This window comes from Methylobacterium oryzae, assembly GCF_036441375.1.
GTDB classification, from domain to species: domain Bacteria; phylum Pseudomonadota; class Alphaproteobacteria; order Rhizobiales; family Beijerinckiaceae; genus Methylobacterium; species Methylobacterium oryzae_A.
The window spans coordinates 1-447,424 of sequence record NZ_MLCA01000010.1 but is presented as its reverse complement, the minus strand read 5'-3'; the positions used below and the strand labels follow the sequence as shown (position 1 = coordinate 447,424).

Genomic DNA, 447,424 nt, shown 5'->3' with positions numbered 1-447,424 from the left:
GACCTCGTAGAGGCGCCGGGCGCCGTGGATCGGGTCCGGCGTCGCCCCCGGCGTGTCGCCGAAGACCCAGCCCTCCGCGCCCATATGCGGGTCGAGCACCGTGACCGAGATCGCGTCCTCCAGCCCCTTCAGGGCGCGGCCGATCAGCGTGCGGTGCGCCCAGGGACAGGCCAGGGACACGTAGAGATGGTAGCGCCCCGGCTCGCCCCGGAAACCGCCCGCGCCCGAGGGGCCGGGCGACCCGTCGGCGGTGACCCAGTTGCGGAACGCCGAGGTCTTGCGCTCAAAGCGCCCCCCCGTCGCGGCGGTGTCGTACCACTGGTCGCGCCAGATACCGTCCACGAGGAGGCCCATCGTCGTCTCCGCTTGCCTGAGCGATCCCACCAGATGGACCGCGCGCCGCACATGTGAAGACGCGCGTGAAGACGCGCGCCGGATATGCCCCGAGGCTCCCGCCCCGGCGGTCCGGAAACGGGTTCCCGTTCGCCCGCGAACGCCACGCAAGGCAGGCCTGCGCCTGCCTGTCTGTTGCGGTGCAGCAAACTCCGCCATTCCTCGCGTCACCCACCCGTCGCCGTGCGCGTGCCGCAGCTGCCCGACCCGGTGGGAGATCGATGGAGGTGGAGTGATGTCGTTCGCGCTGGTGCCCGTGGCCGAGGCGGCCCTGTTCACGTTCGGGTGCCTGGTGATCCACGCCCTGCGGCGTCATGCCGACGTGGTCACGGCGACGCTCGCGTGCCTCGCGACGCTCCTGGTCCTGATGATCGGCATCGCCTGCGCGCCGGAATCCTTCGCCAAGTATCAGGCGGCCAGCGTCACCGACTTCGCCCGCCTGGATCCGGCGATCTACTGAGGCGCTGCCTCGCGACCGACGGCGCCGTGGCCGCCGGTCCGGAGCTTCGCGAGCCGGCCGCCGGTCCCGCGCTGACCGGCGACCGCCACGTCGAAATCGTCCTTCGGGAGTTTGGCGAGGAATCGCTCGGCCAGCTCGAACAGAAGGATGTCGGCGCGCACCCGCTCGATGTAGGTCCAGTCGAGGCTCGACGACCAGACGAAGTGAACCTCGCTGAAGCTCTCGGCCAGCAGCCCGGTCAGCAGGAACGGGTCGAAATGGGCGCAGGAATCGCCGAACAGGACGAGCCGGCGCGGATCGGCCGCCGGTGACGCGTTCCGGTAGACGACATGCGCGCCGACATGCACCTCCCGGTCGCGCCCTTCCGCCTCGTAGGCGGCGAGCAGCGGCCCGGTCTCCACCCGGATCGCGTCGCGCTGCAGCATGAACCGCTCCAGGCGCTCGCGCGGCCGCCCGGGCAGCTTCTCGCCGAGATCCATGAGCTGGTCCGAGACGATGCCGGGGCGCGCGCCGATATCGGCCGGCGGGATCGCCCCGAGCGCCCGCATGATCTCGCGATAGGCCAGCAGGCAGCCCTGCGCGGTCCAGTGGGTGTCGGTGCGCAGGTAGAGCGGCACCGGCCCGTTCCGGGCGGCGCGGAGCGGGGCGAGGAGATCGAGATAGGCCGGGTGCCGGGCGAGGCGCCGGGCCAGGCGCCGGGTCGAGGCCTTGCCGGGCGCGTAGCGCAGGCCGTCGGTCTTGTCGTCGTAGACCGACAGCTTCTCCGGCACGATCACGTGGAGGCAGCGGATGCCGAGATCCTCGGCCCTCCGCGCGCGGGCCTTGATCAGCCGCGTCCAGCCGCGCAGCAGCAGCCAGTGCCGCAGACCGCCGCGATACCGGTCCAGGACCCGGTTGGTTCCTCCGATGAGGAATAACCAGCCGTCGCGGCCGACATGTACGCTCTCCCTGCCTGCAGACATGACGGTGCTTTAGCCGCACCGCGACCGGGCGACTAGGCCGGACCCGGCGCCGGTGGCCGCGCGTTCGTCGGGCATGCCGCCTTCGCCCGCCCAGGCCGTGCCCGCCCAGGCCGTCCAGACCCGCCATCGCCCCGAGCTCGCCGGGCCGGACCCTGTCCGCCCCGAGGCCGCNCGGCGCGCCTGTGGCGCCCGCGCCGGGTGCTGGTGATGCCGGCAGCCCTGGAGCACGCACACGGGCGGGCCATGCTGGCCCGCGCCGAGGCGCTGGGCCTGCCGGTGGAGCGCCTCGCGTCGAATCGCCTGCCGAGCGCGCGCGAGGCGGATCCCCGCCGGGCCTACGCGGCCGCCAAGGCGACCCTCGCCCTCACGGTCGCGCCGCCGACCAAGCTGCGGTTACAGCCGATCCCGCCCTCGGCCGACTGGCGCTTCGACCTCGCCGAGGGCTGCCCGGCCCATTGCCAGTACTGCTACCTCGCGGGCTCGCTCCAGGGGCCGCCGGTGACCCGCGCCTACGCCAATCTCGAAGCGATCCTGGGCAACCTCGCGGATTATGCCGGGCGCGGTGCCGTGACCTCGGCCTCCGCCGAGCGGGCGCGGGAGGGGACCACCTTCGAGGCGTCCTGCTACACCGATCCCCTCGGCATCGAGCACCTCACCGGCTCGCTGTCGGCGGCGATCCGGCATTTCGGCGCCTGGGACGCGCCGGTGCAGCTGCGCTTCACCACGAAGTTCGCCGCGGTCGAGCCGCTCCTCGACCTGCCGCACAACCGGCGCACGCGCATCCGCTTCTCGGTCAATCCGCGGGCGGCCGCGCATTACGAGGGCGGCACCGATCCCCTCGACGCGCGGCTCGCCGCCCTGGCGGCGGCGGCGCGGGCCGGCTACCCGGTCGGCCTGACCGTCGCGCCGATCCTGCCGGTCCCCGGCTGGGAGGCCGCCTATGCCGGGCTGATCCGCGCCGCCGCCGACGCGCTGGCCGGCGTGCCCGATCTCGACCTCACCGCCGAACTCATCACCCACCGGTTCACGCCGGGCTCGAAGGCGGTGCTGCGCGGCTGGTATCCCGGCTCGGACCTGCCCCTCGACGAGGCGGAGCGCGTCGAGAAGCGCACCAAGTTCGGCACCGTGAAGCACGTCTTCCCGAAGCCCCTCATGCAGGCGATGCGCGCCCACCTCACCGCCTGCCTCGCCCGCGACCTGCCGGCGGCGCGGGTCCTGTACTGGACCTGAGCCCCCGCGGGCGCCATCTGGCCCCGATGATCGACGCGGACCCCCTGATCCTGACGCTCGCCTTCGACGAACCGACCTTCGCGCGGTTCGACGGCGAGCGGCGCCGCCACTTCCCCGAGGCCCTGAACCGCATCCCGGCGCACGCGACGCTGTTCCACCATCTGCCGGGCGACCGGGAGCGGGGCGTGATCGAGGCGATCACCGCCCTCGCCCGCACGGTGCCGCCGCCGGAGGTCGCCGTGACCGGCCTGCGCTTCACCGGCCGCGGCGTCGCCTACGCGCTCGAATCCGACGCGCTGGCGCGCTTCCGGTCCCGTCTCGCGCAGGAATTCACGTCCCACCTCACCGCCCAGGACCGGCAGGGCTGGCGTCCGCACGTCACGGTGCAGAACAAGGTGTCCCCCGACAAGGCCCGGGCCCTCCACGCCGACCTGTCGGCGGGGTTCGCGCCGTTCCGATTCACCGCGCCGGCGACGCTGCTCTGGCGCTACCGCGGCGGCCCCTGGGACGCGGTCGCTCGCCTGCCCTTCGGAGAGAATGCCTGATGACGTCCGCCCCCGCCCCGGACCGCGCCGCATGAGGGCGCCGAGCCAGCAGCGGACCCGTCGGCTGATCGAGCCCGCCCTCGCGGTGTGGCTGCGCCTGCGCCTGAACGAGGTCGGTCCCCTCGTCGCCCTGCTCTGCCTGAGCATCCTCGGCTACGGGTTCTTCTACCTCGCCCACGAGGTCGGCGAGGGCTCCACCGCGGCCCTCGACCGGCGAATCCTGCTCGCCCTGCGCAACCCCGCCGATCTCGCCGACCCGATCGGGCCGCCCTGGCTCGAGGAGTCGATGCGCGACATCACCGGGCTCGGCAGCGTCTTCACGGTGCTGTTCCTGACCTGCGCGGTGGCGGCCTATCTCGGCGTGTCCGGGCGCCGGCGCATCGGCCTCTACGTCCTCGTCGCGGTGGGCAGCGGCGAGCTGGTCTCGACGGTGCTGAAGGTCTTCTACCATCGGCCGCGGCCGGACCTCGTGCCCCACGGCATGGAGGTGTTCACGGCGAGCTTCCCGAGCGGCCACGCCACCATGTCGGCGATCGCCTACCTGACCCTGGCGACCCTGATCGCCCGGGTCGAGCGCAACCGCCGCGCCAAGGCGCTGGTCCTGGCGCTCGGGGTGAGCGTGACGCTGCTGGTCGGCATCAGCCGCATCTATCTCGGCGTGCACTGGCCGAGCGACGTCCTGGCCGGCTGGTGCATCGGCGCCGCCTGGGCCTCCCTGTGCTGGTTCGTGGCCCTGCAGCTGCAGCGCCGCGGTGAGGTCGAGGCGCCCGACCCGCCGCCGCCCGCCTGAGCCCGGCGTTAGGGTAAACGAACGGTTAAGGTGGACGGGCGGGGTCCGACCGGGCTGGATGCCGGTTGTCCCCGCAACCGAAACCGTCAGGGTCGAGCCATCGTGGTCGAGCGCCGCCGCACTGCCCGACGCCGCGTCTGCCTGGGTGGGCGGCTGCGCGTCGCGGCCTTCCTGCCGGAGATCGAGTGCACGGTCCGCGACGTGTCCCTCGACGGGGCGCGGGTCCGGCTGCCGGCGGAGGCCGCGCTCCCTGATCGCGTCGAGCTGTCCGTCCCCTGCCGCGGCGAGACCCGGCGCGCCTTCGTGGCCTGGCGCGCGGGCGAGTCGGTCGGGCTCGGCTTCGCCGAGACCCGCGCGGCGGCGGAGCCCGAGGCGGTCGCGCGCCGGCTCGCCGCCAGCGAGGCGGAGGTGGCGCGTCTGCGCGCCGCGCTCCTCGACGGAAACAGCCCGGAGCCGGGTCGCGTTCACTGAGGGCGCGGTTCCGCCACCCGGCGGCTCCGGCGCAAACGGCGGCGCCCCGGGCGCCGCCCTCCCGATCCGGCGAAACGGCGAGGCACATGGCGGACGAAACCCGGCTCTCACGACGCAATCTCCTCGCGGCCGGAGGTGCTCTGGCCGGCGCCGCGATGGGCGGCAGCGCGCAGGCTGCCCCGCCGGCGCCCTCGGTCCCGGCCGATACCGGCGCCGTGCAGGGCGGACGGGTGATGTTCCCGAACTGGCGCGGTCCCGGCGACAGGCCGCCCGCCCCGAGCCCGGCGCCGCAGCCGCCGGGCCAGCGCGTCGGCTACTGCGTCGTCGGTCTCGGGCGCCTGAGCCTCGACGAGATCCTGCCTGCCTTCGGCGAGGCCAAGCGCGCCCGCCTGGCGGCGGTGATGTCGGGCTCGCCCGACAAGGCGAAGCTCGTGGCCCGGCAGTACGGGCTGCCGGACGACGCCGTCTACGGCTACGACGAGTGGGATCGGCTGAAGGCCAACCCCAACGTCCAGGCGGTCTACATCGTCACGCCGAACGGCGTGCACCGGGACAACGTCGTGGCGGCCGCCGCAGCCGGCAAGCAGGTGCTCTGCGAGAAGCCGATGGCGGTCGCCTCGGACGAGTGCCGGGAGATGATTGCCGCCTGCGCGAAGGCCGGCGTCAAGCTGATGATCGCCTACCGGTGCCAGTACGAGCCCCACAACCGGGCCGTGATCAAGCTCGCCCGCTCGGGCGAGTTCGGCCGGCCGCGGCTGATCCAGGCCTTCAACGGCCAGACCACCGGGCTGCCGGAGCAGTGGCGCCTGCGGAAGGCGCTGGCGGGTGGCGGCTCGCTGCCGGATATCGGGCTCTACTGCCTGAACACCGCCCGCGCGGTTCTCGGCGAGGAGCCGAACCTGATCCAGGCCCAGATCCACTCCCCGCCCGACGATCCCAAGTACCGCGAGGTCGAGGAGACGGTGAGCTTCACCCTCCACTTCCCGTCCGGCGTGATCGCCCAGTGCCTGTCGAGCTACGGGGTCTACGAGGCGCGGAGCCTGACCCTGCACACCGGGACCGCCTCGGTCGATCTCCAGAACGCCTTCGCGTACCAGGGCCAGCGCCTCTATGTCGGCCACCGCGACGGCAAGAACGCTGCCCGGGACGAGAAGGTCCTGAGCCCGAAGAACCAGTTCGCCCTGGAGCTGGACCACTTCGCCCGGTGCGTCCAGGAGAACCTGAGGCCCCGCACGCCCGGCGAGGAGGGGCTGCAGGACCAGGTCCTGATGGAGGCGATCTACGAGGCCGCCCGGACCGGCGCGGCGGTCAAGGTCGGGCCGCCCCCCGGCGCCGGCTCCGGCCTCGACGTCACCCGCGGGCCGGAACCCGAGGAGCCGGGCTGAGGCACCTCAGAACGGCAGCAGGATGTCGACGATCTGCTGGCCGTAGCGCGGCTGCTGCACGTCGGTGATCTGGCCGCGGCCGCCGTAGGCGATCCGGGCCTGGGCGATCTTGGCCGAGTCGATGGTGTTGTCGGACTCGATGTCCTCCGGCCGCACGACGCCGGCGACGATCATCTCGCGCACTTCGAAATTGACCCGGATCTCCTGCTTCCCCTCGACCACGAGGTTGCCGTTGGGCAGGACCTGGGTGACCACCGCGGCCACGTTCGTCGTGACCGATTCGGTGCGCTGCACGGAGCCGGCGCCGTCATTGGCCGTGGCCGAGGTGGCGGAGAGCAGCGCGGTGCTGCCGACCCCGAAGGACTTGCCGACCGCGTTGTTCTCCAATCCGAGGGCGTTGGGCAGTCCGAAGCTCTCGGTATTGGCCCGGGAGCGCTTGGTCTCGTTGCTGATGTTCGCCTGATCGGTGACCTTGACCTTCACGGTCAGGATGTCGCCGAGCTTGGCGGCACGTTGGTCCTTGAAGAAGGCGCGGGAGCCCGTGCGCCACAGCGAGTTCGGGGCGTAGGAGACCGGCTGCACGTCCGGCATCGGCATCCGCACCGGCTTGTAGCCCGGCTCGCTGGTCGGATCCTCGATCGCCGACAGTGCCGGGGTCGCGCCGACCTGCGAGAGGCGGTCGGCGGTGTTGCAGGCCCCGAGCGCGCCGGCGATCAGGGCGGCGGCGAGCGGGTTCAGGACGGTGCGACGGGCCATCGGGCAATCACTCTTCGACGCGTGCAGGGCGGGCGGTCAGCGCAGGGAGGCGGTCGCCTGGACGGGGGCGCCGGCGGCGGCCTGCTGCGCCGCGGGGCTGGGGCTGACCGAGACCCGGCCGGGGCCGATCACGGTGGCCTGCAGGATCTTCTTGGAGGCGACGTTGACGACGTTGACGACGGCGCCCATGCGGCCCGAATCGTTCGACAGGCCGCGCATCGACAGGCTGATGCTCGGCGTCTCGTACACGATGGTCACGTTCTCGCCGCGGGCGACCAGTTCGGGCGGGGCGGTGTCGGTGACCCGCAGCACGGTGCCGGCGGTCAGCGTGTTCTGGGCGACCTCGCCGAGGATGGCGGTGGTGCTCCCCTGCGCGTCGGGGGCGACGGCCTCGCGCGGACGCCGCTCCAGGGTGACGTCCCCCTCCTTCACCGGCTCGCCGCGGTTGAGGTTCCGGGCGAGCACCGCGACCTCGCGCAGCTCGACGACCACCCCCGAGACCCGCTGGGAGGCCTGGCGTTCGCCGAGGCTGACGAGCCCCGCGACGCGGCGCGTGCGCGCGTCGTAGGTCAGATCGAGGGCCACGGCCTGCCCCTCGAGGTCCAGGGGCGCCAGCAGGGTCGGGCCGTCCCCGTCGAAGCGGACCGCGACGTTGCGGGGGTCGAGCCCGTAGCCGCTCTCGAGGCCGCGCTTGAGCGCCGCCTCGAGCTCCGGCGGCCCGAGGCGGCGGGCGGCGCGCTGCACGGCGATCTGCAGCCGTCCGCCGGTCTCCAGGCCGTTGAGCCCCAGGGCGGCGGCCGCGTCGACGATGCGGCGGGTCTGGATGGTCCCGGTGGCGCCGAGGGCGGGCGCGCGGAAGAGCGGGCGCGCGGCCAGGCGCTCGGGCGCGCCCTCGACGAGATCGGCCAGCGTGAGGATGTCGCCGCGGGCGGTGACGTCGCCGCGCAGCCGCAGGCTCTCCGCCCGCGCCATGGCGGGGATCGCCAGGGCGCCGAGGACCGCGAAGGTCAGGAAGGCCAGGACCGCGCGCAGGATGACGGCGGTGCCGAGGGGCATCACCCGCGGCGGGACGCGCCGGACGATCGGGCTGATGTCGCTCCCGTCCGCGCCAACGAGGCGGGGCAGGTCGAGGGTCCCGAAATCGGGATCGAGTGGGTCGGGATGGATGCCGGCATACATGTTCAGGGACCTGAAGCGGGTGCGGGTCGCGCGCTTAGCTGCGGAACATCTGTGTGGTGGTGGACAGCATCTGGTCGGCGGCGGTGACGACCTTCGAGTTCATCTCGTAGGCGCGCTGCGCGGCGATCAGGGACGAGATCTCCGTCACGGCGTTGACGTTCGCCTCTTCCAGGTAGCTCTGCTGGAGGTTGCCGAAGCCGTCCGCCCCCGGCAGGCCGCTGATCGCCTGTCCGGAAGCCGCGGTCTCGACGAACAGGTTGTCGCCGATCGACTCGAGGCCGACCTTGTTGACGAAGCGCGAGAGCTGGAACTGGCCGAGCGCCTGCGGCGCCGTCTGCCCCGGGATGTTCGCCTGCACGGCGCCCGTGGCGCTGATCGTCACCGACGTCGCGTTCTGCGGCACGGTGATCGCCGGATCGAGCAGGTAGCCGTCGCGGGTGACGAGCTGGCCCTGGGCCGAGAGGTCGAAGGAGCCGTCGCGGGAATAGGCGGTGCGGCCGTCCGGCAGCGTCACACGGAAGAACCCGTCGCCGCGGATCGCGACGTCGTAATCCTTCTCGGTCGAGGAGAGCGTGCCCTGCGACATCACGCGGGCGGTCGAGGTGGTCTTCACGCCCGAGCCGAGGCTGAGGCCGGCCGGGAGCTGGGTGTTCTGCTGCGAGGTCGAGGCACCGGCCCGGCGCAGGTTCTGATAGAGCAGATCCTGGAAATGCACCTGCTGGCGCTTGTAGCCGGTGGTGCGCAGGTTCGCGATGTTGTTCGAGATGACCTGGACGTTGAGTTCCTGGGCCGCCATGCCGGTGGCGGCGGAGTAGAGGGCGCGCATCGGTCAGGCCTCCTCAGGCGACGTCGGCGAGGCGGCGGATCGCCGTGCCCCGCAGGTCGTCGAGGCGCGAGATCATGCTCGTCACCATGGCGTAGGACCGGTTCACGTCCATGAGCCGGGTCATCTCGATCACCGGGCGGACGTTGGAGCGCTCGAGCGCTTCGGGTTCCAGGCGGCCGTCGATCCCGGCCGGACGGGCCGGCTCCGGCGAGGCGTAGAGGTTGGCGCCCTCGTTGGTCAGCCGCTGCGGGTTGGCGAAGGTCACGAGCTTGATCCGCCCGCGGATGCCGAGATTGGTCGAGACGGTGCCGTCGGGGCCGATGGCGAGCCCGGTCTCCTGCGGGTTGATGCTGATCGGGCCGCCCTCGCCCACGACCTTGTAGCCGTCGCTGGTGACGAGCGTGCCCTGCGCGTCGAGCTCGAAGGCGCCGTTGCGGGTGTAGCGCTCGCCCTGGGCCGACTGCACGGCGATGAAGGCCGCGCCCTTGACCGCCACGTTGAGCGGGTTGCCGGTCTGCTCGATCGGTCCCTGCCCGAGGTCGAGGGTGGTGCCCTGGTCGATGACGTAGGAGAGGCGCCGGTCGGGCCGCGCGAACGAATCCGCGCTCGCCACCGGCATCAGGTACTCCTCGAAGCGGGTGTTGCGGGCCTTGAACCCCGTGGTCGAGACGTTCGCCATGTTGTTGGCGATCACGTCCAGCTCGCGCTGGAGCGCCATCTGGCTCGACACGCCGACGAAGAGGGCATTCTGCATCGTGGACTCTGAGACTCGCGGGCCGCGGAGGCGGCAACGATCCATTCAGCATCCGCTGTGCCAAAGCCCGTCGCGCCGAATTCAATCGATCTGACAAGGGCTTGATCGGAAGCGCCCGGGCGCCGCGCCGGCGCCGGGTCTGCGCCGCGGCAAACCTGACCCGGCAGGAATTGCCTCCTTAACGGCGCGTTAACCGTGATGCTCCGATATCCAGGTGTACCTGGCGCGCAGTCTCCCGCGAGAGAGCTTTATTCCATGGCCAAGACGCCGAAGAAGGCCGCCGAGGAGGGCGAGGCCGGAGCCGGAGGGGCCCCGAAGGGCAAGAAGAAGCTCATGATCATCGTGGCCGTCGCGGTCCTGGTCCTGGTCGCGGGCGGCGGCGCCGGCGCCTACATGATGATGGGGCACGGCGGCGGCAAGGAAGCCGCGGAGGGCGGCGGCCACGGCGGGGGGCACGGCGGCGGCGACGCCAAGGGCGCCGGCCCGGACGGCAAGAAGCCCGTGGTCTTCGTCGACGTGCGCGAGATGCTCCTCAACCTCTCTCCGGATCTGCCCCAGGACAAGGCCCGGTTCGCGAAGGTCCGCATCACCCTGGAGTTGAAGGACGCCAAGGTCGAGGAGGAGGTGAAGCCTCTGATGCCGCGGGTGGAGGACGCGCTGCAGGTCTACATGCGCGAGCTGCGCGCCAGCGACATCACCAACTCGGTGGGTCTGTTCCGGCTGCGCGAGGAGCTGCTGCGCCGGGTCAACATCGCCCTGTATCCGGCCAAGGTCGACGCGGTGCTGTTCAAGGACGTGATCGTCCAGTGAGCGCGCCCGCGATCCTGTCCCCCCCTTCGAGCGCCGCGTCGCGCCGGGCCCCGATCGAGCACGCCTGATGGAACCCGAGGACGAACTTCCCGAGGACGACTGGTCGGCGGCCCTCCTGGAGCAGGGCGCCGAGGGCGGCGACACGTCGCTGGCCGAGGAGTGGGGCGCGGCGCTCGCCGAGCAGGGCACCACGCGCAACGCGGGCGACGTCGCCGCCGAATGGGCGACGATGATCGAGGACGGGGAGAGCGACAACCTCCCCGAACTCGCCGGCAACGACCGGGTGCTCAACCAGGACGAGATCGACGGCGTCCTCGGCTTCTCCATGCGCGAGCTCTCGGCCTCCGGGGCCGGGGGCGTGCAGGCCATCGTCGATTCGGGCGTCGTCCAGTACGAACGCCTGCCGATGCTGGAGATCGTCTTCGACCGGATGATCCGGTTGCTGTCGACCTCCCTGCGCAACCTGTTCCAGGACAACGTCGAGGTGACCCTCGACAACATCACCTCGGTGCGCTTCGGCGACTATCTCAACGCGATCCCGCTGCCGACGCTGCTCGGCGTGTTCCGGGCCGAGCAGTGGGAGAATTCGGGCCTCGTCACGGTCGATTCGAACCTCGCCTACGCGACCTTCGACCTGCTGCTCGGCGGCAAGCGCGGCGGCCTGTCGAGCCGCCTCGACGGGCGGCCGTTCACCGCCATCGAGATGACGCTGGTGCGCCGTCTCGTCGAGATCGTGCTGGGCGACCTGGAGCTGTCGTTCCAGCCGCTCTCGCCCGTGAGCTTCGGCATCGACCGGATCGAGACCAACCCGCGCTTCGCCACCATCACGCGGCCGGGCAACGCCGCGATCCTCATCAGCCTGCGCCTCGACGTCGACGGGCGCGGCGGCATGCTGCAGATCCTGTTTCCCTACGCGACGATCGAGCCGATCCGGGAGCTCCTGACCCAGAGCTTCATGGGCGAGAAGCTCGGCCGCGACCACGTCTGGGAGGGCCATCTAGCCACCGAGATCTGGCAGGCCGACGTGACCATGGACGCGGTGCTGCACGAGATGATGCTGCCGCTCAAGCAGGTCATGAGCCTCAAGGTCGGCGAGACGCTGATGTTCGACGCCAAGCCGTCGGACCTCATCACCGTGCGCTGCGGCGACTGGGCGCTGACGCAGGGGCGGATCGGCCGGGTCGACGGCCACATCGCCGTCCAGGTCACCCGGCCGCTGCGCCGGTCGCGCACGACGATCCAGGCCTACGAGGCCTCGATGAACAACCGCTCGGACAGCTAGTGCCGATGAAGGTCCGGTCATGAGTCTCTTCGTCACCCTCGCGGCCGACATCCTGGTCGCCGTCCTCCTGGCGGCGACCATCGTCACGTCCCTCCGGCTGTCGCGCCGCATCGGCCAGATGAAGGGCGACGAGGCCGCCCTCCGCCAGACCATCGGCGACCTGATGGTCGCGACGGGAACGGCCGAGCGGGCCATCGCGGGCCTGCGGGCGGCGATCGACGAGGGTGACCGCACCCTGAACGCCAGCCTGGAGACCGCCACGGTCCGGGCGGCCGAGCTGCGGCTGCAGGTCGAGGCCGGCGAGGGCGTGATCGCCCGCGTCGGCGCCATCGTGGCGCAGATGCGCGCCGTCCCGGTCCGTCCGGAGCCCGCGCCGGAGCCGAGGCCCACGCCGCAGGCGGCTCCCGAGCCGGCNGGAGATCCCGGCCGAGCGCCGGCCGGAGCACGCCGGTCCGAACGGGGAGCGTCTCGGGGTGGCGGCCGCCGCGGCCCTCGCCATGAGCGAGCGCGCCCTCGCCCGCGTCCGGGCGCGCGCCGCGTGACCGGGGTCAAGGCGCCGAAGATCCCGCCGCCGAAGCCGGATCCCGAGGAGAGGATGCGCCGCGCCGCGGCGCCGCTGCGGAACGCGCGCCGGAAGCCCGTCCGGCAGTTCCGGCTGCGCCTCATCGACGCCGTGGCGCTCGCGGCGGGCGGGCTGCTCGTCCTCAAGCTGCTCAGCTTGCTCCAGGCCGGTCTGCCGGAGACCGGCGCGCTGCCGGAATACGGGCGCGCGGTCGTCCGGGCGCGCACGGGCTTCGAGCCCTTCGACCCGGTGACGACCGGGTCGGTGGGCGCCAAGGAGGCGCCGGCCGCCGCGGCCGAGAAGCCGCCGGAGCCGGCCCCGGCGCAGCCCAGACCGCCCGCGCCCGGGAGCTCGGCCTCGCCCACGGAGCGCCTGCTCCTGGAAAAGCTCGGCGCCCGGCGCGACGCCCTGCGCCAGAAGAGCGACGAGCTGGAGCTGCGCGAGAAGATGCTGGGCGAGGCCGAGCGCAAGCTCGAGACCGGCCTCGGCGACCTCAAGAAGGCCGAGGACAAGGTCGACGCCGTCGCTAAGGCGAAGGAGGAGGCCGAGAAGCAGGGCCTGAAGAACATCGTCACGATGTACGAGGCGATGAAGCCCAAGGACGCCGCCCGGGTGTTCGACCGGCTCGGGCTCGACGTGCTGGTCCCGATCGTGCTGGCCATGAATCCCCGCAAGATGTCCGAGGTCCTGGCGGTGATGCAGCCCGAGACCGCCGAGCGCCTGACCGTGGCCCTGGCCAACCGCGCCCGCGGCGCCGCGGGGCCGCAGGCCCAGGCGGGAACCGGCCTCCCGGCGAACGAGCTGCCGGCGATCGATCCCGGGGCGCCGATGCGGTAGGTCCCCGGCGCCGCGGGGCGCCGGGCCGGTCTGCCGAGGCCGCCGACGGGTCCGTCCGGCCGGCTCCGCCCGCTCGCCCCTCCCCGATCGGCCCCGTGCGGCGTCCGCGCGGGCTAGGGTCCGGGGCCGGGCGCGCTATAAGGGGCTCATGTCAGAGGCCGATCCCCAGCCCCTCCTCGCCGTCGAGGACCTGTCCGTGGCGTTCCGCGCGCGGGAGGGCGAGACCGTCGCGGTCGACGGCGTCTCCTTCACCATCCGCCGGGGCGAGACCGTCGCGCTCGTGGGCGAATCGGGGTCCGGCAAGTCGGTGACGGCGCTGGCGATCCTGCGCCTCCTCGACACCGCGGCCCGTCAGGACGGGCGGATCCTGTTCGCGGGCCGCGACCTCGCGCGGCTGCCCGAGCGGGCGATGCGGGACGTGCGCGGCGCCGACATCACCATGGTGTTCCAGGAGCCGATGACCTCGCTGAACCCGCTCCACACGATCGAGCGGCAGATCGGCGAGGTGCTCGGCCTGCACCGCGGCCTCGCCGGGAAGGCGGCCCGCCGGCGGATCCTGGAGCTCTTGGAGCTCGTGGGCCTGCGCGACGCCGAGCGGCGCATGGGCGCCTACCCGCACGAGCTCTCCGGCGGCCAGCGCCAGCGCGTGATGATCGCCATGGCGCTCGCCTGCGAGCCGGACCTCCTGGTCGCCGACGAGCCGACCACGGCGCTGGACGTGACCGTGCAGGCGCAGATCCTGGCACTGCTCGCCGACCTGCAGAAGCGCCTCGGCATGGCGATGCTGTTCATCACCCACGATCTCGGCATCGTCGAGCGGATCGCCGACCGCGTCTGCGTGATGCTGAAGGGCAAGATCGTGGAGTCCGGCGCCACCAAGGCCGTCTTCGCCGACCCGCAGCACGCCTACACGCGCCGCCTGATCGCCTCCGAGCCGAAGGGCCGGGCCAACCCCGTCCCGGCCGACGCCGAACCGCTCCTGGAGGCCGGCCCCCTGAAGGTCTGGTTCCCGCTGAAATCCGGGCTTCTGCGGCGCGTCACCGGCCACGTCCGGGCGGTGGACGGCGTCTCCCTCCGGCTCCGGACCGGCGAGACCATCGGGGTCGTTGGCGAGTCCGGCTCGGGCAAGACGACGCTGGGCCTCGCCCTCTTGCGGCTCACGGGCTCGGAGGGGCCGATCGTCTTCCTCGGCCGGGCGATCGACGGCTACGGCACGGCGCAGATGCGCCCGCTGCGGAAGGACATGCAGGTGGTCTTCCAGGATCCCTACGGGTCGCTGTCGCCGCGCATGTCGGTGGCCGACATCGTTGCCGAGGGATTGGTTGTCCAGGGCGCGGCGCGCTCCCGGGCGGAGCGCCGGGCCGTGGTCGCCAAGGCGCTGACCGATGTCGGGCTCGATCCGGCCGCCATGGACCGCTACCCGCACGAATTCTCCGGCGGCCAGCGCCAGCGCATCGCCATCGCGCGGGCGATGGTGCTCAATCCCCGCTTCGTCGTCCTCGACGAGCCGACCTCGGCCCTCGACCGCTCGGTCCAGGCGCAGATCGTGACCCTGCTGCGCGACCTCCAGCGCGAGCGGGGCCTCGCCTACCTGTTCATCAGCCACGACCTGAAGGTGGTGCGGGCGCTCGCCAACTACGTGATCGTCATGCAGAACGGCCGCGTCGTCGAGGAGGGCGCCGCGGAGACGATCTTCGCCGATCCCCAGACCCCCTACACCCGCGCCCTGTTCAAGGCCGCCTTCGCCCTCGAGAGCGACGCGCCCGCCGAGCTGGAGTCCGCCTGACCGTGGCGCGCGCCCTCATCATCGTCCTCGATTCCGTGGGCGTCGGCGGGGCCCCGGACGCGGACCGCTACGGCGATGCAGGGTCCGACACGCTGGGGCACATCGCCGAGCGGTGCGCGGACGGCCGCGGCGACCGGCCGGGGCTGCGCGCGGGTCCCCTGAGCGTGCCCCACCTCGCCGAACTCGGGCTCGGCCTGGCGGCCGCCGGGGCCTCGGGCCGCATCCCGCCGAACCTCGCCCCGGCCGGGCCGCCGCGCGGCGCCTACGGCCACGCGGTGGAGACGGCCGCCGGCAAGGACACGCCCTCCGGCCACTGGGAGATCGCCGGCCTGCCCCTGACCGAGCCCTGGGGGCACTTTCCCGACACCCGCCCGGCCTTCCCGCCGGAGCTGACCCGCGCGCTCGTCGCCGAGGGCGGTCTCCCGGGCATCCTGGGCGACTGCCACGCGCCGGGCGTCGCGATCATCGACGCGCTGGGCGCCGAGCACCTCCGGACCGGCCGGCCGATCTGCTACACCTCGGCCGACAGCGTGTTCCAGATCGCCGCCCACGAGGAGGCGTTCGGGCTGGAGCGGCTCTACGACCTGTGCCGCGTGGCGCGCCGCCTGTGCGACCCCTACCGCGTCTGTCGGGTGATCGCCCGGCCGTTCGTGGGCGCGCCGGAGACCGGCTTCCGCCGGACCGGCAACCGCAAGGATTTCGCCGTCGCCCCGCCCGGGCGCACGCTGCTGGACCGCGCCGCGGCGGCCGGCCGCGCGGTGGTGAGCGTCGGCAAGATCGGCGACATCTTCGCCCACCGCGCCACCGGCCGCGAGATCAGGCCGGGCCCGAACGCGGCCTGCGTGACCGCGGGGCTCGACGCGCTGGCGACGCTCCCGGAGGGCGGCCTGATCTTCGTCAACCTCGTCGATTTCGACACCGAGCACGGCCACCGCCGCGACGTGCCGGGCTACGCCGCGGAGCTGGAGGCGTTCGACGCCCGGATCCCCGAGATCCTGGCGGCGCTGGCGCCGGGCGACCTCGCGGTCGTCACGGCCGACCACGGCAACGATCCGACCTGGACCGGGACCGACCACACCCGCGAGCAGGTCCCGGTCCTGGCCTTCGGCCCAGGCGTGGCCGCCCGGCCGATCGGGCGGCGGGAGACCTTCGCGGATATCGGCGCCACCGTGGCGGCCCATCTCGGCCTCGACCGGGACGGGGCCGGAACACCGTTCCTGTAGGGAGGACACGACGTGCGGGACGACGACGACCGGCCGCGCAAGGCCGTTGCCCACGAGATCGGGCAGCCCCTCGACACGCTCTCGCTCGGGGATCTCGACGAGCGCGTCGCGCTCCTGCGCGCCGAGATCGCCCGGCTCGAGGCGGCGCGGGCCGCCAAGCAGGCGGCGCAGGGCGCGGCCGACGCGTTCTTCAAGCGGGGCTGAGGCTTGGACCGGAGCGAAACCCTCGCCGCCCTGCGGCGCGGCGATCTCGGCGGCGCGCGCGAGCTGCGGCTGCCCGACGGGCTCGCGGCGGTGCCCGACGAGGTCTTCGCCCTCGCCGACACGCTGGAGGTGCTGGATCTCGGCCGGGGCAGCCTCGCCGACCTGCCGGACGATCTCGCCCGCCTCCACCGCCTGCGCGTGCTGTTCTGCTCCGGCAACCCGTTCCCGCGCCTGCCACCGGTGCTCGGCGCCTGCCCGGCGCTGAGCCAGCTGGGCTTCCGCGGCTGCGGCATCCGCGAGGTCCCGGCGGAATCGCTGCCGCGCGACCTGCGCTGGCTGACGCTGACCGACAACGCGATCGCGGCGCTGCCCGCCGCCCTCGGCGAGCGGCCGCGCCTGCAGAAGCTGATGATGGCGGGCAACCGGCTCACGGCGCTGCCCGACAGCCTGTCGGGGGCGGGCGACCTCGAGCTGATCCGGCTCGCCTGCAATCGCCTCGCGGCGATCCCGCCGTGGCTCGCGCGCCTGCCCCGCCTCGCCTGGATCGCCTATGCCGGCAACCCCGCCGAGCCGGCGACGGCGCCGGTGGCGGCCCCTGCGGTGCCGTGGACGGACCTGACCCTCGGCGACCTGCTCGGCGAGGGCGCCTCCGGGCGGGTCCACCGGGCCCGCTGGCGGGGGCCGTCCGGCGGGCAGGACGTGGCGCTGAAGCTGTTCAAGGGCGCGATGACCAGCGACGGCCTGCCCGAGCGGGAGATGGAGGCCTGCCTCGCCGCCGGGACGCACCCGGCCCTCACCGGCGCGCTCGGCCGGCTCGCCGGCCATCCCGACGGCGCGACGGGACTGCTGCTCCGGCTCCTGCCGGCGCACTGGCGCGCGCTCGCCGGGCCGCCGAGCCTCGCGAGCTGCAGCCGCGACGCTCGACCGCTGCGCCGCGCCGCCGGACTCGCTGCGCGCCCTGGCGCAGGCCTGCACGGGGCCGGATCCCGACGGGCGGCCGGGGCTCGGGGCGGTGATCGCCGAGATCGGCCGGCTCCTGGCCTGATCGCGGCGCCGCGCGATGTCGGCCGGGGCCGGGACCTTTCCGCAGTCTTCAGTCCGGCTCAGTCGGGGATATCGCCCTGCTTGCGCGCGACCACGGCGAACAGGTCGCCGAGGGCCGCGAGGCTCGCGGCCTGCAGCTGGGCCGCCGGCACCACGCCGCCGTCCGGTCCGGGCAGGTCGCGCGTCGCCGTGGCGGACGCCACGACGGTGGGGCGGAACCCGAGGTTGAAGGCGCTCCGGGCGGTGGAGTTGACGCACATATGCGTCATGAAGCCCGCCAGGACGACGTCCTTCACGCCGGCTTGCTCGAGCCGCGCCTGGAGGTCGGTGCCCACGAAGGAGCTCGGATAGGCCTTGGTGATCACCGGCTCGTCGCCCTGCGGCGCGACTTCCGGGCTGATCTGGCCGATGGGCGCGGTCACGTCGTAGGGCGTGCCCGGCCCGGCATCGTGGCGGACGTGGATCACCGGGATCCCCGCGTCGCGGGCCCGTCGCAGGAGCGCCGCCGCCTCCCGGAGCGCGGGCTCGACGCCGTCGAGCCGCATCACGCCCTCCCGGTAAGTCTGCTGCAGGTCGATCATCACGAGCGCCGAGCCCTTGAGCGGGGCCGGCGCGGGGCTCAGGCCGGACAGGCCGCGCAGGGTTGCCAGATCGGACATCGGCGCATCTCCCATGGGGCCGCCTCGCAGGCGGCTCTCTGAAGCCGGAACGCTACGACGGCGCGGCCCGGTCGCGCCAGTGCGCAAAGGTGCAACGCTCGGGCGTCCGGGCCGGATGTTCCCCCAGGAAGGTTGGCCGCGCGGATTGATCCGCCCCGGCGCGTCGCTACATGCGCGGCGTGAACGCCCCGCCCCTGCGCCTCGGCGCGCTGCTCCTCGCCCTCGCCTGCGCGCCTCCGGCCGCGGCCGCCCCGTCCGAGGGAGCGACCGAGACCGTCGAGCAGGCGCTGTGCCGCCTCATCGACGACTCCGCCAAGGCCCGCGGCCTGCCGGTGCCGTTCCTGACGCGGCTGATCTGGCGCGAGAGCAGCTTTCGCGTGGGCGTCGTCAGCCCGGCCGGCGCGCAGGGCGTCGCGCAGTTCATGCCCGGGACGGCCCGCGAGCGCGGCCTCCTCGACCCGTTCGACCCCGAGCAGGCGATCCCGCACGCGGCCCACCTGCTCGCCGACCTGAAGACCCAGTTCGGCAATCTGGGGCTCGCCGCCGCGGCCTATAACGGCGGCGCCGCGCGGGTCAGCAAGTGGCTCGCCGGCGACGGCGGCCTGCCGGCCGAGACCCGGGCCTACGTGGCCGCCATCACGGGCCAGCCGGTGGACGACTGGCGGACCGGTCCCGCCAAGGGGATCGAGTTCCCGGAGGGCGGCGCGCCCGCAAAGCCCGAGGCCAAGGACGCGAAGGACCAGAAGGACGCCAAGCCGGAAGCGCCGCAGACCTGCCTGCAGGTGACCGCCAGCCTGCGCATCCCGTCGCGCGGCGACCGCTTCGCCCTCGGCCTCAACGAGGGACCGGCCGCCCCCTGGGGCATCCAGCTCGCGGGCAACTTCTCCAAGGCGCTGGCGCTCCAGAGCTTCAACCGCGCCCGGAGCGCCTACGCGGGGGTGATCGGCGAAGTGCGGCCGATGATCATCGGCACGCGCCTGCGCAACCGCGGGACCCGCGCCTTCTACCGGATCCGCATCCCGGCGCAGAGCCGGCAGGCGGCCGACGACCTGTGCGGCCGCATCCGCAAGGTCGGCGGCGCCTGCATCGTGCTCCGGACCTGATTTTTCGCGATCCGCCGCGGGACCGTCATCAATCCGCCCCGAGGGCGGTGCGGTATGGCCCGGTCGGGACAACCGGATGGGATATGACACGACTCCTCACCGCGCTCGCTAGCCTCCTCTGCCTCGGGCTCGCCGCGTTCGGCTTCACCGCTGCCTCGCCGCTCGCCCTGTTCGACGCGATTGGCCCGCGCGATCCGGGGGGGCGGCTCGCCGCGAAGGACCAGCCCTTCGGCGAGGGGCCGCGGCGGCGGCTGGACGTCTACGTTCCCACGGCGGCAGCCGAGAACGCGCCGGTCCTGGTGTTCTTCTACGGCGGCTCCTGGCAGAGCGGCGCCAAGGACGACTACGCCTTCGTCGGGCACGCCCTCGCCGCGCAGGGCTTCGTCACGGTCCTGCCGGATTACCGGCTCTACCCGGAGGCACCGTTCCCGGGCTTCCTGGAGGACGGCGCCGAGGCCATCGCCTGGGTCCGCGACAACATCGCGGCCTATGGCGGCGACCCGCGCCGCATCGTGCTCGCCGGCCACTCGGCGGGCGCCTACAATGCCGTGATGCTCGGCCTCGACCCGCGCTACGTGATCGCGGCCGGGGTCGACCCCAAGGCGATCAAGGCCGTCGCGGGCCTGTCCGGACCCTACGACTTCCTGCCGCTCGATCAGGACACCACCATCAAGGTGTTCGGCAAGGCCCCCGATCCGGAGGCAACGCAGCCGATCGCCTTCGCGGGCCCGCTCTCGCCCCCCGCCTTCCTGGCGACCGGCGACGCCGACACGGTTGTGAAGCCGCGGCACACGGTCAGCCTCGCCGCCAAGCTGCGCGCCGAGCACGTTCCCGTCCAGGAGCGGATCTATCCCGGCCTTGACCACAAGGACACGCTGCTCGCGCTGTCCGTCACCTTCCGCTCGAAGGCGCCGGAGCTCGCCGAGATGGCGTCGTTCCTGATGCGGCAATCCGCCGGCCGCTCGCAGTACACGATGCGGCGCTGATCGCTTCCGGCTCGCGTCAAGGTTATCGCGCGATCGTCGGGCGCGACCGTCCGATTTTCCATCGCCCCGCACCCGCGCGCCGCTAGAATGGTACCGGCCGCGCGGCGCGGCCACGCGGTGGGACGGCATGGCTTCTGCGGACGCGGTGATCGGGATCCCGGCCGACGGGCGGCAGCGCGGCGTCGCGGGCCGCGACGTGCCGGACGTGCTGCGCGTGATCCTGAACGGGGCCGTCTTCGTCCTGCTCTGGAACCACGTCTGGTTGAAGGACCTGTCCGACCGGTCGATGCTGGCGGCCTCCGAGGACGGCAGCCTGCTGACGCAGATCCTATTCCTCACCGCCGGCGCCGCCATGGCGGCAGCGATCCACCGGATCGGCGTGCGCCACCTCCGCCCCCTGATGACGCGCCCGCTCGTGCTGTGCGCCGTCTGGCTCGGGGCGACGGCGCTGCTCTCCGTCGAGCCGAGCCTGTCGCTGCGGCGGCTCGCGCTCTTCGCCATCGCCGCGATGCTCTCGGCGGGCGTGCTGATCGTGGCCCGTTCGCCCCGACAGCTGGCCTTGACCATGGCCGGCTCCGCGCTGGTGATCGTACTCGCCTCCTACCTCGCGGTGGCCTTCGTGCCGAACCTCGCGATCCACTCGGCCTTCGACGTCAACTCCGACCCAAGCCATCCGGGCCTCTGGCGCGGGATCTTCCCGCAGAAGAACGAGGCCGGCGCTGCCATGGTGATCCTGGTGATCGTGGGCCTCTACGTCGCCACCGTGGCGAGCCGCGTCCTCGGCTGGGCGATCGTGCTCCTGGCGGCCGGATTCCTGGTGGCGAGCGGCTCCAAGACGGCGATCCTGCTCCTGCCGGTGATCCTCGCCGTCACCGGCCTGTGCCAGGTCCTGACCGGCGGGTTCCTGCGCCGCCTGCTGCTCCTCGGTCCCGTGATCGGGTTCTCGCTGATCTCGATCGGCTCGGTGCTGGCGCCGCCGATCCAGGACGCGGTGGGGTCGCTGCTCACCGACGCGACCTTCACGGGCCGCAGCGAGATCTGGCAGTTCGCCATCGACAACATCATGATCCGGCCCTGGCGCGGCTGGGGCATCGGCGCCTTCTGGATGACCGAGCGGACCATGTATGCCGGCTCCGAGGAGCTGACCTGGGTCAACACCGTCGACCACGCCCACAACGCCTATCTCGACACCGCGCTGATCGGCGGCCTGCCGTTCCTCGCCCTGACCGTGGTGGCCTTCGTGCTCGCCCCGGTGCGCGACCTGCAGCGCGTGGCCGGCGGGACGCGTCTCGACGCGGAGACCATGCTGTTCCTGAGGCTGTGGTTTCTCGGGCTCGTCTCGGCCTCCTTCGAGACGGTGCTCTACAACGGCAACAACGCCACCTGCTGCATGTTCATGATGGCGGTGTTCGGCCTGCGCCTGCGCACCCGCTACGCCGTCGCGGCGCGCTGAGGCGGTCCGGTCGCCCGAGAGTCTTGTACCGTCCGCGGCGGCCGCGCGTCGTGCGCGCCTTCCGCGGCGCGCGTCTCTCCGCGAACGGCCCGGCACCCCGTCCGTCGGATTGTGTCCGGCAGCGGGCGGAAACAACTTCTCCGCGAATTCGTTGGTCGGCATTCACGCGGAGAAGGCGCGGAGAATCTGCATGCCGGGCAGGGCTCGTTTCGCTTGGACCAACGTGACGTTCGCGCTCGGCGTGAGCGCCCTGTGCGCGCTGTCCCTCCTCGTCACGCGCTAGGCCCGGGGCCGCGACAGCGATCGTGCCGCGGATGAAGGCGCGCGGCGGCCGCTCCGTCGGGGTGTCCCGTCACGCCGCGCGCCGCACGGCGGAGCGCCCGGCGGGCCGCGCGATCCATCCACGCCTTCCGCGAGGCGCCGAAGATGAAGCCGGCGGGGCCGATCCGCTCGGGCATCGCGACGGCGCGGGTCGCCGGCGGCGCCTGCGATCCGCCCGCCGGATCGCCGTTTCGCCCCCGCTCTCCTCATGCCGACCCGCCATCGTCGTCGGCGATGGCCAATCGTCGGCCGGAAGCGGGGCGCGTCCGGACGAGCTCGGCCGCGGTCAATCGGGCAGCGCGAAGACCAGCAGCGCGTCGCCGGTTCCGAACCCGGAGGCCCGCGTGAACGACGCGCCCCCCGCCGCCACCGCGAGGTACTGCTTGCCGTCGAGGGCGTAGGTCATCGCCGGCCCGCTGATGCCGGCCCCGCACTGGAAGCGCCAGAGGATCCGGCCGTCCCGCGCGTCGTGGGCGTCGAGATGGCCGTCCTCCTCGCCCGAGAAGACGAGGCCGCCGGCGGTCGCCAGCGTGCCCCCGGAGAGGCGGCTCCCGCCGCGGACCGACCACGCGATCCTGCCGCCATCCGCGAGGTCGACGGCGGTGAGCGTGCTGAAGGACGGCTCGCCCTTGGCCTCGCCGGTCTCCGTGTAGCGGATCTCCGGACGCCCGCCGGCGGCCGGCACGGTCTTCACCGTGTAGGTCGTCGCCCCGTGGCGCACCTGCACGTAGGCGCGCGTCCCGTCATAGGCGGTGGGCGGCCACGAGACGGCGCCGAGGGGTCCGGGCGCCACCACCGTGCCCTGCGGGGTCGGCGGCGCGAACAGGTTCTTCTGGTCGATGAGCGGGGCCGAGCGCTCGATCAGTCGGCCCGTCGCGCGGTCGTGGACGTAGATCCAGCCGGTCTTGCTCGCCGAGGCCACCGCCTTGGCGCCGCCGGGCATGTCGAGCAGGAAGGGCGGCGCGGCGACGTCGTAGCCCCACTCGTCGTGCGGGACCTGCTGGTAGTACCAGCGCAGCGTGCCGGTTTTCACGTCCAGCGCCACGAGGCACATCGTGTAGAGGTTGTCCCCCGGGCGCGACAGGCCGAAATTCTGCGGCGCCGGGTTGCCGGTGCCGAGGAAGATCAGGCCGAGAGCGGGGTCGTAGGCGGGCGTCATCCAGAGGGAGCCGCCGCCGACCCGCCACGCGTCGCGGTTGGCGGGTGCGGCCGCCTTCTCGGCGGCGATGTCGCGGTGGAGCGGCGTGCCGTCGGCGGTCTGCGCCACGAAGCCGCCCTCCCAACCTTCCGACGGCGTGACGTACCAGCGCCAGCGCTCCGCGCCCGTCTTCGCGTCGTAGGCCGCGAGCCAGCCGCGCCGGCCGTAGCCGCCCTCGATCCCGACCACCGCGCCGCCGTCGAGACCGCCCGCCTCGTCCGCGATATGGAGGCCGTAGCCGGCGCCGGTGACGCCGACGATCACCAGCCCGTCGGCGACCAGCGGCGGCATCTTGAAGCCGAGGCGGCTCGACCCCTGGACGGGCTTGCCGCCGAGCGTCGCGGCGAGGCCCGAGGCGGTCTCGGTCTCGCCCTCCTCCGGGCGCACCGCCTCCTTCTCCCAGACGACCCTGCCGGTCTTGGCGTCCAGCGCGATCAGCTGCCCGTCCATCGTCGCCTCGAAGACGAGGCCCCCCGACACCGCGAGGCCGCGGTTCGAGGGCGGACCGAAGATCTTCTCGGTGCGCGGCTTGTGGGTGTAGGTCCAGAGGGGCGTGCCGGTCCGCGCGTCGAGGGCGGCGACGTTGTTCTGCGTCGTCGAGACGTAGAGGGTGCCGTCCACCATCACCGGCTGGGCCTGGAAGTAGCCGGTGATCCCGGTCTGGAAGATCCAGGCGGGGCGCAGCCGCCCGACGCTGTCGCGGTTGATCTGGGCCAAGTCGGAGAAGTTGCGGTTGCTCGGGTCGTGCCCGAAGGCCGGCCAGGGCGTCTCGGCGGCGGAGGCCGCACCGAGGGCGGCGGGTCCTGCAAGGCAGGCCAGCAAGGCGGCCCCAATCCATCGCGGCAAAGCTGTGCTCCCATGTGCGGCGACCGTCGCGCCCGATCAGGCCTGTTCTCGAGGGGCGGGCCTAAGCTTGCCGCCGGGCCGCCCCGTCGAGCTGCGCCGGCGTCGCCTGGGCACCCATCGCCCGGGCCATGTCGGCGGCGCTCTGGCCGGAGGCGTCGCGGCGGTCCGGGTCGGCGCCGTGCTGGAGGAGCAGGTCCACCATCTCGGTGCGGTCGAACATCGCGGCGGTCATGAGCGCCGTGCGGGTGCCGTCGCCGGTCCCGTCCACCGCGGCCCCGTGCCGGAGCAGGAGCTGCGCGACGGCGAGATCGTTCTTGAAGGCCGCGCCGGCGAGCGGCGTCTGGCCGCGGTCGTTGGCGAGTTCCGGGTCGCCGCCGGCCTCCAGGATCACCCGGGCGGCGTCCGCCTGGCCGTTATAGGCGGCCAGCATCAGCAGGCTGTCGCCCTTGTCGTTGCGCAGGTTCGCCGGCAGCCCCTGGCCGAACAGCGCGGCGAGGTCCTCCGCGTGGCCCATCCGGGCGTACTGGAAGACCCGGGCCGCGAAGGCCAGGGTCTCGTCGTCGAGGGTCGGAAGCGTGTTCGTCTCTGAGGCCATCGCGTGCTCGTCTCTCATCGCGGCTGATCTGGGCCGGTGCGGCATCCGCGTCCAGCGGCGGCGGGAACAGTTTCGCCGCGCGGCCCGTTCCTGGCGCCAATCCGGGCTCGAAGGCCCGGCGCTTCCGGAGCGCGACGATGCCCCGACCGTTTGAGCCGTTTGCCGACGCGCTGCGCACCGCCCGTGACATCGTCCGCGAGCAGGCGGGCGCGATCGTCGAGGCGGCGGTCCGCGCGGATCCCCATGCCTACGACGAGGCCTGCAACGTCCTCGTGGTCCGGATCGCGCAGGCCATCGTCGACGCCGGCGAGGCCGGGCCGGGACACGGCCTCGGCCGGGGCAGCGAGGCCGCCTGAGGCATCGGCGGCCGGATCAGCCCCGCCGCCGCCCGCCGCCGCCCTTGTATTTGGGCTTCTGCCCGCCGAGGCCCTGCGTCGAGCGCGGCTTCGGCCGCTCCTGCCAGAGCGGTGCGGCGCCGCCCACCGGCAGCTCCCGGTCCGTCCCCGGGCCCATATGGTCGAGGTCGGGCTTGGCGATGCGGCTGCCCCCTGCCCCGCGCGGCGGCTTCCGGCCGAACTTGCCGGCCTCGCGCTCCACGTCGCCCTGCCGGGCCATCGGGTCGTCCGAGACCAGGAGCTCGGTCGCCTGGAGCCGCTTGAGCTCGTCGCGCAGCCGCGCCGCCTCCTCGAAGTCGAGGTCTGCGGCCGCTGCCCGCATCCGCTTCTCCAAGTCGGCCATCACGGCCTTGAGGTTGTGGCCGACCGTGATCGCGTCCTTGGCCAGACCGGTATCGACCTGGACGTGGTCGCGCTCGAACACGCTGCTGAGGATGTCGGCGATGCCGCGCTTCACGCTCTGCGGCGTGATCCCGTGCTCTTCATTGTAGGCGAGCTGCTTGGCGCGGCGGCGCTCGGTCTCGGCCATCGCCCGCTCCATCGAGCCGGTGACGTTGTCCGCGTAGAGGATGCAGCGCGCGTCGGCGTTGCGGGCCGCGCGGCCGATCGTCTGGATCAGCGAGGTCTCCGAGCGGAGGAAGCCCTCCTTGTCGGCGTCGAGGATCGCCACCAGGGCGCATTCCGGGATGTCGAGGCCCTCGCGCAGCAGGTTGATGCCGATCAGCACGTCGAAGGCGCCGAGCCGGAGGTCGCGGATGATCTCGATCCGCTCCAGCGTGTCGATGTCGGAGTGCATGTAGCGCACCCGCACGCTGTTCTCGTGCAGGTACTCGGTGAGGTCCTCGGCCATGCGCTTGGTCAGCGTGGTCACGAGCGTCCGGTAGCCGGCCTGCGCGACGTCCCGGACCTCGCCCAGCAGATCGTCGACCTGGCTGCGGGCCGGGCGCACCTCGATCACCGGGTCGACGAGGCCGGTCGGGCGGATGACCTGCTCGGCGAAGACGCCGCCGGTCTGCTCCATCTCCCACTTGCCGGGCGTCGCCGAGACGTGGACCGTCATCGGCCGCATCGCGTCCCACTCCTCGAAGCGCAGCGGGCGGTTGTCGAGGCAGGACGGCAGCCGGAAGCCGTATTCGGCGAGCGTCGCCTTGCGGCGGAAGTCGCCCCGGTACATGCCGCCGATCTGCGGCACGGTGACGTGGCTCTCGTCGGTGAAGACCAGGGCGTTGTCGGGCAGGTACTCGAACAGGGTCGGCGGCGGCTCGCCCGGCTTCCGGCCGGTGAGGTAGCGGGAGTAGTTCTCGATGCCGTTGCAGGCGCCGGTCGCCTCGATCATCTCGATATCGAAGGTGCAGCGCTGGTCGATGCGCTGCGCCTCGATCAGCCGGCCCATCTTGGTCAGCTCCTCGATCCGGCCCTTCAGCTCGTGCTTGATGCCCTTGATCGCCTGCTGCAGCGTCGGGCGCGGCGTCACGTAATGCGAGTTCGCGTAGACCTTCACGAACTTCAATTCGGAGATGGTCTTGCCGGTGAGCGGGTCGAACTCGACGATGCTCTCGACCTCGTCGCCGAACAGGCCGATCCGCCAGCCGCGGTCTTCCAAGTGGGCCGGCCACAGCTCGATCGAATCGCCGCGCACCCGGAAGGTGCCGCGGGCGAAATCCGACTGGATCCGCTTGTACTGCAGGGCCACGAGGTCGGCGATCAGCTGGCGCTGCTCGATGCGCTCGCCGAGCGAGACCGTGAACGACATCGCCGTGTAGGTCTCGACCGAGCCGATGCCGTAGATGCACGAGACCGAGGCGACGATGATGACGTCGTCCCGCTCCAGCAGGGCGCGGGTGGCGGCGTGGCGCATCCGGTCGATCTGCTCGTTGATCGAGGATTCCTTCTCGATGAACGTGTCGGAGCGCGGGACGTAAGCCTCGGGCTGGTAATAGTCGTAGTAAGAGACGAAGTACTCGACCGCGTTGTCGGGGAAGAACGCCTTGAACTCCCCGTAGAGCTGCGCGGCCAGCGTCTTGTTGGGCGCCAGGATCAGGGCCGGGCGCTGCGTCTCCTCGATGATCTTGGCCATCGTGAAGGTCTTGCCCGAGCCGGTCACGCCGAGCAGCACCTGGTCGCGCTCCAGCGCCTGCACGCCGCCGACCAGCTCGGCGATGGCCCTGGGCTGGTCGCCGGCCGGCGTGAAGTCGGATTTGAGCGTGAACCGGACGCCGCCCTCGGATTTCTGCGGCCGTTCCGGGCGGTGGGGCGTCCAGGTCTTGCCGTCCTTGAACAGCGGGTTGCCCTCGGTGAGCAGCCGCTCCAGCGCCGAGACCGTCGCCGAGGCGCCGCCGTCGGTGCCGGGATCGGGCAGGTCGGCGCCCTCCGGCACCGGTCCGTCCTCGGGCGGCGTCAGGCCGAGCGCCTGCGCGAGGCGCGGGTCGACATCCGCGGCGTCGCCGAGCGCGTAGCCGGCCTGCGGCGCCTCCGCGAAGCCGTCGCGGGCGATCTCGGCCCGCCGGGTCGCGGCCTTGGTGGCGCCCGCCTTCTCGCCGCCCGCCTTCCGGCCCGGCCGTGCGGGCGGCTCGGGCGGCGGAGCGACGGCGGCCGGACGGTTCCGGTTGAGCGCCGGGTTCAGGAGCTCCGCCAGATAGGTGTCCAGGGGCTTCAGCTCGGGCTTCGACGCCTTCGCGGACGTGGCCGTGACGGAGGCGGCGCGCGGTTTCTTCGGTGCGGGCATGAGAACAATATGGGCCCGGACCGTCGTCGGAGAAACCCTGCGCGGGTGCGGTTTGACGGCTTTCGTGGGCGGCCGGCCGTGCCGCGGCCGGGCGGATCGCCTTGCGGATCGCCGGGGGGATGGCCGGCGGATCGGCGAACCGCCTTTCCACTAAAGACGGTGTGGCGAATACAACCGATCGGTAGAATTCACCCGGGGGCGACCTCGACCGCGCTCCCGGATGCTGAGAAGATCCGCATCCATACGCAGGAAATCGGCTTGCGGTGAGCCGACCTGGGCGATACTTTGCGATGCAAAGTGGGGTGCGAAGCATGCTGCAGCCGGGGGCTTGAGGCACATGCAGGACCTGGACAAGGCGCTGGCCGACATCGTGGCGATCCGGTCGCAGATCGCCCGCGACACGGCGTTCCGCGGCCTGGGGGCGGCGACGGTGGCCGGCACCGGCGGCCTCGCGCTGGCCTGCGCGGCCGGGCAGGCCCTGTGGCTCGGCGATCCCGCGGCCCGGCCGGGCCTGTTCTTCGGCCTCTGGATCGCGGCGGCCCTGGCGGCCTTCGCGATGATCGGCGTCGAGGCGGTCCGGCGCAGCCGGCGCCTGCATTCCGGCCTCGCCGACGCGATGGTGTGGAACGCCATCGAGGTGTTTCTGCCGGCCGCGGGCGCGGGGGCCTGCCTCGCCCTGGTCATCGCCCGCTTCGCCCCCGGGGAGGTCTGGATGCTGCCGGGTCTCTGGCAGGTGCTGGTCGGCCTCGGCCTGTTCGCCTCCGCGCGGATCCTGCCCCGGGCGGTCCAGGGCGTCGGCGCGTGGTACCTGCTCGCCGGGCTCGCCGTGCTGGCGGTCTCGGCCGAGACGCGGGCCCTGTCCCCCTGGACGATGGGCCTGCCCTTCCTGATCGGCCAAGCGTGGCTGGCCGGGATCATCCATCACGGAGCCCGGGCCTTCGATGACGGCCGCTGACCGTTCCGAGGGGCGATTCTCCTACGAGGGGCTCGACAGGATCATCCACGAGCGGGCGCGCCTGAGCGTGCTGACCTCCCTGGTGGCGCATCCGAAAGGGCTGCCCTTCCCGGATCTCAAGCGCCTGTGCGGGCTCACCGACGGCAACCTGAGCCGCCACCTCGCCGTGCTGAGCGAGGCGGATCTGGTGAGCCTCGAGAAGCGCTTCGCCCAGAACCGGTCGCAGACGATCTGCCGCCTCACCCCGGTCGGGCGGCAGCGTTTCATCGGCTATCTCGGCGTGCTGGAACAGGTGGTGCGCGACGCCGCGGAGGCGGCCGAGCGCGGCCCCGAAGCCGGCGTCCGCGGCCTCGATCCGGCCACGAAAACGGCGTGAGACTGCCCGTCCCGCCGGGAATGTTAACCCCATCTCGATAGACTTCTCCGCCACGCCCATGCCGGGAGACTTTACGATGCAAAGCGAAGCGGTGCCGGGAGCCCTGCACGCCGCGATCATCATGGACGGCAACGGGCGCTGGGCCACGCAGCGCGGCCTGCCGCGGCTGGCCGGCCACCACCGGGGCGTCGAGGCGATCCGGCGCACCGCCGAGGCCTGCCCGGATCACGGCATCGGCACGCTCACGCTCTACGCCTTCTCGGCGGATAATTGGCAGCGGCCCATCGAGGAGGTCGGCGGCCTGATGCGGCTCCTGCGCTCGTACCTGCGCAACGAGACCCAGCGCCTCGCCCGCACCGGCACCCGGCTCAGCGTCGTCGGCCGGCGCGACCGTCTGCCGGACGGGATCCCCCAGGCGATCGCGGCCGCGGAGGCCGCCACGGCGGCGGGGACCCGGCTGCATCTGCGGATCTGCGTGGACTACTCGGCCCGCGACGCGATCATCGCGGCGGCGCAGCGCCTCGCTGGCGAGGAGCCGACGCGCGAGAGCTTCGGCAATCTGGTCGCCGGCCCGATGCACGGCTCCCCGGTCGATGTCGACCTGCTGATCCGCACCGGCGGCGAGCGGCGCCTCTCCGACTTCATGCTGTGGGAGGCGGCCTATGCCGAGCTGCACTTCACCGAGCGGATGTGGCCCGATTTCGGGCCCGAGGACCTCGCCGAGGCCGTGGCCGAGTTCGGCCGCCGCGAGCGCCGGTTCGGCGGCCTGAAGGCGCCGGCGGTCCCGGCCGCGGCCTGAGGCCGCTTGACGCGCGCGCGCCGGCGCGCAGAGGGTCGGCGGCATGACCGAGACCCTCGCCCATCGCCGCGTCCTCCTCGTCATCGGCGGCGGCATCGCGGCCTACAAGGCGCTGGACCTGATCCGCCGGCTGCGCGAGCGAGGCGCCAGCGTCTGCCCCGTTCTGACCGCGGGGGCGCAGGAATTCGTGACGCCGCTCGCGGCGGCCGCGCTCGCGGGTGAGCGGGCGCATACCGACCTGTTCGACCGCGCCTCCGAGGCCGAGATCGGGCACATCAAGCTCGCCCGTCAGGCGGATGCCGTGGTGGTGGCGCCCGCCACCGCCAACCTGATGGCCCGCATGGCCGGCGGCCACGCGGCCGACCTCGCCACCACGATCCTGCTGGCCACCACCCTGCCGATCCTGATCGCGCCGGCCATGAACGTCCAGATGTGGGCCCATCCGGCCACCCGCCGGAACCGCGCGAGCCTGGAGGGCGACGGCGTCCGGATCGTCGGCCCGAATTCCGGACGGATGGCCGAGCCCGAATCCGGTCCCGGCCGCATGGCCGAGCCCAACGAGATCGCCGACGCGCTCGAGCGGATGCTCGGCGTCCCGGCCGGGGACAGGCCCCTGGCCGGTCGGCGGGTGCTCGTGACCTCGGGCCCCACCCACGAGCCGATCGATCCGGTCCGCTACATCGCCAACCGCTCCTCCGGCCGCCAGGGCCACGCCATCGCCGAGGCCGCCGCCGCGGCCGGTGCCGCCGTGACCCTGGTCTCCGGGCCGGTGGCGCTCCCCGACCCGCCGGGCGTCGCCGTCGTCCGTGTCGAGACCGCCCGCCAGATGCTCGCCGCCGTCGAGGCCGCGCTGCCGGCCGACATCGCGATCTTCGCCGCCGCGGTCGCCGACTGGCGCCCGGAACAGGAGGCCGGCAGCAAGAAGATCAAGAAGGACGGCACCGGGCCGGCACCGATGCCGCTGGTCGAGAATCCCGACATCCTCGCCACCGTCGCGCGCCTGCCCTCCGGGCGCCCGCCCCTCGTGGTCGGGTTCGCCGCCGAGACCGACACGGTCGTCGAGCACGCCCGGGCGAAGATCGCCCGGAAGGGCTGCGACCTGATCGTGGCCAACGACGTGTCGGCCGAGGGCGGCGTCATGGGCGGCGTCGACAACACGGTGCACCTGATCCGGCGGGACGGCGCGGTGGAGACCTGGCCGCGCCTCGGCAAGGAGGAGGTCGCCCGGCGGCTCGTGGCCCATTTCGCGGGGCTTCTGGCCGGCTGACACGGCCCCGCGGGCTCGCCCCCGATTCCGGCGCGGGTGCTCCCGGACGGGGCGTCCTGTTCCGGGGATGGACGTCCTTGCGCACAGGGAAGATAGAAGTTTCTTTCGCGCCGTATCCGCGGTGTGTCAAGAATAGGCCGAGCGTATCGGCGCGGTTGTTCGGGCGCTGTCGGGTCTCGACGCGAGACGATAGTTCGAGAGACGGCAGTTCAATGTCCGCCGGCGCCTGTGCTCGTCCGCGGAGTCCGGTTTGTGTGGAGAAAAACTTGCTATGATCTGGTGCGCCCGGCCGATCGGGCGGCCGGAGCCGGAGCACGATGCGCGTACGGGACCTGTCCATCCGGACGACCATGAGTCTCGTCCTCGTCGTCATGGCCACGATCATGCTGGGCTACGCGACGGGCGCCGTGCGGGGGGCGCGGCAGAGGGCGTCCGAGGCCGAGCGGGTCATCACCCTGGTGCGGGCGAGCCGCGCCCTTCTCCAAACGCTGAACGTGACCCGGTTCGAGCGGGGCGCGACGCTGCAATTCCTCGCCGCCGCGGAGCCCGTCGAGGCCGGGACCCGCGCGTCGCTCTACGCGGACCGTCGGCGGGCGATCGCGGGGCTCGCCGCGGCGCAGCCGCTGCTCGACGGGCTGGATCTCTCCGCCGTGGCCGCGACCCTCGGACGGTTGCAGGAGGCGAGCGGACGCGTCGAGCGCCTCCGGCCGCGGGTCGACGCGGCCCTGAACCTGTCGGGCGCGCGGCGCGACGGCGCGGTCTCGTCCGAGGCGAAGGCCGCCTTCCAGGAGATGCTGGATGCCCTGATCGCCACGAGCGACGCCGTGGACGCCGCGATCCCGCTGTCCGACGGGATCCTCCGGCGCGACCTCGCCCTGAAGCGGGCGGCGTGGTCGACGCGCATGGCCAACGGCGCCGTCGCGCTGCGCGTGCAGACGTCCCTGGCGGCCGGGGTGTCCTGGTCGCTCGACGAGACCATCGCGGCCGCCGAGGAGCGGGGACGGCTCGACGCGGCCTGGAAGGCGGCGACCGAGGCCGCCTCGGACGCGTCCGAGACGGTCCGGGCCGCGTTCCGCCGGGCGCAGGCCAACAATTTCGACGGCGCGCCCCTCGCCCGGCGGCGCGCCGTGGCGCACGCGCTGAGTCGCGGCGCGCCGCCGGGACTGACGCTCGCTGAGGCGCGCAGCCTCGACACCCCCGAGCAGGTCACGCTCGTCGACCTCGCCTTCGTCTGTCTCGACGAGATGAGCGCCCGGGCCGAGGCCCTCTCCGGCGCGGCGCGGAGCACCCTCCTGCGCGACGGGGTGGCCCTGTGCGCGACCCTGCTGCTCGTCGCGCTCGGGATGCTCGCGCTGTTCCGCGGCGTGCTGCGGCCGATCCGGAGGATCACCGCGGCCATGGAGGCCCTCGCGGCCGGGGATGCCGCCGTCCTCGTCCCGGGCCTGAGGCGGCGCAACGAGATCGGCGCCATGGCCCGCGCCGTGCAGGTGTTCAAGGACAACTTGGTCCGGTCCCGGCGCCTCGAGGCGGAGGCGGACGAGGCCCGGCAGGCCGCCGAGGCGCAGCGCCGGAGCAGCGTGCGCGAGACGGCCGAGCGCTTCGAGGGGGCGGTCGGCGGCGTCATCGCGCAGGTCTCGGCCGCGGCCGCGGCGCTGCAGGCGACCGCCCGGAGCATGACCGAGACCGCGGCCGAGACCGCCGGGCAGTCCACCACCGTCGCGGCCGCGGCCGAGCAGGCGGCCAGCAACGTCGGCACCGTGGCGGCCGCCGCCGAGGAGCTCGGCGCCTCGGTCGAGGAGATCGGCCGGCAGGTCGACGGCTCGGCCAGCCTCGCGCGGGCGGCCGTCGCGGAGGCCGACCAGACCGGCGCGCTGGTCCAGGAGCTGAGCGAGGCGGTGACGCGGATCGGCGACGTCGTCGGGCTGATCTCGACCATCGCGGGCCAGACCAACCTGCTGGCGCTCAACGTCACGATCGAGGCCGCGCGTGCCGGTGCGGCCGGTCGCGGCTTCGCGGTCGTGGCCACCGAGGTGAAGGCGCTGGCCGAGCAGACCGCCCGGGCCACGCAGGAGATCGCGGGCCAGATCGGGCGGGTCCAGGCCTCGACCGGCCAGGCCGTGGCGGCGATCGGGACCATCACGGCCCGGATTCGCGACATCGACGGCGTGGCGACGTCGATCGCGGTGGCGGTGGAGCAGCAGGGCGCGGCCACCCGCGAGATCGTCCGCAACGTCGGGCAGGCGGCGCAGGGCGCGGCCGCGGTCACCGGCCACATCGCCGGCGTGGCCGCGGCCTCNGCGGCCGGCGAGGTGCTGGGCGCGGCCGCCGCCCTGTCGGCCCAGGCCGCGCGCCTGACCGCCGAGGTCGGCCGCTTCCTCGACGGCGTCCGGGCCGCCTGAGCGCCTGGAGCCGCGGTCGGCGGCCTCCCTGGCCTGGACGGGTTCGAGGCGATAGAAGGCCTCCCGACGGCCGGCGCGCACGGCGCCGGCTCCAGGGAGAAACCATGCCTCGCCTGTCCCCCCTCTTCGGAGCCGCGTTGATCGCCATGACCACAGCCGCCACTGCCGAGACCGTGACCACCCCGTCGGGCCTCAAGTATCAGGACGAGGTCGTCGGCACCGGGCCTGAGCCGAAGGCCGGCCAGCAGGTCACCGTCCAGTACACCGGCTGGCTCGACGAGGGCGGCAAGAAGGGCAAGAAGTTCGACTCGTCCCGCGACCGCAACCAGCCCTTCAGCTTCCCCCTCGGCGCCGGCCAGGTGATCAAGGGCTGGGACGAGGGCGTCGCCACCATGAAGACCGGCGGGAAGCGCACCCTGATCATCCCGCCGCAGCTCGGCTACGGCGCCCGCGGCGCCGGCGGCGTGATCCCGCCGAACGCCACGCTGATCTTCGACGTCGAGCTCCTCGGCGCGAAGTAATCGGCACGGCTGCGCGACGGCGAGAGTTTCCAGAACCATGCTGTTCGCGCAGCTGTCCGACGAGCTGTTCAAGCCGCTCGCCTCGCCGAGCCGCGGCTTCAACGCCGCCCTGCTCCTGCACCTGCACCGGCGCGTCCTCGGGGCCGAGCCGGTGCGCAAGGCCGAGCTCCTGGCCGAGATCGGCGACTTCGCCGCCGGCTGGAGCGACCCCGAGGTCAGCGGCGACGAGCCGATCTCGGCCGACCCGACCGAGCGCCGCACGGCGCTCTACCGGCGCCTCCTCGACACCGGCTGGCTGATCGAGCGCCGCGAGCGCTACGTCCCGGTCGCGGAGTTCGACCCCGAGGCCCGCCTCCTGCTGGAGGAGCTGTCGCGGCTCGAGCGGGGCGAGACCCGCTCCTACGGCGGGGCCGTGCTGGAGGTGCTGGGCGGCCTGGAGAGCGCCCTGTCGGACCCGGCGAACCGCTCCGAGGCGCTGTCCAACGCGGCGCGGGGCGCGGCCGCCTTCCTGTCGCACGTGCGCGGCCTCGCGGCCGGCATGCGCAAGGTCGAGGAGCGCATCCTGCGCGAGCCCGACCGCGCCAAGACCTTCCGGCTGTTCTTCGAGGATTTCGTCGAGCGCCACCTGATCAGCGACTACCGGACGCTGCACACCCGCTTCAACCCGTTCCGCTTCCGCGCCAGCGTGGTGCGCGAGGCCGGCCGGGCGCTGCGCGACGCCCTCACGGTGCGGGCGCTGGCCGAGGGCCTGATCCGGGAAGGGCGGAGCGCCGACCTCGACGCGGCGCAGAAGGCCGTCCGGGCCGATCTCGCCCAGATCCTGGCGGTGTTCGAGGGGCTCGACAACCACCTCGACGCCGTCGACGCCGTGGTGGCGCGCCTGGAGCGCCGGATCGCCTCGGCCCTCCACGTGATGGACCGCCCGGACCCGAGCGGGGTCGAGCGCGTCGCCGCGATGCTGCGCGCCGTCGGCGGGTCGGAGATCGCCCCCGACGTGCCGGGCGACGTCTCGCTGCTGCGGCCGCCGATCGGCCACGCCCATCTCCAAGCGCCGCGGGCCCGCAAGGCCGCGATCGACATGGAGCCCCTGCCCGACATCGAGGACGACCCCGTGGTCGACGCCTTCGCGGCCGCCAAGGCGGAGTTCCGGCGCCGCACCACCGTGACGCCCGAGAGCATGAGCGCCTTCGTGGAGGGCCGCCTCGGCAAGGCCGTGCGGCTGCGCGGGTCGCAGATCGCGATCGCAAGCGTCGACGACTTCATCGTGTTCCAGCGCCTGCGCGAGATCGACGTGCTGTTCGACGCCAAGCTCGGCGCGCGCTACGCCCTGACCCGGCTGCCCGAGCGGGTGGTCAACGGCTGGCTGGACTGCCCGGACTTCCTGCTGGAGCGCCGTCCCCGTGCCTGAGGGCTTCCCCCGTGCTTGAGGGCTTCCGCGCCATCATCGACGGCGACGAGCCGCCGCCGCCCGGCGCCAGGGCGCCGGACGCCGAGGAGCTGTGCCGCGCCCTCCAGGTGCTCCTGAAGGGGCAGGTGATCTACGCGGAGACCCAGGGGATCGGCCGCTCCTACGAGCTCGCCCGGCACTACGCGCCGTTCTTCACCGACTACTTCGCCTGCCTCGGCTACGCGCTGACGGTCTCGCACCGCGACCAGATGGTCTCGCTGAGCCCGGCCGCCGACGCCCCGCGCCACGACATCGTCTCCGAGCGCCTGCGCAAGGACGAGACGCTGGTGCTGCTCGCGCTCCGGCTCCTCTACGAGGAGGGCCTGCGCGACCACCGGGCCGGCACGGACGGGATCGTCGACTGCACCACCGACGAGATCGTCGAGAAGATCCGCACCGTGGCGCGCAACGAGCCCCCCGAGGAGGGGCGGCTCGCCGACATCCTGCGCCTCTACGCCAAGCGCGGGGCCTTGCGCCTCGGCGAGCGCGACCGGGTCGAGCGGGTCACGCCGCTCGCGCTCCTGCCGGGGCTGACGGTGCTGGCCTCCGACGCCTGGATGGAGCGTCTCCGGGCCTGGTCGGAGGCCGGCGAGGCCTGAGGCCGACGCCGAACGCTCCGAAGCCGTTCGACCTGGGCCGCCGCTCCGCGCCCGCGGTGACGGGGCCGCCGGGCCCGGCACCCGGAGGCCGCCCGCCGGTCTTCGGTCAGGCCGCCCGGACGGTCTCCAGGAAATGCTCGACCTCGCTGCCGAGATGGGCCGCCTGCCGGGCCATCTCCGAGGCGGAGGCCAGGACCTGGGCGGCGGCCGCGCCGGTCTCCTCGGCGGCCCCGGCGACGCCGCTGACATTGGCGGTGACGGACCCGGTCCCGGTCGCCGCCTCGGCGACGTTGCGGACGATCTCCTGGGTGGCCGCGCCCTGCTCCTCCACCGCCGCGGCGATCGACGTCGCCATGCCGCTGATCTCCCGGATGCGGCCGGCGATGCCGTCGATGGCCTGGACGGCCTGACCGGTCGCGCCCTGGATCTGCGCGATCTGGGCCGAAATCTCGGCGGTGGCCCTGGCGGTCTGGTCGGCCAGCGCCTTCACCTCGGTGGCGACGACCGCGAAGCCGCGGCCGGCCGCACCGGCACGCGCGGCCTCGATCGTGGCGTTGAGCGCCAGCAGGTTGGTCTGGCTGGCGATCGCCGAGATCAGGTCCACCACCTCCCCGACCCGCCGCGCACCGGTGCTCAGGGCCTGGACGAGGTCGGCCGTGGCGGCCGCCTCGCGGACGGCGGCCTGTGCCAGATCCGCGGAGGAGCCGACCTGACGGCCGATCTCGTTGACCGAGGCGCCCAGCTCCTCGGCCGCCGCCGCGACCGTGGTCACGTTGGTGGAGGCCTCCTCGGCGGCGGCCGCCGCGCTGGTGGACTGGCCGGCCGTCTGCGTCGCCGTCGCGGTGAGGCTCTGGGCCGTGGCCTGGAGCTGCGTCGCCGCCGACGTCACCGTGCCGACGATGCCGCCGATGGCGGATTCGAACCGGTCGGCGAGGTCGCGCCTCGCCTGCCGGCGCTGCGCCTCGGCGCCGGCCCGGGCCTGCGCGGTCTCGGCCTCCAGGGCGCGGGCGTGCAGCAGATTCTCCCGGAAGACCGCGACGGTCGCCGACATGGCGCCGATCTCGTCCCGCCGCGCCGCGTAGGGGATCTCGGCCTGCGTGTCGCCGTCGGCGAGGCGCCGCATGGACAGCGTCATCCCGGCGAGCGGCCGCGACACGCCCGTGAAGGCGTACAGCATGGCGCCCAGCGCGACCACGAGGCTGACGAGCAGGCTCACGACGGTGGCCCGGACCGCGTCGGCCTGGCTGTCGCGGGCCGTGCGCCCGGCCGCCTCGCCGCTCCTGATGTTCAGGTCGGCGAGCGCGCGGGTCGCGGTCGAGGCCGCGAGGTAGTTGGCGTTCATCGGCCCGCGGAAATAGGCGAGCGCGGCATCGTGCTGATCGGCCGGGAAGGCGCGCAGACGCGTCCAGTCGGCCTGCTGCACCGCCAGCTTGGCGAGCAGGTCGTCGTAGATCGCCTGCTCCTCCTTCGACGCCACCAGGCCGCGGTAGGCCTCGGCCTTCGCCTGGCGGTTCCGCATCATCTCGTCGGCGTTCTTGAGGCTGGTCTCGCGCTCGGCCTCCGTATCCGCCGTCACGTAGCGGAACTGCCACAGTCTCGAGCGCATCACGAGGGCGTTGATCGCCTGTGCCTCGTTGATCGACGGCACGGCGTTGTCGATCAACTCCGCGAGCCGCTGGTCGACCGCCTGCATCTTGTAGAGGGTCACGCCGCCCTGAACCGCGGACGCCAGGAGCAGGAGGGCGAAGAGGCCGCTGAGTTTCGCTCTGAGACTGAGGCGCATCGGTATTTCCGGTCGTGCGGTCGGGACCGGAACGGCATGAACAGCTTGTGCTAACAGTGTCATAACCTGTGGTGGAACCGGGCTTCAGGGCTGCGTGTGTGTCGGCTTGCATACGCGGCCGAGTCCGGCCAACTGGGCCGATCACGCCCCATCACCGGCCAAGCTCACCGACATCGTGTACGTCCTCACCGACATCGCCATCTCGAACTGGTACCTGATCCGCCGCGAGCAGATCCGCCTGCGCGGCGCCGCGGCGCTGGTCGGGCCGACCGGGGCCGGGAAGTCGACGATCTTCGACGCGGTCGGCACGGTGCTGGCCGGCAACAATGCCAGCCGCCTCGCCCTCAACGCCTCGGCCTCCGGCCGCAGCGCCCGCACCGTGCGCGATTACTGCCTCGGCTGGATCAGCGACCCGGCGGAGGGCGGCCGCCCGACGCGGGAATCCTGCGAGACCGTCCTGGTCCTCGTCTTCGAGAACCCCGATTCCGGCCGCGTGGTCTCGGTCGGCCTCGCCCTCGCGGCCCGGGCCGTCGAGCCGAAGGAGACGGTGCTGTCGCGCTTCATCGCGGTCGGCCACCGGTTCGAGGTCTCCGACTACGCCCGCACCGCCCCCGGCGGCACCTACACGGCGCCCTGGAGCGAGATCGCCGCCGACCTGCGCGCCCGCGCGGCGAGCTTCACCGAGTACCGAACCTCGGGCGAGCGCTTCACGGCCGACGTGCTGGCCACCCTGCGCGAGGGCGCGCCGGCGCCGGAGCCGCGCCACTTCCTGCGCAGCTTCGCCAACGCGGTGGCGTTCAAGCCGATCTTCGACACCAGCGCCTTCGTGCGCGCCTTCGTGCTCGACCCGGAGCCCCTCGACGTCGAGCGCGTGCGCCACTCCATCGCCAACTGGCGGCGCCTCCTGGAGACCATCGCCGAGCTGGAGAGCCGGCTCGGGCGCCTGCGGCGCCTGCGCGACCGCTACGAGGCCTGGGGCGAGGCGGTCCTCGCCGCCGCGACCCACGAGCTGCGCGCGGCCAGCGCCGAGCTCCGCCGCCGCAGCCTCGACCTCGTCGCCGTCCGGAGCCGGCTCCGCGAGGGCGCCGACACCCTGCGCATCGCCCGCGAGCGCGTCGCGGCGAGCCGCGGCTACGTCCGCGAGATCGACGGCGAGATCGCCGAGAAGAAGGCGCTGGCCGCCGCGAGCGCCGCCGAGGGCCGGCTCGCCGCCTCGACGCTGGGCCTGTCCATGCTGGAGCGGGACCGGAAGGAGCTGGTCGGCCGGATCGGCGACCTCGTCGCCCTCGTCGGGCAGATGGCCAAGCTCCAGCCGGTCGCGCCGATCCTGCGCCAGAGCTGCCCGCCGGCGGCCCGCCTCGCCGAGGCCTGCGCCCGGGCCGGCCTGCGCCGGGAATCCTCCCCCGAGGAGATCCTGCGCCCCGAGGGGCCGCTGGCCGAGCTGGCCGACGGCCTTGCCCGCCTGCCCGATTTCGACGAGGCCCTGGAGCGGGCCGCCGAGGACGCGGCGCTGAAGGCCCGCGCCCAGGAGAGCGAGGCCGAGCGCACGGCCCCCCGCACCGGCGGCGGCCCGGCGGCGCGGCTGTCCTCCGACACGGTGGCGTTCCGCGGCGAGCTGGAGCGGCGCGGCATCGACGCGATGCCGATCTGCGAGCTGGCCGAGATCGTCGATCCGACCTGGGGCCCGGCCCTCGAAGGTCTGCTCGGGCGCGCCCGCGAGGCTCTCGTGGTCGCCCCCGACCGGCTGAACGAGGCGCTCGGCGTGCTGCAGTCGGGCCGCGACCGCTTCAGCCGCTGCATCCTGGTCAAGACCACCGACACCGCCAAGCAGCGTTCGCGCCGCTACGACGACGGGCCGCTGACCGTGATCGAGACCAGCGATCCCCACGCCGAGGCCTTCCTCGGCGTGCGGCTCGGCGGCTACGACCTCGCCCGGGACGATGCCGAACTGGCGCGCCTGTCCCGAGCCGTGGCGCCGAGCGGCCGGACCACGGCCGGCATGGCCTATACGGTGACCCGCAGCGTCGACCTGCTGATGACCCGCGGCCATCGCGGGCCCACCGCCGACAGCCGCCGCGCCCACGAGATCGCCGTCGCAGAGGCGCGGCGCCTGCGCGGCGAGGCCGCGGTCCTGCGCGAGGCCGCCCGGACGCCTCGACGCCAAGGCGGCCGGGTCGCGGGTGAGCGCCGAGCGCGGCCTCGCCCGGGATTCCGCCGAGGCCGCCCGCTCGCACGGGCGGATCGCGGAGCGCGAGCTGGCGGAGGCCTGCGCCGCCTGGCGGGTGGAGAACCCGCTGGCCTCGGGGGACGCCCCGGCGATCGACGGCTTCGCCTGGGTGCGGCGGGAATACGAGGCGGTGGAGGGGCACGAGCTGCGCCGCTACCGGGCGCAGGCCGAGCGGGCCGAGTCCGAGATGCGCCGCCTGATGACCGAGGACCTGCTGACGCGCCTCGCCGACCGGTTCGAGCGGGTCCATGCCCGGCTCGCGGCCCTGAACGAGCGCCTCTCGGCCCGCAGCTTCACCGGCCAGACCTACGCGTTCGAGGCGGCGGTGGACCGCCGCTACGCCGCCGTCCACGCGCTGGCCACCGAGACCGCCCGCTCGCCCGAGGCCGCGCAGGCGCTGCTCGCCGGCGAGGCCGAGGGGCCGATGGCGGCCGCGCTCGAGGAGATCACCGCCCTGATCGCCGGCGCGGAGGACGCGGCGCGGCTCGCCGATTACCGCAACTACTTCGTGTACGAGATCGGCATGCGCGACGGGGCGGGCAACCGCACCACGATGTCGGCCCGGGCGCTGCGCGGCTCCGGCGGCGAGGCGCAGGCGCCGTTCTACGTGGCGATCGCCGCGTCGCTCGCCAGCGCCTACTATCCGGGGGACCGGCCGGGCGACGAGAATCCGGGGCTCGGCCTGTGCCTGCTCGACGAGGCGTTCTCGAAGCTCGACGTGCGCAACAGCCAGGCGCTGGTCGATCTCTACCGCGCCTGGGGGCTGCAGCTGCTGATCGCCGCCCCCGAGGACAAGCGCACGACGCTGACCGAGGTGATGGACACGATCGTGACGGTCTACAAGAGCCCGGATCTCACCTCGGTCCGGATCGAGGCCGAGCACCCCCTCGAGGCGGCCCGGCGGGCGCTGCACGCGATCAACCCCGACCAGGTCGGGATCGAGGGCTTCCGCCAGTCCGACGCGGCGGAGTGAGCCCGCGGGGTACCGGGGCGGGGCTTCGCGCCGCCGTCCCCGGTATCCCCGTTCTCCGGGTGGTCGGCCGTCAGTTCGGGCGACCGTCAGTTCGGGCGATCGTCAGTTCAGGTAGGTGCGGATCCAGTTCGGCGAGAGGATCTCGCCCTCTTCGGTGATGATCCAGGGCTGCTTGGCCGGGTCGGCCAGGGCGCCGGCGGCGGCCGCGATCGCCTCCCGCAGGGTCTGGTAGCGCTCGGGCTGCGCGAGCGGGGTGCTCGCCGGGGCCGTGCGCCAGATCGTCAGATCCGCGGGCCGTTCCAGAGCTTCGGTTTCCATGGGTACTCGTCCTTCCGAACCGTTTTGGACCGTTCAGACCGCCGCCGCCGGGCTCTGCCGAGGGGCTGCGGCGACCGAGTGTCTGAGCGTCAATGCAAGCATCTCTGCGGCAGCTTTGCGATCAATTCGGGCGGTTCTCGAAACCAGCACCCGGTGCCGAGGCACGAGTTCAGGCGGGGTTCGGTGTTCCATGTCCGTATTGAGCGCGACTGAGCTGCCCTGGACTTGTGAGAATTGTGGCTCCTGAATGATGACCATTCCGTTAGCCAGTCTGCGCCGGTCGCCGACGTGCGCCAGAACACGTCAGGGGCCTGTCGGCGTCGGTGCCCCTCTGTGTTGACGCCCCGATCCTGAACGCGCACTTAAGGCTCCGCCCGTCGCGGGCTGCCCGCGCGCGTCCCGCGCGCCTGTCTCGGAGACACCCGTGCCGGATCGTACCGTGCGCATCGTCCTCGCCGCGGTCCTGGTCCTGCTGGCGCTCTACGTCGCCCAGCCCTACCTGCAGCCGCTGCTCTACTCCGCCGACACCCCCCGCGCGGTGACGGCCCGCGGCGATCTGGCGCCGGCCGAGGCCTCGACGGTGGCGCTGTTCGAGCGCGCGAGTCCGTCCGTCGTTCACGTTTTCGCGCAGAGCGCCGCGCAGAACCGCGACCTGCTCGACCTCGACGACCAGGGCGGCGAGCAGGGCGGGACGCAGACCGGCACCGGCTTCGTCTGGGACGGCGCCGGCCACATCGTGACCAACACCCACGTCGTGCAGAACGCCGCGCAGAGCGGCGGCACGGTCTCGGTCCGGATGAGCGACGGCGAGGTCGTGCCCGCGACCCTCGTCGGGATGGCGCCGTCCTACGACCTCGCGGTGCTGCAGCTCGGGCGCGTGCGCCGGATGCCGCCGCCGCTCGCGATCGGCACCTCGGCGGATCTCAAGGTCGGGCAGTCGGCCTTCGCGATCGGCAACCCGTTCGGCCTCGACCACACGCTGACCACCGGCGTCATCAGCGCCGTGCGGCGGCGGATGCCGACCAGCGAGGGCCGCGAACTGTCCGGCGTGATCCAGACGGACGCGGCGATCAATCCCGGCAATTCCGGCGGGCCGCTCCTCGATTCCGCCGGCCGGCTGATCGGCGTGAACACCGCCATCGTGTCGCCGTCCGGCGCCAGCGCCGGGATCGGCTTCGCGATCCCGGTCGACGTGGTGAACCGGATCGTGCCGGAGCTGATCAAGGCCGGACGGGTGCGCAATCCCGGCATCGGCATCATCGCCGCCCAGGAGGCGGCGACCGCCCGGCTCGGCATCGACGGCGTGGTGATCGTGCGGGTGCTGCCCGGCTCCCCGGCCGCGCAGGCCGGGCTGCGCGGCGTCGACCCGCAGACCGGCGACATCGGCGACGTGATCGTCGAGGCCAACGACCGCCCCGTCCACCGCCTCGCGGACCTGACGGCGGCCATCGAGGAGGCCGGCCTCGGCGCCGGCGTCACCCTCAAGGTCGCGCGCGACGGCCGCATCCGGCAGGTGCGCGTCACCACCGCCGAGGTCGCGGAGAACCGGCGATGACGCGCCTGCGCCTCGCCCTCCCCCTCCTGCTCCTCGCCGGCAGCGCGCAGGCCGGCGAGCCGGCGACGCGCGCGCGCCTCTGCCCGGAGAACCTCCCCGAGGGCGTGCGCCTTCCGCCTCAGCCCGGTTGCGACGCCGATGCCCGCCCGCAGAGGCCGCGCCGGCCGGGCCACTTCGATCTCGGCGACGGGACGAGCATCCAGATCGGCGGGAGCGCGTCGGCCACCTACGGCGTGCGGCGCTGAGCGATGGCGCTGTTCGCCGGCCTGCTCGCCTGCCTCACCCTGTGGTGGCTGTCGAAGAATTCGGGTGGCCTCGGCCGCCGGCTCCGGCGCGGGTTCCGGGCGGGCCTGGGCGCCGCTGTCGGGCGGGCGCGTCTGCCGACCTTCGGCGCCTTCGCGCTGCTCGCGGCCGGGTTCCTGCTCCTGCGCGGGAACCTCGTCCTCGCGGCGCTCCTCGGGCTCAGCGGCGTCTGGATGATCGAGGGACAGGTCGCCATGACCGCGCGGCTCCGCCGCCTCATCCGGCCCGGATCCGGCGAGCGCCCGCGCGACCCGCAGGATCGCCGCTTCCGCACGATCCTGATCGACGCCCTCCTGCGCCCGGACGGCAGCCTGCGCACCGGCCGGGTCATCGCGGGGCCGGGCGCCGGCGCGTGGCTCGACGCCATGCCCACCGGGGCCGTGGTCGAGCTGCTCCGGCTCTGCCGCCTCCGCGACGCCGCGGGCGCCGCCCTGCTAGAGCCGTATCTCGACCGCCGGGCGCCCGGATGGCGTGTAGACGCTGAGGGCGATCGCGACCCGCGGCCGCGCCGTCCGCCGCACCCAGGGACGATGACGCAGGAGGAGGCGTACGAGATCCTGGGGCTTCAGCGCGGGGCGACCGCTGAGCAGATCCGGTCGGCCCACCGGTCTCTCATGAAGCGCGCCCACCCCGACCAGGGGGGCAGCGCCGAGGGAGCGGCGCGCGTCAACGCGGCCCGGGACAGGCTTCTGAACCGACATCGCTGAACTCCACGCGCGTTGTCAGAGAGTTACCGATCGTCGGCCGCGGGCGAACTCGGTCGCGGCCGTTCCGTATCCGGCGCGCGGGCGCGCCGGTGGGTCACGAAACTCGGCGCGCGGGCGCGCCGGCGGGTCTCAGCTCCGGGTGGCGAAGCAGCTGAAGCCGCTGCGCTTCAGGGCCGTGCAGGCCTCCTGGGCGGAATCCTGCTCTGCGAAGCCCGAGAAGCGGGCGCGGAACAGCGTGGTGCCGCCGTGCTCGACCTTGACCGTGTAGGGCGCGGCCTTCGACAGGCTGCCGCCGACCTTGGCGCGGGCCTCCGAGAGCATCGACCGGGCCTTGGTCTCGTCGTCCATGGCGCCGAGCTGGATCACCCAGGCGGTCGGGACGACGCGGGCGCCGGAGACCGCCTTCGGCGGCTCGTCGCGCTCGAGGGAGGCCACCCGGGCCGTGGACTTGGACGCACCCGGGAAGGGCGGCTGGGCGTTGCCGCCGGCATAGGCCTGGGCCGCCTTCGGGATCCCCTGCGGACCCGGCTTCCAGGTGCCGCCCGGGGTCGTGGTCTTGGACGGGGACAGGTCGAGGGGCTCGCCGGTGGTGCCGGTGGTCTCGACATCCTCGTCGTCCGCGGAGGCGACCTGCGTGCGGGTCCGCGAGACCGCGTCGGCGACGACCGCCGGGCGGGCGCGCTCGGCGACCTCGGTGACGGGCGCCGAGATCCGGGCGCCGGCATAGGCGCGCGGCAGGCTGGAGCGGACGAGATCGGCCATGATCCGGTCGCGGCCGGCGCCGGACTTGCCGCCCAGCACGATCGCCACGATCTGGCGGCCCTCGGATTTCGCCGCGGTCATCAGGTTGAAGCCGGAATCGCGGGTGTAGCCGGTCTTGATCCCGTCCACGCCCTGGACGTTGCCCAGCAGGTGGTTGTGGTTGCCGATCACCCGGCCGCGGAACGCGAAGGACCGGGTCTGGAAGTAGCGGTAATAGTGCGGGAAGCGGTCCTGGATCGCCCGGGCCAGCACGGTGAGGTCGCGCGCGGTGGTGAGCTGCTCCGGATCGGGCAGGCCCGAGGCGTTGGCGTAGTGCGTCCGGCTCATGCCGAGGGCGTGGGCCTTCGCGGTCATCATCTGGGCGAAGCGCTCCTCGGAGCCGGCGATGTTCTCGCCGATCGCGCAGGCCACGTCGTTCGCCGACTTCGTCACGATCGCCTTGATGGCGTCCTCGACTGAGATCGTCTGGCCGGGGCGCAGGCCGAGCTTCGACGGCGCCTGGGCGGCGGCGTGGGCCGAGATGGTGAGGTCGGAATCGAGCGCGAACTTGCCCCGCTCCATCTGCTCGAACAGCAGGTAGAGCGTCATCACCTTGGTGATCGAGGCCGGGTGCCGCAGGGCGTCCTCGTTCACCGCGTGCAGGGTCTTGCCGCTCTTCACGTCCACGACCATCGCGGCGTAGGGCGGGTTGTAGCCGCCGGTGGCGCGGGCGTGGTGATGGTGCCTTCCGCGCTTGGCCTCGGCCGGCGAGGCCAGGGCCGTCAGGACCGCGGCGGCCAGGATCGCGGCCGGGAGCGCTGGAATCGTCCGGGAGCGGCCTACTACGCTACGCATCACGCCTGATTGCCTCGCGAGACCGGTCTGGCCGGTCGTATCCCCTGCGGAGCCTCCCGCCGATCGCGTGGCCCCGCTGCATCAGTGGAGACTTAGGCAGGTGCAGTTACAGGCCCGTTAATGCGATCGCGGCGCGTGCCGGATCGTGTCGTTCCTGCCATCGCTTACCGGCCGTCCTCGACCTGCCGTTGCCGGCCGGCCATCCGTTGCCGGCCGCGGCCGACAGGTCTTACCGGCCCGAGCTTGACGCTGGCTGTCGCGCCGCACACTCTCGCGTCGATCCGAAACGCTCGGTCGCGGATGGCCGGCCGGTTCGGCGGCGGTCCGGAGATCGGCGATGCAGAGACCCCCTGCCCTCCCCCTGGGCCCGGCCGTCTTCGGGGTCGGCACGCCGCTGCGGCGGTTCGGGATCGCGAGCCGGGCGGCCCAGACCCTCGGCATCGAGTATCTCGACTCGTTCAAGAAGGCCCTGGACGATCTTGGGGCGACCTGGGCGGCGCTGGCGACGGCCCGCGGCCCGGCCGAGATCCTGACGGTGCAGACCGCGTATCTGCACCGGGCCGGGGCGCGCGCCGCGGCCCGCTCCGCCGCCGCGGGCGACGCGATGCTGGGCCTGACGACGCTGGGCCTGACCGGCGCGCTTCCGCGGCCGCAGGCGGCGTCGGGTCCGGCGCCGGCGGCCGCGACCTGTCCCGGCCCGGCGCGTTAGCGGGTCGGCGGCCATGCGGCGAGGACGCGCTGTGCAGGGCGGACAAGTGCGCACAGGCGTCTGGCGAAGTCGGCTCACCGTCTGTAGATTAACGGCCGTGGAGCTGAGCGCTGCTCCCGGCAGGCCAGGATCAGGATCGGCCGTCAGGGCCGGCGGCGCCCGCTCCGAGCGAGGGATCGGTTCGACGCACATGACACAGGTCCCCATGCAGGGCACCGCGAGTTCGACGAGGGAGCACCGGCCGGCGCGTATCGCGGTCACGGCATCCGGTTCGCGCGCGCCCGGGGGCGACGACCGGTCCAACACCGCGATCATCACGCGCACGAAGCCGCGGACCAAGCGGCCGAGTCTGTACCGGGTACTCCTTCTGAACGACGACTATACGCCGATGGAGTTCGTGGTCCTGGTGGTCGAGCGGTTCTTCAACAAGAGCCACGAGGACGCCTACCACATCATGATGCACGTGCATCAGAACGGGGTCGGCGAGTGCGGGGTCTTCACCTACGAGGTGGCGGAGACCAAGGTGACGCAGGTCATGGACTTCGCACGCAAACACCAACATCCTCTCCAGTGCGTTATGGAAAAGAAATAGGCGCCGCTCGCGGTAGGCACGAAGGACAGAGGCCAGCTTTGCCAAGCTTCTCACGCAGCCTAGAACAAGCCCTCCACCGCGCCCTGGCGCTCGCCGGGGAGCGCCGGCACGAATACGCGACGCTGGAACATCTCCTGCTCGCCCTGGTGGATGACCAAGACGCGGCCGCGGTCATGCGCGCCTGCAACGTCGAGATCGAGACGCTCAAGCGCAGCCTGGTCGACTACGTCGATACCGAGCTCTCCAACCTCACCGGCGACGGCCGGCAGGACGCCAAGCCCACGGCCGGGTTCCAGCGCGTGATCCAGCGCGCGGTGATCCACGTCCAGTCCTCGGGCCGCGAGGAGGTGACGGGCGCCAACGTGCTGGTGGCGATCTTCGCCGAGCGCGAGAGCCACGCCGCCTACTTCCTGCAGGAGCAGGACATGACCCGCTACGACGCGGTCAACTACATCAGCCACGGCATCGCCAAGCGGCCCGGCGCCTCCGAGGCGAAGCCCGTGCGCGGCGCCGAGGACGAGGGCGCGTCCGAGCGTCCGAGCGACGAGGGCGATCCCCGCGGCGGCGCGAAGAAGAAGGGCGACGCGCTGGACGCCTACTGCGTCAACCTCAACAAGAAGGCGCGCGACGGCAAGATCGACCCGCTGATCGGCCGCGAGAGCGAGGTCCAGCGGACCATCCAGGTCCTGTGCCGCCGGCAGAAGAACAACCCGCTGCTGGTCGGCGATCCCGGCGTCGGCAAGACCGCGATCGCGGAGGGTCTGGCGCGCAAGATCATCCAGCACGAGGTGCCGGAGGTGCTCGCCGACGCGACCGTCTTCTCCCTCGACATGGGCACGCTGCTCGCCGGCACCCGCTACCGGGGCGACTTCGAGGAGCGCCTCAAGCAGGTGATGAAGGAGATCGAGGCGCACCCGAACGCGATCATGTTCATCGACGAGATCCACACGGTGATCGGCGCCGGTGCGACCTCGGGCGGGGCCATGGACGCGTCGAACCTGCTCAAGCCGGCGCTCGCCTCCGGCACGCTGCGCTGCATCGGCTCGACCACCTACAAGGAGTACCGCCAGTACTTCGAGAAGGACCGCGCCCTGGTGCGGCGGTTCCAGAAGATCGACGTCAACGAGCCGTCGATCCCCGACACGATCGAGATCGTGAAGGGCCTGCGGCCGTACTTCGAGGAGTTCCACAAGCTCAAATACACGACCGAGGCCGTGAAGGCCGCGGTGGAGCTGTCGGCCCGCTACATCAACGACCGCAAGCTGCCCGACAAGGCGATCGACGTGATCGACGAGACCGGCGCCTCGCAGATGCTGGTGCCGGAGGCGCGCCGCAAGCGCACCATCGGCATCAAGGAGATCGAGGCGACCATCGCCACGATGGCCCGGATCCCGCCGAAGACCGTCTCCAAGGACGACGCGGTGGTGCTCCAGCACCTGACCGCGAACCTGAAGCGCGTGGTCTACGGCCAGCCGAACGCCATCGAGGCCTTAACCTCGGCGATCAAGCTGGCCCGGGCCGGCCTGCGCGACCCGGACAAGCCGATCGGCTCGTACCTGTTCGCGGGCCCGACCGGCGTCGGCAAGACCGAGGCCGCCAAGCAGCTCGCCGCGTCGCTGGGTGTCGAGATGCTGCGCTTCGACATGTCGGAATACATGGAGCGCCACACGGTGAGCCGCCTGATCGGCGCGCCCCCCGGCTACGTGGGCTTCGACCAGGGCGGCCTGCTCACCGACGGGATCGACCAGCACCCGCACTGCGTGCTCCTCCTCGACGAGATCGAGAAGGCGCATCCGGACCTGTTCAACATCCTGCTGCAGGTGATGGACCACGGGAAGCTGACCGACCACAACGGCAAGCAGGTCGATTTCCGCAACGTCATCATCATCATGACGTCGAATGCGGGCGCCTCGGACCTGGCGAAGGCGGCCTACGGCTTCACCCAGTCGAAGCGCTCCGGCGACGACGTCGAGGCGATCAACCGGCTGTTCGCGCCGGAATTCCGTAACCGGCTCGACGCGATCATCTCGTTCGGCCACCTGCCGAAGGACGTGGTGGCGAAGGTGGTGGACAAGTTCGTCCTCCAGCTCGAGGCGCAGCTCGCCGACCGCAACGTCACGATCGAGCTCTCGGACGAGGCCCGGGACTGGCTGGTGGAGCACGGCTACGACGACGCGATGGGCGCGCGCCCGATGGCCCGGCTGATCCAGTCGACCATCAAGACGCCGCTCGCCGACGAGGTGCTGTTCGGCAAGCTGAAGGACGGCGGCGCGGTCCGCGTGGTCGTCCGCAAGCCGGAGGACGGCGAGGCCAAGGCCGGCGCCAAGGACAGCCTGGGCTTCGACTTCCCGGCGGGTCCCGTGACGCCCAAGCCCGAGAAGGACGTGACCAACGCCGCCAAGCGCCACAAGCGCGCCAAGCCCCGCACCGCGGCCCGGAAGAAGACGCCGAAGGACAACAAGGGCGGCGGCGGCAGCTCGGGCGGCGGCGTCCGGACCGTGCCGAAGGTGCCACTCGTGCGCGCCTAATGGTGTGCATGCCGGCCGGCGGCCTTCCGGACTCGGGGGCCGCCGGTCTATGACCGCCGCGACGCGCATGCGCCGCGGCGAGGAGGCGCCCGATGACTGACAATCTGCACGAGGGACCCCTGTCCCCCGTCGCGCAGCCGGCGCCCCCCAAGAAGCTCACCCGGCGGGAGGAGCGGCGCCGGCGTCGCCAGCGGCGCCGCCGCGGCGAGGAGGTGCTGGCCTGGGTGCTCGTGCCGTTCATCTGCTTCGGCATCTACTGGGGTATCGCCGCCGGCTTCGACTTCTTCGGCACCTCGCCGGGCCAGGTCTGGGACCAGCTGATGCAGGTCAAGGCCATGATGGAGAAGCGCTCGGGCAGCCAGGGCGCGCGCGGCTAGCGCGCCGCCGCGCGACCCGCGCGCGGAGGCCGAGGCCTCCCGACAGATCCGCGCGGGCGCGCCCATGACACTGACTCGACGATCGCTTCTCGCCGACCAACAACCCGGCGGGTGTGACGGTCAACGCCAACATCGCCAACTTCGCGCAGGGCAACTCGCCGGCCCCGGTGTTCATCGGCTACACCGGTGCGACGCCGACNGGGCGCCGCGAGGGGGAGCCGGCGCCGGATCGCCGCCACCGCCAGGGGCTCGGCGCGGCCGCGCAGGGCGTGGGCGCCGAGATCCTCCGCCACGAGGTCGTCCGGCAGCGGCCCCATCCGGGCGAGGAGGTCGGCCGAGACGAGGACGTCGACGCCCAGGGTCTTCGACAGGGCCTCCAGCCGGGCCGTCGTGTTCACCACGTCGCCGAAATACGCGATCTTGTGCCGCTCCAGCCCGATCTCGGCGGTCACGACCGGGCCGCAATGCAGCGCGGCGCGGAATTGCGGCACCTGCCCGAAGCGGTCCCGCCAGCTCTCCGCCTCGGCGGCGAGGCGCTCCTGGAACGCGAAGACGCAGCGCAGGCAGGCGGCGTCGCGCAGGCCGCGCTCCATCGTCCAGGTCACCAGCGCCAGGTCGCCGACATAGTCGTCGATCGAACCGCGGGCGCGCGCCACCGGCAGCGCCAGGGCGTTGAAGACCTGCCCGAGATAGGCCTGCGCCGCCCGGTCGCCGTAGCGGTCGGCGAAGCGCGTCGACCCGGTCACGTCGAGGAAGAGGAAGATCCGCTCCTCGCTGATCGGCCGGTGGTAGCGCCCGATCAGCAGGTTGGCGAAGACGCCGGGGCCGATCAGGTCGCGGACCCGGAACACGAACACGACCAGGGCCGAGATGCCGAGCGCGTAGAGCAGGCCGGATTGCGACATCAGCATCGCGTTCCGCTCGCTGTACATGAAGCGGAACAGCTGGTTCAGCACCGTGCTGGCGACGGCGTTCCCGACCACGATCAGCGCGATGTAGAGCGCCACCGTCGCGAGCAGGAACAGCGGCGTCGCGAGGCCGCGGATGCGGTCGCGCAGGTGCGGCGCCAGCATCCGGCGCTCGTAGAGCAGGATCGGCGTGCCGATGATCGCGCCGCGGATCGCTGTGCCGGTCAGCGGGGCGATCCCGAAGATCGCCCCGTAGAGCAGCCCGGCCAGGGCGCCGAGGCCCGGCGCCACCAGCAGGAACCAGCGCGGGCTGAAACGCATGGGTCGCGTCCCCTGCCCGGTCGTCCCTCAGTCAAGCCGGAGCGCGTGGACCGAGAACAGCGCCTCCGGGTCCGTCCAGACCGTCAGCCACGTCCAGCCCGCCCGCTCGGTGAGAGCCCGGAACGTGGCCGGCGTGTACTTGTAGCTGCTCTCGGTGTGGATCGTCTCACCCGCCGCGAAGCGGAAGGTGTCGGCGCCGACCCGCACGGCCTGCGCGTCGCAGGATACGAGATGCATCTCGATCCGCGAGGCGTCGGTGTTGAACACCGCCCGGTGGCTGAAGGCGTCGGGCTCGAAGCGGCCGGCGAGTTCCCGGTTGATCCGGGTCAGGAGGTTGAGGTTGAAGGCCGCCGTGACGCCCTGCGCGTCGTCGTAGGCGGTCTCCAGCACCGCGGTATCCTTCACGAGGTCGACCCCGACGATCATGTGAGCGCCCGGCCCCAGGATCCGCCCGAAGCGGCGCAGCAGCGCCTCGGCCTCGTGCGGATCGAAGTTGCCGATGGTCGAGCCCGGGAAGAACCCGGCGCGCGGCAGGCCGTTCAGGCTCTCCGGCAGGTCGAAGTCGCGGGTGAAGTCGGCCACCACCGGTTCGACCCGCAGGTCCGGGAAGTCGCCCTGCAGCGCCTCTGCCTGCCCGCGCAGGAATTCGCCGGAGACGTCCACCGGCACGTAGGCCGCGAGCGTGTCGAGGTGATGCAGGAGCCGGCGGAGCTTGACGGTCGAGCCGCTGCCGAACTCCACCAGCGCCGCGTGCTCCGGCAGCAGCGCGGCGATCTCGGAGCCGCAGGCGTCGAGGATGCCGATCTCCGTGCGCGTCGGGTAATATTCCGGAAGCTGCGTGATTGCCTCGAACAGCGCGGACCCGGCCTCGTCGTAGAAGTATTTCGGCGACAGGACCTTCTGGGGCTTCGAGAGCCCCGCGCGGACATCGTCGAGGAAGCTCAGCGGCGGCGCCTCCAGCGTGACCGGCGTCGCGTCGGTGAAGGTGGGCTTGATGGTCAAGGGCGGCTCCGGGGCGCGTCAGGCGGCATCGGCGAGGCGCAGGCCCGTGAACTGCCAGCGCTGGTGCGGATAGAAGAAGTTGCGGTACGGCAGCCTGGCATGGCCCTCGGGGGTCGCCACCGACGAGCCGCGCAGCACGAACTGGTTGGCCATGAACTTGCCGTTGTACTCGCCGAGCGCCCCCGGGAGCGGGCGGTAGCCCGGATAGGGGACGTAGGCGCTGCGGGTCCATTGCCAGACGAGGCCGAAGGCGTCCGGCAGGCCGCCGTCGCGGGCCGCGACCTCCCACTCGAACTCGGTCGGCAGGAAGCGGCCGGCCCAGCGGGCGTAGGCGTCCGCCTCGTAGTAGCTGATGTGGGTGACGGGGGCGTCGAGATCCACCGGGCGCTCGCCGCCCAGCGTTATGGTCGCCCACCCCTCCCCGTCGCGGCGCCAGTAGCCGGGGGCCTCCCAGCCCTCCGCCGGCCCGGCATACCAGCCGTCCGAGAGCCACAATTCCGGCTTGGCGTAGCCGCCGTCTTCCATGAAGGCGAGCCATTGGCGGTTGGTCACGAGCGCCCGGTCGATCCGGCCGGCCGGGATCAGCGTCTCGTGCCTCGGGGATTCGTTGTCGAACGAGAACCCCTCCCCCGCATGCCCGATCCAGGCGATCGCGCGGTCGAGGGTGACCTGCCCGGCCTGCGCGGCCGGCTTCGGGAATCGCCAGTCCGGGTCGTAGGCCGGGTTCAGCGGGTTCTGCGCGAAGGCGTGCAGGATGTCGGTGAGCAGGAGCTCCTGATGCTGCTGCTCGTGGTAGAGGCCGATCTCCAGGATCGGCAGCACCGCCTCCAGCGCGCGCTCGGAGGCTTGGCCCAGCAGCGCCTCGACGGCCCGGTCGATATGGGCCCGGTAGGCCGCGACCTCCGCCATGGTCGGGCGGGTGATCATGCCGCGCTGGATGCGCGGCTGACGGGGACCCGCCGCCACGTAGTACGAGTTGAACAGGTAGTGCAGCCGCGCGTCGAAGATCGCGTAGCCCGGCAGGTGCTCCCGGAGCAGGAACTGCTCGAAGAACCACGTGACATGCGCCCGGTGCCACTTGGTCGGGCTGGCATCGGCCATGGACTGGACCTGCTGGTCCTCCGGGGAGAGCGGCGCGGCGCGGCGCTCGGTCTCGCTCCGGACCTGCCGGTAGGCGGCGATCCAGGCGGCCCGGTCGATCGGCCGGGCGGTGACGTGCGGCGGCGGGAAGGCCGGCGCCGCAGAGTCGCGCGTCTCGTCCGGGCGCAGTGCGGCTGTCGCTGCCATGACGATGGTCCCCTTTTTCGGGCCTGACCGAGAACCGTCTTCTCGACCTCGGCCGGCGCGCAGAAGATATGTTCCGGCCGTGTTCCGACAACCTCTGCAACAGCGCTGTCTGCGAGAGCGCCCTCGCTCGGGGTCGCGGGCCGGGCGCCCCCCGGAGCGTCGTCGGCTTCTTCGCCGCGGCGGCGCGGCGGTTAACGGAACGGGTTGGGGATCACGAGTCTTTCTGTCGCCGCAGTGAGATTGCCTTAACCCTCGCTGCCGAGATTTTGGGACGCTCTTCGAGGAGTCCGGGGTTCTCATGCGGATCGATCTGATGGCCGGGGCCAGCCTGTCCGCCTCCGCTCTGCGCTGCGCCGCCGAGCCGACCATCCTGGTGTTCGATTCCGGCCTCGGCGGCCTGACCGTCCTCGACGCCGTGCGGCGCGCCCGGCCGGATGCCCGCTACGTCTATGTCGGCGACGACGCCGCCTTCCCGTACGGCCGCCTCTCGGAGGCGACCCTCGTCGCCCGCGTCCTCACCGTGATCGAGCGGCTGGTCGCGACCCACCGGCCCGACCTCGTGGTGATCGCCTGCAACACCGCCTCGACCCTGGTGCTGCCGGCGCTGCGCCAGCGCTTCACCACGCCCTTCGTGGGGGTCGTGCCGCCGATCAAGCCGGCCGCGGAGGCGACGCGCACGCGGCTCGTGACCCTGCTGGCGACGCCCGGCACCGTGGCGCGCTCCTACACCCGCGACCTGATCGCGACCTATGCCGGCGCCTGCGCGGTGACGCTGGTCGGCTCGCAGAACCTCGCCGGGTTCGCGGAGGCCGAACTCGCGGGCGCGCCGGTGGACGACGCCACCCTCGCCGCCGAGATCGCCCCCTGCTTCGTCGCCGCGGCGGACGGGCGGCGCACCGACGTGGTCTGCCTCGCCTGCACCCATTACCCCCTGCTGCTGCCGCGCCTCCAGGCGGTCGCGCCCTGGCCGGTGACCTGGATCGATCCGGCGCCCGCCATCGCCCGGCGCGTCGTGCAGCTGATCGGCCCCCTGCCCCGCGAGGCCGACCGGCACGGCGCGGCGCTCGGCGCCTTCACGGCCGGCACCTGCCTGACCGACGCCCTGCGCACCGCCCTCGCGGCGCGGGGGATCGGCGACGTCGCCGTCGAGGCGGTCCCGCTGCCGATGCAGTGACGCGGGGTGGCGCTGGTCGTCCCGTCAAGACCGGTCAGGATGATTGCCAATCCAGTCTGACGGGTCTCTCATCGTGCCGTTTCGACAAGAGTGGTTGCGTTCGGGACAGGCCGACGGGTTGGCGACCGGACCTGCTCGGTCGGTGTGCACGGGGTCGACCCCGCAGACCCGGCTGTCGCACCCGAGGGGCCCGTCGCCCCGCTGCGCCGGAGACGCGACGGCCAGATCCCGAGCAGCGCCCGCGCGGACGGGGCCGCCTTCCCGGAGACTCTGAACGCCCGAGGGGACGAGAAGGCGACGGCGACCGCCGAGGCCCCGCGCGCTCAGGGCGGCGTTTGCCCTCGATCAGTCCGGTCTCGGCGCGGCGCGCGGACGGCTCAGGCGCCGCGTCGAGGGCGCACCGGGGCCGCGCCTCACCGCAACGCGTGGCCGTCGGTGTTCTGGACCGCCGCGACCGGGGGCACGGACGCGTCGGCCTCGGCGGGAACGACCAGATGGACGAACAGCATCCCGGCGGCGACGATCAGCGCCAGGGCGAGGATGCGCCACAGCTCCAGGATCGGCTCCTGCGCCGACGCGTTCTGGGTCGCTCTGTTCGTCTCGCTCGGCATCGCTTCCGCTTTCCTGCCTCTGCCCCCTCCGGATCGGACACCCGGAGGATGAACGCTTCGTAAAACCGCCCCGACCGGCGCCCCGCCTCCGGCCCGTGACCGCGGCCGGTAGAGCGACGCCCGGCGTCGAATTGGCCGCCGCCGCGAGGCACCGGCAGCGGGGGCCGTCGACCGGGACGCCGATCTGGACGACGTGGCAGCGGAATGGGGCCGCAGCGGGACGGGCCCGGCCTCGCGGCGTGCGGTGCCGCACCGGGGAGCCGGATCCGCCGAGGCGCCGGCAGGGGGCGCCTTCGCCGCCTCCCGGCGCGCCCCGGGCACCCGAGAAGACGGCGCGGATCGACCGGCGAAGGACAGCGACGCGGCGGCGACTGCGCCGAGGCGGGTCCGGGCCGGGATGTCCCGAGCGCGCGCGGGACCACCGCCCGCGCGGGCATCCGCGCCGGGCGGCGTGCCGGCAGGCCCTAGTGAAAGGGCCGGCCGCCGTTCATGCTCTCGATCCGGTGCCGTCCCGGACCGTGGACGCTGCCCGACGGGTCGGTGATCCGCACGGCCTCGTAGCCGGCCGCGATCCCCGATCGCGCCAGCACCACCGCGCTCGCGGCCCGCTCTCGGGTCTGCCGGAGATCGCCGCGCCGGGCCGAGGCCGTGACGACGTACTGCGACGGTTGAGGCGTGCCATCTGTCATCGCGCCGTCTCGGGTCGAGGGCGACCGGGCGCGATGTCGAACGCTAGAGATCGGCCTGCCTCCGAAGCTTGTGCAATCTCGGCTCGGCCGGCGTAGCTCCGGTCCGCTCGCGCTGCTGGGCGCCTGCCCACCTGTGCGGGGCCGGGGCGGCAGACCTACGCGGCGACCGGCAGGGCCGCGACCTCGCAGCTATCCGCGCGCAGGCGCCAGTCGACGACCTGGGCGCCCGCGCAGAGAAGCGCCTTGGCCTGCCAGACGGCCGACACCTCGGACAGCGCCTGGACCAGGATCGCGTGCTGCCGCACCCGGTGCTCGTGCCCGGTATCGTCCGCGACGGTCGTGTAGAAGGTGACGCGATAGAGGCGCATGGTTCGAGCTCCGGTTCGGCCCGAGGATCGTCGGAGACCGGAGCGGCGCGCGCATTGATCCTGCGCAAGGACAGGGCGGCGGCGTCCGCCGCAGGCGCATCGGCGCGACGCAATCCGTTGTCGACAGTCGAATACAGCGTGATACTGGGCGTTGATTGCATTCGCGGGAATGGTCTAGCTTCATCCGCACTCGCCCGCGGCCCAGAACGGTCCGCGGCGGGGCTCCGGTCCGGGAGTGCCTGATGTTCGAGAGCGTGTTCTGGGGCGCGGTGCTCGTCGCGCTGATCGGGTCGGCCGCTTTGGTGGCGATCGGCGCCAGCGTCCAGCCGCGGTCGGGGCGCACGAGGGAGGTGGATCCCCGCCTCTCCGATTCGCACCGGACCTTCGGGCGCAAGCGGCGCTGGACGCGCCCGCCGCGGACGATGCGGCGCCCCGGCCCGCTCCCCCTCCGGTGACGGCCGCTGCACCAAAGACGTACATCTCCCGCTGCCGGCACGCGTGTTAGCCTCCGGGAGACTGCGGAAATGCAGTGTTCACGCCGTGCTGGAGGAATCGGTACTGATGAGCGTGCGTCAGATTTGTGATCAGGTTCGGATCGCCGAGCAGGCCTTCACCGCCGCCCTCGGCAACATGAAGGCCGCCGGCCTGCGCGAGGCGCTGAGCCGCGAGCTCCAGGAGATGGAGAGCGCCGAGATCGACGCCGGGCAGGACGCGGCCTCGGCGCGCTCGGCCTCGTGGAAGCGGGTCAAGATGCTGCACGGGCTTGGCTACCCGGTGGATTTCGGCTGGCTCCACGCTGCCGCCAGTCCGGCCCGCTGAGCGGGGCCGCCCGCCGGCCGGCAGGGCCGCCGGACGATTGTTTGCCAGCTGCCGGATCGGGTCGGCGTCCTCGCCCGTTGTGCCTGCCGGGTGTTCTCGCGCCCGGCCGACACGCCGACCTCTCGATCCGGACACGACATGCTGGCTTGGTTTCGCGCCCTGATGCCGCGGGAGGACCGGTTCTTCGATCTCTTCGAGCGTCACGGAAGAACGCTCGAGGACGGCGCGGCCGCCCTCCGGGCGCTTCTCGACGGCACGCAACCCATTCCGGAGGCCTACGCGGCGATCGCGGCCCACGAGGACGCGGCGGACGCGATCACCCGGGAGGCGCTGCTGGCGGTGCGCCGGACCTTCATCACGCCGTTCGACCGCGGCGACATCCAGGCCCTGGTCGGTTCCCTCGACGACGCCATCGACCAGATGCTCAAGACCGCCAAGGCGGTGCAGCTCTTCGAGGTGGCCACCTTCGAGCCGGCGATGCGCGAGATGGCGGCGGTCATCCAGGAGGCCGCCCAGGTCACCGCCGAGGCCCTGCCGAAGCTGCGGGCCCTCGGCGAGAACGCCGCCGCGCTGAACAGCCTGACCGAGCGCGTCATCGAGCTGGAGGGGCGGGCCGACGACCTGCACAATGACGGGCTGAAGGCCCTGTTCAAGGCCTCGGGACGGGATCCCATGGCCTTCCTGGTCGGGTCCGAACTCTACGGCCATCTGGAGAAGGTCATGGACCGGTTCGAGGACGTGGCGAACCAGATCAGCAGCATCGTCGTCGAACACGTCTGAGCCGCAGGTCGCCGCGTGACGCTCCTCGTCGTCCTCATCGTCCTCGCCCTGGTCTTCGACTTCCTGAACGGGCTGCACGACGCCGCGAACTCCATCGCCACCATCGTGTCGACGCGGGTGCTGGCGCCCCGCTACGCCGTGTTCTGGGCGGCGTTCTTCAACTTCGTGGCCTTCCTGGTCTTCGGTCTGCACGTCGCCGGGACGGTGGGCTCGGGCATCATCGACGTCGCCACGGTGGACGACCGGGTCATCATGGGGGCGCTCGGCGGCGCCATCACGTGGAACCTGGTCACGTGGTACGCCGGCATCCCGTCCTCCAGCTCCCACGCCCTGATCGGCGGCCTGCTCGGCGCCGGCATCGCCAAGGCGGGGGTCGGCGTGATCGTCTGGCCCGGCGTCATCGCCACCAGCGCCGCCATCGTCCTCTCGCCGGCCCTCGGCTTCGCCCTCGGGCTGCTGCTGATGCTGGCCGTCTCGTGGATCTTCGTCCGCTCGACCCCGCACGCCGTGGACCGGCTGTTCCGGGGCCTGCAATTCGTCTCGGCCTCGCTCTACTCCCTGGGCCACGGCGGCAACGACGCCCAGAAGACCATGGGCATCATCGCGGCCCTGCTCTACGCCCACGGCGAGAGCGGGGCCTTCCACGTGCCGCTCTGGGTGGTGCTGTCCTGCCAGACCGCCATGGCGCTCGGCACCCTGCTGGGCGGCTGGCGCATCGTTCACACGATGGGTTCCAAGATCACGCGGCTGTCGCCCATGCAGGGCTTCTGCGCCGAGACCGGCGGCGCCGCGACGCTGTTCGCCGCGACGGCCTTCGGCATCCCGGTCTCGACCACCCACACGATCACGGGCGCCATCGTCGGCGTCGGCGCGGCGCGGCGGGTCTCGGCGGTCCGCTGGAACGTCGCGCAGGGCATCGTGATCGCCTGGGTGATCACGATGCCGGCCGCGGCCCTGGTCGCCGCCCTGACCTACGCGGCGTCGGGCCTCGTCCTGCCGTAGGGGACGGGCGCGGCCGGATCCGGAACGGGATCACCAGCGATGGTGCCAGCCGCCGCGATGCCAGCCGCCATGCCATCCACCGTGCCAGCCGCCGCGCCACCCTCCGTGCCAGCCGGCATGGCGGAACCCGCCCCAGCGGTAGCCGCCGTGCCACGCGAACCGGCGGTGCCAGTGGTAGCGGTAGCCGGAGTGCCACCGATATCCGACGCGCGGATAGACCGGGACGTAGACGAACGGCCGGTAGCCGAGATTCGGCCGGCACCAGCCGTAGACGTTGCGGTGGAAGCCGGGCCCGCAGCCGTCGCGCGCCTCGGCGCTCGAACCGGCCATCAGAACCCCCGCGGCGAGTGCCACGGGCATGACGAGAGTGCGGATCATGACTCAACTCCGAGGAAGTCTTCGAGGACGCCCGGTCATGGGGCGGGACACGGAACGGGGGATGCGGCCAGGGGGCGGGGCGGCTCAGTTCGGCCAGCAGCGGCGGCCGTAGGGGCCGATGTGGAAGCCCGCCGGGCACGAGCGGCCGCGAACGTAGCCGCCCCACTGGCCGCCGGTGCGGCAGCCGCCGTAGGGGCCGCGATGCCCGTAGGGACCGCAGCCGCCGTAGACCTGAATGATCCGGGCGCCGTCGGTCCCGTCGGAGACCGCGTCCTGGACCAGCGGCAGCGCCGAGGCGGGGACCGCGAGGCCGACGAGGAGTGCGGCCGGGGCGAGAACCTTCAACATCGATGATCTCCTTCTTCTCGATCGGGCAGTCCGGCCCGGGGCCGGCGGCCCCGCCGGGGCGGAGGATCCGCCGCGGCGTGTGAGCGAAGGTTCGTCGGCGCGCGCTTCCCGGATGTGACCGGGGTGCGCCGTCCTGTAACGATGTGTAACGGCCGGTTGCGGCCCCGTTGCCGCCCGCGTTCAGGACAGGCTGGGAAGGGTCACGACGAGCCGGGCGCCGCCGCCCGAACCGGCCTCCGCCACCACGGTGCCGCCATGGGCCTCGGCGATCTGCCGGCTGATGGCGAGGCCCAGGCCGGTCCCGCCGGTCTGCCGGCTGCGCGAGCGCTCGACCCGGTAGTACGGGCTGAACACCGCCGTCCGCTCGGCCTCGGGAATGCCCGGCCCGTCATCCTCGACGACGATCCGGCAGACCGTCCCGGTCCGGCTCACCGCCACCGCCACCGAGGAACGTCCGAACTTGACGGCGTTCCCGATCAGGTTGGCCACCACGCGGCGCAGGGCGACCGCGTCGCCGGCCACCGTGGCGTCCCGCACCTCCTCGCCGGTCAGGCTGATGGTCGCGCCCTGGGCCGCGTGCTCGGCCACCTCGACGGCGACGAGGTCGGCGAGATCCACCGGCGCCCGGGCCGCCTCGACGGCGGTGCCGCGGGCAAATCCCAGGGATGCGTCGATCAGCTCGGTCATGGCGTCGAGATCCGCCACCAGCTTCTCCCGGAGCGCTGGCTGCGCCACCGCCTCCGCGCGCAGGCGCAGCCGCGTCAGGTAGGTCTTCAGGTCGTGCGAGATGGCGCCGATCAGCAGCGAGCGCTCGGCCATGAGGCCGGCGATCCGCTCCTGCATCCCCTGCACCGCCTGGGCAAGGCGCCGGATCTCGGGGGCGCCGCGCGGCGCGCTCACCCGCTCCGGGGCACGGCCGTCGAACCGGGAGACCGCGTCGGTGAGGCGCCGCAGCGGCGCGAGTTCGTGGCGCGTGCCGACCAGGACGAGACCGGCCGCCGCGGCGCCGAGCACCGCCACCCAGAGGCTCAGCGGCTGGCCGAACAGCCACGGCATCAGCGAGCGGCGGTGCTGGGCCGCCGTGATCACCGCGTACCGGCCGTCGGGCAGCCGGTAGGTCGCGAGCGCGAGGCGCCCGACCGGTCCGGCGCGCTCCGCCTGCTCGACGTTGTCCGGATCGACGCCGCGGCGCAGCAGGGCGGTGTCGGTGTAGGCCTGGACCCGGTCGGCCGGCTCGGCCGTCATGCGGCGCAGCCGGGTCTCCAGGCGCGGCTCGCGGATCAGGTCGGCCGTCTCGGGCGGCGTGTCGACGATCTCCGCCCGCAGCACCTCGCCGCTCACCGCCTTCAGGATGGCCGGCCGCTGTGCGGGATCCGCGTCGCGCAGCAGAGCCACGATGCCGGCGGCCTGGTCGACGCGCGGGAAGCGCGAGCCGGTGGGCCACCGCTCCTCCCGGCGCTGCCAGTGATCCAGGGCCACGGTGGCGAGGACGAGCAGGGAGAGGGCGCCGAGCAGGAGCAGCATGATGCGCCCGAGGAGCCCGACGCGGCCCATCACGGCGTTCCGGAGCGGACCGGGGCGGCCAGGATGTAGCCGGCATTGCGCACGGTCTTGAGCAGGGATGCGGCCTGGCTGCCCGAGGCGTCGAGCTTGTGCCGGAGGCGGCTGACCTGGACGTCGATGGTGCGGTCGAAGGCGTCGGCGGTGCGGCCCCGGGTCCAGTCGAGGAGCTGGTCGCGCGAGAGCACCCGCTGCGGCCGGGTGACGAAGCAGTGGAGCAGGTCGTACTCGGCGCTGGTCAGCGGGATCTCGGCGGCGGGATCGCCGGTGATCACCGTCCGGGCCGCGAGATCGACGACGAGGTCGGCGACGCTCAGCCGCTCGGGCGCGGCCTCTGCGGCATGCCCCCCAGCGCCGTGGGCGCGACGCAGCACCGCGCGGATCCGGGCCAGCAGGACCCGCGGGTTGAACGGCTTCGAGACGTAGTCGTCGGCGCCCATCTCCAGGCCGAGGACCCGGTCGATGTCCTCGTCCTTGGCGGTCAGCATCACGACGGGCGGCCCGCCCGCCCCGCGCAGGCGGCGGCAGATGGAGAGGCCGTCCTCGCCCGGCAGCATCCAGTCGAGGACGACGAGGTCCGGAGCGGGTCCGGAAGCGAGCAGCCGGTCGAGGGCGGTGCCCCCGTCGAGGGCGACGGCGCGGAACCCCTCGCCCTCCAGGTAGCCGGCGAGCAGGGCGCGGATGTCGGGATCGTCCTCGACGATGGCGATGGTGGTGCCCTCGTGCATGGGGCGAGCATAGGGGCGGCCGGTGGCACGGCAACGCGAAACTGCACAGTGTCACAAAACGTTACACGTCCCGATCCGGACACCGAGCCCGCGCCCACCGTCACGCGCTCGCTTTCTCGTCTCGCCCCCGAAGACACACGAGAAGACACCCATGACGAAGACCTACAATATCGCGGCCATCCCCGCGGACGGCATCGGCGTCGAGGTCATCGCCGCCGGCATCGAGGTGCTCGACGCGCTGGCCGAGAAGACCGGCTCCTTCGCTTTCCAGTTCGACCATTTCGATTGGGGATCGGACTACTACAAGAGGCACGGCGCGATGATGCCGGCCGACGGCCGTGACCAGATCCGGAACCACGACGCGATCTTCTTCGGCGCCGTGGGGGCGCCGGACGTGCCCGACCACATCACGCTCTGGGGCCTGCGGCTCGCGATCTGCCAGCCCTTCGACCAGTACGCCAATGTCCGCCCGACCCGGATCCTGCCGGGCATCACCAGCCCGCTGCGCAACGTCTCGGGTCCGGAACTCGATTGGGTGATCGTGCGCGAGAACTCGGAGGGCGAGTACGCCGGCGTCGGCGGCCGGGTCCACCAGGGCCACCCCAACGAGGTCGCCACCGACGTCTCGATGATGACCCGCTCGGGTGTCGACCGGATCATCCGCTACGCCTTCGAGCTCGCCCGCTCCCGCCCGCGCAAGCTGCTCACGGTCGTGACCAAGTCGAACGCGCAGCGGCACGCCATGGTGATGTGGGACGAGATCGCCGCCGAGGTCGCCCGGGACTTCCCCGACGTCACCTGGGACAAGATGCTGGTCGACGCCATGACGATGCGTATGGTGACGAAGCCCGAGTCCCTCGACACGATCGTGGCGACGAACCTGCACGCCGACATCCTGTCGGACCTCGCGGCGGCGCTCGCCGGGTCGCTCGGAATCGCGCCGACCGCCAATATCAACCCGGAGCGGACCTTCCCGTCGATGTTCGAGCCGATCCACGGCTCGGCCTTCGACATCACCGGCAAGGGCATCGCCAACCCGGTCGCGACCTTCTGGACCGCCTGCCAGATGCTGGAGCACCTGGGCGAGAAGCCGGCGGCCGACCGGCTGATGCGCGCGGTCGAGCGGGTGACCGCGGATCCCAGCCTGCACACGCCCGATCTCGGGGGGCACGCGACGACGCGTCAGGTCACCGACGCGGTCATCGCGGCGATCCGGGGCGACAACGCCTGAGGCGCCCCGGCTCGGCGTAGTCGGGCTCCCGCCCGGCCCAAACGCCGGGGCGGCCTCAGGGCACCTCGCTCACGAGATCCGGGCTCCGCGTGCCGCAGGCCCGGCAGAAGCGCTCGAAGGTGCTCTTGCGCTGCGCGCAGGACGGGCAGTGCGCGAAGATGCCGAGGCCGCAATGGGGGCAGAAGTTCGTGGTCGCGTCGTCGAGGGCGATCGGCCGCTCGCAGCCGGGGCACGCCTTCTTGGCGAGGCGCGCCAGCGCCTGATCGGTGGCGATCTCGGTCCGCCGCTCGGCGTCCGGCCGCGTCTCCACCACGGCCTGCCGCGCGCGGTAGGCGTGCAGTGCGTTGATCGCCGCGCGGCCCGCGATCAGCGTGACGATCACGCCGACGCCGTACTGCACGTAGCCGCCGTAGCTCGGCATGTACGGCACGAGCTCGACGAAGAAGGCGAAGGCCGCCGCCAGGGCGAAGCCCCAGACGAACGGCCAGTTGCGGGTGTGCCGGCGCTTGAGCAGGAGCCAGCCGGCGAGGGCCAGCAGCGGCAGCGTCAGGGCCAGCCGGTAGGCGAAGACGCGCAGTTCCTGGCCGCGCTCGGCCGCGTCGAGCCGCTTCTGCGCCGCCGCCCGCAGCTCGGTGTCCACGCGCAGCTGGGCCGCCTCGCGCTCCGAGAGGTCGAAGCCCGTCCGCGCCAGGGCCGCGAGCCGCTCCTCGATGCTGCGCTCGGCGGCCTTCAGCGCGTCGAGCTGCTGCGTGCGCGCGATGAGCCCCGGATCCTGATCGACCCGCTGCGTGGCGTCCCGGGTCTTCAGCCAGTTGGCGAAGGTCTCGCGCGCGCCCTCGGACGCGGACCGCGCCGCCTCGAGGGCGAGCTGATCCTGCTCGACCTGCCGGCGCGTGTCGTCCTGCTCACGGCGGATCTGCTTGAGGGCCTCGGCCGACGCCGTGCCCTGATCGGTGTCGAGGAACTGCTCGAGGGTGTAGCGGTGCTCCACCTGAGGCAGGTCGCCGACGACCAGCGATCCGAGACCGATGAGGAACCACGCGAAGACCAGCGCGACGAGCCAGAGCGCCAGCTTGAACCAGCGTTCGGAGAGCCTTGAACCGGAGCGCACGTGAATCGACCTCGCCGAGAACCGAAGCGGGTCCTTATACTGCGCCGAGCGCATTGGGGTATGCCGACCGATCCGGCGGCGGAATCACCGGTATCTTACGCGCCGGACGGACCGGCGTCGAAGGCCGGGCGAGGCGCTCGGGGTTTCGGCACCCCGGAAACAACAAAGCCCGCCAATGCCTTGGCGGGCTGCTGTCAGGCATTTGGTGCCCAGGAAAGGACTCGAACCTTCACCTCTCGCGAGACTGGTACCTGAAACCAGCGCGTCTACCAATTCCGCCACCTGGGCTCGCCGTCGGCCATCGGCCGGCGACGGCTCCGTTTAGGCAACCGAGCCGCCGCCGTCAATCGGGATTTCAGCCCTGCGGCCACTCTCGGATGTCGACGAAGCGTCCGGCCACCGCCGCGGCCGCCGCCATGGCCGGGGATACGAGGTGCGTGCGCCCGCGCGGACCCTGACGACCCTCGAAGTTGCGGTTCGAGGTCGAGGCGCAGCGCTCGCCCGGACGCAGCTTGTCCGGGTTCATGCCGAGGCACATCGAGCAGCCCGGCTCGCGCCAGTCGAAGCCGGCCGCCTTCAGGATCCTGTCGAGACCCTCGGCCTCGGCCTGCGCCTTCACGAGGCCGGAGCCCGGCACGATCATCGCCGAGACGCCCTCATGCACCTTGCGGTCGCCGACGACTCGCGCGACCTCGCGCAGGTCCTCGATGCGGCCGTTGGTGCAGGAGCCGATGAAGATCCTGTCCAGGGTGATGTCGGTGATCCGGGTCCCCGGCGTCAGGCCCATATAGGCGAGCGCCTTCTCCTTCGACTGCCGCTTGTTCTCGTCGGCGATCTCGGACGGGTCCGGCACGCGGCCCTGGATCGAGATCACGTCCTCGGGGCTCGTCCCCCAGCTCACCAGCGGCGGCAGGTTGGCGGCGTCGAGGCGCACCTCGCGGTCGAAGAAGGCGCCCTCGTCGGTGACGAGGCTCTCCCAGTAGCGGCGCGCCGCGTCGAAGGCCGCGCCCTTCGGCGCCTTCGGGCGGTCCTTCACGTACGCGAAGGTCGTCGCGTCGGGGGCGACCATGCCGGCGCGGGCCCCGCCCTCGATCGACATGTTGCAGATCGTCATCCGGCCCTCCATCGAGAGGGCGCGGATCGCCTCGCCGGCATACTCGATGACGTGGCCGGTGCCGCCGGCGGTGCCGATCTCGCCGATGATCGCCAGGATGATGTCCTTCGCGGTCACGCCGGGCGGCAGCGTGCCATCGACGGAGACGCGCATGTTCCTGGCCTTGCGCTGCACCAGCGTCTGGGTGGCCAGCACGTGCTCGACCTCCGAGGTGCCGATGCCGTGGGCCAGCGCGCCGAAGGCGCCGTGCGTCGAGGTGTGCGAATCGCCGCACACGATCGTCTGGCCGGGCAGCGTGAAGCCCTGCTCGGGGCCGATGATGTGGACGATGCCCTGGCGCCGGTCGAGGGCGTCGTAGAACTCGATGCCGAAGTCGCGCACGTTCTCGGCGAGCGCCTCGAGCTGCGTGCGGCTCTCGGGATCCTCGATGCCCTGCGAGCGGTCCGAGGTCTGGACGTTGTGATCCACGACGGCCAAGGTCTTTTCCGGGTGGCGCACCTTGCGGCCGGCCACGCGGAGACCCTCGAACGCCTGCGGGCTCGTCACTTCGTGGACGAGGTGCCGGTCGATGTAGAGGAGGCTGGAACCGTCCGGCTGGACATCGACGACGTGGTCGTCCCAGATCTTGTCGTAGAGGGTGCGCGGGCTGGTCATCGGTCTTCGTCTTCGGCGAATGGGGTCGGTGCAGAACTCTCGCGATGATGCGTGGTCCTTAGTAGGCATCGCGCGCGGTTTTCGAAAGAGGCGAGCCCTGTGCCGGTCGATGGGCCGCCCGGCTGATCCGCGCGGTTGTCACCGCCGGTGGCCCCGGCGCGCTGGCGCGCCACCCCGCACAGGCTCTATGCCGGGACGAGGGAGGCGGCCGACACCGACGTGCGGCCGAACGTGGGAGTGAACGATGGCTGAGGCCCCGGTCGAGATCCTGTTGCTCCGGAAGATGCACCCGCTGGTGGAGAAGGCCTTCGAGGGGCGGTACGGAGTCCACCGGCTGTCGGAGGCCGCGGATCCGGAGGCGCTGCTCGCCGAGATCGGCCCGCGGATCCGCGCGCTCTGCGCGGGTGGCGCGGTGGACGGGGCGCTGATGGACCGGCTGCCGAACCTCGAGCTGATCGCGAATTTCGGCGTGGGCTACGACGCCGTCGACGCCGTCGGGGCGCAGCGGCGCGGCATCGTCGTCACCAACACGCCGGATGTCCTCACCGACGAGGTCGCCGACCTCGCCCTCGGCCTCACCCTCGCCACCCTGCGGCGGATCCCCCAGGCCGACCGCTACCTGCGGGAGGGCCACTGGCCCAAGGCGCCCTTCCCGCTGACGGCCTCCCTCCGTGGGCGGAGGGTCGGCATTCTCGGTCTCGGCCGGATCGGGCGGGCGATCGCGCTCCGCCTGGAGAGCTTCGGCGTCGCGATCGACTATCACGGCCGCAGCCGGCAGGCGGACGTCCCCTACACGTATCACGATACGCTGATCGGCCTCGCCCACGCGGTCCATATCCTCATCGTGGTGGCGCCCGGCGGCCCCGACACGCGCAATCTCGTGGACGCGGCCGTGCTGGAGGCGCTCGGCCCCGAGGGCATCCTGATCAACGTTGCCCGGGGCACGCTCGTCGACGAGGCGGCGCTGACCGCGGCGCTGAAGGCGGGCACGATCTTGGGCGCCGGCCTCGACGTGTTCGAGAACGAGCCGCACGTGCCCGCGGACCTCGCCGCCCTCGACAACACGGTGCTGCTGCCGCATGTCGGATCGGCCTCCGAGCACACCCGCGCGGCGATGGCCCAGCTCGTCGTCGACAACGTCGTCTCGTGGTTCGAGGGACGGGGCCCGCTGACGCCCGTCGCCGAGACACCCTGGAGACCGACCGCGTGAGACAGGCTCAGGCCGCCCTGCTGGCCGTAACGGCGCTCATCGCGACCGGCGCTCCCGTTCGGCCGGCCGCCGCCCAGGACGTGCCCGCTGCCACCGACGAGGTGCCCTCTCCGGCTCCTCCTCCGGCCGCGGAGACGCTCGCGGCGCCCCCGATTCCGGCCGCGCCGCCCAGCCTGCCCGAGCGGCTCGGGCAGGCGCCGGGAACCTGGGACCTGTCGCGGGACGGGACCAACCGCCGCTGCGTCATGACGCTGGTGCTCGACAGCGGCGATGCGGGGCAGCGGCTGCGTTTCCCGGCCGGATGCCGCCGGGCCCTGCCGATCCTCAACGGGGTCGCCGGCTGGCTCTTCGTCGACGGGACCGTTCGCCTCGTCGATCGCAACGTCCGCCCGGTTCTCGACTTCGCCAAGCGGCCGGACCAGCGCAGCCTCGTTGCCCAGGCCGAGGGCGGCGAGCGCTACAGTCTCGTTCCCCTCGACATCGTCGCGATGCGCCCGGCCGATGCCGCGACTTCACCCGGAGCCGAACCGGCGGTCACGACGAGCCCCGGCCCCTCCCCGCTCCAGACCGCGGCCCCGGTTCCGGCCGAGCTGCAGCCGGCGACGACCGCCTCGGCTGGCCCGGCGCCGGGGCTCTACGCCCTCGACCGGTTCCAGCAGCGCGACACCTGCCGCATCACCCTCGACGGCACCGGCGGCGGCGTGCACATCGTCCCGGGCTGCCACGACAGCGGCCTGGAGGTGTTCGATCCGGTGCGCTGGCGCTACGCGAACGGGCGGATGACGCTGACCGCCAAGCGCGGCCACAGCATCGACCTCGTGTCCAGCGGCGACGGCCGCTGGCGGCGCGATCCGGAGATCGGCACCGCCTTCATCCTGCGCCGCGTCGATTGAGCGCACCGCAGGGCGGCGGTCCGTCTCGTCCCGCGCGCCGGATGCCGCGTCAGCGGATCGATCCGCGGCCGTCCTGAACCGGGAGCATCCGCTCCAGGAGCCCGTCCCGCCGGATGATCAGGTGCCACGCCGTCCCGGCAATGTGCAGGAGAACCAGGGCGTAGACGAGCCACTGACCGAAGACGTGGATCGACTCGAAGACCTTCTGGGTCGCGTCGTCCTTCGGGAGCCCCGGGATCGTGAACAGCCAGAAATACGGCGTGTCGCGCCCGGACAGCGCGCTCAGCAGGTAGCCGCTGATCGGCATGATCAGGAAGATCGCGTACAGCAGATAGTGGTTGATGCGGCCGATCAGGGTGAGGAGCCGCGGCGCCTGCGGGTCCGGCGGTGCCGGTCGGATCATCCGCCACACGATCCGCAGGACCACGATCGCCAGGATCGTGAGGCCGACCGACTTGTGCAGCACGAACACGCTGCCCTTGGCCGGCGTGGGCGGCAGGCTGATCGCGACCCAGGCGAGCGGAAGCACCGCCAGGACCAGGGCGGCGTTCAGCCAGTGCAGCGCCTGCGACACCGGATGGTAGCGCGGCAGGCCGGATGCCGTGACGTAGGTGGCGGGCAGCGCGGTCGGCGCCGCCTTGCCGGCCGTGATCGGAGAGCCTGACATGATCCCTCGCGCGTGAGCGTGGTCCGTTCCCGATCTAGGGTCGGCCTCGGCGTGGGGGAGTCTCCCGTCAGACGAGCGTGCCGGTCGCGGCCGTCCGCGGCACGTCGAGCAGGGCTGCGAGCTCGGTTGCCGCGGCGCGGAGCCGGGCCGCCACGGTCTCGTCGACGACGCGGCCGTCCACCAGATCGTCGGAGCCGGCATAGACCGAGGTCGGCGCGACGTGGGCCGCGAAGAAGCCGAACAGAGGCCGGAGTCCGTGCTCGACCACGAGGGCGTGGCGCAGCCCGCCGCCCGTGGCGGTCAGCGCCACCGGCATGCCGATCATCCGGGCGGGGTCGACGAAGTCGAAGACGTGCTTGAACAGCCCGGCATAGCCGCCCTGATACACCGGCGTCCCGACGATCAGGGCATCCGCCCCCTCGATCGCCTCGATCAGGCGGGCGGCCGGCGCCGACAGCGCGTCCCGCTGCGTCGCGCCGAGACCCGGCCCGGCATCCATCAGGTCGTAGACGGCGAGATCGATCCCGCGCAGGCGCCCGAGTTCGGCGCCGAGGGACTCGACCAGGATGCGGGTGCGCGAGGGCCGCTTGGCGCTGCCCGAGAAGGCGACGACGCGGGCACGGCTCGGCTTCACACTCGACTCGACACTCACCAGAAAACCTTCCGCCGCAGCACGCCCCGATCCGGGCCCTCGAACACTCTGGCGCATGCGCGGCACGCGACACGCGTCGATTCGACGGTAGCGCATTCCCGCGCCGGATAAAGCCTCGGCGGGGCCGCACGGCCGGCGGTCCGGCAGGACCGCCTCGACGCCGCCGTCATCCGCGCAGCCGCCAGACATGGCTGCGCTTGATCTCGGCATCCTCCAGCGCGCGCGAGACCGGCACCGCGTAGGTCGCGAGGCAGTCGAGGCGGTCGCGCGGCAGGTAGGTGCGGCCCGGATCGCCGATCAGGACCGTCACGCCGCGCGCCTGCAGGCCGACGAGCCAAGCGGTCACGGCTCCGGCCAGGTCGCGCTCGTAGAACACGTCCGCGGCCAGGACGAGGTCGACCCGGGGCACGGTGCCGAGGAGATCGTCGGAGACCGGGGCGACGCGGTCGCCGACCCCGTTGGCCGCGGCGTTCAGGCGGATCGCCGCCATGGCGAAGGGGTCGAGGTCGCTGGCGAGGACGTGGTGCGCGCCGGCGCGGGCGGCCGCGATCGCCACCAAGCCGGACCCCGAGGCGAAATCCAGAACGCGTGCGCCCTCCGCGACGCCCGGATTGTCGAGGACGTAGCGGGCGAGCGCCTGGCCGCCCGCCCAGGCGAAGGCCCAGAACGGCGGCGGCAGCCCGATCTCCTGCAATTCCTCCTCGGTCCGCTGCCAGAGCTCCGTCGCCTCGTCGGCGACGTGGAGGCGGATCTCGGGCGCGTGAGGGACCGGCCGCAGGCGGGTGTTGGCGCGGATGAAGCCGGCGGGATCGTCCGGTGCGCGCACGATCAGGCCTCCAGCAGGTCGCGCCACACGGCGCGCACGCGGTCGGTCACCGCATCCTCGGTGAAGCCTCCGGTCTCGATCCGGGCCCGCGCGGCGGCGCCGAGGGCGGCGACGAGACCGGCATCGCCGCACAGGCGCGCGAGGGCGGTCGCCAGGGCCGGCGCGTCCTCCGGGGGAACCAGCAGCCCCTCGACGCCGTCGCGCACGAGGCTGCGGCAGCCCGGGACGTCGGACGCGACCAGCGCCCGGCCGCAGGCGGCCGCCTCGAGCAGCGTCCGCGGCAGACCCTCGCCGCCGCGGGAGGGCAGGCAGGCGACGTGGTGCCCGGCCCAGACCCCCGCCACGTCGGTCGTCGCCCCGTGCCAGGCGACGCCGTCGCGACTCCAGCCGCGCAGGGTCGTCTCGTCGATCGCCCGTCGGTTCGACGGGTCCGGCGCGCCGTACAGGGACAGCTCGACCGGCGCCCCCTGGGCCCGGGCGAGGCGGACGGCCTCGACGGCGACGTCGATCCCTTTCGACCAGAGCATGCGGGCGACCACCGCCACGCGGAGCGGCGGCATCGGCGGTAGCGGCCGCGGGACGAACACCGCGGGATCCACCCCGGCCCCGCCCACCACGGTCACCGCCCGGTCGAGCGGGTCGAGTCCCAGGGCCAGGGCGTCGTCCGGGTTCTCGAACAGGAAGCGCGTCCGGGACGAGGCCAGCGGGCCCCGGATCAGTACCCGCAGGGCGAGGCGCGCCGCGCGCCCGAGCCGGTCGCTCCGGGCGCCGACGAGGCCGAGGCCGGTCAGCGCGAAGACGCGGGACGGGATGCCCGCCATGGCGGCGGCCGTGCCGCCGACCAGGATGCCGCGAAGGGCGATGCAGTGGACGATGTCGGCCTTGAGGGCCTTGAGGATCGCCGCGAGCTGCCCGGCCGCGTAGCCCGCGGCCATGGGGTTCAGGCTCGCCCGCTCGGCCTCCAGGGGAACGACCTGCACGCCGGTCGCCTCGATGGCGGCCCGGTGCGCCCGGACCCGCGTGACCACCGCGACCGAGAGACCCATGCCGATGGCGGCGCGGGCCATCGGCAGGAAATGCGAGGCGAAGAACCAGTCCTCGGTCACCACGAAGACCAGGCGGCGCATCGGAACGGGCAGATTCCCGGGGGCGTCATCGGACTGCATCCGGTCCCTCTAGCACGGCGCCGCGGGTCGTCCTGCGGCGGATGTGCAGACCCGGAACGGCTCTCCCGCACCGGCGGTTGTCCAAGGCCTTCCCGCCGGGCGAAGCAGCCGGGCGGCGTCGATGGGAGGGGCTGTTCATGGCGGACGTCGAGACGGCGGAGAGTGGCGGAGATCTCCGCGCGGCGGCCGAGGAGGCCGGGCTCGTCTACGTCGATGACGGCCGGCCCGGATTGACCCGCCGCCGCAGCGGCACCGGCTTCCGCTACCTCGACGCGAAGGGTGCGCCGGTGCGCGACAAGGCGTTGCTCGCCCGCATCCGCAGCCTCGCGATCCCGCCGGCCTACACGGATGTCTGGATCTGTCCCCGCCGCAACGGGCACATCCAGGCGACGGGCCGCGACGCCAAGGGACGCAAGCAGTACCGCTACCATCCCGATTTCCGGCAGGCGCGCGAGGCCGACAAGTTCTCGCGGATCATGGCTTTCGCGGACGCGCTGCCCGGGATCCGCCGACGCGTCGACGCCGACATGAAGCGGCCGGGCCTCCCCCGCGACAAGGTGCTGGCCACCGTGGTCTACCTGTTGGAGACCACGCTGATCCGCGTCGGCAACGACGATTACGCGCGGACCAACAAGAGCTACGGCCTGACGACCCTGCGCGATCCCCATGTCCGGGTCGAGGGATCGGCCCTGTCGTTCCGGTTCAAGGGCAAGAGCGGCAAGACCTGGGACGTGTCGCTGAAGGACCGGCGCGTCGCCCGGATCGTCAAGGCCTGCCAGGATCTGCCGGGTCAGGAGCTGTTCCAGTATATCGACCCGGACGGCACGCAGCGCGACGTTACCTCCTCCGACGTGAACGCGTACCTGCGCGAGATCACCGGCGAGGATTTCACCGCCAAGGATTTCAGGACCTGGGCCGGCACCGTGCTGGCGGCGCTGGCGCTGCGGGAGTTCGAGAGCTTCGACAGCGAGGCGGGGGCCAAGCGCAACATCCGCGCGGCCATCGAGAACGTCGCGGGTCGTCTCGGCAACACGCCGACGATCTGCCGCAAGTGCTACATCCACCCGCAGATCCTCGACTGCTACCTGGAGGGCGGCCTGCTCCTGCAGGTGAAGGACGCGGTCGAATCGGAGCTGAGCGAGGACCTCGCGCGTCTCCGGCCCGAGGAGGCGGCGGTGCTCGGGCTGCTTCAGGCGCGCCTCGCCACCGTCGAGGACGACGTCAAGGCCGGGGGGCGGGTCAAGCCGGCGGGCACGCGCGGCCGCGGGGCGAAGACGCCGCGGAGCAAGATGCCCGCGCCGGCAGCGTCCGGTCCCAGGGCGCCCGAGCGGTCCGAGAGCGGGACGGCGGCCAAGCGCGCGTCCGGCGCGGCCCGGAAGGCGGCCGCGGCCGCTTAGGGGGCGGTCCCGGGTTAGGACCGCCCGGACCCCCTGTCAGTGCCGGGACTGGTTGTCGTTGCCCGGTGAGCGACTGTCGGTGCCGCGCCGGGCCTGATCGCCGGTGTCGACCACGGGGGCGAGGCCGAGCTGACGGGCCAGCGAGACCAGATCCTTCAGCCGGCCGGTCTGGGTCTTGCGCCGCAGGTTGAGCCGGTGGGTCTCCACCGTGCGCACGCTGAGGGCCAGACGCCGCGCGACCTCCTTGTTGCTGAACCCGGAACTGAGGAAGCGCAGGACCTCCGCCTCGCGGGGCGTGAGCCCGAGGCTCTCGCCCGCGTCCGGCGCCATCGTCACCGGCTGCTCCGGCGGGACCAGGCAGTCCGAGCCCTCCGCCAGGGCGAGCAGCGCCGCGCCGAGTTCGCGCGGCGACTTGGACCGCGCCACGAAGGCGTCGGCGCCCGCGGCCAGCAGGGCGCGGAGATCGTCCGCCGTGAGGGCGCCGAAGGCGACCAGCGTGCGGAGCTTCGGCTGCCGCTCCTTCAGGGCGACGATGCGGGCGATCCCGTCGGCGAGCCGGATCTCGTCGAGGAAGACCAGGGCGACGCTGCTGCCGGCGTCGGCACGGTCCAGGTCGGCCTCGCCGATGGTGTGGAATTCGGGCATGTGCTCGAGGGTGGCGCGAACCGTCGCGCTCAGGTCCTCCGGCTCATCCAGGATCAGGACGCCAACGGCCGTACTCATGACCTCGCACCTCGCTCTCCCGGCTTGATACAGGCGGCCGGGATCGAAGGCGAAGTTCCAAGATCCGTTCCAGCAACGACTCGCGAATATTAAGCTTTATATTGGCAGAATCGCTGCCGAGAAACGGATACTCGGCGAATCAATGCGCCGATCTGGGACGCCGGCGGGACATCGCTCGACGCACTGTGCCAATCTGGGGCAGCGGTCCGTGTCAGCCCGTGACGGCGCGCGCGGCCTCGCCCTGGTCCGGGACGACCCGGTTCCGGCCGCCGCCCTTGGCCGCGTAGAGCGCGACATCCGCCCGCTTGACCAGGGCCTCGACGCTGTCGCCGTCCCGCCAGGTGCTGACGCCGAAGCTGCAGCTCAGCCCGATCGGGCCCTTCGCCCCGCGGATCGGCAGGGCCTGGACGTCGCCCCGCAGGCGCTCGGCATGCGCCACCGCCTCCGCGAGGCCGCAGCCCGGCAGGATGATGGCGAATTCCTCGCCGCCGAGGCGTCCGGCGATCCCCGCCCGCGAGATCACCTCGGCCACGGCCCTGATCGCCACGTCGCCGACATCGTGCCCGTGCTCGTCGTTGATGCGCTTGAAATGATCGATGTCGAGGAGGATCGCCGAGACGGCGCCCGGGCCACGGCTCTGCCCCGCAGCGCTGCGCGCGCGGTTGAAGAAGGCGCGCCGGTTATAGGAGCCGGTCAGAGGATCCGTCTCGGCGAGGCGGATCAGCTCCTCCTGCATGGTGGTCAGGCGCTCGGCCGCGCGCAGGCGCGCGTTCAGCTCCTCGGCACTCGGCGGCTTCTCGATGAAATCGTCGGCGCCGCTGTCGAGGGCCTCGGCCAGGTTGCGGACGTTGCGGGCCGACGACATGGTGATGACGTGCAGCGGCCCGCGGGATTCCGCGAGCAGCCGGGCCGACCAGCAGAGTTCGAGCCCGCAGAGCGGCCGCACCTCCAGGCTGGTGATCAGCACGCGGACCGTGGGCGTCGCCGCCAGGAATTCCAGTGCTCGTTCCGAATCCGTGAACGGGTGCACCGCGTGGCCCCGAGGCTCGATCAGGGACGCGATGATCTGCAGCACGACGCGGCTCGAGTCGACGATGACGATCTGCATGGCCTGACCCGCAACTGACATCCGCCGTGTAAGCTGGAAGGCTTAATTCACTCCAACGGAGCAGATCCCGGCATGAGCGTGGCCATCACCACTCCGGACCGGCGCTACATCGTTGTCCGGGAACGGCTGTGGCGCCGCGCGAATCCCGAGCTGTCGGAATCCTGCCGGGCGGCGCTGGTGAAGCGCCTGATGGCGGCGCGGCGGGGCGTGAAAGAGGCCAAGCAGGCCGAGCGGTCGGGCGAGAAGGGCGCCGCGGAATCGCTCGCGGCCGCCAGGGCCGAGGTCGACGCGGCGAAGACCGCGCTCGGCGAGCGCGGGCCGGTCTGGTGGACGGACGGCGCCCCCGACCTCAACCGGCACCTCGTTCGCAACACGCCCTACGCGGCGTGGTTCGCGGCGCTCAGCGCCGGGGAACCTGAACCGCGATGATCCGGGCCCCCGCGCCCGGGTCGGCGCTGACCGGGCGCGCGCCGCGGCGCCCGTGGGGGGCGGCGCTGATCACCGTCAGGGTCGGCTGACCCGCAGGAGCGGCCGGGATGCCCGTCACCGTCGGAACACCGTAGGTGCCGTAGCTCCACGGGCTGGGCACGATCTGGGTCGGTCGCGGCACGCGGGTCAGCGGAGCGCCGATATAGGTCCCGTGCACGAACGCGTTGGCAAAACCCGGATCGCCGCCATAGCCGGGTGCGTAGGCGACCGGCGCGTAGGGATCGGCGCTCCGGAAGGTCTGCGCCGAAGCGGGCGCGGCCGCCGCGAGGGCGATCAGAGTCAGGATCATCCGGTTCGCCATGGGGCCGGCTCCGATGCGGGTCGGCGCGCGCGATCCGCGCCGGATGCGAGGCCAACAGACAGGACCACCCACCGTTCCGCGGCTCCAGTCGCGCAGAGTGCGTAACGGCGCCGTCACGCCCGGCCGATCGGCCTGCCGGCGCGGTCGGGTCACCGGCAGGTGGTGATACGCCGGACCACCCAGCCCTCGCCCTCGATCCACAGGCGGCGGCGGGCCCGGCTGCAGGTGACGTCGTCGTCGCGCTCCACCGACACGGGATGAACCTGCGGATTGGCCTCGGCGACCTTGGTCTCGGCCGGGGCATTGGCGGCCTGGGCCGCGAGCGGCAGGGCGAGCCAGGCGGCGCCGGCTGCGGCGGCAGCGATCATCGGGAGTTTCATGGGCGAAATGCGCTCTGCGGCCGTGCTTGGGGATCGGTCGAGGAATGCGCGGGCCGGCGGTTCGGTTGCATCGCGGTTGCATCGACGGCGGCGGGCCGTGCGCGCGCTCACATCCCCGGCCACGGCGCTTAGACTTCCCGGCTTTCGCGGGTAAGGAAGAACAAAACCGGACGCGCCGGTGCCCAGCCGTCCTGCGAGACCGTCCATCGCGGGCCGCGCGGCACGGTCCACGAAGCAGGGTTCATGAGCAAGCCGAAGCCTCCGACCAACACGCTCCTGACGCCGGAGAAGCGGGCCGAGGACGTGGATCAGACGATCCGCCCGCTGAGCCTGTCCGAGTTCATCGGTCAGCGGGCGGCGCGGGCGAACATGCAGGTGTTCATCGAGGCGGCGCGCAAGACCGGCCAGGCGCTCGACCACGTGCTGTTCGTCGGGCCGCCGGGTTTGGGCAAGACCACGCTGGCCCAGATCGTGGCGCGCGAGCTCGGCGTGAACTTCCGCTCGACCTCCGGACCGGTCATCGCCAAGGCCGGCGATCTGGCCGCGCAGCTCACCAACCTGGAGGAGCGCGACGTCCTGTTCATCGACGAGATCCACCGGCTCAACCCGGCGGTCGAGGAGATCCTCTACCCGGCCATGGAGGATTACCAGCTCGACCTGATCATCGGCGAGGGCCCGGCGGCGCGCTCGGTCAAGATCGAGCTGCCGAAGTTCACCCTGGTGGGCGCCACGACGCGCGCGGGCCTCTTGACGACGCCGCTGCGCGACCGGTTCGGGATCCCGATCCGGCTGGAGTTCTACGAGATCGACGAGCTGGAGCAGATCGTGGCCCGCGGCGCGCGGGTCCTGGGNTTCCGCTCGACCTCCGGACCGGTCATCGCCAAGGCCGGCGATCTGGCCGCGCAGCTCACCAACCTGGAGGAGCGCGACGTCCTGTTCATCGACGAGATCCACCGGCTCAACCCGGCGGTCGAGGAGATCCTCTACCCGGCCATGGAGGATTACCAGCTCGACCTGATCATCGGCGAGGGCCCGGCGGCGCGCTCGGTCAAGATCGAGCTGCCGAAGTTCACCCTGGTGGGCGCCACGACGCGCGCGGGCCTCTTGACGACGCCGCTGCGCGACCGGTTCGGGATCCCGATCCGGCTGGAGTTCTACGAGATCGACGAGCTGGAGCAGATCGTGGCGCGCGGGGCGCGGGTCCTGGGCTTAGGCATGTCGGCGGAGGGCGCCAACGAGATCGCCCGGCGGGCGCGGGGCACGCCGCGGATCGCGGGGCGGCTTCTGCGGCGGGTGCGGGACTTCGCGGTGGTGGCGGAGGCCGAGACGGTGACGCGGGCGATCGCCGACCGGGCGCTGCAGCTGCTCGACGTGGACGGGGCCGGGCTCGACGTGATGGACCGCAAGTACCTGAGCCTGATCGCGCGCTCGTTCGGGGGCGGGCCCGTGGGGATCGAGACGATCGGGGCGGCCTTGTCGGAGCCGCGGGACGCGATCGAGGACATCATCGAGCCCTACCTGATCCAGCGCGGCTTCGTGCAGCGCACCCCCCGCGGACGCGTCCTCACCCGACACGCTTACCGGCATATGGGCTTCGCCGAGCCGGCGCGGGATCCCAACGGCCAATTCGGTTTCTTCAGCGAGGGCGAGGCGTAAAGCGGGCGGCTCCGGCATCCATGCGCTGGTGTGGGGACAGGTTTTCGCTTCCCACATGAAGTGAGGGCCCGGTTTTCCGTAATGCGTCCGATCCGGTTGTGCGACGCGACACTGGCAAGCTCCTCAGTAAGTTGATCTTTTGCGCGCTCACGCGGCAATATTGCCAAGCTTATCCTGGAGTAGCAGCGGCGATCCGCTCGCGAAAACGTGGGCGCTCGGACGGAACAGGCCCAGATCGCGTCAGTTGTGGAGGCGACCGCACCCAGTTCGCTGAGTGCCGGCAAGGCTGCCGCGGCCGAGGCCCTGTCTCTGCGATCGCGGCGGATCTTCGCGATCTCAAGAACAACGTCAGGGATAAACTTCTGTCATGAAGAAGCTTACGCTCGCCGTGCTCGGCCTGTCCGTCGCCGCCATCTCTGCGCCCGCCTTCGCGCAGGACGCCCTTCCGATCCGCGTGCAGCCCTTCGCCAACCAGGACGGCGTCGGCGCCGCCGCGACCGAGACGCCCGCTTTCCGGGCCGAGGCGCTGCGTTCGGACGCCGCCAGCATCGAGGCGAGCCGCATCGCCCTTCAGCGGTCGCGGAACCCGCACGTCCGCAACTATGCCAACCGGGTCCTCGTCGAGCGCAGGGCGACCACGGACGCGCTCCTGCCGCCGAACACTTCGCTGTCGCGCAACGGCTCGGTGGTCTCCGACAACCAGGGTATCCGCACCGACCTGAGCAACCCGGTCGGGCTCGTGCTGGCGCCGGTGACGGTGGCCGCCAATATCGGCACCGGCATCGTCGGCGGCGCCCTCGGCGCGGTGGGCCTCGTCGACAACAGCCCGGCCGAGCCGGGCCGTCGCGTGGCCCTCGGAGAGCGCGGTCAGGCGCGGCTGGCGCAGCTCCAGGCGGCTCCGAACGGCCGGGCCTTCGACCGGACCTACATCGATCAACAGGCCCGGTCGGACGCCCGCACCCTGGCGCTCTACGATGCCTACGCCAGGCAGGGCGACAATGCCCAGGGCCGCAAGTTCGCCACCGAGGCCCTGCCCTACATCGCCGACGAGCACGCGCACTCGGCGACCATCGCGGCCCGCATCGGCGGCTGAACGACGCGCACGGCGTGAAATGCACGAGGGCCGCCCCGGGGCGGCCCTCGTCGTGTTGCGCCGTCGCGCCGCCCGTCGCTAAAGGGGCGCATGAGCGCGATCGAGCCCGACACCGACGGATCCGCCGGGGAGAGCACCCCGCCGCACAGGCTGGGCGTGCGCGTATACTACGAGGACACCGATTTTTCGGGCTTCGTCTACCACGCCAGCTATCTCCGCTTCCTCGAGCGCGGCCGCACCGAACTGCTCCGGGACCTCGCCGGCGACCAGTCGGATCTGCACCGCGACGCCTGCGGCCTCGTCTTCGTGGTGCGGCGCATGAGCCTCGATTTCATCCGCCCCGCCCGGATGGACGATCTGCTGACGATCGTCACCCGCACGCGCGCGCTGCGCGGTGCGTCGATGCAGCTCGCACAGGAGGTTCGGCGCGGCGACGACGTGTTGGTCTCGGCGGAGGTCACGGTCGCCTGCGTGCGCGACGGCCGCGCCGTCCGCCTGCCGGACGCGCTCCGGCGGCGGCTCGCGCCGGGCGATCCCGGCTAGACAGACACCTCAGCCGGCCCGCGACGGGTCGGCCTCGCTGAGCACCCGGGCGAAAGCGTTCACGATGGTCAGCGCGTCGTACTCGACCGAGACCAGCTGGTAGCCCATCCCGACCATCTCGCGCGCCCGGCCCGGCGACGGCGCGAAGGCGCAGGGGATTTTTCCCGCCGCCCGCGTCTTGCGGGCGATCTCGCCGAGGGCCGCCGTGACCGCCGATCCCAGCGGATCGATGGCCGCCCCCCTCGACAGCGCGATCGACAGGTCTGCCGGGCCGACCAGGATGCCGTCGATGCCCGGGACGGCGAGGATCGCCTCCAGGTCGGCGATCCCCGCCTCGGTCTCGCACATGGCGATCGTGAGCGCCCGGTCATTGGCGCCCGCGAGATAGTCCGCACCGTTCCGGAGACCGGAGAGCCACATGGCCCGGTCCGGTCCCCAGCTTCGCTGACCGACCGGCGGGAACTTCGCCGCGGCGGCCAGGGCCTCGGCATCCGCGACGGTGTTGATCATCGGCGCCACGACCCCGGCGGCGCCCGCGTCGAGCATCCGCGAGACCATGGCGAAGTCGCCCACCGGCACGCGCACCAGGCTCGATTTGCCGGCCAGGGCCACCTCGGTGATCGCCGCACAAGACGATTTGTAGTCGTAGGTGCCGTGCTGCTGATCCAGCAGGACGGCGTCGAACCCCGCGCGCGCCAGGAAGCCGGCCACCATCGGGTCGGCGATCATGGACCAGCCCAGGAACCGGGCCGGGCCGGTGGGCAGCAGATCGGGCAGGCTGGGAACGGGGAGGGTCATGCGCGTCCTGCGTCTCTCAGGGCTCTCGACTCGGCGCCGCGGGCCACGACCATACGGGAGGCACTTTCGGCAGGTCCAGCCCGGACGGCCCGACGGTCCACGCCGCACGCCTCAGGATCGCCCGGATCGAAACCGATCCTTAACCCTGCCGCGCCCTTAACGGAGGCGATGCCACGGCGGGGCGCGGGGCCGCCAACGGCCCTTACTTTCGACAGATTCGCGGGCGACAGCGTTGATATCGCTCACGGATCCGGCGGACGCGGGCCTCGCCCGGCGCATCGCGATCCGGAGCAGGAGACCTCGACGGATGAACCCAGCCGACGCGATGCAGGCCGCGCCTGTCGCCGACATGACGCTGCTCGGCCTGTTCCTGCAGGCCCACTTCGTCGTGAAGATCGTGATGATCGGGCTGCTCAGCGCCTCGATCTGGTGCTGGTCGATCATCGTCGACAAGACGCTGCTGTTCCGCCGGACCAAGGCCGAGATGGACGCGTTCGAGGACGCGTTCTGGTCCGGCCGCTCCCTGGAGGAGCTCTTCCGCTCGTTCAACGACCGGCCGGCGACGGGCCTCGCCGCCGTCTTCGTCGCCGCCATGCGCGAGTGGAAGCGCTCGTTCGAGGGCTCCGGCCGGCAGATTCAGTCACTGTCGCAGCGCATCGAGAAGCAGCTCGACGTCACCATCCACCGCGAGGTCGAGCGGCTGGAGTCGCGCCTGCTGTTCCTCGCCTCGATCGGCTCGGCCGGCCCGTATATCGGCCTGTTCGGCACGGTCTGGGGCATCATGACCGCCTTCACGTCGATCGCGGCCTCGAAGAACACCTCGCTCGCCGTCGTCGCCCCCGGCATCGCCGAGGCTCTGTTCGCCACCGCGATCGGTCTGTTCGCCGCGATCCCGGCGGTTCTCGCCTACAACAAGCTCCAGGCCGAGGTTTCCAAGGCGCAGTCGCGGCTGGAGAGCTTCGCCGACGAGTTCTCCGCCATCCTCTCCCGCCAGATCGACGAGCGCCTGCCGCTCGCCGCCTGAACCGGCTGATCCAGAGGAGACCGATCCATGGGCATGGCAGCGGGCGCATCGCAGGGCGGCAAGCGCCGCCGGCGCCGGGGCCGCCGCGGCGGACCCATCAACGAGATCAACATGACGCCGTTCATCGACGTCGTGCTCGTGCTCCTGATCATCTTCATGGTCGCGGCGCCGATGATGACCGTGGGCGTGCCCCTCGACCTGCCGCAATCCAAGGCCTCGCCGCTCAATTCCGACGTGAAGCCGATCACCTTGTCGATCCGCCAGACCGGCCAGGTCTTTCTCGGCGAGGATGAGCTCACCGACGACTCGATCGTGCCGAAGCTCATGGAGACCGCCAAGACCGGAACCGAGGAGCGCGTCTTCGTGCGCGGCGACAAGCGGGTCGATTACGGCCGCGTGGCGCAGGTGATGGCGATCGTGACCGGCGGCGGCTTCAAGAAGGTCGCCCTCGTCACCGAGCCTGAGCATCAGTAGGGCCGTCCCGTGGAGTTCCGCTTCGACCGCAAGGAACCGGGTGTCTGGATCTCCGCCGGCACCCACGTCGCGCTCCTCGCGCTGGCGCTGGTCAGCGTCGCGGCCCCGGCCCTGCCGGAGGCCCAGGAGGGCGTGCCCGTCGAGGTGATCACCGAGAACCAGTTCTCCGAGATCACCAAGGGCGAGCGTCAGGCCGACAAGCCGATGCCGAACGCCACGTCGCGGGCCGACCGCAAGGCGGAGAAGTTCGAGGACCGCGAGCCGGAGAACTCCAAGACCGACGCGCCCACCGCGCCGACGCGCACGGCCGAGATGAAGCTCGCCAACGCGGAGGAGATGCCGCTCCGCGCCGAGCCGGACCCGCAGGAGACGGCGCAGGCCGCCAAGGCGGCCCAGGAGAAGCGCGACGCCGAGAAGGCGGCAGAGAAGGCGGCGGAGAAGGCCGCCGAGAAGGCCGCCAAGGCCGCGGCCGAGAAAGCTGCGGCCGCCAAGGCTGAAGCCAAGGCCAAGTCCGAGGCCGCCGCCGCCAAGGCGGAGGCCGAGAAGCGCGAGCAGCTCGAGAAGCTGATCGAGAAGCAGGAGGCCGAGGCCGAGGCCGCCGCCCAGAAGGCGGCCGCCGCGAAGAAGGCCGAGGCTGCCAAGGAAGCGGCCAAGAAGGCCGCCGACGCCAAGGCCAAGGCCGAGGCGGAAGCCGAGCGGCAGAAGGAGATCGCCGAGGCGAAGGCCGAGGCCGAGCGCGAGAAGGCGGAGGCTGCCGCGAAGGCGAAGGCGGAGGCTGCCAAGGCCGAAGCCGCCGCCAAGGCGGAGGCCGCCGCGAAGGCCAAAGCCAAGGCCATGGCGGACGCGAAGGCCAAGGCCGACGCCGAGGCCAAGGCGCGCAAGCAGGCCGAGCTCGCCGACAAGTTCAACGCCGGCGACATCCGCTCGATGCTCGCCTCGAAGGCGCCGTCGCAGTCGACCGGCGCCACCGGCCACGCGGTGCAGAAGGTGGCGGCCCTCGGCGCCGCGACCGGCAACGCGCAGCGCCTGTCGCCGTCGCTGCGCGACGCCCTGGTCGGCCTGCTCCAGCAGCAGATCGAGCGCTGCTACTCGGCGCCGCCCGGCGCGGCCCAGGGCGTCGTCCTGCCGGTGCTCGACATCCGCCTGAACCCGAACGGCTCGCTCAGCACCGAGCCGCGGATCATGCGCGGCGGGGCGAGCGCGGTCGACCAATCGATCGCGCAGGCCGCGCTCCGGGCGGTCCGCCGCTGCGCGCCGTACAACATCCCGGCCACCTACGCGCCGTACTACAACGACTGGAAGGCCATCAACGCGGAGTTCGAGTTCACGGCGACTTGAGGGCTTCCAGCCCTTCTTCCGCCCTGATCCGGCCGCCTCGTCAGATCGTCACTCGGATCCGACCCACCATGCTGCACCTCCCCTCCGTCGGGCGCCTCCCGACGTCCTTCGCCGCGCGCCTGATCGCGGTCTTCACCCTGCTGACGGCCGTCCTGGCCGGGCCCGCCCAGGCGCAGCTGCAGCTGCGCATCGGCGGCGGCAACTTTCAGCCGATGCCCATCGCCATCGCGGATTTCGGCGGCGACCCGAGCCTCGCCGGCCTCGTCTCCGGCGTGGTCACCAACGACCTGCGCCGCTCCGGCTACTTCACGCCGCTCGATCACGCCCGCTTCCCCGAGCAGCCGAACTTCGACGCCGCCCCGAATTTCGAGAAGTGGCGCGCGACCGGCGTCCAGGGCCTCGTCACCGGCCGCGTCGTGCGCGAGGGCGGCCGGGTGAAGGTCGAGTTCCGGCTCTGGGACGTGACCAACGGCCAGCAGATGACCGGCCAGCAATACGGTACCGATGCCGCCAACGTCCGGCGCACCGGCCACCTGATCTCCGACGGGGTCTACACCAAGATCACCGGCCTCGGGCCCTGGTTCGACAGCCGCATCGCCTTCGTGGACGAGACCGGCCCCAAGGAGAACCGCCGCAAGCGCCTGATGGTCATGGACCAGGACGGCGCCAACGTCCGGGCGATCACCACCGGCGAGATGTCGATCGTGGCGCCGCGCTACTCGCCGGCCACGCAGGACATCGCCTTCATGGCCCAGGCCACCGGCCACCAGCCGCGGGTGCAGATGATCAACCTGGAGACCGGCTCCCGCCAGGCGCTCGGCAACGTCGACTCGATGAGCGCGAGCCCGCGCTTCTCGCCGGACGGCCGCAAGATCGTGATGAGCGTCCAGCAGGGCGGCAACGCCGACATCGTGACGATGGACCTCGCCTCGAAGGCCCAGCGCTCGATCACCAACGGCATGGCGATCGACACCTCGCCGACCTACTCGCCCGACGGATCGCAGATCGCCTTCGAATCCGACCGCGGCGGCTCCCAGCAGGTCTACGTGATGGGCGCGGACGGCTCGAACCCGCACCGGATCACCTTCGGCCCCGGCTCGGCCTCGCAGCCGGCCTTCTCGCCCCGCGGTGACCTGATCGCCTACACCCGCCAGCGCAACGGCGGCTTCGCCATCTGCGTCTCGAAGCCCGACGGCTCGGGCGAGCGCGTGCTCACCGAGGGCTTCCACAACGAGGGCCCGACCTTCGCGCCGAACGGCCAGTACGTGCTGTTCTTCCGCGATCCGGGCGGCCAGGGCGGCGGCAAGCTGTTCATGGTCGACATCACCGGCAAGGTGGAGCAGCCGGTCCCGACGCCCGCCTACGCGTCCGACCCGACCTGGTCGCCGCTGCTGTCGGGCCGCTGAGCCCGTCGCGGAGCCCGGCTCACGAGGCGGGCTCCGGGGCCGTTCCCGATCGTGGTGCAACGGTTCAAAAAGGACGACGGCTCCGGTCGAGACAGCCGCGCCATGCCCGCTCGTCCATGCCCCCTCTCCCGTGCGGGAGAGCGGACCCGCGCTCCGTCCGGCGCCGGCTCGCGGAGCTACGATCGCCACCGCGGTCGTCCGGGACGCGTCACGTCCGGAGCCGCGCGACGGCGCGCTAGCCCCGCACCATCAGCCGGTCGCGGGCCTTCAAGGCCGGGAACAGCCGGCCCCAGAGCAGCGCGACCCCGACCGTCGCGACGCCGCCGGCCACCACCGCCGGGACCGCGCCGATCGCGGCGGCGAGCAGCCCCGATTCGAACTCGCCGAGCTCGTTCGAGGCGCCGATGAACACCGTATTCACCGCTGAGACGCGGCCGCGCATCGCGTCCGGCGTCTCGCCCTGCACGAAGGTCTGGCGCACGTAGACCGAGATCATGTCGGCAGCGCCCGTGACGAACAGGCAGGCCATCGAGAGCGGCAGCGACGTCGAGAGCCCGAAGGCGACCGTGGCGGCCCCGAACACCGCGGCGGCGCGGAGCATGCGCACGCCCGCGTGGCGCCGGAGGGGGTAGTTCGCCAGCAGCACCGCCATGGCGACCGCCCCGAAGGCCGGCATGCTCCGGAGCGCGCCGAGGCCGAGGGGACCGACGTGCAGCACCTCCCCGGCGTAGATCGGCAGGAGCGCCGTGGCGCCTCCGAGCAGCACGGTGAACAGGTCGAGGCTGATCGCCCCGAGCACCACCGGCTGCGAGCGGATGTAGTCGATGCCGGCCGAGAGTGCCGCCCAGGTGATCGGTGGCCGCTCGCTCGTCGCCGCCGGCCGGAAGCGGATCAGCAGCGTCAGGAAACTGGCCAGGGCGAAGCTGCCCCCTGCCACGCCGAACACCACGGCGGGGCCGAGGGCGTAGAGGAAGCCGCCGAGCGCCGGACCCATCACGGAGGCGCTCTGCCAGAGGGAGGCGTTCCACGCGATCGCCGAGCTGAATTGCGGTCCGGGCACCAGGGTCGGCAGCAGCGCCTGCAGGGCCGGATTGGCGAAGGCCCGGGCCGTGCCGACGACGATGACGAGCGCGTAGATCGGCCAGACCGAGTGCACGCCCGTGAGGGCGCAGGTGAGGAGACCGAGGCTCGCCGCGCTCTGGAGGGCGAAGGCGGCGGCGCCGACGAGGCGCCGGTCGTAGGCGTCCGCGACGTGGCCGGTGATCAGCGCGCACAGCACCGCCGGCAGGAAGCCCGCGAGGCCCACGAGGCCCAGCGCCAGGGCGGAATGGGTCAGGTCGTAGACGTACCAGCCGATCGCCACCGCCTGCATCTGGTAGGCGAGGCCGGTGAGGAACCGGGCCGAGCCGAACAGGCGGAAATCGCCGATGCCGAAGACGGCCCAGCCGGAACGATCATGCGCGGACATGCACCCTGCTGCGCGGGACCGGCCGAAGAATCAAGCGCTACGGCGACGTTCGCCGGTCGGGTGTCGCGGGTTCCGGCCGGCTCGACTGCAGCGTCAGCGTGGGCTTGCGCGGGGGAGGTGGCGGCGGAGGCGGCGACAGGACGGGCGGCTTGGGTTCGAGCGGCGGCGCGTGCCGGGCCTCGCCCGCGAGGTCGGTCGGAAACGTGCAGGTGACGCGGGTGCCGCTGCCCGGCGCCGTCTCCAGCAGGACCCGGCCCCCGTGCAGCTCGACGAAGGAGCGCACGATCGACAGGCCGAGGCCGACGCCCCGGTGGCGGGTGCCGAGGGTGTGGCTCTCGAAGCGGTTGAACACCGAATCGGCGATCTCGGGCGGCATGCCGCGGCCGTGGTCCCGCACGCTCAGGAGCAGCTCCTGCGCGGTCCGGCGGGCGTGGACCTCCACGCGCTGGCCGGCATCCGAGAAGCCGACGGCGTTCGAGAGCAGGTTGAACAGGATCTGGCGCACCCGCTTCCCGTCGGCGTGGACGCTGCCGATATCCTCGGGCACGTCGAGGGCGAGGGTGATGTGCGATTCCGCGAGCCGGTCCTCGATGCCGCGGACGGCGGCCTCGACGGTGGCCTGGACGTCGACCTCCTCGCGCTGGAGTTCCAGCGAGCCGGCATCGATCGAGGCGAGGTCGAGGATGTCGTTGATGATGACGAGCAGCGCCGCCGAGGAGCGCATGATGTGGTCGGCGTACTCGCGCTGCCGCTCGTTGAGCGCGCCGACGGTCTCGTCGCCGAGGAGCTGGGTGAAGCCGATGATGTTGGTGAGCGGCGAGCGCAGCTCGTAGGAGACGTGGTGCACGAAGGTGTCGCGCAGCTGCGCGGCCTTCTCCAGGGCGTCGTTCTTCTCGGTGAGCGCCCGCTCGACGTTCACGCTCGCCGTGACGTCGATCAGGGTGAGGAGCGTCGCGCCCTCCGGGAGCGGCTGCGCGGCGCAGTCGAGGACCGTGCCGTCCACCACCTCCAGGCGGCACGTCCGGGCGGTGCGCGATTCCAGGCCGACCACCGCGTCCCGGATGTCGAGCCACGGCTCCTCGGCTGGGGCCAGCGCGCGGCAGGCGGCGATGATCGCGTCCACGTGCGGGCGCTCCTCGACCATCTCCGGGTCGAGCCGCCACACGGTGAAGAAGGCGCGGTTGGCGAGGGACAGGCGCCCGTCCGCGCCGAACACGGCCACCGGCTCGGCCAGCGTGTCCAGGGTCTCGGCCTGCAGGCGCCGCAGAGCGTTGTAGCGCGACTCGGCGTTCAGGCGGTCGGAGACGTCGTCGAAGAGGTAAGTGAGGCCGCCCTGCGGGTTCGGATCCGCGACGACGCGCAGCGTCCGGCCGTCGGGCAGGTACCACCAGGTCTGGTTCGCCTCCGCGGCCCGATAGGCGGACAGGACGCCCTGCTTCCAGCCGCGGAAATCCGCGTGCTCCTCGAGCTTCCGCTCCGATCGCAGGTGGTCCAGGATCTCGCCGTCGGACGGGCGGCTGTCGAGGAAGGCCTGGTCGAGGTCCCAGAGCTGCCGGTAGGCGGCGTTGTGGAAGATCAGCCGCTGCGAGACGTCGAACATCGCGACGGCGGTCGGCAGCTGGTCCAGGGTCCGGACATTGGCGTTCATCTGCCGCTGCAGGTCGGCGCGCACGCTCTCGAGTTCCGACACGTCGATGGCGATGCCGACGCGGCCGGTCTCCAGCCCGGTCTCGAACACGTCGAGCATCCGCCGGTTGCCGGCCACGATGGCCGAGAGGCGCGGGACGCTCCGGGTCAGGCCGGCGAACCGGGCCGCCTCCTCGCGGGCGATCGTCTCCCGGGCCGGCCGGTCGAACAGCTCCAGGCCGGCACCGAGGGCGGCCTCGCGGCTCTCCGCCTCGACCGCCGCCACGTAGGCGGCGTTGACCCAGCTCAGCCCGCCGTCGCGGTTGCGCCGCCAGACCGGCTGGGGGATCGCGTCGAGGAGCCCCGAGAGCGCCGCCAGCCCGCGGCGGGTCTCATCCAGGGTCGCGCGCAGGTCGGCGATCTCGCAGCGCTCCTGGCTGGTCTCGCGCAGGCGCAGGAGGGCGCGCCCCGCCACGGCCTGCCCGTGGGCCTCGATGTTGCGGCCGGTCTGGCTCCGCAGGCTCAGCGCGAAGCTGGTGCCGCGCGCCCGCAGGGTCTCCACGGCGGCCTCGACCGCGGTGGCATCGGCGGCGACGAGCCACGTCCCGAACGCCAGGACCCGGCGGGCATAGCCGGAGGTCGGCCGCTCGCCGTGGATCGCGAGGCTGATGTCGCCCTCGACCACCGGCTCGCTCCGCTGATCCCAGGTCACGATGATCTGCCGCTCGGCGTTCAGGAGCATCTCGGCCCGGTCATGGGCGCCGCGCAGGACGTCGAGGGTCGCGGCGAGCTCGCGCTCGCGGCGGGTCCACCGGCCGCGCTCGTAGAGGTGGAGGAGCGACAGGATCACCGCGAAGGCCACGAGCCCGCCGAAGATCGCCAGGGCGGCCACGCTGTGGATCTCCCGCGCGGGATGCGCGGCGGCGGCCTCCGGCAGCTCGGCGAAGGCCGCGCTCGCCGTCGTCAGGGCGAGTGCGCCCACGCCGATCCGAACGTGTGTCGCACGACCGACACGCATGGTTTGCCCCGCCCCGGTACCCGATGGCGGTTCGACCGGCGCGCGTCGCCGCGCGGCGCAGAACGCACCGTTCCCGCGGCGATTCTCCCGAACTGCCGCAGCCCCATCGATCTAAGATTCGCCCGCACTCTACAGTGCGGCGGAATCGCCCCGGAAGGGGAACGAAGCGTGGCTTTGGGCGAAGTCGGCATCATCAGCCGTTAACGACACACAGAAGACACAGTTCGAATTAGCCGACGGCGCTTGACAAACGAGAAAGGCCCGGCGCAGCGCGCCGGGCCTTCGGGTCCGTCGACCGAACCGCTCCGCCGGATCGCGGCTGCGCGGTGCCGGCTCCCTGACAGGAGGCCGACCGCGTCGCCCGCGACCCGGGCTCAGTAGCGGTAGTGCTCGGGCTTGAACGGGCCGTTCTCGGAGACGCCGATATAGGCGGCCTGGTCGGGGCGGAGCTTCGAGAGCTTCACGCCGATCTTCTCCAGGTGCAGGGCCGCGACCTTCTCGTCGAGGCTCTTCGGCAGGGTGTAGACCTGCTTCTGGTACTTGCCCGGGTTGGACCAGAGCTCGATCTGGGCCAGCGTCTGGTTCGTGAACGAGGCCGACATCACGAAGGACGGGTGACCGGTGGCGTTGCCGAGGTTCACCAAGCGTCCCTCCGACAGGAGGATGATGCGGTGGCCGTCCGCGAAGGTGATCTCGTCCACCTGCGGCTTGATGTTCGACCACTTGAGGTTCTTCAGGCCGGCGACCTGAATCTCGTTGTCGAAGTGGCCGATGTTGCAGACGATCGCCCGGTCCTTCATCGCCCGCATGTGGTCGATGGTGATGATGTCCTTGTTGCCCGTGGCGGTGACGAAGATGTCGGCGCGCGGGGCCGCATCCTCCATGGTCACGACCTCGTAGCCCTCCATGGCGGCCTGGAGCGCGCAGATCGGGTCGATCTCCGACACGAGCACGCGGCAGCCGGCGTTTCGCAGGGACGCGGCCGAACCCTTGCCCACGTCGCCGAAGCCCGCGACCATCGCGACCTTGCCGGCCATCATCACGTCGGTGCCGCGGCGGATGCCGTCGACCAGCGACTCCTTGCAGCCGTACAGGTTGTCGAACTTCGACTTGGTGACCGAGTCGTTCACGTTGATGGCCGGGAAGAGCAGCTTGCCCTCCTTGGCCAGCACGTAGAGGCGGTGGACGCCCGTGGTCGTCTCCTCGGAGACGCCCTTGATGCTGTCGGCGAGGCCCGCGAACCAGCCCTTCGGCTTCTCGGCGAGCTTGCGCTTGAGCAGCGCGAAGAAGACCTCCTCCTCCTCGCTGGCCGGCTTGTCGAGGAAGGCGGTGTCGCCGTTCTCGGCGCGCAGGCCCAGATGGACGAACATGGTCGCGTCGCCGCCGTCGTCGAGGATCATGTTCGGCATGCCGCCGTCGTGCCAGTCGAACAGGCGCGAGGTGTAGTCCCAGTACTCCTCCAGGGTCTCGCCCTTCACGGCGAAGACCGGGATGCCGGCGGCCGCGATGGCGGCGGCGGCGTGGTCCTGGGTCGAGTAGATGTTGCACGAGACCCAGCGGATGTCGGCGCCCAGCGCCTTGAGGGTCTCGATCAGGACGGCGGTCTGGATCGTCATGTGGAGCGACCCGGCGATCTTCGCGCCCTTCAGGGGCTGCGCCGCGCCGTACTCCTCACGGACCGCCATCAGGCCCGGCATCTCCGTCTCGGCGATCGAGATCTCCTTCCGGCCGTAATCGGCCAGCCCGATATCCTTGACGATGTAATCCTTGGCCATGAGTCGATGGCTCCGTGTTCGCGTTTCGGGTCGGGGCAACCCCTACCACCGCGCGTCCTACGAAGCAATCAAGACATAAAGATGTCTTTATGCGTTCTCGTTGGCGGGGCGGCCGCGCGAGCGCCCGCCCCGCTTCCGGCAAGGGCCGGTCCGCCGCTCAGCGGCTCGGCCGCGCCAGCCACCCGAGGCCGAATGCGACGGCCGCCACGAGGGCGAGGGTCGTGCCGCGGTTCTCGTCCGCGCGCGCCGCGAGCGTCCGTCCGTGGCGCACCGCGCGCTCGCGGTAATGCTGGCCGCGCTCGAGCGCCTCGTCCGCCAGGGCGTGCCCGCGCGCGCCGGCGTCGCGGAACCGGGTGCGGCCTTCCTCGAGGAGGTTCTCGCCGCCGTGGCGCAGGTCGCGGACCCTGTCCCGGGCCTCGCCGTAGGCGTACTGGGCGGCGCCGGCGGCCTGATCGTAGGCGCCGTCGAACTGGTCGCCGGCCCGGCCGCGGACCGCGCCCGTCGCCGTCTTGATCCGGCCGCGCAGATGGCGGACGCCGCCCTCGAGATGATCCCTGTTCATGCTGTCTCTCCAATCCGGCGGGCGCCCCAGGGGCGCCGCCTGCGTCGGGGCGGAACGGTGGCGGGAGCCGACGGTTCCAGGCGGTCCGGCGACGCGGCCTCAAGTTTTCGTGCTTCGTCCCGACCGGCACCGGAAGCAGGTCCGGAGCGGCGGGAGGTCCACGAGCGCTGTCGCGTTGATCGCGGGCGGAGGGGGAATGCACAGCGCCGGGCTCCGACCCGCTCATCTCTCGGCGCGATTCGGCCTGTTCTCGAGCGCCTCGCGGCGGAGACTTGCCGGGGCGCGGAGATGTCTCGGGCGCAGGCCTAGATCTCGATCTCGGTGCCGACCTCGACGACCTGCCGGGTCGGCACGCCGAAGAAGGCGCCGGTGCGCTCGGCATTGCGCTGCATGAAGGCGAACAGGTTCTCCCGCCAGGGCGCCATACCCCGCTCGTTCCGTCGCGGGATGATCGTCTCGTGCCCGACGAAGATCGTCATGTCGTCCAGGACGTGCGGCGGCAGGTGGCGCGATTCGACCGCGCAGGCCAACCCTTCCGGGATCGAGGCCTCCTCCATGAAGCCGTAGCGCAGGATCACCCGGTAGAAATCCGGCGCCAGGATCGTCACGTGGGCGCGCTGATCCCGCGGTACGGTCGGCGTCTCCTCGTAGAGCGCCGTGATGATCAGGATGCGCTCCATCAGGGCGTGGTTGCGCTCCACGAATCGCGAGAGATGCAGCGGGATGCCGTGCTCGGCCGCCGAGAGGAACGCGGCCGTGCCCGGGAGGCGCAGCAGGTCGCGATGCTGGAGGCCGGCGAGGAAGACGTCCTCCGGCAGGCGCAGGGCGGCCCGGGCCTCCTCGACCAGTTCGTTCCCCTTCTTCCAGGTCAGCATCATCGCGGCGACCGCGCCGGCGAGCACCAGGGGAAACCAGCCGCCCTCCAGGATCTTTACGCTGTTGGCGGCGAAGAACACGAGGTCGATGACGAGGAAGAAGCCATTGACCGCGACGATCAGGACCGGGTTGTAGCCCCACCGGAGCGCGATCAGCGCGGCGAGCAGCGTGGTGATGCCCATCAGCATCGACACCGCGATGCCGTAGGCGCCGGCCAGGGCGTCGGAGGAGCCGAACACCACCACGGCCGTCAGCGTCGCGGCGGCGAGAAGCCAGTTCACCGCCGGCACGTAGATCTGGCCGCGCTCCTCGTGCGCCGTCTGGACGATGCGCATGGCCGGCAGGAAGCCGAGCTGAACCGATTGCTGGGTCAGCGAGAACACGCCCGAGATGATCGCCTGCGAGGCGATGATGGTCGCCATCGTGGCCAGCGCGATGAGCGGCAGATGGCCCCAGTCGGGGCAGAGGCGGAAGAACGGGTTCTCCAGGGCGTCGGGCGCGGCGATCAGCAGGGCCCCCTGGCCGAAATAGTTGAGTACCAGCGCCGGCAGCACGAGGGCGAACCACGCGGCGCGGATCGGCAGGGCGCCGAAATGGCCGAGATCGGCGTACATCGCCTCGCCGCCGGTCACCGCCAGGAAGGCCGCGCCCAGCATCGCGAAGCTGACGTGCCAGCCGGCATGAAGCATGAAGTCCACGGCCCGGAACGGGTTGGCCGCCGCCAGGATCGCGGGCGTGGCGACGATGCCGGCGATCCCGAGCAGCCCCAGGACGACGAACCAGACGAGCATGACGGGTCCGAACACCCGGCCGATGGCGGCCACACCCTTGTGCTGGACGAGGAACAGCCCGACCAGGATCACCAGCGTGATCGGCACCACGTACGAGCCCAGACCCGGCGCGTCGACCTTCAGGCCCTCGATCGCCGACAGGACCGAGATCGCCGGCGTGATCGCGCCGTCGCCGTAGAGCAGCGCCGCCCCCACCAGCCCGACCACCAGCAGCAGCGCCTTCCACGTGCCCGGCCGGGCCTGACGGGCGCCGAGCAGCGCCAGCATGGCGACGATGCCGCCCTCGCCGCGATTGTCCGCGCGCAGGATCAGCACCGCGTATTTCAGCGACACGATCAGGATCAGCGACCACAGGATCAGCGAGACCGCGCCGGTGGCCGCCGCCGGCACCGCGGCGCCGCCGGCCGTCGCCGCCTTCACGGCCTCCTTGAACGCGTAGAGCGGGCTCGTGCCGATGTCGCCGTACACGACGCCCAGCGCGCCCAGGACGAGGGCCGGTCGGAGCCGGTCGCGCGCCGCTCCGGCATCGACCGGCCCGGGCTGGGATCGGGGACTCGCCGCCGGCGCAAGGGTCTGACTCACCGCAGGGCTCCCCAGGGCACTGCCCGGCCCGAACGATTCGGGCGCCGGGTGCGACGCCGCAGCGCTTAAGCTAGGGGCACCGGCCGCGCCGTCCAGCAACGGCGCGCCGGCGCTCAGATCAGCCCGGCCAGTTCCTCCGGGCAGGCATCGCCGCGGCGCAGGCAGAAGACGGGCGCGCCGGCGTGCCGGGCGATCGCGGCGGCGACGGTCGCGACGGGCGCCGGTGCGCCCGGGCTCTCGCTGACCGCCACGGCGCGCAGCTTCACGCCGTGGAAGCGCAGGGTCTCGCAGGCGGTGAGCGCGTGGCTGATCGCCCCGAGATAGCTCCCGGATACCAGCAGCGCCGGGAGGCCGAGGGCCCGGAGCCAGTCGAGCCCGGTGGCGGTCTCGGTGACCGGGCTCATGAGGCCGCCGACACCCTCGATGAGCAGCGTGCCCTCGGCGCGGGCGATCTCATCCCGGCACCAGCCGACGAGGTCGGCGAGGTCCAGCGACCGCCCCTCCAGCACGGCGGCCTGATCGGGCGAGAGCGGCGCCGCGAAACGCCAGGGGGAGCAGGCCTCCACGGCCTCCTCGTCCAGGGCCAGGCCCTGGGCGTCCAGCAGCCGGGCTGTGTCGCTCTCGATGAAGCCGGGATCGCTCAGCGGCGGGACACCGCTGGCGAGCGGCTTGACCGTCCGGACCGCCCGGCCCTGCGCCCGCAGGCGGCGGGTCAGGGCGGCGGTGACGTAGGTCTTGCCGATCTCTGTGCCGGCCCCGGCGATGAACAGCGCCCGCGCGGGCATCCCGGCCTCAGGCCTGCAGGCTGCCGTGGCAGTGCTTGTACTTCTTGCCCGATCCGCAGGGGCACGGCTCGTTGCGCCCGACGCGGCCCCAGGTGGTCGCGTCGTTCGGGTCGCGCTCCAGCACGGCGCCGTCCGCCGCGAGACCCTGCGCGGCGAAGCCGTAGGCCGGCCCCCCGCCGCCGTCGCTGCCCGAGCCGAGGCCGGCGTAGTCCATCTCGTTCTCGCCGGTGACCGGGTCGAGATGCTGGGCGAACATCGGCGGCAGCGCCGGACCGCCGGGCGGGTACTCCTCCTGCGGCTCCTGCATCATGATCTCGACCCGCGAGAGCTGCGCGGTCACCTGCTCGCGCAGGGCGGTCACGAGCCCGTTGAACAGGTCGAACGCCTCGGACTTGTACTCGTTCAGCGGGTCCCGCTGGGCGAAGCCGCGCCAGCCGATCACCTGCCGGAGGTGGTCCAGCGTCACGAGGTGCTCGCGCCAGAGGTGGTCGAGCGTCTGCAGGAGGACCTGCTTCTCGATATAGGCCGTCACTTCGGCGCCGTTCTTCTCGGTCCGCTCGGCGTAGGCGGTCTCGGCCGCCTTGAGCAGGCGCTCGCGCATCTCCTCGTCGGCGATGCCCTCCTCCTTGGCCCAGTCCTCGACCGGCACGTCGAGATTCAGGATCTCCTTCACCTGATCGCGCAGGCCGGTGACGTCCCACTGCTCGGCGTAGGCGTTCTCGGGAATGTGGCGCGCGACGAGATCGTCGATCACGCCCTCGCGCATCTCGTCCACGGTCTCCCGGACGCTGTCCTGGCCCATGAAGTCGCGGCGCTGCTCGAACACGACCTTGCGCTGGTCGTTCATGACGTTGTCGTACTTGAGCACGTTCTTGCGCATGTCGAAGTTGCGCGCCTCGACCTTCTGCTGCGCCTTCTCGATCGCCTTGTTGATCCAGGGGTGGATGATCGCCTCGCCCTGCTCCAGGCCGAGCTTCTGCAGCATCCCGTCCATGCGGTCGGAGCCGAAGATCCGCATCAGGTCGTCCTGAAGCGACAGGTAGAACTTCGAGCGGCCGGGATCGCCCTGGCGGCCGGAGCGACCGCGGAGCTGGTTGTCGATGCGCCGCGATTCGTGGCGCTCGGTGCCGATGATGTAGAGGCCGCCGGGCAGCGCCTTCTTGCGGCCCGCCTCCGGGTCGGCCGGCTCGCCGGAGGCCAGCACCTTGGCGCGGTTCTCGGCGATCTCCTGCTTGATCGCCGCGATCGCCGCGTCGCGCTCCGGCCCGTCCGCGAGGTGGCCGAGCTCCTTCTCGATTCGCATCTCGAGGTTGCCGCCGAGTTTGATGTCGGTGCCGCGGCCGGCCATGTTGGTGGCGATGGTGATCGCGCCCGGCACGCCCGCCTCGGCCACGATGTAGGCCTCCTGCTCGTGGAAGCGCGCGTTCAGCACGGCGAAGCGCTTGGTGACCCGGCCCTCGCGGGCGGCGGCGTAGACGTCGGTCAGCGCGTTCGGGTCGGAGTAGTCGAGCAGGCTGTAGCCGGCCTTCTTGAGCATCTCGGCGAGGTGCTCCGACTTCTCGATCGAGCCGGTACCGACCAGGATCGGCTGGTGGCGCGCGTGCGCCTTGTCGATCTCGGCGATGATGCCCTCGTACTTCTCGCCGACGGTGCGGTAGACCTCGTCGTCCTCGTCGACGCGCTCGACCTCCTTGTTGGTCGGGATGTCGACCACGTCGAGCTTGTAGATCTCGGCGAACTCGTCGGCCTCGGTGGAGGCGGTGCCGGTCATGCCGGCGAGCTTCTTGTACAGGCGGAAGTAGTTCTGGAAGGTGATCGAGGCGAGCGTCTGGTTCTCGGGCTGGATCGTGACCCGCTCCTTGGCCTCGAGCGCCTGGTGGAGCCCCTCCGAGTAGCGCCGGCCCTGCATCATGCGGCCGGTGAACTCGTCGATGATCACCACCTCGTCGTTCTTGACGATGTAGTCCTTGTCGCGGGTGAACAGCGTGTGGGCCCGCAGGGCCTGATTCACGTGGTGAACCAGCGTGACGTTGTGGGCGTCGTAGAGGTCACCCTCCTTCAGGAGGCCCGCCTCGCGCATCGCCTCCTCGATGAACTCGTTGCCCTCCTCCGTCAGCGACACGGTGCGCTGCTTCTCGTCGAGGTCGTAGAACTCCTTGCGCAGGCGCGGCATCAGCGCGTCGACCGACACGTAGAGTTCCGACCGGTCATCCACCGGGCCGGAGATGATCAGCGGCGTGCGCGCCTCGTCGATCAGGATCGAATCGACCTCGTCGACGATCGCGAAGTTGTGCCCCCGCTGCGCCAGCTGGGACATCTCGTACTTCATGTTGTCGCGCAGGTAGTCGAACCCGTACTCGTTGTTGGTGCCGTAGGTGATGTCGCAGGCGTAGGCGTCCTTGCGCTGCGCGTCGTCGAGCCCGTGGACGATGGTGCCGACGGACAGGCCCAGGAACCGGTAGACCTGGCCCATCCACTCGGCGTCGCGGGAGGCGAGGTAGTCGTTCACGGTGACGACGTGGACGCCCTTGCCCTCCAGGGCGTTGAGGTAGACCGGCAGCGTCGCCACCAGGGTCTTGCCCTCGCCGGTCTTCATCTCGGCGATCCCGCCCTCGTGGAGCACCATGCCGCCGATGAGCTGCACGTCGAAGTGGCGCTGTCCGAAGACGCGCTTGGCCGCCTCGCGCACCGTGGCGAAGGCCGGCACGAGGATGTCGTCGAGGCTCTTGCCGGCGGCGAGCTCGGCCTTCAGCATGTCGGTGCGGGCGCGCAGGGCCTCGTCCGAGAGGGCCTGGATCTCCGGTTCCAGCGCGTTGATCTGCGCGACGCGGGGGCGGTAGCCCTTGACGCGGCGGTCGTTGGAGGAGCCGAAAATCTTCTTGGCGATGGAGCCGAGCATCATAGACCTGCGGACGCGCGAGCCCGCCCACGGGTGAGCGTGGCGGGCCGGCCTGGGCGGAGTTGGCCGGGCTTATAGAGGTAAACATCGCCCGGCGCACCTGGAAGGGGCAGCCCTCAACGCGCGCCGGTACGGTCACGGTTCCGGCATCGGTGAAATGGCCGCGCTTGCCTTCTCGCCCGACGCGGGCCACCTGTGCCGCGGCGCGCCGCCCGGCCCATCCGGCGCGACGCCGAGACGTGAGCCGAGGACTTCGCCCGTATGCCGAACACCGCCCTTCTCCGGCGCGTCAGCGCGCTCGCCGTCATGATCGCGATGCCGGGTCTGGCGCTGGCCCAGGCACCCCAGAAGGCCCCGACGCCGGCCGCCAACACCCCGGCCGCCAACACCCCGGCCGCCGCCGCGAGCCCGGCCGCCGCGCCGAGCACGGATTCGGTCGTGGCGAGCGTGAACGGCAAGCCGATCACGCAGGGCGACCTCGCCATCGCGGCCGACGACCCGGCCCTGTCGCTGCCCGGCGTCGACGAGGCCCAGAAGAAGAACCTGCTGGTCGACTACATGGTCGACCTCCGCGTCGGCGCGCAGGCGGCCGAGGCCGCCAAGATCGGCGACACGCCGGAGTTCAAGCGCAAGCTCGCCTATTTCCGCGACAAGCTCCTGCTCGACGATTACCTGGAGCAGGAGGCCAAGCGCGCGGTGACGCCCGAGGCGGAGCACGCGATCTACGACCAGACCGTCAAGCTGATGAAGCCCGAGGAGGAGGTGCACGCCCGCCACATCCTCGTCGACAACGAGGCCGAGGCCAAGAAGATCGCCGCGCGCATCAAGGGCGGTGAGGATTTCGCCAAGGTCGCCGCCGAGGCGTCGAAGGATCCGGGCTCGAAGGCCGAGGGCGGCGATCTCGGCTGGTTCACCAAGGAGCGGATGGTCCCGGACTTCGCCAACGCCGCCTTCGCGATGAAGGCTGGCCAGATCTCCGACCCGATCAAGACCCAGTTCGGCTGGCACGTGATCAAGGTCGAGGAGAAGCGGACCAAGCCGCAACCGACCTTCGACGAGCTGAAGGAGCAGATCGACCAGCACCTGATCCGCAAGTCGCAGCAGGACATGATCCTGAAGCTCCGCTCGGAGGCCAAGATCGAGCGCACCGACGCGCCGCCGGCCGCTCAGGCCGCGCCCGAGCCGAAGAAGTAGCGGTCAGAGCCCGACCGGCGCGGCCCCCGGGGCCGCGCCCCGTCAGTACGGCCGGTCGGGAACGAGGTAGCTGGATCGCTCCGGAGCCGAGTGCGGCGTGACGCCGAGGGCGGCGAGCTCGGCGCTGCGGCGCCCCTCGGCAACCCTGTCGAGCACCGCGATCAGCAGCCACGGACACGCGATGCCGATGAAGAACGCCATGGGAGCCTCCCGTGCCGAACCGATGTGCCCGTCCGGCTGAGGGAAAGAATAGGCGGGCCGGGCCGCGCCGCAAGCGGCGTCCCGGCTCGGATCTCAGATCCAGCCCTGAAGCTCGCGGCGCACCACGTGCTCGATCACCCGCATGCCCAAGTCGCTGTCGTTCAGGCACGGGATGTAGGCGAAGCGCTCGCCGCCATTCTCCTCGAAGTAGTGGCGGTTCTCGCCGTCGAGCTCTTCGAGGGTCTCCAGGCAATCCGCCGTGAAGCCCGGGGCGACGATCGCCATTCGCTTCACGCCCGACTTCGCCAGCTCCATCACGGTCTCGTCGGTGTAGGGCTTCAGCCATTCCTCGTTGCCGAAGCGCGACTGGAAGGTGACCCGCATCTTGTCCGGCGACAGGCCGAGCGCCTCGCGGATCAGCCGCCCGGTCTTGTGGCACTGGCAATGGTAGGGGTCGCCCTTGAGCAGGTAGCTCCGCGGCACCCCGTGGAACGAGGTGAGGATCACCTCCGGCTCGAAGTCGAGCTTGGCCAGACCCTCGCGGATCGAATCGGCCATGGCGGCGATGTAGACCGGGTCGTCGTGATAGGGCGGCGAGACGCGCACCGTCGGCTGCCAGCGCATGTCCATCAGCGCGCGGAAGGCCTGGTCGCAGGCCGTGGCCGAGGTGGCGGCGGCGTATTGCGGGTAGAGCGGCACAAGAAGGATGCGGTCGCAGCCCTGGTCGAGCAGGGCCTGGATCCGGCCGGCGACCTCCGGCTTGCCGTAGCGCATCGCCCAGTCGACCACCACGGACTCGCCCATGGCCGCCTGAAGGCGCTCGCACTGGCCCCGGGTGATGGTCTTGAGCGGCCCCTCGTTCAGCGCGTTGTTCCAGACGCTGGCGTAGTCGCGGCCCTTCGGTCCGGGACGCTTCGTCAGGATGATCAGGTTGAGGAGCGGCCACCAGATCAGGCGCGGCACCTCGATCACCCGCCGGTCCGACAGGAACTCCTTGAGATACCGGCGCATCGGCCAGTAGGACGTGCCCTCGGGCGTCCCGAGATTCATCAGCAGCACGCCGACGCGGCCCCAGGCCACCTTCGGGTGGTCGGACGGCAGGGGGGCCGCCGCGGGCTGGAGCGGAGCGAGGGGCCGGCCATTCGCCAGCGCGGCGGGTTCGACGCGTTCGTTCATGGCAGCGTTCCGGCGCCGCGCGCCGCGATCCTTCCTCTGGTTTCCGATATCCGGCGGCCGGCGATCATGCCTGAACCGGGCCGGAGGCTTAAAACCCCGTCGGGTGCGCTTCCATGTAGGGTGCGAAGCCGCCCTGCGAAGACCGGACACGACATGCCGCACCGCAGCGTGCGGCACGCGCCACCCGTGTCCCTAAACACGGGCGGCCCCGGGCCGCAACCGCCGCGCCGATGACGGGGCACCCGCGCCCCCTATCTGGGCGCGAAGCCCGACCGCGAGAGACCATGACCGACACGCCCGTCTCCGACGCCCTCGCCGCCTTCCGCGCCTCCGGCTCGTCCTGGCTGAGCCTTCCGTTCTTCGCCGGCGGGCAGGCCGACGCCGTGGCCGACCGGGTCGACGCGCGAATCGCCGCCGGCGCCCGCGTGCTGCCGTCACCGGACCGCGTCTTCCGCGCGCTGACCGAGACGCCGCTGCAGGACGTGCGGGCCGTGATCCTCGGGCAGGATCCCTACCCGACCCCGGGCGACGCCAACGGGCTCGCCTTCTCGTTCGTGGGGGCCGGACGCCTGCCCGCCTCGCTGAAGGTGATCCTGGCGGAGGCGGGATCCGACCGCGCCAAGGGCGGCGACCTGACGCCCTGGGCGCGGCAGGGCGTGCTCCTGCTCAACAGCGCGCTCACGGTCGAGGCCGGCAAGGCCGGGGCGCACCTGCGATACGGCTGGGCCGCGCTGACCGACGAGGCGGTCGCCGCCGTCTCGGCGCGTCCGGAGCCCGCGGTGTTCCTGCTTTGGGGCGCCCAGGCGCGGGCCAGGGCCGCGCTGATCGACTCCCGCCGCCACGGCGTGTTCGAGAGCGGACATCCCTCGCCGCTCAACCGGGCCCGGGACTTTCCCGGCTCCGATCCGTTCGGCCGGGCCAACGGTTGGCTCGCGGCCCACGGGCGCCCGCCGATCGACTGGCGTCTCGGCTGAGGCGGGCCGCGGCCCCGATCGTGACTCACTGCGGCTTGGCGGGCTCGGCCGGCTTCGCCGCCGGGGCGGGCTCCTGGCCCGCCGGCAGGAGCACGTTCTTGGCCACCGTGCCCTCGGGCCCGTATTCCCCGGCGACCGCGATGCAGGCCCGGTCGCGGTTCTGCGCCATCTGGTTCGACATCAGCGTGAACATGGTCTGCACCCGGTTGCCGAACGGCCCGCGCGGCTGGACGTCGGCGATCTGCACGTTCTGCTTCGCCAGCAGCGCCTCGAACTGGTCGCTGCCGATCCGGTAGCCGCAGACATTCGAGGCCGCGAAGATGTAGGCGGCGAATTCCAGCGCCCGCGGTGCCGGGGCGTTCCGGATCTGCGCCTGCGCCGGCAGGGCCGCGAGCGTGACGGCGGCGAGGAGTGAGATCCGGGTCGTTGTGGGGCGCATGCGCGGCGGTTCCTCGATCGGGGGCGGCCTCTCGCGGGCCGCCTCTGGCGGGCGGGACATAGGCCGGACCCGCGCGCGCGCCAATGCGACCGAAACGGCGGCCCCGGGTGCCGGCAATTCGCGCGTCGCTGTTCACGGCCCGTTGGCCATAGGCCCAGTCACCAAGCCGCGCGGCGTCGAAAACGCGGTCGTTTTTCGGCGGAACGCCGGCGCGTGAGAGAGTGTTAACCTGCTCGCGTCACGCCAGGACCTGCAGTGTGTCCAGATTCAGGCGGTCCGCATCGCATGTTCGGCGTCCATTCCCCGGCGGCCCCCATCCCTGTCCCGGCTCGTGACTCCGACCGGCGCGCCCGGCCGGGTGCCACCGGTGCCGTCAACGCGGAACGGCGTGCCGGTCCGGTCCTGCCGGCCGCCGCGATCTGTCCGCACCGATTCTCGCGCTGGGCCTGGGGCGAGGGCCTGCGGGCCGGCCAGACCGTGGCGCTCATGGTGCAGGATCTCGGGCAGGCGGAGGCCATGCGCCTCGGCCTCACCCGCCTCGGCCTGCGCGTGGCCTGCCTCGACTGCGCCGGTCGCGACCAGGCGCTGGCCGACAGTCTCTCTCAGGCGGGGGCCGCTCTGGTCGTCGTCGATACGGCCCTCGCCCACGCCTATGCCGGCGTGATGGGCCGGCTCGCCGCCTATCCCGCGCTGTGGTGGAACGGCCCGGGCGCCGACTACGCGAGCCTCGACCTCGCCTTGGCCGAGCAGGCCTGACAGCCCGCCCGTCTGACAGGCCGCCTATCGCGCATCGCCCGCCGCGGCGCCGTCGCGAACCGGAAACCGGCGTGCTACCGTCCGACCACGCGACCGGCCCCGTGCAAGGGAGGCCGGTGCCGGGAGACTCCGCCATGACCGCAGCCGTAGCCACGGCCACCGCCGCTGCCCCGGAGGCGCCCGTGCTGTTGCGCAGCGACGCCGACGGGGTCGCGACCCTGACGCTCAATCGGCCGCAGGCCCGCAACGCCCTGTCGATGGCTCTGATGGGCGCTCTCCAGGCGCAGCTCGACGCGATCCGCGAGGATCCGTCCGTGCGGGTCGTGATCCTGCAGGGGGCGGGTGCCGCCTTCTGCGCCGGGCACGACCTCAAGGAGATGCGCGCCGATCCGTCCCCGGCCGCGACGGAGGCGGTCTTCCGCACCTGCGCCCGTCTGATGCTGAGCCTCGCGCGCCTGCCGCAGCCGGTGATCGCCCGGGTGCACGGGATCGCCACGGCCGCCGGCTGCCAGCTCGTCGCCACCTGCGATCTCGCGGTCTGCACCGAGACGGCGCGCTTCGCCACGCCGGGCGTTCAGATCGGCCTGTTCTGCTCGACCCCGATGGTCGCCCTGTCGCGGGCCGTGTCGCGCAAGGCCGCCATGGAGATGCTGCTGGTCGGCGAGCCGATCGACGCCGCGGAGGCGCTGCGGATCGGCCTCGTCAACCGGGTCGTTCCGGAGGCGGATCTCGACGCCGCGGTGGGCGCTCTCGCGGCCCGGATCGCCGGGAAGGCCCGGCGCGTCCTGGCGATCGGCAAGGAGGCGTTCGGCCGGCAGATCGAGATGGGCCTGGAGGACGCCTACGGCTACACGGCCGAAATCATGACCCGGAACATGATGATGGCCGACGCGCGGGAGGGGATCGACGCGTTCCTGGGCAAGCGGCCGCCCCGCTGGGAGCCCTGAGCCCGCGCCTGGCGCGATACGACGCAGGCGGTTCGGCGCCACACGCGTAGGTGATGGCGCCGCCCTGCCCTAGGATGAAGGACTTGTCCGATCCTGCCGGGCTCGGCGCCGCAACGCGGAACGGCTGATGAGCACCATCGACCTGCTCGGTCTGACGCTGGCCTTCTACGGCACGATGCCGCCGCCGCGGCCGCCGCGGCCGAATCGCAACGGCGCGACCTGGGCCGCCGCCGTGATCTTCGGGGGCGTCTGCGTCGCGACGATCGGGCCCATGATCACCATCTGGAGCTTCCACAGGCCCTATGCAGAGGCCAAGGCGCGCTGCATCGCGTCCGGCGGCCGGGTCCTGTACGGGGCGCTCGACGGCAGCGGACCCTATCGTTGCGAGCGGCCCACTGCCGCCGCAGCCATTGCACATCCGGCCGAGCCGGCGGATTAATCCGCCCGCCGCATGGGCTTCGGGAAAGTCCGGCGCCTCCCGACGCGAACCCGGATAGCCTCACCTTGGAAAACGCGATCACCCGCTGGGTCCAGTCGACCGCCCTGATGCGGTCGGATGTCGAGGCCTTGATCGGTATCGCGCTGGCGATCGGCGTCACCCTGCACGCCCTGCTGCGCAAGCGCCGGGTCAGTGTGGCGGTGGGTTGGATCGGCCTCGCGTGGCTGTCGCCGATCTTCGGCACGGCCCTCTACCTGATCTTCGGCATCAACCGCGTCTCGCGCCGCGCGCGGCGGCTGCGGACCAAGCCCTCCGACGCGACCCAGCTGCCCGACACCGACGACGCCGTGGTGCCGGAGGCGCTCTGGCCCCTCGACCGCGCGATCCGGCAGATCACCGGCCTGCCGGCCTTCGAGGGCAACACCGTGCAGATGTTCCGCAACGGCGATGCGGCCTATCCGGTGATGCTCGCGGCGATCCGGGAGGCCCGGGCGAGCATCGGGCTGTCGAGCTACATCTTCCGGGACGACGCCACCGGCGGCGAGTTCTGCGACGCCCTGGTCGAAGCGCAGGCCCGGGGCGTGAAGGTCCGCGTCATCATCGACGGCATCGGCGGCGGCTATTTCCGGGCGCCCGTCTACCGCCGCCTGACGGCCGCCGGGGTTCCGGCGGCCCTGTTCATGCACTCCGCCCTGCCCTGGCGGATGCCCTTCCTCAACCTGCGCTCGCACAAGAAGCTGCTGATCATCGACGGCCGCACCGCTTTCACGGGCGGCCTCAACATCTCGCACCCGAACCGTGTCTCCCTGAAGCCCGAGCACCCGATCCGCGACACCCATTTCCGTTTGACCGGCCCCGTGGTCGAGCAGCTCGCCGCCGCCTTCGCGGCCGACTGGGCCTTCGTCGACGGCGAGATCCTCGACGGCCCTCCGTGGTTCGTCGACCTCGAGCCGTGCGGACCGAGCGTCGCCCGGGCGGTCACCTCCGGCCCGGACGCGGATGTCGAGAAGATCGAGCAGGTCATTTTGCAGGCGCTCGCCTGCGCCCGCCGGACGGTCCGGTTCGTGACCCCCTACTTCCTGCCCGACGAGCTGGTGACCGGCGCGCTGGCGCAGGCCGCGACCCGGGGCATCAGGGTCGACGTGATCATCCCGCGGGTGAGCGACCATCCGTACATCGACTGGGCGACCCGGGCACATCTCGAGCCGCTGCTGCGGGCCGGGGTGCGCGTCTGGCTCGACGAGCCGCCCTTCGACCATTCCAAGGCGATGGTGGTCGACGACATCTGGTGCTTCGTCGGCAGCGCCAACTGGGACATGCGCAGCTTCCGGCTCAATTTCGAGCTGAACGTCGAGATCATCGACGCGGACCTCGCCGCCGATCTCGACCGGTTCATGCGCGGCAAGATGGAGGCGCGGCTCAGCCGGGAGGATCTCGCCGCGCGCGGCCTGCCGATCCGTCTGCGCGACGCAGGCGTGCGACTGCTGCTGCCATACCTTTGAACCGGCCGGGGGCGTGCGCCTCCGGCGCCGGGCCGAGATGGACGACGATCGGCCGGTGATCGGAGCGCCCCCGCGGCAGCACCGCGTGCGCGTGGCAGACGAGGCCGCGGGCGAGGCACCGGTCGAGCCGCAGGGGCAGGACCTCGACCATCGCGTGGGTCGGTTGCCGCGGTCCGACGTCGCGAAACCCCGGGATCAGCGCGGGCCCGACGATGTTGTAGTCGCCGAGCACGGCGGCCCGCGGCGGCAACTCGCTGACGATGCGGCGCAGCTGGCGCCGGTTCAGCATCTGTCCGTGCGACAGGTGGACGTTGGCCACCCCGAACTCGCCGAGGTCGAGGATCTGGCAGACCCTGTGCACGAGGGCGCCGGAGGGGAGTGCGATCACCCGCGGCGGGGCCGTCCAGGGCTTCGGGCTCCACATGGCGAGCCCGTGGATCCGGCCCGGCAGGGGAGCCCAGGCATAGTGCCCGCCGATCCGGTCCAGCAGGAAGCCGATGGCGCGGGTCGCCTCCTGCATCAGCAGCAGATCGGGCTTCTCCTGGGCGACGAGGGCCGCGACGTCGTCCACCGCCGCGCCCGTGCGCCGCAGGAGGTTCCAGCTCACGATCTTGAAGGGCTGGTGCGGCCGGTCGGCGGGGCGGATCGGCGTGACGGGCGACGGTGCGGGGTTGGAGCGGGCCGGGCGTGCAGCAGGATTCATCGGGCCGGTCTCGTACCTCAACGCGCGGCGCTCCCGCCACCGCCACGCTCTAACGCGCCCGGAGCCGGGACGTTCGACCGCTGCCACGCCGGGATCGGGTTTGCCGGGATCGGAAAGGGTCCGCGATAGCGGTGCCGATCCCGGGCGCGCCCGGGGTCGATGACTTCGCCCCACAGCCCATCGCCGCACGGTGCTTGAGGCGAACCCGGTCGGCGGCCTAAGAGCCGGCACGGCGAGGCGCCGGTCGCTCCGCGGAGCGCCGCGCACCGAGACCCCACCGATCCCGTCCGGAGGCCATGACGGCGTTCAGCTTCATCCACGCGGCCGACCTGCATCTCGGCAGCCCGCTGTCGGGCCTCGCCGCGCGCGACGCGGAGCTGGCCCGGCGCCTCGCCTCGGCCGGCCGGCAGGCCTTCGAGGATCTGGTGAGCCAGGCGATCGAGCGGTCGGTCGCCTTCGTGGTGGTGGCCGGCGACGTCTACGACGGCGACTGGGCCGACACCACGATCGGCCTGTTCTTCGCCCGGCAGGTGGCGCGCCTCGACCGCGCCGGCATCCCGACGATCCTCGTGCGCGGCAACCACGACGCCGAGAGCGTCATCACGCGCTCGATCACGCTGCCGGCTTCCGTGCACGTCTTCCCGACCGCCCGCGCCGGCACCCTGCGCCTCGACGACCTCCGCGTCGCGATCCACGGCCGCAGCTTCCAGGGCCGGGCCGTGGAGGAGAACCTGTCGCTCACCTACCCGGCCGCCGTGCCGGGCTGGTTCAACCTCGGGGTCCTGCACACCTCCTGCACCGGCCACGCCGCCCACGAGACCTACGCCCCCTGCTCGGTCGCCGACCTCGCGGCCCGGGGCTACGAGTACTGGGCGCTCGGCCACATCCACGAATACGCGGAGCTGTCCCGGGATCCCTGGATCGTGTTCCCCGGCAATCTCCAGGGCCGCAGCGTGCGCGAGTGCGGCGAGAAGGGCGCCGTCGTGGTCGATGTCGCCGACGGGCGGGTGACCGGCGTCAGCCGCCTGCCCCTCGACCGGGCGCGGTTCGAGCGGGTCACGGTCGACCTCGCGGCGGTGGCCGACGCGCGCGGCGCCGTGGAGGCCGTCGAGGCGGCGCTGAGGCCCCTGGCCGCGATCGCGGCGCGCCGGCTGCTCCTGGTCCGCGTCCACCTCGCCGGGACCACCCGGGCGCACGACGCCCTCGCGGCCGATCGCGAGTCCCTGACGGCCGAGATCCAGGCGGCCGCGCACCGGCTGCACGAGGATATCTGGCTGGAGCGCCTGAAGATCGAGACCCGCCGCCCGCGCGCCGCGGCGGAGCCGTCCGGGGCCGCCATCGACCCCGCGGCGCTGCTCGCCGACCTCGACCGCGACCCCGAGTTCCGCGCCCGGGCGAAGGCGGCGCTGGCCGAGATCGGCGGCCGGATGCCGGGGACCGCCGCCGCCGAGGCCGACCTCGACGCGGAGTTCGACGCGCTCTGCGCCGAGGCCGAGGCGCTCGTCCTCGGGCGCCTCGGCGGCCGGCATTGCTGAGGCGAGCGCCCGAGGAAGCCCGATGCGCCTGATCCGCCTCGCCCTGGAGCGCTACGGCGCCTTCACCGACCGCACCGTCGCGTTCCGGCCGGACGCGCGCCTGCACGTGGTGCTGGGCGCCAACGAGGCCGGCAAGAGCACCGCGCTGGCCGCGGTCACCGACCTGCTGTTCGGCTTCGGGAAGAGCACGCCCTACGCCTTCCTGCACGACATGCCGCAGCTGCGCCTCGGCGCGGAGATCGCCGCCGCCGACGGTCGCCGGCTCTCCTTCCGCCGCCGGAAGGGCAACAGCCGCACCCTCATCGACGCCGCCGACGCGCCGCTCGCCGACGACGCGCTCGCCCCGTTCCTCGGAGGCCTGTCGCGCACCGTGTTCTGCCGGGCCTTCGGCCTCGACGCGGCGAGCCTCCGGGCGGGCGGGCGCGAGATGGTCGACGTGGAGGGGGAGGTCGGCGCGAGCCTGTTCGCGGCGGGCTCGGGCCTGCGCGGTCTCACGGACTTGCAGACGACGCTCGACGCGGAGGCCGACGCCATCTTCGCCCCGCGCCAGGCGAAGCACCGGACCTTCTACCAGGCGCTGGAGCGCCACGAGACGGCCCGGCGGGCGATCCGCGAGCGGGGCCTGCGCGCCGGCGACTGGCGCGCCCTGAACGACGAGATCGCCGCGGCGGCCGCGCAGCTCGACGCGCTCAGGAGCGATCAGAAGGCCGGCGCGGTCGCGCGCGCGCGGCTGGAGCGGCTCAAGCGCGTCCGGCCGATCATCGCCGAGATCGACGCGCTGGAGCAGCGCATCGCCGCCGAGTCCGACCTCGTCGACGCGGATCCCGCCCGGGTCGCCCGTCTCGGGGCCGCCCTCGACGCGTGCCGCGTCGCGGATGCCGAGGCGGAGCGGGCCGCGGCCGCGCTCGACCGGGCCCGGGGCGAGGCCGAATCCGTCCCGGTCGAGCCGGGGCTGACCCACCGGGCGGACGAGATCCTGGCGGCGTTCAGCGGCACCCGGGAGTTCGAGAAGGGCGGCACCGACCTGCCCCGCATCGAGGGCGACGCCCACAAGGTCGGGCTGGAGCTGGAGCGGCTGCGCGCCCGGATCGGCGTGCCCGACCTCGCCGCGCTCGAGGCCCGGCAGCCCCCGGACGCGGCGCGCGCCCGGATCGAGCGCCTGATCCGCGACGGCCGGACCTCGGCGGCCGCCGAGGACCAGCTCGCCCGCGACCTCGCCGCCGCCCGCGCCGAGCGGGACCGCCTCGCCCGCGAAATGGAGGCGGCGGACGCGGCCCGGGACCCGACCCCGCTCCGCGAGGCGCTGAAACCCCTGGCCCGGCTGCACGAGTGGATCGCCGCCCGCGACACCCTCGAGGGCGCGATCCGCCGGGAGGCGGCGCTGCTGCGCAACCCGGCCGAGCGGCTGTCGCCGCCGGTCGCCGACCTCGCCGCCCTTGTCCGGACGCCCCTACCCGCCCCCGACACGGTGGCGCGCTACCGTCACTGGAGCGGCTCGCCGCCGAGGAGGCGGAGGCCGCGCAGGCCGACCGCGTCCTCGCTGGTCTCGCGGCGGAGATCGCGGCGGGCGAGGCGGCGTGGCGCGAGGCCTGGCGGCCCGCCGGCCTCGTGCCCGGACCGCCGGCCGAGATGGCGGCCTGGCTCGCCGAGGTGGAGAGCCTGATCGAGGCCGAGCAGCGCCTCGCCGCGCAGCGGATCGAGGCCGACCGCCTCCTGGCGCGGATCGAGACCGTGCGGGGGCCCTTGGCCGACCTGCGCACCCGCGCCGGGCTCGACGCCGCGCCGGACCTCGAGATCGCCGCCGCGCTGGACGGTCTCGAAGCGCGCATCGCCGCCCTGGCGAGCCGCTGGGAGGCCAATCTGCAGGCCGGTGGCCTGCTGCGCGCGGCCGGACTGTCCGTCGAGCGGCTGGAGGCGAGCCTCGCCGAGACCGCTGCCCGCCGCGCCGCGTGGCAGGCCGACTGGGCGGCGGCGCTCCTGCCCCTCGGCCTCGACGGTGCGGCCGGCCCCGAGGAGGCCGAGGGCGCGCTGGAAGCGTGGCGGAGCGTGCCGGACCGGCTGGCGGAGCGAGCCGCACTGCAGCGCCGCTCGGCCGGGATCCGCCGGGATATGGAGGCGTTCCGCGACACGGCGGCCACGCTGGTCGAGGCCCTGGCCCCCGATCTCGCCGAGACGTCGCCCGCCGGCGCGATCCGGTCGCTCCACGGGCGCCTCGTCGCCGCGCAGGCCCGCGAGGCGCGGCGCGCCGAGCTCGACCGTCGCCGCGACGAGGCCGAGGCGGCCCATCGCGCCGCCGCCGAAGGGCGCGACGCGGCGCGGGCGACGCTCGTCCGGCAGGTCGCCGAGGTGATGCCGGACCTCGCCGCGGCACCGACGCCGGAGATCGATCGTCTGTTCGGCCGCCTCAGCGCGCGGGAGGCGCTGCGCGCCGAGCGTCTGCGGCTCCGCGGCAACCTCGCGGGTGCGGCCGACGGACTTCCCGAGGGCGAGCTGCGCGCCGGGCTGGAGACGTTGTCCCCCGAGGCGATCGAGGCGGAGCTGGCGCGTCTGGTCCTCGAGGCCGAGGAGCAGGCCGAGCGCGGTCAGGTCATCTTCGCCGACCGCGACCGGGCCGAGCGGCGGCGCGCGGAGCTCGAGGGTGGCACCGGCGCCGAGCTCGCCCTCGCGGAGCGCAAGGCCGCGGAGGCGGATCTTCAGGCGGCGGCGCGGTCCTGGGCCGTGCTGCGGCTCGCCGGGCTGATGCTGGGGCAGGCGGTGGCCCGCCACCGCGCGGGCCAGCAGGACCCGCTCGTCGCCCGGGCGGGCGCGCTGTTCTGCGCGCTGACCGGAGGCGCGTTCTCCGGACTGGCGCAGATCTACGACGAGGCCGACACACCGAAGCTCGCCGGGCGGCGCGCCGGAGGCGGCACGGTCACGATCGAGGGCATGAGCGAGGGCACCCGCGACCAGCTCTATCTCGCCCTGCGGCTGGCCTATCTGGAGGATTACGCCGGCCGCGCCGAGCCGGCCCCGTTCATCGGCGACGACCTGTTCTCGACCTTCGACGAGACCCGGACCGGCTACGGACTGGACGCCCTGGCCGCGATCGGCACGCGGGTCCAGCCGATCCTGTTCACGCACCACCGCCACGTCGCGGATATCGCCCGCGACCGGCTCGGCGAGTCCGTCGACGTGGTGACGCTCTAGGCGTCACCGGCGGAGGGGGCTGTTCCGTCCCCTCCCCGCCCGCCGCCTCTCAGGCGCTCTCGGCCCCGAGATAGCGGGCCTCCAGATGCGCCCGGAACGCCGCCGTGCCGAGCTTCGCTCCGGTCGCGCGGGTGAGCAGGTCGTCGGTCTCGAGCAGGCTGCCGACCGCGTGGACGTTCGTGCGGAGCCAGTCCCGCAAGGGCCCGAAATCGCCCTGCGCGAGGCAGCCCGGCAGCGCCGGCTCGGCGGTCCGGGCGGCCCGGAACAGCTGCGCGGCCGCCAGGGCGCCGAGGGTGTAGGTCGGGAAATAGCCGAACGCCCCGCTCGGCCAGTGGATGTCCTGGAGGCAGCCGACCCGGTCGTCCGGCACGGTCAGGTCGAGGAGGTCGCGCAGGCCGTCGTTGAACGCCCCCGGCAGGTCGCGCACCGCGAGGTCGCCCGCGATCATCGCGGTCTCCAGCCGGTAGCGCAGGAGAATGTGGGCCGGGTAGGTCGCCTCGTCGGCATCGACCCGGATGAAGCCCGGCGCGACCCGGGTGTTGAGCGCGTGCAGGTTCTCCGGCGACCATTCGGGCCCGGACCGCCCGAACGCCGCCTGCAGGAGCGGCGCCAGGAAGGTGAAGAACTCCCGGCTCCGGCAGGCCTGCATCTCGACGATGAGCGACTGGCTCTCGTGCAGGCTCATCCCGCGCGCGGCGCCGACCGGCTGGTTCCGCCACGCCGCCGGCCGGCCCTGCTCGTAGAGGGCGTGCCCGGTCTCGTGGAGAACGCCCATCAGCGCCCGGCCGAAATCGGCCGCGTCGTAGCGGGTGGTGATCCGCACGTCGTCGGTGGCGCCGCCGCAGAACGGGTGCAGGCTGATGTCGAGCCGGCCGCGGGTGAAGTCGAAGCCGACCGCTTCCATCAGCTTCAGGCCGAGCTCCCGCTGCACCGCCACGTCGAACGGCCCGGCGAGCGGGAGCGGCGCCGGCCGGGACGCCTGGATCTCCCGGGCGCGGGCGATCAGGGCCGGCAGCCAGCCGGTCAGGTCCGCGAAGAGCGGGTCGATGGTCGCCCGGCGCATGCCGGGATCGTAGCCGTCGAGCAGCGCGTCGTAGGGGTCGAGGCCGAGGGCCGCGCCCTTCGCCTGGCCGATCTCCCGCTGGAGCCGCAGCACCTCGGCGAGGTGGGGTTCGAGGCGGGCGAAATCGGCGTCGCGCCGCGCCTCGCGCCAGACCATCTCCGAGCGGGACACCGCGCGGGAGCTGGCCTCGACGAGGTCGCGGGGCACCGCGGTGGCGTGGGCCTGGGCGCGGCGCATCTCGCGCAGGTTGGCGGCGGCCCAGGGCTCGAGGTCCCCGCCCCGCTCGGCCGCCGCCAGCTCCTCGGCGGCCTCGGGGGCGGTGAGCATCCCGTGGGCGAGCCCGCGCAGGATCGCGAGCTGGTCGCCGCGGGCCTCGGCGGCGCCGTCCGGCATCAGGGTCTGCGCGTCCCAGCCGAGGATCCCGGCCGCGCCCTCCAGGGCGGCGAGCCGGGCGAAGCGCTGCTCGAGGGTCTGATAGGCGGTCATGCGGTCTCCGGTCCGGTACGTCTCGCGGCGCGATGCGGCGGCTCTCACCCCGCCTGAAGCATCTCCAGTTCCAGCCAGCGGTCCTCCGCCTGCGACAGCTCGGTCTCGACCTGGGCCAGCATGGTCGAGGCCTTGTCGAACCGGGCCGGGTCGCGGGCGTAGAGCTCGGGGTCGGCCAGGATCGTGCGGAGCTGGGCGATCGCCGCCTCCAGCTTCTCGATGCGGGCCGGCAGGGTCTTCAGCTCGTGCTGGTCCTTGAAGCCGAGTTTCGGCTTGCCCGCCGGCTGGCCCGCGGGGGCGGCGCGCTCGCGCGGCTCCTTGGCCTTCGGCGCGACGGCCCGCGCCTCGACGCCCTGGCCGCGCTGGACCAGCATGTCGCTGTAGCCCCCGGCATACTCGACCCAGCGGCCGGCGCCCTCCGAGACCAGCACGCTGCCGGCCACGCGGTCGAGGAAGTCGCGGTCGTGGCTCACCAGGATCAGCGTGCCCTGGTAGTCGCCCAGCATCTCCTGAAGCAGGTCGAGGGTCTCGAGGTCGAGGTCGTTGGTGGGCTCGTCGAGGACGAGGAGGTTGGCCGGCTGGGCCAGGGCGCGGGCGATCAGCAGCCGGTTGCGCTCGCCGCCGGAGAGAACCGAGACCGGCGTGCGCGCCTGCTCGGGCGTGAACAGGAAGTCCTTGAGGTAGCCGATCACGTGGCGGCTCTGGCCGTTCACCGTGACGCTGTCGCCGCGGCCGCCGGTCAGCACGTCGGTGACGGTCATGCCGGGCTCCAGCACGGCGCGGGCCTGATCGAGCACCACCGGCAGCAGGTTGGTGCCGAGCACCACCTGCCCGGCATCCGGCGCGAGCCGGCCCATCAGCAGGTTGATCAGGGTACTCTTGCCCGCGCCGTTCGCCCCGACGATGCCGAGTCGGTCGCCGCGCATCACCCGCAGGGACAGGCCGTCGACGATCTTCCGCTCGCCGTAGCTCTTCGCGATGTCGCGGGCCTCGACGACGAGGCTCCCGGAGGATTCGGCGTCGGAGGCCTGCATGCTGACGCTGCCCACCGGGCGACGCACCTCGCGACGGTTCTGGCGCAGCTCGTGCAGGTTGCCGAGCCGGCGGACGTTGCGCTTGCGCCGGGCGGTGACCCCGTAGCGCAGCCAGTGCTCCTCGGCGGCGATCTTGCGGTCGAGCTTGTGCTGGTCCCGCTCCTCCTCCTCGAAGAAGGCGTCGCGCCACGCCTCGAAGCTGGAGAAGCCCTGGTCGATCCGGCGGGTCTCGCCCCGGTCGAGCCAGATCGTGGCCCGCGACAGGGCCGAGAGGAACCGCCGGTCGTGGCTGATGAGCACGAGGGCCGCCCGGGTGCCCTTCAGCTCCGTCTCGAGCCACTCGATCGCCGGCAGGTCGAGATGGTTGGTGGGCTCGTCGAGGAGCAGCACGTCGGGTTCCGGCGCGAGCGCCTGCGCCAGCGCGGTGCGCCGCCCCTCGCCGCCGGAGAGCTTGCTCGGATCCTCCGCGCCGGTCAGGCCGAGGCTCTCCAGGAGGTAGCGGGCCCGGTGGGTCGATTCGCCCGGCGGCAGTCCCGCCTCGACGAAATCCAGGGTGGTGGCGTAGCCCGTGAAATCGGGCTCCTGCGCGAGGTAGCGGATCGTCGTGCCGGGCTGGAGGAAGCGCCGTCCCCGGTCGGGCTCCGCGAGGCCCGCGGCGATCTTCATGAGCGTCGACTTCCCCGACCCGTTCCGGCCGACGAGGCAGGTGCGCTCGCCCGGGGCGATGGCGAGGCTCGCGCTCGTGATCAGCGGCGTGCCGCCGAAAGTGAGCGCGACGTCCTGGAGGGTGAGGAGCGGGGGAGCGGCCATGGGCCGGCTTATGGCAGCGTGGGGCGGCCTGTTCAAACGGCGCCGCCCCCGTGCGTCGCCTCCCGGTCAGGCGATCGGGTTGGCCGGTCCCGTCGGCGGGCTGATCTCCGGCGCGCCCGGATCGTTGACGGGGATCTCGGGCGGCTGGATGCCCGGCGCTTCCGCCGGCGTGTTCCCGGGGATCTCCGGTCCGGGCGGCTGCGTCGGCGCCTGCGGCGGGTCGTAGGGGCGGTCCGGCACCGGCGCCGGCTGCGGCGGCACCTCGGGAACCTGTCCCGGGTCGGCGAGGGTGTAATCGGGCACCGTTATCCTCCGCGAGACCAACGGTGCTCAGCGGCACCGGTCCGGCGGAAACAGAGTGCGGTCGATCCGGTTCCGGAGCGCTACTTCTTCGTCAGCAGGAGATTGCCCTCCTTGCTCGCCACCTTCTGGATCTTCTCGGCGAACAGGGCGAGCAGGAACGGCAGCTTCACCTCGAGGCGGACGCTCTCCGCGCCGACGTCGATCGTGCCGGCGATCTTCTGCGCCACCGCGGACACGCCGAAATCGAGGCGGTCCCCCGTCCAGGCGAGCTGGTCCACGGTGATGCCGCTCTTGGCCAGGAAGGCCCGCGCCTGATCCGTGCCGTGCTCGAGGCGACGCTTGGCCTCGTCGCGGCCGAGGTCGTGCGGGATGTCGACGATGAGGGGCTTGGGCATGGGGCTGATCCGGGCTGAACCCGGCAGCAGATGGTGCGTCGGGGCGCGGCAGACAACGGCCCGGGAGCCGCCCCGCCCGCTGCGGGACGGAGGCGGCCCGGCGCCTGAGCTGCTCGCGCAGGTTCAGTGCACGACCTGCAGCGACACGTAGGTGGTGCCGCCCATGCCGAGGGCGCGGGCGGAGCCGCGCGACAGATCGATGATGCGGCCGTGCACGAAGGGGCCGCGGTCGTTGATGCGAACGATGACCGAGCGGCCGGTCCGCTTGTTCTCGACGCGGACCCGGGTTCCGAACGGCAGGCTGCGATGGGCGGCGGTCAGTCCGTTGGGGTTGAAACGCTCGCCGTTCGCGGTGCGATGGCCGCTCCCGTACCAGGAGGCCGCTCCGCTCTGCGCGGCGGCCGGGAGGCTTGTTCCGACGACGGTGGACAGCATTCCAAGCGAGACAACGAGCTTTCCGAAACCAAACGACATTCTCGACGCATTCCCTTTGTTGTTGTCGGGGCGGCGCCAGTCGTGTCCGAAATCGGCCGGAATATGGCAGGCATTTTCGGGCTGTCGGGGCCACATTTTAGCCGATTTCGTGCTGGTCATGCCGATTACATGAGGGCTTATTTCAGTTTGTTTCCGCTTTTGTTGCAGGTGATGCATTGGCGTGTCGTTCCGCGTATTCGCTAAGAACTGTCGATGTCGGCCCGTGCCGGGGCGAAATAGGCGGGCATTCCTAAGCCCTGCGCCGGGTGTGACCCTGCGTCCCGCTGAGGTGGAAGCGGGACGCTCCGAGACGGTCACGCGGTCGATGATTGTCGTGATCGGCTGTCTCCGAAGGACAGACGGCCTCGGCCGCGCGGAGGCCGCGGCGATAGAGTGTTCTCGCCACGTCCAGCAGGCGCGGCCTCGCGGGGTAACGATTGCTTAATCTGTCTGAGCATTGTCCGGGTGCCCGGCCGGCAGAATCTGCAGCCCCAGAACGGGACGCGCCGGCGGCGAAATCGACAACGTGACCTTTACCGTACCGGGGGCATGGTCTGCCGGTCAGTCGCGTAACCGGTGTTTGCCATGGCTTCCCCGCGTACCGTGGCTGCCGACGCCGTCGCCCGGAAACAGGTCTCGCGTGCCGGGCGGCCCGCGTCGGCGCCACGGATGGGTCTCGTACCCACCCAGCGTTCCCTGCCCCTCGACCAGGTTCTCGTCGGGGACTGCATCGCGGCCATGAACGCCCTGCCGGCGTCGAGCGTCGACTGCGTGTTCGCCGATCCGCCCTACAATCTCCAGCTCGGCGAAGCCGGCCTCCTGCGCCCGGACCAGAGCCGCGTCGACGCAGTCGACGACGACTGGGACAAGTTCGCGACCTTCGAGGCCTACGACGCCTTCACCCGGGACTGGCTCGCCGCCTGCCGCCGCGTGATGAAGCCGAACGCGACCCTCTGGGTGATCGGTTCGTACCACAACATCTTCCGAGTCGGGAGCGCGTTGCAGGATCTCGGTTACTGGATCCTCAACGACATCGTCTGGCGCAAGGCCAACCCGATGCCGAACTTCCGCGGCAAGCGCTTCACCAACGCGCACGAGACCCTGATCTGGGCCTCGCGCTCGGCGGAGTCGAAGGGCTACACCTTCCATTACGAGGCGCTGAAGGGGGGCAACGAGGACCTCCAGATGCGCTCGGACTGGTTCATTCCCCTCTGCACCGGCGAGGAGCGGCTGAAGGATGCGGAGGGCCGCAAGGTCCACCCGACCCAGAAGCCCGAGGCCCTGCTCGCCCGGACGCTGCTCGCGGCGACCAATCCCGGCGACGTGGTGCTCGACCCGTTCTTCGGCACCGGCACGACCGGCGCCGTCGCCAAGCGCCTCGGCCGCCGCTTCATCGGCATCGAGCGCGAGACGACCTACGCCGAGGCCGCGCGCGCGCGGATCGCCGCGGTCGAGACCCTGTCGAAGGCCACCCTGATGGTGGCGCCGACCAAGCGCGCCGAGCCGCGGGTGCCGTTCCTGTCGGTGATCGAGGCGGGCCACATCCGGCCCGGCGAGACCGTGACCGACGAGCGCCGCCGGTTCCGCGCCACGGTGCGCCCGGACGGCCAGCTCGACAACGGCCTCGTCATCGGCTCGATCCACAAGATCGGCGCGCTGGTGCAGGGCCTCCCGGCCTGCAACGGCTGGACGTTCTGGCACGTGGAGCGCGGCGGCAAGCCGGTGGTGATCGACAGCTACCGGGCCGGTCTCCGGCAGGCGATGGCGAACGGCTGACTCGCCGCCGTCTTCGCCAGCGCGGCGAAGCGAGCCGGTCGCGCGACGTCTCGAGGCCTCGCGCCGCCCTGGGTCGCTTCGCTGCGCTCGCGATGACGGTCGGCTACCGCTTCCGGGCCGGCCCCGGCCGCCGCGGCGATGACCGGGCCGGCGCCGGTGCGGGCGAGGGCTCGACCTCCCCGTCGAACAGCTCGTCCGCCTCGGGCGGGGGCGCCGGCGGCGCCTTCGGCTGAGGCTTCGGCACCGCGCGCACGCGCGGCCGCGGCTCGGGATCCGGCATCGAGACCGGCGCCTCCATCGCCGCCAGCAGCGGCATCGGCGGCGGTTCCTTCCTGGGGCGCCCGCGCGGCTTCTTCTCGGGCTCCGGCTTCGGGTCGAAGGCGTGGGCCAGGACCTTGCGCATCAGGCCGGGCAGCGGCTCGTCGTCGAGGGCGCTGCGCGGCGTGAAGCGCGTGCCGGCCGGAGCCGGCGTCGCCAGCGCGACGCGGGCCACGAACACCGTCAGCTCCAACGGGAAATGCGTGAAGCCGTGGCGGACGAGCCCCGGGAGCCGCTTCCACCGCGCGTCGAGCGGCGCGTCCAGCAGGGCGGCGGCGACGTCGTAATCCGGCTCCCAGGCGCTGCCCGGCGGCTCGGCCATGTTGCCGAGCAGCCCCTCGGTCGGGCGCGTCCGCAGCAGAACCGCCTCGTCGCCGCTGCGGATCGCCACGAAGGCCGCGCCGCGGCGGAGCGCGCCCTTGGCGACCCTGATCTTGCGCGGGAAGGTCTCCTGCGTGCCGAGCGACCGGGCGCGGCAGGGCCGCATCCACGGGCAGAGCGCGCAGGCGGGGCGCTTGGGCGTGCAGATGGTCGCGCCGAGATCCATGAGCGCCTGGGCGAAGTCGCCCGGCCGGTCCTGCGGCACGAGCGCCTGCGTGAGGCGCCGGATCTCCGTCCGGCTGCCCGGGAGCGGGGCCTCCACCGCGTAGGCCCGGCTCAGGACACGCTCGACGTTGCCGTCGACGGCGGCCTCCGGCCGGTCGAACGCGATCGCGGCGATCGCGCCGGCCGTGTAGGCGCCGATCCCCGGGAGCTTGCGCAGGCCCTCGGCGGTGTCGGGGAAGCGGCCGCCGGCCGCCGCGACCGCCTTCGCGCAGGCGTGGAGGTTGCGGGCGCGGGAGTAGTAGCCGAGGCCGGCCCAGGCCGACATCACCGCCTCCTCGGGGGCGTCGGCCAGGGCGAAGATGTCGGGGAAGCGCGTCAGGAAGCGCTCGAAATACGGCCGCACCGCCGCGATGGTGGTCTGCTGCAGCATCACCTCCGACAGCCAGACCCGGTAGGGATCCGGCACCGCGCCGGCGAGCGCGCGCCAGGGCAGCACCCGCCGATGCCGGTCGTACCAGGCGAGCAGGTCGTCGGCGCGCGGTCCGGGACCGGCTTCAGGATCCGTGGCTGTGCGAGGCGGCATGGGCAGGTCGTCAGGGGTCGCGCTGCATAGCCGGAGCCCCGCGGCGATCATAGGGCGGCGAAAGCGCCGGCGCGTGCTCCCTTCGTCAACCATCCTGCGCTAACCTTCGCGGATCCACAGGGCCGGAACCACCATGGCGCGCGTCAAACCGCTGGCCGAGCTGATCGAGAGTTGCATCGGGCCGGCCTTCGCGGCGCAGGGCTTCGCCTCGACCGACATCCTGGCCGCCTGGCCGGAGATCGTCGGCGAGCGGCTGGCCCGCTACTGCCGGCCGTCCAAGCTCGAATGGCCGAAGCGCCGCCGGAAGGAGGGCGGCGCGCCCGAATCCGGCACGCTGGTGGTTCGGGTCGAGGGCGTGTTCGCGCTCGAATTGCAGCATCTCGCGCCGGTGGTGATCCAGCGGATCAACGCCCATTACGGCTGGGCCTGCGTGTCCCGGATCGTGCTGCAGCAGGACCGGGTCGGGCGCGGCGGACGGTTGCCGTCGCCCGCCCGCATCGACCCGGCCGCCGCCGGCGAGGTCCAGCGCGCCGTGGCGGGAATCGCCGATGACGGCCTGCGCGCGGCCCTCGACCGCCTCGGCACCGCCGCCGTGGCGACGCGCCCGGAGCGGTGAACGGTCGATTCGGTCACCTTGCCAGGACGGTCGCGCCCGAGTACCGGCATCCGGACGCCACGACTGATCAATCCGGCGGAGCCTGACCGATGACGACGCGACGCGACGCTCTCAAGTTCTCCGGCCTCGCCCTCGGCGCCGGCCTCGCCCTGCCCTATCTCGGACGACCCGCCCAGGCGCAGAATTCCGAGATGGCGGCCCTGCTGCAGCCGGGTCCCCTCGGCGATGTCTGGCTCGGCCCGGCGGACGCCAAGTGCACGATCATCGAGTACGCCTCGATGACCTGCTCGCACTGCGCGGCCTTCCACCGGACCACGTGGCCGACCCTCAAGGAGCGCTACATCGACACCGGCAAGGTGCGGTTCACCCTTCGCGAATTCCCCCTCGACCCGCTGGCCACCGCGGCCTTCATGCTCGCGCGCTGCCAGGGCGATTCCAAGTATTATCCGATCACCGACCTGCTGTTCGACCAGCAGCCGGCCTGGGCCTTCACGCCGAAGCCGGTGGACGCGCTGGAGCAGATGCTCCGGCAGGCGGGCTACAACAAGCAGACCTTCGAGGCCTGCCTGAAGGACCAGAAGATCTACAGCGCGGTCAACGCCGTGAAGCAGCGCGGCCTCGACGTCTTCAAGGTGGATTCCACCCCGACCTTCTTCATCAACGGCGAGCGCTACACCGGCGAGATGACCGTCGAGGGGATGGAGAAGGTGATCAAGCCGATCATCGGCGCCTGAACGGCCGGCCGGGGCCTCGCGCGCGGCGCGGCTCCGGCGCATCGCTCCGGATTGGAATACCAGATCAAAATCAGACACTTACGGTGAATGGGGCTCGCCTTGACACTCAAGATAGGCGAAACTATGGTGCGCCCCGCTTGCTGGGGGTGTCCAGCCGGTTCCACAATCTCCCGCCCGATGAGTTTTGAGCCGTGAACGGCGACGATCCGAGGGACGGGAAAGGGGCCGAGCAGACGCCGACGGACAGCGACCTCTCCGCGAGGCTCAGACGTCTCGAGACGCAGATCGAACGGAAGCGGCCGCAGGCTGCTCCCGATCCTTCCACGCGCCCTCGGAACGGCGGGCCATCCTCGCTGGGCCAGGCCATGACGCTCTCCACGGAGTTCGTCGCGGGCGTGATCGCGGGGGGCATACTCGGCTGGATCGTCGATCATGTCTTCGGGACGAAGCCCTGGGGCCTGATCGTCCTCCTGATGCTGGGGTTCGTCGCGGGGGTCTACAACGTGATGCGGGTGTCGGGTTTCGCCGGCGCGCGTCCGGGACGGCGCGATCGGCAGGAGCCATAAGGCGCGCCGGTCAGTGGGGAATGTGGGGCGGCCGACACCCGTCGGCGCGCCGGACAAGAAGGGCGGAAGCGGGAATGGCGGTCACGATCGACCCGATCCATCAGTTCGAGCTGAAGCCGCTCGTTTCGCTGGGCCATATCGGCCACCAGCAGCTCGCGTTCACGCAGTCGGCCCTCTACATGTTCGCCGCCGTCGGCGTGATCGCGCTCATCACCATCGTGGCGACCGCGTCCCGCTCGGTCGTTCCGGGCCGCATGCAGTCGCTGGCCGAGATCTTCTACGAATTCATCGCCGATACCGTGCACCAGGCGACGGGCGACGGCGGCAAGCGGTTCATGCCGCTCGTGTTCTCGCTGTTCATGTTCGTGCTCATCCTGAACCTGTTCGGGATGATCCCCTACGCCTTCGCGGTGACCAGCCACCTGATCGTCACTTTCGGCCTCGCGGCGCTGGTGATCTCCACCGTGGTGATCTTCGGCGTGATGAAGCACGGCACCCACTTCTTCGGCCTGTTCGTGCCGTCGGGCGTGCCGAAGCCGCTTCTCGCAATCCTGGTGCCGATCGAGGTGATCTCCTTCATCTCGCGCCCGATCAGCCTGTCGGTCCGTCTGTTCGCCAACATGCTGGCCGGCCACATCGCGATGAAGATCTTCGCGTTCTTCGTGGTTCAGCTTCTTCTCGCGGGCGCCTGGAGCGTGCTATCGCCGCTCCCGCTGTTCCTGACGATCGCGCTGACCGCTCTCGAGTTCCTCGTTGCGGCGCTTCAGGCCTACGTCTTCGCGACGCTGACGGCGATCTACCTCAACGACGCCCTTCACCCCGGCCACTGATCGGCCGGCTCCACCCGCCGCAAACGTCACTGCACGTTTCGATCTGAAGAGACCTCAGGAGTTACCATGGATCCCGTCGCTGCGAAGTACATCGGCGCCGGCCTCGCCTGCCTCGGCATGGCGGGTGCGGGCATCGGCCTCGGCAACCTGTTCGGTCAGTTCCTCGCCGGCGCCCTTCGCAACCCGTCCGCGGCCGACGGCCAGCGCGCCACCCTGCTCCTGGGCTTCGCCCTCACCGAGGCGCTCGGCATCTTCTCGCTGCTGATCGCGCTGCTGCTGCTCTTCGCCGTCTGATCGGCGCCGGAGCCCGCGGTCCCCGCGGTCTCCCCCCGGGCTCCCGCCCGATGAACGGGTGGACGCTCCCGCGACGGGGCGTCCGCCTTCGTCCGTCACCGCGCCGGCGGTGGCCTCAGCGAACGGTGTCAGTGTAGCGGTCTCATGGCGCAGCCCAATCCCCTCACCACGCCGCCCCCGGGCGCCGACACGCAGGTCGTGCCGGGCCATGTCGAACATACGGAAGCGCATTCGGGCGCCTTCCCGCCCTTCGAGACCTCGGGCTTCCTGGCGCAGCTGATCTGGCTCGCCCTGGCCTTCGGCCTCCTCTACTACCTGATGGACAAGATCGCGCTGCCGCGGATCCAGTCGATCCTGCACGCCCGTGCCGAGCGCCTGCGCGCCGACCTGGACCAGGCGCAGGCGATGAAGGCCGAGGCGGATGCCGCCGGCGTGGCCTTCGAGACCGCCCTCCGGGACGCCCAGGGCAAGGCGCGCGACATCGCGCAGACCACCCGCAACGACCTGGCCGCCGAGGCCGAGGTGAAGCGCAAGGCGCTCGAGGAGCAGCTGAACGCCAAGCTCTCCGCGTCCGAGGCGACCATCCGCACGCGGACCGAGGCCGCCATGGGCAACGTCCGCTCGATCGCGGGCGAGGCCGCGTCGGCCATCGTCGAGCGCCTGACCGGGCAGGCCCCGGACCGGGCGAGCCTCGACCGCGCCCTCGACGCCACCGCACACTAGACGGGATCCCACGATGCTGCTCGAAGCCGAATTCTGGGTCGCCGTCGCGTTCTTCATCTTCATGGGCATCGCCTGGAAGGTCGGCGCCTTCTCGGCCATGACCAAGGGCCTGGATGGCCGCGCCAACCGCGTCCGCCACGAGCTCGACGAGGCCAAGCGCCTGCGCGAGGAGGCCGCCGCCGTGCTCGCCGACTACAAGCGCCGCCGCGCCGAGGCCGAGAAGGAGGCCGAGTCGATCGTCGCCAGCGCCCGCGAGGAGGCCGAGCGCGCCGCCGAGGAGGGCCACCGCAAGCTCGACGACTTCCTGGCCCGCCGCACCAAGGCCGCCGAGACCAAGATCGCCCAGGCCGAGGCCCAGGCGGAGGCCCAGGTCCGCGCCGCCGCCGCCGAGGCGGCCGTGAAGGTCTCGGAGACGATCCTGCGCGAGCGGATGCAGGGCGACGCCGCCCAGAACCTGATCCGCGCGAGCCTCGGCGAGGTGCGGACCCGCATGCGCTCCTGATCCGGACGCAGCACCGCGATCGTCGAGAAAGCCGCCTCCGGGCGGCTTTTTTCATGCGCGACGCGACCCAGGCCAGCGCGAGAACTGGCGGTGCGGCGCCCGGATCCGCCCGCCGCGCTCGCGGGACGGGCCGCGCCCGCGCCGGCCGCGGCGAACATCGGCGCCCTGACCGGCGTTCCCCGGACCGTGGGACAGCGGAGACGTCATGGCGGATCGAGCGCGGATCGTGATCGTCGGGGGCGGCGTCGCCGGCATCGAGGTGGCCACCAGCCTCGGGCGCGGCGGCCGCGCCGACGTGACCCTGGCCGATCGCAGCCTCTCGCATGTCTGGAAGCCGATGCTGCACACCTTCGCGGCCGGAACGGCAAGGGCCGACCGGCAGAAGGTCGATTTCTTCGCCCAGGCGCGCCGCAACGGCTTCCGCTTCCAGCCCGGCGCCCTGGTCGGCATCGACCGGGAGGCCAGGCGCGCCCGGCTCGCCGTCGAGGCCGCGGAGGGGCGGCCCGCGGTCGAGATCGCCTACGACCTTCTCGTCCTCGCCGTCGGCAGCCGGGCCAACGATTTCGGCACCCCGGGCGTGGCCGAGCATTGCCTGACCATCGACGACCTGACCGAGGCCGAGCATTTCCACGCGCAGCTCCGGTGCCACCTGCTGGCCCGGCTCGATGGCGGTGGTCTTCTGGAGATCGCCATCGTGGGCGGCGGTGCCACCGGGGTCGAGCTCGCCGCCGAATTGAAGCACGCCATCAACCTCCTCGCGGCCTACGGCTCGCCCGACCTGCCGGGGCGCCTGCGCCTGACGCTGATCGAGAGCGGTCCGCGTCTGTTGCCGGCGTTTCCCGAGAAGGTGTCCCGGGCCGCCGGCCGCACCCTGTCGGACCTCGCCGTGGAGGTCCGGACCGGCGCGCTGGTGACGGCGGCGGACGCGGACGGCTTCATCCTCAAGGATGGCAGTCGCATCCCGGCCGGGCTGAAGGTCTGGGCCGCCGGCGTGAAGGCGCCGGACGTGCTCGCCGGCCTGGACGGGCTGGAACGCTCGCGGACCGGGCAGCTCGTCGTCCGCCCGGACCTGCGCACGACCCGGGATTCGTCCATCATCGCCCTCGGCGACTGTGCCAGCCTCACCGATCCGCGAACCGGGAAGCCCGTTCCGGCAACCGCCCAGGCCGCCCGCCAGCAGGCCCAGCATCTCGCGCGCCATCTCGGCCGCGCCCTGGCCCGCGGGGACATGCCGGCCGCGGATCTGCCGCCGTTCCACTACGTCGAGAAGGGCGCGATCGTGTCGCTGGCGGATTTCAACGGCTGGGGGACCCTCGGCCGCTACACGTTCGGCGGCGGGCGCCTGAACGGACTCTCGGCGCGGCTGACGCACGACCTTCTGTACCGGCAGCACCAGATCGGACTCTACGGGCCGCTGCGCGGAACGATGACCTGGGTGCTCGACGATCTCGACCACCTGATCAGCCCGCCGGTGCGGCTCGACTGACGCGGCCGGCGCGGGACCGTCTGGCCTCGGGTCGCGCGGTGCCGCCGCCGATCCGCGTCCGCGGCCTCAATCCGGCCGTTCGCCCTCCACCGCCTTGGTCTCCTCGACCTCGGGGGCGACCTGTCCGTAGTTCAGCACCGCCACCAGCGTCACGCCGCCGAAGGTGTTGCCCAGGAGGGTCGGCAGGAAGAACTTCAACGCGTAATCGTGCAGCGACGCGGCGCCCGTGACCACGAGGTAGAAGGCCTCGACGGATCCGGCGACGATGTGGGCGAGGCTGCAGAGCGCCACCAGCCACGTCATCAGGAGGATCACGAACGGCGCCGCGCCGGCGGTCGCCGGCAGGAACCAGACCATCAGGGCGATCATCCATCCGGCGAAGACGGCCTTGATGAACGTCACCCAGAAGTCGTGCGCGACGGCGTCGTGGCTGATCTCCGCGAAGGCCTTGAGGACCGGCGCCTCGAAGGCGCCCGAATAGGCCAGCAACGCCGCGATCGCGAGCGTTCCCAGGATGTTGCCCGACAGCACGATCGTCCAGAGCCTGGCGACGCGGAGCGCCGTCTTCACCGAGCGGTCGTGCAGCAGCGGCAGGACCGGCGTGATCGTGTTCTCGGTGAAGAGCTGCTGGCGCCCGAGGACGACGACCAGGAACCCGACCGCGTAGCCCATCGAGCTGACGATCTTGGCCCAGTCGGTCTCGGGCAGGTGGCTCCGCAGGACGCCCGGCACGATCAGCGACAGGGCGATGCTGAGACCGGCCGCGAAGGCCGAGAGGAACAGCGCGAGGCCGTGGCGCCGCAGCTCCTCGTCGCCCTCGAGCCGGATGACCTCGTGCAGGACGTAGGCATCGGGCCGCCCGATCTCGGAGACCTCCTTCAGCAGCTCGTCCCGGCGCGCCTCGGGATCGGCCCGCTTGTCCTTGTCCCGCACCATCCGACAGCTCCGCTACGCAACCCGATCGATCGGATGGGACAAGTCAGGCCGAGAGCCGCGCCAGCAGCGCCTCGACGGCGCTGCGCGCCTCGGCGAGCGCGTCGGGATCCCGGCTGCGCACGACGATCCGGTTTCGGAACCCCTCGGGGGTGATCGCCGGATAGGAGCCGATCGAGACGGAGTGGCGCGTCTTCGCGATCTCGCCGAGGCCGCCCGCGTAGGTGCCCTCCGGCAGGCCGGCCGCCTCGATCGTCTCGGACAGCATCGCGGCGCCGCCCTTCAGCGTCGGGGCGACCGAGTCCAGCATGGCCTGCATGATGCTGGGTACGCCGGCCATCACGTGGACGTTGCCGATGCGGAAGCCCGGCGCCTTCGAGACGGGGTTGGCGATCAGGTCGGCCCCGAACGGGATCCGCGCCATGCGCAGGCGGGCCTCGTTGAGATCCTCGGGCTTGTGCCGCTCCAGCAGCATCGCGCGGGCCCGCTCGTCGACGTCGATGCCGACCCCGAAGGCTTCGGCCACGCAATCGGCCGTGATGTCGTCGTGGGTGGGGCCGATCCCGCCGGTGGTGAACAGGTAGGTGTAGCGGGTGCGCAGGGCGTTGACCGCCTCGACGATCATGGCGGCCTCGTCGGGCACGATCCGGACCTCGCGCAGGTCGATGCCGGCGGCGGTGAGGAAGTCGGCGATCGTGCCGATGTTCTTGTCCTTGGTGCGACCCGAGAGGATCTCGTCGCCGATGACGAGGATCGCGGCGGTGACGGATTCGGAAGGCTGGTTCATGGAACTCTGGCGTCGGGCGGGTCCTGCAGGCAGATAGCGCAACCGCAGCCCGCGACTACGTGAACCCCGAGGAACCCATGCAGTTCGCCGCGCCGCTCGTGCCGGGTCGGCTCGTGCAGCGCTACAAGCGCTTCCTCGCCGATATCGACACCGATGACGGCCGTGTCACCGTCCACTGCCCCAATCCCGGTGCCATGCTCGGGCTGAAAACGCCGGGCGCCCGCGTGCTGCTGTCGCGCTCGACCAATCCCGCGCGCAAGCTGCCGCTCACCTGGGAGCTGGTCGAGGCCGACCTCCCCGGCGGGGCGCAGTGGGTCGGGATCAACACGATGCGACCGAACGCGCTCGTGGCCGAGGCCTTCCGGACCGGGGCGATCGCGGCGCTCGCCGGCCACGGCACGCTGAGGCCCGAGGTGCGCTACGCCGCGGCCAGCCGGGTCGATTTCCTCGCGAGCGGCGCCCCGGCCGGACCCTGCCACGTCGAGGTCAAGAACTGTCACCTGATGCGGCGGGCCGGCCTGGCCGAGTTTCCGGACTGCACGGCCGCCCGCAGTGCCCGGCACATGCGCGATCTGGCGCAGGTCGTGGCCGATGGCGGCCGGGCGCTGGTGATCATCGTCGTGCAGATGCGGGCCGAGGCCTTCGATATCGCCCGGGACATCGATCCCGCCTTCGACCGTGCGTTCCGGGAGGCGCGCGCCGCGGGCGTGGCGGTCCGTGCCTACCGCTGCGCCGTCGCGCCGGAGGGCGTCGCCATCGCCGAGGAGATTCCGGTGATCACGCCGCCCTGACGGCGCCGCGCTCGAACATCAGGTTCAGCCGCGAGCGCGCGATCTCGCGATAGCCGTGCTTCGCCAGGTGCTGCAGCAGGTCGAGCTGCCACTGGCCCGTGCCGTTCTCGATCAGCAGGATCCGCGGCAGGAGCGCGTCCGGCGCCTCGCGCAGGAACGGCTCCAGGATCAGGTCCTCGGCGCCCTCGACGTCGAGCTTGATGGCGTCGACCCGGCTCAGATCCTCGCTGCGCAGGAGGTCGAGGAGGGTCACCGCCGGCACGGTGATCCGCGCGCCCTCGTTGGTGCCGACGATGCGCAGGCTCGATTCGCCGCGGTTGCGCGGATCGATGAACAGGGTCAGCTCGCCGGCCTTGTCGGCCACCGCGCAGGCGACCGCCTTCACGGTGTGGAACGGGTTCTGGGCGATGTTGTAGGTCAGGCGGTCGAACACGTCGGGCTGCGGCTCGACCGCGACGATCCGCGCGCCCGGGCCCGCGGACGCGGCCACGCAGAGCGCGTAGGCGCCCACATTGGCGCCGATGTCGAGGAAGACGCAGTCCTGCGGCAGGCGCTCCCGGAGCAGCGCCCGCTCCTCCGGATCGAAGAACTGCGGGGTGAAGAGCACCTTCTTCTCGCAGTTGTTGTTGTACGGGTGCAGCCGCATCCGCGCGCCGTAACGGGTCACGTCGAGGGGCTTGCCCCCGAGCCGCGCGATCGCGATCCGGCGCAGGAACAGCGCGAGGCGCCGCCCGTACCAGGACTCGGCCGGGATCCGGTTCGTGCGGCGGGTGATCGCCGCCACGAGACCGGACGGTTCATAGGTGCCGTAGGGCTGCGTGTCCGTCATGACCGGGGCGGTTTGCCAGCCGGCGCCGCGACCCGCAAGCGGGCCGAGCCGCGTTGCTCCTTCGCGCCCGGGTGGTCTAAGCCGTGGCCGAGCTTGATGAACACAGGTTGCGCGGCATGGAGTCCTTCAATTCCGACGGCGTCCGGATCGCCTATATCGACGTGCCGCCGGCGGACGGTCCGGGCAAGCCGATCCTGCTGATCCACGGCTTCGCGTCGAACCACGCGGTCAACTGGGTCAACACGCAGTGGGTGAAGGCCCTGACCCAGGCCGGCTACCGCGCGATCGCGCTGGACAACCGCGGCCACGGCGAGAGCGAGAAGCTCTACGATCCGGCCGCCTACAGCTCCGAGGCGATGGCCGGCGACGCGATCCGGCTCCTCGACCATCTCGGCATCGCGCGCGCCCATGTCATGGGCTACTCCATGGGCGGGCGGATCACCGCCCACATCGCGCTGGATCACGGGGATCGGGTGCGCTCGGCCCTGATCGGCGGCCTCGGGATGCACCTGATCGAGGGCAAGGGCCTGCCCTCCGGCATTGCCGAGGCCCTGGAGGCGCCCGCCGGGACGCCCGCGCCCAACCCGACGGCGGCGGCCTTCCGGATGTTCGCCGAGCAGACCCGGAGCGACCTGCGGGCGCTGGCCGCCTGCATGCGCGGCTCGCGCCAGACGCTCAGCCGGGGCGAGCTCGCGCAGATCGAGGTGCCGGTCCTGGTCTCGGTCGGGACCCTCGACACGGTCGCGGGCTCGGGCCCGGGCCTCGCCGCCCTGATCCCGGACGCCCGCGCCCTCGAGATCGAGGGCAAGGACCACTCCACGGCGGTCGGCGCCAAGCCGCACCGGGACGGCGTGCTGGCCTTCCTGGCCGCGCAGCCCTGAGGCCTCAGCTCTTCAGCCGGTAGCCCGTGCGGAAGATGTAGGTCACGAGGCCGAGGCAGATCACCAGGAACAGCGCGGTCATGCCGAGGCTGATCGCGATGTTCACGTCCGCCTTGCCGAAGAACGCCCAGCGGAAGCCGCTGATCAGGTACACGACCGGGTTCAGCAGGCTCACCGCGTGCCAGAACGGCGGCAGCATGCCGATCGCGTAGAAGCTGCCGCCCAGGAAGGTGAGCGGGGTCACCACCAGGAGCGGCACCAGCTGCAGCTTCTCGAACCCGTCCGCCCACAGGCCGATCACGAAGCCGAACAGGCTGAAGGTCACGGCGGTGAGCAGCAGGAAGCCGATCATCCAGAGCGGGTGGTCGATGCGCAGCGGCACGAACAGCGCCGAGGTCGCCAGGATGATCAGGCCGATCAGGATCGACTTGGAGGCCGCCGCCCCGACGAAGCCCAGCACCACCTCCAGCGGCGAGATCGGCGCCGACAGGATCTCGTAGATCGTCCCGGCGAAGCGCGGGAAGTAGATGCCGAACGAGGCGTTCGAGATGCTCTGCGTCAGCAGCGACAGCATGATCAGGCCGGGGACGATGAACAGCCCGTAGGGCACGCCGTCGACCGCCGAGACCCGGGAGCCGATCGCCGCGCCGAAGACCACGAAATACAGGGTGGTCGAGATGACCGGGGCCAGGATGCTCTGCCCGGCGGTGCGCCAGAAGCGGCCCATCTCGAACAGGTAGATGGCCCGGATGGCCGGCCAGTTCATGCGGAACGCCGCGCTCATGCCTGTGCCCCCTCCTCGCGCACGAGGCCCACGAAGATGTCCTCCAGCGAACTCTGTTCGGTGTGGAGGTCCTTGAAGCGGATGCCCGCGGCCGACAGGCCGGTCAGAAGCCCGGTGATGCCGGTGCGCTCGGCACGGGTGTCGTAGGTGTAGACCAGCTCGCTCCCCTCCCCGGCGAGCGCCAGGCCGTAATCGGCGAGTTCCGGCGGCACCGCGGCGATCGGCTGCTGGAGATGCAGGGTCAGCTGCTTGCGCCCGAGCTTGCGCATCAGCGCGGCCTTCTCCTCCACCAGGATGATCTCGCCCCGGCGGATCACGCCGATGCGGTCGGCCATCTCCTCGGCCTCCTCGATGTAGTGGGTGGTGAGGATGACGGTGACGCCCTGCTGGCGCAGATCGCGCACGAGACGCCACATGTCCTGGCGCAGTTCCACGTCGACGCCCGCCGTGGGTTCGTCCAGGAACAGCACCCGGGGCTCGTGCGACAGCGCCTTGGCGATGAGCACCCGGCGCTTCATGCCGCCCGACAGCGTCATGAGCCGGCTGTCGCGCTTGTCCCAGAGGGACAGCGCCCGGAGGATCCGCTCGATATGCCCGGGATCCGGTCGCAGCCCGAACAAGCCGCGGGAGAAGCTCACGGTGTTCAGCACCGTCTCGAACGCGTCGGTGGTGAGTTCCTGCGGGACGAGCCCGATCGTGCGGCGCGCGGCACGGTAATCCGCCACGATATCGTGGCCGTCGACATGAACGGTCCCCGAACTCGCGGTGACGATGCCGCAGACGATGTTGATGAGCGTCGACTTGCCCGCCCCGTTCGGACCGAGCAGCGCGAAGATCTCCCCGCGCTCGATGGCGAGGTCGATGTCGCGCAGGGCGGTGAAGCCGGACGTGTAGGTCTTCGACAGCTTCGAGATGGAGATGATCGGCATCAGGGCCTGGAGCGAGCGGGGGCATGCACGGGGCCGGCAGCCACGATCCCGGCGCCGGAACCGCGGTGGGCCGACCGTGCGAAACGCCTTCGGTGGCGGGCGCCCCTATAGCACGCTGCCTTCCCGGCGCTGACCGATCCTGTGTGTGCCACCGCACCGCGAGGACGGTCGCCGCTCACGTGCGGCTGTAGCGCTCCGCCAGCGCCAGGCACTCCTTGCGGAGATCCGGATCGTCGATGCGCGAGAAGGCCGTCAGCAGAGCGGCGCATTCCGCGGCGCTCGGACCGCGGGCCACCGAAGACCCCGTCCGTCTCCGGAAGGTGGTGACCGGGATGTTCAGCGCGTCGGCGATCTGGCGCAGCAGCATTTCCCGCTCGTGTGCAGATTTCGCCGTACCGTCGAGATCGAATCCACCCGCGTCCGTCATGATCTCTTCGAAACCAATCCTTCGGTCGAGCCCGGATCCACGAGATGAGCAGCAGACGCCATTCGCGCGGTGCGCGGCACGACCATTCACACTTTCTCCGCCGGTGCAACCTACCGTTATGGTTTCGCCCCGGCACGGCCGCTTCACGCGCAGCCCTATGAAAGCGGGCCGGCGGGGAGATATTGTGACGCTCATCTGCAATCGACAGAGTCGGCGCAGCCTCCGTGCTGAATTACCGTGGAGAAATACAATTGCCGGTGGCGAGGTTCCGGCGCTATGTCGCTCGCCGAAGCGTGATCCAGGCGGCCAGCCCGACAAGGGCCGTGGCGCCGAGGATCCGGCGCCAGGGATTCACGCCGCGCACGAGCTCGTCGACCGCCCACCATGTCAGTGCGACGTCGGCCCCGAAGGATAGCGAGGAGGTCGGCAGCCAGGAGGCCAGCTTTGCCCTGTCCTGCGCCAGCCAGGCCGCGAGGCTGAGGCCTGCGAACAGCCAGAGCGGCAGGTTCGGCCACTGCGCGACGGTGATCGCGCCGGTGGTCCGGTCGCGAAACATCCAATCGACTGCCCGCCCGAAGGCCGTGTGCGGCGGTGGCGACATGGCTCGAACCTTCGTGAGTTCCGACCGGCCCGCGCCGTGGCGCGTCGCCGGACCAGAATGAGCCGATTGCGGCGGAAGGCGCCTTAACACATCGGTAACGTTAGTAAACAGAAACCGTCGGTAAATCCCTAACGGAACCTGAAAGGACTCGCGAAAGTTTCGTTAATCGGGTGATTATCGGTCATCGGAGCGGCGGCCAATCAGCCGAACATCGAGGATCGATTATGAACGCGCGTCTCGAAGACCTGAAGTTCATGCTGACGCTCAGCGCCGTGGTCCTGTTCGGCAGCGGCCTCGACATCATCCTGCGCTGATCGCGCCGCTCAGCCCGGCCCGCGGCGCCGCGCCGCCGGTCATGAAGGCGCGTCCGAGCGCCGCGCGGGCCGCCGACGGACCGGCCGCCGAACCGTCGCCCCGGCCGGCTGTGTACGGAACAACGATCGCGCGCGAGGCGGCGTCCGCAGGACGGCGCATACCGGCGGTGTCGATGGTCGGGCTCTGCCCGGAACGAAGGAAGCTTCGCAAGTCCGCGGCCCGCGCCTGCCGCTCCGTCCGCATCTTGAGCACGGCGATCACGAGGCCGACCAGCCCGGCCGCCTCCAAGAACGCCGCGACCACGTAGCCCGCAGCCATCCGCTTCCACCAACCATATCGAGGGAGTGGCCGCGCTCGCGGCGGCCGCCCTCCGATCTGTCGGGTCATGGTTAGCGCGACCTTAACGGCTACGTAGATGGCCGCAGATCGCGCCGGGATCGACGCGCGACCCCGGCATCAAACACGCGGCGCAAGCTCCTCCCGTTGAACAACAATCGGGCGCCGCGCCACGCATGCGCCGCGCCCGGGAGCGTGTTCAGGAAGCCGTGAGGCTCGGCCGAGGCCCTACCACATGTCGAGGGCGACGCGGGCCTCGTCCGACATGCGGCTCTGGTCCCACGGCGGATCGAACACCATGGTCACCGCGCAGGACTGGACGCCCGGAACGGCGCTCACCGCGTTCTCGACCCAGCCGGGCATCTCGCCCGCCACCGGGCAGCCGGGCGCGGTGAGCGTCATGTCGATCGCGACGTTGCGGTCGTCGCCGATGTCGACCTTGTAGATCAGGCCGAGCTCGTAGATGTCGGCCGGGATCTCGGGATCGTAGACCGTCTTCAGCGCCGCGACGATGTCGTCGGTCAGGCGGTCGAGCTCCGCCTGCGGGATCGTCGAGTCGCCGGCGACGTCGGGGGCGTTCTTGCCGCCCGTGATGGTGGCGTCGGTGCTCATCGCTTCACTCTCCCCGGACCCGCGCGGGCGGATCCAGCCTCATCCCAGAATCAGGTGAACAGCATCTCTGCTCTGCCGAGCGCCTCGGCAAGGGCATCGATCTCGGCGGTGGTGTTGTAAAGCCCGAACGAGGCCCGGCAGGTCGAGGTGACGCCGAACCGCTTGAGCAGCGGCATCGCGCAGTGGGTCCCGGCCCGCACCGCCACGCCCTGCCGGTCGATCACCGTGGCGATGTCGTGGGCGTGCGCGCCCTTCATCTCGAAGGCGATCACGCCGCCCTTGCCCGGCGCGGTGCCGATCAGGCGCAGGGCGTTCATCGCGCCGAGCCGCTCCTGCGCGTAGGCGGTGAGCTTCGCCTCGTGGGCGGCGATCGCGTCGCGCCCGAGGGTCATCATGTACTCGAGCGCGGCGCCGAGACCGACCGCCTCGACGATGGCGGGGGTGCCGGCCTCGAACCGGTGGGGCGGATCGTTGTAGGTGATCGCGTCCTCGCTCACCGTCCGGATCATCTCGCCGCCGCCCTGGTAGGGCGGCAGGCGCTCCAGCCATTCCTTCTTGCCGTAGAGCACGCCGATCCCGGTTGGACCGTAGACCTTGTGGCCGGTGAAGACGAAGAAGTCGCAGTCGAGCGCCCGCACGTCGACCGGCTGGTGCACCGCGCTCTGGGCCCCGTCGAGCAGGACGGGCACGCCGTGGGCGTGGGCGATACGTACGATCTCGGCGGCCGGCGTCACCGTGCCGAGCACGTTCGACATGTGGGTGATCGCCACCATCTTGGTCCGCGGCGAGAACAGCTTCTCGTACTCCTCGACCAGGAAATTGCCCGCGTCGTCCACCGGGGCCCACTTGATCACGGCGCCCCGGCGCTCGCGCAGGAAGTGCCAGGGCACGATGTTGGAGTGGTGCTCCATGATCGAGAGGATGATCTCGTCCCCCTCCCCGATCAGGCCGGCCCAGCCCATCGACGAGGCCACGAGGTTGTAGGCCTCGGTGGCGTTGCGGGTGAAGATGATCTCGTCCGTCGAGGCGGCGTTGAGGAACTGGCGCGTGGTCTCCCGCGCGCCCTCGAAGCCCTCCGTGGCGGCGTTCGCCATGTAGTGCAGGCCGCGGTGGACGTTGGCGTAGCCGGTCTCCATGCAGGAGACCATCGCGTCGATCACCTGCCTGGGCTTCTGCGCCGAGGCGGCGTTGTCGAGGTAGACCAGCTTCTTGCCGTAGACCTGCTGCGCCAGGATCGGGAAATCCTTCCGGATCGCCTCGACGTCGTAGGCGGGGGTGAGGACGGGTGCGTTCATGGTCGCGACCTTCCGAAGACTTCGCCGATCCCGGGAACAGCCCTCATCCTGAGGTGCCGGAGCGAAGCGGAGGCCTCGAAGGAGGCCTCCAGCTAGCGTTGCGATCCCCGGATCCCGCCCGCAGGGCCCGCTGCCGCGGTGACCTCGGGACGGGATCAGGTCTCGAGAAGGACCGGTCCGCGGAGCGGAACCGGCCGGGACGATCAGCCGCGCGCCTGGAGCCAGGCCTCGATCTCGCCGATCAGCGCCGCGCGGGCGCCCTCGTGCGTGACCGCCTCCACGGCCTCGCCCACGAAGGCCTGCACGAGCAGGCTCTCGGCGGTCGCGCGCGGAAGGCCGCGGGCCATCAGGTAGAACAGCAGATCCTCGTCCGGGGCGCCGCAGGTGGCCCCGTGGCCGCAGGCCACGTCGTCGGCGAAGATCTCCAGCTCCGGCTTGTTCATCATCTGCCCCTCATCGGTGAGGAGGAGGCAGTCGGACTTCATCTTGCCGTCGGTCTGCTGCGCGGCCTGACGGACGATGATCTTGCCCTGGAACACGCCGGTGGCGTCGCCGTCGATGATCCACTTGAACTGCTCGCGGCCGACGCCGCCGACCGCGGCGTGATCGGCGAGCAGCGTCGAGTCGGCGAGCTGACCCTTGCGCAACATGGCGGCGCCGTTGACCACGACGTTGGTGTCCTCGCCGGCGACGTGGACGAAGATCTGGTGACGCGACAGCACCGCCCCGGTCACGAGGTTGACGGTCTCGACCTGACCCTCGGCCTCGACCTTCAGCGACAGCGTCGAGAGCGCGATGGTGGCGTCGCCCTCCGTGTTCAGGCGCGTGTGGCGGAAGGCGGCCTTCGGGCCGACCACCACGTCGAGGGCGTCGTTCGGCTGGCAGGTGAGCCCGTCCGGCCCCTCGTGGCTCTCCAGCAGGCCGAACTCCGCGCCCTCACCGATCTGAATCAGCACGCGGGTGGCCGTCGAGAACGGCGCGGCGCCGGCGCCGACGAAGCGCAGGTGCAGGGGCCGCGCCGGCTTCGCGCCGGGCGCCACCGTGATCAGCGCGCCGTCCGCCAGGAAAGCGGTGTTGAGCTGGTAGACCGGGTTCTCCCGAGCCTGCGCCACCGGGGCGAGCTGCTTCAGGTCGACATGCGCCTCGGTCAGCGCCTCCGCCATCGGGACGACCGTGACGCCCTCGGGGATTCGGTCGAGGTCCGACAGCTCGCGAACGAGATGGCCGTTCACGAAGGTGAGGCGCGCGGCCTCGATCCCCGAGAAGCCCTTCGCCCCGGCGACGGCCGCCCGGGCGACGTCGAGGCTCGGCGCCTCGGCCGGGGGCGCGGCCTCGGTGATGGCGGCGCGCAGGTCCGTGTACTTGAACGCCTCGACCCGCCGGCTCGGCAGGCCGGTCGCCTCGAAGAAGCGGAACGCCTCCTCGCGGGCGATCGCCTTCTCGCTGGCGAAGCTCTGGCGGGCCGACTCGAACAGCTTCGACAGGCCGGCCTCGGCGGGGGAGCGGAGGTTGGTGACGTCGGCCATGATTCAGGCGGCCTCGCTGGTGCGGTACTCGGCGTAGCCGGAGGCCTCGAGCTCGAGCGCGAGCTCCTTGCCGCCGGTCTTCACGATCTGGCCCTTCGACATGACGTGCACGGTGTCGGGCACGATGTGGTTGAGCAGCCGCTGGTAGTGGGTGATCACCAGGAACGAGCGGCCCTGGTCACGGAGCGCGTTCACGCCCTCCGAGACGATGCGCAGGGCGTCGATGTCGAGGCCGGAATCGGTCTCGTCGAGCACGCAGAACTTCGGCTGCAGCAGCGCCATCTGGAGGATCTCCATGCGCTTCTTCTCGCCGCCGGAGAAGCCGACGTTGAGGGCGCGCTTGAGCATCTCCTTGTTGATCTCGAGCTTGTCGGCCGCGCCGTTCACAGCGCGGATGAAGTCCGGGGTCGACAGCTCGGCCTCGCCGCGCGCCTTGCGCTGCGCGTTCAGGCAGGCCTTGAGGAAGGTCATGGTGCCGACGCCGGGGATCTCCAGCGGGTACTGGAAGGCCAGGAAGATGCCGGCCGCGGCGCGCTCGTCGGCGGCCATCTCCAGCACGTTCTGCCCGTCGAGCAGGATCTCGCCGTCGAGAACCTCGTAATCCTCCTTGCCGGCGATGACGTAGGAGAGGGTCGACTTGCCCGAGCCGTTCGGGCCCATGATCGCCGCGACCTCGCCGTCGTTCACGGTCAGGTTGAGGCCGTTCAGGATGCGGTTGTCCTCGATCTGCACGACGAGGTTCTTGATTTCCAGCATGTCAGTCCAAGTCCTTCAAAACCATTCGTCCCGCATCGCCCGCAGGAACGCGGCGCTCCCGGCCGGGTAGCCGGAGAGGTCGCCGATCACCGCGTCGATGCCGCACCGGGGACAGAGGGCGGTGCCCTCATCGGCGATCCAGCCCGCGATCTCGTCCGGCGCGAAAACCTCGAGGCAGAAGAAGCACCCGCACAGGACGCTGCTCCTGACCTCGTCGGCGTGCCGCGCGCTGTGCCGATGGGCCGCGCGCAGCACGCCGTCGTCGTATCTGCCCAGGCGGTCAGCCCACCGAGCCTTCCAGACTGATCGAGATCAGCTTCTGGGCCTCGACGGCGAACTCCATGGGCAGCTGCTGCAGCACGTCCCGGACGAAGCCGTTGACGATGAGCGCGGTCGCCTCCTCCTCGGAGAGGCCGCGCTGCTGGCAGTAGAACTTCTGCTCCTCGGAGATCTTCGAGGTGGTCGCCTCGTGCTCGAACACCGCCGAGGCGTTCTTCGACTCGATGTAGGGCACGGTGTGCGCGCCGCACTGGTCGCCGATCAGCAGGGAGTCGCAGTTCGTGAAGTTGCGCGCGCCCTTGGCCTTCCGGTGCGCCGAGACGAGGCCCCGGTAGGTGTTCTGCGAGCGACCCGCCGAGATGCCCTTCGAGATGATCCGGCTCGTCGTGTTCTTGCCGAGATGGATCATCTTGGTGCCGGAATCGACCTGCTGCATGCCGTTCGACACCGCGATTGAGTAGAACTCGCCGCGGGAATCGTCGCCGCGCAGGATGCAGGACGGGTACTTCCAGGTGATCGCCGAGCCGGTCTCGACCTGCGTCCACGAGATCTTCGAGCGGGCGCCGCGGCAGTCGCCGCGCTTCGTCACGAAGTTGTAGATGCCGCCCTTACCGTCGTTGTCGCCCGGGTACCAGTTCTGGACCGTCGAGTACTTGATCTCGGCATCGTCCAGGGCGACAAGCTCGACCACGGCCGCGTGGAGCTGGTTGTCGTCGCGCTTCGGGGCGGTGCAGCCCTCGAGATACGAGACGTAGGAGCCCTTGTCGGCGATGATCAGCGTGCGCTCGAACTGGCCGGTGTCGCGCTCGTTGATGCGGAAATAGGTCGACAGCTCCATCGGGCAGCGGACGCCCGGCGGGATGTAGACGAACGAGCCGTCCGAGAAGACGGCCGAGTTCAGCGTCGCGAAGAAGTTGTCGGTCACCGGCACGACCGAGCCGAGGTACTTCTGCACCAGCTCGGGGTGCTCGCGCACGGCCTCGGAGATCGGCATGAAGATCACGCCGGCCTTCTCGAGCTCCTTCTTGAAGGTGGTGGCGACCGAGACCGAGTCGAACACGGCGTCGACCGCGACGCGGCGCTCCGGCGCGATGCCTTCCAGCACCTCGACCTCGCGCAGCGGGATGCCGAGCTTCTCGTAGGTCTTCAGGATCTCGGGATCGATCTCATCGAGCGATTCCGGGCCCTGCCGCTTCGGGGCGGCGTAGTAGTAGATGTCGTTGTAGTCGACCTTGTCGTAGGAGACGCGGGCCCACTCCGGCTCCTTCATGGTCAGCCAGCGCCGGTAGGCGTCGAGGCGCCACTCCAGCAGCCACGCGGGCTCGTTCTTCTTGGCCGAGATGAAGCGGACGACGTCCTCGGAGATGCCCTTCTCGGACTTCTCCATCTCGATCGTGGTCTCGAACCCATACTTGTACTGGTCGAGGTCGATCGAGCGGACCCGATCAATGGTTTCCTGCACAGCAGGCATCAGCGTCTCCTAGGCATCTCCGGCGTCAAGGGCCGGGAAGCGTCTGTCGGAAAGCGGGGGTGCGGCGCTCAGGCCGCCTGGCCTCGCCGTCTATATAGGGTCTGCAAGACCCGTTCGAAGGCGTCGAGGAAGCATGCCACCTCCTCGTCCACCGTGTTCCAGCCGAGGCTGACGCGCAGCGCCCCCCCGGCGAGGTCGGGACCGACGCCCATCGCGGCGAGCGTCGCCGAGCGCGCGACCTTGCCCGAGGAGCAGGCCGAGCCGGACGACACCGCAACGCCGGCGAGGTCGAGGGCGATCAGGGTCGAGGGCGCGTCGAGCCCCGGGACCGAGAAACTCAGGGTGTTGGGCAGGCGCGGCGCGCCGGCGGCGAACACCACCGCGTCGGGCGCCATGGCGCGCACGCCGGCCTCGACCCGGTCGCGGAGCGCCGAGAGGCGCGCGGCCTCGGGGTCGAGCGCCTCGCGGGCGATCCGGGCGGCCTCGCCCATGCCGACGATCGCCGGCAGGCACTCGGTGCCGCAGCGCTGCCGCCGCTCCTGGCCGCCGCCGCGCAGGAACGCGTTCGCCAGAATGACATCCTCTGCCAGGACCAGCGCGCCGACACCCTTCGGCGCCGCGAATTTGTGGCCCGACAGGGTCAGGGCATCGAGCCCGAGGCGTGCCATGTCGAGGGGGATCTTGCCGGCCGCCTGCACCGCGTCGCTGTGAACCAGGGTCCGGCCGTGGGCCCGGGCCAGCCCGACGATCTCGGCCAGCGGCTGCACCGCGCCGGTCTCGTTGTTGGCGGCATGGACCGAGAGCAGCAGGCGCTCGCCCGTCAGCGCGACGAGACGTGCCTCTAGGGCAGCGAGGTCGACCACGCCGTCGGCCGTGACCGGCAGCGCCTCCGCGGCGGCCTCCGGGAACCCGTGGCCGGCCGCGACGCAGGGATGCTCCGTGGCCGAATGGAGAAGGCGCGTCGGTGCCGGCTCGCTGCGGCGACGCAGCGCGCCGGACAGGGCCGCGTTCGCCGCCTCGGTGCCGCCGCTGGTGAAGACGACTTGCTCGGGCCGGGCATTCACGAGGGCCGCGACCTGAGCGCGGGCCGCTTCCAGCGCGGCCCGGGCAGCCCGGCCTTCCGCGTGGATCGAGGACGGGTTCCCGGTGAGCGTGAGCGCGCGCGCGACCGACTCCGCGACGGCCGGCCGAACCGGGGCGGTGGCGTTGTAGTCGAGATAGGCCCGTGCCCGGCTCATCCGCGTTCCGTTAAGCCCTCTGCTGCGGCGCGTCACAATTCCTTGCCCGCGCCCCGGCTCGCCGTGCTAAGGCGCGCCGAGAAAATGAGATCCCGCCGACCCGGCACGGTCGGCGTGGCAGCCAACGCGGTGCTTCGGACGGGTTGTTTAGAACAGTTCTAATCGCCTAGAACTGTTCTAAGACTGCTTTTATGGTGCGCGCGCGACGAGTCAAGGCTGCTGCGCCGCCGGGCCGATAGCCCGGCGGGCGATCTCCGGAGCGAGAGACGAGCGATGCCCGAAGTGATCTTCACCGGCCCGGCCGGCCGCCTGGAAGGCCGTTACCAAGCCCCCAAGAAGCGCGGCGCACCGATCGCCATCATCCTGCACCCGCACCCCCAGTTCGGGGGTACGATGAACAACCAAATTGTGTACAACCTGTTTTACACCTTCGCCAATCGCGGCTTCGCGGCCCTGCGTTTCAACTTCCGCGGGGTCGGGCGCAGTCAGGGATCGTTCGACCACGGCTCGGGTGAGCTGTCGGACGCCGCGGCCGCCCTCGACTGGGTGCAGTCCGTCAACCCGGAGGCGAAGTCCTGCTGGATCGCGGGCGTCTCGTTCGGCTCCTGGATCGGCATGCAGCTCCTGATGCGCCGCCCGGAGATCGAGGGCTTCATCTCCATCGCCGCCATGGCGAACCGTTACGACTTCACCTTCCTGGCCCCCTGCCCTTCCTCCGGCCTGTTCGTGCACGGCTCGGAAGACCGGGTGGCGCCCGCCCGCGAGGTCATGCCGGTGATTGAGAAGGTGAAGACCCAGAAGGGCGTCATCATCGAGCACCAGATGGTCGAGGGCGCGAACCATTTCTTCGACGGGAAGGTCGAGGAACTGACCCAGACGGTCGACACCTACCTCGACAAGCGCCTCGGCAAGCGCGAGGAGGCGGCCTGAGCGATCCGGCCGCGCCTTGACGGGGAGAGCCCCGGAGGAATAGGGCGCGGACTTCGGAATTAGGACTCACCTTCGCAGGTCTGATGTCAGATAGCCCGTCCGACCAACCCGTGGTTCTCCTGGTGGAAGATGACGGCCTCCTGCTGATGGAGGCCTCGGACACCCTCGCGGATGCGGGCTTCACCGTCGTCGAGGCGACGCACGCCGACAAGGCGCTGAAGGTCCTGGAGAACCGCGACGACGTCGGCGTCCTGATGACCGATGTCGACATGCCGCAGGGGTCGATGGACGGATTCGCCCTGGCGCGCCTCGTGGCGCATCGCTGGCCGTCGATCCCCGTGCTGGTCGTGTCGGGCATGGGCACGCCCGGCCCCAACGACATGCCGGAGGGGGCCCGGTTCATCCCGAAGCCCTACGAGCCGACCACGCTGGTCCGGACCCTGCAGGCCTTCATCCACCGCGCGGCTTGACGCCCGGATCCGCTCGGGCTGACACCCGGTCCGGGCCCCGAACACCCGACCGAGAGCCATGACGGACCAGAACCGACCGCACCGCTTCGCGACCCGGGCCATCCATGCCGGCGCGGCGCCGGACCCCGCCACGGGCGCGCGGGTCCAGCCGATCTACTTCACCAACGGTTTCGTCTTCGACTCGACCGAGCAGGCCGCCGATATCTTCGCCGGACGCCGGACCGGCTTCTCCTACTCGCGCGGTTCCAACCCGACGGTCGCCGCGCTGGAGCGCCGCATCGCCGACCTGGAGGGCGCGAAGGCCGGGGTGGCGGTGTCCTCCGGGCAGTCGGCCATGCAGCTGGTTCTCATGACGCTGCTGAAGAGCGGCGACGCCTATGTCGCGTCCCCGCGCCTGTTCGGCGGGTCGCTCGGCCTGATGCGCCGCCTCGACGGGCGCTACGACCTGAAACCGCGCTTCGCGCGCGGCATGGCCCCGGAGGATTTCGAGGCGGCGATCACGCCGGACTGCCGGGCCATCTTCTGCGAATCGATCGTGAACCCCTGCGCGTCGGTGGTGGACCTCGACGGGATCGCCGCGGTGGCCCGCCGCCACAACCTGCCGCTCGTCGTCGACAACACCCTCGCCTCGCCGGCCCTGATCCGGCCGATCGAGCACGGCGCCGACATCGTCTGGCACTCCACCTCGAAGTTCCTGAGCGGCTCCGGCCAGACCATCGGCGGCGTGATCTGCGACGCCGGCCGCTTCGACTGGGCGAAGGCGGGCGGCTACAACCTGATCACCGAGCCCTGGCCGGACTACGACGGGCTGGTGCTCACCGAGGCCTTCCCGGAGACGCCGTTCGCCGCCGCCTGCCGGTTCTTCGGTCTGCGCGACCTCGGCCCCGGCCTGTCGCCGATGAACGCGTTCCTGACGCTCATGGGGATCGAGACCCTGCCGCTGCGCATGGAGCGGCACTGCGCCAACGCGCGGGCGGTGGCGGCCTTCCTGAAGGATCACCCGGCGGTCGCGTGGGTGAGCTACCCGATGCTGCCGGGCCAGCCCGGCGAGGCGCTCGCCCGTCGCTACACGCCGGACGGCCCGGGCTCGATCTTCACCTTCGCGCTGAAGGGCGGCGAGCCGGCGGCACTGGCGTTCATCGCCGGGCTGGAGCTGATCTCGCACCTGGTGAATATCGGCGAGATCAAGTCGCTGGCGATCCACCCGTCCTCGACCACGCACCGGCAGCTGCCGGAGCACGAGAAGGCCGCCGCGCAGGTGGGGCCCGAGACCGTCCGGCTCTCGATCGGGCTGGAGACCGAGGCCGACCTGATCGCCGATCTCAAGCAGGCCCTCGATCGGCTGGGCTGAGCGGGGCGACAGGCCCCCTCTCCCGTGCGGGAGAGGGTCGGGGGGAAGCGATGAGAGGGTTCAGGATCGCGTGCGCCACCGACGCGCCGACATCGCGCGCCATCCGGAAAGACCTGATCCCCCACCCTGTCCCTCTCCCGCCCGGGAGAGGGGCCCCGCGCTCAACCCTGAGCCGAGGTCACCGGACCCGCAGCTTGTTTCGACAACCCCGCAGGCGTTCGGGAAACGCTGGAGCCGACAGCGTTATCCTGCGACCGGCGAAGCGTGACGCCGGAACGCGCCCGGAATCGCCTCAGCGCCGCCGCTCCAGGATCGACACGTAGTTGGCCACCGCCGCGCCACCCATGTTGAAGATCCCGGCGAGTTCCGCCCCGGGCACCTGCATCTCGCCCGCCTCGCCCATGAGCTGGAGGCAGGCCATGACGTGCATCGACACGCCGGTGGCGCCGACCGGATGGCCCTTGGCCTTCAGGCCGCCGGACGGGTTGATCGGCAGCCGGCCGCCCTTCTCGGCCAGCCCCTCGCGCACCACGCGGTAGCCCTCGCCCGGCGCGGCGAGGCCCATCGCCTCGTACTCGATGAGCTCGGCGATGGTGAAACAGTCGTGGGTCTCCACGAAGGAAAGGTCCTCGTTGGCGATCCCGGCCTGGGCCCGCGCCTTCTCCCAGGCCATCCGCGCGCCCTTGAACTCCGCCGGGTCGCGGCGGGACAGGGGCAGGATGTCGTTGACGTGGGCCCGGGCCCGGAAGCCGATCGCCCGCTCCAGGCCCTCGGCCGTCTCGGCATCCGCCACCACCAGGGCCGCGGCGCCGTCCGAGATCAGCGAGCAGTCGGTGCGGCGCAGGGGCGCCGCCACGTAGGGGTTCTTCTCCGAGACCCGGTTGCAGAAGTCGAAGCCGAGATCCTTGCGCAGCTGCGCGTAGGGGTTGCCGACACCGTTGCGGTGGTTCTTGGCGGCGATGCGGGCCAGCTCCTCGCTGCGGTCGCCGTAGCGCTGGAAATAGCCCGCCGCGATCCGCCCGAACACGCCCGCGAAGCCGCCCTCGATGTCGGCCTCCTCCTTCCGGTATGAGGCGCCCAGCAGGATGTCGCCGGTCTCGGCGACGGTCTTGGCCGTCATCTTCTCGGCTCCGATCACCAGGGCGACGCGGCCGCGGCCGCTGTCGACGAAGTCGAGGGCCGCGTAGAGCGCCGCCGAGCCGGTGGCGCAGGCGTTCTCGAGGTGGGTCGCGGGGGCGTGGGCGAGGCCCGGCCGGTTCACCGCAACCAGCGAGCCCTCGAAGCCCTGCTTCGAGAAGCCGGTGTTTATCGAGCCCACGTAGATGCCGTCGACCTGCGAGTCCTCGACGCCGGCATGGGCCAGCGCGTCGCCCGAGACGCGGGCGATGAGCCCCTCGACATCGGGCTCCTCCAGCTTGCCGAAGGGGGTGTGGGCCCAGCCCACGATGCAGGCGCGCGTCATCCGGTGACCTCCCGAGTCCGACCGAGACGATGGGCCCGCCGCGGCCGGCGATCAAGACAGGACGCCGCTTCTTCGACGCGCCGAACCCGTCCGGCGCGGCCCGCCAGGACCGCGTTCAGCGCAGGTGGAAGGCGATCCACGCGACGCCGACGAGCACCAGCGCGGTCAGCAGCCCGCGGGCGAGCGCGGGGCGGCGTCTCACGGGACGAACAGCTCCGGATGGCGTGCGCGGAGCGCCAGGATCAGGGTGAGCGTCTTCAGGTCGGTGATCTCGGCGCGGTCGGCGCGGGCGGCGAGCTCGGCCAGCGGCATCTCGATCACCCGGATGTTCTCGTGCTCATCCTCGGCCCCGCCGCCAGCCTCGACGCGGTCCGCCCGGCCGTAGGGCGCGAGGTAGAGGTGGATCTTCTCGGTGGTCAGGCTGGCGCAGGAATAGGTGGCGCCGACGAACTCGAGCGCCCCCAGGCGCAGGCCCACCTCCTCCATCGCCTCCCGGCGGGCATTCTCCTCCGGGCTGCCGGCGTCGATCATCCCCGCCGGGGCTTCCAGCTGGACCTGCTCGCCGGCCGCGAACAGCGGCGGCACGCGCAGCTCGCGCACGAGCGTCGCGACCCTGCGCTCCGGGTCGTAGGGCAGGATCCCGACCGAGTTGCCGTGGTCCTCGATCTCGCGCTCGACGACGGCGCCGTCGGCGAGGCGCACCCGCGCGATTCCGAAGCGGCTCCAGCCCTCGTGGACGAAGCGGATCGTGAGGATCTCAGCTTTCATGGGCACTCCCACCCCTCATCGCCCTACACGGAACCGTGTCTCCGGGTTCCGGGAACGCCGACGCCCGCGGCCACGTTTGATCGGACATGCGCATGGTCACGCTTCCGCGGGGCGCGCCGGTCAGGATCGATGCGGGCAGGACCGATCAGCGGGATCAGGCAGCGTTCGAGGCGTGACGGCGCGGCGATCTGGGTCGTCCTCACCGTCACCTACATGGTCTTCGCCGGCTCGGTGAGCCTGAACGAGGGGCTGGCCGCCGTCGGGTGCGCCAGTCTCGGGACGCTCTGGTGGTGGAGCGTCGGGCGGCGCGGCGGGCTGCGCTTCCGCTTCGATCGGGAATCGCTGCGTCCGCTCGCTCCGGCCATCCTCGCCATGCCGCGCCAGACCGCCCGCGTCGGGCTGCACCTCCTGCGCGCCGTTCTCGGGCGCGCCGGCGGCGGCGCGACCCGCGAGCGGAGCGCCGCCGGCGGCGGCGCGACCCGCGAGCGGAGCGCCGCCGACCTCGCCTGGGCCACGCCGGACGGTGAGGCGGCGCCGGCCACGCGGGCCGTCGGGCTCCTGACCGCCTCCCTCGCCCCCGACAGCTACGTGCTCACCCTCGACCGCGTCCACGGAACGGTGGTGACGCACGGCCTGGAGGAGGCGCGATGAGCGTCTGGACCGCCGCCATCCTAGCGCTGCTGCCGCCGCTCGCCCTGGCCGCGGTCCTGGCGTGGCGGGGCCCGCCCGGCCAGCGTTTCGTAGCCTACCAGCTCGTCGGCAGCGTCACGGTCCTGATCCTGACGCTCATGGCGTTCGCCACCGACCAGGCGTCGATCACCGACCTCGCCCTCACCCTGGTCCTGCTCAACCTGCCCGGCACGATGCTGCTCGCGGTCTTCCTAGAGCGCTGGATATGAGCGTCGTGATCGGCTCGGTCCTGGCTGTCGCCGTGGCAGCCGCGTGGCTCGCGGCGCTCGCCCTCTGGCGTCTGCCCCGGGCGCTCGACCGCATGCACGCCGTCGCCTTCCTGAACGTCGCGGCCTCGATCTCCGTCACGGTGGCGGCCTTCCTGGCCGACGGCATCTCCGGGCGCTCCCTCAAGATCCTGGTGATGATGGTGGTGTTCCTCGGCTGGGCGGCGGTGCTGTCGCACGTGTCCGGCCGTGCCGTGCTGATGCGCGAGGGCCGCTCGGCATGACGGTGATCCTGCCGCTGCTCTTCCTCTTGACCGCTATCTCCGGCACCGCCGTGGTCCTCGTGCGCGATCCCGCGCGGCAGGTCTTCGCCATCGCGGTCAACGGGCTCGTCCTGGCGATCCTGTTCGACGCGCTCCAGGCCCCCGACGTGGCGCTCTCGGAGCTGGCAGTGGGCTCGGCGGCGGTGCCGCTCCTCTTCCTCGTGGCCCTGATGGCGGTGCGGACGCAGCCGCCCGAGGAGAAATCGTGAGCCCGCGCCTCCGCGTCGCGCTGCTGGTCCTCGCGGGCCTCGTCCTGCTTCCCGGCGCGGCGGAGGTGATCGCCGGGCTGCCGCCCTTCGGATCGACGATCGCCCAGTACGGCGCGCGCATCAACGCGATCACCCCGGAGGCCCGGCACGTCGCCAACATGGTCAGCGCGATCAACTTCGACCTGCGCGGCCTCGACACCCTCGGCGAGGAGTTCATGCTGCTCGCCGCCATCACCGGGACGGTGGTGCTGCTGCGCGGGCGGCGCGGCGAGGGCACGACCGGGCGCGCCATGCGCCGGCCCGGACGGGCCGTGATCCCGCGCTCGGAGGCGGTGGTGCTGGCCTGCCGGATCGCCGGCCCGCTCACCGCCCTGTTCGGCCTCTACGTCGTGCTGCACGCGACCGTCACGCCGGGCGGCGGCTTCCAGGGCGGCGTCATCCTCGCCTCCGGGACCCTGCTGATCTACCTCGGCGAGGGCTATGCCGGCTGGCGCGACGCCATCCGCAGCCACTGGCTCGACGCCCTGGAGGGCGGCGGCGCCTTGCTCTTCGCCCTGTGCGGGCTGGCGCCGATGCTGACCGGTGCCGCCTTCATGCAGAACATCCTGCCGCTCGGCACCTTCCGCGACCTGTTCTCGGGCGGCCTGATGCTCGTCGAGAATCTCGGCGTCGCCCTGGCGGTGACGGGCGGCTTCACGCAGCTCTTCCTGGAATTCATGGAGGAGACCCGCGAGGCCGACGCGCCCGAGGAGCCGGGGGAGGAATCCGCGTGAGTGCGGTCACCAGTTTTCTGCCCTACGCGGTCGCCGCGTGGCTGTTCGGGATCGGCCTCTACGGCATCGCCACGAGCCGCAACTTCATCCACCTCGTGGGGTGCCTCGGCGTCTGCCAGTCGGCGACCTACGTGCTCCTGCTCGGCCTCGGCTATCGCTGGGGCAGCATCGCGCCGATCTTCTACGACCACCCGCCGGGAACACCCGCCGTGGACCCGGTCATGCAGGCGCTGGTGCTCACCGACATCGTGGTCGGCGCGACGCTCACCGCCCTCCTCCTCGTCCTGACCATCCAGGCCTACAAGCGCGGCGGCAGCCTGGACCCGGAGAAGCTCCGGCCGATGCGCGCGGGCGGCAAGTCCGGGCGCGATGCGGGATCCAGCCGCGTGCGCGACTCGGAGCGGAACGCCGCGTGACCGCCTTCCCGGCCGCCCTCCTGCCCCTGCCCGTCGCCGTCCCGCTCGTGGTCTGCGCCGCGATGCTGGCGACCGCGCACGTCCTGCCCGGCCGCCTGCCCGACATCCTGGCGACGCTGGCGGCGCTCACCGTCGCGGTGCTCTGCGGCGTCATCGCCACACACGCCGCCGACGGGCCGCTGGTCTACTGGTTCGGCGGCTGGGAGCCGCGCGACGGCGTCCATCTCGGGATCGGCTTCTCGGTGGACGAGGCCAGCGGCTGGGTCGCGGCCTTCATCGGGCTGCTCTACGCCCTGACCTTCGTGTTCGCCTGGGGCTTCTTCGACCGCACCCACGGCCACTTCCACATCCTGATGCTGCTGTTCCTGGCCGCGATGGTCGGGTTCTGCTTCACCCGCGACATGTTCAACCTGTTCGTGTGGTTCGAGGTGATGAGCGTCGCCGCCTTCGCGCTGACCGCCTACCACTTGGCGGAATCGTCGCTCGCGGGGGCGATCAACTTCACGGTGATCAACAGCCTCGCGGGCTTCCTGATGCTCGGCGGCATCGGCCTGATCTACGCCCAGACCGGCACGCTCGACTTCGACGGCATCGCGGCCGCGGTGGCGCGGGGCGGCCGGGATCCGGTGGTGGCCGGGGCGTTCTGTCTCGTGGCGGCCGCCCTGATGATCAAGGGCGCGATCGTGCCGTTCCAGTTCTGGCTCGCCGACGCCCACGCGGTGGCGCCGAGCCCGGTCTCGGTAATCTTCTCCGGATCGATGGTGTCCCTCGGGCTCTTCGGCCTCGCGAAGGTGAGCGCCGTCGTGTTCGGCGGCTCCGATCAGGTCCAGCACGCCCTGCCGGGGCTCCTCATCGGCCTGGGCAGCTTCACCGCCCTCCTGGGCGGCTGGATGGCCCTGCTGCAGCGGCACCTGAAGCGGCTGCTCGCCTTCTCGACGATCTCCCATGCCGGGATCATGCTCACCGGTCTCGGCGCCCTCTCGGTCGACGGGACGGGCGGGATGCTGGTCTACGTGGTGGGCCACGGGCTGGTGAAGGGCGCCCTGTTCATGGTCGCCGGCATCCTGCTCGCCACCCAGGCCAGTGTCGACGAGATCGCCCTGCGCGGCCTCGGCCGGGAGATCCGGCCGGCCGGGGTCGCCATGGCTCTCGCCGGGCTGCTGCTCTGTGGCCTGCCCCTCGGCGTGCTCGACCAGGGCACGCGCCTCGTCCAGGGGGCGATGGCGCAGCAGGGGCACGGGCTCGCGCTGGCGGCCGGCGTCATCGGCGCGGCACTGACCGGCGCGGCGGTGCTGCGGGCGGCGGGCCGCATCTTCCTCGGGCTCGGGCCCGATCCCGGCGACGAGGCCGGAGCCCCCAGCGAGGACGAGCGCGAGAAGGCCAACCGGCCGCTGTGGCTGATGCTGGCGCCGTGCTGCGTCCTGCTCGCCCTCGATGTCGGACTGCCCGCGAGCGTCATCGAGCATGCCCTTCCCCGGGCGGTGTCGGCCTTCATGCACCGGCCGACCGTGGCTGCGCTGGCAGAGGGCCCCGGCTGGCTGCCCTGGGCCTCGGTCGCCGCCGCGCTGGCGGGGGCGGGCTACGGCCTGTTCCGCCGGCATCTTCCGGCGCAGGTGGTGCGGCCGCTCAGCGCCTCGCAGTCGGCGCCGACCCGGGCTCTGGAGGTCCTCCACAGCGGCCTGATCGGCGATTGCGCGACGTGGCTCGCCGTCGGCGTGGCGGTGATCGCGGCAGTGCTCGCCATGGCATGAGCGTGTGACGCGGCCCGCGAGCCGGATACAGGGGCTGCGGGCTCGAACCGGCGCGGGCCGTCGGGACGGCTCGGGCGCTGCAGGGCTTGCAGGAACAGGCTTCCGGCTTGGAAAGGAGTGGTGCCGCAAGAGGGATTCGAACCCCCGACCCCCTCATTACGAATGAGGTGCTCTACCAGCTGAGCTATTGCGGCCCTGGCCCTCACGGGACCGTCAGCGACGCGCGGTGTCCGGCGCCGGACGTGGCAGGCTCATAGCGGCCCGGCCCGCGTTAGGCAAGGCCACAGCAGGCTCTTGCGGGCCTCATGCGGCCCGGTCCGCGGCCAGTTCTTCCCGCAGGAAAGCCGCGACCTCCGCCCGGTCCACCCCCGGGGCGATGAAGCTCTGGCCGATCCCGCGGGCGAGGATGAAGGTCAGCGCGCCGTCGCGGACCTTCTTGTCCTGGGTCATCGCGTCGAGGAGCGCCTCGACATCGCCGCATCCGCCCGGGACGGCCTGCAGACGCGTCGGCAGGCCGGCGAGCGCGAGGTGGTTGGCGACGCGCCCGGCATCCTGGCCGGCGCAGAGCCCCAGCCGGGCCGAGAACCGGAAGGCCAGGGCCATCCCGATGGCCACGCCCTCGCCGTGAACCAGCCGGGCGGACTCGTAGCCGGTCAGACGCTCCAGGGCGTGGCCGAAGGTGTGGCCGAGATTGAGCAGCGCCCGCTCCCCGTCCTCCCGCTCGTCGCGGGTCACCACCGCGGCCTTGGCCCGGCAGCAGGACGCGACCGCCTGCTCGCGCTCCGGGCCACCCGCGAAGATCCCGCGCCAATTGGCCTCGCACCAGTCGAAGAATCCCGGATCGGCGATCAGCCCGTATTTGGCGACTTCGGCGTAGCCGGCGCGCATCTCGCGCTCGGACAGGGTGTCGAGGGCGGCCGTGTCGGCGAGGACGAGGCGCGGCTGGTGGAAGGCGCCGATCAGGTTCTTGCCCAGCGGCGCGTTGATCCCCGTCTTGCCGCCGACCGAGGAATCGACCTGCGCGAGCAGGCTCGTCGGCACCTGCACGAAGCGCACGCCGCGCCGCAGGGTGGCGGCCGCGAAGCCCGCGAGGTCGCCGACCACGCCCCCGCCCAGCGCCACGACGAGGTCGCCGCGCTCCACCTTCAGGGCCAGCAGCCCGTCGCAGACCTCCGCGTAGCCCGCGTAGGACTTGGAGGCTTCGCCCGGCGCCACCGTCACCACGCCGGCCTGGAGACCGGCGCGCTCCAGGCTCGTTCGCAGCCGCGCCGCGTAGAGCGCGCCCACCGTCGCGTCCGTCACGATCGCCGCCCGGCGGCCCCCGAGCGCGGCGACGGCGGCGCCGGCCGTGTCGATCAGCCCGCGCCCGATCTGGATGTCGTAGGCGCGGCCCGCGTCGAGGGGCACGTGGACGGTCAGGAGGTCCGGACGGGGCACGGTCATGGGTCGGTTCGCTCGGGTCTCACTGGGCGGCCACGGGGATGGATCCTTCGCCGCTGAGATGGGCGTCCAGCGCCTCCAGCACGTCCTGGACGACCCGATCGTGCGACACCTCCCGCGAGATGACCATCACGTCCGCGGCGGCGTAGACCGGATGGCGCACGGCCATCAGGTCCCGCATCGTCGCCTCGGGATCCTCGGTCTGCAGCAGCGGACGGTTGCCCCGCTTGCGCACGCGCCGCATCAGCACGTCCAGGTCGGCCTTCAGCCAGACCGAGACCGCGGACTCCGCGATGCGGGCGCGGGTCGCCTCGCGCAGGTAGGCGCCGCCGCCGGTCGCCAGGACCAGCGGGCCGGCCCGCAGCAGCCGCGAGATCACCCGCTCCTCGCCGTCGCGGAAACTCGGCTCGCCGTAGATGGCGAAGATGTCGGGGATCGTCAGGCCGGCCGCGGCTTCGATCTCGATATCGGCATCCTTGAAGATGAGGCCGAGGCGGCTCGCCAGACGCCGGCCGACGGTGCTCTTGCCGGCTCCCATGAGGCCGACGAGCACGATCGAGCGCAGGCCGAGCGCGCGGCGCAGACGCGCCTCGATCGGTTCCCCCGCCTCCTCCCCGCTCATGGCCTCCTGCATCGACTCGTGCATCGCATCCGTGTGGCGTCCCCGCCTCGTCACCGGCGCCCGTCGTCTGTCGCCGGGCAGCCCTACATCCTGCGGCAGGCTCTTAGCGCGATTCAAGCGGCCTGCGAAACGCATCGCTGTGTCGTTGTGGGCCTTGTCAGCGCCTTGTTCACGTGGTCGAACCCGGGCACCGGCGGCGGCTCGCAGAAGGCCTCCGCCCGCCCCTTCCCGCCGCCAGCGCCCGTCTGCCCGAGGTTCGACCGACGTGCCGACCCTGTTCCGTTTCTTTGCCACCATCGCGATCCTGGCGGGTCTGGTCTACGCCGCCATGTTCGCGCTCGCGAATTTCGTGCAGCCGACGCCGCGGGAGATGAGCGTGACCATCCCCGCCTCGAAGCTGCAGCCGGGCAACCGTTGAGCAAGCCGGAGGACGGCGGCGACGCCGCCCGGGCCCTCCGCCCCGAGGTCGCCGAGTATCTCGACATGCTGGCCGCCGAGCGCGGTGCCGGCCTCAACACACTGAGCGCCTACCGGCGGGACCTGGACGACTACCTCGACTACCTCGCGCGGTCGGGAACGGCACTCGGTGACGTGGATGCCGGCACGCTCCGGGCCTTCCTGATCGACCTCGAGACCCGGGGCCTCAAGGCGTCCTCGGCGGCGCGGCGCCTGTCCTGCGTGCGCGGTTTCCACAAGTTCCTCTACGCCGAGGGCGGCGCCGAGAGCGATCCGAGCGTCGCGGTATCCGGTCCGCGCCGGGGGCGTGCCCTGCCCAAGGTGCTGTCCATCGCCGAGGTCGACCGCCTGCTCGCCACGGCGCAGGCGGCCGCCGGCGCCGACCAGCCCCCGGGACCGGCCCGGCGGGCGCGCCGGATGGTGTGCCTGCTCGAGCTGCTCTACGCCACGGGCCTGCGCGTCTCGGAACTGGTCGCCCTGCCCCGCACGGCGGGCGCGAGTCAGGAGCGCTACCTCATCGTCAAGGGCAAGGGTGGCCGCGAGCGCCTGGTGCCCCTCACCGACGCGGCCCGTGCCGCCATGGCGGCGCATCTTCCGGCCGTGCCGGAGGAATCCGCGTGGCTGTTTCCAGCCGACAGCGACAGCGGCTATCTCACCCGCCAGGCCTTCGCCCGCGATCTCAAGGTGCTGGCGGCGGCAGCGGGCCTCGACCCGGAGCGCGTGAGCCCCCACGTGCTCCGCCACGCCTTCGCCAGTCACCTTCTGCAGAACGGCGCCGACCTGCGCATCGTCCAAGAGCTTCTCGGCCATGCCGACATCTCGACAACGCAAATCTACACGCACGTGCTCGACGAGCGCCTGAAGGCAATGGTCCGCGATCTGCATCCGCTGATGGATCGCTGAGCGATCCCGCGCGGAACGCGTGGCAACTCCTGGTGGATCGCCCCAATTGTATAGGTTTAGCGAACTGCCTAAGAGTAGCCCCTCGCCATACCGGTACGCGAGCCCGCCTTTACCAGAGAGAGTTTTCCTATGTCAGGCCCCACGGTCTCGCAGATCGGCACCAAGCCGGATCGGGCGGGGCACACGCGTGCCGACCAGCTTTCGCAGCAGGAACGGCAGCGCCTCGACAACCAGCTATGCTTCGCAGTGTACGCCGCCGCGCACGCTTTCGGCCGCGCCTACCGCAACCTCCTGGGCCGCCACGAACTGACCTACCCGCAATACCTCGTCCTGCTGGTTCTGTGGGAGCAGGACGGATTGTCGGTGAAGGAGATTGGGAACCGCCTGTTCCTGGATTCCGGGACGCTGACGCCGCTCCTGAAGCGCCTCGAAGCCTCCGGCCGGGTGCGCCGTGCCCGCGACCGGGTCGACGAGCGTCAGGTCAGCATCTTCCTCACCGCGGACGGCGAGTCCCTGCGCGACGAGCTGGCCTGCCTTCCCGACGAGGCGGGCGGCCTGACCGGTCTCGATATCCAGGGCCGCAAGGATCTGCTGCACGATCTCGTCACGCTCAGGCTGAGCCTGCAGGCCGGGCTGATGCCCGACTAGGAGGCTGAGCGAGGGCCGGGAGCGGCCGGGCGGCCGCTCCCGGTTCGTGCTGGCCTGCGCCTCAGGACTGCGTCTTGAGGTAGGCGATCACGTCGTTGATCTTCTTGTCGTCCGGGTAGCCCTGGAAGATCATCTTGGTGCCCGGCACCTTCGCCTTCGGGTTCTTCAGCCACTCGTGCAGGTTGGCCTCGTCCCAGGTGATGCCCGAGTTCTTCAGCGCGGCCGAGTAGTTGTAGCCCTCGTAGGTGCCCGCCTTGCGGCCGACGACGCCCTTCAGGTCAGGACCCACGCCGTTCTTCTGGAAGTTGTGGCACGCCTTGCAGGGGGCGAACGCCTTCTCGCCGGCGGCGGCGTCGCCGGCCTCCTGGGCCTGCGCCGCGAGAGGCATGACAACGGCAAGGACGGCGCCGAAAACGAGTGAACGCATGGATTTCCTCCTGTTGGCCGCCGTCGCGGCAGCGATGCTGGCAGAGCTTGCCTGCCTGGAACAGCTCTAAAGGAATCTGCCCGGCGGGCGCAACGGCCTAGTCTGGGAAAGCCGGCGCCGGTGTGCAGAGCGGAGGCCGTCGCAGGTCTCCGCCCTCCTCAACACGGCGTGATCGGATTGGCTCCCGGGGCGGCCGAGAGCCCCGCGGGCCTCAGGCGCCGTGATAGCTCCGATACCAGTCGACGAAGTGCCCGATCCCCGTCTTCAGCGGCGTCGCGGGCCGGAAGCCGGCGTCACGCACGAGATCGTCGATGTCGGCGTAGGTCGCCAGGACGTCGCCCGGCTGCATCGGCAGAAGAACCTTCTCCGCCTTGCGGCCCAGGGCGTCCTCGAGGAGCGCGATCATCTCCAGGAGCGCCACCGGCTCGTTGTTGCCGATGTTGTAGATCCGGTAGGGGGCGGAACTGGTCCCGGGATCCGGCGCCGCGCCGCTCCACGCGGGGTCCGGCGCGGCCGGCCGCTCCGCCAGAGCCCGGATCCCCGCGACGATGTCGTCGATGTAGGTGAAGTCCCGGAGCATCCGCCCTTCGTTGAAGACGCGGATCGGTTCGCCCGCCAGGATGGCGCGGGTGAACAGGTACAGCGCCATGTCGGGCCGGCCCCAGGGGCCGTAGACGGTGAAGAAGCGCAGGCCCGTGGTCGGCAGGCCGTAGAGATGGCTGTAGCTGTGCGCCATCAGCTCGTTCGCCTTCTTGGTCGCGGCGTAGAGGCTGAGCGGATGGTCGACGTTCTGGTGCACCGAGAACGGCATCGCCGTGACGCCGCCGTAGACGGAGCTCGACGAGGCGTAGAGCAGGTGCCCGACATCGCCGTGGCGGCAGGCCTCGAGGATGTTCAGGAAGCCGACGAGGTTGCTCGCCGCGTAGGCGTGCGGGTCGGTGAGCGAGTGGCGCACGCCCGCCTGGGCCGCGAGGTGGATCACCGTCCGGAACGCGTGGCGGCGGAACAGCGCGTCGAGCCCCTCGCGGTCGGCGAGGTCGAGGCGCGCGAAGCTGTAGCCCGGGAAGCCCGCGAGGCGCTGCAGCCGGGCTTCCTTGAGCCGCACGTCGTAGTAGGCGTTGACGCTGTCCAGGCCGACGACTGGTCGGCCGGCCTCGAGCAGGCGCAGGGCGAGCTGGTTCCCGATGAAGCCGGCGACGCCGGTGATCAGAACAGGTGGCAGGGACATGCGCGCGGACCGACGGGCTGACTGGCCGCCCCGGCGGCGAGCTGTAGCATGGGGCCGGAGCGCGACAAATCGGGTCGCCGCGCCCGGCTCCTTGCCCCGGCTTGTCGCCCCGGCCCGGTGCCCTGTAGGCTCGCGGTGCCGTGCAGCCCGAACCGAGACCGCTCCCCGACAGCCTGACGCGCCTGCTCGCCGTGCCGGAGCGGCGTCCGCTCCCGTCGCGTCCGGCGCCTGCGCGGAAGGACGGCGCGCCGCGAGCGCCGGATCAGCGCTCCGCGCACGCGGCGCTCGAGACGGCGATCCTGCGCGGGTTCGTCGTGAGTCTCTCGGCGCTCGTCTGGCTCGCCGTGCTGGCGCTCTCGGTCCGGCACATCGCGCGCTGAGCGCTTTTCCCGCCCCTCGCGCGCGGGGCTGTGGATATCGGTGGTGCGCCTGTCCACCGGCGTCTTCAATCAGTACGCGAACGGCCAAGTTCGCTATGGAGGCGGCCAGACCGGGGGCGGCTCGACGGCGAGGATGCGACGATGTCTCTGACGGGACGTTTCTGGTTCCGGAAGACCTGGACGGGTCGGCTGGTGCTCCTGGTCGAGGAGGAGCGCCCCCGCTGGTTCGGCCGCGGCTCCGGCAAGCCGCGCTGGCGCAACGCCAAGCTCCTCGATTTCGCCGAGCCCGAGCTGCGGCCACTCATGGCGATGGAGAAGCAGCACCGCGCGGGCGGCGCCACCGGCCAAGTCCGGGCGCTCCGCCCCGTCCCGTCCGCGCCGGACGCCCGAGCCGCGAACGGCTGAGGCCCGACGCGGCGCGGTCTGGTTCGTCGAACGGCCATCCCCACCTGTAACGGGTCGCTCCGCCCTGGGCGGCACCCCTGAACCGGTGAAGGCCATGCCGCGCTACTTCTTCCACACGCAGATCGGCGAGGACGTCATCTCCGATCCCACCGGGATCGAGCTGCGGGATCCGGACGCGGCCTGGGAGGCGGCGCGGGAGACGATCCGCGCCGCCCTGCGCCATCCGCAGGATCAGGCCCGGCTGATCACCGCGTGCCTCGTGGTCGCGGATGCCGACGGCGAGGTCGTGCTGGAATTCCCGTTCAGCGAGGCCGTCGCGCTGCCGACGGACGAGAGCCCGACGCGTCACTGAGATCGGCGACGCCCGCGTTCCGCGCCCTACATCGCGGCGCAGCCAACCGGAACGGAGCTGCGCCCGCATGGACTCGCCACCGAACGATCTCGACGCCCGCGCGCTCGGCCGCGCCGCGCCCGCCAAGGGGCTGGCCCGCGAAGCCTGCCCCTACGCGGAGGGGACGGAGGCGCGCACGCTCTGGCTGTCCGGTTACGACGAGGCCCTGGCGGCGGGCGAGACGCCCGTGACCGGCGGTCTCGCCAAGCACCCGGTCGACGGGCCGGCCCGCTGATGGACGCCCGGACCGCGCCGCATCCCGGCGCGCATCACCCCGGCCTCGACCGCAAGTCGGTCGGGGCGGTCGTCCTCGGCAACGCCCTCGAATTCTACGACTTCACGGTCTACGCCTTCTTCGCCAAGCCGATCGGCGAGGCCTTCTTCCCGGCGCACGACCCGACCCACAGCCTGCTGGCCTCGCTCGCCCTCTTCGGCATCGGCTACGTCATGCGGCCGATCGGCGGCGTGCTGATCGGCGCCTTCGCCGACCGGGCCGGCCGCAAGCCCGCGATGCTGATCACGATCGCGCTGATGGCGGTCGGCATGGTCATGCTGGCCGCCTGCCCCTCCTACGCGACGATCGGCGGCTGGGCGCAGGTCATCGTCATCGCCGGCCGCCTCGTGCAGGGGCTGGCCCTCGGCGGCGAGGTCGGTCCCTCGACGGCCTTCCTGCTCGAAGCCGCGCCGCCGGACCGGCGGGGCTTCGTGACGAGCTGGCAGATCGCCAGCCAGGGCTGCGCGGCGCTGTTCGCCGGGATCGTCGCGACCGCCCTGGCGCTCGCGGTCGGCGACCAGGCGATGGCGCAGTGGGGCTGGCGGCTGATGTTCGCCCTCGGCCTGTGCGTGGTGCCGGTCGGCCTCGTCATCCGCAGCCACCTGCCCGAGACCGCCGGCGCCGAGGAGGATCCGCACGCGGCGGCCTCGACGATGGCGGTGGTCCGGCGGCTCCTGCGCGAGCATGGCCGCCTGCTGGGCCTGACCTTCCTGGTCATCGCGGCCTCGACCGTGTCGAACGCGGTCGGGACCAACATGCCCGTCTTCGCCGGCGCGACGCTCGGCCTGAGCGAGATCGCCGCGACCGCGGTCCCGATCGCCCTCGGGCTCGCCTCGGTGATCTTCCCGCTGCTCGGCGGCTGGCTGGCCGACCGGTACGGGCGGCGCCCGGTGATGATCTGGCCGCGGGCGCTGATCCTGATCCTGGCGGTCCCGGCCTTCGCCTGGGTGGTGCGGGCGCCGAGCGCCGCCAGCGTCTACGCGGTCACCTTCCTGCTCTCGGCCCTGTCGTCCATCAACGCGGCGGCGGTGATCGTCGGCATTCCGGAGGCCCTGCCCCGGGCGGTGCGCAGCGCGGGGTTATCGATCGTCTACGCGGTCTCCGTCTCCGTGTTCGGCGGCAGCACCAACTACGTGGTGAACTGGCTGATCGCCGCGACCGGGGACCGGCTCGCGCCGGCCTACTACCTCGCCGCGTTCAGCCTCGTCGGGACCATCGCCGCGATCCTCCTGCCCGAGACCCGCGGGCGCGACCTCGACGCCGACGCGGAGGCCTGAGTCGCCGCGGGCGCAGCCCGCTGAATTATGTATGCACGGGCTGCATCGCGGCGCGCCACCCATGCGCCCGCCGCGGGGCCGGCGCCTCAGTGATGTGCGCTCGCGCACGGATCTCGCCGCGGGAAAGCCGGTTGCCGCGTTCAACGCTAGGTGGGTCGGTGCGGCCAGCCTAGATCGGCCCGATGCCCACGCCCTCAGAGACGCGCCGCCCGCTGGTCCTCGCCGCGGTGATGGCGGCGATGTTCATGATCGCCATCGAGGCGACGATCGTCTCGACGGCGATGCCGCAGATCGCCGGCCAGCTCGGCGACCTCCACCTCTACGCCTGGGTGTTCGCCTCCTTCCTGCTGACCCAGACGGCGACCACCGTGGTGTTCGGCAAGCTCTCGGACCTCTACGGGCGCCGGCCGGTCCTGCTGTTCGGCATCGCGGTGTTCCTGGTCGGCTCCCTGCTGTGCGGGCTCGCGTGGTCGATGCCCTCGCTGATCCTGTTCCGGCTCGTGCAGGGCGTCGGCGCCGGAGCGATCCAGCCAGTGAGCCTGACCGTCGTCGGCGACCTGTACGCGGCGCGGGAGCGCGGCCGGGTCCAGGGCTACCTCGCCAGCGTCTGGGGAATCTCGTCGGTGGCCGGCCCGCTGGTCGGCGGCCTGATCATCGGTCACCTGAGCTGGCCCTGGATCTTCTGGATCAACCTGCCGATCGGCGTCGTCGCGGCCGCCCTGTTCCTCCGCTTCCTCCACGAGGGCGTCGAGCGGCGCAGCCGCCAGATCGACGCGATCGGCGCGGCCCTGTTCACCGCCGCCATCGCGGCGCTGATGATCGCGCTGACCGCGGCGGGCGAATCCGCCGAGGCTGCCCTGTGGCCGGCGCTGGCCTTCGTGGTGGCCGCGATCCTGTTCGTCGTCCAAGAGCGGCGCGCCCCGGACCCGATGCTCGACATCCGGCTGTGGATGCAGCGCCCCATCGCGACCGCGAACACGGCGACGCTGCTCTCCGGCATGACGGTGATCGGTCTCACGGCGTTCCTGCCCATGTACGTCCAGGGCGTCCTGCGGCAATCGCCCCTGATCGCCGGCCTGACGCTGACCCTGATGGTCCTGGGCTGGCCGATCGGCGCCACCACGGCGGCGCGCAGCTTCGTGCGGTTCGGCCTGCGCCCGATCCTGCTGGTCGGCGCGACGCTCCTGCCCCTCGGCGCGGTCGCCTTCGTGGCCCTCGGGTCGGACAGCTCTCCGGTCGTGGCGGCCTGCGGCTCGGTCGTGATGGGGCTCGGCATGGGCTTCCTGTCGACGGCCGCCATCGTGATCATCCAGGACAGCGTCGCCTGGGCGCAGCGCGGGGCGGCGACGGCCTCCAACATCTTCTCGCGCAACCTCGGCTCGACGCTCGGCGCGACCGTCCTCGGGGCCGTGCTGAACTACCGGCTCGCGCACCCCGCGTCCGGCCCGGCGGTGAATTCCGACCAGCTCCGCCGCCTGCTCGACGATCCGGACAGCCTCGGGGCCGGCGGCGCGGCGATCCGCGCCGGCCTCCAGCACGCGCTGCACGGTACGTTCTGGACGGTCTTCGCCGTCGCAGTCCTGACGCTCCTCCTGTCGCTCCTCGTTCCGCGGGTGGCGATCTCCGACCGGCCGCACGAGCTTGCCGTGGAGTAGGCGGCGGCATTCGCCGGATCGCGGGCGCCGCCGGAGTGGCGTCGGCCGAACGGCTCCGTCCTCACAGCGGACCTTTGACTGTCCCGTCGCGGCCCCCTAGCGTCCGGCCATGCCCCTCGTGCCGCCCCCGCGCCCCGCAGCTCAGCAAGCGGCGGACATCCCGCCGACCAGCGTGCTCAACGCCAACCAGCCGGAATGGTCGGTGGGCGAGCTCGCGGGCGCCCTGAAGCGCACCCTCGAGGACGCCTTCGGCCATGTCCGCCTGCGCGGCGAGATCTCGGGCTATCGCGGCCAGCACGGCTCCGGCCACGCCTACTTCTCCCTGAAGGACGGGCAGGCGCGGATCGACGCGGTGGTCTGGAAGGGCGTGTTCGGGCGCCTGCGCCAGCGGCCCCAGGAAGGGCTGGAGGTCGTCGCCACCGGCCGCATCACCACCTTCGCGGGCAAGTCCTCGTACCAGATCGTCATCGAGAACCTGGAGCCTGCGGGGCTCGGCGCCTGGATGGCGCTCCTGGAGGAGCGCAAGAAGCAGCTCGCCGCCGAGGGCCTCTTCGCTCCGGAGCACAAGCGGCCGATCCCCTACCTGCCCCGGGTCGTCGGCGTCGTCACCTCGCCGACCGGCGCGGTGATCCGCGACATCCTCCACCGGCTGGAGGACCGCTTTCCCCGGCCGGTCCTGGTCTGGCCGGTGCGGGTCCAGGGCGACGGCGCCGCCGAGGAGGTCGCGGCCGCCATCCGCGGCCTCAACGCGCTGCCGGCCGGCGGCCCGATCCCGCGCCCGGACGTTCTCATCGTCGCCCGCGGCGGCGGCTCCATCGAGGATCTCTGGGCCTTCAACGAGGAGTGCGTGGTCCGGGCGGCCTTCGCGAGCGCGATCCCGCTGATCTCGGCGGTCGGTCACGAGACCGACACCACGCTGATCGACTACGTCTCGGACCGCCGCGCGCCGACGCCCACAGGCGCCGCCGAGATGGCGGTGCCGGTCCGCGCCGACCTGATCGCCACGGTAGCGGACCTGTCGGCCCGCGGCAGAGGGGCCGTCGGGCGCCGGATCGACCGCGACCGGTCGGACCTGCGCGCCCTCGGACGCGCCCTGCCGAGCGCCGACGCCCTGCTGGCGGCCAAGCGCCAGCGGCTCGACCTCGCCGNCCTCGATGACCATCAGCTCGCGGTCGAGCACCCCGAAGGCGATGGCGCCGATGCCGCCCTCCGCCGCCGCCGCCGCGAAGGCCCGCGGCAGGACCAGGGCGGCGACGGTGTCGCGGAACACCCGCGCGGCCGCGGCATCCGCTCGGTTTACCGCGTCGCGCAGGGCCAGCCAGTCCGGCCCGGGCGCCGCGGCGACCGCCACGGCCGGATCGGGCGCGGTCGGCAGGTCGTCGAGGTCGCGGATCAGCGTGCAGGTCTCGTCGGCCACGGTGTAATCCCCGCCGGCGAGGAGCGGCTCCATCTGGGAGGCGATCGTCGGCACGCGGAAGATCGGGCGCTGTCCCAGGCGTCCGTAGATCGCGCGCGCGGCCTCGATCGCCGGTCCGGGCGCACCGCTCCCGCGCATGGGGTTCACGGAGTTCTGCCGCTTCGAGCGGCCTCCGGCCGCGCGCAGAAGGTAGCCGTGCACCAGCAGCTCGCGCGGGCTCGGCCAAGCGTTGAGGCAGGCCTCCTCCACGCGCCAGGCCTGTTCGAGATCCGCCATCGCCGCCTCCTCCGGTCCCCCTGATCGCACGCGGTCACGACTTGGCCAACGGGTCCGCGCCAAGACTTCGGCCATGCGGCGTCGCGTACGCTTGAAGCATTGTGACGCCGCGCGATGTCTCGCCGATGTCCGAGCCCGAAGTCCTGTTCTGCCTGCACTTTCTGGGCGGAAGTGCCCGAAGTTGGGAGCGTCTCGCGCGCGCCCTCGACGGGACGCCGTTGACTTGCGTGCCGGTAGACTTGCCGGGATTCGGCGACGCCGCCGACAGACCGGGCTACTCCGTCGCCGCCATGGCCGATCACGTGGCCGAAGCTGTCCGCGCGCGGGCTCCGGCGCGTTTCGGGTTCGCCGGGCACAGCATGGGCGCCAAGGTGGCCCTGGCGCTCGCGCGCCGGTCCGAGGATGGCGAGGCGGGACTGACCGGCCTCACCGATCTCATCCTGGTCTCCGGCTCGCCGCCGAGCCCTGAGCCGATTCCGGCGGACCGGCGTGCCAAGATGCTCGCCTGGATCGACGCGAATCCCGAGACCCGGCGGCGCGAGGCGCAGGCCTTCGTGCGCGCCAACGTGGGTGCCGGCCTGGATCCCGAGACCGAGGCGCGGGCGGTAACCGACGTCCTGCGGGCCGAGCCGGCCGCCTGGAAGGCCTGGCTCGGGGAGGGCGCCAACGAGGATTGGTGCCGCCGCGTCGGGATCCTGCGCACCCCCGCGCTGATCCTGGCCGGATCGGAGGACGCCGATCTCGGCCCGGACGCGCAGCGAGCCCTAACGGCGCCTCATCTCGCGCACCATCATCTCGTCACCGTCGATGGCGTCGGACATCTCCTGCCGCTCGAGCGGCCCGCCGTCCTGGCCGAGCACCTGCGCGCCCATCTCGCCGACCGGCCCCGCCCGCGCGTCGAGGCCAGCCCGGCGGTCCCGCCGGACTACGCGGCGCTGATCGCCTCTGACCGGGTGAACAGCCGCCTGCGCGGCGCCCTCGCGGAGCGCGCCGCGCCGGACGATCCCGCCTATCGACCGGCGGCGCTCGACCCGGTGGAGCTCGCGATTCTGCGAGCCGCCCTCACGCGCGTGGTGCCGGTGCCGCATCTCGATCTGGCCGCCCGCCTCGATCGGCGGCTGGCCTCCGGCGACGGCGATGGCTGGCGCTTCGCGGCCCTGCCGCCGGACGCGGAGGCCTACCGCGCCGCCCTGCGCACCCTCGATGCCGCCGCCCGTGCCGCCTCCGGCCGCCCGTACGTGGCCCTCGACGCGGCCGGGCAGGACGCGCTGCTCACCCTGTGCGAGCGGGCCGAGCTGACCGTCCCGGAGAGTCTCGGCGGCCGCCTCGATCCCGACCGGATGCGGTTCTGGTTCGAGGATCTCCGCGCCGACGCGACCCGCCTCTGGCTCGGCCACCCGGCAGCCCTGGCGCGGATCGGCTTCTCGGGCATCGGTGCCGGCGGCGACCGGACGGGCGCGATCGCCGACGACCTGCCGGGTTTCCACGCCGTCGGGCTCGACGCGCCGGAACCCTGGGAGCCACGGTCGCTGCGGACGGAGGCGGGACGATGAACCTCGCGGATATGCGGACCTACCACGCGGACGAGGTCGTCGACGCCGTCGTGGTGGGGACCGGCGCGGGCGGCGCGCCGCTTCTCGCGCGCCTCGCCGCCGCGGGGCTCAAGGTCGTGGCCCTGGAGGCCGGACCGAACTTCACCCCGGAGCGCTTCGCCTTCGACGAGACCCTCGCGGATGAGATCTACTGGACCGAGGAGCGGCTGAGCGGCGGCTCGACCCCGGAGGCCTTCGGGGCGAACAACAGCGGCACCGGCGTCGGCGGCTCGACGCTGCACTGGGGCGCCTTCGTGCCGAGGGCCGACGCCCGCGACCTCCGACTGCACACGGAGAGCGGCGAAGGGGTCGACTGGCCGCTGACCTACGAGGACCTGCTCCCGTTCTACGAGCGGGTCGAGCGGTTCCTCGGCGTCTCGGGCGCGCAGAGCTACCCGTGGGACGCCGGCCGCCGCTATCCCCTGCCCCCGGTCCCGCGCAACGGGCCGGCGCAGATCATGGCGCGGGCCTGCGAAGCCCGAGGCATCCGGTGGGCGGACGCGCCCGCCGCCGTGGTCTCGCAGGACTTCCAGTCCGAGGACGGGCCCCGCCGCAACGCCTGCATCAATTGCGGCTTCTGCCACCAGGGCTGCCGCACGGGTGCCAAGGCCAGCATGGACGTGACCTACCTGCCCTACGCGGTGGCCCGCGGCGCCGAGATCCGGGCCGAGGCCTTCGTCCACGGCCTGGAGCGCGGTGCCGACGGCCGGATCACCGGCGTGATCTACCGGCAGGACGGGGAGGAGCGGCGGCAGCACTGCGGCGCCGTCTTCCTCTGCGCCGGGGCCGTCGAGACGCCGCGCCTGCTGCTCCATCTCGGCCTCGCCAACTCCAGCGGCCAGATCGGGCGCAACTACATGGGCCACGTGGCGACCCAGGTCTGGGGCACCTTCGACCACGAGGTGCGCATGAACCGGGGCTACCCGTCCTCGCTGATCACCGAGGACTTCATCCGGACCGGCGCCGACTTCGCCGGCGGCTACCTCATCCAGAGCCTCGGCGTGGTGCCGGTGACCTTCGGCAACGCGGCGGCGCGGGGGCGCGGCCTGTGGGGGCAGCCGCTGCTCGACTACCTCGACCGCTACAACCGCCTCGCCGGCATCGGCATCAACGGCGAGACGCTGCCCTGCGACGCCAACGTGCTGACCCTCGCCGACGAGACCGACGCGCACGGGATGCGCAAGGCCCATATCAGCTTCGGCTACAGCACCAACGAGGACCGCCTCAACGCGCACGCCACGAAAGTCATGCGCGGGCTCTGGGAGGAGGCGGGGGCCGAGGACATCTGGGTGCTGGAGCGCGTCGCCCACACGCTCGGGACCTGCCGGATGGGCCGCGACGGGACGAGCGCCGTCGTCGACCCGCACGGCCGCAGCTTCGACATCGACAACCTGTGGATCTGCGACGGCTCGACCTTCCCGAGTTCGCTCGCCGCGAACCCGGCCCTGACCATCATGGCGCTCAGCCTGCGCAGCGCGGAGGCGTTCCTGTCCGGCAGGGCCTGACGCGCCTCAGCCAGCGGCCGCGCGCAGGTCCGTGAGCCCGCGCCGCTGCCGGCCGGCCCCGTCGAAATTCGACGGGTCCAGCCACGCCGCGAAGCCGGCGCGGACTCGCGGCCACTCGGAATCGGTGATCGAGAACCACGCCGTGTCGCGGGAGCGACCCTTCACCACCACGGCGTTGCGGAAGATGCCCTCGAAGGTGAAGCCGAGCCGCAGCGCCGCCGCCCGGGACGGCGCGTTGAGGCTGTCGCATTTCCACTCGTAGCGCCGGTAGCCGAGCTCGTCGAAGGCCCGGGCCATCATCAGCGCCATCGCCTCCGTGGCGGCCGGCGCGCGCTGCAGCCGCGGGCCGAAGTGGAGATGGCCGACCTCGATCACGCCGTTGGCAGGATCGATCCGGAGATACGAGGCGATCCCGAGGGCGTCGCCGCTCGCCGGATCCAGGATCGTGTGGAACAGCGGATCCTCGCTCGCCTGCTGCGTCGCCAGGCGCGCCCGGTAGGCCTCCGCGCTCTCCGGCATCTCGTCGCCGAGATAGGTCCAGCCGCGCGTGTCGGGCGCGGCGCTGTAGGTGGCGTAGAGCGCGTCCGCGTGGGCGGCGGCGTCGAGCGGCACGAGCCGGCAGGAGCGGCCCTCCAGGGGKGCGCGCGGCGGCCGCGGGCGCGGGCTCCAGTCCGGCAGCGCCGGGCCGACGGGCTGGCCGAAACCGTTGAGGCGGGCGCTCACAGGCCGCTCCGCTCGGCGACCAGCCCGGCGAGACCCGCTTCGCCGTCGGCGCGCAGCCCTGCGATGACCCCGTGTCGGTCGGCCTCGGGCCTGTTCTGGCTCATCTTCCACTTCCCCTCGATCCGCGTGATCGGGATCTCGATGCCGATGATCCCTCGGATCTGCGCGGCCACGAAGGGCGCCGGCGCGTCCGCGACCGCCCACGGCGCGGCCCGGGGGGCTTCGCGCAGGGCGGTGAGGTCGGCGATCTGGCGCCCGAGCCAGTCCGCATCCTCGATCACCCGCGGCCGACCCCAGGCGTGGACGGTGGCGTAGTTCCAGGTCGGGACGACCCGGCCGTGCTCGCGCTTGCTCGCGTACCAGCTCGGCGTGACGTAGCCCTGCGGACCCTGGAACACGATCAGGCACTCCTCCGCTTCGGCGAGATCCCGACCCTGCGGGTTGGCGCGGGCGAGATGCGCCCGCAGCACCCCGTGGGGACCGTCGTCGTCCAGGAGGAACGGGATCGGGTTGGCCGCCAGGCCGCCCGCGCCGGCGGTGACCAGCAGCCCGAGGGGATAGGCGCGGATCAGCGCGTGGTGCGCGGCACGCGAATCGTCCCGGAAATGCGGCGGCTGGTACATGGGCCTGTCCTGCGGCGGTCTCTCGGACCCGTGCTTGACGGTTCAGCGGTCCAGGCGAAAGGTCCAATTCTCGAACCGTGACTGGACCAGTCTGCGCCATGGCCCGGAGCCCCCTGCCCCTGACGCTGACCCTCGATGACGCGGCCGCGACGCCTCTGCACGCGCAGCTCCGGGAAGGCCTGCGCGCGGCGATCCTCGATCGCCTGCTGCCGCGCGGAGCCCGGCTCCCGGCCTCGCGGGTCCTGGCCGCCGATCTCGGCTGCGCGCGCGGCACGGTCGTCCTGGCGCTGGAGCAGCTCACCGCCGAGGGCTACCTGACGGCGCGGCCGGGCTCGGCGACGCGCGTCGCCGCGACCCTGCCCGACGACGCGTTTCCCGCGCCCGGCCCGATCCGGCGACCCGGCACCGATCCGGTCCCGAACCTGTCCCGCCGGGGCACCCGCCTCGTCTCCGCCCCGGCGCGGCGCTACATGGCGGGTCCAAGCGTGCCCGACGCCTTCGCCCTCGGCCGGCCGGCGCAGGACGCCTTCCCGTTCGAGGTCTGGGGCCGCCTGCTCCAGGCCGAGTGGCGCCACGGCCCGCCGGAGCGGCCCGATCCGCGCGGCTCGCCGGCCCTGCGCGCGGCCGTCGCCGCCTACCTGGCGCAGGCGCGGGGCGTCGCGTGCGAGCCCGACGACGTCATCGTCACGGCGGGCATCCGGCAGAGCCTGCGCCTGCTCGCCGAACTGCTCCTCGATCCCGGCGAGACCGCCTTGGTCGAGGAACCGGGCTTCCCCGGCATCGCGCAGGCCCTCGCCAGCGCCGGACTCCGGCCGGTCCCGGTCCCGGTCGGCCCCGGCGGCCTCTCGGTGTCCCCGACTGCCGCTCCGGTACCCGGCGCGCGGCTCGCGGTCGTGACGCCGGCCCACCATTACCCCCTCGGGCACGCCATGAGCCTGGAGAACCGCCTCGACCTCCTGGCCTGGGCCGAGGCGGTCTCGGGCTGGATCGTCGAGGACGATTACGACGGCGCCTACCGCTACGCCGGGCGCCCGCTGGCGCCGCTGCGCGCCCTCGATCGCGGCGGCCGGGTGATCTATGTCGGCAGCTTCTCCAAGCTGCTGCTGCCCGCCCTCGGCCTGAGCTACCTCGTCCTGCCCCGCGGCCTCGTCGCGCCGGTCAATCAGGCGCTGGCCGAGACGGGACCCGCCCCGCCCGGGATCGGCCAGTGGGCGCTGGCGCGCTTCATCGAGGACGGCCACCTCGCCGGCCATCTCCGGCGGACCCGCCGTCTCTACGGGCTGCGCCAGGAGGCGCTGATCGAGGCCGCGCGCCGCCACGCCGGGGACGTCGCGGCGATCGCCCCGATGGAGGGGGGGATGCACGTCATCGCGCGCCCGGGTCCGGCCTGGAGCCCAACCCTCGCCGACGCGGCCGCCGCCGCGGCGCTCGCGCGCGCGGGAATCTCGGCGGTGGCGCTCTCGGCCTACCATGCCGGGCCCGCGGAGCCGGGCCTGCTCCTCGGCTACGCCGCCGTGCCCGAGCGGGCGATCGAGCCGGCCGTGCGGCGCATGGCGGAAGTCCTGCGGGCCGCGCCGGATCCCCGCCCGGACGGTCACGGCCGCGGCGCGGTCAGTGCACGATCGCGCCCGTCTCCATGAACCGGTTCAGCCGCTCGATCAGCGGCGCGACCATCACCCGCTCGTACTGCGGCAGCAATCCGCGCCGCGCGTGGGCCACGTTGGCCTCGGCCTGCTCCCGGGCGAGGCGATGCCAGCGCGCCCGATCGTCCCGGCACGCGGCCCAGGCCCGCTCGATCGACCGGAACACGAGCGGCAGCCGCTCGGCCGGGTCGGGCACGAGGTCGTAGTGGTGGTCGATCAGGCCGCCGAAGGTCTCGAAGCCGAGCTCGGACAGCCGCGCGACGGCGCGCGGCGCGCCCACCGTCACGAAGGGCAGGCCCGTCGCCGCCGCCTTGATCGACTTCTCGGTGATCCGCTCGACGCCCGGCTCGAAGAAGTCGGTCTCCGAGATGACGGTCAGGTCGCACGCCGCGTAGGCCTGGGTGTCGAGGGTCATGACCATGTCGGTGCCCTGATCGGCATCGATCCGCCGCGCCCGGCGCGGGATCCAGCTGCCCACATCGGCGAGCAGCGGCCCGAAGGCCGCCTCGATCTCCGGCGGGGCGTGGAAGACTTCGATGCCGCCCGCCTTCGGATTGTCCTCGCCGATGCCGTGGAAGGAGATCAGCCCGTCGCGGTCCAGCCCGCTGAGCTGGAACCAGCGGTAGAGCAGCACCCGGTGCCAGCGCAGGGCCGCGTTCTGGCAGAGGAACCGGGCCGGGCCGGCGGCGCGGGCGAAGGGCGCGTAGCCGGTGCGGTCGAGGGGATGCTGGGGGAAGAGCCGCGGACCCTCGGCGTCGTCCAGCCAGAGGGCGACCTGGAGCGGGAAGAACTCGAAGGTCCAGAAACGCAGGCCCTCGCCGTAGAGGCGCTCGTAGTCGAGCCGCAGCAGCCGGTTCTGCGTGACCAGGATGACCCGCTCGCGCGGGATCCCGCGTTCCTCGAGGTTGCGGTGCAGTGCTTCGAAGGTCGGCGCGTGCAGGCCCGGCCCCTCGTTCGAGAGGTCGAGGAGCAGCGCGGCGCGCCCGGCGCGGAGGTTCTCGGCGTCCCCCGGTTCGAGGAGGTCGAGGCGCCCGCTCGCCTCCGGGAAGCCCAGACGCACGAAATCGAGGACCGGCAGGCAGAGGACGTGGTTCGCCGGGCCGGGTTGGACGGTGACGGTGACCCGCTTGCCCATCCAGCCGAGCGCCGCCGGCAGGAAGTGCCCGGCCTCGCCCCGGGGCACGAGCAGGATCTCGGACGGGACTGGCCCGGATAGGACTTGGCTCATCGTGACGCCCGCGCGGCCGGTTCGGACGCGGTCCGCCGCGGGACCGCGCCGAGCCGGATAAAGCCTCGGCGCGGGGGCGTCGAGGTCAGGCCGGGACCGGCTCGGCGGCGCGCACCGGGGTCGGCCCGGCCCGGTAGGCCGCCGAGGCCTCATCGGTCCGCCAGCAGGCGACGCGGTGGCCGGCGGCGATCTCGGCGACCGGCGGCATCTCCCGGCGGCAGCGTTCTTCCGCCAGGAAGCAGCGCGGCGCGAACGGGCAGCCCGGCGGGCGGTTGGCGAGGTCGGGCGGGCTGCCCGGGATGGTCTGGAGCCGGGAGCCCTTGGCGAGCGCCCCCTCGGCCCGGCTGCGCAGCAGGCCGATCGTGTAGGGATGGTGCGGGTTCAGAACCACCTGATGCGCCGTGCCGGTCTCGACGATCTTGCCCGCGTACATCACGGCGATCCGGTCGGCGACCTCGACCGCCGCGCCGAGATCGTGGGTGACGATCACGATCGACAGGCCGAGGTCGCGCTGCAGCTCGCGGAGCAGCAGCAGAACCTGGATCTGCACCGTGGCGTCGAGCGCCGTGGTCGGCTCGTCGGCGAGCAGGACCTGCGGCCGGCAGGCCAGCGCCAGCGCGATCATGGCCCGCTGGCGCATGCCCCCCGACATCTCGTGAGGGTAGTTGTCGAGCCGCCGCTCCGGGCTCGGGATCCGCACCCGCTCGAACAGGGCGAGCGCCCGCTTCCGGGCCGCGTCCTTGGAGATCGTCTCGTGGCGCAGGATGGCCTCGGTGATCTGCCGGCCGACCGTGTAGACCGGGTCGAAGGCGAGCAGCGGCTCCTGGAAGATCATCGAGACGTCGCCGCCGCGGAAATCGGCGAGCTGGCGCCGGGTCAGCGCCCGCACGTCCTTGCCGGCGGCCCGGATGCCGCCCTCGATCCGGCTGCGCCCCTCCGGGAACAGCCGCAGGATCGCCCGCAGGGTCACGCTCTTGCCGGAGCCGGATTCGCCGATGAGCGCCAGCGCCTGACCGCGCTCCAGGCTCAGGTCGACGCCGTCGACGACCTGCACCTTGCCGAAGGCGACGCGCAGGTTCTCGAGGGCGACCGCGGGTTCTGAACCGGACATCGGGGTGCTCATGCTGCGAGCGCGCTCGCGGGGGCCGCGGAGTGGCCCGAGCCGGGCTGGCGGGCGAGGCAGGCGACGCGGTGCAGCGGGCGGACGGTGTCGAGGGGCGGCTCCGTCCGGCCGCAGACGTCCTCCGCCAGGGCGCAGCGCGGGTGGAAGCGGCAGCCCGACGGTGGGTCGATCGGGTTCGGCGGGTCGCCCGCGAGCAGCGCCGCCTGAGTGCGGTTGTCGGGATCGAGCGACGGCATCGAGGCGAGCAGCGCCTCGGTGTAGGGGTGCGCCGGCGCGTCGAGCACCGTGTCGGACGGGCCGATCTCGGAGACCCGGCCGAGATACATCACCATCACCCGGTCGGAGATGAAGCGCACGACGTTCAGGTCGTGGCTGATGAAGATGTAGGTCAGGCCGAACTCGGCCTTGAGGTCGAGGAGAAGGTTCAGGACCTGCGCCTCCACCGACTTGTCGAGCGCCGAGACCGCCTCGTCGAGGAGCACCAGCCGCGGCTCCAGGGCGAGCGAGCGGGCGATGTTCACCCGCTGGCGCTGGCCGCCGGAGATCTCGTGCGGGTAGCGGCCGGCGAAGCGCTTCGGCTCCAGACCGACCCGGGCGAGCAGCCCGCGGGCGCGCTCCACCGCCTCGCGGGCGGGCACGCCGTTGACCTTCGGGCCGAAGGCGATCGACTGCTCGACGGTCATGCGCGGGTTGAGGGACGCGTAGCTGTCCTGGAACACCATCTGGGCCTGGCGGCGGTAGGACCGCCAGGGCATGGCGCGCTCGCCGACCGGCTGGCCGTCGTACAGCATCGTGCCGGAATCGCGCTCGATCAGGCCCATGAGCAGCTTGGCGGTCGTCGACTTCCCGCAGCCGGACTCGCCGACGATGCCGAGCGTCTCGCCCTTCAGGACGTCGAAGTCGACGCCGTCGACGGCGCGCACGACCTGCTTCTTGCCCCCGGCCTTGCGGACCGGGAAGTGCTTGACGAGGCCCGAGACCGACAGGAGCGGCTGGGCGGGTCCGCCGCGGTCGCGGGCGAACGGGTCGGGGGCGTCCGGGATGACGCTCACTGGCGAATCTCCATGGCGGACCGGAGGCCGTCCGAGAACAGGTTGAAGGCGATCGAGACGACGAAGATGCAGACGCCCGGGAGGGCGGCCACGACCGGGTTCACGTAGATCGCCGTGCGCAGGGTGTTGAGCATCAGGCCCCATTCGGGCTCGGGCGGGCGCACGCCGAGGCCGAGGAACGACAGGCCGGAGGCCAGGATCATCGAGACCGAGATCAGGCTGGTCGCGTAGACGAAGATCGGCCCGACGACGTTGCCGAGCACCTGCACGCGCATGATCGTCAGGGCCGAGGCGCCCGACAGCTTGGCGGCGTCGATGTAGTCGCGCTTGCGGATGCCCGTGGTGACGCTCTCGGCGACGCGGGCGATCTGGGGCACGAACACGCAGGTCAGCGAGACGATCGAGTTGAAGATGCCAGCGCCGAGTGCCCCGGACAGCGCGATCGCCAGCAGCACCGACGGGAAGGCGAAGAAGACGTCGATGGTGCGCATCAGGATCGTGTTGGTCCAGCCGCCGACGTAGCCGGCGAGGATCCCGATCGCGGAGCCGATCACGAAGGCGATCAGCACCGGCGTGACGCCGATGAACAGCGACAGCCGCGAGCCCAGCATCAGCCGGCTGATCATGTCGCGCCCGAGCTCGTCGGAGCCCAGCCAGTAGGTGGCGTCGCCGACATGCTTCAGCCGGCGCAGCATGGAGCCCTTGTAGGGATCCATCGGGGTGATCCAGGGCGACAGGATCGCGATCAGCACGACGGCGAGGATCACGGCGCCGGCGCCCATGGCGACCGGGTCGCGCACCAGCCGGTGGCCGACATGGCCCCAGAAGCCGCGGGACGGGACGAAGGCGGCCTCGGGCCCGTGGGTCACGTCCTCGGCGGCGAGGACGCCGCCGTCGAGGGCGACCGAGGCCGCGGTGACGGGAACAGTCATCGTCGGGCTCCGGCTCAGGCGCGCTCGATGCGCGGGTCGAGGGCGGTCTGCATCACGTCCACCAGCAGGTTGAGGACCACGAAGAACATCGCCAGCACGAGGATCGAGCCCTGCAGCAGGGGCAGGTCGCGCTGGAAGATCGCGGCGTTGAGGAGGAAGCCGGTGCCGGGCCACGCGAACACGGTCTCGACCAGGATCGACCCGCCGAGCAGGTAGCCGAGCTGCAGGCCCATGATGGCGAGCGCGGTCGGGGCGGCGTTGCGCACGACGTGGCGGAACACGCCGCGCTCGTCCATGCCCTTGGCGCGCAGGGCCTCGACGAAGTCCTGGGACAGGATGTCGGCCACCAGCGCCCGGACCGTGCGGGCGATGATGCCCATCGGGATGACCGACATCGTGATCGCCGGCAGGATCAGGTAGCGCAGGTGCTCGAAATCGGGCCGCCAGTTGCCGGACCCGTCCGGCCCGGCGCCGGTGGGCGGCAGCCAGCCGAGATTGGCCGAGAACACGATCACCAGCACCATGCCGAGCCAGTAGTGCGGCACGCTCACGCCGAAGACCGACACGGCCGAGGCGGCCCGGTCAGCCAGCGAGTTGCGGTGATAGCCCGCCACGAAGCCGAACAGGGTTCCGAAGGTGAAGCCGATCACGGTCGCCACCGAGGCGAGGATCAGGGAGTTCACCACGGCGCGGCTGACCTCGCCGAGCACCGGGCGACCGGTGGCGATGGAGGTGCCGAGATCGCCGTGCAGCACGTGCCAGAGCCAGATCAGGTACTGGACCGGCAGGGGCTTATCGAAGCCGTAGGCCGACCGCATCTCGTCGATGGTGGCCTGGGTGGCGTCGGCCGGCAGGACCGCGCTCAGGGGGTCGCCCGGCGCGAGGTGGACGAGGAGGAAGCAGACGACGCTGACCCCGAACGCCACGGGCGTCACGTAGACCAGCCGTTTGAGGATGTAGAGCAGCATTCAAGGGCCTGTTGTCTACTCAGCCGAGACTATTCCCCTCCCCCTTGTGGGGAGGGGTCAGGGGTGGGGGTGGTTCAGGAGGCACCGCAACGCCCTATCCTGCACCACCCCCACCTCCGGCTCCTCCCCACAAGGGGGAGGAGAGAGGCGCCCCGTTACGCTACCGCCCCGCGGTCGCCATCGTAATCTTCGAGAAGTCCTGGAACCAGTTCTGCGCCTGGACGAAGCCCTTCACCTTGGGGCTCATCGCGCGCGGATTGACGTCGTGCGTGATCATGATGAACAGCGCGTCGTCGACGTACTTCTCGTGGACCTTCTCCAGGACCTTCGTCTGCTCGGCCTTGTCGAAGGTGTTGCGGACCTGATCGAACAGCTTGTCCATCGCCGGGTCACAGTAATAGCCCCAGTTCGTACCGTTCGGCGGCGCGAAGTTGCACTGCAGGTGGCGGATGAAGCCGGTGAACGGGTCCTGGATGAAGTACGAGTAGTTGATCGCCGAGACGCCGCGGGAGATGTCGGCCTTGGCCCCGGCCCGCCAGATGTTGATCAGCGTGTTCCACTCCACGACCTCGTAGTCGACCTGGATGCCCACGTCGGCGAGGTTCTGCTGCACGAACTCGTTCATCGGGAGCGGCTGCATCTGGCCCGAGCCGGAGGCCGAGATCGCGACCTTCAGCTTCAGGGGCTTGGCCGGGCTGTAACCCGCCTCGGCCAGCAGCTTCTTGGCGGCGTCCGGGTCGTACTTGATGTCGAAGGTCGGGTGGCCGAACCACTGGTGACCGGGCGGCATGAAGCCCTTGGCGGGGATCGCGAGGCCGCCGAGCAGCTCCTTCAGACCATCGCGGTCGATGGCGAGGTTCGCGGCCTTGCGGACGCGGATGTCGTTCCAGGGCGAGCCCTCGACCCGCGACAGGTGCCACGTCCAGTTGTGCGGGTAGGCGTTGGTGACGATGGTGAAGCCGGCGCTCTTCAGCGAGGCCACGGAATCCGGCGCCGGCGCCTCGATCCAGTCCACCTGTCCGGAGCGGAGGGCGGCGGTCCGGGCGTTGGCCTCCGGCAGCGGGATCAGCACGAGCTTGTCGAGCTTCGGGACGCGGTTCGTGTCCCAGTACTCCTTGAACGGGACCATCTCGGCGCGCTCGCGCGGGGCGAACAGGGTCAGCTTCCACGGGCCGGTGCCCGAGGGCTGCTTGGCGAAGGCGTCCCAGGACTTGCCGAGCTTCTCCCACTGCGCCGGGGACGACATCATGATCCAGGCGATCTGGTAGGGCAGCGTCGCGTCGGGGGCCTTGGTGGTTATCTCGACGGTCAGCGGGTCGACCACCCGGTAGCTCGCGACGGCCGGGATGCGGGTCTTGCCCTGCGCGGACTGGCGCGGGTCGTATTGCGGCGCGTCGGCCTTCAGGAGCTTGTCGAGGTTCCAGACCACCGCGTCGGCGGTGAAGTCCGAGCCGTCGTGGAATTTGACGCCCGGCCGGAGCTTGAAGGTCCACTTGGTCTTGTCGGTGGCGTCGACGCCCCAGCTGGTGGCGAGCCCCGGCACGAGGTCGGAGGCCAGCTCGGCGCTCGACAGGTCCCAATTGATGAGGCCGTCATAGACCGTGTAGCCCATGAACCGCATGCCCTCGCCGCCATTGTCGGTCTGGCCGGTGGTCAGCGGGATGTCGGAGGCGGTCATGCCGATCCGCAGCGTCCCCTGCGCGAGGGCAGCGGTGCTCGCGGAGAGCGCCAGGGCGCCGGCCAGCGCCGCACGGGCGCCCAGTTTTCTCAGACGGGACAGCATCTTGGGTCGGGTACTCGCGTTGGTCCGCGCCAGACGGCGCGGAATACGCTCGACCTTATGCAAGCCCGCGGCCACACGCCCCGAGCGGGGCGCGGGCCGCTCCGCGGCTACTCCGCGTCGATCAGGCTCACATGGGCGGCCACCACCCGCCAGCCCTCCGGGAAGCGCGCCCAGGTCTGGCTCTGGCGGCCGATCTTGCCCGGCGCGCTGGCGCGGGTGAACAGCGTCATCGCGGTGGCGAAGTCGCGCCCGTAGGTGGTGATCTGCGTCTGGGCCAGTGTCCGCTCCAGGCCCACCGGGGACCGGGCCCGGCGGAAGGCACGGATCGCGTCCATGCCGTAGAGGTTCTCGCCGATCCCGTAGCGGATGGTCAGCGGATCGTCCCGGAACAGCGCCTCCAGGGTCGGGACGTCGTTGGTGGTCAGCGCCGTCTCGTAGGCCCGGAACGCGGCCTCGACCTCGGCCTTCACGGCGGGATCGTCGATGATCATCGGTCAAACTCCGCGATGGGCGCCGCGCTGACGCCGGTCCGTTCGAGGTGGCGCGCCGCGCGCAGGACGAGATCCTCGCGCCAGGGGGCGGCGATGATCTGGACCCCCAGCGGCAATCCGGCGTCGAGCCGGATCGGCGCCGCCACGACCGGGAGGCCGATGAAGGAGATCGGCTGCGTGAACACCCCGATATTGGCGCGCACCGGCAGCGTCACGCCGTCGAGGACGAAGTGGGTCTGGCCGCCCCGCGGCGCGCGGCAGGGCGTGGCCGGGGCCAGGATCACGTCGACGGTCTCGAACAGCTCCAGCACCCGCGCCCGGTACCAGCGGCGGAACCGCTGCGCCCGCTCCACGTGGGGCGCCGGGATCATGGCCCCGGCGATCAGCCGGTCGCGCACCGCCGGGTCGAAATCCTGCGGCCGGGTGCGGAGACGGTCGAGGTGGAGCGTGGCGCCCTCGGCCGCGGTGATCAGGTAGGCGGCCGCGCGGGCGCGGTGCGCCTCCGGCAGCTCGACCTTGCGCCGCGCGCCGAGCCGGCGCGCGGCGTCCTGCGCGTCGGCCCGGGCCAGGGCGCGGGCGGACAGCACGTCGGTGAAGGCGCCGACCCGGCCGTCCAGCCGCCCGATCCGGTCGAGCGCCGCCGTCACGACCTCCCGCGCGGTGGTCCGGCCGTGCGCGATCGCTGCGGCGATCGTGGCGGCCGTCGGGGACCCGGTCGCGCTCACGCTTCGAACCTCGGTGCCGCGTCGATCTCGTCGGCGAGTGGGAAGGCCTCCACCAGCTCGGCCGCCGCGGCCAGGACGCGCAGATTCGCGTTTACCGGCGCGATCCAGGCGGGATCGAGGACGAGGCCGAGAAGGGCCGCGGCGGCCGCGGCGTAGCTCTCGGGCTCGTAGGGGGTGCGTGTCTCGGGCATGGAAATCCTCAGGCCGTTCGCGCCAGGCGCGATCGATCGGGTAGCAGGCCCCGTGCCGCGGGCGACACGGCCGCGCGGCCCAGCGGCGCTGCCGATTGCCCGCATCTTAGGCAAATCCTGGCGCCGTGGCGACGGAGTCGCGGTGTCCTCACCGCTCTGCACAGGATTTAGGCTGTCCGGGATGGACAGTTTCTGGGCACGCGGATGCACCCGTAGCCGACAAGTGACCGGTGCCGCGCATCGGCGCAGCGACCGCGAATACACTGACCATTTTGCAGATCTGCTTTGTGCCGAAAGAATGCCCGAGCCCGCAACACAGGCGAGCCGCGCGTGCCGAGACCCCGCCAGCCTCGTTCCACCGGCGCACGCCCCTGGCGGATCTGCCGTGAACCTTGTCGTCAGTTTGCGCGCGACCTATCTTCCAGCAACGGCGATGTCTTTGAAACGAATGCATTGCGCGCGTTCAGGCGCTGAGCCTCGGTCATCCGTCGGGTTGAGGTTTTTCCGCATCGCCGGACGAAACTTTTACAGAGACGGCCGGGATTGTCGCTGTGCCGGCCGGCCGCGCAGGTGTCGCCGATTGCATCTCGCGTGAAGCTCTGATTAAGGGCTCTGCGTTCTTCGAACAATGGTCCGACCCGAGCGTTCAGACGCAGGCCGAGCGCTCGGGTCGGACCATCGGCACAGCCGATGGATCGGTGCGGTTTCGAGGCGCGGGGATGGCGTCGGAATCGGCAGACTCAGTACGTGCCCGGCCCCGCCGGATGTCCCCGTGACGCGCGAGACGTACCCAACTGAGAAAGGTCAGATGAGCGCATTCGACTACAGAAATTTCGACGACCGTCGCCAGAACTCCCAGAACGCCAAGGCTGCCTTGCTGGCCAAGTTCAAGGCGCGCCCCCCGGCCGATGACCCGGAGGTGATTGCCAAGGCCAAGGCCCGCGCCGAGGTCGCCCAGGCCCGCGAGGAGCGGGCCCGCGAGCGCGAGGCCGCCCGCATCGCCGCCGAGCGGCAGGCCGCGGAGGAGAAGCGTCAGCGGGAGGAGGCGGAACTCGCCGCCCAGCTCGCCCGGGAGGCCGCCGAGCTGGCCGCCGCGCAGGAGCGCAAGTCGGCTGATCTGGCCGCCAAGAAGGCCCAGCGCGACGCGCGCTACGCGGCCCGCAAGGCGAAGGTCAAGACCAAGCGCTGAGAGCGCGGACCGGCGGCTCGTTCGAGCCTCGGAAGCCCACGACGCCCGCCGGGAAGGCGGGCGTCGTCGCGTTCGGACACGGCCTTCGCATCCGGCAACCAACCTCCGCGGCGGAGCGTTGAGGGCGGCCGAACCCGCGCCGCGCTCAGGCGGCGCGGGCAGCCGAGGCCGCGATGCGATCCCGAACCCGAATGGCGCTCATCCTGGCGCTCACCGCCGTCGCCCTGCCCCTCGCCGTCGCGCCCCGGAAAGCCCGCGCCCAGGGGGCGGACTCGGTGGTCGCCTGCGAGACGCTGATCGCCGCCCGCCGGATCGATGCGGCTGCCGGTGGTGGCGGTCCGGCTCCCTCGGAAGCCGGTTGCCGGCGGATACCGCGCAGCGCGATCGGCGCCGTGGAGCAGCGGGCCCTGATCGGCGGCGCCCCCTACGAGTGCATGACCATCGCCGACGGGGGCCGGTGCCTCTGGATCGTGCCCTGAGACGGGGCGATACGATTTTTGCCGGAGCCAGCACTCTGACCAAGCTTCACGGGTGATCGAGACGCTCTATCTCGGTCCTGAGCAAGCGAGGTCCGAACGTCAGTATGCCGAGTACACTGGCCTGCACGCGAGTATCGATAATCGCAGCGACCTGGATCGTCTCCGCCCTGGCCTGCGGCGCCGCCCGCGCCGAGCCGCCGATCCGGAGCCCCGAGGACGCGGCCTGCCGCAACGAGGCCCGGGCGAAGGTGTTCTCCGCACCCAATCCCCAGGGACTGGAACTCGAGGAGATCGGGCGCCGGATCTACTACGCCTGCATGGACCGGGTCGCGAAGGCGGCCGCGCCGGCCGCGAAGCGTGGCGGCCGGCGCCATCGGCACCGGCGGCATTGATCCGCGACGCCGCGGTCAGGCGTCGAGCGGCGCACCGATCCGGGCGCGGAGCCGGAGACGCAGGGCCTCGTTGCCACCTTCGGCGTCGAGGGCGGCCATCAGGCGAAGCAGCTGGCTGAGCGGAGTCGACCGGCTCTCCACGGCGTCGGCGATCTGCTCCGGCAGCGTCTTGGCGGCCGGTACGAAGCGCGGTGCCGGGCCGGCCTGGTGAGTCTGGGGCATGCGAGGCGCTCGTCCTTCGAAAGAATCCAGATTGGCGGCCGGGTCGCTACGCCTTTCGCTCGACCGGCACCAGTCCCTTTCGCGTGATTACGTAGCCGGCATCGCTCCGCGTCACTGCGCGGCAACAGCGTGGCGGGAAAGTGTGGACGGCATCGGATCGGACGTTGAATCCGTTTGCCGGGACGCCGCTCAGTCGTCGGCCAGCGGCGATTGCGCGAATCGGTCGAGCAGATCCTGCGGATCCCGGTAGATCGCGACGCTGCCCGCCGCAGTCAGGTCCGCCTCGGGAAATCCGCCGCACAGAAGGCCGACGGTGCGCAGGCCCGCTTTCGCGGCAGCCTCGGCGTCGTAAGGGGTGTCGCCGACGACGATGATCGCGTCGGGGGCCACGCCGTCGAGCTTCTCGAGCGCGGCCTCGAAGATGTCGGGATGCGGCTTCGAGCGGTCCGCGTCGTCCGAGCTCGTGGCGACGTCCACGAGATCGCCGATCTCCAGGATCTCGGTGTAGTGCTCGACCTCGGACCGTTTGCCCGATGAGGCGAGCGCGATCTTCAGGCCGGCGGAGCGGATGTGCTCGAACAGCGGCCGGACGCCGGGAAAGGGCCGGACCTCGGACAGGTAGCGCCGCTTGAACAGGTCCGAGCGATAGGCCTCGATCGTCTCGCCCTCCCGCTCGATCCGCTCCTCGGACAGGAAGACGGGCATCAGCTCGTCGCCGCCCTTGCCGATCTGCCGACGGACGTCCGCGAAGTCGGTCGTCACGCCGAAATGCGCGAAGGCCTCAACCCAGGCGCGGGCATGGAGGTCGACGCTGTCGAGCAGGGTTCCGTCGATGTCGAAGATCACCGCGCGCATCACAGCCCCGTCGCGGAGCCCGGCGCCCGCATCAGGCCGGACAACCGGTCGGGGGCCGGCCTGTTCCGTACCGGGCGCATGAACGACGGAAGCCCGCCCCTGCGCGAGGGGCGGGCTTCGGAGAAGGTCCCGGCAGCGCCGAAGCGCCGGCCGTCAGTGCATCGAGGCGGGGGTCCGGGCGGGCTTCGCCTTGGCGGCGAGGCCGGCAGTCACCGCGGCCTTGGAGGCGCGGGCGGGCTTCGGAGCTGCCGGCTTCGCGGCGGCCTTCGCGGTCGCCGGCTTGGCGGAAGCGGTCTTGGAGGCCGCAGGCTTGGCGGTGGCCTTCGGCGCGGCGGGCTTGGCAGTGGCGGGCTCGGCGGCCGGCTTGGCGGCGGCCGTCTTCGCCGGGGCAGCCTTCGCGGCGGCCTTGACGGGCTTCGCGGCCTCGACCGTCCCGGCCGCGAGCAGCGCGTTCGCGCGCAGCTCGGCCTCGGCGCGGATCCAGTGGGCGGCAGCGTGCCCGTGAATCCGACCCTCGTTCTCCCAGATGTAGTAGGCGCACTCGCGCACGTGGTGCTCGCTGATCAGCATGCGGTCGATCTCCTGTCCGTCCCGGGACGACGATGGGAGAGCCGGGTTAAGCGTCGGTTAACCCTCGCCGTCGGCGGGCACACGCGGCCCGCGTGCCCTCGGGCGGCCTACTCGGCGATCCCGAGCACGCGCCGCGCCTCGGTCAGGAGGACCGCGTGCCGGGCCGCGCCGGGGCCCTGGTCCGGTGCCTCGCGGCCGGCCCGGGCGATCAGCTCCTGAAACCGGCGCCGGTCGAGGGCGCGGTGCCCGATACTCGCGAGGACAGCGCCGAGGACGGTGCGGACCGCCTCGGTGCGCTCGTCGGCCACCGCGACGGCTTCGGCCGTGGCCGCGCTCACCTGCGCCTCCGCCTGGGCGACGACCGCCGCCCCCGCGCGGGCCTGCGCCTCCGCGAGCGCGGCCGCGAGGCGCTGCCCCTCCTGCCAGGCCTGGTCATGCTGGTGCGTGCGCAGCGCGAGCAGCACCTTGAGCGAGGCCGCTTCCGCCCGCGCAGCGTCCAGCTTGGTTTGGGCCTCGCGCAGATCCCTCAGCAAGTCCTGCGCGAGGGTCTGGTCCGCGGTCACGTCCACTGCCGGCTCCTCTGGCATCCCGGCCTTCGTCCTGTCGCGCCGCCGCCCGAATGTCCACTCTCGCGGGCGGGCCTGACCCGACGACAGGTTGAGAAAATCCGGTTGCCGGTCCACATGGAAGGCGGCGCCTCGGGCGCCTGTCCCGGCCGGCCTTGAACCGGCGCAGCGGAGTGAGGCCACCATGTTCATCCAGACCGAAGCCACACCGAACCCGGCCACCCTGAAGTTCCTGCCCGGCCGCGTCGTCCTGGCGGAATCGACGTTCGAGGCGCGGGACGCGGAGGCTGCCGCCCGCTCGCCCCTGGCGGCGGCTCTGTTCACCGTGCCGGGCGTGGCGGGCGTCTATTTCGGGCACGACTTCATCTCCGTGACGAAGGCCGAGGACGGCTCGGAATGGGCGCAGGTCAAGCCGGCGGTGCTCGGCGCGATCATGGAGCACTTCCAGTCCGGCGCGCCCGTGATGGCCGAGGGCGGCCACGGTGAGGCCGAGCCCGGCGACGAGTTCTACGACGAGGCGGACCACGACACTGTCGTGACCATCAAGGACCTGCTCGAGACCCGGGTCCGCCCGGCGGTGGCGGGGGATGGCGGCGACATCACCTTCCGCGGCTACAAGGAGGGCGTGGTCTACCTGGAAATGAAGGGGGCCTGCTCGGGCTGCCCCTCCTCCACGGCGACCCTGCGGCACGGCGTGCAGAACCTGTTCCGGCACTTCCTGCCGGAGATCCGCGAGGTCCAGGCGATCTGAGGATCCAAGTCGGCAGAGTGGCGTGAAGGGCCGTGCCGTGAGGGCCATGCCGTCCGGCATGGCCCCAGGGCGAGCGCGGCGCGCGGGCCCTCGCGCCGCGGGCGCGCACCGGCGCAAGCCGGCAACACTCCACCGTTGATCGGCCCGGAGCGGCCGCCCCGCCGCTGACGACGCGGCGGTTTTGCTCTAACGCTTGAGGCTCTTCGCGCCCCTCGCGGCGCAGGGAGGCAGAGCCGGTGCGGACCGGCCCGTGGGAGTGAGCGTGCGTATCCTGGCCATCGACACAGCGCTGGACACCTGCGCCGCCTGCGTCATGGCGGAGGAGTCCGAGGCGCCGCTCGCCGCCGAGTCGCTGCCGATGGCGCGCGGCCACGCCGAATCCCTCTTGCCGCTGATCGAGCGGGTGATCGCCCGGGTCGAGGGCGGATTTGAGGCGATCGACCGGATCGCCGTCACGGTCGGGCCCGGCAGCTACACCGGGTTGCGGGTGGGCCTCTCGGCGGCCCGTGCCATCGGACTCTCGACCGGCAAGCCGGTCGTCGGCGTCGGTACCCTGTCGGCCCTGCTCGCGCCGCTCCTGGCCGAGTCCGTCGAGGGGACGATGGCCGCGGTGATCGATGCCCGCCACGGCGCGGTCTACGTCCAGGCCCTGGGACCCGGCGACGGCCTCGCCCCCGCGCATCTCGCCGTCGAGGCGGCGGCCGAGCAGCTCGGCGCCGGCCCGGTCGTGCTCACCGGCTCCGGCGCGCCGATGCTCGCCGCCGCGCTCGCCGAGCGCGGCGTCGCGGCGCGCGTCGCCGCCGTCGGCGGCCCCGACATCGCGTCGGTGGCCTCCCTCGGTCTCGTGGCCGACCCGGCCCAGGCCCTGGCTCGTCCCCTCTACCTGCGCGGGCCGGATGCCCGGCCGCAGGACCACGCGCGGATCGCGCGGCGATGACGCGCCCGCTGCCCTTCTGGCCGTTCGACTGGTGGTTCGCGTGGTGGGACGCGCTGACCCCGGAGCCCTACGTCGCCCCGCTCCGCGACGCCGCGCAGGCCCCCGCCCTCGCCCGTCTCCACGCGACCGCCTTCGCGCGGCCCTGGGACGCGCACGAGTTCGAGCGGATGCTCTGCGAGCGCTCGACCCACGCGCACGCCCTCTGGCGCGCGGGCGTGCTCCAGGGCTTCGTGCTCTCGCGCCGGGCGGCCGACGAGGCCGAGATCCTGACGGTCGTGCTGTCTCCGGCGCTGCGCGGCGGCGGCCACAGCCGCAAGCTGCTCCGCGAGCACCTGGCGAGCCTCGCCCTCGACGGCGTCGCCCGGGTCCATCTGGAGGTCGACGAGGGCAACGCCCCCGCCCTCCGGCTCTACGCCCGGCACGGTTTCAAGCAGGTGGGCTCGCGCACCGGCTACTATCTCAAGGCCGACGGCAGCCGGGCGACCGCGCTGACGATGAGCGCCGACCTGTGACGCCGTGAGCCGCCTCGGCATCGCCTGGCGCGTCGCGGCCCTCGCCCTCGCCTTCGCGGTGCTGGGACCGCCCCACTGGATCGCCCTGCGGCTCCTGGGCCGCCGCGCCAGCCTGGCGCCGATCCTGTTCCACCGCGTCTTCCTGCGCCTGTTCGGGGTGCGCGTCACGCAGAGCGGGACGCCCCCGGCCCCCGGCGAGGCGGCGCTGGTGCTCGCCAACCACGTCTCGTGGCTCGACATCATCGCGGTGGGCGCGCTGCGGCCGCTCTCGTTCGTGGCGAAGTCCGAGATCGCCGGCTGGCCGCTGATCGGCGCCCTCGCGGGTCTGCAGCGGACGATCTACATCGACCGGCAGCGGCGCGGCGCGACCGCCACCGTCAGCACCGCCATGGGCCATCGCCTGGCGGAGGGAGAGCTGGTCGTCCTGTTCGCCGAGGGGACCACCGGAGACGGCACGCGGCTCCTGCCGTTCCGCTCCTCGCTGGTCGGTGCGGCCCGCGCGGCGCTGCACGCCGAGGCCGGGCGCGGCCGCGTGCGCCTCCAGCCGCTGGCCATCGCCTATCCCCGGCGCAACGGGCTGCCCGTGACGCGCGCCGAGCGCGCCGAGATCGCGTGGTACGGCGACATGGAGCTGGCGCCGCACCTCGCGGCTTTCCTGCAGGGCGGCCCCGTCGACGTGCACGTGGTCTGGGGGGCGCCGATCACCTTCGAGGCGACGACCGACCGGAAGGTCGCCACCGCGGCCGCCGAGGCCGAGGTGCGCGCGGCCCTGCGGGGCGTCGGCACCGGTGTCGGGGCCGCGCCCGCCCTGGACGCGCGGCCGGCTGCCCCGGGGATCGGTCTTCAGGGGCCGGAGATCGCGGCGATCTGACCGATCGGCGCGGTGCGCGGGCCGGGTCGGGCGTCGGGGCTCCGAGCGGGCGCAGCGTCGGACCGAGCGCCACGGCCGGCGCGATCTCCTCCTGCTCGAGGGCTAAGGTCCTGAACCGGCGCGGAATCCGGTCTCAGGTCTTGATTGTATGCCTGTTGTCGACGGGTCAGATCCGCTCAAGGCCGGACGGGCGCTGTTACGCGGTGTGGATCCGGCGGCCCGGGCAAGAGTAATCCGTAAGAATCAACGCCAGAATACATGATGCAACGCATTGAGCGGTCGGAACGCCTCTGCTAGCTAGGCCGCAACCCGGAACAGACGGGACTTGTGGAGGACGCCGCGTGCAAACCTGGAACCAGGTTTATGATCCGTTCGGGAGCCCGTGGCTCTCGACGCTCGCCGCTTCAGTGCCGGTCATCGCACTGCTCGCCATGATCGCCAGCGGGCGCGTGAAGGCCCATATCGCGGCCGTCATCGCCCTCGGCCTCGCCATGCTGGTGGCCATCGCCGGCTTCGGCATGCCGACCGACCTCGCCGCCCGCGCCGCCATCCTCGGAATGGTCACGGGCTTCTTCCCGATCGGCTGGATCATTCTCAACGTCATCTTCCTCTACCGGCTCACGGTGGAGAAGGGCTGGTTCGCGATCCTGCAGCAATCGGTGGCCGGGATCACGGCCGACCGGCGCCTGCAGCTCCTGCTGGTCGCCTTCGCGTTCGGCGCCTTCTTCGAGGGCGCGGGCGGGTTCGGCACGCCGGTCGCCGTCACCGGCGCGATCCTGATCGGCCTCGGCTTCTCGCCGCTGGCCGCCTCCGGCCTGTCGCTGATCGCCAACACCGCCCCGGTGGCCTTCGGGGCGCTCGGCGCGCCGATCCAGGGCCTCGCCTCGGTCACCGGCTACCCGCCCGAGATCCTCGGCGCGATGATCGGCCGGCAGCTGCCGCTGTTCTCGCTGATCGTGCCGTTCTGGCTGATCTGGGTGTTCGCGGGCTTCCGCGGCATGATCCGGGTGTGGCCGCCGATCCTGGTCTGCGGCGCCTCGTTCGCGGTCGCCCAGTTCCTGATCTCGAACTACGTCAACCCGTGGATCGTCGACATCGGCGCCTCGCTGGTCTCGATGCTGGCCCTCGTGCTGTTCCTGAAGGTCTGGCAGCCCAAGGAGATCTGGTCGTCGCCGGCCCTGCGCGGCCACGATCCGTCGCTCGCCGTCGCCGGCCCGCGGCCCGTGGCGCTCGGCGCCGGCGTGCCCGGCACGCCCCCCGTCCATGTCGGCGCCCGCACCGCTTCGCAGGGCGAGATCCTGATGGCCTGGGTCCCGTGGATCGTCCTCTCGATCATCGTCGCGGTCTGGGGAACCGGCTGGTTCAAGGGCATCGTCAACCCGCTCTTCACCTGGAAGTACGAGGTGCCGGGCCTGCACAACGTGATCATGAAGGTGCCGCCGGTGGTGGCCAAGCCCGCCCCCGAGGGCGCGGTCTTCCTGTTCACCTACATGTCCTACACGGGCACGGGCGTGCTGATCGCCGCGATCATCTCCGGCCTGATCATGCGGTTCTCGCCGCTGCGCCTCGTGACGGCCTACTTCGAGACGATCTGGGCCCTGCGCTACTCGCTGATCACGATCTCGGCGATGCTCGCGCTCGGCGTCCTCACCCGCTACGCGGGCGTCGACGCCACCCTCGGCCTCGCCTTCGCCGGCACCGGCATCCTCTACCCGTTCTTCGGGACGCTGCTCGGCTGGCTGGGCGTGGCGCTCACCGGGTCGGACACGGCCTCGAACGTGCTGTTCGGCGGCCTGCAGCGGATCACCTCCGAGCAGCTCGGCCTGTCGGGCGTGCTGATGGCGGCGGCGAACTCGTCGGGCGGCGTGATGGGCAAGATGATCGACGCCCAGTCGATCGTCGTCGCCTCCACGGCCACCGGCTATTTCGGCCAGGAAGGCAAGATCCTGCGCTTCGTGTTCTGGCACTCGATCGCGCTCGCCTGCCTCGTCGGCCTCTTCGTGATGCTGCAGGCCTACGTGCCGTTCTTCCAGCACATGGTCATCGATCTGCCCGCCGCGGCGCCGGCGGCCCACTGAGACGGACCGGGGAGTGTCCCTCCCCGGAAGCCATGCGCCGGCCGCCCACGGGCGGCCGGTCGCGTTCGAACGGCGCCGCGACGGCCCGCGCGAACCGTGCTACAGGCCGTCCGGCGGCCCGTCCCCGCGGGGCGGGCGCGAGACCGGAAGCGGATTGGTTCGGGACGGCGCGCGTTGAAGAAGGCCTACGTCAAATCCTACGGTTGCCAGATGAACGCCTACGACGCGGCCCGCATGGCCGACGTCCTCGGCGCTGAGGGCTACACGGCGACCGACACGGTCGAGGACGCGGACGTCGTGGTCCTCAACACCTGCCACATCCGCGAGAAGGCCGCCGAGAAGGTCTATTCCGAGCTCGGCCGCCTGCGCGTGCTCAAGGGCGAGCGGAGGGCGCAAGGGCTCGACACGCGCATCGTCGTGGCCGGCTGCGTCGCCCAGGCCGAGGGCGCCGAGATCCAGGCGCGCCAGCCCGCCGTCGACGTGGTGGTCGGACCGCAGAGCTATCACCGCCTGCCGGACCTGCTGGCCCGCTCCCGCGAGCGCCGCGTCGTCGACACCGAATTCCCGGTCGAGGACAAGTTCGACCACCTGCCCCGCCGGCGAACCCTCGGGGCGTCGGCCTTCCTCACGGTGCAGGAGGGCTGCGACAAGTTCTGCGCCTTCTGCGTGGTGCCCTACACGCGCGGCGCCGAGGTCTCGCGCTCGGTGGCTGCCGTGCTCGCCGAGGCCGAGAAGCTCGCCGACGGGGGCGTGCGCGAGATCACGCTGATCGGCCAGAACGTCAACGCCTATCACGGCGACGGCCCGGACGGCGCGCCCGCCGGCCTCGCCGAGCTGGTGCGCGCGGTGGCGGCGATCCCCGGCATCGCGCGGATCCGCTACACCACCAGCCACCCGAACGATTTCGACGACGCGCTGATCCGGGCGCACGCCGAGGTGCCGGCCCTGATGCCCTACCTGCACCTGCCGGTGCAGTCGGGCTCGGACCGGATCCTCGCCGCGATGAACCGCAGGCACACCGGTGACCAGTACCGCCGGCTGATCGACCGGATCCGCGCCGCGCGGCCGGACATCGCGCTGTCCTCCGACTTCATCGTCGGCTTCCCCGGCGAAACCGACGCGGATTTCGCCGCGACGCTGCGGCTGGTGCGCGACGTCGGATTCGAGAGCGCGTTCTCGTTCAAGTACAGCACCCGCCCCGGCACGCCGGCCGCCGACCGCACCGATCAGGTGCCGGAGGCCGTGATGGCGGCGCGCTTGGCCGAGCTGCAGGCGCTCCTCGACGGCCAGCGCCACGCCTACCAGCGGGCGGCCGAGGGCCAGGTCTTCGACGTGCTCGTGGAGAAGCCGGGCCGGCATCCCGGTCAGGTCGCGGGCAAGACGCCGCACCTGCTGGCCGTCCAGTTCGACGCCCCGCCTCACCATATCGGACAGGTGGTGCCCGTGCGGATCACCGCGGCGGGGGCCAACAGCCTGTTCGGGGAACTCCTCCCCGAGGCTGCGGCGGCGTGAGGAGCGGAGCGGTCGGGATGATGGCGAGGATGGCGGCTTGAGCGCGTCGGACGGTGCGGGCGTGCGCGGCGCGCTCCGGGGTCGGGGACCGGCGGCGCGGCCGGCCGGATCGGACGAGGCGGTGGAGGTGCCGCTGACCTTCGACGACAACCGCCTCGCGAGCCTCGTCTTCGGCCAGTACGACCAGAACGTCGCCCATATCGAGCGCCGGCTGGAGGTGACCGCCACGGCGCTCGGCAACCACCTCGTGATCAAGGGGCCGGCCGACGCCGTCGAGACGGCGCGGCGGGTGTTCCAGAAGCTCTACGCGCGGGTCCGCACCGGCGGCAGCACGCTGACGCTCGGCGACGTGGACGGCGCGATCCGCGAGGCCACGGCCCAGGCGACCCTGTTCCCGGCCGAAACGATCGCCGCCGAGGCCGACACGCCGCATTTCGAGCAGATCGCCACCCGCAAGCGCGGGGCCGTCCGCGCGCGCAACCCGGCGCAGGACGCCTACATCAAGCTCCTGCGTACCAAGGAGCTGGTCTTCGCCGAAGGGCCGGCCGGAACCGGCAAGACCTGGCTCGCCGTCGGTCACGCCGTGTCGCTCCTGGAGCAGGGCCATGCCGAGCGGCTGATCCTGTCCCGGCCCGCGGTCGAGGCCGGCGAGCGCCTGGGCTTCCTGCCCGGCGACATGCGCGAGAAGGTCGATCCCTACCTCCGGCCGATCTACGACGCGCTCTACGATTTCATGGAGGCGCGCCACGTCGACCGCGGCCTGCAGACCGGGACGATCGAGATCGCGCCGCTCGCCTTCATGCGCGGCCGGACGCTCACCAACGCGGTGGTGCTCCTCGACGAGGCGCAGAACACGACCTCCATGCAGATGAAGATGTTCCTCACCCGCCTGGGCGAGGGATCGCGCATGATCATCACCGGTGACCCGAGCCAGATCGACCTGCCGCCCGGCCAGAAGTCGGGCCTCGTCGAGGCGGTCCGCGTGCTGGAGGACGTCGAGGGGATCGGGCACGTGCGGTTCAAGGACGTCGACGTGGTCCGCCACGACCTCGTCCGCCGGATCGTCACCGCCTACGAGCGCGCCGCCCACGGCGACGCGGAGGCCGACCGCAACCCGAATCCGCGCCGCCGGCCGCTGGCGTGACCATGCCCCACGAGATCGATCTCGCCGTCGAGGACGCGCGCTGGGAGACGGCGGTTCCGGACCTCGAGGCCCTCGTCACCCGCGCCGTGGAGGCCGGACTCTCCGTCGCCCCCGAGAAGCCGGGCGGTCCCGTCGAGGTCAGCGTCCTGCTGACCGACGATGCCGCCGTCCGCGAGCTCAACCGGACGTGGCGAGGCAAGGACAAGCCCACCAACGTCCTGTCCTTTCCCGCCGCCCCGCAGCCGCGGCATGCCGGCATCGCCACGCCGCTCGGCGACGTGGTCCTTGCTTACGAGACCCTGGTGCGCGAGAGTGCGGAGCAGTCGAAGCCGCTCCAGAATCACCTCGCCCACCTCCTCGTCCATGGCACCCTGCATTGTCTCGGTCAGGACCACGAGATCGGCGAGGCCGAGGCCGATGCCATGGAAGCCCTCGAGGTCGCGGCTCTCGCGACCCTCGGCATCCCGGATCCCTATGCCTGAGCGCGCGACGCCCGAGCGACCCCAGACCCGAGAGACATGAGCAACGATCGAAGTCGCGGCGCGGCCCTGGCCGCGCCCAGTTCCAATGAGGGTGAATCCCAGCACCGGGAGCCCTGGTACGACCGCCTGCTCCAGGCACTCCACCTCAAGCCGCGCGATTCGCTGCGCGAAGGTCTTGAGGAGGCTCTTGCGGAGCCGGATGCCGGCGAGAGCGGCCTCACCCCGCTCGAGCGGGTCATGCTCAAGAACGTTCTCGGACTGCACAAGGTGCGCGTCGACGACGTGATGGTTCCCCGGGCCGACATCGTCGCCGTCTCGAACGACACGAATCTCGGTGACCTGCTCAAGCTGTTCCGCACGGCCGGCCATTCCCGGCTGCCGGTCTACGGCGAGACCCTCGACGATCCCCGCGGCATGGTTCACATCCGCGACCTCGTCGATCACATCGCCGCCAAGGCCGAGCCGGCCCGGCGCAGCGCGGCGGCCGTCGCGAAGCCCGTCGAGGCGGTGGCCGACGGCGCGGCGGATGCGGATGCGGCTGCCGCGCCGCGCCCGCGCCGGACGACCGCGCGCCTGCCGCGCGGCCTGGACCTCGGCAAGGTCGACCTGACGACGACGCTGGCGGCGGCGCGGATCCAGCGGCCCGTCCTGTTCGTGCCGCCGTCGATGCCGGCGATCGACCTGCTGGTGCGCATGCAGGCGACCCGCACCCACATGGCGCTGGTCATCGACGAGTATGGCGGCACCGACGGGCTGATCTCCATCGAGGACCTGATCGAGGTCGTGGTCGGCGACATCGAGGACGAGCACGACGTCGCCGAGGCCAAGCACGTCCAGCGCGTCGACGGCGAGGGCGAGGTCTTCGTGGCCGATGCGCGCACGCCGCTGGCCGAGGTCTCGGAGGTGACGGGTGTCGACCTCGTCGCGGCCGTCGGCGAGATGGCCGAGGAGATCGACACGCTGGGCGGCATGATCGTGACGCTGGCGGGCCGCGTTCCCTCGCGCGGCGAACTGATCGCCGGCCCGGGCGATCTCGAGTTCGAGGTGCTCGACGCGGATCCGCGGCGCCTGAAGCGCCTGCGGTTTCACAAGGGCGCGGCGCGGATCGGCAATGTCGTGCCGCTCGCCCTGCCCCCGCCCGCGAGCAGCCCGGTCCCCGAGACGCCGCACCCGTGACGGTCGCGGCGTGACCAGTCTGGCGGACGGTTTCGCCCGCTCGTCCGCGGCGGCCGGCGCACCGATGCGCGGGCCGATGCGGGGGCCCATGTCCGGTCCGGAGCCGGCGCGCGTGCCCGGCGCCGCGCTGGCGATCGCGCGCCTGACCGGTTGGCGCCGGCTCGGGCTGGCCTGGCTCGCCGGCGCCCTCGGCGCGCTGGCCATGCCGCCCTACGGTATCCTTCCGGCCCTCGCGGTCTCGCTGACGGTCGCGGTCTGGCTGCAGGACGGGGCCGCCGCCGACCGGACCACCCTCCGTCGGTTCTGGCCCTGCTTCCTGATCGGCTGGGCCTGGGGCTTCGGGTATCTGACCGCCGGGCTCTGGTGGCTGGGCCAAGCCTTCCTCGTGGAGGCCGACGAGTTCCTCTGGGCCCTCCCTCTGGGCGTAATCGGCCTGCCTTTCGTCCTCGGCCTGTTCTACGGCGCCGGCTTCGGCGCCGCGGGCCTGCTGTGGGGCCGCGGCGCGGCGCGGATCGCCGCCCTCGGCTTCGGGCTCGGCGCCGCCGACTGGCTGCGCGGCCACCTGTTCACGGGCTTTCCCTGGAACACCCTCGGGATGGCGCTGGCCCAGAACCTCTGGTTGATGCAGTGGGCGGCCGTGATCGGGCTCTACGGCCTGTGCATCCTGGCCGTGCTGGTCTGCGCGGCGCCCGCGACGCTCGCCACCGGCGCGAACCCCCGCGCCCGGTTCGGGCCGAGCGCCGCCGCCGCCATCGTGCTCATCGGCATGGCGCTCTACGGCGCCGAGCGGCTGGGTCCGCCCGACCCGGCGGTGTCCGGTGTCCGGCTGCGGCTGGTCCAGCCCAACCTGCCCCAGGATGCCAAGTTCAGGCCGGAGAACCGGGCCGACATCGTCGACCGCTACATCGAGCTGAGTCAGCGCCCGACGGAGGCCGGTGCGCCGGAGCCGACCCACATCGTCTGGCCGGAATCCGCCTTCCCGTTCCTGATCCAGCGGGATCCCGACGCGCTGGCCAAGGTGGCGGCGGGCCTGAGGCCCGGACAGCAGCTGATCACGGGAGCGGCCCGCGCCGAGGAGCCGCTGCCGGGCGAGCGCCTGCGCTTCTTCAACGCCGTCATGGTAATTGGGCCCGACGGCAGGATCTCCGACAGCTACGACAAGGTCCACCTCGTTCCCTTCGGCGAGTACCTTCCGGCGCCCCTCGACGCCGCCCTGCGCGCCGTGGGCCTGCGCCAGTTCGTGGCGATCCCCGGAGGATTCTCGGCGGGGTCGCTCGCCGGGCAGCGGATCCTGACGGTCCCGGGTCTGCCCCCGGTGGCGGCGACGATCTGCTACGAGGCGATCTTCCCGGGCGCGATCCTGCCGGCCGGCCGCGCCGCGCCGTCGCTGCGGCCGCCGGGCCTCATCCTGAACGTCACCAACGACGCGTGGTTCGGCGACACGCCCGGGCCGCGCCAGCACCTCGCCCAGGCGCGCCTGCGCGCCGTCGAGGAGGGCTTGCCCCTCGTCCGCGACGCCAATACCGGGATCTCCGCGGTGATCGATCCGCACGGCCGCATCGTCGCCCGCACGAAGCTGGACGAGGAGACGTGGCTCGACGCGGATCTGCCCGCCCGCATCGTCGGCGGCACGCTCTACGGCCGGTTCGGCGACGCCGCCTTCGCTCTGATGCTCGCCGCCTGCCTCGGCGGAGCCGTGATCGCGCGGCGGCGGCCGTGAGTTCGGAGCGCGCCATCGCCAACCGTTTCCTGCTCGGCCTCGCGCTGATGCTGGTCGCGTTCAACCTGCGTCCGGCGCTCAGCACGGTCGGCCCCCTGCTGGCGACGATCCGGGACGGCACCGGCCTCGGCGCCGGCGGTGCCGCCATCCTCACGACGCTGCCGGTCCTGTGCCTGGGCATCGCCTGCGCGCTGGCCGCGCCGCTGATCCGCCGGATCGGGCCCGATCTCGCGGTGCTCGCCGGCTCGACGATCCTGGTCGCCGGCCTGACCCTCCGCGGCTTCGGCGGCCTCGTGCCGCTCTTCGCCGGGACGGCGCTGGCGGCCATCGGCATCGGGCTCGACAACGTGCTGCTGCCGGCACTGGTGAAGCGCGACTTCTCCGGCAACGGCGGCCTGATGACCGGCCTCTACACCATGACCCTGTGCCTCGGCGCCGCCGCGGGCGCCGGGGCGTCGGTGCCGGTAGAGCACGCCCTCGGGGGCGGCTGGCCCTCCGCCCTGGCGGTCTGGTCGCTGCCGGCCCTCGCCGCGGCCTTCGTGTGGGTTCCGTTCGCCCGCCGCACCGCCTCGACCGCGGCGCCCTCCGCCGGGCGGCTGCTCCGCGACCCGCTGGCCTGGTGGGTGACGGGGTTCATGGGATTGCAATCGTCGCTCGCCTACATCCTGTTCGGCTGGCTGCCGCTGTTGCTGCAGGGCCGCGGCCTGACGCCGTTGAATGCCGGGCTCTACGCCTCCCTGGCGACCCTGGTTCAGGCGCCGGGGGCGCTGCTGGTCGCCATGCTGGCCGCCCGCGCGCGCGACCAGCGCGCCTGGATCGTCGCGATCCCCGGACTCACCGCCGCCGCCTTCCTGGTCCTCGCCCTCGGGGCGGAGTCGTTGCGGATCCCCGCGGCCTGCGCGCTGGGCTTCGGCATCGGCGGCTGCTTCGGGCTGGGGCTCACCCTGATCGTGCTCCGCGCCGCCGATGCGGCGAGCGCGGCCGGCCTCTCCGCCATGGCGCAGGGGATCGGCTATACCGGCGCCTGCCTGGGCCCCCTGATCTTCGGCCTCGCCCACGAGGTCACCGGGGGATGGGGGGCGCCCACGGCCCTGTTCGCCGGCATCGCCGTTGCGGCGATCCTGATCGGCCTCGCCGCCGGCCGCGACCGGAAGGTCAGCGCGGCCGAGCCGGGAGGGCTGGACGCGGCGTCTCAGCCGCCGATGTCGCTCCAGCCCGCGAACCCGGCCAGCGGTTCCTGATCGTAGCGCGCCATCAGCTCCGTCATCGCGGCCTGATCGGAGAGGCGCCCCTCCGCGGCCAGCTTGGCCAGCCCCTCGAAGAAGCCCTCGCGACCGAGGGCCGGCGCGAAGCTGAGGGTGAACCGCGCCGGCCGGTCCCCGCGATTGGCGAAGGCGTGCGCGACGCCGGGCGGGATCAGCGCGAAATCGCCGGGGCCGAGGTCGTGATCCGCGCCGTCCACGTGGAGCGCGAGCCGTCCGGCCTCGACCGAGAACGTCTCGGTCAGCCGGGCGTGCCTGTGCAGCCCCGCCCCCGGCGCGCGCGGATCCATGTCGATCCGGTAAATGCCGAGGCCGTCGCCGGTCTCGTCGCTGCGCGCGAGGTAGGAGACCCGCATGCCGCCGATGACGGCGTTCGGGCCCGGGCCACGGTGCACGAGGCTCGCCATCGCCGCCCTCACTCCGATCCTGCCGAATGAGAAAGCCCCGCGCGGCCGAGTGACCGCGCGGGGCGTGATGCCGGTCGAGACCGCGAGACTTACTCGGCGGCGACCTTATGGGCCTGCGAGCCGTCCGTGTAGGTGTCGGACTGCAGGCGCTTGCCCGGGGCGGCGCGGCCCGGCAGCGGCGGCAGCGCCTTGGCCTTCTCCAGATCGATCCCGGCGCCCTCGGCGACGCGGCGGCCGTAATCCTCGTCGGCGTGCCAGAAGTGCCAGACCATCCGCAGCTGGATCGGCTCCGGGCACTGCTTCATGTCGCCCACGAGGTTGGCGATCAGGTCGTCGCGCTCCCAATCCGCGAAGGAGCGGTAGCGCACGCCGGCCTGGGTGTAGTCGTCCTCGGTCCGCGAGGTCTGGTACCGGCCGAGATTGCCCCGGACCGGCTGGTGGTAGTCCTTGGCGGGCTTCGGCGCCTCGCGCAGGCCCTCGGCCAGCGTCGACGGCTCGTAGTTGATGTGCTTGTTCGGGCCGGTGCCGTCGACGCCGTAGGCCATCTGACCGTCGCGCTGGTTCGAGTAGACCTTCACGCCGGGCTGCGGCGCGTTGATCGGCAGCTGGAGGTAGTTGGCGCCGACGCGGTAGCGCTGCGTGTCCGAGTAGGACAGCGTCCGGCCCTGGAGCATCTTGTCGTCCGAGAAGTCGATGCCGTCGACGAGCACGCCGGTGCCGAAGGCCGACTGCTCGACCTCAGCGAAGAAGTTGTCCGGCACGCGGTCGAGCACCATCCGGCCGCAGGGCAGCAGCGGGAACTGATCCACGGGCCACAGCTTCGTGTCGTCCAGCGGGTCGAACGACAGGTGGTCGTTCGGGCCGTCCGGCATGATCTGCACGGCGAACTCCCACTCGGGGAAATTCCCGGCCTTGATGTTGTCGTAGAGGTCGCGGGTCGCGTGGCCGACGTCCTTGGCCTGGATCTCCGACGCCTGCTGCGAGGTCAGGTTCCGGACGCCCTGCTTGGGGATCCAGTGGAACTTGCAGAGCACCGCCTCGCCCTGGTCGTTGACCAGCTTGTAGGTGTTGACGCCCGAGCCTTCCATCTCGCGGTAATTGGCCGGGATACCCCAGGGCGACTTCAGGTGCGTCACCATGTGGATCGACTCGGGGTGCTGGGCCACGAAGTCGAAGAAGCGCCACGCCTCCTGGCGGTTCGTCACCGGATCCGGCTTAAACGCGTGGATCATGTCGGGGAACTTGATCGCGTCGCGGATGAAGAACACCTTGAGGTTGTTGCCCACGAGGTCCCAATTGCCGTCGACGGTCTTGAACTTGACCGCGAAGCCGCGCGGGTCGCGCTCGGTCTCGGGGCTCTCCTTGGCGCCGGCCACGGTGGAGAAGCGCACGAACATCGGCGTCTTCACGCCGGTCTCGTTGAGCACGCGGGCGCGGGTGTACTTGGAGGCCGGCTCGTTCCCGATCTTGCCGTAGGCCTCGAAGTAGCCGTGGGCGCCGGCGCCGCGGGCATGCACGACGCGCTCCGGGATCCGCTCGCGGTCGAAATGCGTGATCTTCTCGATGAACTGGTAGTTCTCGAGCGTCGCGGGGCCGCGCTCACCGACCGTGCGGGTGCTCTGGTTGTCGCGGACCGGATGGCCCTGGCGGGTGGTCAGGATCGGGCGTTGATCGCTCATGCGTACCGTCTCTCCGTTCTGCGAAGGCTCTGGGTGGACAACGGGGTCAGCCTGGAACCGTTCTGGTGAAGGGTTATGACCGCGCCATGACCCCGAGGCAAATGCATCGTTGCAAAGGTTCTGATAGGCGTAGCCTATGAACCTGGCCGGCCTGTCGCTCCGCGATCTCGAATACGTCGTCGCCGTCGCCGACGAGGGGCATTTCGGCCGGGCCGCCGAGCGCTGCAACGTTAGCCAGCCGACGCTGAGCGTGCAGATCCGTAAACTGGAAACCGCCCTCGGCCTGACTTTGTTCGAGCGCTCGAACCGGCGGATCCTGCTGACCGAGGCCGGGCAAGCCATCGTCCGGCAGGCGCGGATCGTCCTGGCCGAGGCGCAGCGGCTTCTGGCACTGGCCAGCGAGGGCCGCGGCTCGCCGCTCACCGGGCGGCTCGTGCTGGCGGCGATCCAGACGCTCGGACCCTACTTCTTCCCGCTGGTGCTGCGGCCGCTGCGCGAGCAGTACCCGCTGCTGATGCTGTCGCTGTCGGAATCCCGGACGGCCGACATCGTCGAGGGTCTGCGCGACGGCCGCATCGACGCGGCCCTGGTCTCGCTGCCCCTGGCCTCGCACGGGCTCGCGGTCTCGCCGCTCTTCGTCGAGCCGTTCTGGCTCGCCTGCCCGGCCGAGCACGCCCTTGCTCGGGGCGGCGCGCTCTCGGCGACCGAGATCGCGGGGCCGGACCTGCTGCTGCTGGACGAGGGCAACTGCCTGCGCGACCAGACGATCGCGGCCTGCGGCGCGGGCTCGTCGGTGGGCCGCCACGCCACCAGCCTGGAAACGCTCCGCTCGATGGTGGCGGCCGGCGCCGGCTACACGCTGCTTCCGGCGCTGGCGGTGCCCGCCAATCCCGATCCCAGCGGGCTGACCGTCACCCGGGCCTTCGACGTCGACGGTCCCGGGCGCACCATCGCGCTGGTCTGGCGGGCGAGCGACCCGCGGGCCGCCGGCCTCGCGAGCCTGGGCGCCTTCTTCCGGGCGCACGCGCCAGCGGGCACGGCCGCCTGCCGCGATGGGGAGGCCGTCGCCTGAGCCGCCGCGGACGCCCACCTTGAGCGGTTGTGAATAGGAAGAGGGGCCGCGACCGGTCTATCAGGAGGGGTGATGACAGGGAGCGGCTCGATGCGGCGCACGATGGTCTGGGCCGTACTGGCGCTGCTGATCCCCGCGGGCGCGCGGGCCGAGCCGAAGGACAGCTTCGCCCGGATCGACCAGATCAACCGCGCCTCCCTGGTGATGACGGTGGAGACCGGCATCGTGCCGCGGGCGCTGGGCGCGACCGTCGCCCGCGCCCTCGACCAGGTCGCTGCCGACGCCGCCAAGCCGGGCGCCGAGCGGCCGGACGATTACCTGCGGATCGAGCCGCTGATCACCGCCATCGCGGGGGCCGACGCCACGCGGATGCATTCCGGGCGCAGCCGCCAGGACATCATCCCGACGGTGCTGAAGCTCGAGCAGCGCGACCGTCTCCTGAACCTGGCCAAGGCGCTCGACGAGACCCGGGCGGCCCTGCTGGCAGTGGCCGAGCGCGAGGCCGACACGGTCGTGCCGGCCTACACCAACGGGGTCCAGGCCCAGCCGACGACGCTGGGCCACGTCTATCTCGGCTACGCGGCGGTGCTCGCCCGCGACACGGACCGCGTCCGGGAGAGTTGGACGCGCCTGAACCTGTCGCCCCTGGGCGCGGCCGCCCTCGGGACGTCCAGCTTCCCGGTGGACCGCGACCGGCTGGCCGCGCTCCTCGGCTTCGCGGCGCCGGTGGAGAACAGCTACGATGCCGGCCAGCTCGCGCCGATGGATATGGGGCTGGAACTGACCGGGCTCGCGGCGAACCTCGCCACCACGGCCGGCAGCTTCGCGCAGGATCTCTACGCCCAGTACCACCAGACGCGGCCCTGGATCCTGCTGCGGGAGGGCGCGCTCACCGGGCCGAGCAGCATCATGCCGCAGAAGCGCAATCCGGTCGCGCTGTACAGCCTGCGCATGAAGGCCAGCGATGTCGTGGGGGCCGCGCAGGCCTTCGTCATCGTGGCGCACAACGTCGATTCCGGAATGCCGGACTACAAGCGCAACCAGGCCGAGCCGCCGGGGCGGACCCTGGCCGAGGCCGCCGAGATGTGTCGGCGCTGGACCCGCGTCCTCGACGGGCTGGTCGTCGACCGCGCCCGCGCCGCCGACGAGGTCGCGGCGGACTACTCCACCACCACCGAGCTCGCCGACACGCTCCAGCGCGAGGCGGACGTGCCGTTCCGGCTCGGCCACCACTTCGCCTCCGAACTCGTGAGCTACGGCCGCGGCCACGACCTGCGCCCGGCCGATCTGCCCTTCGCCGAGGTCCGGCGGATCTACGCCGAGGCCGCCGCCGGGTCGGGGCTGAAGCCGGACCTGCCCCTCGACGAGGCCCGCTTCCGGGCGGCTCTGTCGGCCAGGGGCATGATCGACGCCGCCAAGGGGCTCGGCGGCCCGCAGCCCGCCGAGGTTCGGCGGATGCTGGCCGGCGCGCGCGCCCGGCTGGACGCCGACCGGGATTGGGTCGACGCTCGGCACAAGGCGCTGGCGGAGGCCCGGGCGCGCCTCGACGCGGCCTTCGCGGCCCTGACGCGCGAGCCCTGACCCCGGCGCGGGGGCGCCGCGCCGAAACTCTGCCGTGACAGGGCCAATATTGCGGTATAGCGCGCGGCTGACGCCTGCCGGCTGACGCGGGCCTCTCCCGATCGGTCGCCTTGCCCCCTCTCCGCACTCTCGGCCTCTGGGCCGCCCTCGCCGCCGCGTCCGCGGCCGTGTCGTACGGCCTGATACAGGCGCAGTTCCCGGCCGCGCTCCTGCTCGGGCCGATGGTCGCGGCCATCGCCTTCGGTGTCGGCGGTTCGCGCCTCCGCGTGCCCCGGTCCGCCTTCCAGGCCTCGCAGGCGGCGATCGGCTGCCTCGTGGCGCACGCCGTCACCGGGCAGATCGCCCAGACGCTGATGGAGGACGGACCGCTCATCGTCGCGGTCGTGATGGTGACCGTCGCGGTCAGCGGCCTCGTCGGCTGGATCCTCACCCGCCTGCGCGTCCTGCCCGGGACGACCGCGGCCTGGGGCTCCTCCCCCGGCGGGGCCTCCGCCATGGTGGCCATGGCCGAGGATTTCGGCGCCGATCCGCGCCTCGTGGCCTTCATGCAGTATGTGCGCGTCGCCGCCGTGGTGTTCTCGGCCTCGCTGGCGGCCCGCTTCCTGATGGAGACGCCGGTTCCGGGGGCGTCGGCCGGTGCCGGAGAGGTCACCGGCCCGCTCTCCCTGCTCGCGACGCTCGCGGTCGCCGTCGTGGGCGCGGGCGCGGCCCTCGCCCTGCGGGTGCCGGCCGGCGCGCAGGTCGGCCCGATGGTGCTCGGCAGCCTGCTCCACGCCACCGGGCTCGTGCGCATGGCGCTGCCGGTGCCGCTCCTCGAGCTCGCCTATGCCTGCATCGGCATCTATGTCGGCCTGCGCTTCACCCGGGAGACGCTGCGCCTGACCGTCACCGCGCTGCCCGGCATCCTGGCGGCGACCTTCTCGGTCATCGCCCTCTGCGCCGCCTGGGGCTGGGGGCTGACCCTGCTGCTGCCCATCGACCTGCTGACCGCGGTGCTCGCCACCAGTCCCGGCGGCCTCGACTCGGTGGCGATCATCGCGGTCGGCTCGAAAGCCGACGTCTCCTTCGTTCTGGCGGTCCAGACGCTGCGCCTGTTCGTGGTGCTGCTCACCGGCCCGCTGCTCGCCAAGTGGATCAGCCGGTCCGTTCCGGAGGCCGCCATCCGATGAACGCCCTGGTTCTCGCCTTCCTCAATTCCTGGCGCGGCCTGCGCCACGGGGCGCGCACCGAGCGCGCCGTTCGGCAGGAACTGGTGCTCCTGGCCCTGGGCATCCCGGTCGCGCTGCTCCTCGGCGCGACGCTCTGGGTGCGCGTCGCCCTGATGGTGAGCCTGCTGCTGATGCTGGCCGCCGAGTTCCTCAACACCGCCGTGGAGAAGCTCTGCGACCACGTCCATCCGGGTCATCACCCGATGATCGGCACCGTGAAGGACCTCGCCTCCGCCGGCACCTTCATGGCGCAGATGGCGGCCCTGCTCGTCTGGGTGGCGGCGCTGGTCGAGCGGCTGGGCTGATCTGCCTCGCGCCGGGCGCGCTCGCATCCGGGGGCCGGAGGGTCTATCTGGCCCCCACAGCCCTGCGCATCGGCCGAGACTCCACACCGTGACGGACTACATCCGCAAGATCCTCACCGCCCGCGTCTACGACGTGGCGATCGAGAGTCCCCTCGATCCGATGCCGCGCCTGACGCAGCGGCTCGGCCGGCCGGTGCTGCTGAAGCGCGAGGATCTCCAGCCGGTCTTCTCGTTCAAGCTGCGCGGCGCCTACAACAAGATGTCGGGCCTGAGCGCGGATCAGATCGCCCGCGGCGTCGTCTGCGCGTCCGCCGGCAACCACGCGCAGGGCGTGGCACTCGCCGCCGCCAAGCTCGGCGCGCGCGCCGTGATCGTGATGCCGCGCACCACGCCGTCGATCAAGGTCGATGCCTGCCGGGCCCGCGGCGCCGAGGTCGTGCTGCACGGCGACGCCTTCGACGAGGCGCTGGCGCAGGCCAAGATCCTCGAGGCCGAGCAGGGCCTGACCTTCCTGCACCCCTTCGACGATCCGGACGTGATCGCCGGCCAGGGCACCATCGGCAAGGAGATCCTGGAGCAGCATACCGGCCCGATCGAGGCCATCTTCGTGCCGGTGGGCGGCGGCGGCCTGGCCGCCGGCATCGCCACCTTCGTGAAGTACCTGCGGCCGGGCACCAGGGTGATCGGCGTCGAGCCCGAGGACGCCGCCTGCATGGCCGCGGCGCTGGCGGCCGACACCCGGGTCAGCCTGCCCAGCGTCGGCCTGTTCGCCGACGGCGTCGCCGTGCGGCAGGCCGGCGAGGAGACCTTCCGGCTCTGCCGCGAGCACCTCGACGAGGTCATCACCGTGGACACCGACGCCATGTGCGCCGCGGTCAAGGACATCTTCGACGACACCCGCGCGGTCTCCGAGCCCTCCGGGGCGCTGAGCCTCGCCGGCGCCAAGATTTACGCCGAGCGCGAGGGTGGCGACGGCACGCTGATCGCGATCTCGTCGGGGGCGAACCTGAACTTCGACCGCCTGCGCCACATCGCGGAGCGCGCCGAGATCGGCGAGCAGCGCGAGGTCCTGATCGGCGTGACGATCCCGGAACGTCCGGGCGCCTACCGCGCCTTCATCCAGGCGCTCGGTCCGCGCGCCGTCACCGAGTTCAACTACCGCCACGCCCCGGGCTCCGAGGCGCAGATCTTCGTGGGCATCAACGTCGGCGGCGGCAAGCGCGAGAAGCAGGAGTTGATCGGCTCGCTGCGCGAGGCCGGATACCGCGTCCTCGACATGAGCGACAACGAGATGGCCAAGGTCCACGTCCGCTACATGGTCGGCGGCCGGGCCGTGGGGGTGGCGCACGAGCGCCTGTTCCGCTTCCAGTTCCCGGAGCGGCCGGGCGCGCTGATGAAGTTCCTGGAGGCGCTGGGCCCGGACTTCGACATCACGCTGTTCCACTACCGCAACCACGGCGCCGATTACGGCCGGGTGCTCGCCGGGATCGCGGTGCCGCCGGCCGAGCGCGCCCGCTTCGACGCCGTCATCGAGGCGCTCGGCTACCCGGCCACCGACGAGACCGAGAACCCGGCCTACCGCCTCTTCCTCGACGGCGAGGGCTCCGGGGCGATCTGAGCACCGGCGGCTCGCCCCACGTCACCCGCCGTCAGCTCTCCGCCACGTCGACCGAGGTGACGTCGGGCATCGCCCGCAGCTTCGCCGCGATGGTCTCGAAGCTCGTGCGCGACAGGCGCACGAAGGTGACGGTGACCTCGTCGTGGTCCGGGTCGGGGCCCGGATGGACCGTGAAGGTCCGGACGCGCGAGGCACGCTCGCCGGTCGCCGCCTGGAGGGTGTCGATCGACATCGTGCCCTTTCGGACCGTCAGCCGCAGCGTCTGGGCGCGCATCCGGTCGCGCCAGCGCTCCTCGAAGGGCTTCACGCCGGCCAGGATGCCGACGATGAGCGCCGTCGCGGCGAGCGCCGGCACGTAGAGGCCGCTGCCGATCGCCAGCCCGATCGCCGCCACGCCCCAGAGGCTCGCCGCCGTGGTGAGGCCCTTCACGACCTCGCCGCGCAGCAGGATCGTCCCCGCGCCGAGGAAGCCGATGCCGGAGACCACCTGCGCGGCGATACGGGAGGGGTCGAGCACCACGTGCTCGGCGCCCAGCACGTCGGCGAATCCGAAGGCCGAGACCAGCATGATCAGGCAGGAGCCGACGCAGACCAGCATGTGGGTCCGCAGGCCGGCCGCCCAGAGCAGGCGCTCGCGCTCCAGGCCGACCACGCTGCCGAACAGGGCCGCCAGCGCCAGCCGGGCCACCATCTCGCCGTTGCCGATCAGAGCCGCCTCCGTGCCTCCGCCCCGTGCGGATTGCGCGGATCCTTGCGGCTTTACCGCGGGCGGATCAAGCGATCCCGAGGGCCGCCTTCTCGACCTCGTAGGCGGCCCGCACCGCGGCGGCCCCGTAGGCGCGCTCCAGGCGCCGCACGGTGAAATGCGCCCGCGCGGTCGACTGGAAGTGGTTCATGAAGGCGGTGTTGACCGCCGCGCCGCCGAAGGCGCCGAGGATCGGCACCGCCTGCGCGGCGACCTTCTGGGAGACGACCAGACCGAAGCGCGCCGCGATCTGGGCGGTGAAGCGGATCAGCGCCGGCGCCGACTGGTCGAGGAGCGTCTTGCTCCCGGCGTAGCGGGCCGCCTCCGACAGGGTCTTGGCCAGGGCGGCCCGGACCGCGAAGTAGCCGCTCTCGGTGAGCGCGGAGCCCGCCTCGGCCTCGGCCACGGCCCGGCCGCCGAGGGCGAAGACCTGCACGCAGGCGAGCGCGCCCTCGGGCGTCTCCAGATCCTCCCCCTCCTCCCGGGCGATCTCGGCGATCGAGCGCAGCATCAGCGTGGTCGAGACCGGCAGTTCGACCGCCACCGTGGCGAGCCCGAACGCGCCGCCGACCGCGCCCGAGAGCGCCGCCATCGCCTTGTGCTTGGCGTCGCCCGAGCCGAGCAGCCGCGCGAGGCGGCCCTCGGCCTTCGCGGCGACGGCGCCGAGACCCTCGCCCTCGGCGGGGACGAGCTCCTTGCGGGGCAGCGTCGCCAGGGCGACCCGCAGCGCCCCCCGCATGGCCACCTCGGTGCTGCGGCTGACTGCCTCGGTGACCGGGGCCGGCAGCGACCGGCCGATGATGTCGAGGGGGGCGCCGGCCGCCGCGGAGAGCCGCGCCGCGAGGCTCGGGCGCTCCAGCACCTCCACGGCCCGGCGTAGGGCGGCGAGGTCCGCGTCGCTCAGCACCGTCTCTGATGTCTCCGCCGGCAGCGTCTCGCCGGCGAGGGTGAGGTCGCTCGTGCTCATCCGTGGATCCCTGGATCTGTCCCGCTCACGCGGCCCCGGGGGCGCGCGCCGTGGTAGGAAGCTCGGGCCCCGGGATGCGGTTCCCCGTCTCCTGGGCCTCCCGCGCCGGCGCCGCGGCCTCCGCCTGCCCGGTCCGCCGCCCGACCGCGACGCACAGCACCAGGACCGGGATCCCCACGAGGGAGGTCATGACGAAGAAGGCCGGATAGCCGATCGCCGCGACCACGAAGCCCGACGAGCCCGCGATCAGCTTGCCCGGCAGCGCGTAGAGCGAGGAGAACAGCGCGTACTGCGTCGCCGCGTAGGCCGGGCTGGTGAGGCTCGACATGTAGGCGATGAGCACGATCCCGGCGAAGGAGCCGCAGAAATTCTCGACGGAGATGGCCACCGTCAGGCGCCAGATCTCGGGCGCGCCGGCCGCCAGCCACGCGAAGGCGAGGTGCGAGGATGCGGCCAGGAAGGCGCCGAGCAGCAGGGTCGGGAACAGGCCGAGCCGGGCCAGGGCCCAGCCGCCCGCGAAGCCGCCCGCGATGCCGACCCAGATGCCGTAGAGCTTGGTGACGGTGGCGATCTCCTTCAGGTCGAAACCCAGCGTCCGGTAGAGCGGGCTCGCCATCACGCCGGACAGGAAGTCGGGCAGCCGGAACAGGGCCACGAGCAGGAGGATGCCCCAGAGCGCGCCGCCGAAGCGGCCGTGCAGCTCGGTCAGCGGCTCCAGCACGGCGTGGCGCATCGACCAGAACCGGGAGCGGCCTAGCGTTTCCGCCTGAACCGTGCGCGGCCGGTCGAAGGCCGGCGCCAGCAGGGCGGCGATCATCCCGACCAGCATGAGCGCGGCCATGATCAGGTAGGCCAGCGTCCAGCCCCCCGCCGAGGCGATGAACAGCGCGCCCGCGCCGGCGGAGATCAGGCCGAGGCGGTAGCCGAGGTTCGAGGTCGCCGCCAGAATGCCCTGGAAGTCGCTGCCGGCGGCGTCGATGCGCCAGCCGTCGATCACCACGTCCTGGCTGGCCGCGCAGAACGCGACCAGGAAGGCTCCGAGGCCCAGCAGCGCGAGGTTGGTCTTGGGGTCCGAGAAGGCCATCAGGATCAGGCACAGCGCGACCGCGGCCTGCGTGGTCACCATCCAGGCGCGCCGCCGCCCGAGCCGGGCGCTCAGCACCGGCACGTTCAGGCGGTCGATCGCGGGCGCCCAGAGGAACTTCAGCGAGTAGGGCAGCGCGACGTAGCTGAACAGGCCGATCGCCCGCACGTCGATGTCCGAGAAGGCGAGGCGGAGCGTGAAGGTCCCCAGCACGAGGAGCAGCGGCAGGCCGGACGAGAATCCGAGCGCCAGCATGAGCGCGATCCGCCGGTCCTCGACGATGTCGCGGAGCCGGAAGCGACGCATCGCCTGTGGCTGGTTCGCCATGGCATGGAACTCCTGAGCCTGCGTGGCCTTGATCCCGCGAAATCGTGGCAGCCTTACGCCGCACCTGTCTTCGCTGGATCGTGCTGTCTTGCGCCCCAATCTTGGTAGAAGCTTGCTTAACGCGGTGTCCACGTCCCGCGGTCGGAGCGCGATGGTGGCGCCGCCGGACGAACGGGGCCACCGCCTGACCGTGGAATGATGCGTTGAGTGCCCGATCCGAGACCGGTCCGCCCCTCGCGACGCTCGTCGACGCGTTCGCGTCGAGCCCGTCGCCGATGGTCATCACCGATGCCCGCGCCCCCGACAACCCGATCGCCTGGGCGAACGACGCGTTCCTGACCGCCACCGGCTACGCCGCCGACGAGATCGTCGGGCGCAACTGCCGCATGCTGCAGGGCCCGGCCACGGACCGGTCGACTGTGGAGCGCATCCGCTCGGCCGTCGAGGCCGCCGAGCCGATCTCCGTGGAACTGCTGAACTACCGCAAGGACGGGTCGTCCTTCTGGAACGCGATGACCATCACCCCGGTGCGCGACGCCGAGGGGCTCGCCTACTTCTACGCCGCGCAGGCGGACATGACCCATGTCCACCAGATGGAAGTCTCGATGCGCGGCACCAACGACGAGCTGGAGCGCCTCGTCGCGGCGCGGACCCACGACCTGACCTCGGCGCTGGAGCAGAAGACCGCCCTGCTGCACGAGGTCGATCACCGGGTGAAGAACAATCTTCAGGTGATCTCCTCGCTGATGCTCCTGAAGGCCCGGCGCACGCCCGAGGGCGAGGCGCGGGACGCGCTCCAGGGCATGGCGGAGCGGATCGGCGCCCTCTCGACGGCGCACCGGATGCTCTACTCCGAGGGCGACTGCACGCATTTCAATCTCGGCGACTTCGCGGCCGAGTTCCTCGCCGACATGAATGCCGGCCTGGACCCCGCGCTGCGGCGGGTGGAGGCCGATGTCGAGCCGATCGCGGTCGCCGCCGCGATGGCGGCGCCGCTGGCGCTGCTGATCCACGAACTGACGGCGAACGCCCTGCACCACGCCTTCCCGGACCAGCGGGAGGGCCGCGTGTCGATCGTCGCCCGCCGCACTGAGGTCGGGATGCACATGACGATCCGCGACGACGGCGTCGGCGTCGCCGCGGCGGCTCCGAACCCGGCGGGGTTCGGGCGCAATCTCGTGGAGATGGTGGTCCGGCAGATGCGCGGGACCATCGCCTGGGCGGATGCCGGTCCGGGCACGAGCGTCGAGATCGACATCCCGCTCCGGCCGCCGGCTTGAGAAATCGACGTGGAGGCTTCAAGCTCGCCGGCCGCGGGGCCGAAGGACGAAGATCGCATGGGGACCGGAAACGCCGCCGCGGACGCCGCGCTCCGCATCCTCGTGGTCGAGGACGAAGCGCTGATCGCCCTCGAGCTGGAGTGCCTGCTGGACGATCTCGGGCACGTCACGGTCGGCGTCGCCGGCAACGCGACGGAGGCCATCGCGATGGGCCGGTCCACCGCGCCCGACGTCGCCCTCGTGGACATTCATCTCGTCGACGGCCCGACCGGCATCGAGGTCGCCCGGGCGCTCTCGGCCGACCGGCGCACCACCGTGGTGTTCATGACCGCCAACGCCAAGCGCATCCCGGCCGATTTCGCCGGGGCGATCGGGGTGATCGCCAAGCCCTATTCCGAGCGCGTCGTGGCCAGCACCCTCGACTACGTCGCCGATCGCCGGGCCGGGCGCGACGGACCGGCCTGCCCGGACGGGTTCTCGCCCGCGCCGGTCTGAGGCGGCGCCGGGCGGGTCGCCGCCGCGGCGCCTCGCGGCCCTAGCCCCGGTCGCCGCCGCGGCGCCTCGCGGCCCTAGCCCCTGCCCGTCCGCTCGCGCTTCAGCCGGTAGAGCGCGTCCAGGGCCTCCCGGGGCGTCAGCGCGTCCGGATCGATGGCGTCGAGCAGCGCGCCCAGCGGATCCTCCGCCGGCGGCTCCGGCGGCGGCGGGGGCGCCAGGGCGGCGAAGAGCGGCAGGTCGTCGATCCGGGCACGGGCGGGGCGGCCCCGCTCGGCTTTCTCGAGGCTCTTGAGGATCGCCCCGGCGCGGGTCACGACGCTGCCGGGCAGCCCGGCGAGCCGTGCGACCTGCAGTCCGTAGCTCCGCTCGGCGATCCCCGGCACGACCTCGTGCAGGAACACGACGCCGTCCCGGTGCTCGGCCACCTTCAGCGTCGCGTTCTCGAGCCGCGCCAGCCGGTCGCCGAGCGCCGTCAGCTCGTGGAAATGCGTGGCGAAGAGTGCCCGGCAGGCATTCACCTCGTGGAGATGCTCCAGGCAGGCCCAGGCGATCGACAGGCCGTCGAAGGTCGCGGTGCCGCGGCCGATCTCGTCCAGGATCACCAGGGAGCGCCTCGTCGCCTGATTGAGGATCGCCGCGGTCTCGACCATCTCGACCATGAAGGTCGACTGCCCCCGGGCGAGGTCGTCGGCGGCGCCGACGCGGGAGAACAGCCGGTCGACCCGGCCGATCCGCGCCTCCGCGGCCGGCACGAAGGCGCCCATCTGGGCGAGCACCGCGATCAGCGCGTTCTGGCGCAGGAAGGTCGACTTGCCGCCCATGTTCGGGCCGGTGATCAGGCGGATCCGGCCGCGCGTATCGCCGGACAGGTCGCAATCGTTGGCGATGAACGGCTCGCCGGCCCGGCGCAGGGCCGCCTCGACCACCGGGTGGCGGCCGCCGACCACGACGAAGCTGAGCGATTCGTCGACCACGGGACGCCGCCAGTCGAGTTCGACGGCGAGCTCCGCGTGGCTCGCCGCCACGTCGAGCCCGGCCAGCGCCTCGGCCACCTCGGCGATGGGCTCGGCCCGGGCCAGCACGCGCGCCGCGAGGTCGTCGAAGACGGCGGCTTCCAGGGCCAGCGCGCGGTCGGAGGCGCCCGAGATCTTCGACTCCAGCTCGCCCAGCTCGACGCTGGTGAAGCGCATGGCGTCCACCATGGTCTGGCGGTGGACGAACTCGCTCTGCAGGCCCTTCAGGCACGCCTCGCCGACGGATTGCGGGACCTCGATGAAGTAGCCGAGCAGGTTGTTGTGCTTGATCCGCAGGGTCCGGCAGCCGGTCTGCTCGGCGTAGCGCGCCTGCAGGGCCGCGATCACCTTGCGGGAATCCTGGCCGAGGGTCCGCGCCTCGTCGATCTCGGGGTGGTAGCCCGCGCGCACGAAGCCGCCGTCGCGCCGGCTGAGAGGCAGGTCGTCGGCGAGTGCCGCCGCGAGGGTGGCGATGAGCTCGGCGTCGGCCTCTGCCAGATGCTCGGCCAGCCGGGCGAGATCCTCCGGGAGTTCGGGAATGGCGGCGAGGCGGGCGCCGAGATCCGCCGCCACCGCGAGGCCGTCGCGGATGGCCGCGAGGTCGCGCGGGCCCGCGCGGCCGAGGCCGGTCCGCGACAGCGCCCGGGCGAGGTCGGGGGCCCGGGCCAGGGCGTCGCGCAGGCCGCCGCGCAGGCGCGCGTCGTCCACGAGATACGCCACCGCCGCGTGCCGCCGCGCGATGGCGTCGAGATGGGTCAGTGGGCCGGCGAGGTGCTCGGCCAGCAGCCGCGCGCCGTTCGCCGTCACGGTCCGGTCGATCGTGGCGAGCAGGCTCCCCACCCGCTCCCCCGACAGGGTGCGGGTGAGTTCGAGGTTGGCGCGCGTCGCCGCGTCGATCGCCAGGGTCGCGCCGCCGTCCTCGCGGGTCGGGACCGCCAGGGGCGGACGGGCCGCGAGCTGCGTCCGGGCGATGTAGAGCAGCGCCGCCCCGGCCGCCGCGATCTCGGCCCGGGTGAACTGGCCGAACCCCTCCAGGGTCGAGACCCCGTACTGCTCGCGCAGGCGCCGCTCGGCGGCGGCGGGCTCGAGCTCGGCCTGGGCCAGGGGCACGATGGCGGCGCGGCTGTCCTGCCAGATCCGCGCGAGGGAAGGATCGGCGTGGATCGCCTCGGACAGGACGATCTCCCGCGGATCGTGCCGGGCGATGGCGCCCGACAGGTCGCCGCCCGCGACCTCGCTCAGGGAGAACCGCCCGGTGGAGATGTCGACCGCGGCCAGCCCGTAGGCGACCGCCCCCTCCCCGGTCTTCCGGCGGCCGATCGCCAGGAGCAGGTTGGCGCGGGCCGGGTCGAGGAGCCTGTCCTCGGTGATCGTGCCGGGGGTGACGAGGCGCACGACCTCGCGTCGGACCACGGATTTCGGCCCGCGCTTCTTGGCCTCGGCCGGATCTTCGGTCTGCTCGCACACCGCGACCCGGTGGCCGAGGGCGATGAGGCGGTTGAGGTAGTCGTCGGACCGCTCGACCGGCACGCCGCACATCGGGATCTCGCTGCCCGCGTGCTTGCCGCGCTTCGTCAGGACGATGCCGAGCGCCCGGGACGCGATCTCCGCATCCTCGAAGAACAGCTCGTAGAAGTCGCCCATCCGGTAGAACAGCAGGCAGTCCGGATTGGCGGCCTTGATCTCGATGTACTGCGCCATCATCGGCGTCGCGCCGGCCGGGTCCAGGCCGGGCGTGGGCGTCGTATCGGCGGCGGGGCGGACGGCGGTTCGGGCCATGCCGCCTCTTAGCAGAGCGTCGCCGGCGAATCAGGCTGCGCGAACCGACGCGGCTGGGGAGAAGGCGCTCCGAAGGCGCATCACCGGTGGATGGCGCCCGGATCCCGCACACGCGGCGCGGGGTCCGGGCGCGGTTCGGATCTCAGTAGCGCGGGCCGCCCGTCGTGTTGCCGAGCTGCTGCTGGTAGCCGGGACGCGACGGGTTCCGCGCGTTCGGGTTGCCGTGGCGCATCGTGTTCATGCGCCGCATCCGGCGCTCGTGCCGGGTCGAGTGATGGCGGTGCATCCGGTGATGATGCATGCGGTGGTGCCGGTGCATCGCCACGGTCTCGACCATGTCGGACCCGGCGAAGTTCGGCTGCGCGATCGCGGGCGCGGCCTGCGACGCCGCGGTCCCGGCCAGAAGGCCGCCGAAGACCACACCCGCGGTCAGGAGAGAACGAAAAGACATCGTGGAGTAGCTCCGATCAGCCGTTATGAGCCACCACCTAAGAGACAAATGCTCGACATGTTCCGGGCTGTGGGGTGAAAAATAAGACGCGGCCTGTGCACGGCGCGACCATTACCGCTGCGCGCCGCGCGTGACAGGGCGCGCAGCCCCCGTGTCTGTCGAAATCTTTGCGGGCACCGAAGGTTATTTTTGCAACTTGCCCGCGAGAAGCGTCCCGCGCCGTGCGCGAAGCCGCGGGGTGCAGGCGGCTCAGCGCAGGAACGCGCGGAGGTCCGCGTTGACGGCCTCGGGTTCCTCGTGGGCGAGCCAGTGGCTGGCCTGCTCATACCAGCGGATCCGCCCCGAGTCGCAGAATGCCAGGCTCGCTTCCGCCAGGCCGGGTTGCAGCGCGGTGTCCCGCCGCCCCCAGAGGATCAGCACCGGGACCCGCACGCGGGGCGGTTGCTCCCGGGGCAGCTGCACCAGGGCCCGGTACCAGTTCAGCATGCCCGTCATGGCACCGGGCTGGAGCCACGCCGCGACATAGCGGTCGAGATCGGCCTGCGCGAAGGCGCCGGGCCGGCTGGAGGTCGTCAGCGCGCGCCGCAGGGCACGGCAGCGATCCGCCGTGAGAAGTCGTTCGGGCAGGCGCGGCAGCTGGAAGAGGCCGACATAGGTGCTGCGCAGCCACTGGCCGGGATGGTGCCGCATGTAGGCGCCGACGACGGCGGGATGCGGCGCGTTGAGAATGGCCAGCCGGTCGATCCGCTCGGGGTAGCGGCTCGCCACCCACCACGCGACGAGACCGCCCCAATCGTGGCCGACCAGCCGCACGGTGGGAGCGCCGCAGGCGTCGGCCAGCGCCAGGACGTCGGCTGCCAGCCGGTCCAGTTGATAGGCGGCGATCCCCGCGGGCTTGTCGCTGAGTCCGTAGCCGCGCTGATCCGGGACGATGATCCGCAGGCCCTCTTCCGCGAGCGGCCCGATCTGGTGGCGCCAGCCGTACCAGAACTCCGGGAAACCGTGCAGGAGGATGGTCGGCGGCCCCGTCTCGGGACCCGCCTCGGCCACGTGCAGGCCGACCTCCGGTAACGCGATCCGGCGAAACTTCACTCCCGCGACGCTCATCCCCTCGCGCGCTCCGTCATGCCCGCTCTCCCCTGCGGCGGGAACGCGCGCGTCTGCCGGTCCGATCCGCTCAGAAGCCGAGCGTGGCGCAGCCGCCGGCTTCCGGGGAGAGCTGATCGCGCAGGCGGTCCGGCGCGGTCCGCGTCCACAGGCACAGCAGCACGAAGGCGGCGCCGTGGAGAAGGGTGTGCGGTGCGGATCTGTCGGCCGCGGTGCTCCGGTCCCGCGCGGACTCGGGCGCGGTGCCGGTCAGGGGCGTGGCGAGGTGGGTCATGGCTCCGATCTCCGTAGGACGTCTCGCGGCAGAGATCGTCGCCGGACGCCCGGGGTTACAGGGCCGAGGATGCCGGGCGTGCGCCTTCGCACGCGGACATCTCAGCGCACAGGGTCGAGCCAGCGCGCGAGGGCGCCGGTCGCGATGCCGGCGCGGGTTTCCCGGTAGCCGAGTTCCGCCGACTCGCGGAAGCGCGACCAGGCCCGCAGGTCGATGCCGGAGAGCTGAGGCTTGAGCACGGCGGTCGCGTGGGCCGCCGCCATCAGGCTCTGCGCGTCGCCCGACACGGTGGCGGCGCGCAGAAGCAGCGGTGCCAGTCCCGGCATCGCCAGCGGCGAGCCGATCAGCTTGCGCATGAGCCGGCCGCTCCAGCCGCGCTGCGGCATGTCCTGGAACGCCCGGTCGGTCCCGACATCGACGGCCAGGACCGGGCCGCGCTCCAGCGCGGCGGCGACGTCGGCCGGGAGGTTGTTCATCATGCCGCCATCGACGAGGACGCCCTCGTCGCAGAGCACGGGTGGCAGGAGGCCGGGGATCGCGATGCTGGCGCGCAGGGCCTTCGGCAGGTCGCCCGAGCGGTGCACCATGGTGTTGCCGGTCGTCAGGTTCGACGAGACGCAGAAGAACGGCAGCCAGAGATCTTCGATGCGGACGCCGCCGTAGCGCGCCGCGAGACCGGCATCGACCTTGGCGCCGCGGGTCAGCGCGTGCAGCGGCAGCGTGTAGTCGTTGATCGGGTTGCTGGTGGCGAAGAACGCCTCGATCTGCGCCTGGATCTCCGCGACGCTCCAGCCCATGGCGAGGCTCGCCGCGATGATCGCCCCCATGCTGGTCCCGCCGACGAAGTCGGGCGCGCACGCGGCCTCGTCGAGGGCCTTGAGCACCCCGAGATGGGCGAGCCCCCGCGCCCCGCCGCCGCCGAGGACGAGGCCCCGCGCCGACCCGCTGGCGAGCCGCGCGAGGCGATGCAGGTCCGCCCGGTCGCCGTCCCGGACCTGGACTCGCATGGCCGCGGGCAGCGCGGCGACCTCCGGATGGAGGGCCTTCGGGCGCCGGGCTCCGGGATCCTGGCGCACGACGAGATCCATGCGGATCCAGTCGGAGCGCACCCGGTCCAGATAGGCCGCCGCGCCCGGCCGCGGCGGCGCGCCCGGCTCGGCCAGGAGCAGGACGTGGTCGCCCCGCCGCTGGCTCTGCCGGCACCAGGGGCAGTCGATGTCGTGCGCCGCGAAGATCGTGCGCGCGTGGTCGCCCTCAAAGGCCTGGAACCACGCCTCGTCGGCCCCCTCCGGCCAGTCGGTGAGGCAGCCGGTCTTCCCGGGCAGCAGGGCGTCGAAGGCGGCGGCGAGCTGCCGCGCCACCCGCGCCGGATCGGGCCCCTCGGTCACGGCCAGGATCGTGAAGATCCGCGGCGCGTGGTGGACCGAGTAGCCGTCGTAGATCGCGCGCAGGCGGTCGGCGAGCATCCGGGCGAAGTACAGGAGCGTGTGCGGGTGCTCGGCGATCACCGCCTCGAAGGCGCCGCGGGTGAGCTGCAGGAGGTGCGAATCGCGCAGCGCCATCACGGTCGCCGCCCGCGGGGCGTCCGACAGCAGGGCCATCTCGCCGAAGGTCTCGGGCGGCCGCAGGCGCGCGATCCGGGTCGGCCGCCCGGCATGGTCGCGGGCCGAGACGCCCACCGCGCCGGAGACCAGCGTGTAGAGGGCGTCCCCGGTCTCGCCCTGCTCGAACAGGGTCCGGCCGCCCGGCACGGCCACCGGCACCATGCGGGCCCGCACGGCCGCGACCGCCGGCGCGTCGAGCCCGGCCAGGAACGGGATCTCGGCTGCGCTCACGCCGGAACCGCAGCGTCGATCGTCCTGCGCAGGCCTGCCGGTGAACCCAGCCCCATCGTTCCGTTCCCGTCCCCGTGTCCCGTCTGTTTCTCACCACCATAACGCATGGCGGGCGCCGACACGCCCCGTGACCGCGGCCCGCATCTGAAACGCCGACGCCTTCGCGCGGTGGCGGCCATCCGCTACAGGCGGGGCAATACCGGAACCGGGAGGAACGCATGTCGGGGCTTGAGCGGATCGCGATCGTGACCGGGGCCGGGACGGGTGTCGGCAAGGCCGCCGCCCTCGCGCTCGCGGATGCCGGATGGCGCGTCGTCCTCTCCGGGCGGCGCCAGGCCCCCCTCGACGAGGTCGCCGCGCGGATCGGACACGGGGCCCTGGCGGTCCCCACAGACGTGACCGATCCCGACTCGATCGCCGCCCTGTTCGCGCGCACGAAGGCGGAGTTCGGCCGGCTCGACCTCCTGTTCAACAATGCCGGGATCGGCGCCCCGGCGGTTCCCCTGGAGGACCTGCCCCTCGAGACGTGGCGGCAGGTGGTCGACACCAACCTCACGGCGCTGTTCCTGTGCACGCAGCACGCCTTCAGGATCATGCGCGACCAGGATCCCCGGGGCGGCCGGATCATCAACAACGGCTCGATCTCGGCCCACGCGCCCCGCCCGAACTCCATCGCCTACACGGCGACCAAGCACGCCGTGACCGGGCTGACCAAGGCGACCTCCCTCGACGGGCGGGCCTACGACATCGCCTGCGGCCAGATCGATATCGGCAACGCCGACACGCCCATGGGCGGCAAGATGAAGGCCGGCGTCCCGCAGGCGGACGGCTCCCTGCGGGCCGAGGCGGTGATGGATCCGGACCATGTCGGTCAGGCCGTGCTCTCCATGGCGAGCCTGCCGCTGGAGGCCAACGTGCAGTTCATGACGATCATGGCCACCAAGATGCCGTTCGTCGGCCGCGGCTGACCCGCCGCGGATTTCGGGCGCTGCCGAACCGCGCCGCGGCGTCACGGCGCCGCGACCGCCGGTCGACGCGGCGCTGACGCAGGCCCGCGAGTCGGAGGCCCGACCCCGCCGGCCGTGATCCGGCCGAACAGATCGGGCCTGGCCGCCGCGGTCTGGCGGCCGCGCGCCGTCAGCCCCTGCCCGGCCCTGTGGGCGCAGTGCGCCCCTCAGTGAGTCGGGCAGGTGCTGGGCCCGGCCCTGCGCCTTCCCGCACGCGCCTGCGTGGAGCGGACAGGTCGCTCCTGCCCGAGCCTCAGGCCGCTTCGCCGTCCGTCCGCGCCAGCCGCCGTCCCCCGCACTGCCCGAGCCGATTGACGGCCCGGTACATAACTCATACAAATCGGACGCCGAAGCCGCACGGGACGGTTACCGGGACCGCGGCGGAGCAATCTGAAGGTCTGCGTACGGCTCCGAACGGCCGGGCCAGACCAGTGCGCTTCATCGTTGCCCGCAGTAATCGGCCGGCGTTCGAGTAGATGTGGCCGCGTAGAAAATACAGTCGAAAACCTAGATCTATAATAAAACTATGTAATTACATAACAACAGAAATGCACCGCGGATCTGCTTCGTCTGATGTCGAAGTCGGCCGTGAAAGGGGGGCTTATGATCGCCAGGCAGATGGTTCTCCAATGCATCCTGGGCCTGTCGCTCCTGGGGGCGACCGCCGTGACATCGGCGCAGGCGGCCAGCCGTGACAGGATCGGCGTCGCCATGCCGACGAAGTCGTCGCAGCGCTGGATCGACGACGGCAACAACATCGTGCGGCTGCTCGAGGCCAAGGGCTACGCGCCGGATCTGCAATACGCCGACGACGATATCCCGACGCAGCTCGCCCAGATCGAGAACATGCTCACCAAGGATGTGAAAATCTTGGTGATCGCCTCGATCGACGGCACGACCCTCGGCGACGTGCTGTCGAAAGCGAGCGAGCGCGGTGTCAAAATCATCGCCTACGACCGGCTCATCAGGGGGACGCCGAACGTCGACTACTACGCCACCTTCGACAATTACAAGGTCGGCGTCCAGCAGGCGACATCCATCGTCGACGCCCTCGGCCTGAAGGACGGAAAGGGGCCCTTCACCATCGAGCTGTTCGGCGGCTCGCCCGACGACAATAACGCATACTTTTTCTACGACGGCGCCCTGTCGGTTCTGAAGCCCTACATCGACGCGAAGAAGCTCGTGGTGCGGTCGGGCCAGCTCGGTATGGACAAGGTGTCCACGCTGCGCTGGGACGCGGCCACCGCCCAGGCCCGGATGGATAACCTCCTCTCGGCCTATTACGGCAACGCCCATCTCGACGCCGTGCTCTCCCCCTACGACGGCATCTCCACGGCGATTCTCTCGTCGGTGAAGAGCGTCGGCTACGGCTCGGGCGACGTGAAGCTGCCGGTAATCAGCGGCCAGGACGCCGAGCTGCAATCGGTCAAGTCGATCATCGCGGGCGAGCAGACGGCGACCATCTTCAAGGACACCCGGGATCTGGCCAAGGTGACGGTGGCGATGATCGACGCCATCGAGGCCGGCCGGCAGCCCGAGGTCAACGATGTGAAGACCTACGACAACGACAAGAGGATCGTCCCCTCCTACCTGCTCACACCGGTGATCGTCACCAAGGCCAACTGGAAGCCGGCCCTGGTCGATACGGGCTACTACACGCTCGACCAGCTCAAGTGACCGAAGTCGGGGCGAGCCCGGCGGCCCGGCCCGATCGCATCCCCGCGCCGCGATGGCCCGTGCGGGGCCGAACGTGAAATCTGAGCTGATAGGCGCCGCATGCAGCCCGTTCTCGAGATGCGAGGAATCTCCAAGACCTTCCCCGGCGTGAAGGCCCTCGACGACGTCAACCTGACCGTCGAGCCCGCCGAGATCCTCGCCCTGGTGGGCGAGAACGGTGCCGGGAAGTCGACGCTGATGAAGGTCCTGAGCGGCGTGTATCCCCATGGGTCCTACACGGGCGACATCACCTACGAGGGCCAACCGGGTCGTTTCCGGGACATCACGGACAGCGAGCGCCTCGGCATCGTGATCATCCACCAGGAACTGGCCCTCGTGCCGTACCTGTCGATCGCCGAGAACATCTTCCTCGGCAACGAGCCGGCCCGGTTCGGGATCATCGATGAGGACCGTGTCCACGCCCGCGCCCGCGCGCTGATGGCGATGGTGGGGCTCGACGAGAACCCCGACACCCTCGTCACCCATCTCGGCGTCGGCAAGCAGCAGCTCGTGGAGATCGTCAAGGCGCTCTCCAAGGAGGTCAAGCTGCTGATCCTCGACGAGCCGACCGCGTCGTTGAGCGAGACGGACAGCGAGGCCCTGCTGCAGCTCCTGCTGCGCTTCAAGGCGAGGGGCATCGCGTCGATCCTGATCTCCCACAAGCTCAACGAGATCGCCAAGGTCGCCGACCGGATCACGGTGCTGCGCGACGGCACCACGATCGAGACGCTCGACTGCCGCGGCGGCGGGATCGACGAGGACCGCATCATCCGGGCGATGGTCGGCCGCACGCTGGCGAATCGCTACCCCGTCCGCGCACCGCGGATCGGCGACGTGCTGATGGAGGTGCGCGACTGGACGGTTCACCACCCCGTCCATGCCGACCGCGCGGTGGTGCGGGAGGTCGGCCTGAGCCTGCGCCGGGGCGAAATCGTCGGGATCGCCGGCCTGATGGGCTCGGGCCGGACGGAGTTCGCCATGAGCCTCTTCGGCCGGTCCTACGGCCAGCGCATAAGCGGCACCGTCCGGATTGACGGCGCCGCAGTCGACGTCTCGACTATCGACCGGGCGATCGCGGCGGGCCTCGCCTACGTCACCGAGGACCGCAAGCAGCTCGGGCTCGTGCTGGGCGAGGACATCGCCCGGAACACGACCCTGGCGAACCTGCCCGGGATCTCCACCGCCGCGGTGATCGACGCGGTGGCCGAGCACCGAGTCGCCGCCGGCTACCGCACCAAGATGCGCATCCGCTCCTTCGGGGTGACGCAGCAGACCGTGAACCTGTCGGGCGGCAACCAGCAGAAGGTCGTGCTGAGCAAGTGGCTGTTCACGCAGCCCAAGGTGCTGATCCTCGACGAGCCGACTCGCGGCATCGATGTCGGCGCCAAGTACGAGATCTACAGCATCATCAACGAACTGGCCGAGGACGGGCGCGGCGTCCTGATGATCTCGTCGGAGATGCCGGAGCTGCTCGGCCTCTGCGACCGCATCTACGTGATGAACGAGGGGCGCTTCGTGGGCGAGTTCGACCGCGCCGAGGCCAGCCAGGAAGCGATCATGCGCGCGATCATGCGCTCCAAGGGCCTGAACGGATGACCGACGTCACAGTGAGCAAGTCCATGAGCCCCGGCAGCGACGTCGTCCCGAGGGCCGCGCGCGGGGCCGGGGCCCGGCGCGGCCGCCTGCCGATGGCGCAGCTGCGCGCCTACGGGCTCATCGTCGCGCTGGCGGTCATCACGCTGTTCTTCGAGGTCGCGACGGGCGGCGTCCTGTTCCAGCCGCTGAACCTGACCAACCTGATCCTCCAGAACAGCTACGTGGTCGTGATGGCGCTCGGGATGCTGCTGGTCATCGTGGCCGGGCATATCGACCTGTCGATCGGCTCGGTGGTCGGATTCGTGGGGGCGCTCGCCGCCCTGCTGATGGTGCGCTTCCACGTCGACCCGTTCTCGGCCGCCCTCCTGTGTCTCGCGGTGGGCGCTGTCATCGGCGGTCTGCAGGGCTACTTCGTGGCCTATCTCGCCATACCGAGCTTCATCGTCACCCTGGCCGGCATGATGGTGTTCCGCGGCCTGACGCAGGTGCTGCTCCAGGGCACCTCCATCGGACCGTTTCCGGAGGTGTTCCAGCTCCTCGCCAAGGGCTTCATGGTCAACGTCGCCGGACCCTGGACCTCCGTCCTGTTCGCCCTCGCCCTGGTCGCGACGCTGATCGGGCTGAGCTGGCGACGGCGGCAGGCGCGGCTGCGGAACGGGAGCCCGGCCGATTCGACGGCGGCGTTCATCGGACGCAACGGCGTGACCGCCATCCTGATCCTGGCCTTCGCCTGGCAGATGAGCGCCTACCGGGGGCTGCCCAACGTCCTGCTCGTGCTGCTGGCGCTGGTTGCGCTCTACGGCTTCGTCACCGCGCGGACCACGATCGGGCGCCGGATCTACGCGCTGGGCGGGAACATCAAGGCCGCGCGCCTCTCGGGCATCAAGACCGAGCGGCTCGCCTTCCTGACCTTCGCCAACATGGGCGCGCTCGCGGGCCTCGCCGGCATGATCTTCGTCGCCCGCCTCAACACCGCGAACTCGAAGGCGGGCGTCGGGCTTGAGCTCGACGTGATCGCCGCCTGCTTCATCGGCGGCGCCTCGGCGGCCGGCGGGATCGGCAGAGTGTCGGGCGTCGTGATCGGCGCCTTCATCATCGGCATCATGAACAACGGCATGTCGATCCTGGGGATCGGCGTCGACTGGCAGCAGGTGATCAAGGGCGTCGTCCTGCTCGCCGCCGTGTGCCTCGACGTCCACAACAAGAACAACCGGCTCTGAAGGGCGCCGCGCGCTCCGGGACGCCGCGCCGCGTCCGATTCGGACGGCCTCGTTCGGGACCACGCGGGCCCGTCTCAACGGGCGCAGCGCAGCGTTCCGGTGCGCCGCGACCGTCCGTACGGTGCGACCCTCCTCCGTGTCACGCCACGGACGATGAACGGGCCGCCGGGCCGGGACCGGCCGGCCGTCTCAAGCGACAGGCGGACTTCCCCGGCCGGCGCGATCAGGTCTTGCGGGCGACGGTGAAGCGGGCGGCGTCGCGCAGGACGCGGGCGCCCTCCCCCCAGGACGAGACCGCGTCCTCGCAGACGCCGACGAGGCGGTCGCACTCGGCGCGGGCGCCGTCGATGCCGAGACGGTCGACGAGCGTCGCCTTGCCGGCGTCCTTGTCCTTGCCGGTGGCCTTGCCCATGGCCTCCGGCGAGGCCTCCCGGTCGAGGATGTCGTCGGCGATCTGGAAGGCCTGGCCCAGGGCGAGGCCGTAGCGCAGCAGGGCAGCGCGCTGGCTCGCGTCGGCGCCGCCCACGATCGCGCCGGCCTCCACCGAGAAGGCCAGGATCGCCCCGGTCTTCATCGCCTGCATCCGCAGGGTGTCGTCCACGTCCATGTTGGCCGCGCCGAAGCGACCCTCGGCGGTGAGGTCGAGGAGCTGGCCGCCGACCATGCCGCCCAGACCCGAGGCGCGGGCGAGGCCGAGCACGAGATCGGCGCGGATGCGCGCATCGGGTTGCCAGGTCGGGTCGGCGACGATCTCGAAGGCCAGCGTCTGCAGCGCGTCGCCGACCAGGATGGCGGTGGCCTCGTCGTAGGCCTTGTGGACCGTGGGCTTGCCGCGGCGCATGTCGTCGTCGTCCATGGCCGGCAGGTCGTCGTGGACGAGGCTGTAGCAGTGGACCAGCTCGACGCCGGCACCGGCCGCCAGCGCGGCGGCGTCCGAGCCGCCGAGCATCCGCGCGGTCTCGATCGCCAGGAACGGCCGGAGGCGCTTGCCGCCGCCGAGCACCGCGTGGCGCATCGCTTCCATCAGGCGCGGCGGGCGGACGATCTCACCGGGCCCGACCGCGGGGCCGAGGCGCTCGACTAGGAAGGTCTCGACCGTGCCGGCGACCTCCGTCAACCTGTGGGTAAAATCGGCGGCCGGCGTGACTGCCTTGACCGAACCGGTCGGTGCCTGCGTTGAGGGGGTCGGGGTCATCGGGCGCTACGTCCGGTCCTGGCCTTGCGAAAACCAATCGGGTGTCAGTTGGGCGGGGACGGACTCACGGTGGATGGGGCTCGACGCAGGCGGGAGACGGCAGGTCGCGACCTCCCGCTCGCGCGCCCGCGCCGTTCCCGCCGCGTCCGCCAGGTCGTGGGAGCGCTGCTGCTGCTCCCCGCCGTCGGGTTCGTCCTCGCGCTGACGTTGGCGCTCGTCTATAGCGCGGTGATGCCGCCGTCGACCCTGATGCTCGGGCGGTGGTTGACACTTCAGCCGGTGAGCCGCGATCCGGTCCCGCTCTCCGCCATCGCGCCGGCCCTGCCCCAGGCCGTGATCGCCTCGGAGGATCAGCGCTTCTGCCTGGATCACGGCGTCGATTTCGGCGCGATCCGCGACGTGGTCGAGGACGAGGATTCGCCGAGCCGCGGCGCCTCCACGATCGCCATGCAGACGGTCAAGAACGTCTTCCTGTGGCCCGGGCGGTCCTACATCCGCAAGGCCGTCGAGATTCCCCTGGCGCTGGCGCTCGACACGCTGTGGGGCAAGCGCCGGATGATGGAGATCTACCTCAACGTCGCCGAGTGGGGGGACGGGATCTACGGCGCGCAGGCCGCCAGCCGGCACTGGTTCGGGAAGGACGCGAGCCGGCTGACCCGCAACGAGGCCGCTCTCCTCGCCGCCGTCCTGCCGAACCCGATCACCCGGAGCGCCGGTCGGCCGTCTCCGGGCGTGCGCCGCCGGGCCGCGCGGATCCAGGCCATGATGGGGCAGATCGACGGGCTCACGGGCTGCCTGCGGCGGTAGCAGGGGGCGGTCCGCCTCTGTAAGACGGGCCTTCCAAGCGTGAGACCCGGGACCGACCCACGATGAGCGATGCCGTTTACGACCTGAGCCTGGAGCGCATCGCCCTGATCCGCCGGATGGTCGTCGCCTGGGGCGGTGCCGATCCGGGCGCGCCGACCATCCACCCGGCGGCGCCCTACGGCAGCCTGGACCGCGACGGCGACATCGCGAACGTCACCGGCGACGACGAGGGCGCCGAGGAGGAGCACCGGGCGCTGGAGGACGGCCTCGCGGTCTTCGTCCAGAACGCGCAGCTGAAGCCCGGCCGGTACCAGTACCACAACGGTCTGGCGAAGCTCGACCCGGGCGCCGTCGGCGACGTCTTCCGGGACGCGGTCACCGGCGAGACGCCGGACGTGATCACCTTCGCGGTGACGCCCGAGCACCTCGCCCTGATCCCGCGACTCGAGATCGCGTGGAATGCCGAGCAGGGGGTGCCGCACGTCGATCCGGAGCGGCCCTACGGCGCGGACGGCACCTACACCGCGGCGATGAAGCGGCATCTCGCCGCCGTCCCCGGCGCGGCCGCGAACGACGACGAGGATTCGGAGACGCGGCTCGTGCGCCTCCATCGCGAATTGCAGCCGGCCCTGCAGATCTTCCTGCGCTACGCCGATCTCGGACCCGGCGACTTCCGTCGGGCGCCCGCCGGCTGGGAGCCCGCCTGACGCCGCGCGGCGCCGGCGGGCCCGAGCGGCTCAGCCCTCCCGCTTCTTGCGCTGCGCCAGGGTGCGCAGCCGCAGGGCGTTGAGCCTGATGAAGCCCGCCGCGTCGCGGTGATCGTAGGCCACGGCGCCTTCCTCGAAGGTGACGAGGTCCTGGTCGTAGAGCGAGTGCGGGCTTTCGCGGCCGATCACGTGGACGCCGCCCTTGTAGAGCTTCAGCCGCACCGTGCCGGTGACCTTCTCCTGGCTCTTGTCGATCAGGGCCTGGATCATCTCGCGCTCCGGCGAGAACCAGAAGCCGTTGTAGATCAGCTCCGCGTATTGCGGCATGAGCTGGTCCTTCAGGTGCGCGGCGCCGCGATCCAGCGTGATCGATTCGATGGCGCGGTGCGCCGGGAGCAGGATCGTGCCGCCGGGCGTCTCGTACATGCCGCGGCTCTTCATGCCGACGAAGCGGTTCTCCACCAGGTCCAGCCGGCCGATGCCGTTGGCGCGCCCGAGCTCGTTGAGCTTGGCCAGGAGGCTCGCGGGCGACAGGGCCTCGCCGTCGATCGAGACGGCGTCGCCGCGCTCGAACCCGATCGTGATGATCGTCGGCTGGTCGGGCGCCTCCTCGGGGGAGAGCGTGCGCGAGTAGACGTAGTCCGGCACCTCGACGGCCGGGTCCTCCAGAACCTTGCCCTCCGAGGAGGCGTGCAGGAGGTTGGCGTCCACCGAGAACGGGCTCTCGCCGCGCTTGTCCTTGGCGATCGGGATCTGGTGCTGCTCGGCGAAGGCGATGAGCTGCTCGCGCGAGCGCAGGTCCCACTCGCGCCAGGGCGCGATCACCGTGACGTCGGGCTTCAGCGCGTAGTAGCCGAGTTCGAACCGGACCTGGTCGTTCCCCTTGCCGGTCGCGCCGTGGCAGACCGCGTCGGCGCCGACACGCTCGGCGATCTCGATCTGCTTCTTGGCGATCAGCGGCCGGGCGATCGAGGTGCCGAGGAGGTAGACGCCCTCGTAGACGGCGTTCGCCCGGAACATCGGGAAGACGTAGTCGCGGACGAATTCCTCGCGCAGGTCCTCGATGTAGATGTTCTCGGGCTTGATGCCGAGGAGCTCCGCCTTCCGGCGGGCCGGCTCCAGCTCCTCCCCCTGCCCGAGATCGGCCGTGAAGGTCACGACCTCGCAGCCGTAGGTGGTCTGCAGCCACTTCAGGATGATCGATGTGTCGAGGCCGCCGGAATAGGCCAGCACGACCTTCTTCACAGGGCTCTTCGGGGTGACGGACATGCGGCTTCCGGAACTGGGCGAGGGATCTGGCTCGGCGTTTGCGGCTTATCGCGGGTGTCACCGGCCTGCAACCGGGGTGCGGTCTCGCGCGTAGCCCAGATGTTGGAGGATCGGCCCGGTTTCGCCTCACGGCGGCCTTGCGGCTGTGTCAGAAACGGCGCGGGCGTTGCCAGTCGTCATCGCCGCGAGAGTGCATCGGAGAAGCGAAGTCTATGGCGCGCCAGCCAATTCTGGAGTTCTGGTACGAATTCGCCTCCACCTACTCCTACCTCGCGGCCATGCGCGTCGAGGCCGCCGCCGCCGAGGCGGACGTGGCGATCCGGTGGCGCCCGTTCCTCGTCGGTCCGCTCTTCGCCGCCCAGGGCTGGACGACCTCGCCGTTCAACCTCTACGCGGCCAAGGGCAAGAACATGTGGCGCGACGTCGAGCGCGAGGCCGCCCGCCTCGGCCTGCCGCCCCTGACGCGCCCGGCCCAGTTCCCGCAGAACAGCCTGAGCGCCGTCCGGGTCGCCGTCTTCGGTCAGGACCAGGACTGGCTGGTGCCCTTCTCGAAGGCGGTGTTCACCGCGAGCTTCGCCGAGGGGCGCTCCATCGCGGAGCCGGCGGCGGTGGCCGAGATCCTCGATACGCTCGGGCTCGACGGCACGCAGACCGTGCGGGCGGCGGCGGCCGAGACCAACAAGACCAAGCTCCGGGTCAGCGTCGAGGAGGCGCGCTCCCGCGGTATCTACGGGGCGCCGACCTTCCTGGCCGATGACGGCGAGCTGTTCTGGGGCAATGACCGGCTGGAGCAGGCCCTGGCCTGGGCGACCGGCGACCGGCCGAAGGGGCTGCGCTAGCCCCGCGGTAGGGTCCCGTTCACGCGGCTCGGCCATCAAACCGACTCGACCTCATGGTTCCGGTCCGGCTCCGCTTCGGCAAGGCCGGAGCGGGACAGCGATGCCCCGGACGAGTCCCATGCCTGTTTCGAAGCCTGTCTCGCGACGCCTCCTCCTCGCCGCCGCCGCCAGCCTCGGCGCCGGCCTGACCGGCGCCTCCGCGCAATCCTACGGCCAGCGGGTCGCGGTGACGGGCGACGACGGGCGGGCGGTGGCGAACTCGGTCCTGCCGGGCGAGATCACCGGGCAGATCCCGGGCCTGCGCGGCGTGACCTATGTCGGGCCCCGGGATGCCGGCACCACGCTCTACGAGTTCTTCGACTTCAACTGCCCCTACTGCCGGAAGGCGGCCGCCGACGTGGTCGCCCTGCACGACAGCGACCCGGAGCTGCGGATCGGGCTTGTCCACAACCCGATCCTGTCGCCGCAATCGGCGCAGGCCGCGAAGGTGATGCTGGCGGTGCAGCGCAGGCTCGGCTCGGACGCCGCGTGGCGCTTCTACCAGACGCTGCTCGGGAAGCCCGGCCGCATCGACGGGCCCGGTGCGCTCACGGCCGCGGCCGCGTTCGGGATCCCGCAGGCGGAGGTGGAGGAGATCGCCGACAGCGAGGAGGTGCGCGCGGCGCTGAAGAGCCAGATGCGGATGGCCGCGGATCTCGGCCTCTACGCGACGCCGTCCTACGTGCTCGGCAACAGCGGGATCCTCGGCCATCCCGGCGCCGGCGCCATGGCGAAGATGATCGCGAGCGTCCGGCGCTGCGACCGGCTCGCCTGCTGAAGCGGGACCCGCGTCACACTTCCGCCGTCCTCACGCGCAGCGAGGCGCGCCTGCCGTGTTGCGCGCGGCCATGCTGGCATGCTAGGCGGTCGCCGCGCCGCGAGGACAGTTCTCGACCTGTCCGTTGCCGGCGCGATCCCACGTCCCGAACGGTCTCGCACCGCGCTCCAGCCGGAGCGCGCGGAGCGGGCGGGCAACCAGAGAAGAGAGCGACGGGTGGCGCAGAACGGTTCCGAGGCTGGTCCCCTGGTCGCAGGCGTGGCGGGCCGGTACGCTTCCGCCCTGTTCGAGCTCGCGCGCGACGAGCGCCAGGTCGACGCGGTCGCCGAGTCCCTCAATCAATTCGACACGCTGCTGAAGGAGAGCGCGGATCTCCGCCGCCTCGTCCGCAGCCCGGTCTTCAGCGCCGAGGAGCAGGCGGCCGCGATCGGCGCCGTGCTCGACAAGGCCGGGATCGGCGGCCTCGCCGGAAACTTCATCCGCCTCGCGGCCTCGAACCGCCGGCTCTTCGCCCTGCCCGACATGATCGACGCGTTCCGGGCCCTGGTCCAGGACTCGAAGGGCATCGTCCGCGCGCAGGTCCGGGTGGCCGAGAAGCCCTCCGACGGGGTGATCGAGGAGATCAAGGCGTCGCTGCGCGACATCGCCAAGGCCGACGTCGACGTCGACTTGGTCATCGATCCGAGCCTGATCGGCGGCCTCGTCGTGAAGATGGGCTCGCGCATGGTCGACGCCTCCCTCAAGACCAAGCTCAACGGTATCCGCCTCGCGATGCGGGCCGCGCGGTAAGCGCCCCCATCCGACCCGAACACGCATAGACGCATCAGCGACAGAGGCCCGAGTATGGACATCCGCGCCGCCGAGATCTCCGCGATCCTGAAAGAGCAGATCAAGAACTTCGGCGAGGAGGCCGAGGTCTCCGAGGTCGGGCAGGTCCTGTCCGTCGGTGACGGCATCGCCCGCGCCTACGGCCTCGACAACGTCCAGGCCGGCGAGATGGTCGAGTTCGAGTCGGGCGTGCGCGGCATGGCCCTGAACCTCGAGCAGGACAACGTCGGCATCGTGATCTTCGGCTCCGACCGCGAGATCAAGGAAGGCCAGACCGTCAAGCGGACCGGCGCCATCGTGGACGTGCCGGTCGGCAAGGGCCTGCTCGGCCGCGTCGTCGACGCCCTCGGCAACCCGATCGACGGCAAGGGCCCGATCGTCTCCACCGAGCGTCGCCGCGTCGACGTGAAGGCTCCGGGCATCATCCCGCGCAAGTCGGTGCACGAGCCGATGGCGACGGGCCTCAAGGCGATCGACGCGCTGATCCCGGTGGGCCGCGGCCAGCGCGAGCTGATCATCGGCGACCGCCAGACCGGCAAGACCGCCATCGCCCTCGACACGATCCTGAACCAGAAGCCCGGTCACGCCGCCGGCGGCGACGAGAAGGCCAAGCTCTTCTGCATCTACGTCGCCATCGGCCAGAAGCGCTCGACGGTGGCCCAGTTCGTGAAGGTCCTGGAGGACCAGGGCGCGCTGGAGTACTCGATCGTCATCGCCGCCACGGCGTCCGACGCGGCCCCGATGCAGTTCATCGCGCCGTTCGCCGGCTGCGCCATGGGCGAGTACTTCCGCGACAACGGCATGCACGCCGTGATCGTGTACGACGATCTGTCCAAGCAGGCCGTGGCCTACCGCCAGATGTCGCTGCTGCTGCGCCGCCCGCCGGGCCGCGAGGCGTATCCGGGCGACGTGTTCTACCTCCACAGCCGCCTGCTCGAGCGCGCCGCCAAGATGGGCGACGCCGCCGGCAACGGCTCGCTGACCGCGCTGCCGGTCATCGAGACCCAGGCCAACGACGTGTCGGCCTACATCCCGACCAACGTGATCTCGATCACCGACGGCCAGATCTTCCTCGAGACCGACCTGTTCTACCAGGGCATCCGCCCGGCGGTGAACGTCGGCCTCTCGGTGTCGCGGGTGGGCTCCTCGGCCCAGACCAAGGCGATGAAGAAGGTCGCCGGCAAGATCAAGGGCGAGCTCGCGCAGTACCGCGAGATGGCCGCCTTCGCGCAGTTCGGCTCGGATCTCGACGCCTCCACCCAGGCGCTCCTGAACCGCGGCTCGCGGCTGACCGAGCTCCTGAAGCAGCCGCAATTCTCGCCGCTGAAGATGGAAGAGCAGGTCGCGGTGATCTACGCCGGCGTGAACGGCTACCTGGACAAGATGCCGGTCAGCAAGGTCCGTCCCTTCGAGGACGCGCTGCTCTCGACCCTGCGCACCAAGCACAAGGACCTGCTCGACTCGATCGCCGCCTCCAAGGACCTGTCGGACGAGAACGCCGGCAAGCTGAAGAGCGTGGTCGAGAGCGTCGCCAAGTCGATCGGCTGATGTGAGGCCCCTCCCCGCGGGGAGGGATCTTGGGTGGTGCGGGAGGACCCGGTCCTCGCCGCACCGCCCGAACTTCCGGCTCCTTCCCGCCGAGGGAAGGAGAGGCCCATAGAACGGACCTGGACCTCACCCGATGGCGAGTTTGAAGGACCTGCGCAACCGCATCACCTCGGTGAAGGCGACGCAGAAGATCACCAAGGCCATGCAGATGGTCGCCGCCGCCAAGCTGCGCCGGGCGCAGATGGCCGCCGAGGCTGGCCGTCCCTACGCCGAGAAGATGTCGGCGGTGCTCGGCAACCTCGCGGGCAACCTCGTCGGCGGCGTCGGCGCGCCGCGGCTCCTGTCCGGGACCGGCTCCGAGCAGACGCACCTGCTCGTCGTGTGCACCGGCGACCGCGGCCTGGCCGGCGCGTTCAACTCGTCCATCGTCCGCCTCGCGGTGCGCGAGCACGCCCAGAAGCTCGCCGCCGAGGGCAAGACCGTCAAGATCATGACGGTCGGCAAGAAGGGCCTCGACGCGCTGCGGCGGCAGTACCGCGACCAGATCGTCGAGAGCATGGACATCCGCGGCAACCGCCCGGTGGATTACGACTTCGCGGCCTCGATCGCCGACAAGATCCTGACCCGCTTCGAGAACGGCGAGTTCGACGTCGCGACCCTGTTCTACTCCGAGTTCCGCTCGGTTATCTCGCAGATCCCGACCGCGCAGCGCCTGATCCCGGCCGAGCTGCCGGCGGTCGACACGACCGCGAAGGCGGCGGCCGGCAACGCCGCCCTGGAATTCGAGCCGTCCGAGGAGGCGATCCTCGAGACGCTGCTGCCGAAGAACCTGACGGTGCAGATCTACCGGGCGCTCCTGGAGAACGCCGCCTCCGAGCAGGGCGCGCGCATGAGCGCCATGGACTCGGCGACCCGCAACGCGGGCGAGATGATCAAGAAGCAGACGCTGATCTACAACCGGACGCGTCAGGCCATGATCACCAAGGAACTCATCGAGATCATCTCGGGTGCGGAAGCCCTCTGAGGCACCGCGACCCGACCGCACAGCTTGAAGGGTAGGTTAACGATGGCGAACACCGCACTCCCCGGCACCGGCTCCAACAAGGTCGGCAAGATCACCCAGGTCATCGGCCCCGTGGTCGACGTGCAGTTCGAGGGCCACCTGCCCGAGATCCTGAACGCGCTGGAGACCAAGAACAACGGCGCCCGCCTCGTCCTCGAGGTCGCCCAGCAGCTCGGCGAGAACACCGTCCGCTGCATCGCCATGGACACGTCCGAGGGCCTGACCCGCGGCCAGGAGTGCACCGACACCGGCGAGCCGATCAAGGTTCCGGTGGGCATGAACACGCTCGGCCGCATCATGAACGTCATCGGCGAGCCGATCGACGAGGCCGGCCCGGTCCAGGCCACCACCTACCGCGCCATCCACCAGCCGGCCCCCTCCTACGCCGAGCAGTCGACCGAGGCCCAGATCCTCGTCACCGGCATCAAGGTGGTGGACCTGCTCGCCCCCTACGCGAAGGGCGGCAAGATCGGCCTGTTCGGCGGCGCCGGCGTCGGCAAGACCGTGCTGATCATGGAGCTGATCAACAACATCGCCAAGGTGCACTCGGGCTACTCGGTGTTCGCCGGCGTGGGTGAGCGCACCCGCGAGGGCAACGATCTCTACCACGAGATGATCGAGTCCAAGGTGAACGTCGACCCGAAGGAGCACGGCTCCGCCGAGGGCTCCAAGTGCGCCCTGGTCTACGGCCAGATGAACGAGTCGCCCGGCGCCCGTTCGCGCGTCGCCCTGACCGGCCTGACCATCGCCGAGCAGTTCCGCGACGACGGCCAGGACGTGCTGTTCTTCGTCGACAACATCTTCCGCTTCACCCAGGCGGGCTCCGAGGTGTCGGCGCTTCTCGGCCGCATCCCGTCGGCGGTGGGCTACCAGCCGACGCTCGCCACCGACATGGGCGCCCTCCAGGAGCGCATCACCACCACGACCAAGGGCTCGATCACCTCGGTGCAGGCCATCTACGTGCCGGCCGACGATCTGACCGACCCGGCGCCCGCCGCCTCCTTCGCCCACCTCGACGCCACGACCGTGCTGTCGCGCTCGATCGCCGAGAAGGGCATCTACCCGGCGGTGGACCCGCTGGACTCGACCTCGCGCATGCTGTCGCCGGCGATCCTCGGCGAGGAGCACTACGACGTCGCCCGCCGCGTCCAGCAGACCCTGCAGCGCTACAAGGCGCTCCAGGACATCATCGCGATCCTGGGCATGGACGAGCTGTCCGAGGAGGACAAGCTGACCGTGGCCCGCGCCCGCAAGATCGAGCGCTTCTTCTCCCAGCCCTTCTCGGTGGCCGAGGTGTTCACCGGCTCGCCGGGCAAGCAGGTCGCCCTCGAGGACACCATCAAGGGCTTCAAAGGCCTGGTGAACGGCGATTACGACGACCTCCCGGAGGCCGCCTTCTACATGGTCGGCACCATCGAGGAGGCCCAGGAGAAGGCCAAGAAGCTCAAGGCCGCGTAAGACGACACCCCCCTTCCCCGCGCGGGAAGGGGACAGAGGCTGCGCGGGCGACCCGTACCGGTGCCGTCCGCGCAGCCTTTTCCTGAGAACTCCGCCCGCGCGGCGGAGAGCGCGCCGCCGATCCGGGAACACGTCAGGCCATGGCCACCTTCCACTTCGATTTCGTCGGCCCCGAGCGGACGCTGTATTCCGGCGAGGTGACCGCCGTTCAGCTGCCCGGCACCGAGGGCGAGATGACCGTGATGCCGGGCCACGCGCCCGTGCTGACCTCCCTGCGGGTCGGCGTCATCGTGGTCACCGAGAGCCAGGGCAGCGGCAAGCGGATCTACGTCCGCGGCGGCTTCGCCGATATCGGCCCGACGGCCGTGACCGTGCTCGCCGAGCGCGCCGCCCCGATCGAGGAGCTGACCCACGAATCCCTCGACCGGGACATCGAGGCCGTCGAGATGCAGCGCGACGCCACCGAGGACCTGCAGAAGCGCGAGGAGCTGAACGGCCAGATCGTCCAGCTCCAGGAGACCAAGGCGCTCCTCAAGCTCTGATCCCGGTCAGCGGGCGCTCGCCAGCGCCCGCGCCAGAAGGTCGGCCCGCGCCGCGGCATCCGTCGGGCAGCCCCGCTCCAGCCAGAGCGTCCGCGCCGCGGCCAGGCCGCGCCCGATGCCGGGCCCCGGCGCTATCCCGGCCGCCACCAGATCCGCCCCCGCCAGGGGGAAGGCCGGCGACGCCCCCTCCCCCTCCAGCGCCCGAAGGGCCCTCGCCGCCGCAGCCGTCACGGCCGGCCGCGGCTCCCCGGCCAGGATCGCCAGCGCGTCGACGAGGCGCGACAGGCCGTGATCCGCCGCCAGGGCCCGCGCCGCGGCCGCATCCAGCACCGCGCGTCCGTGAAGATCGGCCAAAGCCGCGGCGTAGCCGAGCAGGTGACCGTGCTCGCTCTTCGACAGTCGCAGCCGCTCGCGCAGCCTCTCCGCATCGTGCCGGGCGCCGACCGCGAGCGCCGCGAGGCGCGCCACCGGGGACAGACCCGCTGCGGCGGCGCGCTCCAGCCGCCCGAGTTCCCCGACGCCGCCGGTGATCCGCTGCAGCAGGCCCGTCGCGCTCAGCGTCGAGACCATGGCCGGGCCCCCGGGGGCCGCGAGCAGTTTCAGGAACTCCGCGCGCACGCGCTCGCGCGAGAGCCGGTCCAGGCTGTCCCGGGCGGCGACGCAGGCCGCCAGGGCTGCCGCGTCGGGCGCTCCGGCGCCGAACCGGGCGTGGAAGCGGAAGAAGCGCAGGATCCGCAGTGCGTCTTCGCGGATCCGGGTCGCCGGATCGCCGATGAAGCGCACCCGCCCGGCCGCGAGGTCGGGCCGGCCGCCCACCGGGTCGTGGAGGGTTCCGTCGGCGGCGAGGGAGAGCGCGTTGACGGTGAAGTCCCGGCGCTCGGCGTCGCGGCGGAAGTCCGTGCCGAAGCGGACGACCGCGTGCCGCCCGTCGGTCTCGACGTCCTCGCGCAGGGTCGTGACCTCGATCGGGCCGTCCTCCGTCACCAGGGTGACGGTCCCGTGCTCGATGCCCGTCGGCACGGCCTTGAGGCCGGACGCCCCCTGCGCCGCCCGCATCACCGCCTCGGGCGGGAGCGTCGTCGCCATGTCGATATCCGCGGTCGGCGCGCCGAGGAGCGCGTCGCGCACGCAGCCGCCGATCAGGCGGGTCTCCGCGCCCGGCGCGTCCAGGGCCGCGAGGACGCGGCGCACGCCCGGGCGTTCGAGCAGGGCCGCCAAGCCCTCTGGATCGAGGGCGCGGCTCACCGGAACCCGCCGGGCACGAGGCGGCCGTTCTCCATGTGAGTCGGCACGTAGCCGCCGGGACGGCGCTCCGAGAACAGGCCCTCGTAGACGAGGGTGCCGATCACCACCGCGAGCCCCGCCAGGACGAGGCGGAACAGGTGCGCGTCCCAGTGCACCCGGCGCAGGGGATTGCGGCCGGACAGCAGCAGGTAGACCAGGAACAGCGCGAAGGGGATGAGGAAGAGACCGAACTCTTCGAGGACGCGGCGGAGCATGGGGCCAGCCTAACGCGCGGGGCGGCTGGCGTCGCCCGGCGCCGCTTCCGGGTAGAGCCGTTCCCGCAGATTGTTCAGGATCCCGGCGGTGACGCCCCAGATCAGCCGCTCGCCGAAGGTCAGGGCGTAGAACCAGCGCTCGCGACCCTGCCAGGCGCGGGAGCGCAGGCGGTAGCGCTCCGGGTCCATGAGGAACGGGAGCGGCACCTCGAAGACGTCGGCCACCTCGGCCGGGTTGGGCGTCAGGGCGGCGCCGGGATCGACCAGGCCGATGACCGGGGTCACGAGGAAGCCGGTGCCCGAGAGGTACGGGTCGAGGTAGCCGAGCAGCCGCACGGAATCGGGCGGCAGCCCGATCTCCTCGAACGCCTCCCGCAGGGCCGCGTCCGCCGGGCCGGGATCGGAGGGATCGATCTTGCCTCCCGGCAGCGCCACCTGCCCGGAATGGTCGCGCAGGTTGGCGGCCCGCATCGTCAGGATCAGGGTCGGGCCGTCCGCGCGCAGCACGACCGGCACGAGGACGGCGGCCCGGCGGTGCGGCGGCGGCGGGATCACAGCCGTCCCGTCGGGGTCGAGGCTGTGATCGCCCCGGGGATTGGAGGTCGGATCGTCCGGTCCGGGCGGGTCCGGCGACAGGCCGGCGGCGGCGCGGGCGAGGAAGTCGGCGAGCGGGTCGCTCACGCGGCCGCCGCCGGCGCGATCGCGTGGAAGGCGCCCCCGGCCCACAGGCCGAGCCAGGGCTTCCCGTCGACCAGACGCTCCTCGGCCAAGTCCACGAGGTCGTAGGTGAGCGCCCGGGTCACGCGCGCCCACAGCCCGCGGCGGACATGGAGGTAGGGCTTCAGCGCCCCGTCCGGCGCCTCCTCGAAGCGGAGCGCGTGCTCGGCATCGACGCTCACTAGATCGTCGACGTTGGTGCGGAAGGAGATGCGCCGGTCCGCCCCGCTCCCGTCCACCGCCATCTCGACGGCCACGAAAGCCGCGTCGTCCACGGTGATGCCGACACTCTCCACCGGCGTGACCAGGACGGTCCGGCCGTCCGGCTCGCGCCGCAGGATGGTGGCGAAGAGCTTGACCAGCTTGTCCCGGCGGATCGGCGAGCCGTTGTGGAACCACGTCCCGTCCGCGGCGATGCGGATGTCGATCGCGCCGCAATAGGGCGGGTCCCAGCGCTCCACCGGCGGCAGCCCGCGCTTCGGCAGATCCCCCAAGGCCGCGCTGAGGCGGCTCAAGGTCGGGTCGGGGGCGGGATCCTCGCTCATGCCCGTGACAGATAGCGTGCCGGTGTCCTGTCAGCCATGGCCGACCGGAGGATCGGCGCCGGTTCCGTCCCGGATCGCGGAGGCACGATCCTAGGCCGGCCCGGCACCCTGGGTGTTCACCGTCAGGGCGTAGAGCGACTGGCTCGCCGCCATGAACAGGCGGTTGCGCTTGGGCCCGCCGAAGGTGAGGTTCCCGCACACTTCCGGCAGGCGGATCCGCCCGATGAGCCTGCCCTGCGGCGTCCAGACGGTGACGCCGTTGTAGCCCACGGCCCGGCCGGCATTGCTCGACACCCAGAGATTGCCGTCGACGTCGGCCCGCAGGCCGTCGGGCCCGCATTTCACGCCGTCCACGACGCAGTCCGAGAAGAGGCGCTTGTTCGACAGCGCCGCCCCGGTCCCGACGTCGAAAGCGTAGATCTCGCCCTTGCCGCCCGGCCCGGTATCCCCCGGCCCCTTCCCGGTGGAGCAGACGTAGAGCGTCCGGTGATCGGGCGAGAAGCAGAGGCCGTTGGGGTCGGGCACCTCGTCGTCGGTGAGCACGCGGTCGACCCGGCCGGACGGGTCGATGCGGTAGACCGCGTTCGGGAGCGCGCGTCGCCGCGGGACGGTCCCGGCCGGCTGGCCGAGCCGCGGATCGAGATGGCCCCGCGGGTTGCTCGGACCGCCCGCCGCGTCGGGCAGGCCCTCGTAGAGCAGCGCGCCGTAGGGCGGATCGGAGAACCAGTACGCGCCGTCCAGGTGCTGGACGACGTCGTTGGGCGAGTTGAGCGGCTTGCCCTCGAACGAATCGGCCAGGACCGTCGCCGAGCCGTCGAGCTCGTAGCGGACGACGCGCCCGGTGGCGTGCTCGCAGCTGAGCTGCCGCCCCTGGCGATCGAAGCTGTTGCCGTTGGAATTGTTGCTCGGCATCCGGAAGGTGGAGACGTGCCCGTCCTCCTCCAGCCAGCGCATCTGCCGGTTGTTCGGGATGTCGCTCCAGACGAGATAGCGGCCGACGGCGTTCCAGGCCGGTCCCTCCGCCCAGAGGGCGCCGGTCCAGAGCCGGCGGATGGCGCTGTTCGGCACGATGTAGGGCTCGAAGGCCGGGTCGACCGTGACGATGTCCGGATCGGTGAAGTAGGTGGTCGGGGCGGCGCGCGGCCGGAAGTCGCGCGGGGGATTCGTCACCGTGCTGGGCGGCGCGGGCTGCGCCGCCGCGTCGCCGGCCGTGACGGCGAGTGCTCCCAGGGTCGCGAGGATGGTGCGCCGGGACGGCGGGACATGCCCGCGCTCGGCCGCGATCCCGGATGCATCGGTCTGCGACGCTCGCATACGATCCTCCCCCGCGCATCCTACGACGGGCCGCGACGCGCGCCGGTAGGCTAGGACACTTGTCCTGATCCGGTCAACTCGGCCGGCGCCGCAGGATCTTCCAGACGCCGTCCGCCGAGGCGAGGAGACGGGTGCCGTCGCGGACGTCGCCGCGCATGAACACGAGGGAGCCCGTGCGCTTGACGACCTGCGGCCGGATCTCGATCCAGTCGCCGAGCCGGCCGACATCGATGAACTTCATCTCCAGCTGGATGGTCACGCAGTTGGCGCCGTCGGCGGCGCGCATCGCGGTCTCGCCGAGGGCGCGATCGGCGAAGCTCATCAGCATGCCGCCGTGGACCACGCCGATCAGGTTGGCGTGCTTCTGATCGGCCCGGAACGCGTAGGCGCCGTCCGCGCCCCGGACATGCAGCGGCCCGACATGGGCGATGAAGCCCTTGTCCTCCACCAGCGTCCAGCCGTCGGCGGCGGGGTCGTGGGCATCCGTGTCGGTGGTCATCGCGTCGGGTCCGTTCGCGTCGAGGCTTCGTGAGGCGGTGATCAGGTTCCCCGGGGCTTGGCCCGGCGGGTCGGGGCCTCGCTGAGCGGGTCCTCCGGCCAGGGATGGCGCGGGTAGCGCCCGCGCATCTCGGACCGCACCGCCGCCCAGGAACCGCGCCAGAAGCCCGGCAGGTCCCGCGTGATCTGGATCGGCCGCTGGGCCGGCGACAGCAGGTGCAGGACCAGCGGCCGGCCGCCGGCCCTGGGATGCCGGTCGAGGCCGAACAGCTCCTGGACCCGGACCGCCAGCGCCGGTTCCTCGGCCGTGTAATCCACCGGGATGCGGGAGCCGGTCGGCACCTCGACATGGGTCGGCGCCTCCGCGTCGAGCCGGGCGCGCAGGTCCCAGGGCAGCAGGGCCTGGACGGCGTCCGCGAGGTCGCTCGCCGTGACCGACGCCAGGGCGGCGCGACCCACCAGGGACGGTGCCAGCCACGTCTCCGCCGTGCGGGCCAGCGCGTCGTCCGAGAGGTCGGGCCAGGCCGCGCCCTCGGCGGCGTGGAGGAACCGTCGGTGCTCAGGCGCATGCGCCGCCCCGGCAACCAGGAGCGCCAGCTCGACCGGATCCGGAGCTGGCGGCAGACCTGCCCGGACCTCGCGATCCGCTCGACCTTCATCGTCGGCTTCCCCGGCGAGACCGAGGCCGAGTTCGAGGAGCTGCTGGCCTGGCTGCAGGAGGCCAAGCTCGATCGNGAGCGCGCCGAGTTCGGTCAGCAGGGCGCGCGCCTCCGCCAGGGCGGGCGCGGGGGGCGGGTCGAGGAAGGCGAGCGCGGACGGGTCGGTCACGCCCCAGGCGGCGCAGTCGAGGAGCAGCCCGGCGAGGTCCGCCGACAGGATCTCGGGCCGCGTGAACGGCTCCAGGGCGTTGGTGCCGGCCTCGGACCAGAGCCGCCAGCACAGGCCGGGCTCGGTCCGGCCGGCGCGGCCTCGGCGCTGGTCCACCGAGGCGCGGGAGGCGCGGGCCGTGACCAGCCGGGTCAGGCCGAGGCCCGGCTCGTAGACCGGAATCCGCGCCAGTCCCGAATCGACAACGATCCGGACGCCCTCGATGGTCAGGGAGGTCTCGGCGATGCTGGTCGCGAGGACGACCTTCCGGGTGCCGGCGGCGGCCGGCGCGACGGCGCGGTCCTGCTCGGCGGGCTTCAGCGCGCCGTAGAGGGGGGCGAGCTGCACCTCGGGGCCGACCTTCTCGGCCAGGAGATCCGCGGTCCTGCGGATCTCCGCCTGCCCGGGCAGGAATACCAGGATCGAGCCCGGATCGGCCCGCAGGGCCCGCAGCGTGACCTCGGCGACCGAATCCTCGATCCGCCGGTTCGGATCGCGCTCGGCGTAGCGGGTCTCCACCGGGAAGGCGCGGCCCTCGGAAGCTACGACCGGGGCGTCGCCCATCAGCCGCGCGACCCGGGCGCCGTCGAGGGTCGCCGACATGACGAGGATCCGCAGGTCCTCCCGCAGGCCGCCCTGCGCGTCGAGCGCCAGCGCGAGGCCGAGATCGGCGTCGAGGGAGCGCTCGTGGAACTCGTCGAACAGGACGGCGCCGATCCCGGAGAGTTCCGGATCGTCCAGGATCATCCGGGTGAAGACGCCCTCGGTGACCACCTCGATCCGCGTCCGCGCGGTGATCTTCGAGCCGAGGCGGACCCGCAGGCCGACCGTGCCGCCGACCGGCTCACCGAGCGTCTGCGCCATCCGGGCGGCGGCGGCCCGCGCGGCGAGGCGGCGCGGCTCCAGCAGGATGATCTTGCGCCCGTCGAGCCAGGGCGCCGCGAGGAGGTCGAGGGGCACGCGCGTCGTCTTGCCGGCGCCGGGGGGCGCCACCAGGACGGCGGCGTTCCGCGCCGCGAGCGCGCGGCGCAGATCGGGGAGCGCCGCCTCGATCGGCAGCACGGGAGCGGGACCGGCCATCGCGGCCGCTGATGGCGCGGCGCGGCGCCGAGCGCAACCGGTCCGAACCCGGCTCCGCGACGCGCCGGGCCTTCCGCTGACGCCGCGCGGGATTCGATACGGGCTTTCCCGCCCGGGCCCTGGCGGCCGCGCGCCGCGGCCGTAATCGTGCGGCGCGACTGCACAGATCCAACGGGAGCGAAACCATGACCCGCCGCCGCCGCGCGCTGACCCTTGCCGCCCTCTCCCTGGCCCTGCCGCTGGCGACCGCCGCGGCGCGGGCGCAGGACCGGCTGCCGACCATCCCGCCCCAGGACTACACCCCCGAGCAGAAGCAGGCGGCCGAGGCCTTCGCGCAGGCCCGCGGGAAGCCGCCCTTCGGGCCGTTCGAGCCGCTCATGTACTCGCCGGAGGTGATGACGCTCGCCCGGTCGATGGGCGACTACCTCCGGTTCAAGCCGAAGATCGGAACCACGCTCTCGGAGCTGGTGATCCTGATGACCGCCCGTCGCTGGACGCAGGATTACGAGTGGTACGTCCACGCGCCGATCGCCGAGAAGGCCGGCATCGCCCCCGAGATCATCGCGGCGATCCGCGACGGCCGCCGGCCGGCCAGGATGAGCGAGGACGAGACCCTCGTGTACGATTTCACCGCCGAGCTTCAGGACACGAAGCGCGTCTCCGACGCCACCTTCGCGCGCGCCGAGTCCCGGTTCGGCAAGCCCGGCGTCGTGGATCTGGCCGCGATCTCCGGCTACTACACGTTCCTGGCCATGGAGCTGAACGCGGCGCGCTACCCGATTCCCGCGGACGGCAAGCCCCTGCCGCGGATGCCCGAATGATCCGGCTTATCCACAGCCGTCCGCGGGCGGATTCCGCGTTTTCCACAGGGTTTGGCCGGAGTCGCGCGGGAGGCCCGGGCGGCGTTGACGTAACGTTAACCCTTATGGCTTGTTCTCTTTTCGTTCCCGAATGCGACGAAGGAGAACCCGATGCTGACCCAGGTCCTGGCCCAGCGCGACGAGCACGCCTGCCCCGTCGAGGCGATCAGCTCCGCGTATCTCGGCTTCGCCGGCGGGGATGCCGGGATCGCTCTCCGCTGCGCGATCGCCGACGCGCTGTCCGACCTGATGGAGGCCGAGCGGCGCACGCGCGAGCGCAGCCGCCTGATCTCCCGCGGCTACATCCGGACCGCCCCGGATCCGGACGCGGGGCCGACAAGCTGAACAGTGGCTGCAGGGCGGCTTCAGCCTTGGTGCAGCGCGGGCCCGGCACTGTGTCTCTCGTGATCCGGGGCGCCGCAGGGGCTCCGCGCTTCCTCTGGAGACAGGTCATGACACGCATCGCTCTGCTCTCGGCCGCCGCGCTGATCGGCGCGGGCACCCTGGCCTCCACGACCGCCGAAGCCCGCGGCGGCGGCGCCATCGCGGCCGGCATCATCGGCGGCCTCGCGGCCGGCGCCCTGATCGGCGCCGCGACCCAGGCCCACGCGGCGCCGGGCTACGGCTACGGCGGGGCCGATTACGGCTACGCCCCGGCCCCCGTGGTCGTGCGGCCGGCGCCGGCCTACCGCGTCTACGAGGAGGACGCTCCGGTCTACGCCACCCGCCGGACCGTGACCTACGAGCGGGTTCCCGTCGGCTACGGCCCCGCCCGCCACTGGGGCGCCGATTACGAGGGCGGCTACGGCTATCGCGGTTGGTGAGCCGGGGTTGCGCCGGGCGCCGTGACGGCGCCCGGGCGCTTGGCTTAACACGGCGGCGGCGCCGGGCCGGATCCGGTCTCCGCAACCAACCGACGAAGCCATGCTGGTCCACGAAGGCGAGACGCGCACCCCGGAGGCCGACAGGGCGCTCGCCCTGTCCCTCGCCGGGGTGGCCGGGGCGTTGAACACCGCCGGTTTCTACGCGGTCGGCCTCTACGCCTCGAACATGACCGGGAACGTGTCGGCCATCTCCGACCGCACCGGCACGGGCGATCTCATCTTGGCCGCGCAGGCCGGCCTGCTCGTCATCCTGTTCGTCCTCGGCGCCGCCACCGCGACGCTGCTGATCCGCCGCCGCCGCCGCAGGTCCCGGGCAGGCGCCTATGCCTACGGGGTCTGCGCCGAGGCGATCCTCCTCGTCGCCGTCGGCCTGCTCGTGCTGCCGCTCCACGAGCCGGCGCGGGGTCACGCCCTGGTTCTCGGCCTGAGCTTCGTCCTGGGCCTCCAGAACGCGGCCGTGACCAAGATCTCCGAGGCGCGGGTGCGGACCACGCACGTCACCGGCATGATCACCGATATCGGCATCGAGCTCGCGCGCTGGCTCGATCGCGGCGCGCCCGGCGCCGACCCGCTGAGGGCCCACGACCCCGTGCGGCTGCGGCTCTACCTCTCGACCGTCGGCGCCTTCCTGGCGGGCGGTGTGGTGGGGGTCGTGGCCTACCGCCTCGTCGGCGTGGCGCTGCTCTTCGCGGCGGCCGCGATCCTGGCCGCCCTCGCCCTCCCCGCCCTCAGGCGGTGACGTCGAGGAGCCGGCCAATCATGCGGTCGGCGGTGCGCGCCACCGCGGCGTTCAGCGCGAAGGCTGATCGCGACCCGATCAGGTCCAGCGCGGCCCCCGACAGGTCAACCTGCGCGGCCGGCGGAAGGGCCGTGTCGCCGACCGGCGCGCCGCTCGCCGCGATGGTCTCGGCGGCCGTCCCGAGCCGATCGGTGGCCCGGCTCATGCCGGTCGCGGCGGTCTGAAGGGCGTCGATCATGCCGGAATCTCCCCGGCCGGATCCTCGCAGGGATTCGACAAGAGCCGGTTGCGGCGATCCCTCGAATGCGACCGATCCCGGGCGATGCCGGGCGCCGCCGCGTCAACCCTTGGCCGCGCACACGGTGACCGGATAGGCCCCGCCATAGGGCCGCTCGGCCTCCGCGATCTGCCTCGCGGCGGCCTCGCAGGCCGGCTTGGTGTTGAACTCGACGGATCCGATCGCGGAGTCCGAGCCGGCCAGCATGATGATGAGCACGTAGACCACGCCATTCCCCTCCGGCGCCCCGGTCCGGCGTCGCTCTGCGTGCTGGTGCGGACGGCGGGAGACCCGCTACACCACTCCACACCATTGCAATCGTTGATGTTTTCCGGTCACCTTCCATGCCGTTTGTAGCGGCTTTTGTAGCGGCTGGCGAGGGGTTGGCACGGTCTAACGGCGGCGTTCTCCGACACAGTATCCTGCTGCACAATGGCTCAAAGGAAGGTGCATTGACCTTCCACAGACAGGCCGCTCCTCTCAATTGAAAGACGCGGGGACGCTACCGTTGAGGCGCGCGACACTTCGCTAGGTCGGTGGACTCACGACCACCTGTCTTGCGCGCCTCCTACGGATCGCGGCCTTTTTCCTGCGGCATCACCTACCATCCGCCTCGACCGTGCAGCCTTTCGCAAATTTGTTGAGCCACGACGCGCCAACCTTGGTGGCGTCGACATCTTGGTGATCTGCTCGGCTACAGCCTTCGGGGCGACTGATTCCATGAGGAAATGACCCCTGATCCATTCGGCCAAGAATTGTTGCAGCCTGGACCGGCCTTTGCCCTGCTCAAACATCTCCAAAATGACGAGGGGCCAATGACGGGGTGGGTAGCACCTTAGGAGCTTTTCGAGGATGAGGCTGGTTGCCTGCTTTACCCGTAGGACGTCGTATGTGGTCCCTAGAACCCACAAACGTCGGAAGATGGAGACCACAAATTGGAAATGTGCGGCTCGATTGGCATCTGGCGTACCCACATGATCAGCAAGGGCTTTAAACTCTTTTAGATCATGACTCTGAGCTTGTTCGAATGCTCCGACCATGAGGTCCAAGTTGAGCATCACATGGCCGTGATTTCTGCTTGCAAGTTCGACTAATGCCGTAAGGTACACTCCAAACGCGAGAAGATCCGCTTCATGCGCGGCATTCATCGCGGCTTGTAACCACAGTCCTTCCACGCTCATCGTGTTGCGGACCAGAAAACGATAGTAGCCGTCATCTGAGAGCAGAATGGCGCCATGTTTCTGCGACAGGATCGCGGCATCCATGTACTGCGATCCAAGTCGCCGAGCTGCTTCGAGGGCTTGGCTTTTCGGATCGTCTGGGTATAGCGCGACTTCGACGCAACAATGGGCCTCGATTAGTTCTGCGATCCCGTCCTCAACAAGTTGCCGAGTGTGCAGCGACAACGCCTTTTGACGCTCGATCAGTCCCAGGGTTGAGATAGGCGTGTACAGAGTTCCGAAAAAGTCTCGTAGGGCGGGCAAAAGGCCAGCGGTAGCAGCAACAACGGCTGTGTACGGATCGAGTACGGCGCCCTTGCCTCGCCTACGATGGGCAAACACCATGGCATCCCGCAGTTCCTCAATGGTGCCAGCGCATGTCTGGAGACGATGCCTCGGGCCTTTCAGGCGATCGGCAAACTCCAGAACCGTCTCGCCCAGAACTCGCGCGATGACCGGCAATGGCATCGGTCCCACGGCATAAGCGTACAAGGCGCGCTCCACCGCCTCCCCTTGCCGGTTAGCCATCTCGATAATGGGGGTGAGATCGTTATTTTCGAGCTGCAGGCTGACGAACGCACCATGCCCGGGGAACCTTTCCTGAAACTCGGCAGATAGAACGTGGAAGGCATGCAGTGTTCGACTTTTAATAGCCGTGATCTGCAAATTTTCCGGGCCAACGATCGCTCGCGGGAGTGTAATCTGGTCTCCGACCCGGCGTCCCATGACTTGACGGGCTCGTTCATGGTTGGGTGGGAAGACGCCTATTCCGAGGAAGTCATCGCCTTCCTCGATCAGGAAACTGCGGGACGCGCCGTGCTTCGGCGTCAGTTCGACCCAGGTGCCGAGGGCGACGGTCGTGGGTTCCGGCTCCATCGCGAATTGTGGCTCACCGAGCATGGCAAGCGTGAAGAGCCCGAGATAGCCGGATGCTACCTCGGCATCTCCGGGACGTTCGCGCAGAAGAGCATAGGCAGCCGCCAACGCGCGGCTCATGCCGCACTCCCGAGCGACGCAGTGGATCAGTGTTACGCGATGCCTCGAACCGCCGCGCAGGCTGAGAAGGTCGATGGTCTCCAGATCCCGTTTGATGTCCTCGGTGCGACCTAGCCTCCGCAAGACGTTCACGCGCAGCAGTCGGGCAAACGAGTCGTTAGGATCGGCTTCCGACAGAGAAGTTGCTATCCTTAGCGCACTTTCCGTCTCGCCCAGCTGCGACAAGAGCAGCGCCTTATTAGACAGCACCTGAGCGTCGGTTATATCCTCGGGGATGCTCTCGATGAAGCGGCAATTTCGGAGCCGCTTGGGCCATTCCGCTGCATGTGCGGTCGTCAGAAGCCGCCATGATTCCATGCTGGCGCCAGGCGGGACACGTCCGTCGATCAACTCGATGACATGGGCCCATCGTCCCTTATCCGCCGCCAGCTTCGCTGCCATCGAACGGGCTGCAAATGACGACTCACGACGGGCGAGGTCGATGGCCGAGGCGTAGGCACTCTCTTCCGCTTGCGAGCACCCGGCTCTGGCCGCTTCATGCGAGATGACGACGGCGGCTCTCGCATCTCCCCGCCGCAGACGGAGCGCATCAGCAAAATCGCGTTCCGTTGGGCTTCGCCCTCCTTCTTTTGCCTTCTGTATGCGCCTAAAGGTTTCGATGAGGACCTTCTCAGCTTCGGGAATGGCGGCTTCTGCGAACGCATCGGCTGCTGCGGGAAGGTCGCCGCGATGCAACGCAGCAATCCCCGCGTAGAACTTGAGCGCCGGGTTTTCGGGGCAGAGAGTGACGAGACGAGCCAGGAGAGCGTTCTCGTCATTGTTCATCGTGGTCTGAGCGGCCGCGACAACCGGATGCCAGTCCGTCAGCCCCTCATCCGCGACGACGGTCGCTAGTTCGATCGCGAGGTCTCGCTCGCCCAGGAGGTGTGCACCAGCCATGGCGGCAACGAGGTTTTGTGCTGCCATGGAGTGCGGGTCTGTGAGGTGGGCGCGCTGCTCTCGCCAAGCCGCGTCCAAGCATGCGACCGCGGGTACCAACTTTGCACGCTGCTCTTGGCTTAGGAGCCCGGTAAGAACCGGCGTAGGGTCGCGAGAAACCTCATCAACATCGGCCAGGGCTGCAGCCCGGATAAGCTCCTTGTTGTCAGGGTGGAGGGCAGCGGCTTCTCGCGCGCGATCCCACCATTCTGGGACGATCTCCCGCCTGCGCAGAAAGATGAGCAGGCCGGTGAACACGGCGGCATTTCGCCTAAGGACTTCAGGCAGGCCGGCGAGCGGGTCGGTTACCTCCGGGGCGTCCGAAGCCGCCTGCACCGCATAGGCCGCCGCCCATTCATTGCCTGGGTCAGCCTGAGCCGCCGCACACCCAAAGCGATACGCCTCTGCCGGTGTGTCGGCCAACCAGAGCGACAACACGCGGTTGGCTATGGCACGCCGGTCATCAGGTGCATGTCCATAGCCCTCGTCTAGTAGACGGCGTGCCTCGGCCCGGTCGCCCACTCGTAGGTGAAAATGACCGAGGATGTTGCGTGCGCGGGATTGAATTACCGGAGCAGCGGCGGCAGGTAGCGTGGCCAGAAAGCTTTTAGCGTTCTGAATGGCTTGGTCGGGCGGGAGCTTGTCGCCACGATCGCGTAAATCGTCGAGTTGCGCATTGAGATAAGGCTCGACGTCAAAGCTGTCGTATCCGCGATCCTCTGCAACAAGCGGACCCGGACGTTGGTTGAACCCTGCAGTAGTGAGCCGAGCCAGTTGTTCGATCTGCGCTCTTAGATCGTCGATTTTCTCCTCAGACCTGACCGCAACTGCATCTCGCGCGGTCTGCGCAGCACCGTCTGTTTGGCTCGGATAGAAATGCTGATTCACACTGACGGAAACACCGTCAAGCGTAACGTTGCCGCCTGCTAGGATGTTAGGCGCAAAAGAGACGGTTGAGTTTTGTCCACCGTCTTTGAGCGGGTCGTAAGTTGGCGCGCCGTCTGCCCCTTGAATGGGCGCGCCGTCTATTTTCCCGGCTCACCTCTCTTCGACATAGAGACGCGCTTGAAGTTGAAATCCTCGCCGGTCTTAGCTCGCAAATCTATGCTCTCGACGCCCTCCAGATCCTCGATGTTGGCCGTTCTACCAACATCAAGATCCATCCTGATCTGCGCCCGCTCAATAGCGACTTGTGCCGCAGCATCGCGCTTGATCGCAGTTATGAGAGCTTCGAGAACTGGGCGGAGGTCCTCCCGGTCATCAGGCTCGATGGTAGCGATCACCGTGCTTACTTGCTGCCGAGCCGTTTCCGATGTGGGAGCAGCTTCGAGTGCGGTCAGTGCGCGTTCGCCCGATTTACCGAAGATGTCCCGCATCTTCGCTTTCACCGCCGCGTAAGCATCCTTCGTCATCTCCCCGATGCCAGCGGTGGCAACCGCCGCGGCGCCAGCTTCGAGAAGGGTTTGCAGGTTGGCGGGCGACAAAAAACTTACGTCCACGATCACCGAGCCTCCCGAGAGCGCAACCATAGATGGGAATGGAGTCGGCGGTTTGGAAGAAGCCAAGCTGCAGGCCGACTGGAGTTTTTCGCTTTGGCCGCTCCCCACCCTCTTTAAGGCGTCACTCTCCTTCTCGCCATCCTGTCTCGTCACTTGTTCACATTATGTCCGGCATACCTTGGCGCCTACCACCGAGGCCACCTCTCGTGTCGCGCTAAAGCCGCTTTAAGCAGCTGACACAACTCAACGTTCGCTATTGGCTTGCCCCTGCGGCACGCTTGCCCCGCAGCTTCCATCCTGACACCGCTGACGCAGTGTGGAGTTCTAAAAGTCGGCATCAACTCGTGCGGAAGCGGCTTTCCACCCTTCATTCGATGCCGACCCACACATTTCTACCAGCTCAGCAGCTCAGCTCGGGCTTGCTTGCACGGTGCCAACTTCTGCATCCTGGCCCTGAGGAACGCCCTGGACCGATCTTGCCCGACATCCCTGACTACCAGACCCTAATGCTGCCGGTTCTGCGTCTTGCAGCTGAAGGTGAGACCACCATCCCGAAGGCTGTAGAGCGCATCGGCGCCGATTTCGGCCTGATGCCTGACCAAATGGCCGAGCTGCTTCCGAGCGGTCGCATCCAGCTCGTCAACAACAGAGCGCACTGGGCCAAGACGTACCTCGCCAAGGCTGGTTTGCTGGAGCAACCGCGTAGGGGGGTGTTCAAGGCAACAGCCCGTGGCATTGACGTGCTCCAAAGGAACCTGGAGCGCATCGATAACTCGGTGCTGGCTGAGTTCGAGGAGTTTCGAGCGTTTGCCAAAACCAAGCTGACTGCCTCGGGGGATCTGCCCTCCTCAGCTCCCACAATGCCAGCGGCCGCAGTCCTCCAGATCGACAGTAGCCCGGCGATTGCGCCGCCTGACGAGAGGATCGACGGAGCAGCCAAGGAGTTGGAAGCCGAGCTTCGAGGGGACCTTCTCGACCGCATCTTCGCCATCGAGCCCCAAGCCACGAGAGCCCGGTTCTTCGAGCGACTCGTGATCCGGCTCCTCGTGGCGATGGGCTACGGCGGAGGACGGGATGAGGCTGCCTTCCACACGGGAGGCCGCGGGGACGGTGGCGTTGACGGGGTGATCCACCAAGACGCCCTCGGGCTCGATCCGGTCTACGTCCAGGCCAAATGCTATGACCGGGACAGCAGCATCGGTCCCGAGAAGATCCAGGCGTTTAAGGGTGCGCTTGACGATAAGGGAGCGACACGAGGGGTCGTGATCACGACGGCGAGGTTCAGTGAGGCTGCGCAGCGGTCCGGTCGGGCCAGCCAGAAGCAGATCGCCTTGATCGACGGGGACAAGCTCGCTGAACTGATGGTGCGCTTCGGGGTGGGCGTTCAGGTGGACCGGACGGTGGTCATCAAGAAACTCGACGAGGACTTCTTCGAGGGCTGGGAGGCGTAGTCGGACGCTGGTGGGAGTGCAGGGTTTAAATGGCCCCTGGATAGCCTCAGCGGCCCACTGACAGGGCTTGGTGGCTCTGAGCACCCATCCACGCATCTCACGCAGATCGGCTCAGCAGCCTTCCATGAGGCTCTGCGGCGCGGTCCAGGGGTCAAGAGCAAGGCAGGTAGATGCTGCACTCGATCGGAGGCGTTGCTCGGTACGTTTTTCTGAAGGTTGTGGGCTTGGGTAATAAACCTCAGCTCCGCCGGAGGCCATGGTTTCATCTTCCAGGTACCCCGTATCGTCATCTTGGTACAACGAGAAGCGCACCTTCCCAAGGTCTGGCAAATCCTCCTGTCTCCTCAACCCCTTGGACCGTATCTGTGCTTCCTGAACTCGGGCATGTTTGCTGACGATCTGCTGTGACACTTCTAGGATGCTTGCCACCTCAGTGTCTGTAAGGTCATCAAAGTGGTCGCGCAGCCAGCGCACTTTGCCAGGAATGTTCAATCCACCAAGGCGGCCTGCCACGAAGTCGTTCAATGCCCCGCGTGCTTGAACGACCACCTGACGATGGGGCTGTGCATCCAAGGCCGCAACGGTCTCAGACCATCGAGCCTCGATCCACGCCTGCCCTGCAGGGCTGACCACGTCGAACGGGAAGCGAATTGCTGGCTTTCGAGCCGGATTGTGCCTTCCGTAGCCCTGCTGAACGACCCAGGGCATCAGCCGATGTCGATTGTGGGCGCGACCGCCTTCAACGTACAGGAAGCCCATCGCCCGAAGTATCGTTCTGATCCTTCGGGAAGACACGCCCTTCCCCTCCCCTAGTTCGGTAATCGTGATCCAATTCCCGGAGCTGATCTCGACCAGCTCCCCTGTGCTTCGATTCAGAACATGCTGAACGTATTCCATGTATAATCCTCGTTGGTTGTGGGCTTGGGTAATGAACCTCAGCTCCGCCGGAGGCAGACGAGGCACGAAAGGGCACAGCTGGTCGCCACACGCCGTGAGGCGCCTGGGGATGGTCGGTGCTGAGATGGTCTTGGGGTGTCGTCACCCGGAAGGTGGACGGAGAAGGACGCGGGGAGAGACTGCCAGAAAACCGATACGTCCCGCCTCAAACGCGAGCGTACTTCTCCTAGTGGTGGCCATGACTCGCCTCTAGGGCGATTTTATCAATGATCAGAAAGCTTTAGGCGATCCTGGCCTTAGATGGCTTTTCGAGCCGATCTGACACTTCAAAATGGCGCTACGGACGAGTGTCTCGCTGGCCCGAATACGCACACTCGACAGCCCCGTCAGGCCGCCTATCGTGCCGCTATGAGCTACGTGGACCGCATCGCCCGGCTGCGCATCACCCTCGACGACATCGAGCCAGCCATCTGGCGCACCGTCGAGGTGCCGCTGACGATGACCCTGAAGGGGCTGCACGAGGTCATCCAGGCGGCCATGCCGTTCGAGGACTACCACCTGTTCGCCTTCCGCTTCGGGGATCAGCGGTACGCACTGCCCGACCTCGAATGGCCTGATCCGAAGACCCGCAACGCCAAGACCACCAAGCTCGGCACGGTGCTGGAGAACGCGGTCGAGACGTTCGTGTACGTCTACGACTTCGGGGACAACTGGCAGCACACCGTGAGGGTCGAGGCCATCGGCTCTGCCGACCCCTCAGTCGAGTACCCGCGGTTCCTCTATGGTGCGAGACGGGCCCCACCGGAGGACGTGGGCGGCACGATAGGCTTCGAGGAGTTCGTGGACGCCGTCACCAAGCCCCGGCATCGTGAGCACAAGGCAATGTTGAAGTGGTACGGAGGGCCATTCGACCCCGACGACGTGCCGGTGGACACCGTCAACGAGCGGATGGGAAAGCTGGCCAGACGCCGGACCCTCGGCAAGGCTGGCTTCGCTAAGAGCCGAGGGCTGGAGCAGTAGCTCCTACTCCTTCATCAGGCTGCCGTACTCCATCGGGCCAGAGCCGCCTCTGCCTCCACGGCATTGTCCCGGATGCGGTAGACCGTCTGTCGGCTCAGTCCCGTGGCAGCGGCGATCTCGCTGACCCCAAGCCCCTGCCCCAGGCTGCCCCGAACAGCGTCGAACTGCCCCCGTGTGAAGCTCGGCTTGCGGCCCCTGTACGCGTCCTCCCGGGCTTTAGCGTGGTCGATACCAGCCCTCTGGGCTTCCTTCGTGGCCTCGGCCTGGGCTTGGGCGGTCGCGGCCATGAACGCGATGAGAGCATCCCGCACGGCCTGTTGCATTGGGTCGGTGGTTGCCCCGTCGAACGTAAGGCTGTTGATTACAGTGCGGACGATGACACCCCTGCGCATGAACTCGCGGATGGTCTCGGTCACGTCCGCGTAGTTGCGTCCCAGGCGGTCCACCCAACGCACCACCAGCACGTCACCCCGCCGGAGCATGTCGAACAGGCGGCGTCCCTGTGGGCGGTCTCGAAGGGCAGTGGTGAGGCCGGACACGCCCTCATCGGCCACCACCTCATCGACTACGAAGCCTGCAGCCTCGGCCTGCTTGCGTTGGTGGGCAAGGGTCTGTTCGGCTGTTGAGACGCGGGCGTAGAGGATGGTCTGGCTCACGGCGGCACCTGTCCGGTGGGGTGGTGTCCGCATAGAGTGTTGTCCGTATGGCGATGTCAACCCTTACGGACATCATATTGGGCGCCCCGCCGCTGTCCGTTACGGCATACCTATGCGGACAGCTCTCAGGTCTTTTGTTGCTGGGTCACTGGATCGGATGCAGCAGCGACCAGCTTGCCACGGATCGTTACAGCCAGCGCATCAGCTTCGGCCATGAGGGCGAACACCTGAGAACGGATCTCACGGTACCTCTCGTACTCCGCCGGGGCGGCAGCATCCATAGCTTCTGCCGTCATCGGACTTGCCGCAGCATGGGAGAGGAAATGCTCGATTTTAGAAGCCCGCTCAACGGCGTCTCCGGGAGCGACGATATCGAGCCATGATCGCCACTGGCGCTTGCCTTTCCTCTCGTTGCAGCTTCGGCAGCAAGGAACGAGGTTGCGAACCCTATGGCCGTGTCCCGAGAACTCACCGTTCACTACCCGGCTAAAAACGTGATCCCAGGTAGCTGCCTCTGTCCCACAGTAGACGCATGAGAGGTCACCTTCCGGGTCTTGTCCCAAGTCTCGGATACCCTGAGCAACAGCCTCGCGAGAATATGCATCAAAGGGCGCGAGCGCCGAAGCAAAAGCCGCAGAGAAGGTGCTCTTCCGGCTCATTATTGTCTGTCCCTTTAGGTGTGACTTGATGCTTTCGATGCGCATGAACACAACACCTATATATCTGCCCCGCACCCGCCCCTAACGGATAGGCTGCAGAGGAGATGGCTGCTTGATTAAGCTAAGGCTGCGTTCCGCCATCGCTTGCGCATGCTCCCCTTGAGCATCTGAACGCAATAGAACGCGCGATCCCTGCGGAGCTCGCGGCAGGGCATGGGGGACACTGCGCTCCGGTAGTTTGTCGATGCCGGCTCACATTTTTGCATCGAGTTTTTTGGCCATCGCAAGTCACTGAAGCTGTCGCCCCGGACGCTTTTCACGCCAGCTCCCCTCCCTTCCCGGCCCATTGGATGGTTCAGCGGATACTTCCCCAACAAACCATTGGCACAGACCTTTACAGTTTCTTAGACCGCTTTCAATCTTTGCGGTTGATTTTGGAACGCGGTCTGAACGTCTGCGCCAAGTGGATGAACCTAGCGTATTACTTTCTGGCATATACTACAAACGCTTCGCAGTTGGTCGCCGTAGATCTACTGCGTAGGATGCTGCTACAACTAGCGACACGCATCCAGGAAATTCTGTGTCCACGTGAAAAGGGCCGCTTCTCGATCATGCGCCTCCTCCGGTGAAAAGAGCGCTCGATCAAACAAGCCTGACGAAAGATCAATCAAGTTGCCATCTGGATCAAACATTGGCGGAGCAACAATGCGCTCTTTGGCCAATCGTTGTGGGGTCAACTCTGAAGCGTATCCTCGAGGAACGAGCAGCTCCGCGCCAAGAGAGAGGATGTAGTTTTCGGCACGAGCTAACGCATCGTTATTTTTGTTTAATGGCTCGCTTTTCATCTGCCTGAGCGCGGCCGCGTATATCATTGTCGAAGAATCTAAGCCTGCGCGTCTTAACGCTTCATCCAACCAAGCTATGGACGGTTGTCCTTCTTCCCAGGGTTCTGCCCACGCGCAGATAACGCCATAGGCAAAGCCACGATCGCGGGACTTTTTGAATCCTTCAAAGAGTCCTGTCCAAGCCTCCCAACTAGGGGGTGGTTCCAATCTATTGAAATCATCTTCACGTAGATTCATAGCCAAATGTGCGACCCTTGATGCCAGATGATATGCTGCTGCGACCTCCTTCGTCTTTGCTGTCATTGCCAATAGATGTGCCGGCGCCGTGTACAAAGTCAAATCTGGATGATAAAGTTGATGATTTTGTTCCCGATGGAATTCTTTTTCTTCGATGATTTTGTCTATTCCGGTCATGCCTGCGAGGGTTTCGTAGTTCGTAGCGATTTCTGACCAGATTGCGTTGACCTCTAACAACGCACCACTCACGATAGGCTGCCGGGCTACTTGGTCGCCGCTGTCGTGATCGTCAAAGCGTGTGAACAGAATAGGTCGGCCAACGTTAAGCCGGCCGCTGGGATCATACTCGCGGCCAGCACTAAGCTGGATGCGCCAGGGCCTCCGAGGATCGCTTACTTTGGCATCTTTGTTGACGACACGAAAATATTTCGGCATCATCATGCGCCGAGTCGCATCGTGTAGATCTATGAACTTATAAAATTCAGATTCAGTGCCGGTAGTTGATATATTGGGCATCAAGCGAAGGGCGCCATATACGGAGCGGATATACTCTCTTCCCCACAGAGTTCCCACCATGTCAGCCCAATGTGTCAATTCGTGCAGCATCGTGCCAAACTGAATGCGAAGTTTAGGCGTGTCTTGCCGACGCAATGCGTCATTGAAGCTCTCAGCTGTAATTCTCCGCAGGTGTATCGTCTGAGATTGCGGTGCGAAATGAGCTTCCTCGCTAACATTTGGAAAATAAACTCTTTTGCCAAGTAGGTCTTCGGTCTCACGGTAATTATACATATCTTTGAAAACCTGTTTTGGTGCGTTGGGTTTGCGATTAGTGGATGGTCGGCGACGTATTGTTGCCTCGCAATGACATATCTGAAGGCGAAATCATACTTAGAGCACGATTGTTATTTGGCCCTATGCGATGGCTTAGGTTTCAAGTTAGTGCAGGATCAAGCGGTCGCCCGCGGAGAGCAGCGGGACGATGCCTGACTGCCTAGGGCCTTACAGGTCGAAGCGGGGGAACAGTTTAAGTTCCTCCGCCATGTCCTCCACAGTGGGCGTCTCGTAGTCATCCCCCACATCGTCGGTGGTATGACCGCAGAAGGCAAACCGAATGCGCCGTTCGATCTTGGCGCGTGCCGCTCGGCGCTTGAAGGTGTGTCGCCAAGCATGGTTAGGGCTGATGTTAGGATCGATCACTCCGAGCCCTCTGACCCAAACCGCCAGCTTGTCTCGCTGCTTCACCCACGGTGCCCTGACTGGGTTCGTTGGGTCGTCTCGGGTCACCCGTTGCCCGTCAGGGTCGTAAAAGAGCGGCCCGCAGCCCACCCCTTCGACGAACTCAATGAGCCCCTGTTCGATCAGGTGCTCATGGAGAGGCACGGTCCTGGCCTGGCCACCCTTCACGGTGCCGGCTTCTGGGCTGATCCGCATGATCCAGAAGCCTGCCTTGTGGCGCGTGAAATCCTCTGCACGGAGCTGGGTCACCTCACCGGGTCGTGATCCGGTGTAGGCGCAGATCCAGGGCACCCAGCGTCGAGCAGCCATGTTGTGAGTGGCCATGCGACCGGCCACAGGGGCGGTGGTCGCCTTCAGAATGATGCGCCACTCCTCATCCTGAAACTCCCGTTCCCGCACCTTGGGGGCTGACTTCCCGACCGCGACGCTGACCCCCTCAAAGGGGTTCGACGGGATGCGCTTGTTGTCGGCAGCCCAACCGAAGGCCACACGAGCGGCACGCAACCACACATCGTTGACCACTCCAGCCGTCCGATTGGGGGTCACCAGGGTATTCTTCCACCCAAGGGCATCCCCATTGGTGACGGTGGCGATGTCCCTCCCCTCAAAGTACGTCTCAAGGGCACGGAACACGGCACGCCAGCGGTTTACCGTAGCTGCTTCAGGGCGCCGTTCGTTGATCCACGCCTCGAAGAGGCTCCAGCAGGTCAGACCCGCGGCTTTCGTCCGGGGCAGCACCTTGTACTCAGGATGCCGCATGGAGCGTTCGTCGGGGGCGTAATCGCCTTTTGCCCGGCGCTTGAGGGCGTAAGCGGCCGCATCAAGTTCGCCTTCGACGATGTCGAGGAAGGTGTCAGCAGCCTCCTGTGTCAGCCTGAAGCCCTGCTCTCCCAGGAACGTCGCGACGTGGCCGAGTTCGGTGACGGTCGCTCGCACATGGCGTCGAGCCGCGGGACTGGCCGGTTGGTCGTCGTCTTCATCAGGAGCGCCCACGGATTGCCCCGCGAGGCGCTGACGGGCTTCCTCGAGCTTCTCGTGAAGGTGCTCCCATCGTTCAGGCTCACCCGGCTCGTCCTGATGCCGGCCGACGAACCAGCCGTACCACTGCCCGGCCAACCCATGCGCTTCGCGGTGCGTCAGACCCCTGCCTTCACCCCACGCAGCAGCCCTCAGAGCCTCGATGCGGCTCGTAATCGTCGCGTCCCAATCCCGCAGCTCAGCCTTCGCGCTCCCTGTGGACAGGCTCGCTGGGCGGCGGAAACGCTCCTCCTGAGAGACCCCGTAGGCCCGCTTATACGCCTCGCGCACGTCCTTCGGGATGCCCTTACGGGCGAACCAATCCCCGTTCGTGGCGCGGTTCAATGAGGTCATCGGCACGGCCATTTTGTAGCGCCCTTTGTAGCGGCGGGCGCCGAAAAGCATCATGAGGCCAGCATGTTGCTGGGATCATTGCCGATTTCAAGGATTTGGTGCGGACGGCGGGACTCGAACCCGCACGGCCTCGCGGCCGCAAGATTTTAAGTCTCGTGCGTCTACCGGTTCCGCCACGTCCGCATGCGCCCTCGGTAGCCGGGGGCGCGGCCCCGATCAAGCGGGGGGCGTCCAGCCGTAGAGCCAGGCGTAGCGGTCGCGCATGCCGTCCGGGCCGAGGCGGCCCATCACGGCGTTGCGCACGAGCGCGACCACGCCGCCGGCATGGTAGGTCCGGCCGTTGCTCCGCGCGGCCTTCTGGACGCGGCGCACCCGCGCCGCCCGCGCATCCGAGTAGGCCGCGAGCGCCGCCGGGACGTCCGCGCGGTCCGCCAGGGCGCGGGTGAGGACCGCGGCGTCCTCGATCGCGAGGGCGGCCCCCTGCGCGAGGTAGGGCAGCACCGGATGCCCGGCATCGCCGACCAGCGCGAGCCGGTCGCGGGCGAGCGGCCGCGCCACGGCCCGGTCGGCGAGCGACCAGACCAGCCAGGAATCCGGCAGGCTCAGGAGATCGCGCAGCGGCGCGGCGCATCCGCGGAGATGCCCGCGCAGCACGGCCGGCTCCCCGAGCCGGCCCCAGCCCTCGTCGCCCACCGCCTCGGGCACCACCGCCACGACGTTGAGGAACTGGCCGTCCCGCACCGGGTAATGCACCACGTGCCGGCCGCGGCCGAGCCACAGGCCGGTCGCGGCGCCGCGCAGGTCCGGCGGGGCCGCCTCCATGGGCACCAGCGCCNGCTCGTCAACGGCGAGAGGCGATCCACCGGCGTGACGCCATCGAGGCCATGGCCGACGCTCTCCTGACGGACCGCCCCGACCACAAGCTGGTGCGCCGGATCCCCGGCATCGGCCCGATCAACGCCCTGACCATCCTGGACGAGGCGGGCGACCTGCGCCGCTTCAGCCGCATGCCCGGGGCGCAGCGGTGCCGGATCGAGATGCGCGCGCAGGCGCGACCGCAGCCCGTCCGCGCCGATCACGAGGTCGAAGGCCACGGGCTGGGCCCCGCTCGCCCCCTCGACGGTCAGGACGGCCTCGGCGGCCGTCCGCGCGATCGCCGTCACGGTGCGACCCATCAGCAGGCGGATCGTCGAGCGGCTGCGGAGCGCGTCGAGCAGCAGCGTCTGCAGGTCGGCCCGGTGGATGACGTAGTAGGGCGCGCCGAACCGGCTCTGCGCCCGCGCGCCGAGCGCCACGCCGCCGATGCGGCGACCGCTGTCGAGGGCGCGTACCTCGACGCCCGGCGGCTCGCTCGCCGCGCGACGCAGGGCGGCCGAGAGGCCGAGCGCGGCCAGGACCCGGCTGGCGTTGGGCGAGATCTGGATCCCGGCCCCGACCTCGCTGAAGCCGGTCCGGCGCTCGATCACCGTGATCGCGTGGCCGGCATCCGACAGCGCCAGCGCCGCCGTCAGGCCGCCGATCCCAGCCCCGACGATCCCGATCCGCAGAGATGGACTGCCAGAGGGCACGGCGGGCGGCGCCTACTCCGCCGCGAGCTTGGCGTCGTCCTGCCAGACGCAGGCCTGCGGCTCCGCCTGGTCGGCCTTCAGGCCGGCCCGGTAGCGGTAGAGCGTCGAGCAGTACTGGCAGATGATCTCGGTGTCGGCGCCCATGTCGAGGAACACGTGCGGGTGGTCGAACGGCGGCAGCGCGCCGATGCACATGAATTCCTTCACGCCCACGGTGATCACCGGCACGCCCGGCTCGTTGTGGAAGTGCGGTACCGCCTTGCCTGCCATCCGGCCCTCGCCTGCCCCGCAACCGACCGCGCGGCGAATCTGCCCGCGCGCTCCCGGGCGCCTCGCGGCCGCTTATGCCGCCAGCCCCGCGGCCGGCGCAAGCCTCGCCCGACCTGTCGCCGACGCGGCTTGGCCTCCCGCGCCCCGCACCGTACATAGAGGAACGCCCGATTGACGCCGCCGCGAAAAAAGTCCCGACCATGCAGCAGGAACAGGCCAGTGCGCAGGGTGCGCGCCGCGCCCCGGAACCGCCGATCCACGGTCCCGAGGGTTTCGAGGGCATGCGCCGGGCGGGGCGGCTCACCGCCGAGGCCCTCGACCTGCTGATGGAGGCGACGCAGCCCGGCGTCACCACCGAGGAGCTCGACAAGCTCGCCTACACCTTCGCCATGGATCACGGCGCCTATCCGGCCTCGCTGCTCTACCGCGGCTACCCGAAGTCCATCTGCACCTCGATCAACCACGTGGTCTGCCACGGCATCCCCAACGACAAGCCGCTGCGCGAGGGCGACATCGTCAACCTCGACATCTGCCTGATCCTCGACGGCTGGCACGGCGATTCGAGCCGGATGGCCTATGTCGGCGAGGTGCCGCGCAAGGCCCAGCGCCTGTGCGAGATCACCTACGAGGCGCTGATGCGCGGCGTCGCGGCGGTGAAGCCCGGCGGCTCGACCAACGATATCGGCCGGGCGATCCAGTCCTACGCCGAGGGCGAGCGCTGCTCGGTCGTGCGCGATTTCTGCGGCCACGGGCTCGGGCGCACCTATCACGACGCGCCCACGATCCTGCACTACGTCGAGGCCAGCTACGACGTGCCGTTCAAGCCCGGCCAGTTCTTCACGATCGAGCCGATGATCAATCTCGGCCGGCCCGCCGTGAAGGTCCTGGGCGATGGCTGGACCGCCGTGACCCGGGACCGCTCGCTCTCGGCCCAGTTCGAGCACACCGTGGGCGTCACCGAGACCGGCGTCGAGATCTTCACGATCTCGCCGAAGGGGCTGCACCAGCCCGTCAACCCGGCCGCCTGACCGGCCGTGCCCGCGCGGCAGGACGACGGTGAGGCGGGGCTGTTCGCCGACAGCGCCGCCCCGTCCCCGGTCGAGAAGGAGGCGCCGCACTATCACGGCCATCGCGACCGCCTGCGGGAAAAATTCTCGACCGCGGGCCCCGACGCGCTGCCCGATTACGAGTTGCTGGAACTCGTCCTGTTCCGGGCCATCCGCCGGCGCGACGTGAAGCCCCTCGCCAAGGCGCTGGTCGCCCGCTTCGGCAGCTTCGCCGAGGTCGTCAGCGCCGAGCCGGCGCGACTGATGGAGGTGGAGGGCGTGAGCGCCGGGGTGGCCTCGGACCTCAAGGTGATCGAGGCCGCGGCCCGGCGGCTCGCCCGGGGCGCGATCCGGGAGCGCGCGCTCCTGGGCTCGTGGAGCGCGCTGCACGAGTACCTGCGCGCCACCATGGCGTTCGCGCCGCGCGAGGAATTCCGCGTCCTGTTCCTCGACAAGCGCAACCACCTGATCGCCGACGAGGTGCAGGGGCGCGGCACCGTCGACCACACGCCGGTCTATCCCCGCGAGGTCGCCCGCCGGGCGCTCGAGCTCTCGGCGACCGCGATCATCCTCGCGCACAACCATCCGTCCGGCGACCCGGCGCCCTCCGCCGCCGACGTGGCGATGACCCGCGAGATCGTGGCGGTCCTGGCGCCGCTCAAGATCGTGGTGCACGATCACGTGATCCTCGGCCGAAACGGTCACGCCAGCCTGAAAGGCTTGAAGCTGATCTGATCCTCCGGCCGCCTTGAGCGTTATCGCCGGCGGATATAGCCAGGAACGCGTGGCGCGCCTCTTGCCTCAAGAGCGGGAGCGTACGGGAGGAGCGAGATGGCGGTGACGGCCTTCGACGAGATGAACGGATTCGGCGCCGGCACCGCCGATGCCGCCGCCGTCCGCGACGCCTACGGCCAGCTCAAGGCGTGGCTCGACTCCACGCCCCCCGAGCATTTCAACACCCGCCGCAGCCAGGCCGAATTGCTGTTCCGCCGGATCGGCATCACCTTCGCGGTCTACGGCGACAACGAGTCGACCGAGCGCCTGATCCCGTTCGACATCATTCCCCGGGTGATCACCAAGCCGGAATGGGCGTTCCTGGAGCGCGGGCTGAAGCAGCGGGTCACCGCCATCAACCTGTTCCTGAAGGATATCTACGGCGCCCAGGAATGCATCAAGGCCGGCATCATCCCGGCCGATCTCGTCTACCGGAACGCCCATTACCGCATGGAGATGCGGTCCTTCCGGGTGCCGCACGACCTCTACGTCCACATCGCCGGCATCGACATCGTCCGCACCGGCGAGAACGACTTCTTCGTGCTGGAGGACAATGCCCGCATCCCGTCCGGCGTCTCCTACATGCTGGAGAACCGGGAGGTGATGCTGCGCCTGTTCCCGGACCTGTTCTCGAAGCACCGGGTCGCGCCGGTGGAGAATTACCCGGACGCCCTGCTCGCCACCCTGCGCAGCCTCGCGCCCGGCTCGGCGACCCGCGACCCGACCGTCGTCCTGCTGACGCCCGGGCGCTACAATTCCGCGTTCTACGAGCACTCGTTCCTGGCCGACAAGCTCGGCGTCGAGCTTGTGGAGGCGTCCGACCTCTTCACCAAGGACGACGTCGTCTACATGCGCACCACCGAGGGGCCGCGGAAGGTCGACGTGATCTACCGCCGCCTCGACGACGATTTCCTCGACCCGCTGGTCTTCCGCCCGGATTCGGTCCTCGGCGTGCCGGGGCTGATGAACGCCTACGAGCGCGGCTCGGTGACCCTCGCCAACGCGGTCGGGACCGGCATCTCGGACGACAAGGCGGTCTACAGCTACATGCCGGAGATCGTGAAGTTCTTCACCGGCGAGGAGCCGATCCTGCACAACGTGCCGACCTATCGCTGCCGCGAGAAGGACGCCTTCGCGTACGTGATGGACAACCTGTCCGAGCTGGTGGTCAAGGAGGTGAACGGCTCGGGCGGCTACGGGATGCTGGTCGGGCCGCACGCGAGCAAGCGCGAGCTCGACGACTTCGCCAAGAAGCTCAAGCACGCCCCGGACGGGTTCATCGCCCAGCCGACCCTGTCGCTCTCCACCTGCCCGACCTTCGTGGCCTCGGGCGTCGCGCCGCGCCACGTCGACCTGCGGCCGTTCGTGCTGTGCGGGGCCGACAAGATCCGCATCGTCCCGGGCGGCCTGACCCGGGTGGCGCTGAAGGAGGGCTCCCTGGTGGTCAATTCCAGCCAGGGCGGTGGCACGAAGGACACCTGGGTGCTCGACGCCTGAGGCCCCCGACGTCCCGACGTTCCGAGGCGCGGACATCGTGGTCCGCACGACTTGGCTGAAGACCGATGCTTTCCAGGACCGCCGACAACCTCTTCTGGCTCTCGCGCTACGTCGAGAGGGCCGACTTCGTCGCCCGCATCCTCGACGCGGCGCACCGCTTCGCGTCGCTGCCGACGAGCTACGGCGGCGGCGGGAGCAACGAGTGGGACTCGGCCCTCGCCTCGGCCGGCGACCCCGACGCGTTCAAGACCCATTACAGCGCGGTGAACGCCGACACGGTCTGCGACTTCCTGGCCTTCAGCCCGCACAACCCGTCCTCGATCCGCTCCTGCATCGAGGCGGCCCGCGAGAATGCCCGCTCGGTGCGCACGGCGCTCACCACCGAGATGTGGGACGCGATCAACGGCGCCTGGCTGGAGCTGCGCAACTATTCCGGCAAGGACCTCAACCGCGACGAGTTCGGGCGCTTCCTCGACTGGGTGAAGACCGTCTCGCTGACCTTCGACGGCTCGGCCTTCCGGACGATGCTGCGCAACGACGCCTTCTGGTTCACCCGGCTCGGCACCGCGATCGAGCGGGCCGACAACACCGCCCGCATCCTCGACGTGAAGTACCAGATCCTGCTGCCGCACGACGAGACGGTGGGCGGCAGCCTCGACTACTTCCAGTGGACCACGATCCTGCGCGAGGTCTCGGCCTTCAACGCCTATCACTGGGTCTACCGGGAGAGCATCAAGCCGCTGCTGGTGGCGGACCTCCTGATGCTCAACAAGCAGATGCCGCGCTCCTTCGCGAACTGCTACGGCGTGATCGTCGAGTACCTCGACCTGATCGCCGATTCGTACGGCCGCCGGGGCCCGAGCCAGCGGCTCGCCGGCAACATGCTCGCGAAACTCGACGGCGAGGACATCAACCGCGTCTTCGCCGGCGGGCTGCACGAGTTCGTGGAGGCGTTCATCGCCGAGAACAACAGCGTAGGCGAAGCGATCGCCAAGCAGTATCTGGTCGGCTGAACGAGACGGACGGGACAGCGCATGCGCATCCGCGTGGTTCACGAGACCATCTACACCTACGAGCAGCCGGCCCGCGGGCTCGTGCAGGTCCTGCGGCTGACGCCGCGCGACCATGACGGGCAGTACGTCCGCACGTGGCGGATCGACACCACCGTCGACGGCCGGCTGACCGCCCGCGAGGACGGGTTCGGCAACATCGTCCACTGGTTCACGCCGGACGAGGCGGCCGACGCCCTGACCATCCGGGTCACCGGCGAGGTCGATACCGACGACACGCACGGCGTCGTGCGCGGCACGGTGGAGCGCCTGCCGGATCAGTTCTACCTGCGCGACACGGACCTGTGCGCCGCGAGCCCGGATTTGCACGCCTTCGCGGAGCGTGTCGCCGCCGAGGGCGACGGCGCGGTCCTTGACCTGCTCCACCGGCTGATGGGCGCCGTCCACGGCGCGGTGGTCCACGAACCCGGTCCCGCGAGCAACGCGGTTCCGGCCGGCAAGGCGTTCGCCGCCGGCAGCGGCGTCTGCCAGGACCTCGCCCACGTCTTCATCGCCGCTGCCCGCCACATCGGCGTTCCGGCCCGCTACGTCGCGGGCTATCGGGCCCGGGACGACGGGCAGGCGGATGTGGAGGCGCCCCACGGCTGGGTCGAGGCTCTGGTGCCGAATCTCGGCTGGGTGGCCTTCGACCCCTGCTACGACGTCGGCCCGGCGGACAATTACATCCGCGTCGCCACGGGTCTCGACTATCTCGGCGCGGCGCCGATCCGCGGCAGCCGCACCGGGGGTGGCACCGAGACACTGGACGTGAAGCTCCGGGTCGAGCAAGGCAGGGCCTCCGCCCAATCCTGATTCCTCCGACACCGGTCCGCCGGCCGCACGAGAGCGCGAAGACGATGACCTACTGCGTCGGTGTCCTGGTCGAGGAAGGGCTGGTGATGGTCGCCGACACCCGCACCAATGCGGGGCTCGACGACATCTCGACCTACCGCAAGCTCCACCATTTCAACGTGCCGGGCGAGCGGGTGATGATGCTCGCCTCCGCGGGCAATCTCTCGATCACCCAGTCGGTGCTCAGCCTGCTCCAGGAGGGCGTGCCCGGCGAGGAGGGCGAGCCGCCGCAGAAGCTCGTCGAGGCGCCGACCATGTTCCAGGCGGCGCAGCTGATCGGCCGGGCGATCCGGCGGGTGCGTTCGATCGAGAAGGACGGGTTCGAGGCGGCCAACATCCGCTTCTCGATCTCGCTGCTGTTCGGCGGCCAGATCGGGAACGGCGAGATGCGACTGTACCTGATCTACTCGGCCGGCAACTTCATCGAGTGCAGCACCGACGCGCCCTTCCTCCAGATCGGCGAGCACAAGTACGGGAAGCCGATCCTCGACCGGGCGGTGAAGTACACGACCGACCTCTACGACGCCCTGAAGGTCAGCCTCGTCTCGATGGATTCGACCATGCGGTCGAATCTCGGCGTCGGTCTGCCGATCGACATCGCGGTCGCCCGCCGGAACGCGCTGACGCTCGAGGTGAATCACCGGATCGAGGCCGGCGAGGGCTACTTCCACGACCTGCGCGAGCGCTGGTCGGCGGCGCTTCGGGCCGCGCACCGGGCGATTCCCCGGCCGCCCTACGGACCTTCGGACAAGTAGGGAGCCCGGTGGGACGGGCCACGCGGTGCGGAGACCGCGGAGCGTGGGTCATCCGATCCATCCCCCTCATCCTGAGCTGCCCGCGTCAGCGGGCCGCGAAGGCGCCCTCCGCTGCGCTCCGGCACCTCAGGATGAGGAGGATGGACGGGATCCCCGATGTACCGGGCTACCGCCCTCCGGGTCGCGCGGGTCTCGGTCCTCCCAGGCTGCCAGGAGGGCCCGCGCGGCACCGGCCGGATCGCTGGCCCGCATCAACCCGCCCAGGACGGCGACGGCGGCCGCACCGGCCCGGCGGCACTCGGCGATCGCGCCGGCTTCCGAGGCCATATCTGCAGATATATTCTCATTGGATGTGTGTAGTTATATTTGTTGTGCCGCAGCTACAATATAGATATCGCTTAATCGAAATTTTGCTGAAACCATCAATTGTTTTGTCAACGGCATTGGGCGGTGCTAGGAGCGTTCAACACTGCGCATCCGAGATGTGGGCGCACGACATTGCGCTGAACGGCCGCGTGCTGCGCCGCCGCGACTGGCCCAGACCCCGGTCGCGGAGGGCGACCGCGTCGAGATCGTCCGCGCCATGCAGGGAGGTTGAGGATGGACCAGAGTCACGCGCCGCGGCACCCCGAGCCCGGGGACGACAGCCTGACCATCGCCGGGGTGACCCTGTCGTCCCGGCTGTTCATCGGCACGGCCGGCTATCCGACGCAGGCGATCATGCGCGACGCCGTTCAGGCGAGCGGCGCCGACGTGGTCACGGCCTCGATCCGCCGGGTCTCGCTCCAGGGCCACGGCTCGGACACGGTCAAGATCCTGAAGGGCAAGCGCGCATCCCGGGTCAGGTCCCTGTCCCGGAACCAGATCCAGCGCGCGCCGCCGTCCAGGATGGCCTGCACGGTCTCGGCGAGGGGCCGCGTATGGCCGTGCCGGTCCGTCACCGCCAGCAGCGGCGACGGCGGCGCCCTCACGAGCCGACGAGGCCGAGCTGCGGGCTCGACGGCTCGGCCCGGCCGCGGCGCGGGATGCGCCCGGCGAGATAGGCATCGCGGCCAGCCTCGACGGCCCGGCCCATGGCGCGGGCCATGCGCACCGGATCGTCGGCCTTGGCGACCGCCGTGTTGATCAGGCAGGCGGAGGCGCCGAGCTCCATGGCGATCACCGCGTCCGAGGCGGTGCCGATCCCGGCATCGACCACCACCGGCACCTTCGCCCGGCGGCAGATCAGCTCGAGATTGGCCGGGTTGGCGACGCCCATCCCGGAGCCGATCAGCGAACCCATCGGCATCACCGCGGCGCAGCCCAGATCCTCAAGGCGCTGGCACACGATCGGGTCGTCGTTGCAGTAGGGCAGCACCACGAAGCCGTCATCCACGAGGTGGCGGCAGGCCTCGATCAGCTCGGTCACGTCCGGGTAGAGCGTCTCCCGGTCGCCGATCACCTCGACCTTGATCCAGTTGGTGTCGAGCGCCTCCCGGGCGAGCTCCGCGGTCATGATCGCGTCGCGGGCCGTCTCGCAGCCGGCGGTGTTCGGCAGGAAGCGCTTGCCCTTCAGGATCTTGACCGTGTCCGAGCCGTGGCCCTGGAGCGAGACCCGGCGGATCGAGGCCGTGACCACGTCGGCGCCGCTCGCCTGAACGGCGTCGCGCATGATCGCCTGCGTCGGATAGCCGGCCGTGCCGATGAACAGCCGGGACGACAGGGTCACCCCGGCGATGGTCAGGCTGTCGTCCCCGGGCTCGGGGTGCCGCGGCGCGTGACTCTGGTCCATCCTCAACCTCCCTGCATGGCGCGGACGATCTCGACGCGGTCGCCCTCCGCGACCGGGGTCTCGGGCCAGTCGCGGCGGCGCAGCACGCGGCCGTTCAGCGCAATGGCGACGCCCTGCGGGCTCTCGAGACCGCTCTCCTCCGCCTCGAGGCGGAACAGGGCGTCCACCGTCTCGACCGCGCATTCGCGCGGCTCACCGTTGATGACGAGTCTCATGCCGAGGCCCTCAGCGCGTCCGGCTGGCCGAACCGCGCGCGGGTGAAAGGACGGGCGACCTCCGGCAGGGCGCCGTGCAACACCAGAGCGGCGACGGCGTCGGCCGTGACCGGGGCGAGCAGGTAGCCGTTGCGGTGATGCCCCGTGGCGGCGACGAGGCCGGGGGCGATCGTGTCGAGGATCGGCGCGTCGTCGTCCGAAGTCGGGCGGTAGCCGCTCCATACCGCCTCGACCTCCATCTCCTCGATGCCGGGCAGGACTCGGCGCGCGCCCTCGAGAAGGGCGTACAGCCCGCCCGCGGTGACACCGGGCCGGAAGCCGCAATCCTCCACGGTCGCGCCGACGATGAGCTGGCCGTCGCTCTTCGGCGCCATGTGGACCTGCTCGGTCCAGACCATCCGTGCCAGGGTGCCGGTGCGGGCGGTCGTCCGCAGCGCCAGGGACTGACCCTTCAGCGGGCGGACCGGCAGACCGAGCGCGTCGGGCAGCAGGCCCCCCTCCCCGCTCCAGGCTCCCGAAGCGAGGATGACGGTCCCGGCCGCCACGACGCGGTCGCCGGCGCGGACCCCGGTCACGCGGCCTGCAGACCAGTCGAGGGCGGTGACCGCGGTCCGCTCCGCCAGCACGACGCCGGCCCCGCGGCAGGCCTCGGTGAGGGCGTCCATGACCAGACGAGGATCGACCTGATGGTCCAGCGGGCAGTGGATACCGGCCGTGACGGAGGGGCGCAGGCCGGGCTCCAGGCGCCGCACCTCGCTGCCCGGCAGCCAGGTTGCGTCGAGCCCCGAGCGGCGCTGCAGGTCGTAGCGGAAGCGCAGACGTTCGACCTCGTCGCGGCCGACCGCCAGGACCAGGGTGCCGTCGGCCCGGTAGTCGATCGCGCGGCCGGACTCGGCCTCGAGGGCGTCGCGGAACTCGGGCCAGAGCCGGAGCGATTCCAGGGCGAGCGGGAGCAGCGGGTCGGAGCCCGGCTCGTGCTCTGCGGCTGGGGCCAGCATGCCGGTGGCCGCCAGGCTCGCGCCCGCCCCGATCGTCTCCCGCTCCAGCACCGTCACGGCGCGGCCGGCCCCGGCGAGGCGCCACGCGATCGACAGGCCGATCAGCCCGCCGCCGACCACGGCGACGTCGGTCCGCGTCGGGAGGGCCGCTGGCGCGGCGCCGCCGTCGGGCGTGCGGCGGCGGCCGATCGGTGAGGCGGGGCGGTCGAGGGGCACGGTCATCTCCGCGAAGTGCCGTCGCGGGGACCGGGCCGTCTGCTTCGGTGAGAAGCGGTGGCCTGCCTTTCGGGCGGCCGCGGTCCAATCCCTACGCCGGTATGAGCCGGATCAGGTTCGAAGGATTTCCGCGCCGCAGGTCCTGACGGACGTGCCAGCGGTTTCTCAGCCCCTTGCCGGGGATCTCCCTGGAACAGACGCAGATGTGGCCTCCCGGCCGGGGGCGGTCAACCCCGCGCCGCGGCCGGCGCGCCCAATTCGCGACAATCCGCCGATCGCGGTGACGCTCTGGACACCAAGCGGAGCGAAATCCGCCCGCGGGCAGCGGCAGCGACAGCCGACCCGCACCATCCCTTCACGGATCTGACATGTCATCGCCGGGATCCCGGGCTTCCTCCGGTTGCCGGCACTCCACGTCACGGGCGAATCTGCGTGCGCACAATCCTGTTGATCTGCATGCTCGGCTTCCTCGGTGTCACGGCCGTCCTGAAGGTGCGCGAAGCCACGCGGCCGGCGCCCGTCGCACTCGCCATCACTCCGCCGGCGGAGCCGGATCTCGCAGGCAGTGCCGCCGCCGGTGTGGCTCTCCAGGCCGGCCGCAACGGCCACTTCTTCGTCAACGCCCTGCTGGACGGCCGTTCGCTGCCGATGATGGTGGATACCGGGGCGAGCGCCTGCGCGTTCTCCGAGGAGGACGCCGCGCGGATCGGGATCCAGGTCGGTCCGTCCGACTTCACCCGCGTCTGGAACACCGCGAACGGGACGGTCCGGGTTGCGCCGATCCGGATCGCGATCGTGCAGATCGGGTCGATCACGGTGCGGGACGTCGAGGCGGTCGTGATCCCGCGCGGGCTCCTGTCGACCAGCCTGTTGGGCATGTCATTCCTCAGGCGCCTGCGCGATTTCGGCGTCTCCGGCAGTACGATGACGCTCAGGGGCTGAGGCGCCCTGGCCCCCCCCCTGCGGATCGCTCTGGACGCGGCGCGCCGGCGGGAGCCGCGCCGGGCCAGACCCTGCGGATCCGCCGAGAGACTGGGGTGATCTCGCGCTCTGTCCTGCGCCGACGGTCTTCGGTGCGCGGGCCTCGAGCCCACGATGAGGGGGTTTCCACATCAAGTGAAAGGGTCGGCTTCCGAGGCCATATCTGCAGATATATTCTCATTGGATGTGTGTAGTTATATTTGTTGTGCCGCAGCTACAATATAGATATCGCTTAATCGAAATTTTGCTGAAACCATCAATTGTTTTGTCAACGGCATTGGGCGGTGCTAGGAGCGTTCAACACTGCGCATCCGAGATGTGGGCGCACGACGGAGCGGCCTCGGGATGAAGACTCGCGGATCGACCATCTGTTTGTCCATGATCGTGAAGGACGAGGCCCACGTGATCCGTCCGTGTCTCGACTCTGTGCGGCCGATTATCGATCACTGGGTCATTGTTGATACCGGATCGACGGACGGAACTCAGGATATCGTCCGCGCCGCGCTCGCGGACATACCGGGTGCCCTGGTCGAGCGCCCCTGGGTCGATTTCGCCTTCAATCGCAACGAGGCCCTGAAACTCGCGCGGCCTCACGCGCAGTACGCCCTGATCATCGACGCCGATGATGAGTTGATCATCCCGGCTGACTTCACGATGCCGGAGCTGCGTGCGCCCGGCTACCGGCTCGAGATCATCGACGAGCACACGCGATACTGGCGCAACCAGCTGGTCCGCAGCCGGGAGAACTGGCGCTACCGGGGCGTCCTGCACGAATTTCTCAGCTGTCCCGGCGTGTCCGAGACACCGATCCTTCCCCTCGCGATGCGCCGGGGCGACGACGGGGCCCGTCACCGCGACACGACCGCGGACGCGCGGGATATCGCCGTTCTCGAGACGGCGTTGGCGGTCGAGACGGATCCCTTCATGATCGCGCGGTACACGATGTACCTCGGGACCACCTTCGATGCCGCCGGCCAATACCGGAAAGCTCTCGACTGTTTCCTGAAGCGAGCCGAGTTGGGCGGTTGGGACGAGGAAATCTACTTCAACCTGCTGATGGCCGCCGTGAACGCGGAGCGCCTGGATGAGCCGGAGGAGAGAGTGCTGCAGCTCTACGAGCGCGCGACCGCCGTCCGTCCGGCGCGGGCGGAGGCGCGCCACGGGGCCAGTCGGTTCTGCAGGCTGAGGAAGCGGTTCGCGGACGGGTATCGATACGCCGAGGCGGGCCTGGAGTTCGAGCTTCCGAGCGAGGGGATATCCCTCAATCCGTGGGTCTACGAGTACGGCCTGCTCGATGAGTTCGCCCTCAACGCGTACCATCTCGGTCGATACGGCGCCTGCGGACAGGCCTGCCTGAAGATCCTCGAACGGACGAATGTCCCGCAGGACGTCTCCATACGTGCCGGCGCCCTGGCCCGCGACGTGATGGCGAAGATGATCGACCCGGTCTGGGGTTGCCGGCAAACCCCCTACGCTATGCCCTACGTCCCGTCGTGGTGAGGCCGACTGCGGACCGACCGCCCGCGGGACGGAGACCACGGCGGGCTGGCGGGACGCGCGACGGCCGCGCGACGCCGGGCTCGGTCGATGGCGGGATCGGAAACCTGTTCAGCTGGATTTGCGCGGGCGCAGGAATTTCGGGCGGAACACGGCCATCGGCTCGTCGAAGCCGTTGAGCCGGTGCTCGCCCAGCGGGACCGGGTCCCCCCAGAGGAAATCCACGAACGGCTTCGACATCAGCAGCGGCTCGCCGAGGGCGCGGTTCAGCTGCGCGATGCGGCTCGCGAGGTTCACGTCGCGGCCGATCACCGTGAAGTCGAGGCGGGAGCCGGATCCGACATTGCCGTAGGCGGCCTCGCCGTGGTGCAGCGCGATGCCGGCCGCGACCGGCACCGGGAACTGGTGCAGGGCGTTCGCCTCGTCGAGAGCCGCCAGGGCGTGCTGGGCCGCCGTGAGCGCGCCCTTCGCCGCACCGCCCAGGTCGTCGCCGGACTCCCGAAAGATCGCCAGCAGGCCGTCGCCGAGATACTTCAGGACCTCGCCGCCCTCCCGCTCGATCGGCGGCACGAGGCAGTCGAAGAACACGTTGAGCAGGCCGACCGCCTCCTCGGGCGTCATGTCGGCGGAGGTGCGGGTGTAGTCGCGCATGTCGGCGAACAGGATCGCCGAGCGGATCCGCGTCACTTGCCCGCGACGGATGTCGCCGGCCAGGATCGCCCGGTGCGGCTCGTCGCCGACATAGAGCCGGAGCACGTGGTCGAGCTGCTTGTTGAGGACGCGCATCTCCATGACGGCCGCGAGTGCCGGCATGACGAATCGCAGGATCGCGATGTCGTCGTCGCGAAACCCCTCGGGCGCCCGCGTGGCGAAGGTGATGCCGTTCTGGGTGCCGTTCGTGAAGAACAGGGGCGCCACCACGTAGTGGGTGTAGCCGCCGGCCTTCAGGTCCGGGACGATCGCGTAGGCGTCGTCCGGAGTCTTCGACAGATCGAGGATCAGCCACTCGCCGGTCTCGTGGACCGTGTGGAACGGGCTGTTGAGATAGGCGTCCGTCGAGCGGGCGCCGTGCGGGAACAGCCGCACGGTGGTGCCGCCGTCCCGGGTCCAGATCCGGCCGACCCCGGCATACTCCGAGTGCAGGGTGTCGATGGCCGTGGAGGCCCGGTCCACCGGCACGCCGATGGCGATCAGGCGCTCGGCGAGCCCGGCCAGCATCTCCTCGGCGTTGGGCATCCGCGCCCCCTCGCCGAGCAGCCAGTCGCGGATGCCGACGGAGGGCTGGAGCGCGCCGAAGGGCACGTCGTCGGCCTCCGAGCCGTCCGCGAAGGCCGTCGGGGATCCGGGCGTTGGCGGGCGGCGTTCGAGCATGGCGCCAGATTGGATGCCGCGCAGCACCGGGGCGACGCGGGCGACGGGGAAGCGCCGCGCGGTCCGCGGCGCAGGCTCAGTTGTCCAGGAAGCTCCGGAGCTTCCGGCTGCGCGAGGGGTGCTTCAGCTTCCGCAGCGCCTTCGCCTCGATCTGGCGGATGCGCTCGCGGGTCACCGAGAACTGCTGGCCGACCTCCTCGAGGGTGTGGTCGGTGTTCATGCCGATGCCGAAGCGCATGCGCAGCACGCGCTCCTCGCGCGGCGTGAGCGAGGCGAGCACCCGCGTCGTGGTCTCGCGCAGGTTCGACTGGATGGCCGCGTCGATCGGCAGGACGACGTTCTTGTCCTCGATGAAGTCGCCGAGGTGGCTGTCCTCCTCGTCGCCGATCGGCGTCTCGAGGGAGATCGGCTCCTTGGCGATCTTCAGGACCTTGCGGACCTTCTCCAGCGGCATGGCCAGCTTCTCGGCCAGCTCCTCCGGGGTCGGCTCGCGGCCGATCTCGTGCAGCATCTGGCGCGAGGTGCGGACGATCTTGTTGATCGTCTCGATCATGTGCACCGGGATGCGGATCGTGCGCGCCTGGTCGGCGATCGAGCGGGTGATCGCCTGCCGGATCCACCACGTGGCGTAGGTCGAGAACTTGTAGCCGCGCCGGTACTCGAACTTGTCGACCGCCTTCATCAGGCCGATGTTGCCCTCCTGGATCAGGTCCAGGAACTGCAGGCCGCGGTTCGTGTACTTCTTGGCGATCGAGATCACGAGACGCAGGTTCGCCTCGATCATCTCCTTCTTGGCCTGACGGGCCTCGCGCTCGCCCTTCTGGACCATGTTGACGATGCGGCGGTACTCGCCGATCTCCAGGCCGGTCTCGGAGGCGAGGTCGAGGATCTGCGCGCGCAGCTCCGCGACCTGCCTCGAGCCGCGCTCGACCAGGTTCTTCCAGCCCTTGCCGCCGAGCGTGCCGACGCGCTCCATCCAGTTCGGATCGAGCTCGTAGCCCTGGTAGTGGCGCAGGAACTCGTCGCGGGCCACGCCGTGGCTCTCGGCGAAGCGCATGAGCCGGCCCTCGTGGCCGATCAGCTGCTTGTTGATCGAGTAGAGCTGGCCGACCAGGGCCTCGATGCGGTTGTTGTTGAGCGAGAGGGACTTCACGTCGGCGACGACGATGTCCTTCAGCTCGATCTGCTTCTGGTTCTGGGCCGGGGTGTTCTGCTCGCCGGCGGCCTTGCGCTCGGTGCCCTCGATCTGGAACTTGCGCAGCTTGCGGTAGTTGGCCGCGATCGCGTCGAAGGTCTCCAGGACCCGCGGCTTGATCTCCGCCTCCATGGCGGCGAGCGAGACGTTGTTCTCGAGGTCGTCCTCGTCGTCGCCGCCCTCCGGGGAGGCCGCCGGCTCGCCGTCCTCCGAACCCTCCTCGCCCTCGCCCTCGCCGATCTGCGGCCCGTTCTTGCCGTCCGGGCCCGCGTAGGTCGCCTCGAGGTCGATGATGTCGCGCAGGAGGACCTTGCCCTCCACGAGCTCGTCCCGCCAGATGATGATCGCCTGGAAGGTCAGCGGGCTCTCGCAGAGGCCCGCGATCATCGCCTCGCGGCCGGCCTCGATGCGCTTGGCGATCGCGATCTCGCCCTCGCGGGACAGGAGCTCCACCGAGCCCATCTCGCGCAGGTACATGCGCACCGGATCGTCGGTGCGGTCGGTCGGCTCCTTGGTGGTCGTGGTGACCGCGACGGCGCGCGTCGGCGCGACCTCGGCGACCTCGCCGCCCTCGGCCTCCTCGTCCTCGCCCTCGGCGGCCTTCTCGCCGGCGGCCTCGTCGGTCTCCTCGGCCTCGACGACGTTGATGCCCATCTCGGAGAGCTGCGAGAGCACGTCCTCGAGCTGGTCAGGGTCGGACTGGCCCTCGGGCAGAACCTCGTTGACCTCCTCGTAGGTCACGTAGCCGCGCTTCTTGGCGAGCTTGACCATCCGCTTGACCGAAGCATCCGTCAGGTCGAGGAGCGGCCCGTCGGTCTGCTGCTCGGGGGCAGCGTCCGTCTCGTCCCGTTCCGTTGCCTTCGTCGCCATGATCAGCCTATTGTTTCGCACGCGGCGCGTTGCGGAGGCCCCGATGAGGCCGGTCCACGCCGTCGGCGCCGCTGTATGAGGTCGGCGCCGGATCGCTCCGGTCGCCTTGAGTCGTCGGTTTCCGTATGCAAGCCTGAGGCTTGACCGATTGTTAACTATGGCAGGACTGGGCCCCCCGCCACCGCCATGACACAGGCATTACACGGCCGTCGAGTCGCTCGACACCGGCGCATCGGCCTCCGCCTCGGCAGCGATGACGGTTTCCAGCCTCGCCTTCACTTCGCAGAGCCATGCCCACCCGGCATCGGTCGGATCGTCCTCAAACGCCTGCCGTGCTTCGCGAAGTTCGCTATGTAGCGCTCCTGCCTGCCGGTGCAAGATCATCGCTTGTCGGAGCGCGTCTGCGCGGTGTGCGGGATCGGCGTGCGGAGCCAGGGTCGTGCGGTCTCGCGAGCGGGCCAGGGCGAGGATTCTGTCGGCCGCCCCTGTGAGTCCGGCGCGGTTGATGCGGTTCTGCAACACCTCGGGCGCCGTGTGCTCGTCCTCGGCCGCGCAGGCCAGAAGGACCGACAGAAGCGCCCGCGCGTCCGGATCCTCGAAGTCGAGTTCGGCCGCCTCCTCGCCGAACTCCGCGATCATCTCGGGATGGGCCAGCAGGGTGCCGACGATCACCGCCTCGCGCACCGCGGCGGCGCCCGTGAAGCCCGCCACGCAGGCGCCGAACAGCGTGAGGATCAGCACCCAGAGGAGCATCGAGCCCTCGTGGTTCCCCCAGACGCCGGAGATCTTGTAGATCAGCGGCTTCTGCGTGTGCGAGTTCTCGACGACGTTCTGGACCGAGAAGTCCGAGGTGACGTGCGCCCAGGTGNGCAGACCTGCCTGCAGGTGACCGCCAGCCTGCGCATCCCGTCGCGCGGCGACCGCTTCGCCCTCGGCCTCAACGAGGGACCGGCCGCCCCCTGGGGCATCCAGCTCGCGGGCAACTTCTCCAAGGCGCTGGCGCCCGCGCGGGGCCGCGCCGGCGGCGGCGCGGCTGCTGCGGGGCGACAGGCCGCGCAGTCGCTCCTCGATGTCGTCGCGGTAGTAGCGCCGCACGGTCTCGTCGCGAATCGTCGCCACGGTGGTGCGCAAGGTCTGCGTCAGGCCGGCGCGGCGCTCCGGCGTGTCGACCGGCCCCGCCTCGAGGGCGCGCCGCCACAGCAGCTCCGAGAGGGGGAGCGCCGCCGCCAGCACCTGATCGATCGCCGTCGGACCGCCCGAGCGCAGCAGGTCGTCCGGATCCTGGCCCCCCGGCAGCAGCGCGATCCGGAGCGAGCGGCCGGGTTCGAGGAGCGGCAGCGCGACGTCGAGGGCCCGGAAGGCCGCCCGCTGCCCGGCCTTGTCGCCGTCGAAGCAGAGGATCGGCTCGTCGGCGTGGCGCCAGAGCAGGCCGAGCTGATCCTCGGTCAGCGCGGTTCCGAGGGGCGCCACCGTCTCCGCATGGCCCGCGAGCGTCATGGCGATGACGTCGACATAGCCCTCGACCGCGATGATCGAACTGCGCTCGTGGGCGGCCTTGCGCGCGCCCTGCAGGTTGTAGAGCGTGCGGCCCTTGTGGAAGAGCGGAGTCTCAGGCGAGTTCAGGTACTTGGCGCGCACCTCCTTGGCGAGCGCCCGGCCGCCGAAGGCCACGACCCGGCCGCGCGCGTCGGTGATCGGGAACATCACCCGGTCGCGGAAATAATCGTAGGGGACCGAGACGCCCTCCCCGGCCGCGAGCAGGCCGAGTTCGACCATCAGTGCCTTCTCGACGCCCTGCCCGGCGAGATGGTCGCGCAGGGCGTAGCGCTCGTTCGGCGCGTAGCCGAGGCGGAAGGCCCGCTGGGTCTCGTCCCGCAATCCGCGGCGCTCGAGATAGGCGCGGGCCTCGCTGCCCTGACCCGACCGCAGGCGCTCCTCGAACCAGCGCGCGGCCATCTCCATGACCTCGATCGCGCCCGCGCGCTTCTGCTCGCTGGCGCGGTTGTCCTCGGTGGGCGCCGGCAGGCTCACGCCCGCCTCGCCCGCCAGCCGCTCGACCGCCTCGGGGAAGCTGAGGCCTTCCGTCTCCATCAGGAAGGTGAAGATGTCCCCGTGCTTGGAGGACGAGAAGCAGTGGTAGAACTGCTTCTGGTCGTTCACGTAGAAGGACGGCGTCTTCTCGGCGTTGAACGGCGACAGGCCGCGCCACTCGCGGCCGGCCTTCTTCAGCTGCACGCGGCGGCCGACCACCGAGGAGGCCGGCAGCCGGGATCGAATCTCTTCCAGGATGTGGGGCGGATAGCGCACGGGGCCTGGGTGGGTTCTGGGACCGCGTATCCTAGCGCGGTGGAGGGCGCGGAGTCCCGCGCCTCGGACGCGGCGATGTCAGGTGGGGATTGCATGGACAACGCCGCGCGGCATCTCTCGCGCCGGGTCGTCGTTCCGGAGGGGCGCGGCCCCCGGCCGCGCGGATCCTGGGCGCTTCGGGATCCCGGGTTCCGCGCCGCGGCCCCGGGGTGACGGGTCAGATGTCCGCGCGCCCCGTCCGCAAGACGGCCCCTGCGACCGCCCTGCCCGACCGATCGCCGAGCCGACCGCCGGGGATCGACCGGTCGCGCTTCAGCCCTTGGCCGCCAGCGCCGCCTTCACCAGCCCGCTGGCCTTGCCGAAATCCATGCGGCCCGCGAAGGTGCCCTTCAGGGCGCCGATCACCTTGCCCATGTCCTTCGGGCCGGCGGCGCCGGTCTCGAGGATCGCCGCCTCGACGGCCGCCTTCATCTCGGTCTCGTCCATCTGCTTCGGCAGGAAGCTCTCGATGATGGCGATCTCGGCGCGCTCGTTGGCGGCGAGTTCCGGGCGCCCACCCTGCTCGTAGACCGCGGCCGATTCGGTGCGCTGCTTGGTCATCTTCTGGAGCAGCGACAGGATCTCCTCGTCGGAGATCGGCTCCTTACCGTTGCCGCGGGCCTCGATGTCCCGGTCCTTCAGGGCGGCCTGGATCATCCGGACGGTGGCGAGCCTGTCCTTGTCGCCGGCCTTCATGGCCTCCTTCATCTCGGTGGTGAAGCGCGCGCGCAGCATCTGGGTGACCTTCCAACGATCGGAGCGGGGGGCTGGCCTGCGGTTTGCGGGTGTTGAGCCCTGCGGGAGGCGGAGCCACATTGACCCCATCGCGGGCCGCTCGCTAAGAGCGCCGCACACGATCATGCCGCAAGCCGAGAGCGCCGCGACCCGGCGCCCGCCTTCGGCCGGACATAAGCGAGACTCAGCCCATGCTGCAAGACGCCGCCGCGCATGCCCCCGAGCCTCAGGCTCCCGAGCCCTGGGCCGAGCCCGTCGCGACGGCGCTGCTGGTCCTGGCCGACGGCACCATCCTGGAGGGATTCGGCATCGGCCAGACCGGCGTGGCCGACGGTGAGGTCTGCTTCAACACCGCGATGACCGGTTACCAGGAGATCCTGACGGACCCGTCCTACGCCGGTCAGATCGTCACCTTCACCTTCCCGCATATCGGCAATGTCGGCACCAACGACGAGGATCTGGAGAGCCTCGAGGCGGCGCCGGCCTCGGGCGTCCGCGGCACCGTCATCGCCTCGGCGGTGACGAATCCGTCGAACTGGCGGTCCTCGTCGCATCTCGACGGCTGGCTCCGGGCCCGCGGCATCGTCGGCATCACGGGCGTCGACACCCGGGCGCTCACCGCCCGTATCCGCGACCAGGGCATGCCGAACGCGGTGATCGCCAACGATCCCGAGGGCAAGTTCGACCGCGAGGCCCTGAAGGCCCGCGCCGCGGCCCTCGCGCCCATGGAGGGGCTCGACCTCGTGCCGCCGGTGACCAGCCGCGCGCCGTCGGAATGGTCCGAGACCGTCTGGGCGCTCGGCAACGGCTACGGTAAGCGCGCCTCCGGCGAGGGCCTGAAGGTCGTGGCCATTGATTACGGCGTGAAGCGCAACATCCTGCGGCTGCTGGCCCAGGCCGGCTGCGACGTCACCGTGGTGCCGGCGACCACCACGGCGGACGAGATCCTGGCGCTGAAGCCGGACGGCGTGTTCCTGTCGAACGGCCCCGGCGACCCGGCCGCGACCGGCGCCTACGCGGTCCCGGTGATTCGCAAGCTCCTCGACGAGAAGGTGCCGACCTTCGGCATCTGCCTTGGTCACCAGCTGATGGGCCTCGCGCTCGGCGGCCGGACCGTGAAGATGGGCCAGGGCCACCACGGCGCGAACCACCCGGTGAAGGACAAGACCACCGGCAAGGTCGAGATCGTGTCGATGAACCACGGTTTCGCGGTGGATCCGGACAGCCTGCCGGAGACGGCCGTGGAGACGCACGTGTCGCTCTTCGACGGCTCGAATTGCGGCCTGACGCTCACCGACCGCCCGGCCTTCTCGGTGCAGCACCACCCGGAGGCCTCGCCCGGCCCGCGCGACAGCCACTACCTGTTCGAGCGCTTCGTGACGCTGATGCGCTCCGGCGCGCCGGAGACCGCGAAGGGCGCCTGAGGCCCGGTACGGCCATCGACCCGCCGTCATCACCGCGCGGTGACGGCGTGGGACAGATGGGCCGCCGCCGCGACCCCAATCGGGCCGCGGTGGGGCCACAAAATCCGCCAGATCCGACGGCTTAAGAGAGCCCACGACGGCCCGTGAACGGCGGCGCATCCGCGCCCGTCGACGGCGGCCCGTCGCAGGGGATTGCCGGATGACCATCGACGAGGCGCGCGACGATTTCTCCCGCCTGCACCGCAGCTTCACCTTCCATCTCGGCGTCGCCGTGGGCCTGTCCTGGCTGACCGCCCTCTACGCCGCCTTCTACGCCCCCTGGGTGCGCAACATCCGGGCCCTGATCGATCCGACCGGCGGCTTCGACCGTGTCGAGAGCACGGTGTCCTACCTGTTCGCCATGCCGGCGGTCCTCACCCTCGCCTGGGTATCCGTCTATTTCGGCCGCGAGGCGCTGCGCCGCGCGCAGACGCTCTCGAACGTCGCCGTCGAGTTCGCGGCCGCCGCATTGGTGGCCTTCGGGATGTTCTATCTCTCGATCGACCGGGCGGTCGCGGCGCTCCACGCCGGCTTCTGAGGCAGGACGGGGCGGCGCGCGCCGCCCCGACGGCCGACTTACTGGATCTTCTCGAACAGCGGCTCGAACCGCTTGGCGGCCAGCTTGTTCTGCGGCACCGCCCTGGCCGCCTCCAGATTGTCGGGCTTGTCGCCGACCTGGACGAGGCCGACCATCCCCATAATGTAGTGCGGCGAGCACTTGATGCCGTAGAGGCCGGGCTTCTCGAAGGTCACGGTCTCCTCCTTGCCGACCACCGTCTTGAACGGCGCCGCGCCCTCGGGCGCCATGCCCTTGATCAGCTCGGCATTGTGGCCCTTGTCGGTCGGCACGAACCGCACCGTGTCGCCGGGCTGAATTTTCACGAAGGCCGAGTCGAAGACCATCATCCCGCCCGGACCGCTGTTCAAGGTCTTGATGGAGACCTCCGAAGCGTTCGCGCTCGCCATGGAGCCGATCAGAAGCATCGCGAGGAGTGGGGCTGGCCTGGGCATCTTCAGTCTCGAACGATTATGATGTCAATCGACGGGCTAGCCGATCCAACAAGCCTTACGGGTCGGCTCAGACCTCCGGCAAGCAATCGATGAATTCTTGCGGGAATTTATAAATCCTCCAGATCATCGGAGCGGTGCCGCATCCATGCGCCGGGCGCGCGGCCAGATTGCGCAGTTGCCCCGGCCTTCCAATGCGCCCGTCGCCCGTGTAAACGCGGGGCTCAACGACATTCCCGCCACGCGCGTCCGGGAGCAGGGCTTCAGTCAAGCCGTGCCCGATCGGGCGCGCTTGGCCTGAGAAGGCCCACGATGCCCAAACGCACCGACATCTCCTCGATCCTGATCATCGGTGCGGGTCCGATCATCATCGGACAGGCCTGCGAGTTCGATTATTCCGGCACCCAGGCCTGCAAGGCGCTCCGCGAGGAGGGCTACCGCATCGTCCTGGTGAACTCGAACCCCGCGACCATCATGACCGACCCGGACATGGCGGACGCGACCTATGTCGAGCCGATCACCCCGGAGATCGTCGCCAAGATCATCGAGAAGGAGCGCCCCGACGCGATCCTTCCCACGATGGGCGGCCAGACGGCGCTGAACTGCGCCCTGTCGCTGCAGAAGATGGGCGTGCTCGCCAAGTACGGCGTGCAGATGATCGGCGCGACGGCCGAGGCCATCGACAAGGCCGAGGACCGGAGCCTGTTCCGCGACGCCATGACCAAGATCGGGCTGGACACCCCGAAATCGGCGCTCGCCAACGCCTCCGCGGCCAAGAAGGCCGACCGCCAGGCCTACCTGGCCGAGATCGCCAGGATCGAGGCGGCGAACGCCGATCCGGCCGCGCGGCAGGCGGCGCTGGCGGCCTACGAGAAGAGCTGGGCGGCGGGCGAGACCGAGCGGCGCAAGCGCTACGGCGAGCACGCCATCGGGCAGGCTCTGATGGCGCTGGCCGAGGTCGGCCTGCCGGCCATCATCCGGCCGTCCTTCACCATGGGCGGCACCGGCGGCGGCATCGCCTACAACCGCGAGGAGTTCCTCGACATCGTCGAGCGCGGCATCGACGCGTCCCCGACCAACGAGGTGCTCATCGAGGAGAGCGTGCTCGGCTGGAAGGAGTACGAGATGGAGGTCGTCCGTGACCGGAACGACAACTGCATCATCGTCTGCTCCATCGAGAACATCGACCCGATGGGCGTGCACACGGGCGATTCGATCACCGTCGCCCCGGCGCTGACGCTCACCGACAAGGAATACCAGGTGATGCGCGACGCGTCGCTGGCGGTGCTCCGCGAGATCGGCGTCGAGACCGGCGGCTCGAACGTGCAGTTCGCGATCAACCCCGAGAACGGGCGCATGATCGTGATCGAGATGAACCCGCGCGTCTCGCGCTCCTCGGCCCTCGCCTCGAAGGCCACCGGCTTCCCGATCGCCAAGGTCGCGGCCAAGCTCGCGGTCGGCTACACCCTGGACGAGATCGCCAACGACATCACCGGCGGCGCGACCCCGGCCTCGTTCGAGCCGACGATCGACTACGTCGTCACCAAGATCCCGCGCTTCGCCTTCGAGAAGTTCCCCGGCGCCGAGCCGACGCTCACCACCGCGATGAAGTCGGTGGGCGAGGCCATGGCGATCGGCCGCTGCTTCGCCGAATCGCTCCAGAAGGCCCTCCGCTCGCTCGAGACCGGCCTGACCGGCCTCGACGACATCGAGATCGAGGGGCTCGGCAAGGGCGACGACCACAACGCCATCAAGGCGGCGATCGGCACCCCGACGCCGGACCGGCTCCTGAAGGTCGCGCAGGCCCTGCGCCTCGGCGTCAGCCACGAGCAGATCTACGCCTCCTGCAAGATCGACCCGTGGTTCCTCGAGCAGCTCCAGGCGATCATCGATCTCGAGAACCGCGTGAAGGCGCACGGCCTGCCGAAGACGGCCGGCGCCTTCCGCCAGCTCAAGGCCGCCGGCTTCTCGGACGCCCGCCTCGCGGTGCTGGCCAGGACCGACGAGGGCGCCGTCAGCGCGGCCCGGCGCGCCCTGGCGGTGCGCCCGGTCTACAAGCGGATCGACACCTGCGCGGCGGAGTTCAAGTCGCCCACCGCCTACATGTACTCGACCTACGTGGCGCCCTTCGCGGGCACCGTCGTCGACGAGGCGCAGCCCTCGGACCGCAAGAAGGTGGTGATTCTCGGCGGCGGCCCGAACCGGATCGGCCAGGGCATCGAGTTCGACTACTGCTGCTGCCACGCTTGCTTCGCGCTGTCGGACGCCGGCTACGAGACCATCATGGTCAACTGCAACCCGGAGACGGTCTCGACCGACTACGACACGTCCGACCGGCTGTACTTCGAGCCGCTGACCGCCGAGGATGTGCTGGAGATCATCGAGACCGAGCGGCAGGCCGGCACCCTGCACGGGGTGATCGTGCAGTTCGGCGGCCAGACCCCGCTGAAGCTGGCTCGGGCGCTCGAGGCCGCCGGCGTGCCGATCCTCGGCACCTCGCCCGACGCCATCGACCTCGCCGAGGACCGCGACCAGTTCAAGCGGCTCCTCGACAAGCTCGCCATGAAGCAGCCGAAGAACGGCATCGCCTACTCGGTGGAGCAGAGCCGCCTGGTCGCGGCCGATCTCGGCCTGCCCTTCGTGGTGCGCCCGAGCTACGTGCTCGGCGGCCGCGCCATGGCGATCATCCGCGACGAGACGCAGTTCGCCGACTACCTCCTCGACACGCTGCCGAGCCTGATCCCCTCCGAGGTGAAGGCCCGCTACCCGAACGACAAGACCGGCCAGATCAACACGGTCCTGGGCAAGAACCCGCTCCTGTTCGACCGCTACCTGTCGGACGCGGTCGAGGTGGACGTCGACGCGGTCTGCGACGGCAAGGACGTGTTCATCGCCGGCATCATGGAGCACATCGAGGAGGCCGGCATCCACTCCGGCGACTCGGCCTGCTCGCTGCCGCCGCGCTCGCTCTCGCCCGAGACCATGGACGAGCTGGAGCGGCAGACGAAAGCGATGGCGCTGGCGCTGAACGTGGTCGGCCTGATGAACGTCCAGTACGCTATCAAGGACGGCGTCATCTACGTGCTGGAGGTGAACCCCCGCGCCTCGCGCACGGTGCCGTTCGTGGCCAAGGTGATCGGCGAGCCGATCGCCAAGATCGCCGCCCGGATCATGGCGGGCGAGCCGCTGGCGACCTTCGGCTTGAAGCCCAAGGCCCTGCCGCACATCGCCGTGAAGGAGGCCGTCTTCCCCTTCGCGCGCTTCCCCGGCGTCGACGTGCTGCTCGGGCCGGAGATGCGCTCCACCGGCGAGGTGATCGGGCTCGACGCGAGCTTCGGCGTCGCCTTCGCCAAGAGCCAGCTCGGCTCCGGCACGCAGGTGCCGAAGGCCGGCGCCGTGTTCGTCTCGGTGCGGGATGCCGACAAGGCCCGAATCCTGCCGACCATGAAGCTCCTGTCCGATCTCGGCTTCACCATCCTGGCGACCGGCGGCACGCAGCGCTACCTGGTCGAGAACGGCGTCCCGGCCGAGCGGATCAACAAGGTTCTCGAGGGCCGGCCGCACGTGGTCGACGCGATCAAGAACGGCGGGATCCACCTCGTCCTGAACACGACCGAGGGGGCCGGCGCCCTGTCGGACTCGCGCTCGCTCCGGCGCGCGGCCCTCTTGCATAAGGTGCCGTATTACACCACTCTAGCCGGCGCGATGGCCGCGGCCGAGGGGATCAAGGCCTATCTAGAGGGCGATCTCAAGGTCCGCGCCTTGCAGGAATACTTCGCGGCCTGAACCTCAGGGTTCCGCTGACTTCATTTCATGGCCCGGAGAGAGTGCTGCACTCTCGGCCGGGCCTCTTCATTGTGGCGCGAGACGATGGCGATAGACAAAGTTCCGATCACGGTGCGCGGCTTCGCAGCCCTCGAGGAGGAGCTGAAGCACCGTCAACAGGTGGAGCGCCAGCGCATCATCCAGGCGATCGCCGAGGCCCGCGCGCTCGGCGACCTGTCGGAGAACGCCGAGTACCACGCCGCCAAGGAGGCGCAGTCCCACAACGAGGGCCGCGTCATGGAGCTGGAGAGCATGATCGCGCGCGCCGAGATCATCGACGTGACGAAGCTCTCGGGCAACAAGATCAAGTTCGGCGCCACCGTGAAACTCGTCGACGAGGACACGGAGGAGGAGAAGACCTACCAGATCGTGGGCGAGCCGGAGGCGGACGTGCGCTCCGGCCGCGTCTCCATCACCTCGCCGATCGCCCGCGCGCTGATCGGCAAGGGTGTCGGCGACACGGTCGAGGTCACCACGCCGGGCGGCGGCAAATCCTACGAGGTCGTCGCCGTCCAGTACGGCGGCTGAGGGATGCGTTCGCGTTCCTGGGGCCGGCTCGCCGGCCTGCTGCTCGGTGCCGTCGCGGGATCCGCGGCGGCGAGCGATTTTCCCCCGACCCCGGTCTTCTCCGACGTCCGGGTCGACGTGCGGCCGCTCCTCGACAAGGGCGCCGGTCCCCAGGCCGAGGCGCTGGCCGGCGACCTGACCGACGCCCTGCGGAAGAACTTCGCCGGCCGGATCGGCGGCCGCGGACCGCGCCTCGTGGTGGTGGTGACGAGCCTGTCGCTGCGGCCCTATGTCGGCAGCGGCGGCCTGCGCGGCTTCGGCGGCAACTTCCAGACCGACTACATGGAGGGCGAGGCACTGCTCGTGGGGCCCAAGGGGCAGGTGCTCGGGCGCTACCCGCAGATGACCGCGACGCCGTCGAGCTACGGCGGCGCGTGGTACGATCCGCAATTCGAGCAACGCCGCCTCGCCGCCATCGCCGACATCTACGCCCAGTGGCTCGCCCGCGACCTGCCGCGGGACTAGAAGACGGCCGCCGGCCCGGCCGGCGGCGTGGGGCGTAACCGGTGAGGAGCATGGCAAGCATCGACGTGTCGGAGGCGCAGACCGCGCCGGTCAGCAATCCGGACCCGCGGCGTGAGCGCCTGCCCGAACTCGCCCGCGCCCGCGCCTGGATCGTCACGGACGGCAAGGCCGGCGACGAGAACCAGTGCGTCGGAATCGCCGAGACCCTGGGCCTCGGTTTCGAGATCCGGCAGGTTCCGGCCTCCGGACCGTTCGGCTGGATGGCGCCCTGGGGACCGATCGATCCGCGCGAGGGGCCGCGCCGCCGCGCCGGGGCCCTGTCGGGCCCCTACCCAGACATCCTGATCGCCTCCGGGCGCCGGTCCGTTCCGTACCTGCGGGCGGTGCGGCGCGCCACCGGCGGCCGCACCTTCACCGCCTTCCTGAAGGATCCGCGGACCGGCGCGGACAGCGCCGACTTCATCTGGGTGCCGGATTACGACGACCTGCGCGGCCCCAACGTCTTCACGACCCTCACGGCGCCGCACCTCGTCACCGCGGCGCGTCTGGCCGCGGCGCGGGCCCGGCCGGATCCCCGGCTCGCGCGCCTCGACGGCCCGCGTGTGGCGGTGCTGGTCGGCGGTGACAGCCGGCATCTGAGCTACCGCAAGACCGACATGATCCGCCTCGTGGAGGATCTGCGCGGACTGGCCGAGCAGGGCTGCCGGCTCATGGTGACGATCTCCCGCCGGACGCCGAACCCGCTCCGCGACGCCGTGAGGGCGCTCGCCGCCGAGACCGGCGGGTTCCTCTGGGACGGCACCGGCGACAATCCCTACGTGGCCATGCTGGCGCTCGCCGAGGCGATCGTCGTGACCTCCGACTCGGCCAACATGGTCAGCGAGGCGGTGGCCACCGGCGCGCCAGTCCTGCTGTTCGACCTGCCGCGTACCTATATCCGGCATCGTCGCATGTTCGCCGGGTTGGCGATCGCCGGAGCGCTGCGGCCGTTCACCGGTCAGTTGGCAGATCTGACGTACAAGCCGATCGACGCGACGCCGGTGATCGCCCGGGCGCTCGCCGACGCCTATGCCGCGCGCCGCGCGGCCGGACCGGCCTGAGGAGACCGAGACAGATGGCCCATACCCACGCCAAGCTCGTGATCATCGGCTCGGGGCCCGCCGGCTACACGGCGGCGATCTACGCGGCCCGCGCCATGGTCGAGCCGCTGCTGATCTCCGGCTTCCAGCCGGGCGGCCAGCTCATGATCACCACGGATGTCGAGAACTACCCGGGCTTCGCCGAGGCGATCCAGGGGCCGTGGCTGATGGAGCAGATGCGTCTCCAGGCCGAGCATGTCGGCACCCGGATCGTCTCGGAATACATCACCAAGGTCGACCTCAAGCAGCGCCCGTTCCGCCTCGAGGCCGATTCCGGCGAGACCTATACCTGCGACGCGCTGATCATCGCCACCGGAGCCCAGGCCAAGTGGCTCGGTATTCCTTCCGAGGCGGCCTTCCAGGGCGGCGGCGTCTCGGCCTGCGCGACCTGCGACGGGTTCTTCTTCCGCGGCAAGGAGGTCGTGGTGGTCGGCGGCGGCAACACCGCGGTCGAGGAGGCCCTGTATCTCGCCAACATCGCCAGCAAGGTGACGGTGGTCCATCGCCGCGACAGCTTCCGCGCCGAGCGGATCCTGCAGGAGCGCCTGTTCAAGCACCCGAACGTCGAGGTGCTCTGGCACCGCGAGATCGCCGAGATCTGCGGCGTCCAGAAGCCGGCGCCGAACGTGACCCATGTCCGGCTGAAGGATCCGCGCTCGGGCGAGATCAGCGAGGTCAAGGCCGACGGCGTGTTCGTGGCGATCGGCCACCAGCCGGCCACCGCGATCTTCGAGGGCCAGCTGCCCATGCGCCACGGCGGCTACCTCACCGTGAAGCCCGGCACCACCGAGACCGAGATCCCCGGCGTGTTCGCCGCGGGCGACGTGACGGACGACGTCTACCGTCAGGCGATCACCGCCGCCGGCATGGGCTGCATGGCCGCGCTGGAGGCGGAGAAATTCCTCGCCAACCTGGAGATCGGCGAGAGCCCGGTCCAGGCCGCGGCGGCGGAGTGACGCCCGCTCCCGTCTCCGCGCCCTCCGCGCGGAGCCGCGGCACCCGGCATTTCAACAAGTTCGCGCGGCTTGCGCTTGCGCAGGACCATGCACTCTGTGCATAGGAGTGCTGACTGCGCCGGGATGCACCGATTGCATGCCCGCGCGGTGCCGAGGGCGGCCATCCGCGCACGGTACCGCGCAGTTCGCCCGGTGATCTGCCCGCCGCCTCGCGCCCACTCTCGATCGCGGGTGCGACCCGCGGGCGCGCGCTGGTAGGGGTTGTCGCCTTGGACTGGGACAAGATCCGGATCTTCCTCAACGTCGCGGAGGCGGGGAGCTTCACCAAGGCGGGCGACGATATCGGGCTCAGCCAATCGGCGGTCAGCCGCCAGATCAGCGCCCTGGAGCGCGAGCTGAAGGCGCCGCTCTTCCACCGCCATGCCCGCGGCCTACTGCTGACCGAGCAGGGCGATCTGCTGTTCCGCGCCGCGCGGGACATGAAGCTGCGCCTGGAGAATACCCGGGCACGCCTCGTGGAAACCTCCGAGCGGCCGACCGGCGATCTCAAGGTCACCACCACGGTCGGCCTGGGCACCTCATGGTTGTCGCAGCGGGTGGGCGAGTTCCTCGACCTCTACCCGGACGTGCGCATCGAGCTGATCCTCACCAACGAGGAACTCGATCTCGCCATGCGCGAGGCCGACGTGGCGATCCGCATGCGCCGCCCCGCGCAGCCCGACCTGATCCAGCGGCGTCTGTTCACCGTGCACTACCACGCCTTCGCGAGCCCGGATTACGTCAAGCGCTTCGGCGAGCCCAAGACCATCGAGGAGCTCGACGATCACCGCCTCGTCTCCTTCGGCGGCAACGAGCCCTCGTACCTGCTGGCGGCCCACTGGCTCGCCGATGCCGGCCGCGAGGGGCGCGACCGGCGCCAAGTCCACCTGACGGTGAACAATATCGGCGCCCTGCAGCGCGCGATGGAGGCCGGAGCCGGCATCGGGATCCTGCCAGACTACGCGGTGGACGGCGGCCAGCAGCTCGTGCAGGTGCTGCGCGAGACCGAGATGCCGAGCCTGGAGAGCTACCTCGTCTACGCCGAGGAGATGCGCTCGGTGGCGCGCGTGCAGGCGTTCCGCGACTTCCTCGTCTCGAAGGCGCAGCGCTGGACCTACTGAGCATCCGATGGTTGACTCCGGATTATCACGGAGACGATTCGATGCGCGCCGCTCTCTACGCCCTGATCCTCGTCGCGGGATCGACCGGTGCGATGGCGGATGACTGCGCGGAAGCTTGGTACCAGCGCAACCTGATCTACAAGCAGGCCGGCTACTGCTTCACCACGCCTCGCGCGATCCGGACCTTCGGCAACGCGGATTGCCGGTACGACGCCATGGACCGCGTGCCGCTCTCGCGGCAGGAGCAGGCGGCCGTTGCGGATCTGCAGGCCTTCGAGCGGGCCCATGCCTGCCCGCGCTGAGGGGCGGGCTGACGGCGCGGATGGTGATGCGACGTAGGCGCCGTTTCGTCTGGACCGGAGCCGCGCCAGCGCGGCTCCGGCGGGTCCGCGCTCACACGAACAGGCGCTCGCCCTCGAGGCCCTTGTAGAGGCCGGCGACCTGCTCGCCGTAGCCATTGTAGATCAGCGTCGGCACCCGCTGATCGGTGCCGAGGACGCGCTCGGTCGCCTGGCTCCAGCGCGGGTGCGGCACGGCCGGGTTCACGTTGGCCCAGAAGCCGTACTCCGAGGCCTGCAGGCCCTCCCAGAAGGTCTTCGGACGGTCGGCGGTGAAGGAGATTTTCACGAGCGACTTGGCCGACTTGAACCCGTACTTCCACGGCACCGCGACGCGGATCGGCGCGCCGAACTGGTTGGGCAGCGGCTTGCCGTAGATCCCCGTGACCATGAAGGCGAGGTCGTTGCCGGCCTCCGCGAGGGTCAGGCCCTCCGTGTAGGGCCAGGGATAGAAGAAGGCCCGCTGGCCGGGCGCCATCGCCTTGTCCATGAAGGTCTCGAAGCGGATGTACTTCGCGCCGGAGGTGGGCTTGGCGAGCGCCACGAGCTTCGCCAGCGGGAAGCCGGTCCACGGCACCGCCATCGACCACGCCTCGACGCAGCGGTGGCGGTAGAGCCGCTCCTCCAGGCCGACCTTCCGGATCAGGTCGTCGACGCCGATCTCGAACGGCTTCTCCACGAGGCCGTCGATCTTCAGGGTCCAGGGCTGCGTCTTGAGGGCGTTGGCGGCCGGCAGCACCGTCTTCGACGTGCCGAACTCGTAGAAATTGTTGTAGTCGGCGCTGAAGCGCTCCGGCGTGAGGGGGCGGTCGAGGGTGTAGGCAGGATTTTGCGGTGCCGGGTACAGCGGCTGGTCGCCCGCGGCAGCGAGGGCCGCGCGGCCGCCCAGGAACGAGCCGGCCGCGAGCCCGGCCGCGCCGCCGATCAGGGCCCGCCGATTCAGGAAGACGGCCTCCGGCGTCGCCAGATGCTCCGGAATCTCCCAACCGCGCCCGCGCTTGATCAACATGGCCGTCTCCTCGGATCTCCTGCGCGCACAACCCACAGATCGGCCGCGGCCGACAGGGGCGCAAGCGCCGCAGCCTCACCTTTCGGCGAACGGCGCGCAGGGGTTACGCCCTCCGCGAGCGGCACCGGGACGCAGGCCGTCCTCCCCCGCGCGGGCGACGCTCAGGCCGGCGGCGTCTCGTCGCGCAGCATCCGCCGCAGCACCTTGCCGACATTGGTCTTCGGCAGGGTCTCGTGGAGCACCACGCGGCGGGGCACCTTGTAGCCGGTGAGCTGGGTGCGGGCGTGCGCCCGCAGGATATCGGTGGAGACCGACGGATCCTTCAGGACCACGTGGGCCACCACCATCTCGCCGGTCTCCTCGCTCGGCGCGCCGACCACCGCGCATTCGAGCACGGCCGGGTGGGCCGCCAGCACGTCCTCGACCTCGTTCGGGTACACGTTGAAGCCGGAGACGAGGATCATGTCCTTCATCCGGTCGACGATCCGGACTTGGCCGTCCGCCTGCAGGATGGCGACGTCGCCCGTCCGGAAGAAGCCGTCCGCGGTCATCGCCCGCGCGGTCTCCTCCGGCCGGTTCCAGTAGCCGCGCATCACCTGGGGCCCGCGCACGCAGATCTCGCCCGGCTGCCCGTTCGGGAGGGGCTGGCCGGAGATGTCGCGGATCGAGACCTCCGTGGAGGGCAGCGGGTAGCCGATCGTCCCGGAGAAATCGCGCATCCCCCGCGGGTTGACGCACACGACCGGCGAGGTCTCGGACAGGCCGTAGCCCTCGATGATCGTGTTGCCGGTCAGGGCCTTCCAGCGCTCGGCCACCGCCCGCTGGACGGCCGTGCCGCCGCCGACCACGAAGTCGAGATTGGAGAAATCCACCGTGCCGATCTTCGGATGGTTGATCAGCACGTTGAACAGGGTGTTCACCCCCATCAGGTGGGTGAAGCGCGTCCGGCTGAGCGTCTTGACCATTCCGTCGCAGTCGCGCGGGTTCGGGATCAGCAGGCAGGCGCCGCCGCTGCGCATGAACTGGAAGAAGCAGGCGGTCAGCGCGAAGATGTGGTAGAGCGGCAGGGCCGTGACCACGCAGCGCGCGACGCTCGGGTCCTTCGAGTTGAACCAGAGCTGCGACTGCTCGACATTCGCCATGATGTTGCGGTGACTCAGCATGGCCGCCTTGGCGATGCCCGTGGTGCCCCCGGTATATTGCAGGAAGGCGAGATCCTCCGGTTCGACCGCCACGGAGGCGCGCGGCATCGATCGGCCCTGACGGAGCACGGTGCCGAACGGGATCGCGAGGCTCTCCGGCAGGCGGAACGGCGGCACCGCCTTGCGGACGTGCCGGCTCGCGAGGTTGATCACCTGGCCCTTGAGCCCGAGCCCGTCGCCCGGACCCACGAGGACGACCCGCTCCAGGGCCACGTCGGGCAGGGAAGCCGCGATCGTGGCGCCGAAATTCTCCAGGACGATCAGGATCCGCGCGCCGGAATCGTTGATCTGCTGCGCGCATTCCCGGGGGGTGTAGAGCGGGTTGGTGTTGACCACCGTCCCGCCCGCCAGGAGGACGCCGAAGATCGCCACCGCGTAGGCGGGGACGTTCGGCAGCATGATGGCGACGCGGTCGCCCTTCGCCAGGCCCTGCCCGCGCAGCCACGCCGCGAGATCGCGCGCCTGCTGGCCGAGCGTCGCGTAGGTCATGGCGGAGCCGAAGCACAGCGTCGCCGGCCGGTCGGCGAAGGCCGCCACGCTGGTCTCGAACAGGTCGACCAGGGTCCCGAGGCCCGCGACGTCGATCTCCGCCGGCACGCCGGGCGGGTAGGAGGCCAGCCAGGGCCGGTCGGAGGACCCGCCGCCCGGCGCGGCCGGCATCGCTCCGGCCGTGGCGGCTCGAGCGCCGTGCTCCATCACGTTCGCCTCATGCATCGCGATGCCTCCCGCGGGCCCGACTCTCGAGGCCGAGTCCCGCAACGCCTGTCACGCGACTCTGCGGGAACGGAAGCCCGCCCGCAAGGCAGGGGGATCAGACGGTCCGACGATGCCGCCGCAATGTCGCCAGCGCCGTGTGCGGCAGCGCCGCGGCGATCAGCAGGCAGGCGGCGAGGGCGGCCTCCTCCGGCTGCATCGCGCGCAGCGGCCAGGGGCCGACGCCGAGGTCGCCACCGAGGCCGATCAGGACCGCGCCGAACCACAGGGCGATGAAGGCGAGCGACCCGGATCCGACCCGGCGCAGGCGCGGCCGCAGCGGCCGGTTGGCCGCCACCGCGAAGAGGCCGAGGACGCCGCCGAACATCAGCGCGCCCACCGCGGCGCCGAGCCCGTAGGCCAGCCACAGGGGCTGATGGGTGAGGAAGGCCATGCTGCCCGTGGCGAAGGCCCCGCGCATGATCAGCCCGCCGAAGGTCGGGTAGAGCCCGGCAGCGAGGAGCGCCGCCGCCCCCGCGAGGCCGAACAGGATCCGGCGCGGCGCCGAGGCCGGGCCCGGCGCCGTCGCGACCCGCGCGAGATGACCCAGCCCGTAGACCAGCGCGAAGGCGAAGAGAGGGTAGCGGCCGATGTAGTAGCCGAAGATCCAGGGCTCGAGGGCTTCCGGCACGGCGTCGCGCTGGCTCAGACCGGTCGCCGCCACGAGGGCCAGGGCGGCCAGCATGGCGAGGACCGGCCCCGACGCCGCCAGGAGGCCGCCGGCGCGGCCTCCGGACGTCCCGGCGCCCGGACCGGACCGGTCGCGCGCGGCGTTGGTGGGTGCGGCCATGCTCGACGTGCCCGGACCGGCGCGGCGTCAGGAGCGCCGCGACGGGCCTAACGGCCCTCGTAATGGTCGCGGATCAGGCGGTCGAGGAGGCGCACGCCCCAGCCCGCACCCCAGCTGCGGTTGATCTCGCTGGCGTTCGAGGACATCGCCACGCCGGCAATGTCGAGATGCGCCCACGGCACGTCCTCGACGTAGCGCTTGATGAACGAGGCCGCGGTGGCGGCGCCGCCGTGGCGGCCGCCGGTGTTCTTCATGTCGGCGAACTTGGAGTCGATCGCCTTGTCGTAGGCGGGGATCAGCGGCATCCGCCACACCTTCTCGCCGGTCGCCTCGCCGGCGGCGTGGATGTTGCCCGCCAGCGTGTCGTCGTTCGAGAACATGCCGGCGATGTCCTGGCCCAGCGCCACGATGATCGCGCCGGTCAGCGTCGCGAGGTCGACGATCGCCTTTGGCTTGGTGCTGCGGATGACGTGGGTGATCACGTCCGCGAGCACCAGCCGGCCCTCGGCGTCGGTGTTGATCACCTCGATGGTCTGGCCGGACATGGAGGTCAGGATGTCGGAGGGGCGGTAGGAGCCGCCGTCCGGCATGTTCTCCACGATGCCGATGGCGCCGACCACGTTGCAGCGCGCCTTGCGGGCCGCCAGCGCGTGGAGCGCGCCGACCACGGCGGCGGCGCCGCCCATGTCGCCCTTCATATCCTCCATGCCGCCGCCGGGCTTGATCGAGACGCCGCCGGAATCGAACACCACGCCCTTGCCGATGAGCGCCACCGGCGCCTCGGCCGCGGGGCCGCCGTTCCAGCGCATGATCACGATCCGCGGCTCGCGGGCCGAACCCTGCGCGACGGCGAGCAGCGCGCCCATGCCGAGCTCCCGCATCCGGGCGGGTTCCAGCACCTCGATCTCCACGCCGAGCTTGGCGAGCTCCGAGGCGCGGCGGGCGAACTCCGCCGGGAAGAGCACGTTCGGCGGCTCGTTCACGAGGTCGCGGGCCAGGATCACGCCGTCGGACAGGCTCCGGGCGCCCTCGCCCTCGCGGGCGGCCGCGGAGTGATCGGCGAGCAGCAGGGTCAGCGCGGTGCCGGACTTGTCGTCGGCGTCGGGCTTCTTCTTGGTCTTGTACCGGTCGAACGCGTAGGTGCGCAGGCGCGCGCCGAGGGCGAACTCGCCGGCCTGCGCCGCCGTGACCGTCGCGCCGGGCCAGTCGAGCACGACCCGGGCGGTCCGGCCCGCCACCTTGCTGGCGGTGAAGCCGCCGAGCGCCGGCCAGTCGGTCTTGGCGCGGTCCTTGTCGGAGCCGAGGCCCACGACCACGAGGCGGTCGGCGCCGACGCCCGCGGGCGCCGGCAGGGTCAGGGCGCTGAGCGAGCGGCCCTTGAACTTCTCGGAGGCCGCCGCGCGGGCGACGAGATCCGCCCCGGATGTGCCGAGCGCCTCCCGGGCCGCCGACCCGAGCGACAGGTCGTCGCCGACGAAGACCACGAGATCGCCGGATCCGCCGGGGCCCTGGCCGCTCTGCTCCAGGGGACCGAAACCGATCTCGATACCGTCCGCCATACCCGTCGCCCTGCCCGTTATCCCGGAGCCGTACTACGCACCCGCGCGCCGAGGCGCGGGCCGTCCGCCCTGTGTAGCCGCTGAGACGGAGAACGCAACGCGGCGCGACAGCCCTGGAATCGCCCCTTTTGTCGGGTCCCTGCCGCTCCGAGGGCGCGAGAGGACGAGCGGGACTGCCGGGCCGATGAGGCAGATCGAGCGCTACATCTTTCGGATCGCCCTGGGCGCCACCCTCGCCTGCCTGATCGGGCTCACGGGCACCATCTGGCTGACGCAGGCCCTGCGCGAGCTCGATCTCGTGACCGCCAAGGGTCAGACGCTGCTGGTCTTCCTGTTCGTCACGGGCCTGTCGCTGCCGACCCTGGTCGTGGTCATCGCCCCCGTCGCCCTGTTCATCGGCACGATCTACGCCCTCAACAAGTTGAACGGCGACTCGGAGCTGATCGTCATGTCGGCGGCCGGGATGCCGCCGCGCGCGCTCCTGCGGCCCTTCCTCACCCTGGCGCTGTTCGTCAGCTTCCTGGTGGGTTTCCTGGTCGTGGTGGTGATGCCCGCGAGCTTCCAGGAGCTGCGCGACGTCATCACCCGGGTCCGGGGCGACTTCATCGCGAACGTCGTCAAGGAAGGGCAGTTCACCCAGCTCGACAACGGCATCACCTTCCATTTCCGCGAGCGGGGACCGGGAGGCACCCTCAAGGGGCTGTTCATCCAGGACCGGCGCGAGGCCGGGAAGACCAAGGTCTACCTCGCCGAGCGCGGCAACGCGGTCGACGTCGACGGCCAGAGTTACCTGATCCTGGAGAACGGCAGCGTCCACCAGCAGCAGAAGGACTCGCGCGATTCCTCGATCCTGACCTTCGAGCGCTACACGATCGACCTCGCGGCCTTCGCGCCCCCGGATTCCGACACGATCTACAAGCCGCGCGAGCGCTCGACGGCGCAGCTCCTGTTCCCCGACACGACCGAGGGCTACTACAAGCTCCAGAAGGGCCGGTTCCGGGCCGAGCTGCACGACCGGCTCTCCGCCTGCCTCTACCCGCTGGCCCTGGTCTTCATCGCCTTCGCGGCCCTCGGCGATCCCCGCACGACCCGGCAGGGGCGCGGCGTCGCGGTCGCCGGCGCGATCGTCGCCGTCGTGGCCCTGCGCATCGGCGGCTTCGCGGCGGTCAGCGCCGCCGCGCGCAGCCCCGCTGCGGTCCTGGCTGTCTACGGCGTGCCGCTGCTCGCGATCCTCCTGTCGAGCCTGCTGATCTTCTACGGGCCGCGGGTGCGCGCGTTGAACGCCGCCCTGGCCCGCTCCGTCCGCGGCCGGTTCCGCGGCCCGCGCCTCGCGCCGGCGGCCTGACGCCGATGATGCTGATTGGCCCCACCCTCGGGCGGTACTTCGCCGCCCGTTTCCTCCGCACGGTGCTCGGCGTGTTCGTGACCGTGTTCGCGCTGGTCTACACCCTCGACTTCGTCGAGCTGCTCCGCCGCGCCGGCGAGGCCCAGGGGGCCTCCGCGGGGCTGATGGCGCAGCTCTCGCTCTACCGCACCCCCGCGGTGGCGGAGGGCGTCCTCCCCTTCGCGGTCCTGTTCGGCTCCATGGCGGCCCTGCTCCAGCTCTCGCGCAAGCTGGAGCTGGTCGTCGCCCGCGCGGCCGGGATCTCGGCTTGGCAGTTCCTGCAGCCCGGCTTCTTCGTGGCCCTCGCTCTCGGCGCGGTCGCGGTCGGCGTCTACAATCCGGTCTCGGCGCTGCTGAAGCAGCGCTCCACCGAGATCGAGGCGAAGATCTTCGCCAAAGCCACCAGGGCGAGCTCGGGCAAGGACCTCTGGATCCGCCAGAAGGGCCTCGACGGCGAGGCGATCCTCCGCGCCGAGACCGCCATCGAGGGCACGACCACGCTGGCGGGCGTGTCGGTCTTCACCTTCGACGGTGCCGGCAAGTTCGCCGAGCAGCTCGTCGCGGCCCGCGCCACGCTCCACGACGGCTACTGGGAACTCTCCGATGTGCGCGTTCTCACACCGGACGCACCGCCCGAGTCGTTCGACACCTACCTGATCGCGTCGAACCTCGACCCCGCGCAGGTGCGCCAGGGGTTCACCCCCCCGGAATCTGTGCCTTTCTGGCAACTTCCCACAACCATCGCGCGGACCGAGCGGGCCGGTTTGGACGCCACCCGCTACCGTCTCCAGTACGATGTCCTGTGGGCGCGTCCGGTGCTGTTCGTGGCCATGGTCCTCGTCGCCGCAACCGTTTCCTTACGGTTCTTCCGCTTTGGTGGTGTCGGCAAACTCGTCCTCGGTGGCGTCGCGGCCGGCTTCGCCCTCTACGTGGTCCGACAGGTCATGGAGGGGCTCGGAGCGTCCGGACTCGTCGCCGCACCGGTGGCGGCCTGGTTCCCGGCCGTGGTAGGCAGTCTTCTCGGTACGCTCACGCTTCTGTACCAGGAAGACGGCTGACATCCGCGATCCTTCGCGGGACGGGAGACGGGTGTTGAGGTTGGTGGCGGCAGACGTCACAGGGGTTGGGACGCGCGTTGCGTAAGGTCACCGACATCCTGCGGAAGGCTGGTTTCCGGACCGTGCTGGCGCTCGCCGCGCCGCTGGCCGGCGGCCTGTCCGCCCATGCCCAGGGCCTGCCCGCCGTGACGGCCGGCAAGCCCGGCGACAAGCTCCTCGTCGAGGCCGACGAGCTGATCTACGACAACGACCACGGCACCGTGACGGCGCGGGGCAATGCCGAGCTGCATTACGGCCCGCGGACCCTGCAGGCCGACCGGGTGCGCTACGACCGGAATTCCGGCCGGGTCTTCGCCGAGGGCAATGTCCGCCTCACCGAGGCCGATGGCGGCGTCGTGACCGGCGCGCGCATGGAGCTCACCGACGACTTCAAGACCGGCTTCGTCGACGCCTTCCGCGGCCAGCAGACGGTGCAGCGGAAGTTCGAGACCGTGCGCACCCGGTTCTCCGCGCCGCGGGCCGAGCGCCTGAACGGCGAGCAGACCAGCTTCGAGTCCGGCAGCTACACGGCCTGCGAGCCGTGCAAGGACAACCCTGAGACGCCGCCGCTGTGGCAGATCAAGGCGAAGAAGATCATCCACGACAACGAGACCCACACGGTCTACTTCGACGAGTCGACGCTCGAGATCGCCGGGATCCCGGTGGCCTACCTGCCGTATTTCGAGGCGCCGGACCCGACGGTGAAGCGCAAGACCGGCTTCCTGACGCCGCGCTTCGTCACGACGACCGCGCTCGGCAACGGCGTGTCGCTCCCGTACTTCATCAACCTCGCGCCGAATTACGACCTGACGCTGACGCCGACCCTGCTCAGCCGGCAGGGCCTACTTGCGCAGGGCGAGTTCCGCCAGCGGATCGACAACGGCTTCTACAACATCCGCCTGTCGGGCATCTCGCAGACGACGCCCTCGGCCTTCCTCCCGAGCCCGCTGGGCGCCGGCGAGCGCGACTTCCGCGGCTCGGTCGAATCGCAGGGCCGGTTCTACATCAACCCGCGCTGGCGCACGGGCTGGGACCTCGTCGGCGTCACCGACAAGTGGTTCCTCGACAATTACCGGATCCGCAACCAGAACATCACCACGGACTATTTCCGTGAGGCGACCTCGACCGCATTCCTGATCGGCCAGGGCGACCGGTCGTGGTTCGAGGCGCGGGGCTACTACTTCAAGGGCCTGTCGAGCTTCGACTGGCAGAAGCAGCAGCCGATCGTCGCGCCGGTGATCGACTACGACAAGCGGATCAACGGCCCGTCGGAGATCGGCGGCGAGGTGCGCTTCCAGGCGAACATCACCAGCCTGACCCGCGAGACCACCCAGTACCAGGGCCTGCCGCGGACCTCGAGCTACCTGTTCTCGCCGAGCGTCAACGGCGTGAGCTTCCCGCTCTACCAGACCTGCACGGTCTTCCAGCGCGGCCTGTGCGCCATCGACGGGCTCGCCGGGACCAACACCCGCGCCTCCGCGGAGCTGTCCTGGCGCCGCAGCTTCATCGACGATTGGGGCCAGAAGTTCACGCCGTTCGCGTATCTCCGCACCGACGCGTTCTTCACAAATCCGAGCTTCTCCGGCTACCAGAACGACCTCGCGCCGCAGGTGGCGAAGATCGACGACGGCTTCGCCGGCCGGGTCATGCCGGCGGTCGGCCTCGACTACCGCTACCCGTTCGTCGCCAATTTCGGCGCGCTCGGCGTCCACACCCTGGAGCCGATCGGCCAGATCATCGCGCGCCCCTCCGAGACCCGGATCGGCCGCCTGCCCAACGAGGACGCGCAGAGCCTCGTCTTCGACGACACCTCGCTGTTCGAGTGGGACAAGTTCTCGGGCTACGACCGGGTCGAGGGCGGCGTGCGCACCAACCTCGGCGGCCAGTACTCCGTCGTGACGCCGTCCGGCTGGTACGCCAATATCCTGTTCGGCGAGTCGATCCAGCTCGCGGGCGTCAACTCGTTCCGCCGCGGCGACATCGCCAATGTCGGCCTGGATTCCGGGCTCGAGACGCAGCGGTCGGACTTCGTCGGCCGCTTCCAGGTCTCGCCGAACCAGAACATCACGTTCATCAGCCGCGCCCGGTTCAACCAGTCCGACTTCCACGTGGCGCGGTTCGAGACCGGCGCGACGGCGCGGTTCGCGCCGTTCCTGCCGCTGACCGTCTCGGCCTTCTACTCGTACTACGAGGCGCAGCCGCTGCTCGGCTACAGCCACTACCGCGAGGGCATCACCGCCACCGCGACCTACAACATCACGCCGAACTGGTTCGTCTCGGGCTCGCTGCTGGTCGACCTGACCCACTACCTCGACGTCCGCAACACCTACACGGACGCGCTGACCTCGTACCTCGCGAACCCGATCGGCACCGTTCCGCTCTACCAGAACCCCGGCCGCTTCTACCTGTCGGGCGCGAGCTTCGGCGGCGGCTACCAGGACGAGTGCACCACCGTCTCGCTGAACTACATCAACTCGCCGATCGCCACCGCGACGGGCGTGCGCGAGCGCAATCAGACGGTGCTGCTGCGGGTCGAGCTGAAGACTCTGGGCGAGGCCGACCTGCGCCAGAACGTCGGCACCGCCACAACCGCGGACGGCATCGCCTCCATCCGTTGAGGGACCGGGACCGGCGGATCGCCGGTTCGGCGCCTCATCGGACCCGATCCCGCCCTTCGTCCCGACGCGCCGAGGATGCGCCCGCGCCGCGCGAGCGCTATAGAGCGCCCATGCCGCCCCTCGCCCTCACCCTCGGAGATCCCGCCGGCATCGGTCCGGAGCTGGCGCTCAGCGCGTGGCTCGGGCGGGGCGGCGCGGACCCGCTGCCGCCGTTCTTCCTGGTGGCGGATCCCGACTTCGTCGAGCGCCTCGCCCATCGCCTCGACCGCCCCGTGCCGGTGGCCGAGGTCGATCCCGAGACGGCCGCCGAGGTGTTTCCGCGCGCCCTGCCGGTGGTGCCCCTGCCGAGCGGCGCGCGCGTCGCCGCCGAGCCCGGCGTGCCGGATTCCGTCAACGCCGGCGCGACCATCGAGTCGATCACGGCGGCGGTGGAGTTCGTGAAGGCCGGGCGCGCGGGCGCGGTGGTGACCAACCCGATCGCCAAGTTCGTGCTGACCCGCACGGGCTTCGCCCATCCCGGCCACACCGAGTTCCTGGCCGCCCTCTCGGTGCCGCCGGGCCGGACGCCGCCCCGGCCGGTGATGATGATCTGGAGCGCCGGGCTCTCGGTGGTGCCGGTGACGATCCACGTGCCGCTGAAGGACGTGCCGGACCTGCTCACCCAGGAGCTCGTCGAGGAGACCGCGACGATCGTCGCCCGCGACCTGCGGGAGCGGTTCGGCCTGCCCGAGCCGCGCCTGGTCCTCGCCGGCCTGAACCCGCACGCGGGCGAGGCCGGCACGATCGGCCACGAGGATCGCGACGTCCTCGCCCCCGCGGTGGCGCGGTTGCGGACGCAGGGCATCGACATCCGCGGGCCGCTCCCCGCCGACACCCTGTTCCACGCCCGCGCCCGGGAGACCTACGACGTCGCCCTGGCGCCCACGCACGACCAGGCCCTGATCCCGATCAAGACGATCGCGTTCGACGACGGCGTGAACGTCACCCTCGGCCTGCCCTTCGTGCGCACCTCCCCGGACCACGGCACGGCCTTCGACATCGCCGGCCAGGGCATTGCCCGCCCCGACAGCCTCGTGGCGGCCCTGCGCCTCGCCGACCGGCTGGCCGCCAACGCCGCGCTGGGCGAGCCGCCCGGCGGGGCCGAGATCATCCCGTTCAGCGTCTATGCCGGCCGGCCCCGGCCCGCGGGCGCGCGCCATTTCGACCCCGAGGACGAGCTGTGACGGTGGTAGCATGAGCGCCGGGGACGGGCTTCCGCCGCTGCGCGAGGTCGTCGCCCGCCACGGCCTGGAGCCGAAGAAGGCGCTCGGCCAGAACTTCCTCTACGACCTGAACCTGACCGGGCGGATCGCACGGGCGGCCGGTCCCCTCGCGGGGGTGACCGTGGTGGAGGTCGGGCCGGGGCCGGGTGGTCTCACGCGCGCGCTCCTCGCCGAGGGGGCCGATCGCGTGGTGGCGATCGAGCGCGACCCGCGCGCCCTGCCGGCGCTCGCCGAGATCGCCGCCCATTATCCCGGCCGCCTCGAGGTGGTCGACGCCGACGCCCTCGCCTTCGACCCGCGGCCGCTGGTGGGCGATGCCCCGGCGCGGATCGTCGCCAACCTGCCCTACAATGTCGGCACCGCCCTGCTCACCGGCTGGCTCGACGGCGAGGCCTGGCCGCCCTGGTGGGATCAGGCCGTGCTGATGTTCCAGCGGGAGGTCGCCGAGCGGATCGTCGCCGGCCCGGAGGAGCGCGCCGATTACGGCCGGCTCGGCGTCCTCTGCGGCTGGCGCACCGAGGCCGAGATCCTGTTCGACGTGAGCCCCTCGGCCTTCGTGCCGCCGCCGAAAGTCACCTCGAGCGTGGTCCGGCTGGTGCCCCGCGCGCGACCGCTGCCCTGCCGCGCCGGCGCGCTGGAGGCGGTCACCCGGGCCGCCTTCGGCCAGCGCCGGAAGATGCTGCGCCAGAGCCTCAAGGCGCTGACGCCCGAGGCCGGTGCCCTGCTGGCCGCCGCCGGCCTGTCCGAGACCGCGCGGGCCGAGGAGATCCCGGTGTCCGGGTTCGTCGATCTCGCCAACCGCTGGGACGCGCACAGAAAGGCCGGCGCCCCGATGGGGACGCCGGCCTGAGAGAGCGTCGGCGCTCCGGCCCGGAGGCCGGAGCGCAATCGGATCAGCGGGTCTGCTGGATCGCCGAGAGCACCCAGCCGCGGCCGGGCTGGCGCAGGAAGGTCCAGAGCTCCGTCGCCTCGGACGAGTCCGTGGAGACGACCCGGCCGCTCGCGCGCTCGACCATCACGTCCTTGAGGGCGTAGCGCATGGCCACGGTCGCGTAGTCGGTGCGGTCCTCGCCCCAGGCCTCCGCGAGGTCGCCCTGCAGCAGCTTCACGTCCGAGATCTTGTTCACCACGCCGCGGGCCGCGTTGCCGCGCAGCTCCTCGTCGAAGTAGCCCATCATCTCGGGGGTCGACAGGTTGCCAAGGGTCACCCGGTCCTCGCGGGAATAGGCGTCCTGGATGTCGCCGAGCAGGCGCTCGAAGGCCTGGTAATCGGCCGGGCCGATCTGCACCGGGCGGGTCTGCGGCGGGCGCTGCCCACCGCCGAACATGCCGCCGGGAGCGGGGCCGCCCGGAGCACCGCCCATCGGGCCGCGGGCGCCCGGCTGACCGTCGAGCGACGACCGGGCGTAGGGGGCACCGGCGCCCGCCGGCTCGTTCCGGCGGCGGAAGAAGCGCAGGGCCAGCATCACGACCAGCACCACGAGCCCGACCTGGAACAGCAGGCCGATCATCGAGGCGAGGCCGCCGAGGCCGCCGAAGAAGCCGCCTCCGAGCAGCGCGCCGAGCAGGCCGGCGCCGAGCAGGCCCGCGAAGAAGCCGCCGCCGAACCGGCGGCCCGGCGCGGCGGGAGCCTGCATGCCGGGGCTGCCCATGCCGGGGGACGGCGCGGTCTGCGAGCGCTGCATCGTCATGCCGCCGCCCGGGGCGGTCGGCGTGGCGGAGGGCGCCGTGTAGGTGCGCGAGCCGCGGGAGCCGAAGGACCCGCCGCCGCCCGGACGGGCTTCCGCGACGGGTGCCGCGACGGTCAGCGCAGCGGCCAGCGCCAGGAGGGCGGCCACACGCCGGCGGCGCGAAATCTCAGTAAACATGTACACGCCTCAGAGGACGAGAACCGGGCGGCGCGGAGCGCCAGTGACGATATGGGAACGGTCTGGCTGCGGTTTTAGTCCTTCCCGGCGGCGCCGGAACGACGTTTTCCGCCGGTTCGCCCCGCCTCCGGGGGCGGAATCGCGCTAATGGAGGGTCCGGTCGGGGGCGGCCGGGAAGGAGAGGCGCACCTGCGTTCCCTCCCCGCTCCGGCTGTCGAGGGTGATGGTTCCGTTCTGGCGCTTCATCAGCCCGTGCACGATCGCGAGGCCGGCGCCGCGCCCCGCCTCGTGGCTGGTCTGGAACGGCGCGAGCGCCCGGGCGAGCATCTCGGGCGACATCCCCTGCCCGGTATCGCCGACCGCGATCCCGACGCTGCCCTGGCCCGGCTGCTGAAGCGACCGGTCGCCGGGATCCACCCGGAAGGTCGACAGGGTCAGGGTGCCGCCCGATGGCATGGCCTCGCAGGCGTTGGCGACGAGATGCCGCAGGGCGAACTCGATCTGCGTCGGATTGCTGATCGCCCGCGGCAGGCCCGGCGTCGCCGCGACGGTGAGGCGGATCCCCGGCGGCAGATCGGGTTCGAGGCGCTTGGCGAGGTCGGCCACGATCGCGTCGAGGTCGACCGCGCGGACGTCCGGGGCGATGCGGCGGGAATAGGCGAGCAGGTGCCGGGTCAGGATCGCCGCGCGCTCGGTGGCGTCGGCCGAGCGGGCGATCGCGCGCTGGACGAACGGCTCCTGCCGGTCGCCGAGCCGGCGCTTGAGGCCGTCGATGTAGCCGATCAGGATCTGCAGGAAGTTGTTGAACTCGTGGGCGACGCTGTTGGTGAGGAGCCCGAGCGCCTCCCGCTGGCGGGAGAGCGCGAGCGCGCCCTCGGCCTCTCGCCGAGCCGTCTCGTCGCGGATCTGGCCGATGCGGAACGGGGTCCCGGGCAGGAGAGCCGTCTCAAGCCGGGCCCAGAAGCTCGTCCCGTCCGAGCGGGCGGCGAGGAATTCCTGGGGCTCGGTGCCGGCGGTGTCGAGCGGCGTCGTCCGCTGCGCCAGGATCAGGTCGAGTCCCTGCGTGACGAGCCGCTCCGCCGGGTAGCCGGCCAGCAGCTCGAGCGCGGGATTGGCGTGGCGGACACGGCCCTGCGGATCGAGCAGGAGACTGGGCGTCGGCAGCGCGTCGAGGAGCGTGCGGGTCTCGCCCGCCAGCGGCCCGCCTTCGGCCGCGCTGTGATCCGTCCCGGGCTGCGCCATGCTGCGTTCGCGCTCAGCGGATGCGGAAGGTCCGCGACGGGCCAGCGATAACGATGAACGGCCTCACGGCCAAGCGTGGATCCGCGCGTGGATCCGCGCGGGCAACCCCTACTGGCGCACCCACATCACCCGGGCCATCCAGGCCACTTCGCCGAGGTTCAGGACCCGGTCCTCGTGCTCGGGGTTCAGGGAGGCCAGTTCCACGGTCCGGGCGGTGCGCCGACGGAGCTCCTTGGCCAGGACCTCGCCGCCGTGCAGGCGGACCACGACGCGGTCGCCCTTGCGGACGCTGGCCGTGGGCGACACGATCAGGACATCGCCGTCCCGGAACAGCGGCAGCATGGAATCGCCCTGGATCTCCAGCGCGAAGGCCCGCTCCTCCCCGAGGTCCGGAAACTCGATCTCCTCCCAGCCGGCGCCGCCGGTGGGCATGCCCTCGTCAGTGAACAGGCGCCCGGCGCCGGCCTGGGTCAGGCCGATCAGCGGGACCATGGTGCGGGCGGGGATCTCCCGCGCCTCGATGAGCCGCAGGAACTCGTCGAGGCTCGACCCGGTGGCGGCCAGGACCTTCGACACGGATTCCGTGGACGGCCAGCGCTTGCGGCCGTCGGCGCCGACGCGCTTCGACCGGTTGAAGCTGGTCGCGTCGAGGCCGGCGCGGCGCGCGAGCCCGGAGGCCGAGTAGCCGTGGCGCTCTGCGAGCCGGTCGATGGCGTTCCAGATCTGCTCGTGCGACAGCATAGCGGGCTCGGAAGCTCACCCTGAGCGGGCCGGCACCCCCGTCTCACCAGCCGGGATCCGGCTGCCTCGGAGGCACGGAGACGGTTCACCCACCGGGTCCGTTCGACACCCGCCGGGTACGCGCGGAGATACTTGACAATTCACTTTCCGGATCGGCTCTGCCGGTCCGGTCAGGGCTGTGTGACGTCCAGCCTAGTCGTAGGAAAGTAGAACTACAGGCGGCAGATTGCAATCGTTCCTCGAATCGGGCCGGGCGCATCGCGGTTGCCGCCGGCGCCCGGCGCCTCTATCGCAGCGTCGTTTCCGGGGAGCTTCGATGCCGCTCATCTACAAGATCTGTCCGCGCGCCCTGTGGCGCGAGGCCGAGGCCGTGGGCCGGTTCACGGGGGCGCCGGTCGATCGCCAGGACGGCTTCATCCACTTCTCCACGGCCGCCCAGGTCGCCGAGACGGCTTCGCGGCACTTCGCCGGGCAGGACGACCTGCTCCTCGTCGCGGTCGAGGCCGACGCGCTCGGCGACGCCCTGCGCTACGAACCCTCCCGCGGCGGCGACCTGTTCCCGCACCTCTACGGCCCGCTGCGGCTCTCCGCCGTGGTCGCGGTGGACGAAATGCCGCTGAGCGCCGACGGGCGTCACGTCCTCCCGAGCGGGATCCGGCCGGCATGATCGAGGCCGCCTTCCCCCTCGTCCGGCCGCTGCTCCATCGCCTGGATGCGGAGCGCGCGCACGACCTGACGCTGCGCGCGCTGGCGCTCCTGCCCGAGGGCGGCCGGCCGGCGGACGACCCGCGGCTCGCCGTCGACCTGCTCGGCCGCCGCTTCCCCAACCCCGTCGGCCTCGCGGCGGGCTTCGACAAGGGCGCGCGCGTTCCCGACGCGCTGCTGGGCCTCGGCTTCGGCTTCGTCGAGGTCGGCGGGGTCGTGCCGCGGCCGCAGCCCGGCAACCCGCGGCCGCGGGTGTTCCGTCTCGCCGCCGACCGCGCGGTGATCAACCGCTTCGGCCTCAACAGCGAGGGGGTCCAGGTGGTGGCCGACCGGCTGCGCGCCCGAAAGGGCCGGCCCGGTATCGTCGGCGTCAATATCGGCGCGAACAAGGAGTCGGCCGACCGCCTCGCCGACTACGCCGCCTGCACCGCCGCCCTCGCGCCGCTCGTCGACTTCGTCACCGTCAACGTCTCGTCGCCCAACACGCCGGGCCTGCGCGACCTCCAGGGCGAGGCCTTCCTCGACGAACTGCTCGCCCGGACGGTCGAGGCCCGGGACGCGGCCGGCGCCGGCGCGGCGATCCTCCTCAAGATCGCCCCCGACATGGCGCTCGACGCCCTCGACGCGGTCTGCGCCACGGCGCGGCGGCGCGGGGTCCAGGCCCTCGTCGTGTCCAACACCACGGTGGCCCGCCCGGCGAGCCTGCGCGAGCAGGGTCTCGCCCGGGAGACCGGCGGCCTCTCGGGGCGGCCGCTCTTCGGTCCGGCGACCCGGATGCTCGCCCAGACGCGCCTGCGCGTCGGGGACGCGCTGCCCCTCGTTGGGGTCGGCGGCGTGGATTCGGCCGAGGCGGCCTGGACCAAGATCCGGGCCGGGGCGAGCCTCGTGCAGCTCTACTCGGCGCTGGTCTACGAGGGCCCGGGCCTGGTCGGGCGCATCAAGGACGGCCTCCTGCGGCGCATTAACGAGGCCGGGATCGGCTCGCTCCGGGAGGCTGTCGGGCGCGACGCCGTGGATCTCGCCCGCGGCGACTGAGCGAACGCGGCGCGGGCGTTCCTGCACCGCATCGGTCGCCGCCCCGGTGTCGCCGCGCGCCGTGGCGCCGCCGCCGATCGCGACAAGGCGCGTTGCCGCCGGCGGAGCGGCTAAATTTTTTCGTGTCCCAGTTTAGAAAGGCTTTGCAGAGCCGGAGCTTAGCCTGTGCCCCGCGCATGAGGGGCCTGCGCCGGCACGCCATTGTGAGCGCCCTGGAGAGGCGCTTATCTCGCGGTTGCGAGACACATCGCGTCAGCCAATCCAGGACGGTTCATGGCCCAGTCTGAAGGGTCCACCAAGCGCTCCTCCGCCGCCGGCGGCTGGGGTGCTCTGAAGAGCTGCGGCAAGCACCTGCTCGGCAGCCGCGCGCCTCTCACCGGCGCCCGCGCGCTGCTGAAGGCGAACCAGCCCGACGGGTTCGACTGCCCCGGCTGCGCCTGGGGCGACCCGGAGCACGGCTCGTCCTTCGAGTTCTGCGAGAACGGCGTGAAGGCGGTCTCCTGGGAGGCCACCGACAAGCGCACGAAGCCGTCCTTCTTCGCCAAGCACACGCTGACCGAGCTGCGCGGCTGGAGCGACTACGCCCTGGAGGGCCAGGGCCGCCTGACGCACCCGATGCGCTACGACGCGGCGAGCGACCGCTACCTGCCGGTGAGCTGGGACGAGGCCTTCGCGGAGATCGGCGCGACCCTGCGCGGGCTCGACCATCCGGATCAGGCCGAGTTCTACACCTCGGGCCGCGCCTCCAACGAGGCGGCCTACCTGTACCAGCTCTTCGCCCGCGCCTACGGGACCAACAACTTCCCCGACTGCTCGAACATGTGCCACGAGGCCAGCGGCGTCGCGCTGATTGACGCGATCGGCATCGGCAAGGGCACGGTCCTGCTGGAGGATTTCGAGAAGGCGGACGCGATCTTCTGCGTCGGCCAGAATCCCGGCACCAACCATCCGCGCATGCTCGGCGACCTGCGCCGGGCGGCCGAGCGCGGCGCTAAGGTCGTGGTGCTGAACCCCGTCCGCGAGCGCGGCCTCGAGCGGTTCGCCGACCCGCAGAACACCGTCGAGATGCTGCGCGGTTCGAGCCGCCCCATCGCCAGCCACTACCTGCAGCCGCGCTCGGGCGGCGATATGGCGGCGTTCCGGGGCATCGCCAAGGTCGTGTTCGCCCGCGACGCCGAGGCGCTGGCGGCCGGCCGGCCCTCGCTCCTCGACCGCGCCTTCCTGGAGCACCACACCGCCGGGCTGGAGGCGTACCGCGCCGCCGTCGCGGCGACGTCCTGGGACGCGATCCTCGACCAGTCGGGCCTCACGATGGACGAGATCGCCGCCATGGCGGACGTCTATCTCGGCGCGCAGCGGGTGATCGCCACCTGGGCGATGGGCGTGACCCAGCACAAGCACTCGGTGGCGACGATCCGGGAGATCGCCAACCTGCTGTTCCTGCGCGGCCATATCGGCCGGCCGGGCGCGGGCCTCTGCCCGGTCCGCGGCCATTCCAACGTGCAGGGCGACCGCACGGTCGGCATCAACGAGCGCCCCGCCGCCGCCTTCCTGGATTCCCTGGAGCAGCATTTCGGCCTCGCCATGCCGCGCCGGCACGGCCACAACGTGCTGGCGGCGATCCGCGCCATGCGCGACGGTACGGCGAAGGCTTTCATCGGGCTCGGCGGCAACTTCCTGCGGGCGACGCCGGACACGCCGGTGGTGGCGCAGGCGCTGGCCTCGTGCCGGCTCACCGTGCACATCGCCACCAAGCTCAACCACGCCCATCTGGTGCCCGGCGCGGTCGGCTACCTGCTGCCCTGCCTCGGCCGCACCGAGATCGACCGGGGCGCCGAGGGCAAGATCCAGATCGTGACCGTCGAGGATTCGATGAGCATGGTCCACGGGTCGGGCGGCATCAACAAGCCGGCCTCGAAGGAGCTGCGCTCCGAGATCGCCATCATCGCCGGCATGGCGCAGGCCACCGTCGGCTCCGCCGCCATCGACTGGGCCGGGTTCGCCGCCGATTACGACCGGATCCGCGAGGCGATCGCCGCCACGATCCCGGGTTTCACCGGCTACAACAGCCGGGTGCGCAAGCCGCGCGGCTTCATGCTGCGCAACCTCGCCGCCGAGCGGGTGTTCGACACGGCCAGCGGCCGGGCCAACTTCTCGGCCGACGCCCTCCCGGCCGAGACCGACCACCAAGCCGCCCGGAAGACCCGCGACACCTACGTGCTGCAGACGTTCCGCAGCCACGACCAGTACAACACCACGATCTACGGCCTCGACGACCGGTACCGCGGCGTCTACGGCGAGCGCCGCGTGGTCTTCGCCCATCCGGACGACCTCGCGGAGATCCGCGACCGGCTCGGCGAGCGCGTCGACATTCTCGGCACGCACGACGACGGCATCACCCGCCGGGCCGAGGATTTCCGCCTCGTGCCCTTCGACATGCCGCGCGGCTCGCTCGCGGGCTACTACCCCGAGCTGAACGTCCTGGTGCCGCTCTCGACCTTCGGCGAGAAGAGCGACACGCCGACCTCCAAGTCGGTGCTGGTCACCCTGCAGGCGCGCGCCGCCGCGTGAGCGCCGAACCCGACGAGGCGGCGTTCGTCGCCGCCCTCGACCGGGTGTCGGCCGCCCGGCCCGATCTCGACCCGCTGTCGGCGGGTCTCCTGGCGGCGCTGGATCTCGGCCTGCCGGGCGACAGCCGCGCCTTCGCCCGCACCTTCGGGGTGGAGCACGCCCTCGTGCTGCGCGCCCTCGCCGGCCTGGAGGAAGCTGGGCTCGTCGCCGTCACGGCGCGCGACGGGCGCACCCAGCGGACGCGCTACACGACCTCCGATCTAGGACCTTCGGTGCCCTCACCACGCGCGTAGCGACGTGACCCGGGGCAGCCAATGGATCAGGATGTGGCGCTGCCCCGGATTGCTTCGCTCCGCTCGCGAGGACGGGCGCGCGGACGTCGGACGGAGCCGCGCTCAGAATCCCTTCGCCTTGATCGCCTCGGCCCAGGTGACCGCCCGGCGGTTCACGCCGAGATGCTGCCGCTCGTAGAGCCGGCCCTCCAGCTTGATCGCGCCGCGCTTGGCGTATTCCGGGCGCTCGAACGCCTCGATCACCAGCTTGGCCCTGCGCACCTCCTCCTCGGTCGGCGCGAAGGAGGTGTTGGCGGGCTCCAGCTGCGTCGGGTGGATCAGGGTCTTGCCGTCGAAGCCGAGGTCGCGGGCCTGCCGGCACTCGTCCCGGCAGCCCTCGGTGTCGGCGATATCGTTGTAGACGCCGTCGAGGATGGCCAAGCCCTCCGCCCGGGCGGCGGCGAGCGCCATCATCATCCAGGGCAGCATCGGCACGCGGCCGGGGACGATCTTGGCCCAGGTGTCCTTGGCGAGGTCGTTGGTCCCGAGGACGAGGCAGGTCAGCCGGTTGCGCGGGTCGCGCTTCGCCCGGGCGATCTCCTGGATGTTGAGGATCGAGGCCGGGGTCTCGATCATCGCCCAGATCGCGATGCCGTCGGGCGCGTCGAGGGATTCGAGGCGGTCGGCGATGCTCTCCAGAACCGCGGGGGACGAGACCTTCGGCATCAGGATCGCGTCGGGCTTGGCCTCGATGGCGGCGTGGAGATCCGCCTCACCCCAGGGTGTCTGGGGGGCGTTGACGCGGATGATCAGCTCCCGGCTGCCGTACGAACCGCTCTTCACGGCGGCGCAGACCTGCTCGCGGGCGATCTCCTTCTCCTCCGGGCCGACGGCATCCTCGAGGTCAAGGATGATGCTGTCGACCGGAAGAGTCTTGGCCTTGTCGAGCGCCCGCTGGTTCGAGCCGGGCATGTACAGCACGCTCCGGCGCAGGCGCAGATCGGTCGTCGTCGCCATCGGCTTCTCCCTCCTGGGCCGTCGCGCGGCCTCCCGTCGTTGCGCTGCACCCTAAAGCACGAGGCCGGCCGCGCCACACCCCAAAGGTCGGGGCGGGTGAGTCCCCGCACGGTTTGATACCGTGGCGCCGCTCCGCAGATCGAAGCCGCGGTTTGGTCATGTTCCGCCGCTTAAAGGCCGGACGAAACCAATTCTCGGGGTCCGGAATCTCTACGATGCGCAAAGTCTTGGTCACCCTCGCCTTGCTCGGGACATTGGCTGCACCCGAGGCGGCCCGGGCCCAGAGCCGGACCACCCTCGGCGTCGGCTCCGGCGCGGTCGCCGGGGCGCTGGTCGGCGGCCCGATCGGCGCCGTCGCGGGGGCCGTGGTCGGCGGCTTCGTCGGGAACTCGTCGGAGCGCGGGCGCCGGCACGTCCGCCNATCGAGAAGGAGAACACCACGATCATCGACGGCGTCGGCGAGAAGTCCGACATCGAGGGCCGCATCGCGCAGATCAAGGCGCAGATCGAGGAGACCACCTCGGACTACGACCGTGAGAAGCTGCAGGAGCGTCTGGCCAAGCTCGCGGGCGGCGTCGCGGTGATCCGCGTCGGCGGCGCGACCGAGGTCGAGGTGAAGGAGAAGAAGGACCGCGTCGACGACGCGCTGAACGCCACCCGCGCGGCGGTCGAGGAAGGCATCGTCCCGGGCGGCGGCACCGCGCTGCTGCGCGCCAAGAAGGCGGTCGCCGAGCTGAAGTCCGAGATCCCGGACGTGCAGGCCGGCATCAAGATCGTGCTGAAGGCGCTCGAGGCTCCGCTGCGCCAGATCGCGCAGAACGCGGGCGTGGAAGGCTCGATCGTGGTCGGCAAGATCACCGACAACACCTCCTCGGAGACCTTCGGCTTCAACGCCCAGACCGAAGAGTACGTCGACATGATCCAGGCCGGCATCGTCGACCCGGCCAAGGTGGTGCGCACCGCCCTGCAGGACGCGGCCTCGGTCGCCGGCCTGCTGGTGACCACCGAGGCGATGGTCGCCGACGCGCCGAAGAAGGACAGCCCCGCGCCGGCGATGCCGGGCGGCGGCATGGGCGGCATGGACTTCTAAGTCCGCGCCACCCGTCGAGACCACGGAAGGGGGTCGCCGAGAGGCGGCCCCTTTTCTTTGCCGAACATCGTCTCGCTCAAGTCCGAACCGGATCGAAGATCTGCGCGTACTCGCGCGACGACGTCGATTTTTATAGACGTGATGCAACGGGCGTGGGTTGTTCCATCGCGACGATGTTACCCATCCACTGTCGCGCGGGCGGCGAGAGCATCGACGAAACTTCGGATGCGCAGCGCCGAGCGCGCGTGGCCGACATAGAGGGCGTGGACATCCGGAACGGACGTCGCTGTCGCGGATGCGTGCGGGGTCGGCCTGCGGCGCCCCGTGCGGAGGGTCGGCCGATCCCCGACAGACCCTCATGGCCGGATCACGGTCCGGTCGAGCTTCAGGAGAAGCGTGACCGGGACGAGGCCGATCATCACGATGAGCAGGGCGGCGACGGCACCATCCTCGTAGGTTCCGCGCGCCGATCGGCCCCGATGTCGCGGGCGACGTCCCGGTCGCCGCCTGTGGCCTCGCGGGCGAGGTTGTCCTTCACGCTCCGCAGCCGGGCCTCCGTCTTCTCCGCGCCGTGGCGGACGAGGAAGGCCGAGATCAAGGCGGTGTTGTCGGGATGCTGGCCCGAACGCAGGCACACCTCGCACTTCCATCGCGGATCGGCGAGCGCTTCGTAGGTCGCGGCCGCCAGATCGGTCAGGCCCGTGTCGGCGTAGAGCACGCGCGCATCGAGAGGGTGAACCAGCGTCCGTCCGCGTCGCGTAAGGGCACAGGCACCGGCGCTTCGAGCGCCGGCGAGCGCACCGGCTGGGTCAGGTCGCGATCGACGAGGTCAACGAGATTGCCGATATCGACCGTCATGATGACGTCCGCGGACGAGCGCGCGCCCTCGGCGCCGACCCGCTGGGCAAGCCCCTTCTCCACGAAGACCGTGTTCCCTGTGACGCCGCTCTGAGCGGTGGAGGCGTCGAGCAGCGGCCCCTTGCCGACGATGATCGGCTGCGCGGCAACTTGGCGTCGGACCCTCTCGTAGGCCGTCGAAGTTCGCGACGTTCGAGGCTGCCACCATCGGCTGACGCGCATTATGAACTCATTATGCTGCTCTCGCGCCAAGGCAATACAAGAGAAGTTCGGCAATGCATCCCGAACCTCGCCGTCAGAGCTATTGAAGCCGCGCTCCATGACGGGTAAAGTGAAAGCATTCGCTTGCCGGCGCGAGCCGACTGGGTGAAAAACTCCGGATCGGAGGCGGTCTATGCTTGCATTCGCTTGCCTTTTTGCCGCTGCGGCCGTTTTCGGCTCGCTTCTCGGAAGCGGCGCCATCGACTACTCGCCCGGATGGCACCACATCGCGAGCTACGGTTGGGCCCTGTGCGTCAATGCGGCCGCGATCAGCGTCCTCCTGTTGTTCAACCTCTATCATCGCCACGGATCGCGACCGCACTGAGATGCGGCTGGAGCCGCGAACCGAGCGCCAGACGGCCCCGCGTCAGTGTTCTCCCCCGAGCCGCCGCTCCGGCCGCGACCCGGGTCTCCAGGAGGCCCCAAGCCTGCCGGGCTCTGCGCCTCCGTTCGCATCCCGGCGGCAATGGTGAGTGCCGCGTCCCGATCGGGCCCTCGCGGCGGCATCCTGGCCCTGTCGTATCTCGGCTGTCCCGGAGATCGAGTGCTGCATTGGGGAGACAGAGGCGCTCAGAGCTGAGGACCCGCTCATCGGCGCAGGTTCGGCCTCACCCCTCCGCGATGAAGCCCTCGAAGCCTTCCTCGTCTTCGATGACGAAGAGGCCAGAGATCCAAGGTCAACCTGACCGTTTTCCTCCATTGGCCTCGCTCGCGGTCGAGACAAACCGAAGCGTCAGTATCGGCCCCGACGCGACGCCGCTGCCTCACGGCTCTTCGGCCACAGGTGGATCCGCCGCGCAGGCCGAAGACTTGATCGGGACCGCCGTCCCCGTATGGGTCGCAGCCCGCGCGCTCGCATTCAGGCACAGGCCACCGGCAGCTCCCCAACCGGCCTCGTGTGGCGCGGCGTGCGCATCTCCAACTTCGTGTTCCAGTCGCGCCGGCTCGCCGGCCCGGCGCGCCCCGGCCCCAGCGCCGCCATCGACGGGCCCGATCGCTCGCGGTCCAGCGCGTTGATCAGCGGCCGCGGGCTGCGCGACAGCGGCACGAGATCCTTCGTGACGATCCCGGTTCTCGCATACCGCGCCGGCCGCGTACCCGGCTCGCGCCAGGTCCGCGCCACCCCGCCCGGATCAGGATCGGCGTGTCGGAGCTGTGCTCATGCAGGCGCAGTGTGGTCGAGACCGAGCGCATCGGCTCGCCCCGGTCGTGCTCGCTCGTGTCATAGAAGATCGTCGCGTACGCCATCGAGCCGGAACGCTCTTGGCGATGTGGCCGGCGAGCCCGGTCCGCGTCTTGGTCGCGCCGATCCCGAGGCAGGTCGGGATCCCGGTCCGGCCCCGCGCCGTGGCGCGCAGGTCCCGGGCGAGCTCGACCCGCGCGCCTCGGCGGCGGCACAGGGCGCAGATCTCGAAGTACGGGTCGCCCGTCTCGATGCCAAGCGCCTCGGCCTCGGCGGTTCGGGCGAAGGCGCAGCCGTCGGTGTTCGTGAGCACGATCGCCGGCACGGCGGCAAGCTTCGAGTCGAACACGCGCTCGCACGAGCAGTAGAAGCTGTTGCCGTCGATCGGCGTGCCGGCGGCCGGATCGGGCGCGATGCGAAATTCAGCCATCCGAGCGTTCATCGCCGGCGCCGGTCAGCCTGAGGAATGTGTCACGGCCTAAACCGCTTCTCCCCGAGGCAAGACCAAGTCGCCATGACCGGAACGATCATCCCACTTCGCCCCGAGGACGGCGAGACCGCCGTCGTCGCAGGGACGGACGAGCTCACCGCGGATCTGGTCGCGGAGCGGATCGGCGTGCTCCTGAACGTGCTGCGTCAGAGACGGACCGAGCTGAACGCCCAGATCGCCAAACTGCAAAGCGTGCAGCCGAGTGCCGAGACCCAGCTGACCAAGCTCACCGCGGAGTTGATCGGCCAGATGAGCAACAGCGTGGCTCATATGAACCTGCTCATCGATCAGGCCGAGATGTTCGTCCGTGAGCTGACACGCGACGCCCCCTCGCCTTGAACCTGTGTGAGAGGGGGGCTTCGCCGGCCCGCTCAGGGCGGCGCCCGCTTCGTCTTCAAGGGTTTCCACCTCCACCTGTCGGACTACGGCTGCGAGAGCCGCGTCGCGGCGATCGAGGAGATCGCCGCCCGGGTGGAGGCCGCGAAGGGTCTCGGATTGCCGGCGCAGCCGATCGACGTCGCGCGGCTTCGACCCGTTGTTCGGCAAGTCCGCGTCAACGAGCCGGCGCTTCACGTGCCGCGTTCTTGGTCAATCGCGGGTTCTCGACACGAAACCGCGGGGCACCGCTGCTGAGCCCGCTCATGACCAGGCGGACGGGATCCTCTGAGGTCTGGCCGACGGTGCCGCCCCTCGGCCGAGGCGCCTCGAGCGACCGATAACGGCCCGAACAACCGGTCCCCGCAGGCGTTGGTAACTTCAAGCCGCAGGATGCGTCTGGTGGCGAGCTCCCATCCGAATCCCTCTTCTTCCGGCCCGAAGATCGAGGCCGATCGCGAGGACGAGGTCCGTTCAAGCGGTCCGTTCAAGACCGATCGGGCTGCGGAAGCCTTGCCGGAGCCGCGGCGCGCTGGCGAAGATCTGAGGCAGCGTCAGGACGCGTTGCTGGACGAGGCGATCGAAGAGACCTGTCCGGCGCGTGCTCCGATCTCACCGCAGCGCATCACCCGGTAGGCTTTCCTCACCCGGCGACCGGCTCTGGCGCGGCGAGGGCCGGGGGGGTGCTACATCGCTCCCGTGATCGCAGTTCCGTCTACCCCGTAGAGATCGAAGCCGGGCGTCCGGTGCGGGGCAGGCTCATGGAAAACCGCGCCCTGGAACAGAGCTGTGCCGGCTCCTGACCATCCGCGGCATCGTGGCTGCGCTGAGCTCCGCGCGGATGGGCAGTGGCCGGGCCAGCGCCGAGACGCATCGGAACAGTCGGAAACCGCACACAGTATAGTCGGCAGCTATATTGTTTCAATAGGCTGATGAAATGCTCTGTTCAGCGGCATATGTCCGCAACGACGATGACGTTCGACGGGGCCAGTCGCCATGAGCGAAGATCCGATCGACTTGGACGACCACACGGCCTGGCTGGTTCTGCAACTCGTGAGCAACGGCCCGACCTCGGCTGAAGCGGCGACTGCCCTGACGGTCGAGAAGCTGCGCCGGCTGGAAGATCTGGCACGCAATGCCGGCGCCGGGCGGCAGGCATTCCAGAAGATCCTGTCGGCGCGCCGGGTGCTCGGCGACCGTGCCGATCTGGGGCGGACTTCGCCCTTCACCGACGACCTCTCGTTCAATCCCGCTCCGGAGTCGTTGCGGGTCGATGCGCCCGGGGCCGCCCCGTCGGCGTGAACGCCCCGTCTGAGCCGGCCGGCCACGGGAGCCGATCCCTGGAAGGCCCCCGCCCCCGTGATCGACAGGCTGTCCGCTCTTCTGGAGGGGCAACGGCCGAATTCGGCTCAGCGAGCCCACACCCGCCTGCGCGAGCGGCGCCTTGTCCGGGCGCGTGAGGCGATCAGGACGGGGGCTGATCCACGAACGGTGCCTTCAATCCGTACCTTCCCGCGCCTTGTCCAGACGAGCGACGGTCCGATCGGCGCATCGGGCGAAGTCGCGTCACGGGCTGAGCTAACCGGTCCTTAGAACCGGGCCGACTAGGAAGCGACTACATGGCGCCTGCCGGCGGTCGCCCGAAGGCGGGATCCAGGCAGGTGACCGGCGTGAGCGACCGATAGCCCAAGGACGCGTGCGGCCGCACGCGGTTGTCGGTGTATTGCCCGAATCCGACCCGGGTGGGGCTTTCCTGGGCGGGTGGACGATCTCCCGCCTCAGTCAGGCGGCGCGACGATTGTCTCTGGCGCTCGTAGAGCGTGGGTTCTGCCACGACGGGCGCGGTGCGACGGACGGGATGCATCGAGCCGTCTGGGCGCTCCACATGCGCAACGCCTGCGAGACTATCGCTTGGCCACTGACGCAGTGAATGTGCTCGGAGATGGCGTGCCGCACATCGCATCGGCCAGCCCCGATCGCGGCCAGGCTGTCGATGCGCTCGACCACCTGCAGCACCGAGCAAGCCCGGCTGTGCTCCCCGATCGGCTTCGGCTTGGCGCGGCCGAAGCCGCTCCAAGGGCTCGTCACCGCTCCGGTAAAGCAGTTCGGATCGGACGAAGGCAGGGCGGACAAACTTGTTGTCGACGCTCGGGTGGCCCGAATTAATCGGTGAGTTCAATGTATCGCGTCGAATTAGATTGAGGTCGTCACAATATTCGTTGAGCGAGCGCAACCTATGTAATTTCCACGAGCGCGCGCATTCCGTTCACTCCAGCTGCCGGATAATGTATGCAATTTGGTGAGGTTGGCCGGTGCCAGTACGCGATCTCGCCCGTTCTCAGGGAGCGGTCATGAGCAGGGACGAAACGCCGGTCTGGATAAGGCGGCGAATTGAGCGCCGATTGGCGCGAGGGTGCAGTGATCTCGGGCCGATCCGCATATTCCTGAAGAATTTTCGCCGAGACTGCGCGTCCGAGCGGGCGGAAGATCTGCCCGACAATGTCATCCTGTTCCCAGGCGTCATAACTCTGCGGATGCTAGAACTTGCGACTGCATAGGAAGAACCAACCAAGCGGCGCAGGCGAGGGACAGTCGCTGCGCCGCCGGGTTGGCTGCCGCCCTCGTGTTGGCCGAGGACGACACCGGAGGATCGCGCAGCGGGACCGAGGCGGCGATTAAATTAGCTTTCATGGTCGAGCGTCGCTTGATTGACGTTTGATCCTCCTCCGCGTTCGCGTCTCTGACGACCACGGGCTACGGCGACATCACCCTGCCGGGGCCGACCGGCCGGCTGCTCTCGGTCTTCGCGATGATCTGCGGCCTGACGCCCTTCTTCCGCCTCGCCTCCTGGTGTTCCGACTCTACGAGGTGCGTTTTCCCTGCCATGCCTCCGGGCTGCAGGATCACGAGCCCGACGCCGTGCTGCAAGGACTGCGGCAACCTCCTGAACATCCCCGACGAGGGCGCCTACTCGACGCCCGACGCGATGTCGCGGAATCGCCGGTAGCGGTCCTCCAGGTCGGCGAGATCGGACGGGTCCGCCACGTCGCGTCGGGCGGCGGCGACGACAAGATCCGCGTGCCGGGCGAGTTCGGTCGCCCTATCCGGCAGCCTCTCGACCTCGGCGACGCGGGCGAGCACGTCCAGCATCCGGCCGAGCACGTGGACCGAGCCGGCCGCGTTCTGCCGGATCATGTGGAACATGGCGTCGCACAGCCCGTCGTAGTCCGTCACCGGGTGGACCAGCACGGGGCGCCCGTCGCGCACGACCACGCCGGTGGGCAGGTGCTGCGGGGCGATCCGGCACAGGGCGTCGCCGAGATGGTCAACGACGCTGCCGGCGGTGAACGGGTCGTTGATGCCCGGCGAGAGCCCCCGTACCGCGATCTCCACCAGCTGCCGGATCGAGTATTCCGGGTCCTGGAGCGCGGCGGGACGCCGCCCCAGGGTTACGGCGTCGCGGATGGCGGCCTCTGCCCCTTCGATCTGCGCGGACAGGAACGCCAGCGGATAGCCGCTCGGCACATAATCGCCCGGCCGCACTCGCAGGGTGACCGTGACACGGTTCTCGTGGGCCCATGCCGCCAGCGCGTCGGCGTCCATGGCTTGCACGTAGCCGCCGCCGGTCGCGGCGACGGCGCGTCCGCTTGGCGTCTCAGCGGGACGGGCTGCTCCCGGCTCGTCGCGCGTATGCGCCGCGATGGATTTGCAGAGATCCTGCTGGACGGCATCGACCACCGTCTCGATGTTGATGCTCGTGGCGATGTGGTGGACGAACCAGACCAGGGTGCCGACCGCGACCAGCGCCAGGACAAGGGCGCCGGTGATAGCGAGGTGCGGGACGAACGGGCTCTCCTCCACCGTGCGCACCGTGCGCAGGACCATCAAGGCGTAGGCGAAGGTCCCGAGGAAGATGCCCAGAGCCGCCTGGTTGCGGCCATCGCGGATGAAGTTGCGCAGGAGTCGGGGACCCATTTGGCCTGAGGCCAAGGTCAGGGCCGCGATGGTGATGGAGAAGGTCGTGCCCGCGACCCCGATATTGGAGGACGCGATGGCGCTGAGGAGCGCCCGTGCGCCCTCGGCCCCGCCCGAATAGCCCCAGTTCGTGTCCGGCGAGGAGGGGTCGTACCCGGCGACGTGGGCGGTCTCCAGCCAGACCCCGAACTGCGCCAGCAGGATGCAGCCGAGTACGATCAGGGCCGGGCGAAGCCAGAACAGGTCGCCGAGGATCTCCAACCAGGCTTTGACGCGCGCGCTCATCGCTGCGACCTGACAGCTCCCGGCGCCGACGACAACCGGCACGATGGGGCGTTCCGGTCGTTGGAGATCGGAAGCGGCGGCTCGCCCGGTTCGGTCCGACCCGGGCCGGAAGACCGCGAGCGGGAAGGATACCTCTTGATCTCGATCTTCGACCTCGCCGCGCTGCTGCTCACCCTCTCGGCTCTGTTCGGCTGGCTGAACCGACGCTTCCTGCGCATGCCGCACAGCATCGGCCTGCTCGTGATGGGACTCCTCGCCTCGCTCGCGCTGGTGCTCGCCGACCTCGCCTTTCCGCAGCAGCATCTCTACCAGGATCTGACCCGCGTGCTCGATCAGGTCGACTTCACCGGCGTGGTCATGAACGGCATGCTGGCCTTCCTGCTATTCGCCGGGGCCCTGAACCTCGACCTCGGCGCCCTGCGCGATCGAGCTTTCGCCGTGTCCACCCTCGCGCTGCTCGGGACCGTGATCTCGACCGCCGTGGTCGGCGCAGCGTTCTGGGCGGTTGCGCAGGCCCTCGGCACGTCGGTTCCGCTGGCCTGGGCCCTCGTGTTCGGGGCGCTGATCAGCCCGACCGACCCGGTCGCGGTGCTGGCCACCCTGAAGAACGTGAAGGTGCCGGAGGCCCTCGAAGTGGAGATGCAGGGTGAGGCGTTGTTCAACGACGGCATCGGCATCGTGCTGTTCACCGTCCTCCTTGCCTACGCGACCGGCCGAGGGGGCGAGGCGACGAGCGTCGGCGGTGTCGCGACGCTTCTTCTCCATGAGGCCGGCGGAGGCGTGCTGCTGGGCATCGCCACCGGCTACGTCGCTTACCGGGCGATGAAGGCCATCGACGATTTCCCCGTGGAGGTGCTGATCACTCTGGCTCTCGTCACCGGGACCTACGCCGTCGCTCAGAAGCTCGGCACGAGCGGCCCCCTCGCGGTCGTCGCGGCGGGGCTGCTCGTCGGCGAGCGCGCACCGCGCTACGCGATGAGCGACACCACGCAGAGATACGTTTCGGCGCTCTGGACGCTCGTCGACGAGGTGCTCAACTCGGTCCTGTTCCTCCTGATCGGCCTGGAGGTCCTCGTCCTGCGCTTCCAGGTCTCCGGCTTGGCGCTGGCGGCGTGCGCCGTCCCGATCGTGCTCGCAGCCCGCCTCGTCGCGGTCTCGACACCGGTCCTGCTATTCCGCTGGGGCGGCAACCTCTCGCTCGGCAACGTGCCGTTCCTGACCTGGGCGGGCGTGCGCGGCGGCATCTCGGTGGCGCTCGCACTCTCGATGTTGGAGAGCGAGGCCAAGTCCACCGTCCTGGCGGCGACCTACGCGGTGGTTCTCTTCACCATCATCGTGCAGGGCTCGACCCTCGGCTTCGTCGCGCGACATACCCTTCGCGCCAGATAGATGGTCCTTGGACTTCCCTCGGCCGCCTCTGAAACGGTCGGGCGTCGGCCAACCGGCAGCTTCTGCGCAGGGTGGGAAGCGGGCAATCCAGTCTGCTCAGAGTATCGGCTCAGACGGCTTCATCACCTTCTCGAACTGAAACGCCTCTCCACCTCCAGGAAAGTCGTCCGGCTCGTCCACCCGGTTCGGGTCCGGATGATATGAGTTGAAAAACTCGACAATCTTGAAGCCGCACTTGTTGACGTAGAAATGAATATTTCGCTTCTCGAAATAGGGCGTGTGCGTCTGCCAGCTGATCGTCTCGGGGTAACGCTGCTCGATGGCAAGCCAAGCCTTGACGCCGAGGCCGCGCCCCTCCTCGCCAACCTTGAGGAAGAACAGGTCCAGCGAGTTGCGACGGGTCTCGGAGTCGATCCTCAGCACGGCCCCACCGACTGTCCGACCGTCGCAGAGGATATGCAGGACGACGGCATCGCGCGCATCGAGCGCGGCGTCGAGAACCTCATCGGACGGGATCGGGCCATCGGGCAGCTCTCCGAACGCATCGACGACCGCGACGGCGAACGCATCCTGAAGCTCTTTCTTGAACGACGCATGGTCGCTGGTCCGGGCTTCGGCGAGGGTGATCAGATCGCGTTTCATGCAGCGCTCCCATTCCCATGAACGCGCGCGGGCGGCAGGAAGATTGTATCGATCCCTGCAGCCCGTAGATCTGCGTCGGACGCCGTTGCAGGAACCGGGCGTTGGTCGGGCTTCCACATGCAAGGTGAGCGCGATCAACCAAAGCAGAATGGCCGCGATCGCCGTGCGGATGCCCGCATGGCGTGCATCTTGACCGGGACACAGTCGCGGCGCGCGAGCCTGGATCGATGAGTCGGCGCGAAGAACTGCCGCGCATGCCTACAGTGCCTGTGCGCCGAGCGATCTGGTCACTGGGCCGAGATCACGACGTTCCGCGCCATTCGCACGACCGCCACGACCATGCCGAGCGTGGCGACGGCAAGATGTGCAGACATGCTGATCATGGCGCTCCCTGCCCCGCCTCGCGGGGCGCTGACAGGGAAGCCGCGCCGTCCGGCACGTCACTCCATCTGCTGACGGTCTTCGTGGTCGCCGCCGTACTGCTGATCCATCGCACCTCTCCTGCGCTGAGAACTGCAATTGCCGCGCCAGCCCGAACCCGCCGTTCCGACGCTCCCCTTCAGAGAGGTCGATTCGGTTAACGAGAGCTTGCCGTCGAGCCAGTTCCCAAGAGGGCGTGTCGGCCCACTGCAGCGTTCAACGCAGCCGCAGCAGGCCTGCTTGAGCGTCAGCCAGAGAACGACCCAAAGCCCTCGAAGGCGTTGGTTGGCTTCGCGACGGGTGCCGGCTTCTCAGAAGTCGCTTCGTCGCTCTCGTATGTCTTGTCGAGCGACGGTTCCAGGTGTTCTGATTGTGTCTGGTCTGAGACAGAGGCGAGCGACGCAACAAAGCGATCGGGCTGCGTGTCTAACGTCATCCAAACTCCTCAGGTCGTAGCCGAAGCAGCGGCCACGCCGAAGGATATACGATACGGTCAAGTTTGCAAAATTCGGCCGCGGGCTGCTCGAGCATCGAAGGTCCCGATACTCGGCCAACGAACTGCGCCGTCGGCGAGAGGCGGGCTTTGACACCCGTGTCGAACGTGATCGCCCGCAAGGCGCTCTCAGGTCGATACCGCCCGGTGAGCGCCCGATCCGGAGCGCTCGATCAGCTTGCCGATCCGGCGCGGCGCTCATCCGAACCACCCGCGCGGCTTCTGCGGCGGCGCACCGGTGACGCAAGAGGCGTGCGGCATGTCGGCCGCCATGGCCGAACTATGCAGGGCTGCCGCATCCGCCGCAACCGGGTGGCTCGACCGCGCAAGGTGTGAGCGCCCGACGCAGTCGGCTTCACCACATCTCTTCGCGGATGAGTGCGCCGCCTCGATCGAAGGTGCCGCGCCAGCCCTTGTTCAGCAGGCGTACGGTCACGCATGTTTGGCCCGCGTCGTCGCCTTCAACGGCCTTGATCCGTGCATCGACGTACCCTTGCCGTTCCATGCGCTTCAGGTCATCGGCGCTCACGTCGAGCCGCGCCGCCAACTCCCGGGGATCGATGATCCAGTCGCCTCGAAGGCCGAGGGTAAGCCTCATGGAGCAGGCCTCCATCAGCTCGGCAGCGAGTGCGGGGCTGTGACCGAGTCTAGCACGGCACGGTCGCTGATCCGAGCGGCAGGACCCACCCGGCACAACGGCTGCTGTGGCCGCTGCGGCCGTCACTCCCGTGACTCGATGCTCGAAGCGCGCCAGGAGCCGCAAGGGAGCCGCGCCCCTGCGCAGGGGCGGACGCGGCCGCGCGAGGCGCGCGCCGCCGGAGAAGAGCGCCCGTGAGAGGCCGGCGGCTCCTGCGGCGCGAACACCGCGCGCGCAGCCGTCCGTCTCATGCTTGAACATGTCGTAGCCGCCCGGCCCGTCCGCAGGCGGGAAGCGGTGGGTGGCGAGGTCGGCCGGATTGAGTTCATCTCGGCGCGGCGCCCTCCGCCGCGGCGCGGCCCGCAAGCCGGTGCAGGCCCCTCCCCTTCCGGCCGAGGGCCGCCCCCGACGGCCGCGGCTCGAACAGCAACGGGAGCCGGATATGAACGCCGCCGCTCCGATTCCGCTGAGGGTTATGCCTGCCCGGCGGCCGAGGCGATCGCCGCCCTGCGGCTGTTCGGTCACCCGCCCTTCCCCGACGAGCCGGATCGCGCCCCGCACCGCGCGTGCGCGACGACGCGCTGCTCGCGGCTCCGCCCGTCCGCGTCACGGCGTTCGTAGGACGCCCGCGCTCGGAGAACCGGGCCGGCAAGGCGCAGGCGCTCCGCATCTCGGTCCCGCGCGCCGCGGCGAGCGATGGGTGATGTCGCCGCGTGTCTCGGGGTGAAGCCGGTCCGCGCCGACGCGGTGCCTTACAAAAATCAGCGCGGTCGATCCGGGTCTGAAAAAAATCAGCGCGGCCTCGGCGGCGTCCCGGGCCTCCGTTCCGCCGCGGCAGCCGCACCGCCTTACAAAAATCAGCGTGGATGGACATGCGACCCGCGATTCGGCAGGATCCACGGCGCGCACGCGAGTCCGGCCGGCGCGCGCGACGCTGAGTTTTGCCAGCGGGCCGCGCGCCGGCGCTGATTTTTCACACTCGCGCCGTTCGGGGCGGCTGCGCCGGTGGGCGGGGACGCTCGCCGACGCTGAGTTTTGTAAAGATTCCCGGTCGGCGCGCTGAGATTTGGAAACCCGATGATTGCGCCGGCGCGGCGACTCCCGCCTGATGGTCTCCAAGTTGCCCTGTGCTCGGCACGAGGAGAGCGAGACCGGCATGAACGCGGCAGAAACCCGCCAGCTGAGCCTGTGGGAGCAGAGCCTGCTGCGCCCCGAAACCGGGGCCGACAGACCGCGGAACGGGCTCGGCCCCGCGCTCGACGGCCGCATGGACGTGTCGTTCCTCCATAAGGGCTTCTGCATCGCCGGACTTCCGCTGCGTCGCCCAAAGAACACGATGGAACCGTGGAACCGACGCGACGGGCGGTTCTCGCTGACCGTCGAGCCGGCGCGGTTCGTCCTGCCGAACGGACGCCAGATCGAGGTCGGCGTCCCGTTCGGGCCCAAGGCCCGCCTCCTCTCCATGTGGTTGGCCACGGAAGCCCGGGACCCGCGCCGGAGTGCCGGCGACCGCTGGATGGAGATGGGGCGGATCACCGAGTGGCTCCAGGCCGTCGGATTACCGGTCACGGGTGGCGAGCGGGGCTCGATCGGGCCGACCAAGGATCAGCTCGTCCGATTGAGCTTTCCCATCTTCACGATGTTCCTCAACGGCGACGAGGGCGGTCACGTCTTCAAGCGCGAGAGCCTGATCGAGGGTGGGGCGTTCAAGGACGACGACCTCGAGGTCTGGGCCGCCGGGGGGCACAGCGCCATGCGCTGGCCCGAAGCCCTGATGCTCAGCCAGAACGCCTACGACCGCTTCACGCGCCACTCGATCCCGGTGCCGACCGCCCGGCTGCGGCAGGTCGCCCACAACGCCATGGCGATCGATATCCTCGTATATCTCTGCTACCGGCTGCCGCTGCTGTCGCGCGGGGAGAGCGAACTGCTGACGTGGCGCGATCTGATGGCGCAGTTCGGCTCCTCCGAATTCGCCTCGCGCTTCAAGCAGGCCTTCTCGGAGTCGATCAAGCGCACGCTCGACGCCTACCCGGAGGCCAACGTCGCGATGACGGCGGAAGGTCTGGTGCTGCGGCACTCCGAGCCCGCCGAATTGCGGCGCGCCTTCGTCGCCGTCACCGGGAGCCCGACCCGTCGCGCCCGCGCGGCGCCGCGCTCGCGCAAGGCCGCGCGAGGCCCGGATCAGGCCGGCCCGTGCGAGGGCGGGGCGGACCTGTTGACGCCGGCCGGAGCCGCTCGCGGCTGAAGAGTGCACGATCGCGACCGGACTAACGCGACGGGCCGGSCCTCATCCGACGTACCCCAGATCGGCCGCGCCCACGCGCGCGACTGACACCTGGGCATCTTCACCGCTCAAGACGGAGCAACCCGGCAAAAGAAAAGGCCCCCGAGTCGATCGCCCCGGAAGCCCTCTCTGTCGTCTGGACAACGTCAGAGAATCACTCCCGGACATCGCTGTCAAGCGCGTGCGATGCGGCCATCGCCACGGCGGGCGCTGATCTCTTGCCTCATCGCAGGCGAGGACCATGCATCTCGAACTCGAACCCACGACGCCCTTCGGGCGGCGACCGCTCTCGCTCGGCATGATGGCCACGCAGGCGGCGGCCAAAGCCTGCCCCGACGAAGCGATCGGGCATAAATGGCGTATCTTCCGCGACGTGACCGAGGCGAAAGAGCACCTCGCCGTCTCGGATCGCGCGCTCGCCGTGCTGAGCGCGCTGCTCACGTTTCATCCCGAGACGACTTTGTCGCCCGGCCTGCCGCTCGTGGTCTTCCCCTCGAACCGTGAGCTGTCGACGCGGTCGCACGGCCCCTCCCCGGCGACGCTGCGGCGAGCCTTGGCCCAGCTTGTCGAGGCGGGCTTGGTGATCCGGCGGGACAGCCCGAACGGCAAGCGCTACGCGCGCCGCGACAGCGCCGGCGCGATCGCGCGCGCCTTCGGGTTCGACCTGACACCGCTTCTCGCACGCGCGGCGGAATTCGCGACGCTCGCCCAGCAGGTGCGGGCGGCGGCGCGCAGGCGCCGTCTCCTGCGCGAGGAGATCGCCCTGCACCGCCGTGACCTCGCCAAGACCCTCGCCTTCGCCGCGGAGTCCGGCTGGCCGGGGCCCTGGGCTGCGTTCGCGGATCGATTCGCGGCCTGCGGCGGCATGCCGGGCCGGACCGCCGGCGAGCCCCCATTGCAAGCCGCCGCCGAGGCGCTGCGCGCGTTGCGGCAGGATTTGGACAAGTGGCTGCCAGACCCAGCGTATTCGGCGAATACGGTCGGCAATGCGTCTCACAGTGAGCGCCACCATCAGAATTCAGATCCAGATCCTGCCCTCGAATCTGAACGGGATGTCCGACGAAGCCCGGGTGAAGACCCGCGACCGGGAGCCGAGCCCGCGCGGTGCCTGCCGCGCCCTCTGCCCCTGCCGATGGTGCTCGAAGCCTGCCCCGACATCGTCCTGTACGCCCGCGACGGCATCCGGAGCTGGTCCGATCTTGCAGCCGCGGCCGAGGTCGTTCGCCCCACGTTACGAATCAGTGCGGGTGTCTGGGACATGACGGTGGCCGCGATGGGGCGGGATCACGCGCTGGTGGCGCTGGCGGCGATCCTCCAGCGCGCCGCGGCGATCAATGTCCCGGGCGCCTACCTGCGCGACTTGGCGAACAAGGCCCGCGGGGGCGGATTTTCCGCTTGGCCGATGCTCTTCGCCCTCTGGCGGCTGCGCCAGGGAGCGACGTCCGGCAGCTTGCACGCTCCCCGGCACCGTCCAGGAAGTTGACCGCGGTCAACTCGCCGGGTCGGGTGGACCAGCGCTGGCACTGGCATCAACATTCTGTTCATATTCCTCCTGCTCTTGTCACGGTGCGGCGGCGTTTGCATCCGCAAAATCCGTGATAGGAGTTCCAAACCGTGGCCAGCTCCGCGGCACTCGCCGCCCTACCCTCTTCAGTGTCAGGTTCCACAGCGATGCACGACCTGATCGCCGGCGACGCGCAGGCTCTGTCGGCCAAGTTGCAGTCACACCGGCAGCGCCTGTTCCCACCCGAGGCGCGCAAGCAATTGCGGCGCTTCTCGTCCGGCGAGGCCGCCAAGCTGATCGGGGTCGACGACGGCTACCTGCGACGTCTGTCGCTCGACGGGAAGGGCCCCGCCCCCGAGATCGGGCCGTCCGGCCGGCGCTCTTACTCGAGTGCCGACATCCAGGCGCTGCGCGTCATGCTGGACGAGGGGGCCAAGACCGGCCGCCGGTACCGGAAGGAGCGGCGGGCCGAGGAGCATCTCCAAGTCATCGCGGTGGTGAACTTCAAGGGTGGCTCTGGCAAGACGACCACGGCGGCCCACCTCGCGCAGCACATGGCGCTGCAGGGCTATCGCGTCCTCGCCGTCGACCTCGACCCGCAGGCGAGCCTGTCGGCGCTTCACGGGATCCAGCCCGAATTTGACGTGCAGGACAACGAGACCCTCTACGCCGCGATCCGGTACGACGAGGCACGGCGTCCCTTGGCCGACGTCATCAAGCAGACCTACTTCCCGGGCCTCGACCTCGTGCCGGGCAATCTCGAGCTGATGGAATTCGAGCACGAGACGCCGCGCGCCCTCCTCCAGCGCCGCAGCGACGGAGATTCCTTGTTCTTCACGCGCTTCGCGCAAGCCCTGGACCCGGTCGCCGAGCGTTACGACGTCGTCGTGGTCGATTGCCCGCCGCAACTCGGCTACCTGACCCTCTCGGCCCTGTGTGCGGCCACCAGCGTGCTCGTCACGGTGCATCCCCAGATGCTCGACGTCATGTCGATGTGCCAATTCCTGCTGATGACCTCCGAGATGCTCGGGGTCGTCGCCAAGGCCGGTGGTGACATGAACTACGACTGGATGCGCTACCTCGTCACGCGCTACGAGCCGACCGACGGCCCGCAGACCCAGATGGTCGCCTTCATGCGGACCCTGTTCGGCGAGCGCGTGCTGACGAACGCGATGCTGAAGAGCACGGCGGTGTCCGATGCCGGCATCACCAAGCAGACCTTGTTCGAGGTCAGTCGCGACCAGTTCACGCGCGCGACCTACGATCGGGCGATGGAGAGCCTGGACGCCGTCAATGGCGAGATCGAAGCTCTGATCCGCACGGCCTGGGGACGCTGATCCGATGGCGCGCAAGAACCTCCTCGCCGGCCTGCTCGATCCGGCCGAGCCGAACGAGTTGACCGCGGTCAACTCGGCCAGCGACGCTCCGGGGGCGGCCCGACCGGAGCGGCGCCCGGCCCCGCTCACCCCCAGCTTCACCGGCCGCGGCGCGGTCGGCGCGATGAGCCGGTCCCTGGAGCGTCTGACCTCCGAGGTCGTCTCGGCGCGGGCCGCGGAGGACCAGCTCAAGTCCGGCAGCGTCGCCGTCGAACTTGATCCGAACCTCGTCGACCCGTCACCGGCTCCCGATCGGCTGCCGGTGATCGACAGACCGAGCGAGGAGGCCTTCGTCGCGGTCATCCAGGCGCAGGGGCAGCAGACCCCGATTCTGGTCAGGCCGCATCCCTCGGTCAGCGGGCGCTACCAGGTCGCCTTCGGCCATCGCCGATTGCGGGCTGCCGCCGCGTTGGGCCGTCCGGTCCGCGCGCTGGTGAAGACACTGACGGATGCCGAACTCGTCGTCGCCCAAGGTCAGGAGAACAACGCCCGTGCCGATCTCAGCTTCATCGAGCGGGCCGCATTCGCCCTGACGCTGGAGCGGCTCGGTCACGGACGCGACGTGATCATGGCCGCCCTGCTCGTCGACAAGACCGAATTGTCGCGCCTGATCACGGCGCGACGCGCCCTACCGGATTTCGTGATCGCTGCCATCGGTCCGGCACCGAAGGCCGGTCGACGCCGGTGGATGAGCTTGGCGGACCGCCTCGCCAGTCCGGAGATGCAGGCGCGGGTCACCGAGATCGTCGCCGAGGAGGCCTTCGCGACCCTCAGCTCGGACCAGCGGTTCGTCCGCGTCTTCGCGGCCGTGACACCAGTCCCCTCCCCGCCACCGCCGCCGGCTCCTGCGGTGCACGTGCCGGAAGCGGGTCTGGCGAAAGACGGACGCCGCTTGGCGCGCATCGAGCGAACGCCGACGACCCTGGGTCTGATCATCGACGAGACGCTTCATCCCGCCTTCGGCGACTTCCTCGTCGCGCGCCTGCCGGAGCTCTTCGCGGCGTACGAGCGCGAGCAGGCGCGAGGCCCGGATCAGTCCGCAGGCTGACGTCGCCGCCGAGCGCTCTTCGCTTCGTCGGTTCTGAAGCTGCGGGGTTGGCGCCGCGGTCACGGGGGCGCGGCGATCTGGCCGGCGCGGTCCTAACGTCGATCCGGGCGTGATCGGCACGCCGCCCTCTCCGGGCATGCGCGACCTCGACGCCGCGCCCCAGATGCTCACCGATCGGGACGGTTCGGCCGAGATCGTCTCTGGAACGCTTGGTCGGGGGTCTCAAGAAGCGTGGAGTACGGGAGACGCGACCGGCGATCCGCGCCTGCCCGGTCGCGTGCAGGCCGCCCTGGCCGCCTGCGGGGCCATCACGGTGGCGCTGTGATCCCCGCTTCACGTCGCGGGCCGGCATCGCGCAAGCCGGGGGAGGGGGCGGCCTGTCGAGATTCTCCCGACCGATTATCGCGGAGCCGGATCAGCCCCGGAGCGTGCCCGACGACGCGGTGGCGAAGATGGCGGAGATCCTCCGTGCGCCGCTCGCGACCTCGCCGAAGGCGCGGTCCACCGGCTGTTCCGAGCGGGACGCAGTCGCCCGGACGCGCTCGAGCTTCTCGCGCGAAGCCAGGATGCGTTCACCGACGCGCGGGCTCGGCAGATTGCCTGGGAACTGCGTTCCTGTCGCCATCCGGGCATGGCGCCTTCACGCGCGTGGGTCAGCCGCGGGCAGGGGAGGGCGGAACACCGTCCAAGCCAGCCGCACCGAGCGGGACAGCCCGACATCACTTGCGACAGCGCCGAGCGGGAGGCTGGCGCTCACGCGGACCGGCCGGCGGGCGCCATCGCGCACGCGCGGACGAGCCGAGACGGCCGACGACCAACGCATCTCCGCCGTGCCCGGGACCGCGCCGGCCCGTTCGGAAGGACCGGAACGGGCGCGAAGCACCAGGGGTGGGTCGCGTAGGCCAGCCGCTTCCGTATCTCACGCCCGCGGCGCAACGGGTTACGGCATCATTCCGGTTGACCGGAGCCGCGCTGCGAGGCGCGGATACACGCGCAGCGCGTTCTCGGCGTAGATCTTGGTCCTGTCCCCGTCCGAAATCGCGGCGGCCTCGATGTAGCGCTTGGTGTCGTCGTAGGCGTGACCGGTCTCGGGATCGATGCCGTTCACCGCGCCGACCATCTCGGAGGCGAACAGCACGTTCTCGCGCGGAACGACCTTGAGCAGCAGGTCGATGCCGGGCTGGTGGTAGACGCAGGTGTCGAAGAAGACGTTGCGCATGAGTTCGGACAGCGGCGGCCGCTTCATGTCCTGGGCCAGGCCCCGGTAGCGCCCCCAGTGATACGGCACGGCGCCACCGCCGTGCGGGATGATCAGGCGCAGCGTGGGGAAATCCTTGAACAGGTCCGAGATGACGAACTGCATGAAGGCCGTGGTATCGCCGTTGATGTAGTGCGCCCCCGTCGCGTGAAAGTTGGGATTGGCCGAGGCGCTGACATGCACCATGCCCGGCACGTCGAGCTCGACCATCTTCTCCCAGAGCGGGTACCAGTACCGGTCGGAGAGCGGCGGATCGGTCCAGTATCCTCCGGACGGGTCCGGGTTGACGTTGCAGCCGACGAAGCCGAGCTCCCGGACGCAGCGCTCCAGTTCGGGCACGCAGGTCTTGGGCGAGACACCCGGCGATTGCGGCAGCTGGCAGACGCCGACGAAGTTCTGCGGCATCAGGCTCGTCACCCGGTGGATCATGTCGTTCGACACGATCGACCAGTCGAGGCTGGTCCGGGCCGTGCCGATATGGTGGCCCATCCCGCCGGCCCGCGGCGAGAGCAGCGCCAGGGAGATCCCGCGCTCGGACTGGAGCTTGAGCTGCCGTCCGGCCACGCTGGCGCGCACCTCGTCGTCGCTGACCCGCAGCTCCGACGGCGCGGGGGACTGGGCCGGGTCGTTGAGCGCGCTGATCTGGCGCTTGCGCCAGTCCAGCATGGCGGGCGGCTCGGTGGTGTAGTGCCCGTGGCAATCGATCACCAAGCCGGTGTAGGGCGACGGCTCGGCCCGTGCCGCGGTTGCCACCATCGCCGCCGTGCCCAGCCCCGCGAGGCGGCCCAGGAAGCCGCGGCGGGGCAGGCAGCAGGCGCACCGGGCGGTGGCGACCGGCTCGGCTGCGACGGTCATCGCGGGCTGCCCTCGGGCAGGGCGGCGCGCTTGCGCAGCACCATGTCGCCCCGGAACAGGAACTTCTGGGCCCGCTTCCCGGTGTCGACCTCGGTGGTGAAGACGTTGCCCTTGGAATCGATGGCGAGGTTGTGGACCCAGTGAAAGTCACCGGCCATCCGGCCGTTGCGCCCGAATCGGCCGAGGACCTCGCCGGTCTCGCGGCTCAGGGTGCGGACCTCGTTGTTGGCGCCGTCGGCGTTGAGCAGGTAGGTCTGGCGCTCGTCCGGCCACAGGGCGAGTTCCCAGACCGAGCCGTTGGCCCGGGTGTTCTTCTCGACGATCATCTCCTTCACGAAGCTGCCGTCCTTCTTGAACACCTGGATCCGGTCGTTGGTCCGGTCACAGACGTAGACGAGGCCGTTGCGGGCGATCTGCACGCAGTGCACCGGATTGGCGAATTGCTGGGAGGGGGCCGCCGCCGGATCGTAGGGGCCGAGCTTGTCGTCGGTCGGCGGCTTGCCGTAGGCGCCCCACATCCGCTTGAACGCGCCGGTCTCCGCGTCGAACACGATGACGCGGTGGTTGTAGTAGCCGTCGGCCACGTAGAGCTCGTTCGTCTCCGGATCGACCATCATGCCGGCGGGCTTGCCGAGGCGGCTCGTGTCCCGGCTGTCGGTCTGCGGCCCCTGCTTCCCGATCTGCAACACGAACTTGCCGTCCGGGGTGAACTTCAGGATCTGGCCGTCGGTGTCGCCGTTGCCGGCGAGCCAGACGAAACCCTTGTGGTCGATGTGGATGCCGTGCTCGTTCTGGGGCCATTGATAGCCCTCACCCGGGCCGCCCCAGGACTTCACCAGGCGCCCGGCCTGATCGAAGACGAGGACCGGGGGCGCCGGCTTGCAGCAGCGGGTGCGGGGCGGATCGAGGCTGGCGGCCTTCTCGTCGTCGGTGAGGGTGCGCGGCCGCTGGATGACCCAGACATTGTCCTGCGCGTCGACTGCGACACCCGCCGCCTGACCCATGATCCAGTCGTTCGGCAGGCGCTGCGGCCAGGCCGGGTCGACCTCGAAGCGCAGCGGCTCCTCGGCGACGGCCGGAACGGCGAATGTCAGCGCGGCCGCAGCCGTCAGCCGACGCAGGACGCGTCGCAGCATCTCGGTTTCCTCTCCCAGTTTTTATTCAATTCGTTCCGCGATCAGATGCCGAAAGGCCATCCTCGTCCAGCATCACGCAGCATGTCCGGGCTTCACCGCGCTACGCTTGCGCCGAGATGTTCCTGTTCCCGGGAAGCCGCGGATGCCGCCGGGGGTATGCGGTGTTGCCGTCTAGGAAGCCGGATATCCGAGAGGGGCCCGGCATCGCCTGTCGACGTGGACACCGTCCCGCGGCGCAACGATCGCCCCGAAAGGCCGGACCCGCCGTCAGGGCAGGGTAGGCGGCCGGTTTCACGTCTCGCCGGAGCGGGCGCGCCGCCCTCGCTGTCCTCACTCTTCCGAGGCCCGCCGCAAGCCCCCCGTCAGGGGCGCGCGTGGCGACGCCGGTACTCTGCCGGGGTCGTGCCGACCCGCCGCATGAACGCCCGCCGGAGCGTGTCGGCGTCGCGGAAGCCGCAGGCCCCGGCAACCTGCTTGAGCGCGACGTCCTCGGTCTCGAGGAGGCGGCGGACGGCCTCGATCCGGACGGTCTCGACATAGGCGGCCGGTGTCAGGCCCGTCTCCGCGCGGAACAGGCGCGCGAAATGGCGCAGGCTCAGCCCTGCCCGTTCGGCGAGGCGATCGACACCGTGGTCCTCGCCCGGGTGACTGGCCACCCAGCGCTGCACCGCCTGCAGCGCCGAGCGGCCGACCGGGGCGCTGACCCCGCGGCGGCTGAACTGCATCTGGCCGCCGCCGCGCTTGAAGAACATGACCAGATGGGCCGCGACCCGGCGGGCGATCTCCGCGCCCAGATCCTCCTCCACGAGGGCGAGGGCAAGGTCGAGCCCGGCCGTGACCCCGGCCGCGGTCCGGAGCGGCCCGTCGAACAGGCAGATCGCGTCGGGCTCGACGGAGGCCTCGGGAAACCGCTCCGCCAAGGCCGCCGCGACGGCCCAGTGCGTCGTAACCCGGCGGCCATCCAGCAGGCCGGCCTGTCCGAGGAGGAAGGCGCCGCTGCAGACGGAGCCGTAGCGCCGGCAGTGTCCCGCAGCCCGACGCAGCCATGCCAGCAGGCCGGCCGGAACCTCCAGCTCACGGATCCGGGGTGCGCCCGCGACCAGGAGAGTGTCGAAGCGCGTCGGCTCAGTGCCCGCGACAACCAGATCCGCGATCAAGCCGCGGCCGGACGACGTGGTGATGTGACCCGCTTCCGTCCCGACGATGGCGAGATCGTAGGCGTCCCGGCCGCTCTGGGTGTTCGCCTCGGCGAAGACGTCGAGGGGACCCGCCACATCCAGGAGTTGGACACCGGGAAGAGCCAGGATTGCCGTTGATCGCGGTGCCATAGGCGCCTCGTGGCCGATGCTGCGCGTAAGATGGCAGAATTCGCCGCAAAACGATGATTGATGCCATCCGGGAAGCTCCGTAGCTCGTCGGGACGCTCAGAGCAAAGGAGATCCGCCATGACCGCCGTGAGCACCGCCAGCATGCCGGCCGAAGCCGCCGTCCCCGACAGTGCGCTCGCCCGGGCCGTCACCGCCTTCGTCCGGGACACGGAGACGACGTTGCTCTTCAACCATTCGAGTCGGGTCTATCAGTTCGGTGCCCTGGCCGGTCTCCGACGCGGCCTGCGCTACGACCGCGAGCTGCTCTACGCCGGCGCCATGTTCCACGACCTCGGCCTGATGCCGGACCACAGCAGCGCCGGAGAGCGCTTCGAGGTGGACGGTGCCAACGCGGCCCGCGATTTCCTCAAGGCGCACGGCGTGCCGGAGGCGGACGTCTACACCGTCTGGACCGCGATCGCCCTCCACACGACCCCCGGCATCCCGGTCCACATGCACCCGGTGGTCGCCCTAGTCACGGCCGGCGTCGAGATGGACGTGCTGGGCCTGACCTACGACGCGTATGCGGACGCCGAACGCGCCGCCGTTGTCGCGGCCTTCCCCCGGGAGCCGGACTTCAAGGAGGGCATCATCCAGGCCTTCTACGACGGCATCCGGCACAAGCCCGCCACCACCTTCGGCAACGTCAAGGCCGACGTGATCGCCGACAAGGAGCCGGGTTTCCGCAGGGGCAATTTCTGCAGCGTGATCCGGGCCTCCCGCTGGCCGGACAGCGCCCACGCGCCGGGTTGCGAGTGCGGGCACCATGATTGAGCGGCGGGCCGCGCGTGACGGGCGCGCACGGCCCGCCGTCCCGTCTCGGGGGTCCTGGCCTGTGTCGGGCCGAGGGGCGCGCCGGGGAGCGTTTGCCCGCGGCGAGAACCCGGGACTGGCCGAGGGCGGTCGCTCGGCCCTACCTATCGGTGGCCGGGCTGAAACGGATCTGGAGAGCGCGCATGCAGGACATCCCGTTGGGGGCGAAGGGAAGCTTCGCCATGCTGGTCGGGCCGTCACATCTGGCCAGCCAGTTCAAGGACAACATACTGCCGCCGGTCTTCGCCACGCCGATGATGGTCCTGATCATGGAGAACGCGGCGCTGAACGCCGTCCGCCAGTACCTCGATCCCGGTGAGAGCGCCGTCGGAACGAAGGTGGACGTGACTCACATGGCGGCGACCCCGGTCGGACACCGGGTTCGCGCAGAGGCCGAAGTGGTCGGCGTGGCAGGACGTCAGATCCAGTTCCGCGTCGCGGCCTGGGACGAGGCGGAGCAGATCGGGGCCGGGACGCACGAGCGGATGATCGTCGACATCGAGCGGCTCGGAAAACGTCTCGCCGGTAAACAGCCCGCTCCGAGAGAGCGCGTATAAGTCCGGCGCGGCTCGGCGCCGCGGGAAACGCGCGCGTCTCAGTCGTAAGGTACGCGCGTCGCGCGGAGAGCCGACCTCCGGCGGTGCCGGGGACCCTGCTCTGCCTCGGCGGACTTCGACGATCAATCCGGGCGGCCGGCACTTGTGGCGTCGGTCTGCCGCACCGCGACGGCAGCCTTGATCGCCTCGTAATCGGCCTTCTTCAGGACACGCCTGGTCACGAGGTCCTCCGGGGAGTCGTAGGGCCGAAAGGCGATGATCCGGCGTCCGATCATGCCGGCCCCGAGGGCGTTCAGCTCCTCGACGGACGCCGTGTTGAGGTCGACGCCCTGACCCGGAGGGGCCGGCGGCTGGCCCGAGCCGGACGCGCTCTCGACCTGCTGCGGCGCCATCGGCGTTGCCGCCCCCCCGCTCGCGGTCGGAGCATCCGGCGCTGCTGCCGGGATTGCCGCCGAGGACGGCGCGGGTGCTGCCGTCCCGTTCCGCGGGGCCGGCGCGGCGCGCTGGGCGGACCCGGAGTTCGATCCCGGATACACGGTCCGGATGGTGTCACCCTGCGGATCGATCGCGGATCGGTCCTGCTTGGACAAGGGTGTCGTGGTGGATGCCTGCCTGTCCCGGGTCGCCTGAGGACGGGGCCCGTAGGAAACCCAGAGGCCCGCCAGGACGACTGCGGCCGCCGCCAGACCGGCGCTGATGGACAGCGTGGATCGGCTCATTGTCACAACCTCCTCTTGGCGGGCGGGGGACTGCCGCACGGCGATGGCACGAGCGAGGCGGGCTAACCCAGCCTGAGCGGCATCGCCATCCGCCGCATGAGGTTCGCGGATCCGAAGCGTGTGGCGCGCTGGCGCAGCCCACCGGCGGAAGCGGGCCTTGCGGCGAAGCGGCCGGCGTCGGCGCTCCGGCAAGTCGACGGGCCGGCATTCGCGCCTGCGCGGTCCGGCCATGGCCTGGATCGCCGCCCGCGCGAGGCTGTACGTCTGATAATGCTCCGGCTCGGGTCCCGTCGTCAGAGCTCGAGCGTCACGGCATCCCGCGCGCGCGAGACGCAAGGCATCATGCGGTTCCCGCGCTTGGCGAGCGGCAACACCGCGTCGCGGTGGATGATTGTGCCGTCGCGGTAGCCGCACTCGCAGGAGCCACAGACGCCGAGTTCGCAGGACGACGGCAGGTCGAACCCCGCGCGGCGCAACACCTCGAGCAGCGATCGGTCGGCGGGCACGTGGAGCACTTGGCCGGTGGAGGCGATCCGCGCCTCGAACGGCTCCGGCGCGAAGCCTTCGTCGCGAAGCGGCTCGAAATGTTCGCTGTGCACCCGCTCCACGGGCCAGCCCCGCGCGACCAGACCCGCCCGCACCGCATCCATGAGACGCTGCGGCCCGCAGGCGTAGACATGGGTCCCGGGCTCGGCCGGGCCGAGTGACGCCGGATCGAACCGCCGCCCCTCGGATCCGAACCAGCAGCTGAGGCGGGGCCCGCAGACCGATCGCACCGCCGCCAGCAGCGGCGCCTCTTCGGGCGAGCGGGCGCAGAGATGGAAGGCGAACTCTGCCCCCGACGCGCAGAGCGCGCGCGCCATGGCGAGCAGGGGCGTCACCCCGATCCCGCCGGCTACCAGCAGGTGGCAACGCGCACCTGCGTCGAGGGGAAAGTTGTTGCGGGGCGCCGAGACGTGGGCGAACGCCCCCGGCGCGAGCGTGTCGTGCGCCCAGGCCGAGCCGCCGCGGCCGGCCTCCTCCCGCCTGATCGCGATCTCGTAGCGGCTCCGGTCGGCCGGGTCCCCGCACAGCGAGTATTGCCGCACGCGACCATCCGGCAGGCGCAGGTCAACGTGCGCGCCGGCCGTCCAGGCGGGGAGTTCCGGGCGCGCGGGATGGACGAGGCCGAGGTGCAGCACCTCCGGCGTCGTCGCGACCGCGTCGGCGACGCGCAGCTTCATGATCAGGCGGGCCGTCATCGCGCGCAGCTCCGTCAGTCCAGCAGCGCGATCGTGTCGCCGGGCCGGATCACGCCGCCGCTCTCGATCCCGCAGTTCAGGCCCGAGCGATTGTAGAGCGGCAGGTAGACCGGCATCCCGAGAAGCTCCTCGAGATAGCGGCAGGGGAAGTTGAGGCGTCCGCCCCGCAGGATCACGGCGCCGACCCGGAAGCGCCGGCCGACCAAGTGGTTGAGCGGCACGCCGCGCACCGTGAGATTGCGCCGATGATCCCCCGGCAGGAGGCGCAGCGGCCCCTCCTGCAGCGGCGGGTCGTTGCGGTTGAGGGCGTCGAGGGCCTCCTGCTCGATCAGCGTGACCTCGCGCACGTCCGGCTTGGGCGAGTAGGTGCCGGTGCCGAGGAAGTAGCGGTCGCCCTCGATCCCACGGCCGGCCACGCACACGGCCTCGGACAGCGCCTCCATCTCGTAGCTGGCGGCGGGCGCGATGTGGATGTGGGTCAGTGCGCCGATCCAGCCGGCGGCGCCGCCCGGAACCCGGACAGCGGCGGATCCGGCCGCGTGCGCGAAGGCCTCGACCATGCGGGGTGCCGTCTCGCCGGTCATGCGGCCTCCGTGGCGAGCGCGATCGCCTCGATCTCGACCCGGGCGTCGCGCGGCAGGCGCGCGACCTCGACGGTGGAGCGGGCCGGTGCCTCGCCCGGGAAGTGCTCGGCGTAGACCGCGTTCATCGCGGCGAACTCGTTCATGTCCTTGAGGAACACGGTCGTTTTCACAACGCTCGCGAGGCTGGCGCCGCCCGCCTCGAGCACGGATGCGAGGTTGGCCAGCGAGCGCCGCGTCTGCGCCTCGATCCCGTCCGGGAACGCGCCGGTGGCGGGATCGATCGGCAGCTGTCCGGAGGCGAAGACCAAGCCTCCGGCCCGGATCCCCTGAGCGTAGGGCCCGACCGCCGGGGCGGCCTTCTCGGTGCGGATGGTGCGCTTCGTCATGCGGTTTGTCTCACGTCGGTCTGTTTCAGATAGTGGACGATAATCCACTGTATGGGAAGATCGCGCGCGCCTGCGGGGCTGTCGCTCGACCGGTCTGTCGCTCGTCAGTCGATCGGCTTGCGCGCGGTTTCCGGGGCGAGCAGCGTGGCTGTCAGGGTGATGCAGGCGAGGGCGATCAGGTAGACGGAGATCGGCCAGGTCGCGCCGGAGCTCCAGCCCAGCAGGGCCGCTGCGATCAGCGGCGTGAAGCCGCCGCTCAGGGCCGCACCCACCTGGAAGCCCAGCGAGGCGCCGCTGTAGCGCAGGCGCGCGTCGAACAGCTCGGACATCCAGGCGGCGCCGGTGCCGAACATGATCCCCTGGCCGAAGCTCAGGGCCACCGCGACGGTCAGCGTGATGATCGTCGGGTCGCGCGTGTCGAGGAGGGTGAACAGCGGGAACGCGAAGGCGATCGAGAACAGGCAGGCGGCCACGAACAGGGGCCGGCGGCCGTAGCGGTCCGACAGCCAGCCGAAGGCGGGCAGGGTGAAGAGCTCGATCAGCGCCGCCACCAGGATGCCGTTCAGGATGATGCTGCGCGACAGTCCGAGCTGGCCGGTGACGTAGGAGATCGAGAACACGGTCACGACGCTGACGTAGGCGATCTCGGAGACCTTGAGGCCCACGGCCTTGAGGAAGGTGCGCGGGTGCTCAGTGAGGATCTCCATGACCGGCAGGCGCGCCACCGCGGCCTGCCGCTTCACCCGCTGGAATGCCGGCGTCTCGTGCAGGCGCAGGCGGATGAACAGCCCGAGGCCGACCAGCAGCGCGCTGGCCAGGAACGGGATCCGCCAGCCCCAGGCGAGGAACTCCGCCTCCGGCAGGAAGCCGCACAGCGCGAAGGCCCCGATCGACGCGATGACGCCGAGGGGGTAGCCGAGCTGGACGATGCTGCCGAAGAAGCCGCGCCGCTCCGCCGGGACGCTCTCCACCACCATCAGGACCGCGCCGCCCCACTCGCCGCCGATCCCGATGCCCTGGATCAGGCGCAGCGCCACGAGCAGGATCGGGGCCCAAAGCCCGATCTGCGCGTAGGTCGGCAGGCATCCGATCAGGAACGTGCCCAGGCCCATGATGATGATGGTCAGGGACAGCATCGCCTTGCGGCCGATCTTGTCGCCGAAATGCCCGAAGATGACCCCGCCGAGGGGACGCGCCAGGAAACCCACCGCGTAGGAGCCGAACGCCGCGATGGTGCCGACCAGCGGGTCGAAGCTCGGGAAGAACAGCTTGTTGAACACGAGCGCCGTGGCCGTTCCGTAGATCAGGAAGTCGTACCACTCGACCGTCGTGCCGATGACGCTCGACCAGACGATCTGGCGCCGGTCGGCAGCCGGCGCCGGGCCGGCCTCGAGAGCCGGAGACGCCTGCAGGGGCAACGCGGTATCGGCCACGGCACATCCTCCACTCTATTGGATGAAAATCCATTTATGTGGAGGCAAACGGCGTGCCAGCCCGGCACAGCGCCGCCCGGGACCCGACCCGTCTCGCGTCCCGGCGCGGTGCAGCGAACAGTGCGGCGCAAGGTGCAATTCGGCCGCCCCTGCGTTAGGCGGGGGCGACTCTCTCGGCGCCGCGCCCCGGTCGCGCGGCCCGGTCGCGGGCGCGGAAGACGGGGCATGACGGCGAGGACGATCATCGGGGCGGACCCGGCAGCGACGGAGACGTCCCCGCAGATCCACATCGCCGAGGAGATCCGGCGGCGCCGCAGGGAGCAGGGCCTGTCGCTGGAGACGCTGGCGGCGCGCTCGGGCGTCAGCCGCTCGATGATCTCCAAGATCGAGCGCTCCGAGGCCGTGCCGTCGACGGTGGTGCTGTCCCGCCTCGCGGAGGCGCTCGGCGTCACCTTCTCGCGGCTGATGGCGCCCGCGACGGAGCGCGAGATCCTGCTGATCCCGGCGAGCCGCCAGCCGATCCTGCGCGACGAGGCGTCGGGCTACCTGCGGCGCTGCATCTCCCCGGTCCTGCCCGGGCGCGGCATCGACTGGGTGCTCAACACGCTGCCGCCGGGCGCCAGCACCGGCGAGTTCACCGCCCATCGCCGCGGTGTGTCCGAGTATATCTACGTCCTGCGCGGCCGCCTGCGGGCGGTGATCGGCGAGCGCGCGGTCATAATGGAGACCGGCGACAGCCTGTATTTCGAGGCCGATGCCGGGCACGCATTCGCCAATGTCGGCACGGAGGCGTGCGAGTATTTCCTGGTGATCGACCCGTCGCGCGTTCGCTGAGCCGAGGCTCCGCGGGACTCCGCGGCGTGAGCGTCGCGAAGACCCCGGCACGCGCGGCGGACCGCGCGCGGCCTCAGCGCGGCCTCAGCGCGACCGCTGCGCGTGGGGACGTTCGCCCGCCCCGCGCCGCGGACTTCGGACGGCGCGACAGGTCCGGATCGGGCGCGTCAGTGAAAGGCCTTGAAGGCGATGATCGTCTCGGAATCCTTCACGCCGCTGAGGCGCAGGAGAAAATCGTTCACGAACAATCCGATATCGACGTCGTTGTCCACGTGGAACTTGGCCATGATGTCGAAGCGTCCGGCCGTAGAGTAGATTTCCGAGGCGATCTCCATCGCGAGGAGCGAATCGGACACCGCGTAGGTTTTCCCGATCTCGCATTTGATCTGCACGAAAAATGTTTTCATGTCCGTCTCGTTCGATGGCACGGCGCCGCGGCCGCGCGGCTCGGGGCTGCCGATCGCGTCGGAGCGGCCGAGCCTAACATCATTCGGCGGGCGTGACCGGCCCGGTGTTCGCGCCGCTCGCCCTGCAGACCGCGTCGGTCGCGGTCTTCGGCGCCGCGCAGCCGGAGCCTGGAGAGCCCGGAGGCCGGCGTTGTGCCGAGCGTGGGCGCCCCGGCCTCCCGTGCGCGGGACGCCGTCCCGCGCCCGATCCTCCGACCCTGGGGCCGCGCCTTCCGCCCGGCTGAAGGGGTCAGTTCCAAGTGTGCAGGACCGTGCGCCATACGCCGTCGCGCTTCTCCAGCACGTTCACCCAGTTGCCCTCGAACTTCTTCTTCGCGCCGCCGTCGCCGGGCCCGGTCATTTCCCAGCGGCCGGAGACGATGAGCAGATTGTCCTTCGGCAGCGCCGATTTCACCGTGGTCTTGTGCTCATCCCATCCCTTCGCCTTCAGCCCAGCGAAGAACTTCTGAATGCCGTCGCTTGTCTGGGCTCCGCCTTTCGTGACCACGATCGCGTCGGGGGCGTAGAGCTTGGCCAGCGTGTCCATGTCGCCGCCGTTATACGCCGCGTCCCATTTGCTCGCGACGCTCTGCGCGTCGGCCTGCAAGGTCTCCGACCGGCACAGGCTCGGCGTCATGAGCGCGACAGCGAACAGCGTCGCAGGCAGAGCGTGGGGGCGCAGCATGTCTTCCTCCATCGTGGATTGTTCTGGTCGTTCAGAACGCGAAAGCTCAGGAACCGCGGAGTCTGTCTAAGGGTATTTCTCCCAGGTGAGGGTGATGACGCTCATCCTACCATCGAGGTTGAACTTGAACGGCACCGTCCTGAGGATGAGCCGCCCGTTCTCCTGCGCGACGTGACGCACCTGGGAGGTTCCGGTCCAGGCCTCGTTCCAGGACGTATCGATGTCGTGGATGATCCGGTCGCCTTCGAACCGGTAGGTCCCGGCATAGGCGAAGAATGTTTTGTGGAGCTTGATCCGGTCCGCGTCGGACATCTTGTCGTTGGCGACCGGTCTGTCCCGGCCTTCGTAGGCGCAGACCACCATCATGCGACCGTCGCGGCCGTAATTGATCCATCCGGTCGGATTCGGGCCGCCATAAGCGTCGACGGTTTCTCCCGTATCCACGATTTTGCGCGTGGCCGTGACGAGGCGCCACGTTCCGACGACCGCATCCGCTTCCAGCGCCCGTCCGGCCGAGATGCCGAGTCCGCTCGCGATCAGAACGGCAGCGCTCCCGACGCAGACCACAGCCGCCCTGCCGCGGCCCGGGGACGACCGGAGACCATCCCGTCGACGCCAGCGTGACCCTTGCTCGACGACGCGCATCGTCGCGACCCCCGGGCAGCCAAGGAACTCGAAGCACGTGAGAGAGCGTGCGCGAATGCCGATTTATTTAAAACCATCAGTGGCTCGGATGCAAGCCGTAGATTGATGGTTCGCTTCCTCGAAAACAGTCAAAGTTTTTAAGTGATCTTTTTTCTGGCTGTATGATCAGTATAGATCCGAGATAAAGACCTGCGCCGCGATCGAGTCGGGTCGAGGATAGGCGAGAGGGCGACGTTCGGAGAGATGGATCTGCCGGCCGAATGCGGAAAGTCCCGATCCGCGCGACCCGGTCATCCGCTCCACCTGCGCGAAGCGCCCGAAACGCTGGGTGTCCGAGACGATTGACCGCTGATCAGGGGCTCGCCCCGTCACTTTTGAGGACGGCGCGCACGGGCTACGCTCCCGACGATGTCCGCTGCAACCGACCCACATCCCGATCCCCGGCCGACGCTCGCGCGGCCCGACGATGATCCCTACCTCTGGCTGGAAGAGGTCGATGGACCCGACGCGCTGACCTGGGTCGAGGCGCGCAACGCGGAGACGCTCGCCCGCTACGGCGATGCCGGCTTCCTGCGCGACCGGGACATCGCCCGCGACCTTCTCGACCGGCCGGGCCGGATTCCGTTCGTTCAGCGCTTCGGCACCTGGCTCTACAATTTCTGGACGGATCGCGCGCATCCGCGCGGCCTGTGGCGGCGTGTCGACGAGGCCGGCTATCGTGCCGCGGTCCCGGATTGGGAGATCCTGCTCGATCTCGACAGCCTCGCCGCCATCGAGGGGGAGGACTGGGTCTGGGCCGGAGCCGCGATCCTCAAGGGCGACCTCGACCGCGCCCTGGTGCGCCTCAGCCGCGGCGGCAAGGACGCGGCCGTGATGCGCGAGTTCGATCTCGACACGCGCACCTTCGTGGCGGACGGCTTCATCCTGCCCGAAGGCAAGGGCGGTGCGACGTGGCTCGATCGCGAGACCGTGCTGCTGTCGAGCGCCCTGGGCCCAGGCATGGCCACGCGGTCCGGATACGCGCGCACCGTCCGGCTCTGGCCGCGCGGCACGGATCCGCTCGACGCGCCCGTCCTGTTCGAGACCGCCGAGACCAGCATGGATGTCTGGGGCGCGTCCGACCGGCAGACCGGGTCGGAGCGGATCACATTCGTCGAGCGGCTCGGCTTCTTCGACGCGGCGATCCATATCGGCGACCGCACCGGCCCGCGCGCGCGCCTCGACCTGCCCACACATGCCGGGGTCCAGCTGCACCGGAACCACCTGTCCGTGCGGCCGCGGCGCCCCTGGACGGTGAACGGCGTCGCGTACGCCGCCGACACGGTGTTGACGATCGCGCTCCCCGACCTGCTGGCGGGCCGCTCCGGCTTCACGGTCCTCTGGCAGCCCGAAGAGCGGCGCGCCCTCCAGGGGGTGTTCTGGTCGGCCGGGCGGCTGATCGTGGACGTGCTCGAGGACCTGCGTCCCACCTACCGCGTCTTCGAGCCGGGGCCGGGCGGCTGGACCGAGCGGCCCCTCGCCGGGCTGCCGGCCCTCGGATCCGTCCATCTCTGGCCCCTCGACGGCGATCCGGAGCGGGCGGACGGAGCCCTGCTCGCGCTGGCCCACGATCCGGTGACGCCGCCGGCCCTGCTCGCCTTCCCGCCCGCGCTCGACGCCCCGGCCGTGCTGCGTCAGACGCTCCCGGCCTTCGATGCGCGCAACATCCGGGTGACGCGCCACGAGGCCCGGTCGGCGGACGGGACGCGCGTGCCCTACGTCCAAGTCGGGCCGCAGGCCGAGACCGGTTCGGCGCCCGTCTACCTGACCGCCTATGGCGGGTTCGGGCTCTCGCGCCTGCCGGATTACCAGCCCGTGCTGGGCAAGCTCTGGCTGGAGCGCGGCGGCACCTGCGTGACCGCCAACATCCGCGGCGGCGGCGAGTTCGGCACCCGCTGGCACGATGCGGGCCGGCGCGAGGGCAAGGCCCGGGCGCATGACGACTTCGCCGCGGTGGCCGCCGATCTGGTCGCGCGCGGCGTGACGCGGCCGGGGCGGATCGCGGCCGAGGGCGGCTCGAACGGAGGTCTGCTGATCGCCAACATGCTCACCCGCTACCCGGAGCGGTTCGGGGCTCTGGCCTGCACAATCCCGCTGATCGACATGCGCCGCTACACGAAGCTCCTGGCCGGTGCGAGCTGGGTCGGGGAATACGGTGATCCGGACGACCCGCAGGACTGGGCGTTCCTGTCCTACATCTCCGCCTACCACGCCGCCGAAGCCGGGCGGCCCTATCCGCCGATCCTGCTGGCCACGAGCCGCGGCGACGACCGGGTTCATCCCGGCCACGCGCGCAAGATGGCGCAGAAGCTCCGCGTCCTCGGCTGCGACGTCGCCTTCTACGAGCCCGCGACGGGCGGGCACGGCGCCGGCAAGGACAGCGAGCAGGCGGCGGCGTTCAGGGCGCTGGGGCTCACCTTCCTGCGCCGCGCCATCGGATGGGAGGACCCGGTCGCGTGAGCGCAAACTCGGCCCGAGCCGCGGCGGGACCCGCGGATCTCATCGCGCGCTCGTGCCGGCGGCGCGACTCGGAGGGTGTGCAGCCATAGCGGCGGTAGCGCTGCCCGAAATCGCTCCTATGGAGGATCCGAAACGCGCGGGCGATCGCGGCCATCGAGCCGCGGCGCTGTGCTCTGAGCCGCCAGAGGCGCCGCGCCCTCGTCGGGCGTCCGACGATCGGGCCGCGAAGACGGGAGCGCCGGCACGGTCGGGGAGGGGAGGGGATAGGGCCCGCGAAGCCGAGGGCGTTCGAATTCTCCCCCGCTCGGCGGGTGGCACAGCCGTCCCGCCGGTTCCGGTTACGCGAAATGCGCGGGCAGGCTGAGCGCCTGCGCGTAGGTCACGAGGGCGATCGCGCCGCCGATCAGGGTCGCGGCCAGGGTGATGCGGTTCGTCCAGGTCATCGTCGTCTCCATCAGGTTCGCGACTGTGTTCGCGCTGTGGTCCTGATGTAGGCCCAAGCTTTCAGGGTCGGCGTGTCCTGGAACACCTGTAGAGCAGCTGTTCGAGCAAGGCTCCGGGCCGCGCCTCGCGCGGAGGCCGATACGCCGGCCGCCGCCTGTCGCCGCGAGGTGGCTCAGGCCGAACAGGATCGATGACGCACCGAAATCCGCGCGGCCGCCCGTCAGCCTCGACAGGGCGGCCGATCGGCGGCGGCGCACGCAGTCCTGCCCGGCACCGCTCTTCGCGACCGGGCTCCGAGGAACGCGCGGCCCGGAACGGAACCCGGTTCCGCAGGACCGATCTATCCAGCCTCGACGCGCTGTTCGGCGTTGGACGCGACCGTGAAGCCTTCGCGGTCGAACACGTTGTAGAGGACGCCGGCCGGATCGAGCCCGAGTCCCGCTATATGCGTGACGGCCGCCTCCTTGGCTTCGGCGAGCGTGCTGAACGGATCCGGCAGCTGGTACATCCGCGATGCCTGCTCGGCGCCGTCAATTTCCATTGGCGGCGTTGTGATTTCGACCGTGTAGGGCACGACGTTCGCCCGCTGGTGACTAGTGGAACACGCCGAGGAAATACAACAGCAGAATGATCGGCAGCGGGATTCCCAGAAGCCACAGCAATCCACCGCGCAGCATTCGCGCCTCCTCTATGTCAACAATCGCACCGAGATATCGGCCGGTTCTGGGTTGAAACGCGCGAACGCCGGAAAGGGATGCAAAATACTGGTGTGGATGCTCGAAGCGCACCTGCGATAGAACTGTACGGGACCTGGGGCATCCTACCCTGCGCAAGAGCCCGATCGGCCGGCTCGGGGCTGGGCCGCGGCACGTGTTGTCCGGCCGCCCCGTGAGTGGATCCAGGCTCAGCGCCGCTGCGCGTCCTCGCTGGACGTGCCGGCCGAATGCCGGCCGCCGGGCAAGGGGGCGCGGTCGTCCGTGCCGGGATGCGCTCGGTGAGCAGTTCGCCGACCTCGCCCTTCCGCGTAGGGCGCCTCAGCGATGCAGCGAGGCGATCCAGTCTCTCAGGGGATCCACCACATAGGCCATCCAGGTTCGCGCCCAGGCCAGGGCAGGGCGGTTCGCATCGATCGGACCGGCCGCCATCAGGGCGGCCACGTAGGCGTCCTCTTGTGGCTTGCACAGGTCCAGGGCGCTCCGCTCTCGACCGGGCCTGCTCCTGTCCGTCAGCTGCTGGTCGAAGGCCTCGCGGACGCAGATGTGCCAAGCCCGCTCCGGGCCCGGCAGGTCGGCCGGCTCTGTTGCCAGCGCCGCGGCGGGCTCGGCCCCGGCGAGGGCTGCGAGGAGCGCCATGCCCGCGGCGAAGGACGAGCGCCTACTCATCGGACGCGCGACCGGCCTGCGGATCCGCATCGGCAAGGGTCATCGCGCGCGTGGCCGTGCGCAACTCGTGACGGGCGACGCCGTCCGCGAGCGCGACGAGGCCGACGAGCACGAACCCCAGCATCAGGAGGCGGCGGATGGTCAGGGCGGGGATGAGCATCGAGGGCGCCTCACGGAGACGTCCGCACCGTAGCGGAGCCGCGGTGCGCTGACTGCCACCCCGATGCCACATGAGTACGGAAAGCGAACGTCCATCCGTCCACGATGTCCCGACAGGAGCGCTCCGGCGCGGGCGTGAAGCTCGACCCCTCGCGCCTCCTCGGACCTGCGCGGCCCCCGCGAGGATGTTTGCGATCGCCGCAGGGCTCCGGCCGCCTCCGTCGTGCCGGATCGAGCCGTCGTGCCTGGCACGGTCGCGTGGTCACCTGTCCGCCGCTTCGACCCTGTCAGGCCCGACTCGATATCGACGATTGTGCGGCCTCGCACGCATTCGCAGAAACCATCGGCCTAGTATTCATGTCGAACGCTGACATTCGGCCAGACAAAGCCGAGGCGATCAAGACCGCCGGAACGACGATCTTCCTCACTCGCGACACTTGACCGGATGACTTCGTGCCGAAGTCATAGAGGTTTGCCATGACCGTCCGCATGCTCGCTGCCGCCGCTCTCGCCGCTGCCCTCGCGACGCCCGCCTCCGCGCAAGGATCCGCCCCACGGCACGGCCTGTCAGGCATCACGGCCGTGATGCTGCCAGAGATCTCCGTGACCTATCATCGGCCCGCGCCGACCAACCGCTACGCCGGCCCGCACGCGGGCAGCACAACCGGTCGGCTGTCCCGCTGAAAACCGGTCGATCGCGGCCCACCCGGCATCCCGGATCACGCTCGGCGGGACGCCGCGGCCGCCAGGCCTGCCGGTCTTCCGCGAGGGCTGGCGTGGAGAGCGCGCTTCACCGCGCGGCGGCCGCGGGCGCGTCCGGGGCGCCTCCGGGGCGCCAAAGAGGCACCTTGGGGCTCTGTGGATCGCGTGCGCGGGGCGGGCGCCGATCGCTGCGTACCGAGTAGCGACGGGGTTTCGCCGCGAGCGGATCTGGCCGAGGTCCACACACGATTAGTGTTGACGGCCGTCAATGCTGGGATCGATGGTGCGTCTACGGTATGCATCAACTCCAGCAGAGCGATTGGACGCGAAGGGCCGATGAAAATGACACGCTTGACCGTCGCCGCTCTGATGTTCGCCCTGATGAGCCCCGCGATTGTTGCGCAGGCCCAGCAGGACATCCCGATCCAACGGGATCTCAAGCGCATGGATCGCCTCGATCAACGGCTCGGACGCGAGGACACCGAGCTGAAGGTCGACCCCAATGTGACGCCGGATAATCCGGACGGCGTGGTGGGCTTCGACGGGCCTCCGTTCAACTACGGCGATCCCGGCGTCATGGGTGACGATCCGCTCCCGCCGGGGTCGCCCGCCGATGACGACTGGTACTGACCGAGGATTGCGGCCTCCACGATCCTGAAACCGTGAGGCTCTGCGCGGCTCAGCGCCCCGTCCCGGTGAGCTTGCCCGCGATCTCGAGATCTCCTCACGGGCGTAGCTGGGCGCGACGGCTCCGGAGTTGCCGTCGCGTTCCGGGATCTTGCCACCCTCCGGCAGGCCGTCGGCGGCCTCCAGCCGCCGGGCGGATCGCCGGGCAGCGCGACCGCGTCGGTGACCGGACGCCGGCCGTTCCCGTACCGTCGTCCGGGCTGAAGCGGCAGAGCCGCCGGCGCGAGTCCGCCCGTCGAGTCTTCCGGGATCCGGGGATCGTGTCGAGAGCGACGGTCCGGCCGGCCGCATCGTCCCGACCTCGACGCCCGCCAGCTTCTTGAGCGCCAGCGCGCGGGCATGCGCGTGAGCGGAACCGCGCGTGAGGCTCCCCGCGGGGCCGTGGCGCAGCGGCCCGCGCGGACGACGTCCCGCAGGCGACCGGTCGAACGGCGGCCCGGCGGTCGACGCAAACCTGCTGTGGACAGGAGCTTCGGCGCGGCCGCCCGGCCGCCATCCTTTCCGGGGCGGTAACCATGCCGGTCCTACCAGCCGCGACCCCGGACGGTGAGGCAGGTGGACGAATGGGCGACGACGTGGCTGCGATCCTGTTGACCCTCGTGACCGAGAATTCCGAGTTGCGCGAGCAGCTCGCCGGCGCGCAGGACATGCTGATGGAGACGGCCATCGATGCCGGGCAGCTCCATGCCCGGATCCAGGGGCTGGAGGCCGAACGCGACGCGTGGCGGGCCGAGGCCGCGCGCCGGGAGGCTCGGGGCGCTCTGACGGCCTGACGGTTCAGCCGCCCGCCGGACGCGCGACCGCGCGCCGAGCGGTGCAGGTCGGAGGAGGCCGGCAGCCGGATGCGCGCGGGTCGAGGCGCGCGGGTCGACGAGCGTGGCAGGGCGGGATCGGAGAGCCGGCACGGCGACGGTGTGGATCGCCGATCGAGCCCGCCACCGTCCCGGCGTGCCCATGAGCCGTCGCGTGCCGGGGTTCGCGATCGGAGCGGGCACCGTGTAAGTTCGAGGCCGTCGAACGATCGGCTCGGGAGCGCACGGCGATGGTCACGAACGTCCTGCGCCCGCTCGATGACGCCCCGCTCCCGGCCGGCATCCGTCCCCGCTTCATCGAGGGCGTGAACGGCCTGCGCATGCATGTGCTCGAGGCAGGCGAGGCCGGCTCTGGCCGTCCCCTCATCCTACTGGTGCACGGCTTCCCCGAGATCGCCTATTCCTGGCGGAAGGTCATGCCGGCGCTGGCCGCCGCGGGCTACCACGTCGTTGCCCCCGACCTCCGGGGCTACGGCCGCACCGCGGCCGCGCCGGTCGCCTTCGCGGACGACCTCGCGCCCTACCGCCTGCACAACCACCTCCTCGATCTGCTGTGCCTGATGAGCGCCTTGAAGCGCGACACGGCCGCGGCGTTGGTCGGACACGATTTCGGGTCCTGGGTCTGCGGCTACTGCGCCCTGGCGCGGCCCGACCTCTTCGGCATGGTCGCCCTCATGAGCGCGCCCTTCGCCGGGGCGCCGGCGCTCGATGCCCTGGCCGGCGGCCTCGGGACGCCGGCCGACGACCCCATCCACGCGGCGCTGGCTGCCCTGCCGCGCCCGCGCGCGCACTACCAGCTCTACTACGCGTCCGCACAGGCTGCCGCCGACATGGAGCGGAGCCCGCAGGGTCTCGCCGGGTTTCTGCGCGCCTATTTCCACCACAAGAGTGCGGACTGGGCGGGCAATCGGCCCCGCGCGCTCGTCGGCTGGACGGCCGAGACCCTGGCCGAGCTGCCGACCTACTACGTGATGGAGCGCGGCCGGACGATGCCCGAGACGGTGGCGCCGGAGATGCCACCGCGTGGCGGCGCGGATTGCGCCTGGCTCACGGAAGAGGAACTCGCCGTCTACGCCGGCGAGTACGCGCGCTCCGGCTTCCAGGGCGCGCTCCAGGGCTACCGCTGCCGCATGGATGGCAGTCTCGACCGCGACCTCGCGCGGTTCGCCGGTCGGCGGATCGAGATCCCCCTCCTGTTCGTATCCGGGGCGCGCGACTGGGGGCCGTTCCAGGTGCCGGGCGCGCTGGAGCGGATGGCGGAGGCCGCCGGCGCGGGCATGCTCGGCTGCCACTTCGTCGCGGGGGCGGGACATTGGGTCCAGCAGGAACAGCCCCAGGCCGTCGCGGACCTTCTGCTCGACGCGCTCGGGCGCAGCAGGGCCGGATCCCGCGCCGGCGCGTGAGGCTGCACCACCGGGACGGCGCCGCGCGGGCGTCGCCGCGGGATCTTCCCGGCGCACCGCCTCCGCTCTCCGGAGCGCGCGTCGACGCTCGGGCCGGGCGACGCGGGACCGGGCGCGACCGTCGCGTTCCGCCGCCCCTTCGTGATCGTGTCCGCGGATTGCTTCGTGAAAGACCGGGCGAAAGACCCGGCGAAGGAGCGGGCGAGAGACCGGCGAGGCACCGTCTGGGATGGCGAGGCGCGGTCGCGCGATCGCCCGCGGCCGCACCGCTTCCTCCGCTATCGGGTCGCCGACCACCCGGTTATGTCTCCCCCAAACCGATCGGAGAACCGGTCGGATCGGGCGCCGAGCGTCCGTTCTGGATCCGCGAAGGAGCCCCACCGATGGATTTGGAAGCGCGCGCCATCCGGCGTGTCAGCGGGCGGCTCCTGCCCCTCCTGATTACCTGCTACTTCATCTCCTATCTCGACCGGGTCAATGTCGGCTTCGCCGCGCTGACCATGAACAAGGACCTCGGCATCTCCGCCACGGCCTACGGGCTCGGGGCCGGCATCTTCTTCCTGACCTACTTCGTCTTCGAGGTGCCATCGAACCTGCTCCTGGAGCGGGTCGGGGCGCGGGTGTGGATCGCCCGCATCATGCTGACCTGGGGTCTCCTGTCGGGCGCGATGGCCTTCATCGTCGGCGAGAAGAGCTTCTACGCGGTGCGCCTGCTGCTGGGCGCCGCGGAGGCCGGGTTCTTCCCCGGCATCATCTTCTACCTCACGCTGTGGTTCCCGGCCCGGTACCGCGGGCGGATCATCAGCACCTTCATGGCCGCGATCCCGCTCTCGAGCGTCATCGGCTCGCCGGTCTCGGGGGCGCTGCTGGGCCTCGACGGGGTCTGGGGCTTCAAGGGCTGGCAGTGGCTCTATGTCCTGGAGGCCCTGCCCGCCGTCATCTTCGCCGGCGTCGTCCTGGCCTTCCTCACGGACCGGCCGGCGCAGGCGGAATGGCTGCCCGAGGACGAGCGCGCCTGGCTCACCGAGCGCCTCGCGCAGGAGCGGCGCACGCGCGAAGCCGCCCGCCGCTACAGCGTGACCGAAGCGCTCCTCGACAGGCGCGTGCTCGCCGTCGCCTTCGTCTATTTCGGCAACGTGGCGCTGCTCTACGGGCTCAGCTTCTTCCTGCCGCAGATCGTGAAGGGCTTCGACCTCACGAACTTCCAGACCGGTCTCGTCAGCCTCATCCCCTTCGCGATCGGGATCATCGGCATGCTCGCCCTCGGACGCTCCTCGGACCGCAGGGGCGAGCGCAAGAGGCACGCGGCCGTCGCGCTCCTGCTCGCGGCGGGCGGTACGGCCGCGGCGGCTCTGGTCGCCGATCCCTACGCCAAGATGGCCCTGTTCAGCGTGTCGGCCTTCGGCATCTTCGGCGGCCTTCCCGTGATCTGGACTCTGCCCACCGCCTACCTGTCCGGCGCCGCGGCGGCCGGCGGGATCGCCATCATCAACGCCCTCGGCAACCTCTCCGGCTTCGCCGCCCCCTACGCGGTCGGCGCGATCAAGGATGCCACCGGCACTTTCACGGGCGGTCTCCTGCTCATCGCGGCGGCCGGGCTCGCGGCCGCGGTGACGGTCCTCTGCCTCTCCCACGACGGGCACCTGGAGCAGGCCGCGACGCGCGGTGCGCAAGCCGCGGAGTAGATGCGGCGAAGGGGACGCGGCCGCGTGGCGGCCGGCGGCCGATCGACCTATGGCAGCGTCGGAGCGCCGATCGGACGGAGTGCGGTGTTGCGGGGCCGCACAACTCCGGGGACACTCCGCCCCCGGCGACGCCGCAGTTACGACCTCACGGAGCAGCCCATGAACGCACCCGCTCCCGCCCCGCGAGCCCGCCCGGACGCGGCGACGATCGCGGGTCTCACCGAGGCCTTGCGCGCCGTGCTCGGGGAGCGGGTGACGGTGAGCCCGGCCGTGCGCGCGCAGCACGCCAACCAGCTCACCTGGGCGCCGTGCGAGCCGCCGGATCTCGTGGTCTTCCCGCACTCCACCGCGGAGGTGCAGGCTATCGTGCGCGCCTGTGCCGAGCGCGACGTGCCGATGGTGCCCTACGGCGTCGGCACATCCCTCGAAGGCCACGTCAACGCGCCGTTCGGCGGCGTCTCGATCGACACGGGCGGGATGAATCGCATCCGCGCGGTCAACACCGACGACCTCGACTGCACGGTCGAGGCCGGCGTCACCCGCCGGGCGCTGAACCAGCACCTGCGCGATACGGGCCTGTTCTTCCCCATCGATCCCGGGGCGGACGCCACGATCGGCGGGATGGCGGCGACGCGGGCGTCGGGCACCAACGCCGTGCGCTACGGGACGATGAAGGATGCGGTGCTCGCGCTCACCGCGGTGATGCCGAACGGCGACATCGTCACGACCGCCCGGCGGGCGCGCAAGTCGTCGGCCGGCTACGATCTCACCCGGCTCCTCGTCGGCTCGGAGGGCACCCTCGGGGTCATCACCGAGGTCACGCTGCGCCTGCACGGCATCCCCGAGGCGATCTCGGCGGGCATCTGCCCCTTCCCCTCGATCAAGGCGGCCTGCGATGCCACGATCCTGACGATCCAGTCCGGCATCCCGGTCGCGCGCATCGAGCTGCTCGACGAGGTGCAGGTCGCGGCCTGCAACCGCTACTCGAAGCTCACCCTCCCGGAGACCCCGCTGCTCCTGGTCGAATTCCACGGCACGGACGCGGGCGTGCGCGAACAGGCCGAGCGGTTCGACGAGATCGCCTCGGATCTTGGCGGCGGCCCGTTCGACTGGGCGACCCGGGCCGACGACCGTTCGCGTCTCTGGCAGGCGCGCCACGACGTGTACTGGGCCGCTATCGCGCTCCGGCCCGGCCCCACGATCAGGAACATGTCGACCGATGTCTGCGTGCCGATCTCGCGGCTCGCGGCATGCGTCGAGGCGACGAAGCGCGACATCGCCGCGACCGGGCTCACGGCGCCGATCGCCGGCCACGTCGGCGACGGCAACTTCCACACCCTCCCGCTCGTCGATGCCGACAGCGCCGAGGAGATGTCCGCGGTCGCCGGCTTTCTCGACCGGCTCGTCGCCCGCGCGCTGGACCTGGGCGGCACCTGCACGGGCGAACACGGGATCGGCCAGAAGAAGATGCGCTTCATGGAGAGCGAGCACGGACCGGAGGCGCTCGGCCTCATGCGGACCCTCAAGCGGGCGATCGATCCCCGGAACCTCATGAATCCCGGCAAGCTGATTCCGTGACGCGGAGGCGATCCGCGACCGTTCCGCCTCGGGGCGCGGTCGAGAGAGGCTCAGGTGCGCGCGGCGGCAGCCGCGCCGGCGTAGTCCCCAACGGCACGGGCAGGATCGAGAATTTTGGAGAGAGACGTCCGCTGCTGAGCGAACGTCTCCGGATCGGCCTCTCAGCTCCTCGTGAGGGGCTTGCTCGCCTTGAAATTCTTGCGCGCCGGTTCGGCCTTGCGGGGATCCGGCTTGTCGGCCAGCAGGCGCTTCACGCGCGCGTTGAAGTCCTCCGGCGAGACACCTTGTGCTTTGCCGGTTTTAAGTTCGCGTGCCATCTCGGCCTCCGCTTCGTCGCCCAGAGCACGGGATTGCGCGGAGGGATCGGACTCATATGGGCCTTCGTCGGGCAAGGTGCCACCAAGCTCAGCCCGGGCCGGCGGCTCGCACGCGGTGGACCAGCGCGCCACGATGATGTACGGTGGCCGTGAGGTTGATGACCGGTTCATAATAACGTTTCAGGACCCGGGGGCGGTACCCGGCGCCTCCACCAGAAGCATCCTGCCCCGGGTACCGCACGGGGACGAGGGCGAGCGTCCGGCGTTGCGGATCGCGCGCTGCCAGGGTGCTTCTGCTGGGGGTGAAATAGGTTCGACTGGACGGTAAAGGGATCGCGAGTTCTGTCCTGCCTCGGCAGGGTAAGATGCGGCTTTCGGTAAGGACTCGACCGGTTCGGCGCGGGTAACCCTCGTTCCGAGCACCTGACCAAAACTCTAAATGCCAACGACAACGTCGGCATGGAGATGCGCCTCGCGGCGTAATCTTCCGGGGCGTGGGTACGCCTAGCAACAGAACCCGAGGCTTCGGCCTCGGGACCCGCCTTGACCATTCTGCCCCTTGTCGGCTCAAGGTCGCGGCTGGGCAGATTGGAGAATTGCTTGAACGAGCCCGAACAGGGTAGCGGCGAGGCCGTCTACATCTCGGCCATGGTCGGCGAGATGATGCGGCGCGTTCTGGAAGACGCTCTCGCCGAACTCGCGAGAACCCGGGGTGTTTCCTTTCTCGATCTCTTCGTGGAGCGCGAGCTGGCCCGCTGCGCCGACCTGTTCCGTGAGCGTCCGGGCGATACGCCTGAGACCACGGACATGCTGCGGGCTTGGTTCGTCATGGAGGGCGGCGAGGCACTGCGAGCCGTGGTCGATCGCGCGAGCGCCGAGGCTGCGCGTGATTGAGGGGCTCCGCCCGCCTCCTGTCCTGTAGGCGGTGATCGCGCGACGACCCGTCTCGACGCGCTGGCTCATGTTCGTCCTCCGACGCTATCCACCTCGGGCATCGTCTGGCCGTGATGGAAGGTCGCCGCGCCGCTGGAGCGATCAGTTTTCGGGTCCTCTTCTGAGAAGCTGGCGCTCGCGCTCATCACGAGCTTGCCTGCCTCGTCGTCGGCCTGGGTCGTGAGCGCGTTTGCCGCGGCGCGATCCACTGCATCGCGCCAGATGTCGGTCCGCAGCCGGCGGAGGGTGTCGCGCAGCGCATCACGCCGTCAGGGGCGCCCCGGTCGCGGCGCTCGCACACGGGGACTCGTGGGCATTGTGTGGCCGGCTGCCCCCGAGCGGTCAGCCCAACCCGGGATCGGCGATCCGTCTCCTCGCCTTCCATTCTCGATAGGCGAGATTTCGCCTCTATGACTGAGTCGAAGCGCCGGCTGAAAGCCAAGTCTTCTATGACCTCGGCCGGTCTCGAGATCACATCGGGTCGGCGTCTGAAGATCAGGCCGGGCGATGCGCGGCCGTCCGCTGTTCCGGCGCGTCTTCTTTGAAGGCGAGACAGACGCTCTCGATCCATCTTGTCGGTCCAGACCCATCGGATGAGCGGCGACCGGGCGTCCGCATGCCCGTGACGACCGACCGTTGCGGACAACCTGAAAGCATCTTATCGGCGGCGATGCCCGACCGATCTTCTCGCTCCGTTTGGTCCGACAGCCTCATCGCGGAGGTCAGCGTCCGCCTCCCCCTATTCGATGACCTGTCGCCGGACACGATCGAGCGGCTCTCGGCCCAGGGTTTCGGCCGCGGTTTGCTGACGGCTTCCTTGCGCGCCCGTCTGCGCAAGGCCGAATTTCTTGATCTCGGGCATCTGGCCCAGTCGTCCCCGGTGTCGATCGCCAGGACCAGAAAGTTTGGCCCTGTTCGCGTCGAACGCGTTCGAAGTTTCATCTTCGATGAACTGGCGCGCTGGCTGCCGCAGGCACGGGTGATGCACACCTCCGAGGCCACGCGTGAGCGAAGGCTCGACCGGCTGCGGGAAATGCCAGCGGGACGTCTTCCCCTCGACGGGCATCAGATCACAGCGCTCCGCTTCGGAGAGGCATCCTGCGCGGACATAGCCGCCTGTTCGCGTCTCACCCTCCTCAGAACAGGAATCGTGTCATCCGGTGACGTCGATCAAGTCGTCGCGACGCTCACGCACCTTGCTCGGGGGGCCGATCCGCTCACTCCGCGATCTTCGGGGAAGGTCAGGGCAGCACCGGCGGGGGGCGCCGAGGCCGGCGCCGCCCGTCGCGCCGCTCTGCTGGCGGAGCAGGACCGTGAATGGGAAGACGCGGCGCCGACCAACACCCGGCGTCGAGGTTGACCACCTTGAGGTTGACCACCGGGGCCTGAAATCGATCCATCCGTGCCGTAGCGGGCCGGGTGGCGAGCCGTCGCGCCATCTCCGCACGTCGTGGCTCGGGCTGACGTGACCGTGCTCGGGGCACCGGGCCGCGACCTGGCTGCCGGCCGCAGGCCCGAGGTCGGCGCGTGAAGCCGGTGCGATCCGCGCAGCTTCGATGGGGCTCGCGAACCGGCCGCCATTGCGCCGACGGATCCAGGTACCATCTAAGAACCATCCAACGGGATGGTCTGGGGATGGGTGGAATGGCCGACAACGTGCATGATCTGCGATCCAAGCTGCCGGACAGCGAGAAGATCACGCTCAACCTCGGCTTCGTCGATCTCGGCCACATCGACCTGATGGTGCGCGACGGCTTCTACGCCAACCGCGCCGACTTCATTCGAACCGCCGTGCGCAATCAGATCGAGCGTCAGGGTGAGGCCGTTCGGCAGTCCGTCGCCCGGAAGCAGCTCAGCCTCGGCCTGTCGCACTACACGCGGCAGGCGCTCGAGGCGGCGCGCGACGCCGGCGCGCCGCTGCACATCCAGGTGCTCGGGCTGGCCAGTATCGCTCCGGACGTGACGCCCGAACTGGCGCGCGCTGCCATTGCCTCGGTCGAGGTGCTCGGCGCCTTTCAGGCCAGCGCCGCGGTCAAGGCGGCGCTTGCCGACCGTACGGCCTGACGGCCCCACGTCTGTCCGCCGACGAGGCCAAACATCCCGCCTCTCCCGATCCCCGCCACTCAGGACCCGTCCGATGGATCACTCCACGAAGACCGCCTCGTCGCGCTTCACTTTCCCGAAGGTCGACCCAGCCCGTGTCGCCCGTGTGGCGGAGGCGATGGCCAAACTTCATCGGCGGCAGGCTGCAGCCTATCATCTGTGGTCGGAGGCGGGCCGGGGCGCGGCGGATGCGCGGGCCGCGGACGCGGCCGACATCCTCGACATGGTCGCGCCCGCCAGTCCGGGAGGAGCCTGGGCGGCCTCGGAGACCACCGGAGGACCCTCGGGCAGGCATCCCGACAAGGCGTTCGGAGGCGACATCGCCGACACTGTGATGCGCACGATCCAGGAGGGGTTGGCGAAGGCCGGCGTCGGCGCGGATCACCTCGGGAGGGGCAGCGCGACGCCTGCGCCAGCTCGGCTTCCGGAGGGCGCGCGCTTCGAGAGTCGCACTTTCACCGGCGCCGTCGGGACCCGGAACTACAAGGTCTACATACCGAGCGGCTACACCGGCCAGGCGCTGCCCGTCGTGGTGATGCTGCACGGCTGCACTCAGAACCCGGACGACTTCGCCGCGGGCACGCGGATGAACGCGGTCGCCGAGGAGCGCACCGTCCTGGTGGTCTATCCGGAGCAGTCGCGTTCGGCCAACATGCAGCGGTGCTGGAACTGGTACGAGCCCGGTGACCAGCGGCGAGGGGAGGGCGAGCCCGCCGTGATCGCCGGCATCGTCCGGGAGGTGATCGCGGAGTTCTCGGCCGACGACAGGCGGGTCTACGCAGCGGGACTCTCGGCCGGTGGGGCCGCCGCCGCAATCCTGGCTGTGACCTACCCGGATCTGTTCGCGGCCATCGGCGTCCATTCCGGCCTGGCCTGCGGTTCCGCGCGGGACGTACCCTCGGCCTTCGCGGCCATGAAGGGGGACGGCGCGAGCGGGACGGGGCGACGCCATACCGTGCCGCTGATCGTGTTCCACGGTGACCGCGACCGCACCGTGCATGCGGCCAACGGCGATCGGGTCGTGGCGCAGGGGCCGTCCGACCCGGAACTCCGGACATCCGTGACAGAGGGCCGGACACCGGACGGGGTGGACTACACGCGCACGATCCGGACGGACGCGGGCGGCCGCGCCATCGTCGAGCAGTGGGTCTTGCGCGGAGCGGGGCACGCGTGGTCGGGCGGCAGCCCGGCCGGCTCGTTCACCAGCCCGCGCGGCCCGGACGCGAGCCGGGAAATGATCCGCTTCTTCCTGGCGCATGTGAGCGCGGCCGGCGGCCGGCCTTGAGCGCACCGGTACGTCAGCCCGGCGGTCGGCCGAGTTTCTTCTGAACACACACGCAATCCACGGTTTGCGCGCCGGCTATCGGGGTCGGCGTGCCGCTCGATCCGAAGGCGCGCTCGACGATGGCTCAGGATTTACCGGACTTCCCACCGGAAGCATTCGCCAAGCACGACGGCGATCCCGATCCTCTGTTCTACGCGCAACCGCGTTTCGTGACCCATATCGATGCCGCCGCGGTCGCGGCGATCACCGGCCTCTACAGGGAGATCGTCCCGGCGGGCGGCGACATCCTCGATCTGATGTCGAGTTGGGTCAGTCACCTGCCGGACGACGTCGCGTATGCCAGCGCCACCGGCCATGGCCTCAACGCAGCAGAACTCGCCGCCAATCCGCGCCTGACCCGGCATTTCGTGCAGGACCTCAACGCCGAGTGGCGCCTGCCGGTCGAGACAGCCCGCGTCGACGCCGCGCTGATCTGCGTCTCGGTCCAGTATCTCCAGCGACCCGTGGCCGTCCTGTCCGAGATCGCGCGCGTGCTGCGCCCGGGCGCCCCGGCGGTGATCAGCTTCTCGAACCGCTGCTTCCCGACCAAGGCGGTGGCCATCTGGAACGCCCTCGACGGCGCGGGGCATGCCCGGCTCGTCGGTCTGTATCTCGAGCGCGCCGGCTTCACCCGCATCGAGAGGCGGGTCCTCAAGCCCGAGGGAGGCGCCGGCGACCCCGTGACCGCGATGATCGGCTGGACCGCCGCGGCGTGAGGAGTCCGGCATCGGCGCCGGACTCGGCCTTTCAAACCGGGGCGCCCGCCGGGAACCAGTTGCCGTGGAAGCCCGGCGGGATCCGGTGCCCGAGGCGGACCGTAGCGACCGGTTGCGCATCGACGGATCGCGCGTCGAGGACGGTGAAGTCCGTCGTGTCGTGCGCGGTGTCGATGACGAGGCCGACGAGCCAGCCTTCGTCCTCATCGGCCCCGGCATGCGCCGGCACGAAGACGAACTCACCCGGGATGTGATCGGGACCGAACTCGTGCACGTGGCGCTCTCCCGTCTCGAGATCGTGCTTGTAGAGCTGCGTCGCGCCGGCGAGTTGCGTATTGCCGTCGGCCGGGACACTGACCGTGTAGACGTAGCGGTGGCGCTGCCCGAAGCGCCGCTCGTCGATGCGGGGAAACTCCTGCGCCGCGGGATCGACCACGCGCCGCTCGACCCCACCCGTCGAAGGATCGATCGTCCAGCGTTCGAGCCAGCCCGGCGCGTCGAGCCCGCCACCGGGCGAGGTGAACACCGATTCGTAGGCGATGACATCGAGGATCACCCGCCCGTCCCTGTCGTCGTAGGCGTTGGCGGTGTGGAACACGAAGCAGGGCTCGACGTCGCACCAGAGGATGTCGGCGCCCCGGCCCTGTCGGGGGAGGAGGCCCACGCGCGCCCTGTGATCGGGGTTCCAGCGGAACGGGAAGCGATAACCGGCGAGCAGCGCTCGGAACGAGAACGTGACGGGCAGGTCGAGCACGATCACGAAGCGCGCCGTGATCGCGCAGTCGTGGATGCAGGGGCCGTGCGCGACCGCGATCGGCACATCCCGCACGACCCGCCCGGTCGGCGCGAGGACGACGTGGCGGACGCTGTCCCAGACGCGGCCGTCGTAGGCGACGGCGTGGGTCTCGCCGGTCAGTGGGTCGCGGTGCGGGTGCCCGGTGAAGGAGCCGGCCAGCGTGCCGTCGAACGGGTTGTAGCGCTGCTCCTCCAGGGTCCGCGCGAGTTCGACGGGGAAGCTGCCAGCCTCCACCACCGCGAAGATCCGGCCGCCGATCTCGACGACGTTGGTGTTGACGGTGTCGTTGCCACCCCGCCGCGACCCGGGCGCTGCAGGACGCCTGAGCGCCCTGGCGGCCGCGCGCGAGCCGATCCAGCGGTTGCGGTACCACAGCGCCCTGCCGCCCCCGATCGCGAGACCGTGCACCATGCCGTCGCCGAGGAACCAGTCGTGGCCCTGCACCGCCGTTCGGACGGGGTTGGCCCCCATCTTGAGATAGAGGCCGTCGAGGCCGGGCGGGATCGCCCCGGAGACGGGCAGGTTCTCCAGCGTCAGCTCCTCGCGCATCGGTGCGTGGACGCCGACCAGGAAGGGGTTCCCTAGTCTGGGCAGGCGCAGCCGGTTGCAGGCCGCCAACAGGCCGACGCCGGCTTCGGCGGCTGCGCGGAAGGCCGACTGGACTCGATTCAGCATCGGCAGCGATCCCCGGATCGGGCGGCAGGCACGGACGATATCGATGCGGAGCCACCCGGTTCCTTGCCCCGACGGAGGCTGCGCACTTACCGCGCAGCATAGCCTGAAGCGGTGAGGCAGCTCTCGACCAGCTTCTGCCGTAGTCGGAGGCCGCGCGAGCGTCACGTCACGGTCGGGTGGGTGTCGGCCAGTCCGCTCAGCGCTGGCCTTCGGCGTCCTGTTCGTGGTGCTGCTGATCGGCGGCTCCGTGTGGATCATGAGCAACATGAATTCCAACATGATGCCCCCGCCGTCGAATCCGTACTCGTCCCAGCCCGCCATGCCCATGACTCGACCGTTGCGGCATTGACGCGCCGCGCGGGTCGACAGGAGCCCGTCCGCTGTTCACGCCCCTGCGGAACCGAGCGTTCCCGTGACGGCCGATCTCGTCTGATGGCCGGGCGACCGGGGGCGCAGGTGCGCCACATCCAGCACGCCGACCGCCTGTGAGCTAAAACACGCGTAGCCGCGTTACCCCGTCTGTGTGCCGCGCGACGTCGGCGCAGCGACGAGGAGTACGCGCCGCATGCCCGCCAACGAAGCCGCACCACGTCAGCCAGCGCAGGTTCCCCCGCCCCTCGTGCCCGGCCTGCGCGGCCTTCTGACCCTCGCCGTCGGCGTCGTGCTCGTCGCGGCCCTGTATTTCGGCCGCGAGGTGTTCATCCCCCTCGTTCTGGCCATCCTGCTCAGCTTCGTACTGGCGCCGGTGGTCAGCCTGCTGCGTCGGCTCAGGCTCGGTCGCGTGCCGTCCGTCATCATCGCCGTGCTGCTGGCCCTGGCGGTGCTCGGCGGGATCGGCGCGGTCATCGGCACCCAGGTGGCCGGGCTCGCCGGCAACCTGCCGCAGTACCGAACCACGGTGCAGGCAAAGATCGCGGGGCTTCAGCAGGGCTGGCTCGGAGAGGCCAATCGCGTCCTGCAGAGGTTCAACCATCAAGTCCACGATGCCACCCAGAAGGCGGATGCTGCCGGGACGACTGCCGAGGCAGGACCGGCCGGGGACACGCCGAAGGCGCAACTCGTGCGCGTCGAGCAGCCCGAGCCCTCGCCCCTGGCTCTCGCCGAGAAGGTGCTCGGGCCCATCGTCTCGCCGCTGACCGACGTCGGCATCGTGCTGGTCGTCGTCGTGTTCCTGCTGATGCAGCGCGAGGACCTGCGCAACCGCATGATCCGTCTGTTCGGGTCGAGCGACCTGCATCGCACCACGGTGGCCATGGACGACGCCGCGGGCCGGCTCGGCACCTACTTCCTGGCCCAGCTCGGCATGAACGCGACGTTCGGGCTGATCATCGGGGTGGGCCTGTGGCTCATCGGCGTGCCCAATCCGCTGCTCTGGGGCGTGTTCTCGGCGATCATGCGCTTCATCCCCTATATCGGCGCCATCGCCTCCGGCATCCTGCCGGTGGCGCTGGCGGCCGCCGTCGACCCGGGTTGGACGATGGTGATCGCGACCGCGGCCCTGTTCCTGATCGCCGAGCCGATCTTCGGGCAGGTGATCGAGCCGCTGCTCTACGGCCATTCCACCGGCCTCTCGCCCTTCGCGGTGATCGTCTCGACCCTGTTCTGGGGCTTCCTGTGGGGACCGATCGGCCTGATCCTGGCCACCCCGTTCACCGTCTGCCTCGTCGTGCTCGGCCGCCACGTCGACAGCCTGGAGTTCTTCGACGTGCTGCTGGGCGACCGGCCGCCGCTGACCCCGGTCGAGAACTTCTACCAGCGCATGCTGGCGGGCGACCCGGACGAGGTGCGTGACGTGGCGGAGGCGATGCTCAAGGAGCGGTCCTTGTCCTCGTACTACGACGAGGTGGCGCTCAAGGGCCTGCAGCTCGCCGCCAACGATTACGCGCGCGGCGTGGTCACGCCGGCGCAACTCGACAACATCCGGGCCTCCGCGCGCTCGCTGGTGGAGGATTTCGAGGATCATTCTGACGCCGAGCCGGCCCGCGACGACAGGGCGGTCAATCCGAGCGAGACCCCGACCCTGGCCGAGCGGACGCACACGCGGACAGAGGCTGTACCTGGACAAGCCCCGCCGCCTGAAGCCCTTCCGCAGGCTTGGCGCGGGGAGGCGCCGGTCCTGTGCGTCGCGGGGCGCGGCCCCCTCGACGAGGCCTCCTCGGCGATGCTGGCCCAGCTGCTGCGCAAGCACGGGCTCGGCGCGCGCGTGGCCCCTTACCAAGCGGTCTCGCGCGAGAGCATCCGCGACCTCGACCTGACGGGTGTGGCGATGTTGTGCATCTCCTACCTCGACATCAGCGGGAACCCGGCACACCTGCGTTACCTGCTGGAGCGCTTGAAGCGCCGCGCTCCGGGGGTTCCGGTCCTGGTGGGCCTCTGGCCGGTGGGCGAGAAGGTCCTCACCGACGCAGCGCTCGGTCGCGAAGTCGGGGCGGATGTCTACGTTTCCTCGCTGCGCGACGGTGTCGAGGCCTGTCTGCAGATTGCCGCCGACCGCTCGGACCAGATCAGGGCTGCCTGAGCAGCGGCATCCCGGCGTCGCGCGTCGCCGTCGGGCGTATCTCGCCCGGCGCGCGTCGAAGCGCCGTTGCGCGGAGGCGGACGTGGTCCCCGCTCACGATCCGTTGCGGACGATCTTCACCGCACCAGTCCCCGAGGCCCAAGCCCGGCGCGGATGCGCGGCGCTCGCGTGAAATGCCTGAGCGCGCAGGGATCTCGCCGGAACGGGCCCGAACCGTCGAGCGCGCGAAGAGCCGGACGCCGTGACTGACGATCATCCGACCGGAAATCCGCGCCGATCGCGGAACGGTTTCGCCAACTTGGCCGTACCTCGGTCGATCGCGCCGCGATGGCGCGGGTGAGAAGGCCGAGGCGGTCCAGGCATGAAGCGCGCGCCATTCCGCATCACGATCCGTATCAACGGCGATCGGCGCATCCTGCTCGCCGTGTCGGAGCGAGAGGCGGCGCTCAAGGCCGAATCCGTCATTCGACGGTATGACAACCTGCCCGGCGGTGCGGGCTTCATCATCGAAGCGTCGGACACCCAGGCGAGCGCGCGCATCGCGGCCTATCTCGCCGACGTCGCCCTCGAGATGGAACTCGCGTGATAGGCCCCGGCGGATGACTGCGTCGGACGACAGGGTCCCCTACGTGCTGGGGGCAGCGATGGTGCGATCGGTCGAGATCGTCGACGGCGGCGACACGCTGGCGGTCCGATTGCGCGCGCCGGACGACAGTGAGTTCTGCGTCCTGCTGCCGATCGGCGTCGTGGGCGACCTCCTGTTCCAGCTCGCGGATGTGTTGAGCCTCAGCCATGACCCACTCCCCTGACCGAAAGGACGCCGGCCCGGGCGACAGCGATGACCCGGTCCTCGACGCGGTCGCGGTCCTGCAGTGCCACGGCTACACGGTTGAAGCGGATGACGACTTCGCCCGCTGGCGGATCGATGGCGGTGACTGGATCACGCTGAGCACCCTGTTCGCGATGGCCTTGCGGTTGGGCTTGAGGGACGGGCCAGGACGAGCGCAGTAGCCGCTGCCGGCGAAGCCGGGATCCGGATCGACGGGGGATCGGCCGGTAAGATCCCGGGAAGGTCCGCGGTGCCCCCTCAACGGAGCCGGTCCGACACGCGGTACCGTCCGCTCAGGACCCGGGACTGAGGTTGTTCGGCGTCCACGAAGCACCCCTCTCGGCAAGCGCCCACAGCGTCCGCACGGCGCGTCCGGTTCGGAAGCGGCGGGGCCGCCAGGGTGGTTTCCTGCCTCGGCCTTCGTCGAGGACTCGCGAGGGCGGACGTGCTTCGTCAGCTTAGCTCGAGATGTAGAAACTGATTGAACGCGCTCTCGGTGTACGACCCGAATGCTGCTCCATTCATGAAGCCTCGTCGCCGATACAGGTGGAGGGCGGGTTCGAATGCGGGTCCACTGCCAGTCTCAAGGCTGAGGCGTCGCATGCCGCGCGCTTTCGCGGTCGCGATGATGGTTTCCAGGATAGCCGAGCCGGCGCCCATACGGACAAAATCCGGGTGGGTTCTCATCGACTTCACTTCCGCAGTGCCCTCTGCCGCGATCTTGAGCGCTCCGACGCTCGCGACTCGCTCCTTGCGCCACGCCGCCCACACGGTCACGCCCGGTGATTGCAAACCGGAGAGATCGAGCGCGAACACGCATCCAGGCGGGGAGGATGCGTGCATGCCTGCAAGGTGAAGCGCCAGCAGCGCGCGCGTCTGCTCGCCGGACAGATCATCCTCTCTGACCTCGAACATGCCGGCCTGATCGTCCCTGGTGCCGCATCCTCCGCCGCAGGATGTCCGCGAAAAGGATGACCTGCAAGGCGGGGGCGTTGCGGTGCCAGGAGCTACCGGAATGGCGGTTCGGGGCGGGAAGGAGACGGACAGCTCAGAAGCCTGCCTCGGGCGTGAGCCGACAGGAACCACGAACCGACGTGACGCGCGCGTCGGCCGGTACTCTCAACGGCTCCGATACCGGGCCGCGATGTGGTCGAGGACGATGTGCGGCACGGTTAAGGCCGACAGCATCTGGAGCGTGACGGTCAGAAGGTGGGCCGACACATCGGATGAGCCAGATGCGTAGAGCGGCCAGAGACCAGCGCCCAGCAGAAGGGTCAGAGCGAAGATCGGCAGCGAAGCGCGGACAGCCCTCCGCATCGTATCGATGCCGGGGGCCTTGAGCGGGTCGCGCACCAGAGCCCGCATGTGCCTGGGGGCATGGAGGCCGACGAAGTACAGGGTGAAGGCCGTGAGCGGCGGCAGTGCCAGGAAGGCCGCAGACAGGACGATCATCTCGGCGAGCACCGCGAGGCGCGGGCGGTGCGTCAGAAGCCAAACCGCCGTCAAGGCAAGCCAGAACCACGCCGCGGCCGACCACCATGCGGGAAGCTGTGACAGCGGCACACGTGCGACAACCGAGAAGATCCCGGCCGTCTCCTCCGGGCGCAGCAGCGCCGGCAGCGCAATCGGGAGGCCCCCGCGCGCGAGCGCCTCGATCGGCCGCCCCGGGCCCGCATCCTCCCCACCGAAATGCAGGGCCGACACGGCCAGGAATGCCGCCAGGGTTGCGAGAGGCACGATCTGCCACGCCAGAAGAACCAGCGCGGAGAGGCCGAGATAGGGAACGGCAAAGACCCCGAACCAAGCGCGCCCATAGCGGGGGCGCAGCAGCGGCGCCGCCACCGCGCCGTCCAGCGCCCCGTGGGGAACCCCGAGGACGATCACGGCGGTCAGGGCCACCAGCCAGGAGGCGTCACGCGGCAGACTTGCCGAGGCGACGAGCCCGAGCGTGATCAGCGCACCGACGCCGCAGGGCAGCAGCGTGCCCGGTGAGGGCGCGCGGGGGCGGCTCGCACCGCCGGCATCCCCGAGCAGGGAGACGAACGATGGAGCCGCCATCCGCGTCAGGCCGCCCGGCGAAGCGGCGCGGCGGCGACCGGGCCGTCCTTCAGATCGCGATCGACGGCGCGCGTCGTCTCGAGCGTCGCCATGACGCCGTAGACGACCTTGGCGGTCAGATCGAGGATGGCGACCACCGCCAAGGCGACGGTCGGCGACAGGAAGCCGAGGCCGTCCTGCCCGGCGAGCAGCACGATCGGATAGGCCGACCACACCCCCGTAAGGAACACGGCGTTCCGCAGGAAAGCGGTCCGCACGTCGGCCCGCTCGCCGGCATTCTCTTCGCGCAGTTGCACGAAGATCCCGTAGAACACCGCCAGGAAGGCGCCGCAGGAGATGGCGAACCACGTCCATTTCACCGCCGCGACGTCGGACAGGCCGAAGGCGAGGGCCGTCACGATCATGATCAGGTCCGAGCCGATCAGCCCCCAGACGATGGCCGGCCGACGCATGCCGGAATGCATCGCGGTGCGAGAGAGACCGACGAGCAGCAGGGGCGTCGTGAAAGTCCAGTCGATGTAGCGCGCGAAGTAGAACTGTCGCGCGGCCTCGGCCGCGTCGGGGCCGGCGGGAAGAGCGAGGCTGCCCTGTCCCGTAGCCATCGCGAAGTAGGAGCAGGCCGCGATGATCGGCACGATCCCGTGGATGATCCCGTCGGCCTCCTCGGCGGGCGTCCGCCGCTTCGCCATGAACAGGATCGCGGCCGCTCCGGCAGCCATGCCTGCAAAGCCGAGCCACAGCCAGAATTGAGGCGTCATCGATATCTCATTGGGACAGGGATGAAAGTCATGCGCACGAACGTGGCAGCCCCTGCCCAATCGGCCTCCGGCGAGATCGTTGCGTTGGACGATTGTCGCAGTTGGCGATGACCTTCACCGGAGGCGATGCCGACGGTCTGCCATCGTTCCTTCGCCCGGAGGAGTCGCGGCTCCTTGATCCAGCGGATCCCGGCGCCGCCTCAGAGCGGATGTCCGCCTCGGGCGCCGGCGCGGGCTGTGGGCTCCGGCTGCTGTGGGGCGCTTCCGGGATGCCACCCGCGCCGCGGCGGAGGCAGACGACGCTGTCACGTGACCGCACCGCCTGATATCGACGCCGCAACAGGTCCCCACCTGCGACAGGACCCGGTTTGCGTCCGTGCGTGCGCGTCTATCCGGCCGGTACCGTCCTCTCGAAGTGCAAACCACTCGGGCCTATGTCGCGCGCGAACCGACCGCCGAGGCTGCGCTCGATGGTTTGCCGAAGGAGGCGTGAGCCGAAGCCGGCGCCCCCGCTCTCCGCGTCCCCGACCGCGCAGGTCCTTCGTCCCAGGTCCGGCGCAGGGTGCGGCCGACCTCGCTGCCGCGCACCCGGAGGACGCCACCCTCGGACAGCGCTCCGTACTTGGCCGCGTCGATCGCCAGTTCGTGGAAGATCATGGCGTGGTCGTTGAGCTGGCCAGGGACGGCAAACACGTCGGAAGCGATGGTGACGGCAAGGTCGGCGCCGTCACGGTACGGCGCTAGGATACGCTCGGCGAGCTGCTGCAATCCGACGTCGCCCTGATCGCCCAGCGGCGAGCGCGATGCCGGTATGGTCGCTTCGTGCGGCACGCTGAACCGGCGCGAGAGGTCTTCGGCGAAGGTCGCGGCGGAGCGGGCATCCCGGGCAACGATGGCGGTGAGCGCCCGGGCGACGGTGAGCATGTTCGAGACTCGATGGGCCAGCGCGACCGTCAGGAGCCGCTCGGCCTCCTCGGCCCGCTTGCGCCCCGTGCCGATACCCGGCGCGCGCCCGCCTCGTCACCGATCCGGTAGCCGAAGCTGTAGGGCTGCGTTTCCGTTGCGCTCGCCAGCCAGTCGCGCATCATGGTGTCCCGACCCTCGGCGTGCACGCGGGCGAACAGATCGTCGATGCTGACGACGGGGCCGGCCGTTCCCCCGAATGCGCGACAGAGTTCGTCGCGCTTGGCGGACCGCTGCCGGGGTGACCATGCCCGCAGGCAGGCCCCACCTCGGTGGATCGCGTCGCTGAAATCCGCGCGCCTCCACGGTCGGTCGGTCGATGCTTCCCCTCGCTCATGCGTTTCCCATACCGTCCGCCGCGCCGGCCATATGAAGGGTTTGATCCGGGAGAGAAGCATCTGACCGGACTTTGGCTTCCAGACCGCGTCGACGGACGCGAGCCCGCGGAAAGCCGCCCGGAATCGATGCCCCGGTGGCCGCTCCTGAGGGGCGCGGGCACCGCAGCGGATGTCGCCATCCTGCCCACGCGCGACCTCTTGCAGGAGCCGGCAACGCCCGTTCGCGGGAGGCTCGGCGGGGCAGGGGCCCAGGGCCTGGGCGGGCGGCGCGCGACGGCCCTTTGCAAGGTGCCGGCAGGGCGAAGCCGGCATCGACCTCCGGCCCGTTCGCAGCCCGGTCCGCCCGGTTCATGCAGTCCGGCGACCGGGAGAGCCGTCCGGGCAGTACGCTCGGAAGGTCGCGACGAGGTGCGTGAAGAGCGCATCGATCCGGGCGCTGCGCCGCACGTCTTCGTGCGCCACGATCCAGGTGTCGAGGACGTGCACGACCCGCTCCGGCAGCACGCGCACGAGGTCCCGATCGCCGACCGGCACCTGCACGACGCCGATGCCGAGGCCGGCGCGCACCGCGGCGAGCTGAGCCGGATGGCTGTCGCTGCGCAGGGCGACGTGCAACGGGCCGCCGGCCTCCCGGCTCAGCCCGTCGAGGACGGCGAGATAAGCCTGGGCGCGGTCGGGCCCGATCAGGGCGTGCCGGGGCAGGTCCGCGACCGTTTCCGGGACGCCGTTTCGCTCGACATAAGCCGGCGCGGCGAAGAAGCCGAGCGGGATGCTCCCCACACGGCGCGCCACGAGCGCGGCTTGGCTCGGTCTCGCCATACGCACCGCCACATCCGCTTCCTGGCCCGGAAGGTCGGCGTTGACGTTGGTGAGAAGCAGCTCGACCGTGAGGCGCGGGTGGCGTTCGCGTAAGCTCGCCAGCATCGGCGGCACGACCTCGATGCCGACGAAATCCGAGACGCTGAGCCGAACCGGACCCGCGATCTCGGATGCCGCCCCGGCGGCCTCCCGCCGGAACGCCTCGGACGCGTGGGCCATGCGACGCGCATGCTCGGCCAGCCCGCGCGCTTCGGGTGTCGGCGCCAGCCCGTTCACACCCCGGACGAAGAGCGGCTGGCCGATGGCGCGCTCCAGCGCTTCGACCCGATGCCGCACGGTAGGCTGCGTGAGGCCGAGCGCCCGCGCCGCGGCAGACAGGCTGCCCGTCTCGAGCACGGTCAGAAAGGCCCGCTGATCATCCCAGTTCGCGTCGTCGCCGCGCATCGAATTTCGATAGGCGGACCATCAAGACTGGTCAATTTCATCCGAGACGGCCCGGAGGCATCAGTCCGATGACGGCGGAAGGAGCATGACGATGCGGACGGTACTGGTGCTCGGGGCGACCGGCGGAGTCGGCGGTGCGGTCACCCGCGCGATGCTGGCGCGAGGCTGGCGCGTCACGGCCCTCGCGCGCGATCCGGCGCGTTCGGCGAAGGCGTGGGGCTTATCGGACGCGCCCGATTGGCGGAGCGGAGACGCCATGAACCGGGCGGAGGTTGTCGGCGCGGCGGAGGGGGCGAGCGTGATCGTCCATGCGGTGAACCCGGCCGGCTATCGCGGCTGGGACCGGCTGGTCCTTCCGATGCTCGACAACACGCTCGCGGCAGCGCGCGCGGCCGGTGCCCGGGTGGTGTTGCCGGGAACGATCTACAATTACGATCCGGCGACCGCCTCCACGATCGACGAGACCACCCCGCAACGGCCGCGAGGCCGCAAGGGGGCGATCCGCGTCGAGATGGAGAGGCGCTTGGCGGAGGCCGCTCCGGAGGTGCGAAGCCTCATCGTCAGGGCGGGCGACTTCTTCGGCCCGGGAGCCGGACAGAGCTGGTTCGCGCAGGCCCTGGCCAAGCGCCCGCTGACACGGATCGTGAACCCCGGCACGCCCGGCGTCGGCCACGCCTTCGCGTTCCTGCCCGACCTCGCCGAGGTCATCGCGCGCCTGATCGAGCTGCCCTCGGATCGCCTGCTGCCGTGCGAGCGGTTGCAGTTCCCTGGCCACGATCTGTCCGAGATGGGCGAGATGGTCGCCGCGATCCGCCGGGCCTCGGGACGTCCGGACCTTCCCGAGCGCCGCTTTCCCTGGGGCGTGATGCGCGCGCTCGCGCCCTTCGGCGGGTTTCCGCACGAGGTCATGGAGGTTCGTCCGTTCTGGACGCATCCGGTGCGCCTCGACGAACGACGATTGACCGAACTCCTCGGCGACGGGCCGTGCACGTCGCTCGATGCGGCGGTCGCAGCGGCACTCCGGCCGTGACCGCTCGCGGGAAGCTCGCAGCGCCGCCGGAATGACGATGTCGGGTCGGCCCGCGACTGGCCCCTTTCGGGTCATAGAGGAATGAGATCCGGCCTGCGCCGCCCGTCGACGCATGCCCATCGCCGCGCGTGATCCTGTGATCCCCGACTCAGATGAGCTTCGTATCGAATGATCATCTGAGTACATCTTTCAGAGCCCGCTCTTACGGAAGTTGTTCGCCTCGTTAACTCAAATTTTTCGGTCAAGTAGTAGATGAGGCACTGAAGACGGTGCTCGATAGGCGGACATTGCAATCTCAATCACGGGTTGCGAGCGTGCTCGGGATTGGTGCGTCGTCTCGCTCTCGATGAGCGCCGTCGGGCTCGACAGTGGAGACGTGGTCTCGCGCTGAAGGATCGACGGTTCAAGCCTTTCTTGCGCCGCGCGCGACCGGGACTGACTGCGACATGACTGCTCTGGATCCGGCGGAGGTGTTCCGCGCCGAGGCCGCCGAGCTGCTCGCCTGCCTGGAGACGACGCTGCTCGACCTCGGCGACCGTCCGGAGGACCGGGCCCTGATCGACACCGCCTTCCGCGCCCTGCACACGATCAAGGGCTCGGGCGCCATGTTCGGCTTCGAGCAGGTCGCCGCCTTCACCCACGACTTCGAGACCGCCTTCGACCGCGTCCGCCGCGGCGAGGTCCCGGTCGGCCGCGACCTCGTCGACGTCTCCCTCTCGGCCAAGGACTACATCCGCGGCCTGATCGAGGAGCCCGAGGCCAGCGCCCCGATCATCGGCGAGGCCATCCTGGCCGAGCTCGAGCAGCTCCTCGGCGGTACGGCACGCGAGGGCGCCCGCGACGCTGCCCCTGACGCTGCCCCTGACGCTGCCCCTGACGCTGCCCCTGACGCCGCCCCTGACGCCGCCCCTGACGCCGCCCCTGACGCCGCCCCTGACGCCGCCCCTGACGCCGCCCCTGACGCATGCGGGCGAATTTCAGCCGCGCCGAGGCCTGACGGGCGCTCTTCCCGATCAGCTCCAGGGCGAAGGTCCGCATCGATTCGTCCTGGTCGTCCTCCAGGACCTCGAGCCCGTTCACGATCGCGCCGACGGGGCTGATCTCCGTGGCCCGCGCCGCGCCGCCGGCGCAGCCCACGACCTGGAAGGATCCGCGCTAGCGCCGTTCCCGTTCGTGCTGCAGCGGTCCGGAGAGACGGGGCGATCCCGGCCGAGACAGCCGCGCCGCGCCCCGTCTTCCGCGCGGGAATAGGGACCCGCGGCAAGTGTGGCACGCGGTCGGCGAGCACCCCCGTCCGCACCTGACTGGGACGGCTTCAGCGCGCCTCTGCCCGAGCGCGCAGAAGCCGCCTAGGCCGCCGGTGCGAGGGCGGCGGGAGCGGGTGTCCGGAACGTGTCCCGGGCGAGGCGCGGGAAGGCGATCGCCTGTCCGAGGCCCCGGGCGCCGAGGAAGCTCACGAAGGCGAGCCACAGCCCGGTATTGCCGAGGCCCAGGCTCTCGACGAGCGCGAGGATCGCGCAGTAGGCGGCCAGCGCGCACACCATCAGGTTGCGCATCGCCCGCGTCCAGGTCGCGCCGATATAGATCCCGTCAGACGCGAAGGGCGCCGCGGCGGCGAGCGGCGCCAGGGCGGCGAGGACGAGGTAGGACCGGGCGGCCTCGCGCACCGGCCCGTTGGTCGTCACGGCGTCGATGAAGGCCGCGCCGCCCGTCAGCGACAGCAGGCTGACCGCCAGCCCGAAGCCGAGACACCAGCGCAGGCTCAGCGAAGCGGCCGCGTCGAACGCCTCCGGGTCCCGGGCGCCCACCGCCCGGCCGCACAGGGTCTCGGCAGCCGTGGCGAAGCCGTCGAGGAAGAAGCCGCCGATCAGGAAGAGATTCCACAGGACGGAGTTGGCCGCCAGCACCACGTCGCCCTGGCGGGCGCCCAGCGCCGAGAACAGCACGATGCCGGTGATCAGCGCGAGCGTCCGCAGGATCACGTCGCCGTTGACGCTGAGCGTCCGGCGCAGCGCCGCGGCGTCGCGCAGATCGCGCAGCGGCACCCGGAACGGGCGCGAGCCGAGCCGCGCCAGGAGAACCAGCCCGAGGCCGAGCCCGAAAGCCTCGGCGCCGAGGGTCGCCAGAGCCGCCCCGGCGAGGCCCAGGCCGAAGCCCAGGACCAGGATGAGCGTCAGCGCGACGTTGGTCAGGTTGATGGCGATCTGCAGCAGCAGGCCGAGATCGGTGCGCCCGCGCCCCAGGACCGAGCCCAGCACGCCGTAGCTCGCCAGCACGAAGGGCGCGGACAGGATGCGGATGTGGAAATAGGTCGCCAGACCGGCGATCACCGCCGCGCTCGCCCCGCTGATCGCGAAGGCGAGCTGCGCGAGCGGGCCCTGCACGACCGCCAGGACGAGGCCGATCAGGGCGCCCGCCGCCAGCGCGCGCGCCAGGATGCGGTCGACCTCGGCGTCGTCCCGCCCGCCGACCGCCTGCGCGGTCAGGCCGGCGGTGGCCATACGGAGCGCCCCGAAGGACCAGAAGATCGCGTCGAAGATCACCGCGCCGAGGGCGACGGCACCGAGCAGGGCCGCGTCGCCGAGCCGCCCGATCACCGCCGCGCCGACGAAGCCGAGCATCGGCGTCGTGACGTTGGCGATCGTCATGGGCAGCGCCAGGGCCAGGACGCGGCGGTTCGTCGGGCGGCCCGAGCTGGCGACGGTGTCAATCATGCCGCACGCTAAGAAGCCGCGCCGTCCGCGCAAAGCGGGGTGATCGCATCGGCGGGTTGCGGTGACGGGCGGCCGATCTGCCCGAACCCACGGCGCGCCGGAATGTCGGGGCACGACCGCGCGGGATCGGCCGCCGATCCGGTCACCGGGAGACGGCGAAGAGGCGCGCGATCAGCCAGAGCGGCACGACCACGATCGCCCCGGCGACGATCCAGCCGCCGAAATCGTGGAGCGATGCGAGCCCGACCTCCACCAGCGCCCGCGCCGAATCGTAGACGTGCCAGAACAGCCGCCCCGGCGTCAGGCCGAGCATCGACATGAAGGCGCCGACCAGCACCGACAGGAACAGGAGCCGCAGGAACACGCCGGCGGGCGAGCCACCGAGGAAGCGCCGCAGCGCCGAGGGCTGCGACCGGTGGCCGTCCGCCCCGTACGGGGCGCTCGGCGGGGCGCCCTGCTGATAGCCTTGCCGGCGCCGGTCGTGATCGACGAGCATTGCGTCCTCGTGAAGCCTCAGGGCCCTCGGATCGGCGACGAAGCGGGCAGAACCGTGGCCGGCGCACCACACCGCGTCGAAACCCGAGCGCGGATCAGGCGTTGCCGGGTTTCTCGTGCGCCGTGCAGATGGCAAGCGGCGTCGCGCGCGCCAAGATGCCGGACGGGGTGGAATGCGACGCGGGACTCGCGCGGAGCGGCCTCGTCCGAAGGGACAACTCCCGGGTATCGGGATTGGTGTGAGAGGCTCTGAGTGCCGACGGGACCATACGCACGATGATCGACCACGCCCTGTTCGACCCGGCGACGATCGATCCCGAGACGCTCCGGCTGAATGCCGAGATCGTCGCGGCGCACGCCGCGCTGCCCGATCCCTGGTCGCTGCCGATCGCCGAGGTGCGCGAGCGGCGTCGCATGGGCACCAAGGCGGCGCCCGCCATGCCGCACAGCGCCCGGGCGGAGTGGCTGACGATCGACGGGCCCGGCGGTCCGCTCAAGCTCCGCGTGGTCCGGCCCAAGCCCGGCACGAAGCTGCGCGGCGCCTACCTGCACATCCACCGCGGCGGCTGGGTCTGGGGCTCGGCCGACGAGCAGGATCCCTGGCTGGAGCGGATCGCCGACACCTGCGGCTTCGTCGCCCTGTCGGTGGAGTACCGGCTCGCCCCCGAACATCCCTACCCGGCGGCCCTCCTCGACTGCGAGGCCGCCGCCCTGTGGCTGGCGGGTCCCGGGAAAGCCGAGTTCGGCATCCACGCGCTGACCATCGGCGGCGAGTCGGTGGGCGCCCACCTCGCCGTGATGGTGCTGCTGCGGCTGCGTGACAAGCACAACCTGCCGCGGGCCTTCCGGGGCGCCAACCTCAATGCCGGCTTCTTCGATCTCGGCCTCACCCCGTCGGTGCGGAACTGGGGCGAGGAGCGGCTGGTCGTGAACACCCGCGACCTGACCAAGTTCGCCGACGGCTACGTCCGCGAGGGCATCGACCGGCGCCGGCCGGACGTGTCGCCGATCTACGCCGAGCTGAAGGGCCTGCCGCCGGCCCTGTTCACCATCGGCACCGCCGATCCCCTCCTCGACGACACGCTGTACATGTCGGCGCGCTGGGCGGCGGCGGGGAATGGCGGTCACACGGCGATCTATCCCGGCGGCTGCCACGTCTTCGCCCGATATCCGAGCCCGATGAGCGAGCGCGCGCTGGAGCTGATCGACCGCTTCCTGATGGCGCTCGCCTGAGCGACCCGTCCGAGATCCTGCCGGAGCGGTTCCGGGTTTGGTTCGCGACGCGCGGCTGGGCGCCGCGTCCGCACCAGCTCGACCTCCTGCGGATCGCGGGCGCCGGCCGCTCGGCCCTGCTGGTGGCGCCGACCGGCGCCGGCAAGACGCTGGCCGGCTTCCTGCCGAGCCTCGTCGCCCTCGCCGAGCGCGGGCCGCAGAAGAGGGCGGCGGGGCTCCACACCCTCTACGTCTCGCCCCTGAAGGCGCTGGCGGTGGACATCGCCCGCAACCTCGACGCGCCCGTCGCCGAGATGGCGCTGCCGGTGCGCGTCGAGACCCGCACCGGCGACACCCCCGCCCACAAGCGCACCCGCCAGATCAGCCGGCCGCCGGACATCCTGCTGACCACGCCCGAGCAGCTGGCCCTGCTGATCGCCCATCGCGAGGCGGCGGAGTTCTTCTCGGGATTGCGCTGCGTGGTGCTGGACGAGCTGCACGCGCTGGTGACGTCGAAGCGCGGCGACCTGCTGTCGCTCGCCCTGGCGCGTCTGCACCGGCTGAGCCCGGGTCTGGCGGCGATCGGGCTGTCGGCGACGGTGCGCGAGCCGGACGAGCTGCGGAAGTACCTGGTGCCGCAGGGGCCGCTTCCCTCGTCCCCCTCCGCGGGCGCGCCTTCGAGGTCGCACGCAGAGATGGCCGACACGGTTTCGGGACCGGGCGCGAATCCCCTCTCCCGTGCGGGAGAGGGCCAGGGTGAGGGATCAGGTCCGTCCGAGCGCGGCGCGATTAGCACCCGCCGCGCCGGCGCGCCCGATCCTGAACCTTCTCGTCCCCCACCCCAACCCTCTCCCGGACCGGAGAGGGGGCAGATCCCGCCGCCCATGGCCGACCTCGTCATCGTGGCCGGCGGCGCCAAGGCGGACCTCCGCATGCTCGACCTCGGCCGGGCGCTGCCGATCTCCGGCCACACCGCGTGGCACTCGATGCCGGCGATCTACGAACTCATCAGGGAGCACCGCACGACGCTGGTCTTCGTGAACACCCGGCTCCAGGCCGAGTACACGTTCCAGGAGCTGTGGCGGCTCAACGACGATGCGCTGCCGATCGCGATCCACCACGGCTCGCTCGACGCGCAGCAGCGCCGCCGGGTCGAGGCCGCGATGGCGGCGGGCCAGCTGCGGGCGATCGTCTGCACCGCCACCCTCGACCTCGGCATCGACTGGGGCGACGTCGACCTCGTGGTCAATGTCGGCGCGCCGAAGGGGGCGAGCCGCATCATGCAGCGGATCGGCCGCGCCAACCACCGCATGGACGAGCCCTCGAAGGCCTACCTGGTCCCGGGCAACCGCTTCGAGATGCTAGAGTGCCAGGCGGCGCTCGACGCCGTCGAGGAGGCCGCGCAGGACACGCCCGACGCCCGCCAGGGCGCCCTCGACGTCCTCGCCCAGCACGTCCTCGGCATGGCCTGCGCCGACGCCTTCGATCCCCTCGACCTCTACGACGAGATCGTCTCGGCGGCGCCCTATGCCGGGCTGACATGGGAGTCGTTCGAGCAGGTGGTCGATTATGTCGCCACCGGCGGCTACGCTTTGCGCGCCTACGAGCGCTTCGCCAAGATCCTGCGCGGGCCGGACGGGCTCTGGCGGGTGCGCGACGCCCGCACGGCCCAGGCCTACCGGATGAATGTCGGGACGATCGTGGAGGCGGCGCGGGTCCGGGTGCGCCTCGGCCGGACCCTGCGCGGCAAGCCCGGCACGGTCCTGCCCAAGACCGGGCGCGTGCTCGGCGAGATCGAGGACGAGTTCGCCGAGACGCTCACCGTCGGCGACACCTTCCTGTTCGCCGGCGAGACCCTGCGCTTCGAGGGGCTCGCCGAGGACGAGTGCCTCGTGACCCGCGCGCCGGCCGGCACCGATCCGGCGATCCCCTCCTATGCCGGTTCGAAATTTCCGCTCTCGACCTTCCTGGCCGCGCGGGTGCGGGCGCTCATCGCCGACCCGTTCGCGTGGGACCGGCTGCCGAAGCAGATCGGCGAGTACCTGCTGCAGCAGCGCCGCCGCTCGGTCCTGCCGGGCGAGCGCGACCTGCTGGTCGAGACCTTCCCCCGGGGGAAACGCTACTACCTGACCGCCTTCCCGTTCGAGGGGCGCCTCGCCCACCAGACCCTCGGCATGCTGCTCACCCGCCGCCTGGAGCGCGCCGGCCTGCGGCCGCTCGGCTTCGCGGCCAACGATTACGGCATCGCCATCTGGACGACCCGCGACGTCTCCGAGCGTGCCGCCCTCGACCCGGACTTCATCGGCGACCTGTTCGCGGTCGACATGCTGGGCGACGACCTGGAGGCGTGGCTCGACGAATCGGCCATGATGAAGCGCACCTTCCGGCAATGCGCGGTGATCGCCGGGCTGATCGAGCGCCACCATCCGGGGCAGAAGAAGTCCGGGCGTCAGGTCACGATCTCGACCGACCTGATCTACGACGTGCTGCGCAAGCACCAGCCCGACCACCTCCTGCTGCGGGCGGCGCGGCAGGATGCGGCAACCGGACTCCTCGACGTGAGGCGCCTCGGCATGATGCTAGAGCGCATCCAGGGGCGAATCATCCACAGGTCTCTCGACCGGGTCTCGCCGCTCTCCGTATCCGTGATGCTCGAGATCGGGCGCGAGCGGGTCTACGGCGAGGGCGCCGACGAGATCCTGGCCGAGGCCGAGGCGGAGCTTCTCCAAGAGGCTCTGTCCTGACCGCCGATCCGCCCTCCCCCGACGACACCGAGGATGCGATCTTGGCGGCCGGCCTGAGACTCGAGAAGACTCACAAGCACCCCACCCTGATGCTCGCGGGCGAGACCCTGGTGCTGGACCTCTGCGGCGGCCTCTGGCTGCCCGAGCACCGAACGCTGATCGTGTCCGACCTCCACCTGGAGAAGGGCTCGTCCTACGCGGCCCGCTCCGGCCAGTTCCTGCCGCCCTACGACACCCGCGAGACGCTCGCCTGCCTGCACGAGGCGGTGGTGCGCCACGATCCCGCCCGCGTGGTCGCGCTGGGCGATTCTTTCCACGACGCCCGCGGTCCCGATCGCATGGAGCCCGGCGACCGCGCGATGGTGGCGGCCCTCCAGGAAGGCCGGGACTGGGTCTGGATCGCCGGCAACCACGACGCGGCCGTGAACGAGGGTCTCGGCGGCCGCTACGCCGACGCGCTGACCCTGGGCGGCCTGGTGCTTCGCCACGAGCCGAGCCCCGAGCCCGTGCCCGGCGAGATCGCCGGCCATCTCCACCCCTGCGGGAAGGTGGCGATGCGCGGGCGCGCTGTCCGCCGCCGCTGCTTCGTCACGGACGGCTCCCGCCTCGTGATGCCGGCCTTCGGCGCCTATGCGGGCGGCCTGAACGTCCGCGACAAGGCGATCGACGGCCTGTTCCCCGGCGGTTTCACCGCCCATCTCCTCGGGGACGGGCGGGTCTTCGCCATCGGCCGGGCGCAGCTCGCCCGGGACTGAGGCGCGGTCAGGCGGTCTTCATGAACCGGATCACGCTGTCGGACAGGCTCGTCGAGTGGCCGGCGAGGCTCTCGGCGATGCCCTGCACCGCCTGGGCGAGCTGACCGGTGGCGTTGGCGGCCTCGGAAACGCCGCCGATATTGCCCGCCATCTCGTGGGTCGAGACCGCCTGCTCCTCGACGGCGCTCGCCATCGCCAGGGTCAGCTTGGACAGCTCGTCCACCGCCGCGGTGATCATCTCGATGGCGCCGACCGCGTCGCCGGTCGCGCTCTGGATGGCCGAGACCTGCTGGGTGATCTCGCCGGTCGCCCTGGCGGTCTGCTCCGCGAGCGCCTTCACCTCGGAGGCCACCACCGCGAAGCCGCGCCCCGCCGCACCCGCGCGGGCCGCCTCGATCGTGGCGTTCAGCGCGAGCAGGTTGGTCTGGTCGGCGATCGACTTGATCATGCCCACCACCGCGTCGACCTTGCGGGCATTCTCGGCGAGCTGGCGCATGGTGGCGTCGGTGGTCCCGGCCTGCGCGGCGATCTGCTGCGCGCGCTCCGAGACCCGCCCGACCTGACCGGAGATCTCCTGGATCGCGCCGTTCATCTGCTCGGAACTCGACGCGACCGACGAGGCCCTGTGGCGCGCCGACTCGGCCGACTGCATCAGCCCCTCGGCCGAATTCTGCATCTCCTGGATGGCGGAGCCGACGGCCTCGACCACCCGCTTGACGTCGGTCTCCATGTTCACCTGCGCGGTGACCACCGCCCAGGTCAGCATCGGGCCGAGATACTGCCCCTTCTCGTCGGTCACGGCCGTGACCCGCAGGTTGAGCGTCTCGGGCCCGACCTTGATCTTGGTGGTGTGCGGCAGCCGGCTCGCATCCGCCAGCATGGCGCGCTGGTGGCCGGGATTCTTGTGGAAGATGTCGAAGGAGCGGCCGAGCATGTCGCCGACCCTGACCGGCAGATGCTGGTCGATCGTTCCGAGCGTCCTGCGCGACGTCGCGTTCATGTAGTCGATCTTGAAATCGTTCTTCAGATCGGCCGTCATGACCGCCACCGGCACGTTGTCGATCATCGTCAGGAGCCGGTTGATCTCCTTCTTCTTCGCGGAGATGTCCGCGGCGAACTTGACGACCTTGACGGGCTTGCCGCGCGCGTCGAGGACGGGATTGTAGGTCGCCTCGAGCCAGACCGAATCCCCCGCCTTGTCGAGGCGCAGGAACTCGCCCGTGACGTACTGGCCGTCCTTCAGCTTGTCCCAGAACGCCACGTACTCCGCTGTCTCGGCATAGGCCTTGTCCACGAAGATTCGGTGATGCCGGTTCTGGACGTCGCCGAGGCCGTACTTCATCAATCGCAAGAAGTTTTCGTTCGCATGCAGGACGGTTCCGTCCATCGCGAACTCGATGATCGCGAGCGAACGATCCAGGGCGTCGATCTTGGCCTGGGCTTCGTTGAAGACGTTGCGACTGAACATGGTACTGCTCGCGTTCCCCGTGGCAGGGTCTAGCGTTGCAGCGTTAATGAAGTCCTTCTTTCGGGTTTGTAACAGATTCCGGATGGGCGTCGCCGGATCGAATTCTTGACTCGCCGCGGTGTCTGTGTGCCGATCTCTGTGAGCGCGCCGTTGTTTGAATTCGATGCGGAAAACCGCTCTCGATTACCAGATTATTTATGGTCAATACTAGAACCATCCGCGGATATGAAAGTACACAATCGGCGCGACGGCACTCAGAAGGATCAGGCCGAGCGCGTATGGATATCCGAGCGCCCAGTCCAGTTCGGGCATGTGCTTGAAGTTCATGCCGTAGATCGACGCGATCAGCGTCGGCGGGACGCCGACCACCGAGACGACGGTGAGGACCCGGAAGACGTTGTTCTGCTCGATGGTGATGAGCCCGAGGGCGGCGTCGAGCAGGAACTGCACGTTCTCCGCGAGCCGCGTCTCGAACTCGTCGAGAGACTCGATGTCCCGCTTGATCGTCTCGAAACGGGCATCCTCCGGCAGGCCGAGGCCGTCGCAGGCGGCGGCGACGAACGGCACGATCCGTTCGAGTCCCAGCAGGCTGGCGCGGATCTTCCCCAGAACCTTCCCCCGGTTGCTGATGCCGCGCAGGATCCGGCGCAGGGCGAGGTCGCGGCGCCGGGGTGGCGGGCTTTCCAGGCGCCGCCGCTCGGGACCGCGGATATCGAAGTCGAAGATCCGGGTGGAGAGCGTGTCGAGCTCGGATCCCATATCCTCCAGGGCGTCCGCGAGACTGTCGACCAGTTCCTCCAGGACGACGAGGAAGATCTCGCTCGGGGTGGTGCTGCCGTCGCCGTCCGCGACGCGCTTCGCGGAGGAGTCGAAGGCACGCAGCTCGTGGAAGCGGACTGTGACGAGGTGGTCCTTGGTCAGCAGGAAGCCCAGCGGCTTGAGCTGCGACGCGCTCTGCTCGAAGGTGATCATCGGCGTCGACAGCGAGAGTCCACCCTTCACCCGGCGCAGACGGCTCGACGTCTCGACCTCCGAGAGCGCCGCCCGGGACGGCACGCGCAGGCCGGTCGCCGCCTCGACCGCCGCGGCCTCCTCGGGCGTGGGATCGTTCAGGTCCAGCCACACGGTGTCGGGCGCGATCGGGCTGCCGGGTTGCAGCGCCACCGGGCCTTCGGGTCCGTGCAGGCTCAGCATGACGGCGCGTTATCCATGGCGAGAGAGAGGGTGGAGCGAGGGCGCTCGGCGCGTCATCGCACCGTCGCGGCGGGGTGCGACAGCCTTGACTCGAAACGGGCCCGAGCCTATCTCGCGGCCGTCTTTGGCACTCGCCGAGACAGAGTGCTAACAGTCGAGTTCGCGAGCGGTCCCGCCGGCCGCATCAACGCCAACTCCAGACCTGAAGCAAGAGGGCAGCTCATGAAGTTCCGTCCGCTGCACGACCGCGTGGTCGTCCGTCGCATCGAGGGCGAAGAGAAGACCAAGGGCGGCATCATCATCCCGGACACCGCCAAGGAGAAGCCGCAGGAGGGCGAGGTCGTCGCCGTCGGTCCCGGCGCCCGCGACGAGTCCGGCCGCGTCAACGCGCTCGACGTGAAGGCCGGCGACCGCGTCCTGTTCGGCAAGTGGTCCGGCACCGAGGTCAAGATCGACGGTCAGGACCTCCTGATCATGAAGGAATCCGACATCATGGGCGTCGTCGCCGCCTGATCGGATCACCCGCCCCTGCCCTTTGAGGCCACCTGTGGCCTTGGGGCCGAACCCAACCAGACAAGAGGCAAACCATGGCAGCGAAAGACGTTCGTTTCTCCGCCGACGCCCGCGATAAGATGCTGCGCGGCGTCGACATCCTCGCCGACGCGGTGAAGGTGACGCTCGGCCCGAAGGGCCGCAACGTCGTGATCGAGAAGAGNCAGCTCATGAAGTTCCGTCCGCTGCACGACCGCGTGGTCGTCCGTCGCATCGAGGGCGAAGAGAAGACCAAGGGCGGCATCATCATCCCGGACACCGCCAAGGAGAAGCCGCAGGAGGGCGAGGTCGTCGCCGTCGGTCCCGGCGCCCGCGACGAGTCCGGCCGCGTCAACGCGCTCGACGTGAAGGCCGGCGACCGCGTCCTGTTCGGCAAGTGGTCCGGCACCGAGGTCAAGATCGACGGTCAGGACCTCCTGATCATGAAGGAATCCGACATCATGGGCGTCGTCGCCGCCTGATCGGATCGCCCGCCCCCGCCCTTTGAGGCCGCCTGAGGCCTTGGGGCCGAACCCAACCAGACAAGAGGCAAACCATGGCAGCGAAAGACGTTCGTTTCTCCGCCGACGCCCGCGATAAGATGCTGCGCGGCGTCGACATCCTCGCCGACGCGGTGAAGGTGACGCTCGGCCCGAAGGGCCGCAACGTCGTGATCGAGAAGAGCTTCGGCGCCCCGCGCATCACCAAGGACGGTGTGACGGTCGCCAAGGAGATCGAGCTCGCCGACAAGTTCGAGAACATGGGCGCCCAGATGGTGCGCGAAGTGGCCTCGAAGACCAACGACATCGCGGGTGACGGCACCACCACCGCGACCGTGCTGGCCCAGGCGATCGTGCGCGAGGGCGCCAAGTACGTCGCCGCCGGCATCAACCCGATGGACCTGAAGCGCGGCATCGACCTCGCCACCCAGGCCGCCGTGAAGGACATCATCGCGCGCGCCAAGAAGGTCTCGACCTCCGACGAGGTCGCCCAGGTCGGCACGATCTCCGCCAACGGCGACAAGGAGATCGGCGAGATGATCGCCCACGCCATGCAGAAGGTGGGCAACGAGGGCGTGATCACGGTCGAGGAGGCCAAGACCGCCGAGACCGAGCTCGACGTCGTCGAGGGCATGCAGTTCGACCGCGGCTACCTCTCCCCGTACTTCATCACGAACGCGGAGAAGATGGTCGCCGAGCTCGAGGACCCCTACATCCTCATCCACGAGAAGAAGCTGTCCTCGCTCCAGGCCATGCTGCCGGTGCTCGAGGCCGTTGTTCAGACCGGCAAGCCGCTGCTGATCATCGCCGAGGACATCGAGGGCGAGGCSCTGGCCACSCTCGTGGTGAACAAGCTGCGCGGCGGCCTGAAGGTCGCGGCCGTGAAGGCGCCGGGCTTCGGCGAYCGCCGCAAGGCGATGCTCGAGGACATCGCGATCCTGACCAAGGGCCAGATGATCGCCGAGGATCTCGGGATCAAGCTCGAGAACGTGACGCTGCCCATGCTCGGCCGCGCCAAGCGCGTGCGSATCGAGAAGGAGAACACCACGATCATCGACGGCGTCGGCGAGAAGTCCGACATCGAGGGCCGCATCGCGCAGATCAAGGCGCAGATCGAGGAGACCACCTCGGACTACGACCGTGAGAAGCTGCAGGAGCGTCTGGCCAAGCTCGCGGGCGGCGTCGCGGTGATCCGCGTCGGCGGCGCGACCGAGGTCGAGGTGAAGGAGAAGAAGGACCGSGTCGACGACGCTCTGAACGCCACCCGCGCGGCGGTCGAGGAAGGCATCGTCCCGGGCGGCGGCACCGCGCTGCTGCGCGCCAAGAAGGCGGTCGCCGAGCTGAAGTCCGAGATCCCGGACGTGCAGGCCGGCATCAAGATCGTGCTGAAGGCGCTCGAGGCCCCGCTGCGCCAGATCGCGCAGAACGCGGGCGTGGAAGGCTCGATCGTGGTCGGCAAGATCACCGACAACACCTCGTCGGAGACGTTCGGCTTCAACGCCCAGACCGAAGAGTACGTCGACATGATCCAGGCCGGCATCGTCGATCCGGCCAAGGTGGTGCGCACCGCCCTGCAGGACGCGGCCTCGGTCGCCGGCCTGCTGGTGACCACCGAGGCGATGGTCGCCGACGCGCCGAAGAAGGACAGCCCTGCTCCGGCGATGCCGGGCGGCGGCATGGGCGGCATGGACTTCTGAGTCCACGCCACCCGTCGAGACCACGGAAGGGGGTCGCCGAGAGGCGGCCCCTTTTCTTTTGGCGAGGCGCCGCTCGACCATGGGACGGGTCGCGGCACCGGCGGCACCGGCGGCACCGGCAGCGTCGCGACGCGGTGACCGGACGTCGAGCCGCGCGCGCCCGGTCGCTCAGAGCGGACTATCGAAGATCAATCCGTGATGATCGGGCCGCTTACGCCGTCCTGATCAAGGTCGTCCTATGGCCCGCGATGACGTCGCGCGGCCGGGTATGGATGACTGCATGATCCGGCGGCTCGAGGTCCGCGGCGATGACCCGCCGCCCGCAGCGTATCCAGTCTTCGCGCGAATCCGCGAACGCCGCGGCGGACGAGGTCCTGACCCGATCTCGCGGCTGTGCTCGGGGTGGGCGCACCAACCGAGTACCCGCGCGGCGCTTCGGCTCTTCGTCGCGGTCGGCGGAGGCACGGCGCGGACGCCTGACGCGGCGTCGATGGTGCCTGCGCGGTCGCCGCGACGGCGCAACGAACGAAAAACGGGACGGCTCGCGCCGTCCCGTTCAGGGGCCTAATTATCGGCCAAGGAAGATCGAAGCCAGTCGCTGGAGCAGGCCCCGCGGTGCGGGCGGAGGCTCGCTCTGCCCAGGACCGTCCCCGATCTAAGCGTTGGCGGCGAAGGGGTGCTGCGCGGAGTTGCGCTGCTCGGTGACCGTCGAGGCCTTCGGCTCGCCGTTCACGGCGCGCTGGATCGACAGCTTGGTGGCCTCGTAGTTGTACTTCTGGATCTTGGCGTCGTCGGCCGCCTCCCAGTGGATGAACACGCCGACCAGGATGTACAGGTCGTCGGCCTCGTCCGCCGGGATGATGCCCTCGGCCACCGCGTCCTGCACGGCCTTGGCAACGCCGTGCTGGGCCGGGCCGAACATCTGGACGGCCTGACGGGCGTCGTTGATGGTGACCTTGTTGAACATCAGGGTGTTCGGCTTGCACGGCAGGTTCGGCGCGATGACCGCGAGCAGGCTGGTGAAGCCGTGCTTGTTGTTCACGAGGCCGTTGCAGAAGGCCGTCTCGGCCGGCGAACCGCGCGGTCCGATGATGAGGTCGATGTGGGCGACCTCGTTGCCGTCGCCGACGAGGGCTTCGCCGACCTGAACCTTGGTGATCTTCGCCATTCGGTGTCTCTCCCTGGATTCCGAAATAGAGCCGCGCGCCGGGCGGTGCCGCGGCCGGGAAGCCATCCTTGTTATCGGCGCCCGACCATGCCGGCCGAGCCGGTTGGGCCGAGCCGGTTGGGCCGGACAGCGCGGCGGACCCTACAGCGGGGCCCTGCGGCTCACAACCCGCGCAAGGCCCTGACACGAAGGAATTTCCATCCGCCCGGCGCTATGGACACCGGATCGTGCACGCGACTCAGGCCAGCCGGGCGCCGGCGCCCGCGAGCGCGTCCCAGAACAGCGTCGCGACGGTGAAATCCGCGCTCGTGCCGGGATTGATCGACCGCGCCTTCAGCGACGCGTCGAGGGCCAGCAGCGCGTCGACCGGCCGCGCGGCGAGGTCGATCCCGGCGAGTGCCGCCTCGACTTCCCGGCGGACGCCCTCGGCCGCGGCCGCGCCGTGCTTGCGCGCGACGTGGCTGTCCGGGACGGCGCGCAGGAAGGCGAGGTGGATCGCGGTCGTGCACCAGGTCGGGTCGAGCCCGGCGGCGCGGGCCTCGCGCAGGGCCGCGAGCCCGATCGCCGGCACGTCCGCGAAACCCGTGACGTAGGCGCGGGCGATCCGGTCGCGGTCGGCGGCCTCCGCCATGGCGTCGCGCAGTGCGCCGGGCGCCGCCTCGGCGACGTCGTGCCGGGGAGCTTGGCCGAGGCCGCCCGGATTCGCGCGGCGGATGCCCGCGAAGACGGCATCCGAATCCGCGCCGTCTAGCGTGTCGAGCACCGCAGCGACGGTCCGGTCCTCCTCGGCCGCGACCGCGAGCGGCGCGCAGAGCAGCAGGATGCCGAGATTGGTGTTCTGGCCCACCGCCGCCACGGTGGCGGCGACGCCGTCGCGGACCCGCGCCCCGACGCCTGTGCCCGGCCGGGCCAGGGGCGGGGCCGAGACGTCGGCGCTCGTGACGAAATCCGCCAGCACCATGCGGTGGCCGGGCGCGTAGGCGTGGACGTTGCCGGGCTTGAGGGCGTCGAGCTCCGCGAGGCAGGCCGCCCGGTAGAGCGTGCCGATCAGCGCCGCGTCGAGGCCGGCCCCGCTCATGCCACCACGAGCCGGGGGCGACTGGCACCGCGGGCCGCGGCGAGGAAGCCGCGCACCACCGCGGCGGCGATGTCGGTCTCGCACACGGTCTGGAGCCCCGACCAGGCCGGCATGGAATTGACCTCGAGGACCGAGAACCCGCCCTCCCCGTCCTCGACGAGATCGACGCCGGAATAGTCGACGCCGACCGCGGCGGCGGCGGCCTCGGCCAGCTCGGCGGCGGCGCGCGGCATCGCCCAGGGCAGCGGCCGGCCGCCCCGGTGGACGTTGGTGATCCAGCCGTCGCCCTCGCGGATCATGCCGGCGATCGCCCGTCCGTCGCAGACGAACACCCGGTAGTCGCGCCACAGGCCGTCCCGGCGCGGCACGTAGCGCTGGAGGTAGTAGACCCGGGCCACCGCCTCCTCGTCGGGCAGGTCCTCCGGGCGCTCGATCAGGGCGAGCCCCTCCCCCTGCGACCCGAACAGCGGCTTCAGGACCAGCGGCGCGCCCGGCCGCGCCTCGGCGGCGACCAGGGCCGCGGCCGCCTCGCGCTTCGAGAACACCCAGGTCGCCGGCGTGGGCAGCCCGGCCCGGTCGATGAGCAGCGAGGTCGCCGCCTTGTCCACCGAGCGCTCGATCGCGCTCGGCGCGTTCCAGACGGTGACCCCCGCGGCGACGAGGGCGTGCAGCACGCCGAGCCGCATCGTCGTCGCCTCGAAGGTGCCGCCCGCGATGGTCCGCATCAGCACGCCGTCCGGCAGCGCGTCGGGGAAGCCCGGCACGCGCAGGGGCTCGCCGCCGCCCGTCACGACGGCCACGTCGGCGAGCGAGAACAGCACCGGCTCGACGCCGCTCGCGCGCAGGGCCGCGAGCAGGCGGTTCTTATGCCAGGTGCCGTTATCGGCCGCGAGCCCGATGCGCATGGGGGTCCTGATCGTCACGGCGCCGCCCGCCTCCGGGGCGGCCCAGGGAGAGGTCACTGAGCGGGTCCGGGCTCCCCGTCCCGCGCGGGAGAGGGAGCCCGGCTCGCCTCTCAGGCGAAGGACGAGTCGACCAGCGTCGGCTCCAGGCGGCCGCCGCGGTAGGTGGCGCCGGAGCGCACCGACGTGACGATCGCCTCGGCCGGCGAGAACAGGGCGCCGTCGATCTTGTAGAAGTCGCCGTTCACCCGGGCGAAGATGTCGGCGAAGGGCGCGCCGTGGTCGCTGGAGGTCGTCGAGGGCAGCTGCTCGGCGAGCTGCTTGGCGTCGGCATCGTCGGCATCCACGAAGAGCTGCACGCGCCCGCCGTAGATGATCGCGTCGTTGGTGCGGCCCATCGCCTTGATGAAGTCCGGGTGCGGCGGCGACAGCGGCGCCGAGCCGATCCCGTCCACGATGGCGTGCAGGTCGAAGCCGACCGTGTGGGCCTTGTGGAGGGCGACCTCGAGGACGCGGGCCACGACCTGGGTGGAGCCGGCGAGGCTCTGGGTCGGCGCGAAGATGAAGGTCAGGTCCTCGGGCTTGACGCCGGACGCCTCGGCGACCTTGGCGACGACGCTCTCGGGCGGGCCGCCGGCCGCTTCCAGCACGAGGGCGGTCTTGGTGGCGGAATCGCGGAAGCCGAGTTCCTGGTACAGGTCCTCGACGGCCGCCACCGCGCGGCCCGGGCCCGAGCCGAGAGCGAAGAAGCCGGAATCACCGGTCTCGTCCGCGAGGCTCCAGCCGGCGTACTGGCTGCCCAGGCAGGCGAGCACCGGGTCGGCGGCGTGGACCGTCACCGAGTACGGCCAGGACGCGATCGGCCCGCTCGGCGCGATGGTGACCGTGCCGAGGCCGCCGAGGCAGATCTCGGCGATGCGCCGCCCGGCCTCGATCGAGCCCCGCGCCTGCGCGCCGGCATCGACCATGCGGGCGCCGCCGGGGGCCTGCGACACGGCGAGCCGCAGCGTCGCGGCGTCGGCCACGAGACGCTCGACCAGGGGGCCTGAGAGCGCGTTGATGCTGGGATAGGACTGGCTGGCACTCATGACGGGGCTTCCTCGGGGTGTGTTTTCTTCGCCGCGCAGACGGCCCGCAGCTGTGCCGTCCGCGTTTCCAACAGGGCGAGCACCTCCGCCCGGTCCGCGCCTTCGGCCAGCACCGTGCAGAGCGGCGCGTCGCGGCGGACCACCGAGCCGGGGCACGGGCGGTCGCGCACGCAGTCCGGCCAAGCGAGGTCCGGCACAGGCGCAAGCTCACGGTCGGCGTAACAGATCTGCGCGGCCGCCGCACCCGCCGGATGCGCACCGGGATCCGGCATCGCGCCGAGGCAGGCGTCGATGTGGGCCGCGAGCAGCGGCGTCCCGCGCCGGTCGAGGATGTCCAGGGTCGCGCCGGGCCGCGGGTTGATCTCGGTGAGCCACCACTCGGTCCCGTCGACCAGCAGGTCGGCGCTGGCGAGGCCGCGCAGGCCGGTCGCGGCGACGATCCGCTCGGTCGCGGCGGCGACGGCCTGCACGACGTGGGCGGGGAGCGCCGGGGCTTCGCCGGCGCCGCGGGCGAGCGCCCCAGCGTAGCGGAACGGGCGGATCGGCGACGGCGCGCACCATTGCTCGGTGACCGCGAGGATGCGGATGGTGCGCCCGTCGGCGAGGACGTTCAGGGCGTGCGGCCGCCCCGGAACGCGCGCCTGGAAATAGTGGCCCGCCGGCGCGGACGACCGGGTGGCCGGGCGGATGTGGCTGCCTCCGGAGCCCCCTGCCCGCTTGAGCAGCCACGCCGCGGGATCCGGCGGCGGCTCTGTCGCCACGGCCGGATGCGGCACGTCGAGGCGCGCGCACAGGGCCGCGAAGGTCAGGGGATCCTTGAGGGCGGCGACGGTCCCGGCCGAGGCGCCGATCAGCCGGTGACGCGCGGCGAGGCGCGCGATCAGGTCGGGCGCGTCCTCGAAGCCGCTGCCCAGGATCAGGCCGACCGGGCGCCCGGCCCGCGCGGAGAGGTCGTCGAGGGCCGCCAGGGTGGCGTCGGCGGCGGGGGCGGTGCCGAAGCGGCCCGGCAACGGCCGGTAGGCCTCGGCCAGCATGCGGGTGTCGGAATCGCCGAACAGGTCGGCGACGTAAGGGCGGAGCCCGGCGCGCCGCGCCGCCTCGGCCAGGGCGCGCCCGGCCTGGGCGGCGATCAGGACCGCATCCGCCATCGGAATCCGGTCCGGAAGCGGCCTAGCCGGCGATCTCCACCGCGAGCGCGTAGGCGTCGCGGAAGTCGAGGCAGAGCGGCGTGTCAGAGGCGAGCATCCGGTCGAACAGGCGCCGCTGCGTCTGGTACTTCACGTTGCCGACGGCCAGCGCGCCGATGCCGACGCCCTTGCCGGTGGGCAGCGCGACGTCCACCGCGTTGACGTCGATCCCCGCGATGCCGGCGGGCGGCACGGCGTTGACGTCCGAGGCGACGAGCAGCTTCGGCGCGGATTCCAGATCCTCCGCGGTGAGGATCGGGATCCCGGCCGGCCCAGCCGAGAGGATGACGTCGGCGTCGCGGATGGCGGCGCGGCGATCCTCGGGCGTCGTGCCGTCGACGGCGCCGACCTCGATGCCGAAGCGCCACTTCATCGTGAAGGCGATCTTCGAGACGCGCTCCTCGCCGTCGTGGCCGACCAGCACGGTGGTGGCGCCCTGCAGGGCGCCGATCACCGCGGCCACGTAGGCGACGACGCCCGCGCCGCCGAAGATCACGATGCGCTTGCCCGTGAGGTCGGTGTTGAACTTCTGCCGCAGGGCGCGGGAGACCTGCGCCACCATGGCGGCGCCGGTGGTGAACGAGCCCGCCGGGTCGGCGAAGACGTGGTTCACGAAGGGCGGCACGAAGGCCTTCTTGGCCCGGTCGACCATGTCGAGGGCGTCCTCGGCGTTCTTGCCGCCGATGAAGATGCCCGTCCGCGTCCCGTCGGCCGGCGACCGCGAGAAGATCGAATCCTGGGTCAGCGAGACCACGTCGGCGAGGCTGACCTCCGTGTAGGTCACCACCGTCTCGAAGCCGGCATCCACGGCCATGTTCACGTCGAACGGGCTCATGTGCCGGAGCGGCGTCAGCATGTGGAGGATCGAGCGGGCCATGGAATCCTCGTGCGGCGCGCGACAGAGGCGCCTTACCCTCCGTCCAAACCCGGAGCGGTGCCCCGGGTCAAGCCCGGGGCGGCCGGCTCACGCCGGACCGGTTACCGAAGCGCCACCGTTGCGGCCCCGCGCGATGACGAAGCGGAGGGGGCCGCCCCGGTCGAGGCCGGCCACCAGGGCGCGGGCCTCGGCCTCGGAGGGGACCAGCGCGAAGCCGGTCGGCCCCCAGGAGGACTGGCCGTAGCCCGCGATGCCCTGCGCGGCGACGCCGGCGAGCGCCTCCGCCACCGCGGCGCTGGCGTAGCGGCCGCCCTGGTGGGGCGCGAAATGGTCGCCGATCAGCGTCTGGATCCGGGTGATGCCGGCGCCGAAGCCCTGGGGCTCCGCCAGGGCCACCGCGGGCAGGACCTGCATCAGCGCGATCCGGCAGATCTCGGCCGCCTGCGCCTCGGGGAAGCGCGGCAGGTCGCGGAACGCCTCGACCTCGCGCGTCCCGTGCACGCCCGCCATGCTCGGATCGAGGATCAGGACGATCCGCCAAGCCTCGGGATAGGGCAGGCGCGCGATCACGGGCGGCGGCCCGCCATCCGCGCCGCGGCCGCCGTCGACGATCAGGCCGCCCTCCGTGAAGGCGCACAAGCCGACGCCGGACCGGTTGCCCCGGTCCAGGGTCGCCGCGAAGGCATCCGCCGCGAAGGGCTCGCCGTTCAGGCGCGCCATCGCGGCCGCCACCGCGAGGGCGAGCTGCGTGCCCGAGCCGAACCCGGCATGGGCCGGGATCACGCGCTCGACATCGATGGCCACATCGCCGCCGCACCCGAGATGCGCGGCGGCGGCCTCGACGTAGCCGCGCACCCGTTCGGCCTCTGGCCCCGTGACGTCGGGCCGGGCCGCCCGGCGGGCGGTGAGAGCCAGGGACGGCGCGTCGATGGCCAGCCCGATGCTGCCGAAGCGGCGGCCGAGCCCGCCATGCAGGTCCAGGAAGCCGAAATGCAGCCGCGCCGGCGCCTCGACCCGCACGGTGCCGTCCACCGTCACCTGGTTCCGTTCGGGGACCTCGCCCAACACGCTATCCTCGAATCTCACAGGTCCGGCACCTGCGCGGCGCGCTTTTCACACGCGGACCGGGACCGGGCAACGTGGGCGCGCGCGGATCGTGCCCGCGGCGGCGCGGTATAGATTGCCAGGATCGATCGCAGCACCGTGTCCGCGGCGCCGACGGGCCGCGGTCCGAGACCCGGCTGCAGGGCCGCGCGGGGCCGCAAACCGGGACGCGCAACTCACTTCCCGACGCGCATCGCCGCCGGACCCCCTTGCCGCGGTGCGCGGATGAAGGCAAACCTAGGCCCGCGACGGCGCGCCGAGTTTGCCGCCTGCCCGGACATGCCGGGCGGATGAGCCATTCCGATTTGGCGGGAACCCTCGGGCTTGAGGGGCACCCGCTTCGTCCGGTCTTACGGCCGTCGCCCGCTCCGAAACCAAGCAAGAACGTTGCGAGAGGGAGCATGGCAGCCTGGGTGAAGGGTGGCGCGACGGACGCGGGCACCGCCATCGAGGCGGCCGCATCCCTGCTCGCAAAAGCGCGCGCGCCGGTGATCGCCGGCCTCAGCGCCGACGTGGCCGCGATCCGCGCGGCCTACGATCTCGCGGGGCGCATCGGCGCCTCCGTCGATACCGCCGGCTCGGCCGGCACCTACGCGGAACTCGGGGCGCTGAGCCGGGTCGGGGCGCTGACCTCGACGCCGGCCGAAGCCGTCGGGCGCGCCGACGTGGTGCTGGTGGTGGGCGCTGCCCCCTGGCAGGCGCCGCTCCTGAAGCGCCTGATTGACGCCAAGCCGAGCCGCGGTCGCGCCGCCGGGTCTGAGCGCGCCCTGCTGGCCGTCGGCGCGAACGCCACCGCGTCGCTGTCCTGGCCGGCCGAGGGCGGGCTGACCGAGGCGGTCGGCGTCCTGCGCGCCCACGCCCGCGGCCACCTCGCCGGCGATGACCTCCCCGCCCAGATCGCCGCCCGCCTCGCCGCCGCGCAGTACAGCGTCCTCCTCTACGACGCCGCCGAGCTCGGCGAGGTCGGCATCGAGATGCTCCAGGGCCTCGCCATGGAGCTCAGCGAGACGACGCGCTGCTTCACCCTCGCGGTCGGCGGCACCGGTCAGGACCGGGCGGTGGTGCCGGTCTCGGCCTGGCTCACCGGGCAGGCGCCGCGCAGCGGCTTCGGGCGCCGCGTGCCCGAACACGATCCCTGGCGCTTCGACGCCGCCCGGCAGGTCGCCGCCGGGGAAGTCGACGCCGTCCTGTGGCTCGGCGCCGTCCCGGTGTCCCGCCCGGACTGGCTGTCGAACGTCCCGTCCGTCGCGCTCGTCGCCGACGGCGAGGCGCAGGCCGCCGAGGTGGTGATCGCCGTCGGCCAGCCCGGCCGCGACCATGGCGGCGTGCTGTGGAACGAGCAGCGCGCCGCGCTGACTTTCTGGCCGGCCTCGGCGCCGTCGGATCTGCCGTCGGCCGCGTCGGTGCTGGGCGCCCTGAAGGCGCGCCTAGTCACGGGCCCGGCCGCGTCGAGGAGTGAACCCGCATGCTGAGCGTGATCCGGGGCGGGCGCGTCGTCGATCCGACCGCGTCCCGCGATTCCGTGGGCGACGTCTGGATCGAGGACGGCCGCGTCATCGATCCGCCGGGCCGCGAGCCCGACGCGGTGATCGACGCCGCGGGCTGCGTGGTGATGGCGGGCGGCGTCGAGGTGCACTCGCACATCGCCGGCGGCAACGTGATCACCTCGCGGCTGCTGCTGCCCGACCTCTACGTCAGCGAGGCGGCGCCCGACGGCCATCCCTTCGCCCACGCGGGCGGGGCGGCGGCCTGGATCGGCTCGACCTACGCGCGGATGGGCTACACCACGGCCGTCGAGCCGGCGATGCCGCCGACCCACGCGCTCGGCACGCAGCTCGAACTCGCCGACATCCCGCTGCTCGACCGCGGCGCCCTGACCGTGATGGGCAACGACGACCAGCTCCTGCAGCTCCTGCGCGAGCGCCAGGGCGGCAACGCCGTGCGCGACCTCGTCGCCCTGTCGGTCGCCCAGTCGCGCGGGCTCGGGGTGAAGTGCATCAATGCCGGCGGCGCCTCCGCCTTCAAGGACGGGGCCCTGCGCCTGTCGCTCGACGACGAGATTCCCTGCTACGGGCTCTCGACCCGGCAGATCATGGGCTCGCTCCTCGACGCGGTCGAGGAGATCGGCGTCCCGCACCCGCTGCACGTCCACTGCAACAACCTCGGCCTGCCCGGGGCCGACGACAGCTTCATGGCGACGCTGGACGCGGCGGAGGGCCGGCGCATCCACTTCGCCCACGCGCAGTTCTACGCCTACGGCGCGGTCGACCCGGCCAATCCCGGCACCGGCGGCTTCCGCTCGGCCGCCGAGCGGATCGCGCAGGCGATCACCGACAACCCGAACGCCACCCTCGATATCGGGCAGGTGGTGTTCGGCCAGACCGTGACGGTGTCCCTGGACATCCTGCGCCAGTTCGCCGGCCGGAAGGGCGCCAAGCCGAAGAAGTGGGTCCTGAACGCGGGCGACGCCGAGGGCGGCGGCGTGGTGCCGTTCCTGTACCGGCCCCGGGGTCCGACCAGCTCGCTGCAATGGGCGATTGGCCTGGAGATCATGCTGCTCTCCACCGACCCGGAGCGGACGATCCTGACCACCGACCACCCGAATGGCGGTCCGTTCACCCAGTATCCCCGCATCATCCACCTGCTGATGGACAAGTCGGAGCGCGACCGCGAGATCGCGACGCTGCCGAGCGTGGTCGGCGAACGCTCGAGCCTGCCGGGGCTGGAGCGCGAGTACACGCTGTCGGAGATCGCGCAGCTGACCCGGTCCGGACCCGCGAAGCTCCTGGGCCTCGCCGACCGCGGCCACCTGCGGGCCGGCGCCCGGGCCGACGTCGCGGTCTACCGCGACGACGCCAATCGCACCGCGATGTTCACCGCGGCCAAGCTCGTCCTGAAGGACGGCGTGCCGATCGTCGAGGACGGCGAGGTCGTGGAGTGGCGGGCGGGCCGCACGCTGTCGCTGACCGTCGAGTCCGACAAGGCCATGGCGAAGCGGGCCGACACCTACCTGACGGAGCGGTTCGGCGAGGGCCTCGACAGCTTCGCCGTGCCCGACGCGGCCTTCGGCGAGGGTCGGGAGAATTTCGAGGCGGTGCCATGCCGGGTGTGATCAGCGGGGCGAGCCGCGGGAAGTACGATGTCTGACCTCACCCTCAACGGCATCCCGGTCGTCGACACCTTCGCGGAGGCGTTCGACGTGGCCGGCACGGCCATCATCGTCACGAACGACACCGCCAAGTGGGCGATGATCGCCGCGACCACGATGACGGGCTTCGCCACCTCGGTGATCGGCTGCGGGGCCGAGGCCGGCATCGACGCCGAGCTGTCGCCGGAGGAGACTCCGGACGGGCGGCCGGGCGTGCGCATCCTGCTGTTCGGCTTCGAGCCGAACGGCCTCAAGGACCAGCTGATCAAGCGCGTCGGCCAGTGCATCCTGACCTGCCCGGGCACCGCATGCTACGCGGGCGTCGATGGGCCGACCAAGATCAAGCTCGGCGGCGCGATCCGCTACTTCGGCGACGGCTTCGCGGTGGCCAAGCGCCTGCCCGACGCCACCGGCAAGGCCCGGCGCTACTGGCGCATCCCGGTGATGGACGGCGAGTTCCTCTGCGAGGATTCTGTCCGGGCCGTCGACGGCGCGGTCGGCGGCGGCAACCTGCTGTTCCTCGGGCGCAACCACGCCGAGACGCTGAAGGTCGCCGAGATCGCCGTCGAGGCTGCCAAGGCGGTGCCGGGCGCGATCCTGCCGTTCCCGGGCGGCATCGTCCGGTCCGGCTCCAAGGTCGGCGGCCGGACCAAGGGCATGATGGCATCCACCAACGACGCCTACTGCCCGACCCTCAAGGGCCGCGCCGGCTCGGCGCTCCCGGCCGAGTGCGGCGTGGTGCTAGAGATCGTGATCGACGCCCTCACCTCCCAGGGCGTGTCCGACTCGATGCGCGCCGGCCTGCACGCCGCCACGGAGATCGGCGGCAAGCACGGGCTGATCGCCGTGACGGCCGGCAATTACGGTGGCAATCTCGGCCGCCACCACTACCATCTGCGCGACCTGATCGCGCGCGACGACGCCAAGCTGGAGGGCTGAGCCGTGAGCACCCTCACCCTGCGCGCGGCCCCGCCCGAGCGGCTGGACCTCCTGAACATCAACCCGCTCGCCCTGAGTCGCTTGTCCCAGGGCGAGGCCGAGCGCCTCGAGATCGGCACGACCCGGACCGGCGTGCGTCTCGGCGACTGCTTCGCGGTCGCGCTCGACAGGTCCGACACCCTGACCATCGAGGGCGGCCACGAGCGCCTCGACCGGGTCGGCGCGTCGCTGTCCGAGGGCACGATCCGGGTCGCCGGCGATGTCGGCCAGCGCCTCGGCGCCGGCATGGCGGGCGGCACCCTGATCGTCGCCGGCAATGCCGGGCCCTACGCGGCCTCCGGTGCCACCGGCGGCACGATCACCGTCGAGGGCGATGCCGGAGACTATGCCGGCGGTGCGGTCTACGCCGCCAAGGCGGGCCTCGACGGTGCGACGCTGATCATCCGCGGCGCGGCCGGCGCGCATCTCGGCGACCGGATGCGCCGCGGGACGATCGTTGCCGGGCGCGCGGGTGCCTTCGCGGGCTCGCGCATGATCGCCGGCACCCTGGCGGCGCTCGCGGTGGGCGACCACCCCGGGTTCGGCATGCGCCGCGGGACGCTCCTCGTCGGCCGTCACGGCCGGATGTCGCCCACCTTCGTGGAGACCGGGACGCACGACCTCGTGTTCCTGCGGCTGCTGGCCAAGGCCCTGCGCGGCCTGAGCGCCGAGCACGCCGACCTCCTCGGCAAGCCGCTGCGCCGCTATTCCGGCGACCTCGCGACGATCGCCAAGGGCGAGATCTGGGTCGCGGCCTGACGCCGCCTGGGCAAGGGGCGTGGACGCGTCCTATGCTCCCCGGCAAGCCGGCCCAGTCGAGGCCGGCAGCCCGGGGAGGCGCCCATGCTTCTGCTTCTGTCGATCTGTCTCGTGGCCCAGCCCTCGACCTGTCGCGAGGACCGGATCGAGATGTCCTTCGAGAAATCGAGCCCGTTCGTCTGCCTGCGCAACTCGCAGAGCGCCCTCGCGACCTGGCAGGCCGCCCATCCCGAGTGGCATGTCGAACGCTGGCGCTGCGCCGCCAAAGGCAGCCTGCCGAAGGACCTGTGACGGCGCCTTGGTTCCGCGCTCGGGCAGTGACATGCTCGGCCCCGCCCGGACAGCGGGAATGAGGGCGGGACGGGAACGATGCGCTCGCTGAAGGTCCGCTTCGCGCTGCTGCTCGGCGGCACCGCCATCGTGGTGGTCCTGGCCGCCGCGGCCGCGCTGGCGGCGATCGGGGCGGCGGAGCGGACCGTCGACCGAACGCTCGAGGCCCAGCGGCGTCTGGAACTGCTGGCCGAGCTGTCCGGCCGCCTCACGCAGTTCGGCCTCGCGGCCGTGGAGACGGTCGGCAATCCCGACGGCCAGCCCGAGGCGATGGCGATCGCCCGCGACAATGCGGACCGCGCCCTGACCACCGTGGACGAGGCGCTCGCCAAGAGCTTCCCGCCGAGCGACGACCCCGCCGACCGGATGCAGTACGCCGCCCGCACGCGTCCCATGGCGCAGCTCCGCGCGGCCCGCGCCGTGCTGGACCGGCAGGTGTCGCTGATCAGCCGCCAGACCGATCCGGAGCGGCGCCAGGACGCGATCAAGGGCGCGCTCAACGGCTTCGGCGCCATGACCGGCCAGCCGCTCTCCTTCCTGATCGAGGCCGAACGGCGCAGCATGGCGCTCGGCTCCGAGCAGGCCCGCGCGCTCTCGGAGCGCCTGCGGGTGGCCGCGGCCGCCGCGGTGGCGGCGGCCCTCGTGCTGCTGGCGATCCTCTACCGCGGCGTCACCCGGCCGACCCTGGCCCGCATCGAGGAGGTCCGCCGGGCCGCGAGCGCCATCGGCCACGGCGCCCTCGACACGCGCCTCTCCGTCGCGACCCGCGACGAGCTCGGCCTGCTGATGACCAACGTCAACCGCATGGCCGCCCGCCTCGCCCGGCGGGAATCGCGGGTCGCGGCCGACCGTGCGGCGCTGGAGGACACGGTGGCGGCGCGCACCGCCGACCTGCGCGCCGCCAACGCCCGGCTCGAGGCGGTCGATCAGTCCCGACGCCGCTTCTTCGCCGATGTCAGCCACGAGCTGCGCACGCCCCTGACGGTGATCCTGGGGGAGTGCGATCTCGCCCTGCGCGGCGCCTCTCGAAGCGCCGATCCGGGGCCGGTCTTCGCCACGATCAAGAAGCGGGCGCAGCGCCTCAAGCTGCGGGTCGAAGACCTTCTGCGCGTCGCGCGCTCAGAATCGGGCCAGATCGAGTTCGACAAGCGCCGTCTGGGGCTCGCCCAGGTCCTCGCGGAGGCGGTGGACAATATGGGCTCCGAGGCGACGCGCCGCCGGGTCGGCCTCAACCTCGATCCCGGCACCGTCGACGTCGAGAGCCTCGCCGACCGCGAGTGGCTGCGCCAGACAGTCGAGAGTCTCGTCGACAACGCGCTCCGCCACGCCGCCGGCCTCACCCGGGTCGAGGTCGCCCTTGCGGCGGGCCCGGGACCGGTCGGACGGATCACCGTCACGGATGACGGTCCCGGCTTCGGCGCGTCGGAGGACGACCTGTTCGAGCGGTTCAAGCGCGGCTCGGGCGCGGGACCGGACGAGACCGGGTTCGGCATCGGGCTCGCCCTGGCGCGGTGGATCGTGGAGCAGCACGGCGGCACGATCCGGCTCGGGCCCGGGCCGGACGGGCGCGGGGCCCGGGTCACCCTGGACATCCCGGCCTGCGATCCGGCATGGGAAACGGGCCCGGTCGACGGTGCTGCCGTCGGCGCCCAAGTGGGCGCGCAGGTGAAGGAGTCGGCCGCATGACGCGGATCCTGATCGTCGAGGACGATATCGACATCCGCGGCCTCCTCGCCCGGGGCCTCGAAGCCGAGGGATTCGAGGTCGGCACGGCGGCCTGCGTGGACGAGGCCCTGAAGGCCGCCCACGACCCGGCCCCCGGCGCCGTGCTGCTCGACATCAACCTCCCGGACGGTTCGGGCCACGACGTTTGCCGGTCCCTGCGCGAGGGTGGCTTCCCGGGAGCGATCCTGTTCCTCTCGGCCCGGGACGAGATCCGCGACCGCGCCGAGGGGCTGGCGCTCGGCGCCGACGACTACATCATCAAGCCCTTCGAGTTCGACGAGCTGGTCGCCCGCCTCCGGACCCATCTGATGCGGCGCGAGCAGGCCGAGGCGCCGCGCTCGCGCATCACCGTCGGCAAGCTGATGCTCGACCTCGATACCCGGCAGGCGAGCTGCGGCGAGGCCAGTGCCCGGCTCACCCCCCGCGAGGCCGACCTGCTCGCCATGCTGATGGAGAATATCGGCAAGCCGGTCTCCCGCGCCGACATCTTCGATCGGCTCTGGGCCAGCCAGGGCGGGCTCTCGCTCAACGTGGTCGACGTCTATATCGGCTACCTGCGCTCGAAGATGGCGGATTTCGTCCGCTACGGCGGTCCCGGCCTCGTCACGGTGCGCGGCAAAGGATTCATGCTGGAGTTGCGCGGTCCCGACTTCCGGCAGTGAGACACCGTACTTTAGTCCCAGGCCGGCGTTTCTCGATGGTTTCCGGGCGTTTAGGAAGTCTCTCACGAAAAATTTGGGAGGATCCGGCAAGTTAGTGCTTGAAGCCCGCGCGTGAATCGACGATACCTCTCTCGCGCCGGAAATGAGAGCGCCATCAGTGTCTTAGGGTCCTCTTAGGAACCGCGCGACACTCGGTGAAGACATCGCCTGAGGAGAAACACCATGAAGTGGGCTGCCCCGATCGTGTCCGAGATCTGCGTCGGCATGGAAGTGACGAGCTACGAGTCGGCCGAGATCGACACCTTCAACTGAGTTTTACGGGCCGGGGATCTCGGGAGCCGCACCATGCGCGTCGTGATCCTCGGTTCCGCGGCCGGCGGCGGCCTTCCTCAGTGGAATTGCCGCTGCCCCATCTGCACGCTGGCGCGGTCCGAGCCGGACCGGGTGCGGCCCCGGACCCAGTCGAGCATCGCGGTCTCCGCGGACGGGTCGGATTGGCTGCTGATCAACGCCTCGCCGGACATCCGGCAACAACTCTTCGACAATCCGCAGATGCACCCGCGCGAGGGCCTGCGTCACTCGCCCATCCGCGCCGTTCTCCTGACCAACGGCGACGTCGATCACGTGGCGGGACTCCTGACTCTGCGCGAGGGTCAGCCCTTCACCCTCTACGGGACGCGCGGCATCCTCGACTCGGTCAATGCCAACCGCGTCTTCGACGTGATGGCCGAGGGCGTGGTCGCCCGGCAGCCGATCGGGATGGAGCAGCGCTTCGAGCCCCTGCCGGGCCTGTCGGTCACCCTCTTCCCGGTGCCCGGCAAGGTGCCGCTCTGGCTCGAGGACGAGACCATGGAGATCGGCGCCGAGACCGAGACCACGGTCGGTGCCCTCATCGAGGCCGGCGGGCGCCGCCTTGCCTACATCCCCGGCTGTGCCCGGGTGACCGACGGCCTGCGCGAACGGATCGCCGGCGCGGACGCGCTGCTGTTCGACGGGACCGTCCTGCACAACGACGACATGATCCGTGCCGGCGTCGGCACCAAGACCGGCTGGCGCATGGGCCACGTGCCGATGCGCGGCGAGAACGGCTCGATCGACGCCCTGGCTGCCGTGAAGATCGGGCACCGCGTCTTCGTGCACATCAACAACACCAATCCGGTCCTGGTCGAGGGGTCTGCCGAGCGGCTGGATGTCGAGGCGGCCGGCTGGACCGTGGCGCACGACGGGCTCGGCCTGACTCTGTGAGGCGCCCGCGCAGAGGCGGCTGGATCCACGATCCGCGGCCTTACGTCCGCCGGGCCGGCGGCGGGGAGTGTTGGGTACCCCGAGGGCCGGCACTATATCGTGTCTGAGCCCGGACAGTCGCCCCGCGGACGAGGGCGGGATCGGAACACAGGACACGCGACCTGAGGACGGACGCCGGAAACGCCATGAACGCCATCTTCCCGACCCCCGACGCCACCGACAGCGCGCGCCTGCTGAGCCCCGACGAGCTGGAGGCGGCCCTGCGCGACATCGGTGCGCGCCGCTACCACAACCTGCACCCGTTCCACCGCCTGCTGCACGATGGCAAGCTGTCGAAGGATCAGGTCCGGGCCTGGGCGCTGAACCGCTACTATTACCAAGCGATGATCCCGGTGAAGGATGCCGCCGTGCTGGCGCGCATGACCGACGCGTCGCTGCGGCGGATTTGGCGCCAGCGCATCGTCGACCATGACGGCGACCACGAGGGCGACGGCGGCATCGAGCGCTGGCTCAAGCTGGCCGAGGGCGTCGGCTTCGACCGCGACTACGTGCTGTCGACCCGCGGCATCCTCTCGGCCACGAAGTTCTCGGTGGAGGCCTATGTCCACTTCGTCTCCGAGAAGACGCTGTTGGAGGCGATCGCATCGTCGCTGACCGAGATGTTCTCGCCGACCATCATCTCCGAGCGCGTCGCCGGGATGCTGAAGAACTACGACTTCATCACCAAGGACACGCTGGCCTATTTCGACAAGCGCCTGACCCAGGCGCCGCGGGACGCGGACTTCGCCCTGGACTACGTTAAGCAGCACGCCACGACGCCGGAGCTGCAGCGGCAGGCGATGGCGGCGCTGACGTTCAAGTGTACCGTGCTGTGGACGCAGCTCGACGCCCTGTACTTCGCCTACGTGGCCCCCGGCATGGTCCCGCCGGACGCGTGGCAGCCCGGCGAGGGCCTGGTGGCCGAGGCTTCGCGGGCCAAGCCGGGTGCGGCCGGCGGGAAGATGGCGCCCGGCGACCGGCCGCGGCTGCCGCGCGGCGTTCGGCTGCGCAACGACGAGACCCGCGGCAAGTGGGTCCTGCTCGCCCCAGAGCGCACCTTCGACCTCGACGACAACGCCGTGGCGGTCCTCAAGCTCGTGGACGGCGCGCGCAGTGTGTCCGACATCGCCGACGAGCTGGGCAAGACCTACGCGGCCGATCCCCGCGCCATCGAGGCCGACATCCTGGTGATGCTCGACGGCCTCGCGGAGAAACGGGTTCTCGAGCGATGAACGCGCTGACGCCGAACCGCCCCGATGCGCCGGCCCCGGTCGGTCTGCTCGCCGAGCTGACCCACCGCTGCCCGCTGCGCTGCCCCTACTGCTCGAACCCGCTGGAGCTCGACCGTCGGTCGGGCGAGCTCGACACGCAGACGTGGCAGCGGGTGCTCGGGGAGGCGGCGGCGCTCGGCGTGCTGCACGTGCACCTGTCCGGCGGGGAGCCGACGGCGCGCAACGACATCGTCGAGATCACTAAGACCTGTGCCGATCTCGGCCTGTACTCGAACCTGATCACCTCGGGCGTCGGCGGGGCGCTGGCCAAGCTGCAGGCGCTCTACGATGTCGGGCTCGACCACGTGCAGCTCTCGGTGCAGGGCGTCGACGCGCAGAACGCCGAGAAGATCGGGGGCCTGAAGAACGCCCAGCCGCAGAAATTCGAGTTCGCCGCCAAGGTGGTCGAGCTCGGCCTGCCCCTGACGCTGAACTCGGTGATCCACCGCGGCAACATCCACGAGGTGGCCGGCTTCATCGATCTCGCGGTGAAGATGGGCGCCAAGCGACTCGAGGTAGCGCACACGCAGTATTACGGCTGGGCCTACGTCAACCGCGCCGCCCTGATGCCCGACAAGGCGCAGGTCGACGAATCGATCCGGATCGTCGAGGCGGCCCGCGAGCGGCTGAAGGGCCAGCTCGTGATCGACCTCGTCGTGCCCGACTACTACGCCAAATACCCGAAGGCCTGTGCGGGCGGCTGGGGCCGCAAGCTGATGAACGTGACGCCGCAGGGCAAGGTCCTCCCCTGCCACGCGGCCGAGACGATTCCGGGACTGGAATTCTGGAACGTCAACGACCATTCGCTCGGCGAGATCTGGCGCGACTCGCCCGCCTTCACGGCCTATCGCGGGACCGACTGGATGAAGGAGCCCTGCCGCTCCTGCGACCGGCGCGAGAAGGACTGGGGCGGCTGCCGCTGCCAGGCGCTGGCGCTCGCCGGCGACGCGGCGGCCACCGATCCGGCCTGCTCCCTCTCCCCGCTCCACGCCAAGGTGCGGGCTCTCGCCACCGAGGAGGCGGCCGAGAACCCGCCCGACTACGTCTACCGGACGATCGGCAGCAACGTCCGGTCGCCGCTCAAGGAGGAAGTGCACTCGTGAGAAGTCTTGTCGTGAGGGGCCTCGCCGCAACATCGGTCGCGCTGGCTCTGGCCGCGCTGCCGGCCCTCGCCGAGGACGCGCCGAAGCCCGCCACCGTCACCCAGGCGAACGCCACTGCCCCGCCCTCCGCGGCGGACCTTCTGTTCGACCAGCCGCACATGAAGAACACGGCGCCGGGCTCGACGCTGACCTACGATTACCTGCGCCGCTCGGGGATCTCGAAGGGTCCGTTCGGGGCGCCGCTGGAGGACACGGTCCAGCTGAAGATCGCCCCCGGGAAGAGCGCCGAGGGCCGCGACATCGGCGTGGTGATGTTCTCCGGGCTGAACCGGATGCCGGCCGGCCCGTTCGAGGACATGTCGGGCAATCCCGTCGTCTCGCTGTTCCTGGAGAACCATCTCCGGGGGCTCGCGAAGGTTCTGGAAGCCAACCCGCGCTACCTGAAGCTCGCGATCCGCAAGGGCCTGCGCGAGAAGGCGACGGTGACGCCCACGAAGGTGAGTGTCGGCGGCCGCGAGGTCGACGGCTGGCGCGTCGTGACCAAGCCGTTCGCCGGCGACGCGATGGCGCAGCGCATGCGCGGCATGGACGACATGACCTATACCTTCGTCACTGCCCCTTCCGTCCCGGGCGAGATCGTCTCGATCGAGGCGTCGTCGAAGAGCCCGGATGGCGGCGAGCTGCTTGAGGAGAAGCTAAATTATGATCAGAAGGCTGGCTGAACGGGGCGCCCTGGCCGCCCTTGCCCTGACGCTGTCGGGCTTGGCCGGCTGGGCCGCCGAGGAGAACGATTACCCGACCGACGCGCGGGTCGATTACGTGTTCGGCTGCATGGCGGCCAACGGCCAGACCCGGGAGAGCGTGCAGAAATGCTCGTGCTCGCTCGACCAGCTCGCCGCGATCTTGCCCTACGACAAGTACGTTCAGGCGAGCACGATCCTGTCGATGCGGCAGGGCATCGGCAACCGGGCGAACGAGTTCAAGTCGACCAAGATCTTCGACGACAAGGTCGCGGAGCTGCGCCGCGCCCAGGCCGAGGCCGAGATCCGCTGCTATCACGGCTGAGTTGAACGGCGAGGCCGGCGTTGCGCCGGCCTCCCGATTCGCGCACACCGGCTCCCGAACCGCGCTCGTGAACGGGACCCGCCTGTGACCCCCTCCTCCCGCCTTTCCGACCTGCTGCCCGCCCTCGGCGGCCGGACGCTGGTCATGGGCATCCTCAACGTCACGCCCGATTCCTTCTCGGATGGCGGCCTGTTCGCCGGGGAGGCCGAGGCGGTGGCCCAGGCGGAGCGGCTGGTCGCCGAGGGCGCGGCGATCCTGGACGTGGGCGGGGAATCGACCCGGCCGGGTCACGTTCCGGTCACCGCCGAGGACGAGCAGGCGCGCGTCGTGCCGGTCATCCGCGCGCTGGCGCCGCGGCTGCCGGTGCCGATCTCCATCGACACCTACAAGGCGTCTACGGCGCGCGTCGCGCTGGAGGCGGGCGCCCGGATCGTGAACGACGTCTGGGGCCTCCAGCGCGAGCCCGACATCGCCGCCGTGGCGGCCGCCCACGGCGCGCCGGTCATCATCATGCACAACCGCGAGACGATCGAGCCGGATCTCGACATCGTCGCCGACATGCTGGCCTTCTTCGAGCGGTCCCTCGCGATCGCCCACCGGGCCGGCCTCGCGGATTCCGAGATCGTGCTCGATCCGGGGGTCGGCTTCGGCAAGACCTGGAACCAGCATCTGGAGGCGCTGCGGCGGCTGCCGGAGATCCGGGCCCTCGGATTTCCGGTCCTGGTCGGCGTTTCCCGCAAGTCGCTCCTCGGACGCCTGCACGACCGCGAGACGCGTCCGGCGGATCGCCTGTACGGTTCCCTCGCCGCCCATGCCGTCGCGGCGACTCTCGGGGCCGATCTCGTGCGCGTGCACGATGTGGCGGCGCATATCGACGCGATGCGCGTCGTCGACGCCGTCATGCGGCCGGAGGTGCGCTGACCATGGCGCGCGACCTGATCCGCGTCACCCGGATCGCCGTGTTCGGCCGCCACGGCGTGCTGGCCGAGGAGGCGGTGCTCGGCCAGCGCTTCTACATTTCCCTGGAAGCTGAACTGGATCTGGGCCCCGCAGGCCGCTCCGACGACGTGGCCGGTACGGTGAGCTACGCGGATCTCACCGCCGTGGCCGCTGAGATCGCCACCGAGCGACGGTTCAACCTGATCGAGGCCCTGGCCGAGACGGTCGCCGCTGAGATCCTCGCGCGCTTCGCGCGCGTCGACGCCATCACCGTGCAGGTCGACAAGCCGAGTGCGCCAGTTCCCGCCATTCTGGACAGCGTCAGCGTCGCCATCACGCGCCGCCGGGGAGCCGGCCGATGAGGGCGTATCTCGGCATCGGCAGCAATGTCGGCGACATGTCCGCGATGCTCGACCGCGCGGTCAGCGGCCTCGCCGCGAGTCCGGGGATCACCGTCGTGGCGCGCTCGTCCGACTATCGGACACCGCCCTGGGGCAAGACCGACCAGCCGTGGTTCCTAAACGGAGCCCTCGCGGTGGAGACCGACCTCGATCCGCACGGCCTGCTCGATGCCTGTCTGAGGGTGGAGCACGAGCTCGGCCGGATCCGCGAGGAGCGCTGGGGACCGCGGGTGATCGACATCGACGTCCTGGCCTACGAGGGCGCCAGCATCGACGATGCGCGCCTCGTCCTGCCGCACCGCTACGTGCGCGAGCGGGCTTTCGTGCTGGTTCCCCTGGCCGAGATCGCGCCCGACCTCGTGATCGGCGGCGAGCGCGTGGCGGAGGCCCTGGCGAAGCTCGATCGGACCGGTATCACGCGCGCCTGAAGCGGCCCGCCTGGCTTGCGCCCGGCCGCGCGGCGCCTCAGCGCTCGCCGGGCGCGACGAGCTTGTTCTCTTCCTCGTCGAGGAGCGGCACGTCGTAGTCGCGCAGGACCTTGTCGATGTCGGCCTTGCGCTTGCGCAGAACGGCGTTGAGCGAGCGCTTCCAGTCGTTCTCCCCGATCCGGACACCCATGGCGATCCGGTAGGCCATCGGCGGACGCTCCGGCTCCTTGAGCAGCGGCACGACGGTCATGGACGTGCCGGACTGCTTGGCGAGCCAGCCCGCGGCCGGGCCCCAGAGGACCGCCGCGTCGATCTCCTTGGAGGCCAGCGCCGCGACGATCTCCGCGGCGACCGTCTGGTATTTCCGCGACGGGTCGAGCTGGTAGGGCGCGTAGGCCTTCATGGCCGAGACGAGGCCGAGTTCGCCCATCCGGTTGACCGGCGGCGTTCCGGCGATCACGCCGATGCTCTTGCCCTTCAGCCGCGGGTCGTCGAGGGCCGTCACGCCGTCGAACTCACCCGCGCGGGTGACCAGCGTGTAGGCGGACCGATAGTACGGATTGGTGGTCTGGACGAGGTCGCTGCCGAAGGCCTGGCCCATGATGACGTCGCAGAGACCGGTTCCGAGCGTGTTGCGCACGAAACCCGGACCCTGGGTCAGCCAGTAATAGCGGACCTTGATCTTCAACTCGTCGGCGATGATCGCCGCGATCTTGTTCTCGAAACCGTCCTCCTTGCGTTCGGAGAACGGCATGTTGCCCGGATCCCCGCAGACGCGCAGCACGTCCGTGGTGACCGTATCCGGAAGATGCTGGGCGCGGGCCCCCTGCGCCGTCGCCAACGACAGAGCGCAGAGAGCGAGGATCCGGGCGAACGGCGCCATCAAAAGCCCATGCATTCCTTCTCGGCCTTCTTGGCCGCTTCGGGCTTATCCTCGTGCTCCGAGGGGCGAATACGCCCGATCGCTCCGGCGGCGCGCGCCTTGAGGTAGACGTAGAGATCGTCCGAGTAGCACATGACGTTCTTGTTGTCGCCGAAGGCCGGCATGACCTTCTGCTCGGCGGCGTTCACGTCCTGCTTGCCGCCCGCCAGGATGCCGATGAACTCCTCGTAGGAGAGGTGCTTCAGCGAATCCTTGAGCGCCGGCGCGTAGGTCGAACCCATGCCGTCCGGGCCGTGGCAGACGTGGCACTCGGCGTGGTAGCGGCGGTAGCCCGAGTAGGTATACCAGTCGAGCATCTTGCCGTCCTGGGTCACGTGAAACGTCGGGTGACCTTCGGCGTCCATGTACTTGCCGTCCTCGACCTTCACGGCAGCATCCTGCTTCAGCAGCTTGGGATCCTGCTCGGCTGTCCGGTCGTTCGCGTTCAGCGAGTTGGCCAGCTTGGGGTCGGCGGGCTTGGCATCCTCAGCATGTACGGCAACCGTCGAGACGGTCGCTAGGGCGAGGGCGGCGATAACCGGCCGCGTTACGATCTTGCTGAGGTTGAGCAACGCATGTGTCTCCCTGGATCGAGGCTCTTCGTCTCCCTCCGAGCCGCAGCCTCTTGCGAGAAAGTCTAATCATAAGGATGCCGGCGCGGGAACCCGCGCCGGCACCGTTTTTCACGTCAAACCCTGCGGCCGATTAGTTCGGCAGAGCGAAGACCGTCAGCTGGCCGCCGAGGTTGGTGTACTGCGACAGAGCCGCGTAGCCACCCACCGCGCCGAGACCGGCGTTCGGGTCCGTCAGGCCGGCCGCGAGGCCGATGCCAGCCCAGCCGCCGACGCCCGAGAGGACGCCCACGTACTGCTTGCCCTTGTGCTGGTAGGTCATCACGTTGCCGATGATGCCCGACGGGGTCTTGAACTTGAACAGCTCCTTGCCGGTCTTGTCGTCGACAGCCTTCAGGTAGCCCTCAAGCGTGCCGTAGAACACGACGTCGCCAGCGGTGGCCAGAGCACCGGACCACACCGAGAACTGCTCGGGGTTGGACCACTTGATCTTGCCGTTGACGCCGTCCCACGCGATGAAGTTGCCCATGCCGCCGTGCGAGTTCGGGGCCGGGTACATCGAGAGGGTCGCACCGACGTAGGGCTGGCCCGGGGTGTAGGTCACCCGGAACGGCTCGTAGTCCATGCAGACGTGGTTGGTGGGCACGTAGAACAGGTTGGTCTTCGGCGAGAAGGCAGCAGGCTGCTGATCCTTCGACCCGAGGGCCGCCGGGCAGATGCCCTTGGAGTTGGTGTCCTCGCCGTTCTGCTCGGTCGAGTACTTCGACACGACCAGCGGACGGCCGTAGTTCTTGGACCCCTTGTCCATGTCGACCTTGGTCGCCCAGTTGACGGCCGGGTCATACTTCTCGGCGACCAGGAGGGTGCCGTCCGCGCGGTTCAGCGTGTAGCCGAAGCCGTTACGGTCGAAGTGCGTCAGGAGCGGCTGCTCCTTGCCGTCGATCTTCTGATCCGTGAGGATCATCTCGTTGATGCCGTCATAGTCCCACTCGTCGTGGGGGGTCATCTGGTAGACCCACTTGGCCATGCCGGTGTCCGGGTTACGCGCCCAGATGGTCATGGACCACTTGTTGTCGCCCGGACGCTGCTTGGGGTTCCAGGTCGAGGGGTTGCCCGAGCCGTAGTAAACGAGGTCGAGCTTCGGATCGTACGAGAACCAGCCCCAGGTGCAGCCGCCGCCGGTCTTCCACTGATCGCCTTCCCAGGTCTTCAGCGAGGAGTCCTTGCCGATCGGCTTGCCGAGCGAGGTGGTCTTCTCCGGGTCGACGATCAGCTGATCGTCCGGGCCCTCGGAGTAGCCGCGCCACACCTTCTTGCCGGTCTTCAGGTCGTAGGCGGTGACGTGGCACTGCACGCCGAACTCGCCGCCCGAGATGCCGACGATGACCTTGTCCTTGACCGGCAGAACCGTCGCGGTGTTGGTCTCGCCCTTCTTCGGGTCGCCGTTCACGACCGACCAGTTGACCTTGCCGGTCTTGGCGTCGAGCGACACGAGGGTGGTGTCGGCCTGGTGCAGGAGGATCGCGCCGTCGGCGTAGGCCAGACCGCGGTTGACCGTGTCACAGCACATGACCGGGATCACGGACGGATCCTGCTTCGGCTCGTACTTCCAGACGATCTTCGCCTCGTGGTCGAGGTCGAGGGCGTACACGATGTTCGGGAACGGCGTGTGCACGTACATCATGTTGCCGACGACGAGCGGCGAGCCCTCGTGGCCGCGCAGCACGCCGGTCGAGAACGTCCAGGCGACCTGCAGGTCCTTGACGTTCTTGGCGTTGATCTGGTCGAGCTTGGAATACCGCGTATTCGCGTAGTCCACCGTCTGAAGAACCTGTTCCGCCGGGTTGGCGATGCCCTTCATGACGCTTTCATTGGCCAGCGCCGGCGCGGCGACGGCCGCGACACCTGCGCCGAGCGCAAGGAGATGTACCGCTCTCATGGGTTCCTCCGACAAGTCTTGAGAGTACTTGCGACGCGCGCGAAAAGTGGCGTCGCTCGGACTCCGACCTGACTGTTTGCGACAGGGATGGACGCCTCGGTAGCGGGCATAGTGGACTTCGAGGAGATCTACAGATCCCCTAAGCCAGGAACCGCCATCCCTGAGGCGGCTCCCTCGAAACCGAGGCTTGCCCGGACCTTAAGAGATTTTTGAGCGCCGTCAACTCGCTGTTCGACCCCTGTGGGCACACGGTGAAAGCTTCTTTTCGCGTGACACAGACACGGTCGTTGTCATGCTTTTGCGAAAAGAAATGTTGCGACGCACAAGGATCGGCCGGTTCATTCGCTCCAACCTCACGGGAACGTGCGCGTTTCCCATGCAGAGCTTGCAAACGAGCGAGCTTTGCTGTGCGTGAGCATGCGTGTTTCGCCTGGGCACGCGGTAGAATGCCCTGTCCTGTGCGCGGCTGAGGCCGGCGTTCTGATCGCACTGCGACACGCCTCGGCGTCCATCGGTTGCCGAATCGTCCCAAATTTCGCCTCTGCGCCGAGTCGCCGCATCCGCTGTTTTCGTGGATCCGTCGAGCTGCGCGCGTGTTGTCGCGCGCGACAAATTGCCGAATCGTCCCGTTCTCAAGGGTTCGAGGTTGGGCACTCGTGACCGCTGGGACCCCCGCCCTCAGAGACTTGCCGGATCTCCGAGCGCGCCGTCAGAGGGCGCCGACCGGACCGGTGCTCTCGAACTCGGCGACGTCGCCGATCAGGTCCGTCACGGAGATGTTGAGGCGACGGCCGTTCGAGAGCCGGAGCTGGGCATCCGGCTCGAGCCAGACCGGTCGCAGGCCAGCGTAGCTGCCGTAGAGGTTGCCGTAGGCGACGACACCGCTCTCGCGCCTCTCGATGACGACCCGGTAGCGAACGCGAACGGACTCGCACCCTTCCGCCGATACGAGACCGCGCCCGGTCAGCGTCTTCAGGATCTCGTTCGGCTCGAACATACGCGGGACGCAGGAGGCGGGATTAAACGGCAATCCAATTGCCGTTTAATCCCGGACCCGCGGCGAGTCACGCCCGCCCGCGCGGATTGTGCTGCGGACGTCGTCCGGCCGTCATCCGGTCGCGTCGGCGCCGCCGGTGCCGGGCTCCGCGTCGAGAGGCCGGACCACGATCCGGCCGGACTCGACCGAGAGCGCCAGCCGGCCCTGCTTCAAGGCCAGCGCCTTCTCGCCGAACAGCGTCCGACGCCACCCCTGCAGCGCCGGCACCTCGGCGGCGTCGTCATCGGCGATCGCTTCCAGATCGTCGACCGTAGCGATGATCTTCGGCGCGACGGCCTCGGCCTCGCAGACGGCCTTCAGCAGAACCTTCAGTAGCTCGACGATCGCGCCGTTGCCGCCGCTCCGCCGCACACGCTCAGGCATCCGGACGGCGCTCGAGTCGCGGGCGAGGCCGCGCTCCACCGCGGCGACGATGTCGGCCCCCGTCCGGGAGCGCTCGAAGCCCGCAGGGATCGTCCGCAGGCGCCCGAGCGCCTCGGCGCTCCGCGGCGCCGCCGACGCGATATCGATGACCGCCTCATCCTTCAGGACGCGTCCCCGCGGGACGTTGCGCGTCTGGGCCTCGCTCTCGCGCCAGGCCGCCACCTCCATCAGCACGGCGATTTCCCGCGGCTTGCGCATCCTGCCGGAGAGCCGGCGCCACGCCTGGGCGGGATCGGCGCGGTATGTCTCGGGCGAAGTCAGAACTGCCATCTCCTCGTCGAGCCAGGCGCCGCGGTCGGTTCGCAGCAGCTCGGCGACGAGGACCTCGTAGATCTTCACCAAGTGGGTGACGTCGGACAGCGCGTAGGTCAGCTGCGCCTCCGAGAGCGGGCGCCGCGACCAGTCGGTGAAGCGGGACGACTTGTCGATCTTGGCCTTGGCGACGTCGTTGACCAGCTGCTCGTACGAGACGGAATCGCCGTAGCCGCAGACCATCGCGGCGACCTGCGTGTCGAAGAACGGATGCGGCAGGATCCCGCCGATCAGCCAGATGATCTCCAGGTCCTGGCGGGCGGAGTGGAACACCTTGACGGTGCGCTCGTCGGCCATGAGCGCGATGAACGGCGCGAGATCGAGTCCCGGCGCCAGCGGGTCGACCAAGACGCCGGTCCCGTCCGGTGCCGCCATCTGGATCAGGCACAATTTTGGATAATACGTCGTCTCGCGCATGAACTCCGTGTCGACGGTCACGAAGGGCTGCTCGGCGAGACGTGTGCAGATCTGGCGCAGCGCGTCAGTGGTGGTGATCAGGTCCATGCACCGGCTATACGCAACCGCGACGGCCATGGGGAGACGCGCCTTCGCAGGTCCCCACCTTTCGCGCTTTCCCAAGTCCGACGCATCGTCACGGCCTGGTGAGCGCCGTCACGCCACGGCCGCAACGGCCGCCTTCCGGCGGGCCCGCGCCTGCCGGCGGATCCGCATGGCGTCGGCCCGTCGCTGCGCCTCGGCGCGCCCGAGCAGGCGGTCGAGGATGCCGGTCTCGATGCGCTCGCCGGTGGCCCCGTCGACGAGGCGGCGGATCCGGTCGACCCGGAATCCGCGATAGCCGCCGCGCCGGGCGTCGATGCCGCCGAGCAATGTCCGCCCGGGCCCGAGCTTGAGCTCGCGCGCGTCGAGGGAGCGGTTGCTCCAGGCCCCGGCCGCGTCCTCGTAGACGAGGTCGAAACGGCCCTCGAGGGGCAGCGTGCGCCAGCCGGCCGGGGCGCGTTCGGGCGCCGGCTTCACGGGCCCCTCCAGATCGAAAAAGACGTTGTCGTTCATGGAGATCATATGGGGATTCGGTGGCCGTTCCGGTAGGCCGGCCGGGGAGCCGCGCGCGGCTTTCGGCGCCATTCTGCGCGCCCCGCGCTTGACTTGGGGGGCCTCGCGTGAATGGTGCCGGCCTTCCCTCAGAAGAAGCCCGTCATGCACCGTTACCGTTCCCACACCTGCGGGGCGCTCCGCCCGTCCGACGTCGGGCAGAGTGTCCGCCTCTCCGGCTGGTGCCACCGCATCCGCGATCACGGGGGCGTGCTGTTCGTCGATCTGCGGGACCATTACGGCCTGACGCAGTGCGTGATCGACTCCGACTCCCCGGCCTTCAAGGCCGCCGAGGCGGTGCGCTCGGAATGGGTCGTTCGGATCGACGGGCGCGTCCGCACCCGCCCGGCCGGCACCGAGAACGCCGAGCTGCCGACCGGCGCGGTCGAGGTCTACATCGACGACCTCGAGGTGCTGGGCCCTGCGGGCGAGCTGCCGCTGCCGGTCTTCGGCGACCTCGAGTACCCGGAGGAGACGCGGCTGCGGTACCGCTTCCTCGACCTGCGCCGGGAGAAGCTCCACGCCAACATCATGAAGCGCGGCGCGATCATCGACTCGCTCCGCCGCCGGATGCGCGAGGGCGGCTTCTTCGAGTTCCAGACCCCGATCCTGACCGCCTCCTCGCCCGAGGGCGCGCGCGACTACCTCGTGCCGTCCCGGGTCCATCCCGGCAAGTTCTACGCGCTCCCGCAGGCGCCGCAGCAGTTCAAGCAGCTGACGATGATCGCGGGCTTCGACCGCTACTTCCAGATCGCCCCGTGCTTCCGCGACGAGGACGCCCGCGCCGACCGCTCGCCGGGCGAGTTCTACCAGCTCGATATCGAGATGAGCTTCGTCACGCAGGAGGACGTGTTCCAGGCGGTGGAGCCGGTGCTGCGCGGCGTGTTCGAGGAATTCGCCGAGGGCAAGCGCGTCACGAAGGAATTTCCGCGGATCACCTACGCGGACTCGATGCTGAAGTACGGCGTCGACAAGCCGGACCTGCGCAACCCGCTGATCATCGCCGACGTCTCCGACCTGTTCGCCCGCGAGGACGTGGCCTTCAAGGCGTTCAAGGGCGTTATCGCCTCCGGCGGCGTCGTCCGGGCGATCCCGGCGACCGGGGCGGCGAGCCAGCCGCGCTCGTTCTTCGACAGGCTCAACGACTGGGCCCGCTCCGAAGGCGCGCCCGGCCTCGGCTACGTCGTGTTCGAGGAGGAGAACGGCCAGCTCACCGGCAAGGGCCCGATCGCCAAGTTCATCCCCGCCGAGGTGCAGGCGCTGATCGCTGAGCGGGCCGGCGCCAAGGCCGGCGACGCGGTGTTCTTCTCCGCCGGTCCCGAGGGCAAGGCCGCCGGTCTCGCCGGCAAGGCGCGCATCCGCATCGGCGACGAGCTGGGCCTCTGCGACAAAGACCAGTACGCGTTCTGCTGGATCACCGACTTCCCGATGTACGAGTGGAGCGAGGAGGAGAAGCGGATCGACTTCTCCCACAACCCGTTCTCCATGCCGAACATCGATCGTGAGGAATTCCTGGCGCTCGACCTCGACGCCCTGGCCAGCGAGGACGAGAACGGCGCGAACACCAAGCGGATCCTGAACATCAAGGCGTTCCAGTACGACATCGTCTGCAACGGCGTGGAGCTGTCCTCGGGCGCGATCCGCAACCACCGTCCGGACGTGATGGAGAAGGCCTTCGCCATCGCGGGCTACGGCCACGAGGTGCTGGAGCAGAAGTTCGGCGGCATGCTGAACGCGCTGCGCATGGGCGCCCCGCCGCACGGCGGAATCGCGCCGGGCGTGGACCGCATCGTCATGCTCCTGTGCAACGAGCCGAACATCCGCGAGGTCGTGCTGTTCCCGATGAACCAGCGCGCCGAGGACCTCATGATGGGCGCGCCCTCCGAGGCGTCCCCCAAGCAGCTGCGCGAGCTGCACATCCGCCTCAACCTGCCGGAGAAGAAGGCCTGAGGCGCCGATAGTCCCGCCGCGCGGTGGCGAGCCTCGTCGCGATCGTCGTCGCCCACGACAGCGCCGACGTGCTTCCGGCCTGCCTCGCGGCCCTCGCCGGCGAGCATGTGCCGGCGATCGTCGTGGACAATGCCAGCCGGGACGCCTCCGCGTCGGTCGCGGAGGCGGCCGGCGCGCAGGTGATCCGCAACGCCCGCAACGAGGGCTACGGCCGCGCCAACAACCGGGGCGTCCGCGCGGCCGCGACGGCGGAGCACGTCCTGATCGTCAACCCGGACGTCGTGCTGCGTCCGGGCGCCGTGGATGCCCTGCTGGAGGCGGCCCGCTCCTGGCCGGATGCGGGTCTGCTCGCCCCGCGCCTCGTCGAGCCCGACGGCCGCTTCTTCTTCCAGGCGCGGTCCCTGCTCGCGCCCTACCTGACGAATCCCGCCGGCCGGCTCGCGCTGCCGCAGGGCGATGCCTGCGCGCCATTCCTCTCGGGGGCCTGCCTGATGATGCCGCGCGCCCTGTTCCTCGATCTCGGCGGCTTCGACGAGAACATCTTCCTGTTCTACGAGGACGACGACCTGTGCCGGCGCGTCGCCGATCGCGGGCGCGCCCTGATCCATGTCCACCGCGCCGAAGCGCTGCACGGTCGCGGCCGCTCGTCGGCACCGGAGCCCGGCCGGGTGTTCCGCGCGCGCTGGCATCAGGCGTGGTCGCGCGCCTATGTCAGCCGGAAGTACGGTCTCCCCGACCCCGGCCTCGCCGACCTGATGACCAGCATCCCGAAGGCTCTCCTGTCGGGTCTGGTCCTGCGTCGGGCGGGGCTGGAGCGCTACGGCGGCTCGGCGGCGGGCGCCCTCGCCTTCCTGCGCGGCCGGACCGCCCTGGCCCGCGAAGGTCTGGCCGGATGAGAGCCTCGACGATCGCGGCCGCGCTGGAGCGCGGGCGCAACGGCTTCACCGGCCTGCGGCTGATGCTGGCGCTGGCCGTCGTGGTCTCCCACGCGTTCAGCGTCGCGACCGGTGCGGCCGGCGACGAGCCCCTCGCGCGGCTCACCGGCTACACGCTCGGCGAGCACGCGGTGAACGGCTTCTTCGCCGTGTCGGGCTTCCTCGTCACGATGAGCTGCGACCGCCGCGGCATCCGGGACTACGCCATCGCCCGGACCCTGCGGATCCTGCCGGGCCTGGTGGCGGCGACGCTCGTCGTCGCGCTCGGGCTCGGCGCGGTGCTGACCCGCCTGCCCGCCGCCGAGTACTGGCGCGATCCCGGTCTGTGGTCGTTCATCCGCGGAACGCTGACGACCTTCAAGAGCAACGCCGCCCTGCCCGGGGTCTTCGAGTCCAACCCCTATCGGGCGCCCCTCGGCACGGTCTGGACACTGAAATACGAGGTGCTCTGCTACCTGGGCGTCCTCGCCGCTGCCCTGTGCGGCCTGCTCCGACGACGGTGGTCGGCGCCGCTGATCGTGGCCGGACTCACCCTCGCGCTGTCGATCGCCTGCGGCATCCGCGGGGCGGACTTGCCCAAGGGCACCGAGACGGCGCTGCGCCTGCCGCTGATCTTCGCGGCCGGCGCGTGCCTCTACCTGTGGCGCGACAGCCTGCGGGTCTCGGCCGCCGCCCTCGCCTGCCTGGCTTTCGGCGCCCTCGTCCTCGCGCGGACGCCGGCCTACCCGGCCCTGCTGTTCCTGGTCGAAGCCTACGGCGTGGTCTGGCTCGCCCTCGGCCCCCTGGCGCGCGGCCTGTTCGACCCGTCGGCCGACCTCTCCTACGGGGTCTATCTCTACGGTTGGCCGATCCAGCAGAGCCTGCACGCCCTGTGGCCGACCGCTTCCGGGCCCGCGCTCCTGGTGCCGACGCTCGCGCTCACGCTGCCGGTCGCGGCCCTGTCCTGGTACGGGGTCGAGCGGCCGGCCCTGTCGCTCAAGGCGCGGGCGCTCGGACGGCGGCGCCTCGGCACGATCGAGCCGGCTGGGCCGTGAGCGCCGACGATCCGCTTCCGCCGCTGAAGGCGCTGACCCTCGCGGCGCGAGCCCTTGAGGATCACGGCTTCGCGACGGTGGCCCGGAACGAGCGCGGCGACAGCCTGTACCTGCGACGACCCGGATCCGCCTGGCACCTGCGGCTCTCGAACCACGCGCGCACCGCCAAGCAGCGCGCCCGTCGCACCGATATTCTCGCGAGCCTCGTCATCGACGGGCCGCGCTCTCAGATTCGGATCGATAAGCTCGTCCGAGAGGCCGTCCGGAACTTCGACGCCGCGCTGGCGCGGGTGACCGATCAGGCGTCCGCGGCGGGTTCGCGGAAGTAGGGCTCCACGGCGCCCTTCAGCTTGACCGTCATCGGGTTGCCGGCCCGGTCGAGGGTCTTGCCGGCCGAGAGCCGGACCCAGCCCTCGCTCACGCAGTACTCCTCGACGTTCGTCTTCTCGACGCCCTTGAATCGGACGCCGACCCCGCGCTCCAGCACCTTCTCGTCGTAGAACGGGCTGTTCGGGTTGGAAGCGAGGCGGTCGGGAGGCGTGTCGGTCATCGTCCGGATCTCGGATGGTCTTCGTGTTCGGTCCCGCCGGTACGGGAATCCGCGCCCGCGCGCAACGCCGCGAGCAGGTCCGCGATCCGCCCACTCTGGAGCAGCGGCACGAGCCGGGTCACCGCCTCGTGGGGCAGGTCCCACCACGCCGCCGCCACGAGCGCCTCGACGGTCGCCGCGTCGAAGCGGCGGCGCACCACCCGCGCCGGGTTGCCCGCCACGACGGCGTAGGCCGGCACGTCGCGGGTCACCACGGCGCGGGCGGCGACCACGGCCCCGTGCCCCACGGTGACCCCCGAGAGGATCATGCAGCCCGATCCCAGCCAGACATCGTGTCCGATCACCACGTCGCCCCGGGAGGCGTGATAATCCTCCGGCGCCGCGGCGTCCGGGAACAGCGCCCGCATCGCCGCGAACGGGTAGGTCGACGCCCAGTCGAGGCGATGCTCGCCGCCGAGCAGGATCTCGACCTTGTCGGCGATGGAACAATAGCGGCCGATCGTCAGCCGCCGCCCGCTCTCCGGGAAGCGGACTTTTGGACGCCCGTACGAATAAGCGCCTATGGAGAAGCCGTGGGCTCTCGCCAGCTTGGCGAGGTGGACCCGGGTCTCGTTGTGCGGGTTGCGCCCCCTGCGCAGCCGGTGCAACAGACCGGTCATGACGCGAGCCCGCGCGCTGCGCGACCGCGTCGTCCTCGGTGAAAAAGGTGAGCGGGAGCGTGGGCGATGGCCGATAACATGTCCGAGGACCTCAAGGCCGGGGCGCTCGTCTACCACCGCCTGCCCAAGCCCGGGAAGCTGGAGATCCAGGCGACGAAGCCGCTGGGCAACCAGCGCGACCTCGCCCTGGCCTACTCGCCCGGCGTCGCCGCCGCCTGCATGGCGATCCACGACGACCCGCAGCAGGCCGCCGAACTCACGATCCGCCAGAACCTCGTGGCGGTGCTCTCCAACGGCACGGCCGTGCTGGGTCTGGGCGATATCGGGCCGCTGGCCTCGAAGCCCGTGATGGAGGGCAAGGCCGTCCTGTTCAAGAAATTCGCCGGCATCGACGTCTTCGACATCGAGGTCGACCAGAAGGACGTGTCCAAGCTCGTCGACGTGGTCTGCGCCCTCGAGCCGACCTTCGGCGGCATCAACCTGGAGGACATCAAGGCGCCCGAGTGCTTCGAGGTCGAGGAGCAGTGCCGGGCCCGGATGAACATCCCGGTCTTCCACGACGACCAGCACGGCACCGCGATCATCGTGGCGGCGGCCGTCCTCAACGGCCTGGAACTCGCCGGCAAGAACCTCGCCGACGTCCGGATCGTGACGTCGGGCGCGGGCGCGGCGGCGCTCGCCTGCCTCAACCTGCTCGTGTCGCTCGGCGCGACCCGCGAGAACATCACGGTCACCGACATCAAGGGCGTCGTCTATAAGGGCCGTGCCGAGCTGATGGACCGGTGGAAGGACGTCTACGCGCAGGAGACCGACAAGCGGACGCTCGCCGAGGTGATCCCGGGAGCCGACGTGTTCATCGGCCTCTCGGCCGGCGGCGTGCTGAAGCCCGAGTACCTGAAGGAGATGGCCGAGAAGCCTCTCATCATGGCTTTGGCCAATCCCTATCCGGAGATCATGCCGGATCTGGCCGAGAAGGAGCGGCCGGACGCGATGATCTGCACCGGCCGGTCTGACTTCCCGAACCAGGTCAACAACGTCCTGTGCTTCCCCTACATCTTCCGCGGCGCGCTTGATGTCGGCGCCCACAAGATCAACGAGGAGATGAAGAAGGCCGCCGTGAAGGCGATCGCGGGTCTGGCTCACGAAACGACCTCGGACGTGGTCGCCCGCGCCTACGGCGGCGAGGCCCGGCCGTTCGGGCCGAGATCCCTGATCCCGAGCCCGTTCGATCCGCGCCTGATCCTGCGCATCGCCCCCGCGGTGGCGAAGGCCGCGATGGATTCGGGTGTCGCTGGTCGGCCGCTCCCGGATCTCGACGCCTACGTCGAGAGCCTCGACCGGTTCGTGCACCGGTCCGGCCTGATCATGAAGCCGCTGTTCTCGAAGGCGAAGGCCGAGCCCAAGCGCGTGATCTACGCCGAGGGCGAGGACGAGCGCGTGCTCCGCGCCGTCCAGGCGATCGTCGAGGACAAGGTCGCCCTGCCGATCCTGGTCGGCCGGCCGCGGGTGGTCGAGACCCGCCTGAAGCGCTTCGGCCTGTCGATGGTGCACGGCCGCGACTTCGAGCTGATCGATCCCGAGGACGATCCCCGCTACCGCGCCTACGTCCAGACCTACTTGGAGGTCGCCGGTCGCCGCGGCATCACGCCGGACGCGGCCCGGACGCTGGTCCGCACCAACAACACGGTCATCGGCGCCATCGCGGTCCGCCGCGGCGAGGCCGACGCGCTGATCTGCGGCCTGGAGGGCCGGTTCGAGACGCGCCTGCGCATCATCCGCGACGTGATCGGGCTCGCGCCGGGCGTGGAGCAATGCGCCGCGATGAGCCTCGTGGTGACGCATAACGGCGCGTACTTCTTGGCCGACACCCATGTCCGCCAGAACCCCACCGCCGAGGAGATCGCCGACGTGGCGCAGGCCTGCGCCAGCCATGTCAGCCGTTTCGGGATGACGCCGAAGATCGCGCTCCTCAGCCACTCGGATTTCGGCCAGTCCGACTCCCCCTCCGCGATGAAGATGCGCGAGGCGCTCGCGCTTCTGCAGCGGCGCGACCCCGAGCTTCAGGTCGACGGCGAGATGCAGGCGGATTCGGCTCTCAGCGAGATGGTGCGCGACCGCGTGCTGCCGGGCTCGCGGCTCAAGGGCGCGGCCAACGTCCTGATCTTCCCGAATCTCGACGCGGCCAACATCGCCTTCCAGTTCGCCAAGGTGCTGGCCGATGCCCTGCCGGTCGGCCCGCTCCTGATCGGTCCGGCCAAGCCCGCCCATATCCTGACGCCGTCCGTCACGGCCCGCGGCATCGTCAACGTCACGGCCGCGGCCGTGGTCGAGGCCCAGGCGGACGAGGCCGCCCCGAGAGCCGAGGAGAGCGGCGTCGGCATGATCTCGGAATGAGGAGCGCCCGTCGGCGGCCGCGAGCGTGGCCGTCGATTTGCTTCCCGGTCCCGGGGCCACGAAACGACCGGGAGATGACGCGATGTGCGCGGGCGACGATCCTACCTGCCACGCCTTCGAGGAGCACCGCCGCCGGTTCCGGCGGGATCTGGAGCCTGAGCGGCGCGCCTTCCTGAAGAGCGGCTTCGCGGCGACCGGCGCCGCCGCGGCGGCCCTGGCTGCCGGCGGCCCGTCGCTCGCGAGCCCGGCGCTGGCCGAGGCGAGCGGCGCCAAGATCGCGGCCACGACGCATTATCACCTGCCGGCCAATGCCGAGACGGTGCACTGGGGCTTCTTCAGCCGCAGCCTCAAGCCCAAGGTCGAGATCGGCTCGGGCGACTTCGTCACGATCGAGACGCTCACCCATCAGGCGAGCGACGATGCCGAGCGCATGATCCAGGGCGATCCGGGGGCCGAGAGCGTCTATCTGTGGACCAAGGACAAGATGGGCGTCTCGCCCCGCGGGGCCGGCGCCATGGACGCCAAGGTCGGCCCCGGCGGCGGCCTCGGCGTGCACATCTGCACTGGCCCGGTGGCGATCCGCGGCGCCGAGCCCGGCGACGTCCTGGAGGTGCGCATCCTCGACGTCGCCCCCAGGCCCTCCGCCAATCCCAAGTACAAGGGGCTGGCCTTCGGCAGCAACGCGGCGGCCTGGTGGGGCTACCATTACAACGATCTGCTCACCGGCGATAAACCCCGGGAGGTCGTGACCATCTACGAGGTCGACGCCACCGGTGCGCGCGACTGGGCGCGGGCGGTCTACAGCTTCCGCTGGCCGGGCGTGACCGACCCGTTCGGCGTCGCCCACCCGACCATCGACTATCCCGGCCTGCCGGTCGACCACACGAAGACGCAGAAGACCTTCGAGGTGCTGAAGGGCATCCGCGTGCCGATCCGGCCGCATTTCGGCACGATGGGCGTCGCGCCCGCCGAGGCCGACCGGGTGAACACGATCCCGCCGAGCTACACCGGCGGCAACATCGACAATTGGCGGATCGGCAAGGGCGCGACACTGTACTACCCGGTGGCGGTGCCGGGCGCCCTGTTCTCGGTGGGCGATCCCCATGCCAGCCAGGGCGATTCCGAGCTGTGCGGCACCGCGATCGAGTGTTCTCTCACCGGCACCTTCCAGTTCATCCTGCACAAGAAGGCCGACCTGCCCGGCACGCCGCTGGAGGCCCTCGACTTCCCGATGATCGAGACCCGGGACGACTGGGTTCTGTCCGGCTTCAGCTACCCGAACTACCTGCGGGATCTCGGTCCCGACGCGCAGAGCGCGATCTTCCAGAAATCCTCCATCGATCTCGCCATGCGCGACGCGTTCCGGAAGATGCGCCAGTTCCTGATGCACGCGAAAGGCCTCACCGAGGACGAGGCCATCTCGCTGATGTCGGTGGCGGTCGATTTCGGGATCACGCAGGTCGTGGACGGCAACTGGGGCGTCCACGCGGTGGTCAAGAAGGCGATCTTCTCCGATCGCGTCGCCTGACGTCCGACAGCGCGACGACCGGCCGCGACGACCGACGCCGTCCCGGACCGGCCGGATCACGCGGCCTTCGCGGTTCCGGTCATCGTCATGAGATCGGTGATGACTCGGTAAGTCTCGGACCAGGCCGCGCGGATCTCCGGCGTGAAATCCGGTCCGAGCACGTGTTCCAGGGTCCAGAGCAGCGCCGCGCCGACCGGCTCGTAATGCGCCCGGAGGGCGCCGTAGCCGACGTGCCGATCCCCGAGATCGCGGACGGTCGCGACCAGCGCCTCCGGCTTGTCGAGATTGGCCACCGCGAGCGCCAGCATGGCGATCAGCTTCCGCTTCTGCGCGGTCAGGTCGTGCGGGAAGAGGGACCGGACCTGCGGCGCGGTCTCGAGCAGGCGGTCGTAGAACAGGTCGGCCACGGAATCGCCCATCGGCTGCACCGCCGCGAAGCTGCCCTGCACCAGCGCCACCTGCGCGGCGGAGACCGCGTAGGAGACGCGAACGCTCGCCAGGAACCGTCCGACCTCCGCCGTGAGGTGCTCGGATTGAACCGACAGGGCGGAGGCCGCGTCGAGCACTTGGCTGGCGGCGAGACCGGTGCTCTCGGCCGCTTGCGCGACGCCGGTGATGTTGCTGGTGACCTCGCCGGTGCCGGCGGCCGCCTGCCCGACATTGCGGACGATCTCCTGGGTCGCGGCGCCCTGCTCCTCGACGGCGGCCGCGATCGAGGTCGCCACGCCGTTGATCTCGCGGATCCGCGCGGTGATCGCCGCGATGGCTTCGACCGCCTGACCGGTGGAGGCCTGCACCTGGGCGATCTGCCCGGCAATCTCGTCGGTGGCCTTGGCGGTCTGCTCGGCCAGAGCCTTCACCTCGGAAGCCACGACCGCGAAGCCGCGGCCCGCGGCGCCCGCGCGCGCCGCCTCGATGGTGGCGCTCAGCGCCAGCAGGTTGGTCTGTTCGGCGATCGATGAGATCAGCCCCACGACAGCGCCGATCTTGTCGACGGCGCTGCTCAGGTCCTGGACGCGCGCGGCGGTCCGGTCGGCCTCGGCCGCGGCCTTCTGCGCGAGATCCGCCGAGCCGTCGGCCTGCCGACCGATCTCCTCCACGGAGGTGCCGAGTTCCTCGGCGGCCGCCGCCACGGTGTTGACGTTGCTGGAGGCTCGCTCGGCGGCGGCCGCGACCGTCGTCGATTGTCCGGCGGTCTGAGTGGCCGTCACCGTCATCGTCTGCGCCGTGCCCTGCAAGGCCGTGGCCGAGGCCGCGACCTGGCCGATCATGCCTCCGACCGCGTGCTCGAACCGTTGCGCCATCTGGCGCAAGCTGTCTCGGCGCTGGTCGTCGGCGTCCAGCTGCGCCCGTTCGGCCTCGGCTTCGAGTTCGCGCGTGCGGATCAGGTTGTCCCGGAACGCCTGCACGGCCACCATGATCGGCGCGAACTCGTTGCGGTACGCGTGCACCGGGAGGACGATGGCGGTCTCGCCGCCGGTCAGCGCACGCATCGCGGTGGCGATGATCCGCATCGGCCGCAACACGCCCGCGAACAGCGCGGCGAGGCCCACGCCGACGAGCAGTGAGGCGACCAGCAGCGCCGCGGTGTTGTGCAGCAGAACATGGTCCGCCGTCGCGGCCAGGGTCTCGGCGCGCGCCACCATCTCGTCGAGGGCGGAATCGGCGAGATCGACGATCGCCATCTGCTCGACCGTGTTCCGTTTGCGGATGTCCTGGAACGAGTAGGGTGACGCCCGCTGTTGGCTGAGCGCATCGAAGACGGTCCTCGCCGCGTCCGCTGCCTCGCCCTCGAAGTTACTGCGCTTGGCCCTCTCGTACGCCGCCCGCGTGGCGTCCGAGAGACGGGCCGCGGCCTCGGCGGTGCTCGCCCAAGCCGACTGCAGCCGCGCCCGCTCCTCGGCCGCTGCCACGGTCTCGGCTAACGACCACGACGTTCCCGCTGCCAGCGATGTTTGCACGCGCAGGGCGACGTTGCCGATCGCGACGCGGGTCGTCCAGGCTGAGCGCTTGAGGACGAGGTAGCGCTGCAGGATGGCGTCGGTGCGCGGAATGGCCGAATCCACGGCATCCGTCGTGGCCGTCAGCGCGTCGAGAAGTTCCTGGAAGGCCGTCAGCACGGCGGGCAACAGCGCCGGCTCGCGCCTCGGTTTCGCGACGCGTAGGTCGTTGTCGATCCGGGGACGGAGCATGTTCACGGCGTCCTGGGCCGCGTTCAGCCTCGCCATCGTCGCTGTGACCGCGGGCACATCGTGGTCGCGCAACAGATCCTGAAGGCCTTTGAAACCCGCGACCATCGCCTCGCGGTTCGTCGTGTAGGCCTTCACGCTGTCCTGGTCGGCAGCTGCTTCTCCGCCCAGAACGAGGGCTGCCCCCCGCTCGAGGCGCGTTGCGAGGATCGTCTTGAGCAATTGGCGGCTCGCGCGGCTCAACGTGACCGCGTCTCGGGCCTGCTGCGTTTGGAGCTGCGCATCGACCAAAGCATTTCCCGCGTAGCCTAATAACATCAATGCCATTGCCAATATGGTCGTACACATGACGACCCGAATTGAGACGTGGCCGAGCGATCTCATCGCGCGTTCATTCTGTACTGCGAGGTTGATAAGTGTGTTGCTCGCATCATAGGGCGATGGGCGCCCGAAATCACCTTACGGTAAGAAATTATTCAATAATAATCCCGGTTGCAAAATGCGGGTTACGATAAATGAACGGGTGAAAATACAGAAATGGTCGGAAAATGATAAATGAAAAATGAACTCTTTGAGTTAAACTGAAGTTATTGCGAATGTATTGATCCGAACAGGCCTCACTTTTGCCCTTGCGCTGCCCGGCGAGAACGCGCGCGACGGTCACAGCGCCGGTTTTGATCTTGAAATTGACCGCGCGCGCGATGGTTCTCGCGACGGGCCGGTTCCGGAACGCAGCAGCGGACAACGGCTTACAGCCTGGAACCCGCAGACCGGCCGCCACGGGGCTACGAGCGGCGCGCGCCGCGCGACGCCGGACACGCGGTGGGCCGTGGCGATCAGGCGGCGCTGTCCGTCATCTCGACTCGGCCGTCGAGCCCGATGATGCGACCGAGACCGCGAACGCGGTTCAACAGGCGGTCGCCGTTCAGAGCCTCCCAGTCCCGCGGCAGACGCAGCACCACGCGGCCATCCTCGACGGTGAGCGGCGCGCGTCCCAGAGCGCCGTCCATGCCGGCAGAGATCGGGAAGGCGATCCGGAGCAGGGCACCCAGCAGCCGGGCGCGCTCGAACAGGCGCGGGCCGGCCACGCTCCGGAGCATCGCGTTCGCCTTCTCGGGGGCCAAGCCGGTATGCCTCAGGGACACCGCCAGGGCGAGATAGGCCCGGCCCGGATGATCGACGCCGACGAACGCGGCATTCTGGATCACCGCGATGCTCTGCTCACCGCGGTAATCCGGATGCGCCCGCCAGCCGACATCCGACAGCAGGCAGCCCGCGTGCCGCAGACGGCGCTCGTCGGCGGTCTCGTGACCGTCCAAGGTCGTGACGAACCGATCCGTCCAGGTGATCAACTCTTCCCCGTGGCGGGGCGAGCGCGCGCGCAGGACGTTGAATTCCCCCGCCGAGGCCAGCAGCGGATCGATGAGCCGGGTGTCCCGGTCGAGCTGCTCGAACAGCAGGCCCTCGCGCACGCCCGATGCCGAGATGGCTACCTCTCGGGGCCGCCCGACCCGGATGATCTCCTCCAGCACCACGGCTCCGTAGGCGAGCAGCGGGCGCCGCGCCTCCGAGATCGCGTCGACGTCCTGCAGCAGCGCCACGTCGGTCTGCTCGACGACTTGCAGGAAGCTGAGCTCGTCGGTGGGCTCCACCGCGTAGCCGTGCATCACGTGGACGGGGTAGCCGCGGGCCGCCTGGTGGAGCCGCGCGATCGCCCGCCACGTGCCGCCGACCGCGTAGAAGGTCCGGCCGCGCAGAGTCTCGAGCTGCGGGGCCGCCTTTCGCATGTACTCGCGGACGATCTTGGCCGCCTTCTTGACCGAGCCGCCGGAGAGATCCTGAAGGGCGAGGCCGCCGAGCGGCATGGTCACGCCCTGGCCGACGACCGCACCGCGAACGTCCACGAGTTCGAGGGAGCCGCCGCCCATGTCGCCCACGACGCCGTTCGGCGCGTGGAAGCCCGAGACCACGCCGAGCGCCGAGAGTTCCGCCTCGCGCCGCCCGGAGAGCAGCTGAATCTCCTGGCCGCAGGCCGCCTCGGCGGCGCGGAGAAAGTCGGGGCCGTTCTCGGCGTCCCGCGCCGCCGCCGTGGCGAGCACGAAGACCTGCCTGACGCGCATCGTCTGACACAGCACCCGGAACCGGGCCAACGCGGCGAGCGCGCGGGCCACCGCCTCCTCGTTCAGCCGGCCGGTCGTCAGGACGTTGCGGCCCAGACCGCAGAGCACCTTCTCGTTGTAGAGCGGCGTCGGCGCGCGGGTCAGGCCGTCATAGGCGACGAGGCGGACCGAGTTGGAGCCGATATCGATGATCGCCACCGGAAGGTGCGCGGCGCTGTCGGTCGCCTCCGCGTCACGCGCGAGGCTGAGGTTGGCGAGAGGGCTGCCCAAACGTCCGAGTCCTTCATCAGCACGGCGCGCCTGCCGGCGCGCCGTGCGGGAGGTTTAGCCCAGCGACGCCGCGCGGCGAAACTCAGCTGCGCTGCGCCCGGCGACTCAGGGCCCGCGGACTCGACTTCTTCGAGGCCTTGCCGCGTCCCGAGAGGCTGGGATTGGTCATGAAATACTTGTGGGCATTGAACGGCTCCTCGCCGTCGGCGGGTTGGATCCGTTCACAGCCGCCCGAGGCGAGGAGCCGCCAGCTCTGACGGTTGTCGAGCAGGTTGGCCAGCATGATCTGATCGAGCACCTGCTGATGCACCGTCGGGTTGGTGATCGGCAGCAGCGCCTCGACGCGGCGGTCGAGATTGCGGCTCATCAGGTCGGCGGAGGAGATGTAGACCGTGGCCTTGGGGTGCGGCAGGCCGACGCCGTTGCCGAAGGCGTAGATGCGCCCGTGCTCCAGGAAGCGCCCGACGATCGATTTCACCCGGATCGTCTCCGACAGGCCCGGGATGCCCGGGCGCAGGCAGCAGATGCCGCGGACCACGCAGTCGATCTGAACGCCGGCTTCGGAGGCGTCGTAGAGGGCGTCGATGATCTGGCTGTCGACCAGGGAGTTGCACTTGATCCAGATCGCCGCCGGGCGCCCCGCCCTCGCGTGGGCCACCTCCGCCTCGATGTGCTCCAGGAGGCGGTTCTTCAGGGTCAGCGGCGAGACCGCCATCCGCTCCAGTTCGGCCGGCTCGGCATAGCCGGTGATGAAGTTGAAGATGCGCGACACGTCGCGCGCGATCGCGGGATCCGCCGTGAAGAAGGACAGGTCCGTGTAGATGCGCGCGGTGATCGGGTGGTAGTTGCCGGTGCCGACGTGGCAGTAGGTGACGAGCTTGTCGCCCTCGCGCCGGACCACCAGCGACAGCTTGGCGTGCGTCTTCAGCTCGACGAAGCCGAACACGACCTGCGCGCCGGCCTTCTCTAGATTGCGCGCCCAGCGGATGTTGGCCTCCTCGTCGAACCGCGCTTTCAGCTCCACCAGGGCGGTGACGGACTTGCCCAGCTCGGCGGCCTCCGCGAGGGCCGCGACGATCGGCGAGTTCGACGAGGTCCGGTAGAGCGTCTGCTTGATCGCGACGACGTTCGGGTCGCGGGCGGCCTGGGCCAGGAACTGCACCACCGAGTCGAAGGACTCGTAGGGGTGGTGGACGATGAAGTCCTTCTGGCGGATCGCCGCGAAGACGTCGCCGCCGCTCTCGCGGATGCGCTCGGGGAAGCGCGGGTTGTAGGGCTTGAACTTCAGGTCGGGCCTGTCGATGCCGACGACCTGGGACAGCTCGTTCAGGGCGAGCATGCCCTCGACGAGGAAGATCGCGTCCGCGGCGATCTCGAGCTCGTCGGCGACGAAGCTGCGCAGATCCTCCGACATGCCCGCCTCGACCTCTAGGCGGATCACGACGCCGCGGCGGCGCTGCTTCAGGGCGGTCTCGAAATGCAGGACGAGGTCTTCCGCCTCCTCCTCGATCTCCAGGTCCGAATCGCGGACCACGCGGAACGCGCCGCTGCCCTTCACGAGGTAGCCCGGGAAGAGCCGCCCGGTGAACATCCCGATCACCTGCTCGATGGTGATCAGGCGCGCCGAGGTCTCGCTGTCGCTCACCGGCAGGCGCACGAAGCGGTCGATGACGCCAGGCAGGCGGATGAGCGCGCGCAGCAGCCGGCCGTCCTTCGGCCGCACCAGCATCAGCGCGATGGTGGTCCCGAGATTCGGGATGAACGGGAACGGATGGGCCGGATCGATTGCCAGCGGCGTCAGGACCGGGAAAACGTGGTTGAGGAAGTACTCCTCGAGCCACGCCGCCTGCTCGGCCGTGAGGGCGGCGGGCTCGACGATGTCGATGTCGGCCGCGTGCAGCTCCGCGCGCAGCTCCCGCCAGCGGGCCTGCTGGTCGGCGGCGAGGCGCGAGACCTCGGCGCCGATCCGGACCAGCTGCTCGGACGGCGACAGGCCGTCCTGCGACGGGACCGTGATCCCCGCCCGGACCTGGTCGATCAGGCCGGCGACGCGGACCATGAAGAACTCGTCGAGGTTGTTGGCCGAGATCGACAGGAAGCGGAGCCGCTCCAGGAGCGGGTGGTTGGGGTTGGACGCCTCCTCCAGCACGCGCCGGTTGAACTGCAGCCAGGACAGCTCGCGGTTCACGAACCGCTCCGGCGTGTGCCGCAGGGACCGCCCGGCTTCCAGCACCGGCTCACGGGCCGCGCCTGTTGCCGGCTCCGCCGGAGCGGCGGCGGCCGGCCACTCGTCGTTGGCGTCGGCGGCCGGTCCCGAAACGGCGGCGGCGCCGGCCGGATCTGCCACCGCGCGCCGCGCTGCGGGTGCACGCCGGGTCGTCGGGTTGGCCGCCGCGCGCCGACGCGGTTCGGCGGCCTCATCGGCAGCGTCGCGGTCCACGGGCTTCTGCGTCGATTCCATCCCGGATCCCTGTTTCTGCTCCTCGCGGCGGCGGAGCCTGTATCACCCCAGACCGGCGGCCTTCACGACAGTTTCGTGACGGCCACCGCATTCCGCGCTCAGCCGGCCGGGTCGGGCTCGTCCTCCAGCCCCATGCGCCGCAGAACGGCCAGCGCGAGCGGCCGGCTGATCCGCCGTCCGCGCCCCAGGGCGTCGCGGTCCAGCTCCGCGACGACGTCCCGGGCGCGGCCCAGCGATCGGTCGATCCGCAGGGCCAGTGAATCGATCACGCCGAGGTCGACGACCAGCTGCCGGTCCACGAACAGCTTGACCAGGACGGCGCGCAACAGGGCGTCGTCCGGCGCCTCGATGGCGATGCGCGGCGCCAAGCGCAGCCGCGAGCGCAGATCCGGCGTGGCGAGGCCGAGGGCGTCGATCCCGGCGCCGCTCGTCAGCAGGATCGGGCAGGCGCGCTCGCGGGCCCGGTTGAGCAGGTGAAACAAAGCGGCCTCGTCGAGCCGCTCCGCCCGATCGATATCCTCGATGACCAGGGCACCGTTCGAGACGAGGTGCTGGACCGCGTCGGCGCCCAGCTCGGCGGCCGGGAGCGACCAGGCGTGGGCGCGCTCGGCCCAGATCGCCGCGAGGTGGCTCTTGCCGCTGCCGGACGGACCGGTGAGGACCAGGACGCTGTCGGGCCAGTCCGGCCACGCCTCGATCAGCGCGTAGGCGGACTCGTTGGCCGGTCCCACGAGGAAATCCTCGCGCCCGTAGCGCGGGTCGAGGGGCAGGTCGAAGGCCAGCTGGCGGGGTGGTGCGTTCTCGCGCATGCGTGGCCCAGGATCACCCCGCGCCCGCGGAGGTCAAGACCGAAGCGTCCTTGCCGTCGTGCTCGATCAGGATCGGCTGCCCGGCATGGTAGAGTCGGCTCTCCAGGTAGCGGGCCAGGGCGAAGCGGACCAGCACGCCGATGGAGGCCGCGATCGGGACGGCGAGCAGCAGCCCGACGAAGCCGAACAGCGTCCCGAAGGCCAGCAGCGCGAACATCAGCCAGACCGGATGCAGGCCGGTGGAGTCGCCGACGAGCTTCGGCGAGATGACGTTGCCCTCCAGGAACTGTCCGACCAGGAACACGCCGACCGTGAGACCCAGATGCAGCCAGTCTGCGGCGGGCCAGAACTGGACCAGCGCGACGCCCGCGGAGAGTAGGAAGCCGGTGAGGGTTCCGACATACGGGATGAAGGTCAGGAATCCGGCGATCAGCCCGATCAGCACGCCGAAATTCAGCCCGACCAGCCACAGGCCGACCGCGTAGAAGCTGCCCAGGATCAGACAGACCAGGGTCTGGCCGCGGACGTAGCCGGTGACCGCCCCGTCAATCTGGCGGGCCAGCTCGCGCACCGTCGCCCGGTGGCGGGGCGGCACCCAGCCGTCGATGGCCGCGACCATCCGGTCCCAGTCGACGAGGATGTAGAACGCGACGACCGGCGTCACGACCAGCAGCGACGCGATGGAGATCAGCGCCTGGCTGCCCGACCAGAGCGACTTCAGGAAGGCCAGCAGCCACGTCCCGGCCTGCGTGGCCAGCGTGCCCACGGAGGATTGCAGCTCGTTGAGAACGTTCGCGCCGCCGACACGCTCGAGCAGGGTCCCGGACCGCTCGGCGATGATCGCCTGGAGCCGCGACACCATCCCGGGCAGCGCGTTGACGAGCGCCACGACCTGGTTGGCGGTGAGCGGGATCAGGATCAGCAGCGTCACGACCAGGGCGACGACGAACAGCGCCAGGATCAGCAGGCTCGCCGCCAGCCGACCGAGGCCGAGTCGCTCCAGCCGGTCGGCCAGAGGGTCGAGGAGATAGGCCAGCGTGATGCCGGCCACGAAGGGCAGCATCACCTCCCGGAGCAGGTAGATCACCAACCCCAGGGCGACGACAGCGGCCAGCCCGATCACAGCCCGTGCGCGCACGATGACGCTCCCCCCGCAGCACACCCGCCAGCGGGCAGAGTGGGTATGCGGGGCGCGCCGATCAAGCCGCCGCGGTGCCGACTCGCGCGGCGCGCGCGAAGCCGCTAGAGCGGGGCCAGGATGGAACGAGGTGGCGCGGGCATGACGGCCAAGGACGGCAACGAGCCGAAGACGGGGCTGACCTACGCGGCGGCGGGCGTCGATATCGACGCCGGCAACGCCATGGTCGAGACGATCAAGCCGCTGGTGCGCTCGACCCGGCGCCCCGGCGCCGACGCCGAGATCGGCGGGTTCGGCGGCCTGTTCGACCTGAAGGCCGCGGGCTTCCGCGACCCGATCCTGGTGGCGGCCAATGACGGCGTCGGCACCAAGGTCAAGATCGCCATCGAGACCGGCCGCCACGACACGATCGGCATCGACCTCGTGGCGATGTGCGTGAACGACATCATCGTCCAGGGTGCCGAGCCGCTGTTCTTCCTCGACTACTACGCCACCGGCAAGCTGGTGCCGGGCGTCGGCGCCGACATCGTGCGCGGCATCGCCGAGGGCTGCCGGCAGGCCGGCTGCGCGCTGATCGGCGGCGAGACCGCCGAGATGCCGGGCCTCTACGACGGGTCCGACTACGACCTCGCGGGCTTCTCGGTCGGAGCCGCCGAGCGCGGCGCCCTGCTGCCGCGGCCCGGCATCCGGCCCGGCGACGTCGTCCTCGGCCTGCCCTCCTCCGGCGTTCATTCCAACGGCTTCTCGCTGGTCCGCCGGATCGTCGCGAAGACTGGTCTCGGCTGGGACGCGCCGGCCCCGTTCGCTCCGGGCCGCAGCCTCGGCGAGGCGCTGCTGGAGCCGACCCGGATCTACGTGAAGCCGCTGCTCGCGGCGCTGGGCGCCACCGACGGGATCCGGGCGCTCGCCCACATCACGGGCGGCGGCTTCCCCGACAACCTCCCGCGGGTCCTGCCGGACGAGGTCGGCATCGCCGTCGACCTCGACGCCGTGACCCCGCCGCCGGTCTTCGGCTGGCTCGCCCGCGAGGGCGGCGTCGCCGAGGCCGAGATGCTGCGCACCTTCAACTGCGGGATCGGCATGGTGGTGATCGCCGCCGCCGACGCGGTCGACGACGTCGACGAGGCCCTGACCCGGGCCGGCGAGACTCCGGTCCGCCTCGGGCGGGTCACGGCGCGCGGCGCCGAGCCGGTGACTTTCACCGGCCGCCTCGCCCTCTGATGGCAGCCGCCCGCAAGACCCGCGTCGCCGTCCTGATCTCGGGGCGCGGCTCGAACATGGTCGCGCTGCTGGAGGCGGCGAAGGATCCCGCCTTCCCGGCCGAGATCGTGCTGGTCCTGTCGAACCGCCCGGAGGCCGCCGGCCTCGCCCGGGCGGCCGCGGCCGGCATCCCGACCCAGGCCATCGATCACAGGGCCTTCGCCGACCGGGCCGGCTTCGACGCCGCCCTCGACGCGGCGCTGCGGGCGGCCGAGATCGACCTCGTCTGCCTCGCGGGCTTCATGCGGATCCTGACCACGGACTTCGTGGCGTCCTGGGCCGGCCGGATGCTCAACATCCACCCGTCGCTCCTGCCCCTGTTCAAGGGCACGCACACGCACCGCCAGGCGCTGGAGGCGGGCGTGCGCCTGCACGGCTGCACGGTCCACTTCGTCGTGCCGGAACTCGATGCCGGCCCGATCGTCGCCCAGGCGGCGGTTCCGGTCCGACAGGACGACGACCCCGACAGTCTCGCCGAAAGGGTGATCGTGCAGGAGCGCCGCCTCTACCCGGCCGTGCTCGCCCTGGTGGCGGGCGGCCGAGCCCGCCTGGAGGGCGACCGCGTGGTGATCGCCGACGCGGCGCCGGACGGCGTGCTGTTCAGCCTCTAGCCGGCGGCAGCACGGGCGGTGTCCATCCTGGCGTGCGGAGCGAAGCCATCCAGCCGCGCCGCCCCCGCCGATCTCCCGCCTCCCGGGTTGCTGCGCTCTGCTCGCCAGGACGGCGCGCAGACCCAGGAGCCTCCGAGCCTTCGGGCGCTCAGACCGGGCGCTGCAGCTTGCAGCTGTCCAGGGCCGAGAGCGCCTTGGCGCGGGCGGAATCGTTGAAGTAGCCGGTGGTGCGGTAGGCCTCGATCTCGGACGCGTCGAGGCTGCGCAGGGTCTGCCGGGCGTAGCAGCCGCAGGGGCGCTCCAGGGAGGCCTCGGGGGCGCTGGTCAGGCGCGCCTGGACGACCGTGCAGGCGTGGCGCACGCGCCCTTCGAGATTGGTCTTGCTGGCGGTCTTGAGGGCCGGGTCCGGCTCGTACTGCTGGAACGGGGCCGTGGATCCGCCCGCGTGGGCGGCGGTCGCGCCGAGGGCGATCAGGCCGGTCGCGATCAGCAGGGGCAGGCGGCGCATCGTCATGGTCGGGGTCGTCCGGGGGCTGAGGTGGCTAAGCTCGGCCGTTGGACGCTCCCGGGCTCCGTCCCGTCAAGGACGACCCGGTCACACCGGGCGGCATTCCCCGCGCCGCCGGGTGCGGTGCGCGCGAATGGCGGGTCGGTGTGCCCAACCCGCCACCGCGCCTCGCCTCAGGCGGCGATGTCGGAATCCTTGAAGAACTGCGCGATCTCGATCTTGGCATTCTCGGCGCTGTCGGAGCCGTGCACGGTGTTCTCGCCGACGGACTCGGCGAACTTCTTGCGGATCGTGCCCTCGGCGGCCTGGGCCGGGTTCGTGGCGCCCATGACCTCACGGTACTTGGCGACGGCGTTCTCGCCCTCGAGCACCTGAACCACCACCGGGCCGGAGGTCATGAAGGTCACGAGCTCGCCGAAGAACGGGCGCTCCTTGTGCACCTCGTAGAACTTCTCGGCCTGCTCCTTGGTCATGCGGATGCGGCGCTGGCCGACGATGCGCAGGCCCGCCTCCTCGATGACCGCGTTGACCGCGCCGGTCAGGTTCCGCCGCGTCGCGTCGGGCTTCAGGATCGAGAAGGTGCGCTCGGTGGCCATGGTGCGTCCGGTCTGTCAGTGGAAAAGGTTTGCGGCGCGCCGGCCAGCCGGACACGCCGCGGCAGCGAGAATTTCGCTTCGGCGCCGGGCTTATAGCGGGCGCCCCACCGTGCCTCAAGCCGCGCGGCGCGACCGGACGGGACAAGCGCGGCCGTGGCTCTGCCGCAACACCGCCGAAAAATCGCCCGATTGCGACGGCTCATTCGCGCACCAACCGACTTCGTCCACCCCTCGGGCGTCCGCAGACGCCCCTATCCCGGAGACGAACCATGCGACTCGCTCTCGGCGCCAGCCTGCTTCTCGCCGGCCTCACCGCCGCCGCCGCCGACACGGGCAAGGACCCGTCCGGCACGTGGCTCACCGGCGACGGCCGCGCCAAGATCCGGATCGATCGCTGCGGCCCCAGCCAGAAGCTGGTCTGCGGCAAGGTGGTCTGGCTCAAGACGCCGACCTTCGACAACGGCGCCCCGCGCACCGACCTCAAGAATCCCGATCCGAAGAAGCGCACCCGTCCGGTGATCGGTCTCCAGCTGATCGAAGGTCTGAAGCCGGACGACGCGAAGTTCACCGGCGAGCTCTACAATATCGAGGAAGGCAAGATCTACACGGTCAGCCTGGAGCGCGAGAGCGAGGCCGAGCTCAACATCTCGGGCTGCATGCTCAAGATCCTGTGCGGCTCCCAGACCTGGACGCGCGTGCCGGACGTGAATCAGCAGGCCGCCAACAAGAACTGAGGACTCGTCAGATCGACGCGAGGCCGCGCTGCACCGCCGGCCTCGCCAGGATGCTGTCGAGCCACCGGGCCACGTTCGGCAGGGCGTTGATGTCGACGCCCTGCTTGAAGTTCAGCTTGGCCCAGGTGAACGTCGCCATGTCGGCGATGGAGTAGTCGTCGGCCAGGAAGGCGCGGCCCTCCAGGCGCCGCTCGAGCACGCCGTACAGGCGCCTGGCCTCGGCGGTGAACCGGTCGATCGCGTAGGGCAGCTTCTCGGGCGCGTAGATCTTGAAGTGGTGCGTCTGCCCGAGCATGGGCCCGAACCCCGCCACCTGCCAGAACAGCCACTCGTCGACCAGCACGCGGGCGCGCTCGTCGGCCGGGTAGAACTGCCCGGTCTTTCGGCCGAGATACTGCAGAATAGCGCCCGATTCGAAGACCGAGATCGGCTGTCCGCCCGGGCCATCCGGGTCGACGATGGCCGGGATCTTGTTGTTGGGCGAGATCGCCAGGAAATCGGGCGCGAACTGCTCGTTCTTGGCGATGTCCACGGGAACGATGCGATAGGGGAGCCCGCACTCCTCCAGCATGATCGGGATCTTCCAGCCGTTCGGCGTGCTCCACGTATGGACGTCGATCGGCCGCCCGGACACCGCTGCCATGCTCTGCCTGCTCCTGGACCCAATCGTCGGCGGCGCGGTGGTCCTCCGCCGTTTCCGGACAACCCGAACAGTGAAGACGATTTCCCGGCCGCGCTCAAGGGCGCCGGGCCCGCGGGCCGTCGATTCGACGAAGCTGCGCCGGAGCTGTTGGCGGCTGCCGGGGCGGGCTTGCCGGCTCCGCGGGCGAGCGGCGAGAGTGCGGCTCGGGCGTCGGACCGACGCCCGAGGGGGAATATCCGATGATCGATCGTCTCGTCAGGATCGCGATCCTGTCCGTGCCGCTGCTCGCCGCCTGTCCGGCTCTCGCCAAGGATCCGCCCGCGAAGGACGCGGTTGCCAAGGAGGCGCCCGCGAAGGCACCGCCCGCCGCCGAGGGGCCTGCCGCGCCGGCCGGCCGGACGCCGGGCCCCGGCCAGTCCGCCACCCGCGATCGCCAGAAGGCCTGCGGCGCCGAGTGGCGCGCCCTCACCGACGCGCAGAAGGCCGCGCAGGGGCCGAAGTGGCCGCAGTACTGGAGCAAGTGCAACAGGCGCCTGAAAGGTGGCGACAAGGCCTGAGCGGGTCGAACCGCGGAGCGTTCCGTTTGTTCAGACATCCGCGGCGGGTAGGCGGGAGGCAGAGGCGATGACGAACCCTTCTCCGTCCCGAGGGACGGTGGGCAGCGCGCCGCGCAGGGTCCGGCATGGCTGAGACCCCTGCCGCCTCCGCCGCGGATCGCCGCGGCGAGCCGGTCCTCGACCGCCTCCTGGCGCTCCTCGATTCCTGGGTGCCCGAGCCGGCCGCCTGGGCGTTCGCACTGCGGATCTGGATCGCCATGATGCTGGCGCTGGCGGCCGCCTTCTGGCTCCAGCTCGACAGCGCCTCGTCGGCCGCCACCTGCGTGGCGATCCTCGCCCAGCCCAAGCGCGGACAGGCGATCTCGAAGGCGGTCTACCGCCTCCTCGGCACGCTGATCGGTGCCGTGGTGGCGCTCGTCTTCATGGCCCTGTTCGGCCAGGACCGGGTGCTGCTGCTCCTCAGCTTCACCGTCTGGCTCGGCCTCTGCGTCTTCGTCGCCCAGTTCCTGCAGGACACGCGGGCCTACGGCGCGATGCTGTCCGGCTACACCGTGGCAATCGTCGCGCTGGGCCAGATCGACGATCCGCAGGGCACCTTCGACGCCGCCGTGTCGCGCGTCGCCGTGATCGTCCTCGGCATCGTCGTGATCACCTTCATCAACGACGCCCTCGCCTCGCCGAGCACGTGGCGGGCGCTGCTGCCGCAGCTGCGCAAGGCCTGGGACGAGACGCGCGGTTACGCCCGCGAGACGCTGGCGGCGGGCGATCTCGGCGCCACGCGGACGGCGGCGCTGATCCGCACCATCGCGCCGATGCGGGCCGATGCCAGCGCCATCGCGGGCGAACTCGACGACGGCCGTTTCCGGGCGGCCGGCGCGCGCAGCTGCATCGCCGCGCTCTACGTGATGGCGGCCGCGATCCGCAGCGTCGCGGCCGCGGCGGCGTGCCTGCGCAACCCGAGCCCGGCCGTCGCGGAGGCCGTGGCGATCTGCCGTCGGGTTGCCGACGCGCCGGATCCCGACGCCCTTGACCGGGACGACGAGCGGCTGCGCGACCTGGTCGACGCCGCCATGCGCGACGGGAGCCGTCCCCTCGACGAGGTGGTGGTGCTTCAGCGCGCCCTCGACTTCGTCTGCGCCGCGACCTTCGCGCAGGACGGCATCCGCGCCGTCGCCGACGGGCACAAACCCCTGCGCGACGCCAAGCTGCCGACCCATCGCGACTTCCCGGTCGCCGTGCGTGGCGCAATGCGGGTCGCCCTGAGCTTCGCGGTGACGGCCGCCACCTTCGTGGCGCTCGGCCTGCCGCAGGCCTCCTTCGCGCTGGTCCAGGTGGCTGCCACCGCGGCGCTCTCGTCGGTCACGCCGGATCCGAAGAAGTTCGCCAACGGCGTCGTCATCGGGATGACGCTCGCCGCCACCTTCGCGGGCATCGCCCGGTTCGCGCTCCTCAACGGCGTCCAGGGCTTCCCGATGCTGGCCATGGTGATGGCCCCGGTGATCTTCCTCGGCTGCTTCCTGTCGCTCAACCCGAAGACCTTCGGCATCGGCTTCATCGTGATCGTGTTCTTCCCTGTGCTGCTCGGGCCCTCGAACCCGCAATCGTACGACGCCCTGACCTTCCTCCTGAACGCCTTCCTCGTGGTCGCGGCGGCCGTGATCCTGTCGATCGTCGTCCGCCTCATCCTGCCGATCACGGCCGCCCAGCAGCGGGTCTTCGCCCTCGATTCGGCGCGGCGCGCGCTCGCCGACGCCCTCATCGGTCAGGGGGGCGACGCCACCACCCGCACCAGCCTGAACGCCGACCGGCTGCTCCAGTTCGCGACTTACAGCTCGGGGAGCGGCGCCGTGCGGCGTGCGAACCTGCACCACGCCTTCGCCCTCGCCCGGCTGGAGGCCGCCGCCGCCCGGGCCCACGCCGAGCTGCGCCGCCTCTGGTCGGTCGGAGCCGTCCGCGGCGCGGATCCAGTCGGGGATCCTCGAGAGCCTGCAGATCGCCGTGATCGCCACGGTGGTCGGCATCGCGGTCGCCCTTCCGATCGGCTTCCTGGCGGCCCGCAACCTGATGCCGCCCTGGGTGACGTGGCCGACCCGCATCCTGATCGCGCTCTGCCGGTCGTTCCACCCGATCATCGTGGCGATCCTGTTCGTGAAGGCGATCGGCTTCGGGGCGCTCGCCGGCGTCATGGCGCTGATCGTCGCCTCGGTGGCGGCCGACATGGACGCGAAACCGGATTGCATCGGCCAAGCCCCATCGGTGAAGGGCGCCGNGCCGGCGCGGGACGCCCTCGCGGCCGGCGACGATCGCGGGCTCGAGACGGCGGCGCGCGAGCTGATCCGCGCCGCCACCGGCCAGGACCGGGCGGTGCGGCTGACGACGGCCCGCGCCGCCAGCGACCTCGTCACCGCGTCGCGAACCATCCGCCGCCACCGGCGATTCCTCCATCGCCTCGACATCGCGCTGTTCTGACGCCGCTTCTTCCGGGATCACCATGCACGAGGACATCCATGTCGGCGGGGTGCTGATCACGGCCTTCGTCGCTTACGCGCTGGCCGCCTTCGTGATCCTGATCGTGCTGCGCCTCGTCTTCGCCCGCATCCACTTCAGCCGCTACGTCGCCAACGCCCCGCTCGCCGAGGCCGGCCTCTACGTCTGTGTCCTCGCCCTCCTGATCGCGTTCATCTGATGCCCGACACGACTGCCGACGAGGACGATCCGAAGTCCGCCTCCCGCGACAGCGCGCCCGGGCGGAGCGACCCGCTGCCCGCGGTGCCGCGCCGGGGCCGCGCCGCCAAGGTGTTCCGTCTCGCGGCCACCGGCGTGATCCTGCTCGCGGCGATGCTGGCCGCGGCCTTCGTCTGGGAATTCTACGTGGCGGCGCCCTGGACGCGCGACGGCACGGTCCGGGTTCAGGTCGCCAACATCGCGCCCCAGGTCGCCGGGCAGATCGTCGAGGTCCGGGTTCAGGACAACCAGGCCGTCCGCGTGGGCGACGTCCTCTACGTGATCGACCCGGTCGACTTCGAGGTCGCGGTCACCTCGGCGGATGCCGAGGTGAAGAACCGCGAGGCCGACCTGCAGGTGAAGAACGCCCAGTCGGCCCGCCGGCAGGCCCTCTCGACCGTTTCGACCTCGATCGAGGAGAAGCAGCAATTCGCCGGCGCGGCGAAGGTCGCCGAGGCGTCGCTGGAGAGCGCCCAGGCGCAGCTGCGGCAGGCGAAAGTGAACCTCGAGCGCACCCAGGTGAAGTCCACCGTCAACGGGCGGGTGACCAACCTGCTGATGCGCGTCGGCGACTACGCCCGGACCGGCACCTCGAACATCAGCGTGGTCGATACCGACTCCTTCTGGATCGACGGCTATTTCGAGGAGACCAAGATGCCCAACATCCATGTCGGCGACCCCGCCGACGTGAAGCTGATGGGCTTCGACCCGCACCTGACCGGGACGGTTCACAGCATCACGCTCGGCATCTCCACGGCGAACGCCGCCGCGAGCACGCAGGGCCTGCCCGACGTCAACCCGGTCTACACCTGGGTCCGCCTCGCCCAGCGGGTCCCGGTCCGGATCCGCATCGACCACGTTCCCGCTGGCGTCCCGCTCATCGCGGGTATGACCGCGACGGTGTTCGTCAACGGCGGGCGCGGCCCGACGCCGAACTGGTTCATGGACCTGCGCGACCGGGTCTCCGCCCTGACGACGCCGGCGGCCGGGCCGGGTCAGGAGGCCGAGCGTCGCTAGACCGTCGCGCGGTTGATTTCGCCCGCGAGCGCCGCGCCGACACGGGCGGCACAGGCATCGCGTCCGCGACGGCCGGCAGCGTCCACCTGGGGACACGGAAGCGGCCTTCGATCGCGGTATCCGCCTTCCGGTCGGGACCGATATGGGCGCCGGCACGTAGCTCGCGCGCGACGCAATATTTCGCAGCGCCGCAGGATCGATCCAAGTCGTTGAGCCCGCACGCGCTGCGGCGCGCCACCGTGGCCAAGTGCATCGAAAAGGCTCGTTGCCGGGAAAATAGCTGTTGACCGACCCGGAGGACGGGAGCAGTCTCTCCCTGTGCTTGGCGAGAGCGGGCACGGACCGGCACGAAACCTTGACGCGATCAGGTTTCGCAGCGGTGCCGGTTGCCGGAAGCTGTAGGAGACAGGGATGACTCCACCGCAGCGGAATGCCGCCTAGACGGTTCAGGGACAGGTTCGGCCCGAGACCTAGCGGCGCGATACGAACAGCCGGACGGACGCGGCTCCAGGGGCGCAGAAGCGGCCACACATGGCACGCCTTCGAATGCGCGAAAGGCCCCACTTCGAGCCGTTCCGCCGCGGTTTTGTCTCGCCAGGATCTGTTCTTCTGTCGCCTGCCCGGCCGCGCCGTGGCGGGATCTCGTCGTGACCGAAGCGACGCAGAAGGTGCGGCGGACCGTCATGTCCGGCCACCTGGAAGCGCCAGCGAGCCGGTCGGCACCCTCCTCCTGAGATGCGCGCGCAGCGAGCCTGGAGGGAGCCCTCCATCCGGCCGCGCGGCCCCTGCAGCCCGCCTTCGAGGCCGGCCCGGCGCGGGCGCCTCAGGATGGCGTCACGCGCGGGAGGGGCACGCGCCACCCATCGCTCACTCGATCCCGAGCTTCGCCTTGAGCAGCGCGTTCACCGCGGCAGGGTTCGCCTTGCCGCCGGTGGCCTTCATGGTCTGCCCGACGAACCAGCCGAGCAGGGTCGGCTTCTCCTTGGCCTGGGCGACCTTGTCGGGGTTGGCCGCGATGATCTGGTCCACCGCCGCCTCGATCGCGCCCGTGTCGGTCACCTGCTTCATGCCGCGGCTCTCGACGACGGCGCGCGGGTCGCCGCCCTCGGTCCAGACGATCTCGAACAGGTCCTTGGCGATCTTGCCGGAGATCACGCCCTCGCCGATCAGGTCGATGATCGCGCCGAGCTGCTCCGCCGAGACCGGCGTCGATTCGATGGACAGGCCCTCCTTGTTGAGGCGCCCGAACAGCTCGTTGATCACCCAGTTGGCCGCGGTCTTGCCGTCCCGGCCCTTGGCGACCGCCTCGAAGTAGTCGGCGGAGGCGCGCTCGGCGACCAGCACGCCGGCATCGTAGGGCGAGAGGCCGAACGCCGAGACGAACCGCGCCTTCTTGGCGTCCGGCAGCTCCGGCAGCCCCTCGGCCAGGGCATCGACGTAGGCTTGGTCGAATTCCAGCGGCAGCAGGTCGGGATCGGGGAAGTAGCGGTAATCGTGCGCCTCCTCCTTGGAGCGCATCGAGCGCGTCTCGCCCTTGGTCGGGTCGAACAGGCGCGTCTCCTGGTCGATCTTGCCGCCATCCTCGAGAATGGCGATCTGGCGCCGCGCCTCGGTCTCGATCGCCTGCCCGATGAAGCGGATCGAGTTGACGTTCTTGATCTCGCAGCGCGTGCCCAGCGGCTCGCCGGGGCGGCGCACCGAGACGTTCACGTCGGCGCGGAGCGAGCCCTTCTCCATGTCGCCGTCGCAGGTGCCGAGGTAGCGCAGGATCGTGCGCAGCTTGGTCACGTAGGCCTTCGCCTCCTCGGAGGAGCGCAGGTCGGGCCGGGAGACGATCTCCATCAGCGCCACGCCGGACCGGTTGAGATCGACGAAGCTCCGGGTCGGATCCTGGTCGTGCAGCGACTTGCCGGCATCCTGCTCGAGGTGCAGGCGCTCGATGCCCACCGTGATCGACGCGCCGTCGGGCAGGTCCACCAGGACCTCGCCCTCGCCGACGATCGGGTCCTTGTACTGGGAGATCTGATAGCCCTGCGGCAGATCCGGGTAGAAGTAGTTCTTTCGGTCGAACACCGAGCGCAGGTTGATCTTGGCCTTCAGGCCGAGGCCGGTGCGCACCGCCTGGGCGACGCACGCCTCGTTGATGACCGGCAGCATGCCGGGCATCGCGGCATCGACCAGCGAGACGTGGTCGTTCGGCTCGGCCCCGAACTCCGTCGAGGCGCCGGAGAACAGCTTCGCCCGGCTGGACACCTGAGCGTGGATCTCCATGCCGACGATCACCTCCCAGTCGTGGAGGCCGCCCTTGATCAGCTTCTTGGGGTCGACGGGTGCGTTCATGGTCGTCCGGGCCGAGGAAAGGAGCTTGGCGTGATCCTCCCACCCACGCCCCGTTCCGAGGTGCTGCGCAGCGGCCTCGCAGTAGGGCTCCAGGGATCGCGCGGCCGGCTGGAGGCCTCCTGCGAGGCCCGCTCACGCGAGCACCTCAGGATGAGGGCGCGGGTGGGCGTGGATGTCGTCCGGTCACTTACGGGCGGCGTCGCGAAAAGATCAAGCGCGGCGTCCGACCGCCCGCCGGGCGCCGTAGCCGAGGATCGCCCAGAGTAGGGCCGCGACGGCGCGCACCGGGAAGAAAGTCGGGCCGTCATGGGTGATCGGCGCCGGCCAGGGGATGCCGGCGGCGCTCACCGCGTAGGAGAACAGCACCGAGAAGCCGAGTGCCGCGATCGCCGCGATGAAGACCTTGCCGAATTGGCTGGCGGTCCAACCGAGATAGAACGCCACCACGATCAGCGCCGGGTCGAAGCCGGCCCAGATCCAGACCGTCCAGGGGTAGTACGGGACGGTCATGACCACCACGGCCGGGGCAGGACGGTGCGGCCGGCGGACTCCTCGATCACCTGCGCCACCGCGAACAGAGTCTCCTCGTCGAACGGCCGACCGATCAGCTGCAGGCCGAGCGGCAGCCCCTGCCCGTCGAGACCCGCCGGCACGGCGATGCCCGGGAGGCCGGCCATGTTCACCGTCACGGTGAACACGTCGTTGAGATACATCTCCACCGGGTCGGCCGAGGCCTTCTCGCCGATGCCGAAGGCGGCCGACGGGGTCGCCGGTGTGAGGATCGCGTCGACCCCGGCCGCGTAGGCCGCCTCGAAGTCGCGCTTGATCAGCGTGCGGATCTTCTGCGCGCGGACATAGTAGGCGTCGTAGTAGCCGGCCGAGAGCACGTAGGTGCCGATCATGATGCGGCGCTTCACCTCGCGGCCGAAGCCGGCGGCGCGGGTGTTCTCGTACATCCCGGCAATGTCCTTGCCGGGCACGCGCAGGCCGTAGCGGACGCCGTCGTAGCGGGCGAGATTCGAGGAGGCCTCGGCCGGGGCCACGATGTAGTAGGCCGGCAGCGCGTAGGCGGTGTGCGGCAGCGAGATCTCCTTGATCGTCGCGCCGGCCGCCTTCAGCCACGCGGCCCCCTCGTCCCAGAGCTTCTGGATCTCGGCGGGCATGCCGTCGACCCGGTACTCCTTGGGGATGCCGATGGTGAGGCCCTTCACGCCCCGCGACACCGCGGCCTCGAAATCGGGCACCGCCAGGTCGGTGCAGGTCGTATCCCGGGGATCGGGGCCCGCCATAGAGCCGAGAAGGATGGCGCAGTCGCGCACCGTCCGGGCGATCGGGCCGGCCTGGTCGAGGGAGGAGGCGAAGGCCACCGTCCCCCAGCGCGAGCAGCGCCCGTAGGTCGGCTTGATCCCGACCGTGCCGGTGAAGGCGGCGGGTTGCCGGATGGAGCCGCCGGTATCGGTCGCGGTGGCGCCGAGGCAGAGGCGCGCGGCGACCGCCGCGGCGGAGCCGCCGGAGGAGCCGCCGGGCACGATCTGCGCGTCCGAGCCCGTCCGCCGCCACGGCGAGACCACGTTGCCGTAGGCGCTGGTCTCGTTGGACGAGCCCATGGCGAACTCATCGAGGTTCAGCTTGCCGAGCATCACGGCGCCGTCGCGCCACAGGTTGGCCGACACGGCCGATTCGTAGTGTGGCTCGAAGGTCTCGAGGATCTTGGACCCCGCCGTGGTCGTCACGCCGTGCGTGCAGAACAGGTCCTTGATGCCGAGGGGAATACCCTCGAGCGGCCGCGCCTCGCCCGACGCGATCTTCTGGTCGGAGGCCTCGGCCATCTCCAGGGCGCGGTCCGGGGTCTCCCGGATATAGGCGTTCAGGACGCGGGCCTTGGCCATGGCGTCGAGATGCGCCTGGGTCAGCTCGCGGGCCGAGATCCGCTTCGCCTTCAGGGCGTCGCGCGCTTCGGCCAGGGTAAGTTCGTTCGGATCCACGCTGTTCACGTCCCCGCGCGCGCCGTCGCGCGCCTGCCCGCCAGAAATCCGGTCCGCAAGGTCCGGGCCGCTTCCGCCTACTCGACCACCTTCGGGACCAGGAAGTAATTGTCCTCGGTCTCGGGCGCGTTGGCGACGACGTCGGCGGCGCGGCCGCCTTCCGTGACGACGTCCTCGCGCTTCTTCATCGCCATCGGCGTCACAGAGGTCATCGGCTCGACGCCGGCGACGTCGACCGTGCCGAGCTGCTCGACGAAGGCCAGGATGGCGTTCAGCTCGCCCTGAAGGGGCCCGACTTCGTCGTCGGTGACCGCGATCCGCGCCAGATGCGCGATGCGCCGAACCGTCTTCTCGTCGACCGACATGCCGTCCCGTTCGTCCCTGCCCGGGAGCACTGTCCCGAAGTCGGTCGCGCTATAGCATCGGCTCTCGACGCGCCGCAACGCGGGTGGACGAACCGGCGCGTGTCTCGGCGCCGGCGCGCAGTGTTGCCGCCGGGCCCGGCGGGAGCCGGCGCCGACCGTCGGACGACGGGCTCCCGCGGGTGGATCAGGTCACGACGTGGTGGGGCGTCACCGACATCTCGATGGTGATTCCCGGTTGCCGGACCGGCTGGATCATGGCTTGGGTGAAGCCCGCGACCAGAATCTCGAAGGCGAGGAGCAGCATCCAGCGGTGCTTGCGCGGCATCGCCCGCCGGTGCCCCGACGGTGCGGAACTTGAGAGCTGGCCGTACGTCGACAAGGCGGGCTCCTGGAGCGCGGTTTAACGGAACATTAACCTACCTAGACGCGAACGGCTCCGCGCGCACCGGGGGTGATCTGCGGAGGAGCTGAAGTCTGTGGACGGTGGAGCGGGAGCGATGTGGGAGCAGGTTTTCGCGGATCTCGAGCCGGGATTTGTGCCGGAGGCGACCGCCCTCGACCGCGCGGCCGAGGCGCTGGGCTTCGCCCTTCCGGATTCCTATCGCGCCTTCTGCCGGACCTGCGGCGTCGGCCTGGCGGGGGGACAGTTCCGCATCGCTGTGCCGGCGCCGTACGAGGCCTGCGATCTGGTGACCCAGGCGGGTCTCATCGCGCACAGCGTCGGCGCCGCGGTCGCCATGCTGGAGGCGGGCGCGGAGCCGCACCGCTTCGACGTCGAGGACGGCGACGCGAGCGTCGTCGAGCGCGCGTGCTTCTTCGGCACCGGCGAGGACGGCAGCTTCCTGTTCTGGGACGTCTCCGGCACCGACGGGGAGTACGATGTCTGGCTGCTCGCGCCCGATCTCGAGACGGTGCGGTTCGGCGGCGAGAGCCTCGACGACTTCTTCACCCGGGTCACGGCGCCGTCCGCCGCCCTGGTCCTGGGACCGGGCGCGGAGCCCCTCCCCGCCCGATTCGAGGGCGTCACCGAGGCCATTCTGGCGCGCACCGCGCGGGCGGAGTCATGAATTTCGACGCGATCCGCGCCTTCGCGGCCGAGTCCCGCGGCGGCGCCCGACTGATCGGCATCGATCTCGGCACCAAGACGATCGGGCTCGCCCTGTCGGATCTCGGCCGCCAGATCGCGACGCCGCTGGAGACGATCCGCCGGGTGAAGTTCACCCCCGACGCGCAGCGGCTCGCCGCCCTGTGCCGGCAGCACGCGGTCGGCGGCCTCGTCGTCGGGCTGCCGCTCAACATGGACGGCAGCGAGGGGCCGCGGGTGCAGTCGACCCGCGCCTTCATGCGCAACCTCGCGCCGATCCTCCCCCTCCCCCACGTCTTCTTCGACGAGCGCCTCTCGACCGCCGTGGTCACCCGCGCACTGATCGAGGCCGATGCCTCGCGGGCGCGGCGCGGCGAGCTCGTCGACAAGCTCGCCGCCGCCTACATTCTCCAGGGCTGCCTCGACGTCATGCGCAACCTCGCCGACGCGGACGCCGATCCCGAGGACGAGTCCCTCAACGACTGACCAGCGAGACGCTGCCGCTGCCGTGACGCTCGATCCGCCCGTCGAGTTCGAGTTCCAGCAGCACGCTCTGCACGATCCGCGCGCCGACTCCGGCACTCCGCGCCAGCTCGTCGGTGCCTACGGGGCTCGGTCCGAGCAGGGCCACGATCCGCGCCCGGTCGTCCTGCGGCTCGGGCGGCGCGTCGTCGCCGGCCGGGCGCTCGGCAGCCGCGCAGGTGCGCCACTGCGGGACCGGGTCGAGCGCCGCGCCGTCCGCGTCGAGCGCGATCTCGTCCCAGAAATCCGGCTGCTCGGCGAGGTCCGGCCGCCCGCGCGCCGGTGCCGCCTCCGCGTCGGGGCCGCGCTCGATGATCGGGCCCAGCACCTCCAGCACGTGGGACACCTCGGCGACGAGGGTGGCGCCCTGGCGGATCAGGTCGTTGGTGCCCTCGGCGCGCGGGTCGAGCGGCGAGCCGGGAACCGCGAAGACCTCCCGGTTCTGCTCCAGGGCGTAGCGCGCCGTGATCAGCGAGCCGGAGCGGCGGGCGGCCTCGACCACGACGGTCCCGTAGGACAGGCCGGAGATGATCCTGTTGCGCCGGGGGAAGTCGCGGCCGCGGGGCTCCCAGCCCATGGGCATCTCGGCGAGGACGGCGCCGCCCTCCGCCAGGATCGCCTCGACCAGGGCGGCGTGGCTCGCCGGGTAGATCCGATCCTGGCCGCCGGCCATGACGGCGACCGTGCCGGTGCGCAGGCTGGCCCTGTGGGCCCGGGCGTCGATCCCCCGGGCGAGGCCGGAGACCACCGTCAGGCCGGCCTCGCCGAGGCCGCAGGCGAGCCGCTCGGTAAAGGCGAGCCTCGCCGACGAGGCGTTCCGCGAGCCGACGAGGGCGGCGGCGGGGCGGTTGAGGATCGGGGCGCCGCGCACCGCCAGGAGCGGCGGCGCCGCGTCGGCCTGCGTGAGGAGCCGGGGGTACTCCGCCTCGCCGGTGGCGACCAGCCGGCCGCCGAGACGAGTCAGGGCCGCCAGCTCGGCCTCGGCCTCACCGCGAGCGGGCGGCACCACCCGCCGCCCCTGGCGGCCGGTCAGGTCAGGCAGGGCCTCGAGGGCGGCGGCCGCGCCGCCGAACCGGTTCACGAGCCGCCGGAAGGTGCGCGGTCCGACGCCCTCGGTCCGGATCAGGCGCAGCCAGTCGAGCCGCTGGGCCTCGGTGAGCTGCATCCAACACCCCCACCCCTGCCCGAAGGTCGGCGCGGCGCGCCGGCGCTCAGCCCTTCTGGCCGATGCGCCCCTCGGTGCCGGACGCGAGTCGGCGGATGTTGGGCGCGTGCTTCCACCATAGCAGCAGGCCGAGGAGCAGGAACAGCAACGCCTGCGCCGGGGCGCCGAGCGCCCACAGGACCAGCGGCGTGGCGGCCGAGGCGGCGAGCGCCGCCAGCGACGAGTACTTGAGCGCGAAGGCGAGCCCGAGCCAGATCGCCGCGAACACGCCGAGCGCGGGCGGGCTGAAGGCGAGGAGCACGCCGATGAAGGTCGCGACGCCCTTGCCGCCCTTGAAGCCGAGCCAGACCGGGAAGAGGTGTCCGAGGAAGGCGCCGAGCCCCGCGGCGAGCGCCGGGCCCTCGCCCAGCTGGCGGGCGACGAGGACGGCCGCCGTCCCCTTGAGGGCGTCGCCGAGCAGGGTCGCCGCGGCGAGGCCCTTGCGGCCGGTCCGCAGCACGTTGGTGGCGCCGATATTGCCGGAGCCGATCGCCCGCACGTCGCCGAGGCCGGCGAATTTCGTCAGGATCAGCCCGAACGGGATCGAGCCCAGCGCGTAGCCCAGGGCGAGCGCCGCTAGCGCGGCCGGGGTCGCGAGATCCGGCGGCGTCATGCGGCGGCCGCGAGGTCGTCGACCGCGTGGACGATCCGGCCGCCGACCAGCGTCAGCACCGCCGCGCCCTGGAGGCGCGCCTCGTCGAAGGGGGAGTTCTTCGAGCGCGACTTCAGCCGGCGCTTGTCGAGGACGTAGGGCAGATCGGGATCGATCAGCACGAGGTCGGCGGGGGCGCCGACCGCCAGCCGTCCGGCCTCGCGGCCGAGGATCCGCGCCGGGTTCAGGGTGAGCGCGGCGACGAGCCTGGGCAGCGCGAGGTCGCCGGTGTGGACGAGGCGCATGGCGGCGCCGAGGAGCGTCTCGATGCCGAGCGCCCCGTCGGCCGCCTCGGCGAAGGGCAGGCGCTTGGTCTCCACGTCCTGCGGGTTGTGGTCGGACACGACCACGTCGATCACGCCCTCGCCGAGCGCCTGCACCACGGCTTGGCGATCGATCTCGTGGCGCAACGGCGGCGAGAGCCGGCAGAAGGTGCGGTAATGGCCGATGTCGTTCTCGTTGAGGACGAGGTTGTTCACCGAGACGCCGCAGGTCACCGGCAATCCGTCCTGCTTGGCCCGGCGGACGATCTCGACCGAATCGGCGCAGGAGATCATCGCCGCGTGGTAGCGGGCGCCGGTCAGCCGCACGAGGCGGATGTCGCGCTCCAGCATCACGGTCTCGGCCTCGCGCGGGATGCCCATCAGCCCGAGACGCGAGGCGAGCTCGCCCTCGTTCATCACGCCCTCGGCGACGAGGGCGGATTCCTCCACGTGCTGCACGATCAGCGCGTCGAAATCCCGGGCGTAGGTCAGGGCGCGGCGCAGAACCTGGGCGTTCGCCACCGACCGGAGGCCGTCCGTGAAGGCAACCGCGCCGGCCTCCTTGAGCAGGCCGAACTCGGTCATCTCCCGGCCGGCCAGCCCCTTGGTGATGGCGGCCGCCGGCAGGACGTTGACGCTCGCCGTGTCGCGGGCACGCCGGAGCACGAAATCGACGATGGCCGGCTCGTCGATCACCGGGTTGGTGTCGGGCATGCAGACGAGCGTCGTGACGCCGCCCGCGGCCGCCGCGGCGCTCGCCGAGGCCAGGGTCTCGCGGTGCTCGGCCCCCGGCTCGCCCACGAAGGCGCGCATGTCGATCAGCCCGGGGGTCAGGACGCGGCCGGCGCAGTCGACGCGCTTCGCGTCGGCCGGGGCGCCCGGCGCCGCGCCGGCGGCGATGTCGGCGATGCGGCCGTCCCGCACCAGCACCGCGCCGGCCGTCTCGCGGCCAGTCGCGGGGTCGAGGAGGTTGGCGTTGGCCAGAAGGTAGCTGCTCACAGGGGCGTCCTCGCGGAAGAGGCCGGGCCGTCTAGGCGCATGGCGAGGCCGGCCGCCGCCATGTGCGCCTTCGCCTCGGCGACGCTCGCCTGCCCGAAATGGAAGATCGAGGCGGCCAGCACGGCGCTGGCGCCGCCCTCGGCCACGCCGGCCACGAGGTCGTCCAGGCCGCCGACGCCGCCCGAGGCGATCACCGGTACCGTGACGGCGTCGCTGATCGCCCGCGTCAGGGCGAGGTCGTAGCCGGAGCGTGTCCCGTCCTTGTCCATGGACGTGACGAGCAGCTCGCCCGCGCCCTTCCCGGCCACCAGCCGCGCGAAGGCCACGGCGTCGATCCCGGTCGGGTCGCGGCCGCCGTGGGTGAAGATCTCCCAGGCGCCCGGCGCGCCGGGGGACGAGACGCGCTTGGCGTCGATCGCCACCACGATGCACTGCGCGCCGAACTTCTCGGCGGCCCGGGCCACGAGGTCGGGATCCTTCACGGCCGCGGTGTTGATCGCGACCTTGTCGGCGCCGGCGAGCAGCAGCGCGCGCACGTCCTCGACGGTGCGGACGCCGCCGCCGACGGTGAGCGGCATGAAGCAGGCCTCGGCGGTCCGGCTGACGATGTCGAGCAGGGTGCCGCGGGCCTCGCGGCTCGCGGTGATGTCGAGGAAGCACAGCTCGTCGGCGCCGGCCGCGTCGTAGACCTTGGCGGCCTCGACGGGATCGCCGGCGTCGCGCAGGCCCTCGAAGCGCACGCCCTTCACGACGCGCCCGTCCTTCACGTCGAGGCAGGGGATGATGCGGGTCTTGAGCAAGTTCGACTCTTCAGTCTGACGTGTCTTCAGGGTCCGCTGAGAAGGGCCGCGTCAGCAGCTCCTCGCGCGTGTACGGACATTCCTTCGGGAAGATCTTCAGCGGAAGTCCTGTCTCCGCCGACGCCTCTTCCCGTGCGTCACGGTAGGCGCGCGCCAGAGCCTGCGCCAACTTGCTCTGAAGTCCAGGATTGTCCTCAAGCACGTCCGCCGCCCGGTTGCGATGGGTGCGAATCGAGACAGTCCAGCTGCGGCTCCGACGCTCCGGCTGATAGTCGAACTTCAGCATGTGAAGCATGACGACCCGCCAGAGACTGACGAGACTGTCGTACTGGCTCTTCCCCAAGCTCTCGATCTCCTCCGCGAGGTTCTCGCGATCCAGGCCCGAGAGGTCGCCCGACCGCAGGCGCGCGCTCTGCTCCTGGGTCCAGGTGTAGAAATCGTCCGCGTAGGCCGTTCCGGCCGGGGCCGGCCGGGTCTTCAACGCCGTCATCGAAGCCTCCCGCCTCGGTGCCTCAACGGCAGCTGGTCTATCACGAAGCCGGGCCGCGCGCCGCACCGATCGCGGCCAGGGCCGCCTCCGGATCGATGCGGCCGTCGTAGAGCGCCCGGCCCGTGATCGCGCCGGCGATCAGGGCGCAGTCCGGCTGCAGCAGGCGGTGGACGTCGTCGATCGAGGCGAGGCCGCCCGACGCGATCACCGGGATGCGCACGGCCTGGGCGAGCGCCAGGGTCATCTCGACGTTGAGGCCCTTCAGGATCCCGTCCCGGGCGATGTCGGTGTAGATGATCGCCGCGACGCCCGCGTCCTCGAACCGGCGCCCCAGCTCTTCCGCGGTCATGCTGGAGGTCTGGGCCCAGCCCTCGACGGCGACGCGGCCGTCCTTGGCGTCGATCCCGACGGCGATCTTGCGGGGATACTTGCGGGCGGCCTCCCGGACGAAGCCGGGGTCGCGCACCGCCGCGGTGCCGATGATCGCCCGGGCGACGCCCTTGCTCAGCCAGCCCTCCAGGGTCTTCATCTCGCGGATGCCGCCGCCGAGCTGGACCGGGATCGTCACCCGCGCGAGGATGGCGTCGACGGCCTCCGCGTTCCGCGGCGCGCCCGCGAAGGCGCCGTCGAGATCGACCACGTGCAGCCAGGGGAAGCCCTGCGCCTCGAAGATCGCGGCCTGGGCGGCCGGATCGTCGCCGAAGACCTTGGCCTGCGCCATGTCCCCCTGGATCAGGCGGACGCACCGCCCCTCTTTCAGGTCGATCGCCGGGTACAGGATCACGGGCGCTTCCGTCCTTCTTGCCTGGGCCGAACGGCGCTCACGGGCGCCAGTTCAGGAAGTTGGCGATGAGCGCGAGGCCCAGCCGCTGGCTCTTCTCGGGGTGGAACTGCGTGCCGGCGACGTTGCCGCGGGCGACGAGGGCGGTGACCGGGCCGCCGTACTCGGCGCGCGCCACGACATCGTCCGGGCGCTCCGCGTTCAGCGCGTAGCTGTGCACGAAGTAGGCGTGCAGCCCGTCCTCGCCGGTGGGGATGCCGGCGAGCAGCGGGTGGTCGCGCTCGGTCCGCAGGGTGTTCCAGCCCATGTGGGGGACCTTGAGGGTCGGGTCCGACGGCCGGATCGGACCGACATCGCCGGGGATCCAGCCGAGCCCCGGCGTAGTCGTGTATTCGAGGCCGCGGCTGGCCAGGAGTTGCATCCCCACGCAGATCCCGAGGAACGGGCGCCCGGCCCCGTGGGCGACCTGCGTCATCGCCTCGACCATGCCGGGGACGGCATCGAGCCCGCGGCGGCAATCAGCGAAGGCGCCGACGCCGGGCAGCACGACCCGGTCGGCGGCGGCCACCACCTTCGGGTCCGAGGTCAGGCAGATCCGCGCGTCGGAACCGCCCTCGCGGGCGGCGCGCTCGAAGGCCTTGGCGGCGGAATGGAGGTTGCCCGACCCGTAATCGATGATCGCGACGGTCTCGGTGCTCATGCGCGTCTCGCCCGGGAACTCACCGAGCGCCTTCCTGGGCGGGGAACAGCCCGATCACCGGCTCGGCCCGCCGGCTGGGGCCGCTCGGGAACGGGGCCCGGGGGGCGCTCGGGACAGCCTCGATCCAGCGGTTCAGCGCCCGGGCCTCGGCCTCCTCGGGCGTCGCGGCGACCACCGCGTCGCGCGCCGGCCAGCCGCGCCGCGCCAGGGTCCAGCGGCGCAGGCTCGACGCTTCGAGGCCGATCAGCCAGGCGGCCAGCAGGGTGACGATCAGCCCGGCGCCGGCCGGCAGCCCGAGGGCGATGCCGGCCGCGGCCAGAGCCACGAGGCCGACGAGCACGAGCAGGGCGGCGAGCCAGAGGCGGTGAAACAGGAACCACAGCACCGTGAAGGCGAAGGCCGGCCACGAGAAGCCGTCCCGCACCAGCAGCGCCCGGTCGAGCCCGACCGACTCGCCCGGCCGTGCGTCGTCTGGCAGGTGGAGCGTGTAGCTGCGCATCCGCATCGCGAAACTCCGACAGCGTGCGCCGCGACGGCCGCGTGGCCGATCCGGGCGCCCGACGACAACAGGTCTACAGGGAGCCCTTGGTGGAGGGAACGCGCCCCTCTTCCCGCGGATCGATCGCCACGGCCTTCCGCAAGGCGCGCGCCAGCCCCTTGTAGCAGCTCTCCGCGATGTGGTGGGCGTTGTCGCCGTAGAGGGTCTCGACGTGGAGGGTCAGTCCGGCGTTCATCGCGAAGGCCTGGAACCACTCGCGCACCAGCTCGGTGTCGAAGGTCCCGATCTTCTCCACCCGGAAGACGGTGCGGAACACCAGGAAGGGCCGGCCCGAGATGTCGACGCAGACTCGGGTCAGCGCCTCGTCCATCGGCAGGTGGATGTCGGCGTAGCGTGTGACCCCGCGCTTGTCGCCGAGCGCTTTCGCGAAGGCCTGGCCCAGGGCGATGCCGCAATCCTCGGCCGAGTGGTGCTGGTCGATATGCAGGTCGCCGTCGACCTTCACGTCTAGGTCGAACAGGGCGTGCCGCGCCAGCAGGTCCAGCATGTGGTCGAGGAAACCGATGCCGGTGGCGATCGTGGATCGCCCGGTCCCGTCGAGATTGACGGTGACCGCGATATCGGTCTCCGCGGTCTTTCGGCTGATGGAGGCGCTGCGCATTTCGGTCTGGACTTCGCGTCGGGGGCGGCCGCGGCCGCCCGCGCCTTCTAGAGGGACTCGTCGCGGAATGGAAAGGGCGGCGGATTACCCGTTGAGCACCCGCCCCGCCACCGCGTCGAGCTTGGCGAGCAGCGCCGGATCCCGGACGGCGGGCGCCGTCATGATCGCGCCGTCGAGCGCGCGGTGCGAGCCCGCCGGGCACGGCTCGCGCACGGCCGGGAAGTCGCGGGCCAGACGTGCGACGAGCCGCGCCGCCTTCTCGGCGTTGGCCCGGGCGACCGCGATCACCGAGGCGACGTCGACGGCGTCGTGACCGGGGTGCCAGCAATCGTAGTCGGTCACCATCGCGATCGTCGCGTAGGTGATCTCCGCCTCCCGGGCCAGCTTGGCCTCCGGCATGTTGGTCATGCCGATCACGTCGAAGCCCTGGGCCTTGTAGGCGCGGGATTCGGCGAGCGACGAGAATTGCGGCCCCTCCATGCAGACATAAGTGCCGCCGCGATGGACCGCGATGTCCTCGGCCTTCGCGGCGACGGCGATCCGCGCCTGTAGTCCGGGGCCCACGGGGTGGGCGAGGGAGACGTGGGCGACGCAGCCGTCGCCGAAGAACGAGGAGGCGCGCCCGAGCGTGCGGTCGACGAGCTGGTCGACGAGCACGAAGAGGCCCGGGGGCAGATCCTCGCGGAACGAGCCGCAGGCCGAGAGCGCGACGAGGTCGGTGACCCCGGCCCGCTTCAGGGCGTCGATGTTGGCGCGGTAGTTGATGCCCGACGGGGAGAGCCGGTGCCCGCGGCCGTGGCGGGCCAGGAACACGATCTTGGTGTCGCCGATCCGGCCGATGCGCAGGGCGTCCGAGGGCTCGCCCCAGGGGGAGGCCACGCGCTCCTCGCGCACGTCCTCGAGCCCTGGCAGGTCGTAGACGCCGGAGCCACCCATGACACCCAGTACCGCTGCGCTCATGCCGGAATCCCTCAACGCGCGACGCCTCGGCAGCGCGGCCTGTCCCACCCGACACCTCATACTGAGGTGCCGGAGCCATGTGGAGGCCTCGAAGGAGACCTCCGGAAGCCGCTTTGATCCCTGGAACCCTCCTTCGGGGCCCGCTGACGCGGTCACCTCAGGATGAGGTGGTGCAGGGGACGGGCGGTGTCGGAAGGAGGACCGTCGCGGCGGCCGAGCGGTAGCATGGAGAGCCGACCAAAAAAAAGATGGACCTCCCGAGGGAGGCCCATCCGAACAGCGAACCGATCCGGCCCGCCTCAGTAGGTCTTGTGCAGCTCCGGCTGGAGGCCGTGGACCTCGCCGCCGACATCGGCCCAGACCTTCTTCTTCACGTAGTAGAGCAGGCCCGAGAGGATGATCAGGAACAGGATCACCCGGAAGCCCAGGGCCTTGCGGTCCATCATGTGCGGCTCGGCCGCCCACATCAGGAAGGCCGAGACGTCCTTGCCGTACTGATCGATTGTCTCGGGGACGACCGGCTGGCCCTGATCGTTCTTCGGGTAGGAGACCTGCCCGTCGGTGATCGGCGGCGGCATCGCGATGATGTGGCCGGGATAGTACTTGTTGTAGTGGCCGCCCTCCGGCACCGCGAAATCCTCAGGCGCCTCCTCGTAGCCGTTCAGCAGGGCGTGGATGTAGTCCGGCCCCTGCTCCGAGTAGCCGACGAACGGCAGCCAGTCGGTCAGGAAGTACAGCGAGCCCCGGGAGAAGGTGCGCGCCTTGGCGATGACCGAGAAGTCCGGCGGGGCCTTGCCGCCGTTGGCCGCGGCCGCCGCCTGATCGTTCGGGAAAGGCGGCGGGAAGGTGTCGGCCGGACGGCCGGGCCGCTCGAACATGTCGCCGGAATCGTTCGGCCCGTCCTTCACCTGGTAGGTCGCCGCGAGGGCCTTCACCTGAGCGGCCGAGAAGTCCGGACCGCCCTCCTGCGCGAGGTTGCGGAACGAGACCAGCTTCATCGAGTGGCAGGCTGAGCAGACCTCCTTGTAGACCTGGAAGCCGCGCTGCAGCTGCGCGGTGTCGAAGCGGCCGAACACGCCGGCGAAGCTCCAGTTCACGCGGGCCGGGATCGGCCCGCCATGCCCTTCCTGGGCGGAGACCGGCACGGCGCCGATCAGCAGGGCCGCCAGGGCGGCCGCGGCGGTCGTCGAGAGGACGCGGGTCATCATCATGGTCCTGTCGTCAGCCCGTCAGCCTTTGGTGGTCGGAGCGGCGGCGGCGCCGGCCGGCATGCCGGATCCGCTCACCTGCTTGCCCGGCCCGGTCACGCTCTCGAGGATCGAGCCCGGCAGCTTCTTCGGCGTCTCGAACAGGCCGCAGAGCGGCATGACGATCAGGAAGTGCGCGAAGTAGTAGGCGGTGCAGACCTGCGCGGCGAGCACGTAGCCGCCCTCCGGGGGCTGCGAGCCGAGCCAGCCGAGCAGCAGCGTGGCGCCGACGAAGACCCAGAAGAACTGCCGGTACAGCGGCCGGTAGTTGCACGAGCGGATCCGCGACGTGTCGAGCCACGGCGCGAAGGCCAGGATGATCACCGCAGAGAACATCAGGATGACGCCGCCGAGCTTGCTCGGGACCGCGCGCAGGATCGCGTAGAACGGGAGGAAGTACCATTCCGGCACGATGTGGGCGGGCGTCACCGCCGGGTTCGCCTGGATGTAGTTGTCGGCGTGGCCGAGATAGTTCGGCTGGTAGAACAGGAACCAGGAGAACAGGATCATGAACACGCAGACCGCGAACACATCCTTGATCGTCGCGTAGGGGGTGAACGGCACCGCGTCCTTGCCCGACTTGATCGGGATGCCGACGGGGTTGTTCTGGCCGGTGACGTGCAGCGCCCAGACGTGCAGCACGACGACGCCGGCGATCATCCACGGCAGCAGGTAGTGCAGCGAGAAGAAGCGATTCACCGTCGGGTTGCCGACCGAGTAGCCGCCCCAGAGCAGGGTCTGGATCGTGTCGCCGACCACCGGGATCGCCGCCAGGATGTTGGTGATGACGGTGGCGCCCCAGAAGCTCATCTGACCCCAGGGCAGCGTGTAGCCGAGGAAGGCGGTCGCCATCATCAGCAGGTAGATCACGACACCGAGGATGTAGAGCACCTCGCGCGGGGCCTTGTAGGACCCGTAATAGAGGTTGCGGAACATGTGCAGGTACACGGCGACGAAGAACATCGACGCGCCGTTGGCGTGCGCGTAGCGCAGCAGCCAGCCGTAATTCACGTCGCGCATGATCTTCTCGACGGAGGTGAAGGCACCCGTCGCCGAGGGCTCGTAGTGCATCGCCAGCCAGACGCCGGTGACGATCTGGATGCCCAGGAAAGCGATCAGGATCGCCCCGAAGGTCCAGAAATAGTTGAGGTTCCGCGGGACCGGGAAGGCCACGAACGAGGAGTGCACCAGCCCAACGATGGGCAGGCGCGCCTCGAACCATTTGGCCACGCGGCTCTTGGGGACGTAGGTGCTGGCCGTTCCGCTCATGCTTCCGTCCTCCTCAGGCCGCTTCCTTGCCGCCCTCGCCGATCCGGATCTTGGAATCCGTCTCGAAGGCGTAGGGCGGGATGGGCAGGTTGATGGGCGCCGGCCCGTGGCGCACGCGGCCCACCGCGTCGAATTGCGAGCCGTGGCACGGGCAGGCCCAGCCCTCGAAATTGCCCTGGTGGCCGATCGGCACGCAGCCGAGATGCGTGCAGTTGCCGTAGACGACGAGCCACTGGTCGTGGCCGTTCTTGACCCGCGTCGTGAAGGCGGCCGGGTCGATCATCGCCGAGAGCGGGACCGCCTTCATGTCGGTCACTTCCTTGGCGGTCAGCTTGCGCACGAAGATCAGCTTGCCGCGCCAGAAGACGTTGACGATCTGGCCGTCCTGGATCGGCGTCAGGTCGACCTCGATCGGCGCGCCCGCCGCGATCGTGTCGGCGTCCGGCGCCATGGAGGAGATCAGCGGCCAGACCGCGGCCGCGGCCCCGACCGCGAGCCCGGCGCCCGTCGCCAGGAACAGGAAGTCACGGCGGCTTCCCTCATGACCAGAGGCCGCGGGAGCGGCGGCTGATGTGTTCGCCAAGGTTCGGAACTCCATGCGTCGGCGTCAGGGCCGCAGGTGCCCTCGTCCCGGCTCAGTCCGGGAACAAAGCATTATGGTTCTAATCTGAGCAATGAGACCGTCTGCCGCCCCCGAGTCAAGCCGCTGTGTGCGGCGCGGCAATAAGGTCGGGGGCGGATCGTAGCGGTATGTTGCCAGCTACCACGCCAGGTTGCCGATCAGGCGACGGCGCTGTCGTACCGGGCCGTCCCGTCGTCCAGAAATCCGCCGGACTGGCGCGACCACAGGCCGGCATAGACGCCGCCGGCGGCGACCAGCTCGGCATGCGTCCCCACCTCGATGATCCGGCCACGATCGATCACGACCAGCCGGTCGAGGGCCGCGATGGTCGACAGGCGGTGCGCGATCGCCAGCACGGTCTTCCCGGCCATCAGCGTGTCGAGCGATTCCTGGATCGCCGCCTCGACCTGGCTGTCGAGGGCCGAGGTCGCCTCGTCGAGAATCAGGATCGGGGCGTCCTTCAGCATGACGCGGGCGATGGCGATGCGCTGGCGCTGCCCGCCGGACAGCTTGACGCCCCGCTCGCCCACCTGGGCGTCGTAGCCGCGCCGCCCCTTGTGGTCGACGAGATCGGCGATGAACGCGTCGGCATGCGCGAGCCGGGCGGCGCGCTCGATCTCGGCCTGTGTGGCGCCGGGGCGGCCGTAGGCGATGTTGTCGCGGATGGAGCGGTGCAGCAGCGAGGTGTCCTGGCTGACCATCGCGATGGCCTCGCGCAAGGATTGCTGGGTCACCGTCGCGATGTCCTGGCCGTCCACCAGGATGCGCCCGCTCTCGACGTCGTAGAGGCGCAGGAGCAGGCCCGCCAGGGTCGACTTGCCCGCTCCGCTGACGCCGACCAGCCCGACCTTCTCGCCCGGCCGGATCGTCAGGGAGAAATCCTCGATCACGGTGGCGTCGCCGCGGCCGTAGTGGAACCCGACCTCCTCGAAGCGGATCTCGCCGCCGGTGACCACCAGGGTCTTCGCGTCCGGCGCGTCGACCAGGGCGTGGGGCCGCGCCATCGTCTGCATGCTCTCCTGGACCACGCCGACATTCTCGAAGACGCCGCGCACGGTCTGCATGACCCAGCCCGACATGGCGATGAGGCGCAGCACGAGGGCAAGGCCCGCCGAGGCCTCACCCGTCGTCATGCCGCCGCCGCGCCAGAGCACCAGGCAGGCGGCGCCGGTGGCGATCAGGAGCGCGCTGTTGAGCAGGCCGAGGAGGCTGGTGGTCAGGGTCACCAGCCGAAACTGGTGGAGGTAGGCGGCCGTATGGACCTCCACGGCGTCCTGCACCGCGGCCCGCTCCTCGCGGTCGCGGGCGAAGAGCTTCACCGTCAGGATGTTGGTGTAGCTGTCGACGATGCGGCCGATGAGCGTCGAGCGGGTGTCGGCGGTCTTGTGCGAGCGCGAACGGGCTCGGGGCACGAACCACGCCGTCAGGGCCGCGTAGGCGGCGATCCACAGCAGCACCGGGACGGCGAGCCACGGCGAGATCGCGCTGAACAGCCCGACCGCGGTGATCGCGTAGATCGCCACGTAGAGCAGCGTGTCGATGAAGACGACGGCGAGTTCCCGCACCGCCGGACCCACCTGGACGACGCGGTTGGCGAGACGACCCGAGAAGTCGCCCTGGAAGTACGAGAGCGCGTGCCCGAGGGTGTAGAGATGCGCCCGCCAGCGGATCTGGCTGGTGGATTGCGGCACGACGAGCTGGTTGGACAGCACCTCGTGGGCCCAGATCGACAGCGGCCGCACTACGGCGACGAGGAGGATCACGAGGCCGAGCTCGACCGCGTGGTCCGACAGCACCGTCGCCCGGTCGGCCGAGCCGAGCAGGTCGATGAACCAGCGCATGACGAGGTAGAGCGAGGCCTCGACCGTGCCGGCGATCACCGCGATGACGAACAGCGCCGCCAGGGGGGCGCGGATCGGCTGCAGGTAGAACCAGGCGAAACCGAGAACTGACCGCGGCGGCATCCGCGCTTCGTCGAAGGGCGCGAAGGGATCGACGCGGCGCTCAAGCCAATCAAGGAACATATCTGGGAGGGCGTGACGCGGCGGGAGCCCCTCATGTAAGCGCCTCCCGCCGGGTGCCAACCGTGCGGCGTGGTCGCGCCGCGCGACCTCAGCGGTTCAGTGCGAGTGCGGCCCCGGACTTGGTCAGCGCGCCTTCCAGGCCGCCACCGCCCTGGCGCAGCCGCGCCGCCACCGAGCCGCCCGGCTGGTAGAGGTAGACCTCGCCGTCGCGGAAATCCCAAGCCGAGACCCGGGCCAGATCCTTGTTGGCGCAGCCCGAGGCCGTCGCCCGGTAGAGGTCGAGGGCCGGCGTGCTCGAGAGCGTGACCTTGCAGTTCGCCCCGGTGGCGTCCCGGGCATCCCAGCTTCCGACCACCGAGGAGCGGCCGCCCGTGGCGACCGGCGGCGGCGGCGCCGGCGGGGCGACCGGCTCGGCGATCACCGTCGGACCACCGGCGGGCGGCACGGCCGCCTGGGCGCC

At 70.9% G+C, this 447,424-nt stretch carries 432 protein-coding genes, 3 tRNA genes, 1 other RNA gene, 14 pseudogenes and 1 riboswitch (1 of these 451 cut by a window edge); of the genes and pseudogenes, 233 read left to right on the top strand and 217 right to left on the bottom strand.

Annotation, left to right across the window (positions count from 1 at the left end; genetic code table 11):
- Positions 1-354: the 5' end (the start) of a glutathione S-transferase family protein gene (locus tag MOTC310_RS20495; RefSeq protein ID WP_331303110.1), read on the bottom strand. 624 nt of this gene lie to the left of the window's left edge; the window shows 354 of its 978 coding nt (coding positions 1-354); the start codon lies at positions 352-354; the stop codon falls past the left edge of the window.
- A gap of 274 nt (positions 355-628) precedes the next feature.
- Here MOTC310_RS20495 and MOTC310_RS20490 point away from each other — a divergent pair, with 274 nt between their 5' ends.
- Positions 629-853 carry a hypothetical protein gene (locus tag MOTC310_RS20490; protein WP_149310752.1) on the top strand — a complete coding sequence of 75 codons (225 nt, stop codon included), beginning with the start codon at positions 629-631 and terminating at the stop codon, positions 851-853.
- Here the strand turns inward: MOTC310_RS20490 and MOTC310_RS20485 are convergent.
- Entirely contained in the window at positions 847-1,815 is a 969-nt protein-coding gene (locus MOTC310_RS20485; RefSeq protein WP_331303109.1) for an alginate O-acetyltransferase AlgX-related protein, read from the bottom strand. The two genes, MOTC310_RS20490 and MOTC310_RS20485, sit on opposite strands and share 7 nt — an antisense overlap.
- Positions 1,816-2,022: 207 nt before the next feature.
- On the opposite strand from MOTC310_RS20485, the gene MOTC310_RS20480 reads away from it, so the two are divergent.
- From MOTC310_RS20480 to MOTC310_RS20460, 5 genes are all read left to right on the top strand, one after another.
- Positions 2,023-3,045, top strand: a complete 1,023-nt coding sequence (locus tag MOTC310_RS20480) for an SPL family radical SAM protein (RefSeq protein ID WP_419539938.1) — start codon at positions 2,023-2,025, stop codon at positions 3,043-3,045.
- Positions 3,046-3,071: 26 nt separating this feature from the next.
- Positions 3,072-3,590, top strand: coding sequence for a 2'-5' RNA ligase family protein (locus MOTC310_RS20475; protein ID WP_331289948.1), 519 nt, complete (start codon positions 3,072-3,074; stop codon positions 3,588-3,590).
- Between the two features lie 31 nt (positions 3,591-3,621).
- Positions 3,622-4,380: a phosphatase PAP2 family protein gene (locus MOTC310_RS20470; RefSeq protein ID WP_331303108.1), complete on the top strand. Its 759-nt coding sequence runs from the start codon at positions 3,622-3,624 to the stop codon at positions 4,378-4,380.
- A gap of 102 nt (positions 4,381-4,482) precedes the next feature.
- Positions 4,483-4,851 (top strand): PilZ domain-containing protein, encoded by a 369-nt coding sequence (locus tag MOTC310_RS20465; protein ID WP_331303107.1) that lies wholly within the window; start codon positions 4,483-4,485, stop codon positions 4,849-4,851.
- 86 nt (positions 4,852-4,937) lie between these two features.
- Positions 4,938-6,236 (top strand): Gfo/Idh/MocA family protein, encoded by a 1,299-nt coding sequence (locus tag MOTC310_RS20460; RefSeq protein WP_331303106.1) that lies wholly within the window; start codon positions 4,938-4,940, stop codon positions 6,234-6,236.
- A gap of 6 nt (positions 6,237-6,242) precedes the next feature.
- On the opposite strand, the gene flgH is transcribed toward MOTC310_RS20460, so the two are convergent.
- Genes flgH through flgF form a run of 4 tightly spaced genes read right to left on the bottom strand, consistent with a single transcriptional unit; the run spans position 6,243 to position 9,751 of the window.
- The gene (flgH, locus tag MOTC310_RS20455) at positions 6,243-6,992 is read right to left on the bottom strand and encodes a flagellar basal body L-ring protein FlgH (RefSeq protein ID WP_331303105.1); all 750 of its coding nucleotides are present in this window, start codon (positions 6,990-6,992) and stop codon (positions 6,243-6,245) included.
- A 36-nt stretch (positions 6,993-7,028) separates the two neighbouring features.
- Positions 7,029-8,171, bottom strand: coding sequence for a flagellar basal body P-ring formation chaperone FlgA (flgA, locus tag MOTC310_RS20450; RefSeq protein WP_331303104.1), 1,143 nt, complete (start codon positions 8,169-8,171; stop codon positions 7,029-7,031).
- Positions 8,172-8,205: 34 nt separating this feature from the next.
- Positions 8,206-8,997, bottom strand: coding sequence for a flagellar basal-body rod protein FlgG (flgG, locus tag MOTC310_RS20445; RefSeq protein ID WP_024830946.1), 792 nt, complete (start codon positions 8,995-8,997; stop codon positions 8,206-8,208).
- Between the two features lie 13 nt (positions 8,998-9,010).
- Positions 9,011-9,751 (bottom strand): flagellar basal-body rod protein FlgF, encoded by a 741-nt coding sequence (flgF, locus tag MOTC310_RS20440; RefSeq protein WP_331289951.1) that lies wholly within the window; start codon positions 9,749-9,751, stop codon positions 9,011-9,013.
- A 255-nt stretch (positions 9,752-10,006) separates the two neighbouring features.
- Here flgF and fliL point away from each other — a divergent pair, with 255 nt between their 5' ends.
- From fliL to MOTC310_RS20400, 8 genes and pseudogenes are all read left to right on the top strand, one after another.
- Complete coding sequence (gene fliL, locus MOTC310_RS20435; RefSeq protein WP_331289952.1) at positions 10,007-10,561, top strand: flagellar basal body-associated protein FliL; 555 nt, start codon at positions 10,007-10,009, stop codon at positions 10,559-10,561.
- A gap of 64 nt (positions 10,562-10,625) precedes the next feature.
- On the top strand, positions 10,626-11,843 hold the full coding sequence (gene fliM, locus MOTC310_RS20430) for a flagellar motor switch protein FliM (RefSeq protein WP_331290291.1): 1,218 nt from the start codon (positions 10,626-10,628) through the stop codon (positions 11,841-11,843).
- A 19-nt stretch (positions 11,844-11,862) separates the two neighbouring features.
- A pseudogene (locus MOTC310_RS20425) lies at positions 11,863-12,385 on the top strand (DUF6468 domain-containing protein).
- A 53-nt stretch (positions 12,386-12,438) separates the two neighbouring features.
- Positions 12,439-13,242 (top strand): MotE family protein, encoded by an 804-nt coding sequence (locus tag MOTC310_RS20420; protein ID WP_331303378.1) that lies wholly within the window; start codon positions 12,439-12,441, stop codon positions 13,240-13,242.
- 148 nt (positions 13,243-13,390) lie between these two features.
- The gene (locus tag MOTC310_RS20415) at positions 13,391-15,028 is read left to right on the top strand and encodes an ABC transporter ATP-binding protein (protein ID WP_331303103.1); all 1,638 of its coding nucleotides are present in this window, start codon (positions 13,391-13,393) and stop codon (positions 15,026-15,028) included.
- Positions 15,029-15,030: 2 nt separating this feature from the next.
- Entirely contained in the window at positions 15,031-16,251 is a 1,221-nt protein-coding gene (locus tag MOTC310_RS20410) for a phosphopentomutase (RefSeq protein ID WP_331303102.1), read from the top strand.
- A gap of 12 nt (positions 16,252-16,263) precedes the next feature.
- Positions 16,264-16,455: a DUF1192 domain-containing protein gene (locus tag MOTC310_RS20405; protein ID WP_012317818.1), complete on the top strand. Its 192-nt coding sequence runs from the start codon at positions 16,264-16,266 to the stop codon at positions 16,453-16,455.
- A gap of 3 nt (positions 16,456-16,458) precedes the next feature.
- Positions 16,459-17,439 (top strand): annotated as a pseudogene (locus tag MOTC310_RS20400) (leucine-rich repeat domain-containing protein); the annotation flags it as partial.
- 119 nt (positions 17,440-17,558) lie between these two features.
- On the opposite strand, the gene MOTC310_RS20395 reads toward MOTC310_RS20400, so the two are convergent.
- A complete protein-coding gene (locus MOTC310_RS20395) occupies positions 17,559-18,158 on the bottom strand; it encodes a cysteine hydrolase family protein (protein WP_331303101.1) in 600 nt (199 codons plus the stop codon).
- A gap of 170 nt (positions 18,159-18,328) precedes the next feature.
- Here MOTC310_RS20395 and MOTC310_RS20390 point away from each other — a divergent pair, with 170 nt between their 5' ends.
- The 3 genes from MOTC310_RS20390 (at position 18,329) to MOTC310_RS20380 (ending at position 21,700) form a co-directional block, all read left to right on the top strand.
- Positions 18,329-19,261: a lytic transglycosylase domain-containing protein gene (locus MOTC310_RS20390; RefSeq protein ID WP_331303100.1), complete on the top strand. Its 933-nt coding sequence runs from the start codon at positions 18,329-18,331 to the stop codon at positions 19,259-19,261.
- Positions 19,262-19,344: 83 nt separating this feature from the next.
- Positions 19,345-20,247, top strand: coding sequence for an alpha/beta hydrolase (locus tag MOTC310_RS20385; RefSeq protein ID WP_331303099.1), 903 nt, complete (start codon positions 19,345-19,347; stop codon positions 20,245-20,247).
- Between the two features lie 127 nt (positions 20,248-20,374).
- On the top strand, positions 20,375-21,700 hold the full coding sequence (locus tag MOTC310_RS20380; protein WP_331289960.1) for an O-antigen ligase family protein: 1,326 nt from the start codon (positions 20,375-20,377) through the stop codon (positions 21,698-21,700).
- 607 nt (positions 21,701-22,307) lie between these two features.
- Here the strand turns inward: MOTC310_RS20380 and MOTC310_RS20375 are convergent.
- Positions 22,308-24,065 (bottom strand): pyrroloquinoline quinone-dependent dehydrogenase, encoded by a 1,758-nt coding sequence (locus tag MOTC310_RS20375; RefSeq protein ID WP_419539937.1) that lies wholly within the window; start codon positions 24,063-24,065, stop codon positions 22,308-22,310.
- 61 nt (positions 24,066-24,126) lie between these two features.
- A complete protein-coding gene (locus MOTC310_RS20370; protein ID WP_331303097.1) occupies positions 24,127-24,660 on the bottom strand; it encodes an ankyrin repeat domain-containing protein in 534 nt (177 codons plus the stop codon).
- 137 nt (positions 24,661-24,797) lie between these two features.
- Here MOTC310_RS20370 and MOTC310_RS20365 point away from each other — a divergent pair, with 137 nt between their 5' ends.
- The gene (locus MOTC310_RS20365) at positions 24,798-25,016 is read left to right on the top strand and encodes a hypothetical protein (RefSeq protein WP_331289962.1); all 219 of its coding nucleotides are present in this window, start codon (positions 24,798-24,800) and stop codon (positions 25,014-25,016) included.
- A 16-nt stretch (positions 25,017-25,032) separates the two neighbouring features.
- On the opposite strand, the gene uvrB is transcribed toward MOTC310_RS20365, so the two are convergent.
- On the bottom strand, positions 25,033-27,780 hold the full coding sequence (gene uvrB, locus MOTC310_RS20360) for an excinuclease ABC subunit UvrB (RefSeq protein ID WP_331303096.1): 2,748 nt from the start codon (positions 27,778-27,780) through the stop codon (positions 25,033-25,035).
- A gap of 337 nt (positions 27,781-28,117) precedes the next feature.
- Between uvrB and MOTC310_RS20355 the strand changes: the two genes are divergently transcribed.
- The 8 genes from MOTC310_RS20355 to MOTC310_RS20320 all read left to right on the top strand — a co-directional run bounded on the left by MOTC310_RS20355 (position 28,118) and on the right by MOTC310_RS20320 (position 36,143).
- Positions 28,118-28,735, top strand: a complete 618-nt coding sequence (locus MOTC310_RS20355) for a hypothetical protein (RefSeq protein ID WP_331303095.1) — start codon at positions 28,118-28,120, stop codon at positions 28,733-28,735.
- A complete protein-coding gene (locus MOTC310_RS20350; RefSeq protein ID WP_331289965.1) occupies positions 28,722-29,111 on the top strand; it encodes a transcriptional regulator in 390 nt (129 codons plus the stop codon). The genes MOTC310_RS20355 and MOTC310_RS20350 overlap by 14 nt, the downstream gene beginning before the upstream one ends.
- A 76-nt stretch (positions 29,112-29,187) precedes the next feature.
- A complete protein-coding gene (locus MOTC310_RS20345; RefSeq protein WP_331289966.1) occupies positions 29,188-29,910 on the top strand; it encodes a di-trans,poly-cis-decaprenylcistransferase in 723 nt (240 codons plus the stop codon).
- Positions 29,911-29,953: 43 nt separating this feature from the next.
- Positions 29,954-31,177 carry a bifunctional phosphopantothenoylcysteine decarboxylase/phosphopantothenate--cysteine ligase CoaBC gene (coaBC, locus tag MOTC310_RS20340; RefSeq protein ID WP_331303094.1) on the top strand — a complete coding sequence of 408 codons (1,224 nt, stop codon included), beginning with the start codon at positions 29,954-29,956 and terminating at the stop codon, positions 31,175-31,177.
- A 317-nt stretch (positions 31,178-31,494) separates the two neighbouring features.
- Entirely contained in the window at positions 31,495-33,576 is a 2,082-nt protein-coding gene (locus tag MOTC310_RS20335; RefSeq protein WP_331303093.1) for a methyl-accepting chemotaxis protein, read from the top strand.
- Positions 33,577-33,680: 104 nt separating this feature from the next.
- Positions 33,681-34,097 (top strand): FKBP-type peptidyl-prolyl cis-trans isomerase, encoded by a 417-nt coding sequence (locus tag MOTC310_RS20330; RefSeq protein ID WP_043345483.1) that lies wholly within the window; start codon positions 33,681-33,683, stop codon positions 34,095-34,097.
- A gap of 37 nt (positions 34,098-34,134) precedes the next feature.
- Positions 34,135-35,505: a Wadjet anti-phage system protein JetA family protein gene (locus tag MOTC310_RS20325; protein ID WP_331303092.1), complete on the top strand. Its 1,371-nt coding sequence runs from the start codon at positions 34,135-34,137 to the stop codon at positions 35,503-35,505.
- An 11-nt stretch (positions 35,506-35,516) separates the two neighbouring features.
- Positions 35,517-36,143: a DUF4194 domain-containing protein gene (locus tag MOTC310_RS20320; protein WP_331289969.1), complete on the top strand. Its 627-nt coding sequence runs from the start codon at positions 35,517-35,519 to the stop codon at positions 36,141-36,143.
- Positions 36,144-36,249: 106 nt separating this feature from the next.
- Here the strand turns inward: MOTC310_RS20320 and MOTC310_RS20315 are convergent, their stop codons facing one another.
- Positions 36,250-37,926: a methyl-accepting chemotaxis protein gene (locus MOTC310_RS20315; protein WP_331303091.1), complete on the bottom strand. Its 1,677-nt coding sequence runs from the start codon at positions 37,924-37,926 to the stop codon at positions 36,250-36,252.
- 175 nt (positions 37,927-38,101) lie between these two features.
- Between MOTC310_RS20315 and MOTC310_RS20310 the strand changes: the two are divergent.
- Positions 38,102-41,126, top strand: a pseudogene (locus MOTC310_RS20310) (SbcC/MukB-like Walker B domain-containing protein).
- 102 nt (positions 41,127-41,228) lie between these two features.
- On the opposite strand, the gene MOTC310_RS20305 reads toward MOTC310_RS20310, so the two are convergent.
- On the bottom strand, positions 41,229-41,444 hold the full coding sequence (locus tag MOTC310_RS20305) for a hypothetical protein (RefSeq protein ID WP_010685854.1): 216 nt from the start codon (positions 41,442-41,444) through the stop codon (positions 41,229-41,231).
- A 424-nt stretch (positions 41,445-41,868) separates the two neighbouring features.
- Between MOTC310_RS20305 and MOTC310_RS20300 the strand changes: the two genes are divergently transcribed.
- From MOTC310_RS20300 to MOTC310_RS20290, 3 genes are read left to right on the top strand one after another with little or no spacing between them, the layout of a single operon-like run.
- Entirely contained in the window at positions 41,869-42,999 is a 1,131-nt protein-coding gene (locus MOTC310_RS20300) for a S1C family serine protease (RefSeq protein WP_331289971.1), read from the top strand.
- Positions 42,996-43,244, top strand: coding sequence for a hypothetical protein (locus tag MOTC310_RS20295; RefSeq protein WP_331289972.1), 249 nt, complete (start codon positions 42,996-42,998; stop codon positions 43,242-43,244). Before MOTC310_RS20300 ends, MOTC310_RS20295 begins: the two co-directional genes overlap by 4 nt.
- 3 nt (positions 43,245-43,247) lie before the next feature.
- A complete protein-coding gene (locus MOTC310_RS20290) occupies positions 43,248-44,009 on the top strand; it encodes a DnaJ domain-containing protein (protein WP_331303090.1) in 762 nt (253 codons plus the stop codon).
- A 129-nt stretch (positions 44,010-44,138) separates the two neighbouring features.
- Here MOTC310_RS20290 and MOTC310_RS20285 read toward each other — a convergent pair whose 3' ends face one another.
- On the bottom strand, positions 44,139-45,605 hold the full coding sequence (locus MOTC310_RS20285; RefSeq protein WP_331289974.1) for a D-alanyl-D-alanine carboxypeptidase: 1,467 nt from the start codon (positions 45,603-45,605) through the stop codon (positions 44,139-44,141).
- 337 nt (positions 45,606-45,942) lie between these two features.
- Here MOTC310_RS20285 and MOTC310_RS20280 point away from each other — a divergent pair, with 337 nt between their 5' ends.
- The 4 genes from MOTC310_RS20280 to MOTC310_RS20265 all read left to right on the top strand — a co-directional run bounded on the left by MOTC310_RS20280 (position 45,943) and on the right by MOTC310_RS20265 (position 49,811).
- Positions 45,943-46,314: a phasin family protein gene (locus tag MOTC310_RS20280; RefSeq protein ID WP_331303089.1), complete on the top strand. Its 372-nt coding sequence runs from the start codon at positions 45,943-45,945 to the stop codon at positions 46,312-46,314.
- 205 nt (positions 46,315-46,519) lie between these two features.
- The gene (clpS, locus tag MOTC310_RS20275) at positions 46,520-46,906 is read left to right on the top strand and encodes an ATP-dependent Clp protease adapter ClpS (RefSeq protein ID WP_331289976.1); all 387 of its coding nucleotides are present in this window, start codon (positions 46,520-46,522) and stop codon (positions 46,904-46,906) included.
- Positions 46,907-46,944: 38 nt separating this feature from the next.
- Positions 46,945-49,434: an ATP-dependent Clp protease ATP-binding subunit ClpA gene (gene clpA, locus MOTC310_RS20270; RefSeq protein ID WP_331303088.1), complete on the top strand. Its 2,490-nt coding sequence runs from the start codon at positions 46,945-46,947 to the stop codon at positions 49,432-49,434.
- 92 nt (positions 49,435-49,526) lie between these two features.
- Positions 49,527-49,811 carry a hypothetical protein gene (locus MOTC310_RS20265; protein WP_012317790.1) on the top strand — a complete coding sequence of 95 codons (285 nt, stop codon included), beginning with the start codon at positions 49,527-49,529 and terminating at the stop codon, positions 49,809-49,811.
- Between the two features lie 200 nt (positions 49,812-50,011).
- On the opposite strand, the pseudogene MOTC310_RS20260 reads toward MOTC310_RS20265, so the two are convergent.
- From MOTC310_RS20260 to egtB, 3 genes and pseudogenes are all read right to left on the bottom strand, one after another.
- Positions 50,012-51,040 (bottom strand): annotated as a pseudogene (locus tag MOTC310_RS20260) (adenylate/guanylate cyclase domain-containing protein); the annotation flags it as partial.
- Between the two features lie 27 nt (positions 51,041-51,067).
- Positions 51,068-52,042, bottom strand: coding sequence for an L-histidine N(alpha)-methyltransferase (gene egtD / locus MOTC310_RS20255; RefSeq protein WP_331303087.1), 975 nt, complete (start codon positions 52,040-52,042; stop codon positions 51,068-51,070).
- Positions 52,043-52,060: 18 nt separating this feature from the next.
- A complete protein-coding gene (gene egtB / locus MOTC310_RS20250) occupies positions 52,061-53,329 on the bottom strand; it encodes an ergothioneine biosynthesis protein EgtB (RefSeq protein ID WP_331303086.1) in 1,269 nt (422 codons plus the stop codon).
- Positions 53,330-53,627: 298 nt separating this feature from the next.
- On the opposite strand from egtB, the gene murI reads away from it, so the two are divergent.
- Entirely contained in the window at positions 53,628-54,503 is an 876-nt protein-coding gene (murI, locus tag MOTC310_RS20245) for a glutamate racemase (protein ID WP_331303085.1), read from the top strand.
- Between the two features lie 413 nt (positions 54,504-54,916).
- On the opposite strand, the gene MOTC310_RS20240 is transcribed toward murI, so the two are convergent.
- From MOTC310_RS20240 to MOTC310_RS20230, 3 genes are all read right to left on the bottom strand, one after another.
- Positions 54,917-55,114 (bottom strand): hypothetical protein, encoded by a 198-nt coding sequence (locus tag MOTC310_RS20240; RefSeq protein WP_331289981.1) that lies wholly within the window; start codon positions 55,112-55,114, stop codon positions 54,917-54,919.
- A gap of 464 nt (positions 55,115-55,578) precedes the next feature.
- A complete protein-coding gene (locus MOTC310_RS20235; protein ID WP_331303084.1) occupies positions 55,579-55,803 on the bottom strand; it encodes a hypothetical protein in 225 nt (74 codons plus the stop codon).
- Positions 55,804-55,958: 155 nt separating this feature from the next.
- Entirely contained in the window at positions 55,959-56,171 is a 213-nt protein-coding gene (locus MOTC310_RS20230; protein WP_331289983.1) for a hypothetical protein, read from the bottom strand.
- Positions 56,172-56,413: 242 nt separating this feature from the next.
- Here MOTC310_RS20230 and MOTC310_RS20225 point away from each other — a divergent pair, with 242 nt between their 5' ends.
- The 4 genes from MOTC310_RS20225 to MOTC310_RS20210 all read left to right on the top strand — a co-directional run bounded on the left by MOTC310_RS20225 (position 56,414) and on the right by MOTC310_RS20210 (position 58,772).
- Positions 56,414-56,626, top strand: a complete 213-nt coding sequence (locus MOTC310_RS20225; RefSeq protein WP_331289984.1) for a hypothetical protein — start codon at positions 56,414-56,416, stop codon at positions 56,624-56,626.
- Positions 56,627-56,732: 106 nt separating this feature from the next.
- Complete coding sequence (locus MOTC310_RS20220) at positions 56,733-56,990, top strand: hypothetical protein (protein WP_091780163.1); 258 nt, start codon at positions 56,733-56,735, stop codon at positions 56,988-56,990.
- A 138-nt stretch (positions 56,991-57,128) separates the two neighbouring features.
- Complete coding sequence (locus MOTC310_RS20215; protein ID WP_331303083.1) at positions 57,129-57,770, top strand: DUF47 domain-containing protein; 642 nt, start codon at positions 57,129-57,131, stop codon at positions 57,768-57,770.
- A gap of 15 nt (positions 57,771-57,785) precedes the next feature.
- Positions 57,786-58,772 carry an inorganic phosphate transporter gene (locus MOTC310_RS20210; RefSeq protein WP_331289986.1) on the top strand — a complete coding sequence of 329 codons (987 nt, stop codon included), beginning with the start codon at positions 57,786-57,788 and terminating at the stop codon, positions 58,770-58,772.
- A gap of 30 nt (positions 58,773-58,802) precedes the next feature.
- Here the strand turns inward: MOTC310_RS20210 and MOTC310_RS20205 are convergent, their stop codons facing one another.
- The 4 genes from MOTC310_RS20205 to MOTC310_RS20190 form a co-directional block, all read right to left on the bottom strand.
- Complete coding sequence (locus tag MOTC310_RS20205) at positions 58,803-59,150, bottom strand: GCG_CRPN prefix-to-repeats domain-containing protein (protein WP_331303082.1); 348 nt, start codon at positions 59,148-59,150, stop codon at positions 58,803-58,805.
- Positions 59,151-59,234: 84 nt separating this feature from the next.
- Positions 59,235-59,498, bottom strand: a complete 264-nt coding sequence (locus MOTC310_RS20200; protein WP_331303081.1) for a GCG_CRPN prefix-to-repeats domain-containing protein — start codon at positions 59,496-59,498, stop codon at positions 59,235-59,237.
- Positions 59,499-59,678: 180 nt separating this feature from the next.
- Positions 59,679-61,052, bottom strand: coding sequence for a sensor histidine kinase (locus tag MOTC310_RS20195; RefSeq protein WP_331303080.1), 1,374 nt, complete (start codon positions 61,050-61,052; stop codon positions 59,679-59,681).
- Positions 61,052-61,786, bottom strand: a complete 735-nt coding sequence (locus tag MOTC310_RS20190) for a response regulator (protein ID WP_331303079.1) — start codon at positions 61,784-61,786, stop codon at positions 61,052-61,054. Before MOTC310_RS20190 ends, MOTC310_RS20195 begins: the two co-directional genes overlap by 1 nt.
- A gap of 151 nt (positions 61,787-61,937) precedes the next feature.
- Here MOTC310_RS20190 and MOTC310_RS20185 point away from each other — a divergent pair, with 151 nt between their 5' ends.
- A complete protein-coding gene (locus MOTC310_RS20185; protein WP_331303078.1) occupies positions 61,938-63,017 on the top strand; it encodes a tartrate dehydrogenase in 1,080 nt (359 codons plus the stop codon).
- Positions 63,018-63,072: 55 nt separating this feature from the next.
- On the opposite strand, the gene MOTC310_RS20180 is transcribed toward MOTC310_RS20185, so the two are convergent.
- From MOTC310_RS20180 to leuC, 3 genes are all read right to left on the bottom strand, one after another.
- Positions 63,073-64,128, bottom strand: a complete 1,056-nt coding sequence (locus MOTC310_RS20180) for a zinc ribbon domain-containing protein (protein ID WP_331303077.1) — start codon at positions 64,126-64,128, stop codon at positions 63,073-63,075.
- 203 nt (positions 64,129-64,331) lie between these two features.
- A tRNA-Leu gene (locus MOTC310_RS20175) sits at positions 64,332-64,416 on the bottom strand.
- A gap of 67 nt (positions 64,417-64,483) precedes the next feature.
- The gene (gene leuC / locus MOTC310_RS20170) at positions 64,484-65,896 is read right to left on the bottom strand and encodes a 3-isopropylmalate dehydratase large subunit (RefSeq protein WP_331289993.1); all 1,413 of its coding nucleotides are present in this window, start codon (positions 65,894-65,896) and stop codon (positions 64,484-64,486) included.
- Positions 65,897-66,140: 244 nt separating this feature from the next.
- On the opposite strand from leuC, the gene MOTC310_RS20165 reads away from it, so the two are divergent.
- Complete coding sequence (locus tag MOTC310_RS20165) at positions 66,141-67,106, top strand: 2-hydroxyacid dehydrogenase (protein ID WP_331303076.1); 966 nt, start codon at positions 66,141-66,143, stop codon at positions 67,104-67,106.
- The gene (locus MOTC310_RS20160; RefSeq protein WP_331303075.1) at positions 67,103-67,999 is read left to right on the top strand and encodes an AprI/Inh family metalloprotease inhibitor; all 897 of its coding nucleotides are present in this window, start codon (positions 67,103-67,105) and stop codon (positions 67,997-67,999) included. The genes MOTC310_RS20165 and MOTC310_RS20160 overlap by 4 nt, the downstream gene beginning before the upstream one ends.
- 49 nt (positions 68,000-68,048) lie before the next feature.
- Here the strand turns inward: MOTC310_RS20160 and MOTC310_RS20155 are convergent, their stop codons facing one another.
- The 4 genes from MOTC310_RS20155 to MOTC310_RS20140 form a co-directional block, all read right to left on the bottom strand.
- The gene (locus tag MOTC310_RS20155; protein WP_331289996.1) at positions 68,049-68,666 is read right to left on the bottom strand and encodes a cytochrome b; all 618 of its coding nucleotides are present in this window, start codon (positions 68,664-68,666) and stop codon (positions 68,049-68,051) included.
- A gap of 67 nt (positions 68,667-68,733) precedes the next feature.
- Entirely contained in the window at positions 68,734-69,321 is a 588-nt protein-coding gene (locus MOTC310_RS20150; protein WP_331290297.1) for an NAD(P)H-dependent oxidoreductase, read from the bottom strand.
- A 163-nt stretch (positions 69,322-69,484) separates the two neighbouring features.
- Positions 69,485-70,144 (bottom strand): class I SAM-dependent methyltransferase, encoded by a 660-nt coding sequence (locus tag MOTC310_RS20145; RefSeq protein WP_331289997.1) that lies wholly within the window; start codon positions 70,142-70,144, stop codon positions 69,485-69,487.
- Between the two features lie 2 nt (positions 70,145-70,146).
- A complete protein-coding gene (locus MOTC310_RS20140) occupies positions 70,147-71,310 on the bottom strand; it encodes a glycosyltransferase (protein ID WP_331303074.1) in 1,164 nt (387 codons plus the stop codon).
- Positions 71,311-71,447: 137 nt separating this feature from the next.
- Here MOTC310_RS20140 and MOTC310_RS20135 point away from each other — a divergent pair, with 137 nt between their 5' ends.
- On the top strand, positions 71,448-72,707 hold the full coding sequence (locus MOTC310_RS20135; RefSeq protein ID WP_331303073.1) for a DNA topoisomerase IB: 1,260 nt from the start codon (positions 71,448-71,450) through the stop codon (positions 72,705-72,707).
- Positions 72,708-72,743: 36 nt separating this feature from the next.
- Here MOTC310_RS20135 and MOTC310_RS20130 read toward each other — a convergent pair whose 3' ends face one another.
- Both MOTC310_RS20130 and MOTC310_RS20125 read right to left on the bottom strand, forming a co-directional pair.
- Positions 72,744-73,430: a response regulator transcription factor gene (locus MOTC310_RS20130; protein ID WP_331303072.1), complete on the bottom strand. Its 687-nt coding sequence runs from the start codon at positions 73,428-73,430 to the stop codon at positions 72,744-72,746.
- A gap of 211 nt (positions 73,431-73,641) precedes the next feature.
- Positions 73,642-74,538: a GGDEF domain-containing protein gene (locus MOTC310_RS20125; protein WP_331303071.1), complete on the bottom strand. Its 897-nt coding sequence runs from the start codon at positions 74,536-74,538 to the stop codon at positions 73,642-73,644.
- A 72-nt stretch (positions 74,539-74,610) separates the two neighbouring features.
- Here MOTC310_RS20125 and MOTC310_RS20120 point away from each other — a divergent pair, with 72 nt between their 5' ends.
- Positions 74,611-74,967 carry a hypothetical protein gene (locus MOTC310_RS20120; protein WP_331303070.1) on the top strand — a complete coding sequence of 119 codons (357 nt, stop codon included), beginning with the start codon at positions 74,611-74,613 and terminating at the stop codon, positions 74,965-74,967.
- Here MOTC310_RS20120 and MOTC310_RS20115 read toward each other — a convergent pair.
- Both MOTC310_RS20115 and MOTC310_RS20110 read right to left on the bottom strand, forming a co-directional pair.
- Complete coding sequence (locus tag MOTC310_RS20115) at positions 74,939-75,328, bottom strand: hypothetical protein (RefSeq protein WP_331303069.1); 390 nt, start codon at positions 75,326-75,328, stop codon at positions 74,939-74,941. The two genes, MOTC310_RS20120 and MOTC310_RS20115, sit on opposite strands and share 29 nt — an antisense overlap.
- Positions 75,329-75,477: 149 nt before the next feature.
- Complete coding sequence (locus MOTC310_RS20110) at positions 75,478-75,696, bottom strand: hypothetical protein (protein ID WP_331303068.1); 219 nt, start codon at positions 75,694-75,696, stop codon at positions 75,478-75,480.
- A 255-nt stretch (positions 75,697-75,951) separates the two neighbouring features.
- On the opposite strand from MOTC310_RS20110, the gene ruvB reads away from it, so the two are divergent.
- The 3 genes from ruvB to ybgC all read left to right on the top strand — a co-directional run bounded on the left by ruvB (position 75,952) and on the right by ybgC (position 79,000).
- On the top strand, positions 75,952-77,364 hold the full coding sequence (gene ruvB, locus MOTC310_RS20105; protein ID WP_331303067.1) for a Holliday junction branch migration DNA helicase RuvB: 1,413 nt from the start codon (positions 75,952-75,954) through the stop codon (positions 77,362-77,364).
- Positions 77,365-77,731: 367 nt separating this feature from the next.
- Complete coding sequence (locus tag MOTC310_RS20100) at positions 77,732-78,457, top strand: DUF4142 domain-containing protein (protein WP_331290004.1); 726 nt, start codon at positions 77,732-77,734, stop codon at positions 78,455-78,457.
- Between the two features lie 90 nt (positions 78,458-78,547).
- A complete protein-coding gene (ybgC, locus tag MOTC310_RS20095) occupies positions 78,548-79,000 on the top strand; it encodes a tol-pal system-associated acyl-CoA thioesterase (protein ID WP_331303066.1) in 453 nt (150 codons plus the stop codon).
- A gap of 9 nt (positions 79,001-79,009) precedes the next feature.
- Here the strand turns inward: ybgC and MOTC310_RS20090 are convergent, their stop codons facing one another.
- Positions 79,010-79,798 (bottom strand): HpcH/HpaI aldolase family protein, encoded by a 789-nt coding sequence (locus MOTC310_RS20090; protein ID WP_331303065.1) that lies wholly within the window; start codon positions 79,796-79,798, stop codon positions 79,010-79,012.
- Positions 79,799-80,105: 307 nt separating this feature from the next.
- Here MOTC310_RS20090 and tolQ point away from each other — a divergent pair, with 307 nt between their 5' ends.
- The 4 genes from tolQ (at position 80,106) to tolB (ending at position 84,040) form a co-directional block, all read left to right on the top strand.
- Positions 80,106-80,822: a protein TolQ gene (gene tolQ, locus MOTC310_RS20085; RefSeq protein WP_012317751.1), complete on the top strand. Its 717-nt coding sequence runs from the start codon at positions 80,106-80,108 to the stop codon at positions 80,820-80,822.
- 27 nt (positions 80,823-80,849) lie between these two features.
- Positions 80,850-81,296 (top strand): ExbD/TolR family protein, encoded by a 447-nt coding sequence (locus MOTC310_RS20080; RefSeq protein ID WP_020093363.1) that lies wholly within the window; start codon positions 80,850-80,852, stop codon positions 81,294-81,296.
- A 9-nt stretch (positions 81,297-81,305) separates the two neighbouring features.
- Entirely contained in the window at positions 81,306-82,634 is a 1,329-nt protein-coding gene (tolA, locus tag MOTC310_RS20075; RefSeq protein WP_331303064.1) for a cell envelope integrity protein TolA, read from the top strand.
- A gap of 68 nt (positions 82,635-82,702) precedes the next feature.
- Entirely contained in the window at positions 82,703-84,040 is a 1,338-nt protein-coding gene (gene tolB, locus MOTC310_RS20070) for a Tol-Pal system beta propeller repeat protein TolB (protein ID WP_012317748.1), read from the top strand.
- 235 nt (positions 84,041-84,275) lie between these two features.
- Here the strand turns inward: tolB and MOTC310_RS20065 are convergent, their stop codons facing one another.
- The 7 genes from MOTC310_RS20065 to secA form a co-directional block, all read right to left on the bottom strand.
- Positions 84,276-85,508: an MFS transporter gene (locus MOTC310_RS20065; RefSeq protein ID WP_331290008.1), complete on the bottom strand. Its 1,233-nt coding sequence runs from the start codon at positions 85,506-85,508 to the stop codon at positions 84,276-84,278.
- Positions 85,509-85,545: 37 nt separating this feature from the next.
- Positions 85,546-88,152, bottom strand: coding sequence for a sensor histidine kinase (locus MOTC310_RS20060; protein WP_331303063.1), 2,607 nt, complete (start codon positions 88,150-88,152; stop codon positions 85,546-85,548).
- A gap of 374 nt (positions 88,153-88,526) precedes the next feature.
- The gene (gene ahcY, locus MOTC310_RS20055) at positions 88,527-89,927 is read right to left on the bottom strand and encodes an adenosylhomocysteinase (RefSeq protein ID WP_331290010.1); all 1,401 of its coding nucleotides are present in this window, start codon (positions 89,925-89,927) and stop codon (positions 88,527-88,529) included.
- A 157-nt stretch (positions 89,928-90,084) separates the two neighbouring features.
- Positions 90,085-90,489 (bottom strand): CsbD family protein, encoded by a 405-nt coding sequence (locus tag MOTC310_RS20050; protein ID WP_331303062.1) that lies wholly within the window; start codon positions 90,487-90,489, stop codon positions 90,085-90,087.
- Between the two features lie 305 nt (positions 90,490-90,794).
- Positions 90,795-92,738 (bottom strand): potassium transporter Kup, encoded by a 1,944-nt coding sequence (locus tag MOTC310_RS20045; RefSeq protein ID WP_331303061.1) that lies wholly within the window; start codon positions 92,736-92,738, stop codon positions 90,795-90,797.
- A gap of 113 nt (positions 92,739-92,851) precedes the next feature.
- Positions 92,852-93,523: a dethiobiotin synthase gene (gene bioD, locus MOTC310_RS20040; protein ID WP_331303060.1), complete on the bottom strand. Its 672-nt coding sequence runs from the start codon at positions 93,521-93,523 to the stop codon at positions 92,852-92,854.
- A gap of 7 nt (positions 93,524-93,530) precedes the next feature.
- Entirely contained in the window at positions 93,531-96,422 is a 2,892-nt protein-coding gene (secA, locus tag MOTC310_RS20035) for a preprotein translocase subunit SecA (RefSeq protein WP_331303377.1), read from the bottom strand.
- 261 nt (positions 96,423-96,683) lie between these two features.
- Between secA and MOTC310_RS20030 the strand changes: the two genes are divergently transcribed.
- Positions 96,684-97,616: a peptidylprolyl isomerase gene (locus MOTC310_RS20030; RefSeq protein ID WP_331303059.1), complete on the top strand. Its 933-nt coding sequence runs from the start codon at positions 96,684-96,686 to the stop codon at positions 97,614-97,616.
- Positions 97,617-97,658: 42 nt separating this feature from the next.
- On the opposite strand, the gene MOTC310_RS20025 is transcribed toward MOTC310_RS20030, so the two are convergent.
- The gene (locus tag MOTC310_RS20025) at positions 97,659-97,817 is read right to left on the bottom strand and encodes a hypothetical protein (protein ID WP_331290015.1); all 159 of its coding nucleotides are present in this window, start codon (positions 97,815-97,817) and stop codon (positions 97,659-97,661) included.
- Between the two features lie 93 nt (positions 97,818-97,910).
- Complete coding sequence (gene hemH, locus MOTC310_RS20020; protein ID WP_331290016.1) at positions 97,911-98,993, bottom strand: ferrochelatase; 1,083 nt, start codon at positions 98,991-98,993, stop codon at positions 97,911-97,913.
- A 284-nt stretch (positions 98,994-99,277) separates the two neighbouring features.
- On the opposite strand from hemH, the gene MOTC310_RS20015 reads away from it, so the two are divergent.
- Entirely contained in the window at positions 99,278-99,967 is a 690-nt protein-coding gene (locus MOTC310_RS20015; protein WP_331303058.1) for a uracil-DNA glycosylase, read from the top strand.
- Between the two features lie 25 nt (positions 99,968-99,992).
- Here MOTC310_RS20015 and MOTC310_RS20010 read toward each other — a convergent pair whose 3' ends face one another.
- Positions 99,993-100,406, bottom strand: coding sequence for a hypothetical protein (locus MOTC310_RS20010; RefSeq protein WP_331303057.1), 414 nt, complete (start codon positions 100,404-100,406; stop codon positions 99,993-99,995).
- 285 nt (positions 100,407-100,691) lie between these two features.
- On the opposite strand from MOTC310_RS20010, the gene MOTC310_RS20005 reads away from it, so the two are divergent.
- The 4 genes from MOTC310_RS20005 (at position 100,692) to MOTC310_RS19990 (ending at position 104,050) form a co-directional block, all read left to right on the top strand.
- On the top strand, positions 100,692-101,162 hold the full coding sequence (locus MOTC310_RS20005) for an AMP-dependent synthetase (RefSeq protein WP_331303056.1): 471 nt from the start codon (positions 100,692-100,694) through the stop codon (positions 101,160-101,162).
- A gap of 134 nt (positions 101,163-101,296) precedes the next feature.
- On the top strand, positions 101,297-102,109 hold the full coding sequence (locus MOTC310_RS20000) for an enoyl-CoA hydratase (protein ID WP_331303055.1): 813 nt from the start codon (positions 101,297-101,299) through the stop codon (positions 102,107-102,109).
- 127 nt (positions 102,110-102,236) lie between these two features.
- The gene (locus MOTC310_RS19995) at positions 102,237-102,548 is read left to right on the top strand and encodes a hypothetical protein (RefSeq protein WP_331290021.1); all 312 of its coding nucleotides are present in this window, start codon (positions 102,237-102,239) and stop codon (positions 102,546-102,548) included.
- A 65-nt stretch (positions 102,549-102,613) separates the two neighbouring features.
- Complete coding sequence (locus tag MOTC310_RS19990; RefSeq protein ID WP_331303054.1) at positions 102,614-104,050, top strand: phospholipase D-like domain-containing protein; 1,437 nt, start codon at positions 102,614-102,616, stop codon at positions 104,048-104,050.
- Here MOTC310_RS19990 and MOTC310_RS19985 read toward each other — a convergent pair.
- Complete coding sequence (locus MOTC310_RS19985; protein ID WP_331290023.1) at positions 103,968-104,753, bottom strand: endonuclease/exonuclease/phosphatase family protein; 786 nt, start codon at positions 104,751-104,753, stop codon at positions 103,968-103,970. The genes MOTC310_RS19990 and MOTC310_RS19985 overlap by 83 nt on opposite strands.
- 296 nt (positions 104,754-105,049) lie before the next feature.
- On the opposite strand from MOTC310_RS19985, the gene MOTC310_RS19980 reads away from it, so the two are divergent.
- Genes MOTC310_RS19980 through MOTC310_RS19970 form a run of 3 tightly spaced genes read left to right on the top strand, consistent with a single transcriptional unit; the run spans position 105,050 to position 109,474 of the window.
- On the top strand, positions 105,050-106,288 hold the full coding sequence (locus MOTC310_RS19980) for a metallophosphoesterase family protein (protein WP_331303053.1): 1,239 nt from the start codon (positions 105,050-105,052) through the stop codon (positions 106,286-106,288).
- Positions 106,289-106,310: 22 nt separating this feature from the next.
- Positions 106,311-107,951: an AAA family ATPase gene (locus MOTC310_RS19975; protein WP_331303052.1), complete on the top strand. Its 1,641-nt coding sequence runs from the start codon at positions 106,311-106,313 to the stop codon at positions 107,949-107,951.
- Positions 107,918-109,474 carry an ATP-binding protein gene (locus tag MOTC310_RS19970; RefSeq protein WP_331303051.1) on the top strand — a complete coding sequence of 519 codons (1,557 nt, stop codon included), beginning with the start codon at positions 107,918-107,920 and terminating at the stop codon, positions 109,472-109,474. The genes MOTC310_RS19975 and MOTC310_RS19970 overlap by 34 nt, the downstream gene beginning before the upstream one ends.
- A 49-nt stretch (positions 109,475-109,523) precedes the next feature.
- Here the strand turns inward: MOTC310_RS19970 and MOTC310_RS19965 are convergent, their stop codons facing one another.
- From MOTC310_RS19965 to MOTC310_RS19945, 5 genes are all read right to left on the bottom strand, one after another.
- Positions 109,524-111,023: a carboxypeptidase M32 gene (locus tag MOTC310_RS19965; RefSeq protein ID WP_331303050.1), complete on the bottom strand. Its 1,500-nt coding sequence runs from the start codon at positions 111,021-111,023 to the stop codon at positions 109,524-109,526.
- Between the two features lie 44 nt (positions 111,024-111,067).
- Positions 111,068-112,867 carry an ATP-binding cassette domain-containing protein gene (locus tag MOTC310_RS19960; RefSeq protein ID WP_331303049.1) on the bottom strand — a complete coding sequence of 600 codons (1,800 nt, stop codon included), beginning with the start codon at positions 112,865-112,867 and terminating at the stop codon, positions 111,068-111,070.
- Between the two features lie 66 nt (positions 112,868-112,933).
- Positions 112,934-113,170 carry a hypothetical protein gene (locus tag MOTC310_RS19955; RefSeq protein ID WP_331303048.1) on the bottom strand — a complete coding sequence of 79 codons (237 nt, stop codon included), beginning with the start codon at positions 113,168-113,170 and terminating at the stop codon, positions 112,934-112,936.
- Between the two features lie 80 nt (positions 113,171-113,250).
- On the bottom strand, positions 113,251-113,565 hold the full coding sequence (locus MOTC310_RS19950; protein ID WP_012317725.1) for a polyhydroxyalkanoic acid system family protein: 315 nt from the start codon (positions 113,563-113,565) through the stop codon (positions 113,251-113,253).
- 123 nt (positions 113,566-113,688) lie between these two features.
- Positions 113,689-114,039, bottom strand: coding sequence for a septal ring lytic transglycosylase RlpA family protein (locus tag MOTC310_RS19945; protein WP_331290029.1), 351 nt, complete (start codon positions 114,037-114,039; stop codon positions 113,689-113,691).
- A gap of 585 nt (positions 114,040-114,624) precedes the next feature.
- Between MOTC310_RS19945 and MOTC310_RS19940 the strand changes: the two genes are divergently transcribed.
- Positions 114,625-115,815: a site-specific DNA-methyltransferase gene (locus MOTC310_RS19940; RefSeq protein ID WP_331303047.1), complete on the top strand. Its 1,191-nt coding sequence runs from the start codon at positions 114,625-114,627 to the stop codon at positions 115,813-115,815.
- A 103-nt stretch (positions 115,816-115,918) separates the two neighbouring features.
- On the opposite strand, the gene mutY is transcribed toward MOTC310_RS19940, so the two are convergent.
- A complete protein-coding gene (gene mutY, locus MOTC310_RS19935; protein ID WP_331303046.1) occupies positions 115,919-117,262 on the bottom strand; it encodes an A/G-specific adenine glycosylase in 1,344 nt (447 codons plus the stop codon).
- 133 nt (positions 117,263-117,395) lie between these two features.
- Between mutY and MOTC310_RS19930 the strand changes: the two genes are divergently transcribed.
- The 8 genes from MOTC310_RS19930 to MOTC310_RS19895 all read left to right on the top strand — a co-directional run bounded on the left by MOTC310_RS19930 (position 117,396) and on the right by MOTC310_RS19895 (position 123,013).
- Positions 117,396-117,878: a DUF721 domain-containing protein gene (locus MOTC310_RS19930; protein ID WP_331303045.1), complete on the top strand. Its 483-nt coding sequence runs from the start codon at positions 117,396-117,398 to the stop codon at positions 117,876-117,878.
- A gap of 89 nt (positions 117,879-117,967) precedes the next feature.
- Positions 117,968-118,612 carry a DsbA family protein gene (locus MOTC310_RS19925; protein ID WP_331290033.1) on the top strand — a complete coding sequence of 215 codons (645 nt, stop codon included), beginning with the start codon at positions 117,968-117,970 and terminating at the stop codon, positions 118,610-118,612.
- A 191-nt stretch (positions 118,613-118,803) separates the two neighbouring features.
- Positions 118,804-119,178: an AtpZ/AtpI family protein gene (locus tag MOTC310_RS19920; protein WP_331290034.1), complete on the top strand. Its 375-nt coding sequence runs from the start codon at positions 118,804-118,806 to the stop codon at positions 119,176-119,178.
- Positions 119,179-119,252: 74 nt separating this feature from the next.
- On the top strand, positions 119,253-120,008 hold the full coding sequence (locus MOTC310_RS19915; RefSeq protein ID WP_331290035.1) for a F0F1 ATP synthase subunit A: 756 nt from the start codon (positions 119,253-119,255) through the stop codon (positions 120,006-120,008).
- Between the two features lie 66 nt (positions 120,009-120,074).
- Positions 120,075-120,302: a F0F1 ATP synthase subunit C gene (locus tag MOTC310_RS19910; RefSeq protein WP_007566773.1), complete on the top strand. Its 228-nt coding sequence runs from the start codon at positions 120,075-120,077 to the stop codon at positions 120,300-120,302.
- A 144-nt stretch (positions 120,303-120,446) separates the two neighbouring features.
- Complete coding sequence (locus tag MOTC310_RS19905; RefSeq protein WP_331290036.1) at positions 120,447-121,025, top strand: F0F1 ATP synthase subunit B family protein; 579 nt, start codon at positions 120,447-120,449, stop codon at positions 121,023-121,025.
- A 16-nt stretch (positions 121,026-121,041) separates the two neighbouring features.
- Positions 121,042-121,527, top strand: a complete 486-nt coding sequence (locus tag MOTC310_RS19900) for a F0F1 ATP synthase subunit B family protein (protein WP_331290302.1) — start codon at positions 121,042-121,044, stop codon at positions 121,525-121,527.
- A gap of 205 nt (positions 121,528-121,732) precedes the next feature.
- Positions 121,733-123,013 (top strand): NAD(P)/FAD-dependent oxidoreductase, encoded by a 1,281-nt coding sequence (locus tag MOTC310_RS19895; RefSeq protein ID WP_331303044.1) that lies wholly within the window; start codon positions 121,733-121,735, stop codon positions 123,011-123,013.
- A 66-nt stretch (positions 123,014-123,079) separates the two neighbouring features.
- Here MOTC310_RS19895 and MOTC310_RS19890 read toward each other — a convergent pair whose 3' ends face one another.
- The gene (locus MOTC310_RS19890) at positions 123,080-123,949 is read right to left on the bottom strand and encodes a formate/nitrite transporter family protein (protein WP_331303043.1); all 870 of its coding nucleotides are present in this window, start codon (positions 123,947-123,949) and stop codon (positions 123,080-123,082) included.
- 43 nt (positions 123,950-123,992) lie between these two features.
- Positions 123,993-124,733, bottom strand: a complete 741-nt coding sequence (locus tag MOTC310_RS19885; RefSeq protein WP_331303042.1) for a competence/damage-inducible protein A — start codon at positions 124,731-124,733, stop codon at positions 123,993-123,995.
- A gap of 77 nt (positions 124,734-124,810) precedes the next feature.
- Here MOTC310_RS19885 and sfsA point away from each other — a divergent pair, with 77 nt between their 5' ends.
- Positions 124,811-125,524 (top strand): DNA/RNA nuclease SfsA, encoded by a 714-nt coding sequence (gene sfsA / locus MOTC310_RS19880; RefSeq protein WP_331303041.1) that lies wholly within the window; start codon positions 124,811-124,813, stop codon positions 125,522-125,524.
- On the opposite strand, the gene MOTC310_RS19875 is transcribed toward sfsA, so the two are convergent.
- Positions 125,511-126,353 (bottom strand): FkbM family methyltransferase, encoded by an 843-nt coding sequence (locus tag MOTC310_RS19875; RefSeq protein WP_331303040.1) that lies wholly within the window; start codon positions 126,351-126,353, stop codon positions 125,511-125,513. The genes sfsA and MOTC310_RS19875 overlap by 14 nt on opposite strands.
- Positions 126,354-126,469: 116 nt before the next feature.
- Between MOTC310_RS19875 and MOTC310_RS19870 the strand changes: the two genes are divergently transcribed.
- Positions 126,470-127,234, top strand: coding sequence for an alpha/beta fold hydrolase (locus tag MOTC310_RS19870; protein WP_331290042.1), 765 nt, complete (start codon positions 126,470-126,472; stop codon positions 127,232-127,234).
- Between the two features lie 4 nt (positions 127,235-127,238).
- On the opposite strand, the gene MOTC310_RS19865 is transcribed toward MOTC310_RS19870, so the two are convergent.
- The 12 genes from MOTC310_RS19865 to MOTC310_RS19810 form a co-directional block, all read right to left on the bottom strand.
- Positions 127,239-128,000, bottom strand: coding sequence for an ABC transporter permease (locus tag MOTC310_RS19865; RefSeq protein ID WP_331290304.1), 762 nt, complete (start codon positions 127,998-128,000; stop codon positions 127,239-127,241).
- A gap of 14 nt (positions 128,001-128,014) precedes the next feature.
- A complete protein-coding gene (locus tag MOTC310_RS19860) occupies positions 128,015-128,950 on the bottom strand; it encodes an ABC transporter ATP-binding protein (RefSeq protein ID WP_331290306.1) in 936 nt (311 codons plus the stop codon).
- Positions 128,951-129,122: 172 nt separating this feature from the next.
- The gene (locus MOTC310_RS19855) at positions 129,123-129,464 is read right to left on the bottom strand and encodes a hypothetical protein (protein ID WP_331290043.1); all 342 of its coding nucleotides are present in this window, start codon (positions 129,462-129,464) and stop codon (positions 129,123-129,125) included.
- Positions 129,465-129,648: 184 nt separating this feature from the next.
- Positions 129,649-129,975 carry a hypothetical protein gene (locus MOTC310_RS19850; RefSeq protein ID WP_331290044.1) on the bottom strand — a complete coding sequence of 109 codons (327 nt, stop codon included), beginning with the start codon at positions 129,973-129,975 and terminating at the stop codon, positions 129,649-129,651.
- A gap of 300 nt (positions 129,976-130,275) precedes the next feature.
- The gene (locus MOTC310_RS19845) at positions 130,276-130,608 is read right to left on the bottom strand and encodes a hypothetical protein (RefSeq protein WP_331303039.1); all 333 of its coding nucleotides are present in this window, start codon (positions 130,606-130,608) and stop codon (positions 130,276-130,278) included.
- Positions 130,609-130,854: 246 nt separating this feature from the next.
- The gene (locus MOTC310_RS19840) at positions 130,855-131,238 is read right to left on the bottom strand and encodes an SUF system Fe-S cluster assembly protein (protein WP_331290046.1); all 384 of its coding nucleotides are present in this window, start codon (positions 131,236-131,238) and stop codon (positions 130,855-130,857) included.
- Between the two features lie 50 nt (positions 131,239-131,288).
- Positions 131,289-132,533, bottom strand: a complete 1,245-nt coding sequence (locus MOTC310_RS19835) for a cysteine desulfurase (RefSeq protein WP_331303038.1) — start codon at positions 132,531-132,533, stop codon at positions 131,289-131,291.
- 203 nt (positions 132,534-132,736) lie between these two features.
- Positions 132,737-134,059: a SufB/SufD family protein gene (locus tag MOTC310_RS19830; RefSeq protein ID WP_331303037.1), complete on the bottom strand. Its 1,323-nt coding sequence runs from the start codon at positions 134,057-134,059 to the stop codon at positions 132,737-132,739.
- Positions 134,060-134,062: 3 nt separating this feature from the next.
- Positions 134,063-134,815, bottom strand: a complete 753-nt coding sequence (sufC, locus tag MOTC310_RS19825; RefSeq protein WP_091779740.1) for a Fe-S cluster assembly ATPase SufC — start codon at positions 134,813-134,815, stop codon at positions 134,063-134,065.
- A 15-nt stretch (positions 134,816-134,830) separates the two neighbouring features.
- Positions 134,831-135,070: a hypothetical protein gene (locus tag MOTC310_RS19820; protein WP_020093413.1), complete on the bottom strand. Its 240-nt coding sequence runs from the start codon at positions 135,068-135,070 to the stop codon at positions 134,831-134,833.
- 25 nt (positions 135,071-135,095) lie between these two features.
- Complete coding sequence (sufB, locus tag MOTC310_RS19815; RefSeq protein ID WP_010686944.1) at positions 135,096-136,565, bottom strand: Fe-S cluster assembly protein SufB; 1,470 nt, start codon at positions 136,563-136,565, stop codon at positions 135,096-135,098.
- Between the two features lie 68 nt (positions 136,566-136,633).
- Positions 136,634-137,803: a cysteine desulfurase family protein gene (locus MOTC310_RS19810; protein ID WP_331303036.1), complete on the bottom strand. Its 1,170-nt coding sequence runs from the start codon at positions 137,801-137,803 to the stop codon at positions 136,634-136,636.
- 273 nt (positions 137,804-138,076) lie between these two features.
- Between MOTC310_RS19810 and MOTC310_RS19805 the strand changes: the two genes are divergently transcribed.
- From MOTC310_RS19805 to MOTC310_RS19795, 3 genes are all read left to right on the top strand, one after another.
- Positions 138,077-138,733 carry an alpha/beta hydrolase gene (locus MOTC310_RS19805; protein ID WP_010686946.1) on the top strand — a complete coding sequence of 219 codons (657 nt, stop codon included), beginning with the start codon at positions 138,077-138,079 and terminating at the stop codon, positions 138,731-138,733.
- Positions 138,734-138,816: 83 nt separating this feature from the next.
- A complete protein-coding gene (locus MOTC310_RS19800; protein WP_331290053.1) occupies positions 138,817-139,203 on the top strand; it encodes a response regulator in 387 nt (128 codons plus the stop codon).
- Between the two features lie 58 nt (positions 139,204-139,261).
- On the top strand, positions 139,262-140,554 hold the full coding sequence (locus MOTC310_RS19795; protein ID WP_331303035.1) for an O-acetylhomoserine aminocarboxypropyltransferase/cysteine synthase family protein: 1,293 nt from the start codon (positions 139,262-139,264) through the stop codon (positions 140,552-140,554).
- Positions 140,555-140,846: 292 nt separating this feature from the next.
- On the opposite strand, the gene MOTC310_RS19790 is transcribed toward MOTC310_RS19795, so the two are convergent.
- A complete protein-coding gene (locus MOTC310_RS19790; protein WP_331303034.1) occupies positions 140,847-142,016 on the bottom strand; it encodes an acetyl-CoA acetyltransferase in 1,170 nt (389 codons plus the stop codon).
- 198 nt (positions 142,017-142,214) lie between these two features.
- Positions 142,215-142,784, bottom strand: a complete 570-nt coding sequence (locus MOTC310_RS19785) for an NUDIX hydrolase (protein ID WP_331303033.1) — start codon at positions 142,782-142,784, stop codon at positions 142,215-142,217.
- Positions 142,785-142,913: 129 nt separating this feature from the next.
- On the opposite strand from MOTC310_RS19785, the gene MOTC310_RS19780 reads away from it, so the two are divergent.
- Genes MOTC310_RS19780 through MOTC310_RS19750 form a run of 7 tightly spaced genes read left to right on the top strand, consistent with a single transcriptional unit; the run spans position 142,914 to position 147,152 of the window.
- Positions 142,914-143,435, top strand: coding sequence for a hypothetical protein (locus tag MOTC310_RS19780; protein WP_331303032.1), 522 nt, complete (start codon positions 142,914-142,916; stop codon positions 143,433-143,435).
- Positions 143,432-143,683, top strand: coding sequence for a monovalent cation/H+ antiporter complex subunit F (locus MOTC310_RS19775; protein WP_331303031.1), 252 nt, complete (start codon positions 143,432-143,434; stop codon positions 143,681-143,683). Before MOTC310_RS19780 ends, MOTC310_RS19775 begins: the two co-directional genes overlap by 4 nt.
- Complete coding sequence (locus MOTC310_RS19770; protein WP_331303030.1) at positions 143,680-143,964, top strand: monovalent cation/H(+) antiporter subunit G; 285 nt, start codon at positions 143,680-143,682, stop codon at positions 143,962-143,964. Before MOTC310_RS19775 ends, MOTC310_RS19770 begins: the two co-directional genes overlap by 4 nt.
- Positions 143,961-144,212 carry a Na(+)/H(+) antiporter subunit B gene (locus MOTC310_RS19765; RefSeq protein WP_331290060.1) on the top strand — a complete coding sequence of 84 codons (252 nt, stop codon included), beginning with the start codon at positions 143,961-143,963 and terminating at the stop codon, positions 144,210-144,212. The genes MOTC310_RS19770 and MOTC310_RS19765 overlap by 4 nt, the downstream gene beginning before the upstream one ends.
- The gene (locus MOTC310_RS19760) at positions 144,209-144,985 is read left to right on the top strand and encodes an MnhB domain-containing protein (protein WP_331303029.1); all 777 of its coding nucleotides are present in this window, start codon (positions 144,209-144,211) and stop codon (positions 144,983-144,985) included. Before MOTC310_RS19765 ends, MOTC310_RS19760 begins: the two co-directional genes overlap by 4 nt.
- Complete coding sequence (locus MOTC310_RS19755; protein WP_331303028.1) at positions 144,982-145,401, top strand: sodium:proton antiporter; 420 nt, start codon at positions 144,982-144,984, stop codon at positions 145,399-145,401. Before MOTC310_RS19760 ends, MOTC310_RS19755 begins: the two co-directional genes overlap by 4 nt.
- Positions 145,398-147,152 (top strand): complex I subunit 5 family protein, encoded by a 1,755-nt coding sequence (locus MOTC310_RS19750; protein ID WP_331303027.1) that lies wholly within the window; start codon positions 145,398-145,400, stop codon positions 147,150-147,152. Before MOTC310_RS19755 ends, MOTC310_RS19750 begins: the two co-directional genes overlap by 4 nt.
- Before the next feature lie 118 nt (positions 147,153-147,270).
- Here the strand turns inward: MOTC310_RS19750 and MOTC310_RS19745 are convergent.
- The 3 genes from MOTC310_RS19745 to MOTC310_RS19735 form a co-directional block, all read right to left on the bottom strand.
- Positions 147,271-147,346: transfer RNA gene (locus MOTC310_RS19745), tRNA-Thr, on the bottom strand.
- 109 nt (positions 147,347-147,455) lie between these two features.
- Positions 147,456-148,595 (bottom strand): 3-dehydroquinate synthase, encoded by a 1,140-nt coding sequence (gene aroB, locus MOTC310_RS19740; RefSeq protein WP_331303026.1) that lies wholly within the window; start codon positions 148,593-148,595, stop codon positions 147,456-147,458.
- A 19-nt stretch (positions 148,596-148,614) separates the two neighbouring features.
- On the bottom strand, positions 148,615-149,238 hold the full coding sequence (locus MOTC310_RS19735) for a shikimate kinase (protein ID WP_331303025.1): 624 nt from the start codon (positions 149,236-149,238) through the stop codon (positions 148,615-148,617).
- A 241-nt stretch (positions 149,239-149,479) separates the two neighbouring features.
- Between MOTC310_RS19735 and MOTC310_RS19730 the strand changes: the two genes are divergently transcribed.
- The 3 genes from MOTC310_RS19730 (at position 149,480) to MOTC310_RS19720 (ending at position 151,221) form a co-directional block, all read left to right on the top strand.
- Complete coding sequence (locus MOTC310_RS19730; protein ID WP_331290066.1) at positions 149,480-149,632, top strand: histidine kinase; 153 nt, start codon at positions 149,480-149,482, stop codon at positions 149,630-149,632.
- Between the two features lie 65 nt (positions 149,633-149,697).
- Positions 149,698-150,573, top strand: coding sequence for a site-specific tyrosine recombinase XerD (locus tag MOTC310_RS19725; protein ID WP_419539943.1), 876 nt, complete (start codon positions 149,698-149,700; stop codon positions 150,571-150,573).
- 129 nt (positions 150,574-150,702) lie between these two features.
- Entirely contained in the window at positions 150,703-151,221 is a 519-nt protein-coding gene (locus tag MOTC310_RS19720) for a MarR family winged helix-turn-helix transcriptional regulator (protein WP_331290068.1), read from the top strand.
- A gap of 61 nt (positions 151,222-151,282) precedes the next feature.
- Here the strand turns inward: MOTC310_RS19720 and MOTC310_RS19715 are convergent, their stop codons facing one another.
- Together MOTC310_RS19715 and MOTC310_RS19710 are read right to left on the bottom strand one after the other, a co-directional pair.
- Positions 151,283-151,648, bottom strand: a complete 366-nt coding sequence (locus tag MOTC310_RS19715; protein WP_024831013.1) for a c-type cytochrome — start codon at positions 151,646-151,648, stop codon at positions 151,283-151,285.
- A gap of 211 nt (positions 151,649-151,859) precedes the next feature.
- Positions 151,860-152,876, bottom strand: a complete 1,017-nt coding sequence (locus tag MOTC310_RS19710) for an NAD-dependent epimerase (protein WP_331303023.1) — start codon at positions 152,874-152,876, stop codon at positions 151,860-151,862.
- 140 nt (positions 152,877-153,016) lie between these two features.
- On the opposite strand from MOTC310_RS19710, the gene MOTC310_RS19705 reads away from it, so the two are divergent.
- The 7 genes and pseudogenes from MOTC310_RS19705 to xseA all read left to right on the top strand — a co-directional run.
- Positions 153,017-153,256 (top strand): hypothetical protein, encoded by a 240-nt coding sequence (locus tag MOTC310_RS19705; RefSeq protein WP_331290070.1) that lies wholly within the window; start codon positions 153,017-153,019, stop codon positions 153,254-153,256.
- A gap of 141 nt (positions 153,257-153,397) precedes the next feature.
- Entirely contained in the window at positions 153,398-153,661 is a 264-nt protein-coding gene (locus tag MOTC310_RS19700) for a hypothetical protein (RefSeq protein WP_331290071.1), read from the top strand.
- A 94-nt stretch (positions 153,662-153,755) separates the two neighbouring features.
- Positions 153,756-154,013, top strand: a complete 258-nt coding sequence (locus MOTC310_RS19695; RefSeq protein WP_331290072.1) for a DUF6894 family protein — start codon at positions 153,756-153,758, stop codon at positions 154,011-154,013.
- A gap of 67 nt (positions 154,014-154,080) precedes the next feature.
- On the top strand, positions 154,081-154,287 hold the full coding sequence (locus MOTC310_RS19690) for a ribosome modulation factor (protein ID WP_331303022.1): 207 nt from the start codon (positions 154,081-154,083) through the stop codon (positions 154,285-154,287).
- On the top strand, positions 154,287-155,603 hold the full coding sequence (locus MOTC310_RS19685; protein WP_331303021.1) for an MFS transporter: 1,317 nt from the start codon (positions 154,287-154,289) through the stop codon (positions 155,601-155,603). The genes MOTC310_RS19690 and MOTC310_RS19685 overlap by 1 nt, the downstream gene beginning before the upstream one ends.
- Positions 155,604-155,785: 182 nt before the next feature.
- Complete coding sequence (locus tag MOTC310_RS19680) at positions 155,786-157,258, top strand: MDR family MFS transporter (RefSeq protein WP_331303020.1); 1,473 nt, start codon at positions 155,786-155,788, stop codon at positions 157,256-157,258.
- A gap of 109 nt (positions 157,259-157,367) precedes the next feature.
- Positions 157,368-158,405 (top strand): annotated as a pseudogene (xseA, locus tag MOTC310_RS32870) (exodeoxyribonuclease VII large subunit); the annotation flags it as partial.
- Between the two features lie 177 nt (positions 158,406-158,582).
- Here xseA and MOTC310_RS32865 read toward each other — a convergent pair.
- A pseudogene (locus tag MOTC310_RS32865) lies at positions 158,583-158,951 on the bottom strand (GNAT family N-acetyltransferase, cg3035/Rv0428c family); the annotation flags it as partial.
- A gap of 125 nt (positions 158,952-159,076) precedes the next feature.
- On the opposite strand from MOTC310_RS32865, the gene MOTC310_RS19670 reads away from it, so the two are divergent.
- Positions 159,077-160,504: an alpha/beta hydrolase gene (locus tag MOTC310_RS19670; protein ID WP_331303018.1), complete on the top strand. Its 1,428-nt coding sequence runs from the start codon at positions 159,077-159,079 to the stop codon at positions 160,502-160,504.
- Entirely contained in the window at positions 160,501-162,048 is a 1,548-nt protein-coding gene (locus tag MOTC310_RS19665; RefSeq protein ID WP_331303017.1) for a GMC family oxidoreductase, read from the top strand. The genes MOTC310_RS19670 and MOTC310_RS19665 overlap by 4 nt, the downstream gene beginning before the upstream one ends.
- 6 nt (positions 162,049-162,054) lie before the next feature.
- Here MOTC310_RS19665 and MOTC310_RS19660 read toward each other — a convergent pair whose 3' ends face one another.
- Positions 162,055-162,771, bottom strand: coding sequence for a GNAT family N-acetyltransferase (locus tag MOTC310_RS19660; RefSeq protein WP_331303016.1), 717 nt, complete (start codon positions 162,769-162,771; stop codon positions 162,055-162,057).
- Entirely contained in the window at positions 162,768-163,394 is a 627-nt protein-coding gene (locus tag MOTC310_RS19655; protein ID WP_331303015.1) for an FMN-binding negative transcriptional regulator, read from the bottom strand. Before MOTC310_RS19655 ends, MOTC310_RS19660 begins: the two co-directional genes overlap by 4 nt.
- A gap of 98 nt (positions 163,395-163,492) precedes the next feature.
- On the opposite strand from MOTC310_RS19655, the gene pdxR reads away from it, so the two are divergent.
- A complete protein-coding gene (gene pdxR / locus MOTC310_RS19650; protein ID WP_331303014.1) occupies positions 163,493-165,034 on the top strand; it encodes a MocR-like pyridoxine biosynthesis transcription factor PdxR in 1,542 nt (513 codons plus the stop codon).
- Here the strand turns inward: pdxR and MOTC310_RS19645 are convergent.
- The 9 genes and pseudogenes from MOTC310_RS19645 to MOTC310_RS19605 all read right to left on the bottom strand — a co-directional run bounded on the left by MOTC310_RS19645 (position 165,006) and on the right by MOTC310_RS19605 (position 173,530).
- Entirely contained in the window at positions 165,006-166,265 is a 1,260-nt protein-coding gene (locus MOTC310_RS19645; protein WP_331303013.1) for a hypothetical protein, read from the bottom strand. The genes pdxR and MOTC310_RS19645 overlap by 29 nt on opposite strands.
- 85 nt (positions 166,266-166,350) lie before the next feature.
- A complete protein-coding gene (locus tag MOTC310_RS19640; RefSeq protein WP_331303012.1) occupies positions 166,351-167,376 on the bottom strand; it encodes an ABC transporter ATP-binding protein in 1,026 nt (341 codons plus the stop codon).
- Positions 167,377-167,384: 8 nt separating this feature from the next.
- Positions 167,385-168,440: an ABC transporter ATP-binding protein gene (locus MOTC310_RS19635; protein WP_331303011.1), complete on the bottom strand. Its 1,056-nt coding sequence runs from the start codon at positions 168,438-168,440 to the stop codon at positions 167,385-167,387.
- Positions 168,437-169,372, bottom strand: a complete 936-nt coding sequence (locus MOTC310_RS19630) for an ABC transporter permease (protein WP_331303010.1) — start codon at positions 169,370-169,372, stop codon at positions 168,437-168,439. The genes MOTC310_RS19635 and MOTC310_RS19630 overlap by 4 nt, the downstream gene beginning before the upstream one ends.
- Positions 169,373-169,386: 14 nt before the next feature.
- Positions 169,387-170,340: an ABC transporter permease gene (locus MOTC310_RS19625; RefSeq protein ID WP_331303009.1), complete on the bottom strand. Its 954-nt coding sequence runs from the start codon at positions 170,338-170,340 to the stop codon at positions 169,387-169,389.
- Between the two features lie 160 nt (positions 170,341-170,500).
- Positions 170,501-172,123 (bottom strand): ABC transporter substrate-binding protein, encoded by a 1,623-nt coding sequence (locus MOTC310_RS19620; RefSeq protein ID WP_331303008.1) that lies wholly within the window; start codon positions 172,121-172,123, stop codon positions 170,501-170,503.
- Positions 172,124-172,230: 107 nt separating this feature from the next.
- Entirely contained in the window at positions 172,231-172,614 is a 384-nt protein-coding gene (gene hpxZ / locus MOTC310_RS19615) for an oxalurate catabolism protein HpxZ (protein WP_331290084.1), read from the bottom strand.
- Positions 172,611-173,156: pseudogene (locus MOTC310_RS19610) on the bottom strand (amidase family protein); the annotation flags it as partial. The pseudogene MOTC310_RS19610 and the gene hpxZ, both read right to left, overlap by 4 nt.
- A gap of 179 nt (positions 173,157-173,335) precedes the next feature.
- Complete coding sequence (locus MOTC310_RS19605) at positions 173,336-173,530, bottom strand: AtzG-like protein (protein ID WP_331303007.1); 195 nt, start codon at positions 173,528-173,530, stop codon at positions 173,336-173,338.
- An 808-nt stretch (positions 173,531-174,338) separates the two neighbouring features.
- On the opposite strand from MOTC310_RS19605, the gene MOTC310_RS19600 reads away from it, so the two are divergent.
- The 3 genes from MOTC310_RS19600 (at position 174,339) to MOTC310_RS19590 (ending at position 175,590) form a co-directional block, all read left to right on the top strand.
- Positions 174,339-174,719 carry a DUF6481 family protein gene (locus MOTC310_RS19600; RefSeq protein ID WP_331290086.1) on the top strand — a complete coding sequence of 127 codons (381 nt, stop codon included), beginning with the start codon at positions 174,339-174,341 and terminating at the stop codon, positions 174,717-174,719.
- Positions 174,720-174,910: 191 nt separating this feature from the next.
- Positions 174,911-175,198, top strand: coding sequence for a hypothetical protein (locus tag MOTC310_RS19595; RefSeq protein WP_331303006.1), 288 nt, complete (start codon positions 174,911-174,913; stop codon positions 175,196-175,198).
- 104 nt (positions 175,199-175,302) lie between these two features.
- Positions 175,303-175,590 (top strand): hypothetical protein, encoded by a 288-nt coding sequence (locus MOTC310_RS19590; RefSeq protein ID WP_331290088.1) that lies wholly within the window; start codon positions 175,303-175,305, stop codon positions 175,588-175,590.
- 15 nt (positions 175,591-175,605) lie between these two features.
- Here MOTC310_RS19590 and MOTC310_RS19585 read toward each other — a convergent pair whose 3' ends face one another.
- From MOTC310_RS19585 to MOTC310_RS19570, 4 genes are all read right to left on the bottom strand, one after another.
- A complete protein-coding gene (locus MOTC310_RS19585; RefSeq protein ID WP_331290089.1) occupies positions 175,606-175,812 on the bottom strand; it encodes a hypothetical protein in 207 nt (68 codons plus the stop codon).
- Between the two features lie 189 nt (positions 175,813-176,001).
- Entirely contained in the window at positions 176,002-176,667 is a 666-nt protein-coding gene (locus MOTC310_RS19580) for an HAD family hydrolase (protein WP_331303005.1), read from the bottom strand.
- Between the two features lie 153 nt (positions 176,668-176,820).
- Positions 176,821-177,237: a DUF2934 domain-containing protein gene (locus MOTC310_RS19575; RefSeq protein ID WP_331303004.1), complete on the bottom strand. Its 417-nt coding sequence runs from the start codon at positions 177,235-177,237 to the stop codon at positions 176,821-176,823.
- Between the two features lie 107 nt (positions 177,238-177,344).
- Positions 177,345-177,806 (bottom strand): atp-dependent helicase, encoded by a 462-nt coding sequence (locus MOTC310_RS19570; protein WP_419539936.1) that lies wholly within the window; start codon positions 177,804-177,806, stop codon positions 177,345-177,347.
- A 181-nt stretch (positions 177,807-177,987) separates the two neighbouring features.
- Between MOTC310_RS19570 and MOTC310_RS19565 the strand changes: the two genes are divergently transcribed.
- The 11 genes from MOTC310_RS19565 to MOTC310_RS19515 all read left to right on the top strand — a co-directional run bounded on the left by MOTC310_RS19565 (position 177,988) and on the right by MOTC310_RS19515 (position 190,227).
- Positions 177,988-178,554, top strand: a complete 567-nt coding sequence (locus MOTC310_RS19565; protein ID WP_331290092.1) for a NifU family protein — start codon at positions 177,988-177,990, stop codon at positions 178,552-178,554.
- Positions 178,555-178,816: 262 nt separating this feature from the next.
- The gene (tsaB, locus tag MOTC310_RS19560) at positions 178,817-179,491 is read left to right on the top strand and encodes a tRNA (adenosine(37)-N6)-threonylcarbamoyltransferase complex dimerization subunit type 1 TsaB (RefSeq protein WP_331303002.1); all 675 of its coding nucleotides are present in this window, start codon (positions 178,817-178,819) and stop codon (positions 179,489-179,491) included.
- Positions 179,488-180,003 (top strand): GNAT family N-acetyltransferase, encoded by a 516-nt coding sequence (locus MOTC310_RS19555; RefSeq protein WP_331303001.1) that lies wholly within the window; start codon positions 179,488-179,490, stop codon positions 180,001-180,003. The genes tsaB and MOTC310_RS19555 overlap by 4 nt, the downstream gene beginning before the upstream one ends.
- Before the next feature lie 4 nt (positions 180,004-180,007).
- Positions 180,008-180,874, top strand: coding sequence for a lysophospholipid acyltransferase family protein (locus MOTC310_RS19550; protein WP_331303000.1), 867 nt, complete (start codon positions 180,008-180,010; stop codon positions 180,872-180,874).
- 341 nt (positions 180,875-181,215) lie between these two features.
- Complete coding sequence (locus MOTC310_RS19545) at positions 181,216-182,952, top strand: L-lactate permease (RefSeq protein ID WP_331302999.1); 1,737 nt, start codon at positions 181,216-181,218, stop codon at positions 182,950-182,952.
- Between the two features lie 174 nt (positions 182,953-183,126).
- Positions 183,127-184,464: a tRNA (N6-isopentenyl adenosine(37)-C2)-methylthiotransferase MiaB gene (gene miaB, locus MOTC310_RS19540; protein WP_331302998.1), complete on the top strand. Its 1,338-nt coding sequence runs from the start codon at positions 183,127-183,129 to the stop codon at positions 184,462-184,464.
- Positions 184,465-184,501: 37 nt separating this feature from the next.
- A complete protein-coding gene (locus tag MOTC310_RS19535; RefSeq protein WP_419539091.1) occupies positions 184,502-185,608 on the top strand; it encodes a PhoH family protein in 1,107 nt (368 codons plus the stop codon).
- A gap of 2 nt (positions 185,609-185,610) precedes the next feature.
- On the top strand, positions 185,611-186,090 hold the full coding sequence (ybeY, locus tag MOTC310_RS19530; protein ID WP_331303376.1) for an rRNA maturation RNase YbeY: 480 nt from the start codon (positions 185,611-185,613) through the stop codon (positions 186,088-186,090).
- A gap of 36 nt (positions 186,091-186,126) precedes the next feature.
- The gene (locus tag MOTC310_RS19525) at positions 186,127-187,266 is read left to right on the top strand and encodes a hemolysin family protein (protein WP_331302997.1); all 1,140 of its coding nucleotides are present in this window, start codon (positions 186,127-186,129) and stop codon (positions 187,264-187,266) included.
- A 64-nt stretch (positions 187,267-187,330) separates the two neighbouring features.
- A complete protein-coding gene (gene lnt, locus MOTC310_RS19520) occupies positions 187,331-188,986 on the top strand; it encodes an apolipoprotein N-acyltransferase (RefSeq protein ID WP_419539942.1) in 1,656 nt (551 codons plus the stop codon).
- Entirely contained in the window at positions 188,983-190,227 is a 1,245-nt protein-coding gene (locus tag MOTC310_RS19515) for an MFS transporter (RefSeq protein WP_331302995.1), read from the top strand. The genes lnt and MOTC310_RS19515 overlap by 4 nt, the downstream gene beginning before the upstream one ends.
- Here MOTC310_RS19515 and MOTC310_RS19510 read toward each other — a convergent pair.
- A complete protein-coding gene (locus MOTC310_RS19510; RefSeq protein ID WP_331302994.1) occupies positions 190,179-190,655 on the bottom strand; it encodes a cupin domain-containing protein in 477 nt (158 codons plus the stop codon). The two genes, MOTC310_RS19515 and MOTC310_RS19510, sit on opposite strands and share 49 nt — an antisense overlap.
- Positions 190,656-190,744: 89 nt before the next feature.
- A complete protein-coding gene (locus MOTC310_RS19505; protein WP_331302993.1) occupies positions 190,745-192,334 on the bottom strand; it encodes a catalase in 1,590 nt (529 codons plus the stop codon).
- 136 nt (positions 192,335-192,470) lie between these two features.
- Here MOTC310_RS19505 and MOTC310_RS19500 point away from each other — a divergent pair, with 136 nt between their 5' ends.
- From MOTC310_RS19500 to ilvA, 5 genes are all read left to right on the top strand, one after another.
- A complete protein-coding gene (locus tag MOTC310_RS19500) occupies positions 192,471-193,406 on the top strand; it encodes a LysR substrate-binding domain-containing protein (protein ID WP_331302992.1) in 936 nt (311 codons plus the stop codon).
- A gap of 90 nt (positions 193,407-193,496) precedes the next feature.
- Entirely contained in the window at positions 193,497-194,987 is a 1,491-nt protein-coding gene (locus tag MOTC310_RS19495) for an argininosuccinate lyase (RefSeq protein WP_331302991.1), read from the top strand.
- A gap of 110 nt (positions 194,988-195,097) precedes the next feature.
- A complete protein-coding gene (locus MOTC310_RS19490) occupies positions 195,098-196,156 on the top strand; it encodes an AbrB family transcriptional regulator (RefSeq protein WP_331302990.1) in 1,059 nt (352 codons plus the stop codon).
- The gene (locus MOTC310_RS19485) at positions 196,153-196,500 is read left to right on the top strand and encodes a diacylglycerol kinase (RefSeq protein ID WP_331290103.1); all 348 of its coding nucleotides are present in this window, start codon (positions 196,153-196,155) and stop codon (positions 196,498-196,500) included. Before MOTC310_RS19490 ends, MOTC310_RS19485 begins: the two co-directional genes overlap by 4 nt.
- Position 196,501: 1 nt before the next feature.
- The gene (gene ilvA, locus MOTC310_RS19480) at positions 196,502-198,118 is read left to right on the top strand and encodes a threonine ammonia-lyase, biosynthetic (RefSeq protein WP_331303375.1); all 1,617 of its coding nucleotides are present in this window, start codon (positions 196,502-196,504) and stop codon (positions 198,116-198,118) included.
- A gap of 31 nt (positions 198,119-198,149) precedes the next feature.
- Here ilvA and MOTC310_RS19475 read toward each other — a convergent pair whose 3' ends face one another.
- From MOTC310_RS19475 to MOTC310_RS19465, 3 genes are all read right to left on the bottom strand, one after another.
- Complete coding sequence (locus MOTC310_RS19475; RefSeq protein WP_331302989.1) at positions 198,150-198,809, bottom strand: MgtC/SapB family protein; 660 nt, start codon at positions 198,807-198,809, stop codon at positions 198,150-198,152.
- Between the two features lie 82 nt (positions 198,810-198,891).
- Positions 198,892-199,830 carry an EcsC family protein gene (locus MOTC310_RS19470; RefSeq protein WP_331302988.1) on the bottom strand — a complete coding sequence of 313 codons (939 nt, stop codon included), beginning with the start codon at positions 199,828-199,830 and terminating at the stop codon, positions 198,892-198,894.
- A gap of 25 nt (positions 199,831-199,855) precedes the next feature.
- Positions 199,856-201,241, bottom strand: a complete 1,386-nt coding sequence (locus MOTC310_RS19465; protein ID WP_331302987.1) for an AmpG family muropeptide MFS transporter — start codon at positions 201,239-201,241, stop codon at positions 199,856-199,858.
- A gap of 203 nt (positions 201,242-201,444) precedes the next feature.
- Here MOTC310_RS19465 and MOTC310_RS19460 point away from each other — a divergent pair, with 203 nt between their 5' ends.
- Positions 201,445-202,521, top strand: coding sequence for a histidine kinase dimerization/phosphoacceptor domain -containing protein (locus MOTC310_RS19460; RefSeq protein ID WP_331302986.1), 1,077 nt, complete (start codon positions 201,445-201,447; stop codon positions 202,519-202,521).
- Positions 202,522-202,578: 57 nt separating this feature from the next.
- Positions 202,579-203,016 carry a response regulator gene (locus tag MOTC310_RS19455; protein WP_331302985.1) on the top strand — a complete coding sequence of 146 codons (438 nt, stop codon included), beginning with the start codon at positions 202,579-202,581 and terminating at the stop codon, positions 203,014-203,016.
- A 74-nt stretch (positions 203,017-203,090) separates the two neighbouring features.
- Here MOTC310_RS19455 and mutS read toward each other — a convergent pair whose 3' ends face one another.
- The 5 genes from mutS to MOTC310_RS19430 all read right to left on the bottom strand — a co-directional run bounded on the left by mutS (position 203,091) and on the right by MOTC310_RS19430 (position 209,475).
- Positions 203,091-205,808: a DNA mismatch repair protein MutS gene (gene mutS / locus MOTC310_RS19450; RefSeq protein ID WP_331302984.1), complete on the bottom strand. Its 2,718-nt coding sequence runs from the start codon at positions 205,806-205,808 to the stop codon at positions 203,091-203,093.
- Positions 205,809-205,950: 142 nt separating this feature from the next.
- Positions 205,951-206,259, bottom strand: coding sequence for a hypothetical protein (locus MOTC310_RS19445; protein ID WP_331302983.1), 309 nt, complete (start codon positions 206,257-206,259; stop codon positions 205,951-205,953).
- A 249-nt stretch (positions 206,260-206,508) separates the two neighbouring features.
- Positions 206,509-207,366: an alpha/beta fold hydrolase gene (locus MOTC310_RS19440; RefSeq protein ID WP_331302982.1), complete on the bottom strand. Its 858-nt coding sequence runs from the start codon at positions 207,364-207,366 to the stop codon at positions 206,509-206,511.
- A 70-nt stretch (positions 207,367-207,436) separates the two neighbouring features.
- Positions 207,437-207,640: a hypothetical protein gene (locus MOTC310_RS19435; protein ID WP_331290111.1), complete on the bottom strand. Its 204-nt coding sequence runs from the start codon at positions 207,638-207,640 to the stop codon at positions 207,437-207,439.
- A gap of 101 nt (positions 207,641-207,741) precedes the next feature.
- Positions 207,742-209,475: a patatin-like phospholipase family protein gene (locus tag MOTC310_RS19430; protein ID WP_331290112.1), complete on the bottom strand. Its 1,734-nt coding sequence runs from the start codon at positions 209,473-209,475 to the stop codon at positions 207,742-207,744.
- Positions 209,476-209,693: 218 nt separating this feature from the next.
- Between MOTC310_RS19430 and MOTC310_RS19425 the strand changes: the two genes are divergently transcribed.
- The 4 genes from MOTC310_RS19425 to mmsB all read left to right on the top strand — a co-directional run bounded on the left by MOTC310_RS19425 (position 209,694) and on the right by mmsB (position 215,014).
- Positions 209,694-210,443, top strand: coding sequence for an SDR family oxidoreductase (locus MOTC310_RS19425; protein ID WP_331290114.1), 750 nt, complete (start codon positions 209,694-209,696; stop codon positions 210,441-210,443).
- A gap of 657 nt (positions 210,444-211,100) precedes the next feature.
- Complete coding sequence (gene chvE, locus MOTC310_RS19420) at positions 211,101-212,159, top strand: multiple monosaccharide ABC transporter substrate-binding protein (RefSeq protein WP_331302981.1); 1,059 nt, start codon at positions 211,101-211,103, stop codon at positions 212,157-212,159.
- A gap of 99 nt (positions 212,160-212,258) precedes the next feature.
- A complete protein-coding gene (mmsA, locus tag MOTC310_RS19415; RefSeq protein WP_331302980.1) occupies positions 212,259-213,794 on the top strand; it encodes a multiple monosaccharide ABC transporter ATP-binding protein in 1,536 nt (511 codons plus the stop codon).
- On the top strand, positions 213,791-215,014 hold the full coding sequence (gene mmsB / locus MOTC310_RS19410) for a multiple monosaccharide ABC transporter permease (protein ID WP_419539935.1): 1,224 nt from the start codon (positions 213,791-213,793) through the stop codon (positions 215,012-215,014). Before mmsA ends, mmsB begins: the two co-directional genes overlap by 4 nt.
- A gap of 223 nt (positions 215,015-215,237) precedes the next feature.
- Here mmsB and MOTC310_RS19405 read toward each other — a convergent pair whose 3' ends face one another.
- Positions 215,238-216,209: a polyprenyl synthetase family protein gene (locus MOTC310_RS19405; RefSeq protein WP_331302979.1), complete on the bottom strand. Its 972-nt coding sequence runs from the start codon at positions 216,207-216,209 to the stop codon at positions 215,238-215,240.
- A 36-nt stretch (positions 216,210-216,245) separates the two neighbouring features.
- On the opposite strand from MOTC310_RS19405, the gene mtgA reads away from it, so the two are divergent.
- Positions 216,246-217,016, top strand: coding sequence for a monofunctional biosynthetic peptidoglycan transglycosylase (gene mtgA, locus MOTC310_RS19400; RefSeq protein WP_419539106.1), 771 nt, complete (start codon positions 216,246-216,248; stop codon positions 217,014-217,016).
- Between the two features lie 62 nt (positions 217,017-217,078).
- Complete coding sequence (locus MOTC310_RS19395; protein WP_331302978.1) at positions 217,079-217,723, top strand: hypothetical protein; 645 nt, start codon at positions 217,079-217,081, stop codon at positions 217,721-217,723.
- Between the two features lie 30 nt (positions 217,724-217,753).
- Here the strand turns inward: MOTC310_RS19395 and MOTC310_RS19390 are convergent, their stop codons facing one another.
- Complete coding sequence (locus tag MOTC310_RS19390; protein WP_331302977.1) at positions 217,754-218,992, bottom strand: argininosuccinate synthase; 1,239 nt, start codon at positions 218,990-218,992, stop codon at positions 217,754-217,756.
- A 212-nt stretch (positions 218,993-219,204) separates the two neighbouring features.
- On the opposite strand from MOTC310_RS19390, the gene MOTC310_RS19385 reads away from it, so the two are divergent.
- The 7 genes from MOTC310_RS19385 (at position 219,205) to MOTC310_RS19355 (ending at position 226,087) form a co-directional block, all read left to right on the top strand.
- Positions 219,205-219,831: a 2-hydroxychromene-2-carboxylate isomerase gene (locus MOTC310_RS19385; RefSeq protein WP_331290120.1), complete on the top strand. Its 627-nt coding sequence runs from the start codon at positions 219,205-219,207 to the stop codon at positions 219,829-219,831.
- 118 nt (positions 219,832-219,949) lie between these two features.
- Positions 219,950-220,648: a DsbA family protein gene (locus MOTC310_RS19380; protein ID WP_331302976.1), complete on the top strand. Its 699-nt coding sequence runs from the start codon at positions 219,950-219,952 to the stop codon at positions 220,646-220,648.
- A gap of 216 nt (positions 220,649-220,864) precedes the next feature.
- Positions 220,865-221,437: a F0F1 ATP synthase subunit delta gene (locus MOTC310_RS19375; protein WP_331290122.1), complete on the top strand. Its 573-nt coding sequence runs from the start codon at positions 220,865-220,867 to the stop codon at positions 221,435-221,437.
- A 54-nt stretch (positions 221,438-221,491) separates the two neighbouring features.
- Positions 221,492-223,024: a F0F1 ATP synthase subunit alpha gene (gene atpA, locus MOTC310_RS19370; protein ID WP_331290123.1), complete on the top strand. Its 1,533-nt coding sequence runs from the start codon at positions 221,492-221,494 to the stop codon at positions 223,022-223,024.
- A gap of 133 nt (positions 223,025-223,157) precedes the next feature.
- Positions 223,158-224,048, top strand: a complete 891-nt coding sequence (locus MOTC310_RS19365) for a F0F1 ATP synthase subunit gamma (protein ID WP_331290124.1) — start codon at positions 223,158-223,160, stop codon at positions 224,046-224,048.
- Positions 224,049-224,090: 42 nt separating this feature from the next.
- Positions 224,091-225,545 (top strand): F0F1 ATP synthase subunit beta, encoded by a 1,455-nt coding sequence (gene atpD / locus MOTC310_RS19360; protein ID WP_012317610.1) that lies wholly within the window; start codon positions 224,091-224,093, stop codon positions 225,543-225,545.
- 140 nt (positions 225,546-225,685) lie between these two features.
- Complete coding sequence (locus tag MOTC310_RS19355) at positions 225,686-226,087, top strand: F0F1 ATP synthase subunit epsilon (RefSeq protein ID WP_039893282.1); 402 nt, start codon at positions 225,686-225,688, stop codon at positions 226,085-226,087.
- A gap of 6 nt (positions 226,088-226,093) precedes the next feature.
- On the opposite strand, the gene MOTC310_RS19350 is transcribed toward MOTC310_RS19355, so the two are convergent.
- From MOTC310_RS19350 to hrpB, 7 genes are all read right to left on the bottom strand, one after another.
- On the bottom strand, positions 226,094-227,332 hold the full coding sequence (locus MOTC310_RS19350) for a CCA tRNA nucleotidyltransferase (protein ID WP_331302975.1): 1,239 nt from the start codon (positions 227,330-227,332) through the stop codon (positions 226,094-226,096).
- Positions 227,329-227,586 carry a DUF6111 family protein gene (locus tag MOTC310_RS19345; RefSeq protein WP_331302974.1) on the bottom strand — a complete coding sequence of 86 codons (258 nt, stop codon included), beginning with the start codon at positions 227,584-227,586 and terminating at the stop codon, positions 227,329-227,331. Before MOTC310_RS19345 ends, MOTC310_RS19350 begins: the two co-directional genes overlap by 4 nt.
- Positions 227,587-227,595: 9 nt before the next feature.
- On the bottom strand, positions 227,596-228,267 hold the full coding sequence (locus MOTC310_RS19340) for a CoA pyrophosphatase (protein ID WP_331302973.1): 672 nt from the start codon (positions 228,265-228,267) through the stop codon (positions 227,596-227,598).
- The gene (locus tag MOTC310_RS19335; protein ID WP_331302972.1) at positions 228,264-228,848 is read right to left on the bottom strand and encodes a DUF1285 domain-containing protein; all 585 of its coding nucleotides are present in this window, start codon (positions 228,846-228,848) and stop codon (positions 228,264-228,266) included. The genes MOTC310_RS19340 and MOTC310_RS19335 overlap by 4 nt, the downstream gene beginning before the upstream one ends.
- A 90-nt stretch (positions 228,849-228,938) precedes the next feature.
- Positions 228,939-230,162, bottom strand: coding sequence for an SMP-30/gluconolactonase/LRE family protein (locus tag MOTC310_RS19330; RefSeq protein ID WP_331302971.1), 1,224 nt, complete (start codon positions 230,160-230,162; stop codon positions 228,939-228,941).
- 73 nt (positions 230,163-230,235) lie between these two features.
- Positions 230,236-230,661, bottom strand: coding sequence for a PaaI family thioesterase (locus MOTC310_RS19325; protein ID WP_331290132.1), 426 nt, complete (start codon positions 230,659-230,661; stop codon positions 230,236-230,238).
- 41 nt (positions 230,662-230,702) lie between these two features.
- Positions 230,703-232,607 carry an ATP-dependent helicase HrpB gene (hrpB, locus tag MOTC310_RS19320; RefSeq protein ID WP_331302970.1) on the bottom strand — a complete coding sequence of 635 codons (1,905 nt, stop codon included), beginning with the start codon at positions 232,605-232,607 and terminating at the stop codon, positions 230,703-230,705.
- 185 nt (positions 232,608-232,792) lie between these two features.
- On the opposite strand from hrpB, the gene MOTC310_RS19315 reads away from it, so the two are divergent.
- The 4 genes from MOTC310_RS19315 (at position 232,793) to MOTC310_RS19300 (ending at position 235,090) form a co-directional block, all read left to right on the top strand.
- Positions 232,793-233,428, top strand: a complete 636-nt coding sequence (locus MOTC310_RS19315) for a carboxymuconolactone decarboxylase family protein (RefSeq protein WP_331302969.1) — start codon at positions 232,793-232,795, stop codon at positions 233,426-233,428.
- A gap of 150 nt (positions 233,429-233,578) precedes the next feature.
- On the top strand, positions 233,579-233,812 hold the full coding sequence (locus MOTC310_RS19310) for a hypothetical protein (RefSeq protein WP_331302968.1): 234 nt from the start codon (positions 233,579-233,581) through the stop codon (positions 233,810-233,812).
- 107 nt (positions 233,813-233,919) lie between these two features.
- Positions 233,920-234,291: a hypothetical protein gene (locus tag MOTC310_RS19305; protein WP_331302967.1), complete on the top strand. Its 372-nt coding sequence runs from the start codon at positions 233,920-233,922 to the stop codon at positions 234,289-234,291.
- A gap of 100 nt (positions 234,292-234,391) precedes the next feature.
- The gene (locus MOTC310_RS19300; protein WP_331302966.1) at positions 234,392-235,090 is read left to right on the top strand and encodes a YoaK family protein; all 699 of its coding nucleotides are present in this window, start codon (positions 234,392-234,394) and stop codon (positions 235,088-235,090) included.
- Here the strand turns inward: MOTC310_RS19300 and MOTC310_RS19295 are convergent.
- The 4 genes from MOTC310_RS19295 to MOTC310_RS19280 all read right to left on the bottom strand — a co-directional run bounded on the left by MOTC310_RS19295 (position 235,080) and on the right by MOTC310_RS19280 (position 240,066).
- Complete coding sequence (locus tag MOTC310_RS19295; protein ID WP_331302965.1) at positions 235,080-235,328, bottom strand: flagellar protein; 249 nt, start codon at positions 235,326-235,328, stop codon at positions 235,080-235,082. The genes MOTC310_RS19300 and MOTC310_RS19295 overlap by 11 nt on opposite strands.
- A 102-nt stretch (positions 235,329-235,430) precedes the next feature.
- A complete protein-coding gene (locus MOTC310_RS19290; protein ID WP_331302964.1) occupies positions 235,431-235,595 on the bottom strand; it encodes a hypothetical protein in 165 nt (54 codons plus the stop codon).
- A gap of 314 nt (positions 235,596-235,909) precedes the next feature.
- Positions 235,910-239,449, bottom strand: a complete 3,540-nt coding sequence (locus MOTC310_RS19285) for a PIN domain-containing protein (protein WP_331302963.1) — start codon at positions 239,447-239,449, stop codon at positions 235,910-235,912.
- A 137-nt stretch (positions 239,450-239,586) separates the two neighbouring features.
- Complete coding sequence (locus MOTC310_RS19280) at positions 239,587-240,066, bottom strand: hypothetical protein (RefSeq protein ID WP_331302962.1); 480 nt, start codon at positions 240,064-240,066, stop codon at positions 239,587-239,589.
- A gap of 470 nt (positions 240,067-240,536) precedes the next feature.
- Here MOTC310_RS19280 and MOTC310_RS19275 point away from each other — a divergent pair, with 470 nt between their 5' ends.
- Positions 240,537-241,511, top strand: a complete 975-nt coding sequence (locus tag MOTC310_RS19275; protein ID WP_331302961.1) for a restriction endonuclease — start codon at positions 240,537-240,539, stop codon at positions 241,509-241,511.
- Positions 241,512-241,622: 111 nt separating this feature from the next.
- On the opposite strand, the gene MOTC310_RS19270 is transcribed toward MOTC310_RS19275, so the two are convergent.
- The gene (locus tag MOTC310_RS19270; RefSeq protein WP_331302960.1) at positions 241,623-242,408 is read right to left on the bottom strand and encodes a hypothetical protein; all 786 of its coding nucleotides are present in this window, start codon (positions 242,406-242,408) and stop codon (positions 241,623-241,625) included.
- 408 nt (positions 242,409-242,816) lie between these two features.
- On the opposite strand from MOTC310_RS19270, the gene MOTC310_RS19265 reads away from it, so the two are divergent.
- The gene (locus MOTC310_RS19265; RefSeq protein WP_331302959.1) at positions 242,817-243,428 is read left to right on the top strand and encodes a plasmid pRiA4b ORF-3 family protein; all 612 of its coding nucleotides are present in this window, start codon (positions 242,817-242,819) and stop codon (positions 243,426-243,428) included.
- A 14-nt stretch (positions 243,429-243,442) separates the two neighbouring features.
- On the opposite strand, the gene MOTC310_RS19260 is transcribed toward MOTC310_RS19265, so the two are convergent.
- The 8 genes from MOTC310_RS19260 to MOTC310_RS19225 all read right to left on the bottom strand — a co-directional run bounded on the left by MOTC310_RS19260 (position 243,443) and on the right by MOTC310_RS19225 (position 250,270).
- Complete coding sequence (locus tag MOTC310_RS19260) at positions 243,443-244,117, bottom strand: recombinase family protein (protein WP_419539934.1); 675 nt, start codon at positions 244,115-244,117, stop codon at positions 243,443-243,445.
- A 92-nt stretch (positions 244,118-244,209) separates the two neighbouring features.
- The gene (locus MOTC310_RS19255) at positions 244,210-244,788 is read right to left on the bottom strand and encodes an HNH endonuclease (protein WP_331302957.1); all 579 of its coding nucleotides are present in this window, start codon (positions 244,786-244,788) and stop codon (positions 244,210-244,212) included.
- A 509-nt stretch (positions 244,789-245,297) separates the two neighbouring features.
- Positions 245,298-246,614 carry a hypothetical protein gene (locus MOTC310_RS19250; protein WP_331302956.1) on the bottom strand — a complete coding sequence of 439 codons (1,317 nt, stop codon included), beginning with the start codon at positions 246,612-246,614 and terminating at the stop codon, positions 245,298-245,300.
- A gap of 210 nt (positions 246,615-246,824) precedes the next feature.
- Complete coding sequence (locus MOTC310_RS19245) at positions 246,825-248,486, bottom strand: hypothetical protein (protein ID WP_331302955.1); 1,662 nt, start codon at positions 248,484-248,486, stop codon at positions 246,825-246,827.
- Positions 248,487-248,528: 42 nt separating this feature from the next.
- Positions 248,529-248,615, bottom strand: a tRNA-Leu gene (locus tag MOTC310_RS19240).
- 33 nt (positions 248,616-248,648) lie between these two features.
- Positions 248,649-249,086, bottom strand: a complete 438-nt coding sequence (locus tag MOTC310_RS19235) for an FAD-dependent monooxygenase (RefSeq protein ID WP_331302954.1) — start codon at positions 249,084-249,086, stop codon at positions 248,649-248,651.
- On the bottom strand, positions 249,035-250,000 hold the full coding sequence (locus MOTC310_RS19230) for an FAD-dependent monooxygenase (RefSeq protein WP_331302953.1): 966 nt from the start codon (positions 249,998-250,000) through the stop codon (positions 249,035-249,037). Before MOTC310_RS19230 ends, MOTC310_RS19235 begins: the two co-directional genes overlap by 52 nt.
- A 12-nt stretch (positions 250,001-250,012) precedes the next feature.
- Positions 250,013-250,270 (bottom strand): zinc-finger domain-containing protein, encoded by a 258-nt coding sequence (locus MOTC310_RS19225; protein ID WP_331290140.1) that lies wholly within the window; start codon positions 250,268-250,270, stop codon positions 250,013-250,015.
- A gap of 200 nt (positions 250,271-250,470) precedes the next feature.
- Between MOTC310_RS19225 and map the strand changes: the two genes are divergently transcribed.
- From map to thiG (MOTC310_RS19185), 8 genes and pseudogenes are all read left to right on the top strand, one after another.
- Complete coding sequence (map, locus tag MOTC310_RS19220; RefSeq protein WP_012317593.1) at positions 250,471-251,298, top strand: type I methionyl aminopeptidase; 828 nt, start codon at positions 250,471-250,473, stop codon at positions 251,296-251,298.
- Positions 251,299-251,304: 6 nt separating this feature from the next.
- The gene (gene radC, locus MOTC310_RS19215; protein WP_331302952.1) at positions 251,305-252,051 is read left to right on the top strand and encodes a RadC family protein; all 747 of its coding nucleotides are present in this window, start codon (positions 251,305-251,307) and stop codon (positions 252,049-252,051) included.
- 96 nt (positions 252,052-252,147) lie between these two features.
- On the top strand, positions 252,148-253,587 hold the full coding sequence (locus MOTC310_RS19210) for a circularly permuted type 2 ATP-grasp protein (protein WP_331290142.1): 1,440 nt from the start codon (positions 252,148-252,150) through the stop codon (positions 253,585-253,587).
- Between the two features lie 65 nt (positions 253,588-253,652).
- On the top strand, positions 253,653-254,600 hold the full coding sequence (locus tag MOTC310_RS19205) for an alpha-E domain-containing protein (RefSeq protein WP_331302951.1): 948 nt from the start codon (positions 253,653-253,655) through the stop codon (positions 254,598-254,600).
- 21 nt (positions 254,601-254,621) lie between these two features.
- Positions 254,622-255,449, top strand: a complete 828-nt coding sequence (locus MOTC310_RS19200; protein ID WP_331302950.1) for a transglutaminase family protein — start codon at positions 254,622-254,624, stop codon at positions 255,447-255,449.
- A gap of 44 nt (positions 255,450-255,493) precedes the next feature.
- Complete coding sequence (locus MOTC310_RS19195; RefSeq protein ID WP_331302949.1) at positions 255,494-256,243, top strand: proteasome-type protease; 750 nt, start codon at positions 255,494-255,496, stop codon at positions 256,241-256,243.
- 497 nt (positions 256,244-256,740) lie between these two features.
- Positions 256,741-256,841, top strand: a pseudogene (gene thiS / locus MOTC310_RS19190) (sulfur carrier protein ThiS); the annotation flags it as partial.
- 2 nt (positions 256,842-256,843) lie between these two features.
- A pseudogene (gene thiG, locus MOTC310_RS19185) lies at positions 256,844-257,074 on the top strand (thiazole synthase); the annotation flags it as partial.
- Here thiG (MOTC310_RS19185) and MOTC310_RS19180 read toward each other — a convergent pair.
- The 4 genes and pseudogenes from MOTC310_RS19180 to thiO form a co-directional block, all read right to left on the bottom strand.
- Positions 257,071-257,214 (bottom strand): annotated as a pseudogene (locus tag MOTC310_RS19180) (thiamine phosphate synthase); the annotation flags it as partial. The pseudogenes thiG (MOTC310_RS19185) and MOTC310_RS19180 overlap by 4 nt on opposite strands.
- Entirely contained in the window at positions 257,211-258,014 is an 804-nt protein-coding gene (thiG, locus tag MOTC310_RS19175) for a thiazole synthase (RefSeq protein WP_331290147.1), read from the bottom strand. The gene thiG (MOTC310_RS19175) and the pseudogene MOTC310_RS19180, both read right to left, overlap by 4 nt.
- A gap of 2 nt (positions 258,015-258,016) precedes the next feature.
- A complete protein-coding gene (thiS, locus tag MOTC310_RS19170) occupies positions 258,017-258,229 on the bottom strand; it encodes a sulfur carrier protein ThiS (RefSeq protein WP_331302948.1) in 213 nt (70 codons plus the stop codon).
- On the bottom strand, positions 258,226-259,449 hold the full coding sequence (gene thiO, locus MOTC310_RS19165; protein WP_331302947.1) for a glycine oxidase ThiO: 1,224 nt from the start codon (positions 259,447-259,449) through the stop codon (positions 258,226-258,228). The genes thiS (MOTC310_RS19170) and thiO overlap by 4 nt, the downstream gene beginning before the upstream one ends.
- A gap of 64 nt (positions 259,450-259,513) precedes the next feature.
- A riboswitch (TPP riboswitch) is annotated at positions 259,514-259,642 on the bottom strand.
- A gap of 233 nt (positions 259,643-259,875) precedes the next feature.
- Here thiO and MOTC310_RS19160 point away from each other — a divergent pair.
- Positions 259,876-260,385 carry a TIGR02281 family clan AA aspartic protease gene (locus MOTC310_RS19160; RefSeq protein ID WP_331302946.1) on the top strand — a complete coding sequence of 170 codons (510 nt, stop codon included), beginning with the start codon at positions 259,876-259,878 and terminating at the stop codon, positions 260,383-260,385.
- Between the two features lie 417 nt (positions 260,386-260,802).
- Positions 260,803-261,924: a glycosyltransferase gene (locus MOTC310_RS19155; protein ID WP_331303373.1), complete on the top strand. Its 1,122-nt coding sequence runs from the start codon at positions 260,803-260,805 to the stop codon at positions 261,922-261,924.
- Positions 261,925-262,032: 108 nt separating this feature from the next.
- Here the strand turns inward: MOTC310_RS19155 and MOTC310_RS19150 are convergent, their stop codons facing one another.
- The 4 genes from MOTC310_RS19150 to MOTC310_RS19135 form a co-directional block, all read right to left on the bottom strand.
- Positions 262,033-263,292 (bottom strand): adenylate/guanylate cyclase domain-containing protein, encoded by a 1,260-nt coding sequence (locus MOTC310_RS19150; RefSeq protein WP_331290154.1) that lies wholly within the window; start codon positions 263,290-263,292, stop codon positions 262,033-262,035.
- Positions 263,293-263,368: 76 nt separating this feature from the next.
- Positions 263,369-265,357, bottom strand: coding sequence for an RNA polymerase sigma factor RpoD (gene rpoD, locus MOTC310_RS19145; RefSeq protein ID WP_331290155.1), 1,989 nt, complete (start codon positions 265,355-265,357; stop codon positions 263,369-263,371).
- Positions 265,358-265,555: 198 nt separating this feature from the next.
- Positions 265,556-267,664, bottom strand: coding sequence for a DNA primase (gene dnaG / locus MOTC310_RS19140; RefSeq protein ID WP_331302945.1), 2,109 nt, complete (start codon positions 267,662-267,664; stop codon positions 265,556-265,558).
- 312 nt (positions 267,665-267,976) lie between these two features.
- Positions 267,977-268,438 carry a GatB/YqeY domain-containing protein gene (locus MOTC310_RS19135; protein ID WP_331302944.1) on the bottom strand — a complete coding sequence of 154 codons (462 nt, stop codon included), beginning with the start codon at positions 268,436-268,438 and terminating at the stop codon, positions 267,977-267,979.
- A 191-nt stretch (positions 268,439-268,629) separates the two neighbouring features.
- Between MOTC310_RS19135 and carA the strand changes: the two genes are divergently transcribed.
- Together carA and MOTC310_RS19125 are read left to right on the top strand one after the other, a co-directional pair.
- On the top strand, positions 268,630-269,862 hold the full coding sequence (gene carA, locus MOTC310_RS19130; protein WP_331290157.1) for a glutamine-hydrolyzing carbamoyl-phosphate synthase small subunit: 1,233 nt from the start codon (positions 268,630-268,632) through the stop codon (positions 269,860-269,862).
- 199 nt (positions 269,863-270,061) lie between these two features.
- Positions 270,062-270,439, top strand: coding sequence for a hypothetical protein (locus tag MOTC310_RS19125; RefSeq protein ID WP_331302943.1), 378 nt, complete (start codon positions 270,062-270,064; stop codon positions 270,437-270,439).
- 38 nt (positions 270,440-270,477) lie between these two features.
- Here MOTC310_RS19125 and MOTC310_RS19120 read toward each other — a convergent pair whose 3' ends face one another.
- A complete protein-coding gene (locus MOTC310_RS19120; RefSeq protein ID WP_419539933.1) occupies positions 270,478-270,912 on the bottom strand; it encodes a pseudoazurin in 435 nt (144 codons plus the stop codon).
- Positions 270,913-271,221: 309 nt separating this feature from the next.
- On the opposite strand from MOTC310_RS19120, the gene carB reads away from it, so the two are divergent.
- The 7 genes from carB to MOTC310_RS19085 all read left to right on the top strand — a co-directional run bounded on the left by carB (position 271,222) and on the right by MOTC310_RS19085 (position 279,323).
- Complete coding sequence (gene carB / locus MOTC310_RS19115; RefSeq protein WP_331302942.1) at positions 271,222-274,695, top strand: carbamoyl-phosphate synthase large subunit; 3,474 nt, start codon at positions 271,222-271,224, stop codon at positions 274,693-274,695.
- Positions 274,696-274,785: 90 nt separating this feature from the next.
- A complete protein-coding gene (greA, locus tag MOTC310_RS19110; protein ID WP_170861838.1) occupies positions 274,786-275,262 on the top strand; it encodes a transcription elongation factor GreA in 477 nt (158 codons plus the stop codon).
- A gap of 3 nt (positions 275,263-275,265) precedes the next feature.
- Positions 275,266-275,766, top strand: a complete 501-nt coding sequence (locus MOTC310_RS19105) for a hypothetical protein (RefSeq protein WP_331302941.1) — start codon at positions 275,266-275,268, stop codon at positions 275,764-275,766.
- Positions 275,767-275,816: 50 nt separating this feature from the next.
- Complete coding sequence (locus MOTC310_RS19100) at positions 275,817-276,866, top strand: mitochondrial fission ELM1 family protein (RefSeq protein WP_331290161.1); 1,050 nt, start codon at positions 275,817-275,819, stop codon at positions 276,864-276,866.
- 14 nt (positions 276,867-276,880) lie between these two features.
- The gene (gene trxB, locus MOTC310_RS19095) at positions 276,881-277,861 is read left to right on the top strand and encodes a thioredoxin-disulfide reductase (protein WP_331302940.1); all 981 of its coding nucleotides are present in this window, start codon (positions 276,881-276,883) and stop codon (positions 277,859-277,861) included.
- Positions 277,862-278,130: 269 nt separating this feature from the next.
- Positions 278,131-279,021 (top strand): LysR family transcriptional regulator, encoded by an 891-nt coding sequence (locus MOTC310_RS19090; protein WP_091779385.1) that lies wholly within the window; start codon positions 278,131-278,133, stop codon positions 279,019-279,021.
- 41 nt (positions 279,022-279,062) lie between these two features.
- Positions 279,063-279,323, top strand: a complete 261-nt coding sequence (locus MOTC310_RS19085) for a YARHG domain-containing protein (RefSeq protein ID WP_331290163.1) — start codon at positions 279,063-279,065, stop codon at positions 279,321-279,323.
- A 91-nt stretch (positions 279,324-279,414) separates the two neighbouring features.
- Here the strand turns inward: MOTC310_RS19085 and msrP are convergent, their stop codons facing one another.
- The 4 genes from msrP to MOTC310_RS19065 form a co-directional block, all read right to left on the bottom strand.
- The gene (gene msrP / locus MOTC310_RS19080; RefSeq protein ID WP_331302939.1) at positions 279,415-280,368 is read right to left on the bottom strand and encodes a protein-methionine-sulfoxide reductase catalytic subunit MsrP; all 954 of its coding nucleotides are present in this window, start codon (positions 280,366-280,368) and stop codon (positions 279,415-279,417) included.
- A 161-nt stretch (positions 280,369-280,529) separates the two neighbouring features.
- Positions 280,530-282,284, bottom strand: coding sequence for an AMP-binding protein (locus MOTC310_RS19075; protein ID WP_419539932.1), 1,755 nt, complete (start codon positions 282,282-282,284; stop codon positions 280,530-280,532).
- A gap of 97 nt (positions 282,285-282,381) precedes the next feature.
- Positions 282,382-283,113, bottom strand: a complete 732-nt coding sequence (locus MOTC310_RS19070) for a hypothetical protein (RefSeq protein WP_331302938.1) — start codon at positions 283,111-283,113, stop codon at positions 282,382-282,384.
- Positions 283,114-283,160: 47 nt separating this feature from the next.
- Positions 283,161-284,672 carry a leucyl aminopeptidase gene (locus MOTC310_RS19065; protein ID WP_331290166.1) on the bottom strand — a complete coding sequence of 504 codons (1,512 nt, stop codon included), beginning with the start codon at positions 284,670-284,672 and terminating at the stop codon, positions 283,161-283,163.
- 184 nt (positions 284,673-284,856) lie between these two features.
- On the opposite strand from MOTC310_RS19065, the gene lptF reads away from it, so the two are divergent.
- From lptF to rsmA, 5 genes are all read left to right on the top strand, one after another.
- Positions 284,857-286,017 (top strand): LPS export ABC transporter permease LptF, encoded by a 1,161-nt coding sequence (lptF, locus tag MOTC310_RS19060; RefSeq protein ID WP_331302937.1) that lies wholly within the window; start codon positions 284,857-284,859, stop codon positions 286,015-286,017.
- Positions 286,018-286,025: 8 nt separating this feature from the next.
- Positions 286,026-287,114, top strand: a complete 1,089-nt coding sequence (gene lptG / locus MOTC310_RS19055; protein WP_331290319.1) for an LPS export ABC transporter permease LptG — start codon at positions 286,026-286,028, stop codon at positions 287,112-287,114.
- A 77-nt stretch (positions 287,115-287,191) separates the two neighbouring features.
- Positions 287,192-289,771: an LPS-assembly protein LptD gene (locus MOTC310_RS19050; RefSeq protein ID WP_331290168.1), complete on the top strand. Its 2,580-nt coding sequence runs from the start codon at positions 287,192-287,194 to the stop codon at positions 289,769-289,771.
- 110 nt (positions 289,772-289,881) lie between these two features.
- Positions 289,882-290,994: a 4-hydroxythreonine-4-phosphate dehydrogenase PdxA gene (pdxA, locus tag MOTC310_RS19045; RefSeq protein WP_331302936.1), complete on the top strand. Its 1,113-nt coding sequence runs from the start codon at positions 289,882-289,884 to the stop codon at positions 290,992-290,994.
- A 10-nt stretch (positions 290,995-291,004) separates the two neighbouring features.
- The gene (gene rsmA / locus MOTC310_RS19040) at positions 291,005-291,883 is read left to right on the top strand and encodes a 16S rRNA (adenine(1518)-N(6)/adenine(1519)-N(6))-dimethyltransferase RsmA (protein WP_331302935.1); all 879 of its coding nucleotides are present in this window, start codon (positions 291,005-291,007) and stop codon (positions 291,881-291,883) included.
- A gap of 43 nt (positions 291,884-291,926) precedes the next feature.
- Here rsmA and MOTC310_RS19035 read toward each other — a convergent pair whose 3' ends face one another.
- From MOTC310_RS19035 to MOTC310_RS19025, 3 genes are all read right to left on the bottom strand, one after another.
- Positions 291,927-292,901: a TIM44-like domain-containing protein gene (locus MOTC310_RS19035; protein WP_331302934.1), complete on the bottom strand. Its 975-nt coding sequence runs from the start codon at positions 292,899-292,901 to the stop codon at positions 291,927-291,929.
- Positions 292,902-293,045: 144 nt separating this feature from the next.
- Complete coding sequence (locus tag MOTC310_RS19030; protein WP_331302933.1) at positions 293,046-294,143, bottom strand: two-component system sensor histidine kinase NtrB; 1,098 nt, start codon at positions 294,141-294,143, stop codon at positions 293,046-293,048.
- 108 nt (positions 294,144-294,251) lie between these two features.
- Positions 294,252-294,884, bottom strand: a complete 633-nt coding sequence (locus MOTC310_RS19025; RefSeq protein WP_012317556.1) for a S24 family peptidase — start codon at positions 294,882-294,884, stop codon at positions 294,252-294,254.
- Between the two features lie 316 nt (positions 294,885-295,200).
- Between MOTC310_RS19025 and MOTC310_RS19020 the strand changes: the two genes are divergently transcribed.
- The 4 genes from MOTC310_RS19020 to MOTC310_RS19005 all read left to right on the top strand — a co-directional run bounded on the left by MOTC310_RS19020 (position 295,201) and on the right by MOTC310_RS19005 (position 299,488).
- Complete coding sequence (locus tag MOTC310_RS19020; protein ID WP_331302932.1) at positions 295,201-295,551, top strand: DUF952 domain-containing protein; 351 nt, start codon at positions 295,201-295,203, stop codon at positions 295,549-295,551.
- Entirely contained in the window at positions 295,548-296,624 is a 1,077-nt protein-coding gene (locus tag MOTC310_RS19015; protein ID WP_331302931.1) for a quinone-dependent dihydroorotate dehydrogenase, read from the top strand. Before MOTC310_RS19020 ends, MOTC310_RS19015 begins: the two co-directional genes overlap by 4 nt.
- Positions 296,625-296,897: 273 nt before the next feature.
- Positions 296,898-299,195, top strand: coding sequence for an FdhF/YdeP family oxidoreductase (locus tag MOTC310_RS19010; RefSeq protein ID WP_331302930.1), 2,298 nt, complete (start codon positions 296,898-296,900; stop codon positions 299,193-299,195).
- The gene (locus tag MOTC310_RS19005; protein ID WP_331302929.1) at positions 299,192-299,488 is read left to right on the top strand and encodes a hypothetical protein; all 297 of its coding nucleotides are present in this window, start codon (positions 299,192-299,194) and stop codon (positions 299,486-299,488) included. The genes MOTC310_RS19010 and MOTC310_RS19005 overlap by 4 nt, the downstream gene beginning before the upstream one ends.
- Positions 299,489-299,590: 102 nt before the next feature.
- Here the strand turns inward: MOTC310_RS19005 and MOTC310_RS19000 are convergent, their stop codons facing one another.
- The gene (locus tag MOTC310_RS19000; RefSeq protein ID WP_331290177.1) at positions 299,591-300,484 is read right to left on the bottom strand and encodes an HpcH/HpaI aldolase/citrate lyase family protein; all 894 of its coding nucleotides are present in this window, start codon (positions 300,482-300,484) and stop codon (positions 299,591-299,593) included.
- Positions 300,485-300,896: 412 nt separating this feature from the next.
- On the opposite strand from MOTC310_RS19000, the pseudogene MOTC310_RS18990 reads away from it, so the two are divergent.
- Positions 300,897-301,574: pseudogene (locus MOTC310_RS18990) on the top strand (TCP-1/cpn60 chaperonin family protein); the annotation flags it as partial.
- A gap of 469 nt (positions 301,575-302,043) precedes the next feature.
- Here MOTC310_RS18990 and MOTC310_RS18985 read toward each other — a convergent pair.
- A pseudogene (locus MOTC310_RS18985) lies at positions 302,044-302,549 on the bottom strand (type 2 periplasmic-binding domain-containing protein); the annotation flags it as partial.
- 277 nt (positions 302,550-302,826) lie between these two features.
- Between MOTC310_RS18985 and MOTC310_RS18980 the strand changes: the two are divergent.
- Entirely contained in the window at positions 302,827-303,018 is a 192-nt protein-coding gene (locus MOTC310_RS18980; protein ID WP_331294770.1) for a hypothetical protein, read from the top strand.
- Positions 303,019-303,552: 534 nt separating this feature from the next.
- Here the strand turns inward: MOTC310_RS18980 and MOTC310_RS32985 are convergent.
- Positions 303,553-303,816, bottom strand: coding sequence for a hypothetical protein (locus MOTC310_RS32985; protein WP_473753940.1), 264 nt, complete (start codon positions 303,814-303,816; stop codon positions 303,553-303,555).
- A gap of 10 nt (positions 303,817-303,826) precedes the next feature.
- A complete protein-coding gene (locus MOTC310_RS32980) occupies positions 303,827-304,306 on the bottom strand; it encodes a Y-family DNA polymerase (protein WP_473753939.1) in 480 nt (159 codons plus the stop codon).
- Positions 304,307-304,390: 84 nt separating this feature from the next.
- Between MOTC310_RS32980 and MOTC310_RS18970 the strand changes: the two genes are divergently transcribed.
- The 4 genes and pseudogenes from MOTC310_RS18970 to MOTC310_RS18955 form a co-directional block, all read left to right on the top strand.
- Positions 304,391-304,705: a hypothetical protein gene (locus tag MOTC310_RS18970; protein WP_331294769.1), complete on the top strand. Its 315-nt coding sequence runs from the start codon at positions 304,391-304,393 to the stop codon at positions 304,703-304,705.
- Positions 304,706-305,143: 438 nt separating this feature from the next.
- On the top strand, positions 305,144-305,377 hold the full coding sequence (locus MOTC310_RS18965; RefSeq protein ID WP_331302928.1) for a hypothetical protein: 234 nt from the start codon (positions 305,144-305,146) through the stop codon (positions 305,375-305,377).
- A 360-nt stretch (positions 305,378-305,737) separates the two neighbouring features.
- Positions 305,738-306,043 carry a hypothetical protein gene (locus MOTC310_RS18960; RefSeq protein ID WP_331302927.1) on the top strand — a complete coding sequence of 102 codons (306 nt, stop codon included), beginning with the start codon at positions 305,738-305,740 and terminating at the stop codon, positions 306,041-306,043.
- A 1,435-nt stretch (positions 306,044-307,478) separates the two neighbouring features.
- Positions 307,479-307,748 (top strand): annotated as a pseudogene (locus tag MOTC310_RS18955) (ion channel); the annotation flags it as partial.
- Here MOTC310_RS18955 and MOTC310_RS18950 read toward each other — a convergent pair.
- Entirely contained in the window at positions 307,709-309,001 is a 1,293-nt protein-coding gene (locus MOTC310_RS18950; protein ID WP_331302926.1) for a DUF2254 domain-containing protein, read from the bottom strand. The pseudogene MOTC310_RS18955 and the gene MOTC310_RS18950 sit on opposite strands and share 40 nt — an antisense overlap.
- Positions 309,002-309,136: 135 nt before the next feature.
- Here MOTC310_RS18950 and MOTC310_RS18945 point away from each other — a divergent pair, with 135 nt between their 5' ends.
- The gene (locus MOTC310_RS18945) at positions 309,137-310,390 is read left to right on the top strand and encodes a cation:proton antiporter (protein WP_331302925.1); all 1,254 of its coding nucleotides are present in this window, start codon (positions 309,137-309,139) and stop codon (positions 310,388-310,390) included.
- 96 nt (positions 310,391-310,486) lie between these two features.
- Here MOTC310_RS18945 and MOTC310_RS18940 read toward each other — a convergent pair whose 3' ends face one another.
- The 3 genes from MOTC310_RS18940 to MOTC310_RS18930 all read right to left on the bottom strand — a co-directional run bounded on the left by MOTC310_RS18940 (position 310,487) and on the right by MOTC310_RS18930 (position 312,543).
- Positions 310,487-311,032, bottom strand: coding sequence for an N-acetyltransferase (locus tag MOTC310_RS18940; protein WP_331302924.1), 546 nt, complete (start codon positions 311,030-311,032; stop codon positions 310,487-310,489).
- A gap of 667 nt (positions 311,033-311,699) precedes the next feature.
- The gene (locus MOTC310_RS18935; protein ID WP_331302923.1) at positions 311,700-311,888 is read right to left on the bottom strand and encodes a hypothetical protein; all 189 of its coding nucleotides are present in this window, start codon (positions 311,886-311,888) and stop codon (positions 311,700-311,702) included.
- A gap of 412 nt (positions 311,889-312,300) precedes the next feature.
- Positions 312,301-312,543 carry a DUF6522 family protein gene (locus MOTC310_RS18930; RefSeq protein WP_331302922.1) on the bottom strand — a complete coding sequence of 81 codons (243 nt, stop codon included), beginning with the start codon at positions 312,541-312,543 and terminating at the stop codon, positions 312,301-312,303.
- 1,195 nt (positions 312,544-313,738) lie between these two features.
- Between MOTC310_RS18930 and MOTC310_RS18925 the strand changes: the two genes are divergently transcribed.
- From MOTC310_RS18925 to MOTC310_RS18905, 5 genes are all read left to right on the top strand, one after another.
- A complete protein-coding gene (locus MOTC310_RS18925; RefSeq protein WP_331302921.1) occupies positions 313,739-314,830 on the top strand; it encodes a replication protein RepA in 1,092 nt (363 codons plus the stop codon).
- 280 nt (positions 314,831-315,110) lie between these two features.
- Positions 315,111-316,352, top strand: a complete 1,242-nt coding sequence (gene repC, locus MOTC310_RS18920) for a plasmid replication protein RepC (RefSeq protein ID WP_331302920.1) — start codon at positions 315,111-315,113, stop codon at positions 316,350-316,352.
- 188 nt (positions 316,353-316,540) lie between these two features.
- Positions 316,541-317,710: a plasmid partitioning protein RepA gene (gene repA / locus MOTC310_RS18915; RefSeq protein WP_331302919.1), complete on the top strand. Its 1,170-nt coding sequence runs from the start codon at positions 316,541-316,543 to the stop codon at positions 317,708-317,710.
- Positions 317,711-317,714: 4 nt separating this feature from the next.
- A complete protein-coding gene (gene repB, locus MOTC310_RS18910; RefSeq protein ID WP_331302918.1) occupies positions 317,715-318,797 on the top strand; it encodes a plasmid partitioning protein RepB in 1,083 nt (360 codons plus the stop codon).
- Positions 318,798-318,906: 109 nt separating this feature from the next.
- Positions 318,907-319,122 carry a hypothetical protein gene (locus MOTC310_RS18905; RefSeq protein ID WP_331302917.1) on the top strand — a complete coding sequence of 72 codons (216 nt, stop codon included), beginning with the start codon at positions 318,907-318,909 and terminating at the stop codon, positions 319,120-319,122.
- A 615-nt stretch (positions 319,123-319,737) separates the two neighbouring features.
- Here MOTC310_RS18905 and MOTC310_RS18900 read toward each other — a convergent pair.
- From MOTC310_RS18900 to MOTC310_RS18890, 3 genes are all read right to left on the bottom strand, one after another.
- On the bottom strand, positions 319,738-320,766 hold the full coding sequence (locus tag MOTC310_RS18900) for an amidohydrolase family protein (RefSeq protein WP_331303370.1): 1,029 nt from the start codon (positions 320,764-320,766) through the stop codon (positions 319,738-319,740).
- A gap of 140 nt (positions 320,767-320,906) precedes the next feature.
- Entirely contained in the window at positions 320,907-322,046 is a 1,140-nt protein-coding gene (locus MOTC310_RS18895) for an NHL repeat-containing protein (RefSeq protein WP_331302916.1), read from the bottom strand.
- A 362-nt stretch (positions 322,047-322,408) separates the two neighbouring features.
- On the bottom strand, positions 322,409-323,374 hold the full coding sequence (locus tag MOTC310_RS18890; protein WP_331302915.1) for a GlxA family transcriptional regulator: 966 nt from the start codon (positions 323,372-323,374) through the stop codon (positions 322,409-322,411).
- A gap of 117 nt (positions 323,375-323,491) precedes the next feature.
- Here MOTC310_RS18890 and MOTC310_RS18885 point away from each other — a divergent pair, with 117 nt between their 5' ends.
- Both MOTC310_RS18885 and MOTC310_RS18880 read left to right on the top strand, forming a co-directional pair.
- The gene (locus MOTC310_RS18885; RefSeq protein ID WP_331302914.1) at positions 323,492-324,187 is read left to right on the top strand and encodes an HD domain-containing protein; all 696 of its coding nucleotides are present in this window, start codon (positions 323,492-323,494) and stop codon (positions 324,185-324,187) included.
- Positions 324,188-324,408: 221 nt separating this feature from the next.
- A complete protein-coding gene (locus MOTC310_RS18880) occupies positions 324,409-324,783 on the top strand; it encodes a thioesterase family protein (RefSeq protein ID WP_331302913.1) in 375 nt (124 codons plus the stop codon).
- Between the two features lie 122 nt (positions 324,784-324,905).
- Here the strand turns inward: MOTC310_RS18880 and MOTC310_RS18875 are convergent, their stop codons facing one another.
- From MOTC310_RS18875 to MOTC310_RS18855, 5 genes are all read right to left on the bottom strand, one after another.
- A complete protein-coding gene (locus MOTC310_RS18875; protein ID WP_331302912.1) occupies positions 324,906-325,175 on the bottom strand; it encodes a helix-hairpin-helix domain-containing protein in 270 nt (89 codons plus the stop codon).
- 620 nt (positions 325,176-325,795) lie between these two features.
- Positions 325,796-326,743, bottom strand: a complete 948-nt coding sequence (locus MOTC310_RS18870) for a PDR/VanB family oxidoreductase (protein WP_331302911.1) — start codon at positions 326,741-326,743, stop codon at positions 325,796-325,798.
- Between the two features lie 14 nt (positions 326,744-326,757).
- A complete protein-coding gene (locus tag MOTC310_RS18865; RefSeq protein ID WP_331294748.1) occupies positions 326,758-327,327 on the bottom strand; it encodes an MOSC domain-containing protein in 570 nt (189 codons plus the stop codon).
- Positions 327,324-327,713: a RidA family protein gene (locus tag MOTC310_RS18860; RefSeq protein WP_331302910.1), complete on the bottom strand. Its 390-nt coding sequence runs from the start codon at positions 327,711-327,713 to the stop codon at positions 327,324-327,326. The genes MOTC310_RS18865 and MOTC310_RS18860 overlap by 4 nt, the downstream gene beginning before the upstream one ends.
- Positions 327,714-327,817: 104 nt before the next feature.
- Positions 327,818-329,146: an MFS transporter gene (locus MOTC310_RS18855; protein WP_419539222.1), complete on the bottom strand. Its 1,329-nt coding sequence runs from the start codon at positions 329,144-329,146 to the stop codon at positions 327,818-327,820.
- Between the two features lie 225 nt (positions 329,147-329,371).
- Between MOTC310_RS18855 and MOTC310_RS18850 the strand changes: the two genes are divergently transcribed.
- The gene (locus MOTC310_RS18850; protein ID WP_331294746.1) at positions 329,372-329,980 is read left to right on the top strand and encodes a helix-turn-helix domain-containing protein; all 609 of its coding nucleotides are present in this window, start codon (positions 329,372-329,374) and stop codon (positions 329,978-329,980) included.
- Between the two features lie 167 nt (positions 329,981-330,147).
- Here the strand turns inward: MOTC310_RS18850 and MOTC310_RS18845 are convergent, their stop codons facing one another.
- The 3 genes from MOTC310_RS18845 to MOTC310_RS18835 form a co-directional block, all read right to left on the bottom strand.
- Complete coding sequence (locus tag MOTC310_RS18845; protein ID WP_331294745.1) at positions 330,148-330,387, bottom strand: Lrp/AsnC ligand binding domain-containing protein; 240 nt, start codon at positions 330,385-330,387, stop codon at positions 330,148-330,150.
- 289 nt (positions 330,388-330,676) lie between these two features.
- Positions 330,677-331,111, bottom strand: a complete 435-nt coding sequence (locus tag MOTC310_RS18840; protein ID WP_331294744.1) for a YybH family protein — start codon at positions 331,109-331,111, stop codon at positions 330,677-330,679.
- A 66-nt stretch (positions 331,112-331,177) separates the two neighbouring features.
- Positions 331,178-331,756, bottom strand: a complete 579-nt coding sequence (locus MOTC310_RS18835) for a lipocalin-like domain-containing protein (protein WP_331294743.1) — start codon at positions 331,754-331,756, stop codon at positions 331,178-331,180.
- 408 nt (positions 331,757-332,164) lie between these two features.
- Between MOTC310_RS18835 and MOTC310_RS18830 the strand changes: the two genes are divergently transcribed.
- Positions 332,165-334,255 (top strand): prolyl oligopeptidase family serine peptidase, encoded by a 2,091-nt coding sequence (locus tag MOTC310_RS18830; protein WP_331302909.1) that lies wholly within the window; start codon positions 332,165-332,167, stop codon positions 334,253-334,255.
- A 784-nt stretch (positions 334,256-335,039) separates the two neighbouring features.
- On the opposite strand, the gene MOTC310_RS18825 is transcribed toward MOTC310_RS18830, so the two are convergent.
- From MOTC310_RS18825 to MOTC310_RS18810, 4 genes are all read right to left on the bottom strand, one after another.
- A complete protein-coding gene (locus MOTC310_RS18825; RefSeq protein WP_331302908.1) occupies positions 335,040-335,273 on the bottom strand; it encodes a hypothetical protein in 234 nt (77 codons plus the stop codon).
- Between the two features lie 19 nt (positions 335,274-335,292).
- A complete protein-coding gene (locus MOTC310_RS18820; RefSeq protein WP_331294740.1) occupies positions 335,293-335,487 on the bottom strand; it encodes a hypothetical protein in 195 nt (64 codons plus the stop codon).
- Between the two features lie 246 nt (positions 335,488-335,733).
- On the bottom strand, positions 335,734-336,081 hold the full coding sequence (locus MOTC310_RS18815; RefSeq protein ID WP_331302907.1) for a hypothetical protein: 348 nt from the start codon (positions 336,079-336,081) through the stop codon (positions 335,734-335,736).
- Positions 336,074-336,241 carry a hypothetical protein gene (locus MOTC310_RS18810; RefSeq protein WP_331294738.1) on the bottom strand — a complete coding sequence of 56 codons (168 nt, stop codon included), beginning with the start codon at positions 336,239-336,241 and terminating at the stop codon, positions 336,074-336,076. Before MOTC310_RS18810 ends, MOTC310_RS18815 begins: the two co-directional genes overlap by 8 nt.
- Positions 336,242-336,717: 476 nt before the next feature.
- On the opposite strand from MOTC310_RS18810, the gene MOTC310_RS18805 reads away from it, so the two are divergent.
- The 6 genes from MOTC310_RS18805 (at position 336,718) to MOTC310_RS18780 (ending at position 343,107) form a co-directional block, all read left to right on the top strand.
- The gene (locus MOTC310_RS18805; protein ID WP_331302906.1) at positions 336,718-336,924 is read left to right on the top strand and encodes a hypothetical protein; all 207 of its coding nucleotides are present in this window, start codon (positions 336,718-336,720) and stop codon (positions 336,922-336,924) included.
- Between the two features lie 360 nt (positions 336,925-337,284).
- A complete protein-coding gene (locus tag MOTC310_RS18800; RefSeq protein WP_331302905.1) occupies positions 337,285-337,572 on the top strand; it encodes a hypothetical protein in 288 nt (95 codons plus the stop codon).
- A 620-nt stretch (positions 337,573-338,192) separates the two neighbouring features.
- On the top strand, positions 338,193-338,402 hold the full coding sequence (locus tag MOTC310_RS18795; RefSeq protein ID WP_331294736.1) for a hypothetical protein: 210 nt from the start codon (positions 338,193-338,195) through the stop codon (positions 338,400-338,402).
- 269 nt (positions 338,403-338,671) lie between these two features.
- Complete coding sequence (locus tag MOTC310_RS18790; protein ID WP_331294735.1) at positions 338,672-339,844, top strand: alpha/beta hydrolase; 1,173 nt, start codon at positions 338,672-338,674, stop codon at positions 339,842-339,844.
- A 383-nt stretch (positions 339,845-340,227) separates the two neighbouring features.
- Positions 340,228-341,529, top strand: a complete 1,302-nt coding sequence (locus MOTC310_RS18785; protein WP_331294734.1) for an MFS transporter — start codon at positions 340,228-340,230, stop codon at positions 341,527-341,529.
- A 159-nt stretch (positions 341,530-341,688) separates the two neighbouring features.
- Positions 341,689-343,107 (top strand): FAD-binding oxidoreductase, encoded by a 1,419-nt coding sequence (locus tag MOTC310_RS18780; RefSeq protein ID WP_331302904.1) that lies wholly within the window; start codon positions 341,689-341,691, stop codon positions 343,105-343,107.
- Between the two features lie 161 nt (positions 343,108-343,268).
- Here the strand turns inward: MOTC310_RS18780 and MOTC310_RS18775 are convergent, their stop codons facing one another.
- Positions 343,269-343,424, bottom strand: coding sequence for a hypothetical protein (locus MOTC310_RS18775; protein WP_331294731.1), 156 nt, complete (start codon positions 343,422-343,424; stop codon positions 343,269-343,271).
- A gap of 163 nt (positions 343,425-343,587) precedes the next feature.
- Here MOTC310_RS18775 and ssrA point away from each other — a divergent pair.
- Positions 343,588-343,760, top strand: a transfer-messenger RNA (tmRNA) gene (gene ssrA, locus MOTC310_RS32975).
- Positions 343,761-344,024: 264 nt separating this feature from the next.
- Entirely contained in the window at positions 344,025-344,318 is a 294-nt protein-coding gene (locus tag MOTC310_RS18765; protein ID WP_331294730.1) for a hypothetical protein, read from the top strand.
- Between the two features lie 65 nt (positions 344,319-344,383).
- Here the strand turns inward: MOTC310_RS18765 and MOTC310_RS18760 are convergent, their stop codons facing one another.
- Positions 344,384-344,566 (bottom strand): hypothetical protein, encoded by a 183-nt coding sequence (locus MOTC310_RS18760; RefSeq protein WP_331302903.1) that lies wholly within the window; start codon positions 344,564-344,566, stop codon positions 344,384-344,386.
- 407 nt (positions 344,567-344,973) lie between these two features.
- On the opposite strand from MOTC310_RS18760, the gene MOTC310_RS18755 reads away from it, so the two are divergent.
- The 4 genes from MOTC310_RS18755 to MOTC310_RS18740 all read left to right on the top strand — a co-directional run bounded on the left by MOTC310_RS18755 (position 344,974) and on the right by MOTC310_RS18740 (position 348,500).
- A complete protein-coding gene (locus MOTC310_RS18755) occupies positions 344,974-345,717 on the top strand; it encodes a hypothetical protein (protein WP_331302902.1) in 744 nt (247 codons plus the stop codon).
- 284 nt (positions 345,718-346,001) lie between these two features.
- Positions 346,002-346,421: a CopG family transcriptional regulator gene (locus MOTC310_RS18750; RefSeq protein WP_331302901.1), complete on the top strand. Its 420-nt coding sequence runs from the start codon at positions 346,002-346,004 to the stop codon at positions 346,419-346,421.
- Between the two features lie 73 nt (positions 346,422-346,494).
- Positions 346,495-347,745 carry an extracellular catalytic domain type 1 short-chain-length polyhydroxyalkanoate depolymerase gene (locus MOTC310_RS18745; RefSeq protein WP_331302900.1) on the top strand — a complete coding sequence of 417 codons (1,251 nt, stop codon included), beginning with the start codon at positions 346,495-346,497 and terminating at the stop codon, positions 347,743-347,745.
- A 119-nt stretch (positions 347,746-347,864) separates the two neighbouring features.
- Positions 347,865-348,500, top strand: a complete 636-nt coding sequence (locus MOTC310_RS18740; RefSeq protein ID WP_331302899.1) for a methyltransferase domain-containing protein — start codon at positions 347,865-347,867, stop codon at positions 348,498-348,500.
- A 31-nt stretch (positions 348,501-348,531) separates the two neighbouring features.
- Here MOTC310_RS18740 and MOTC310_RS18735 read toward each other — a convergent pair whose 3' ends face one another.
- A complete protein-coding gene (locus tag MOTC310_RS18735) occupies positions 348,532-349,971 on the bottom strand; it encodes an 8'-apo-carotenoid 13,14-cleaving dioxygenase (protein WP_331302898.1) in 1,440 nt (479 codons plus the stop codon).
- A 565-nt stretch (positions 349,972-350,536) separates the two neighbouring features.
- Between MOTC310_RS18735 and MOTC310_RS18730 the strand changes: the two genes are divergently transcribed.
- From MOTC310_RS18730 to MOTC310_RS18715, 4 genes are all read left to right on the top strand, one after another.
- On the top strand, positions 350,537-352,489 hold the full coding sequence (locus MOTC310_RS18730; protein WP_331302897.1) for an AI-2E family transporter: 1,953 nt from the start codon (positions 350,537-350,539) through the stop codon (positions 352,487-352,489).
- Between the two features lie 361 nt (positions 352,490-352,850).
- Entirely contained in the window at positions 352,851-353,075 is a 225-nt protein-coding gene (locus MOTC310_RS18725) for a hypothetical protein (RefSeq protein ID WP_331302896.1), read from the top strand.
- A 13-nt stretch (positions 353,076-353,088) separates the two neighbouring features.
- Positions 353,089-353,298 carry a hypothetical protein gene (locus tag MOTC310_RS18720; protein WP_331302895.1) on the top strand — a complete coding sequence of 70 codons (210 nt, stop codon included), beginning with the start codon at positions 353,089-353,091 and terminating at the stop codon, positions 353,296-353,298.
- Positions 353,282-353,500 (top strand): hypothetical protein, encoded by a 219-nt coding sequence (locus MOTC310_RS18715; protein ID WP_331302894.1) that lies wholly within the window; start codon positions 353,282-353,284, stop codon positions 353,498-353,500. Before MOTC310_RS18720 ends, MOTC310_RS18715 begins: the two co-directional genes overlap by 17 nt.
- Positions 353,501-353,771: 271 nt before the next feature.
- Here the strand turns inward: MOTC310_RS18715 and MOTC310_RS18710 are convergent, their stop codons facing one another.
- The 5 genes from MOTC310_RS18710 to MOTC310_RS18690 form a co-directional block, all read right to left on the bottom strand.
- Positions 353,772-354,233 carry a GNAT family N-acetyltransferase gene (locus tag MOTC310_RS18710; protein WP_331302893.1) on the bottom strand — a complete coding sequence of 154 codons (462 nt, stop codon included), beginning with the start codon at positions 354,231-354,233 and terminating at the stop codon, positions 353,772-353,774.
- A gap of 204 nt (positions 354,234-354,437) precedes the next feature.
- Positions 354,438-355,376, bottom strand: a complete 939-nt coding sequence (locus tag MOTC310_RS18705; protein WP_331302892.1) for a Brp/Blh family beta-carotene 15,15'-dioxygenase — start codon at positions 355,374-355,376, stop codon at positions 354,438-354,440.
- A gap of 5 nt (positions 355,377-355,381) precedes the next feature.
- Positions 355,382-356,134 carry a bacteriorhodopsin gene (locus MOTC310_RS18700; protein ID WP_331294717.1) on the bottom strand — a complete coding sequence of 251 codons (753 nt, stop codon included), beginning with the start codon at positions 356,132-356,134 and terminating at the stop codon, positions 355,382-355,384.
- Between the two features lie 432 nt (positions 356,135-356,566).
- The gene (locus MOTC310_RS18695; protein ID WP_331302891.1) at positions 356,567-357,058 is read right to left on the bottom strand and encodes a hypothetical protein; all 492 of its coding nucleotides are present in this window, start codon (positions 357,056-357,058) and stop codon (positions 356,567-356,569) included.
- 725 nt (positions 357,059-357,783) lie between these two features.
- Positions 357,784-358,698 carry a LysR family transcriptional regulator gene (locus MOTC310_RS18690; protein ID WP_331302890.1) on the bottom strand — a complete coding sequence of 305 codons (915 nt, stop codon included), beginning with the start codon at positions 358,696-358,698 and terminating at the stop codon, positions 357,784-357,786.
- Between the two features lie 91 nt (positions 358,699-358,789).
- On the opposite strand from MOTC310_RS18690, the gene MOTC310_RS18685 reads away from it, so the two are divergent.
- The gene (locus tag MOTC310_RS18685; protein ID WP_331302889.1) at positions 358,790-359,728 is read left to right on the top strand and encodes an NAD(P)H-binding protein; all 939 of its coding nucleotides are present in this window, start codon (positions 358,790-358,792) and stop codon (positions 359,726-359,728) included.
- Positions 359,729-360,174: 446 nt separating this feature from the next.
- A complete protein-coding gene (locus tag MOTC310_RS32860; protein WP_419539931.1) occupies positions 360,175-360,828 on the top strand; it encodes an Hpt domain-containing protein in 654 nt (217 codons plus the stop codon).
- A 249-nt stretch (positions 360,829-361,077) separates the two neighbouring features.
- Here MOTC310_RS32860 and MOTC310_RS18670 read toward each other — a convergent pair whose 3' ends face one another.
- Positions 361,078-362,442 carry an MATE family efflux transporter gene (locus MOTC310_RS18670; protein WP_331302888.1) on the bottom strand — a complete coding sequence of 455 codons (1,365 nt, stop codon included), beginning with the start codon at positions 362,440-362,442 and terminating at the stop codon, positions 361,078-361,080.
- 142 nt (positions 362,443-362,584) lie between these two features.
- Positions 362,585-362,938: a DUF6460 domain-containing protein gene (locus MOTC310_RS18665; RefSeq protein ID WP_331302887.1), complete on the bottom strand. Its 354-nt coding sequence runs from the start codon at positions 362,936-362,938 to the stop codon at positions 362,585-362,587.
- Between the two features lie 275 nt (positions 362,939-363,213).
- Here MOTC310_RS18665 and MOTC310_RS18660 point away from each other — a divergent pair, with 275 nt between their 5' ends.
- The 3 genes from MOTC310_RS18660 to pdeM all read left to right on the top strand — a co-directional run bounded on the left by MOTC310_RS18660 (position 363,214) and on the right by pdeM (position 367,648).
- Entirely contained in the window at positions 363,214-364,170 is a 957-nt protein-coding gene (locus MOTC310_RS18660; RefSeq protein ID WP_331302886.1) for an alpha/beta hydrolase, read from the top strand.
- Between the two features lie 122 nt (positions 364,171-364,292).
- Positions 364,293-366,893, top strand: coding sequence for a ligase-associated DNA damage response DEXH box helicase (locus tag MOTC310_RS18655; RefSeq protein ID WP_419539930.1), 2,601 nt, complete (start codon positions 364,293-364,295; stop codon positions 366,891-366,893).
- A gap of 41 nt (positions 366,894-366,934) precedes the next feature.
- Positions 366,935-367,648 (top strand): ligase-associated DNA damage response endonuclease PdeM, encoded by a 714-nt coding sequence (gene pdeM, locus MOTC310_RS18650; protein WP_331302885.1) that lies wholly within the window; start codon positions 366,935-366,937, stop codon positions 367,646-367,648.
- A 7-nt stretch (positions 367,649-367,655) separates the two neighbouring features.
- Here pdeM and MOTC310_RS18645 read toward each other — a convergent pair whose 3' ends face one another.
- Positions 367,656-369,116, bottom strand: coding sequence for a methyl-accepting chemotaxis protein (locus MOTC310_RS18645; RefSeq protein ID WP_331302884.1), 1,461 nt, complete (start codon positions 369,114-369,116; stop codon positions 367,656-367,658).
- 207 nt (positions 369,117-369,323) lie between these two features.
- Positions 369,324-370,310 carry a CorA family divalent cation transporter gene (locus MOTC310_RS18640; RefSeq protein ID WP_331290185.1) on the bottom strand — a complete coding sequence of 329 codons (987 nt, stop codon included), beginning with the start codon at positions 370,308-370,310 and terminating at the stop codon, positions 369,324-369,326.
- A gap of 222 nt (positions 370,311-370,532) precedes the next feature.
- Between MOTC310_RS18640 and groES (MOTC310_RS18635) the strand changes: the two genes are divergently transcribed.
- The 3 genes from groES (MOTC310_RS18635) to groL all read left to right on the top strand — a co-directional run bounded on the left by groES (MOTC310_RS18635) (position 370,533) and on the right by groL (position 373,038).
- Positions 370,533-370,823: a co-chaperone GroES gene (groES, locus tag MOTC310_RS18635; protein WP_091779337.1), complete on the top strand. Its 291-nt coding sequence runs from the start codon at positions 370,533-370,535 to the stop codon at positions 370,821-370,823.
- Positions 370,824-371,032: 209 nt separating this feature from the next.
- Complete coding sequence (gene groES / locus MOTC310_RS18630) at positions 371,033-371,323, top strand: co-chaperone GroES (RefSeq protein WP_091779337.1); 291 nt, start codon at positions 371,033-371,035, stop codon at positions 371,321-371,323.
- A 74-nt stretch (positions 371,324-371,397) separates the two neighbouring features.
- Entirely contained in the window at positions 371,398-373,038 is a 1,641-nt protein-coding gene (gene groL / locus MOTC310_RS18625; RefSeq protein ID WP_331302883.1) for a chaperonin GroEL, read from the top strand.
- A 655-nt stretch (positions 373,039-373,693) separates the two neighbouring features.
- Here groL and fae read toward each other — a convergent pair.
- The 7 genes from fae to MOTC310_RS18590 all read right to left on the bottom strand — a co-directional run bounded on the left by fae (position 373,694) and on the right by MOTC310_RS18590 (position 380,403).
- Positions 373,694-374,206 (bottom strand): 5,6,7,8-tetrahydromethanopterin hydro-lyase, encoded by a 513-nt coding sequence (fae, locus tag MOTC310_RS18620; RefSeq protein ID WP_012317540.1) that lies wholly within the window; start codon positions 374,204-374,206, stop codon positions 373,694-373,696.
- Positions 374,207-374,444: 238 nt separating this feature from the next.
- Positions 374,445-375,284 carry a triphosphoribosyl-dephospho-CoA synthase gene (locus MOTC310_RS18615; RefSeq protein ID WP_331302882.1) on the bottom strand — a complete coding sequence of 280 codons (840 nt, stop codon included), beginning with the start codon at positions 375,282-375,284 and terminating at the stop codon, positions 374,445-374,447.
- Positions 375,281-376,189, bottom strand: coding sequence for an ATP-grasp domain-containing protein (locus MOTC310_RS18610; RefSeq protein WP_331303368.1), 909 nt, complete (start codon positions 376,187-376,189; stop codon positions 375,281-375,283). The genes MOTC310_RS18615 and MOTC310_RS18610 overlap by 4 nt, the downstream gene beginning before the upstream one ends.
- A 110-nt stretch (positions 376,190-376,299) precedes the next feature.
- Positions 376,300-377,274: a methenyltetrahydromethanopterin cyclohydrolase gene (gene mch, locus MOTC310_RS18605; protein ID WP_331302881.1), complete on the bottom strand. Its 975-nt coding sequence runs from the start codon at positions 377,272-377,274 to the stop codon at positions 376,300-376,302.
- On the bottom strand, positions 377,271-378,422 hold the full coding sequence (locus MOTC310_RS18600) for an ATP-grasp domain-containing protein (protein ID WP_331302880.1): 1,152 nt from the start codon (positions 378,420-378,422) through the stop codon (positions 377,271-377,273). Before MOTC310_RS18600 ends, mch begins: the two co-directional genes overlap by 4 nt.
- A 22-nt stretch (positions 378,423-378,444) precedes the next feature.
- Positions 378,445-379,338 carry an NAD(P)-dependent methylenetetrahydromethanopterin dehydrogenase gene (locus MOTC310_RS18595; protein WP_331302879.1) on the bottom strand — a complete coding sequence of 298 codons (894 nt, stop codon included), beginning with the start codon at positions 379,336-379,338 and terminating at the stop codon, positions 378,445-378,447.
- An 87-nt stretch (positions 379,339-379,425) separates the two neighbouring features.
- Positions 379,426-380,403 carry a beta-ribofuranosylaminobenzene 5'-phosphate synthase family protein gene (locus MOTC310_RS18590; RefSeq protein WP_331302878.1) on the bottom strand — a complete coding sequence of 326 codons (978 nt, stop codon included), beginning with the start codon at positions 380,401-380,403 and terminating at the stop codon, positions 379,426-379,428.
- A gap of 440 nt (positions 380,404-380,843) precedes the next feature.
- On the opposite strand from MOTC310_RS18590, the gene MOTC310_RS18585 reads away from it, so the two are divergent.
- The 16 genes from MOTC310_RS18585 to folK all read left to right on the top strand — a co-directional run bounded on the left by MOTC310_RS18585 (position 380,844) and on the right by folK (position 394,535).
- Complete coding sequence (locus MOTC310_RS18585) at positions 380,844-381,914, top strand: formyltransferase (protein WP_331302877.1); 1,071 nt, start codon at positions 380,844-380,846, stop codon at positions 381,912-381,914.
- Entirely contained in the window at positions 381,908-383,554 is a 1,647-nt protein-coding gene (locus MOTC310_RS18580; protein WP_331302876.1) for a formylmethanofuran dehydrogenase subunit A, read from the top strand. Before MOTC310_RS18585 ends, MOTC310_RS18580 begins: the two co-directional genes overlap by 7 nt.
- A gap of 27 nt (positions 383,555-383,581) precedes the next feature.
- Positions 383,582-384,529 carry a formylmethanofuran--tetrahydromethanopterin N-formyltransferase gene (gene fhcD / locus MOTC310_RS18575; RefSeq protein ID WP_331302875.1) on the top strand — a complete coding sequence of 316 codons (948 nt, stop codon included), beginning with the start codon at positions 383,582-383,584 and terminating at the stop codon, positions 384,527-384,529.
- A gap of 3 nt (positions 384,530-384,532) precedes the next feature.
- Positions 384,533-385,327 carry a formylmethanofuran dehydrogenase subunit C gene (locus MOTC310_RS18570; protein ID WP_331302874.1) on the top strand — a complete coding sequence of 265 codons (795 nt, stop codon included), beginning with the start codon at positions 384,533-384,535 and terminating at the stop codon, positions 385,325-385,327.
- A gap of 84 nt (positions 385,328-385,411) precedes the next feature.
- Positions 385,412-385,618: a hypothetical protein gene (locus tag MOTC310_RS18565; RefSeq protein WP_012317529.1), complete on the top strand. Its 207-nt coding sequence runs from the start codon at positions 385,412-385,414 to the stop codon at positions 385,616-385,618.
- Between the two features lie 78 nt (positions 385,619-385,696).
- Positions 385,697-387,343, top strand: a complete 1,647-nt coding sequence (locus MOTC310_RS18560; protein WP_331302873.1) for a sensor histidine kinase — start codon at positions 385,697-385,699, stop codon at positions 387,341-387,343.
- Positions 387,340-388,044 (top strand): response regulator transcription factor, encoded by a 705-nt coding sequence (locus tag MOTC310_RS18555; protein ID WP_331290223.1) that lies wholly within the window; start codon positions 387,340-387,342, stop codon positions 388,042-388,044. Before MOTC310_RS18560 ends, MOTC310_RS18555 begins: the two co-directional genes overlap by 4 nt.
- A 222-nt stretch (positions 388,045-388,266) precedes the next feature.
- A complete protein-coding gene (pqqA, locus tag MOTC310_RS18550; protein ID WP_012317526.1) occupies positions 388,267-388,356 on the top strand; it encodes a pyrroloquinoline quinone precursor peptide PqqA in 90 nt (29 codons plus the stop codon).
- Positions 388,357-388,389: 33 nt separating this feature from the next.
- On the top strand, positions 388,390-389,289 hold the full coding sequence (gene pqqB, locus MOTC310_RS18545; protein ID WP_331302872.1) for a pyrroloquinoline quinone biosynthesis protein PqqB: 900 nt from the start codon (positions 388,390-388,392) through the stop codon (positions 389,287-389,289).
- 185 nt (positions 389,290-389,474) lie between these two features.
- The gene (pqqC, locus tag MOTC310_RS18540; RefSeq protein WP_331302871.1) at positions 389,475-390,560 is read left to right on the top strand and encodes a pyrroloquinoline-quinone synthase PqqC; all 1,086 of its coding nucleotides are present in this window, start codon (positions 389,475-389,477) and stop codon (positions 390,558-390,560) included.
- Positions 390,557-391,702 (top strand): pyrroloquinoline quinone biosynthesis protein PqqE, encoded by a 1,146-nt coding sequence (gene pqqE / locus MOTC310_RS18535; RefSeq protein ID WP_331290226.1) that lies wholly within the window; start codon positions 390,557-390,559, stop codon positions 391,700-391,702. The genes pqqC and pqqE overlap by 4 nt, the downstream gene beginning before the upstream one ends.
- A complete protein-coding gene (locus MOTC310_RS18530) occupies positions 391,699-392,424 on the top strand; it encodes a hypothetical protein (protein ID WP_331302870.1) in 726 nt (241 codons plus the stop codon). The genes pqqE and MOTC310_RS18530 overlap by 4 nt, the downstream gene beginning before the upstream one ends.
- A complete protein-coding gene (locus MOTC310_RS18525) occupies positions 392,405-392,767 on the top strand; it encodes a hypothetical protein (protein ID WP_331302869.1) in 363 nt (120 codons plus the stop codon). Before MOTC310_RS18530 ends, MOTC310_RS18525 begins: the two co-directional genes overlap by 20 nt.
- A gap of 84 nt (positions 392,768-392,851) precedes the next feature.
- On the top strand, positions 392,852-393,688 hold the full coding sequence (gene folP, locus MOTC310_RS18520) for a dihydropteroate synthase (protein WP_331302868.1): 837 nt from the start codon (positions 392,852-392,854) through the stop codon (positions 393,686-393,688).
- A 2-nt stretch (positions 393,689-393,690) separates the two neighbouring features.
- On the top strand, positions 393,691-394,068 hold the full coding sequence (gene folB / locus MOTC310_RS18515) for a dihydroneopterin aldolase (protein ID WP_331302867.1): 378 nt from the start codon (positions 393,691-393,693) through the stop codon (positions 394,066-394,068).
- Positions 394,065-394,535: a 2-amino-4-hydroxy-6-hydroxymethyldihydropteridine diphosphokinase gene (folK, locus tag MOTC310_RS18510; RefSeq protein WP_331302866.1), complete on the top strand. Its 471-nt coding sequence runs from the start codon at positions 394,065-394,067 to the stop codon at positions 394,533-394,535. The genes folB and folK overlap by 4 nt, the downstream gene beginning before the upstream one ends.
- A 37-nt stretch (positions 394,536-394,572) precedes the next feature.
- Here folK and xoxJ read toward each other — a convergent pair whose 3' ends face one another.
- The 6 genes from xoxJ to MOTC310_RS18480 all read right to left on the bottom strand — a co-directional run bounded on the left by xoxJ (position 394,573) and on the right by MOTC310_RS18480 (position 400,771).
- Positions 394,573-395,433: a rare earth element methanol dehydrogenase accessory protein XoxJ gene (gene xoxJ / locus MOTC310_RS18505; RefSeq protein ID WP_331302865.1), complete on the bottom strand. Its 861-nt coding sequence runs from the start codon at positions 395,431-395,433 to the stop codon at positions 394,573-394,575.
- A complete protein-coding gene (locus MOTC310_RS18500) occupies positions 395,418-396,029 on the bottom strand; it encodes a c-type cytochrome, methanol metabolism-related (protein WP_331290232.1) in 612 nt (203 codons plus the stop codon). The genes xoxJ and MOTC310_RS18500 overlap by 16 nt, the downstream gene beginning before the upstream one ends.
- Before the next feature lie 133 nt (positions 396,030-396,162).
- Positions 396,163-397,968 carry a lanthanide-dependent methanol dehydrogenase XoxF1 gene (gene xoxF1 / locus MOTC310_RS18495; RefSeq protein WP_331290233.1) on the bottom strand — a complete coding sequence of 602 codons (1,806 nt, stop codon included), beginning with the start codon at positions 397,966-397,968 and terminating at the stop codon, positions 396,163-396,165.
- Positions 397,969-398,677: 709 nt separating this feature from the next.
- A complete protein-coding gene (locus tag MOTC310_RS18490; protein WP_331302864.1) occupies positions 398,678-398,965 on the bottom strand; it encodes a hypothetical protein in 288 nt (95 codons plus the stop codon).
- Between the two features lie 111 nt (positions 398,966-399,076).
- Positions 399,077-400,264, bottom strand: a complete 1,188-nt coding sequence (gene rnd / locus MOTC310_RS18485) for a ribonuclease D (protein WP_331302863.1) — start codon at positions 400,262-400,264, stop codon at positions 399,077-399,079.
- Positions 400,265-400,372: 108 nt separating this feature from the next.
- The gene (locus tag MOTC310_RS18480; RefSeq protein WP_331302862.1) at positions 400,373-400,771 is read right to left on the bottom strand and encodes a hypothetical protein; all 399 of its coding nucleotides are present in this window, start codon (positions 400,769-400,771) and stop codon (positions 400,373-400,375) included.
- 144 nt (positions 400,772-400,915) lie between these two features.
- Here MOTC310_RS18480 and aspS point away from each other — a divergent pair, with 144 nt between their 5' ends.
- The 4 genes from aspS to MOTC310_RS18460 are packed head-to-tail and all read left to right on the top strand — an operon-like array spanning position 400,916 to position 405,058.
- On the top strand, positions 400,916-402,760 hold the full coding sequence (gene aspS / locus MOTC310_RS18475; protein ID WP_331302861.1) for an aspartate--tRNA ligase: 1,845 nt from the start codon (positions 400,916-400,918) through the stop codon (positions 402,758-402,760).
- 23 nt (positions 402,761-402,783) lie between these two features.
- Complete coding sequence (locus tag MOTC310_RS18470) at positions 402,784-403,656, top strand: glycosyltransferase family 2 protein (RefSeq protein WP_331302860.1); 873 nt, start codon at positions 402,784-402,786, stop codon at positions 403,654-403,656.
- Positions 403,653-404,729 (top strand): acyltransferase family protein, encoded by a 1,077-nt coding sequence (locus MOTC310_RS18465; protein WP_331302859.1) that lies wholly within the window; start codon positions 403,653-403,655, stop codon positions 404,727-404,729. Before MOTC310_RS18470 ends, MOTC310_RS18465 begins: the two co-directional genes overlap by 4 nt.
- Positions 404,726-405,058, top strand: a complete 333-nt coding sequence (locus tag MOTC310_RS18460; RefSeq protein WP_331302858.1) for a hypothetical protein — start codon at positions 404,726-404,728, stop codon at positions 405,056-405,058. Before MOTC310_RS18465 ends, MOTC310_RS18460 begins: the two co-directional genes overlap by 4 nt.
- Here the strand turns inward: MOTC310_RS18460 and MOTC310_RS18455 are convergent.
- Both MOTC310_RS18455 and MOTC310_RS18450 read right to left on the bottom strand, forming a co-directional pair.
- Complete coding sequence (locus MOTC310_RS18455) at positions 405,028-405,279, bottom strand: DUF3297 family protein (protein WP_331302857.1); 252 nt, start codon at positions 405,277-405,279, stop codon at positions 405,028-405,030. The two genes, MOTC310_RS18460 and MOTC310_RS18455, sit on opposite strands and share 31 nt — an antisense overlap.
- Entirely contained in the window at positions 405,276-405,938 is a 663-nt protein-coding gene (locus MOTC310_RS18450; RefSeq protein WP_331302856.1) for a CatB-related O-acetyltransferase, read from the bottom strand. The genes MOTC310_RS18455 and MOTC310_RS18450 overlap by 4 nt, the downstream gene beginning before the upstream one ends.
- 66 nt (positions 405,939-406,004) lie before the next feature.
- Between MOTC310_RS18450 and MOTC310_RS18445 the strand changes: the two genes are divergently transcribed.
- Both MOTC310_RS18445 and MOTC310_RS18440 read left to right on the top strand, forming a co-directional pair.
- Positions 406,005-408,332 (top strand): NADP-dependent malic enzyme, encoded by a 2,328-nt coding sequence (locus MOTC310_RS18445; protein WP_331290243.1) that lies wholly within the window; start codon positions 406,005-406,007, stop codon positions 408,330-408,332.
- An 82-nt stretch (positions 408,333-408,414) separates the two neighbouring features.
- Positions 408,415-409,860 (top strand): acetamidase/formamidase family protein, encoded by a 1,446-nt coding sequence (locus MOTC310_RS18440; RefSeq protein WP_331302855.1) that lies wholly within the window; start codon positions 408,415-408,417, stop codon positions 409,858-409,860.
- Positions 409,861-409,916: 56 nt separating this feature from the next.
- On the opposite strand, the gene MOTC310_RS18435 is transcribed toward MOTC310_RS18440, so the two are convergent.
- The 6 genes from MOTC310_RS18435 to MOTC310_RS18410 form a co-directional block, all read right to left on the bottom strand.
- Positions 409,917-412,433 carry a methyl-accepting chemotaxis protein gene (locus MOTC310_RS18435; protein WP_331302854.1) on the bottom strand — a complete coding sequence of 839 codons (2,517 nt, stop codon included), beginning with the start codon at positions 412,431-412,433 and terminating at the stop codon, positions 409,917-409,919.
- A gap of 88 nt (positions 412,434-412,521) precedes the next feature.
- Positions 412,522-412,830: a hypothetical protein gene (locus tag MOTC310_RS18430; protein ID WP_331302852.1), complete on the bottom strand. Its 309-nt coding sequence runs from the start codon at positions 412,828-412,830 to the stop codon at positions 412,522-412,524.
- Between the two features lie 55 nt (positions 412,831-412,885).
- Positions 412,886-414,439, bottom strand: a complete 1,554-nt coding sequence (gene ppx / locus MOTC310_RS18425; protein WP_331302851.1) for an exopolyphosphatase — start codon at positions 414,437-414,439, stop codon at positions 412,886-412,888.
- Positions 414,440-414,521: 82 nt separating this feature from the next.
- A complete protein-coding gene (locus MOTC310_RS18420; protein WP_331302850.1) occupies positions 414,522-416,900 on the bottom strand; it encodes an RNA degradosome polyphosphate kinase in 2,379 nt (792 codons plus the stop codon).
- Positions 416,901-416,998: 98 nt separating this feature from the next.
- Positions 416,999-417,709 carry a P-loop NTPase family protein gene (locus MOTC310_RS18415; RefSeq protein WP_331302849.1) on the bottom strand — a complete coding sequence of 237 codons (711 nt, stop codon included), beginning with the start codon at positions 417,707-417,709 and terminating at the stop codon, positions 416,999-417,001.
- A gap of 13 nt (positions 417,710-417,722) precedes the next feature.
- Entirely contained in the window at positions 417,723-418,847 is a 1,125-nt protein-coding gene (locus tag MOTC310_RS18410; RefSeq protein ID WP_331302848.1) for an AI-2E family transporter, read from the bottom strand.
- A gap of 141 nt (positions 418,848-418,988) precedes the next feature.
- Between MOTC310_RS18410 and purM the strand changes: the two genes are divergently transcribed.
- On the top strand, positions 418,989-420,068 hold the full coding sequence (gene purM, locus MOTC310_RS18405; RefSeq protein WP_331302847.1) for a phosphoribosylformylglycinamidine cyclo-ligase: 1,080 nt from the start codon (positions 418,989-418,991) through the stop codon (positions 420,066-420,068).
- Positions 420,068-420,718, top strand: coding sequence for a phosphoribosylglycinamide formyltransferase (gene purN / locus MOTC310_RS18400; RefSeq protein WP_331302846.1), 651 nt, complete (start codon positions 420,068-420,070; stop codon positions 420,716-420,718). Before purM ends, purN begins: the two co-directional genes overlap by 1 nt.
- Positions 420,719-420,866: 148 nt before the next feature.
- Here purN and MOTC310_RS18395 read toward each other — a convergent pair whose 3' ends face one another.
- Together MOTC310_RS18395 and ndk are read right to left on the bottom strand one after the other, a co-directional pair.
- The gene (locus tag MOTC310_RS18395) at positions 420,867-421,232 is read right to left on the bottom strand and encodes a hypothetical protein (protein WP_331302845.1); all 366 of its coding nucleotides are present in this window, start codon (positions 421,230-421,232) and stop codon (positions 420,867-420,869) included.
- A 167-nt stretch (positions 421,233-421,399) separates the two neighbouring features.
- Positions 421,400-421,822, bottom strand: a complete 423-nt coding sequence (gene ndk, locus MOTC310_RS18390; RefSeq protein ID WP_043073092.1) for a nucleoside-diphosphate kinase — start codon at positions 421,820-421,822, stop codon at positions 421,400-421,402.
- 269 nt (positions 421,823-422,091) lie between these two features.
- On the opposite strand from ndk, the gene MOTC310_RS18385 reads away from it, so the two are divergent.
- Positions 422,092-422,556 (top strand): DUF2147 domain-containing protein, encoded by a 465-nt coding sequence (locus tag MOTC310_RS18385; protein WP_331302844.1) that lies wholly within the window; start codon positions 422,092-422,094, stop codon positions 422,554-422,556.
- A 7-nt stretch (positions 422,557-422,563) separates the two neighbouring features.
- On the opposite strand, the gene MOTC310_RS18380 is transcribed toward MOTC310_RS18385, so the two are convergent.
- A complete protein-coding gene (locus MOTC310_RS18380) occupies positions 422,564-423,199 on the bottom strand; it encodes a glutathione S-transferase N-terminal domain-containing protein (protein WP_331290254.1) in 636 nt (211 codons plus the stop codon).
- Between the two features lie 239 nt (positions 423,200-423,438).
- On the opposite strand from MOTC310_RS18380, the gene MOTC310_RS18375 reads away from it, so the two are divergent.
- The 4 genes and pseudogenes from MOTC310_RS18375 to MOTC310_RS18360 all read left to right on the top strand — a co-directional run bounded on the left by MOTC310_RS18375 (position 423,439) and on the right by MOTC310_RS18360 (position 427,497).
- Positions 423,439-423,756 carry a hypothetical protein gene (locus MOTC310_RS18375; protein WP_331290255.1) on the top strand — a complete coding sequence of 106 codons (318 nt, stop codon included), beginning with the start codon at positions 423,439-423,441 and terminating at the stop codon, positions 423,754-423,756.
- Positions 423,757-423,881: 125 nt separating this feature from the next.
- Positions 423,882-425,723, top strand: a pseudogene (locus MOTC310_RS18370) (FUSC family protein); the annotation flags it as partial.
- Positions 425,724-426,247: 524 nt separating this feature from the next.
- Complete coding sequence (locus tag MOTC310_RS18365) at positions 426,248-426,442, top strand: DUF1656 domain-containing protein (protein WP_331302843.1); 195 nt, start codon at positions 426,248-426,250, stop codon at positions 426,440-426,442.
- Positions 426,442-427,497, top strand: coding sequence for an HlyD family secretion protein (locus tag MOTC310_RS18360; protein WP_331302842.1), 1,056 nt, complete (start codon positions 426,442-426,444; stop codon positions 427,495-427,497). Before MOTC310_RS18365 ends, MOTC310_RS18360 begins: the two co-directional genes overlap by 1 nt.
- 867 nt (positions 427,498-428,364) lie before the next feature.
- Here the strand turns inward: MOTC310_RS18360 and gatB are convergent.
- From gatB to MOTC310_RS18335, 5 genes are all read right to left on the bottom strand, one after another.
- Positions 428,365-429,837 carry an Asp-tRNA(Asn)/Glu-tRNA(Gln) amidotransferase subunit GatB gene (gene gatB / locus MOTC310_RS18355; protein WP_331290259.1) on the bottom strand — a complete coding sequence of 491 codons (1,473 nt, stop codon included), beginning with the start codon at positions 429,835-429,837 and terminating at the stop codon, positions 428,365-428,367.
- Between the two features lie 210 nt (positions 429,838-430,047).
- Complete coding sequence (locus MOTC310_RS18350; protein WP_331290260.1) at positions 430,048-430,347, bottom strand: hypothetical protein; 300 nt, start codon at positions 430,345-430,347, stop codon at positions 430,048-430,050.
- Positions 430,344-431,822 (bottom strand): Asp-tRNA(Asn)/Glu-tRNA(Gln) amidotransferase subunit GatA, encoded by a 1,479-nt coding sequence (gene gatA / locus MOTC310_RS18345; RefSeq protein WP_331302841.1) that lies wholly within the window; start codon positions 431,820-431,822, stop codon positions 430,344-430,346. The genes MOTC310_RS18350 and gatA overlap by 4 nt, the downstream gene beginning before the upstream one ends.
- Before the next feature lie 77 nt (positions 431,823-431,899).
- A complete protein-coding gene (gene gatC, locus MOTC310_RS18340) occupies positions 431,900-432,187 on the bottom strand; it encodes an Asp-tRNA(Asn)/Glu-tRNA(Gln) amidotransferase subunit GatC (protein ID WP_012317485.1) in 288 nt (95 codons plus the stop codon).
- Positions 432,188-432,371: 184 nt separating this feature from the next.
- Complete coding sequence (locus MOTC310_RS18335; protein WP_331290263.1) at positions 432,372-432,566, bottom strand: hypothetical protein; 195 nt, start codon at positions 432,564-432,566, stop codon at positions 432,372-432,374.
- A gap of 118 nt (positions 432,567-432,684) precedes the next feature.
- On the opposite strand from MOTC310_RS18335, the gene MOTC310_RS18330 reads away from it, so the two are divergent.
- Together MOTC310_RS18330 and ruvX are read left to right on the top strand one after the other, a co-directional pair.
- Positions 432,685-433,254 carry an SMI1/KNR4 family protein gene (locus tag MOTC310_RS18330; RefSeq protein WP_331302840.1) on the top strand — a complete coding sequence of 190 codons (570 nt, stop codon included), beginning with the start codon at positions 432,685-432,687 and terminating at the stop codon, positions 433,252-433,254.
- Positions 433,251-433,757 carry a Holliday junction resolvase RuvX gene (gene ruvX, locus MOTC310_RS18325; RefSeq protein WP_331302839.1) on the top strand — a complete coding sequence of 169 codons (507 nt, stop codon included), beginning with the start codon at positions 433,251-433,253 and terminating at the stop codon, positions 433,755-433,757. Before MOTC310_RS18330 ends, ruvX begins: the two co-directional genes overlap by 4 nt.
- Here ruvX and dprA read toward each other — a convergent pair.
- From dprA to MOTC310_RS18250, 15 genes are all read right to left on the bottom strand, one after another.
- The gene (dprA, locus tag MOTC310_RS18320; protein ID WP_331302838.1) at positions 433,747-434,958 is read right to left on the bottom strand and encodes a DNA-processing protein DprA; all 1,212 of its coding nucleotides are present in this window, start codon (positions 434,956-434,958) and stop codon (positions 433,747-433,749) included. The genes ruvX and dprA overlap by 11 nt on opposite strands.
- Before the next feature lie 46 nt (positions 434,959-435,004).
- Entirely contained in the window at positions 435,005-435,610 is a 606-nt protein-coding gene (plsY, locus tag MOTC310_RS18315) for a glycerol-3-phosphate 1-O-acyltransferase PlsY (RefSeq protein ID WP_331290266.1), read from the bottom strand.
- On the bottom strand, positions 435,607-436,911 hold the full coding sequence (locus tag MOTC310_RS18310) for a dihydroorotase (protein WP_331302837.1): 1,305 nt from the start codon (positions 436,909-436,911) through the stop codon (positions 435,607-435,609). Before MOTC310_RS18310 ends, plsY begins: the two co-directional genes overlap by 4 nt.
- On the bottom strand, positions 436,908-437,711 hold the full coding sequence (gene hisF, locus MOTC310_RS18305; protein ID WP_331302836.1) for an imidazole glycerol phosphate synthase subunit HisF: 804 nt from the start codon (positions 437,709-437,711) through the stop codon (positions 436,908-436,910). The genes MOTC310_RS18310 and hisF overlap by 4 nt, the downstream gene beginning before the upstream one ends.
- Before the next feature lie 10 nt (positions 437,712-437,721).
- Positions 437,722-438,201 (bottom strand): DUF29 domain-containing protein, encoded by a 480-nt coding sequence (locus tag MOTC310_RS18300; RefSeq protein WP_331302835.1) that lies wholly within the window; start codon positions 438,199-438,201, stop codon positions 437,722-437,724.
- Positions 438,202-438,241: 40 nt separating this feature from the next.
- A complete protein-coding gene (gene hisA / locus MOTC310_RS18295; RefSeq protein ID WP_331302834.1) occupies positions 438,242-438,985 on the bottom strand; it encodes a 1-(5-phosphoribosyl)-5-[(5-phosphoribosylamino)methylideneamino]imidazole-4-carboxamide isomerase in 744 nt (247 codons plus the stop codon).
- Positions 438,986-439,022: 37 nt separating this feature from the next.
- A complete protein-coding gene (hisH, locus tag MOTC310_RS18290) occupies positions 439,023-439,682 on the bottom strand; it encodes an imidazole glycerol phosphate synthase subunit HisH (RefSeq protein WP_331302833.1) in 660 nt (219 codons plus the stop codon).
- Positions 439,683-439,701: 19 nt separating this feature from the next.
- Positions 439,702-440,181 carry a DUF2628 domain-containing protein gene (locus tag MOTC310_RS18285; RefSeq protein WP_419539154.1) on the bottom strand — a complete coding sequence of 160 codons (480 nt, stop codon included), beginning with the start codon at positions 440,179-440,181 and terminating at the stop codon, positions 439,702-439,704.
- A gap of 73 nt (positions 440,182-440,254) precedes the next feature.
- Positions 440,255-440,842 (bottom strand): imidazoleglycerol-phosphate dehydratase HisB, encoded by a 588-nt coding sequence (hisB, locus tag MOTC310_RS18280; RefSeq protein ID WP_331302832.1) that lies wholly within the window; start codon positions 440,840-440,842, stop codon positions 440,255-440,257.
- Between the two features lie 84 nt (positions 440,843-440,926).
- Positions 440,927-441,802 (bottom strand): S-methyl-5'-thioadenosine phosphorylase, encoded by an 876-nt coding sequence (locus MOTC310_RS18275; protein ID WP_331302831.1) that lies wholly within the window; start codon positions 441,800-441,802, stop codon positions 440,927-440,929.
- Between the two features lie 299 nt (positions 441,803-442,101).
- On the bottom strand, positions 442,102-443,013 hold the full coding sequence (locus MOTC310_RS18270) for a cytochrome c1 (protein ID WP_331302830.1): 912 nt from the start codon (positions 443,011-443,013) through the stop codon (positions 442,102-442,104).
- Positions 443,014-443,031: 18 nt separating this feature from the next.
- Positions 443,032-444,318, bottom strand: a complete 1,287-nt coding sequence (locus MOTC310_RS18265) for a cytochrome b (RefSeq protein WP_331302829.1) — start codon at positions 444,316-444,318, stop codon at positions 443,032-443,034.
- Between the two features lie 13 nt (positions 444,319-444,331).
- Positions 444,332-444,916 carry a ubiquinol-cytochrome c reductase iron-sulfur subunit gene (gene petA, locus MOTC310_RS18260; RefSeq protein WP_331302828.1) on the bottom strand — a complete coding sequence of 195 codons (585 nt, stop codon included), beginning with the start codon at positions 444,914-444,916 and terminating at the stop codon, positions 444,332-444,334.
- Between the two features lie 182 nt (positions 444,917-445,098).
- Positions 445,099-446,964: an ABC transporter ATP-binding protein gene (locus tag MOTC310_RS18255; RefSeq protein WP_331302827.1), complete on the bottom strand. Its 1,866-nt coding sequence runs from the start codon at positions 446,962-446,964 to the stop codon at positions 445,099-445,101.
- 88 nt (positions 446,965-447,052) lie between these two features.
- Positions 447,053-447,424: AprI/Inh family metalloprotease inhibitor (locus MOTC310_RS18250; RefSeq protein ID WP_331302826.1), on the bottom strand; the 372-nt coding region annotated here is incomplete at its 5' end.

Coding starts and splice junctions, on each gene's coding strand:
- MOTC310_RS19575 (WP_331303004.1), bottom strand. CDS start 177,237: ATGCTGATCAGCGAGCACCACGTGCGCGAGTGCGCCTACTACATCTGG.
- MOTC310_RS18255 (WP_331302827.1), bottom strand. CDS start 446,964: ATGTTCCTTGATTGGCTTGAGCGCCGCGTCGATCCCTTCGCGCCCTTC.
- MOTC310_RS19770 (WP_331303030.1), top strand. CDS start 143,680: ATGAGCGTCGTGATCGGCTCGGTCCTGGCTGTCGCCGTGGCAGCCGCG.
- MOTC310_RS19780 (WP_331303032.1), top strand. CDS start 142,914: ATGCGGGCAGGACCGATCAGCGGGATCAGGCAGCGTTCGAGGCGTGAC.
- MOTC310_RS19910 (WP_007566773.1), top strand. CDS start 120,075: ATGGATCCCGTCGCTGCGAAGTACATCGGCGCCGGCCTCGCCTGCCTC.
- flgH (WP_331303105.1), bottom strand. CDS start 6,992: ATGGCCCGTCGCACCGTCCTGAACCCGCTCGCCGCCGCCCTGATCGCC.
- rpoD (WP_331290155.1), bottom strand. CDS start 265,357: ATGGCGACGAAGGCAACGGAACGGGACGAGACGGACGCTGCCCCCGAG.
- petA (WP_331302828.1), bottom strand. CDS start 444,916: ATGGAGTTCCGAACCTTGGCGAACACATCAGCCGCCGCTCCCGCGGCC.
- aroB (WP_331303026.1), bottom strand. CDS start 148,595: ATGACCGTGCCCCGTCCGGACCTCCTGACCGTCCACGTGCCCCTCGAC.
- MOTC310_RS20090 (WP_331303065.1), bottom strand. CDS start 79,798: ATGACCCTCCCCGTTCCCAGCCTGCCCGATCTGCTGCCCACCGGCCCG.
- MOTC310_RS18555 (WP_331290223.1), top strand. CDS start 387,340: ATGACGCGGATCCTGATCGTCGAGGACGATATCGACATCCGCGGCCTC.
- MOTC310_RS19895 (WP_331303044.1), top strand. CDS start 121,733: ATGGCGGATCGAGCGCGGATCGTGATCGTCGGGGGCGGCGTCGCCGGC.
- dprA (WP_331302838.1), bottom strand. CDS start 434,958: ATGCAGCTCACCGAGGCCCAGCGGCTCGACTGGCTGCGCCTGATCCGG.
- MOTC310_RS19975 (WP_331303052.1), top strand. CDS start 106,311: ATGCGCCTGATCCGCCTCGCCCTGGAGCGCTACGGCGCCTTCACCGAC.
- MOTC310_RS18810 (WP_331294738.1), bottom strand. CDS start 336,241: ATGCTCATCCCCGCCCTGACCATCCGCCGCCTCCTGATGCTGGGGTTC.
- aspS (WP_331302861.1), top strand. CDS start 400,916: ATGCACCGTTACCGTTCCCACACCTGCGGGGCGCTCCGCCCGTCCGAC.
- MOTC310_RS19645 (WP_331303013.1), bottom strand. CDS start 166,265: ATGAGCCAAGTCCTATCCGGGCCAGTCCCGTCCGAGATCCTGCTCGTG.
- MOTC310_RS19250 (WP_331302956.1), bottom strand. CDS start 246,614: ATGTATAATTACCGTGAGACCGAAGACCTACTTGGCAAAAGAGTTTAT.
- MOTC310_RS19440 (WP_331302982.1), bottom strand. CDS start 207,366: ATGAGCGTCGCGGGAGTGAAGTTTCGCCGGATCGCGTTACCGGAGGTC.
- MOTC310_RS18375 (WP_331290255.1), top strand. CDS start 423,439: ATGATCGATCGTCTCGTCAGGATCGCGATCCTGTCCGTGCCGCTGCTC.
- MOTC310_RS20025 (WP_331290015.1), bottom strand. CDS start 97,817: ATGGCGTTCTTCATCGGCATCGCGTGTCCGTGGCTGCTGATCGCGGTG.
- MOTC310_RS18805 (WP_331302906.1), top strand. CDS start 336,718: ATGACCGTCCGCATGCTCGCTGCCGCCGCTCTCGCCGCTGCCCTCGCG.
- MOTC310_RS18785 (WP_331294734.1), top strand. CDS start 340,228: ATGGATTTGGAAGCGCGCGCCATCCGGCGTGTCAGCGGGCGGCTCCTG.
- MOTC310_RS18790 (WP_331294735.1), top strand. CDS start 338,672: ATGGTCACGAACGTCCTGCGCCCGCTCGATGACGCCCCGCTCCCGGCC.
- repB (WP_331302918.1), top strand. CDS start 317,715: ATGGCGCGCAAGAACCTCCTCGCCGGCCTGCTCGATCCGGCCGAGCCG.
- MOTC310_RS20030 (WP_331303059.1), top strand. CDS start 96,684: ATGCCGAACACCGCCCTTCTCCGGCGCGTCAGCGCGCTCGCCGTCATG.
- repA (WP_331302919.1), top strand. CDS start 316,541: ATGCACGACCTGATCGCCGGCGACGCGCAGGCTCTGTCGGCCAAGTTG.
- MOTC310_RS18285 (WP_419539154.1), bottom strand. CDS start 440,181: ATGCGCAGCTACACGCTCCACCTGCCAGACGACGCACGGCCGGGCGAG.
- mmsB (WP_419539935.1), top strand. CDS start 213,791: ATGACCGACGTCACAGTGAGCAAGTCCATGAGCCCCGGCAGCGACGTC.
- MOTC310_RS18730 (WP_331302897.1), top strand. CDS start 350,537: ATGCCCGCCAACGAAGCCGCACCACGTCAGCCAGCGCAGGTTCCCCCG.
- thiO (WP_331302947.1), bottom strand. CDS start 259,449: ATGACCGTGCCCCTCGACCGCCCCGCCTCACCGATCGGCCGCCGCCGC.
- ybeY (WP_331303376.1), top strand. CDS start 185,611: ATGCCCCACGAGATCGATCTCGCCGTCGAGGACGCGCGCTGGGAGACG.
- MOTC310_RS20305 (WP_010685854.1), bottom strand. CDS start 41,444: ATGGAAACCGAAGCTCTGGAACGGCCCGCGGATCTGACGATCTGGCGC.
- MOTC310_RS19485 (WP_331290103.1), top strand. CDS start 196,153: ATGAACGCCCTGGTTCTCGCCTTCCTCAATTCCTGGCGCGGCCTGCGC.
- MOTC310_RS19595 (WP_331303006.1), top strand. CDS start 174,911: ATGGCGCTCATCCTGGCGCTCACCGCCGTCGCCCTGCCCCTCGCCGTC.
- MOTC310_RS20355 (WP_331303095.1), top strand. CDS start 28,118: ATGCAGGACCTGGACAAGGCGCTGGCCGACATCGTGGCGATCCGGTCG.
- MOTC310_RS19305 (WP_331302967.1), top strand. CDS start 233,920: ATGACACGCATCGCTCTGCTCTCGGCCGCCGCGCTGATCGGCGCGGGC.
- MOTC310_RS19345 (WP_331302974.1), bottom strand. CDS start 227,586: ATGCTCCGCCGCGTCCTCGAAGAGTTCGGTCTCTTCCTCATCCCCTTC.
- MOTC310_RS19720 (WP_331290068.1), top strand. CDS start 150,703: ATGTCAGGCCCCACGGTCTCGCAGATCGGCACCAAGCCGGATCGGGCG.
- MOTC310_RS20220 (WP_091780163.1), top strand. CDS start 56,733: ATGAGCGTGCGTCAGATTTGTGATCAGGTTCGGATCGCCGAGCAGGCC.
- MOTC310_RS20490 (WP_149310752.1), top strand. CDS start 629: ATGTCGTTCGCGCTGGTGCCCGTGGCCGAGGCGGCCCTGTTCACGTTC.
- sufC (WP_091779740.1), bottom strand. CDS start 134,815: ATGCTGGAAATCAAGAACCTCGTCGTGCAGATCGAGGACAACCGCATC.
- atpA (WP_331290123.1), top strand. CDS start 221,492: ATGGACATCCGCGCCGCCGAGATCTCCGCGATCCTGAAAGAGCAGATC.
- MOTC310_RS19200 (WP_331302950.1), top strand. CDS start 254,622: ATGCGCATCCGCGTGGTTCACGAGACCATCTACACCTACGAGCAGCCG.
- MOTC310_RS19690 (WP_331303022.1), top strand. CDS start 154,081: ATGGACTCGCCACCGAACGATCTCGACGCCCGCGCGCTCGGCCGCGCC.
- MOTC310_RS20135 (WP_331303073.1), top strand. CDS start 71,448: ATGGCGGACGTCGAGACGGCGGAGAGTGGCGGAGATCTCCGCGCGGCG.
- MOTC310_RS19125 (WP_331302943.1), top strand. CDS start 270,062: ATGACCATCGACGAGGCGCGCGACGATTTCTCCCGCCTGCACCGCAGC.
- mch (WP_331302881.1), bottom strand. CDS start 377,274: ATGAGTGCCAGCCAGTCCTATCCCAGCATCAACGCGCTCTCAGGCCCC.
- MOTC310_RS18440 (WP_331302855.1), top strand. CDS start 408,415: ATGTGCGCGGGCGACGATCCTACCTGCCACGCCTTCGAGGAGCACCGC.
- MOTC310_RS18845 (WP_331294745.1), bottom strand. CDS start 330,387: ATGAAAACATTTTTCGTGCAGATCAAATGCGAGATCGGGAAAACCTAC.
- thiS (WP_331302948.1), bottom strand. CDS start 258,229: ATGAGACTCGTCATCAACGGTGAGCCGCGCGAATGCGCGGTCGAGACG.
- MOTC310_RS18705 (WP_331302892.1), bottom strand. CDS start 355,376: ATGGCGGCTCCATCGTTCGTCTCCCTGCTCGGGGATGCCGGCGGTGCG.
- flgF (WP_331289951.1), bottom strand. CDS start 9,751: ATGCAGAATGCCCTCTTCGTCGGCGTGTCGAGCCAGATGGCGCTCCAG.
- MOTC310_RS19845 (WP_331303039.1), bottom strand. CDS start 130,608: ATGGCTGCGGGCTACGTGGTCGCGGCGTTCTTGGAGGCGGCCGGGCTG.
- MOTC310_RS20115 (WP_331303069.1), bottom strand. CDS start 75,328: ATGGCGAACCGGATGATCCTGACTCTGATCGCCCTCGCGGCGGCCGCG.
- trxB (WP_331302940.1), top strand. CDS start 276,881: ATGGCCCATACCCACGCCAAGCTCGTGATCATCGGCTCGGGGCCCGCC.
- hpxZ (WP_331290084.1), bottom strand. CDS start 172,614: ATGATCATCGACGATCCCGCCGTGAAGGCCGAGGTCGAGGCCGCGTTC.
- rsmA (WP_331302935.1), top strand. CDS start 291,005: ATGAGCGCCGGGGACGGGCTTCCGCCGCTGCGCGAGGTCGTCGCCCGC.
- MOTC310_RS19585 (WP_331290089.1), bottom strand. CDS start 175,812: ATGCCCCAGACTCACCAGGCCGGCCCGGCACCGCGCTTCGTACCGGCC.
- MOTC310_RS19795 (WP_331303035.1), top strand. CDS start 139,262: ATGACGGACCAGAACCGACCGCACCGCTTCGCGACCCGGGCCATCCAT.
- MOTC310_RS19195 (WP_331302949.1), top strand. CDS start 255,494: ATGACCTACTGCGTCGGTGTCCTGGTCGAGGAAGGGCTGGTGATGGTC.
- MOTC310_RS19495 (WP_331302991.1), top strand. CDS start 193,497: ATGCGGCGCACGATGGTCTGGGCCGTACTGGCGCTGCTGATCCCCGCG.
- MOTC310_RS19150 (WP_331290154.1), bottom strand. CDS start 263,292: ATGCTCGAACGCCGCCCGCCAACGCCCGGATCCCCGACGGCCTTCGCG.
- MOTC310_RS20290 (WP_331303090.1), top strand. CDS start 43,248: ATGGCGCTGTTCGCCGGCCTGCTCGCCTGCCTCACCCTGTGGTGGCTG.
- MOTC310_RS18930 (WP_331302922.1), bottom strand. CDS start 312,543: ATGAGGCTTACCCTCGGCCTTCGAGGCGACTGGATCATCGATCCCCGG.
- MOTC310_RS18565 (WP_012317529.1), top strand. CDS start 385,412: ATGCTTCTGCTTCTGTCGATCTGTCTCGTGGCCCAGCCCTCGACCTGT.
- MOTC310_RS18350 (WP_331290260.1), bottom strand. CDS start 430,347: ATGACCGTCCCGTACTACCCCTGGACGGTCTGGATCTGGGCCGGCTTC.
- sfsA (WP_331303041.1), top strand. CDS start 124,811: ATGCAGTTCGCCGCGCCGCTCGTGCCGGGTCGGCTCGTGCAGCGCTAC.
- MOTC310_RS19455 (WP_331302985.1), top strand. CDS start 202,579: ATGGGGACCGGAAACGCCGCCGCGGACGCCGCGCTCCGCATCCTCGTG.
- atpD (WP_012317610.1), top strand. CDS start 224,091: ATGGCGAACACCGCACTCCCCGGCACCGGCTCCAACAAGGTCGGCAAG.
- MOTC310_RS18610 (WP_331303368.1), bottom strand. CDS start 376,189: ATGCGCATCGGGCTCGCGGCCGATAACGGCACCTGGCATAAGAACCGC.
- MOTC310_RS18660 (WP_331302886.1), top strand. CDS start 363,214: ATGATCGACCACGCCCTGTTCGACCCGGCGACGATCGATCCCGAGACG.
- MOTC310_RS18615 (WP_331302882.1), bottom strand. CDS start 375,284: ATGAGCGGGGCCGGCCTCGACGCGGCGCTGATCGGCACGCTCTACCGG.
- MOTC310_RS18940 (WP_331302924.1), bottom strand. CDS start 311,032: ATGAAACGCGATCTGATCACCCTCGCCGAAGCCCGGACCAGCGACCAT.
- MOTC310_RS19665 (WP_331303017.1), top strand. CDS start 160,501: ATGAACCTCGCGGATATGCGGACCTACCACGCGGACGAGGTCGTCGAC.
- MOTC310_RS19775 (WP_331303031.1), top strand. CDS start 143,432: ATGAGCGTCTGGACCGCCGCCATCCTAGCGCTGCTGCCGCCGCTCGCC.
- MOTC310_RS19685 (WP_331303021.1), top strand. CDS start 154,287: ATGGACGCCCGGACCGCGCCGCATCCCGGCGCGCATCACCCCGGCCTC.
- MOTC310_RS18490 (WP_331302864.1), bottom strand. CDS start 398,965: ATGTTCGAGCCGAACGAGATCCTGAAGACGCTGACCGGGCGCGGTCTC.
- MOTC310_RS20225 (WP_331289984.1), top strand. CDS start 56,414: ATGTTCGAGAGCGTGTTCTGGGGCGCGGTGCTCGTCGCGCTGATCGGG.
- MOTC310_RS20165 (WP_331303076.1), top strand. CDS start 66,141: ATGGCTGAGGCCCCGGTCGAGATCCTGTTGCTCCGGAAGATGCACCCG.
- MOTC310_RS19470 (WP_331302988.1), bottom strand. CDS start 199,830: ATGAGCACGAGCGACCTCACCCTCGCCGGCGAGACGCTGCCGGCGGAG.
- MOTC310_RS18275 (WP_331302831.1), bottom strand. CDS start 441,802: ATGAGCGCAGCGGTACTGGGTGTCATGGGTGGCTCCGGCGTCTACGAC.
- MOTC310_RS19970 (WP_331303051.1), top strand. CDS start 107,918: ATGGCGGCCTGGCTCGCCGAGGTGGAGAGCCTGATCGAGGCCGAGCAG.
- MOTC310_RS19525 (WP_331302997.1), top strand. CDS start 186,127: ATGAGCAACGATCGAAGTCGCGGCGCGGCCCTGGCCGCGCCCAGTTCC.
- MOTC310_RS19800 (WP_331290053.1), top strand. CDS start 138,817: ATGTCAGATAGCCCGTCCGACCAACCCGTGGTTCTCCTGGTGGAAGAT.
- MOTC310_RS18265 (WP_331302829.1), bottom strand. CDS start 444,318: ATGAGCGGAACGGCCAGCACCTACGTCCCCAAGAGCCGCGTGGCCAAA.
- MOTC310_RS18580 (WP_331302876.1), top strand. CDS start 381,908: ATGCTGAGCGTGATCCGGGGCGGGCGCGTCGTCGATCCGACCGCGTCC.
- MOTC310_RS18445 (WP_331290243.1), top strand. CDS start 406,005: ATGGCCGATAACATGTCCGAGGACCTCAAGGCCGGGGCGCTCGTCTAC.
- MOTC310_RS18365 (WP_331302843.1), top strand. CDS start 426,248: ATGCACGAGGACATCCATGTCGGCGGGGTGCTGATCACGGCCTTCGTC.
- MOTC310_RS19655 (WP_331303015.1), bottom strand. CDS start 163,394: ATGTACCAGCCGCCGCATTTCCGGGACGATTCGCGTGCCGCGCACCAC.
- MOTC310_RS20365 (WP_331289962.1), top strand. CDS start 24,798: ATGCCCCGACCGTTTGAGCCGTTTGCCGACGCGCTGCGCACCGCCCGT.
- MOTC310_RS19885 (WP_331303042.1), bottom strand. CDS start 124,733: ATGAACCAGCCTTCCGAATCCGTCACCGCCGCGATCCTCGTCATCGGC.
- MOTC310_RS18450 (WP_331302856.1), bottom strand. CDS start 405,938: ATGACCGGTCTGTTGCACCGGCTGCGCAGGGGGCGCAACCCGCACAAC.
- MOTC310_RS20155 (WP_331289996.1), bottom strand. CDS start 68,666: ATGTCAGGCTCTCCGATCACGGCCGGCAAGGCGGCGCCGACCGCGCTG.
- MOTC310_RS19030 (WP_331302933.1), bottom strand. CDS start 294,143: ATGGCGCAGCCCGGGACGGATCACAGCGCGGCCGAAGGCGGGCCGCTG.
- MOTC310_RS20205 (WP_331303082.1), bottom strand. CDS start 59,150: ATGATCCGCACTCTCGTCATGCCCGTGGCACTCGCCGCGGGGGTTCTG.
- MOTC310_RS19985 (WP_331290023.1), bottom strand. CDS start 104,753: ATGAATCCTGCTGCACGCCCGGCCCGCTCCAACCCCGCACCGTCGCCC.
- pdxR (WP_331303014.1), top strand. CDS start 163,493: ATGGCCCGGAGCCCCCTGCCCCTGACGCTGACCCTCGATGACGCGGCC.
- MOTC310_RS19395 (WP_331302978.1), top strand. CDS start 217,079: ATGAGCGATGCCGTTTACGACCTGAGCCTGGAGCGCATCGCCCTGATC.
- MOTC310_RS18710 (WP_331302893.1), bottom strand. CDS start 354,233: ATGTTCGAGGTCAGAGAGGATGATCTGTCCGGCGAGCAGACGCGCGCG.
- MOTC310_RS19075 (WP_419539932.1), bottom strand. CDS start 282,284: ATGCATGAGGCGAACGTGATGGAGCACGGCGCTCGAGCCGCCACGGCC.
- chvE (WP_331302981.1), top strand. CDS start 211,101: ATGGTTCTCCAATGCATCCTGGGCCTGTCGCTCCTGGGGGCGACCGCC.
- MOTC310_RS18890 (WP_331302915.1), bottom strand. CDS start 323,374: ATGGCACCGCGATCAACGGCAATCCTGGCTCTTCCCGGTGTCCAACTC.
- ahcY (WP_331290010.1), bottom strand. CDS start 89,927: ATGGCCAAGGATTACATCGTCAAGGATATCGGGCTGGCCGATTACGGC.
- MOTC310_RS20415 (WP_331303103.1), top strand. CDS start 13,391: ATGTCAGAGGCCGATCCCCAGCCCCTCCTCGCCGTCGAGGACCTGTCC.
- MOTC310_RS18935 (WP_331302923.1), bottom strand. CDS start 311,888: ATGACGTTAGACACGCAGCCCGATCGCTTTGTTGCGTCGCTCGCCTCT.
- secA (WP_331303377.1), bottom strand. CDS start 96,422: ATGCTCGGCTCCATCGCCAAGAAGATTTTCGGCTCCTCCAACGACCGC.
- MOTC310_RS19995 (WP_331290021.1), top strand. CDS start 102,237: ATGAGCACCATCGACCTGCTCGGTCTGACGCTGGCCTTCTACGGCACG.
- MOTC310_RS19735 (WP_331303025.1), bottom strand. CDS start 149,238: ATGCACGAGTCGATGCAGGAGGCCATGAGCGGGGAGGAGGCGGGGGAA.
- MOTC310_RS32980 (WP_473753939.1), bottom strand. CDS start 304,306: ATGGCTGAATTTCGCATCGCGCCCGATCCGGCCGCCGGCACGCCGATC.
- MOTC310_RS19965 (WP_331303050.1), bottom strand. CDS start 111,023: ATGACCGCCTATCAGACCCTCGAGCAGCGCTTCGCCCGGCTCGCCGCC.
- MOTC310_RS19315 (WP_331302969.1), top strand. CDS start 232,793: ATGACCCGCCGCCGCCGCGCGCTGACCCTTGCCGCCCTCTCCCTGGCC.
- MOTC310_RS18415 (WP_331302849.1), bottom strand. CDS start 417,709: ATGCGCGAGAACGCACCACCCCGCCAGCTGGCCTTCGACCTGCCCCTC.
- carA (WP_331290157.1), top strand. CDS start 268,630: ATGCTGCAAGACGCCGCCGCGCATGCCCCCGAGCCTCAGGCTCCCGAG.
- carB (WP_331302942.1), top strand. CDS start 271,222: ATGCCCAAACGCACCGACATCTCCTCGATCCTGATCATCGGTGCGGGT.
- MOTC310_RS20015 (WP_331303058.1), top strand. CDS start 99,278: ATGACCGACACGCCCGTCTCCGACGCCCTCGCCGCCTTCCGCGCCTCC.
- MOTC310_RS18690 (WP_331302890.1), bottom strand. CDS start 358,698: ATGCGCGGCGACGACGCGAACTGGGATGATCAGCGGGCCTTTCTGACC.
- MOTC310_RS20240 (WP_331289981.1), bottom strand. CDS start 55,114: ATGCCGAGCGAGACGAACAGAGCGACCCAGAACGCGTCGGCGCAGGAG.
- MOTC310_RS19960 (WP_331303049.1), bottom strand. CDS start 112,867: ATGGCCGCTCCCCCGCTCCTCACCCTCCAGGACGTCGCGCTCACTTTC.
- hisB (WP_331302832.1), bottom strand. CDS start 440,842: ATGCGCAGCGCCTCCATCAGCCGAAAGACCGCGGAGACCGATATCGCG.
- MOTC310_RS19205 (WP_331302951.1), top strand. CDS start 253,653: ATGCTTTCCAGGACCGCCGACAACCTCTTCTGGCTCTCGCGCTACGTC.
- plsY (WP_331290266.1), bottom strand. CDS start 435,610: ATGACGCCGCCGGATCTCGCGACCCCGGCCGCGCTAGCGGCGCTCGCC.
- MOTC310_RS19785 (WP_331303033.1), bottom strand. CDS start 142,784: ATGAAAGCTGAGATCCTCACGATCCGCTTCGTCCACGAGGGCTGGAGC.
- MOTC310_RS20185 (WP_331303078.1), top strand. CDS start 61,938: ATGACGAAGACCTACAATATCGCGGCCATCCCCGCGGACGGCATCGGC.
- MOTC310_RS20325 (WP_331303092.1), top strand. CDS start 34,135: ATGCTGTTCGCGCAGCTGTCCGACGAGCTGTTCAAGCCGCTCGCCTCG.
- MOTC310_RS19670 (WP_331303018.1), top strand. CDS start 159,077: ATGTCCGAGCCCGAAGTCCTGTTCTGCCTGCACTTTCTGGGCGGAAGT.
- xoxF1 (WP_331290233.1), bottom strand. CDS start 397,968: ATGAGAGCGGTACATCTCCTTGCGCTCGGCGCAGGTGTCGCGGCCGTC.
- lnt (WP_419539942.1), top strand. CDS start 187,331: ATGCGCGGGCCGATGCGGGGGCCCATGTCCGGTCCGGAGCCGGCGCGC.
- MOTC310_RS18780 (WP_331302904.1), top strand. CDS start 341,689: ATGAACGCACCCGCTCCCGCCCCGCGAGCCCGCCCGGACGCGGCGACG.
- MOTC310_RS19905 (WP_331290036.1), top strand. CDS start 120,447: ATGGCGCAGCCCAATCCCCTCACCACGCCGCCCCCGGGCGCCGACACG.
- MOTC310_RS20140 (WP_331303074.1), bottom strand. CDS start 71,310: ATGCAGTCCGATGACGCCCCCGGGAATCTGCCCGTTCCGATGCGCCGC.
- MOTC310_RS19580 (WP_331303005.1), bottom strand. CDS start 176,667: ATGCGCGCGGTGATCTTCGACATCGACGGAACCCTGCTCGACAGCGTC.
- MOTC310_RS20380 (WP_331289960.1), top strand. CDS start 20,375: ATGGCTTCTGCGGACGCGGTGATCGGGATCCCGGCCGACGGGCGGCAG.
- pqqE (WP_331290226.1), top strand. CDS start 390,557: ATGAACGCGCTGACGCCGAACCGCCCCGATGCGCCGGCCCCGGTCGGT.
- flgA (WP_331303104.1), bottom strand. CDS start 8,171: ATGTATGCCGGCATCCATCCCGACCCACTCGATCCCGATTTCGGGACC.
- xoxJ (WP_331302865.1), bottom strand. CDS start 395,433: ATGCATGGGCTTTTGATGGCGCCGTTCGCCCGGATCCTCGCTCTCTGC.
- MOTC310_RS19715 (WP_024831013.1), bottom strand. CDS start 151,648: ATGCGTTCACTCGTTTTCGGCGCCGTCCTTGCCGTTGTCATGCCTCTC.
- MOTC310_RS20120 (WP_331303070.1), top strand. CDS start 74,611: ATGAGCGTGGCCATCACCACTCCGGACCGGCGCTACATCGTTGTCCGG.
- mutS (WP_331302984.1), bottom strand. CDS start 205,808: ATGGCCCGAACCGCCGTCCGCCCCGCCGCCGATACGACGCCCACGCCC.
- lptG (WP_331290319.1), top strand. CDS start 286,026: ATGCTGATTGGCCCCACCCTCGGGCGGTACTTCGCCGCCCGTTTCCTC.
- MOTC310_RS18735 (WP_331302898.1), bottom strand. CDS start 349,971: ATGCTGAATCGAGTCCAGTCGGCCTTCCGCGCAGCCGCCGAAGCCGGC.
- pqqC (WP_331302871.1), top strand. CDS start 389,475: ATGAACGCCATCTTCCCGACCCCCGACGCCACCGACAGCGCGCGCCTG.
- MOTC310_RS19640 (WP_331303012.1), bottom strand. CDS start 167,376: ATGTCCGGTTCAGAACCCGCGGTCGCCCTCGAGAACCTGCGCGTCGCC.
- MOTC310_RS18695 (WP_331302891.1), bottom strand. CDS start 357,058: ATGCTCACCGTCGCCCGGGCGCTCACCGCCATCGTTGCCCGGGATGCC.
- groES (WP_091779337.1), top strand. CDS start 370,533: ATGAAGTTCCGTCCGCTGCACGACCGCGTGGTCGTCCGTCGCATCGAG.
- MOTC310_RS18330 (WP_331302840.1), top strand. CDS start 432,685: ATGTGGGAGCAGGTTTTCGCGGATCTCGAGCCGGGATTTGTGCCGGAG.
- MOTC310_RS19355 (WP_039893282.1), top strand. CDS start 225,686: ATGGCCACCTTCCACTTCGATTTCGTCGGCCCCGAGCGGACGCTGTAT.
- MOTC310_RS20235 (WP_331303084.1), bottom strand. CDS start 55,803: ATGACAGATGGCACGCCTCAACCGTCGCAGTACGTCGTCACGGCCTCG.
- MOTC310_RS19070 (WP_331302938.1), bottom strand. CDS start 283,113: ATGGCCGCACCCACCAACGCCGCGCGCGACCGGTCCGGTCCGGGCGCC.
- MOTC310_RS19310 (WP_331302968.1), top strand. CDS start 233,579: ATGCTGACCCAGGTCCTGGCCCAGCGCGACGAGCACGCCTGCCCCGTC.
- MOTC310_RS20485 (WP_331303109.1), bottom strand. CDS start 1,815: ATGTCTGCAGGCAGGGAGAGCGTACATGTCGGCCGCGACGGCTGGTTA.
- MOTC310_RS20460 (WP_331303106.1), top strand. CDS start 4,938: ATGGCGGACGAAACCCGGCTCTCACGACGCAATCTCCTCGCGGCCGGA.
- tolQ (WP_012317751.1), top strand. CDS start 80,106: ATGAACCCAGCCGACGCGATGCAGGCCGCGCCTGTCGCCGACATGACG.
- MOTC310_RS18775 (WP_331294731.1), bottom strand. CDS start 343,424: ATGGCACGCGAACTTAAAACCGGCAAAGCACAAGGTGTCTCGCCGGAG.
- MOTC310_RS18385 (WP_331302844.1), top strand. CDS start 422,092: ATGCGACTCGCTCTCGGCGCCAGCCTGCTTCTCGCCGGCCTCACCGCC.
- MOTC310_RS18815 (WP_331302907.1), bottom strand. CDS start 336,081: ATGAGTAGGCGCTCGTCCTTCGCCGCGGGCATGGCGCTCCTCGCAGCC.
- MOTC310_RS18880 (WP_331302913.1), top strand. CDS start 324,409: ATGCTGGTCGGGCCGTCACATCTGGCCAGCCAGTTCAAGGACAACATA.
- MOTC310_RS20480 (WP_419539938.1), top strand. CDS start 2,023: ATGCCGGCAGCCCTGGAGCACGCACACGGGCGGGCCATGCTGGCCCGC.
- MOTC310_RS20315 (WP_331303091.1), bottom strand. CDS start 37,926: ATGCGCCTCAGTCTCAGAGCGAAACTCAGCGGCCTCTTCGCCCTCCTG.
- MOTC310_RS18720 (WP_331302895.1), top strand. CDS start 353,089: ATGACTGCGTCGGACGACAGGGTCCCCTACGTGCTGGGGGCAGCGATG.
- MOTC310_RS20470 (WP_331303108.1), top strand. CDS start 3,622: ATGAGGGCGCCGAGCCAGCAGCGGACCCGTCGGCTGATCGAGCCCGCC.
- MOTC310_RS20190 (WP_331303079.1), bottom strand. CDS start 61,786: ATGCACGAGGGCACCACCATCGCCATCGTCGAGGACGATCCCGACATC.
- MOTC310_RS19065 (WP_331290166.1), bottom strand. CDS start 284,672: ATGGCGGACGGTATCGAGATCGGTTTCGGTCCCCTGGAGCAGAGCGGC.
- MOTC310_RS18665 (WP_331302887.1), bottom strand. CDS start 362,938: ATGCTCGTCGATCACGACCGGCGCCGGCAAGGCTATCAGCAGGGCGCC.
- MOTC310_RS19085 (WP_331290163.1), top strand. CDS start 279,063: ATGCGCGCCGCTCTCTACGCCCTGATCCTCGTCGCGGGATCGACCGGT.
- MOTC310_RS19390 (WP_331302977.1), bottom strand. CDS start 218,992: ATGTCCGTCACCCCGAAGAGCCCTGTGAAGAAGGTCGTGCTGGCCTAT.
- MOTC310_RS19500 (WP_331302992.1), top strand. CDS start 192,471: ATGAACCTGGCCGGCCTGTCGCTCCGCGATCTCGAATACGTCGTCGCC.
- MOTC310_RS18925 (WP_331302921.1), top strand. CDS start 313,739: ATGAACGCGGCAGAAACCCGCCAGCTGAGCCTGTGGGAGCAGAGCCTG.
- MOTC310_RS20230 (WP_331289983.1), bottom strand. CDS start 56,171: ATGCGCCTCTATCGCGTCACCTTCTACACGACCGTCGCGGACGATACC.
- MOTC310_RS19505 (WP_331302993.1), bottom strand. CDS start 192,334: ATGAGCGATCAACGCCCGATCCTGACCACCCGCCAGGGCCATCCGGTC.
- MOTC310_RS19475 (WP_331302989.1), bottom strand. CDS start 198,809: ATGGTGGCCCGGCTGGCGCTGGCGGCCCTGTTCGGCAGCGTGGTCGGC.
- MOTC310_RS20385 (WP_331303099.1), top strand. CDS start 19,345: ATGACACGACTCCTCACCGCGCTCGCTAGCCTCCTCTGCCTCGGGCTC.
- MOTC310_RS20265 (WP_012317790.1), top strand. CDS start 49,527: ATGACTGACAATCTGCACGAGGGACCCCTGTCCCCCGTCGCGCAGCCG.
- MOTC310_RS18420 (WP_331302850.1), bottom strand. CDS start 416,900: ATGGAATCGACGCAGAAGCCCGTGGACCGCGACGCTGCCGATGAGGCC.
- MOTC310_RS19255 (WP_331302957.1), bottom strand. CDS start 244,788: ATGCGCATCGAAAGCATCAAGTCACACCTAAAGGGACAGACAATAATG.
- MOTC310_RS19830 (WP_331303037.1), bottom strand. CDS start 134,059: ATGGCCGACGTCACCAACCTCCGCTCCCCCGCCGAGGCCGGCCTGTCG.
- MOTC310_RS19950 (WP_012317725.1), bottom strand. CDS start 113,565: ATGCCCAAGCCCCTCATCGTCGACATCCCGCACGACCTCGGCCGCGAC.
- MOTC310_RS20080 (WP_020093363.1), top strand. CDS start 80,850: ATGGGCATGGCAGCGGGCGCATCGCAGGGCGGCAAGCGCCGCCGGCGC.
- MOTC310_RS18395 (WP_331302845.1), bottom strand. CDS start 421,232: ATGACGATGCGCCGCCTGCCCCTGCTGATCGCGACCGGCCTGATCGCC.
- MOTC310_RS18640 (WP_331290185.1), bottom strand. CDS start 370,310: ATGCTGAGCCTGCACGGACCCGAAGGCCCGGTGGCGCTGCAACCCGGC.
- tolB (WP_012317748.1), top strand. CDS start 82,703: ATGCTGCACCTCCCCTCCGTCGGGCGCCTCCCGACGTCCTTCGCCGCG.
- pqqB (WP_331302872.1), top strand. CDS start 388,390: ATGCGCGTCGTGATCCTCGGTTCCGCGGCCGGCGGCGGCCTTCCTCAG.
- MOTC310_RS18725 (WP_331302896.1), top strand. CDS start 352,851: ATGAAGCGCGCGCCATTCCGCATCACGATCCGTATCAACGGCGATCGG.
- MOTC310_RS18850 (WP_331294746.1), top strand. CDS start 329,372: ATGACGGCGAGGACGATCATCGGGGCGGACCCGGCAGCGACGGAGACG.
- MOTC310_RS19625 (WP_331303009.1), bottom strand. CDS start 170,340: ATGCTGCTCTACATCCTCAAACGGCTGGTCTACGTGACGCCCGTGGCG.
- MOTC310_RS18455 (WP_331302857.1), bottom strand. CDS start 405,279: ATGACCGACACGCCTCCCGACCGCCTCGCTTCCAACCCGAACAGCCCG.
- rnd (WP_331302863.1), bottom strand. CDS start 400,264: ATGGACCTGATCACCACCACTGACGCGCTGCGCCAGATCTGCACACGT.
- MOTC310_RS18670 (WP_331302888.1), bottom strand. CDS start 362,442: ATGATTGACACCGTCGCCAGCTCGGGCCGCCCGACGAACCGCCGCGTC.
- MOTC310_RS20065 (WP_331290008.1), bottom strand. CDS start 85,508: ATGTCCGCGCATGATCGTTCCGGCTGGGCCGTCTTCGGCATCGGCGAT.
- MOTC310_RS19620 (WP_331303008.1), bottom strand. CDS start 172,123: ATGCTGTCCCGTCTGAGAAAACTGGGCGCCCGTGCGGCGCTGGCCGGC.
- MOTC310_RS20110 (WP_331303068.1), bottom strand. CDS start 75,696: ATGATCGCTGCCGCCGCAGCCGGCGCCGCCTGGCTCGCCCTGCCGCTC.
- MOTC310_RS19605 (WP_331303007.1), bottom strand. CDS start 173,530: ATGCCCGAGACACGCACCCCCTACGAGCCCGAGAGCTACGCCGCGGCC.
- folK (WP_331302866.1), top strand. CDS start 394,065: ATGAGGGCGTATCTCGGCATCGGCAGCAATGTCGGCGACATGTCCGCG.
- bioD (WP_331303060.1), bottom strand. CDS start 93,523: ATGCCCGCGCGGGCGCTGTTCATCGCCGGGGCCGGCACAGAGATCGGC.
- MOTC310_RS18860 (WP_331302910.1), bottom strand. CDS start 327,713: ATGACGAAGCGCACCATCCGCACCGAGAAGGCCGCCCCGGCGGTCGGG.
- MOTC310_RS20200 (WP_331303081.1), bottom strand. CDS start 59,498: ATGTTGAAGGTTCTCGCCCCGGCCGCACTCCTCGTCGGCCTCGCGGTC.
- MOTC310_RS19915 (WP_331290035.1), top strand. CDS start 119,253: ATGGCGGTCACGATCGACCCGATCCATCAGTTCGAGCTGAAGCCGCTC.
- MOTC310_RS19245 (WP_331302955.1), bottom strand. CDS start 248,486: ATGATGCTTTTCGGCGCCCGCCGCTACAAAGGGCGCTACAAAATGGCC.
- MOTC310_RS20060 (WP_331303063.1), bottom strand. CDS start 88,152: ATGCGTGTCGGTCGTGCGACACACGTTCGGATCGGCGTGGGCGCACTC.
- MOTC310_RS20395 (WP_331303101.1), bottom strand. CDS start 18,158: ATGTCCGATCTGGCAACCCTGCGCGGCCTGTCCGGCCTGAGCCCCGCG.
- MOTC310_RS32860 (WP_419539931.1), top strand. CDS start 360,175: ATGACTGCTCTGGATCCGGCGGAGGTGTTCCGCGCCGAGGCCGCCGAG.
- MOTC310_RS19890 (WP_331303043.1), bottom strand. CDS start 123,949: ATGGTGCGGGACAAGGACAAGCGGGCCGATCCCGAGGCGCGCCGGGAC.
- ndk (WP_043073092.1), bottom strand. CDS start 421,822: ATGGCCACCGAGCGCACCTTCTCGATCCTGAAGCCCGACGCGACGCGG.
- MOTC310_RS19330 (WP_331302971.1), bottom strand. CDS start 230,162: ATGCGAGCGTCGCAGACCGATGCATCCGGGATCGCGGCCGAGCGCGGG.
- MOTC310_RS19260 (WP_419539934.1), bottom strand. CDS start 244,117: ATGCGGACACCACCCCACCGGACAGGTGCCGCCGTGAGCCAGACCATC.
- MOTC310_RS18715 (WP_331302894.1), top strand. CDS start 353,282: ATGACCCACTCCCCTGACCGAAAGGACGCCGGCCCGGGCGACAGCGAT.
- MOTC310_RS19120 (WP_419539933.1), bottom strand. CDS start 270,912: ATGCCCAGGCCAGCCCCACTCCTCGCGATGCTTCTGATCGGCTCCATG.
- MOTC310_RS19600 (WP_331290086.1), top strand. CDS start 174,339: ATGAGCGCATTCGACTACAGAAATTTCGACGACCGTCGCCAGAACTCC.
- pdxA (WP_331302936.1), top strand. CDS start 289,882: ATGCCGCCCCTCGCCCTCACCCTCGGAGATCCCGCCGGCATCGGTCCG.
- MOTC310_RS19100 (WP_331290161.1), top strand. CDS start 275,817: ATGGCAAGCATCGACGTGTCGGAGGCGCAGACCGCGCCGGTCAGCAAT.
- MOTC310_RS19035 (WP_331302934.1), bottom strand. CDS start 292,901: ATGTTTACTGAGATTTCGCGCCGCCGGCGTGTGGCCGCCCTCCTGGCG.
- purN (WP_331302846.1), top strand. CDS start 420,068: ATGGCAGCCGCCCGCAAGACCCGCGTCGCCGTCCTGATCTCGGGGCGC.
- MOTC310_RS19000 (WP_331290177.1), bottom strand. CDS start 300,484: ATGGCGACGACGACCGATCTGCGCCTGCGCCGGAGCGTGCTGTACATG.
- MOTC310_RS20330 (WP_043345483.1), top strand. CDS start 33,681: ATGCCTCGCCTGTCCCCCCTCTTCGGAGCCGCGTTGATCGCCATGACC.
- uvrB (WP_331303096.1), bottom strand. CDS start 27,780: ATGCCCGCACCGAAGAAACCGCGCGCCGCCTCCGTCACGGCCACGTCC.
- gatC (WP_012317485.1), bottom strand. CDS start 432,187: ATGTCGGTCGACGAGAAGACGGTTCGGCGCATCGCGCATCTGGCGCGG.
- coaBC (WP_331303094.1), top strand. CDS start 29,954: ATGACCGAGACCCTCGCCCATCGCCGCGTCCTCCTCGTCATCGGCGGC.
- MOTC310_RS19930 (WP_331303045.1), top strand. CDS start 117,396: ATGGCGCGCGTCAAACCGCTGGCCGAGCTGATCGAGAGTTGCATCGGG.
- MOTC310_RS19875 (WP_331303040.1), bottom strand. CDS start 126,353: ATGACGGACACGCAGCCCTACGGCACCTATGAACCGTCCGGTCTCGTG.
- MOTC310_RS19840 (WP_331290046.1), bottom strand. CDS start 131,238: ATGAGCACCGACGCCACCATCACGGGCGGCAAGAACGCCCCCGACGTC.
- MOTC310_RS19210 (WP_331290142.1), top strand. CDS start 252,148: ATGGCGGTGACGGCCTTCGACGAGATGAACGGATTCGGCGCCGGCACC.
- MOTC310_RS20280 (WP_331303089.1), top strand. CDS start 45,943: ATGCAGAGACCCCCTGCCCTCCCCCTGGGCCCGGCCGTCTTCGGGGTC.
- msrP (WP_331302939.1), bottom strand. CDS start 280,368: ATGTTGATCAAGCGCGGGCGCGGTTGGGAGATTCCGGAGCATCTGGCG.
- ruvX (WP_331302839.1), top strand. CDS start 433,251: ATGAATTTCGACGCGATCCGCGCCTTCGCGGCCGAGTCCCGCGGCGGC.
- fae (WP_012317540.1), bottom strand. CDS start 374,206: ATGGCGAAGATCACCAAGGTTCAGGTCGGCGAAGCCCTCGTCGGCGAC.
- MOTC310_RS19555 (WP_331303001.1), top strand. CDS start 179,488: ATGACGCGCCCGCTGCCCTTCTGGCCGTTCGACTGGTGGTTCGCGTGG.
- MOTC310_RS19565 (WP_331290092.1), top strand. CDS start 177,988: ATGTTCATCCAGACCGAAGCCACACCGAACCCGGCCACCCTGAAGTTC.
- MOTC310_RS20125 (WP_331303071.1), bottom strand. CDS start 74,538: ATGCAGATCGTCATCGTCGACTCGAGCCGCGTCGTGCTGCAGATCATC.
- folB (WP_331302867.1), top strand. CDS start 393,691: ATGGCGCGCGACCTGATCCGCGTCACCCGGATCGCCGTGTTCGGCCGC.
- map (WP_012317593.1), top strand. CDS start 250,471: ATGCAGCAGGAACAGGCCAGTGCGCAGGGTGCGCGCCGCGCCCCGGAA.
- MOTC310_RS20010 (WP_331303057.1), bottom strand. CDS start 100,406: ATGCGCCCCACAACGACCCGGATCTCACTCCTCGCCGCCGTCACGCTC.
- MOTC310_RS19790 (WP_331303034.1), bottom strand. CDS start 142,016: ATGACGCGCGCCTGCATCGTGGGCTGGGCCCACACCCCCTTCGGCAAG.
- purM (WP_331302847.1), top strand. CDS start 418,989: ATGACGGCCAAGGACGGCAACGAGCCGAAGACGGGGCTGACCTACGCG.
- thiG (WP_331290147.1), bottom strand. CDS start 258,014: ATGGACCAGAGTCACGCGCCGCGGCACCCCGAGCCCGGGGACGACAGC.
- MOTC310_RS19295 (WP_331302965.1), bottom strand. CDS start 235,328: ATGATCGACGCCCTTCAGACCGCCGCGACCGGCATGAGCCGGGCCACC.
- MOTC310_RS18435 (WP_331302854.1), bottom strand. CDS start 412,433: ATGAGATCGCTCGGCCACGTCTCAATTCGGGTCGTCATGTGTACGACC.
- MOTC310_RS20100 (WP_331290004.1), top strand. CDS start 77,732: ATGAAGAAGCTTACGCTCGCCGTGCTCGGCCTGTCCGTCGCCGCCATC.
- MOTC310_RS19850 (WP_331290044.1), bottom strand. CDS start 129,975: ATGTCGCCACCGCCGCACACGGCCTTCGGGCGGGCAGTCGATTGGATG.
- mutY (WP_331303046.1), bottom strand. CDS start 117,262: ATGCCGCCTCGCACAGCCACGGATCCTGAAGCCGGTCCCGGACCGCGC.
- MOTC310_RS19980 (WP_331303053.1), top strand. CDS start 105,050: ATGACGGCGTTCAGCTTCATCCACGCGGCCGACCTGCATCTCGGCAGC.
- MOTC310_RS20475 (WP_331289948.1), top strand. CDS start 3,072: ATGATCGACGCGGACCCCCTGATCCTGACGCTCGCCTTCGACGAACCG.
- MOTC310_RS19695 (WP_331290072.1), top strand. CDS start 153,756: ATGCCGCGCTACTTCTTCCACACGCAGATCGGCGAGGACGTCATCTCC.
- MOTC310_RS18755 (WP_331302902.1), top strand. CDS start 344,974: ATGCCCGTGACGACCGACCGTTGCGGACAACCTGAAAGCATCTTATCG.
- MOTC310_RS19365 (WP_331290124.1), top strand. CDS start 223,158: ATGGCGAGTTTGAAGGACCTGCGCAACCGCATCACCTCGGTGAAGGCG.
- MOTC310_RS19630 (WP_331303010.1), bottom strand. CDS start 169,372: ATGACTGTTCCCGTCACCGCGGCCTCGGTCGCCCTCGACGGCGGCGTC.
- MOTC310_RS18895 (WP_331302916.1), bottom strand. CDS start 322,046: ATGCTGCGACGCGTCCTGCGTCGGCTGACGGCTGCGGCCGCGCTGACA.
- MOTC310_RS19105 (WP_331302941.1), top strand. CDS start 275,266: ATGCGTTCGCGTTCCTGGGGCCGGCTCGCCGGCCTGCTGCTCGGTGCC.
- MOTC310_RS19010 (WP_331302930.1), top strand. CDS start 296,898: ATGGCCCAGTCTGAAGGGTCCACCAAGCGCTCCTCCGCCGCCGGCGGC.
- flgG (WP_024830946.1), bottom strand. CDS start 8,997: ATGCGCGCCCTCTACTCCGCCGCCACCGGCATGGCGGCCCAGGAACTC.
- MOTC310_RS19510 (WP_331302994.1), bottom strand. CDS start 190,655: ATGGCGAGCCTCGTGCACCGTGGCCCGGGCCCGAACGCCGTCATCGGC.
- MOTC310_RS18750 (WP_331302901.1), top strand. CDS start 346,002: ATGGCCGACAACGTGCATGATCTGCGATCCAAGCTGCCGGACAGCGAG.
- sufB (WP_010686944.1), bottom strand. CDS start 136,565: ATGCCTGCTGTGCAGGAAACCATTGATCGGGTCCGCTCGATCGACCTC.
- MOTC310_RS19680 (WP_331303020.1), top strand. CDS start 155,786: ATGCCCACGCCCTCAGAGACGCGCCGCCCGCTGGTCCTCGCCGCGGTG.
- MOTC310_RS20295 (WP_331289972.1), top strand. CDS start 42,996: ATGACGCGCCTGCGCCTCGCCCTCCCCCTCCTGCTCCTCGCCGGCAGC.
- MOTC310_RS19925 (WP_331290033.1), top strand. CDS start 117,968: ATGACGACGCGACGCGACGCTCTCAAGTTCTCCGGCCTCGCCCTCGGC.
- MOTC310_RS19865 (WP_331290304.1), bottom strand. CDS start 128,000: ATGAACTGGCCGGCCATCCGGGCCATCTACCTGTTCGAGATGGGCCGC.
- MOTC310_RS19265 (WP_331302959.1), top strand. CDS start 242,817: ATGAGCTACGTGGACCGCATCGCCCGGCTGCGCATCACCCTCGACGAC.
- MOTC310_RS19810 (WP_331303036.1), bottom strand. CDS start 137,803: ATGAGCCGGGCACGGGCCTATCTCGACTACAACGCCACCGCCCCGGTT.
- MOTC310_RS18980 (WP_331294770.1), top strand. CDS start 302,827: ATGCTTGCATTCGCTTGCCTTTTTGCCGCTGCGGCCGTTTTCGGCTCG.
- MOTC310_RS18525 (WP_331302869.1), top strand. CDS start 392,405: ATGATCAGAAGGCTGGCTGAACGGGGCGCCCTGGCCGCCCTTGCCCTG.
- ybgC (WP_331303066.1), top strand. CDS start 78,548: ATGAGCGCGATCGAGCCCGACACCGACGGATCCGCCGGGGAGAGCACC.
- MOTC310_RS19710 (WP_331303023.1), bottom strand. CDS start 152,876: ATGTCCCTGCCACCTGTTCTGATCACCGGCGTCGCCGGCTTCATCGGG.
- clpS (WP_331289976.1), top strand. CDS start 46,520: ATGCAGGGCACCGCGAGTTCGACGAGGGAGCACCGGCCGGCGCGTATC.
- MOTC310_RS19325 (WP_331290132.1), bottom strand. CDS start 230,661: ATGACCACCGACACGGATGCCCACGACCCCGCCGCCGACGGCTGGACG.
- MOTC310_RS19335 (WP_331302972.1), bottom strand. CDS start 228,848: ATGAGCGAGGATCCCGCCCCCGACCCGACCTTGAGCCGCCTCAGCGCG.
- MOTC310_RS18835 (WP_331294743.1), bottom strand. CDS start 331,756: ATGCGCGTCGTCGAGCAAGGGTCACGCTGGCGTCGACGGGATGGTCTC.
- MOTC310_RS18960 (WP_331302927.1), top strand. CDS start 305,738: ATGAGCGAAGATCCGATCGACTTGGACGACCACACGGCCTGGCTGGTT.
- MOTC310_RS19155 (WP_331303373.1), top strand. CDS start 260,803: ATGATCGTGAAGGACGAGGCCCACGTGATCCGTCCGTGTCTCGACTCT.
- MOTC310_RS18595 (WP_331302879.1), bottom strand. CDS start 379,338: ATGGCCCGCTCGATCCTCCACATGCTGACGCCGCTCCGGCACATGAGC.
- MOTC310_RS19300 (WP_331302966.1), top strand. CDS start 234,392: ATGCTGGTCCACGAAGGCGAGACGCGCACCCCGGAGGCCGACAGGGCG.
- MOTC310_RS18870 (WP_331302911.1), bottom strand. CDS start 326,743: ATGACGGCCCGCCTGATCATGAAGCTGCGCGTCGCCGACGCGGTCGCG.
- MOTC310_RS19425 (WP_331290114.1), top strand. CDS start 209,694: ATGTCGGGGCTTGAGCGGATCGCGATCGTGACCGGGGCCGGGACGGGT.
- MOTC310_RS19015 (WP_331302931.1), top strand. CDS start 295,548: ATGATCGAGGCCGCCTTCCCCCTCGTCCGGCCGCTGCTCCATCGCCTG.
- egtB (WP_331303086.1), bottom strand. CDS start 53,329: ATGGCAGCGACAGCCGCACTGCGCCCGGACGAGACGCGCGACTCTGCG.
- MOTC310_RS19135 (WP_331302944.1), bottom strand. CDS start 268,438: ATGCTGCGCGCGCGCTTCACCACCGAGATGAAGGAGGCCATGAAGGCC.
- MOTC310_RS18950 (WP_331302926.1), bottom strand. CDS start 309,001: ATGAGCGCGCGCGTCAAAGCCTGGTTGGAGATCCTCGGCGACCTGTTC.
- MOTC310_RS18875 (WP_331302912.1), bottom strand. CDS start 325,175: ATGGCGCCGCAGCAGGTCGAGAGCGCGTCCGGCTCGGGCCAGCCGCCG.
- MOTC310_RS20285 (WP_331289974.1), bottom strand. CDS start 45,605: ATGCGTAGCGTAGTAGGCCGCTCCCGGACGATTCCAGCGCTCCCGGCC.
- MOTC310_RS19435 (WP_331290111.1), bottom strand. CDS start 207,640: ATGACCCACCTCGCCACGCCCCTGACCGGCACCGCGCCCGAGTCCGCG.
- MOTC310_RS18585 (WP_331302877.1), top strand. CDS start 380,844: ATGGCAGCCTGGGTGAAGGGTGGCGCGACGGACGCGGGCACCGCCATC.
- MOTC310_RS20195 (WP_331303080.1), bottom strand. CDS start 61,052: ATGGGCCGCGTCGGGCTCCTCGGGCGCATCATGCTGCTCCTGCTCGGC.
- MOTC310_RS18865 (WP_331294748.1), bottom strand. CDS start 327,327: ATGACCGGCGAGACGGCACCCCGCATGGTCGAGGCCTTCGCGCACGCG.
- MOTC310_RS19465 (WP_331302987.1), bottom strand. CDS start 201,241: ATGGCGAACCAGCCACAGGCGATGCGTCGCTTCCGGCTCCGCGACATC.
- MOTC310_RS19405 (WP_331302979.1), bottom strand. CDS start 216,209: ATGACCCCGACCCCCTCAACGCAGGCACCGACCGGTTCGGTCAAGGCA.
- gatB (WP_331290259.1), bottom strand. CDS start 429,837: ATGAACGCACCCGTCGACCCCAAGAAGCTGATCAAGGGCGGCCTCCAC.
- MOTC310_RS18560 (WP_331302873.1), top strand. CDS start 385,697: ATGCGCTCGCTGAAGGTCCGCTTCGCGCTGCTGCTCGGCGGCACCGCC.
- MOTC310_RS19590 (WP_331290088.1), top strand. CDS start 175,303: ATGCCGAGTACACTGGCCTGCACGCGAGTATCGATAATCGCAGCGACC.
- MOTC310_RS18745 (WP_331302900.1), top strand. CDS start 346,495: ATGGATCACTCCACGAAGACCGCCTCGTCGCGCTTCACTTTCCCGAAG.
- MOTC310_RS18685 (WP_331302889.1), top strand. CDS start 358,790: ATGCGGACGGTACTGGTGCTCGGGGCGACCGGCGGAGTCGGCGGTGCG.
- MOTC310_RS18480 (WP_331302862.1), bottom strand. CDS start 400,771: ATGAACGACAACGTCTTTTTCGATCTGGAGGGGCCCGTGAAGCCGGCG.
- MOTC310_RS18885 (WP_331302914.1), top strand. CDS start 323,492: ATGACCGCCGTGAGCACCGCCAGCATGCCGGCCGAAGCCGCCGTCCCC.
- leuC (WP_331289993.1), bottom strand. CDS start 65,896: ATGACCAGCCCGCGCACCCTCTACGACAAGATCTGGGACGACCACGTC.
- MOTC310_RS18465 (WP_331302859.1), top strand. CDS start 403,653: ATGAGAGCCTCGACGATCGCGGCCGCGCTGGAGCGCGGGCGCAACGGC.
- MOTC310_RS18795 (WP_331294736.1), top strand. CDS start 338,193: ATGGGCGACGACGTGGCTGCGATCCTGTTGACCCTCGTGACCGAGAAT.
- MOTC310_RS18970 (WP_331294769.1), top strand. CDS start 304,391: ATGACCGGAACGATCATCCCACTTCGCCCCGAGGACGGCGAGACCGCC.
- MOTC310_RS18840 (WP_331294744.1), bottom strand. CDS start 331,111: ATGCTGCGCCCCCACGCTCTGCCTGCGACGCTGTTCGCTGTCGCGCTC.
- MOTC310_RS20050 (WP_331303062.1), bottom strand. CDS start 90,489: ATGAACAGGGATCATCTCGAGGGCGGCGTCCGCCATCTGCGCGGCCGG.
- MOTC310_RS19225 (WP_331290140.1), bottom strand. CDS start 250,270: ATGGCAGGCAAGGCGGTACCGCACTTCCACAACGAGCCGGGCGTGCCG.
- MOTC310_RS20370 (WP_331303097.1), bottom strand. CDS start 24,660: ATGGCCTCAGAGACGAACACGCTTCCGACCCTCGACGACGAGACCCTG.
- MOTC310_RS20005 (WP_331303056.1), top strand. CDS start 100,692: ATGTTCGGCGTCCATTCCCCGGCGGCCCCCATCCCTGTCCCGGCTCGT.
- MOTC310_RS19805 (WP_010686946.1), top strand. CDS start 138,077: ATGCCCGAAGTGATCTTCACCGGCCCGGCCGGCCGCCTGGAAGGCCGT.
- fhcD (WP_331302875.1), top strand. CDS start 383,582: ATGTCTGACCTCACCCTCAACGGCATCCCGGTCGTCGACACCTTCGCG.
- MOTC310_RS20215 (WP_331303083.1), top strand. CDS start 57,129: ATGCTGGCTTGGTTTCGCGCCCTGATGCCGCGGGAGGACCGGTTCTTC.
- MOTC310_RS20420 (WP_331303378.1), top strand. CDS start 12,439: ATGCGCCGCGCCGCGGCGCCGCTGCGGAACGCGCGCCGGAAGCCCGTC.
- MOTC310_RS19020 (WP_331302932.1), top strand. CDS start 295,201: ATGCCGCTCATCTACAAGATCTGTCCGCGCGCCCTGTGGCGCGAGGCC.
- MOTC310_RS20345 (WP_331289966.1), top strand. CDS start 29,188: ATGCAAAGCGAAGCGGTGCCGGGAGCCCTGCACGCCGCGATCATCATG.
- MOTC310_RS19940 (WP_331303047.1), top strand. CDS start 114,625: ATGGCTTCCCCGCGTACCGTGGCTGCCGACGCCGTCGCCCGGAAACAG.
- hisH (WP_331302833.1), bottom strand. CDS start 439,682: ATGAGCACCGAGACCGTCGCGATCATCGATTACGGGTCGGGCAACCTC.
- MOTC310_RS19380 (WP_331302976.1), top strand. CDS start 219,950: ATGCCTGTTTCGAAGCCTGTCTCGCGACGCCTCCTCCTCGCCGCCGCC.
- MOTC310_RS19765 (WP_331290060.1), top strand. CDS start 143,961: ATGACGGTGATCCTGCCGCTGCTCTTCCTCTTGACCGCTATCTCCGGC.
- MOTC310_RS19700 (WP_331290071.1), top strand. CDS start 153,398: ATGTCTCTGACGGGACGTTTCTGGTTCCGGAAGACCTGGACGGGTCGG.
- MOTC310_RS18270 (WP_331302830.1), bottom strand. CDS start 443,013: ATGATGATGACCCGCGTCCTCTCGACGACCGCCGCGGCCGCCCTGGCG.
- MOTC310_RS20000 (WP_331303055.1), top strand. CDS start 101,297: ATGACCGCAGCCGTAGCCACGGCCACCGCCGCTGCCCCGGAGGCGCCC.
- MOTC310_RS19725 (WP_419539943.1), top strand. CDS start 149,698: ATGCTGGCCGCCGAGCGCGGTGCCGGCCTCAACACACTGAGCGCCTAC.
- MOTC310_RS18700 (WP_331294717.1), bottom strand. CDS start 356,134: ATGACGCCTCAATTCTGGCTGTGGCTCGGCTTTGCAGGCATGGCTGCC.
- repC (WP_331302920.1), top strand. CDS start 315,111: ATGCATCTCGAACTCGAACCCACGACGCCCTTCGGGCGGCGACCGCTC.
- MOTC310_RS19270 (WP_331302960.1), bottom strand. CDS start 242,408: ATGGAATACGTTCAGCATGTTCTGAATCGAAGCACAGGGGAGCTGGTC.
- MOTC310_RS19835 (WP_331303038.1), bottom strand. CDS start 132,533: ATGAACGCACCCGTCCTCACCCCCGCCTACGACGTCGAGGCGATCCGG.
- MOTC310_RS19385 (WP_331290120.1), top strand. CDS start 219,205: ATGGCGCGCCAGCCAATTCTGGAGTTCTGGTACGAATTCGCCTCCACC.
- murI (WP_331303085.1), top strand. CDS start 53,628: ATGCGGATCGATCTGATGGCCGGGGCCAGCCTGTCCGCCTCCGCTCTG.
- MOTC310_RS18380 (WP_331290254.1), bottom strand. CDS start 423,199: ATGGCAGCGGTGTCCGGGCGGCCGATCGACGTCCATACGTGGAGCACG.
- MOTC310_RS18600 (WP_331302880.1), bottom strand. CDS start 378,422: ATGGCGGATGCGGTCCTGATCGCCGCCCAGGCCGGGCGCGCCCTGGCC.
- groES (WP_091779337.1), top strand. CDS start 371,033: ATGAAGTTCCGTCCGCTGCACGACCGCGTGGTCGTCCGTCGCATCGAG.
- lptF (WP_331302937.1), top strand. CDS start 284,857: ATGAGGCAGATCGAGCGCTACATCTTTCGGATCGCCCTGGGCGCCACC.
- MOTC310_RS20130 (WP_331303072.1), bottom strand. CDS start 73,430: ATGAGTACGGCCGTTGGCGTCCTGATCCTGGATGAGCCGGAGGACCTG.
- MOTC310_RS19945 (WP_331290029.1), bottom strand. CDS start 114,039: ATGTCGTTTGGTTTCGGAAAGCTCGTTGTCTCGCTTGGAATGCTGTCC.
- MOTC310_RS18740 (WP_331302899.1), top strand. CDS start 347,865: ATGGCTCAGGATTTACCGGACTTCCCACCGGAAGCATTCGCCAAGCAC.
- MOTC310_RS18645 (WP_331302884.1), bottom strand. CDS start 369,116: ATGTTCAGTCGCAACGTCTTCAACGAAGCCCAGGCCAAGATCGACGCC.
- MOTC310_RS18830 (WP_331302909.1), top strand. CDS start 332,165: ATGTCCGCTGCAACCGACCCACATCCCGATCCCCGGCCGACGCTCGCG.
- pqqA (WP_012317526.1), top strand. CDS start 388,267: ATGAAGTGGGCTGCCCCGATCGTGTCCGAGATCTGCGTCGGCATGGAA.
- MOTC310_RS18300 (WP_331302835.1), bottom strand. CDS start 438,201: ATGACGGCGTTGAAGACCCGGCCGGCCCCGGCCGGAACGGCCTACGCG.
- MOTC310_RS19025 (WP_012317556.1), bottom strand. CDS start 294,884: ATGCTGTCGCACGAGCAGATCTGGAACGCCATCGACCGGCTCGCAGAG.
- hemH (WP_331290016.1), bottom strand. CDS start 98,993: ATGAACGAACGCGTCGAACCCGCCGCGCTGGCGAATGGCCGGCCCCTC.
- MOTC310_RS19445 (WP_331302983.1), bottom strand. CDS start 206,259: ATGTCTTTTCGTTCTCTCCTGACCGCGGGTGTGGTCTTCGGCGGCCTT.
- MOTC310_RS18360 (WP_331302842.1), top strand. CDS start 426,442: ATGCCCGACACGACTGCCGACGAGGACGATCCGAAGTCCGCCTCCCGC.
- MOTC310_RS20390 (WP_331303100.1), top strand. CDS start 18,329: ATGCGCGGCGTGAACGCCCCGCCCCTGCGCCTCGGCGCGCTGCTCCTC.
- MOTC310_RS19870 (WP_331290042.1), top strand. CDS start 126,470: ATGGAGTCCTTCAATTCCGACGGCGTCCGGATCGCCTATATCGACGTG.
- mmsA (WP_331302980.1), top strand. CDS start 212,259: ATGCAGCCCGTTCTCGAGATGCGAGGAATCTCCAAGACCTTCCCCGGC.
- fliL (WP_331289952.1), top strand. CDS start 10,007: ATGGCCAAGACGCCGAAGAAGGCCGCCGAGGAGGGCGAGGCCGGAGCC.
- MOTC310_RS20350 (WP_331289965.1), top strand. CDS start 28,722: ATGACGGCCGCTGACCGTTCCGAGGGGCGATTCTCCTACGAGGGGCTC.
- MOTC310_RS18800 (WP_331302905.1), top strand. CDS start 337,285: ATGACACGCTTGACCGTCGCCGCTCTGATGTTCGCCCTGATGAGCCCC.